At 47.0% G+C, this 461,373-nt stretch carries 364 protein-coding genes, 13 tRNA genes, 3 rRNA genes, 7 pseudogenes, 4 riboswitches and 1 other annotated feature (2 of these 392 only partly in view); of the genes and pseudogenes, 90 read left to right on the top strand and 297 right to left on the bottom strand.

Annotation, left to right across the window (positions count from 1 at the left end; translation table 11 throughout):
* Together NSQ58_RS20515 and NSQ58_RS20510 are read left to right on the top strand one after the other, a co-directional pair.
* Positions 1-5 carry the 3' end of a manganese catalase family protein gene (locus NSQ58_RS20515; RefSeq protein WP_341058554.1) on the top strand. Its footprint begins 265 nt before the window's first position, so only the last 5 of its 270 coding nucleotides appear in the window; the start codon falls outside the window, past its left edge; its stop codon occupies positions 3-5.
* 236 nt (positions 6-241) lie between these two features.
* Positions 242-1,561, top strand: coding sequence for an Nramp family divalent metal transporter (locus NSQ58_RS20510; protein ID WP_023987609.1), 1,320 nt, complete (start codon positions 242-244; stop codon positions 1,559-1,561).
* Positions 1,562-1,639: 78 nt separating this feature from the next.
* Here the strand turns inward: NSQ58_RS20510 and NSQ58_RS20505 are convergent, their stop codons facing one another.
* From NSQ58_RS20505 to NSQ58_RS20485, 6 genes are all read right to left on the bottom strand, one after another.
* Positions 1,640-2,530, bottom strand: a complete 891-nt coding sequence (locus tag NSQ58_RS20505; protein ID WP_068939866.1) for a GNAT family N-acetyltransferase — start codon at positions 2,528-2,530, stop codon at positions 1,640-1,642.
* A gap of 166 nt (positions 2,531-2,696) precedes the next feature.
* Entirely contained in the window at positions 2,697-3,425 is a 729-nt protein-coding gene (kdpC, locus tag NSQ58_RS20500; protein ID WP_341058116.1) for a potassium-transporting ATPase subunit KdpC, read from the bottom strand.
* A gap of 19 nt (positions 3,426-3,444) precedes the next feature.
* On the bottom strand, positions 3,445-5,475 hold the full coding sequence (kdpB, locus tag NSQ58_RS20495) for a potassium-transporting ATPase subunit KdpB (RefSeq protein ID WP_069080983.1): 2,031 nt from the start codon (positions 5,473-5,475) through the stop codon (positions 3,445-3,447).
* A 37-nt stretch (positions 5,476-5,512) separates the two neighbouring features.
* A complete protein-coding gene (gene kdpA, locus NSQ58_RS20490) occupies positions 5,513-7,189 on the bottom strand; it encodes a potassium-transporting ATPase subunit KdpA (RefSeq protein WP_068939857.1) in 1,677 nt (558 codons plus the stop codon).
* A 151-nt stretch (positions 7,190-7,340) separates the two neighbouring features.
* A complete protein-coding gene (locus tag NSQ58_RS26815; protein ID WP_071559652.1) occupies positions 7,341-7,418 on the bottom strand; it encodes a potassium-transporting ATPase subunit F in 78 nt (25 codons plus the stop codon).
* Between the two features lie 183 nt (positions 7,419-7,601).
* The gene (locus tag NSQ58_RS20485) at positions 7,602-7,997 is read right to left on the bottom strand and encodes a hypothetical protein (protein WP_023987603.1); all 396 of its coding nucleotides are present in this window, start codon (positions 7,995-7,997) and stop codon (positions 7,602-7,604) included.
* A gap of 115 nt (positions 7,998-8,112) precedes the next feature.
* A riboswitch (cyclic di-AMP (ydaO/yuaA leader) is annotated at positions 8,113-8,285 on the bottom strand.
* 466 nt (positions 8,286-8,751) lie between these two features.
* Between NSQ58_RS20485 and NSQ58_RS20480 the strand changes: the two genes are divergently transcribed.
* Complete coding sequence (locus NSQ58_RS20480; RefSeq protein ID WP_023987602.1) at positions 8,752-9,237, top strand: glutathione peroxidase; 486 nt, start codon at positions 8,752-8,754, stop codon at positions 9,235-9,237.
* A gap of 146 nt (positions 9,238-9,383) precedes the next feature.
* Here the strand turns inward: NSQ58_RS20480 and NSQ58_RS20475 are convergent.
* A tRNA-Leu gene (locus tag NSQ58_RS20475) sits at positions 9,384-9,466 on the bottom strand.
* A gap of 268 nt (positions 9,467-9,734) precedes the next feature.
* Between NSQ58_RS20475 and NSQ58_RS20470 the strand changes: the two genes are divergently transcribed.
* Together NSQ58_RS20470 and NSQ58_RS20465 are read left to right on the top strand one after the other, a co-directional pair.
* Positions 9,735-10,472 carry an urease accessory protein UreF gene (locus tag NSQ58_RS20470; protein WP_028543043.1) on the top strand — a complete coding sequence of 246 codons (738 nt, stop codon included), beginning with the start codon at positions 9,735-9,737 and terminating at the stop codon, positions 10,470-10,472.
* 296 nt (positions 10,473-10,768) lie between these two features.
* Positions 10,769-11,017, top strand: a complete 249-nt coding sequence (locus NSQ58_RS20465; RefSeq protein WP_341058115.1) for an XRE family transcriptional regulator — start codon at positions 10,769-10,771, stop codon at positions 11,015-11,017.
* Between the two features lie 96 nt (positions 11,018-11,113).
* Here the strand turns inward: NSQ58_RS20465 and NSQ58_RS20460 are convergent, their stop codons facing one another.
* The 6 genes from NSQ58_RS20460 to NSQ58_RS20435 all read right to left on the bottom strand — a co-directional run bounded on the left by NSQ58_RS20460 (position 11,114) and on the right by NSQ58_RS20435 (position 13,102).
* Positions 11,114-11,497, bottom strand: coding sequence for a helix-turn-helix domain-containing protein (locus NSQ58_RS20460; RefSeq protein WP_013309253.1), 384 nt, complete (start codon positions 11,495-11,497; stop codon positions 11,114-11,116).
* A 94-nt stretch (positions 11,498-11,591) separates the two neighbouring features.
* A complete protein-coding gene (locus NSQ58_RS20455) occupies positions 11,592-11,966 on the bottom strand; it encodes a helix-turn-helix domain-containing protein (RefSeq protein WP_069079636.1) in 375 nt (124 codons plus the stop codon).
* A gap of 185 nt (positions 11,967-12,151) precedes the next feature.
* A complete protein-coding gene (locus NSQ58_RS20450) occupies positions 12,152-12,607 on the bottom strand; it encodes a MarR family winged helix-turn-helix transcriptional regulator (RefSeq protein WP_023987598.1) in 456 nt (151 codons plus the stop codon).
* Between the two features lie 163 nt (positions 12,608-12,770).
* Positions 12,771-12,853 (bottom strand) — tRNA-Leu (locus NSQ58_RS20445).
* 15 nt (positions 12,854-12,868) lie between these two features.
* A tRNA-Lys gene (locus NSQ58_RS20440) sits at positions 12,869-12,944 on the bottom strand.
* An 86-nt stretch (positions 12,945-13,030) separates the two neighbouring features.
* Positions 13,031-13,102 (bottom strand) — tRNA-Glu (locus NSQ58_RS20435).
* A gap of 244 nt (positions 13,103-13,346) precedes the next feature.
* Here NSQ58_RS20435 and NSQ58_RS20430 point away from each other — a divergent pair.
* Positions 13,347-14,108, top strand: coding sequence for a DeoR/GlpR family DNA-binding transcription regulator (locus tag NSQ58_RS20430; RefSeq protein ID WP_013309250.1), 762 nt, complete (start codon positions 13,347-13,349; stop codon positions 14,106-14,108).
* A gap of 69 nt (positions 14,109-14,177) precedes the next feature.
* Positions 14,178-15,053 (top strand): Cof-type HAD-IIB family hydrolase, encoded by an 876-nt coding sequence (locus tag NSQ58_RS20425; protein ID WP_028543047.1) that lies wholly within the window; start codon positions 14,178-14,180, stop codon positions 15,051-15,053.
* Between the two features lie 178 nt (positions 15,054-15,231).
* Here NSQ58_RS20425 and NSQ58_RS20420 read toward each other — a convergent pair.
* The 3 genes from NSQ58_RS20420 to NSQ58_RS20410 form a co-directional block, all read right to left on the bottom strand.
* A tRNA-Ser gene (locus NSQ58_RS20420) sits at positions 15,232-15,320 on the bottom strand.
* A 1-nt stretch (position 15,321) separates the two neighbouring features.
* Positions 15,322-15,397, bottom strand: a tRNA-Asn gene (locus NSQ58_RS20415).
* 44 nt (positions 15,398-15,441) lie between these two features.
* Positions 15,442-15,966 carry a SprT family protein gene (locus NSQ58_RS20410; protein WP_279831782.1) on the bottom strand — a complete coding sequence of 175 codons (525 nt, stop codon included), beginning with the start codon at positions 15,964-15,966 and terminating at the stop codon, positions 15,442-15,444.
* Positions 15,967-16,110: 144 nt separating this feature from the next.
* Here NSQ58_RS20410 and cmpA point away from each other — a divergent pair, with 144 nt between their 5' ends.
* Complete coding sequence (gene cmpA / locus NSQ58_RS20405; RefSeq protein ID WP_007429337.1) at positions 16,111-16,245, top strand: cortex morphogenetic protein CmpA; 135 nt, start codon at positions 16,111-16,113, stop codon at positions 16,243-16,245.
* Between the two features lie 103 nt (positions 16,246-16,348).
* On the opposite strand, the gene NSQ58_RS20400 is transcribed toward cmpA, so the two are convergent.
* From NSQ58_RS20400 to NSQ58_RS20375, 6 genes are all read right to left on the bottom strand, one after another.
* Positions 16,349-18,571: a Tex family protein gene (locus tag NSQ58_RS20400; RefSeq protein WP_193217073.1), complete on the bottom strand. Its 2,223-nt coding sequence runs from the start codon at positions 18,569-18,571 to the stop codon at positions 16,349-16,351.
* A 179-nt stretch (positions 18,572-18,750) separates the two neighbouring features.
* Positions 18,751-19,101, bottom strand: a complete 351-nt coding sequence (locus tag NSQ58_RS20395) for a type II toxin-antitoxin system PemK/MazF family toxin (RefSeq protein WP_007429335.1) — start codon at positions 19,099-19,101, stop codon at positions 18,751-18,753.
* A gap of 6 nt (positions 19,102-19,107) precedes the next feature.
* Complete coding sequence (locus NSQ58_RS20390; RefSeq protein WP_007429334.1) at positions 19,108-19,389, bottom strand: CopG family ribbon-helix-helix protein; 282 nt, start codon at positions 19,387-19,389, stop codon at positions 19,108-19,110.
* Between the two features lie 293 nt (positions 19,390-19,682).
* On the bottom strand, positions 19,683-20,879 hold the full coding sequence (gene alr / locus NSQ58_RS20385) for an alanine racemase (protein WP_340958514.1): 1,197 nt from the start codon (positions 20,877-20,879) through the stop codon (positions 19,683-19,685).
* A gap of 258 nt (positions 20,880-21,137) precedes the next feature.
* Positions 21,138-22,415, bottom strand: coding sequence for an outer membrane lipoprotein-sorting protein (locus tag NSQ58_RS20380; RefSeq protein ID WP_023987594.1), 1,278 nt, complete (start codon positions 22,413-22,415; stop codon positions 21,138-21,140).
* Positions 22,416-22,525: 110 nt separating this feature from the next.
* Positions 22,526-23,158, bottom strand: a complete 633-nt coding sequence (locus NSQ58_RS20375) for a LysE family translocator (protein WP_076158192.1) — start codon at positions 23,156-23,158, stop codon at positions 22,526-22,528.
* A 234-nt stretch (positions 23,159-23,392) separates the two neighbouring features.
* Between NSQ58_RS20375 and NSQ58_RS20370 the strand changes: the two genes are divergently transcribed.
* Complete coding sequence (locus NSQ58_RS20370; RefSeq protein ID WP_341058114.1) at positions 23,393-24,385, top strand: ABC transporter substrate-binding protein; 993 nt, start codon at positions 23,393-23,395, stop codon at positions 24,383-24,385.
* Between the two features lie 109 nt (positions 24,386-24,494).
* Positions 24,495-26,225: an ABC transporter substrate-binding protein gene (locus NSQ58_RS20365; protein WP_341058113.1), complete on the top strand. Its 1,731-nt coding sequence runs from the start codon at positions 24,495-24,497 to the stop codon at positions 26,223-26,225.
* A 24-nt stretch (positions 26,226-26,249) separates the two neighbouring features.
* Here the strand turns inward: NSQ58_RS20365 and NSQ58_RS20360 are convergent, their stop codons facing one another.
* From NSQ58_RS20360 to NSQ58_RS20350, 3 genes are all read right to left on the bottom strand, one after another.
* Complete coding sequence (locus NSQ58_RS20360; RefSeq protein ID WP_341058112.1) at positions 26,250-27,881, bottom strand: formate--tetrahydrofolate ligase; 1,632 nt, start codon at positions 27,879-27,881, stop codon at positions 26,250-26,252.
* 212 nt (positions 27,882-28,093) lie between these two features.
* Positions 28,094-28,402, bottom strand: a complete 309-nt coding sequence (locus NSQ58_RS20355; protein WP_013309242.1) for a hypothetical protein — start codon at positions 28,400-28,402, stop codon at positions 28,094-28,096.
* A 100-nt stretch (positions 28,403-28,502) separates the two neighbouring features.
* On the bottom strand, positions 28,503-29,006 hold the full coding sequence (locus NSQ58_RS20350) for a DUF6933 domain-containing protein (protein ID WP_341058111.1): 504 nt from the start codon (positions 29,004-29,006) through the stop codon (positions 28,503-28,505).
* 268 nt (positions 29,007-29,274) lie between these two features.
* On the opposite strand from NSQ58_RS20350, the gene NSQ58_RS20345 reads away from it, so the two are divergent.
* The 6 genes and pseudogenes from NSQ58_RS20345 to NSQ58_RS26810 all read left to right on the top strand — a co-directional run bounded on the left by NSQ58_RS20345 (position 29,275) and on the right by NSQ58_RS26810 (position 36,313).
* Entirely contained in the window at positions 29,275-29,982 is a 708-nt protein-coding gene (locus NSQ58_RS20345; RefSeq protein WP_023987588.1) for a response regulator transcription factor, read from the top strand.
* A gap of 1 nt (position 29,983) precedes the next feature.
* Positions 29,984-30,928 carry a sensor histidine kinase gene (locus NSQ58_RS20340; RefSeq protein WP_341058109.1) on the top strand — a complete coding sequence of 315 codons (945 nt, stop codon included), beginning with the start codon at positions 29,984-29,986 and terminating at the stop codon, positions 30,926-30,928.
* A 108-nt stretch (positions 30,929-31,036) separates the two neighbouring features.
* Positions 31,037-31,960, top strand: coding sequence for an ABC transporter ATP-binding protein (locus tag NSQ58_RS20335; protein ID WP_075153913.1), 924 nt, complete (start codon positions 31,037-31,039; stop codon positions 31,958-31,960).
* Positions 31,953-32,648 carry an ABC transporter permease gene (locus tag NSQ58_RS20330; protein ID WP_069080825.1) on the top strand — a complete coding sequence of 232 codons (696 nt, stop codon included), beginning with the start codon at positions 31,953-31,955 and terminating at the stop codon, positions 32,646-32,648. Before NSQ58_RS20335 ends, NSQ58_RS20330 begins: the two co-directional genes overlap by 8 nt.
* Positions 32,649-32,769: 121 nt before the next feature.
* Positions 32,770-32,914, top strand: a riboswitch (FMN riboswitch).
* 172 nt (positions 32,915-33,086) lie between these two features.
* A complete protein-coding gene (locus tag NSQ58_RS20325) occupies positions 33,087-34,034 on the top strand; it encodes a DMT family transporter (protein ID WP_023987584.1) in 948 nt (315 codons plus the stop codon).
* Between the two features lie 240 nt (positions 34,035-34,274).
* Positions 34,275-36,313 (top strand): annotated as a pseudogene (locus tag NSQ58_RS26810) (methyl-accepting chemotaxis protein).
* Positions 36,314-36,456: 143 nt separating this feature from the next.
* Here the strand turns inward: NSQ58_RS26810 and NSQ58_RS20310 are convergent.
* Both NSQ58_RS20310 and NSQ58_RS20305 read right to left on the bottom strand, forming a co-directional pair.
* Entirely contained in the window at positions 36,457-37,938 is a 1,482-nt protein-coding gene (locus NSQ58_RS20310) for a carboxylesterase/lipase family protein (RefSeq protein WP_071559021.1), read from the bottom strand.
* A 153-nt stretch (positions 37,939-38,091) separates the two neighbouring features.
* A complete protein-coding gene (locus tag NSQ58_RS20305; RefSeq protein ID WP_023987581.1) occupies positions 38,092-38,655 on the bottom strand; it encodes a GbsR/MarR family transcriptional regulator in 564 nt (187 codons plus the stop codon).
* A 514-nt stretch (positions 38,656-39,169) separates the two neighbouring features.
* On the opposite strand from NSQ58_RS20305, the gene NSQ58_RS20300 reads away from it, so the two are divergent.
* Together NSQ58_RS20300 and NSQ58_RS20295 are read left to right on the top strand one after the other, a co-directional pair.
* A complete protein-coding gene (locus NSQ58_RS20300; protein WP_028543061.1) occupies positions 39,170-40,393 on the top strand; it encodes a quaternary amine ABC transporter ATP-binding protein in 1,224 nt (407 codons plus the stop codon).
* Positions 40,368-42,965 (top strand): glycine betaine ABC transporter substrate-binding protein, encoded by a 2,598-nt coding sequence (locus NSQ58_RS20295; protein WP_341058106.1) that lies wholly within the window; start codon positions 40,368-40,370, stop codon positions 42,963-42,965. Before NSQ58_RS20300 ends, NSQ58_RS20295 begins: the two co-directional genes overlap by 26 nt.
* A 96-nt stretch (positions 42,966-43,061) precedes the next feature.
* On the opposite strand, the gene NSQ58_RS20290 is transcribed toward NSQ58_RS20295, so the two are convergent.
* The 6 genes from NSQ58_RS20290 to NSQ58_RS20265 all read right to left on the bottom strand — a co-directional run bounded on the left by NSQ58_RS20290 (position 43,062) and on the right by NSQ58_RS20265 (position 49,788).
* Positions 43,062-44,285, bottom strand: coding sequence for an ABC transporter permease (locus NSQ58_RS20290; protein WP_023987578.1), 1,224 nt, complete (start codon positions 44,283-44,285; stop codon positions 43,062-43,064).
* Position 44,286: 1 nt separating this feature from the next.
* Complete coding sequence (locus tag NSQ58_RS20285; RefSeq protein WP_279831817.1) at positions 44,287-45,651, bottom strand: HlyD family secretion protein; 1,365 nt, start codon at positions 45,649-45,651, stop codon at positions 44,287-44,289.
* A gap of 23 nt (positions 45,652-45,674) precedes the next feature.
* Complete coding sequence (locus NSQ58_RS20280) at positions 45,675-46,259, bottom strand: TetR/AcrR family transcriptional regulator (RefSeq protein WP_023987576.1); 585 nt, start codon at positions 46,257-46,259, stop codon at positions 45,675-45,677.
* Between the two features lie 255 nt (positions 46,260-46,514).
* A complete protein-coding gene (locus tag NSQ58_RS20275) occupies positions 46,515-47,879 on the bottom strand; it encodes an ABC transporter substrate-binding protein (protein ID WP_341058105.1) in 1,365 nt (454 codons plus the stop codon).
* A gap of 125 nt (positions 47,880-48,004) precedes the next feature.
* Positions 48,005-48,826: a carbohydrate ABC transporter permease gene (locus NSQ58_RS20270; RefSeq protein ID WP_025721535.1), complete on the bottom strand. Its 822-nt coding sequence runs from the start codon at positions 48,824-48,826 to the stop codon at positions 48,005-48,007.
* Complete coding sequence (locus NSQ58_RS20265; protein ID WP_023987573.1) at positions 48,823-49,788, bottom strand: carbohydrate ABC transporter permease; 966 nt, start codon at positions 49,786-49,788, stop codon at positions 48,823-48,825. Before NSQ58_RS20265 ends, NSQ58_RS20270 begins: the two co-directional genes overlap by 4 nt.
* 192 nt (positions 49,789-49,980) lie before the next feature.
* Between NSQ58_RS20265 and NSQ58_RS20260 the strand changes: the two genes are divergently transcribed.
* Entirely contained in the window at positions 49,981-50,301 is a 321-nt protein-coding gene (locus NSQ58_RS20260; protein WP_023987572.1) for a hypothetical protein, read from the top strand.
* Between the two features lie 115 nt (positions 50,302-50,416).
* On the opposite strand, the gene NSQ58_RS20255 is transcribed toward NSQ58_RS20260, so the two are convergent.
* A complete protein-coding gene (locus tag NSQ58_RS20255) occupies positions 50,417-50,791 on the bottom strand; it encodes a PH domain-containing protein (RefSeq protein ID WP_023987571.1) in 375 nt (124 codons plus the stop codon).
* Positions 50,792-51,162: 371 nt separating this feature from the next.
* Here NSQ58_RS20255 and NSQ58_RS20250 point away from each other — a divergent pair, with 371 nt between their 5' ends.
* Positions 51,163-51,951 (top strand): polysaccharide deacetylase family protein, encoded by a 789-nt coding sequence (locus NSQ58_RS20250; protein WP_023987570.1) that lies wholly within the window; start codon positions 51,163-51,165, stop codon positions 51,949-51,951.
* A 238-nt stretch (positions 51,952-52,189) separates the two neighbouring features.
* Here NSQ58_RS20250 and NSQ58_RS20245 read toward each other — a convergent pair whose 3' ends face one another.
* On the bottom strand, positions 52,190-53,518 hold the full coding sequence (locus tag NSQ58_RS20245; protein WP_068939838.1) for a prolyl oligopeptidase family serine peptidase: 1,329 nt from the start codon (positions 53,516-53,518) through the stop codon (positions 52,190-52,192).
* A gap of 100 nt (positions 53,519-53,618) precedes the next feature.
* The gene (locus NSQ58_RS20240) at positions 53,619-54,500 is read right to left on the bottom strand and encodes an AraC family transcriptional regulator (protein WP_023987568.1); all 882 of its coding nucleotides are present in this window, start codon (positions 54,498-54,500) and stop codon (positions 53,619-53,621) included.
* Between the two features lie 1,083 nt (positions 54,501-55,583).
* On the opposite strand from NSQ58_RS20240, the pseudogene NSQ58_RS20235 reads away from it, so the two are divergent.
* A pseudogene (locus tag NSQ58_RS20235) lies at positions 55,584-56,335 on the top strand (IS110 family transposase); the annotation flags it as partial.
* A 164-nt stretch (positions 56,336-56,499) separates the two neighbouring features.
* Here NSQ58_RS20235 and NSQ58_RS20230 read toward each other — a convergent pair.
* From NSQ58_RS20230 to NSQ58_RS20220, 3 genes are all read right to left on the bottom strand, one after another.
* Entirely contained in the window at positions 56,500-58,173 is a 1,674-nt protein-coding gene (locus tag NSQ58_RS20230; RefSeq protein ID WP_341058104.1) for a hypothetical protein, read from the bottom strand.
* Between the two features lie 30 nt (positions 58,174-58,203).
* Positions 58,204-59,232 (bottom strand): LamG-like jellyroll fold domain-containing protein, encoded by a 1,029-nt coding sequence (locus tag NSQ58_RS20225; RefSeq protein ID WP_053324881.1) that lies wholly within the window; start codon positions 59,230-59,232, stop codon positions 58,204-58,206.
* A 1,579-nt stretch (positions 59,233-60,811) separates the two neighbouring features.
* On the bottom strand, positions 60,812-61,663 hold the full coding sequence (locus tag NSQ58_RS20220; RefSeq protein WP_053324879.1) for an aldo/keto reductase: 852 nt from the start codon (positions 61,661-61,663) through the stop codon (positions 60,812-60,814).
* 174 nt (positions 61,664-61,837) lie between these two features.
* Here NSQ58_RS20220 and NSQ58_RS20215 point away from each other — a divergent pair, with 174 nt between their 5' ends.
* Entirely contained in the window at positions 61,838-62,332 is a 495-nt protein-coding gene (locus NSQ58_RS20215) for a MerR family transcriptional regulator (protein WP_053324878.1), read from the top strand.
* An 804-nt stretch (positions 62,333-63,136) separates the two neighbouring features.
* The gene (locus NSQ58_RS20210) at positions 63,137-64,207 is read left to right on the top strand and encodes an SDR family oxidoreductase (RefSeq protein WP_025685980.1); all 1,071 of its coding nucleotides are present in this window, start codon (positions 63,137-63,139) and stop codon (positions 64,205-64,207) included.
* A 44-nt stretch (positions 64,208-64,251) separates the two neighbouring features.
* Here the strand turns inward: NSQ58_RS20210 and NSQ58_RS20205 are convergent, their stop codons facing one another.
* Together NSQ58_RS20205 and NSQ58_RS20200 are read right to left on the bottom strand one after the other, a co-directional pair.
* Positions 64,252-64,632, bottom strand: coding sequence for a winged helix-turn-helix transcriptional regulator (locus NSQ58_RS20205; protein ID WP_025685981.1), 381 nt, complete (start codon positions 64,630-64,632; stop codon positions 64,252-64,254).
* Between the two features lie 347 nt (positions 64,633-64,979).
* Positions 64,980-65,087 (bottom strand): annotated as a pseudogene (locus NSQ58_RS20200) (WGxxGxxG family protein); the annotation flags it as partial.
* 17 nt (positions 65,088-65,104) lie between these two features.
* Between NSQ58_RS20200 and NSQ58_RS20195 the strand changes: the two are divergent.
* Positions 65,105-65,899, top strand: a complete 795-nt coding sequence (locus NSQ58_RS20195) for a site-specific integrase (protein WP_053324876.1) — start codon at positions 65,105-65,107, stop codon at positions 65,897-65,899.
* Between the two features lie 258 nt (positions 65,900-66,157).
* On the opposite strand, the gene groL is transcribed toward NSQ58_RS20195, so the two are convergent.
* The 7 genes from groL to NSQ58_RS20160 all read right to left on the bottom strand — a co-directional run bounded on the left by groL (position 66,158) and on the right by NSQ58_RS20160 (position 71,512).
* Positions 66,158-67,786, bottom strand: a complete 1,629-nt coding sequence (groL, locus tag NSQ58_RS20190) for a chaperonin GroEL (protein ID WP_013309215.1) — start codon at positions 67,784-67,786, stop codon at positions 66,158-66,160.
* Between the two features lie 73 nt (positions 67,787-67,859).
* Positions 67,860-68,141: a co-chaperone GroES gene (groES, locus tag NSQ58_RS20185; protein ID WP_007429271.1), complete on the bottom strand. Its 282-nt coding sequence runs from the start codon at positions 68,139-68,141 to the stop codon at positions 67,860-67,862.
* 360 nt (positions 68,142-68,501) lie between these two features.
* A complete protein-coding gene (gene tatC / locus NSQ58_RS20180) occupies positions 68,502-69,269 on the bottom strand; it encodes a twin-arginine translocase subunit TatC (RefSeq protein WP_209941297.1) in 768 nt (255 codons plus the stop codon).
* A gap of 111 nt (positions 69,270-69,380) precedes the next feature.
* Positions 69,381-69,632, bottom strand: coding sequence for a twin-arginine translocase TatA/TatE family subunit (locus NSQ58_RS20175; protein ID WP_013309213.1), 252 nt, complete (start codon positions 69,630-69,632; stop codon positions 69,381-69,383).
* 103 nt (positions 69,633-69,735) lie between these two features.
* Positions 69,736-70,218, bottom strand: coding sequence for a MogA/MoaB family molybdenum cofactor biosynthesis protein (locus tag NSQ58_RS20170; RefSeq protein ID WP_013309212.1), 483 nt, complete (start codon positions 70,216-70,218; stop codon positions 69,736-69,738).
* A 113-nt stretch (positions 70,219-70,331) separates the two neighbouring features.
* A complete protein-coding gene (gene moaC, locus NSQ58_RS20165) occupies positions 70,332-70,820 on the bottom strand; it encodes a cyclic pyranopterin monophosphate synthase MoaC (protein ID WP_254347723.1) in 489 nt (162 codons plus the stop codon).
* Positions 70,821-70,858: 38 nt separating this feature from the next.
* Positions 70,859-71,512: a 5-formyltetrahydrofolate cyclo-ligase gene (locus NSQ58_RS20160; protein WP_341058553.1), complete on the bottom strand. Its 654-nt coding sequence runs from the start codon at positions 71,510-71,512 to the stop codon at positions 70,859-70,861.
* Between the two features lie 270 nt (positions 71,513-71,782).
* On the opposite strand from NSQ58_RS20160, the gene NSQ58_RS20155 reads away from it, so the two are divergent.
* The gene (locus NSQ58_RS20155; protein ID WP_039270134.1) at positions 71,783-73,747 is read left to right on the top strand and encodes an ABC-F family ATP-binding cassette domain-containing protein; all 1,965 of its coding nucleotides are present in this window, start codon (positions 71,783-71,785) and stop codon (positions 73,745-73,747) included.
* A 547-nt stretch (positions 73,748-74,294) separates the two neighbouring features.
* Here NSQ58_RS20155 and tsaD read toward each other — a convergent pair.
* From tsaD to tsaE, 4 genes are read right to left on the bottom strand one after another with little or no spacing between them, the layout of a single operon-like run.
* The gene (tsaD, locus tag NSQ58_RS20150) at positions 74,295-75,359 is read right to left on the bottom strand and encodes a tRNA (adenosine(37)-N6)-threonylcarbamoyltransferase complex transferase subunit TsaD (RefSeq protein ID WP_075153902.1); all 1,065 of its coding nucleotides are present in this window, start codon (positions 75,357-75,359) and stop codon (positions 74,295-74,297) included.
* A complete protein-coding gene (gene rimI / locus NSQ58_RS20145; RefSeq protein ID WP_023987470.1) occupies positions 75,356-75,871 on the bottom strand; it encodes a ribosomal protein S18-alanine N-acetyltransferase in 516 nt (171 codons plus the stop codon). The genes tsaD and rimI overlap by 4 nt, the downstream gene beginning before the upstream one ends.
* A gap of 17 nt (positions 75,872-75,888) precedes the next feature.
* Positions 75,889-76,725: a tRNA (adenosine(37)-N6)-threonylcarbamoyltransferase complex dimerization subunit type 1 TsaB gene (gene tsaB, locus NSQ58_RS20140; protein WP_160789053.1), complete on the bottom strand. Its 837-nt coding sequence runs from the start codon at positions 76,723-76,725 to the stop codon at positions 75,889-75,891.
* Positions 76,726-76,728: 3 nt separating this feature from the next.
* Entirely contained in the window at positions 76,729-77,208 is a 480-nt protein-coding gene (tsaE, locus tag NSQ58_RS20135; RefSeq protein WP_023987468.1) for a tRNA (adenosine(37)-N6)-threonylcarbamoyltransferase complex ATPase subunit type 1 TsaE, read from the bottom strand.
* Between the two features lie 134 nt (positions 77,209-77,342).
* On the opposite strand from tsaE, the gene NSQ58_RS20130 reads away from it, so the two are divergent.
* The 5 genes from NSQ58_RS20130 (at position 77,343) to NSQ58_RS20110 (ending at position 81,826) form a co-directional block, all read left to right on the top strand.
* Positions 77,343-77,873 carry a cysteine hydrolase family protein gene (locus NSQ58_RS20130; protein ID WP_341058102.1) on the top strand — a complete coding sequence of 177 codons (531 nt, stop codon included), beginning with the start codon at positions 77,343-77,345 and terminating at the stop codon, positions 77,871-77,873.
* Between the two features lie 613 nt (positions 77,874-78,486).
* Entirely contained in the window at positions 78,487-79,671 is a 1,185-nt protein-coding gene (locus tag NSQ58_RS20125; RefSeq protein ID WP_068938649.1) for an acetyl-CoA C-acetyltransferase, read from the top strand.
* A 55-nt stretch (positions 79,672-79,726) separates the two neighbouring features.
* On the top strand, positions 79,727-80,467 hold the full coding sequence (locus NSQ58_RS20120; RefSeq protein WP_068938650.1) for an acetoacetate decarboxylase: 741 nt from the start codon (positions 79,727-79,729) through the stop codon (positions 80,465-80,467).
* Positions 80,468-80,507: 40 nt separating this feature from the next.
* Positions 80,508-81,173: a CoA transferase subunit A gene (locus NSQ58_RS20115; protein ID WP_023987464.1), complete on the top strand. Its 666-nt coding sequence runs from the start codon at positions 80,508-80,510 to the stop codon at positions 81,171-81,173.
* On the top strand, positions 81,170-81,826 hold the full coding sequence (locus NSQ58_RS20110; RefSeq protein ID WP_023987463.1) for a 3-oxoacid CoA-transferase subunit B: 657 nt from the start codon (positions 81,170-81,172) through the stop codon (positions 81,824-81,826). The genes NSQ58_RS20115 and NSQ58_RS20110 overlap by 4 nt, the downstream gene beginning before the upstream one ends.
* A 240-nt stretch (positions 81,827-82,066) precedes the next feature.
* Here NSQ58_RS20110 and NSQ58_RS20105 read toward each other — a convergent pair whose 3' ends face one another.
* Together NSQ58_RS20105 and NSQ58_RS20100 are read right to left on the bottom strand one after the other, a co-directional pair.
* Complete coding sequence (locus NSQ58_RS20105; protein ID WP_023987462.1) at positions 82,067-82,246, bottom strand: H-type small acid-soluble spore protein; 180 nt, start codon at positions 82,244-82,246, stop codon at positions 82,067-82,069.
* Between the two features lie 56 nt (positions 82,247-82,302).
* On the bottom strand, positions 82,303-82,542 hold the full coding sequence (locus NSQ58_RS20100) for a hypothetical protein (RefSeq protein ID WP_023987461.1): 240 nt from the start codon (positions 82,540-82,542) through the stop codon (positions 82,303-82,305).
* Between the two features lie 827 nt (positions 82,543-83,369).
* Here NSQ58_RS20100 and ku point away from each other — a divergent pair.
* Positions 83,370-84,284, top strand: coding sequence for a non-homologous end joining protein Ku (gene ku, locus NSQ58_RS20095; protein ID WP_013309197.1), 915 nt, complete (start codon positions 83,370-83,372; stop codon positions 84,282-84,284).
* Between the two features lie 22 nt (positions 84,285-84,306).
* On the opposite strand, the gene NSQ58_RS20090 is transcribed toward ku, so the two are convergent.
* From NSQ58_RS20090 to NSQ58_RS20055, 8 genes are all read right to left on the bottom strand, one after another.
* Positions 84,307-86,112, bottom strand: coding sequence for an ABC transporter ATP-binding protein (locus NSQ58_RS20090; protein ID WP_069081005.1), 1,806 nt, complete (start codon positions 86,110-86,112; stop codon positions 84,307-84,309).
* A 142-nt stretch (positions 86,113-86,254) separates the two neighbouring features.
* The gene (locus NSQ58_RS20085; protein WP_341058101.1) at positions 86,255-87,736 is read right to left on the bottom strand and encodes a nucleotidyltransferase domain-containing protein; all 1,482 of its coding nucleotides are present in this window, start codon (positions 87,734-87,736) and stop codon (positions 86,255-86,257) included.
* A gap of 47 nt (positions 87,737-87,783) precedes the next feature.
* Entirely contained in the window at positions 87,784-88,251 is a 468-nt protein-coding gene (locus tag NSQ58_RS20080; protein WP_341058099.1) for a lasso peptide biosynthesis B2 protein, read from the bottom strand.
* Position 88,252: 1 nt separating this feature from the next.
* The gene (locus tag NSQ58_RS20075) at positions 88,253-88,555 is read right to left on the bottom strand and encodes a lasso peptide biosynthesis PqqD family chaperone (protein ID WP_053324868.1); all 303 of its coding nucleotides are present in this window, start codon (positions 88,553-88,555) and stop codon (positions 88,253-88,255) included.
* Positions 88,542-89,585 carry a dephospho-CoA kinase gene (locus NSQ58_RS20070; RefSeq protein WP_071559033.1) on the bottom strand — a complete coding sequence of 348 codons (1,044 nt, stop codon included), beginning with the start codon at positions 89,583-89,585 and terminating at the stop codon, positions 88,542-88,544. The genes NSQ58_RS20075 and NSQ58_RS20070 overlap by 14 nt, the downstream gene beginning before the upstream one ends.
* Positions 89,586-89,775: 190 nt before the next feature.
* Entirely contained in the window at positions 89,776-89,904 is a 129-nt protein-coding gene (locus NSQ58_RS20065; protein WP_023987454.1) for a paeninodin family lasso peptide, read from the bottom strand.
* A 52-nt stretch (positions 89,905-89,956) separates the two neighbouring features.
* Entirely contained in the window at positions 89,957-91,882 is a 1,926-nt protein-coding gene (locus NSQ58_RS20060) for an asparagine synthase-related protein (RefSeq protein WP_075153896.1), read from the bottom strand.
* Positions 91,879-93,147: a sulfotransferase family protein gene (locus NSQ58_RS20055; RefSeq protein WP_104411498.1), complete on the bottom strand. Its 1,269-nt coding sequence runs from the start codon at positions 93,145-93,147 to the stop codon at positions 91,879-91,881. Before NSQ58_RS20055 ends, NSQ58_RS20060 begins: the two co-directional genes overlap by 4 nt.
* Before the next feature lie 213 nt (positions 93,148-93,360).
* Here NSQ58_RS20055 and ligD point away from each other — a divergent pair, with 213 nt between their 5' ends.
* Positions 93,361-94,263 carry a non-homologous end-joining DNA ligase gene (gene ligD / locus NSQ58_RS20050; protein ID WP_013309189.1) on the top strand — a complete coding sequence of 301 codons (903 nt, stop codon included), beginning with the start codon at positions 93,361-93,363 and terminating at the stop codon, positions 94,261-94,263.
* A 69-nt stretch (positions 94,264-94,332) separates the two neighbouring features.
* Here the strand turns inward: ligD and NSQ58_RS20045 are convergent, their stop codons facing one another.
* Entirely contained in the window at positions 94,333-95,277 is a 945-nt protein-coding gene (locus NSQ58_RS20045) for a YitT family protein (RefSeq protein ID WP_023987451.1), read from the bottom strand.
* Between the two features lie 195 nt (positions 95,278-95,472).
* Positions 95,473-96,903: a cardiolipin synthase gene (gene cls / locus NSQ58_RS20040; protein ID WP_028543093.1), complete on the bottom strand. Its 1,431-nt coding sequence runs from the start codon at positions 96,901-96,903 to the stop codon at positions 95,473-95,475.
* A gap of 146 nt (positions 96,904-97,049) precedes the next feature.
* Between cls and NSQ58_RS20035 the strand changes: the two genes are divergently transcribed.
* Entirely contained in the window at positions 97,050-98,081 is a 1,032-nt protein-coding gene (locus tag NSQ58_RS20035; protein WP_023987449.1) for a M23 family metallopeptidase, read from the top strand.
* Between the two features lie 45 nt (positions 98,082-98,126).
* Positions 98,127-98,588: a bactofilin family protein gene (locus NSQ58_RS20030; RefSeq protein WP_053324862.1), complete on the top strand. Its 462-nt coding sequence runs from the start codon at positions 98,127-98,129 to the stop codon at positions 98,586-98,588.
* Between the two features lie 39 nt (positions 98,589-98,627).
* On the opposite strand, the gene NSQ58_RS20025 is transcribed toward NSQ58_RS20030, so the two are convergent.
* The 17 genes from NSQ58_RS20025 to NSQ58_RS19945 all read right to left on the bottom strand — a co-directional run bounded on the left by NSQ58_RS20025 (position 98,628) and on the right by NSQ58_RS19945 (position 115,636).
* A complete protein-coding gene (locus NSQ58_RS20025) occupies positions 98,628-99,713 on the bottom strand; it encodes an AI-2E family transporter (RefSeq protein WP_023987447.1) in 1,086 nt (361 codons plus the stop codon).
* A 242-nt stretch (positions 99,714-99,955) separates the two neighbouring features.
* Complete coding sequence (locus NSQ58_RS20020) at positions 99,956-100,738, bottom strand: ABC transporter permease (protein ID WP_071559036.1); 783 nt, start codon at positions 100,736-100,738, stop codon at positions 99,956-99,958.
* Complete coding sequence (locus NSQ58_RS20015; protein WP_023987445.1) at positions 100,731-101,651, bottom strand: ABC transporter ATP-binding protein; 921 nt, start codon at positions 101,649-101,651, stop codon at positions 100,731-100,733. The genes NSQ58_RS20020 and NSQ58_RS20015 overlap by 8 nt, the downstream gene beginning before the upstream one ends.
* Positions 101,652-101,760: 109 nt before the next feature.
* Positions 101,761-102,252 (bottom strand): hypothetical protein, encoded by a 492-nt coding sequence (locus tag NSQ58_RS20010; RefSeq protein ID WP_023987444.1) that lies wholly within the window; start codon positions 102,250-102,252, stop codon positions 101,761-101,763.
* Positions 102,253-102,383: 131 nt separating this feature from the next.
* A complete protein-coding gene (locus tag NSQ58_RS20005; protein WP_023987443.1) occupies positions 102,384-103,361 on the bottom strand; it encodes an LCP family glycopolymer transferase in 978 nt (325 codons plus the stop codon).
* 14 nt (positions 103,362-103,375) lie between these two features.
* Positions 103,376-104,716: a UDP-glucose dehydrogenase family protein gene (locus NSQ58_RS20000; RefSeq protein ID WP_264454058.1), complete on the bottom strand. Its 1,341-nt coding sequence runs from the start codon at positions 104,714-104,716 to the stop codon at positions 103,376-103,378.
* A 50-nt stretch (positions 104,717-104,766) separates the two neighbouring features.
* Positions 104,767-105,576, bottom strand: coding sequence for a WecB/TagA/CpsF family glycosyltransferase (locus NSQ58_RS19995; RefSeq protein WP_053324858.1), 810 nt, complete (start codon positions 105,574-105,576; stop codon positions 104,767-104,769).
* Positions 105,554-106,795 carry a glycosyltransferase family 4 protein gene (locus NSQ58_RS19990; RefSeq protein WP_341058098.1) on the bottom strand — a complete coding sequence of 414 codons (1,242 nt, stop codon included), beginning with the start codon at positions 106,793-106,795 and terminating at the stop codon, positions 105,554-105,556. The genes NSQ58_RS19995 and NSQ58_RS19990 overlap by 23 nt, the downstream gene beginning before the upstream one ends.
* On the bottom strand, positions 106,792-108,024 hold the full coding sequence (locus NSQ58_RS19985; RefSeq protein WP_341058552.1) for a glycosyltransferase family 4 protein: 1,233 nt from the start codon (positions 108,022-108,024) through the stop codon (positions 106,792-106,794). The genes NSQ58_RS19990 and NSQ58_RS19985 overlap by 4 nt, the downstream gene beginning before the upstream one ends.
* Before the next feature lie 156 nt (positions 108,025-108,180).
* On the bottom strand, positions 108,181-108,351 hold the full coding sequence (locus tag NSQ58_RS19980; protein WP_155766932.1) for a hypothetical protein: 171 nt from the start codon (positions 108,349-108,351) through the stop codon (positions 108,181-108,183).
* Between the two features lie 428 nt (positions 108,352-108,779).
* Positions 108,780-110,042 carry a hypothetical protein gene (locus NSQ58_RS19975; protein WP_023987438.1) on the bottom strand — a complete coding sequence of 421 codons (1,263 nt, stop codon included), beginning with the start codon at positions 110,040-110,042 and terminating at the stop codon, positions 108,780-108,782.
* On the bottom strand, positions 110,029-111,372 hold the full coding sequence (locus NSQ58_RS19970) for a flippase (RefSeq protein WP_028543103.1): 1,344 nt from the start codon (positions 111,370-111,372) through the stop codon (positions 110,029-110,031). Before NSQ58_RS19970 ends, NSQ58_RS19975 begins: the two co-directional genes overlap by 14 nt.
* Positions 111,373-111,449: 77 nt before the next feature.
* Complete coding sequence (gene gmd, locus NSQ58_RS19965) at positions 111,450-112,439, bottom strand: GDP-mannose 4,6-dehydratase (protein WP_023987436.1); 990 nt, start codon at positions 112,437-112,439, stop codon at positions 111,450-111,452.
* 21 nt (positions 112,440-112,460) lie between these two features.
* Positions 112,461-113,399 (bottom strand): GDP-L-fucose synthase, encoded by a 939-nt coding sequence (fcl, locus tag NSQ58_RS19960; RefSeq protein ID WP_023987435.1) that lies wholly within the window; start codon positions 113,397-113,399, stop codon positions 112,461-112,463.
* Between the two features lie 36 nt (positions 113,400-113,435).
* The gene (locus tag NSQ58_RS19955) at positions 113,436-114,134 is read right to left on the bottom strand and encodes a sugar transferase (protein ID WP_023987434.1); all 699 of its coding nucleotides are present in this window, start codon (positions 114,132-114,134) and stop codon (positions 113,436-113,438) included.
* 85 nt (positions 114,135-114,219) lie between these two features.
* A complete protein-coding gene (locus tag NSQ58_RS19950) occupies positions 114,220-114,906 on the bottom strand; it encodes a CpsD/CapB family tyrosine-protein kinase (RefSeq protein ID WP_023987433.1) in 687 nt (228 codons plus the stop codon).
* Positions 114,887-115,636: a YveK family protein gene (locus NSQ58_RS19945; protein WP_023987432.1), complete on the bottom strand. Its 750-nt coding sequence runs from the start codon at positions 115,634-115,636 to the stop codon at positions 114,887-114,889. Before NSQ58_RS19945 ends, NSQ58_RS19950 begins: the two co-directional genes overlap by 20 nt.
* 327 nt (positions 115,637-115,963) lie before the next feature.
* Here NSQ58_RS19945 and NSQ58_RS19940 point away from each other — a divergent pair, with 327 nt between their 5' ends.
* Complete coding sequence (locus NSQ58_RS19940) at positions 115,964-116,332, top strand: helix-turn-helix domain-containing protein (RefSeq protein WP_023987431.1); 369 nt, start codon at positions 115,964-115,966, stop codon at positions 116,330-116,332.
* 53 nt (positions 116,333-116,385) lie between these two features.
* On the opposite strand, the gene NSQ58_RS19935 is transcribed toward NSQ58_RS19940, so the two are convergent.
* From NSQ58_RS19935 to thpR, 25 genes are all read right to left on the bottom strand, one after another.
* Positions 116,386-116,568 carry a hypothetical protein gene (locus NSQ58_RS19935; protein WP_025720481.1) on the bottom strand — a complete coding sequence of 61 codons (183 nt, stop codon included), beginning with the start codon at positions 116,566-116,568 and terminating at the stop codon, positions 116,386-116,388.
* 311 nt (positions 116,569-116,879) lie between these two features.
* Entirely contained in the window at positions 116,880-119,174 is a 2,295-nt protein-coding gene (locus NSQ58_RS19930) for a hypothetical protein (protein WP_076295005.1), read from the bottom strand.
* Positions 119,175-119,222: 48 nt separating this feature from the next.
* Positions 119,223-120,803, bottom strand: coding sequence for a glycosyl hydrolase (locus NSQ58_RS19925; protein ID WP_341058096.1), 1,581 nt, complete (start codon positions 120,801-120,803; stop codon positions 119,223-119,225).
* Between the two features lie 13 nt (positions 120,804-120,816).
* Positions 120,817-120,898, bottom strand: a riboswitch (cyclic di-GMP riboswitch).
* 154 nt (positions 120,899-121,052) lie between these two features.
* A complete protein-coding gene (locus tag NSQ58_RS19920; RefSeq protein ID WP_013309163.1) occupies positions 121,053-122,429 on the bottom strand; it encodes a sugar phosphate nucleotidyltransferase in 1,377 nt (458 codons plus the stop codon).
* A gap of 255 nt (positions 122,430-122,684) precedes the next feature.
* Positions 122,685-122,831 carry a hypothetical protein gene (locus NSQ58_RS19915; RefSeq protein WP_155613653.1) on the bottom strand — a complete coding sequence of 49 codons (147 nt, stop codon included), beginning with the start codon at positions 122,829-122,831 and terminating at the stop codon, positions 122,685-122,687.
* A gap of 257 nt (positions 122,832-123,088) precedes the next feature.
* The gene (locus tag NSQ58_RS19910) at positions 123,089-124,417 is read right to left on the bottom strand and encodes a UDP-glucose dehydrogenase family protein (RefSeq protein WP_028543107.1); all 1,329 of its coding nucleotides are present in this window, start codon (positions 124,415-124,417) and stop codon (positions 123,089-123,091) included.
* Between the two features lie 5 nt (positions 124,418-124,422).
* Positions 124,423-125,523: a glycosyltransferase gene (locus NSQ58_RS19905; RefSeq protein ID WP_023987424.1), complete on the bottom strand. Its 1,101-nt coding sequence runs from the start codon at positions 125,521-125,523 to the stop codon at positions 124,423-124,425.
* A 28-nt stretch (positions 125,524-125,551) separates the two neighbouring features.
* The gene (locus tag NSQ58_RS19900) at positions 125,552-126,700 is read right to left on the bottom strand and encodes a glycosyltransferase family 4 protein (protein ID WP_028543108.1); all 1,149 of its coding nucleotides are present in this window, start codon (positions 126,698-126,700) and stop codon (positions 125,552-125,554) included.
* Positions 126,697-127,884: a glycosyltransferase family 4 protein gene (locus tag NSQ58_RS19895; protein WP_023987422.1), complete on the bottom strand. Its 1,188-nt coding sequence runs from the start codon at positions 127,882-127,884 to the stop codon at positions 126,697-126,699. Before NSQ58_RS19895 ends, NSQ58_RS19900 begins: the two co-directional genes overlap by 4 nt.
* Entirely contained in the window at positions 127,871-128,710 is an 840-nt protein-coding gene (locus NSQ58_RS19890; RefSeq protein WP_023987421.1) for a glycosyltransferase family 2 protein, read from the bottom strand. Before NSQ58_RS19890 ends, NSQ58_RS19895 begins: the two co-directional genes overlap by 14 nt.
* 22 nt (positions 128,711-128,732) lie before the next feature.
* Entirely contained in the window at positions 128,733-130,112 is a 1,380-nt protein-coding gene (locus NSQ58_RS19885; RefSeq protein WP_013309157.1) for a lipopolysaccharide biosynthesis protein, read from the bottom strand.
* Between the two features lie 5 nt (positions 130,113-130,117).
* A complete protein-coding gene (locus tag NSQ58_RS19880; protein ID WP_023987420.1) occupies positions 130,118-131,560 on the bottom strand; it encodes an O-antigen ligase family protein in 1,443 nt (480 codons plus the stop codon).
* Between the two features lie 5 nt (positions 131,561-131,565).
* Entirely contained in the window at positions 131,566-132,336 is a 771-nt protein-coding gene (locus NSQ58_RS19875; RefSeq protein ID WP_013309155.1) for a WecB/TagA/CpsF family glycosyltransferase, read from the bottom strand.
* A gap of 4 nt (positions 132,337-132,340) precedes the next feature.
* Entirely contained in the window at positions 132,341-133,678 is a 1,338-nt protein-coding gene (locus tag NSQ58_RS19870; RefSeq protein ID WP_023987419.1) for an O-antigen ligase family protein, read from the bottom strand.
* A 10-nt stretch (positions 133,679-133,688) separates the two neighbouring features.
* Positions 133,689-134,624 carry a glycosyltransferase gene (locus NSQ58_RS19865; protein WP_023987418.1) on the bottom strand — a complete coding sequence of 312 codons (936 nt, stop codon included), beginning with the start codon at positions 134,622-134,624 and terminating at the stop codon, positions 133,689-133,691.
* A complete protein-coding gene (locus tag NSQ58_RS19860; RefSeq protein WP_023987417.1) occupies positions 134,624-135,322 on the bottom strand; it encodes a sugar transferase in 699 nt (232 codons plus the stop codon). The genes NSQ58_RS19865 and NSQ58_RS19860 overlap by 1 nt, the downstream gene beginning before the upstream one ends.
* A 16-nt stretch (positions 135,323-135,338) precedes the next feature.
* A complete protein-coding gene (gene galU, locus NSQ58_RS19855) occupies positions 135,339-136,232 on the bottom strand; it encodes a UTP--glucose-1-phosphate uridylyltransferase GalU (RefSeq protein WP_013309151.1) in 894 nt (297 codons plus the stop codon).
* Positions 136,233-136,271: 39 nt separating this feature from the next.
* Positions 136,272-136,910, bottom strand: a complete 639-nt coding sequence (locus NSQ58_RS19850; protein WP_013309150.1) for a CpsD/CapB family tyrosine-protein kinase — start codon at positions 136,908-136,910, stop codon at positions 136,272-136,274.
* Positions 136,894-137,637, bottom strand: coding sequence for a YveK family protein (locus NSQ58_RS19845; protein WP_023987416.1), 744 nt, complete (start codon positions 137,635-137,637; stop codon positions 136,894-136,896). Before NSQ58_RS19845 ends, NSQ58_RS19850 begins: the two co-directional genes overlap by 17 nt.
* A 281-nt stretch (positions 137,638-137,918) precedes the next feature.
* Positions 137,919-138,557, bottom strand: coding sequence for a response regulator (locus tag NSQ58_RS19840; protein ID WP_013309148.1), 639 nt, complete (start codon positions 138,555-138,557; stop codon positions 137,919-137,921).
* Positions 138,558-138,673: 116 nt separating this feature from the next.
* Positions 138,674-140,311 (bottom strand): sensor histidine kinase, encoded by a 1,638-nt coding sequence (locus tag NSQ58_RS19835; RefSeq protein WP_028543112.1) that lies wholly within the window; start codon positions 140,309-140,311, stop codon positions 138,674-138,676.
* A gap of 321 nt (positions 140,312-140,632) precedes the next feature.
* On the bottom strand, positions 140,633-145,231 hold the full coding sequence (gene gltB / locus NSQ58_RS19830; RefSeq protein ID WP_068938671.1) for a glutamate synthase large subunit: 4,599 nt from the start codon (positions 145,229-145,231) through the stop codon (positions 140,633-140,635).
* Positions 145,232-145,694: 463 nt separating this feature from the next.
* Positions 145,695-146,378, bottom strand: coding sequence for a metal-dependent hydrolase (locus NSQ58_RS19825; protein ID WP_340858926.1), 684 nt, complete (start codon positions 146,376-146,378; stop codon positions 145,695-145,697).
* Between the two features lie 217 nt (positions 146,379-146,595).
* Positions 146,596-147,408 carry a cell wall hydrolase gene (locus NSQ58_RS19820; protein WP_023987413.1) on the bottom strand — a complete coding sequence of 271 codons (813 nt, stop codon included), beginning with the start codon at positions 147,406-147,408 and terminating at the stop codon, positions 146,596-146,598.
* A gap of 111 nt (positions 147,409-147,519) precedes the next feature.
* Positions 147,520-148,086, bottom strand: a complete 567-nt coding sequence (gene thpR, locus NSQ58_RS19815; RefSeq protein WP_069081243.1) for an RNA 2',3'-cyclic phosphodiesterase — start codon at positions 148,084-148,086, stop codon at positions 147,520-147,522.
* Between the two features lie 227 nt (positions 148,087-148,313).
* Here thpR and NSQ58_RS19810 point away from each other — a divergent pair, with 227 nt between their 5' ends.
* Positions 148,314-149,270 carry a D-2-hydroxyacid dehydrogenase gene (locus tag NSQ58_RS19810; protein ID WP_341058093.1) on the top strand — a complete coding sequence of 319 codons (957 nt, stop codon included), beginning with the start codon at positions 148,314-148,316 and terminating at the stop codon, positions 149,268-149,270.
* Positions 149,271-149,274: 4 nt separating this feature from the next.
* Here the strand turns inward: NSQ58_RS19810 and NSQ58_RS19805 are convergent, their stop codons facing one another.
* The 21 genes from NSQ58_RS19805 to NSQ58_RS19705 form a co-directional block, all read right to left on the bottom strand.
* Positions 149,275-150,261, bottom strand: a complete 987-nt coding sequence (locus NSQ58_RS19805) for a TRM11 family SAM-dependent methyltransferase (protein ID WP_023987410.1) — start codon at positions 150,259-150,261, stop codon at positions 149,275-149,277.
* Positions 150,262-150,274: 13 nt separating this feature from the next.
* Positions 150,275-151,219 carry an MsnO8 family LLM class oxidoreductase gene (locus tag NSQ58_RS19800; RefSeq protein ID WP_341058551.1) on the bottom strand — a complete coding sequence of 315 codons (945 nt, stop codon included), beginning with the start codon at positions 151,217-151,219 and terminating at the stop codon, positions 150,275-150,277.
* Between the two features lie 69 nt (positions 151,220-151,288).
* Positions 151,289-152,704 (bottom strand): deoxyguanosinetriphosphate triphosphohydrolase family protein, encoded by a 1,416-nt coding sequence (locus NSQ58_RS19795; protein WP_028543119.1) that lies wholly within the window; start codon positions 152,702-152,704, stop codon positions 151,289-151,291.
* A 242-nt stretch (positions 152,705-152,946) separates the two neighbouring features.
* On the bottom strand, positions 152,947-153,858 hold the full coding sequence (nikC, locus tag NSQ58_RS19790) for a nickel transporter permease (protein WP_023987407.1): 912 nt from the start codon (positions 153,856-153,858) through the stop codon (positions 152,947-152,949).
* Between the two features lie 35 nt (positions 153,859-153,893).
* Positions 153,894-154,898 carry an ABC transporter permease gene (locus NSQ58_RS19785; protein ID WP_341058092.1) on the bottom strand — a complete coding sequence of 335 codons (1,005 nt, stop codon included), beginning with the start codon at positions 154,896-154,898 and terminating at the stop codon, positions 153,894-153,896.
* Positions 154,899-154,927: 29 nt separating this feature from the next.
* A complete protein-coding gene (locus tag NSQ58_RS19780) occupies positions 154,928-156,583 on the bottom strand; it encodes an ABC transporter substrate-binding protein (protein ID WP_023987405.1) in 1,656 nt (551 codons plus the stop codon).
* 452 nt (positions 156,584-157,035) lie between these two features.
* On the bottom strand, positions 157,036-160,905 hold the full coding sequence (locus tag NSQ58_RS19775; protein ID WP_341058091.1) for a non-ribosomal peptide synthetase: 3,870 nt from the start codon (positions 160,903-160,905) through the stop codon (positions 157,036-157,038).
* A gap of 4 nt (positions 160,906-160,909) precedes the next feature.
* Positions 160,910-172,219, bottom strand: a complete 11,310-nt coding sequence (locus tag NSQ58_RS19770; RefSeq protein WP_341058090.1) for an amino acid adenylation domain-containing protein — start codon at positions 172,217-172,219, stop codon at positions 160,910-160,912.
* Between the two features lie 36 nt (positions 172,220-172,255).
* Complete coding sequence (gene fabD / locus NSQ58_RS19765; RefSeq protein WP_341058089.1) at positions 172,256-173,503, bottom strand: ACP S-malonyltransferase; 1,248 nt, start codon at positions 173,501-173,503, stop codon at positions 172,256-172,258.
* Positions 173,504-173,516: 13 nt separating this feature from the next.
* A complete protein-coding gene (locus NSQ58_RS19760) occupies positions 173,517-180,647 on the bottom strand; it encodes an amino acid adenylation domain-containing protein (protein WP_341058087.1) in 7,131 nt (2,376 codons plus the stop codon).
* A 36-nt stretch (positions 180,648-180,683) separates the two neighbouring features.
* Positions 180,684-182,318, bottom strand: coding sequence for a carbamoyltransferase N-terminal domain-containing protein (locus NSQ58_RS19755; RefSeq protein ID WP_341058086.1), 1,635 nt, complete (start codon positions 182,316-182,318; stop codon positions 180,684-180,686).
* Between the two features lie 41 nt (positions 182,319-182,359).
* Positions 182,360-186,394 carry an SDR family NAD(P)-dependent oxidoreductase gene (locus NSQ58_RS19750; RefSeq protein ID WP_341058085.1) on the bottom strand — a complete coding sequence of 1,345 codons (4,035 nt, stop codon included), beginning with the start codon at positions 186,392-186,394 and terminating at the stop codon, positions 182,360-182,362.
* Between the two features lie 3 nt (positions 186,395-186,397).
* Entirely contained in the window at positions 186,398-188,422 is a 2,025-nt protein-coding gene (locus NSQ58_RS19745; protein ID WP_076295018.1) for a non-ribosomal peptide synthetase, read from the bottom strand.
* A 5-nt stretch (positions 188,423-188,427) separates the two neighbouring features.
* Positions 188,428-189,639: a pyridoxal phosphate-dependent aminotransferase gene (locus NSQ58_RS19740; RefSeq protein ID WP_028543127.1), complete on the bottom strand. Its 1,212-nt coding sequence runs from the start codon at positions 189,637-189,639 to the stop codon at positions 188,428-188,430.
* Between the two features lie 31 nt (positions 189,640-189,670).
* On the bottom strand, positions 189,671-194,590 hold the full coding sequence (locus NSQ58_RS19735) for a condensation domain-containing protein (RefSeq protein WP_341058083.1): 4,920 nt from the start codon (positions 194,588-194,590) through the stop codon (positions 189,671-189,673).
* Positions 194,587-202,200: an amino acid adenylation domain-containing protein gene (locus tag NSQ58_RS19730; RefSeq protein WP_341058082.1), complete on the bottom strand. Its 7,614-nt coding sequence runs from the start codon at positions 202,198-202,200 to the stop codon at positions 194,587-194,589. Before NSQ58_RS19730 ends, NSQ58_RS19735 begins: the two co-directional genes overlap by 4 nt.
* 83 nt (positions 202,201-202,283) lie before the next feature.
* Positions 202,284-203,432 (bottom strand): archaeosine biosynthesis radical SAM protein RaSEA, encoded by a 1,149-nt coding sequence (locus NSQ58_RS19725; protein ID WP_028543130.1) that lies wholly within the window; start codon positions 203,430-203,432, stop codon positions 202,284-202,286.
* A 2-nt stretch (positions 203,433-203,434) separates the two neighbouring features.
* Entirely contained in the window at positions 203,435-204,841 is a 1,407-nt protein-coding gene (locus tag NSQ58_RS19720) for a condensation domain-containing protein (protein ID WP_075153876.1), read from the bottom strand.
* Between the two features lie 14 nt (positions 204,842-204,855).
* Positions 204,856-205,887, bottom strand: coding sequence for a class I SAM-dependent methyltransferase (locus tag NSQ58_RS19715; RefSeq protein ID WP_028543132.1), 1,032 nt, complete (start codon positions 205,885-205,887; stop codon positions 204,856-204,858).
* Positions 205,884-208,799: an excinuclease ABC subunit UvrA gene (gene uvrA / locus NSQ58_RS19710; protein ID WP_341058080.1), complete on the bottom strand. Its 2,916-nt coding sequence runs from the start codon at positions 208,797-208,799 to the stop codon at positions 205,884-205,886. The genes NSQ58_RS19715 and uvrA overlap by 4 nt, the downstream gene beginning before the upstream one ends.
* Positions 208,800-208,837: 38 nt before the next feature.
* On the bottom strand, positions 208,838-211,933 hold the full coding sequence (locus NSQ58_RS19705) for a cyclic peptide export ABC transporter (RefSeq protein WP_341058078.1): 3,096 nt from the start codon (positions 211,931-211,933) through the stop codon (positions 208,838-208,840).
* 577 nt (positions 211,934-212,510) lie between these two features.
* Here NSQ58_RS19705 and NSQ58_RS19700 point away from each other — a divergent pair.
* Positions 212,511-217,004 carry an amino acid adenylation domain-containing protein gene (locus NSQ58_RS19700; RefSeq protein ID WP_341058077.1) on the top strand — a complete coding sequence of 1,498 codons (4,494 nt, stop codon included), beginning with the start codon at positions 212,511-212,513 and terminating at the stop codon, positions 217,002-217,004.
* Positions 217,005-217,121: 117 nt separating this feature from the next.
* Here NSQ58_RS19700 and NSQ58_RS19695 read toward each other — a convergent pair whose 3' ends face one another.
* From NSQ58_RS19695 to NSQ58_RS19580, 24 genes are all read right to left on the bottom strand, one after another.
* The gene (locus tag NSQ58_RS19695) at positions 217,122-218,087 is read right to left on the bottom strand and encodes a glycoside hydrolase family 25 protein (RefSeq protein ID WP_341058075.1); all 966 of its coding nucleotides are present in this window, start codon (positions 218,085-218,087) and stop codon (positions 217,122-217,124) included.
* Between the two features lie 158 nt (positions 218,088-218,245).
* A complete protein-coding gene (locus NSQ58_RS19690; RefSeq protein WP_040101929.1) occupies positions 218,246-218,692 on the bottom strand; it encodes a phage holin family protein in 447 nt (148 codons plus the stop codon).
* A gap of 130 nt (positions 218,693-218,822) precedes the next feature.
* On the bottom strand, positions 218,823-219,842 hold the full coding sequence (locus tag NSQ58_RS19685) for a phage tail protein (RefSeq protein WP_341058074.1): 1,020 nt from the start codon (positions 219,840-219,842) through the stop codon (positions 218,823-218,825).
* Positions 219,843-219,857: 15 nt separating this feature from the next.
* Positions 219,858-220,247, bottom strand: coding sequence for a phage tail-collar fiber domain-containing protein (locus tag NSQ58_RS19680; protein ID WP_028543138.1), 390 nt, complete (start codon positions 220,245-220,247; stop codon positions 219,858-219,860).
* A 42-nt stretch (positions 220,248-220,289) separates the two neighbouring features.
* Complete coding sequence (locus tag NSQ58_RS19675) at positions 220,290-221,057, bottom strand: putative phage tail protein (RefSeq protein ID WP_028543139.1); 768 nt, start codon at positions 221,055-221,057, stop codon at positions 220,290-220,292.
* Positions 221,058-221,109: 52 nt separating this feature from the next.
* Entirely contained in the window at positions 221,110-221,241 is a 132-nt protein-coding gene (locus NSQ58_RS19670; protein ID WP_256253340.1) for a hypothetical protein, read from the bottom strand.
* 41 nt (positions 221,242-221,282) lie between these two features.
* Entirely contained in the window at positions 221,283-221,549 is a 267-nt protein-coding gene (locus tag NSQ58_RS19665; protein WP_028543140.1) for a hypothetical protein, read from the bottom strand.
* Between the two features lie 60 nt (positions 221,550-221,609).
* Positions 221,610-222,221, bottom strand: a complete 612-nt coding sequence (locus NSQ58_RS19660) for a hypothetical protein (RefSeq protein ID WP_341058073.1) — start codon at positions 222,219-222,221, stop codon at positions 221,610-221,612.
* Between the two features lie 12 nt (positions 222,222-222,233).
* Entirely contained in the window at positions 222,234-224,816 is a 2,583-nt protein-coding gene (locus NSQ58_RS19655) for a hypothetical protein (protein WP_341058071.1), read from the bottom strand.
* A gap of 1 nt (position 224,817) precedes the next feature.
* Complete coding sequence (locus tag NSQ58_RS19650; RefSeq protein ID WP_341058070.1) at positions 224,818-225,492, bottom strand: YmfQ family protein; 675 nt, start codon at positions 225,490-225,492, stop codon at positions 224,818-224,820.
* Positions 225,485-226,636, bottom strand: a complete 1,152-nt coding sequence (locus NSQ58_RS19645) for a baseplate J/gp47 family protein (protein WP_341058069.1) — start codon at positions 226,634-226,636, stop codon at positions 225,485-225,487. The genes NSQ58_RS19650 and NSQ58_RS19645 overlap by 8 nt, the downstream gene beginning before the upstream one ends.
* The gene (locus tag NSQ58_RS19640) at positions 226,636-227,106 is read right to left on the bottom strand and encodes a DUF2634 domain-containing protein (protein WP_338533333.1); all 471 of its coding nucleotides are present in this window, start codon (positions 227,104-227,106) and stop codon (positions 226,636-226,638) included. Before NSQ58_RS19640 ends, NSQ58_RS19645 begins: the two co-directional genes overlap by 1 nt.
* Complete coding sequence (locus tag NSQ58_RS19635; RefSeq protein WP_023987380.1) at positions 227,093-227,500, bottom strand: hypothetical protein; 408 nt, start codon at positions 227,498-227,500, stop codon at positions 227,093-227,095. The genes NSQ58_RS19640 and NSQ58_RS19635 overlap by 14 nt, the downstream gene beginning before the upstream one ends.
* Positions 227,493-228,470 carry an XkdQ/YqbQ family protein gene (locus tag NSQ58_RS19630; RefSeq protein ID WP_053324821.1) on the bottom strand — a complete coding sequence of 326 codons (978 nt, stop codon included), beginning with the start codon at positions 228,468-228,470 and terminating at the stop codon, positions 227,493-227,495. The genes NSQ58_RS19635 and NSQ58_RS19630 overlap by 8 nt, the downstream gene beginning before the upstream one ends.
* Positions 228,467-229,111 carry a LysM peptidoglycan-binding domain-containing protein gene (locus NSQ58_RS19625; RefSeq protein ID WP_061830304.1) on the bottom strand — a complete coding sequence of 215 codons (645 nt, stop codon included), beginning with the start codon at positions 229,109-229,111 and terminating at the stop codon, positions 228,467-228,469. The genes NSQ58_RS19630 and NSQ58_RS19625 overlap by 4 nt, the downstream gene beginning before the upstream one ends.
* 36 nt (positions 229,112-229,147) lie before the next feature.
* Positions 229,148-230,920, bottom strand: coding sequence for a hypothetical protein (locus tag NSQ58_RS19620; protein ID WP_341058067.1), 1,773 nt, complete (start codon positions 230,918-230,920; stop codon positions 229,148-229,150).
* A gap of 21 nt (positions 230,921-230,941) precedes the next feature.
* Positions 230,942-231,073, bottom strand: a complete 132-nt coding sequence (locus NSQ58_RS19615; RefSeq protein ID WP_019686368.1) for a hypothetical protein — start codon at positions 231,071-231,073, stop codon at positions 230,942-230,944.
* A gap of 23 nt (positions 231,074-231,096) precedes the next feature.
* Positions 231,097-231,531, bottom strand: coding sequence for a phage tail assembly chaperone (locus tag NSQ58_RS19610; protein ID WP_007429164.1), 435 nt, complete (start codon positions 231,529-231,531; stop codon positions 231,097-231,099).
* Positions 231,532-231,607: 76 nt separating this feature from the next.
* Entirely contained in the window at positions 231,608-232,015 is a 408-nt protein-coding gene (locus tag NSQ58_RS19605; RefSeq protein ID WP_013309122.1) for a phage tail tube protein, read from the bottom strand.
* 122 nt (positions 232,016-232,137) lie between these two features.
* Positions 232,138-233,604, bottom strand: a complete 1,467-nt coding sequence (locus tag NSQ58_RS19600; protein ID WP_023987375.1) for a phage tail sheath family protein — start codon at positions 233,602-233,604, stop codon at positions 232,138-232,140.
* A gap of 2 nt (positions 233,605-233,606) precedes the next feature.
* Entirely contained in the window at positions 233,607-233,825 is a 219-nt protein-coding gene (locus NSQ58_RS19595) for a hypothetical protein (protein WP_076264414.1), read from the bottom strand.
* A 10-nt stretch (positions 233,826-233,835) separates the two neighbouring features.
* Positions 233,836-234,696, bottom strand: coding sequence for a hypothetical protein (locus NSQ58_RS19590; RefSeq protein WP_341058066.1), 861 nt, complete (start codon positions 234,694-234,696; stop codon positions 233,836-233,838).
* Positions 234,693-234,827, bottom strand: coding sequence for a hypothetical protein (locus tag NSQ58_RS19585; RefSeq protein ID WP_023987373.1), 135 nt, complete (start codon positions 234,825-234,827; stop codon positions 234,693-234,695). Before NSQ58_RS19585 ends, NSQ58_RS19590 begins: the two co-directional genes overlap by 4 nt.
* A gap of 339 nt (positions 234,828-235,166) precedes the next feature.
* Positions 235,167-235,643: an ArpU family phage packaging/lysis transcriptional regulator gene (locus NSQ58_RS19580; protein ID WP_013309118.1), complete on the bottom strand. Its 477-nt coding sequence runs from the start codon at positions 235,641-235,643 to the stop codon at positions 235,167-235,169.
* 332 nt (positions 235,644-235,975) lie between these two features.
* Between NSQ58_RS19580 and NSQ58_RS19575 the strand changes: the two genes are divergently transcribed.
* The 4 genes from NSQ58_RS19575 (at position 235,976) to NSQ58_RS19560 (ending at position 239,897) form a co-directional block, all read left to right on the top strand.
* On the top strand, positions 235,976-236,449 hold the full coding sequence (locus tag NSQ58_RS19575) for a helix-turn-helix domain-containing protein (protein ID WP_028543151.1): 474 nt from the start codon (positions 235,976-235,978) through the stop codon (positions 236,447-236,449).
* Between the two features lie 11 nt (positions 236,450-236,460).
* Positions 236,461-236,886 (top strand): ImmA/IrrE family metallo-endopeptidase, encoded by a 426-nt coding sequence (locus tag NSQ58_RS19570; protein WP_076264415.1) that lies wholly within the window; start codon positions 236,461-236,463, stop codon positions 236,884-236,886.
* 194 nt (positions 236,887-237,080) lie between these two features.
* Positions 237,081-238,982 (top strand): 5'-nucleotidase C-terminal domain-containing protein, encoded by a 1,902-nt coding sequence (locus tag NSQ58_RS19565; RefSeq protein WP_341058065.1) that lies wholly within the window; start codon positions 237,081-237,083, stop codon positions 238,980-238,982.
* A 243-nt stretch (positions 238,983-239,225) separates the two neighbouring features.
* On the top strand, positions 239,226-239,897 hold the full coding sequence (locus tag NSQ58_RS19560) for a 3'-5' exonuclease (RefSeq protein WP_023987369.1): 672 nt from the start codon (positions 239,226-239,228) through the stop codon (positions 239,895-239,897).
* A gap of 40 nt (positions 239,898-239,937) precedes the next feature.
* Here the strand turns inward: NSQ58_RS19560 and NSQ58_RS19555 are convergent, their stop codons facing one another.
* The 3 genes from NSQ58_RS19555 to NSQ58_RS19545 all read right to left on the bottom strand — a co-directional run bounded on the left by NSQ58_RS19555 (position 239,938) and on the right by NSQ58_RS19545 (position 242,139).
* Positions 239,938-240,921: a helix-turn-helix transcriptional regulator gene (locus tag NSQ58_RS19555; RefSeq protein ID WP_023987368.1), complete on the bottom strand. Its 984-nt coding sequence runs from the start codon at positions 240,919-240,921 to the stop codon at positions 239,938-239,940.
* Between the two features lie 71 nt (positions 240,922-240,992).
* Positions 240,993-241,760 (bottom strand): hypothetical protein, encoded by a 768-nt coding sequence (locus tag NSQ58_RS19550; protein ID WP_028543153.1) that lies wholly within the window; start codon positions 241,758-241,760, stop codon positions 240,993-240,995.
* 223 nt (positions 241,761-241,983) lie between these two features.
* Positions 241,984-242,139: a hypothetical protein gene (locus NSQ58_RS19545; protein ID WP_023987366.1), complete on the bottom strand. Its 156-nt coding sequence runs from the start codon at positions 242,137-242,139 to the stop codon at positions 241,984-241,986.
* Positions 242,140-242,452: 313 nt separating this feature from the next.
* On the opposite strand from NSQ58_RS19545, the gene NSQ58_RS19540 reads away from it, so the two are divergent.
* The 6 genes from NSQ58_RS19540 to queF all read left to right on the top strand — a co-directional run bounded on the left by NSQ58_RS19540 (position 242,453) and on the right by queF (position 246,839).
* A complete protein-coding gene (locus NSQ58_RS19540) occupies positions 242,453-242,893 on the top strand; it encodes a hypothetical protein (RefSeq protein ID WP_023987365.1) in 441 nt (146 codons plus the stop codon).
* 33 nt (positions 242,894-242,926) lie between these two features.
* Positions 242,927-243,631, top strand: coding sequence for an AIM24 family protein (locus NSQ58_RS19535; protein ID WP_341058063.1), 705 nt, complete (start codon positions 242,927-242,929; stop codon positions 243,629-243,631).
* 79 nt (positions 243,632-243,710) lie between these two features.
* A riboswitch (PreQ1 riboswitch) is annotated at positions 243,711-243,754 on the top strand.
* A gap of 135 nt (positions 243,755-243,889) precedes the next feature.
* A complete protein-coding gene (gene queC, locus NSQ58_RS19530) occupies positions 243,890-244,573 on the top strand; it encodes a 7-cyano-7-deazaguanine synthase QueC (protein WP_068938506.1) in 684 nt (227 codons plus the stop codon).
* Positions 244,566-245,057 (top strand): 6-carboxytetrahydropterin synthase QueD, encoded by a 492-nt coding sequence (gene queD, locus NSQ58_RS19525; RefSeq protein WP_023987364.1) that lies wholly within the window; start codon positions 244,566-244,568, stop codon positions 245,055-245,057. Before queC ends, queD begins: the two co-directional genes overlap by 8 nt.
* On the top strand, positions 245,050-245,913 hold the full coding sequence (gene queE / locus NSQ58_RS19520; protein ID WP_341058061.1) for a 7-carboxy-7-deazaguanine synthase QueE: 864 nt from the start codon (positions 245,050-245,052) through the stop codon (positions 245,911-245,913). The genes queD and queE overlap by 8 nt, the downstream gene beginning before the upstream one ends.
* Before the next feature lie 428 nt (positions 245,914-246,341).
* A complete protein-coding gene (gene queF / locus NSQ58_RS19515) occupies positions 246,342-246,839 on the top strand; it encodes a preQ(1) synthase (protein WP_013309106.1) in 498 nt (165 codons plus the stop codon).
* A 112-nt stretch (positions 246,840-246,951) separates the two neighbouring features.
* On the opposite strand, the gene NSQ58_RS19510 is transcribed toward queF, so the two are convergent.
* The 6 genes from NSQ58_RS19510 to NSQ58_RS19485 form a co-directional block, all read right to left on the bottom strand.
* Positions 246,952-247,785: a helix-turn-helix domain-containing protein gene (locus NSQ58_RS19510; protein ID WP_023987362.1), complete on the bottom strand. Its 834-nt coding sequence runs from the start codon at positions 247,783-247,785 to the stop codon at positions 246,952-246,954.
* A gap of 215 nt (positions 247,786-248,000) precedes the next feature.
* On the bottom strand, positions 248,001-249,380 hold the full coding sequence (locus NSQ58_RS19505; protein WP_028543155.1) for a glycoside hydrolase family 32 protein: 1,380 nt from the start codon (positions 249,378-249,380) through the stop codon (positions 248,001-248,003).
* Positions 249,373-251,628 carry a beta-glucosidase BglX gene (bglX, locus tag NSQ58_RS19500; protein WP_341058060.1) on the bottom strand — a complete coding sequence of 752 codons (2,256 nt, stop codon included), beginning with the start codon at positions 251,626-251,628 and terminating at the stop codon, positions 249,373-249,375. The genes NSQ58_RS19505 and bglX overlap by 8 nt, the downstream gene beginning before the upstream one ends.
* Before the next feature lie 18 nt (positions 251,629-251,646).
* Positions 251,647-253,053, bottom strand: coding sequence for a sucrose-specific PTS transporter subunit IIBC (locus NSQ58_RS19495; RefSeq protein ID WP_023987359.1), 1,407 nt, complete (start codon positions 253,051-253,053; stop codon positions 251,647-251,649).
* A 269-nt stretch (positions 253,054-253,322) separates the two neighbouring features.
* Entirely contained in the window at positions 253,323-255,092 is a 1,770-nt protein-coding gene (locus NSQ58_RS19490) for an acid phosphatase (protein WP_341058058.1), read from the bottom strand.
* Positions 255,093-255,301: 209 nt separating this feature from the next.
* The gene (locus tag NSQ58_RS19485; protein WP_341058057.1) at positions 255,302-257,293 is read right to left on the bottom strand and encodes a copper amine oxidase N-terminal domain-containing protein; all 1,992 of its coding nucleotides are present in this window, start codon (positions 257,291-257,293) and stop codon (positions 255,302-255,304) included.
* 355 nt (positions 257,294-257,648) lie between these two features.
* Between NSQ58_RS19485 and NSQ58_RS19480 the strand changes: the two genes are divergently transcribed.
* Positions 257,649-258,917, top strand: coding sequence for an MFS transporter (locus tag NSQ58_RS19480; RefSeq protein WP_023987356.1), 1,269 nt, complete (start codon positions 257,649-257,651; stop codon positions 258,915-258,917).
* 103 nt (positions 258,918-259,020) lie between these two features.
* Here NSQ58_RS19480 and NSQ58_RS19475 read toward each other — a convergent pair whose 3' ends face one another.
* On the bottom strand, positions 259,021-259,935 hold the full coding sequence (locus tag NSQ58_RS19475; RefSeq protein WP_023987355.1) for an EcsC family protein: 915 nt from the start codon (positions 259,933-259,935) through the stop codon (positions 259,021-259,023).
* Between the two features lie 133 nt (positions 259,936-260,068).
* Between NSQ58_RS19475 and NSQ58_RS19470 the strand changes: the two genes are divergently transcribed.
* A complete protein-coding gene (locus NSQ58_RS19470; protein ID WP_341058550.1) occupies positions 260,069-260,545 on the top strand; it encodes a GNAT family N-acetyltransferase in 477 nt (158 codons plus the stop codon).
* Between the two features lie 66 nt (positions 260,546-260,611).
* On the opposite strand, the gene NSQ58_RS19465 is transcribed toward NSQ58_RS19470, so the two are convergent.
* On the bottom strand, positions 260,612-261,037 hold the full coding sequence (locus NSQ58_RS19465; protein WP_023987353.1) for an Lrp/AsnC family transcriptional regulator: 426 nt from the start codon (positions 261,035-261,037) through the stop codon (positions 260,612-260,614).
* 158 nt (positions 261,038-261,195) lie between these two features.
* Between NSQ58_RS19465 and NSQ58_RS19460 the strand changes: the two genes are divergently transcribed.
* Positions 261,196-261,948 (top strand): MBL fold metallo-hydrolase, encoded by a 753-nt coding sequence (locus tag NSQ58_RS19460; protein WP_341058056.1) that lies wholly within the window; start codon positions 261,196-261,198, stop codon positions 261,946-261,948.
* A gap of 119 nt (positions 261,949-262,067) precedes the next feature.
* Here the strand turns inward: NSQ58_RS19460 and mmsB are convergent, their stop codons facing one another.
* The 7 genes from mmsB to NSQ58_RS19425 all read right to left on the bottom strand — a co-directional run bounded on the left by mmsB (position 262,068) and on the right by NSQ58_RS19425 (position 270,020).
* Positions 262,068-263,231, bottom strand: coding sequence for a multiple monosaccharide ABC transporter permease (mmsB, locus tag NSQ58_RS19455; RefSeq protein WP_068938496.1), 1,164 nt, complete (start codon positions 263,229-263,231; stop codon positions 262,068-262,070).
* Positions 263,215-264,765: a multiple monosaccharide ABC transporter ATP-binding protein gene (gene mmsA, locus NSQ58_RS19450; RefSeq protein WP_053324804.1), complete on the bottom strand. Its 1,551-nt coding sequence runs from the start codon at positions 264,763-264,765 to the stop codon at positions 263,215-263,217. Before mmsA ends, mmsB begins: the two co-directional genes overlap by 17 nt.
* A gap of 32 nt (positions 264,766-264,797) precedes the next feature.
* Entirely contained in the window at positions 264,798-265,883 is a 1,086-nt protein-coding gene (gene chvE / locus NSQ58_RS19445) for a multiple monosaccharide ABC transporter substrate-binding protein (protein WP_053324803.1), read from the bottom strand.
* A 318-nt stretch (positions 265,884-266,201) separates the two neighbouring features.
* Positions 266,202-267,182 carry a retron St85 family RNA-directed DNA polymerase gene (locus NSQ58_RS19440; protein ID WP_341058055.1) on the bottom strand — a complete coding sequence of 327 codons (981 nt, stop codon included), beginning with the start codon at positions 267,180-267,182 and terminating at the stop codon, positions 266,202-266,204.
* 198 nt (positions 267,183-267,380) lie between these two features.
* Entirely contained in the window at positions 267,381-268,289 is a 909-nt protein-coding gene (locus tag NSQ58_RS19435) for a retron St85 family effector protein (RefSeq protein WP_341058053.1), read from the bottom strand.
* A gap of 82 nt (positions 268,290-268,371) precedes the next feature.
* The gene (locus NSQ58_RS19430; RefSeq protein WP_341058052.1) at positions 268,372-269,199 is read right to left on the bottom strand and encodes a macro domain-containing protein; all 828 of its coding nucleotides are present in this window, start codon (positions 269,197-269,199) and stop codon (positions 268,372-268,374) included.
* A gap of 317 nt (positions 269,200-269,516) precedes the next feature.
* The gene (locus tag NSQ58_RS19425) at positions 269,517-270,020 is read right to left on the bottom strand and encodes a hypothetical protein (RefSeq protein ID WP_341058051.1); all 504 of its coding nucleotides are present in this window, start codon (positions 270,018-270,020) and stop codon (positions 269,517-269,519) included.
* Between the two features lie 453 nt (positions 270,021-270,473).
* Here NSQ58_RS19425 and NSQ58_RS19420 point away from each other — a divergent pair, with 453 nt between their 5' ends.
* Positions 270,474-270,821: a helix-turn-helix domain-containing protein gene (locus NSQ58_RS19420; RefSeq protein ID WP_023987345.1), complete on the top strand. Its 348-nt coding sequence runs from the start codon at positions 270,474-270,476 to the stop codon at positions 270,819-270,821.
* A gap of 41 nt (positions 270,822-270,862) precedes the next feature.
* Here NSQ58_RS19420 and hcp read toward each other — a convergent pair whose 3' ends face one another.
* From hcp to NSQ58_RS19400, 4 genes are all read right to left on the bottom strand, one after another.
* Positions 270,863-272,155, bottom strand: a complete 1,293-nt coding sequence (gene hcp / locus NSQ58_RS19415) for a hydroxylamine reductase (protein WP_076264432.1) — start codon at positions 272,153-272,155, stop codon at positions 270,863-270,865.
* A 145-nt stretch (positions 272,156-272,300) separates the two neighbouring features.
* The gene (locus NSQ58_RS19410; protein ID WP_071559085.1) at positions 272,301-273,602 is read right to left on the bottom strand and encodes a response regulator; all 1,302 of its coding nucleotides are present in this window, start codon (positions 273,600-273,602) and stop codon (positions 272,301-272,303) included.
* The gene (locus NSQ58_RS19405; protein ID WP_445671678.1) at positions 273,562-275,574 is read right to left on the bottom strand and encodes a cache domain-containing sensor histidine kinase; all 2,013 of its coding nucleotides are present in this window, start codon (positions 275,572-275,574) and stop codon (positions 273,562-273,564) included. Before NSQ58_RS19405 ends, NSQ58_RS19410 begins: the two co-directional genes overlap by 41 nt.
* Positions 275,555-276,562: a substrate-binding domain-containing protein gene (locus NSQ58_RS19400; protein WP_023987342.1), complete on the bottom strand. Its 1,008-nt coding sequence runs from the start codon at positions 276,560-276,562 to the stop codon at positions 275,555-275,557. The genes NSQ58_RS19405 and NSQ58_RS19400 overlap by 20 nt, the downstream gene beginning before the upstream one ends.
* A gap of 218 nt (positions 276,563-276,780) precedes the next feature.
* On the opposite strand from NSQ58_RS19400, the gene NSQ58_RS19395 reads away from it, so the two are divergent.
* A complete protein-coding gene (locus NSQ58_RS19395; RefSeq protein ID WP_341058049.1) occupies positions 276,781-278,007 on the top strand; it encodes an acyltransferase in 1,227 nt (408 codons plus the stop codon).
* Positions 278,008-278,211: 204 nt separating this feature from the next.
* Here the strand turns inward: NSQ58_RS19395 and NSQ58_RS19390 are convergent, their stop codons facing one another.
* The 3 genes from NSQ58_RS19390 to NSQ58_RS19380 all read right to left on the bottom strand — a co-directional run bounded on the left by NSQ58_RS19390 (position 278,212) and on the right by NSQ58_RS19380 (position 281,222).
* Entirely contained in the window at positions 278,212-278,676 is a 465-nt protein-coding gene (locus tag NSQ58_RS19390; RefSeq protein ID WP_341058048.1) for a copper amine oxidase N-terminal domain-containing protein, read from the bottom strand.
* Between the two features lie 664 nt (positions 278,677-279,340).
* Positions 279,341-279,610, bottom strand: coding sequence for an aspartyl-phosphate phosphatase Spo0E family protein (locus NSQ58_RS19385; protein WP_341058047.1), 270 nt, complete (start codon positions 279,608-279,610; stop codon positions 279,341-279,343).
* A 226-nt stretch (positions 279,611-279,836) separates the two neighbouring features.
* Entirely contained in the window at positions 279,837-281,222 is a 1,386-nt protein-coding gene (locus tag NSQ58_RS19380; protein WP_341058046.1) for a helix-turn-helix domain-containing protein, read from the bottom strand.
* A gap of 180 nt (positions 281,223-281,402) precedes the next feature.
* Here NSQ58_RS19380 and NSQ58_RS19375 point away from each other — a divergent pair, with 180 nt between their 5' ends.
* The 3 genes from NSQ58_RS19375 (at position 281,403) to NSQ58_RS19365 (ending at position 283,583) form a co-directional block, all read left to right on the top strand.
* Positions 281,403-281,867 carry an AbrB/MazE/SpoVT family DNA-binding domain-containing protein gene (locus tag NSQ58_RS19375; RefSeq protein ID WP_341058045.1) on the top strand — a complete coding sequence of 155 codons (465 nt, stop codon included), beginning with the start codon at positions 281,403-281,405 and terminating at the stop codon, positions 281,865-281,867.
* A gap of 214 nt (positions 281,868-282,081) precedes the next feature.
* Positions 282,082-282,537, top strand: coding sequence for a MarR family winged helix-turn-helix transcriptional regulator (locus NSQ58_RS19370; protein WP_341058044.1), 456 nt, complete (start codon positions 282,082-282,084; stop codon positions 282,535-282,537).
* Between the two features lie 167 nt (positions 282,538-282,704).
* The gene (locus NSQ58_RS19365; RefSeq protein ID WP_341058549.1) at positions 282,705-283,583 is read left to right on the top strand and encodes a (Fe-S)-binding protein; all 879 of its coding nucleotides are present in this window, start codon (positions 282,705-282,707) and stop codon (positions 283,581-283,583) included.
* Between the two features lie 56 nt (positions 283,584-283,639).
* Here the strand turns inward: NSQ58_RS19365 and NSQ58_RS19360 are convergent, their stop codons facing one another.
* Positions 283,640-284,152, bottom strand: coding sequence for a hypothetical protein (locus NSQ58_RS19360; RefSeq protein ID WP_025723192.1), 513 nt, complete (start codon positions 284,150-284,152; stop codon positions 283,640-283,642).
* 391 nt (positions 284,153-284,543) lie between these two features.
* On the opposite strand from NSQ58_RS19360, the pseudogene NSQ58_RS19355 reads away from it, so the two are divergent.
* The 4 genes and pseudogenes from NSQ58_RS19355 to NSQ58_RS19340 form a co-directional block, all read left to right on the top strand.
* A pseudogene (locus tag NSQ58_RS19355) lies at positions 284,544-284,786 on the top strand (hypothetical protein); the annotation flags it as partial.
* An 82-nt stretch (positions 284,787-284,868) separates the two neighbouring features.
* The gene (locus NSQ58_RS19350) at positions 284,869-285,942 is read left to right on the top strand and encodes a polysaccharide deacetylase family protein (RefSeq protein ID WP_053324787.1); all 1,074 of its coding nucleotides are present in this window, start codon (positions 284,869-284,871) and stop codon (positions 285,940-285,942) included.
* Between the two features lie 177 nt (positions 285,943-286,119).
* Positions 286,120-287,055 (top strand): hypothetical protein, encoded by a 936-nt coding sequence (locus NSQ58_RS19345; RefSeq protein ID WP_341058043.1) that lies wholly within the window; start codon positions 286,120-286,122, stop codon positions 287,053-287,055.
* 75 nt (positions 287,056-287,130) lie between these two features.
* Positions 287,131-287,367, top strand: a complete 237-nt coding sequence (locus NSQ58_RS19340; protein ID WP_013309068.1) for an NHLP leader peptide family RiPP precursor — start codon at positions 287,131-287,133, stop codon at positions 287,365-287,367.
* 99 nt (positions 287,368-287,466) lie between these two features.
* Here the strand turns inward: NSQ58_RS19340 and NSQ58_RS19335 are convergent, their stop codons facing one another.
* Both NSQ58_RS19335 and NSQ58_RS19330 read right to left on the bottom strand, forming a co-directional pair.
* Complete coding sequence (locus NSQ58_RS19335) at positions 287,467-289,356, bottom strand: sensor histidine kinase (RefSeq protein ID WP_023987329.1); 1,890 nt, start codon at positions 289,354-289,356, stop codon at positions 287,467-287,469.
* 132 nt (positions 289,357-289,488) lie between these two features.
* The gene (locus NSQ58_RS19330; RefSeq protein ID WP_023987328.1) at positions 289,489-289,776 is read right to left on the bottom strand and encodes a hypothetical protein; all 288 of its coding nucleotides are present in this window, start codon (positions 289,774-289,776) and stop codon (positions 289,489-289,491) included.
* A 183-nt stretch (positions 289,777-289,959) separates the two neighbouring features.
* On the opposite strand from NSQ58_RS19330, the gene NSQ58_RS19325 reads away from it, so the two are divergent.
* Positions 289,960-290,220 (top strand): hypothetical protein, encoded by a 261-nt coding sequence (locus NSQ58_RS19325; protein WP_023987327.1) that lies wholly within the window; start codon positions 289,960-289,962, stop codon positions 290,218-290,220.
* Positions 290,221-290,580: 360 nt separating this feature from the next.
* On the opposite strand, the gene NSQ58_RS19320 is transcribed toward NSQ58_RS19325, so the two are convergent.
* From NSQ58_RS19320 to NSQ58_RS19310, 3 genes are read right to left on the bottom strand one after another with little or no spacing between them, the layout of a single operon-like run.
* Positions 290,581-291,252 (bottom strand): hypothetical protein, encoded by a 672-nt coding sequence (locus NSQ58_RS19320; protein WP_028543187.1) that lies wholly within the window; start codon positions 291,250-291,252, stop codon positions 290,581-290,583.
* 24 nt (positions 291,253-291,276) lie between these two features.
* Positions 291,277-291,948, bottom strand: a complete 672-nt coding sequence (locus NSQ58_RS19315; RefSeq protein ID WP_023987324.1) for a GNAT family N-acetyltransferase — start codon at positions 291,946-291,948, stop codon at positions 291,277-291,279.
* Between the two features lie 16 nt (positions 291,949-291,964).
* Entirely contained in the window at positions 291,965-292,825 is an 861-nt protein-coding gene (locus tag NSQ58_RS19310; protein WP_028543188.1) for a carbon-nitrogen hydrolase family protein, read from the bottom strand.
* 161 nt (positions 292,826-292,986) lie between these two features.
* Positions 292,987-293,258 (top strand) — a binding site (T-box leader).
* 90 nt (positions 293,259-293,348) lie between these two features.
* Between NSQ58_RS19310 and NSQ58_RS19305 the strand changes: the two genes are divergently transcribed.
* A complete protein-coding gene (locus tag NSQ58_RS19305) occupies positions 293,349-294,431 on the top strand; it encodes a bifunctional 3-deoxy-7-phosphoheptulonate synthase/chorismate mutase (RefSeq protein WP_013309063.1) in 1,083 nt (360 codons plus the stop codon).
* Between the two features lie 236 nt (positions 294,432-294,667).
* Positions 294,668-296,290 (top strand): DUF1593 domain-containing protein, encoded by a 1,623-nt coding sequence (locus tag NSQ58_RS19300; RefSeq protein WP_023987322.1) that lies wholly within the window; start codon positions 294,668-294,670, stop codon positions 296,288-296,290.
* Positions 296,291-296,376: 86 nt separating this feature from the next.
* Here NSQ58_RS19300 and NSQ58_RS19295 read toward each other — a convergent pair whose 3' ends face one another.
* The gene (locus tag NSQ58_RS19295) at positions 296,377-297,237 is read right to left on the bottom strand and encodes a TrmB family transcriptional regulator (RefSeq protein ID WP_023987321.1); all 861 of its coding nucleotides are present in this window, start codon (positions 297,235-297,237) and stop codon (positions 296,377-296,379) included.
* 155 nt (positions 297,238-297,392) lie between these two features.
* On the opposite strand from NSQ58_RS19295, the gene NSQ58_RS19290 reads away from it, so the two are divergent.
* Positions 297,393-298,295 (top strand): DMT family transporter, encoded by a 903-nt coding sequence (locus tag NSQ58_RS19290; protein WP_023987320.1) that lies wholly within the window; start codon positions 297,393-297,395, stop codon positions 298,293-298,295.
* Positions 298,296-298,411: 116 nt separating this feature from the next.
* Here NSQ58_RS19290 and NSQ58_RS19285 read toward each other — a convergent pair whose 3' ends face one another.
* Together NSQ58_RS19285 and NSQ58_RS19280 are read right to left on the bottom strand one after the other, a co-directional pair.
* Positions 298,412-298,591: an aspartyl-phosphate phosphatase Spo0E family protein gene (locus NSQ58_RS19285; RefSeq protein WP_025723205.1), complete on the bottom strand. Its 180-nt coding sequence runs from the start codon at positions 298,589-298,591 to the stop codon at positions 298,412-298,414.
* A gap of 150 nt (positions 298,592-298,741) precedes the next feature.
* Positions 298,742-299,974, bottom strand: a complete 1,233-nt coding sequence (locus NSQ58_RS19280) for an MFS transporter (RefSeq protein WP_023987318.1) — start codon at positions 299,972-299,974, stop codon at positions 298,742-298,744.
* Positions 299,975-300,105: 131 nt separating this feature from the next.
* Here NSQ58_RS19280 and NSQ58_RS19275 point away from each other — a divergent pair, with 131 nt between their 5' ends.
* Positions 300,106-300,363, top strand: coding sequence for a YqkE family protein (locus NSQ58_RS19275; protein WP_023987317.1), 258 nt, complete (start codon positions 300,106-300,108; stop codon positions 300,361-300,363).
* Positions 300,364-300,693: 330 nt separating this feature from the next.
* The gene (locus tag NSQ58_RS19270) at positions 300,694-301,371 is read left to right on the top strand and encodes a peptidylprolyl isomerase (RefSeq protein ID WP_023987315.1); all 678 of its coding nucleotides are present in this window, start codon (positions 300,694-300,696) and stop codon (positions 301,369-301,371) included.
* 224 nt (positions 301,372-301,595) lie between these two features.
* On the opposite strand, the gene NSQ58_RS19265 is transcribed toward NSQ58_RS19270, so the two are convergent.
* On the bottom strand, positions 301,596-302,267 hold the full coding sequence (locus NSQ58_RS19265) for an MgtC/SapB family protein (RefSeq protein WP_023987314.1): 672 nt from the start codon (positions 302,265-302,267) through the stop codon (positions 301,596-301,598).
* A gap of 122 nt (positions 302,268-302,389) precedes the next feature.
* Positions 302,390-303,763, bottom strand: a complete 1,374-nt coding sequence (locus tag NSQ58_RS19260; protein ID WP_341058548.1) for an N-acyl-D-glucosamine 2-epimerase — start codon at positions 303,761-303,763, stop codon at positions 302,390-302,392.
* A gap of 258 nt (positions 303,764-304,021) precedes the next feature.
* Between NSQ58_RS19260 and NSQ58_RS19255 the strand changes: the two genes are divergently transcribed.
* Entirely contained in the window at positions 304,022-304,813 is a 792-nt protein-coding gene (locus NSQ58_RS19255; RefSeq protein WP_023987312.1) for an SDR family oxidoreductase, read from the top strand.
* Positions 304,814-304,925: 112 nt separating this feature from the next.
* On the opposite strand, the gene NSQ58_RS19250 is transcribed toward NSQ58_RS19255, so the two are convergent.
* On the bottom strand, positions 304,926-305,708 hold the full coding sequence (locus tag NSQ58_RS19250; protein WP_075153842.1) for a YwaF family protein: 783 nt from the start codon (positions 305,706-305,708) through the stop codon (positions 304,926-304,928).
* A 140-nt stretch (positions 305,709-305,848) separates the two neighbouring features.
* Here NSQ58_RS19250 and NSQ58_RS19245 point away from each other — a divergent pair, with 140 nt between their 5' ends.
* Positions 305,849-306,061, top strand: a complete 213-nt coding sequence (locus NSQ58_RS19245; RefSeq protein ID WP_013309048.1) for a hypothetical protein — start codon at positions 305,849-305,851, stop codon at positions 306,059-306,061.
* Positions 306,062-306,154: 93 nt separating this feature from the next.
* On the opposite strand, the gene NSQ58_RS19240 is transcribed toward NSQ58_RS19245, so the two are convergent.
* The 7 genes from NSQ58_RS19240 to NSQ58_RS19210 all read right to left on the bottom strand — a co-directional run bounded on the left by NSQ58_RS19240 (position 306,155) and on the right by NSQ58_RS19210 (position 315,823).
* Positions 306,155-307,426 (bottom strand): methyl-accepting chemotaxis protein, encoded by a 1,272-nt coding sequence (locus NSQ58_RS19240; RefSeq protein ID WP_076264445.1) that lies wholly within the window; start codon positions 307,424-307,426, stop codon positions 306,155-306,157.
* Between the two features lie 263 nt (positions 307,427-307,689).
* On the bottom strand, positions 307,690-309,030 hold the full coding sequence (locus NSQ58_RS19235) for a hemolysin family protein (protein WP_316243386.1): 1,341 nt from the start codon (positions 309,028-309,030) through the stop codon (positions 307,690-307,692).
* A 141-nt stretch (positions 309,031-309,171) separates the two neighbouring features.
* Complete coding sequence (locus NSQ58_RS19230; RefSeq protein ID WP_179085432.1) at positions 309,172-309,831, bottom strand: SGNH/GDSL hydrolase family protein; 660 nt, start codon at positions 309,829-309,831, stop codon at positions 309,172-309,174.
* 168 nt (positions 309,832-309,999) lie between these two features.
* Positions 310,000-310,917 (bottom strand): PD-(D/E)XK nuclease family protein, encoded by a 918-nt coding sequence (locus tag NSQ58_RS19225; RefSeq protein WP_341058041.1) that lies wholly within the window; start codon positions 310,915-310,917, stop codon positions 310,000-310,002.
* A gap of 131 nt (positions 310,918-311,048) precedes the next feature.
* Positions 311,049-312,344 carry a galactokinase gene (locus NSQ58_RS19220; protein WP_028543197.1) on the bottom strand — a complete coding sequence of 432 codons (1,296 nt, stop codon included), beginning with the start codon at positions 312,342-312,344 and terminating at the stop codon, positions 311,049-311,051.
* A gap of 189 nt (positions 312,345-312,533) precedes the next feature.
* Entirely contained in the window at positions 312,534-314,057 is a 1,524-nt protein-coding gene (locus NSQ58_RS19215) for a copper amine oxidase N-terminal domain-containing protein (protein WP_340958566.1), read from the bottom strand.
* 101 nt (positions 314,058-314,158) lie between these two features.
* Positions 314,159-315,823, bottom strand: a complete 1,665-nt coding sequence (locus NSQ58_RS19210; RefSeq protein ID WP_028543198.1) for a PucR family transcriptional regulator — start codon at positions 315,821-315,823, stop codon at positions 314,159-314,161.
* A 244-nt stretch (positions 315,824-316,067) separates the two neighbouring features.
* On the opposite strand from NSQ58_RS19210, the gene ald reads away from it, so the two are divergent.
* Positions 316,068-317,198: an alanine dehydrogenase gene (gene ald / locus NSQ58_RS19205; protein ID WP_279832040.1), complete on the top strand. Its 1,131-nt coding sequence runs from the start codon at positions 316,068-316,070 to the stop codon at positions 317,196-317,198.
* A 91-nt stretch (positions 317,199-317,289) separates the two neighbouring features.
* Here ald and NSQ58_RS19200 read toward each other — a convergent pair whose 3' ends face one another.
* The 4 genes from NSQ58_RS19200 to NSQ58_RS19185 form a co-directional block, all read right to left on the bottom strand.
* Positions 317,290-317,826, bottom strand: coding sequence for a mismatch-specific DNA-glycosylase (locus NSQ58_RS19200; RefSeq protein WP_250272880.1), 537 nt, complete (start codon positions 317,824-317,826; stop codon positions 317,290-317,292).
* Positions 317,827-317,840: 14 nt separating this feature from the next.
* Positions 317,841-318,704: an aldo/keto reductase gene (locus NSQ58_RS19195; RefSeq protein WP_341058039.1), complete on the bottom strand. Its 864-nt coding sequence runs from the start codon at positions 318,702-318,704 to the stop codon at positions 317,841-317,843.
* A gap of 12 nt (positions 318,705-318,716) precedes the next feature.
* A complete protein-coding gene (locus NSQ58_RS19190; RefSeq protein ID WP_341058038.1) occupies positions 318,717-319,958 on the bottom strand; it encodes a hypothetical protein in 1,242 nt (413 codons plus the stop codon).
* Between the two features lie 145 nt (positions 319,959-320,103).
* Complete coding sequence (locus NSQ58_RS19185; RefSeq protein WP_068938477.1) at positions 320,104-321,558, bottom strand: PstS family phosphate ABC transporter substrate-binding protein; 1,455 nt, start codon at positions 321,556-321,558, stop codon at positions 320,104-320,106.
* 99 nt (positions 321,559-321,657) lie between these two features.
* Between NSQ58_RS19185 and NSQ58_RS19180 the strand changes: the two genes are divergently transcribed.
* Positions 321,658-321,930 carry a hypothetical protein gene (locus tag NSQ58_RS19180; protein WP_023987298.1) on the top strand — a complete coding sequence of 91 codons (273 nt, stop codon included), beginning with the start codon at positions 321,658-321,660 and terminating at the stop codon, positions 321,928-321,930.
* Between the two features lie 58 nt (positions 321,931-321,988).
* Here the strand turns inward: NSQ58_RS19180 and NSQ58_RS19175 are convergent, their stop codons facing one another.
* From NSQ58_RS19175 to NSQ58_RS19140, 8 genes are all read right to left on the bottom strand, one after another.
* Positions 321,989-322,753, bottom strand: a complete 765-nt coding sequence (locus tag NSQ58_RS19175; protein WP_023987297.1) for a class I SAM-dependent methyltransferase — start codon at positions 322,751-322,753, stop codon at positions 321,989-321,991.
* Positions 322,754-322,960: 207 nt separating this feature from the next.
* On the bottom strand, positions 322,961-325,057 hold the full coding sequence (locus tag NSQ58_RS19170) for a multidrug ABC transporter permease (protein WP_068938476.1): 2,097 nt from the start codon (positions 325,055-325,057) through the stop codon (positions 322,961-322,963).
* Positions 325,032-325,934 (bottom strand): ABC transporter ATP-binding protein, encoded by a 903-nt coding sequence (locus tag NSQ58_RS19165; protein WP_068938475.1) that lies wholly within the window; start codon positions 325,932-325,934, stop codon positions 325,032-325,034. Before NSQ58_RS19165 ends, NSQ58_RS19170 begins: the two co-directional genes overlap by 26 nt.
* Entirely contained in the window at positions 325,927-326,316 is a 390-nt protein-coding gene (locus NSQ58_RS19160) for a GntR family transcriptional regulator (RefSeq protein ID WP_023987294.1), read from the bottom strand. Before NSQ58_RS19160 ends, NSQ58_RS19165 begins: the two co-directional genes overlap by 8 nt.
* A gap of 161 nt (positions 326,317-326,477) precedes the next feature.
* A complete protein-coding gene (locus NSQ58_RS19155) occupies positions 326,478-329,153 on the bottom strand; it encodes a PAS domain S-box protein (RefSeq protein ID WP_023987293.1) in 2,676 nt (891 codons plus the stop codon).
* Between the two features lie 164 nt (positions 329,154-329,317).
* The gene (locus NSQ58_RS19150) at positions 329,318-330,253 is read right to left on the bottom strand and encodes a nucleoside hydrolase (protein WP_341058035.1); all 936 of its coding nucleotides are present in this window, start codon (positions 330,251-330,253) and stop codon (positions 329,318-329,320) included.
* A gap of 174 nt (positions 330,254-330,427) precedes the next feature.
* The gene (locus NSQ58_RS19145) at positions 330,428-332,581 is read right to left on the bottom strand and encodes a glycoside hydrolase family 6 protein (RefSeq protein ID WP_081327418.1); all 2,154 of its coding nucleotides are present in this window, start codon (positions 332,579-332,581) and stop codon (positions 330,428-330,430) included.
* Between the two features lie 545 nt (positions 332,582-333,126).
* A complete protein-coding gene (locus NSQ58_RS19140) occupies positions 333,127-334,626 on the bottom strand; it encodes an alpha-glucosidase/alpha-galactosidase (protein WP_028543208.1) in 1,500 nt (499 codons plus the stop codon).
* A gap of 263 nt (positions 334,627-334,889) precedes the next feature.
* Between NSQ58_RS19140 and NSQ58_RS19135 the strand changes: the two genes are divergently transcribed.
* The 5 genes from NSQ58_RS19135 to NSQ58_RS19115 all read left to right on the top strand — a co-directional run bounded on the left by NSQ58_RS19135 (position 334,890) and on the right by NSQ58_RS19115 (position 341,450).
* Entirely contained in the window at positions 334,890-335,735 is an 846-nt protein-coding gene (locus NSQ58_RS19135) for a Cof-type HAD-IIB family hydrolase (RefSeq protein WP_023987289.1), read from the top strand.
* A gap of 334 nt (positions 335,736-336,069) precedes the next feature.
* The gene (locus NSQ58_RS19130; protein WP_341058033.1) at positions 336,070-337,068 is read left to right on the top strand and encodes a sugar-binding protein; all 999 of its coding nucleotides are present in this window, start codon (positions 336,070-336,072) and stop codon (positions 337,066-337,068) included.
* Positions 337,065-338,510: a sensor histidine kinase gene (locus tag NSQ58_RS19125; protein WP_341058032.1), complete on the top strand. Its 1,446-nt coding sequence runs from the start codon at positions 337,065-337,067 to the stop codon at positions 338,508-338,510. Before NSQ58_RS19130 ends, NSQ58_RS19125 begins: the two co-directional genes overlap by 4 nt.
* Positions 338,485-339,822, top strand: a complete 1,338-nt coding sequence (locus tag NSQ58_RS19120; RefSeq protein WP_341058030.1) for a response regulator transcription factor — start codon at positions 338,485-338,487, stop codon at positions 339,820-339,822. Before NSQ58_RS19125 ends, NSQ58_RS19120 begins: the two co-directional genes overlap by 26 nt.
* Positions 339,823-340,049: 227 nt before the next feature.
* On the top strand, positions 340,050-341,450 hold the full coding sequence (locus NSQ58_RS19115) for a sugar porter family MFS transporter (protein ID WP_341058029.1): 1,401 nt from the start codon (positions 340,050-340,052) through the stop codon (positions 341,448-341,450).
* Positions 341,451-341,557: 107 nt separating this feature from the next.
* Here NSQ58_RS19115 and NSQ58_RS19110 read toward each other — a convergent pair whose 3' ends face one another.
* The 17 genes from NSQ58_RS19110 to NSQ58_RS19030 form a co-directional block, all read right to left on the bottom strand.
* Positions 341,558-342,469: an AraC family transcriptional regulator gene (locus NSQ58_RS19110; protein ID WP_075153833.1), complete on the bottom strand. Its 912-nt coding sequence runs from the start codon at positions 342,467-342,469 to the stop codon at positions 341,558-341,560.
* A 149-nt stretch (positions 342,470-342,618) separates the two neighbouring features.
* Positions 342,619-343,278, bottom strand: coding sequence for a TetR/AcrR family transcriptional regulator (locus tag NSQ58_RS19105; RefSeq protein ID WP_341058028.1), 660 nt, complete (start codon positions 343,276-343,278; stop codon positions 342,619-342,621).
* Positions 343,271-344,470, bottom strand: a complete 1,200-nt coding sequence (locus tag NSQ58_RS19100; RefSeq protein WP_028543215.1) for an MFS transporter — start codon at positions 344,468-344,470, stop codon at positions 343,271-343,273. The genes NSQ58_RS19105 and NSQ58_RS19100 overlap by 8 nt, the downstream gene beginning before the upstream one ends.
* A gap of 143 nt (positions 344,471-344,613) precedes the next feature.
* Positions 344,614-345,270 (bottom strand): DJ-1/PfpI family protein, encoded by a 657-nt coding sequence (locus NSQ58_RS19095; RefSeq protein WP_023987280.1) that lies wholly within the window; start codon positions 345,268-345,270, stop codon positions 344,614-344,616.
* 212 nt (positions 345,271-345,482) lie between these two features.
* Positions 345,483-347,321 carry an ABC transporter ATP-binding protein gene (locus NSQ58_RS19090; protein WP_341058026.1) on the bottom strand — a complete coding sequence of 613 codons (1,839 nt, stop codon included), beginning with the start codon at positions 347,319-347,321 and terminating at the stop codon, positions 345,483-345,485.
* A complete protein-coding gene (locus NSQ58_RS19085; RefSeq protein WP_279832217.1) occupies positions 347,302-349,038 on the bottom strand; it encodes an ABC transporter ATP-binding protein in 1,737 nt (578 codons plus the stop codon). Before NSQ58_RS19085 ends, NSQ58_RS19090 begins: the two co-directional genes overlap by 20 nt.
* A gap of 244 nt (positions 349,039-349,282) precedes the next feature.
* Positions 349,283-350,419 carry a homocitrate synthase/isopropylmalate synthase family protein gene (locus NSQ58_RS19080; protein ID WP_076264452.1) on the bottom strand — a complete coding sequence of 379 codons (1,137 nt, stop codon included), beginning with the start codon at positions 350,417-350,419 and terminating at the stop codon, positions 349,283-349,285.
* Entirely contained in the window at positions 350,397-351,161 is a 765-nt protein-coding gene (locus NSQ58_RS19075; RefSeq protein WP_023987276.1) for a HesA/MoeB/ThiF family protein, read from the bottom strand. Before NSQ58_RS19075 ends, NSQ58_RS19080 begins: the two co-directional genes overlap by 23 nt.
* 92 nt (positions 351,162-351,253) lie before the next feature.
* Positions 351,254-351,643, bottom strand: coding sequence for a NifB/NifX family molybdenum-iron cluster-binding protein (locus NSQ58_RS19070; protein WP_028543220.1), 390 nt, complete (start codon positions 351,641-351,643; stop codon positions 351,254-351,256).
* Positions 351,640-352,947 carry a nitrogenase iron-molybdenum cofactor biosynthesis protein NifN gene (gene nifN, locus NSQ58_RS19065; protein ID WP_053324762.1) on the bottom strand — a complete coding sequence of 436 codons (1,308 nt, stop codon included), beginning with the start codon at positions 352,945-352,947 and terminating at the stop codon, positions 351,640-351,642. The genes NSQ58_RS19070 and nifN overlap by 4 nt, the downstream gene beginning before the upstream one ends.
* Positions 352,937-354,298 (bottom strand): nitrogenase iron-molybdenum cofactor biosynthesis protein NifE, encoded by a 1,362-nt coding sequence (nifE, locus tag NSQ58_RS19060; RefSeq protein WP_028543222.1) that lies wholly within the window; start codon positions 354,296-354,298, stop codon positions 352,937-352,939. The genes nifN and nifE overlap by 11 nt, the downstream gene beginning before the upstream one ends.
* 71 nt (positions 354,299-354,369) lie before the next feature.
* A complete protein-coding gene (gene nifK, locus NSQ58_RS19055; RefSeq protein ID WP_341058025.1) occupies positions 354,370-355,899 on the bottom strand; it encodes a nitrogenase molybdenum-iron protein subunit beta in 1,530 nt (509 codons plus the stop codon).
* Positions 355,896-357,344 carry a nitrogenase molybdenum-iron protein alpha chain gene (gene nifD / locus NSQ58_RS19050; protein WP_341058024.1) on the bottom strand — a complete coding sequence of 483 codons (1,449 nt, stop codon included), beginning with the start codon at positions 357,342-357,344 and terminating at the stop codon, positions 355,896-355,898. The genes nifK and nifD overlap by 4 nt, the downstream gene beginning before the upstream one ends.
* Before the next feature lie 88 nt (positions 357,345-357,432).
* Positions 357,433-358,299: a nitrogenase iron protein gene (nifH, locus tag NSQ58_RS19045; protein WP_053324760.1), complete on the bottom strand. Its 867-nt coding sequence runs from the start codon at positions 358,297-358,299 to the stop codon at positions 357,433-357,435.
* Positions 358,300-358,305: 6 nt separating this feature from the next.
* Positions 358,306-359,805 (bottom strand): nitrogenase cofactor biosynthesis protein NifB, encoded by a 1,500-nt coding sequence (gene nifB, locus NSQ58_RS19040; protein WP_053324759.1) that lies wholly within the window; start codon positions 359,803-359,805, stop codon positions 358,306-358,308.
* A gap of 271 nt (positions 359,806-360,076) precedes the next feature.
* Positions 360,077-363,334 (bottom strand): GH32 C-terminal domain-containing protein, encoded by a 3,258-nt coding sequence (locus tag NSQ58_RS19035; RefSeq protein ID WP_341058022.1) that lies wholly within the window; start codon positions 363,332-363,334, stop codon positions 360,077-360,079.
* 87 nt (positions 363,335-363,421) lie between these two features.
* The gene (locus tag NSQ58_RS19030; RefSeq protein ID WP_028543225.1) at positions 363,422-363,673 is read right to left on the bottom strand and encodes a GH32 C-terminal domain-containing protein; all 252 of its coding nucleotides are present in this window, start codon (positions 363,671-363,673) and stop codon (positions 363,422-363,424) included.
* Between the two features lie 438 nt (positions 363,674-364,111).
* Between NSQ58_RS19030 and NSQ58_RS19025 the strand changes: the two genes are divergently transcribed.
* The gene (locus NSQ58_RS19025; protein WP_071559113.1) at positions 364,112-365,152 is read left to right on the top strand and encodes a substrate-binding domain-containing protein; all 1,041 of its coding nucleotides are present in this window, start codon (positions 364,112-364,114) and stop codon (positions 365,150-365,152) included.
* A gap of 327 nt (positions 365,153-365,479) precedes the next feature.
* Here NSQ58_RS19025 and NSQ58_RS19020 read toward each other — a convergent pair whose 3' ends face one another.
* Positions 365,480-365,638 (bottom strand): hypothetical protein, encoded by a 159-nt coding sequence (locus NSQ58_RS19020; protein WP_158659158.1) that lies wholly within the window; start codon positions 365,636-365,638, stop codon positions 365,480-365,482.
* Between the two features lie 640 nt (positions 365,639-366,278).
* On the opposite strand from NSQ58_RS19020, the gene NSQ58_RS19015 reads away from it, so the two are divergent.
* Both NSQ58_RS19015 and NSQ58_RS19010 read left to right on the top strand, forming a co-directional pair.
* A complete protein-coding gene (locus tag NSQ58_RS19015; RefSeq protein WP_071559114.1) occupies positions 366,279-366,779 on the top strand; it encodes a hypothetical protein in 501 nt (166 codons plus the stop codon).
* A 257-nt stretch (positions 366,780-367,036) separates the two neighbouring features.
* Positions 367,037-367,909 (top strand): hypothetical protein, encoded by an 873-nt coding sequence (locus NSQ58_RS19010; protein ID WP_071559115.1) that lies wholly within the window; start codon positions 367,037-367,039, stop codon positions 367,907-367,909.
* A 394-nt stretch (positions 367,910-368,303) separates the two neighbouring features.
* Here NSQ58_RS19010 and NSQ58_RS19005 read toward each other — a convergent pair whose 3' ends face one another.
* The 25 genes from NSQ58_RS19005 to NSQ58_RS18885 form a co-directional block, all read right to left on the bottom strand.
* Entirely contained in the window at positions 368,304-370,796 is a 2,493-nt protein-coding gene (locus NSQ58_RS19005; protein WP_341058021.1) for a rhamnogalacturonan lyase, read from the bottom strand.
* Between the two features lie 236 nt (positions 370,797-371,032).
* The gene (locus NSQ58_RS19000; RefSeq protein WP_023987264.1) at positions 371,033-372,451 is read right to left on the bottom strand and encodes a YfcC family protein; all 1,419 of its coding nucleotides are present in this window, start codon (positions 372,449-372,451) and stop codon (positions 371,033-371,035) included.
* Positions 372,448-373,668, bottom strand: a complete 1,221-nt coding sequence (locus NSQ58_RS18995) for a M20 family metallopeptidase (RefSeq protein ID WP_068938461.1) — start codon at positions 373,666-373,668, stop codon at positions 372,448-372,450. The genes NSQ58_RS19000 and NSQ58_RS18995 overlap by 4 nt, the downstream gene beginning before the upstream one ends.
* A 195-nt stretch (positions 373,669-373,863) precedes the next feature.
* Complete coding sequence (locus tag NSQ58_RS18990; protein WP_341058018.1) at positions 373,864-374,751, bottom strand: LysR family transcriptional regulator; 888 nt, start codon at positions 374,749-374,751, stop codon at positions 373,864-373,866.
* Between the two features lie 194 nt (positions 374,752-374,945).
* A complete protein-coding gene (locus NSQ58_RS18985) occupies positions 374,946-378,239 on the bottom strand; it encodes a DUF5704 domain-containing protein (RefSeq protein ID WP_341058017.1) in 3,294 nt (1,097 codons plus the stop codon).
* Positions 378,240-378,242: 3 nt separating this feature from the next.
* Positions 378,243-379,187: a copper amine oxidase N-terminal domain-containing protein gene (locus NSQ58_RS18980; RefSeq protein ID WP_341058015.1), complete on the bottom strand. Its 945-nt coding sequence runs from the start codon at positions 379,185-379,187 to the stop codon at positions 378,243-378,245.
* A gap of 436 nt (positions 379,188-379,623) precedes the next feature.
* Positions 379,624-381,924: a glycoside hydrolase family 127 protein gene (locus NSQ58_RS18975; protein WP_341058547.1), complete on the bottom strand. Its 2,301-nt coding sequence runs from the start codon at positions 381,922-381,924 to the stop codon at positions 379,624-379,626.
* An 86-nt stretch (positions 381,925-382,010) separates the two neighbouring features.
* Positions 382,011-383,234 (bottom strand): NAD(P)/FAD-dependent oxidoreductase, encoded by a 1,224-nt coding sequence (locus NSQ58_RS18970; protein WP_081327416.1) that lies wholly within the window; start codon positions 383,232-383,234, stop codon positions 382,011-382,013.
* The gene (locus NSQ58_RS18965) at positions 383,231-383,566 is read right to left on the bottom strand and encodes a (2Fe-2S)-binding protein (protein WP_023987257.1); all 336 of its coding nucleotides are present in this window, start codon (positions 383,564-383,566) and stop codon (positions 383,231-383,233) included. The genes NSQ58_RS18970 and NSQ58_RS18965 overlap by 4 nt, the downstream gene beginning before the upstream one ends.
* Positions 383,563-383,877 (bottom strand): (2Fe-2S)-binding protein, encoded by a 315-nt coding sequence (locus NSQ58_RS18960; RefSeq protein ID WP_068938458.1) that lies wholly within the window; start codon positions 383,875-383,877, stop codon positions 383,563-383,565. The genes NSQ58_RS18965 and NSQ58_RS18960 overlap by 4 nt, the downstream gene beginning before the upstream one ends.
* A complete protein-coding gene (locus tag NSQ58_RS18955) occupies positions 383,870-385,306 on the bottom strand; it encodes an aldehyde dehydrogenase family protein (RefSeq protein WP_341058013.1) in 1,437 nt (478 codons plus the stop codon). The genes NSQ58_RS18960 and NSQ58_RS18955 overlap by 8 nt, the downstream gene beginning before the upstream one ends.
* A gap of 15 nt (positions 385,307-385,321) precedes the next feature.
* Positions 385,322-386,209: a dihydrodipicolinate synthase family protein gene (locus NSQ58_RS18950; protein ID WP_028543234.1), complete on the bottom strand. Its 888-nt coding sequence runs from the start codon at positions 386,207-386,209 to the stop codon at positions 385,322-385,324.
* Between the two features lie 63 nt (positions 386,210-386,272).
* Positions 386,273-387,274, bottom strand: coding sequence for a proline racemase family protein (locus NSQ58_RS18945; RefSeq protein ID WP_341058012.1), 1,002 nt, complete (start codon positions 387,272-387,274; stop codon positions 386,273-386,275).
* Positions 387,271-388,479 carry an NAD(P)/FAD-dependent oxidoreductase gene (locus NSQ58_RS18940; RefSeq protein ID WP_341058010.1) on the bottom strand — a complete coding sequence of 403 codons (1,209 nt, stop codon included), beginning with the start codon at positions 388,477-388,479 and terminating at the stop codon, positions 387,271-387,273. The genes NSQ58_RS18945 and NSQ58_RS18940 overlap by 4 nt, the downstream gene beginning before the upstream one ends.
* Before the next feature lie 47 nt (positions 388,480-388,526).
* A complete protein-coding gene (locus NSQ58_RS18935; RefSeq protein WP_341058009.1) occupies positions 388,527-390,050 on the bottom strand; it encodes an Ig domain-containing protein in 1,524 nt (507 codons plus the stop codon).
* A gap of 69 nt (positions 390,051-390,119) precedes the next feature.
* On the bottom strand, positions 390,120-391,229 hold the full coding sequence (locus NSQ58_RS18930; protein WP_418027180.1) for a M24 family metallopeptidase: 1,110 nt from the start codon (positions 391,227-391,229) through the stop codon (positions 390,120-390,122).
* Positions 391,230-391,395: 166 nt separating this feature from the next.
* Positions 391,396-392,322, bottom strand: a complete 927-nt coding sequence (locus NSQ58_RS18925) for a carbohydrate ABC transporter permease (protein ID WP_341058007.1) — start codon at positions 392,320-392,322, stop codon at positions 391,396-391,398.
* On the bottom strand, positions 392,319-393,224 hold the full coding sequence (locus NSQ58_RS18920; RefSeq protein ID WP_341058006.1) for a carbohydrate ABC transporter permease: 906 nt from the start codon (positions 393,222-393,224) through the stop codon (positions 392,319-392,321). Before NSQ58_RS18920 ends, NSQ58_RS18925 begins: the two co-directional genes overlap by 4 nt.
* Before the next feature lie 33 nt (positions 393,225-393,257).
* Positions 393,258-394,613, bottom strand: a complete 1,356-nt coding sequence (locus tag NSQ58_RS18915; RefSeq protein WP_235322371.1) for an ABC transporter substrate-binding protein — start codon at positions 394,611-394,613, stop codon at positions 393,258-393,260.
* Positions 394,614-394,736: 123 nt separating this feature from the next.
* Entirely contained in the window at positions 394,737-396,329 is a 1,593-nt protein-coding gene (locus tag NSQ58_RS18910; RefSeq protein WP_338533295.1) for a response regulator, read from the bottom strand.
* A gap of 16 nt (positions 396,330-396,345) precedes the next feature.
* Complete coding sequence (locus tag NSQ58_RS18905) at positions 396,346-398,172, bottom strand: cache domain-containing sensor histidine kinase (RefSeq protein ID WP_068938451.1); 1,827 nt, start codon at positions 398,170-398,172, stop codon at positions 396,346-396,348.
* 13 nt (positions 398,173-398,185) lie between these two features.
* Positions 398,186-399,484 carry an alpha-glucosidase/alpha-galactosidase gene (locus tag NSQ58_RS18900; protein WP_069079686.1) on the bottom strand — a complete coding sequence of 433 codons (1,299 nt, stop codon included), beginning with the start codon at positions 399,482-399,484 and terminating at the stop codon, positions 398,186-398,188.
* Positions 399,485-399,619: 135 nt separating this feature from the next.
* On the bottom strand, positions 399,620-403,645 hold the full coding sequence (locus tag NSQ58_RS18895) for a DUF5695 domain-containing protein (protein WP_341058005.1): 4,026 nt from the start codon (positions 403,643-403,645) through the stop codon (positions 399,620-399,622).
* Between the two features lie 665 nt (positions 403,646-404,310).
* Positions 404,311-405,042: an SDR family oxidoreductase gene (locus tag NSQ58_RS18890; RefSeq protein ID WP_341058545.1), complete on the bottom strand. Its 732-nt coding sequence runs from the start codon at positions 405,040-405,042 to the stop codon at positions 404,311-404,313.
* 55 nt (positions 405,043-405,097) lie between these two features.
* Entirely contained in the window at positions 405,098-406,231 is a 1,134-nt protein-coding gene (locus NSQ58_RS18885; protein WP_341058004.1) for an NADH-dependent flavin oxidoreductase, read from the bottom strand.
* Between the two features lie 176 nt (positions 406,232-406,407).
* On the opposite strand from NSQ58_RS18885, the gene NSQ58_RS18880 reads away from it, so the two are divergent.
* Positions 406,408-406,890 (top strand): MerR family transcriptional regulator, encoded by a 483-nt coding sequence (locus NSQ58_RS18880; RefSeq protein WP_023987240.1) that lies wholly within the window; start codon positions 406,408-406,410, stop codon positions 406,888-406,890.
* Between the two features lie 346 nt (positions 406,891-407,236).
* Positions 407,237-408,088 (top strand): aldo/keto reductase, encoded by an 852-nt coding sequence (locus tag NSQ58_RS18875; protein WP_023987239.1) that lies wholly within the window; start codon positions 407,237-407,239, stop codon positions 408,086-408,088.
* Positions 408,089-408,451: 363 nt separating this feature from the next.
* Here the strand turns inward: NSQ58_RS18875 and NSQ58_RS18870 are convergent, their stop codons facing one another.
* Both NSQ58_RS18870 and NSQ58_RS18865 read right to left on the bottom strand, forming a co-directional pair.
* Positions 408,452-409,732 carry a collagen-like protein gene (locus NSQ58_RS18870; protein ID WP_445671677.1) on the bottom strand — a complete coding sequence of 427 codons (1,281 nt, stop codon included), beginning with the start codon at positions 409,730-409,732 and terminating at the stop codon, positions 408,452-408,454.
* Positions 409,733-410,065: 333 nt separating this feature from the next.
* Complete coding sequence (locus tag NSQ58_RS18865; protein WP_341058540.1) at positions 410,066-410,452, bottom strand: TetR-like C-terminal domain-containing protein; 387 nt, start codon at positions 410,450-410,452, stop codon at positions 410,066-410,068.
* Here NSQ58_RS18865 and NSQ58_RS18860 point away from each other — a divergent pair.
* The gene (locus NSQ58_RS18860; RefSeq protein ID WP_226887791.1) at positions 410,433-410,822 is read left to right on the top strand and encodes a hypothetical protein; all 390 of its coding nucleotides are present in this window, start codon (positions 410,433-410,435) and stop codon (positions 410,820-410,822) included. The genes NSQ58_RS18865 and NSQ58_RS18860 overlap by 20 nt on opposite strands.
* 497 nt (positions 410,823-411,319) lie before the next feature.
* Here NSQ58_RS18860 and NSQ58_RS18855 read toward each other — a convergent pair.
* From NSQ58_RS18855 to NSQ58_RS18790, 14 genes and pseudogenes are all read right to left on the bottom strand, one after another.
* Positions 411,320-411,782: pseudogene (locus NSQ58_RS18855) on the bottom strand (phage tail protein).
* An 898-nt stretch (positions 411,783-412,680) separates the two neighbouring features.
* Positions 412,681-412,750, bottom strand: a tRNA-Gly gene (locus NSQ58_RS18850).
* Between the two features lie 10 nt (positions 412,751-412,760).
* Positions 412,761-412,834, bottom strand: a tRNA-Pro gene (locus NSQ58_RS18845).
* 7 nt (positions 412,835-412,841) lie between these two features.
* Positions 412,842-412,921: transfer RNA gene (locus tag NSQ58_RS18840), tRNA-Leu, on the bottom strand.
* Between the two features lie 12 nt (positions 412,922-412,933).
* A tRNA-Arg gene (locus NSQ58_RS18835) sits at positions 412,934-413,010 on the bottom strand.
* A gap of 7 nt (positions 413,011-413,017) precedes the next feature.
* Positions 413,018-413,092: transfer RNA gene (locus tag NSQ58_RS18830), tRNA-Gly, on the bottom strand.
* A gap of 10 nt (positions 413,093-413,102) precedes the next feature.
* Positions 413,103-413,183: transfer RNA gene (locus tag NSQ58_RS18825), tRNA-Leu, on the bottom strand.
* A gap of 11 nt (positions 413,184-413,194) precedes the next feature.
* A tRNA-Lys gene (locus NSQ58_RS18820) sits at positions 413,195-413,268 on the bottom strand.
* A gap of 70 nt (positions 413,269-413,338) precedes the next feature.
* Positions 413,339-413,455, bottom strand: a 5S ribosomal RNA gene (gene rrf / locus NSQ58_RS18815).
* 152 nt (positions 413,456-413,607) lie between these two features.
* A 23S ribosomal RNA gene (locus NSQ58_RS18810) occupies positions 413,608-416,532 on the bottom strand.
* A 395-nt stretch (positions 416,533-416,927) separates the two neighbouring features.
* Positions 416,928-418,483: ribosomal RNA gene (locus NSQ58_RS18805) — 16S ribosomal RNA — on the bottom strand.
* Together the 16S, 23S and 5S rRNA genes with 7 tRNA genes alongside form the textbook arrangement of a ribosomal RNA operon.
* Before the next feature lie 635 nt (positions 418,484-419,118).
* Complete coding sequence (panB, locus tag NSQ58_RS18800) at positions 419,119-419,955, bottom strand: 3-methyl-2-oxobutanoate hydroxymethyltransferase (RefSeq protein ID WP_076295756.1); 837 nt, start codon at positions 419,953-419,955, stop codon at positions 419,119-419,121.
* A gap of 30 nt (positions 419,956-419,985) precedes the next feature.
* Positions 419,986-421,204: pseudogene (locus NSQ58_RS18795) on the bottom strand (MFS transporter).
* A gap of 74 nt (positions 421,205-421,278) precedes the next feature.
* The gene (locus NSQ58_RS18790; RefSeq protein WP_023987233.1) at positions 421,279-422,064 is read right to left on the bottom strand and encodes a PhzF family phenazine biosynthesis protein; all 786 of its coding nucleotides are present in this window, start codon (positions 422,062-422,064) and stop codon (positions 421,279-421,281) included.
* Positions 422,065-422,189: 125 nt separating this feature from the next.
* Here NSQ58_RS18790 and pdxR point away from each other — a divergent pair, with 125 nt between their 5' ends.
* Entirely contained in the window at positions 422,190-423,671 is a 1,482-nt protein-coding gene (gene pdxR / locus NSQ58_RS18785) for a MocR-like pyridoxine biosynthesis transcription factor PdxR (RefSeq protein ID WP_339201514.1), read from the top strand.
* A 93-nt stretch (positions 423,672-423,764) separates the two neighbouring features.
* Here pdxR and NSQ58_RS18780 read toward each other — a convergent pair whose 3' ends face one another.
* Both NSQ58_RS18780 and NSQ58_RS18775 read right to left on the bottom strand, forming a co-directional pair.
* Positions 423,765-424,343, bottom strand: coding sequence for a sugar O-acetyltransferase (locus tag NSQ58_RS18780; protein ID WP_023987231.1), 579 nt, complete (start codon positions 424,341-424,343; stop codon positions 423,765-423,767).
* A 1,558-nt stretch (positions 424,344-425,901) separates the two neighbouring features.
* The gene (locus tag NSQ58_RS18775) at positions 425,902-426,588 is read right to left on the bottom strand and encodes a TetR/AcrR family transcriptional regulator (RefSeq protein WP_028542085.1); all 687 of its coding nucleotides are present in this window, start codon (positions 426,586-426,588) and stop codon (positions 425,902-425,904) included.
* A gap of 138 nt (positions 426,589-426,726) precedes the next feature.
* Between NSQ58_RS18775 and NSQ58_RS18770 the strand changes: the two genes are divergently transcribed.
* A complete protein-coding gene (locus NSQ58_RS18770) occupies positions 426,727-428,079 on the top strand; it encodes an MATE family efflux transporter (protein WP_341058002.1) in 1,353 nt (450 codons plus the stop codon).
* 344 nt (positions 428,080-428,423) lie between these two features.
* Here the strand turns inward: NSQ58_RS18770 and NSQ58_RS18765 are convergent, their stop codons facing one another.
* The 6 genes from NSQ58_RS18765 to NSQ58_RS18740 form a co-directional block, all read right to left on the bottom strand.
* Positions 428,424-428,942 (bottom strand): TetR/AcrR family transcriptional regulator, encoded by a 519-nt coding sequence (locus tag NSQ58_RS18765; RefSeq protein WP_196773809.1) that lies wholly within the window; start codon positions 428,940-428,942, stop codon positions 428,424-428,426.
* Entirely contained in the window at positions 428,939-429,400 is a 462-nt protein-coding gene (locus NSQ58_RS18760; RefSeq protein ID WP_231118758.1) for an L-serine ammonia-lyase, iron-sulfur-dependent, subunit beta, read from the bottom strand. Before NSQ58_RS18760 ends, NSQ58_RS18765 begins: the two co-directional genes overlap by 4 nt.
* Positions 429,401-429,687: 287 nt before the next feature.
* Complete coding sequence (locus tag NSQ58_RS18755) at positions 429,688-430,083, bottom strand: serine dehydratase beta chain (protein WP_023987224.1); 396 nt, start codon at positions 430,081-430,083, stop codon at positions 429,688-429,690.
* A 91-nt stretch (positions 430,084-430,174) separates the two neighbouring features.
* Positions 430,175-431,011, bottom strand: coding sequence for an enoyl-CoA hydratase/isomerase family protein (locus tag NSQ58_RS18750; protein WP_341058000.1), 837 nt, complete (start codon positions 431,009-431,011; stop codon positions 430,175-430,177).
* Positions 431,001-431,840 carry an enoyl-CoA hydratase/isomerase family protein gene (locus NSQ58_RS18745; RefSeq protein WP_341057999.1) on the bottom strand — a complete coding sequence of 280 codons (840 nt, stop codon included), beginning with the start codon at positions 431,838-431,840 and terminating at the stop codon, positions 431,001-431,003. The genes NSQ58_RS18750 and NSQ58_RS18745 overlap by 11 nt, the downstream gene beginning before the upstream one ends.
* An 11-nt stretch (positions 431,841-431,851) precedes the next feature.
* Positions 431,852-433,096, bottom strand: coding sequence for a M20 metallopeptidase family protein (locus NSQ58_RS18740; protein WP_341057998.1), 1,245 nt, complete (start codon positions 433,094-433,096; stop codon positions 431,852-431,854).
* Positions 433,097-433,320: 224 nt separating this feature from the next.
* Between NSQ58_RS18740 and NSQ58_RS18735 the strand changes: the two genes are divergently transcribed.
* On the top strand, positions 433,321-434,634 hold the full coding sequence (locus NSQ58_RS18735; protein WP_076295759.1) for a transcriptional regulator: 1,314 nt from the start codon (positions 433,321-433,323) through the stop codon (positions 434,632-434,634).
* A 217-nt stretch (positions 434,635-434,851) separates the two neighbouring features.
* On the opposite strand, the gene NSQ58_RS18730 is transcribed toward NSQ58_RS18735, so the two are convergent.
* Positions 434,852-435,490 (bottom strand): glycoside hydrolase family 11 protein, encoded by a 639-nt coding sequence (locus NSQ58_RS18730; RefSeq protein ID WP_341057997.1) that lies wholly within the window; start codon positions 435,488-435,490, stop codon positions 434,852-434,854.
* 471 nt (positions 435,491-435,961) lie between these two features.
* On the opposite strand from NSQ58_RS18730, the pseudogene NSQ58_RS18725 reads away from it, so the two are divergent.
* Positions 435,962-436,063 (top strand): annotated as a pseudogene (locus tag NSQ58_RS18725) (GNAT family N-acetyltransferase); the annotation flags it as partial.
* A gap of 64 nt (positions 436,064-436,127) precedes the next feature.
* Here the strand turns inward: NSQ58_RS18725 and NSQ58_RS18720 are convergent.
* Both NSQ58_RS18720 and NSQ58_RS18715 read right to left on the bottom strand, forming a co-directional pair.
* Positions 436,128-436,340, bottom strand: a complete 213-nt coding sequence (locus NSQ58_RS18720) for a helix-turn-helix domain-containing protein (RefSeq protein WP_023987218.1) — start codon at positions 436,338-436,340, stop codon at positions 436,128-436,130.
* Between the two features lie 230 nt (positions 436,341-436,570).
* Positions 436,571-436,816 (bottom strand): helix-turn-helix domain-containing protein, encoded by a 246-nt coding sequence (locus NSQ58_RS18715; RefSeq protein ID WP_023987217.1) that lies wholly within the window; start codon positions 436,814-436,816, stop codon positions 436,571-436,573.
* Between the two features lie 297 nt (positions 436,817-437,113).
* Here NSQ58_RS18715 and NSQ58_RS18710 point away from each other — a divergent pair, with 297 nt between their 5' ends.
* A complete protein-coding gene (locus NSQ58_RS18710; RefSeq protein ID WP_023987216.1) occupies positions 437,114-437,401 on the top strand; it encodes a DUF6809 family protein in 288 nt (95 codons plus the stop codon).
* A gap of 138 nt (positions 437,402-437,539) precedes the next feature.
* Here the strand turns inward: NSQ58_RS18710 and NSQ58_RS18705 are convergent, their stop codons facing one another.
* The 5 genes from NSQ58_RS18705 to NSQ58_RS18685 all read right to left on the bottom strand — a co-directional run bounded on the left by NSQ58_RS18705 (position 437,540) and on the right by NSQ58_RS18685 (position 441,385).
* Positions 437,540-438,148 carry a TetR/AcrR family transcriptional regulator gene (locus NSQ58_RS18705; RefSeq protein WP_023987215.1) on the bottom strand — a complete coding sequence of 203 codons (609 nt, stop codon included), beginning with the start codon at positions 438,146-438,148 and terminating at the stop codon, positions 437,540-437,542.
* Positions 438,149-438,154: 6 nt separating this feature from the next.
* Entirely contained in the window at positions 438,155-438,760 is a 606-nt protein-coding gene (locus NSQ58_RS18700; protein WP_053324732.1) for a VC0807 family protein, read from the bottom strand.
* Positions 438,761-439,149: 389 nt separating this feature from the next.
* The gene (locus NSQ58_RS18695; RefSeq protein WP_025683111.1) at positions 439,150-439,902 is read right to left on the bottom strand and encodes an amino acid ABC transporter ATP-binding protein; all 753 of its coding nucleotides are present in this window, start codon (positions 439,900-439,902) and stop codon (positions 439,150-439,152) included.
* A 15-nt stretch (positions 439,903-439,917) separates the two neighbouring features.
* Positions 439,918-440,577, bottom strand: coding sequence for an amino acid ABC transporter permease (locus NSQ58_RS18690; RefSeq protein WP_023987212.1), 660 nt, complete (start codon positions 440,575-440,577; stop codon positions 439,918-439,920).
* Positions 440,578-440,617: 40 nt separating this feature from the next.
* Complete coding sequence (locus tag NSQ58_RS18685; RefSeq protein ID WP_028542078.1) at positions 440,618-441,385, bottom strand: amino acid ABC transporter substrate-binding protein; 768 nt, start codon at positions 441,383-441,385, stop codon at positions 440,618-440,620.
* A 318-nt stretch (positions 441,386-441,703) separates the two neighbouring features.
* Between NSQ58_RS18685 and NSQ58_RS18680 the strand changes: the two genes are divergently transcribed.
* The 4 genes from NSQ58_RS18680 (at position 441,704) to NSQ58_RS18665 (ending at position 445,801) form a co-directional block, all read left to right on the top strand.
* Positions 441,704-442,630, top strand: a complete 927-nt coding sequence (locus tag NSQ58_RS18680; RefSeq protein WP_023987210.1) for an ABC transporter permease — start codon at positions 441,704-441,706, stop codon at positions 442,628-442,630.
* Position 442,631: 1 nt separating this feature from the next.
* Positions 442,632-443,582 carry an ABC transporter permease gene (locus NSQ58_RS18675; protein ID WP_023987209.1) on the top strand — a complete coding sequence of 317 codons (951 nt, stop codon included), beginning with the start codon at positions 442,632-442,634 and terminating at the stop codon, positions 443,580-443,582.
* Between the two features lie 195 nt (positions 443,583-443,777).
* On the top strand, positions 443,778-445,421 hold the full coding sequence (locus NSQ58_RS18670; RefSeq protein ID WP_069081249.1) for a peptide ABC transporter substrate-binding protein: 1,644 nt from the start codon (positions 443,778-443,780) through the stop codon (positions 445,419-445,421).
* Entirely contained in the window at positions 445,421-445,801 is a 381-nt protein-coding gene (locus NSQ58_RS18665) for a DUF3899 domain-containing protein (RefSeq protein WP_341057996.1), read from the top strand. The genes NSQ58_RS18670 and NSQ58_RS18665 overlap by 1 nt, the downstream gene beginning before the upstream one ends.
* A 272-nt stretch (positions 445,802-446,073) precedes the next feature.
* Here the strand turns inward: NSQ58_RS18665 and NSQ58_RS18660 are convergent, their stop codons facing one another.
* The 15 genes from NSQ58_RS18660 to NSQ58_RS18590 form a co-directional block, all read right to left on the bottom strand.
* On the bottom strand, positions 446,074-446,619 hold the full coding sequence (locus NSQ58_RS18660; RefSeq protein ID WP_023987205.1) for a hypothetical protein: 546 nt from the start codon (positions 446,617-446,619) through the stop codon (positions 446,074-446,076).
* A gap of 339 nt (positions 446,620-446,958) precedes the next feature.
* Entirely contained in the window at positions 446,959-448,059 is a 1,101-nt protein-coding gene (locus NSQ58_RS18655; protein ID WP_023987203.1) for a toxic anion resistance protein, read from the bottom strand.
* A gap of 98 nt (positions 448,060-448,157) precedes the next feature.
* On the bottom strand, positions 448,158-448,838 hold the full coding sequence (locus tag NSQ58_RS18650) for a hypothetical protein (RefSeq protein WP_028542074.1): 681 nt from the start codon (positions 448,836-448,838) through the stop codon (positions 448,158-448,160).
* A gap of 58 nt (positions 448,839-448,896) precedes the next feature.
* A complete protein-coding gene (locus NSQ58_RS18645; RefSeq protein WP_053324726.1) occupies positions 448,897-449,928 on the bottom strand; it encodes an ATP-grasp domain-containing protein in 1,032 nt (343 codons plus the stop codon).
* 17 nt (positions 449,929-449,945) lie between these two features.
* Positions 449,946-450,782, bottom strand: a complete 837-nt coding sequence (locus tag NSQ58_RS18640; RefSeq protein WP_053324725.1) for an HAD family hydrolase — start codon at positions 450,780-450,782, stop codon at positions 449,946-449,948.
* On the bottom strand, positions 450,779-451,930 hold the full coding sequence (locus NSQ58_RS18635; protein WP_023987199.1) for a cysteine protease StiP family protein: 1,152 nt from the start codon (positions 451,928-451,930) through the stop codon (positions 450,779-450,781). The genes NSQ58_RS18640 and NSQ58_RS18635 overlap by 4 nt, the downstream gene beginning before the upstream one ends.
* A complete protein-coding gene (locus tag NSQ58_RS18630; RefSeq protein WP_341058538.1) occupies positions 451,927-453,273 on the bottom strand; it encodes a phosphoribosyltransferase family protein in 1,347 nt (448 codons plus the stop codon). Before NSQ58_RS18630 ends, NSQ58_RS18635 begins: the two co-directional genes overlap by 4 nt.
* 52 nt (positions 453,274-453,325) lie before the next feature.
* Positions 453,326-454,513, bottom strand: coding sequence for an HpcH/HpaI aldolase/citrate lyase family protein (locus NSQ58_RS18625; RefSeq protein ID WP_071559143.1), 1,188 nt, complete (start codon positions 454,511-454,513; stop codon positions 453,326-453,328).
* Between the two features lie 167 nt (positions 454,514-454,680).
* Positions 454,681-455,415, bottom strand: coding sequence for a TerC family protein (locus NSQ58_RS18620; RefSeq protein WP_023987196.1), 735 nt, complete (start codon positions 455,413-455,415; stop codon positions 454,681-454,683).
* Between the two features lie 26 nt (positions 455,416-455,441).
* The gene (locus tag NSQ58_RS18615) at positions 455,442-456,710 is read right to left on the bottom strand and encodes a TerD family protein (protein ID WP_341057995.1); all 1,269 of its coding nucleotides are present in this window, start codon (positions 456,708-456,710) and stop codon (positions 455,442-455,444) included.
* A 102-nt stretch (positions 456,711-456,812) separates the two neighbouring features.
* Positions 456,813-457,394, bottom strand: a complete 582-nt coding sequence (locus tag NSQ58_RS18610) for a TerD family protein (RefSeq protein WP_023987194.1) — start codon at positions 457,392-457,394, stop codon at positions 456,813-456,815.
* A gap of 31 nt (positions 457,395-457,425) precedes the next feature.
* Positions 457,426-458,001 carry a TerD family protein gene (locus tag NSQ58_RS18605; protein ID WP_023987193.1) on the bottom strand — a complete coding sequence of 192 codons (576 nt, stop codon included), beginning with the start codon at positions 457,999-458,001 and terminating at the stop codon, positions 457,426-457,428.
* 47 nt (positions 458,002-458,048) lie between these two features.
* Positions 458,049-458,642: a TerD family protein gene (locus NSQ58_RS18600; protein WP_013308969.1), complete on the bottom strand. Its 594-nt coding sequence runs from the start codon at positions 458,640-458,642 to the stop codon at positions 458,049-458,051.
* Between the two features lie 28 nt (positions 458,643-458,670).
* A complete protein-coding gene (locus NSQ58_RS18595; RefSeq protein ID WP_023987192.1) occupies positions 458,671-459,117 on the bottom strand; it encodes a tellurite resistance TerB family protein in 447 nt (148 codons plus the stop codon).
* A 516-nt stretch (positions 459,118-459,633) separates the two neighbouring features.
* Positions 459,634-460,665 (bottom strand): WXG100 family type VII secretion target, encoded by a 1,032-nt coding sequence (locus NSQ58_RS18590; RefSeq protein WP_075153803.1) that lies wholly within the window; start codon positions 460,663-460,665, stop codon positions 459,634-459,636.
* Between the two features lie 198 nt (positions 460,666-460,863).
* Here NSQ58_RS18590 and NSQ58_RS18585 point away from each other — a divergent pair, with 198 nt between their 5' ends.
* Positions 460,864-461,373 carry the 5' portion of a Cof-type HAD-IIB family hydrolase gene (locus NSQ58_RS18585; RefSeq protein WP_023987190.1) on the top strand. Its footprint extends 273 nt past the window's final position, so 510 of the gene's 783 nt are visible here — the first part of the coding sequence; it begins with the start codon at positions 460,864-460,866; its stop codon lies beyond the right edge, outside the window.

Genomic DNA, 461,373 nt, shown 5'->3' with positions numbered 1-461,373 from the left:
TTTAAAAGATGTAATTTAAAAAAAATCCAAAACGACCAAGCTGCTCCCATCAGAGTGATATAGCTTGGTTTTTCTATTGTTCAGCTTTATACGATGGCTATATTGCTTCAAAAATACGATTAACTTGCTTGACCACACAAAAGTTGCACTAGACAAAAACTATTGTGGGTGTACAATAGGGATAACACAATCGTTATGTCACTAATAATATATTTCAACATCAATAAAGAAGGTGAAGCGTATGAAAAATACAAAGGGCAACTTCGCGGAAATCGCTTCACTGTCGGAAGTGAATCGTTCCTTGAGCGTCCCGAAAGACGGGACCTGGTTTCGGAAGTTTCTTGCCTTTGCTGGACCCGGCTATATGGTCGCAGTCGGCTATATGGACCCCGGCAACTGGGCCACAGACATCGCCGGCGGATCGAAATTCGGCTACACGCTGCTTAGTGTCATTCTAATCTCCAACCTGATGGCCATCCTGTTACAAGCCTTATCTGGCAAGCTTGGCATCGCCACAGGTAAAGATTTAGCTCAAATGTGCCGTGATGCCTATAGTCGTCCTGTCGCGATCGGCTTATGGCTATTGTGCGAAATTGCCATTGCAGCCATGGATTTGGCCGAGGTCATCGGTTCAGCCATTGCGCTGAAGTTGCTGTTCGGTCTACCGTTACTATACGGAGTTATCATTACAGCATTTGATGTTATGCTCATTTTACTGCTGCAAAACAAAGGTTTTCGGGCATTGGAAACACTTGTCATTGTGCTGATGGCGACGATTGCCGGCTGTTTTGGCATTAATCTCCTTTTGGCACAACCGGAATGGGGCGGCGTATTGGGCGGCTTTGTACCTGACTCGCAAATTTTGACGAATCCAAGCATGCTGTATATTGCCATCGGTATTATGGGCGCTACGGTAATGCCGCATAACCTGTATCTGCATTCTTCTATTGTACAAACTCGCAAATTTGAGCAGACTTCAGCAGGTAAACGGGAAGCTATTACATTTGCAACTTGGGATTCCAGTATAGCGCTGATGTTCGCTTTATTTATTAATGCCGCCATCTTGATCGTGGCAGCTGCTGTATTCCATACGGCAGGAAGAACAGATGTAGCCGAAATTAGTGATGCCTATTATCTGCTTTCGCCACTACTGGGAACCACACTGGCGAGTATACTATTTGGGGTGGCGTTACTCGCCTCAGGTCAAAATTCAACCGTTACAGGCACTTTAGCTGGACAAATCGTGATGGAGGGCTTTCTCAATCTTCGTCTTTCACCTTGGTTGCGTCGTCTGGTGACCCGCCTCATCGCGATCATTCCAGCGGTCATCGTCACTGCCATCGCAGGGGAAAAAGGTGCGGAGGAACTGCTTGTGCTGAGCCAGGTCATCCTGTCCATCCAGCTTCCCTTTGCTATCATTCCATTACTTCTCTTTACCAGCGACAAAAAAATTATGGGTGAATTCGCAAATAAAATGTGGCAAAAAGTATTAACCTGGATCGTGACCGCTGTCATTATCATCTTGAATGTAGTGCTCATCATCCAAACGATTTCAGGTTAATCGGTAGCCAAATATGAATATATTAAAAAGGTATCTCACTTGCCCCAATGGCAGCGAGATACCTTTTTTTTGTTCATCCTATTTTATTTGTCCTGTATAAATTAAATTTTGTATAGCACTCACATAATAATGAGACTCGGCAGAAATCTCAAACCCTATTGACCGATAGAGGTTCAAGGCACGCTCATTTTGCGTAACTACTCCTAGTCGAATCTTAGTGTACTGCTTGGCAAGCAAGATTTTCACCAAACAAGCAAGAATTTCACGGCCATACCCTTTGCCTTGGTATAATGGATGTACACAGAAATCATGAATAACAGCTGTATCCGTATGAACATGATTGACTCGAATCATTCCGACCGGTGTCAGTCTATCTACAGCGAGGTAAGTTACACGTTCTGGTTCTCTCGTATGCTTAAAATAGTTCTTTGTCCAAGACTCGGAATCACCAAAAGCTTGCGATGAACATTCAACCATAAAATCAAAATCCTGATCTTCTTCTAGCCGCAAAACTAAGCCGGATTGATGTAACCTATCAGATTGGAACCGATTTAAATTCATGGAGAATTCAGACGTACTAAAGTTGGCCCCCAAGTGCTTCACACAATCTATTCCAGGTATTGAATTGGACGGGATTCTGATGCGACATGCTTTGATGCCTTGTAATTGTATCTCAGCTGCAGCATTGTACATTAAGGAGCGGAATACACCCTGGCGCCGATAATTAGGATGAACCATAGCGTTAATATTAGCTTCGATTTCATCTGATGTATACCAACTGAGATAGCCAATCAACTGGTTGCCCAATTGGCAAAGGATCGCTTTATCTCCACCGTTTTCTTTAAGGCTTTCTATGCCCACTCTTAAACTTGATCCGTCGAAATTCTTGCATAGTTGTTCCAACATTCGTATTCGAGCAATCTGATGATCTGAAAAATCATTCATTTTAAAAAATTTATAATCTTGCATATTATTGGTTACCCTCATCAAGAAGAAACCACGCAGTTTATGGACGAGTAGGCGCTGTCCTTCTATAGTCTGTCCGCTTATTCATCGTTACCATTTGGACCGCCTCCTTGATCATATATGAGTACTATTTTAACTTAATTATCAGACAAATCAATTTATTATATTCTCAACGCTTGGCAGGCTCTACCTTCATTTGCGCCTCAAGCGCGAGATTCAGCTTGAGCACGTTCACACGTGGCTCGCCGAACACCCCTGCACTGCGGCCTTCTGTCTGCTCCTGCACCAGTGCTCTCAGTCGATCCTGCGGGATACCCGTCAAGCCACTAATGCGCGGAATTTGCACCCGTGCCGCCTGTGGCGAGATGTGCGGGTCCAGACCGGAGCCGGAGTTCGTAATCAGGTCCACCGGAACCTGACTGACGGGTACATCCGGGTTATGCTTCTGCCAATCCGCAATAGAGTCCTTGACTCGCTGTATCAAGGCTGGATTCGACGGCGCGTAGTTACTTGAGCCTGAACCAGCCCCATTGTAATCAACGCTCGATACCCGACCTTGAAAAAACGCCGAATCGGCAAAGGACTGCCCAATCAGTTCGGAGCCGACCACCCGCCCCTCCGCGTCACGAAGTATACTGCCGTTTGCTTGCTGTGGAAACAGAACCTGCGCTACTCCTGTACTGACTAGCGGATATGCCAAACCGCACAAGAGAATCATCAGCACTGAAGTTCGTAAAGCCACTCCAATAACTGTACTTCCTCGCATCTCTTGTCTCTCCGGTTGTCCTTCCGACACTGTCCCGGTCCCTGTACGTTTGTTATGACCTTGCCCGCCAGATTCGGCTTTTTCGTGCGCAGCAAATCTGCGTCCAGACATCATCCGATAAAAACCACTCATGTCGTTCACCCTTTCTGCGCTAAATCCACAAATGCACCAGCAAATCAATGGCCTTAATGCCGACAAACGGTACGACCATACCGCCCAGACCGTAAATCAGCAAATTCCGTCCCAGCAGGCGATCCGAGCTCATCGGCTTATACTTCACGCCCTTCATGGCCAGCGGAATCAGAAGCGGAATAATAACCGCGTTAAAGATCAGCGCCGACAAAATAGCGGACAGCGGGGAGCCAAGCCCCATGACGTTCAAAGCGCCCATTTGTGGAATGGCCAGCATGAACATCGCCGGGATGATGGCAAAATATTTGGCAACATCGTTCGCAATGCTGAACGTTGTCAATGCTCCACGCGTCATAAGCAGCTGCTTGCCGATCGCGACCACCTCAATAATTTTGGACGGGTCGGAATCCAAGTCCACCATATTAGCCGCTTCTTTGGCCGCGACTGTGCCGCTATTCATGGCAAGACCGACATCCGCTTGCGCCAGCGCAGGTGCATCATTGGTGCCGTCTCCGGTCATAGCAACCAGCTTACCCTGTTCCTGCTCACGTCGGATAACCGCTATTTTGTCCTCCGGCTTGCTCTCAGCTACAAAGTCGTCCACACCCGCTTCTCGTGCAATTGTAGCTGCTGTCAGTGGATTATCTCCGGTACACATGATCGTACGGATACCCATTTCCCGGAGCTGATCAAACCGTTCCTTCATGCCTGGCTTCACTGTATCCTTCAGATAAATAATGCCGTATATCTGATCATCCAGCGCGACTGCCAGCGGTGTACCTCCTTCAGAGGCTACCTGATTCGCTTTTTCCTCCAGATCAGCTGGAACACTGCCGTTTTGCGAGACGATCCATTGCCGAACAGAATCCACCGCGCCTTTGCGTACCTTTCGTCCATCGGCCAGATCCAGACCACTCATCCGGGTCTCCGCCTTGAATTCGATAAAGGTTCCACCCGCTGCCAAGGATGCATCCAGCGTATGCTCCTGTTTGCGCATCAATTCGAGAACCGAGCGACCCTCTGGCGTCTCATCCTTCATAGAGCTAATCGCTGCCCACTTCACTAACTTTGCCTTCTCCACGCCCTCTACAGGCACGAATTCACTCGCCATTCGGTTCCCAAAGGTGATTGTACCTGTTTTATCCAAAATCATCGTGTTGATATCCCCAGAAGCTTCTACCGCCTTGCCTGACATGGCCAGCACGTTAAACTGGGTGACCCGGTCCATACCGGCAATCCCGATGGCTGACAGCAGTCCTCCAATCGTGGTTGGAATCAGACAGACTAGCAACGAAATCAGCACAGGAACAGGCAAATCAATGTTAAAATGACGGGCAATCGGCGCTAGCGTAACCACTACAATTAGAAAAATAATCGTTAAGCTAATCAGCAAAGTGTTCAGTGCAATCTCATTCGGCGTTTTTTGCCGCTGTGCGCCTTCCACGAGCGAAATCATTTTATCAATAAATGTCTCGCCCGGCTCTGTCGTAATCCGCACCTTAATCCGGTCACTGACCACTCGCGTCCCGCCGGTTACCGAGCAAAAATCACCACCCGATTCCTTGATGACCGGAGCCGATTCGCCAGTAATTGCAGATTCATCCACCGAAGCCAGACCTTCAATGACCTCACCATCGCTTGGGATCATTTCGCCCTGGGAGACAATAACCACGTCCCCCTTACGCAATTCGGTTGAGCTAACCACCTGAATGTCATTTCCGATGAGCTTGTTAGCTTGCGTATCCTGCTTGGATTTTTTTAAAGAGGCAGCTTGTGCCTTACCCCGCCCCTCCGCGAGCGCTTCGGCAAAATTAGCAAAAAGCAACGTAAACAACAGAATAACAAACACGGCCAGGTTAAAGCCCATTTCCTTGCCAGTTCCAAAATAACCGGGAAGCAGTAACATTAGCAGCACGACCAATGTACCGATCTCCACGACGAACATGACAGGATTCTTCATCATAATCATCGGATTTAATTTTATAAAGCTATCCTTGATCGCATGCTTCAAGATGCTTCTGTCCAGCATGTGTTTGCGTTGTTCCTTCATGATCAAACACCCCGTTCATCCATTCTCATTTTCTTCTTCACATGGTCAAAAATTCAGCAACAGGTCCCAATACGATGACGGGTAAAAAGGTCAACGCACCAATCAGCAGCACGACCCCGATCAGAATGGCTCCAAATAACTTGTTGTCCGTACGCAGTGTCCCCGTCGTCACCGGAGTCGGTGCTTTGGCATTCAATGAAGCCGCCACAGCCAACAATGCAATCATAGATACATATCGTCCGAAGAACATAACCAGCCCTGTTGTCATGTTCCAGAATACGTTGTTATCCGAAAGACCTTCAAATCCCGAACCGTTATTTGCAGCAGATGACGCATATTCATAGAGCACCTGAGTCAACCCGTGATAGCCAGGGTTAGTGACCGCGTCGTATCCCCAATGACTCATAAACGCAAGCGCAGTTGGGGCGAGAATGAGAAACGGATGTACCAAAATGGCAATCGCGATCAGCTTCATTTCCTTGCCTTCAATTTTCCTTCCCATAAATTCCGGAGTTCTCCCGACCATCAGTCCGCATATAAACACACCCAGAATCGCATACATCAGCATATTCATCAGCCCGACACCCTTGCCGCCAAAAATGACGTTTAGCATCATTTCTCCCAAAGCAGCCATGCCACCCAGTGGGGTTAGTGTATCATGCATATTATTGACCGAACCTGTCGTTGCCGCTGTTGTGACCGCAGTGAATAAAGCCGATTGTCCAATGCCGAAACGAACCTCTTTCCCTTCCATGCTTCCTTGAGAAGCATCCACACCCAGTGTCTGGATTAACGGGTTACCTGTCTTTTCAGACACGTACGTAATAGATAGAAAAATAAGAAACAATACCATCATGGAGCTAAAAATAATCCAGCCCTGCTTACGATTACGGGCAAACAGTCCAAAGGTATACGGCAACGAAGCCGGCATTACCCACATTGCCAAAATTTCCAGCACGTTCGTCCAAGGACTTGGATTTTCAAAAGGATGCGCAGAGTTAGCTCCCGCATAACCGCCTCCATTCGTCCCCAAATGCTTGATGGACTCCAGAGAAGCAATGGGCCCCATAGAAATCTGCTGCTGTGTTCCGCTCAGCGTCGTAAGATCCGCCGTAGGCTGTAGCGTCTGTGGTACCTTCAATCCAACCAGCACCAGCGTAAGCACAAAGGCCAGCGGCAGGAAAATCCTTATAATGGCTTTAATAAAATCTTGAAAGAAATTGCCCATCCCTTCACCGCGCCGCGTCAATCCTCTCATAAAAGCCGCAGCAACCGCAAAACCGGAAGCAGCCGAAGTGAACATCATCATCGTGACGAACGCCATCTGTGTCAGATACGTAAGCCCGCTTTCTCCGCTATAATGTTGGAGATTCGTATTCGTCATAAAGCTGATTACCGTATTAAAAGCTAGTGATGCTTCCATATTACTGTTTCCAGCCGGATTACCAGGAAGCATTCCCTGTAAACGCAACAGCAAGTAGCTGATCGCCACAAGCACGACATTCGTTGCAATGAAACTCATAACATACGTAGTCCAACGCATGCTCTCCAGCTTCTTCAATCCTACTATCTTATAAATCAGCTTTTCTGTTCCGCCAAAAATCCGATCCGTCCGATTGGGTTCATTCGAGAATACATGATACATATAGGTGCCCACTGGCTTTACCAAGAGCAGCAATATGACGATCACAATTCCAATTTGAAGCAGCTCCATCCTTTATTCCTCCTTCAAAATGCTCCTGCGTTTGGAACAACAGACCTGCTTCCAGAGCACCAATTGTGTGCACACGTTTGCGAAAACCCGCTACCTATGATGCTTAATATTCAGATCTGTTGTTCCCGCCCGCTCTATCCCCTATAGCTGACTAGAACTTTTCAGGGTTCAGGAGTGCGTAGATTAAATACATAAACACAATAGCCGTAAGCCCAAGTATAACGATCATCCTCTTCGTCCTCCTTTAGAGGTCTGCGCATCACACCAGCGTACAAACAGCAGTATCACTCCATAACTCACAGCCATGACGAGCAGCATGTATATATCCATCATGTTTATACCCTCCGTATCGGTCCTCAGATCGCCATTCTTATTTGATCATAAAATCATAAAACAACTATGTTATAAGTGCTTATCCGTTCAGCAGAAAACCCACCTCTCCGTTCAATGTGTAGATCACATGATCCGCTCCCAATCCCCGATAAATTCCTTGTGGATTACAGCCGTGCGTAATAACATAGATCGATTCCGATGTTAGCGGCCGACATATTTGCAGGAAACGGCACGTCAGATTCAAGCTGTTCTCGAACAAATACACACTACCAATTTCTTTTTTTGGAAAATTCCATTTTCCCGCTTGCATGGTATTGATGCGGACAATGTGCTCCACACCCATTTTTTTGAGCTGTCGTTCCTCCTGGGCGCTATTCGTGAGAACTGCAAACGCCAATTTTTTGAAAATAAGCAATTTCACAAAACTTCTGCCCGCTTCATTCGGTGCAGTGACAATAATTAACCGACCTTCCATCAGTAGCTCCTCTCCCGGTATAAAAAGACAACAAAAAGAAGCCGAAGGAAAAAGGCTTTCCTCCGGCTTCTTACATATCCATGATAAAATAAACCATGGCTGCACACGGCGGTTTGTTGCCTCTCCCTGTACGCTTACGAGGTTAGCTGTCGGATTCGGACGTGAGAGTCGCCCTATTTCTGGCACTTGACCGGAAAATTCACCCCATGAGACACACGGCTTCCGAAGCCGTACAATCTCGATTGGTTCCCCCGCTTTTGCAACTGCAAAATTCAGCGCTATAGACATTTCGTTGTTGCTTCATTCAAGTTAATTTGAAATTACGTCTTGAATCATACACCCGCGCATGGAAGACTGTAAAGCTCAACTGCGGGGTTATAAATCGGCCTTTAGAGCCTAGGATATTAATAATAGCGCTTACAATGCAACTATGCTTCTCACAGCTCCTTCAATCTCTGTTTTTCATCCCTTTTCAAAAATGACAAGCATGTCAATATTGGCGTAGGGTAGAGCGTTTTTGGCCTTTTTTTGTAAAAAGAGAAGAAAATACGCTATATGTACCAGCTAAACACCGATTGAACCCGCTTTTATAAGAAGAAACACCTTAATTCGCTCCATTTGCGGTGCGATTTACTGTTTTGAACAAAATACGATTTTACAGCGGCTAAAGGCTTGATACAGCTTTTCCAGACTTGCAACCTTGCTTTTAATTGCTTACAATTTAATTGCTGAATATTGAATAAGGAGAGATACTATGACCGTTTATGAATATGATGCGCACACCCTGCAAGGGAAACAAATTCCGTTATCCACATATGAAGGGAACGTTCTGCTTATCGTGAACACTGCCAGCAAATGTGGGTTAACCCCCCAATACAAAGCGCTACAAGAGCTATATGACCAGTACCATGAACAGGGGCTCGAAATTTTGGGATTTCCCAGCAACCAATTTGCCAAACAAGAGCCAGGTTCCAGCGAGGAGATTTCCGAGTTTTGCCAGATCAATTATGGTGTTACCTTTCCGATGTTCGCCAAGACAGATGTCAATGGCGATCAAGCGCACCCCTTATTTCGTTACCTGACCCAAACTGCTCCGGGGGTATTAGGGTCCAAAGCGATCAAATGGAATTTTACTAAATTCTTAATTACACGAGAAGGTAACGTATTTAAGCGCTATGCACCGCAAACCACTCCAGATAAGCTGGCGGGAGATATAGAGAAGCTTTTGCAGCAAAACTGACATCCTTCTTTATCACAGTTAATAAATGACCTATTGTCTACCGTTGCTTCTGTGGCTAAAGGATATAACGAAAAATGCTTAACAAAAAAAGCATCCCTTCACGTAAACCGTGTCAGGATGCTTTTTTAACTGAGTCTTGCATATAATGCGGTCGAGAGGACTCGAACCTCCACGGGCGTACGCCCACTACCCCCTCAAGATAGCGTGTCTGCCATTCCACCACGACCGCAAATCATAATGTAATGAGGCAACAGATTTATTATACTCTCTCATCAACTATTTGTAAACAAAAATATAATAATTATTTTATATGTTATTTTAACTAACATGTATGAGCGATAAGAATATTTGATTTGACACAAAAGCTATTTAAATGTAAATATATATTACATATATTTCGAATATTTTTCGTTATCCCCAAGTAAAAAGTAAAATAACATAACATGACATAAGGATTCACTTCGAGGAGGCGAACCACCTTGCATAAAGGCAACCGCTTGCTGAACTATGCATTATTGTTGGACCCTTCCCTACCTGTTGGTGGCTTTACCCGTTTTAACGGACTGGAGAAACTATCGCGTAACGGACATTTGAACAGTCTACAAGACCTGGAACATTACATGCTGGATGATTTGTATCCTCAATTTACAACCGTTGACGGCATGGCTATCAAAAGTCTGTATGTCGCCATCCAGCAGAATGACAGTTGGCGGATCGCCCTCATTGATAAGATGCTGCATACCCAACGTCCCTCCTGGCAGCATGTGAAGGAGTTTCGTCTATCCGGTCAGCGTCTGCTCAAGCTCGCTAAGGCTCTTTATCCTTGGCTTGAATTTGACCAGTTGGAATCTATACTCATTCAATACAATGCGATTGGCACACTCGCTACCGTTCACACCTGGATTAACTTCCTCCTCGGAAACGATGTAGAACAGACCGTTCACGGCTATCTTAGCGCAGCGGTGTCCTTCTGTGTGGAAGATGCCTTCAAACTACTCAATCCTCCTTATGAGGAAAAGAACCCTCTTATGGAGCGTATGACAAGCGAGCTCCTCTCTGCCTGGAAGAAGCTTAACCAACCTGAGCCAACTGCATCTCAGCGTCGCTTTCTTCACAGACATTGGTCCAGCTCCTACATCACTCTACCTCTTTATATGAGCCATAATAACCAATTGGATGAACCTAGACTGTTTTCCTCCTCAGGTCTATTCAAACGCCTTCCAGCATCCCCCTGATGCGTCGTTTCGCCAATGTGGTCACAACACCAAAAACACTCTGTCCCTTTCCTCAGGTGGCAGAGTGTTTTTTATCCACATATAATCGCAATTCACACCATTAGCAGACTCTAGACGGATTATCAGAACCACCTAGCACTTAATTAAGTAATTAATTCAACAAAATGACGCATTTACGATTGTAAAAACACGTATAAAAGTGTATCATAGTGTTAGATGGTTAATTCTAACATGTTTACTGATGATTATTATAACACACCAATTATTCCGCAAGAATCCGTAAGGGGCGATTTCTCTTGAATAACAAAATGCCTGTCACCTCCTTCGGGTGGGCCATCAAACAACGGCTTGTCGAACTTCGACTGGATCAGAAAACATTTTGTGAGACACACAATATTCCGCCTTCAGGCTTGTCCAATCTGATTCACGGCACCCGCAAAGCACAAAGGTACAGAAAACAAGTTGCTGCAATTCTGAACATCGACGATAACGACTATAAGGAGGCACCGCACTCTAAACCTAACAAGCATTCCAGTTACATATAGGTCATTCCATATCACCAAGAAACCAAATAGACCCGTAAAGCGAACCCCACTCGTTCGTTTACGGGTCTTCAACCCAGACGATCTTTAGCCAAAAAATTATTCCGGCTTTGTTTTATCCTTCTCACTTTTTTGCTTACGGTATTTTGCAAATTCAACATATTCTAAAATAAAATTCTGTTCTTCCGTCTCAAGATCTTCTGCCTGGCAATTCAGTGGCCCCATCACTCCAAAAAAATAAGCAGCCTTCTGCTCCTGAAGTACGCCTTCTCCTGGCTTAATCCCTTTCATTAACCAATCGAGCGATACATTAAAAAAGTCCGAAATCTGAATCAAATGGGTGGTACCCGGCGTTGTTTTACCCCTTCTCCAATCACCGAGATTCCCTGAACTGATTTTAAGTTTTTCACAAAATGCCTTCTTGGTCATTCCGCGATCCTTAATCAAAGCTTCAATCCGCTGATAAATAGTTTGATCTCCCAAAATGTTTCCCCTCCGACACAGTAACTTTTTCTGAAATAATTTTCATTTTTCAAGCCTTACTCATTAGTAATCCTCATCAAATCCTAAGCAACCATTACCTCATAGTAGAATTGCGCTGGTTTTTCTCTTTACGAAAGCGGGTAAATTCAATATACTCAAGTATAAAATTTCTTTCCGCCTCACTAAGCGGTTCCCCCTGGCAATTCAGTTGCCCTGAAGCGCCAAAAAAATAAGGGTCTTGCGACTCCTTTAGCACCTCACCCTGTACATCTCGACCCAGCATGATCCAATCCAGACTGGCATCAAAAAACGAAGCAATTTCAATGAGTTTATTCGTGCCCGGCGTCGTTTTTCCTCTTTTCCAATCCCCGAAGTTCCCTGTACTAATGCCTAACTGCTGGCAGAACGCCTTTTTCGTCATTCCCCGTTCCTTGATGAGTTCCTCAATGCGATGGTAAATAGATTGCATAGAAGTTCCTTCCTCCCTAGCAGGCTCTCAAATAACGATATCATGTTCTCTGTTCCCATTTCAAAGATCACGTATGCTAAAATTACCGAATTATGTATGTTGGTTTCCATTATACCACAACACGCAACAAAAACCGCCTGTTTTCCGAAGAAAGGGCGGTCTTTAAGCCAGTTCACTTACGCCAATCACGTAGCAGAGTTGTCGATTTTAAGTAAGATATGCTTCAATTCATTCAAAGTTTCACTCAGATGCAATAAATCTTCTTCTGGCAAATACACCAGTCTTTCTTGAATTTTATTGGAGAAGGTATGAAATACCTGTTCACAAAAAGCATCGCCTTCCTGTGTAATCGCCACATTCACGACTCTGCGATCCGAATCACACGATTGGCGGTCAGCCAACCCATGCTCCACCAACTTATCCAGAAGAGGAGTCATGTTTGGACGTGAGACATTAAGTTGTTTGGACAAATCGGATACTGTAGACGAACGCACTTCACGCAGAAGCATGAGCACTTGAAAGTTATTAGGCGACAAGTGTAATGGGAAATCGAGCGGACCGTAGGTGAAAAATTTCTTCTTCACAATCGGAAACAAGCCCAAAATATTTTCTGATATATTTCCTAACAGTTGAGTGTCCATATTTTTCACCGTCACTTCATAAGTTTATACTTATCATTCTATAACATTATGGCATTATATTATACTATGGAATCATTATTTCATCATAATCATTACTTTATTACATCACTACACAAATAAAAAAAGCCTCTACCGCGAGAGACTTTTCCGTTTATTCCATTGATGCGGTCGAGAGGACTCGAACCTCCACGAGCGTACGCTCACTACCCCCTCAAGATAGCGTGTCTGCCATTCCACCACGACCGCATAACAAAATATAAATGGTGAGCCATGAAGGACTCGAACCTTCGACACCCTGATTAAAAGTCAGGTGCTCTACCAACTGAGCTAATGGCTCATGCTGTTCATCCAAGCTGTCCGCCATTAGACCAGACCTCAGGAATTTCCCTTAAGCATGCAACATGTAGTCTATAAAGACAACAATGACCCGTAGGGGATTCGAACCCCTGTTACCTCCGTGAAAGGGAGGTGTCTTAACCCCTTGACCAACGGGCCTTATTATTATACGCCAACTTGGCGACAAGAAAGAGTATATCAAATAGAATAACGAATGGCAATACTTATTTCTAAAATTTTTAAAAAAGCAGTTTTTATAAGCACAAAATTCGCATTTACTTACAATACCTTATCTAAAATCACTAAAATCCTGAAAACAGCGATAAATGATTGCAATATCACTTGTATTTACTTATAATCACTTACGAGATACCGAAATAATTATATATCAGAGGAGCTTTTTATGTATCAGGAAGAACGAATGTTAAAAATCGTTGATTACTTACAGCTTCATAAGCGTATTTCGGTGGATGATATTTGTGAATTTTTTAATGTTTCACGAGATACGGCCCGTCGAGACCTCGTAAAACTTGAAGAGCATCAAAAAATTATTCGCACCCGCGGCGGCGCTCTTCTCCCTACACTTCATCACGATCCAATTGGAAATTATAATGAAAGACTACTTACTGTATCCGAGGAGAAACAAGTGATCGGACAGCTGGCTGCCAGCATGGTACGAGATAAGGATCGTATTATATTGGATTCCTCTACCACCGTACAGGCGTGTGCAGAAAGACTGAATGTGCAGGAATGTTCGGTCATCACCAATTCAATCAATCAGGCTGACGTGCTATCTGGAAAAGACGGTGTCTCCATTCATCTGCTGGGAGGCCGCCTGCAAAAAGAACACCGATATGTATATGGCTCCTCCGTGATCGCCACTTTGTCTCACTATTTTGTAGACAAAGCCTTTATCGGGATTGGTGGTATATCTGCCCACGGACTAAGCCTGATTCATGAAGAAGACGGCATGCTGAAGCATCAGATGATGAAACAGGCAGATCAGGTGATCATCCTTGCGGACCATTCGAAATTCGGAATCAATTTTCCATATCGTTTTGCCGATCTGTCTGAAGTTAATATCGTGATCACCGACAGATTGCCAGAACCAGCGATGCTGGAAATTTTGCAACATTATGATGTGGAAGTTGTTGTACCCTCATAAAATATGAAACTGCTTAGCTAGAGCTCAAGATTTATCACAGAGATATCGAAAGACAGGAGCTGAAGAGAAATGAAACTGTTTGCGATTGATATGGATGGAACACTGCTGAACGAGGAAGGAAAAATAAGCAAAGTGAACGCGGAGGCTATACGCCAAGCACAGCAGCAAGGCGTTCAGGTGACAATTGCCACTGGTAGAGCTGCTTATGACGCCTGGACGAAGCTAGAGGAAGCAGAGCTTGTAACTCCCGTCATTGGAGCAAACGGCGCAACCGTACACGATGTGCATCGTCGTCAGTTAACCTCTACTCCTATGGGCCGCAGTGAAACGTTTGAAGTGCTGAGCTGGCTGCATGACAACGACTTTTACTATGAGGTCATGACAGACCGCGCTATTTATTCTCCACAAAACGGACATCAGCTGCTTGCTGTTGAAATGGACCGCTTGCTGAGCTCCAACCCGGATATTTCGCTGGATACTTTATTACATGCAGCTGAAAAACAATATGAACAGACCGGACATACTCGCATCGCTTCATATGAGGACATTCCACTGGATGTAGAGATTTATAACGTGCTCTGTTTCTCCTTTGATCAAGCCAAATTGGATTGGGGCCGTGAACGTTACCGAGGTTTTCAGGGCCTGAACATGGTCATCTCTTCAGACCGTAACTTTGAAGTCGAGCATAGGGATGCGTCTAAAGGTAATGCATTGCGTTATCTGGCGAATCATCTGAGCATTCCCATGCAGGAAGCCGTAGCGATTGGGGACAGCTACAACGATATCTCCATGCTGACGATGGCAGGAACAGGCATTGCCATGGGCAATGCAAAAGACGACATCAAGGCCGTCTGCTCCGAAGTGACTCTGACTAATGCGGAAGATGGCGTCGCTCATGCTCTGTTGAACATACTCAAGACAGTCGAGGCTGACAGCGTGAAATAGAAGTTATTGGCTGCGTACAAGACAGGCTAACGTCGCTTCATGCTGTACGAAGCACGTCCGCCTCTCCATTTAAACGATTTCAGTCCACCGTTATTCTCAAAGCAGATATAGACGAAAAGGACGCTCGCAAGCATCATTACAATGCATACGAGCGTCCTTTTTCTGCTTAAAATACCAACGGAGAGAGAGGGATTCGAACCCTCGCACCGCTTTCGCAGCCTAACCCCTTAGCAGAGGGTCCCCTTATAGCCACTTGGGTACCTCTCCATGGCTCCCCGAACAGGACTCGAACCTGTGACAACTCGATTAACAGTCGAGTGCTCTACCAACTGAGCTATCAGGGAACATTACTGTAAATTATCATACAGTATGGTTAATTTACCATGATTCAGGGGGTGCCGTCAAGTGCCAACAGGCGAAGCTTACCTCCACACTTCCCACAGCGATACCGCTGAGGATTCATCTTACGCTTGCGCATATACTCCTGTTTACAGGAAACGCATACTAGCTTGTAACGATAAGGCCGAGGCTTACGTTCCGTTCTTCCTGGCAGAGTCTGACAATGCCTGCTCCCTCCTACACGGGCAAGCCATGCTTTGAAGTCAGCATCTCGATGCTGATAGCCCATCCCTCGCAAATGTAAATGATAATGGCACAGCTCATGCTTAATAATTTTCTCCACCTCAGAACGTCCGTAAGCTGCGAGTTGATGTGGATTAATTTCAATATGATGACTTTTCATAAAATACCTACCGCCTGTGGAAGACAGGCGCGCATTAAAGGTGGCTTGATGTCGAAACGGCACACCGAAGCTCTCCAGCGAAATGCGCTCTACCCATTCTTGAAGCTCTTCATTACTCATAGAACGGCTCATTGAATGGTTCATTGAATTGCTCAGGGACTTGGACTCCATCCTAACAGTCTCTCCTCCTTTGCTCCTTACTGACAAGCATATTATAAAATAATGACCGAAGTCTAACCCCCAATTCATAAGCACACTTTAGGTACCCACCCCATATGCTAAACATACAGAAGTAACGCAGAGGAGGAGATCGGCTTGCCTCAATGGCTCAGCAACCAGCTCATGCGGGCCTTTTACAAAAAGGACCGGCGCCAAATTAAACTGTTGAACGATTGTTGGTTTTTTTATCATAAAGCACCTGGCGTGGAGTTCGATGCCAACAACGGTTAGAAGCTAAGGCATCCAAAAATGAAAGCCGGAATCTCCGATCAGTTCGGAGATTCCGGCTTTTGTTATACCTTCACAAGAAGGTTGTACAGCTTTATTTAAAGTATTATGCCTGCGATTGCGCCTCTGCAGGAGGTTTCATCGTCAGACCAACCCTGCCTTTTTTCAAATCAACATTTAACACCCACACCGTCACGTTATCACCGACAGATACGACATCCATCGGATGCTTTACGAAGCCACTGCGCAGCTGTGAAATATGAACCAACCCGTCACTTTTAATACCGATATCGACAAATGCGCCGAAATCAATGACATTGCGGACGGTTCCCTGAAGCTCCATACCCGGTGAGAGATCCTCGATCTTCAGCACATCCTTGCGGAATACAGGCAACGGCAGCTCGTCACGCGGGTCACGGCCCGGACGCTGGAGACTGTCCAGAATATCCTTCAGTGTTGGCACGCCGACTTCAAGCTTTGCAGCCAATTCGTCAATGTTGGACACGCTCAGTGCTTCCATTGCAGTCTTAGTACCCAGATCGTGGGCGCTGATGTTCAGTTCCGCCAACAGGCGGTCTACGACAGCATACGATTCAGGGTGAATCGGTGTACGGTCCAGTGGATTTTCTCCACCCGGTATACGGATAAAGCCTACAGATTGCTCGTAGGTTTTTGCACCAAGGCGCGGCACCTTCTGCAACTGACGACGGCTGCTGAATTTACCGTTTTCCTCACGGTACTTAACGATGTTTTTGGCAATCGTCGCATTGATCCCCGCTACATAGGATAACAGCGCAGAGGAAGCCGTGTTCACATCCACACCGACATGGTTAACGGCTGATTCGACAACATCCTTTAAGCTTTCATCCAGATGTTTCTGCGACACATCATGCTGGTATTGGCCTACACCAATAGCCTTCGGCTCAATCTTGACCAGCTCAGCCAGCGGGTCCTGCACACGACGTGCGATGGAAGCCGCACTGCGCTCAGCCACGTCCAAATCGGGAAATTCCTCCTGTGCCAGCTTGGAGGCAGAGTATACGCTCGCGCCCGCCTCATTGACGATCAGATACGCTAGACTGCTGTCACCAATGTCCGCAATGACTTCCGCTACAAATTGCTCTGTCTCGCGCGAAGCGGTTCCGTTACCAATGACAATCAATTCGATACCATATTGGGCAATTAGCTGCTTGAACTTTTCAGCAGCCTCGCGCTTCTTGTTATTCGGCGGTGTCGGATACGTCACAGCCACTTCGAGCAGCTTGCCGGTGTCATCGACAACCGCCAGCTTACAGCCTGTCCGATAGGCCGGATCGACACCGAGCACACGTCGGCCCTTGATCGGAGCCTGTAGCAACAGGCTGCGCAAGTTGCCTGCAAAGATGGAGATGGCCTGCTGCTCGCCCTTCTCCGTCATTTCAGCGCGTACTTCACGCTCGATAGATGGCGCGATAAGTCTTTTATACGCATCCTCAATGACACTGCGCAGCAGATCTTGCACGACAGACGATCCTTTAATCACTTGGCCAGCCACGTAATTGTAAATGGAATCTGGCGCCACCTCAAGACCAACCTTAAGAATGCCTTCCCGCTCCCCGCGATTAATTGCCAGAATACGGTGAGGTGGCATTTTCTTAGCGAGCTCACGATAGCTGTAGTAGTTCTCATACACGGATTCTTGCTCCGCGTCCTTCGCTTCGGAGGTCAACATACCATGGTCCAGCGTGTATCGGCGTACCCATTGGCGAATAGCCGCATCATCCGCTATATTTTCAGCTAAAATGTCCAAGGCTCCTTGGATGGCCGCCTCAGCGCTGTCCACTCCCAGTTCCGCATTTACATAGGACTCGGCTTCTTTCAGAGCATCGCCCTGCTTCGGCTGGCTCCAGATCCAGATGGACAGCGGCTCCAGTCCCCGTTCCTTCGCTACACTGGCGCGGGTTTTGCGTTTTTGCCGATACGGACGATACAGATCCTCCACTTCCTGAAGTTTAACCGCAGAGGTGATAGCAGTCTGCAGGTCTTCCGTCAGCTTGCCCTGCTCATCAATAATGCGGATGACCTCTACCTTACGATCCTCCAGATTACGCAAATACACCACACGATCTTCAATTTCACGCAGCTGATTTTCATCCAGCTCTCCTGTCATTTCCTTACGATAACGCGCGATAAAAGGAATTGTATTCCCTTCATCCAACAAACTGATCGTTGTCCGGATTTGCTTGAGTGCCAGCGACAGCTCTCTCGCCACTTGTTTGACAATCCGCTCTTGGCGTTCTGCTTCGTTCGGCTCCTGCCGGATTTCCGTCTTCGTTTCCTCGTTAGACAAACCTATCCCTTCTTCCTCACAGCTCTTGTCTTACACCATGTCTTTCATTATCACAAAAAAAGATTCAAAGCGCCAGCAGGTGACGTTAAAGCAAGCCCTACCTGCATTTTTCATTGGACACGCAAAAGGGCAGCGCCCAAGCGCTGCCCTTTTCCCGTTTCACTCGTCGTTCCATCACGCTAAAAATCAATCAAACCGAGACTGATTTGTAGCGAATCGCTCACTTTGCGCATGGTTTCTTCATCTAAATGGGTGATTTTGTCGGTAAGCCTTTGCTTGTCGATCGTCCGAATTTGCTCCAGAAGAACAACAGAATCACGATCAAAGCCATGCGTCGCCGCGTCGATTTCCACGTGTGTAGGCAGCTTTGCCTTCTGAATCTGAGCGGTGATAGCTGCTACGATCACAGTAGGACTAAACCGGTTGCCGATATCATTTTGAATGATCAGCACAGGTCTGACGCCACCTTGCTCGGAACCGACTACGGGTGAAAGGTCTGCAAAAAAAACGTCGCCGCGCTTTACGATCAATATGGATTACACCCCGCTAACTGTACGGCCCAAGGTGCTGTTTGCATCTTCCTCCGCGTGAAAGGCTTCGGATGCCATGGTTAAGTTGATTTTAGCCATTTCCATGTATCCACGCTGCATAGCTTCACGAATGTAACGTTTTTTACGTTCGCCTACATACAGCTTCATGGCCTGCCTGATAAATTCACTGCGGTTGGAATTTTCCATAGCTACGATCCCGTCCACTTCCTGCAAGAGATGATCTGGCAAACTGATCATTATTCTTTTGGTGTTCTGCAAATTGGCCAACTTCTCTTCCACCCCCAAAACCTTGTCGCCATTGTACCATTATAACGTTATTCCCGGTAATTTATTCAAACGGAATACAAGAGAATGTATATGATATTCGTATATCATCTATGCTGCATTCCATTATAAACTACGCAGTTCGTTTTCGTACAGGCGTTTGATCCCCGAAATACAAGTGTCAGCGGAGCCTGATGCGTCTTTTGACAGTTATAGCGCTCTTTTCTTTCCTTTGTACATATTTCGGGACGTTCTGCGAAAACTCCTGCTTTTATTCGGTAATTTGCGTTATGAAATTAATTCCAGCGGGTTGGAAGAAGCGAGTTCACTCGAACAACAGGAACATGACCTCGTGTGTATACACGCGGTACCCTATCTGCGATCATGCAGATCACCTCATAGTGGATCGTACCAAGCTTGGATGCCAACTCATCCGCCGCGATAGTTTCGCCGGACTGCTGGCCGATGAGAACAACCTCTTCGCCGGTTTGGATTTCTTCCGCATCTTCTGCGAAAGATTGTAAGGATACCATACACTGGTCCATGCAAATCGTACCGAGTACCGGGACGCGGCGACCGCGTATCAACACTTCGATCTTCCCACTCAGCATGCGGGAGTATCCATCCGCATAGCCGATTGGCAGTGTACCGATCCGTTCTTCACTGGAGGTTACATACCGGGTGCCATAGCTAACTCCCCAGCCGGGAGGAAGCGTCTTGGTATAAACCACCGCCGTCTTCAATGACAATACAGGCAGCAGCTCAATAGCTTGCCGGTTAACCTCATCAGACGGGTACAGACCGTATATACTGATACCAATCCGCACCAAATTGGGGGAAAGAGAAGGGGTATCAATGGTGGCGGCGCTGTTGCCCGTATGTATAATGGGAATGGTGATACCTTGTTCCCTTAGCGCTTCCGCCACGCCCCGAAACCGATCATATTGTAGCAGTGTATAGCTTTTGTCTTCTTCATCCGCGCGGGCAAAATGGGTGTACATGCCTTCCAGCAGCACTTGCTCTAATTCGTGAGCCTGCCGGACAAAAGCCATAGCCTCTTCTCCAGGCAGCAAACCCAGTCTTCCCATGCCGCTGTCTATTTTGATGTGCACCTTCAACTTGCGTTCGTTTCCTTGGCGGTCCAGTCTGCGGATACCCTCCAGCACTTCCTCACTGAACACTGTCAATGAGATATCATGATCCCAAGCCGTTTGTACAGCTTCCGGTGAGGTGTAACCAAGTACTAGAATTGGTAGCTGAACCCCTGCATGACGAAGCTCCAACGCTTCATCCAGAAAAGCGACGCTCAAATAATCCGCACCAAGGCGTTCCAATTCCTTTGAAATTTCCACGGCACCGTGTCCGTAGGCATTAGCCTTGACACAGACCAGTATCAGCTTATCCGCTGGCAATGCCTTGCGAAAAGCTTCATAGTTGGCGCCAAGGTGATCCAGGTTGATTTCGGCCCGGGTCGATCTGTATTGTGCTTGCAAATCCAGTCACCTTCTTCAATTGTTAGCCTGTAACATAACCTTTTACCATTCGGAGTGTGGCAAAGTTCTTGCTTCCAAAGGTTAATGGTAATGTTCAAAAACGTGGCTGTCAATGGCAGGAGACGTTTGCCTGCATCCTCTACAATGAACACGACATACAAGCGGTGCACATCCCAGACCGCGAATGAACAAAAGACGGATACGGGCGGCAGCAGAGCATTTTTACACTCTAGACCGTCTGCATCCGTCTATAAAGTTTTATTTACCCGATTGATCCTGTATAGAAGCGGCAATTTGTATCATTTCGCTCACAGGCAGGTCAGCACTGGTGATTCTGAACTCGATTCCGTCATTCATCCAGGTCATCGTCTGCTGTTCGCCTCCGGTCAGAACGGCAAAGCTTCCTCCAATATCAACCAGTTCGCCTGCGGCCAGTGCGACCGCCCGATCTTTGGGACGTGCCTCTACAATGGTATAGTTATACGTTCCACTATACCGCAGCATCACCGCATGTGTACCATTATCCTCGAGCTCCGGCGTATCCTTGATCTGTACTCCGGCTGGCGTGTAGGACGGTTCGATCAAGCCGAACTCACCCATCACAGCTTCTGCCGCATTTGTTCCCGCTGACGTTCCGTTTGTGGCATCCGATGTGCCCGGGGTTTGTTGCTGCGCCTCTGCGTTGGCTGCTGCGTCCGGTTTGGATGTATCGTTTGTGGCAGTACCGTCCACCTTCGCTTCCCCTGACGGCTGCTGGACTGCATCCCCTGCTGTTCCCTGCTCTTGTCCGGGTTCGCCAGACGTCACGCCAGTCGTCCCATCCACCGCACCGGAAGGATCAAGCTGACCGCTGGAATCTACTGCTCCAGAAGATGGCGCCCCTTCGCTACCCGTACTCGTCTTACCTGAAGCCATGTTCCGCTCCATATCAAAGGAGTCCTTGTCAAACTTCGTATCAAAAGCAAATTGATCGAATTTCAGATCAACAACTACCTTGGCATTCGCATCAGACACCTGTACCTGAGTGGGTGCATAGTCATTTTTGGACAGCCATATCTTTTGTCTCACCAGCGCATGGCTGTTGTAATTTGCTGCCACATCAAACACATAGGATTTATCGTCGGTAGCCAACTGACGGGAGGCATCGCCGATAATGCTGCGAACTAACGTTTCATATAAATATACTTGACCCTGATTGTTTGGCCAGTCGCTTTTGAAACGGAAGCTTTTGTTCAGGCTGGGTGTCAGTACAAATACACCCTCATCATTACGAAGCACAATTTGCGTAACATCCTTTTTTTCGTTCGTCATGGCAATTCGGTAATAGGACGGCTTGCGGTAGGAAATATCAACCTTGTATTCCTGCGGCGTGTCGCCGGTATGCAGCGTCATCAAAGCTGTACCGTGGTAGCTGTTCAGGTCGCTCACCACGTCACTCAAATCTTTAACCACATCGTCCGCGCTCTTCTTGCCGCACCCGGCCAGTAGCAGCGTTACACACATGACCATGGCAAGCATCCATGAAATCCGGCGCATGTCATCAACCCCTTCAGCACATGTTTTAAATGAATTAGTACATGTCTATGAAGGACTTGTTCGATTTATGCAGACTGGCATGACAAGCTTGAACGTATCCTTGTGTAATGCTATAAAATCTTTTGGAGAGTGATCATAAATTCATACAGGAAATAAAAAGAAAAACCGATCAAGACCACACCAGCACTGATCGTGACCCACTTGATGGCGGTTCGATTCATCGCTTTTCGTGTTGTCGCAACAAGGGCCATCAAGCCTAAATCATGGATAAGAATACCAAACAAAATACCTAAGCCAACAACCAAGAATTGACTTGTATTTGACTGATCAAATGAGCTTGCCAGCACAGTCCCAAAAACACTCACCCAGAACACTAAATTCCCCGGTGAAACAGCTACAAGCAGTCCATTTTTATAGGAAGAAAATAATGATTTCGTCTTTTTTTCTCCTTCCAGTGCAATATCATGATCCGCATTTTTAATGCTGTCGTACCCCACGTAGCACAAAAATACAGCTCCAATGAGCCACATGATCACCTGTACAACAGATAATGACAAAACAGAGGCCAGACCAAAATATAAACCAATGATTAATAACAAATCGACGGTCATCCCCCCAAGGCCCACAATCCATCCATGCATGAATCCATTCTTTAGCCCTTGCTTCGTCATTTCAACCGTAATTGTACCTACAGGTAGTGCTATAGAGAAACCTAGTAAAACATATGTAATAAACAATGCCATTTCAAAACCCCTTTCAAATGTATAAAAGTGATATTCTATACCATAAAAAATGACAAATCAATAAAATTTGAAACCTGAAATGAGCTAAGAACTCATGAGACTTATTTTGTACAAAATCGGATTCATTGACCAAGTTTGTCCATTGAGTATTGAGGGTCCAGCGCTTATCATTGCTTTTGTGATAATAATTCTCATTTATAAAATTCTGAATCATTCTATTATACGGAGGTTGCTATGACCAACAAGAACTCGACAATCAACAAAAATTCTACTCGACAATACACTGCTCTGATCTGCCTTTTCTTTCTTATGGGGGCATTGCTACTGGGATGCGGCGCATCTGACAATCAGACTGCAAGCAGCAACACAACAGCATCTACAAAAACATCGGAAGCTGCCACAACTCGTGACTACACAGACTATAAGGGACATACAGTGAACATTCCCACGACTCCTGGGCGCATTGCTTACTTCGGAGAAAACTATGGGGATCTATTGGTTTTAGACGTACAAGCTATAGGTACATCGACTTCTATGATTGAAGGCAAGGTTTATGAGAAGCAGGTTCAGAACGTGGCCGATCTGGGGTTCCCGATTAATTTTGAAAAAACCTTGGAACTTCAGCCTGACCTGATCATTACCGCCGATACAGATGAAAAACAATACGCAGCGTTAACAAAAATTGCACCTACAATTATGTTCGATACCTTTGCCCCGTTAAACGAACGTTTGCTGCATCTCGGAGACATTGTGAATAAGAAAAAGGCTGCTGAAGATTGGCTTGCCCAATATAAAATAAAGGAAGCGGAGATGTGGACCAAGCTTCACGCAGAGGGTGTTAAGGCGGGGGAAACTGCTTCAGTGTTTACCTACTATCCTGGCGACCGTTTATTCGCAATGGGACGGACAGGACTGTCACAAATACTGTATGAAAAGAATGGTTTCAAGCCTACTCCTCTTATTCAGAAAGCACTGGATGAGGACAAAGGATTTGTACAAATATCTCAGGAAGTGATCGGACAATACGCTGGAGATCGGATTTTCATACTAAGAACACCAAGTTCAGAAGCCCAACAATCCACTGAACAGTTAATGAAAAGCAAGCTGTGGCTCCAGCTTCCTGCTGTCAAACAGGGACGTGTGTACACTCAGGATATTGGCAAAACTGAAAGTGATGCTTCCACTCGAGAATGGCTGCTGGAGGAATTGCCCAAGCTCATCAAATAAAAATTGGAGAAGCTTATCGACACTTGTTGATAGGCTTCTTTTTTGTTGAACCTAAAGGAGGTATACTTATACATACATGATAACCATTCTCAATAAAAGGAGCAATACCGTGAACCAGTCTCCGTCGTCCGTATATCCTCCCCCATTCAGCTCACTGCTTTTTCATTTTAAAGAAATTGCGTTGGTTGGTGAGCCTACCGATGAATTATTATCACGTCCTAATTCATATCACTGTCTTCTTATATTCATCGGTGGGACAGGTATGGTGGACATTGGCCCAGAGCAGTATCTATCCCATACAGGTCATGGGTATTGGCTAGCTCCAGGTGAATCCTATCAAATCGCTCCCCTGAATGGAACTGTACCCGAATACTACAAAATCACGTTTGAGGTCATCGCTTTGCCATCAGAACCACAAGTGGACATGGCCTTGGCTGAACACGCAGCACGTATGCCATCCCTATATCATGAACCTGTCCTGCCGGGACCGCGCGAATACATTGCCTCCTCTTCTTCCTCCATACTTATTCAGTTGACTGAAGAGTTATTTCATAGTACCCAACAAATGGTACAGCCGCATAACCAAACATCTGTATTACGGCAGCAAATCATGTTTCAAGAGTTGCTCTTGTTGTGGCAGGAAGACCACACCCATATTGATCAAAATAATACCTCTAATCCGGCATTGCCAGCATCGGTGGAAGGTACCCTTTCATATATGGAAAACCACTATGAAAAGCCCATTACCGTCAAGCAGCTCGCTGAACAAGCGAACGTTTCCATATGGCAATACTCCCAATTGTTTCGTAAAATTACAGGCAAAAAGCCGCTGCATTACCTCACTGAGCTGCGCTTGAACCATGCCAAGCGGCTGCTGCTGGAATGCAAACGGCCTTTACGTGAAATTGCTCGTCAGGTTGGTTTCTCTGACGAATATTATTTTAATCGACGGTTTAGGCAAATGACCGGGATTCCCCCTGGCAAATACGCACTTTCTGTCTCCGGTTCTGTGCGCGTCAAGGATTGGACGGGTCACCATATTCACATTCCGCGCCGAGCAAGCCGCATCATCTATCATGGAGAAACGATGGGCGATCTATTGGCATTAGGGACCAAAGCCATCGGCGGAAGTCTGCAACTCAGTGAATACAGCGTCTATAAACATCGTCTTGTGAATGTCGCCGATGTGGGCCTTCCACTGGATATTCGCTTGACCAGCGCTCTTGATCCCGATCTAATTATCATCGCCAATTCGGATGAACAGGAATATGAGCGCATTGCCAGTATCGCACCCACCGTCACCTTCAACTCCTTCGCCACGCTGGAGGAACGGATGCGTACACTTGGCGTCTGGCTCGGTAAGGAGCGGGAGGCCGAACGCTGGTTGTCTACCTTTACAGCCCGCAATCTGGCAATGTGGCAGCAGCTCGGTACGCAAATCACAGCCGGAGAAACGGCCTCCGTCTTCATCTTCGATCATGGTGATCGGCTCTTTGTCATGGGTATGTCCGGATTCTCGTCGGCCCTCTACCACCCACAGGGCTTTCAGCCCGTTGAGCTGATCCAAAAGGTGCTCGACGCGGAACAAGGCTTCGCAGAAATAGATCCGAACGAATTGCCTGATTACGCCGGGGACCGCATTTTTATGCTTGTCCCAACAGCTCCAGAATCCAAACGTACGCTGGAACGTATGATCAGCAGCCCTCTCTGGCGCAGCCTTCCTGCTGTACGTCAAGGTCGGGTATATTTCGTAGAAGCTGACCGCTGGAACTGGAGCGATGCCATGACCCGGCAAAAACTGCTTACTGCATTGCCCAAACTGCTTGGCACTCCATCCTGAGAAGCTGCCATTTTTCTAAAGATACTACATTAGACCTTGAATGCTCCCATCTGCCTCCAGCGACATATGCTCAGCTGCTGGGGATTTGGGCAATCCTGGCATCGTCATAGTATTGCCTGTTTCCACGACCACAAAGCCTGCCCCTGCGGACAAAGAAACGCGGGACACGTGAATGGTAAAGCCCTCCGGTGCACCTAGCAGAGAAGGTTGATCTGAGAAAGAATACGGCGTTTTGGCCATGCATACAGGCAGTTGTCCAAAACCAAGCTGCTCCATACCGGCCAACGCCCGTTTGGCCGCAGGAGTGTAAGCTACCTCTGCCGCACCGTAAAGTTCCTTCGCAATGACACTAATTTTCGCTTGCAAATCAAGTGTATGCTCATACAATGGTGCAAAATGGGCTTTGTCCTCCTGGAGCAGGTTGAGCAGGCTTTGGGCTAGCTTTTCTCCCCCTTGGCTTCCCTGTGCCCACACCTGTGACAGCTCTGCGGGTACACCCAGCTTGCGGCATTCCGAGAATATTAGTTCCAGCTCGGCCTCGCTATCTGTTACAAAATGGTTGACCGCTACCAGTACTGGCACGCCAAACTTTTGCAAATTCCGTACATGCCGGTTCATGTTGGCTAATCCAAGTTGCAATTGCTCCAGATTTTCTGCGTCCAGCTCATTTTTAGCTACACCGCCGTTATATTTCAGCGCTTTGGCGGTTACGACCAACAAAGCCGCATCTGGCTGCAAACCGGATTGACGGCACTTGATGTCAAAAAACTTTTCTGCCCCCAGCTCAGCCCCGAATCCAGCCTCCGTAACGACCACCTCTCCCAGCTTCAGGGCCAGCTTCGTACCGATCAAACTACTGCATCCATGCGCAATATTCGCAAAAGGTCCGCCATGCACAATAACTGGAGTTCCCTCCAACGTTTGCACCAGATTGGGTTTCAATGCTTCCCGAAGCAGCACAGCCATACCTTCCACCGCATGTAGTTCCTCAGCTGTTACCGTTTCGCCATCTACGTTATAACCAATCACCATCCTACCCAATCGCACTTTAAGATCGTCCATATCTTCACTTAAACATAATACCGCCATCACTTCTGAAGCCGAGGTAATCAGAAAGCCACTTTCTCTCACCGCTCCATTACCTGACCCCAATCCGGTCACAATATTTCGTAAACTCCGGTCGTTCATATCGACAGCGCGTTTCCACACGATCCGCTCCGGTTTCAACCGCAAAGCATTTCCATGAAACAAATGGTTATCGATCATCGCTGCCAGCAAATTATGCGCAGCTGAAATCGCGTGAATATCACCTGTAAAATGCAGGTTAATGTCTTCTGCCGGAACAATCTGGGCTTGTCCTCCCCCGGTTGCTCCTCCTTTCATGCCGAAGCAAGGGCCAAGGGACGGCTCACGCAACGCAGCAACGGTTTTATGCCCCAGCGCATTCAGCGCCTGTGACAGCCCGATGGTTGTCAGCGTTTTTCCTTCTCCCGCCGGTGTGGGATTCATCGCCGTAACCAGCACCAGCTTTCCATTCGGGCGATCCTTTAAATGCTCCCACAGGGACGGATTCAGCTTCGCTTTATATTTTCCATACGTCTCCAAATGTTCTTCTTCAATTCCTGCTTCTTTGGCTATATCAATAATCCTCTTCATCTTTCGTTATGTACCCCCCGTTTTATAAGTCTGACCGATGGTGCCAAACCCTGTATCGTTTTATTTTACCAAAGTGTGCCGCTTATTGCGCTATGATTCATTTCATCGCAAGCGTTGCTATCATGTGAGTTATAAAAAAAGAGCATTCCCCGCCCGCATGGACTTTGGTGGATGCTCTTTTGATACGTCTCGTTTAACAAGCAGCTCTCAAATTAACCTGCAAAGTTAGCAGCGTAATTTTCAGCAATAAATCCCTTAGAAATCAGGATAGCTTGGGATTTCTTAGTAGCAGGACCATAGCCTTGGGACAGCAGATCATTAATATGTAAGCGGTTATAGATGAAGCAAAATACAAAGTTGGACGCCCCACTCGTAAGGATCGACACCAGAAAAATAATAACTGCCCACTTCCAATCCCCTCTAAACAACGCAGGGAAAAAACCGAAAAAGAGCGTAGTCCATGAAAAACCTACTTTGCGTTCCTTGATCATTCCAGTTTTATTTCTTAATTTAATTTTCATTTACCCCTTACCTCTCTTTATATAGTCTTTTAGAACTATATTAGATTATATAGGACAGAGGGAATAAATGGAACTTAATTTCGGTAAAATCATAAATTTCTCAAATACTCTCTAGTTTATAATGCTTTTCTAGCATTTCTTTAAAAACATCAACAGGGTACTTGTATTCAACAGTTTTGAAAACAATCCGGTTATTCCACTGGTTTTTTTCCAGCTCGCACCCATGCTCCATATCCAGTTCCTTCATGATAAAAATAATCTCATCCAAGGTTCCCATTACACTATGACTATTCGTCGTCGTAGCCAGCATCTGCTCGCCATCCTGTGTGTATGCCTTTACAATCTGCTCATCAAAGCCTTCACTGATCATTAATTCCTTCAAAGCTTGCACAAAAAGAACTGGCAGGTTGTTGTACTGCGATTTTTTGATCCCAAAAAGCGTGATGCTTAAGCGGGATATATCATGCATAAACACTATATTTTTTCTTCGATTAAGTAAAAACAAGCTGGCATGCCAACTATTCAAAGGCGGATAAATATCAACTTGAAGTGGTTCAGTCTCCCATTCCTTCAGCAGTTTTTGTGTTCCTCGTATAACAAACATCGTTGCTCTCCTTTATTGACGGTCCTGTACCGCAGCGTGATTCGACATACCTAGTCTCTTACATGAGGCATGTCCCGGATATTATAACACCGTATTCCAAACATCCGATTATAAACTCTTTCAGTATAATATAGGGGAATGATATATTACCAGACACATTAATTTTCCCTTTGGATATTTTTTATGGAAATCCCCTCCACTGCTCTATATAATTCAGGTACAGTTCGTCACGCGAGCTTAATCTAAAAATTAGGGGTGTTCCACACCTATGTCACAACATATTTTACTTATTGAAGACGATCTATCCATTGCCGAAATGCTACTCAAAGCACTCACTAAGGAAGGATACAGTCTAACCACTGCCTATGACGGGGAAGAGGGTCTTCTTGCCTTTGAACGTCATACCTATGATCTGGTACTGGTGGATTTGATGATGCCGAAGGTGGACGGTATGGAGGTGATCCGCCGAATCCGTACCCACAGCGCCGTACCTATTCTGATTATGTCAGCCAAGGACAGCGATGTGGATAAAGCGCTTGGACTGGGCTTTGGGGCAGACGATTATGTTGCCAAACCTTTTTCAATGCTGGAAATGACGGCTCGTATTCAGTCCGCGATCCGCAGATCTACTACATATGCCCGTCAGCAACAGCAGGAGGAACAGCCGCAAGCACAAGTTTTGACCTACGGCAGTCTGCGCATTGATTTTGATCATTTTACAGTCATACGCAATGAAAATGAAATTCAGCTAACAGCCAAAGAGTCCGATATTTTGAAGCTATTTGTAGCCAATCCGAACCGGGTATTTACAAAAGCACAATTATACGGATTTATTTGGAAAGACGATTATATGGGCGACGAGAACGTGATTAACGTCCATATTCGCCGCCTGCGTGAAAAAATCGAAGAAGATCCCTCTCATCCTGTCCACATTAAAACGCTATGGGGCATTGGCTACAAATGGGAGAATGGCTGATATGAACATCGAAAACATTTCTGAATGGATTGTCGGTCTCATCATGTCAGTCGTTATAGTATGGTTTTGGCGGGAGCGTATGGCCTATAAGCGCAAAATAAAGGATATCCGAACCCTACTAGAGCGGATTGTGACGGTGAACCATGCGGAAAAGCTGCTATATGTCACAGGTGACGTTGAACTGCAACGACTCATGACGGAAATTAACCGACTACTGGACTTGAATCTCAGGGTGTCTGCAGATTACAACCGTAGCCAAATCGCCATGCGCAAAATGATTTCGAACATTTCCCACGATCTCAAGACCCCGCTTACGGTTGTGCTTGGATATGCCGAGATGCTAGATGGCGATCCGACTATTTTGCCAGAAGAACGTATAAAGCTGCTATCCAAAATTCATCAAAAGACAAGCGAAGCGATTGAGCTGATCGGCAGCTTTTTTAGCTTGGCGAAGCTGGAGGCTAATGATACGGATATTCCGTTGACTCGACTGGAAGTGGGAGAACTGTGCAGACGCAGCATTTTGGAGTTTTATGACCTGCTGACCGCACAGGGATTTACTGTGCATATTGAGATCCCGGAGCACCCCATTCATGCCTTGGGGAACGAAGGAGCGATTGCGCGGGTGCTGAACAATCTGATCTCGAATGCCATTCGCTACGGGGCAGATGGACGGACGCTAGGTCTGGCTCTATCGGAACAGCAGGATACGGTGCGTATAGAGGTATGGGATCGTGGCAAAGGCATACAGGAATCTGAGCAAGATAAAGTTTTTGAACGCATGTACACACTGGAGGACTCCCGCAATAAGGCGGTACAAGGCAGCGGACTGGGCCTTACGATTACCAAACGTCTGGTTGAAACGATGAACGGAGAAATTCAATTGACTAGTAGACCTTATGAGCGGACGGTCTTCTCTTTTACATTGAAGAAAATCAACTATTAGTCGAACTAAACATGCTCAACTTAATAAATTTGTAAGAATCACGAAAGAAAAATGAACATTTCGCCCTTTATCCTTGAATTATCAGCAGTATACGAAGGGAGAACACCCATGACTTACGTAATACGTACACATCAGTTGACCAAGGCCCTGAAGGGCAACGAACTTGTAGCGGGAGTCAGTATGAATGTGCGCAAGGGAGAAACCTATGGCTTTCTCGGTCCTAACGGGGCAGGCAAGACGACGATAATGAAAATGATTACGAATCTGCTCAAGCCGACATCGGGTGAAATTGAATTATTCGGTGAAAAATTAACGCCGAAGTCGTATCATCTGCTCGGACGGATGGGTTCAATTATTGAATACCCGATTTTTTATGACAGGCTGACGGCACAGCAAAATCTCGAACTTCATTGTGAATATATGGGCTACTATAATAAGCAGGCTGTTCAGGATGCCCTGGAATTAGTGAATTTGCGAAATGCAGATGACAAGCCGGTAAAGGATTTTTCGCTAGGAATGAAACAACGTCTCGGGATTGCCCGCGCTATTGCGACTAAGCCAGAGCTACTCATTTTGGATGAACCCATTAATGGTCTGGACCCAGTGGGAATCAAGGAAATCCGCCAACTATTCCACATGCTATGCAAGGAATATGGGATGACCCTGCTCGTGTCCAGTCATATTTTAGCGGAAATAGAGCAGATTGCGGATACGGTGGGCGTGATTAATCACGGACGACTGATTGAGGAAGTATCGATGGAGCAGATGCGGGAAACCAATACGGAATACATCGAATTTACGACCAACGATTGTAAGAAGGCGGCCTACGTCCTCTCCCATCATTTGAGCCTGAATAATATAAAGGTGATAAATGAACAGAGTATACGTATTTACGATACAAATGTACCGCAGAAACAAATTACGAAGACGCTCATCTTAAATGATATAGAGGTGGATTCCATTCATCAGAAAAGCAGCACGCTGGAAGACTACTTTTTTCGCCTGTTAAACGGAGGTGATCTCCATGCTTAAATTGATGCAGTTGGAGCTGAAAAAATTCCATCTGACGGGTTATATCCGTTCAGCACTGATCGCCAATGCATGCATTCTTGGGCTGCTCTGTGTTATTGCGCTGGAAAGTCAAAGTGAAGGAATACCTGAATTCACACAGTACACTCAACTATTGGATCTAATAGACAATTTTGTAAGAGCTACATTTATTGTGTTTGCTTCCGTTCTCCTATGCCGCTTTATCGTCGGGGAATTTAAGTCCAAATCGATTACGATCTTGTTCATGTATCCGATTCATCGTCAAAAGCTGATGATCGCCAAACTCTTGGTCGTGTTACTGTTCACGTTCTTGTCCATTATTATTTCGGAAATAATCATTACGGCTGCTATTCATCTGCTCAACCAGTTTGTTTTGATTGTACCGGATAACCTTACTCTTTCCATACTGGGGCAACAATCAGCACGGACGTTAATCAATGCCGTTGCTGCCAGCTTTATGGGACTGGTTCCGCTGTATATGGGGATGCGAAGATACTCTGTACCCACCACCATTGTGACCTCAATCCTGATTGTAGCATTGCTTTTCTCCAATAATAACGGCGCTACCCTTAGCTCCATTGCCCCCGTGCAAATCGGCTTCTCTATACTGGGAATGCTTGTGGCTTATGCGGCGATTCGACGTATTGAGTATAAGGATATTACCTCGTAATATGTAATTTCGTAGAGCGCTTTCAAAAAACAGATGAAAATCATTGTTCGATATACACACATTTTTCACTGGACTTCATTCTAAAACAGGTATATCCTATAGGAGAAATTAAAAACGGAATAAGGATCTTCGGGGTAGGGTGAGATTCCCAACCGGCGGTATGGCTCATGGAGCTAAGCCCGCGACTCTGTATCTGGCAACAGGATACGGACTGATTTGGTGAGATGCCAAAGCCGACGGTAAAGTCCGGATGGAAGAAGATCGAAATATCAACATGCCGCGAAGTGGATGAATACTGCGTTATTGGTTTTGCAGTAACTTCATTTAACTTGCATAAAGCGGCAAGTTTATTTGATCAACCCCCGTCTTGCATGGCCTTTCGCCATGGACGGGGGTTTTTGTGCCACCGGTCCTGTATTCGCAAGGAGCTAATTGAGTATGAGTCAATCTTCTACTGTACTAACATCCAAAGGTTTTGATCGTAGCTCCCACATGAAAAGCGGTTTTTGGCTGGTCGCAATTGGAGCGGCCTTGTGGGGCGCAGACCCGCTGTTTCGTATTATTTTGTTAAAGTCATTTACTTCAACACAAATTGTACTAATGGAGCATGTGCTGCTTTTCCTCGCTCTGACACCGATGCTGTGGAAGCATCGTGAGGAACTCAAAGCGGTACGGCTTCGTCAAGTTTTCGCTATTTTGTTCGTCTCGTGGGGTGGCTCGGCTCTGGCCAGCGTAATTTTCACCATGGCACTCAGCAATGGTGATTTGAATGCTGTACTCTTACTCCAGAAGCTTCAACCCTTGGTCGCTATTATTCTAGCTCGTATTATTTTGAAGGAAATGTTGCCGCGTCATTTTGGATTATTAATTGTCGTCGCTCTGTTCGGGACGTATCTTCTGACCTTCGGTTGGTCGCTTCCCTTCGGACATGTTCGTGATTTTGTCCAGGTCGGTAGTCTACTTGCACTCGGTGCAGCAGTTCTGTGGGGCGGTTCGACAGTCATGGGAAGTTACTTACTTCGTTCAATGAAATATGAAACGGTAACCTCCCTCCGCTTCATGGTCGCGCTCCCTCTGCTGATTGTCCTCACCTCTGTAGAGCATGCTCCATGGAATATGCCTGCCGGTACATGGGCGGGCGCAGCTGTAATTATCAATCTGCTATTGCAGGCATTGCTTCCGGGTCTTCTTAGCTTATTGTTGTATTACAAAGGCTTAAGTACGACCAAAGCGTCTTATGCTACGATGGCAGAATTAAGCTTTCCCATGGTTGGTGTCGTGATTAACTGGATCGCATTTCAGCAAATTGTCACTGTAGCGCAATTGACTGGTTTTATGCTCATCTGGATTACGCTCTTTATGATTTCACGTCAGCAAAAAAATTAACAGTTCAATGTCCCTTTCATGACTCACCCAAGCCAAATCGTGAAGATGCTTTTGCATCTCTGATTTGGCTTTTTATGTATTCGTATTCATATAAATCATAGTTCTTTAGACCTATTTTCCGAAAAAAGTGTCTAAAACATGCAATTATTCCTCGTTTCTCAAAGATTACATCTATAAAATTCGTCGGTTTCTGTCGAATAAAACAATGTAGTGATCATCAGACACAGAGGAGCAATAACTATGACTAAAACAAAACAAACAGTTCCGTGGTGGAACAGGTTTCTCAAGCAGTTTTATTTAATGAGGACAAGATTAATAATATCTTTTTTGGCTGTGTTATTGATTCCGAGCGTACTTATCGGGTACTTCTCCTATCAGGGGGCTACGACACAACTCAGTCAGCAAATGGGCGGTTCCGTATACACGAATCTGTATCTGATCCGAAGCAATGTCAATCAGTATGTAGCGCCCATTATGAAAGACCTGGACGTGCTTACCACTGAAATCAAATCTGATTCCATTGGTACCAACCAAGAGGCCCTTCAGAAAAAGTTGGATGTCATCGTCAAGGCTCATCCCGAGCTAGATGCCGCGCTTCTCGGCAATGCGAAAGGGCAATACATACGTTCGCCGAAAAAACAGGAGGACGATTATGACCCCCGGGAGAGAAAATGGTACAAAAATGCAATGCTGGAAAAGGGCAAGGTATTCGTCGGTGTTCCAGTTGCCAGCGTCACGACAGGGAATTTAGTCGTTAATATATCGGGAACGCTGGAGGACGGTGAAGGAGCTGTTTCATTGGCTTTGAATCTGGACAAAATGGGTGAAAGTCTGCAGTCTGTTAAGATTGGTGAACGCGGAGGACTCATTATTGTTGATTCTGAACATAAAGTTGTATCTGGGACTGGAACAGCCTTTAACAAGGCAGGCAAAAAACCGGCTGACGCCATAGAGGGACTTCCCGAAGTGGCGACAACTGTCGAAAATGATACTCCTTCCATGTCGCAAATTCAATTTATGAATCGAGATATGCTGGCCTTTACACTTAAGGACCCTCTCACCGGTTGGAGCATTGTCGCATTGTCGCACTGTCGGATCTGGAGGATTACAGTGATGCAGCCCAACCGATTCTGAAGCAAAGCCTGATTGTGATTGTCATTTCCATACTTGCCGCTGCAATCATCATTGTGCTTATGGTCCGCTCGTTCTTAATTCCGCTGCGCAAGCTGCAAGCAGGGACACGCATCGTCCGTGACGGAAATCTGACCGAACGTGTTAATCTATCCAGCAAGGATGAGTTCGGCGAACTGGCACAGAATTTTGACCAGATGACGCATTCCTTGCATACGATGGTTTCCGAGGTCAATCAAACGTCCTCCCGACTTGCTTCCTCTTCTCTGATGATCAAGGAAAGCACAGAGCAAACGACGGAGTCCGTACAACACGTAGCGGAAACGGTTATGGAATCCGCGGAAAATGCAGCCACCAGCGCCGAGGCGTCCGAGCAAACCGCTAATGCCGTTGAAGAAATGGCGAAGGGTGTCAGCACCATTGCCGAATCGGCAAGCTCCATCGTGGATTCAGCAGGACAAACCGAGCATGATGTGGCTCAAGGCAGTCAAATGATCAGCCATGTGCGGACACAAATGGACCGTATTCTGGAAGCTGTAAGCCAAACAGCTAGCCTGATGGATGAGCTATCCCAGCTCTCGGACGATGCGAAGCAGATGAATACAGCTATTGCCGCTATTGCCAAGCAAACCAATTTGTTGTCTCTGAACGCGTCTATTGAAGCTTCCAGAGCAGGCGAAGCCGGACGTGGATTTGCCGTAGTCGCTATAGAGGTACGCAAGCTGTCTGAGCAATCCAAGGAAAACGCGGATTCCATCAGTCAGATCATTACTCAGATGCTCGATTTGATTCAACGCTCCACCGCTACCATGAACGGTAATGTTCGTAACCAGGTAGGTGAAGGATTACGTATTAGCCAAGATGCAGAAGGTGCATTTACGAATATTGAACGCTCTACATCTCATATCGTGGAACAAATTCAAAGTGTATCCGCTGCAGCTGAACAAATCTCAGCCAGTACAGAGGAAGTTTCCGCTACTGTCACCCATTTGGCAAGTCTGTCTCGCAATTCAGCGGACAGTTCGCAGACAACATCTGCTGCCGCTCAGGAGCAAATGGCGGCCATGGAGGAAATCGCATCTTCGTCTCAGGAGTTGTCCAACATGGCGCAGGATTTGCAACAGCTGGTTAAGCGATTTAAGATTTAACTTACACATTGCAGCGTTGCAATTTCATGCAAGTAAGAATGAACAGCAATACATCTTATGACTAACAAAAGCCTTCGTCCGTATACAAATTACGGGCGAAGGCTTTTTACATTAGAGTTCTTAGGATGCTCTCTCTTGTCTACTTATATGGTCATCTGACCGATTAACTGACGGCGTCTATCTCCTTCGGGGTCGTGCTCTACCTTAATATCCTGATGGAAAATAGCTGTAGTCCGCTCTTCCCTGTCGTACATTGGCCAAGCCCCCTCCGACAGCACAGGCTTCCCATCACGTGCAAAAGCAACCCATGCCTGCTGCATAGCTTGAGCCAGCTTCTGCATCGACGGTTGAATCTCTAATCCAAGCTTACCTAGCAGCTCCAGATTATCGAAAACAAACGCAATTTCGGCACCGTGAACCGCTTGTCCAAAGGTAGGATGCCCCGGCAATGTCCAATCAAAACGATACATCCATACAGGCGTATGCGCCGACTGCGCAACAGCAAGAGCCAACGCAGGACGCCAAAAAAATAGATCAGTCAACATTTGCGCCTGTCCCTCAATCGTAACCGGAAATGGTTCTATCAGGTCGCCGATGTCTGACATGCCCGTCATCATCTCCAATGCCTGACTCGCTGTTGACTTGTTCATTAGATGGGATTCTTTTCGGATGAAATAGGCCCCCTCATGCAAGTTCGTTCCAATCAAAACGGATACCTGCTTTGCTGAACCTTGCGCGATTGCAGACAGCGGTACATCTGGCAAGGTCACACCGTCCACGACAGGTTGATAGATCATCGCCATCCCTGGTCCGATGACTTCATGCGTCTTCGCCATAGCTAGCATCAGCGCATCTGTCGGCAGCGTAAACAACCGTTCTGGATGCTGAGTGTCCACACCCAGCTGCTGCAGATACACAGCCGTCACTTGTTCAGCCTGTGAAGTTGACAATACCTGCGACGCACCACTCTGCAAAATCGCACGCTGGAACAGTCCCTCAGCTGCTGGCATCGCCAATAAAGCGGCAATACTCATCGCCCCTGCCGATTCACCGAACACCGTTACTTCATCCGGGTTACCGCCAAAGGCAGAGATGTGATCCCTAACCCATTCCAGCGCAGCGATCTGATCCAGCAGTCCCGCATTAGAGGTCAGGCCATCTCCCTTTGGAGTCAGATGCAAAAATCCTAACGGCCCCAATCGATAATTGATCGTAACAACCACAACATCGCCACTCTTCGCCATGCGTTCCCCGTCATATAAAGGTATAATCCCGGACCCCGTGACAAAGGCACCGCCATGAATCCACACCATCACCGGGCGTCCCTTCTCAGGTGCCTTCGAAGCAGGTGTCCAAACGTTCAGGTATAAGCAATCCTCTGACTGCTTAGGCGGTTCCACCAGATTTCCAGTCATGCTTTCAGCGGATGGCATAGGTTGCGGACAGATTGGCCCAAAACTCGTCGCAGCCCGTACACCCTCCCAAGACTCCAAAGGCTGGGGCGCGTGAAAACGTAGTTTTCCAACAGGAGGCTGTGCATATGGGATACCTTTCCATACATGATATCCATTCCCCGTTTCCCCACGTAATTGACCTAAACGAGTATGTACTGTAATACTCTCCATCATGAAGCCTCCTTTATTTCGTATCTTCAACACAACGGTATAATATCAATCTTTACATATCTCTATTATACCCTTTGCACACGGCCAAACCAAAAAATACCGGAAGCACTTTTGCGCTCCGGCATTTTTATAAACAAGATAGAGAAATAGCGATTAATCCCGAACTTCTTCTTTGGGAATCAGCTTGTAAATTTCTTCGCTTTCCATAGAGTCAATTAGTCGGTCTAGCCACTTATAATAAGCGACGGCCTGCTTCATTTTCAATCGGTCTTGCTGAAGAATCGCCTTAAATTCCTCGTACTCTTCACCCTGATTCATCAATCTGTCCAGCTCATCAATGGCTTTGCGCAACACCAGTAAATTTGTTTCTACCGCTTTTCTCCATTTAATAGCGAAGAAATCAGTGAAGGTTTGATGCCAGTCATATTCGACTTCATACAAGTCTTTGCGTGAGCCCTTGCTCCATACCTTATTTACCATTTTCAGATCTAATAATGTTCGAACTCCTGTACTCATGCTCGTTTTGCTCATTTCCATTTCACGGCCCATCTCGTCCAGCGTCATCGGTTTATCCGCAAAAAAAAGCAAACCGTATAAATGCCCCGCAGACAAAGTGATCCCATACAGGTCCATGTTTTTACCTATAGCTTCTATAACACGTTTGCGAATTTTTTGCAGCGAAGCCTGCTGCTCATCGCCTAACTGGTACAAGCTCATGCTTGCAACCTCCTAATTTTAGAGCATTTTGCACAACCTAGTATGAACGATTTACCCGTAAAAGATTAGCTTTGACGCAATGTATGAAATCTTTCAATATAAATGAAATGTTTCAAAAACAAAGCTTCTGTCTATATTACAACAGCATGGATCGTTCAAAATCATAATTCGCAAAATTGCTAATGATAGTAAACTTTTAAAATTATGGATATACATAAATCTTTTTCTTATGGTTATATTTCATTGTCTATTTTAAAAAAAGCACTATCGGTTGTAAAGTTCCGAATGTTTGAGCATTCTATAGAACGAAGGAGTATATCAAAGGAAACTTTGTACAGTTTTTTCTGTACGTACTTTATGAACAGTTTTTTTGTTTGAAATGTAAGCAATGCTTCTGTTACAATTAATTTTGTCATTAACCGTTCAGGATGTTCAGAATTATGATTTTTATACTCAATCCTTAATGCAACATGGGGTTAATACCAAGCAAAGTATAGAAAGAAGAGGTGTATGTATGACGATTTTGGAAGTCAAAAATGTCAGCAAACTCTTTGGTCCTCACGCAGAGCAAGGTGTTCCGCTCCTGGAGCAAGGCTGGGGCAAGGAAAAGTTGGCCAAAGAAAAACAGATTACTGTTGGTGTCAATAAGGCCAACATGGAAATTAAGCAAGGTGAAATTTTCGTGATTATGGGTCTATCGGGCAGTGGCAAGTCCACCTTGGTGCGAATGCTAAATCGCTTGATTGAGCCTACCTCCGGTGAAATTCTGGTCCACGGCAAAGATCTCCGTAAGATGAACAAAGAACAACTTCGCGAAGTTCGTCGTAAAACCATCAGCATGGTTTTTCAAAAATTCGCCCTGTTCCCACATCGGACTGTATTAGAGAATGTAGAATATGGTCTTGAAATTCAAAAGGTAGAAAAAGCACAGCGTCAGGAAAAAGCGCAACAAGCGCTGGAACTAGTTGGTCTTAAAAACTGGGGCGATAAAATGCCCGATGAATTGAGTGGCGGTATGCAGCAGCGTGTCGGTCTGGCACGGGCGCTGGCTAATGACCCTGAAGTGCTCCTGATGGATGAAGCGTTCAGTGCATTGGACCCTCTTATTCGCCGTGACATGCAGGATGAGCTGTTGGAGCTTCAAGATAAAATGAAGAAAACAATTGTGTTTATCACCCATGATCTGGATGAAGCGTTGCGGATTGGTGACCGGATTGCATTGATGCGAGACGGTGCGGTCGTACAAATCGGTACACCGGAAGAAATTATGATCCAACCGGCTAACTCTTATGTAGCCCGCTTCGTCGAGGATGTGGATCTGTCCAAGGTATTGACGGCTGCTCATGTCATGCTTCGTCCAGAAACCATTACCATGGATCGTGGTCCGCGTGTGGCTCTGGAATTGATGCGGGAGCGTGGGATTTCCAATTTGTTCGTCATTGACCGCACCAAAAAGCTACTGGGTGTTATTAACGCCGAGGATGCTGTGCATGCACTGCGCAACAATTTGAAGATTGAAGATATTTTGATCACTGACGGACCGCAGGTTCCTGCCGAGACTGTCATTAATGATTTGTTTGAAATTACAAGCTCGTCCAAAGTGCCGCTGGCTGTAGTCGATGATAAGCAGAAGCTACTGGGCGTTATCGTCCGTGGAGCATTGCTCGGCGCACTTGGTGGAGATGTTACCACTATGAAGGAGGTGAATGCCCATGATACCGAAACTGCCAATCGCTGAGTGGATTCAATCCATTGTCGACTGGATGGGTATTCATCTGGCTGGATTGTTTAATGTTATTTCTTCCATTATAGAAGCTGTAGTAGGCTTTTTCTCAGGCCTGTTCATGCTTCCGCACCCTCTGGTGTTCATCGTGATTATCGGGATTATCGCCTTTATGATCGGGCGGGTTCAGCTTACGCTGTTTACTGTCATCGGCTTCCTGCTAATTGATAATCTCGGCTATTGGAGTGAAACAATGAATACGCTGGGACTGGTCATCACGTCTGCGCTCGTATCCATTGTTATCGGGATTCCCATCGGGATCTGGTGTGCATACAGTAAATCCGCATCACGCATTATCACGCCTTTACTTGATTTTATGCAGACGATGCCTGCGTTCGTGTACTTGCTCCCAGCGGTTACCTTTTTCAGCCTAGGTGTTGTACCAGGTGTTATCGCTTCTGTTATCTTTGCTATCCCCCCAACCATTCGTATGACCAACTTGGGTATTATGCAAGTATCGGGTGAGCTGATCGAAGCCTCAGACGCTTTCGGTTCAACATCTGCGCAAAAGCTGTTCAAAGTTCAGCTTCCACTGGCTTTGCCTACCTTAATGGCTGGTATTAACCAGACGATTATGCTGTCACTGTCCATGGTTGTTATTGCTTCCATGATCGGTGCAGAAGGCATCGGTGCTGTTGTGTACCGTGCTGTGACACAGCTGCAAATCGGTAAAGGTTTTGAAGCCGGCCTAGCTGTTGTCGTTCTGGCTATTGTGCTTGACCGTTTTACGCAAAACCTGTTTAAACCTACGCAAAAAGGCAAAAGCCGCGTATCCAGCAAGCAAAAAGTATGGATTACTTCTGCAGTTACAGCTGTCATTTTGATCGCTGGTGCATCTCAATATTTTGTTGGTACGGATCATTCCGCATCTGGCAAAGGTAACGCTGCTGCCAACCCGGTTGGCGAAGAAGTCGGTTACAAAATTATCGGTATTGATGCCGGGGCAGGCATTATGAAATCGACTGCCAAAGCAATTCAAGACTACAATTTGTCTGATTGGAAGCTCGTTGAAGGTTCCGGTGCAGCCATGACGGCCACACTGGACAAAGCCATTAAAGCGAAAAAACCGATCATTATTACAGGTTGGACTCCACACTGGATGTTCAACAAGTATGATCTCAAATATTTGGAAGACCCTAAGAAGTCTTATGGTGAAGCCGAGGGTATTCATACGATTGCCCGTAAAGGATTGCAACAGGATGCTCCTATCGCTTATGAGTTTCTGAAACGTTTCAAATGGACACCAGAAGATATGGGTGAAATGATGGTCGCCATTCAAGCCGGAACCAGTCCTGAGCAAGCTGCCAAGGATTGGGCGGAGAAACATGCCGACAAGGTTCAGGAATGGACTCAAGGACTGCAACCTGTCAAAGGTGACACCTTCAAGCTAAGTTATGTGGCTTGGGATTCTGAAATTGCCAGCACGAATTTGCTGAAATATATTTTGGAAAACAAACTAGGTTATAAAGTAACCGCACTGCAAGTGGAAGCAGGTCCTATGTGGACGGGTGTCGCTAGTGGTGATGTAGATGCTTCACCTGCGGCATGGCTGCCGTTAACCCATGCGGATTACTGGGCTAAATACAAGGATAAGCTCGACGATCTTGGGGCTAATATGAGTGGTGTTAAAACCGGATTGGTCGTTCCAGCTTACATGGATGTTAAATCGATTACTGATTTGCAGGATAACGGAGCCGAAGCGGCTCCGGCTTCCGCCACAACTGGGGACTTTGGCAAAGAGGTCGGCTACCGCATTGTCGGTACCGACCCTGGAGCCGGACTAATGAAGCTGACCGCTAAAGCTATGAATGACTATGGCTTATCCGACTGGAAGCTGCTTGAAAGCTCTGGGGCTGCTATGACCGCTACACTGGATAAAGCTATCAAAGCCAAGCAGCCTATCGTCGTAACAGGTTGGACTCCTCACTGGATGTTTAATAAATATGATTTAAAATACTTGAAAGATCCTAAAAAAGCGTACGGTGATAAGGAAGAAATTCATACCATCGCCCGCAAAGGCTTGAAGCAGGATGCTCCTGTGGCTTATGAATTTCTAAGCCGATTTAAGTGGACTGCTGAAGATATGGGTGAAGTGATGATCGCGATTCAGGACGGTACTGCCCCACAGCAGGCTGCCAAGAACTGGGCTGATAAACATCCTGACAAGGTTCAGGAATGGATCAAGGGCCTACAGTCCGTCAACGGTGATCCTTTGAAGCTGAGCTACGCTGCTTGGGATTCTGAAATTGCCAGTACGAACGTATTGAAATATGTATTGGAACAAAAATTGGGCTATAAAGTAACAGCCCTGCAAGTGGAAATCGGCCCAATGTGGACTGGCGTGGCCGGCGGAAGTGTAGATGCTACTGCTGCCGCTTGGCTTCCATTGACGCATGCTGATTATTGGGCTCAATACAAGGATAAGGTGGATGACATCGGAACCAGCATGACTGGCGTTATGTCCGGGCTTGTCGTTCCATCCTATGTGCCGATTGATTCTATCGAGGATCTTAAGCCGCCGCAATAATATTTTTTCCACTTTTAAACCATACGAATAAGCGAAAGGCAGATCAGGATTTAATCCTGATCTGCCTTTTTATGATATCCATATTTAAAGTTGCTCTCAGCCTTTTAGCGTGAATCCTTCTTGAGCGGGCACATCGGCATGCTGCCCTGTCGTCTGGTGCTGTCTAAAGAATAACGGATAGATCGCGAAGGACACCAGCAGACTCACACAACCAATGACGCCCAAGGCAATCATATCTTTGAAGATGTATGTGATATCCAGTCCTTTGAGCGTGATATTCCGTACAGCATCCAGGTAATACGTCAGTGGCAATATTTCAGCAAGCCCCCGCAAGAAGCCGGGCATTGCCTCTAATGGCCACGTATAGCCTGATAGCATAAAGGAAGGAACAGCAATCAACATCAGGGTTTGGGTCGCATCCACTCTAGTCTTGGAAAAGAGACTGAATAGGAATCCTAACCCGCACAGTGCAAAGTTAAAGGCCAGCGACACTAAAATCAACGGTAATACCTGTCCCCTAAACGGAATATCGAAGCATAAAGCGCTGATACTGAATACAGTCAGCACATTGAAAGCTCCCGCTGCATAATACGGTGCCAGTTTGGCAATAGCCATACGCCAAGGGGTATTTCTCCATGCACCAAATCTCCCCCAAGTCCCTGCTTCCTTATCACGCGTGCAAGACAACGCAATACCAAGCAGCAAACACTGCTGGAGAGCCGCAGAAATAACCCCTAGTGGCATGAAAAGCTTATAATCATATACCGGGTTAAACAACACTCTGGACCGGAACGGGATGGTAGTCAGCGTCGCGGCAGCCTGATCGGAGTTCATTCCCTTTTGCTTCATGGAATTGACCGATACTCCGGCACTCACGCTGCTAATAACCTGATTCGCAATCCGACTGGCGCTGTTGGAATACATCATATTACTGCCGTCAATCAGCGTGAGCACGGGTGGATTTTCCCCATGCTTAAGCCGAGTCGTAAAGTTGTCGGGAATGACGATTCCGACCTTAGCTTCCCCGGTCTCTACCTGACGGACAACATCTTCCTGATTGGTCGCTTGCCGTGTAACGGCAAATGAATCGGTCGAATCAAACGCCTGAATGATCTGGCGACTGAGCTGCGAATTATCTCCGTCGTACACTGTGACAGGCATCTCGGTAATCCGCTGATGTGAATACAGGAAGCCGAATAGTATCGTATACACAATCGGCGTAATCAGCAGAATAGCCATAAAGCGGCGGTCCCGGAAGATGCTCAGCCATTCCTCGCGAAACACATCGCGGATACGAAGTCTTTCCTGTGAATCCTGCATATTACTGCGCCCCTTTGCCTGTAAACAGAACCGTGGAGCCTGTTGGAACCGAAGCAGCAAGGTCTGGCAATGCTACTTTAACACCGAAGGAACGGACATCCTTGTCACCGGAGCTTTGGCTCGGTTTTTGAATGGCAAAGTCCGCAGCCGATTCTAACAGAATGACTTTACCCTTCAGCTCCTTACCGCCAGACAGCAATTTAATTTGGACTGTATCCCCTGCTTGAAGACCGTTCAGAGACGTTTCAGGTACATAGAATTTAGCCCAACGTTGTGTCGAAGTTTCAATGGTATAGACCGGGAATCCTGCGCTAGCCATTTCACCTAAGCTAAGCGACTTGGATTTTATGATTCCATCTTCTGACGCATATAGCGTAGTGTAGCTCAAATAGGTCTGAGCCTCTTGAAGCGCGGCTTCCGCTTGGGCTACCTGAGCATTGGCACCTGCAACCGCAGATTGAGCCTGCTCAACTGTGGATTGCGCCGCCTTCACAGCGGATTGCGCTTGCTCTACCGAAGCCTGAGCAGCTTTGACATCTTCCTGTTGCACAGCAACTTTGCCCGCTCCTGCCTGTGCTTCCTTCACCGCAGCCAAGGCTTGACGGTATTGAGCTTCAGCCGCCGTAATTTCCTCCTTGCGGCTTCCCTCCCGTGCCATATCCAATTTTTGCGACTCTGCATTATATTTGGCCACTGCCTGTTGATGTTCCAATGTCGCTTGATCCAAAGATGCCTGGGTTGCTGCTCCGGCTTCTTGAAGCTTTTTGGCACGCTCCAAATTTTTAACGGTCAGGTCCAGCGTTTCCTTGGATATCTTCACAGATACTTGCAATTGCTCAAGCTCCTGCGGTCTTGCCCCGCTCTTGAGGGCATCCAGTTTTGCCTTGGCGGCGTTCGCAGCCGCTTTGGCCTGTTCAATCTGGCTGGAGGAAGCCTCTGCGGTCACACTGACCGATGTCGTACCTTGGCTTTTCTTGGCCTGAGCAGCACTCACAGTGGCCTGTGCCTGGCCTACTCCTGCTTGAGCCTGCAACACTCCAGCTTTTGCTTTGGATACATTACTCTTGGCTGCCAGCAATGCCGCCTGTGCCTGCTTCACCTTATCTTCCAACTCGCGACTTTCCAGATGGGCTAACACCTGCCCCTTTTTAACCTGATCGCCTTCTTTGACGAGCATCTGGTCAATCCGTCCTGCCATTTTAAAGCTGGCATTGAGGGTATCCGACTCCACATAAGCCGTAGGAATGGAAGAAGACTGATCCGCAGACAAGCTGCTTCCACCCCGTGGAAAAGCAGTCAAGGCATATATTCCAACCGCGATTAAAATAATAAGTACGACGTAAATCGTATATTTTTTAGCTTTCATGTTCTCATCACTCCATCTGTCTATTAATGTTGCATGCCCAATGCATTACACACAAATACTTCAATACTTTCTCGAACCTCTTGCAGATTCATCGTTTCGCCCCAAACCATAGACCGCATTGGAGCAAAAATATAAATCCCAAATAAGCAATTGGCTGTTGTTTTGGCATCCAGCTTACTTGAAATTTTCCCATATAACTTACCGGAATCGATCTCTGCCTCCATAAAATCAAAATAATCAGCCAGCACCTGCCTAATATTAAAATGCTGCTCTTGTGAAACCCAGCCCTTACTGACCAATAGACGGCAAAAGTCCGGCTCTCTCACAATAAACTCAATATGTACTTGGATCAGCTTACGAACCCTAAGCTCCACCTGATCTTTAGGAGTATGAGCCATTGCTTCATGGATATCCCGGACAAAACGCTCCATCCCCATCTTCAAAATGTAAATGTACAAATCTTGCTTGTTTTTAAAATTGTAATACAGGGTGCCCTTGGCTATGCCGCATACCTTGGCAATCTCCTCCATATTTGTTTCATTAAAGCCTCGTTCGGAAAAAGCTTTGAGTGCGCCGTTAAAAATAATTTCCTTTGTCTGCTGTTTCATGCTTCCTCCTTTTTTGAACTGACCGTCCAGTACAAAAATTATGTATTTATTATAAGCCCATTTTTAGTTATCCAGCAATAGGAAAAATGAAAATAATTCATTTTAGACATTTCGTCTAAACACTCATTCTAAAAATGAAAATGCAAAAACGGATCGAATAAGTGAGGGGGTCACTCATTCGATCCGTTATGTCATAAAATCGGATGATAAGGGGGCCATTCTACAGATTATCAACCGATTTTAAGGGAAGGCCGACTATTTTTTTACGGTTTGATTGTATTGAGCAATTTTGCCTGTAATTTCTTGTGCAGCTTGATCCAATGCCTGTTTTGGCTGTTGCTGGCCACTCAGAACGGCCTCAATTGCACCTTCTACGATTTGACGCGCTTCTGGGAATACGCCCATCACCGCGCCCTGTGTAGCGGTGGATTGTGCCGATGCGTGCAATTGGTCAACCGCCGTCTGGAATTGCGGATATTTTACCATATTATCTTTGAGTACCTTCTCGTCATAGGCTGCTTTCGTGATCGGGAAGTACCCGGTATTTACACTCCATTGTGCCTGTACAGCTGGGGAAGCGACGAATTTAATGAACTCCCATGCTGCCTTCTGCTGGGCTTCGGGCTTGTTGTTCATGATGTACAAGCTTGCGCCGCCTACAACCACGCCGCCTTCTTTAGCTTCATTGGATCTTGGCAGGAATCCTGTGCCTACTTCAAATTTATCGCCAACCTGCTCCACAATATTACGCAGCGAAGCGGTGGAATCCAGCGTCATCGCAATCTGTCCTGCGGAAAAAGCTTTTGCCGTGTCGTCCGAGTTACGTCCCAGATTGGATACAACCTTTTCATCGATCATTTTCTTCCACCACGTCAGCGTTTTTACACCGGCATCCGAATTCAGCATGGATTCCGTTGCCGCTTGATCACGACCATTGCCATTATTCACATAATCCGCGTTCTGATTGGCAAACAGTTGCTCCATGAACCAGCCGTAGATGGCAATGGAAGCACCGGATTTACCATCCTTGCTCAAGGCTTTTGCAGCCTTTTCGAACTCAGCATACGTTTTCGGAGGATTAGCTGGATCAAGTCCTGCGGCTTTGAATGCGTCCTTGTTGTAATATAAAATCGGGTTTGACGTATTGAACGGCATGGCGTTCAATTTACCATCTATCGTGTAGTATCGTGTAATATTCGGCTCTAGCTGCGACAGATCGAACTTATCTGCATCAATAAATTGTTGTACAGGTGTGATCATTTTGGAGTCGATCATAAATTTACTACCGATTTCGTATACCTGAATGATGTCCGGTCCGCTGTTGGAACCAAGCGACGCTTTCAGCTTGTTCAAGCTGTCATCATATTTGCCTTGATATACTGGCTCTACCTGAATGTCCTTATGACTGGCGTTAAAGTCAGCAGCGATCTGCTTGATTGCTTTTTCACCGTTACCGGACATCGAATGCCACCAAGTCAGCTTCACTGGAGAAGCCGCTGCTCCCCCATCACTACCATTACTCGGCTTCTCTGCAGCAGTATTATTGCTACAACCTGCTGCAACCACCATGGCAGTCAGAATAAGCAGGGTCAATGCACTTTTCAGACGAAAAAATCTCATAATCTCTCTTCTCTCCCTTTGATTAAATGATTCTTGAATTGGCATTCTCTTGCGATATTTTTGTGTGTTGAAGCTCTGTATATGGGCTGCTTGCGCAGGTGTTGCTTTTCATTTGACATATGTGCTCAGCCTTTAAGCGCACCCGCTGCCATTCCACGAACCAACTGTTTTAATCCAAAGATTAGCAGTAGCAGAGACGGTAAAATGACAAGGGCCGTACCCGCAAATACCAGATTCCATGAAGTCGATTCCTGAAATTCGAGCATGGATATTCCGATCTGTACCGTGCGCATATTCTCGCTATTGGTGATCAGTAAAGGCCAGAGGTACGAATTGTACATATTCAGGAACGAATACACAGCCAGTGTTCCGAGCGCAGGGCGCGATAACGGAAGCACATGGAACAGAAAGTAACGGATATGCCCGCACCCATCCATACGAGCCGCCTCAAACAGTTCCTTGGGAAGCTGGAGAAAAAATTGCCTTAACAGGAATGTTCCGAATGCCGTCGCCAGAAAAGGAACCGTCAATCCTTGATATGTATCAAGCCAGTTCCAGCTTCGTACCGTCAGGTAGTTCGGAATAATGGTCACTTCCCAAGGGATCATCATCGTCGCTACAAACATGCTGAAAATGAAGTTTTTTCCCTTGAATTCCATTTTGGCAAAAGCGTAGGCCGCCAAGCTAGCTGTAATCAGCTGCCCAATCATGGTCAGACCCGAAATGAGAAATGTATTTCCAATAAAGGCTGCAATCGGAACAATTTCAAACACTTCAGTGAAATTCGCCATATGAAAAGAATGTGGAAGAAAGCTTGGTGGATAAGCGCTTGCTTCCTCCGGCGACATGACTGCCATAAAAAACGTATATATAACCGGATACAAAATGAGAGCAGCTGCAATCGTAAGCAGCACATACAGCAATGTTGAATTCAGGTGTCTTTTCATTGGTAATGCACCTTTCTTTCCACCCATTTGAACTGAATCATCGTGAGCAGCAGAATGACAGCAAACAAGACAATCGCCTGCGCGCTCCCCGTTCCGAACCGGAAATTAACGAAAGCTTCCTGATAGATGGAATACACGAATACATTCGTACTGTTCACCGGGCCGCCTTTGGTCAAAATGTTAATTTGAGCAAAAGACTGGAAGGCTCCAATGATGGAAACTACAGTCACAAAAAAGATCGTCGGTGATAACAGTGGCATGGAGATACGCCAGAACGTGACGAGCGGGCCAGCTCCGTCCATTTTGGCACTTTCATACATATCATCTGGAATCCCTTGAAGTCCGCTTGATAAGATAATGTAATTGAAGCCTAGATTCATCCAGATGGTCATCATGGCTACTGAGAACAGCGCCCAATCCGGGCTGGTCAGCCATGGAACCGGATTGATATGTAGTAGGGAAAGCACATAGTTGAACATCCCCAGTGTCGGATGAAAAAGAAATTTCCAAATGACCGCAGATGAACCGACCGACAACACCATCGGCAGCGAAAAGGCAAACTGGAAGATACGCATTCCCCGTAATTTACTGTGTGTAAGTGCAGCCAGTACCAGCGCCAATAAAATACCTACTGGTACTGTTAGCAGTGCAAACAGGAGTGTCACCTTAATCCCTTGCAGAAACAGTCCCGAGCTGAAAAGTGTAGTGAAATTATCTAACCCCACATAAGCTGCAACGTTTCCTGCGGGATCTGTAGAATGCAAGCTGAGATAAACGGACTTGATCATCGGATAAAACATAAATACAGCAAACAAAATAAGCGATGGAGCCAAAAAGGTATACGCCAGCGCGTTTTCGCGCAGTCTTTGAATTTTTAGCGAACCCGTGCGTATGCGGGCTTTAGACGAAGTCTGTTGCTGACTCCTCGTCCCCAGTCCCATAGATTTGTTAAGCTCACCCAAAACGGATCGCCCCTTTCTTTTCAAACCAACCTCAGTAAGTGTATCGTTTCGATGTAAAGGGAACGTCAAGTGGGCTGGAGTAAAATGTTAATGTTTTTTCTTTTTGTAAAAGCAACTCTCTATAGGTATGAGCACAAAGACATAGACTCCTGCATACGATGCATCATTACATGGTATGGAGGTTAGAGGCGAATGCCGTACAACACCGTCAGTCCGCAAACTTTATATCAAGCTAGACCGGAGTTACAGGCCGAACTCAAAAATATCCGCGATCATTTGCATTATCAATTAAGCCCCTACATGAATCACACGGTCAGGGTCCAAACGATGGATCATCAAGTATATGAAGGAACGATTGTGCACATCGATGCGGATCATTTGTATCTGAGAGTCCCTCAGCAATATCACTCACCCTTCTCAGGCACCACAACCCCTGATCGCTCCTATGCCTACAACAATGTCATTCTGCCGCTGGTATTATATAATTTATTGGTTATAACCCTATTGAGTTAGCGCTCGATCCATATCTCTCTCTAATTAAAAGACAAAAAAAACATCCAAATTCTGTAAGGAGCCTTCTTGGCACATTACGAAGTTGGAGGTTTTAGTTATTTGTTTTCCATAATCATTAGTTCTCACAAGAGATACCTGCTTCTTGCTCTAGTACAGCTACAAAGCCCTCTATACAATCTCCACTCGGCAGGTGGGTGAACACCTCGTTCACACCCTGATTGATCAGCGTGATGTTCCCCCTAGAATCCGACAAATCCTTATCTAGCTTAGCCAGTGAAATATGGTGATAATTGATGAACTTGACCCAAGGAGTACCCATAGTGCAGGAATAAAAGATGATTCGTTCGGACGTCACTGCCAGCATTCCATGAAGCGATATCTTCTGGGAGCTCTGTTTCAAATCATACGTACACCCCATATATGATCGGATGTGTTCGCCCGCTTCTAACGTCAGACTAATAGCTCGCAACTCTTTTTCATTTGTTTTCATCCCGTCTCATCTCCTGTTCGAAGTTCAGGAACGAGTCGCAGCTCCTTGACCTCAGATCAGCTTTTGCGGCTTGTCCCGTCGACCTCTTCATTTTTCGTTAGATTAAGACTCTCACGAACTGGACAATGACCTACCTCAACTGCACATTGAAACCAAAGATGGATATGTACAACTTATCATGGGTACAGGATGTTATCAACAAGCAAGCTATCACTCTTTTTGAGCATAACTCCGTAATCTGCGCCTTGCTGAAGAAGCAATTAGATCTAATTTTAAGTGATTGGAATGGATGAATTTCAGAAACGAGGAATGGTATATGCTTCTTCTTGGCAAGCTAATGTGAGAATACGTTAGAACGGAGAAGAAGCCTTATGAAATATAACCGTTTGCTGTGCGCTGGAATCGCTGTTTCTTTACTGTGTATCAGCTCTTGCCCCACTCCATCTACCAATGCACAAGCCACATCATACGCCTCCCCTGCTCCTACAAAGGGAAGGGCCTATTACGAAGAACGGGGCGACATTGTATGGGAAGTTCCTACCCATCGTAAGCTTATCGCTCTCACATTCGATGACGGACCTGACGAAAGCAACACGCCTGCCATTTTGGATTTGCTTAAAGAATATGATGCTAAAGCGACCTTTTTTGTCGTCGGCAGTCGTGTCGAAAAGCTGCCTCACCTTGTCAAACGGGAACGAGAAGAAGGGCATGAAGTTGGCAACCATACCTTTCTTCACTCATCCTTTCAGTACATTTCCCGCAACAAAGCTCTGTCCGAATTGGATCAAGCTCAGGCGAGCATCGTTCAGGCAACTGGTACGGGAACCCATCTTTTTAGGCCACCCGGCGGCTCCTATACCGATTCGCTGGTTAAGCTCTCCAAGGAGAAAGGGCTGAAAATTATTTTATGGTCCTGGCATCAGGACACCTTAGATTGGCGAAAACCTGGTGTGCATCGCATCGCTAATAAAGTCCTTCGCAACGCCCGTAACGGCGACATTGTCCTCATGCACGATTATGTACATCAAAGTACACAAACCGTTGAAGCCTTGAAAATTATTCTACCCGAGCTCAAGAAGAGAGGATACACCTTCGTTACGGTATCCGAATTACTCTCTAATCGGGAAAAACCGGATGGGCTGATTGAAGTGAATAAGTGAAAGAGAACAATTAAACTCCGTCAATTATTTGTTGACGGAGTTTTATACATGAGGATTTTGCGAAAACCCAATAAGGAACTGATAATGCCGAGCGATAACGTGTTGTTAACGAATGACTCAGAGAATGTACGGTAAAGCTGGCTTCCCAAAAGCATAATCTATTTTTCAATAGTTTTTCATTGAACTTTAAAGAAGCCTATTACATCATATTGCTATTTTCATTTGCTAGCTATACCTTTCAGTCCAATGTTTTGGAGGCCAGCCATTGCATCATGGTTGTTTTCTTTCCGTCAATCACCTTCGATACTTCGTTGTTATACACGTAAATCCAGGACCAGTGGCCGTTGTATTCATACGGTGTTTGGTCGCTCTTCTTGTACAAACCAGAGGTATCCACTACGTTATCAAATAACGACATATGAACATCCTTTGCTCCGGCATTCACTAAACGGTTGTAGGTCGGAATCGCATAATCGTTGGGCGGTACTACGGTGTCGGTTTTGGCAGCCACAAACCAGATCGGCAGGTTCTTCATTTCGTTTATTTGTTCATCGGTAATAAGGCTGTCCTTTAAGGCTTCACAGGCCACCACAGCTGCTGCAAAATAATCTTTATAATCACGGATCATCAGCATAGTCATGTAACCACCGTTGGAGTCTCCGCCAATATAGATTCGATCTGTATCAATGTCTTTGTTTTGGGCCACGTACTCCTTAATTAAGGACATCAATGCTTGCTCGTACTTGGAGGTTCCGTCCCCAAAGCCTGTAAAGCCATCCATCCAGTAGGTTGGGGTCTGAGGTGCCAACACATAAGCCCCGCCAAAATAGGATTGGATATCCTTAGAAGCAAAATTCGCTGCTTTATTTCCGGAAATCGGAATCGTCGGATCGGTACCTCCCTCACCCATACCGTGCAGCCAGATCACTAGAGGGTTTTTCACTTTGTCTTGTGCCGGTGCGTAGTCCACATACGTTAAAGTAACACCGTCAAAAGTAGCTTTGCCAGTTGTAAATTGATCAACCAGCTTCCGTATCTCTCCTGCGGAAGTATCGATCTTCAAGCCGGAAATCGTTCCTGATTTGGTTTTAATAACTTTTTGCTGCGTGATCGTGTATTTGTTATCATTCCATGCATTAAACCCAGAGCCTGCCGCATCATAATGAATAGCGGAGCTTAGTGTTAAGGCCGGGCCGATTTCCATTTCCAATACAACGTAGCTTCCGGTTTTATTTACAGGGTTGCCACTTTTGTCCGATACATAGGCCTTGGTGACTTTCCGGTTGCCATTCTCAATAAAGGGATTTACCAGCCTATTGTCGCTTCTTCCCACATGCACCTTAAATGTATCCTTTGTTATCGCATCTTTAGGTACTGGCTTACCCAGGTTAACAATGATCTTCGTAATGGCTGCTCCCCAATCCTTAACCTCCGCAACCGTCCGGTACGAGGTGGGCTGTATCTTTACATCCTTGGCCCATGTACCGGAATTGAAAGCAAGGGTCGTACCGATAGCTAAAGTGAATAACATAGTTGTTTTAGCAGCCTTTTGAAACTGTTTAAACATGATGTCTTACCTCCCGGGTCCATTAATAAAACGCTTACATTATTTATTTTAATGATTTTTTTATTTGTATCCTGTCTTTTATTAGCCTAATTCAGGTCAATTACTGACTCCTTGCTCCAGAATACCCCTTGTTCTCTTTTCGATATTGATGCGGTGTTGCCTGATAAACCTTTTTAAATACCCTGGCAAAAGACTTCTCGTTCGGAAATCCGTGCTCCAGCGCAATTTGTATAATGGAATGATCCGTATTCATAAGAACACGATAAGATCTCTCCAGACGGATGGCATTGATATATTGAAATAAGGTCATCCCTACATGCTTCACAAAAAACCGGGACAAATATTCGGGAGACAACCCAAAAACCTGAGCTATCGAATCCAAGGATAAGCTTTGATCGTAATTCTTTTTGATATAATCGGTTATCAACGTCAGCCGCTCCAAATATTTATCGGAGTTAAAGCCACGGATAGATTCATGATCCATTTTAAAATGCATTAATAACAGATACACCAGTTTATAAGATAATGACGTTAAATGGATATGCGCTAAAGGGTCATTATGCCGGTTGAGATAAGCCACAAATAAGGTGTTTAACAAATCACGCAGCTCCGCAAAATGTAGTAATCTCTGCTCGTTAGTTTCAAAAATGGATACGCAGTCAAATGAAATCGGGTCACTGCCGTTGACATTTGCTCTAATAAATTCAGAAGGAATCAGAACCGTTATAGCCTCTCTCCCTTTTCCCTTAGCTACAGAAAAGGAATGAATGGCATTCGAATTAATGAGCAAAATATCTCCTTCTTTGGAGCTATAACTCGCGCCATCGATGTAGATATGGTCGATTCTTCCTGAAAGCACATAGGATATTTCGATGCTGTCGTGCCAATGCCCAGGTATGTACGCTGGTTCATTTGAGGAATGAACTATAATTTTTAACGGAAAATGATTGTCTGCCTGGACCAGCTCATATTTGTATTCCAAGTTTGTCGCTCCTCTCAGATGTGAACATATAAATAGAAGAAAATGGCTTCAGCAGAGTGCCGAAACCACTTGTATTTAACCTTCCTCTCTCTATAAACAAAAAAACCTAAGATAACAAAATACATAAGATCCTTAGATCTTAACATTTTGTTCCTTAGGTTTTGCCTGCGTAACAGTAACAATCCTAGAGCTATTCATTTAATTAAGCTAAGTATATAGCGGGTTGAAATACATGTCAACGCTTTCATTTTGGGCGTTCAACCGCCTAATTATCTTGCGACTTTCAGGAACTCCCTGGGGTCCCTGCCGTCCTTGAGACCCTTGAGGTCCTCTAATCCCTTTAACAATGACCTTCGGCAAAACTTTGACTTTTTTAACCGTACATCTTCTAAATTTTCTCCGATGCATTCTCTTTTGCCAACAATAATGTCGAAACATAATTAATGGTCACCTCCAAAGTCTAATCAAAGTAGCTTATTGTGCAATTAACCAAAAAGATTGGGCTGTTGACTTCATCTAGGAAAAGATAGGCATAGGCCTGACCCTATCATGTTTGGATTATTACAGCTCATCCTATTGAAGCTTATTATCCATCCAATAAATTGATTCAAGTCCTGCATCATATTGTTCGGCTGCTGTTCCCATTATCGTATCCCTCGGCTTTAGTTCTAGCGTAATGCGAAACAGCGGATGTTCGCGAAATGCCATGCGTGGCGCGCTGCTGTCTCAGCCGGTGGTTACCCTGGATTAAAGGAGCTGTCGTGTGAATCCCTCGGAAGAGCAAACCGCGATTTCAATAACAAACTCACCTCCACAATCTATAATATCTATCAAATCATCGCCCAACGGCTGGATACATATATCCATAACTGGCTTAATGCAGCTGCAAGAAGTGTATAATCCAACGCCTTTTTTCTCACAAAATTAAACCCAGAATTATTTTCATCGTGAGTGTAGGTGTTAGTGAGCCTGTATTACTTGATGAATGGGCGGAATGATGTAATAAAGGGCCTCAAACAAATGACTTCATTTATATAAATTCCAACGAAGCTCATTTCTAGGAAATCAGGTGGGCATCGTCCCATAGTATTAGAATCAACTGGACATTATCACACACCAATTGTGCAATTTTTCTTGACAGAGGGTACTTATTAATTATAGTGAATCCTTTCATATCGTATCGGGCTAAGAGTTCTAGTTTACGTAAGGTAAAGACAAATATTATTGACGCTAATCACCTCTGCGGGCTGTATTATAAAGAGGACCTAGAGCCTTATAAACAACGGCAATCCAACGCTTAAACCTTCGTAACCTTACGGACAGCTTGAAAATATTACAGGCATGTTTGTACAAACCAAACGGCAATTTCACGGAGTTTTTGGTGCCTTATATTCGGATGTTTCTTTTTCTTTACCGACTTACAATCAATTCCAAGTTCAGAAGAAGTTTTGAAAGCAGGCGAAAAAACATCGCTAACAAGATAAATGAGTTCTGTGAAAGTCGTTCATAACAATGGGCAGATAGTCAGGCAAAAAAACTAATGGCTACCGCAGTCAAAACCCTTTTCAGAAAACCTTATATCATAACCTTTCTTTAAGTTTGAACATGTATATTAATATGCTTCTTGAATACAAAAAACACCTATCCACGCTTGAAGACGAGATAGATGCTTTAGTAAAGCATATTGAAGAGTGTATGATTATCCGATCAATCCCCGACATCGGTGAAAAAATCGCTGCCACGATTATTTCTGAGATTGGGGAATAGATCGGTTTAATCACCCTAAGAAACTAGTAGCATTTGCCGGAATTGATCCCAGCATACCATTAGCTGGTTTTATGGAACAACTAAAAGATGGCCTCAGCCTTAAAATGCTTAATTCTTCTTTTAATAACACATTCGTTCAATTTATTAATCTTTAATTGGTTATCACTGGTAAAACAATATGATCTTTAAACTCACCTAAGTAAATTGCACTAAAATTCCTTAGTAATATAACTCACAATCGAATATTATCGCTCTTACGGTCAGGATCTGAAATGAACTTGATAAGACGATAGGTATTCCAGTAACCTCTTGAACGCCCGTATTTATCTACACGACGGGTACCACTATCCCATTCACTAGTTGCACGGTGGACAGTTCTAACTCCCCACCGTCCCGAAAAGTTCCACCATGTAGGCATTTCCACAATTGGATTTTCCAATGAAGTCGGTTCAGGTAGTGGATAGCTACTTTCAGGTAATTCAGGATCGAATCCAAATCGATCAATTACTCGAATCATGGCTTTTAGACCTTTGCCCACAGGTGCAACTCCTGGACTTGTTAACGTTGGGAACCCTGGAGGCAATGCCTGTCCTCCGCCTCTCCTAGCAACGTCGGTACTGCTCGGAAGAGGTGCCTCTGTAATCGTTGGATCGTCCTTGAGCAACCAAGATAGCACAAACAAAACTAGGCCAATTAAAAATACCACCCCAGAAACAACTAAACATACAACGACTGCTGGAGGAATTGGCGATGCTATAAAAGCAAGACAGATCCCGGCACCTGTGCCAGCTGCCCCCATAATAGCACCACCAATGGAATTTAGAGTAGGGTCAGGAGGCGAATCCCCAGGAATCACTACTGCTCCTGCAATGTTAAACAAGTTCTTGTGTAGTCCAGCACCGACAAATGCCACAGTATTCGTACCAAACCTGATTACTCCCAGGTTAGGATTGTTGACATTAAAAAGAGGACGTACCTCTGCCGCCAATGGTGAGTCAAGATCTTCACCGGTAGTATAACCTTTACTAAATACTACAAAGCGGGGCTCAAAATAGTCAATACACTCCTTTACATCGTTCCCATAGAAAAAATCCATACGTTGCCGTCCATCTCGGCTCTTACGCATGCCTAGATCATCAAAGATATTTTTAATGAAAATAGTAATCGCTTCCCACTGTCCCTCCCGTTTATGAATCTCGTCATCTTCACTAGATAGGGCCGGTTCCATTGCAGGATAAAGCATATAATAAGTTATAGCAATATAACGATCAAGGTCTAGCATAATGTTATTCTTATCAGGTTCATCTGATTCAATGCTTGGGGGAAAATCAAGTTGTTTATTATCTTTTACACTATCCCTCCGTTCTTTATCAAGCCGCGGATATGTTCCAGCCCATTCAACCTCGGCGTAAATGGTCGGGACGCTTAGACGCGGTAAGGTAAATTCGGGCGAGGGTCTAGGTTCATCTAATGGTATTATTGGATTAATATTGCTACTTACTGACCTAAATAGCAAATCAAGGTATTGAAGAGAACCTTTTGTGTAGCCTTGATTGTCAGGAGACAGAGCATCATCCCAACCTGCAACATTAATAAACAAATCCTGATTAAATCCAACAGTAAATTCTTGTCCGATGCCGTTAGGCTCGATATTACTGAGGGCCAAGTGATCACCTGTGGGGTAATGGCTACCTGCTTGAACATCTATATCGCCAAAGCTAGTGGTATTGCGGTCTACCACCATTACCGCACTACCTCGCTTATTAGTTTTTCCATCCCATGGATCAGTGGCTAGATGATCCAACCATTCTTCGGCGGCAATTGGGTAAAATCGCTCACTCGGATCGAAAAGGAGGATTGGCTGAAAAGCCAAAGCGAGTTCCACTGAGTTTAAATTCTTAAACATGTTTATCACCCTCCTGTTTTATTCTCAGGTTTACCTAGACAAACGATGAATCTCGTCAACGAGCGCATTCGGATCTATGGTTGTCTTATTAAGGCAAAACGCGCTTAGTACACCTTGAAGTTCATCGAAAGGTAAAGGCATGCTTTTGATAAGATTGTCTCTTTCCCTCTTAATTTCCTCAATCTGATGTGTACTAAGGTTTTGCATTGCGAGTAAAGCAAGCCTAGCCTGAGCCGAAGTGTAAGTTGCCTGGTCGCCTCGCAAAAAGGCTGTAAAAGCTTCAAAAGAGTATTGACGTTGCTGTTTTGTAACTTCAGCATCGGTACCCCTTACTTGGCTCATGATGTCGAGACCAAACTGTAGTATCTCACGCCCTTTAGCTTCTACCGATTCAGGTGTCTCTTTATCCTTTCGTAACTTTTGCACAATAATATCAATGGCTTTACTGTCTTTGCAAGAGGAATTTAGGAGCCCATTAATGTCTTTATATGGATCATATTTAAACAATTTAATTTCACTGATAAGCCCTTTAAAGGTCCAGTCGTTTACTAATTTATCGGCCTCGTGTCCTATGGCAATGCCTCTAGATCCAATAGAACTTACTTGTCCCTCACCATTATATGTTTCGGCAACTTTTACTCCATCAAGATAAAGTTCTGAAGTATTTATTCCATCATATAGGAGTTCTGCTGTATGCCAGTTGTCAGTAGTAATAAGGCCTGGCTCGGATCGAACTACCCAATGGTTGCGATCAGTGAAGATGTTCCCGCTCAATGACCCATCACTTTCAATCCACATTCCAAAACAATGATCACCCTGGATAAGGTTATATGTCCGATTGAAAGCTCCTTCTGGAGACAAATTAAATGAAACGAGGACGCGGATAGACCAAAGATCCTTAAGACTAGGGTTAGGGTCAATTTGAACTATGCTCTCTGGTTTGTCAAAGAAAAAAGCTTCTGGCTGTTGTTTAACATATAATGGCAAACCATGGTTGCGATTATCAGACAAGTCAAAGGATGAGCGGGAATAGCAATGATGGATAATTAACTTATTCAAAATCCTTCCTCCCCTTTTTATCAATAATATATATTCTGAACAAACGATACTTAAATATTCGTAGCTTTTGATACCAATTTGCAGAAGAATGTCTAATTTAGTTTTTGTGCATCAGCATCAAAAAAGCCGATTTCACAATGGAGAATCGACTTCATAAGTATTCTACATAAAGATAGGTAAGGGTTTAAAGTTATCGCTCCCTTTTCCCCCTGTTCACACCGTACGTGTGACTTCCACCTCTTACCTTGTTCCAACTAATCCAATTTACTCTATCTATGTATTAAGTAGACGAGTGCTGTTTTTCCAAAGTTAGATTATTTCATTTCGACATTTTAATCGTAGAGTATTCACTTTTTCTTTCTACTTATTAGTAAGCTTTAAATAATATAAAAATTTTCTATTCTGTCTTTGTCTTTTTGATGAATTGACTGATGAACTGCTTTATGAACAATAAGCAAGTTCGAATAACTATCATCTTTCCAAAGATAATAAGGGTTCATGTGATGTCAGTGCCATTCATGTGTCCCTAATTGCTCAAGATGTAGGAAAGCATACTTTTGTCGATAGCCTTTAAGCTATTATGGTACAAGTGTATCCCTCGTATTACAAAGACTTTATACGATCCAAGTAACAATATAAACAAGTATGAATTACTTTTACTGAAAACATCAGGATCTATCCGAACCATTCGTATTGACGCAAAACTTGTGAAAATGTTAAAACGCCATGAGATCAAACAAAAAGAAATAAAATTAGAGAAAGGAAACCTATATGTAGATAACCAGTTTATCTTTGCACGAAATGATAGACATCTGCAATCAAGAAAAGTAGTGGAAACTAGACTAAAACGTCTATTTAAAAAGGCAGGTATTGATAAAAACGTTAACCCTCATTCAGAAATACACATACCTCTCTCTTAATTGAAGCGGGTGTGGGAGTAAAGGAGATTCAACAGCGTTCAGGCATAACAGACATAAACACAACAATGAATATTTCCCCTCATATGACAGCCAATATAGAGAAAAGGTCTCTCATCAGTTCAGTGAACTGATGAGAGACCTTTTCTGATAAGACGGTTTTTGTGAAAAAAGTGAGCATTTTTACTTACTATGAGCAAAAGTATGAAATTTATCTTTATTCCACTTAAAAACCCCAATATATCAAGGCTTGATGATGTTTATTACATCATGCCGCCCATCTTTGATTAAGCCTCGCCGCTAGACATTTCAGAACTTAACTCTTAATTTATAACACTTTTTTTCCCTATTCAGAAAATTTCATTTGCCTATATTCATCCATATTCGCCGAGATTGTGATTTTTTTGTGATTCAAATAACGAAATATTCACCACATATCGTTCTCATTAATAATTTCCTTCTATTGTATATTGAGACATACGAAGTAGCAATGATATTTCTGAGAATTTAATATTCTCTAAAATACCTCTCACCTTCTCTTGGCAGCATTGGTATGCTCTATCCCGCTCCCAGTCCTCCAGAATGACGATGTCCCGCAGTGTAGACCTTTCCATCCCCATAAGAGGATAAACGCGTGATAAGTTTACGGTTCGATTCAAGGTTTACAGATCGACTCTCCAGTTGCCCATCATCTTGGCGACTTCCGGGTCGCGGTACGATAAGAAAAGACTTTCCCGCGTATCGAGGGTCGAAATTTGTTCGATATCGTCCGCGCTCAACTCAAAATCAAAAATGTCAAAGTTTTCAACGATCCGCTCTTTTCTCACCGATTTTGGAATTACAACGACTTCACGCTGAACAAGCCAGCGCAATACGACCTGAGCGACGGACTTTTTGTGTTTTTCTGCGATCGAGACCAGCACTTCGTTTCTGAACATGTTGTTAAGTCCCTCAGCGAACGGGGCCCACGACTGGTGTTGAACTCTCTGCTCTTTCATAAAAGCTGCGCTCTCTGTCTGCTGGTAGAACGGGTGCGTTTCGATCTGGTTGACGGCGGGCACGATTTCGTTATGAACGATGAGGTCCATAAGGCGGTCGGGTAGGAAGTTGCTGACACCGATCGCCTTAATCTTGCCTTCGCGGTACAGGTCTTCCATCGCACGCCAAGCACCGTAGTAATCGCCGAACGGCTGGTGAATAAGGTACAGATCGAGATAGTCGAGTTGCAGTTTCTTCAAGGATTTGGCAAACGCGAACTTAGCACTCTCGTAGCCGGCATCCTGAACCCATAGCTTGGTCGTGATGAACAGCTGCTCACGCGGTACGCCGCTGCGCTTGATCGCACGACCGACCGCTTCCTCATTCAGATAACCGGCGGCGGTGTCGATCAGGCGGTAACCAGCCATCAGCGCTTCATATACGGCGTTCTCGCATTCTTCAGCATCTGGAACTTGGTAGACACCAAAACCGATGATCGGCATTTTCACACCATTGTTTAATGTTACGGTTTGCATTGTATTTCCTCCCATTATTCAAATGTAAAACGCAAACGGCCGCGGAACTGGGAAATCGGGCACCTCAGTGGGCTTCCGCTTACGGTCGACTTGCATTACAATAAGCCTATCGCCTTCGTGTTACACGAAGTCAAGCCGTCTTCAAAAATTTTATTTTTCCAAGGAGGATTCCACATGTATACAGTCAAAGAAGCCGCCCAGATAACGGGGCTCACCGAGCACGCTGTACGCTTTTACACGGATAAAGGCCTAGTACCAAGCGTACAGCGCAATCAAAACAACATTCGGATGTTCGACGAAGAATCGATCAACTGGTTGCATGGCGTCAAATGTCTTAAGCAATCCGGGATGCCGATTGGAGTCATTAAAATGTACGTCGATTTCTGTCTCGAAGGGGATTCGACCATTCCGCAACGCTACACACTCATGATAGAGCATAAGAAAGCGGCGCTCGTTAAGCTCGAAGAAGCCAAACAGCACGTTGCCCATTTGGAACAAAAAACGGCCCTGTATCAGGCCATTCTGGAGCACCGCTCTCCAGACACGACCAATCCTGGAAACTGGGATAAAATTCAGCATATGCATAGTGACGTTTTTTACTCGCCCTCTGTTCGGAGGGCTAGAGATCTACGTGAGACACAACTGCTCGAAGAAAATACTCTTTTTTAAACTCCTGGTTGGCTTAGGATGAACAAGATTCACATCAGTCTAGATTGAACTAACACAGAGACGTTAGTTCAATGAAACAGCGACAGTCTAGGGCTTTATTTTCCCGTCCTAGCCTACCGTTGTTTCTTTTATTGTAATTATCAAAACTTTATTTTCATCGAACATTAAAAAGTGGATTAAAAGCACCTTGAATGTCCGTCTGTAAACAATTTTTCAACTAAAAAGCTCTGCTGACCTTAAGGTTAGCAGAGCTTTTACTATTTTATTTAGAGTATTCACTTACTTCAAATGTTAGGATACGATCATAATCCAAAACCGTTAGAAGGAAATAATGGTCTCTAAAGTACCCTTCTCCTTCTCCTGCAAGCATGATGATCTTTTGATTGATCCCACCCTCCAGAATTACGGTATGCCTCAGGATGGTCTTGTCTTCCCATGAGATATAGTTGTCCTCTTCCAGCGCAGCAACCCGGCTTTTATGCCCACTCTGCGCCTAGCTTACTTAAAACTGTGGGAATAGAACGGCAGACTATGGCTTGAAAATAAAGTCTTAGACTACCACTGTTTTTATTTAAGCTAACGTGTCCCGTTAACTTAAACTACCTTTGAAATCTAGCGCCGAGTATACCCATCTACCATAATGATTAAGAAAGCAAAGAGAGAGTTGACTGACTTCTTTTCGTCTGAATATACCTCGATTACTTTAAAGTGCTTATGTCACTTTATAGTGCGTACTTCCTATGTATGGTTAGTTGATGCAAAATAATGTTGTACAAAGAATAGTACAGAAGGAGCTGAAACACTATGAATAATGAATCTACAACAACACGCAAAGTCGCCTTGGTCGTAGGTGCGAATGGTGTTATCGGTCGCAACCTCATTGATCACCTCATCTCTCTTCCTGATTGGGACGTGATCGGCGTATCGCGTCGCGGTGGAGAATCTAGCAACCATGTTCGATATGTGGCTGCGGATCTACTCAATATAGACGATCTTCACGAGAAGTTAAGCGATTTAACTGGGGTAACACACATTTTTTATGCTGCTTACCAAGACCGTCAAACTTGGGCTGAACTTGTTCCACCGAACCTCGCCATGTTAGTGAACATCGTAGAAGTGATCGAACCAATCGCGTCGGGCTTGAAACATGTCAGTCTGATGCAGGGATACAAGGTATACGGCGCACATCTCGGCCCGTTCAAAACTCCTGCTCGTGAGACGGACGCTAACCACATGCCTCCTGAGTTCAATATTGATCAGCAAGATTTCTTAGAACAACGGCAAAAAGGTAAGGCTTGGACTTGGTCTGCACTCCGTCCTTCTGTAGTCTGCGGCTTCTCGCTTGGAAATCCGATGAACCTCGCAATGGTCATAGCGATTTACGCTTCAATTTCTAAGGAACTGGGAATACCTTTGCGGTTTCCAGGTAAGTCGGGAGCTTATAACAGCCTCTTGGAGATGACAGACGCTGGGCTTCTCGCAAAGGCAACAGTATGGGCGGCGACCGACGAACGCTGTGCGAATCAGGCATTCAACATTACGAACGGCGATCTGTTCCGTTGGAATGAGTTATGGCCGAAGATCGCTCAATACTTTGGTATGGAAACAGCGCCTCCGTTGCAGATGTCTCTGGACGTTGTCATGGAGGACAAGGAGCAGCTTTGGAACAAAATGGTTGAGAAGCATGGGCTTGCTCGGAATTCCTATAAAGACGTATCCTCTTGGCTATTCGGCGATTTCGTGTTTGCATGGGATTACGATTTTTTTGCCGACGGAACTAAGGCTCGTCGTTTAGGCTTTCACGAATTCGTCGATACCGAAGCAATGTTTATGAACATCTTCAACGACTTCCGCAAGCGTAAAGTCATCCCGTAAACTACCGTTTAAATAAGAAAGCCGACCTTGTACTGGGTCGGTTTCTAACTGTTATTTACGTCTGTAAGCATTGGATTAGCCAGAACAGTAGCCTTTCCCTCGTACTTTCTCTCTATATGCGAATCCCCCCAACGGCACATCAGATGTAGGAGTTCCTTTAAACTCCAGCCGTAGTCTGTCAACTCATACTCAACTCTAGGTGGTACCTGATTATAGGAAATACGTAAGATGACGCCCTCTTCTTCAAGCTCCCGAAGGTGCTGCGTTAACATCTTTTGAGTAATTGCGGGAATCAAGCTCTTAAATTCATTATTACGTTTCTTACCGAATGTCAAATGAAAGAGAATAACAGGTTTCCATTTCCCACCAATTACCTCTAAAGTTGCCTCAACTGCAGTGTTGTAAATTTTTTCAGTCTTTTTCACACAACTTGCCCCTTTTCGAATATTTCGACACAAGTCATTGGTAACTCCTGATGAATTGGAGCCATTAAATGTCCCTATTAAACATTATAACTACAACCAAAATATTACGCTATCCTGCCCGCTAGCTTAATGACGTATTCGTTATTCTAAGACTTCATTTCCTTAGAACAGATGCCACGTACTGGGGATGGTTTCAGAATACACGTAAAGCGCCTTACAAAAAGGTGTACAATAAACGACTTTCGACGTATTCAGACTTAGCAGCAAATAGTTTAATTAAAAACAATCCCCGCCGACCAGTTAAGGTTAGCGGGGATTGTTAAGGTGTTTTTGAGTTGTATTTACGATTATCTTTTTTTGTGGTTTTCATGGTCGCGACGTCTTAAGCCTGCCAATCCAATTAATCCCAACAGACCAAGCCATCCCCAATTATCATTATCGTCATCATCATCATCATCTTGTTAAACATGGCGTGGATGCCAAGAAAGTAAAAAAGCTCCCTTTCGAGGAAGTTGCATGGGATTGGCTGAAAACCTACTCTAAAGGGGAGGTCAAAGAAAGCACCGTCAGAGTCAGAAGCAAAGAAATTAAAATTTTGGTGAGATACATTCCCAAAATAAATATTGACAAGGTAACGCATAAGCAATATCAAAACATACTCAATGATCTCGATGATAAAAAATATGCCCGAACCACAATTGAAGGGGTACATGTCACTGCGAATATGATTATGAAATATGCAATAAAAAATAAAATGCGATTGGACAATCCTTGCACGGGTGCAGTCATACCAGCCAAAATGCTGACTGTAGAAGAAATTGAAAATACGACCATTGAAGACGAATTTTTAGAAAAGCCTGAAATAATGGAATTCCTTCAGGCAGTATACCTGCATGGCCTACCAATGGATTTAGAGCGTTTTTATCTTCTCGCCTTTTCAGGCATGCGTTCAGGGGAACTATGTGCCTTAAAATGGACGGATATTAATTTTGAAACGAATGAAATTCGAGTGACCAAGACTCTCTATAATGAGCAAAACAATATGAAGCTATATAAACTCACCCCTCCTAAAACTAAAGGGTCTATCCGCACTTTCGACTTGGACGAAACCATTATGGACTTGCTTGCCGATTATAGAAATACGCAGCAAAAAATAGTTCAGGAAAACAGAAAAATGTACCGTGATTATCATGACAAGGATTTCGTATTCTGTCGTGACAATGGATATCCATTCATCCAAAAAAGAAGCCACTCCCCATATCTTTAGACACACCCACATAAGCATGCTCTCAGAGGCTGGAGTAGACCCAGAAACAACTCTAAAGATCTACACACACGTCACAGAAAAGATGAAAAAGGATGCTAATGAGAAAATAAGAATTCACTTTGCAGATATATTGAACTTCAATTTTACGAAAGATCATCTCCCTTTGTAAGAAATGTGATTTTTTCGTGATTTAACGAAGAAAGGCTCCCTTTCGGGAGCCTTTTAAATAGCGGTATTACAGGGTTTTGATACCCTTTATTACATCATTCCGCCCATACCACCCATGCCGCCCATGTCAGGCATTGCAGCCTTTTCTGGTTCTGGCTTGTCAGCGATAACCGCTTCGGTAGTCAGGAACATTGCTGCTACGGAAGCAGCGTTTTGCAATGCATAGCGAGTTACTTTTGCAGGGTCAACGATACCAGCATCGATCATGTTTACCCAGTCGCCAGTAGCTGCGTTAAAGCCTACGCCAACTTCTTCGCGTTTCAGACGCTCAACGATTACAGAGCCTTCTTCACCTGCATTAGCAGCGATGGTGCGGATTGGAGCTTCCAGAGCGCGCAACACGATGTTCACGCCTGTTTGCTCGTCGCCTTGCAGTTCAACAGCTGCAACTGCTTTGTATACGTTCAGGAGCGCTACACCACCACCGGATACGATACCTTCTTCAACCGCAGCACGGGTTGCGTTCAGGGCATCTTCGATGCGCAGTTTGCGTTCTTTCAATTCTGTTTCAGTTGCCGCACCGACTTTGATGACTGCTACGCCGCCGGACAATTTAGCCAGACGCTCTTGCAGTTTCTCTTTGTCGAACTCGGAAGTGGTTTCTTCCAGTTGCGTACGGATTTGGCTAACACGAGCGTCGATGTCGGCTTTGTTTCCAGCACCGTCAACCACAATCGTATTTTCTTTAGTGATACGCACTTGACGTGCTGTACCCAGTTGGTCTACGGAAGCTGTTTTCAGGTCCAGACCCAGTTCTTCTGTAATCACTTGACCGCCTGTCAGGGCAGCGATATCTTGCAGCATTGCTTTACGACGGTCACCAAATCCTGGAGCTTTAACAGCTACAGCGTTGAATGTACCACGCAGTTTGTTAACAACGAGCATAGCCAGTGCTTCGCCTTCGATGTCTTCAGCGATCAGAACGAGTGGCTTGCCTTGTTGTACGATTTTTTCAAGCAATGGCAGGATTTCTTGAGTGTTTGTGATTTTTTTGTCTGTGATCAGGATATACGGATTGTCCAGTACAGCTTCCATTTTGTCCGTATCTGTAATCATGTACGGGGAAATGTAGCCACGGTCAAATTGCATACCTTCAACCACTTCCAGCTCTGTTGCAAAACCGCGGGATTCTTCAACAGTGATTACACCGTCTTTGCCCACTTTTTCCATAGCTTCAGCGATCAGTTCGCCTACTTCGTCATCAGCAGCGGAAATACCAGCTACTTGAGCAATGGATTGTTTGCTTTCGATTGGTTTGGAGATGGCTTGCAGTTCAGCAACAGCTGCTTTAACCGCTTTGTCGATCCCTTTACGGATACCGATTGGGCTTGCGCCCGCAGTTACGTTTTTCAGGCCTTCTGTGATGAGGGCTTGAGCCAAAACAGTAGCAGTAGTCGTACCATCACCAGCTACATCGTTCGTTTTGGTTGCTACTTCTTTAACCAGTTGAGCGCCCATGTTTTCAAACGCATCTTCCAGCTCGATTTCTTTTGCAATCGTTACACCGTCATTGGTGATGAGCGGGCTACCGAATTTTTTCTCCAGTACAACGTTACGGCCTTTCGGTCCGAGTGTTACTTTAACAGCATTAGCCAATGCGTCAACCCCGCGCAGCATAGAGCGACGAGCGTCTTCACTAAATTTAATATCTTTAGCCATTTGTGATAAACCTCCCTATGGATTATGAATGATTTGTTTCAATTCCTATATTCAGGTCTTGTCCGGGTTCCGGTTAACCGATGATCGCGTGGATATCGCTTTCTTTCATAATCAAATATTCTTTACCTTCATATTTGATTTCCGTTCCAGCGTATTTAGAGAAAATGACACGGTCGCCTTCTTTTACTTCCAGAGGAATACGGGCACCGTCTTTCAATGCGCCTGCGCCAACCGCGATAATTTTGCCTTCTTGCGGCTTTTCCTTGGCAGAGTCAGGAAGTACGATCCCGAAGGAAGTCGTTGTCTCTTGCTCAATTGCTTCCACCAATACGCGTTCACCCAAAGGTTTGATCATGAAAAAATAGCCTCCTTATTAAGTGTTTTATCCTGTAATTTGGTTGTTATGTTGTATGTATTAGCACTCGACAGTCGTCAGTGCTAACAACCAACTTTATGATACTCAACTTGAGATTGAATTTCAAGTCCCTAATGTATTTTTTATGGGAATTTTTATGGACAGCCCTTCCCGATTATATCCATCTATCTGAAAAATAACCGTTAACTCAAGGCTAATGGTTATTTTTAAGACAGCTAAGCTGCTGCTGTTCATACTCTGTAAATAGTTATGATATACAAATGCTATTCATCATCTGCAAGTTGCCATGTAGCGCGGACCCGAATAAATTGTTTACTGAGCCATTCAGGTCCTGCCTTATTATTCCGAAGCTACACGCAACTGCGCCTCACGTTCCTCCTGCGCACGCAGCTGCCTGCGGTACACAACCGAAGATAAATACACGCTCACTTCATATAGCACCAGCAACGGAATCGCCACCAAAAAATCGGAAATAAAGTCCGGCGGAGTAATGACAACCGCGACGAATACAAGCAGAAAATAAGAAATCTTCCGCCATTTGCGAAGCCTCATTGGTGTTAAAACATGAATCCCCGTCAGAAACATGATAAGCAGTGGGAGCTCAAACAACAGCGCTACAGGCAGTACAATATTAAACATAAAGGTGAAATATTGTGCGATCCCGTACGTTTCCTGTAATCCCATACTTTTAGTGACAGACGATGTAAACTGAATCGCCATTGGGAAAATAATGAAATAAGCAAAAGCTACCCCAATGATGAACAAAAGCAGCACATAAGGCACATACCGCAAAGTCGCACTCCGTTCTTGCGGTCTTAAGCCCGGGCTGACAAACTTCCACAGTTGGTAGCAGGCAAACGGTAGCGCCACCGCAATCCCGATGATCATGGCGATCTTCATGTAGATACCAATCCCGTCCCAAAAGGAAAACGCGTTTAACTGAAAAGCTTGCGCCGAACCGGAGCGAATAAGCCAGTCATAGACAGAACCCGCCGCGAACAGACCACCAGCCAGTGCCAATACAAATACAATTAGCACATAAATAATTCTGCGGCGAAGCTCTCCCAGATGTTCCATTAACGGCATTTCATGCTCTGATGGGGTCAAGTCCATTCCTCCTTTCTGAACGGAACGCAGCAGCGCCTCCTAAAAAATAAAGCCCTTCACTGAAGAAGAGGCTCTTGTTTATTGTACAAGCATCAAGAATTATAACTAAATCTATGACAAGCGTTTATCCTCAGGCTGAGGTTGAACTTCTGAAGACGTCGTTTGTGATGCTTTGACCACACTATCTTTGCTGTCTTTACGCTCAGTCCGTTCATCTTCTGATAAAATATCGCGTGCCCCGTTTTTAAACTCACGGAATGTACGCCCTACAGCTCGACCCAGCTCAGGCAGCTTGTTCGGACCAAATAACAGCAGCGCCAGAATAATCAACAAAATATAACCCGGTGCTCCAATATTGGGCATGTGTAGTAATCCTCCTTATGTTGACGGACAAAATAAGAATCTTTGCCCGTATACGGCCTTATAAATTCTTATAGGTATCATACCACACACGATGTGCTGCCTTCTACCGGAACTGGCCTGTCACCATAAGCAACGCTTCTGGAAGTTGGTCCATTATCGCCGCCAAATTTTCATGCACACCTTTGGGCGTTCCTGGCAAATTGACGATCAGTGTACGTCCGCGTATTCCCACGATTCCACGGAATAGCATAGCCGCTGGATTTTTCTGCATCACGATCATTCTCATGGCTTCCGCCATGCCTGGCACTTCCCGTTCCACTACCCGCCTAGTCGCCTCGGGTGTCACATCACGGATCGCCAGCTCAGTTCCGCCCGTAGTTAGTACCAGGTCTGCATGAAAATAATCGGTCATTTCGATTAAAGCTGCAATAATTTCATCCGGTTCATCGGGAACGATCCGGTATTCCACAATCTCTCCGCCCAGTTCTTCTTCGATGAGTTCCCGGATGACCTGTGCGCTTGTATCCTCACGCTCTCCCCTTGCCCCTTTATCACTGGCTGTTAGGATCGCCGTTTTCCACACCATAAGATCACCCTTCTCCTATCATGAAAGAATACTTTCTCTTCTGAAAATCAGAAACAGCCACGCTGCATCCTCCATCACATCACAGTACCCTCTCGGCGACAATGTTGTCTATGTCAAGGTTCCCGGTGGTCCTCCCTTTGAAAATCCCCATGCTTGCCACCTGTTTTGGATTGCAGCATGGTAGGGCCGATGATCATATCTTTTTGCAGCGCCTTGCACATATCATACACGGTTAACGCTGCGGCTGAAGCCGCTGTCAAAGCTTCCATTTCTACACCTGTCTTACCTTCGGTCTTCACTTCAACTTCAATATGAAGCACATCATGTTCATTATCGGAAAAAGTAATGTTCACGCCTGTCAGGGCCAGTGGATGACACATCGGTATCCAGTCTGACGTTTTTTTCGCACCTTGAATCCCTGCGACCTGGGCCACAGCAAGAACATCACCCTTGCCGATTCTTCCTTCTTTTACAGCCGTCAATGTAGCCGGATTCATCGTAATCTGAGTCACGGCAACTGCTGTACGAATCGTAGACGTTTTACCCGAAATATCTACCATCCGAGCCCGTCCCTGTTCGTTAAAATGAGTAAAGGAATCCACGACTCCCTCACAGCTCCTTTCACATACCCAACTTTACTTCATTCATCATTTGTCAATTTTGCATAATCACAATCTAAGCGTCCATCCAGAGTAAACAGCACGTCCACTCGCAAATCCCTTGGCTCCATGGGCACCTGTGTCAGCAATTGTCCCGGCAGCAGCAGCGAGACATAAAGCGGACCTACGTGGCTGTTGTTACGCTTCTCTGCCTCTACCTGTACGGTAAAGCGGTCATAATAGCCTCCGCCGTAACCAATCCTGCCCCCACGACGATCAAAGGCCAAGCCAGGCACAACAACCCAGTCAATTCCCGCCCACATTTCAGGCGACCATTCCTTGCATGTCAAAGCAGGCTCAGGGATGTTCCAGATACCGGGTACAATATCTCCGTACTGATCCATCTCCCTCAGCTCCATAGTCCGGGTTACCGGATCCACTCTTGGGGCCAGGACACGATCTCCCTGTGACCAGCAATGCTCAATGAGGGGAGCCGTCGAAATCTCGCTGCCAAAAGAGAGATAACTAAATAATGTTAGCTTATCTCCGTTTCTGTCTATTCTAAGTTGCTCCCATGCCTCGATTGCATGCCGACAGGCCACAGCCGATGCCTTCTGCCTTGTCAGCGGGTCCATGGAGTCACGCGCTTCCCGTTGCTGCAAACGCAGCGCGTTCTTCACATCACAGACATCCATCACATCCGCCCTCCCGCACAATCGTCGATAATCTTTAAAACGTTGCTATTGTCCCATTTGTCAGTAAGTGTTGTACGTTGCAAGTTTTTTTCATTCTTTTTCACTTCTCGTTTAAGTTTATCATTGTTTATACAAATTGACTACACGCGGCTCAAGGGTTTACAGGGTGAAAGCAGTGCAATAGTGGGTAATTTCATGTAAACTGGAAGGAAGGTACCTGCGAAGAAAGCAGGTAGAACTGTGCAAAATGTAATGGAGGAACGATACGCTATGCTATTGCAAGTAACCGGAATTACTAAATCCTATGGAATTGAGCCCGTTCTGGACGGGATTAACCTTCAAATATTGGAACGTGAACGTATTGGACTCGTAGGTGTGAACGGTGCAGGCAAATCGACCCTGCTCAAAATCATTGCTGGTGAAATATCCTATGACAGTGGACAAATTTTCAAGGCGAAGGAGACCAGCATCGGTTATCTGGCGCAAAACAGCGGCTTGAATTCTGATCGTTCTATCTGGGGGGAAATGATGCTGGTGTTCACTCCCCTGATTGAAGCGGAACGGGAACTGCGGCAAATGGAACAGGACATCGCTGACCTGGCCAATGCTCAAAACGAAAAACGCTACGCAGATCTGCTGGAACGCTATGCACGTCGTTCAGACTGGTTCAAGGATCACGGTGGTTATGAAATGGAGACCCGTATTCGCAGCGTGCTGCACGGCATGGGCTTTGGTTCATTTGCACCTGAGACGCCTGTAGCTACTCTGAGCGGAGGACAGAAAACCCGGCTTGCGCTAGCACGCATCCTACTGCTCGCCCCAGATGTCCTTATGCTCGATGAGCCTACCAACTATCTGGATATTCAAACACTGACCTGGTTGGAGGACTATTTGCGCGGCTACTCCGGTTCTCTGCTGGTTGTATCACATGACCGTTATTTTCTGGACCGACTGGTAACGACGATTATTGAAATCGAACGCCATCGTTCTACTCGATATACAGGCAACTACAGCCGCTACATGGAGCTGAAGGCTGCCGAGTACGAAACGAATCTGAAGCATTACGAAAAGCAGCAAGGAGAAATTGCCCGTTTAGAAGCATTCGTACAACGTAATATCGTGCGGGCTTCCACGACCAAACGCGCTCAAAGTCGGCGCAAGCAGCTAGATAAAATGGAGCGTATGGATCGGCCCATGGGAGACTTGAAAAAGGCTCATTTTTCCTTTGAAACAGCCCATATGTCAGGTAAGGAAGTACTGGAGGTACGTGACCTCTCTGTGGGATATGAAGGTAAAAAGCCTTTATTCCAGCACGCATCGTTCGACTTAAAACGTGGAGATACCGTGGCACTGATTGGTCCGAACGGGATCGGAAAATCGACGTTGCTCAAATGTCTGACCGGATCACTTAAACCTGCTGCTGGCTCCATCCACTGGGGCACGAAAATCAAAATCGGCCTGTATGACCAGGAGCAGACGAACCTGAACCCCGCCAATACCGTACTGGAGGAGTTGTGGAGCGAGTACCCTCATATGGAAGAAGCACGTATTCGTACAGTGCTGGGTAATTTCCTGTTTAGCGGTGACGATGTACTTAAAAAGGTAGCTGCATTAAGCGGAGGGGAAAAAGCCCGTGTATCTCTGGCCAAGCTCATGCTGCGCGAAGCCAACGTGTTAATTCTAGATGAGCCTACCAACCATCTGGATCTGTTTAGCAAGGAAGTGCTGGAAGCGGCTTTGATGGACTATGACGGTACGCTGTTGTTCATTTCCCATGACCGTTATTTCCTGAACAAAATGGCGGAACGTGTCATCGAGCTTCATCCTGGGGGGATAGAACATTTCCTGGGGAATTATGATGACTATGTAGCCAAAAAGCAGGAGTTAGAGGAAATTGCGCAGGAAGCTCTGGAGGCAAATCAGGCCACACGCGGCAAAACATCGGCTACCTCTGCATCCGTGACAGACGAGACCACATCCAAATCACGCGCCGCCACCTATGCGGCAGACAAGCAAGCCAAAAGCGAGGAACGTAGCCGTCAACGCAAGCTGGAGGCATTGGAAAATCAGATCAAAACGCTGGAAGAACAAATTTTAGGGCTGGAGGAACAAATGACCCTGCCTGAGATTTATCAGGATTACACAGCACTTCAGAATATTCAGGCACAACTCGACACCCATAAACAGGAATTGACTGAAACCTATACCTCTTGGGAAGAGCTGTTAGAAGAATAAAAACTACTGCATAAAATCTTTGCCTTAAAAATTTCACATTTTCCTCTTCTATATTTTTGTACACAAGATTATCCACAGCTTATGTGTATGAATGAGATTGAAAAATGGCCTTTTGGGCCATTTTTTTATTGATAAAAAGCCATTTTCAAATGAAAACCAAATTTATCCACCCTTTTATCCACATTATCCACAGATTTCACAAAAACAAATAGTGTTACATATCCCCCAACTTGCTATCTCCAAAAAGTCTTAGCCTGCTTGCTTCGGACTCGGTTATCCACATTCGAAGCGGTATATGTGGATAACTTTGTTCACAACTTGACAAATCACATCATTATTCGGGCAATATCAAAATTCCAGATTTTTTTGATGGATCATGAAAAATCGTGAACAATTGTGACGAATAATGCGAGTGAATGAGAGGCTGCCATTCATTTGCTCAAACTCCTGTATTTTATCCTCTTGAATTTATATTTTTATGATAGTTATGGAGCGGAACAAAAAAGACACGACTCAACTGTGCCGTGTCTTGCTCATTCTTCTTCAATTAAGTTTGGACAGACCATTCTTCCAGAGACAGCCCTGGATCAGCCTTCATATCCAATGAGGTAAATTCCCCGCGCTTCCATTTGGCGTAGGCCGCAGCACCGATCATCGCTGCATTATCTGTGCAATATTTCATCGATGGTACAAGCAGCTCAATTCCTTCGCGCTCACAGCGCTCACGCAATGCTGTACGCAGTCCGCGATTAGCAGCCACACCGCCACAAAGCAGGAGCTGCTTCGCACCGTATTCACGCATGGCACGAATCGCCTTTTCCACCAGCACCTCGACGACCGACTCTTGAAAGCCTCTTGCGATCGCTCCGACATGAACAGTTTCTCCGCGCATTTTCGTCTGGTTAATTACATTCAGCACTGCAGATTTCAAACCGCTAAAGCTAAAATCATAAGAATCCGGCTCCAACCATGCACGCGGCAAAGTAACCACTTCCTCCGATTCATGAGCCACACGATCCACATGCGGACCGCCGGGATACGGAAATCCAATGGCTCTCGCTACTTTGTCGTAGGCTTCTCCAACCGCATCATCCCTTGTACGACCAATGAGTTGAAAATGACCTTCGGACTCCATCAGCACCAGCTCTGTATGTCCTCCTGACACAACGAGAGCAATGCACGGATATACGATATCATGCTCCAGCTGATTGGCATAAATATGTCCCGCGATATGATGCGTCCCGATTAACGGCTTGCCGAACGCCAAAGCAGCGCTCTTAGCGGCAACAATACCAACCAGCAATGCACCAACCAGTCCTGGTCCTTGTGTCACGGCAACCGCTGAAATCTCGCGTGGGGTAATTCCCGATGTTTGCATGGCCTCGTCCAGCATGTAGGTGATGCTCTCCACATGCTTGCGTGAAGCCACCTCTGGCACAACACCACCAAAGGCTTTGTGTGTTTCAATCTGACTGGAAATCAGATTCGAGAGCACCTCTGTGCCATTTTTCACGACAGAAACAGCCGTTTCATCACAACTCGTTTCCACTGCCAGTATATAGCAAGGCTCGCCGGAGGCGGAGCCTGTACCTGCTTTTTCCTCTTGCATCATTGCTTCTGCACGCTTCCTTCCTGTTCACCGGATGCCCCATGCGCGGGAAGATCCGCCCACATGATCACAGCATCCTCGTTATTATCCGAATAATAGCCTTTGCGCACACCTGCGGGCTTAAAGCCTTTTTTCTCATACAAGCCTTGAGCGATCTGGTTCGTTACCCGCACCTCCAGCGTCATACGTTCCATCCCTAAATAAGAGGCGGTCTGCATCAGCTCATCCAACAGCTTGTCTCCAAGCTTACGTCCGCGATAAGCCTCACGAATCGCAATATTCGTAATATGGGCCTCATCCATAATCGTCCACATGCCTGCGTAACCAATGGCTTGTCCGTCTAGTTCCATAATCATATATTTAGCGAAATGATTCATCGTCAGCTCATTGCGGAATGCTTCCTCTGTCCACGGTAGCGTGAACGCTTCATGCTCAATCTCCAGCACATCGGGAATATCATTCAGTTGCATCAAGCGAAACTCAAGTTTCTCTTCCCGCTGTATGTTCTTTGCCATGTTGTTCACCGCTCTCTTCAGCGCTGGCGAAGCAGATTGGCTTCCGCCTCCGCCAGCTGGGTATAATTAGGAACCAGCGTATGTAGCTCGTCGTGTTCTTGACGAAGCAGCTTATCCGCCCCAAGGCGGCCAACCCATCTTCCTTCCAGCTCATAAGGTACGATACGAAGCTCGCTCCAAGCACGCAGGCGCTCGGCTGTTTCGGCGTGAACCGCCGTTTCACCGACTAGCCAAATGACTGGAGGACGCTCTTCAGAGGGCAAAGCCTCCAGCCGTTGCAGCAGGTCATCGGTCCAAGCAGTCATCAACCGGATTGCATCTGGCTCCAGCCGTTGCGGACTCTCGACGTCGTCAACTGTACTCACGTCGAACAGCCCCGTGTAAACCTGACCACGGCGCGCATCCAGCACGGGCACAATCCAGTCTGCTGCCTGCGCTCCGGACGAACCGTTATTCACAGACTCATTTTTATCTTCTTGTCCCTTCATCTCGATGCCGCGATTCCAACCACCCCACGCCAAAGCATGCAAAGTGGATATGGACGTCACCGGGATACCCCAGGCCCAAGCGAGTGTTTTGGCTGCGGTCACCGCAATCCGGATACCGGTATAAGACCCCGGTCCAACACCAACTGCAATACCGTCTACATCATCTCGTGTCAGCCCTTCTTCATTCAGCAGTCGTTCCAGCTCGGTAATCACATGCACGGAATGATTACGTTCGCCATAGACGTTGCTTTCTCCCAGCAATTCTCTTCCGTTCATCAGAGCGGCCGCCATCACGGTCGTCGCTGTATCTAACGTCAAAAACCGCTCACGCGGCTTTACATTCACATCTGTATGCTCTCTTTGCATGGTTCAAACTCCATTCTCCCGCAAACTGCGGCACCATTGTTCATAAGGCTCGCCGTACCCGGTCAGGTGAATCAAGCGCTCCCCGACATCCGTTGTTTCTATATACATGTGAAGCCGCTGCTCCGGCAATATATCCGGTATAATACTACCCCATTCCACCAGACATACTCCTGTCCCGTAAAAATATTCGTCCAGCCCGAGATCCTCCGCCTCGTCCTGGGAAATCCGGTACACATCCATATGATACAAAGGCAATCGGCCCTCGTACTCCTTAATAAGGGTAAAGGTTGGACTATTTACGATGCCCGGCACACCTAAATGGCCGGCAAAAGCCTTGGAAAAAGCAGTTTTGCCCGCTCCCAGATCTCCATCCAGCACAATTACCGTTCCGGGAACCGCTTTGGCTGCCAAAAAACCTGCCAATGACCCGGTCTGTGCCTCTGAGACAGAACGGAACGTAAACTGCTCCTGCGAAATTGTCATATATTTTAATCACCTTTCGTCCGAATCGGACCGTTCCAACTTGTTCTTTATTATATAGTTCACCTTATGTCGCCGCAAGGCATGAAGACATGCTATTGTAAGTTAGATGATACACACAGGGAGGGATTGAAACGATGGGGCAAACCGTTTTACTCATGATTGATGTTCAGCAGGCTATGTTCATGTATGATGAGAAGCTGTATCGTGAACAGGAAGTTGTAGCACATTTGCAGCAGCTTTTGGACAAAGCCAGAGCTACAGGTACACCGGTGATTTTTGTACAGCATACCGATGAAGCGGATGAGGATTTTCGGGAAAACAGTGTAGGCTGGGCCATCGCCGACGTGGTGCGTCCTCTTCCTCATGAACGAATTGTCCGTAAATCATCTTGGGACAGCTTCTACCAAACTGAATTGGGCCATGTGCTAAAGGAACTGGGGGCCGATCAACTCGTAATCGCGGGGATGCAGACCGAGTTTTGCCTCGACACGACCTGCCGAAGCGCCTATAGTCTGGGATACCAGAACAACGTGCTCGTATTGGATGCGCATAGTACATTTGATAGCAAGGTGCTGAGCAGTGAGCAAATTGTAGCGCATCACAATGCGGTGCTAGGCAATCGTTTTGTGCGTTTACTCGCGACGGAAGATGTACATTTTTCGTGAGCTGTTGAAGTTTTATGTTCTAAGCCGATTGCTTTCAAGCAAGTCGGCTTCTTTTTTAGTTCATGCGAAAAAAACGCCCTTTCGAGTGACACCTTTAACAAGAAGCAAGCTGGCACAATATAACGAAGATTATGAATATTGAAAGGCAAATCCGTCTTCAGAACATTCTGGAGGCTTTTTTTTATTTCCCAGCGATGAGTTAGATGATATTTGCGAGGAAAACTTTTTCACGTATGGATTGTAACTTTCATTTTTAACAGAAAATTCAATTTATGATCATGATTTTCAGAAAAATTAAGAAATTAACAGAAAACGTTAGAATGGCCTAATTATTGTGGCCTATATGGCTCTATAAACATCTGTACATAGATATGTGTATATTTTTGAACATTGAGCAAAATCTGCATTAGAACTATGATGAAACTGGTTTTAATTTCCAACGAGAGAAGGCGATCGAACCCTCACACTCACTGTCTTAGGCACCATGATATGCCCGCAAGCAAATGTATCTTGCAGTCGCTACATCTCGTAGGTTAAGAACGGAAATTACGAATTGAAGTGCAATCATGGATGTATTGTGTCTTGAACACAACGAAAGGAATGTGAGTTTTTAATGAAAAAAGTAGCTTTAGTAAGCCCGTTGAGAACAGCGGTCGGCTCTTTTAACAAAACCCTTGCGCCTCTAAGCGCTCCTGAACTGGGAGCAACTGTGATGACAGCATGCCTTCAGCAAAGTAAATTAGAGCCTTCTTTGATTGATCAAATTTATTTGGGAAATGTTCTTCAGGCGGGCAATGGCCAAAATCCTGCCAGACAGGCGGCACTAAAAGCCGGTATCCCTATTGATGTACCCGAAACAACGATAAACACGGTTTGCGGTTCAGGACTCCATGCCGTTGCTTTAGCCTACAATTCAATATTGGCGGAACAAGGCAACATCGTCTTGGCCGGAGGCATGGAGAGCATGTCGAATGCCCCTTACCTGCTAAGGAATGCAAGAAACGGCTACAAACTGGGCAACGGTGAGTTGGTAGACTCCCTGGTGGCCGACGGTCTTACGTGCCCGATCAACCATTACCATATGGGAATTACCGCAGAAAATGTTGCAGAGAAATATGGAATTTCAAGACTTGAGCAGGATGAATTTTCCTATCAAAGCCAGATAAAGGCCGTAGAAGCTAAAAACAAGAAGCTTTTTGAAGAGCAGATTGTTCCAGTCATGATCAAAAACAAAAAAGAAACTATTTCTTTCACGGAGGACGAACACATAAGAGGAAATACAACGAAAGAAAAACTTGCTCAATTAAAACCTGCGTTTAAGGAGAACGGAACAGTTACCGCCGGAAATGCTTCAGGAATCAATGATGGCGCGGCGGCTATGCTTGTAGTGTCGGAAGACAAATGTAAGGAACATGCGTTAAAGCCGTTGGCATATATCAAGGGTTATTCACTTGTTGGCGTTGACCCTGCATATATGGGAATGGGACCGGTGAAGGCCATTTCGTCACTTCTGAAGCAACAGGGAATGTCTATTGATGACATCGATCTTTTTGAAATTAATGAAGCGTTCGCCGCACAAGCACTAGCGGTATTGAAAGAGCTTGGAATCAATCCTGAGAAGGTGAATGTCAATGGCGGCGCGATCGCGATCGGGCATCCTGTCGGTGCAAGCGGTGCTAGGGTATTGGTTACGCTGGTTCATGAAATGGTGCGAAGATCTTCACGTTACGGCATCGCCTCGTTATGCATCGGAACGGGAATGGGAATAGCGATGCTAGTTGAAAATGCACTCATTTAAAGCGCGAGTTCAGGATGACTTTTAGAACTACCTCTTAAAAGGAAGGGAGATCGCTATGAATCAAAAAGAAGTACTTTCACTCCAATCCATGCCTGCGGCCAGCGGCAGTTATGGGCGCCCGCCATGTCGCTTCATCAATCGGGAATTTTTCATCATTACCTATGAATCCGATCCCGCTGCGATTAGACAGGCGGTCCCGGAGCCTCTTCAGCCGGATGGAAGCAATACCGTTTCCTATGAATGGATCAAGATGCCCGATTCATCCGGGTTAGGAAGCTATGAGGAAAGCGGTATTGTCATTCCGTGTACTTTTCATGGAGAACCCTGTAATTTTGTTGCCCAAATGTATTTGGATAACGCGCCTGCTATTCTGGGAGGACGTGAAATCTGGGGATTTCCGAAAAAATGGGCGAAGCCTCGCTTGATCGTTGAGGAGACGGAAACGCTGACGGGTACATTGCATTACAACAACGTCCTGGTGGCCACGGGAACCATGCCTTTCAAATATAACATTCTTGATGAAAAGGAAACGGCTAAAGCCATCGCAAAAACGCAAGTTAATTTGAAATTAATTCCTGATGTTGACGGTACCCCTAAAATTGCTCAGTTGGTAGCGTATAATCTCGAAAACATTACGGTAAAAGGCGCCTGGTCAGGGCCTGCGAGGTTAAGCCTGATTCCCCATGTCAACGCTCCTGTGGCAGATTTGCCGGTAAAAGCTTATATTGGCGGAAAACATTTTATTGCCGATTTAACGCTTCCATATGGAAGAGTCCTCTATGATTATCTCCAATAAAGTTGCTTTCCTAAAAATATATATATAAGGAGAAGGAACCATGAATAACAAAGTAATCTCCGCTGAAGAAGCAGTTAAGCAGATCAAAGACGGAGACACCGTGATGGTCGGAGGTTTTCTGGCAGGAGGCTTTCCGGAGGAACTTGTACGTGCGCTTGTCGACACCAATCCCGCCAGCAATCTTACGATTATATCCAATGATACAGGCACACCGGAATTATCTATTTATAAGCTTGTAAAAAGCGGCAGAGTAAAGCGGATTTTTGCATCCTATATTGGCTCTAATCCGGAAACGGGAAGGCTCCTGATGACGAAAGAAGCGGAGGTTCAACTCTTCCCGCAAGGTACGCTCGCTGAAAAAATACGTGCAGGAGGAGCAGGCTTGGGCGGTGTTTTAACGCCTGTAGGTGTAGGCACCATTGTAGAGGAAGGAAAAAAGAAAATCCAAATTGACGGGAGAGAATATTTGCTCGAACTGCCGCTCAAAGCAGATGTGGCGCTAATCAGAGCTCATAAGGCTGATGAAGCGGGAAATCTTGTCATCAACGGCTCTTCACGTAACTTCAATTTGGTAATGGCTACAGCGGCAGAGTATGTAGTTGCTCAGACAGACGAATACGTAAAGACGGGAGAAATTGACCCCAATCATGTCAACGTTCCCGGAATATTTGTCGACGCAATTGTAAAGGTGGGTGAAAACGCATGAATAACAGAGAATTCATTGCTCGAAGAATAGCCCAGGAATTTAAAAATGGCGAAGTTGTCAACCTTGGTGTTGGAATGCCTACAATGGTGGTAGACTATATCCCCGAAAACATTCATATTATGCTGCAGGCTGAGAACGGAATCCTCGGTGTAGGCCCAAAAGCGACTCAGGGGAAAGAAAGACTCGATTGTATCGATTCAGGCGGAAACTATGTTACAACTATGGAAGGAGCTTGCTTTTTCGACAGTTCGCTTTCATTTTCTATCATCCGTGGAGGGCATGTGGATATCACCGTGTTGGGCGCCCTGGAGGTCGATGAGAAAGGCAACCTTGCAAGCTGGATGATCCCAGGGAAAAAGGTTCCGGGCATGGGGGGAGCCATGGATTTGGTGGTCGGAGCCAAGAGAGTGATTGTAGCCATGGAGCATGTGAACAAAAATGGAGCGCCGAAAATACTGGAACAATGTAAACTGCCCCTCACCGCTGTAAATGTTGTAAAGACCATCGTAACCGAAAAGGCTGTCATCGATGTTATTCCAGGTAGTGGACTGATGCTGAAGGAAATTGCGCCGGGTTTATCGGTGGAAGACGTTCAATTGGCAACTGAGGCTAAACTGATGATTTCACCACATTTAAAGGCCATTGCAGTATAAAGTCATGTAAAGGAACCAACTCCACCTTCAAATTAACTTGTCTGGCGTTTAACTTGTTCCCTCGACTGCATTTATTATTACAAATAAGGTTCGCTAATTGCTCATTGAGCAATTGCGAGCCTTTTAGGGTTGGAACGGGACCATTCAAGCAGCATTCTACGATGAAAGCCTACAGCTGTCCAAGATCTTTCTAAAGCTATACCCCATACTATGGGGAAAATCTGGTTTGGTGCCCCTCTTCTATTGTTCTTCCAGACGATCCACACGGACGGTTTGGGTATTGCCGGGTCTGCTACCTATCTGTACCGTTGCCATACCGTTTGCTTGGTCTACATGCTCAATCCAGATCGGTTTACCATCCAATTGTACGGCAATATTTTCGGATGAATCATAAATAGCTTTTGCTCGTTCCACGTTCATGTTATTCTTCCCCTCCTGTTTGTTGTTGTGTGCATTCATTCAGAAATATAGTTCACCTAGTCTTCATCTATAATCCGTTCAACGTCTAATGAAGGGATGCTATGAGAAGGCGAAGTTGAAACTACAGCCTCCAAATCCACATGAGCCACAGCTACGGGAAAAGGCGGACGGATTCCATGTGAAAGAGCAAACTCGGGCGGCAATGCATCCTGTTCGCCTCCAGCTGGGCCCCGAAAGGCGATTTGGCTTTGACCCACACGATGCCTGATTTGCTGAGGATAGGATTTTCCGGACATAAATTGTGTACCCCCTTTTGAATCGGATATGCCTTACTATGCACCAAACTTGCTGTAACCATGCGCACGCGGAAGCAATTCGCAGTCTTCATTCACAACTCATACAAATCCTTTGTACGAAACATAAAAATGATTTGCTCACAGCCAAGGCGTTGGAATCGAAGGATGCAGATGCGGATAGCTCGTCACTATGGGATGCTCGGTAATCTTTTAGTGCGTTTGCTTGCGACGACGGATGTACATTTTTCGTGAATTTAAACATAAAACAGCCCCAGCTTCTCACGAAGACCGGGGCTATCTATGATTCCATCCCATAAATGAGGTGCGTATTATTTTTATGCTTTAGCTGCCCAAATTTCAATTTCAATTTTTATTTCAGGCAATCCTAGAGCAGTAAGGTAGCCGAAATCGACCTCGTCATTTTTAAATTTTTCTACCGTTTCTTCTAACCATTTTTAGGCAGACTCCACCAATAAAAATGATTTTAGAAAAAAACAGCAGTAGAGTATCCATATCCAAAAGATATAAAGTTTAATGATCTTTTCTTCATGACATGAACACTCCTTTCTTTAAAATGTCAAAATCGTTGTTTATCCCTTATCTTAATATAACTAATGTAACTTAACAACTTCATATCATTGTGTTATGCGATGTAGTCATACCTCAGAATGCAGATTAGTTGGCTCGCTCTTTTCTTTACACCTCATACATTCCTTTCTCCGAAGCATACTAAGTGAAAAATCTAAGTGAAAAATGGATATGCTCACAGCCGAGCGTTGGAATCGAAGGATACAAAATGCGGATTAAAGAAAAGGAGGAGCGGCGTAATGCATACAGTCTGGAAAGGTGCGATCAGCTTTGGGCTGGTTCATGTGCCCGTTAAAATGTTTTCTGCGACTGAGGATAAGGACATTTCCATGCGTTATATTCACAAGGAGTGTGGAAGCCCACTTAGCTATGTACGAAAGTGTCCCGTTTGTGACAAGGAGGTCGAATGGGAGGAAATTGGAAAAGGATACGAATATGAAAAAGGAAAATTTGTCATGTTCGACAAGGAGGAACTGGAGCAAGTTAGCGGACAAGCGGATAAAAATATTGTTATTTTAGATTTTGTGGATTTGCAGGAAATTGATCCGATTTACTTTCAGAAAACGTATTATCTGTCCCCGGATCAAGCTGGCTCCAATGCGTATAAGCTGCTCATGAATGCGATGAAGGATACCGGGAAAATCGGGATTGCCCAAATCTCCATCCGCTCTAAAAGCAGCCTGGCGGCTATTCGGGTGTTGGATGAATGTTTGGCGGTGGAGACGATGTTTTACCCCGATGAAATTCGCCCCATTGCTCAAGTGCCTAACTTACCGGGGCAGGAGGAGGTTAAAGAGAAGGAGCTGACCATGGCAAAAATGCTAATCGAGCAGCTATCTACACCTTTTGATGCAGCAAAGTATACGGATCAGTACCGCGAGCGTCTTCTGGATCTCATTCAACATAAAGTGGCTGGTGAAGAGGTGCGAATCGCCCCAACACAGCCTCAGACCAATGTAGTAGATTTAATGGCCGCCCTTCAGGCCAGCATCGAGGCAGTGCAACCTGTCGTTACCGATCCCGGCCCTGCTGCGAAAAAACGCCCTGCGCGTAAACCAGCGGCCCCAACAGCACAGCAGGCTGTTGCAGGCGAGAACATCTCTCCGACTCCAGTCAAAAAGAAAAGAAGCACTGCCAAACGTAAAGAAACTTAAGCTGAGTTACAGAAAAGTCTGGTTAAGGGGTGGCGGTGACACTGCTTTGATACGATAGTAGCTGACTGAACGCCCCCCGCTCCTCTTGTTCCAGTTGGTGGTAGTTCCCCTGCTGTATGACCTCGCCTTGATCCAGTACGACAATTTGATCCGCATGTCTGATGGTTGACAGGCGGTGAGCAATGACGATCAACGTCATTTGACCTTTCATCCGTTCCAGTGCTGCCTGAATTGCGGCTTCATGCTCACCATCCAGCGCACTTGTCGCTTCATCTAGTATAAGTACCGAAGGATGATGCAAGACAGCCCGTGCTAATACTAGCCGTTGACGTTCTCCTCCAGACAGACGAATCCCGCGATCTCCAATTACTGTGTCCAGCCCTTCGGGCAATCTGGATACAAAGTTGTCTGCGGCGGCAAAATGTAACGCCTCCCATAGCTGCTGCTCACTAGCATCCTTATCTGCCAGCATCAAATTTTCGCGGACAGTCGCGTGAAATAAAAATGGGTCTTGTGACACGTAGCCAAACGACTGCCGCCACTGGAGCAACAATTCGTCGTCCAGAACAAGCCCGTCTATTGTAATCTGCCCCCCAGTTGGACGTAAAAAACCCATCAGGACATCGACCATTGTACTTTTACCTGCTCCCGATTTCCCTACAATGGCTGTCATTCCCCGAGCGGGTATGAACAAGTTAATATGACGCAGCGCAGACTCTGCTGCACCATCGTAGCGATAATCCAGATGGCTGCATTCGATCCCATGACGAAGGGACAGGGGTTGCCGTACAGATGCAGATACAATCAATGACGGATCTGTGAAAGCTTCGCACTCCTGTTGCACCTTGGTGACACTCTCAAAAGCGGAGATCATAGACATGATGTATTCCAGACTCGCTTGAATAAGAGCAAATCGGGGCCATAAGCGTGAAAATATAAGAATCAGCACAATCAGTTTTTCAGGAGTAACATGCAGCCACTGCAGCGATGTAAATATGACACAAGCGACAAAAACAGCTGCCGCTGTACGATGAAAAAACTGTGTGGTCGCATTTTGCCGGACAAATTGGGTCGTATTATCCTCCATGCGTTGTGTCAGGGAGCGAAACCAATGGATATTCGCCGCTTCCAACAGATTGCTTTTAATATCTTTCATGCCGTTCATGTGATCCGTAATCCCAGCAAAATAAACCTGCGACAGCTCAGTGGTACGATCACCTAATTGTTTGGCATTTCGAATGGAGCGGCGGAACACGACAAACAGCCCCAATCCACTCAGAAATACCAGCCCGGTTAAAGAGGGGGATAACCAAAAAGCCAACGCAATCTGGATCATCGTAAACATGACAGCAGTAGTCAGTTGAAGAAGCAAATTCGTTCCCTGACTGACACGCGCCAGCTCGGTCGTCATCACATGGCTAAAATCAGATTTACGCTGACGCAAATAAAATGCCCACTGCGCCTTCATAAAGGAAGTGTACACGTCTATTCGCAAAGAGCGCATAAAACGCTGCTGAATCCGCGAATTCAGGATGGATTGGTAACGCTGAAGCAAAGCCTGCCCTGTAAGCAGCACTATAAAAACCATCAACATCCCCGGCAACAGCCAGCTTTTAGGAATGAACGGCAAAAAATGTTCCAATCCACCAGACAGAAATGGCATCCCTGAATGACCAACAAATACGCCGATAGCCGCCAGCATAGGAACAAGCATATAAATGCCAAAACCCTCCAGCAGGCTGACAATGATCATACATCCAATATTGAGAAATAACGCACCGCCGTTCACGCTATACAGCTTTGTCATATATAATCGCAGGTGAACCATAATGCACACTCCTTATCCAGGATTTTGAAAAATTCGATTCCAGTCGCTCCAAAGTGCAATATATAGACGAACTAGACCATTTCGATCTATATATTGTTCATTGAAAGTCGCTTATTGGATTTTTGCAAAATCCTCTATCGAGTCAGTGCTTTGAAAATCGCCGCTTCAGCCAAAGAAATGGACGTAAAGGGATATACAAAAAATGCAGCTGGCGAGGCAGTGGAAAAACGGCCGAATCCCCCGTAGAAGGAAACAAACGGCTGATGAGGTACCATAGTCTGTGTCTTGGCTCTTTTAAGGAAAGCAAGTAAGTGCGGCTGACCGGCTGATGGGCAGCCGCCGTGTTTCTGGTCATGACTTGGCTGGAGGCGACAGCTGGAGTAATGGGGGCACAACGGGTAGCAGTGCTCATCGGGCTATGGTCGTCGTTACTGGCATCTTCCGTGATGCTAGTAACGCCACTGGTGGCAAGCATGGCTGCTTCGCCACAGGTACCGCATACTGAAGGAGCGGCCTCCGCTTGCTCCGCCAAAGCTCTGCTGTGCAGCGGCTCAGATGGAGCAAGCCTACCTGTACCCGACCCGTGGGCAATCGGGTACGGTGCGGGAACGCTGGCCTGCATGAAGGCCAGCGCGCTCAGCGCGAGCCTGTGCGCCTGCCGGGTAGCCGATGCCGGACACATCGGCTCCGGTATCGGCGTACCCAACAGCGCAGCGGCGAGTGCCCAAGCCTGCCCGCCAGCAGGCAGGCCCCCGTAGCGGCGCATCATCGGCAGTAGCGCCTCCCAATCGACAGCACATACCGCAAGCCTGTCGATGTCAACCAGCCAGCGCAGCCTGAACCAGCCGTGACGCGCACCATGCGCACTCAAGTACAGAAATTGATGCTCGCTGCCAAGCGTATACATACAGGACGTCATCACAGTCCTGTTGTCGGCAGGTCCCAACGGTACCTGCCGACTGGTTCCTGCAGCTTTGCCCATTTTCCGGCAGTTCCACAGCTCGTCAAAAGAGGGTTCCCCACCCCCATCCGGGTGAAGCCGCCAATGCAACTCAATCTCTACCCGTTTTTGGGGATGGAGGTAGGATGCATGATGGTCCTTCCATTTCCAACTACCAAGGACACGCACTTCTCCGCTCTTGGACGCATATCCGGCTTCCTTCATCCAATGCTCAGCCTCATCCATATCGTCAGGGGCAATGAGTAAATCGATATCCTTGGAGGTACGCAGAGAAACATCCCCGTACAACTGCTGCGCCAGAGCAGGACCCTTCAACATAAGCACACGAATTCCATGAGCTATGAGCAGCCTGGTCAGACGCTCGGCTTCTGCTTGAAGATGGAGCATGCGAAGCGTGTTTCGATGATACTGCGCCTGAAGGTTTCGCAACAATTCTGCGGGAATGAACGGATGATTCAATGTTTTCAGTTGGAGATACACCGTAGGTACCACTCGATGGTGCTCGGTCAGACGTAAAAATCGGACCCAATCCATCTCACGCAGTTGGGTAGCAGCAGTCTTATCCTGCCAATGAGAAACGTCTTTCCCCAATAGAGAGAGTAACAACGTTATTTCTTGATCCTCATTCCAATTCGCAAGTTCCAAAACAGACTTGGTGGGCATGCATTCTTCTCCTTCTTGTCTCATCGCATTAAAGCAAAGAACTGCCTTTATCTTTCATTTTTTGTATCTGTAGCCATCACAGCACGTCTCCCGAATATCCCCACCACCGTAAATGCTTCCATCTCCCGTTTCCCCGTAACATAAATCGGTCCGCTACGTACCCATGCATGTGCGGCCAAGCGTCCAGCGGCATTTTTGGCTGTGCCCAGATACAGCGTGCAGTCCAGTTTTCTGCGCCCCAGCAACGTCATCGCCGCAGCGGCTTGTACAAGACAACTACTGCGCCAAGGAGTATAACGGCTTGCCAGCTCCACAGCGTGCGAAATCTGCTGAATGGACTTCTCCTGCCTGACATCACACTGCCATGGAGTTTCTTCCATACATATGCCCCAAACCCTTGAGTAATCCCCAAAAGAACGACGCTGGCGCAGCCTCGCCCATCCCAGCTCCAGCCAGGCTTCCGGCAACAATTTCCTGACCTCTGGAGACAGGAGAAGAAGCCGTTGTATCCGCATGTTATACCGACTCCCGTAGAAGCTTTAACAGTCCTTCCCGCTCCAACTCAGCCACAAAGGTATGTACCTGCTGTCTGCACTGTTCCTCGTCCACCTCATATTCATTCGTCAGGACAGTTACGATATCGCCAAGTGAAGGACCGGATTCTGCCAGTTCCCAGATTCGTCCTCCTGTGAAGCCTAAGTTATAATATTTACCAGTGTTAATGCTCATCATCACTTTTTCTCCGTCCATATCACTGACATAGACCTCTTCACCGTAAATGACGCGATAATGGTCCTTAGCTGAATTAGTGGCTGCCATAACTCTTTTCCTCCTTACGAATGATATCAAGTACCCGTTGTACAACCTCGGATGCAGTAAAGACGGAACTATCCCTCAGCAGCCGCCAGCCCTCTACTTTACGAGCCATCCTAGCCGCTGTATCAAACGACCATTCACTCAAACCCATTCGCGGAATAATCACCCTACGATATGTATGTTGTAGTAATGTATGCAAGCACTCCAGAACGTTCAAGGGCTGTTCCGTAACCGCCACTAGCTCCCCTTCGCGCATCAACGCACGGATTGGAGAATCTGCCACAAGCTCGAATACGCCCCCTAAGGGCAGCGGATCGTTAAAAAATTCATCTACGGCGGGTACAGCATATTTATTCAGCTCACCTGCAAGCATACGCAGATCACTGTATTGTGGCATTACAGAATTGCCATCAGTTAGGGACCGTATGTTATTTCTTTTGCGTGCATGCTTGTTCTCCCGTAAAGCCTCCAGTTGGAGCAAGCTATCCAACCCCAGCTTTTGCTGCGGATAAGCTGGATACACGATGGCTGAGGAAGCCGTAGCTTTTACAGCAATCACGTCATCACTAACCATCTGATAACCTGCCTGCCTAAAAGCAGCAGCCAGTGTCGATTTGCCCGTACCCGATTCACCCACAAATGCATAGGCCCTCTCCCCGATGACGACCGCACTTCCGTGAATAGGTAATATTCGTCTTTGCATCAGCAGAACACCCATGCATGTACCCAGCACAAACAGCCGCACGGTGTCAGGATCGGCCCCGGAGAATATGCTTACCTCGATCTCCTTGCCTTCCCTGACGGCATAAATGGCCGTGCCTGGTATTTGGAACATAAATCGCTCATCTAGCATCACAAAATTGGCCTGCTCCAGCTGACCACTCCATGCAGTTAAATCAGCCTGTCGAATGACTACATCCTCTACTGCTTCCGGTGCTGCCAGGATCAGCTCAGGCAGATTCAGCTCACTGGCAATTCTGAGTCCAAAGGCTATATATTTCGTCCAACTGACATTTGCACTCCTGTCATGCACGATAGGACTCACTCCTCTGTCCTTAAAAATCCCGTCTTTATTTCTTGGGCAGTACCTCTAACCCGAAGAAATAAAGACGGCTTTGTATTGAATACGAGTCCAATGGATTATGCTATTCTCGTTCATTCAGTCGTTATCGGACCAGTTTTTTTGCTTCCAGCCCAACATCGGCTGCATGTATAACCATGTGTTAGCTTGGATTATGAAGATCGGCATCGTGGTCAGACACCCAGTCAATCTGTTTCCAGCCTTTACCCGCCATAGTCTGGTTAATATCCAGCACCTCTATCGTCGGTTCCTGCCATTCTTTTTTACTCATCTCATCACCTCCCCTCCAACGAATGGCGAACTGTCTGACCGGATAGGTTCGATCAGTTCAATCTACAGAGAAAACGGTACACGATCAGGCTATGCATTAGTAGTCGTATATTCGGATCAGACGCCTGCTCAGGGCGGGGGTGGTGAAGTTTCGCCATAGCCGTCTTAATAAACTCAATATTGAGATATTCGGCGGCTCGTAAATCATGACACATCAGTTGAAGCTCTCCCATAAACGTATCCCAGCAAGGAAGCATTCGATGTAACCAATCTGCAGGCTGTACACCGCGTACCCGCTGGTTCAACCGAACATCATCAGGTAGATGATCACGCATGGCCGTACGAATGAGGGCACGGTCCCGACCGTTTTGCACATACTGTTCAAAAGGCACCGATAAGCAAAAGCGAATCACTCGGCTGTCTCCGGTCGGATCACGTTCCCACAGGCCATACCGTAGTGAAAGTTTGGTCGCGACCACACCATTTTTGTTAGCAATCGCCAAATTCGAAAATTTCTCTTTTCTCGTCTGATCGGCGTTTTTCATCCAGCCTGTTCCGCTCAATACAGGAATATCTTCTACATGCATCCGTTTGGCAAACTCCGGGTGGATCAGTGAAGGAACGGGACTTCGATTGCTACGCCGCAGCCATGAACGAGATTCAAGCGAAGTCGCTTTTTTCAACATCACAGGGAGTAGATGAGACATACGCCTGCCCGTAAGCTTGCTGTACCGCCACAACCCCTGAAAGGATTGCAACCAGTGCAAACGACGAAACTGCCGGGCATAATAGTCTAGTGCAGGGCCCCACGATACGGTAAAATTGCCTCGTGCCCCGGTCAACAGTACACCGACATTGTGCTCCTGTGCTTTTTCATAAAAACCTCTGATCCAGAAGGAGTTTTCAAAATATTTGTAGGGTGCTTCCATGAGTTCCAGCCAAATATCAATTTCAGAAAACGGACTTTTCCCCTCAAAATCCATATAATTTTCGTGAATGTTGCCTACATAGCGAGCCGTAGACTGAATATAGCTTCGTTCGTTCGCCAGCAATGTAGGCGGTGTCCAGTCTGTAAAATCTTGAACAGGCACATAGCTGTAGGCATGCAGCGGCTTTTGTTGCAGGTGCAGCGATGGCGCGGCAAAGCTGGCAACCGCCCCGGAATCCAGCCCTCCGCTCAAGGCAGCCCCTACAGCACGATGCGTCCGTAGTCGGGCAGTGACCGCCTGTGTGAACACCTCGCGGAAAGCTTCTATGTACTCGCCCCCTGTTTTGAGCCGCAGTGGCTCTACCTCATCCAGACATGCATATTTATGAAGGGTTCGCTTCCCCTCCTCCATAGTGAACCAATGTGCAGGAGGAAGCTGGTTGATATGCTTGTATGCAGTCGTTCCGATATCGACGGATTCCTGCATGGCACGGATGGACAAAAATTCGGCTAGCCACGGTTCATGCAGTTCTTTTCGCAGAGAGGACAGGGCCAAAAGTGGAGCGACTACCGTGCTAAACGCGAATCCTCGGTCATGTTGGTAGATGTACAGCGTACGATTTCCTGTCATATCTCGAGCACCATATAATCGATGTTCCTTGGCATCCCAAATGACAAAGGTAAAATCACCTATCAGATAACTGGCTGCTTCCACTCCCCATTTGTCATATGTCAGCAAAATCAGCTCGCTGTCCGTGATATCTTGCCGCCGTTCCTGCTCAACTCCCAGCCGTTCAAACAGCTCGGAACGATTGTCAATAATCGCATCCGCCGTGATTGCCAAATCTCTTAGCTCATCATAGAAGGGAAGACGCTCATGAACAGATTCTGGGGTCACATGCTGGGCATGACAACCCAAAAAAATAGAGCCTTCGCACCAAGCGCATACGCGGTCAGCGGGATATTTTCGCAGGGCTTGCATCATTTTCCCGCCTTCTTCGGTGCTTACGGACTCATGCCCAAAGCTATAGATTCCGGCAATCGCACTCACGTTCTTCCCCCTTTTTCTTTTCCTATGCTTGATAACGCTACAGACGCCAAGCGCCCGAGCTTACGGGCAAAGAGGCTGCGAGATCGGAGACTTTGATTTGGGCGTTGATAGCTTTGGAGCTGAGCGATAAGACGGTTCCGCTCCTCATAGCTATGTGCCAACCTGTTTTCCAGTGATTGGATCCGCCGATCGTTCACGATCTGGTCCACCTGCATCCTTGCCGGATCTTGAGGTGCAACATGACAGGTTGCATTTATCACGAGTTCTCTGTTATCTGCATCTTGTTCTTCCAGCATCCGATAAGCTGCTTTCCATTCAAAGCCGCTTTGTTGGAGAAATTGTTGTGTACGTTGACTCAGCAGCTCTATATCCGGCTCATCTTCAAAGCGGACTCCAGTCATCTGCTCAGCCTGCTCCAACGCTTCCGCGTAACCAAGCTGCCTAAACATGCGGGACCCAATGCTTCTGCAATACAGCTCAATTTCCGTTTTACTCAACAAATGTTGCCAGCTATGTACCGAATCCTGATGCGCCTGCTCATGCTCTCCTACGAATGGATCACCCGCTCCCATACTATAAAAAAGACTGGATTTGGGCGTATCCGCAAAGTCTCCGTACTTTTCCATCCCTGGCTCATACTTGATCCCCAGAAAACTGCACAGCTTCTCGATCTCCATCGTTGGATTGGATACGAGTTGTTCGTACCTAAGCGGGTATGCAAGTGGATGAGGTGTAGCAAAATAATGAGCATAACGGAACAAACCAACCGTAATATCCGTCATTTTCATATTAAAATGCGGACTCCCCAGTTCCTCCAGCAGTTGAAAACGTCCATTCCGTAGCTGATTGACCTTTTTGAATGAGGCCACAATGGCCAAAGGATTACGGATAAGCCACAGCCTGCGGGCAGCAGGGAATAAACGGTCTATAAATTCCAGCACCGTATAGTAACGCGGGGATTTGTCGATAAGCATATCTGCTGTAGTTCCTTGAAGCAGACCATTATATATTTCAAGTGCATACGAACGGGAGGCCTGCTCCAATACGTCGGAGGGAACCATGCCTTTAAAAAATTGCCGGAGTATCCCTGTTCCTCCATATGGCCGTGCCTGTGACTGAGGAAGATCATATAAACTGAGCAGAAACCACATTTCCTGTGTGGCAAACAGGCGGGAATGGTTTTGCAAAATGGCGGTAAGCAGCGAGCTTCCACTTCGAGGGACACTCAACAGAAATACCAGCCCTCCGCCTTGCTTTTCAATCAAGCAAACTCCTCCTCTACCTCTGCTCAAGTCCCTTTAATAGATACATATCGTATTTTTATTATAAATTTATGATACATATTGTATCTTGTCAATCCCTTTGATGGATAAATTCAGCACTTCACGTTCATGTTAAACCATATGTAGATCTATAAGTGCAACAATCAGCCTGTAAATAAAGATTTTGCTGCATGTTAGCCAAAGGAGGATAGCATTATGGGACAAGCTGTTAAAGGTACTATTACCATTGAAGGTCAGGAAATTCCTATCACCAACCCGGATAAACCACTGTGGCCTGAAGCAGGCGTGACTAAGGCGCTATATCTTCGCAAGCTCGCGGTATTGGCTCCCTTCCTGCTCAAATATTGCCATCATCGTCTGCTGACCGTCATCCGCTGGCCACATGGGATTCACGGTGATTTTTTTTATCAGAAAAATGCCCCACGTCCTCGGCCGGACTATATTGAAACCGCTCTGCATGATGGTATTGAATATATCGTGCTCGGCAAATTGCCACAACTTCTCTGGCTTGGTAATCAAGCTGCGTTGGAATTCCACCCCTCTCTGCATGAAGCGGGAAGCAAGCTGCCCTGTGAATGGATGATTGACCTTGATCCATCCAGAGAGGTGGAGCCACGTATTATGGAGGCAGCCTCTATTGTCGGTGAAGTACTGGCTTCGCTTGGTTTGGATTCCGTCCCCAAAACTTCCGGGGCCACAGGTGTACAAATTATCGTTCCGATCCGTACAGGCATAACCTTCGACGAACTTCGCAGCATCGGGCTATTAGTTGGACAGTTTGTGACAGAAAAGCACCCGCATCTGTTCACACTCGAACGGTTAAAGAAGGATCGGGGAACAGCCATCTATTTTGATTATTTGCAGCATTATCAAGGGAAAACTCTGGCCGCTCCTTATACCCCGCGGGCACGCCCCGGCGCTACGGTCTCCACTCCGCTAACATGGGAAGAGGTACGGCAAGATGTATCACCACTTGACTACCATTTGCTGAATATTGAGGAACGACTAAACCAGGTAGGCGACTTGATCGACAAGGTTCCTCCCCAGCCCGTAGAAGACGTCCTCAAGCATATGCGCACCAAGGCACACCGAACCTGATCCATGCTTGGAAGAACAAAAAAGGGGACGAACCCCGCAGCCATTAGGCTGAGAAATTGTCCCCTTGCGCTAGTGTATTCCTTTTTTCTTAAAGCGTCCGCCCTTCACATCGTGAATGTTACCGATCGCAACGAAAGCGTGCGGGTCCCAATCTTCAACGATGCTCTTCAGCTTCGCTTCCTCCAGTCGGGTAATGACGACGAAAATCACTTTCTTGCTTTCGCCCGTAAAGCCGCCTTCACCTTCCAGATAAGTTACGCCCCGTCCAAGACGATCCGTCAGGGCATCCCCAATATCACGGTATTTTTCACTAATAATCCAGACCGATTTGGACTGATCCAGACCTTCAATCGTAATATCAATCATTTTCATGGCGATATAATAAGCAATCATGGAATACAGGGCATTCGGCCAACCGAACACAAAACCTGCACTTCCCAGAATGAAGATATTAACAAACAGTACGATCTCACCGACCGAAAAAGGAGTTTTTTCACTGACGAGAATAGCTACGATCTCTGTTCCATCCAGCGAGCCGCCGGACCGAATCACAAGACCCACCCCAACGCCGAGAATGACGCCCCCAAAGATAGCACCCAATAGTGGTTCGCCAGGAGTCAATGCACTTACATTGTGAAGTAACGCGGTACCGATGGACATCACGATAATGCCGAATAATGTGGATAAAGCGAAGGTTTTACCGATTTGTTTGTATCCGATAAGTAAAAATGGAAGGTTCAACAGGGTCAGGAAAATACCGAGTGGATAGCCAGTAATCTTGGAGGCCATAATGGAAATACCTGTGACGCCTCCGTCGATAACGCCGTTAGGAACCAGAAATATTTCGAGGCCCACTGCCATAAGCGTCGCACCAAAAATAATCATGGCCGCACGCTGAAACAGGCGTTTTGCTTTGTTCTTCGGATTAGCTGGAATTTTGCTGATCTTGGTCAACTCTCCGGTTACATCTGTGATTTCAGACAGATTTTGAACTTCCTTGCTCACTACACTCATATATAAATCCCCCCGTTACAGTATGGTATATTGGACCGAAAAAGGGGCTGCTATTCGCAGTCCCCTCTCCTTTACCGCGCTTGTGTTATATGAATAGTATACCATAAAACTGTGATTTTGCGCAAAAAAGTTAGCAAAGAGCACATAAATCACAATAAAGCGGGATTATATCGATAAAAACGGCGAAAACCGCCTTTAAAGGAGTGGAGAGAGCATACGAGTTAGAATTTCAGCTATTTTCTGAGATCGAGGCCGTCTGCGGAACACGTTTAAATCTATGCGTGAGGAGTTGGAAATGTCCTCTACAAAATCTTCCGAAAGCCGTTCCAGCGCTGAATTAGCAAAAACTATAGCGGTCAACTCAAAATTATAGAAAAAGCTGCGCATGTCCATATTGGCGGTCCCGACCGAGCCGAGTAAATCATCGACAATCACCACTTTGGCGTGAATAAATCCTTTTCGATATTGGTAGAACTCCACCCCTGCCTCCAGCAGTTCTTGCACATAGGATAAAGACGCCAGATGAACCAGCTTCGAATCGGATTGGTAGGGAATAATAATTTTCACATCTACACCACTGACTGCTGCCAGCTTGAGCGCCTCATAAATCCCCAGATCGGGAATAAAATACGGCGTCGTAATCCAAATCCGCTTTTTGGCAACTGTGAGCGCTCCAAAACACATTTCCTGAATCGTATCCCAAACCTGATCGGGACCGCTGCTCAAAATCTGTACTTCCTCATCCCCGGTGCAGGTATGTGGAGGAAATAAATTCACATCCATCAGCCTTTCCCCTGAGGCCAGCTTCCAGTCGCTAAGAAATGCATTTTGCAGAAAATAGACGCTATCTCCTTCAATCTGCAAATGCGTATCCCTCCAAAATCCCACTTTGGGGTATTTTCCGAGATAATCGTCGCCTACATTAATCCCCCCCACAAATCCGATCATGCCGTCCACTACCACGATTTTCCTGTGATTGCGATAGTTAATCCGGCGGTCCAACGTGGCGAAAAACGGAGGTAGAAAATAATGAAATTCCACTCCTGCCTCACTACAGGTACGAATAAAGGAATAGGGCAAATGGTAGCTTCCTACACCGTCCACAACGAATCGTACCTTTACTCCCTCACGTGCCTTGCGGATCATGACCTCTTGAAACTTTCTTCCGATTTCGTCGGCCCGAAATATGTAAAACTCCACATGGATATGATGTTGTGCATGTTCCATCGCTGTCAGCATAGCCTCGAAGGTTTCTTCACCGTTCGTCAGCACACGTGTGCGATTACATCCAGTCAACGGGTTTTCCGACATACGAATTAACTGGTTAAACAGTCGCTCCTGATGCTTGAAATGAGGATTATGCATTTGCTCCACGTGTTCAATCACCTTGGATTGCGCCCACAGACGCTCGCGAAACTCACGAAACAGCTGCGATCCCCCTTTTCGAACCATTTTGCGCTTCTGATAATCCTGTGCAACAAAGTAGTACACGACAAAGCCAATGAGCGGGAAGCAAAACAAAATAAAAAGCCAGGCTACCGCTTTGGACGGCTTGCGAAATTCAAAGAGCAGGATCGTCCCGGTCTGAAAAATAAAAACAATTAAAACCAACAGCAACCACAGCATGTCTAAGCCTCCTTATATATCTCAGGATTTTGCAAAATCCTCATCTACGTTTTATACTAAGCTCCAATTTTTTTGACATGTTTGCCTCTTAAGCTGAATAGATAGTAACCAAGCACTATAGGAGCGATGTCCGGAAAGGAGCGATTATGAAAAAAGGAAGCCTAAATCGCCGGATGACCCTGCTTGTTATTCGGGATGCACAGCAACCGCCCAAGCAGCTACAATGCTCTACAGCCGCTGTCATTCTCGTCCCAACTCTTGTGATCGCGTCTATCTCTACACTCGTGATCGGGCTGCAAATCCGTTCTTCCCATATTATCTCCCAAATGGAAACGAATCTTGCTGTCCAGAGTTTGCAGATGGAGGTCACGGTAGCGGACAAGGATGCAGCCATTGGGCGACTACGGCAGGAAGTCATGGAGCTGACGAATCAAGCCACCAATATTCGTGAACGCCTTCAGCGTGTAACGGAGCTGGAACAGCAAATGCAGCAATTCATTCGTAAACACGGAAACTCATCTGCCACAAGTAACCATAAAAAGACCATGACGCCGCTCTCCTGGGATGCTTCCGGCCATATCGGGGGCGAGCTGATCGCAGTGCATGAAAATACTGCCCTCCTAACTCGCCAGGCAATGGATGATTTTCAGGAGATCGAATCTCTGTTGGACACGGTGGAACGTACGGTTCCCCGCTCTATTCAGCAAGCAAATGCCGTACAGCAGAATCTGGAGCGCAAACAAGCCGCACAGCTACTCCAGACTCGTAGACTTGCTCTTGCCGAGCAAGGGAATCCCTCCGTTTGGCCTGTAGGTTCACGGCGAATGACCTCCAGCTTCGGCTATCGCAGCGACCCTTTTACAGGCAGATCTGCCTTCCATTCAGGCGTGGACATTGCCGGACAAACCGGTGATCCTGTCTATGCAGCAGGAGCTGGCACCGTCTTGGAGGCTGCTTCTAGCGGAGCCCGCGGCAAGTGCATCATCATCCAGCATCCTGACGGACTCCAGAGCTGGTATATGCACCTGAGCGGCATGCAGGTGGCTCCGGGGGATCGTGTCCACAAAGGACAGACCATCGGTCTGCTGGGAAGTACCGGGAGAAGCACAGGACCTCATCTTCATTTTCAGATCGTCAAGCATAACCAACCTGTCGATCCATTACTGTATGTACAATGAGGATTTTTGAAAATATTTACAATAAAAGATTGGGGGAAAACCATCATGTTCAAGGAATCCAAAAAAAAGCTCTCCGCCCCAGCTATGGATACACTGCTCGCTAATGGCACCAGCTTTGAAGGTACAGTTGAGGCAGAGGCCAATATTCGGATTGACGGTCATTTTCAGGGCGATATCCGCAGCACTCGTACTGTCGTCATTGGAGAATCTGCTGTTGTACGTTCGGATATCATCGCACAAGACGTCATTCTTGCCGGTAAGGTGTTTGGCAGCATTACTACAGAAGGACGACTGACCATTACGCCGACAGGTGAACTGTACGGAAATACCGCGACCACTGCATTGGTCATTTCTGAAGGCGGTATACTGGACGGCACAATTCAAATGAACCGAACAAAGGATGTAGAGTTGTCAACTTCTACGGATGAGTCAAACGACGAAACCCAATCTAGTTTCAGCAAAAACAAGGAGGATAGCCAAGCCGCTCTGCAATCCGAAGCAGGATAAAGTCAGTATATACTCCTTTAAATCCAGTGCATTCTCCATTCATTCCATAATATCCTCCACTCTGCGTTCCAAAAATAATTGGTACACCTTGCGTATGACGATTTTTCCGCACATATACAATGGAATCACCAAAATGATACCCAGAATCCCGAGCAGGTCGCCACCAACTAACAGTAAAATAACGACAGTCAACGGATGAATATCCAGCTGCTTGCCAAAAACTATAGGTGACAGCCAATTATCCTGAATTTGCTGTGCAGCGATCACCACGACCAGGGACCAGAGTGCCATCGAAGGTGATTCGAGTAATCCAATAATAACCACAGGTATAGAAGCAGCCACTGCCCCCACATAGGGAATAAAATTAAGAAAAATCGAAATAACGGCAAGCAGCAAGGCATAAGGCAAGCCAATAATTAAAAATCCAAGAAACATCATCACACCCAACGCGACATTAATCAGCACCCGACTCACGATAAAGCTGCTGAGTGCACTATCGATATCTTCCATAACCTCCAATGCGTCCTTGTGATATTTTTTTGGAAAGAAGTTTAGCATTTTAGGGCCAAACTTGCTCCCTTCCTTCAGCATGTAATAGAGCAATATTGGAAAGGTAGCCAATACAATAAAAAAGTAGGACACGAACGATACCAGCTTTACCGAATAATCAGACAGTGTCGAAAAAGCTTCGTTCAACGTATCTGACAGTTGTGACAGCGGGTCTTCACCCGGAGGCAGCACTTGTCTCAAGGATTGATTATGCCGCCATTGGCTCAATTGATCAACCAGACTTTTAATGAGCTTCGGCGCATTTTCAAATAAATTGGTAACTTGATCACGCAGCGTAGGCCACACACCCCATGAGAAAACAAACAATAACACTCCAATGACCAAATAAATCAGCAAGATGGAGATAGATCGTTTGATTTTTCTCCGTTCCATTACATCTACAATCGGCCTCAATAAATAATAGAGGAAAAAAGATAGCATCAACGGTACAACCAGCAAGCTGACCAAAGATACGAGAGGACTGAATATAAAGCTTACTTTGGTGCCCAAGTAAATGATGAGTAATAGCATGACAATACCCGTAGTCAGACGAAAAAAACGATTATTTTGCAGCATATCATGCGGCCCCCCTCTATTCTGTTTCTCTCTACCTCTTTAAACGCAAAATGACCCTATTGATTGATTCTTGCTGAAAATAGATTACAATATACCCCTGCACGCAGAATGTGTAGTAAAAATGACATAGATACAGGATAAAATAGTCTTAAATGAGGATTTTGCAAATTCCTGAAATAACAAAAGGACGTCCAAATGCTAGGCATTTGAACGTCCTTTGTGTTACTCTATGGCACTTCGATTTAGGTCGAAACATCCCGTTTTACGAAAACCACCCAGGCAATGGCGATAAAAATCACATAATAGGCGGCCAGCACGGTGAGCGAAAAGGTTAGACTGGAACTTACCGTACCCGGCGGCATATCTAAATATTTTTTCAGATCCATATGCGTAAATAGAACGTATTTGGTCCATTCAAAACGATCTGTGCTGAACAAGCCAATCGTGTTATAAACTGTTTTGGTGAACATCATGAACAGTGACAGCCCAATCGCCAAGGCACTGGAACGGAAAACAGCGGACAGCATAAAAGCAAAGGCCATCGTCACGAATAAGGCGATATAGCTATACAAAAAGTTCAGCGTTACATAAGATATCGGATCACTGAACAGTGGAACAGAACCCGCTGGTGCATCCTTGGACAACATCAGCCATGAGGACAGCGTAACCATCAAGATCAAAATGATCGTTCCGAGCAAACTGAACAAAATCACGGATAAATACTTGGACAACAATATTTTGCTGCGAGTCCAAGGTCGGATGAGCAGCAGCTTAATCGTTCCCCAAGTAAATTCACCAGCCACCGAATCAGCGGCTACAATGACCGTAAACGTCGTATTGAGGAAAAATGTAAACAACGTCGTCAACGCAATCCCATCCCACACACTGACCTGATCGGAAACCAGGGAAATCAGCATCGGAATCACAGCAGTGATGACCGCCAGCAATCCCAGCATAATCCATGTGCGCACACGCAGGTAAATTTTCAGATTTTCGTTATGTACCAGCTTGAAGAAATCACCCAATGACCCCGCCTCCCGTCACTTCCAAAAATTGATCTTCCAGCGTACGGGCAACCGGGCGAATCGCATATACTTTAATGCCATTTGCAGCCAGCAGGCTGTTCATCTCTGCAATCTGTTCCCGCTCCAGGTGAAGCAGCAGTTGATTACCTTCGACGCGCCCTGCTCCAGCAAGCGCATAAGCTTGTTCGGCATCATTTACCTCAAAAGCAATTTCCGCCTTCTGCACTTCCTCCCCTGTATTCTTCAGTTGCTTGATATCAACCAGCCGTCCGCTCTGAATAATAGCTACACGGTCGCACATCAGCTCCATCTCGGACAACAAATGGCTTGATACGAATACAGTAATTCCTTCCGTACGGGTCAATTGACGCAAATAATCCCGCAGTTCACGAATACCCTGCGGGTCCAAGCCATTGGTCGGCTCGTCCAGCACAAGCAGCTTCGGTCGATGCAAAATCGCCTGAGCTACCCCAAGTCGCTGCCGCATCCCGAGCGAGTAGGTTTTTACTTTATCGTGAATCCGATTTCCGAGTCCCACCAGACGAATCGCTTCTTCCACGCGCTCTTGGGTCACCCCAGGAGACATTCGCGCAAAATGCTGCAAATTTTGATAGCCTGTCAAAAACTTGTACATCTCCGGGTTCTCAACAATCGCGCCGACATGGGCAACGGCCTTTTCAAAATCGGTATTAATGCTGTCTCCACAAATATGAATATCGCCCTTGCTGATCGAAATCAGGCCAACCATCATACGGATGGTGGTCGTTTTTCCCGCACCATTGGGTCCAAGGAAACCAAATACCTGCCCCGCCGGAACCTCCAGCGTCAGATCATCCACGATCGCTTTTGAGGAAATGATTTTACTCACACCCTCCATACGTATGACGGGAACCTGTCCTGTCGCTTGCTGCATGCTTTGAAACTCCTTCCATCCGGAGTGAAGCTGTGATCCATTTTACTGTACATTTCCGGTTTTGGAAGTATTGTACCATATTTAACCTTTTAGAAACACCACGCAACCTCTATTCCTTGTCCTTGTATATCCAAAGCACCCGCCACTTCTCATCTTCCTGCGTCACATAACAAGGCTGTACGATATCAAAATTACCGAATCGGGTCTTGTAATGCTGAGTGACTGTAATACGGTAAACTTTCCCTAACTCTTCTCCATTCTGATCGGTACGAATGTCATATTCAGCCTGCGGCTCCCCCAGTTCAAACGTGAACGTATCCGTCCCCATATCCTGCATAAAAACGTGCGCACGCTGCTGTACATACGTGGACTTCTCGAATTTCTTTTTCATTTGCGAATGAAAAAGCTCCCATGAGCCTCCGAAATTTCCCGATTGCTCCATAGTGTAGAACTCGTTCAGTGCTTCTACCGCTTGATCGCCCTCGCCTGTAGACATCACCCCATGCAGACCCAGCCACAGCAACCATAACAATCCACATATGATTGCAAAATATAATAGCTTACGGACGAACGCCGAAGCCGCTCTCCTTCTAAACAGCACACATTGCCCCTCCCTCTGTTGGACTATACCGAATTCTCTACAGATGTATGTGGGACAAGCCTTTTTTAGAAGACTTTATAAGAAAATAACGGGTGACCTCCCAATAGGGCACCCGTCTACATAAGGCTTACCTAAGGCGATATGGCCTCGGTAAGCATGTGCTTCTCCAGCACTCCATGGATACGCTGGCGTTCCTGCTCATCCACAATGTAATAATACACACCGTTGATTTTACGCCCATGTCCCTTCAGCTCAACGGTATCCGTCTGCTTGAGGGACGGACCGATCCGGGTCAGGAAGGTGGTCATATCGTCAAAGGTAATGTCTGTGCGAATCTGCTCCCCCGCTGCCTCCAGTATCGGTTTTACCCTCAACAGCCCTTCCTTGCTGATGGACTGGGCAAGAATTTGCTTGAGTAGCTCCCGCTGGCGAGCATTTCTTCCGAGATCCCCACGTGGATCATCAAAACGCATACGGGCGTAGGCCAACGCCTCAGCCCCGTTCAAGTTCAAATTACCCTGCGCAAAATGATGGCCCTCATATTGAAAATCAAGTGGGTTATGAACCTCGACTCCCCCCACAAGGTCCACCATTTTCGCAAACCCTTCCATGTTCATCTGTACATAGTAATCTATCGGATGGTTCAAAAAATGCTCTACCGTACGGATCGACATATCCACGCCCCCAAAAGCAAAAGCGTGATTGATTTTGTCCTCACGCCCCCTGCCGATCAACTCTGTTCGCGTATCACGTGGGATGTTGAACATCAACATAGAGCCTTCGGCAGGGTTAACAGACAAGACGATCATCGTATCCGATCGTCCTGGATCGTGAGGCCGCCGATCTACGCCCAGTACCAGCACGGTGAACGGCTTGAACTGGGAGATGGCTGCCGGATTGGGTGTACTTGATCCAGAGTCTGTATCTACGGATCGCCCTGCTCCGCCCGTTGCAAGGGTAGAAACCGCCCCAGGCTGCACGATGCTGCGCGGATGATACATCGCATTCGCCGCTGTTTTAAAGGAATGATACACATAAGCGGTGTAGGCAGTAGCCCCTACGACCAATAACGCCGCAGCCCCCAATGTCATCTTCAGCCATCGTTTCATATGCAGCCTCCCCTTTACGGATTTACTACAGACTGATAACGATCTACATCCAGATTGTTCATCTGTGGCCTACCGACAGAATAGTATGCAAAGGGGGATTGTCTGATTTGCTCCTCGCTGTACACATTGCGTCCGTCGATCATAATAGGATATTTCATAAGCTCATTCAGCTCACCCAACCCGATATCACCAAACTCTTCCCATTCCGTCAATAGACACAGTGCGTCACATCCCTCTGCCGCTTCTCGTGCGCTATCTGCCCACGTTACTTCCGAGCTGTCCAGCAGTCGGCGGAAGTTAGCGGTAGCGATCGGGTCATATGCACGAATTTGCGCCCCTGCCTCCAGCAGCGACTGCATAATATCCAGCGCCGGGGCATCTCTTACATCATCTGTATTCGGTTTAAAGGCCAGCCCCCATATGCCAATCGTGGATCCTTCCAGATCACCCAGCGCCTCTTTTAGCTTACGAATCACGTTAAAACGTTGCCCCTGATTCACTTCCACCACAGATTTCAGCAGCTTGAATTCATAGTCCACGTTACCAGCAATTTGGATCAGAGCTTGTGTATCCTTGGGAAAACAGGAACCCCCATAGCCGATACCAGCAGACAAAAAGGAGGAACCGATCCGCTGATCCAGCCCCATACCGTGTGCCACGCGTGTAACGTCTGCGCCCACCTTTTCACAAATATTTGCAATCTCATTAATAAACGAAATTTTGGTCGCCAAAAAAGCATTCGACGCGTACTTGATCATCTCCGCCGAACGGATATCCGTGGTTACGATATTTGTCGTCAACGGTTCGTGCAGTGTAGTCAGCACAGTGGACACATGCGGATCGGAAGCTCCGATGATGATTCGATCTGGCTGTAGGGTGTCTATGACTGCTGAACCTTCACGTAAAAATTCGGGAACCGAAGCCACACCAAACGGATAATTTGTGCGGCTCGCAATCCAATTTTGAATACGTTCGTTCGTTCCGACAGGCACCGTGCTTTTGGTGACAATTATTTTGTAGCCATTCATGGCGTCTGCCACCTCGCAGGCGGCTTCTTCAATATAGGACAGGTTCGCTTCTCCGCCTGGCAGCGAAGGCGTACCGACCGCCAAAATAACAATTTCGGCTGCCTCCACCGAAGCAGCCGTATCTGTTGTAAAGCTTAGTCGGCCTTGTTCTACATTATCTTTAATTAGAGCCTTTAATCCCGGTTCATAAATCGGCACCCCACCTGCACGCAGCTGATGAATTTTGTCCTCATTCTGATCTACACAGACGACGGTATTCCCGAGTGCGGCAAAACAGACCCCCGACACCAGCCCGACATACCCTGCACCAATTACACATAACTTCAAAGCAACTCCCCCTTTTACATCTGTCTCATTGCATCCTGCTTTTACCGACTTCACTTCTCTATATCTCTTCCTGCAAGCCGATTATGATAAAGCGTAAGCCGTTTGTTTTGCCGATAAGACTTTAGAAAACGGTATACATACGTCGGATTGTTATAGGCATACCTCTTCCATAATCGCTTCGGTTCACAGATCAGACGGTACAGCCACTCCAGCCCCAGCTTTTGTATCGCTAGTGGCGGTCTACGAACCTTTCCAGTGATATAGTCAAAGGCCGCCCCTACTCCAATCATCACGCCACGGATGCGGTCTTTGTTTCGATACATCCATATTTCCTGCTTCGGGCAGCCTAAGCTGACAAATATGATATGCGCGCCGGACGCATTGATTTCATCAATGATCCGCTCCTCCTCATCTGGGTGAAGCTCACGAAATGGTGGTGAAAAGCTGCCCGCGATGCGGATTCCGGGGTAATCCTGTCCTACTCTTTCTTTTAAGCTATCCAGCGTATCTGGCGTACTGCCGTAAAAATATATACTTACCTTCGTCTGTGGCGCACGTTCGCACAACTTGAGCATCAGACTGGGACCATCTACCCGATCCTGACGCTCAAATCCGTACAGCTTAAGCGCCCATACCAACGGCATACCGTCCGGAGTACACAAATCGGCTTGAGTGAGCGCTTCGTGGAACTCGGAATGATTCCCGGCTGTGACAATGGAATGCGTGTTGCAAATACAAACATAGCCGTCCTTTCGTTCGACTGCCCATTGTTCCAGCATGTGTACCGTCTCCTGAAACGTAAGTGCTGCAATATCTGCATCCGCAATCCTTCCGACTCTATATTGGGGCAGCTGTTTCATAATCACGCTCCTCCATCGCCTCGCTATATATCGCCATCAGCTGCTTTACATTCACTTCTTCCGTATAGCGTGCAGCATAATTTTCCGACACCTTCTGTCTCATAGCTGCATAGTTTTCATAGGCTACTGCACAGCGAATCACAGTCTTTATATTTTCCAAATCATCATGTTGAAAATGGAAACCCGTCACCCCGTCCTCCACGACTTCCTCCAGTGCGCCGAGCCGGCTGCATAATACCGGGGTTCCAACAGAAAAAGACTCTACAATGGTCATGGGAAATCCTTCATACCAAATGGAAGGTACCATGACATACATAGCCCGGCTCATGCAGTCCAGTACCGTGTCTCCATCCTGCTTACCGAGAAACCGAACATCTTCCCGCGGATAAGCAGCGGCCAATTCAGCCTTTTCCGGACCATCCCCAATGATGACCAGTCTAAATCCCCCCCGATCTTCCAACTGTGACCAGGCTTGCAGCAGATTGCGAACCCCTTTTTCAGCAGAAATCCGCCCCACGAACAACAAATAACGATCATTCGGGTCATACTGGGTTTTCACTGTTTTATGATGGATAAAATTCGGCTTTACCGCGATACGATCCAGCGGAATACCGCTTTCGGCAAATTTGTCCCGTGCAAACTCCGTTAGCGCAATATAGCGACTTACCTTGTGCTGCCATGTGCCGATCAGATCGTTGAACTTAATCATCGCCGCCACCGGAATCGTCTGAAGCTGTGAACCTCGATAGCATCCATGACGGATGGAGTGCAGCAGCGTGCCGTGCAGGCATTTTTCACAAACCTTATTCCCTCGCATAAAGGTTGCCGCCGGACAAATCAGCCTGTAATTATGCAGTGTCTGGACAACCGGAATCCCCAGCCGTTCACAAGCATGATAGACCGAAGGAGATATAACTGGGAAAAAATTATGCACATGCACCACATCCGGCTTCACCTGTAAAAGCAGCTTCTTAATTCTTTTGAATTCCGGCAGGGACCATGCCGCCTCTACTGCCAGCTTTGCCATGTTCGCTAGCCCTCTGCTTTGAATGCTGTCGTTGTGCACATAGTAATGCTCTGTCTCTATTCCTCTGGAACGCAGCATAGCCGATTCTTGCTCGACAACCTTGTCTTCTCCCCCGCTTTGCTGATAAAAGTTATGGATGATCAGCACCTTGCTTACAGAAGGGTTCATCTGTCTGCTGACCTGTTGGCTCACGTGGCTGCCCCTCTTTCCTGCGTTGATTGCATAACGTGGTTAGAATTCCCGGGCTTGATCCCTTGATGGCTTACTATTTCATCCGCAATGCGATCCCACGACATACGCTCGACCGTAAGGAAGGCCTTCTCCGCCATACTTCGTCTCAGCTCAGCATTATCCAGCAAAGCGACTATCCGACCAGACCATTCCTCTTCTGAAAAGCTTCTCAGCATGACTCCGCTCACTCCGTCCTCAATCAAGGTAATCGAGCCCCCGTTTACCGAAGAGATAATCGGGACGCGAAACAGCATGCTTTCCAGCAGCACCATACCAAAAATATCGTATTGGGTCGGAAACAGCATCACATCCGCCGCTCCATAAACCTGCCACAGATGACGTTGCTCCACTCTTGAAAAATGTATAATACTGTCCGTTATTCCCAGTTCATGAGCATATGTCCAATAGCGGTCTGTGTCCGTCTTCCGTCCATTCCCCACCATTAACAAAAGGCAGCTAGGATGCTTTTGGAGTACCCTTTTGAACGTACTCAGCATAAAACGTATATTTCTCCGTTCCTCCAGTACACCAACATACAGTAGCACCGGACGATCTCCGATTCGACGCAGCTCATTCGCGACCTCACGGTTTTCCTCACGTTCTCCGCTTATGTCTTCACTGTTGTTACTGGTGTCACTGTCGAATGCTCTCTCTACTTTACTGCGATCCAGTCCGACTCCAATCGTAACCACGTTGTCAAAACCTTTATTCTCCAAATAGCACTTGGCAAGATCGGATTTGACATAGGTACGGCGTAGAGATTTTGCTACCTTCGGCAGCAGCATAATATCGTACAGTTTGCGGATCAGCGCGTGCGTGTTATCCCGGTATGGGCCGTGATACAACGCCAGCTTATCAGGGCATTTGCGGGAAAGCAGATAGGTCATGATCTGGTTGTATTCTGTAGTAATGACCAGACCATAAGCATCCAGAAAAGAATCTTTGAGAACATCTCTGTAGATGCTGTTGCTTAAGAACTTAAACCCGTGGAGCCAGATAATACGCAGGGTGCATCCTTCGTGACGGTAGACCTGTTCCAGATGGGTTTCCTTACGATCGTTGTAGTAAACAATATCGCAATCGTAGCCTTTTCGAACGAGTGCTTTGCCCAAACCGACTTCCTGTAAATTGTATGAGTCCCCGTTCACCTTGCTAGCAAAATTGCGGAGATACAATATTTTTTGAATCATCATCAGGGCTCCTGCCATTTCATATTGGGTGAGTTATGGAGCACGGAGGGTTCAGAGAACGCTGCGCGTTCCATTTGATCTTCCGATCGCTGTTGCAGTGGGATTCCTGGATATATAAAACACTCCGAGGTAAGAATCCCACTGCAAAGGCGAACGCTAGCGCTTCTTCAGATTCAAATGGACCGCTCCGCTGCTGACCGCCGGGTCCATAAAGTCACCCCATTTTAAAAAAGGGAATGCTGGGCATGAAGTGCCTTCGCTGCGCGGATACGCGAGCACGGATGCATGCAGAGCGTTGACTTCGTCAAACGCTTGTGAACTTGGCACGGTTATGGCACGCTCACAAACAAGCATGGCTATACTACCGCTAGGCTGACCACGAGACCTTAACGATGGCTAGATTGTTGCCTGCCAAAAGATTGCTATCCACCAAACACTGTCACTTTGACAGAGAACGGTACAGAGCATTAATTATGCCGAGATGCGTACCAGGCGAGAAGTTCGCGGCGATAGGGCGAAGCTATCGCCAGGCGGCTTTTACCTTCCCCACCCAATAGGCTGGGGGAAATTCTTTTTGGCGGCGGTGGGTAGCGGAGGGTAAGGATTTGAATCTGGAGAAGCGTCAGCGTTCGCCTTTGACGAGGGATTCCGCCTTCTTACAGGGCCTATTCAATCCAGGGAATCTCTCGTCAACAGCGATCGGAAGATCAAACCCGTCCCGAAGCGGCCTTCCATCCACAATAGTTGCTCCAGGATCAAACCCGCCCCGAAGCGGCCTCTCCCCTCCAAACCGAATGCTCACGCTGCCTTTCCTCCATCATCTGCATATTAAAATGGTCTGCCCCTTTGAGCTGGGCAGCTGCCATATCCGCCACTAAAGTCACACTCGATTCCATCGGCACAAAGCGGTATTTGTAGGCCGTAAGCCGATGATCGGTTTCGTGAAATAAAATATCCTGAGCGTAATTCCCCCATCGGTCCTTGGGCATCAAATCAATGGTCATGCCAGCATGCGCAGAGGGCAGCAGCATATTAGAGCCGTGGATGCCGATCACTAATCGGCTGGCTGCGTATACCTCGCAGACCCGCAGCTCACTTTCCCGGTCAAAGCGTGTGACACGCTCATCAGAAATCCATGCCGGGAAGCTCCCGGTACGCCCAAGTCCAGCGACTGTAAAACGATGATCTGGGAAGCTTTCTCTCAGCCTGCGGAACAGTCGTATGATTTTACTGCGCTGATGATAAATTAGCGGTTTTAGCCCACGCTTGAGCTGCGGAAATTTCTGTACCGCTCTTGCGATATGATAGCTGCCGCTCCACAAGCGATCTTCCCTCCATACGAAGGTAATGCGTGGCTCCGACTCACGCCTCTCGTCATAGCGGGAGACACCTGTAAACTGCTCAATATCAAACTGATTGGGATGTGAATATGCCGGGCTGACATACACCTCATCAAAACGCATCAGTTCCTCAATCATCCGATGATGTAGCACAGGATAAAAGTTTCGTGCCCTGCTGAACGGCACATCAACCGTCCAAATTTCAGACACATATGCTGGCACCATCCATTCCAGCGACTTTTGCACAATGACGATGATGCCCAGGTCCGGCGATTGCTCGTATTCGCGTTGCACATTGAGCAGCTTGAGCAAAGCATGGCCATACAAATAATCCATTGTGTTGATGATAATCACACGTGTAGAAGCTTTCATTTTATGCACAGTCATGCCGACTGCTAAGTCATAGGAAGGATTCATCAACGATTGCCGCAAAGGCTCTCCGAGCCATTTTCTCGACTTCGCATCACCTGTCAGAATATAGTCAGGCATTTCTACACGATAAGGTGAATACGTGGCATGACCGACCCTCATGTCCTCGAGATATTCGCGTCCGCACCCCTCACACGCAGTGCTGACACATACATGGATTCCCTGCCACAGCACCTCTCCACCACGTACCTTACTTCCACAATGCGGGCACTGTTCCTCATGCCGAACAAACGGTTTAATGGGTATCATGATTGTTCTCTCCAACTTTCGGTACTGTAATATGAACACGCCAGAAGGTCAGGATGGACTTCATCATCCAACCCAAATTAGATTTAACTTCCTTAAATAGCAAATCTAATAGAAATACAGATATCGTAAAGGACAAGATCGTCGCCACTAACGACCCTCGGACACCAAGCAACGGGATTAGCGCGTAATTGAAAGCGATATTCGTAACCGCACCCACCACCGAGGTCAGCAGCGTGTATCTGAACAAATTTTCATTGGTAATAAACAAGCTTTTAGCAACACTGAAGTTAGTGAAAAACAGACGAATCGCAAACAGAGACAACAGCGAACCTGCTTCGGTAAATTCTTTCCCATACAGCACAACCACTACCCATTGGGATAGAAAAAATAAAGGTACCGAGGTCACAAGAAAGCATATAAACATCAGGCGATACACCGTAGACAATGTCTGTCTGTATTCGTCGCTTCCTTTCTGCTTGGAGCGGGTTACTACTGGAGCATAGGCCGTTGTCAGAACAACCGGAATGAAGCCCAGCACTTCGATGAGTCGGAGTGCAACGGAGTATTGCCCAACCGCAGCGTTCCCCAGCAGTTCACCGATAATGACTTGATCGATCCGTGCCTGTACATATACAGCGGAAGATGACAGTATAAGCGGCCAGCTGTGATTCATGATTCGCCGAGCTGTGGCTAAGCGGAACGTCCATCGCTTCACACGTCGTCCTTCCTTACGGAAGAAATACAGCAGCAGCAGGCTCCCCAATAGAAACTCTCCATGAGCACACAACGCCACCACCCATATCGGAACACCGGACAACAACAGAATGATTTTGATGGTGGAGCCGAGAACAAAGGCGGTATTCTTGGCAACGACCGTGTATTTGGACAGCATCTGCGCACGAAACCAGTAGTCGATGATATCAAACAATTGAAATACCGAGGCCGTAGCCAAGATCAGATTGATCAACCGCACCGAACTGTCTTCCGGTCTGAGCAGTGAAATGAAAGAATAGGACAGTACAATGGCCATCAAAGTACCTACCAATTTCAGCAGAACCGCCGTACCCAATAGCTCATGCTCATCCTTAGGGTCTTTGACAAGATCGCGTACTAATATAGAATCAAAGCCAAGGGTCGTGAAAATCAGAAACATCCCGAAAAAGGATTCCGCATAATTCCACTTTCCCAGTTCCTCTGGTCCCAACACTCTCGCCATGATGATGCTGACTGCCAGGCCGAACACCATGCGAATCATTTTGTCACCGAACAGCCATGATGTATTCACCAGCAAACTTCTGCGCGGTTTGGCGCGTTTTTCGACTAATGTCATAGGTTTTACTCCATCTTGAAAAATGACCTTGCGTACAGCGAAGAGACCCCCGCCCAGGCGGATGGCCTCTCCATCTCTTACACGACGACAGAAGCTTCAACTGCAGCCTGCCTTTTTACCCGCTCCAAGTCTGTATCCACCATCATATGAATGAGCTGCTCGAAGCCTACTTCCAATCGCCAGCCCAGCTTTTCTTTCGCCTTGGCACAATCGCCGAGCAATAGATCTACCTCTGCCGGACGGACAAATTGAGGATCGATCACGACGTAATCCTCATAATTTAGGCCTACATGGGAAAAGGCAATTTGCAGCAGTTCACGCACAGAATGCATTTCTCCCGTGGAAATGACGTAATCATCCGGTTGATCCTGCTGAAGCATCAGCCACATCGCCTTTACATAATCCCCTGCAAAACCCCAGTCTCGCAGTGAATCCAAATTTCCCATGCGCAGCTCCTGCTGCAACCCCAACTTGATGCGAGCTACCGCATCCGACACCTTACGCGTTACAAATTCCAGTCCTCGGCGTGGGGATTCGTGATTGAACAAAATGCCAGAGCAAGCAAACATATTAAAGCTTTCGCGATAGTTCACTGTAATCCAATGGCCGTATACTTTGGCGACACCGTAGGGACTACGTGGGTAAAACGGAGTCGTTTCTGTCTGCGGTGTCTCCAGCACCTTACCGAACATCTCGCTGCTTGACGCCTGATAAAAGCGCGCTTCCGGTTTGGCAATTCGAACCGCCTCCAGCATATTGGTGACAGACAGCGCTGTAATCTGACCTGTAGCCAACGGCTGCGGCCATGAGGCCGCTACGAAGGATTGAGCAGCCAAGTTGTAGACCTCATCCGGGTCGGACTGACGGACGGCTTCGATCAATGAAGCCAGATCGGTCATATCACCGGAAAGCCAGTGGATGTCATTCTGGATATGCGCTACATTTTCAAAGTTCGGTGTGCTGGTTCGTCTGCGCACCCCGTACACCTCATAATCCTTGGACAGCAGCAACTCAGCCAGATAGGACCCGTCTTGTCCGGTAATCCCTGTGATCAGCGCTTTTTTCATTCCCATTCCCCCACCGTTTTTTTATTGTTCAACCAGATCCAGACCTTGAAATGCCTGATACACAGACTTTAATCCCTCTTCTAGTGAAATACGCGCCGACCAACCCAGCTCGGAAATTCGGGATACATCTACCAACTTACGCGGCGTTCCATCAGGAGCGGAGGTGTTAAAGGTAATTTCTCCCTCATAGTCGACTACATTCTTCACTCGTTCAGCCAGCTCACGAATAGAGATATCCTCACCTACGCCGATATTTACAATTTCATTTCCCTCATAATTGTTCATCAGGAACAGACAGGCTTCAGCCAAATCATCAGAATGAAGAAATTCTCGCCGCGGCGTACCTGAGCCCCATACTTCGACAGTCGGAGATTGATTCAGCTTGGCTTCATGAAACTTGCGGATGAGCGCAGGCAGCACATGAGAGGTCTGGAGATCAAAGTTGTCGCCCGGACCGTATAAATTCGTCGGCATCACAGAAATAAACCGGGTTCCATACTGACGGTTGTAAGACTGACACATTTTAATCCCGGCAATTTTAGCAATTGCATAGGCCTCATTAGTAGGCTCCAGTTCACCTGTAAGCAGATATTCTTCCCGCAACGGCTGCGGAGCAAATTTAGGATAGATACAAGTAGAGCCGAGGAATAACAGCTTGCCTACATTCGCCCGGTATGCCGCATCAATCACATTCGTTTGTATAAGCAGATTGTCACGGATAAAATCAGCCGGATATTCGTTATTCGCCAAAATCCCACCAACCTTGGCCGCTGCCAGAAATACATAATCCACAGGCTCTGTTTCAAAAAAATGATCTACTGCCTCTTTATTGCGTAGATCCAGCTCACGGCTTGTGCGAGTAATAATATGACGGTAACCCGCATCCTGAAGCGCTCGGACAATAGCGGAACCCACCAGTCCGTTATGCCCTGCTACATATATGTTGGAATGAAGATCCATACTTACCCCCTACCTTCTTCGTGAAAATGAAAGACTTTAATACGCATCCTTGGAGCCTAGCAGCACACGAAATGTTTTCAGCATAATGATCATATCTGTGCGGAAACTGCGTCTGGATATGTACTCCAAATCCAGTTCTACCATCTGGTTAAAGCTTAGATGATTACGACCGCTGATCTGCCATAGACCAGTGCAGCCCGGTGTAACCGTCAGACGCAGCTTATCTCTCACTGTGTAATCATGGACTTCTCTTGGCAATGGGGGTCTGGGTCCTACCAGACTCATCTGCCCACGTAGTACATTGAACAGTTGTGGCAGCTCGTCGATGCTCGTTCTGCGAAGAAAGCGACCCACACGGGTAATTCGGGGATCGTCCCGCATTTTAAACATCGCACCCTCAATTTCATTTTCCACCAGCAGTGCAGACAATCTGGCTTCGGCATCAGACACCATAGAACGAAATTTGATCATGCGAAACGGCCGCTCGTTTTTTCCAATACGTACTTGATAAAATATTGCACTGCCTTTTGGGTCCTCCAGCTTAATCAGCAAAATGACAAGCAGAAATACTGGGCATAGCACGATGATTCCAATGAAAGACAATATAATATCCATGCTTCGCTTCACGAACGGGTATACGTTCCATCCTTGCCGCCGTTCAAGCCCATGAGCAACCGAATAAACATCCACTGACGCGCCCAGCACTTCGGCCTCGTTCGAGCGGGAAGAAGACACGTCTCATCACCTCGCTCCTTATTGATAAGTATTATTTATACATTGTTAAAAGAATTTTATATACTATCATTTTCCTCCTTTTTATTCATGTCAGATTGCGTTCCTCCATCCCCCGCTCGGCGCGGGTATTCGAACGCTTCACATTATTAAGTACTACACCCAGAATGCGCGCCTTTACTCTTTCCAAATTCGCTTTTGCTTTCTTGACGATATCCTTTTTGACTTTCCCTGCCTGCACCACCAGAATGACTCCGTCACACATAGCGCTTATAATTAAGCCATCCGGAAAGGACAGCAACGGCGGCGTATCCATTAAGATCACGTCATAATGTTCTTTTAGGTCAACCAGCAGAGCATTCATTCTGCGGGAACTGAGCATCTCGGACGGATTGGGCGGGTTCGGTCCGGCTGTAATTGCATGCAGATGGTCAATCCCGGTTTCCTGAACCACATCCTGCCATGCCTGTTGATTGGCAAGCACCCGTGTCAGCCCCGTGTGATTACGCAAACCAAACATATGGTGCAAAGAGGAACGACGCAGATCCATATCCATAATCAGCACCTTTTTCCCCTCTTGCGCATAGGTTACAGCCAAATTGCTAATCGTGACCGTTCTACCTTCACCCGCCTGAGCGGACGCCACCATCATAACCTCAATCGGCTCGTCTATAGAAGAAAACTGGATGTTAGTACGAAGCATGCGGTACTCCTCCGAAACGGAAGACTGAGCATGTAGGGATGTAACGAGCTGATTATTGATTAATCGCGGCATATTGCCCTTCACCTACCTGTTTAGGAGTTGTAGTGGAGCTGTCGGAGCGTTTATCTTCTTTTTTCATTTTCGTAATCAGGGATAGGGTGGGCAGACCGAGTTCTTTTTCAATATCCTCTTCATTCTTAAATGTATCATCCAGTACCTCCAGCAAAAACGCCAAGCCTATTCCCAACAATAAAGAGGTGGCAAAAGCAATAAATATCTGTATAGCGGGATTACTGTTCACGGGAACTGCTGGATCATTCAGACTGGCTTCGCTTAGGATGGTGACATTGTCCATTTTCATGATAGAGGGGATTTGCCGTTTGAATACTTTGGCTACCGCATTGACGGTTTTCACAGCCTTCGTATACGATAAATCGCGGATTGTTACATCCATGACCTGTGAATCACCTGCGGTGTTCACTCTTAATTTTGACGCCAAAGCTGACGGAGTGACCTTAAGGTCGGGGAAGCTGGCGACCACCTGATCCATAATCGCCGAGGAGATCATAATTTGCTTATAGGAGTTCGTTAAGGCTATATTCGTTTGAACTACACTGTAATCAACGACACCTGCACGATCCGGTCGTGGCGTCTGGTTGATAATGAGCTTTGCGGTAGCTTCGTAAATCTGCGGGGTAAAATATACATTTTTTATGCCCACTACAGTACATACCAGCAATACGATGCTACCAATCAACCACATTCTTTTACGGATCAAACGGATGTACTCTTTCAACTGCACAAGACCAGTCCTCCCTGATTGACTTGTTTTCGATGCAATAACGCTTGTACTGATCCTCTGCATAACGGGGAAAAGAACGATGCATGACCCTCTAATCTATAGTAAAATGTTGTATAATAGCGCATAGAAGGTCCAGCCAGCGAATAAGCACAAAATGCTCAATCATCGGTGGCCTCTTAGGGTATATAAACGAAGACATAAGTGAAAACTATGAAATAAAGATACGTTATGTAACTTACATAACTAATTTATGATACAAAACGTATCTTGTCAAGCGTAAAATTGCTTTTTTACCTTTCTTAACCTTGCCTTCAGGAGGAAAAACAGATGAATTATGGCACCCGCATCGCTGAATTACGAGAACATAAGGGATTAAAACAAGAGGAACTAGCGCAATCCCTCGGAATTACGCGGGCAGCTCTTTCTCACTATGAAAAAAATAGGCGCAAGCCAGATTTTGAGATCCTGACCAAGCTCGCTGATATTTTTGGGGTAACGATTGACTACTTGGTGGGACGTACGAGCCATCCGGCGGCAATATTGGATTCAGATGTGAGGGAATTTGTGGACCAGCTTGAACTGTCCGACGAGGATATTCTGCGACGTTTCAACCTGACCATTGACGGACGCACCTTGTCTGAGGAAGAAGCCAAACGTTTTATTGCATTTGTCCGAATGGAACGAATGATGGAATAAAGAACGCGGCCGACTGCCTTACGTCTCGCTCAAGTAAGACCAGCCGTTGGAATTTACACGCGCTTGTCCTTCCGGTATGTGGTTCCATCAGCGTCGCTTTCTAGCCATTCTGGTATCGTGATACCACATTGGAGCAAGATGTCCCGGATGTCCAAGTGGATGGCAGCTTTGTCTGCTTTCTGTACGTTGTTTCGAAAAAGAGGGTTGTTCACCCCTAATTCTGTCTCCTTGTTCATTCAGCACTAACCTCGCTTTATTATTCTTGGTCACCGGAAAGAGATTTCCCACAAACCATGTATGTATAGTCATGAACAAAACTATTATATATGAATACATACCTGCAATGTTGTCGTCTTATGACGAGAATATAAAAGGATTTTCTTATTTTTTTCTTCATTATACGTAAAGTATTGGCAAATCAGAACGATTTTCCAACAAAAAAGAACCTGTCAGGTCCTATTTTCTCCTGATAGGTTCTTTTTTGTTTTAATTCGAAATGATGTTAGGTATTCGTTATCTAAGGTCCTATATACATTCCGATCTAATATTAAGCGACCTCGGCTGCCTGGGAAACCTGAGTGCCTCCGGTCGCCCGAACTTTGTAGACATAGTGACCTCCGGCTTTTACCGTCCGATCTGTATACGTGCTTCCCGCTACTTGCGAGGCAATCACCTGATAAGCCCCGTCGGTCCCGTCAGCACGCAGCACATCATAGGAAGATACGCCTTCTGCCTGAAGCCAATTAATCTTTACTGCCCCATCCTGAACAGAGGCTGCCTTCACCCCTGTTGGAGCTGAAGCTGCGGTTTGATCTGTACTTTTTAATTCCAAAATATATTGTACCGCTTCACCAGGACCCAGCTTTTCTTCAAAATCAAGGGCAGGAGAAGCCTTGAGTCCTGATATGGAACGTTGTGCCTGACTGTAAGTAGAACCCGCTCCAAAACGTTCACCCGTGTACAAACCGGCTTTCGGCATCGTTACCCGTACACGAACTGTCTGCGTGGTAGCTTCGAAATTCACTAGATTCACCAGCAATTTGTCTGAAGTAGCGCCGCTACCTGCCAGCGGTTTAAGCTTGGACGTATCCACCGCACGAACATACACCATCTTATCCTTGGTATCCTCTGGATTCAGCACTGTATAAGTCAGAGGTTTTCCATGGGTGGCATAGGCTAAGCTCAAGCGTCTCATGATCTTAACGCGGGTGTCCTGTCCTTGCCCGAACGGATAAATTTCTGTGTTGGCCGGGTTATGACTTTGCAGATCGAAGCCTGTTTTAAACAGCGTATAATCTTTATAAAAAGCAGCGTGCTGGATAAACATATCGGCAAACCCAATTTGCGAACGCATAATCCGGTCGAATGCAGCTGCTTGTGGCTGACTAGCCCCGTAATCTGGATTGTCTCGATGCGTATCATTGGTACCGAACTCTGTGTTCAGCATCTTTTTCGCCAGTCCATTGCTCGAACCGCCGAAGGTTTTCAAATTTTGGACGAAGCTGCCCCCGCCCTCTTCATTATACGATTCACCATAGGCGTGTCCATTGGTCAGGTCGGTGACTTCCTCCAGCTGTTTACGTTGCGCCGGGTCCCGTTCCCATCCATCTGGGTCACCGCATTTTTGCGTACCACTGGTTTGATTTTTGCATGCCTTAGTAGAGTACGTTGGCCAGTAGGCCCAGCCCGGTGCTACGGTTTTGAGATGCGGTGCCAATTGCTTGCCTTCTGTATTCAACCACTTGGCCACAGCCAGATTTACCGCCTTGGAGCGATTAAATAATCCAGGTTCATTATCTACTTCATAATATTGAAGATAAGAACCGTATTTTTTTACATAATCGCGCAACTTTTGCTTGGCCGTCTCTGGTAGAGAACCATCTTTTTGCAGCTTAATATCACCTGTATATAAATACAAAGCAGACGATTGCATATTATACTGCTTTAACGTTTGATAGTAATCATCCACGTCTGTACAGGCCTTGCCCACATTACTGGCACAGGTGACCCTCATGACGTTGCCACTATAAGCAATGCCCAGCCACTTGAGAACGTATGGTAAATGCTTAACTGCACCCTGATCATAATAAAATTCTTTATTGTTCACATTTGTTCCGGTCAGTATATATTTACCGTGTACCGGTTCGGTCGCAGGTGAAGCTAACGTCTCCAAGCTCAAGTCATCCCAAGTCCACCACACATTTTTATCTTCTGCAGAGGAGCAGTATAGGCAGCGCGCTGTCTTTAGCTTGAGTACGTTAACACCGCTTTGCAATTGCTCTTTGGGTATATACAGCTCGTAGTTGTTTTTGAAATTATAAGTACTCCCAGTACCGGAAACCCCGGCAATCTGAATAATACCGGACAGCTGATGATTTGAAAATACAGCCATTTGCGGGACTGCTTTGCCCGCATCCAAAATCCGAACACGGAATATCATACCATTGGGAGGAATCTGATTCAACTTATACTGGAGTGTCAGTTCAGGGTTCGTGGACGCATTCAAACCGGGAGGAATATCTCCACTGCTGAGCAATACCGGAACTGTTGTACTCTCTGCTTCCGACAATGCTGACAATGATCCTTTAGCAGACGATTCGGTAGAGGCAGCTGCTGTAGAAATATCGATATTATCCCTACCGACCACACCTTTGAATTCCGCTGAAGAGTCATCCCTCTGACCCAGCTTCCATACTGGACTGGCAGCCGCTACTTTATCCGTCTGCAATTCTGCGCTTTTTGAAGGCGTGTATATAAACCAAGCGATCATCGCTATAGCTACGACCGCTAGTAGTCCAGATAAAACTACTGTATACCTATGGGATAACCATTTTTTTATCATATGATCCACCCTCTCTCCTCAAATTTTTTGACCGGGAAAGAGTATCAATCAAGGAAGAAACAAAGCGTTTCCGGGAATCACCGCTTTCGCTTCATGCTGACTTTCCCACATTAGACGTGCCATCGCATCGCCTTTTTCATCATAGTATTCCACTTTTAAATCTACCAGTTGGCCTGCTTCCAAAGTAATACTACCTTTACGCTCTGTCCAGCTTTGTTTGAACCAGCTGTCAATAACCAACTTGCCGTCTACCCATACACGGATACCGTCATCGGATATCGTTGTGAACGTATAGGTCTCGCTATATTGCGGTTTGATTTTACCCGTCCAGCGAACCGAGAACTGATCGGCATTCACCTTTGGATCAGCTGCATTGGCACGCCAGTTGTAGTCCAGCTTGCTATCTGTACGGATCAAAGCAGGACTTCCGCTCAAATTCATATTGTTAAAATATTCGCCCTGCAGCCCGTTCACATATACCACATCAGGAACGGAAGGAGGAGCCGGAGTCGGAGCCGGGATAGGCTCACTTTGCCCCTCGTCCGGTAAGGTCGGTACGTCTGTCCCAGGTTGTTCGATTGCTGCCAGCCCATTTTTCACATCATCCCGCGTCAAACTCTTCGAATCATTCATATAATCCTGAATTTGATTTGTTGTGTTATTCTCAGTCAGCATCTTGCCCCAAGTCATGGAATATACCCATTTAGGTTGAGCCTGCAATACCTCAGAACTAGGCATCTCACCGTGCTCCCCAATGGCAATCGGCTTATTCCGTGCCAGCCCGAGCAGACCTTCGTAATGACTTTGCTTAAAATCATTGTTGTAAATGTCTACTGCCAAAATGTCCACTTTGTCATCCCCCGGGTATTTTGGGGTATACGGGACAGTATACGAATTGGGCGCATTCGGACTCCATACCCACAGCAGATTGTTCAATTGATGTGTGTTTGTAAAACGGTCATACATGATATTCCATAGCTGATTGAAATTAGTTTTGTTTCCCCACCAGAACCAGTCACCATTCATTTCGTGGTAAGGTCTCCACAAAACCGGAACCCCTGCATCACGAAGCTGCTTTAACGATACAGCGACCTTATCCAGATCGGCAATGAGGAGGTTATACTGCGCAGTACCTGGAGTCACGTATTTGTTGAACTCTGCCTGACTTACTTTCGCCTGTACATTGGCCCAAGTCAGTGGCCTACCTGGTAGCGCTTCATGAAAAGTCATCGTCACAATACCACCGGATCTGTCCCAACGGATAGCACTATCGACGACATTTTTACGTTGTGCTGCTTCCGTAGCGTCAGATTGACCAGAGATAGCTCCCATCTCATAGCCGTGTACACCAACATATGCCTGACTGATTTTTTGGACCTTGTTACTTAATTCATCTGGACTTTCCAAATAATCATGCTGACCGGTGACTATTTTTTTCCCTGAGATGTTGAGTAAATAATTGTATAGTTCACGGGCCTGAGTAGAAGCGTCCGAATTAACAGGTTGTAATGAAGCGGCATTCGCCACCGACAGAGAATCTCCAAAACCGACGGGCAACAATGAAAAAAGCATAACAACGGGGAGTACATGACGTATCAGTCGATACAGAGGAATAAAATTGAATCTCACTTTCGCTCTTCCTTTCGGTAGCCAGGCTGCCATCCTTGTTGGAAGGCCCTTTAGCTTTGCGTACCTGCCTTTCGACAGGGCTGCGTTTATCGTTGGAAGGAGTTTGGATTCCTTCTTACCCTAAGTATCGACTTTTTTTTACCAAAATTTAATAGGTCATGTTCATGAATTTACAGGTTTTCGCCCAATTTCGACAGTTTAGGCTATGAATTTTCATGAATTCGTCTTTTTTCGTTTTTACGAAAATAATTAGGAGATAAATTGGTGACGGGAAATTTCATTCCAATCCATACAAAAGCGGACAATATCCTCTTCAACCAACTCAGAGCCAGTCTGCACCTCAATAAAATCCACATCGGTCACAGCCAAAATGCTATGCTTCGTCCCTTCAGGGATACGTACTACGTCACCAGCCTTCACTTTGTGCAGCTTCTCATTCAAAATAATTTCCGCTTCACCGCTAATAATGGTCCAGATTTCACTTCGTTTGAAGTGAAGCTGGTAGCTGATATTTTTGCCTTTCCGTACGCGGATTCGTTTGGTCAATACCTCGTTACCCTCGTCATACTTGACATAATCCACAACCCGATACTGCCCCCAACGACGTTCTTCATACATTGGACGCTGATCATGAGCCTTGAGCACTTCCTTAATGCGAGGACTTTCTGCCTTATTGGTCACAAGAATGCCATCCGGGCTAGCGGCTACAATCAGATCATTCGTTCCAATGATCGCCACAGGAATGTCTAACTCGTTAATAAGACTCGTATTGACGCAATCCTCTGTTACTACACCTCTGCCCACTTGTTGATTAGACATTTCTTCTGTGAGCGTATTCCAGGTACCCAAATCCTTCCAAAAACCATCATACGGAAGAACTACGATGTCCTTTTCCTTCTCGACTACTTCATAGTCAAAGCTGATTTTTTCCAGAGATGCGTATTGCTTTTGCATTTCTTCATAATTAAGCGGCAACCCCTTGGATGCCAAGATATCCAGCAAATAACTTAATTTGAATGCAAAAACCCCGCAGTTCCATAGAGCATTGCGTTCAATCAGACGCTCCGCCTGCTCCCGGTCGGGTTTCTCTTGAAAATGGCTCACTTCACGGTAGCCTGTGCTACCTTGAGTGGCATCGTTTTTCGGAATAATGTAACCATATTTCTCTGAAGGATAGGAAGGGACAACCCCGATTAAAGCAAGCTTGCCTTCACTCTCCTGAAGCGTATGTTCCAGCTGGGCTACGGAAGCGAAGAAAGCATCCTCAACATAAGGATCTACAGGCAATATGGCTATAATTTCATCAGGTGAAACACCTGCAATGGAATATAGATAAGTCGCTGTCAGCGCAATCGCAGGAAAGGTGTCTCTGCGTTCCGGCTCAACAATAATGCGCGTATTCGGCCCGACCTGACTCTGTATCATTTCGACCTGTGCTCTCCCTGTCGCAATAAACGAGGATTCTGATAATCCGTTGTCTCCCAATTGTCTCCATACCCGCTGTACCATGGATTCCGAAATCCCCTCCGGGCTCTCCAGTACCTTCAAAAATTGTTTGGAACGGGAATCGTTGGACAAAGGCCATAATCTTTTACCGGAACCACCAGACAAAAGTACGAGCTTCATAACTCTCCACTTCCTCTCTATAATGTATGGGTGATCGGATGGGGCAGGGTTGAGTAGTCCGCTACAGGCTGGATTTGATCTTACGATCGCTGTTGGACCGGGATTCATTCGATTGTATAAAATCGTATAAAGGTTTGAATCCCGGTCCAAAGGCGAACACTATCGCTTCTCCAGATTCAAATCCAACCCTTCGCTACTCAAAAAATGCATCATATCGATCATACCTTGTGGTGCAAAAGGCACGACCGGACATTATTAAGTCCGGTCAGCCTGTAAAAATCTCACGCCTTCGGCAACAGCAATGGCGTCTTTGCGTCGCAGGAGCAGCATAGCGTATCCGCATGGTAGTGCTTGCTCCACAGGGGCGGCGCAGCGCCGCTTGATCGGAAGGAGCGGCATCAACCGCGCCGCTCCTTCCGATACGCCCTTCCTACTCCCACCCCATAAGGTGGGGGTTTAAAAACTGTGACTCTATGCTGGAAAAGCAGCGGAGCGGTCCATTTGAATCTGGAGAAGCGCTAGCGTTCGCCTTTGCAGTGGGATTCTTACCTTGGAATGTTTTATATAATCCAAAGAATCCCACTGCAACAGCGATCGGAAGATCGAATGGAACGCGCAGCGCCTCCAACCCGCCACAGTCACTTTTTAATCTGTCACGTTTAAACTTCCACCTTATCCCGATTCCACCCACTCATCCGCGGACGACCCACGGAGTAGTATTCCAGCCCGGAGCCTTGGATCTGTTCCTCACCGAATACGTTACGACCGTCAATGAGAACCGGTTTGTGCAGAATGGAGGCCAGTTGTACGAGATCAACTTTTTTGAACTCTTCCCAATCGGTCAACAGGCACACAGCGTCGCTACCTTCAGCAGCTTGCTGTGGGGACAAGCACCATACAATATTCGGGTGATCCACGCGCTCCTTGAATTTATCCATCGCAATAGGATCATACAGCTTGACAATAGCGCCTGCCTGAATGAGCGTTTCTACGATTTCCAGTGCTGGAGCTTCGCGGATGTCATCTGTATTTGGCTTGAAAGCGAGGCCCCAAATGCCAATGGACACACCGTTCAGTTGACCCAGCGATTCGCGCAGCTTGGATACAATCATAAAGCGCTGGTCGGTATTCACCTCGACCACCGATTTCAACAACTTAAATTCATAGTCTACATTACCTGCAATTTGGATAAGCGCATTTGTGTCTTTTGGAAAGCAAGAGCCACCATACCCGATCCCTGCTTGTAGGAAAGAGGAACCAATCCGTTTGTCCATACCCATACCGTCAGCCACACAGGTTACATCGGCGCCAACCTTTTCGCAAATATTAGCGATTTCGTTAATGAACGAAATTTTAGTTGCCAGAAACGCATTGGACGCGTATTTGATCATTTCAGCACTACGGATATCCGTCACATAGATTTTATCCGTGAAGACCTGATGCAGAGTGACCATGGTTTCACGCAATCCTGTATTGTCCAAACCAATAATGATGCGATCCGGATGAAGCGTATCATTGATGGCTGAGCCTTCTCTCAGGAACTCCGGCGCGGAGACGATATCGAAAGACAAACTCGTGTGACGAGCCAACACGTCCTTAATCTTTTCGTTCGTTCCGACAGGTACAGTACTCTTGGTCATAATAATCTTATACCCGTTCATGGCTTTCCCAACATCAGCGGCCGCCTGTTCAATGTACGACAAATTCGCCTCGCCGTTAGCCAGAGAAGGCGTACCTACCGCCAAAATTACGATATCCGAGCGGCGTACCGCATCGGCCAAATCCGAGGTGAACTCCAACCGGCCCGCTTCCAGATTCAACGCGATCAATTCCTCAATACCCGGTTCATAAATCGGAGATTCTGCCCGGTTCAACATGTCGATTTTGTGCTGCTCCAGATCGACACAAATCACCTCATTACCTTTTTGCGCAAAACATACACCCGAGACGAGTCCAACGTATCCAGTACCGATTACAGCCAGCTTCATTCCGTTCATCCTCCTTTTAGAAAGTTCACATAGGCTTGTTCTACATACTTTTTTAATTGATCCTTGAAGTTTTCTTCATCAAATTTGCGGGCATGGGTAATGATATCGTCCACATTCCATGCATGTTGCTCAACCTTTTCGACGGCCTCCAGCACATCCTCTACTTGATGCTTGCGGAAAAATACGCCGTTCACATGAGGAACAATCGTATCCAGCGCTCCCCCACCCTGAAAAGCGATGACAGGCCGTCCGGCCGCATTCGCCTCCAAAGGCGTAATACCGAAGTCCTCTTCACCCGGAAAAACGAGCGCTCGGCATTCTGCCATCAGCTTGTTAACCTCTTCATCCTCAAGCCTGCCGAGGAACTCAATGTTCGGGGCAGCCATACCTTCGAGTCGTTTACGGTCTGGTCCTTCACCCACAATGCGCAGCTTGAGACCGTTACGTTTGAATGCTTCGATCGCGAGATCGATGCGCTTGTAGGACACCAATCGGGATACGATCAGGTAATAGTCACCGATGTTTGTAGCGCGTTTAAAACGGGATGTATTAATAGGTGGAAAAATCACATCCGAATCCCTTTGGTAATAGTGCAAAATTCTTCGTTTAACAACCGAAGAGTTGGCAACAAACTGGTCTACGTTGCGAGAAGTTTTGGCATCCCATGTTTTCAACCGGTTCATGTACAGCTTGAGCATGTTTTTGAGCAGGTTGGATTTGGACTGCCGGGCCATATATGTATCGTAATCCCAGGCAAACCGCATCGGTGTGTGACAATAACAAATGTGAAACGTATGTTTGGGTACCTGGATGCTTTTCATAAATGCACTGCTGGAGCTTAAAACAATGTCGAAATCCCTAAAATCAAAATCACGTATAGCGATGGGATACAGCGGCAGCACTCCTTTGAAGTTGTCCTTCACCCCTGGGACTTTTTGTAGCCAAGTGGCTCTAATATCCGCATCCTTCAAGTTACGCGACAGGCGGTCGTCGCTGAACACCGTTGTGAAGATAGGAGCCTCCGGATACATATCGTGGAATACCTCTACTACCCTTTCCGCTCCGCCCATTTGGATTAAGTAATCGTGTGCTATCGCTATTTTCATCTGAATCATCCTTTAACGCGAATGTCGGTCAGACTCCTGCCAACAAACCCTTATAGTAATGAACTATATCCTTAACTGTGTTCTCGATGACAAAATGCTTTTTGACCCGTTCCATCCCTCTCTCACCCATCTGCTGACGTTCTTGTGGATGCTCCAACATCCAGCGGATGGCTTCTTCCAGCTTAGCCGGATCACCCGGTTCAATAAGCAGCCCGGTTTCATGGGGTACCACCGTTTCCTTGGGTCCACCCTCATTGGAAGCAATCACTGGGAGACCCGCAGCCATGCCTTCAATAATGACCTGACCGAATGGTTCTGGTGTAATAGAGGTATGAATCAGCAAATCACAACGCTGCATCAGGCCTTGAATGTCATCGACGTGTCCCAGCAGATTGACGTTAGCCAACCCGTATTCGCGCATCGTGGACTCTAATCGTTGCTTGTATTCCTCTTCTCCGAACAACGCATCTCCAGCCAGCCAGAATTTCACGCGCTGATCCGGTAAAAAGGAGCGTGCCGCTTCCAGTAAAATATGCTGTCCCTTCCATTCCGCCAATCTGCCGACCAATACGACGTTAAACGAGTCATCACCACGTGAATCCGCAGCCGTGTCACGTGCTGTAATTGCTTTGGCAAAAGCAGAGTAAACGACGAGCGTCTTTTTGTCCGGGGGTAACTCCAACGCACTCAGCGTGGATTTGGAATTTGCAATCACTCCGTTGGGCAAAAAGCGGGACATCAGCCGAATCCCTTTGGCCACAATCGGCTTCAGATACGGCGGACCGATGTGGTCACGGATATGCCAGATCAAGGGCAGCTTCGCCGATTTGGCGGCTACTGTACCATACAGTGCAGACTTGAGCGAGTTCGTGTGAACGCACACGACCTTTTCCTCACGCAGCAAGGGCGCAAGTTTTCTACCGTAAGCCAGCAAACGAAAAGCTGCTGCAGGCGCACCTAGATTCACGGCATTCCGTCCCCGATTGCGAATCGAATCGTCCAATGGAACGATGCGCACATCAATATCACGCTGCCGAAGCCGATCTGCTAAATCGCCCTCCTCTGCCAAAATAACGAGCGGGTCGATATGTTCCCCGATATTCGTCAGTATGTTATACAAAGCGACTTCGCCGCCGCTCCATCTTGCCGTATGGTCAATATAAGCTACTCTCATCATTTCGCCGCCGCCTTTCTATCAAGGACCTGTCGGAACACCTCTTCCACCTGCTCCGCTACATGTCCCCATGTATATCTGCTCAGGACATGGTCCCGGCATTCCCTTGCATTCGGTAGAAGTTCACGATGATCCAGCACACGCAGCAACCCTTCAGCAATGGCTTCACTATCCGTTCCCTTGAACAAAAGCTCGGGACGGAATCCTCTTAAAATCTCCTTATTGCCACCCACAGGAGTCGCCAGCACCGGCAGTCCCGAGGCCATCGCCTCCACTGTGATCAGACCGAAACCTTCCAGTGCCTGTGTAGGTACAACGAACAAATTCGATGCTTGGTGGTACAGTGGAAGCTCCTCATCTGACACATAACCGAGCAGCCTTACATGGTTATGAAGATTGTATTCCGCCACCTTGGAAGCCAATTCCTCCATCAAGGGGCCCTTCCCTCCAATCAGCAACACATGATCAGGATGACGCTCGGTTACTCGTCGCCATGCTTCCAGTAGCTGTAGCAGTCCCATTCGATTAACAAGACGACGAACGGTGAGCACAATCGTCGCATTTTGCGGCAAATTCAGGCGCTTCCGCACCGCTTCTTGATCCTCTGCCGGGTGGAACCTTTCTACATTCGCCGCACCAGGAATAACATGAATTTTGCTGAGTGGAACCTTATAGTGCTCATGCAAAATATCCCGAAAGGTTTCGCTTAGCACTATAAATTTATCCGCCAATCCGTAGGCCTTCATTTCAATGGATTTAGCCAACGTCGTTTTTAGCAAATGCTTGATGCCCTGTCCTTCAATCTTCATTTCCTCCGTCCACGGTCCGTGAAAGGTGGTAACTACCGGAATTCCTCTTTTTTTCGCCTCCAGCGCCGGTCCGACACCATAGGGAGCAAAATGGGAATACAGTACATCCGTCGGTTGCTTGTCAAACAGCTCTGCTGCATATTTTTGCATTAGCTCTCGACGCTTCCACATGGATTGCTGCTTGCTGCCAATCGAATGAATCCGAATACGGTCGGGCGCCTGCGGCTGCTCGTCACTACAGATTAGAGCATCCAGCGTATTGCGCTCTAACGTAAGCTGCTCACAGATGGATTTGAAATATGTGTTGAGGCCTCCTGGCTGCAAGGACGGCCAGCTAAGCCCCGTTGCCGCAATACGAAATCCGTTATTGTACGACATAGCTGGTTTCTCCTTTCTGCTCGGTATGTCCGTCATCCACGATTTCTATCTTTTTTCGCCGCTTGGTTAGCTCATAATGCTTGAAGCAGACGAGAAACTCATACATCACCCAGAATACTGCTACGGCAAAACCCGCCAATCCCTTGCGGTATAAGCCTTGGACAAAATACTTCTGCACAAAGCGGGCAGGAGGCCGCCACAACAGTCTGGTAATCCGAAAGGATCTTCCTTTGTTAAATGCCGTCTCTGCTTCCAGATCTGTATATTTGTTAAAACGGGTCATATGATCACTGATGCTGCGGAAGCCGTAGTGCCATAACACGCCCTCCAGATTGACAATCTGGGAAGAGGCTACATCCGGCATTTCATGAACAAGACTATTCGTAATGCCATAAATACGCCGATTGTACAAACGAACCAGGTATTCGCCTTTGTTCATCCATTTGCCGAGAAAATCTCCAATCCGGAATACGGAATATGCTTTGGCCGGATCGTGGAGCGTTTCCTTTACTTTCAACAAGTCTCCAAGCAACTCTGCATCCACTACTTCGTCCGTATCAATCAGGAATATCCAATCAAATTCCGCTTTTTCAACACCAAACATGCGCTGTTTGGCATAACCGGGCCACGGGTTGGAAAACACCCGACAGCCCAAGGATTCAGCTACCTGAATCGTATTGTCCTTGCTCCCTCCGTCAATGACGACGATATCGTCCGCAAAGGGCTTGCAGGATTTAATGGCGGCTGTGATTCGAGTGCCATCATCCTGAGCGATAATAACTACGGATATCCGGTTGTCCGCGGGAACGCTAGACATGTGGTTCATTAGCGGGTGCCTCCTTCTTTATCTAACCGTTAACTGGCTTTTTCCGGATGTAGTGTGACATCGTTGATCGGAGCCATTGAAAATCTTGTTTGGAAATAAGCAGTCTTGGAATCTTCATTTTTAGAACGAATTTAACATTACATAAAATGAAAATGAACCGTAGAATCCCCGAAGACAGCATTGCTATCCCTGCACCCGTCAATCCATATTTCGGTACGAGTATGGACAGCAATGGAATGACGAGCGCCAATCCGACACCCTGTAGAATGGTAACCAGTTTGGGCTTACCCAACGCCATAAATTGTTGTGCCAGCACCATGGTTCCCCCACTGATAGCAACCTCAAGCACCAGGAACCGGAATACCGTAAGCGCTTGTTTAAACTCTTGACCATATAACAATGTAAATACGAACGGAGCAATCAGCATCAGCATCACCGCAGCCAGAAAGGTTGCCGTTGATGTCACTCGAAATGCCCGAAATGTTATGGCCACCGCCTCTTCCTTATTCAGACCGGAGGCTTTGGGAAACAGCACGACAATGATCGAGGTAGAAAATACATTCACCATCCTGGCCAAGCTGACCGCTACTGCATATAAACCGAGATCAGCGGGTCTGAGCAGACCCGCAATCAAAATCTGATCAATATAAGTGGAAACCTGCCCCATGAGATCATTTCCGTATGAACCCATACCGTAGGTAAAGAGATTTTTAAATTGCGTCCAGCTGTTCTTTACCTTTGGTTTGTACAGCCGAATCATTCGTATCGTGACACCAATATAAATCGGCAAGCCCGGCAGTAAATAGGCCAATGCCGAGGTGTACGGATTCATATTTCCGGTTAAGATCAGAATCGCCAGACCCAGCAGTGTACTTAGCGGTACCAGATACCGGAATAAATTGTACTGCTTATATTCCGAGCGAACTTGAAGCAATGCATTATTGATCTGTGAAATCGCTATGAGCGGACACATCATCATGGAGCACTGCGCGAAAAGTATGACCGATGAAGAAAAAGAGCGCAGCCAATAAGGAATTAGAAAAACTCCGACGAGTGTCGCCAAGCCCCCGAACATGGTAGCCAGCAGCAAGGCCAGACCATACAGCTTGCCCGTTTCCTCCGGTTTCCTTTTCGCATTGTAAATTAATGCAGATGGGACACCGAAGCTCATGCAGAAGGCGAGAAATTGGGACCAGTTCACCATCGCTGTCTGTTCCCCGCGTCCAGTAGGACCCAGGAATCGTGCCGTTAGCACACCAGTCAGCATATTCACGACGAGAATCAGCATACTGAATATCATCGTTTTTACTGCTGCAGAGCTGTTATCCTTGCTTTTGGCAAACCGAATCACCGTGGACCATAGTGTCCGGACAGGTGCGGATAATGCTTGTAAGTTTTGCACAGCCTTTACCTTCTTTCCGCGATGACATCTTTTGCCCATAGTCCTATCCCGATCATCATCCAGATCAGATAGCCGCGCATACCGGGGAAACCATTATCTGATATGAGACTGGCTACAGCTCCGGCCCACGTAGCCAACGCCAGTCTGATATAAGGCTGACTGGCATCTCGTGCGGCAATACGGGCGAGAAGGCGCTTGATGATAACGAAGAGACCACCGAAGAAAAAGAATGCCCCGAAAATACCGAAGGTGAGGAAAATGGCGATATATCCATTATCCATAATCCCAAGTTCGCCGAGATCGCCGCCGTTATCAAGCTTGGTTCCGATTCCTACACTCCCAATCCCCTGCCCGACCGGATTGCCAGCAATCGCCGGAAGCATCGTATGCAGTAAATCCAAACGTTCATTGTACGAATGATCCTGCTGAATATCCGTCAGCGTCTGCATGCGAGCCACCAAACCTTCTGCCCCTGGAAGTTTTGGAACAATGATGTAGAGAAGAAGGCCAACTATAGCTAGTTGAAACAAGGTTTTCCACTTTCCCTTGGAAGATGAACTGAGAATGTAAGCCAGTAACATGACGAATGCAATTAGCCAGGCTGAACGTACCAGCGTGATTAAGAGACAAACGACCGTCAGCAGGATTCCGATCCATCCCAAAGTGCCACGCCAACGTTTTTCCATTAGCATGGGTACAAGTGCCATCGCCAGGAAAATAGCGCAGGGACCAGGCGAGTTCATGGAAGAAAATACTCTGATTTGAAGTGGTTCTGGAACACCAATGGAATTCATTTCTACATGATTCATCCAAAATGCATCCCACGGAGGCACCGTCAAGTACTGGATAATGCCGTAAATTGCCACAAGAACAGCAATGTTGGCATATGAATACAGCAGTCGGTCCAGCTCCTTCGCCTTCATGGGCTTAATCGCAAGATAAGGCAACAGGATCAAAGGAACCACATAATTGGCTAAATCATAAGCAAAAACAATACCATTTTTGAATAACCCGACCACACTTCCGTAGGCCAATTCTATGCCGAAAAATACAGCAATTCGGGTCAAGGGTTTTTCGGCCTGATGAATGCCCCGCAACACAGGAATAATCAACATACTGCTTACCAGCAGCGGTGCCACGCTCAACAAGGAAACCGAGTGATACGTTCCCTCCATCCAATCCGCAATGCGGCGGATTTCCGGGCCTACTGCCCACACTGCCAGTGTGTAAGGAATCAGTAGCCGCGATTGCAAGATCGCCAGCAGGAAGGCCGGAAAAACGAGCGCCAGCAATATGGCTCCCTGCTGGCTCATGGTGGGATTCATCTTGGCGCTGACAAATCCGATGGCGAGTGGCAGCATACAAGCCAGCAATCCCATGCCGATCATGCTGATTCCACGCCGATTTCCTAGCCAAACGGAAATCTGCTGATCTGCCAACCGACTCATGTTTCTCACCCCTGACCTCCCTTCATCCGCTTCCGCTTGAACATCTCCTTAAACAGCAGAACGAGAAATTGGGAATCCTCAATCAAATATCTTTTCCACAATCGTTTAGGCTCCTGAGACAACCTCCAGAACCATTCAAATCCCGTCTTCTGCATCAGCTCCGGTGCTCTTTTCACATTTCCCGACAGGAAATCAAAGGTCGCTCCCACCCCAATCGAAATCGGAGCGCGGTAAGTCTCGTAATATCTGTAAATCCATTTTTCCTGTTTAGGGGCGCCCACACCTACAAAAACGATGTCCGGGCGAGCCTCTTGAAGCAATTGGACAATGTGCCTATTCTCCTCCTCGTTTTTCTCAAAGCCATAAGAAGGAGAGTAACAGCCCACCACATTCATGTTCGGATAAGATTCCTGGAGATTGAGCATAGCCTTCTCAGGAATACCGTCAGCTGCACCCAGAAAAAATAAACGATAGCCTCGATCCTCAAAAGCCTCTCCCAACCGAGTGAACAAATCTGACCCGGAGACCTTTTGTTTGAGGGGTTTTTTCAGTAACTTGGACGCCCATATGATAGGCATCCCATCGGCCACTACAGCTCCGGCATCCGAATACACCTTGCGGAATTCATCATCCTTGCGAAGCTTGATCACATGATCGACATTACAGGTCAAAATGTAGGAATGACGCTGATGTTCAATAGAGGTATCTATAAATTCGAGTAGATCATTAAAATCGTAATTATCAAAGTTGACATCGAACATGTTCACTCTGCTCATCGTATCACTTCTCTTTGCGAAAATCGGTTTGAGTAGATGTCTGGTATAACGCGTTCAAATACCAGCAAAATGGAATAATCATCTGAACCGTCGACAACGTATTATCTGAAAACGAGTAGATCAGAAAGCCTGCAATTAAGCTTACAAAATAAGGTTTGATAGACTTGGCAAGCGACCGGTAAATGAGAGCGAACACGATCAGCAATGAAAGCATTAATAGCCCGCAACCGATATATCCCGTGTCAAAATAAAAGCGTATATACTCGTTATGCGGTACAACAAAGCCATTGAATAATGTCCCATCGTTCGCGACCGTTACCGCGCCAAGACCTCTCCCTGACCAAGGGTAATCATGTACTCTGTTCAAAAAATATTCCCATGCCTCCGAGCGTCCCGACAGGTCAATGCCTGTATCGGTCTCCCGTTCGAAGGAGCGTTTTTTTAAATTGTTCCATTGCAGGGCCACCGCCCCCAGAGCAACCAAAAACGATCCGGCCAGCGGTAGCAAATAATTGACTTTCCCCTTGAGGTACTGACGGGCAATATCAAACAGATACACAGCAAACATTAATAACAATGCCAGAATCGGTCCACGTGTACCGGTGGCGATCAGAATCAGAAAGTTCAGTGCCAACACAGTGTAATAAAATGCGGCTTGCTTGGGTTTACGCTTGACCTCAATTAGAGAGACAGCAATTCCGAGAAAGGAGAGCATTGCCAGATGCGGCGGTATATTCGCTCCTTGTACTCTGACTGCGCCCGTAAATTCTACATCCGTAAACGAATGCAGCCCTAGAACCTGCAAACCCAGTCCAATGACCACACTAATAATGGGCAACAAACTGATCAGTCGGATATGCTTTTCTGCCACATCCTTTTTCCACTGGATCAGTAAAAAAAAGAAAGGGAGTGATAAACCGACGAACGCCTTGACGGCAATCGAGGTCGTTAACAAAGGCAGCCATGCTGAAAATCCAAATGTAATCCCCAGCATGATCACCAATGCCCAGACCGGATAGCTGAACTTGAGACGTATGCCATACACGAGCATACACGGCACCAGCAGAGCCAAAATGCCCAATTTGTACAATGACAAAATCTCAATACCGAACACGCCACCCTGATACAGAGAATCGACTGAGACTGCTGTACTTAGCAAAACAGCGTAGCTGATGCGCTCCGGATGATGTATGGAAACAGCCAGCAAGAGCAGTAAACATACCGCCGCAATACTGACCACCGGCTGATAGGTAGCCGCAATTCCTACAGCAAGAGCGCCCAGTAGAAAAATAAAAACATGCTGTATGGTGTTTATTCTAGTAGTCCAAGGATAGTTACTCATGTTCCATCTTTCACCCCGCAGCTGACTCGCTTTTCCGGTTGCGCAGTGTATCCAGCGTCCCACGGATACTTTCAAGCCTGCACCGGTTCAACAGCTTCCTGCCCTCACTACGTGCCAGCAGGGAATCCACAGTGATGTATAACACTTTGGCTGCCGTCTTCGCCATCAGCATCGCGTTGCCGCGCAGACCTACGGCCTGAGCAGCGTTAGACATGCCCTGACAATAGTAGCGGTTCATGATCCATTCTTTCGTTAACCGTGAAGACGGCACAAAATGTTCCACAGACATGTGTGGATGATACATAATCGTTCCACCATTTTTACGGATTTGCTCGAATACCCACGATTCTTCACCTGATAGAAGGATATCTCCCTTTCTGCCTAGATGAAGCGGGAACATAACGGCAGCAAAAGCCGTTTTGCGCATCGCCATATTCGCTCCAAATGGATTCAGTCCCGACGGATATTCACGAACGGCTTTGCCCAGATCAATAATCGTGTAAGGCAGTTCAAGCGGGCCTGTCAGCCAACCCGGTCGTTCCGTCTCAAACATAGGGTCAATTTTCCCACCCATAGCCGTCAGCTCAGGATTGTTCCCGAATGCTGACATAATCGTTTGCAACCATGTAACACACGGAATTGCATCATCATCGAGAAAAGCAATGACTTCCGCTCTTGATAACGTAATACCTGCATTACGAGCAGCAGACAATCCTTGTTCGCGCTCATAATGATATCGGAGATGGATATTCTGACCATGGGCGACGGTGAACCTTTTGATCGTCGCTGCTGTATGATCGGTGGATCGGTTATCGACCACAATGATCTCAGCCAGTGCAAGGTCTTCCAGCTCCAGCAGGGACATTAACGTTTTCTCCAGCAGGTCCGCCCGGTTATAGGTGCAAATAACGACGGACACTGCAGGACATCGCTTGAATGCATCCATCAGTAAGCATCCTTGGAGAACAGCATTTTAACGCCTGTTTTCATGATGATTTTCAAATCGAGCCACGTATTGCGAACATGAATATACTTCAAATCCATTTGCACCATTTCTTCGAAGCCTACACTGTTACGTGCGCTCACCTGCCAGTAACCCGTACATCCCGGTGTTACAATCAGGCGTTGCTTATCATAATCAGAATATTGCTCGACCTCGCTGGGCAACGGCGGACGCGGACCGACTAAAGTCATGTCGCCGACCAACACGTTCCACAGCTGCGGAATCTCATCAATACTCGTCTTGCGCAGAAAACTGCCAATTTTCGTGATCCGAGGATCGTTTTTAATTTTAAACATGGCGCCGCTCACTTCATTCAGCTCCATCAAGTCCTTTTTCAGTTCCTCTGCATTGGACACCATTGAACGGAATTTATACATATCGAATAACTTCTCATTCTTGCCCACCCGAGTTTGCTTGAAAAACACGCTTCCCTTTGGGTCTTCGAGCTTAATCAAAACGCCTACCACTACAAAAAGCGGAAGCAAGACGATCAAGCCCACGAACGACAGCAGCATATCAAGGAGGCGTTTTGTGACCAGGTAGGACATTTTATCCTGAATTTGTGTATTTCCGTATGGCATGTAAAACGCTTTACCTGACATGACAGCCTCGCCGTCCTCCGGTAAATTTTCCATGCTCATGCTGACGTACCCCCTCTCAACCTGCCGTGGTTGCTTTCTCGGTCTTTTTCAACCATTCATTCATGGCCTCCATAACCGGATACTTCAAATCATCGCTGGCAAGTGCAAATTCAAGTGTGGTTAAAATATATCCAAGACGCTCACCCACGTCATAACGTGTGCCTTCAAAATCATAGGCGTACACACGCTCACTCTGATTCAGCTTTTGGATCGCATCCGTCAGCTGAATTTCGCCGCCAGCTCCTTTTTCCTGAAGATCAAGATATTTGAAAATTTTCGGCGAGAACACGTAGCGACCCATAATAGCCAAATCGGATGGCGCTGTGCCTGGAGCCGGTTTTTCTATAAAATTATTCACTCGGTACAAGCGTCCGTCCTGCTGATCCGGTTCAATGATGCCGTACCGGTTCGTAAATTCCTGCGGTACCCGTTGCACACCGATAACCGAATTTTGAGTTTCCTCATACTGATCCATCAGCTGGCGCAGGCAAGGTTTCTGACCTGTTACGATATCATCGCCCAGCAGCACACCAAACGGCTCGTCCCCGATAAAGCGTCTTGCGCACCATACCGCATGTCCAAGACCTTTGGGTTCTTTTTGGCGAATGTAGTGAATTTCCACTCCCGAAGAACGCTGTACTTCCTCCAGAAGCTTCAGCTTACCGTCCTCGAGCAGTTTGGATTCCAGCTCAAATGCGTTGTCAAAGTGATCCTCAATGGCACGTTTGCCTTTACCCGTAACGATAATAATGTCCTCAATACCAGAAGCAATCGCTTCTTCCACGATATATTGAATCGTAGGCTTATTGATAATTGGAAGCATTTCCTTAGGCATCGCTTTTGTGGCAGGGAGGAAGCGCGTACCTAACCCTGCTGCTGGAATAATGGCCTTTTTCACTCTTTTCGTCATCGCACTCATTCTCCTTGCTTCATCGAATTTTGGTGTTGCTTACTTCACCTGATTCATCACAATTCCAACCAGCGTCGCACTGGCCTGCTCCATGAGTTGCTTTGTTTTGCGTAGATCTTCCCGTTTGGTACGACCATGTCTAGCAACGAGAATCACACCATCCGTCAAGCCTGCAATCAAGCGAGCATCCGTATAATTCAACGCCGGAGCCGAATCAAGCAAGATGATGTCATATTCACGTTTGAGCTCTTCCAGCAGCTCAGCCATACGTTCGCTACCGAGCAGATCTGCTGCGTTGTACAGGGTGTCTCCACCGGGAACAACCGATAGCTCCAGCCCACCATGCCTAACGATAGACTTGGAAGAAGCCCCACCGCGCAAATAAGCCGATAGACCTCCGGTATTCTCCATTCCGAATATCTCGTGCAGCGCTGGTTTATGCAGATTGCAATCCACCAGAGCCACCTTCTTGCCTTCTTGTGCAAAGGAAACTCCGATGTTGGCGAGCAGTGTAGTTTTACCCGCTCCGCTTTCCGGCGAGGTCAACAATAGAACCGTTCCACGGTCCTTTTGCCCAATCACCTGCTGCCGGATGTATGTACGGAGGGATCGAAATGATTCCGAGATATACGATGATGGATTACTTTCTGTAATCAACATGTCATTCAATCGCAGCATATTTACGCTCCCCTACCCGTTCTTTGGAATTTCCGGCTGCTCCATCGACGTCCTTCTTGCGAATGACTGGAATCGATGCAATTACCGGAATACCGATGTCCGCGTCCGCTTCTTTCTCCGAGCGCAGCGTGCCGTTAATGCTTTCCAGGAACACAATCGTGCCCAATGCAATCATCAGCGATACGAGAAAACTAATCGCAATATTCATGAGCGGGTTCCCATTAATCGGGTCAGGATTGGCCTGAGGGTCCGCTTCATTTAAAATTTTCACATTATTCAATTCCATCAATCCCGGAACTGTCTGTACGAATTTCTGGGTTACCGCGTTTACAACCGCTGCGGCCTGTGGATAGCTCCCTGCCTCAAACGTCAAACCGATAACCTGACTTTTATCCGAGGATTTAATCTGCAGCTTCTCTGCCAACTTCTGCTGCGTCAAACCGAACTCGGGATGAGCCGCTACAACAGCGTCCATAATTTTAGGTGAAGTGAGAATTTGCTTGTAGCTTTCCACCAAATTAAGACTTGTGTTGACGTCGTTCAGATTGTTACTCCCCTGCTTGGCGGAAATATGATTAACCAGCAGTTGGCTTGAAGCGGAATAGACTGGCTTCACAACATTGTCGCTCACAAAGTATGTTGTTACACATGAGAGAATGACAAAAATTGCGATCAGCCACAATCTTCTTTTGATCAGGACTAGATAATCCAAAATGGTTTTCTCCACAAAAATCCTCCCTCCTATACAATTTCTCTTCATATTTAAGTATGACTTTATTGTAACAATTGGCTCTGTGAACGACATGGAACCGAATGGCACTTTCTCCCTCACTATGGGGGGAGGGAAATGTATACTTTCGGATACGGCATGGTATACTTTTGTACCATGCTTTGTCGATTATGGAAAAAGAAATCGAAAAAAGCCTCAAAATCACAAAGCTTGGTGATTTTGAGGCTTTTCTTTCCACTCGCATATAAAAGTGCAGCGCAGCTTATAGAGTCAGCGCATCATACCATGTTTGTTGGCTCGTACTTCGCCAGACCAATGGCATTGGCATACAATGCTGCCTGCGTACGATCCGCCAGCCGCAGCTTGGCCAAGATCTGACTGACATGCTTTTTGACTGTGAACTCACTGATAAATAACCGCGATGCAATTTCACGATTGCAGGCTCCTTGTCCCAGCTCGACCAGCACTTCCTTTTCCTTTGGCGTCAGGTCGTCCGACAGATTGCCCGCATCTTCACGCAGCTTGTTTTCGAGAATAGCCGGATCATAATATTTGCGTCCTTTGTTGACAAGATGAATCGCGTAAATTAATTCCTCAGGCAATGCTTCCTTAAGCACATAACCATCCACGGAAGCTTCCTCTGCTTTCAGAAAATCTTCACGTGTTGCGGAAGAGGTCAGCAAAATAAATTTGCTTCTGAAACCACGTCCGCGCGCTATCTTGATAATATCCAGCCCCGATTCATCAGCTAGTTTCAAATCCAGCAGCACCAGATCCGGATCTGTTTCCTCGATCACCACAAGTGCTTCCTGTTGATTCTGGGCCTCTCCCGCAAACTGAACATTGGGCTGCATGGATATAACCGCAGCGAGTCCTTTCCGTACTAAAGGATGATCATCGACAATGACAATTTTCATGATTCGGCCTCCTGTCTACAGTTCAGGATTTGCATAATCCCTATGTATCCGATTGTTACCGCAGATTTTGTATTGCAGAATGTTCACGCATTTTATTCGAGGATTTTGCAAAATCCTCATTCATAAGCATTTACCGGAATGGACAATCGGATCTGTGTTCCCTCTCCGATTCGACTTGAAATATCAAATTCGCCTCCCATCGATTGAGCTAAATATTCCATATTCATCATGCCCAGGCCCCCGCCTGCACTGACCGCCTCACCTCCTGCTACCATTCTCGCCGTCTCAAACCCTACTCCGTCGTCATGAATAGACAGTCTAATCACTTGGGGCGTCAATTTTAACTTCACATCAATTCGCTTGGCCAATCCATGACGGATTGCGTTCCCCGCCGCTTCGGAAATGATGCGGAACAAAGCTTTTTGGTACAAATACGGAAGTGAATAATGATCACCATGAATGTCAAAATCAATTTGTACATGGTTCAGCTTGGAGAGTGTATGGAGATGACTTTTCACCGTCCCTAACCAAGTTGAGCCTCCGCTTTTTTTCGAGCTTAGACTATGAATCGCCCCTTTCAGCTCTCTAACCGCTTGGTTAGCAGATTGCTGAATTAGATCAATTTGCTCCTCCACCTGCTCCTTTGGCTGATGACACCAGGTTTGCCGGAGAGAATGCGTTGCGTACACAATACCAAAAAGACTTTGAGAAACATTGTCATGCATTTCATTTGCAATTCGGTTCTGCTCATTCGTCACAATCAGCTGATTTTCAATACGCTCCAGCTCATAGCGCTCCAAGAACACAGCGCTCAGCTCAGCCAAGAATATCAGTTGTTGCACGAGCCAGCGTCTTCCTGTCAGACTTTGATCCGGGCCCAGCTTGAGGCCAATCGTCGCTACAAAACGGGTCGTCATCGGTACTGTGATCATGAGGAAATCGCCCCATTCTGGCAGATGTCTGAAAAATGGTTCACGCTCTTCCCTGAATTCCTCCCGATAATTCCCCAGCTCCTCAAATAGCTGCTCCTCCTCCTCTACCGTCCAGCCTGTCTGGCTACTTTCCGGTGCATCCTCCTCCTGACTATCCAGCCAGAAAAATGCACGGCTCTGCTTTGTTAGCTTGACAGTATAGTCTGAGATGACCTGGCCGAGATTTAAAGCCTCATTGTGGCTGGTCGTCTCCATGATGTGGTAAATCGACTTGATATGATCCATCGTCTCATTGGCTTGTTCTTTAGCCACCTTCAGTTCGTCCTTCATGACGCCGATAACCTGCATTGCCATCGTAGTTACGATCAGTACCAGAAACAAATTGATATTCTGCAATATAAGATCCCACAAAAAATATTGACCTGGTGTAAAAAAGATATAACAAAATGTAAGCACCAAGCCGATATAAGAAAGGAGGAGTGTCCAACTGTATCTCATAGACAGATGAGCACAAGCCACCAGCATGGGGGTAATCACATACCATTTGAACGGGCTATCCATCCCTCCGGTTGGGAATAACAACAAAATGATCCCTGCTGTTTCTAGTGCAATGCTGCATTTCAATACCATATCATGAAGTCTGTATTTACGGTAAATCCAAGTAAATGCTGTAACGGATAAAAATAGAAAACCAATCAGTAATAGCTTCTGCCACACGATTAACCTAGATGATTCGAACAGAAAAACAAGTGACGTTAGAGATAGTGATACATAACGGTATAAAAAAATCATTTTGTCTTCTGCTGACTTCCTCAACTTCATCCTGTCACCCTATTCTGTGTTTTGAAGGGACGATGGGCATATTAGGTTTGTTTGTGTACTCTAAAAAAATCATAACCAATCCAAAAATAAATAACAAGACATAAACTCTTACGTAAACGGTTACATTCCAAAAAATTTGGTACTTTTTATAACATATTTACCGTTTCAGGAAAACATTTTGGGGGTAATGTCAGAATTTATGACGTTTGTCAAGGAAATGAATCACATTTTTAGCAACCTAAAAAAGACTTGCTGGTACCACCGTGATTATAACAGCGGTATTCAGCGAGTCCTTTTTTAGTAAATTTGGTAGTCTACATTTTAGCCCCCGGCACGCGCCAATTCACGCATATTGGCTTCAAATGCTGCCAACAGAGCTTCATCTCCGCTCAAACCAGTTGCCTCTTCTTTTTGGATCTGTTCAACCATACGCTTGTAATCCTTTGGAATCACCCGTACAAACTGCTGAATCGCAGTCTGCCAATCATCCAAAATACGTTGTCCCGCTTCACTACCCGTGTAAGTGACATGGCGTTGAATCAAGCCGCGCAAATCCGCTGCTTCTGCAGGTTCTTCCACACCTTCCAGCAACACCATTTCCAGATTACAACGGCTCAGGAACGTCCCCTCAGGGTCATAGACATATGCAATACCTCCGGACATTCCGGCTCCAAAATTCCGTCCGGTTCCACCCAATACCGCTACACGTCCGCCCGTCATATATTCGCAACCATGATCCCCAACGCCCTCAACTACAATACGTGCGCCGGAGTTCCGAACGGCAAAGCGCTCGCCTGCGATTCCGCTAATGTAAGCTTCACCGCTGGTCGCTCCATACAAGGCTGTATTTCCGATAATAATGTTCTCTTCTGCCTTAAAGGTTGCTTTGTGAGACTTTTTCACTATAACCTTACCGCCAGATAGCCCTTTACCGACATAGTCATTGCTATCGCCTTCCACGCTCAGCGTGATGCCTTTCGGAATAAATGCCCCGAAGCTCTGACCTGCCGATCCAATAAAGTTAAAGCGAATCGTATCCTCTGGCAGACCCGCCGCTCCATACTTACGGGTGACCTCGCTGCCCAGAATCGTTCCTACCGCCCGATTTACGTTTGTAATAGGTAAGGTACCCTCAACAGGCGTTCCGTTCTCCAGCGCTTCCGCAGCCATCGGTACGAGCTGCTGCATGTCGAGTGTTTCTTCCAGACCGTGATTTTGGCGTTGTACGCGGTAACGTACACTACCTTCTTCCAACTCAGGAACATGCAACAGCAAGCTCAGGTCTACGCCCTTCTTCTTCCAATGCGAATCGGCGTTCACGGTATCCAGACAATCCGTACGGCCAATCATTTCCTGAATTGTACGGAAGCCCAATTCCGCCATAATTTCACGGACATCTTCTGCGATGAAACGCATAAAATTCACCACATGGGCAGGATCGCCCATATAATTTTTGCGCAGCTCCGGATTCTGCGTAGCCACACCAACCGGACATGTATCCATTTGGCATACCCGCATCATAATACAGCCCAACGCCACGAGCGGCGCTGTAGAGAAGCCGTATTCTTCCGCGCCCAACAGGGCAGCTACTACCAAATCGCGGCCAGACAGCATCTTGCCGTCTGTCTCCAATACCACGCGGTCGCGCAGGTTGTTCAACATCAGCGTCTGATGCGTCTCCGCCAGACCCAGCTCCCAAGGCATACCTGCATGGCGAATGGAGCCTTGCGGGGAAGCGCCTGTACCACCGTCGTAACCGCTGACCAGAATAATGTCAGCACGGCCTTTTGCTACCCCTGTAGCAATCGTGCCTACGCCTACTTCTGACACCAGTTTCACGTTAATGTCAGCACGCGGATTGGCGTTTTTGAGATCATAGATGAGCTCTGCCAAATCCTCGATAGAATAAATATCGTGATGCGGCGGTGGTGAAATCAAACCTACTCCTGGCGTAGAACCACGTACCTCAGCAACCCAAGGGTATACCTTACGTCCTGGCAGTTGTCCACCTTCACCCGGCTTCGCGCCTTGCGCCATTTTGATCTGAATTTCGTCGGCATTCACCAAGTAATTCGATGTTACACCAAATCGGCCCGACGCTACCTGCTTAATCGAACTGCGACGAGAATCGCCATTGGCATCCGGAATGAAACGTGCAGGGTTCTCCCCACCTTCACCCGTATTGCTCTTGCCACCGATCCGATTCATCGCAATCGCCATATCTTCATGCGCTTCCTGACTGATCGAGCCAAAGGACATGGCTCCTGTCTTGAAGCGACGCATAATGGATGCAGCGGATTCCACTTCTTCCAGCGGCACAGGCTCACCCGTAGGCTTCAACTGAAGCATCGAGCGGATCGTTAAATGCTGTTCCGTTTCGCCCTGCACCAGCTTGGCGTATTTCTTGTATAACTTGTAGTCTCCAGAGCGAACCGACTGCTGGAGCAAATGCACCGTTTGCGGGTTAAACAAATGCTCTTCCCCGTCGTTACGCCATTGATAGTCGCCGCCCGAATCCAGCACTTTGTCGTTGCCGTCCTTGTCAGTGAAAGCACGGTTATGATGAACGAGCGCTTCCGTAGTCACTTCCTCCAGACCGATACCGCCAATGCGGGAAGGTGTCCAGGTGAAATAACGGTCAACAAAATCCTGTTTCAGACCTACAGCCTCAAAAATTTGTGCTCCACGGTACGACTGAATCGTGGAAATACCCATTTTGGACAATATTTTAACGACACCCTTTGTTGCCGCTTTAATATAATTTTTAACTGCCTTTTCGTGCGAGATGCCGCGCAGCAAGCCCTGCTGAATCATAACATCCAGCGTTTCAAAAGCCAGATAAGGATTAACCGCGCTCACACCGTATCCAAGCAGCACCGCATAATGGTGAATATCCCTTGGCTCCCCGGACTCCAGCAAAATGCTCACACGTGTACGTGTACCCTGCTTAATCAGATGGTGATGCAGGCTGGAAACAGCTAGCAACGCCGGAATGGCCGCATTTTCCGCATCCACTCCACGGTCGGACAAAATCAGGATGTTATGACCTTTGTCAATGACACGGTCAGCCGCCTCAAACAATCCTTCCAGCGCCTTGCGTAAGCCCTCAGCACCTTCCTTCGCTTCAAAGAAGATCGGAATTGTCATTGATTTGAAGCCCGGACGGTGTACATGGCGAATTTTGGCAAACTCCTCATTCGACAACACCGGCGAATCCAAACGAATCTGACGACAGCTTTCCGGTTCTGGATGCAGTAAATTGCGCTCTGGCCCAATCGTAGTTGCGGTTGACGTTACAATCTCTTCACGAATGGCGTCAATCGGCGGGTTCGTGACTTGGGCAAACATTTGTTTAAAGTAATTGTACAAACGTTGCGGACGATCAGACAGCACCGCCAATGGTGCGTCGTACCCCATTGAGCCAATCGGTTCTGCACCTGTAAGTGCCATCGGCTCCAGAATTTTGCGCAGTTCTTCAAACGTATATCCAAAAGCGAGCTGAAGCTGATTTACATTTTCATGTTTAGGCTCCGGCTGTTCTAGTGCTTCTGGCAGCTCATCCAGATCAACCAAGTGCTCATCCAGCCATTGCTGATAAGGTTCCTCGGAAGCGATACGTTCCTTTAACTCTTCGTCAGAAACGATACGGCCTTCTTGGGTATCAACCAACAGCATACGACCCGGACGGAGACGATCCTTATAGAGCACATTTTCAGGAGCAATATCCAATACACCCGCCTCTGAAGACAGTGCGATCAGATCGTCCTTGGTCACATAGTAACGTGCAGGACGCAGACCGTTGCGGTCGAGAATGGCTCCGATTTGGATACCGTCTGTAAACGCCATCGCAGCAGGTCCGTCCCACGGTTCCATCATGGTGCTGTGATATTCATAAAATGCTCGCTTCTTCGGGTCCATGGTTTCATGCTTGTTCCAAGGCTCCGGCACCATCATCATGGCTACATGAGGAAGGGAACGTCCGCTCAGATACAGAAACTCCAGCGTATTATCAAACATGGCTGTATCGGAGCCATCTGGGTTAATGACTGGTTTTACCTTCTTGATATCTCCACCAAACGCTTCGCTTTCAAACTGTGCCTGGCGAGCATGCATCCAGTTCACGTTGCCGCGCATAGTATTGATTTCACCGTTGTGAATCATAAAACGATAAGGATGCGCACGGTCCCAGCTCGGGAACGTATTCGTGCTAAAACGGGAATGGACCAGCGCGATCGCCGATGTCACCCGCTCATCCTGCAAATCCAGATAAAATTTGCCTACCTGCTCGGTTGTCAGCATTCCTTTGTATACAACCTTGCGACATGACAAACTTGGAATATAGAACGACTCACCGTTCTCATCCTCTTGGTTATAACGAATAGCAAGCTCTGCACGTTTGCGAATGACATACAGTTTCCGTTCGAAGTCCAGCTCTTCCTTCAGATCGCTACTGCGACCGATGAATACCTGACGCACGCCCGGTTTAGCTGCTTTTGCCGATTTCCCCAGCATTTCGTCATAAGTTGGAACATCGCGAAAACCCAAACAATTTTGACCTTCGTCCACGATGATATCTCTTAGCTTCTGCTCATGCACCTCACGAACTTTGGGATCATTGGATACAAAAAGCATACCAACGCCATAATGTCCGGCCTTTGGCAATTTGAAACCCAATCGCTCCGCTTCCTCTTGAAAAAACAGATGAGGGACCTGAATCATAATCCCTGCTCCGTCACCGGAGTTTGGTTCACTTCCCTGACCGCCCCGATGCTCCATATTCACGAGCATGGTCAAAGCCTGACTTACAATATCGTGCGATGGTTTTCCCTTGATGTGGGCAACAAAGCCCATGCCGCAGGCGTCTTTTTCGAATTGGGGATCATATAGTCCCTGTTTGGGTGGTAAACCTGTCTGTCTCATGGAACGCAACCTTTCTGTTATAAAGTCATGCTGGCCTGAAATACAGGCGGCCGAATAGAAGACAGTGGCAACAAGAGGTAACTCAAAGAACAACTACGAGGAATGGGGGACAAAACATGTGACGTATTCAAGGCGGTACGGTCCGCTGAATGCGTATGTTTTTCAATAATTATGCAATGGCTTGACTTGAAAAATACGTCGATTCCACTGATGAATCTAATTAGTTCTATCATTTTATCATTGACCTATCATGTTAGCAATTCAAAGTTTTTATGATTGTGATAATAAATCTTTTACATTACAGCTTCAACGTATCAATGCAAAAATATCTCATTTTTATGTATAAATATTCACTTTTAAAAAACAGCCTTTCCTATTCCTCTAAGGAACAGAAAAGGCTGACAAAGGAGATTTGATGAGTTTATAGACCATCAAGTGTATTCCCGCAAATCAGATATCCGTATTAAAATTCGAGACTTTCGCCGGGCTTCAATGCTTTCCCTTCAATGCCTTCTTTGTGTAGACGATCACAGAAGCCGTCTCCGTCCTGCTCAATACCCGGGAACGTATTGTAATGCACCGGTATTACGCGGCTTGCACGCAGCCATTTTGCTGCCAGCAGTGCATCCTCCGGTCCCATCGTATAACCATCTCCGATCGGCAATACCGCAGCATCGATGGAGTTAGTTTCCCCAATGAGACGCATGTCGCCAAACAGGCCAGTATCTCCTGCATGGAAAAAGGTTTGGCCTCCCATGGTCAATAAAATCCCCGCCGGCTCTCCCATGTAAACGGTTTGTCCGTCCACCGTCAAAGATGAGCTGTGGAACGCAAGCGTGAATTTCACATGGAAACCGTCAAAGTGGTGCCCCCCACCCAGATTCATACCGTGAGCTTTGGCCCCCAAGGATGAACAATATTCAGCCAGTTCCGCGACCGCGATTACTGGACAATCATTGCGCTTGGCAATTTCAACAGCATCTCCAAAATGATCGGCATGACCGTGTGTCAACAGTACGGCATCCACCTGAATATCCTCGGCTTGTACGGTTGCTTTAGGATTTCCCGTCAAAAAAGGATCAATAATAATCCGTTTCCCCTCTGCCTCTACCAGTACAACTGAATGTCCATAATATGTGATTTTCATATCATCTACGCCTCCTTTGTCACTTTCATTATTTTGGTTACTTTCCTTTACCTATTATAACTCTTTTGCATACTGGCTTCACCTGTACCACAAAATCCGTTCACAAAGCTGAACCCTATTGTTTAGAAAGGGCTGTTATTTGTAGAAGGCTGCCAACTAAACCGTTTCAATCTATACATTACTGATTTGAAACGCTCATGGGTTTTATGCCAAATGCTCATTTATAAAAGGTATGATGACCGATAGTTTTCACCTTGGTACGCGAATGATGAACCGTAAGGTCCTGGGCTAACGTAAGCGACAGGAAAAAACAGGTGTTATCAGGCACGGCTTTATGGCCGTTCAAAGCAGCAGTAACCGCACGGATGCTGTCCTGGTTGGGCTGAACACGACGAAGACGCCCGTTCGCGACCGGACTAAATTGCGCTTTTTGATAAATCACTGCCTGAATCGTATCGGGAAATGGGGCTGACCGCAGCCGGTTTAAGACAACGTTGGCAACTGCCACTTTGCCTTCGTACGGTTCGCCTTCTGCTTCTGCCATCACTATTTTTTGCAGCAGGAGCAGTTCTTTAGCGGAGACAGGATAGCTCCAGGTAGACAACGCCTTGTCATCCTGAGTGAGCATTTTTGTCTTCGTAAAGTAGATGGTTGTAGGAGGGGTTAGGATTGCGGACTTGCTATGCTGGACCTCAAGCTTTTTCTTGCCTGTAGCAACGTTATTCCGAGCTTGTTCCGCCTGCTTCATCTGGGAAGCGGGTAACGGTGTCGGCATGATTTCTTTCCAGCTTGGCTGCCCATGAGCAGCGACAAAGATGGGGCTTGTCCTGTTTGACCCGTTATGGGTCCCCATCCTGTCGCCATATGAAGGAGCCGAAGAGTTCCCTGACCAGCTCAGAGATTGCATAGGTGTATTTTTATGATTTTTCTGTGTTTGCTGAACCTCAGCGTAGAGGCCTATCCCCAATATACAAACAAGCAGCACACTCAAAAGAGGTGCAAACCAACGATGTTCTTTAACGATTTCCATAATGTTCCTCCCGTTAACTTTAAGCACATTCCTCAGATATGTAACCCAAAATGCGCCTTTTGAATAACGCTGAAACACTATATCACTAAATTCGCTGATAGATCAAGGCTTTCACCTCATTAATGGGAATTTTTGAATTATTTGGTACATTGGTTTTTGACCCATTCGGGTTGCATATAAAACAAATTCTCCCACTTCCCAAAGCTCGCTGCATCGGTCATTTGGCTGCCAAATAGACGGTGGAATAGACTGTTCTCCTGTGTACGAGCGTGCTAGGGTGATATGAGGTCGATAAGGTCGTTCCTCGGGTTTAAAACCCAGCGGTTCCGTAGCCTGGAGTATGGACTGGTACAGTTGATCCAGTGACTCACGCTGCCCGGTCACTCCCCTCCACAGTACACGCGGAAATTCTTCACGGCCAAAAAAACCTGCTTCTCCAATGCCGAGTGTGAACGGGCCGTGCTCAGCTGCAGCTTGAACTAAAGCCTGCTCAAGTTTCGGTATAACCGAGGTCTCCACATCACCCAAAAACTGAAGTGTCACGTGGTAATCTCTGAAATCACTCCATTTGCGAAAAGTCAGGTCTTTTAAATCCTGCTCCACCCAATCATGTAATTTCTTCTTATGCTCATTTGGGAGAGCAATAGCTGTAAAAAGTCTTTGCGATTCATTTTTCATCAATCTATACCTCCTTTCCTGATAGATATTTGTGGATATCTCAAAAAGTAGCTGTTTGGATTGTCCCTAATCAGGGTAAAGCCATTTGTTGTTATATATAGTGACACCGCGAGCTCGTTTTTACCCTAATTATGCAATTTTTTCGGCAATCTGTTATTCTTGAAAGGATGGTTCGCCAGAATATATTGGAAACTCCAAGGAATCAAAAATCGAGGAGGCTATGAACTATGGGAAACATTTTAAGCTTACATCAACTTACGGAAGAGCAAAAAAAACAAGTTCGTGCAACAGCTCCGGGCTACGAATTGATTATTGGCAAAGCTCAGGAATTGGAGCCTAAACAAATCCGGGAGGCCGAGGTTATTCTAGGCTGGTCCAAGCATATCGCCGAAGAGACGTTACACCCAGACAGCAAACTGAAGTGGATACAAACCTGGTCGGCTGGAATTGACAAGCTACCGCTTACCGAATTGGAAAAGCGTAACATTTTACTCACGAATACAAGTGGTGTGCATGCAATTCCAATTACAGAGCAGATCTTTGGCATGCTGCTATCGCATACACGTTATTTACAGCAAGCAGCTCTCTTGCAACGTCAGAAAACATGGCAGCCACCGAAAGGCCAACTGACGGAATTACGTGGCAAAACGCTGTTGATTACAGGCGTTGGCGAAATTGGCCGTGAAACAGCGCGGATTGCAGAAGCCTTTGGCATGCGGGTGATCGGAGTCCGTCGTTCTGGCAAGGAAGCTCCCCATGTAGAGCACATGTATACTAACGAACAACTACACGAAGCATTGGGAGCAGCGGATATCGTGGTAAATATATTGCCATTCACCAAGGAAACCCATCACTTCTTTGATGAAAAAGCATTTGCAGCTATGCGTAAGGGAGCCTTCTTCATTAATGTAGGCCGCGGTGGCACCGTTCATACGGATGCGCTTGTACGCTCTTTGGAGCAAAAGCATATTGCCTTTGCCGGACTGGATGTATTCGAGGAAGAACCGCTACCTGCTTCACATCCGCTATGGAGTCTGGACCATGTCTTGATCACACCGCATATTGCAGGCGATACGGACCGATATGCCGAACGGGCGGTAGATATTTTTCTTACTAATTTGAATGCCTATGCCGCTGATCAGGAACTGCCGCTGAATTTGGTTAACTACAAAACTCAGTATTAACACACTACTTACAGATCCAGATTTCCCGACTCATACCTGTCTTATGTATGCGGCATTGCTCCGTAAGGGTCCAACCTGAGTCGGATAACAATGTTTCCATCGGCTCCGTGCTCACGACCACTGCCCGCGCGGCCAAGCGTCTCAGACTGCGCAGCATCTTCTTTTGTTCATCAGCCGGGAGCACGGAGCACAGGTTATAGGGCATATCCAATATGGCCGCATCGTATGTGCCTTCGAGCATATTCATATCCCCCAGCTTCACTAGATCTTCTTCATATCCAAAATGACGCAAATTCACTCGTGCCCCACGCACCGCCAACGGGTTGATATCACAACCGCGAATATCCTTTCCCATACTCAATGCCTCAATCATTACATTGCCCATACCACAACACGGGTCTAGCAGTTTCAATGAGCCTGGCTCTCCCTTTGCTGCTGTTAGATCAGTTGCTGCCAAATTCACAAGTGCCCTAGCTACCAGAACGGGTAGTCCAGTAGAATAATTTTGCGGCTTCTGACGACGCTCCTGCCACGATCTGTCGCTATACTGACACGTGCCCAGTAGCCACCGTTCTCCTATCCGAATAACACCAAGGGTGATATCCGGTGTTTTCATTTGCGCCTGCCCATGAATGCGTGCACCCATTCGGCGTTCGATCCCGCGCCGCTCGTCATAGTCAGCCTCATGGTCACCTTCTTTAAGGCACAACACCTTGAAAGTCTTTCCTTCCTCAAGTTGTAACATAGAAGCTGCTTCGCATAGCTCTTCCAGCGTTCCCGCATCTGTCATTACATCCAGCCTAAGATGAATAAACGGGCTCGTCCCCGGCTCCAGACGCCGATGGGACAATAGGATGGAGTCCTGCACGGGCGGCTGACCGAACAAGCATTTTAATTCCAAAAAACACAACTCACGCTCTGTTTCATGACACGCATAGGTATATATGTAGCTTGGTTTCATTTCTTCGATATTCGTTTTCTGTTTATTCATGTCATATCTCTTTTCATTTGGAATCAAGGTTAGAATTTACAGCCTCCGCTATTAGACGGTAGGAGTGAAGCCGCTGATCATAATCGGGAATCGGTGTGACCAACAGAAACTCATCATTATCATATTTAATCTGCAAGCCGCGTAACCGTTCGGCAATATCCGACGGCGTTCCCACCAGCCAGCTGGCTCGCATTGCCGGGTCGCCCAATGAAATCTGACCAGCCCATTGCTGCGCCAGTTCATTCGTCAAGGCACATACTACTCCTACAGCAACCATGGTACGTGGCTTGTCCATCCGGTTGGATGGCTGAAAGCTGAAGCGGTAAATGCTTAGCATTTCTTCCGTTTGCTGTTCACTCATAAACTGACCGAATACATAGCCTGTTGAATACTGGGCGGCATATTCGGCACTCTTTCGGTTTGTACCCAGCATCCACACTGCTGGCGGCTGTTCAGGCATCGGCCGGGCAAACACAGGCACCTGTTCATATTCGTAAGTACCTTCCAGCAAAGCCAATAGAGCTTCCATCGTCTGTGGCAGCTCCGTCACATGTTGAAGAAAATTACCGCTCAGTGCCATTGAAGCATGAGGTCCACCACCAGGTGCTCTCCCCAGGCCCAATTCGACTCTGCCAGGATATAGAGCAGCCAGCAAATGAAACCATTCCGCGACCTTGACTGGACTATAATGCGGGAGCAAAATAGCACCCGCACCCAGTTTGATTGTCTTCGTCACCGCCCCGATATGAGACAGCAGAACTTCCGGGCTGGAGGAAGCCAGCCCCTCCATATCATGGTGCTCCGAGGTCCAGTAGCGTGTATATCCCCATGCTTCTGCCTGTCTCGCTAGTTCACCAGCTCGTTGAACCGCCTGCTCCGGACGGTTACCGGGCAGCAACGGCACCATATCGAGCACACCGAGATTCAACCTTTTCGTAGATAAAGACTGAGATTGCATAGACACATTCCTCCCTCCTGCTATCCATTACAAACCAGTTCCTTCTACTATATAGGGGTAATTTAAAGGTCAATCCAGATCATAAATCGAACCCACCTTCAGGCCGTATAACTCATTATAGATTTTTTCAGCAAAAGCATCGGTCATGCCTGCAATATAGTCTATGACCATATGCTCCCATGTCCAGATCGGTTTCGCCTTGGCTTGGTCGCGCTCATAGCGCTGGAGCCAGTCGCTTGGAATAATAGATTTGGACGTTTCCGGGTCTAGAAAAGCTAACCACAGCCGTCTGAGCATCCACTCACTCCGTTTTTGCAGTCGCTGTACGCGCAGATCGCGGATCATCGTAACCCAAGCAAAGCTTTTCAACACACTCACAGTGCGCAGCATATCCAAATCTTCGCTTCCATCCCGTACGAAGGTCACCTTTTTCCAATTTCCATCCTCAATTACACCCAAGCTGCTGACAAACAGGCTGACCCAGTATGCCTTCACTTCACGGCGGGTACGGGAATAATCGTGTTCACACATCGGCATCTTGCCGTTCCACACCTTCAAAAATTCGCTCAGCACAGCCGCTACCTTCTGCTCAATCTGAGCCAGTTGCCAGCCTTGCCAGAAGCTATCCTCCAACGTGGTGATTTTCTCCGTAATCAGACGAATTAAATACGGATCATATAAGAAGTGCTCATGTACCTCGATTTTCCCAGCCTTAATCCCGTCCTCCAGATCATGCGCAGAATAAGCGATATCGTCGCACAGGTCCATAAGCTGGGCTTCCAACGTTTTTTTACCATCAGGGATACCCCAATCCTCGCGGATGGAACGTATGTATTCCCACTCATGCAGGTACAACCCTTTTTTGTTCAGAATCCCCGGGTACGGGTATTTGTTGATCCCCAGTAACACAGCGTCCGACAAATTCAAACCATCCACGTTCTCACGCTTCTCCAAAAACATAATCAGCCGGAAATTGTGCGCGTTCCCTTCAAAATGCTCATAAATTCGTCGCTCACGCGCATAGGCCTCCTGTCCACGCTTAGACTCCGGTGTGAAGCCTCCGGCAGAGGATATCTTTTCTACCTTTGTTTCAATCAGTTGATCCAAAATCCCGTCCAGCACCTCTTCTCCCTTGTGTCCGAACGGGGGATGCCCAAAGTCATGTGCAATGGAAGCACATTCTACCACCTCAGGGTCAATGATCAGTCCTGCGTTATCTGCCTGTTCCAGCTCTACTTCGGGATGGCGGCGCAGCAAGCTTCGGGATGCTTCACGTGCAATTTGCGCTACCTCCAAAGAATGCGTCAGTCGTGTGCGGTAATAATCGCCCGTGCCTGCGCCAAATACCTGTGATTTACCCTGCAACCGACGGAAAGTCGGTGAATGGATTAAACGGGAGTAGTCCCGCTCATATGCGGCCCGTGAAGCGTCGCTTCGTGTCTGTTCCGCAAATTGCCGATGCTCTCTCTTGTCCTGCCATGTCATAAAGCCCACTCCCTACGTACTCAATTGGAGTGATTATACATTTTTTTTGCGCCTCAGGAAAGCTCACATGACTTTCAGCTGTAAAAGTTACTTTTAGCGTCACTGCGCAGTCGGATTGTGCTTTCGAAGCGAGTATCCTACGGAAAGCTCTTAATGTTACATAAAAAAGGTGTTCCCCAGCCATTTGATTCAGGCCAGAGAACACCCCTTTACTCAACTTTATATACCTCACCACTTTTGCTCTAACGCTTCGCCCTCGGGTCAAGCACATCCCGTAGGCCGTCCCCCATTAGGTTAAAGCCCAATACGGTCAGCATGATAGATACCCCCGGAAAAATAACTGTCCACGGCGCGTTCTGGATATATTGCCGCGAATCGGACAACATTTTACCCCACTCTGGCTCAGGAGGTTGTGCACCCAAGCCCAGAAATCCAAGCGCTGCCGCTTCAATAATGGCCGTTCCGATCCCCAACGTTCCCTGTACGATGATCGGTGTCAGGCTGTTAGGCAAAATATAACGGAGGATGATTCGTGTATTATTGGCTCCAAGCGCTCTGGCAGAAGTGATATACTCCTCCGTTTTGACACTCAGCACCTTAGATCGAACCAACCGTCCATATGTTGGCACATTGACAATGGCAATGGCATACAACGCATTTTCCAATGAAGGTCCTAGAATGGCCACAATGGCAATGGCCAGCAAAATCCCCGGAAATGCCAGTAAAATGTCGAATAGCCGCGAGATGACCATATCTGCCCATTTTCCGTAAAATCCTGCGATTAAACCTAAGGCTGTTCCTACAATCATTGAACCAATAACAGACAAGAAACCGACCCACAACGAGATTCTGGCTCCATACAGCGTGCGAGTCAGTAAATCTCGACCGAGATCATCCGTACCGAACCAATGCTCCGCAGAAGGAGGCTGCAAACGGCTCACCAAATTTTGCTCTTTATAGTCAAAAGGAGCAATCCACGGCGCGATCAAAGCAATGATGACAAAGAAGATAATAATGCTCAGGCCGACGAACGCCATTTTATTGTGACGAAAAGCCCTCCATGCGTCTCTCCAAGGGCCAGTCACGACAGGCAAATGAGCCAATGTGCTGCGTGTCGTCGGTATGTTGTTGGGTTCCATTGAAAATTGTGACATCGGACAAGCTCCCCCTTGAACAATTGGCGACTTGATTACTGATAACGGATACGCCGGTCGAGCACCGCGTACAGCAAATCGACAATCAGATTAATGATGACGAACAGGAACGCAATGATCAGAATTCCGCTTTGAATAACCGGATAGTCACGCGAGCTGATCGCTTCAAAAATGTACCGTCCGATGCCAGGCCAGGCAAAAATGGTTTCTGTCAGTACCGCGCCTCCCAGTAGTGAGCCAGTCTGAAGACCGATGACAGTAAGTACGGGGATCGCAGCATTTTTAAGCGCATGTTTGTATACGACTTGAAAAGATGCCAGCCCCTTCGCCCGAGCTGTACGGATATAGTCCGCATCCATAACCTCCAGCATGCTGGAACGGGTAATGCGCGCAATGACCGCCATTGGAATCGTTCCCAGTGCGATACTGGGCAGGATCAAATGCTTGATGACGGTCCACACCTGATCCATACGTCTACCTATGATCGCATCAATCACGGCTAAATGTGTCACAGCTTCCACCGGATCACGAGAATTCATGCGTCCGATGGAAGGAAGCCAATGCAGTTTATTTGCAAAGATCCATTGCTCCATCAAGCCCAGCCAAAAAATCGGCATCGATACTCCGACCAGGGCAATGACCATACTGACATAGTCAAACCAGGAATTTCGCTTCCAGGCACTCACGATGCCGGCGTTCATTCCGACTACTACAGCAAAAAACATGCTTGCTACTGTCAACTCCAGCGTAGCCGCCAGATAAGGAAGCATTTCCCGGGCAATCGGCTGCCTGGTGCGAATGGAATCGCCCAAGTCCCCTTGTGCCAGCTCACCTAAATAGGTCCCATATTGCTGTAACCACGGCTTATCCAGCCCCAATTGCTCACGTAGCGCCTGCTTGGACTGTTCCGTAGCCTTATCTCCCAGTATGGTTTCCGCCGGATCTCCCGGAATGGCATGAATAATGGAAAAAACGATGAGCGTCATGCCCAGTAATACAGGAATCAATATAGCCAGTCTTTTTACAATATATGAGTTCATATCCTATTCACCGCCTGCTTGCGTTTGGGCTATTCAAAATAAATATTTCCGTACGCTTCAATACCTGCCGGAGAAGGTACAAAACCCTTGAGGTTCGCTTTACCTGCCATCAGCGGTGTGCTATGAACCAATGGAATCCACGGCGCATCCTGTTTAATAATCACTTGTGCTTGTTTATACAGTTCCCCACGCTTGTTCTGGTCGACCTCAACCTGAGCCTTCACCAATATTTTATGAAGTTCCTCATTCACATAAAAACTGCGGTTATTGCCTGGAATCGTATCCTTGTCCAGCAATGTATAAAGAAAATTATCCGGGTCACCATTGTCCCCGTTCCATCCCAGCATATACAGATCATCCTTTTCCCCCGCCTTAACATCATCCAGATACGTAGCCCATTCCGGGGATTGGATGTTTACTTTGACGCCTATTTTTTCAAAATCGGCTTGAATGGCCTCTGCCACCTTTTTGCCGTCAGGCATATAAGGACGAGATACGGGCATTGCATAGAAGGTTAACGGCTCGGGAAGCCCGTTAGGAAAGCCCGCTTCCGCTAGCAAAGATTTAGCCTTATCCAGATCATAGGCGTAGTCCTGAATACTATCGTTGTACCCCCATAACGTAGGTGGCATCGGATTGACCGCAGGCTTAGCCTGCCCTGCAAACAATGCATCAATAATGGCCTGCTTGTTCACTGCGTGATTCAGTGCCTGCCGCACCTTGGGATTATTGAAGGTTTTTTTCTTTAAATTAAAGCCAATGTACGCCACATTAAAGGAGGGACGTTCAATTTTCACCAACTCGCTATTACCGTCTAACTGCTTTGCATCATCCGGGTTCAAATCCTCCATCAGGTCAATTTCCCCGTTTTGCAGAGCATTAAATCTCGCGGTATTGTCGGGTATGGAACGAACAATGATCTTAGCCAGCTTCGGCTGCCCCTCTTTCCAATAGTTTGGATTCTTCTCCAGCGTGATGGTATCGTTCCGTTTCCATTCCTTAAATACAAAAGGACCCGTGCCGACCGGATTACTCTTGAAATCAGCCTTTTTCTCCTGAATAGCCTTGGGACTTGAAATACTAAAGGATGGCATAGCGATATTTTGTAAAAACGGCGCCTGCGGCTTGTTTAGTGTAAACTGGACGCTGTTCGCATCTACCGCTTTAACCTCCTTAATCACCCTACTTCCTTCAGGACCGAACATAGAATCATAATAGTCAAACGAGTCACCTTCAAATTTGTATGGACTTTTCGGATCAGCCCAGCGGTCAAAGTTAAACACAACCGCTTCTGCGTTAAAGTCACTTCCGTCATGAAATTTTACACCCTGACGCAGCTTGAACGTATAGACCAGTCCATCCGGTGATACTTCCCAGCTCTCTGCAAGCCCCGGTTGGATCTCCGTTGTGTTTTGCTTATATTCCAGCAGTGTGTCGAACACTTGCATTCCGATTTTTAGCGACTCGCTTTCAGTCACAATGGCAGGATCTAGCGCCACGGAATCTCCGCCGCGTCCATAAATGAGTGTGTCCTGCACGCCCTCTCCTGCTCCGCTTGGTGTTTTCCCTGCCTCTGGCTTTGCTCCTTCACCTGATCCCCCACAACCGGAAAGCGCCAAAACAGCTCCTAGCGCAAGCACCAGCAGAACGGTCCAGATTTTGTGTTTTGCATACTTTTTGCTCATGCAGCAAACCCCTTTCACACCTTATATATTGTTAATTCATTGATACCGGATGAATGCCAATTCCTTTGGATTGACATGACAAGCTTGTCCTCAAGCTGTGGTCCCAAGTTCCGAGTTCATCAAATAGGTGTAGTAGGACAGAAGTTTTCATAATCTAGTGGTGTAAGAGATGCTGTAGGGTAATGAATAGATGTGATGTAATAAATAGAAAGAGGAGTATGTGAGGTCGTGGTGAAAGTGTGATATATACTCACAAACAGTGAATATTATGCTCAAACAAAGTTGATTATTGGATACTTTACTATAAAATCTGGAAGCATACAAGGGGGTTTTTCATACATTACGATATGTTTTTATACATCATGTCAATTAATATTACAAACCAACTTACACGATCATATCAAATAAATACTCCTGCTTGGGGTCTTCAACCTCCAAGCAGGAGCATAATCTTACCTCAAAAATGTATTCAGCACCAAACCTACAGACACGGCTTGGGCTCCTTTTACGATAGAGAAATGATCGCCAGGCACTTTATGCGTGAACATTTCCCCCTTACAATACAATTCCCATCCTTTATATCCTAATTCCCAGGTATGTTCTGAAATAAACAAACATACAGGGGCCTTTACAGCTCGATCGGGCTGGTAGACATGCTGCATTTTCACCCAATGATTCACACTTTTAAAGCGTTCTAGTAATTCACTTCGTCCCAACTCATTAAATTCTGGTAGCAAGGGGAGTACACTGGCTGGAAATGCTCGCTTCCACTGCGAAAAATCCAACGTTTCTTCCATCCTCTCCAGTTCCTGAATATGGTGGTCCCAGTGATCTTCCTTGCCATACTTCAAAGGTGGCAGTGTGTCCAGAATGGCCAAAAGTTCGACACGTTCTTCTTGTTCTTCCAATTGTCGCGTCATTTCGAAAGCAAGCGTTCCCCCCATACTCCACCCCGCAACATAATACGGGCCTGTTTTCTGAATACTTTTCAATTGATTCACATATCGGTGTGCCGCTTCCTTCATCCCGGCTGTTTTATTTTCAGCAAGAATCGAAGCATCCATTTTTATGCCCCAATAATTCCAAGTAGCTGTAAGTCCGTTGACCAATTCCATGTAGCAACTGACATCCAAGCTTCCATCATGGATGAAAAAAAGGTGCTTATCCTGCGCTGTGCCGGGCTTTAAGAGAACAAGCGTGTCTGCTCTGGCTGGAAACACACTTCTTTCCTTTCCCTGCAATGCACTTGCCAGTAGGCGGATAGTAGGAAAAGTAAATAATTTGGTGAGCGGCAGGTCTATCCCTAACTCACGCAAAACTAGTGAAACCAGCTTGGTAGCCTTGAGCGAGCTTCCTCCCAGGGTGAAAAAATTGTCCGTTACACCAATGCGTTCCGTCGGCAGGTTCGTGGGCAGAACCATCGACCAGATGCGAACCAGCTCCTGTTCCAGTTCATTGCAAGGAGGGACATATTCATTCTCCCGCAGTGCTTCAAGATCAGGCTCTGGCAACGCGTTCCGATCAACTTTGCCATTCACATTCAGTGGCAAACGCGGAAGTCGGATCAGACAGGCAGGAATCATATAATCCGGCAAATATGTAGCCAGCTCCAGCCGGACTTCTGCCTGTGACATTTCAACGTCGGAAACAAAGTAAGCACAGAGGTATTTGATCCCGTCGCTGTGCTGACGAACAAGCACGACTGCTTCCTGAATCCCCTCTATATGTGCAAGCCGAGCCTCTATCTCGCCGGTTTCAATACGGAAGCCCCGAATTTTGACCTGGTGATCCATGCGACCCAAAAATTCAAGCGTTCCGTCAGCCAGCCATCGGGCACAATCTCCAGAACGGTACATACGCTCTTCTGGGAGCCAGGGATGAGAAACAAATTTGGCTGCCGTTAATTCCTCCCGAGCCAAATAGCCACGCGCCAATCCTTCACCTCCAATGCACAGCTCACCCGGCACTCCAATGGGCTGAAGTTGATTGGACGCACTCAGGATATAAAGCTGTGTGTTGGCGACAGGCTTGCCAATCGGCACGTTATGGTCATAGTCCTCCTGAATCGTATGGAACGACGTAAAAATTGTATTTTCCGAAGGACCGTAGGCATTGACAATCGTTAAATCCGGCTGGGCGGCGCGAAGGAGCTTCATATGCTGCGGAGACAAGGCGTCTCCCCCGGTCATGATCAATCGAAGTCCAGTAAAGATGGAAGGTTTCTCATCAATCAGCTGATTTAGCAAAGGAGCCGTGAACCATGCCATCGTGATTCCATACTGTGCCATCCTCTTGCCGAGTATGTCGGCAGATAAAAGCTCTTCTTTTTCAATGAGATACAAGGTTGCCCCGCTCAGCAGTGTTCCCCACAGTTCAAAAACCGACACATCAAAGGCCAGGGAACACGTCTGCAATATTCGATCCTCTTGCGTAATAGCCAACGGCCCTGGCTCTAACACTAGGCGAGCAAAGGATTGATGCTCAATCATTACACCCTTTGGTTGTCCTGTAGACCCTGAAGTATAAATAATGTACATCACATTGTGCGCCTGATTGCTGTCCTCCAGATTACGGGGTTCTCCCGTATAGAGACTATGGTCTGTGAGCAGTAACATGTCCACCCCAGGAAAGCATCTGGTGCTGGCAGTCGGTAGAAGGCATATTTTCGCCTGACTATCCTGTAATAGATATTGAATCCGTTCATCTGGGTAGAGCGGATCAATCGGTAAATAAGCGGCCCCGGCCTTCAAAATAGCTAAAATACCAACAATCATCTCCAACGCAGGCGTAGCTAAAATACCGACGACATCTTCTGCCTGAACTCCCTTTTGCCGTAAAACCCGCGCCAATTGATTGGCACGTTCATTTAATTCATCATACGTTAGTTGCTTTTCTTTCCACCTCACGGCTGGATGGTCAGGCGTCCGTATCACTTGCTGTTCGAACTGTCGATGGATGGTTACCCCATGCGAATTTTTTTCGTATGCATTTTTGCTGTGGGTCTGATTAAAAGTATGAAGTAAAACGGTGCGCTCTTCTTCTGTAACCATATCAATGTCTTCAATCCGAATATCGGGTTGTTCGCCAATGATTTCGACAATTCTGGCAAAATGCCGTAGCATACGGCGGGCGCTTTCCTCCGTAAACAACGCTTTGCGATATTCCAGTTCCAGTCCGATACCCTCCTGCATTTCGTATGCATACAAGGTGATATCAAATTTAGCGATTTTATGTTCAAAAGTATAAGGAGAAAACGTGACCTCTGTTGCCTGCACGACAGGCTGCGGTACATTTTCCAATACAAAGCAAGCATCAAATAAGGGATTACGACCACTGATTCGTTCAGGATTGACCTGCTCCACCAGCATATCAAAGGGGTAATCCTGATGCTCAAACGCAGCAAAAGTTCGGTCTGCCACTTCTTCCAGAAAATCAGAGAACCGCTTGGTTCTCTGCGGTTTTTGGCGCAAGGCGAGCGTGTTCACGAACATGCCCACAATCCCTTCAAACTCGGAATGAGTCCTTCCGGCGACAGGTGTTCCGATGACCAGATCCTCCTGTCCGGCATATTTGGACAGAAGGATGCTGTACACAGCGAGTAGAACCATATACAACGTAACATTGTGCTGCAAGCATAATGCACGCAAGGAGTGAGCCGTGTTAGCTTCAATCGAGTACGATACGATCCCGCCGCTGTAATCGGACCTTAAGCCTTTTCCATCTGTAGGCAGCGACAGCAGAGGAACATCCTCTGTAAATTGGTTCAGCCAAAATTCACCCTGTTTCTGAATATGAATATCGCTTAATTGATCGTTTTGCCAGATCGTATAATCGACATACTGAAACTCTAATGGAGCAAGCTCCTGTCCCTGATATAGAGCCATCAGCTCTTCAAATATAATGTTGATGGTTACCGCATCCGCGATGATATGGTGGATATCAAACAGGAACAGAATCTCCCCATCAACCAAAGGTACAAGCTCAGCCCGCCATAGAGGGGCCTCGTTCAGATTGAACGGACGGATAAACTCGTTAACAAGCTTATCCGTACTCTGATCCGAAAGTTCTCTATAGGGAATCGATACATCGATGGATTCATGGACGAGTTGTAAAACCTCGCCGTCCTTTTGAATAAAGGACGTTCGCAAGCCCTCATGACGTTCTGTCAGCCTACACCATGCTCTGTACAGCCGCTCTGGCTCCAGCGCTCCTTTGATGATTCGAATGCTGGGCATGTTATAGATAATGTTAGGTCCGAGAAGATCATGAATCAGATATAGCCGTTTTTGCGCCGAAGATGTTTCATATCCTTCATAATGCATGATGCTAAATCTCCCTCCGTCGGCGTTCTTTTTTCTCTACTTTTACTGATGACAGTGCATGCTGCTGAACTGGTATGACTTCTCTCATAAGCTTTCCATCGCCCCGAAGTATGTTGCTAATCTCGGTTTCCTCTGTTCTGAAAAACTCAATGGCAAACGGAACAGATTCATGAATAAGCTGAACAATCTCGCCGTCGATCACATCAAATGTGGTCCTAAAAGCTTCGTGACGCTGAATAAGCGCTTGGAAGGCTCCCTCAAGTCTGGCCATGTCCAATTCTCCTTCCAGCATCATGGCGCCCGGTAGATTATAGCTTAGATCCTCTGGATTCAGCTCGTGCATCATAAAAAGACGCATTTGAGCAGATGAGGCCGGATAATGGGCGCTTGGAGTCGCAGCAGGGATCAAGGAACGGACTGTCGCTTCATCCTCGTGATGACACTCAACTCTTCTGGAGCTTATGTGATCTGAAAGTTGTCGAATGGTCGGAGCTGCAAAAAGTTCCTTTAAAGTAATCTCGATGGCCAACATTTGACGCACACGCAAAATGAACTGGTAAGCGAGCAACGAATCTCCGCCAAACTCAAAGAAATGATCATCTATACCTACTGCGCCTGTTTTGAAAATGTCCGCCCACAACAGGAGCAGTTGCTGTTCCATTTCGTTGCGGGGCGGTGTATGTTCTTTGCCGGAAGGCAACTCTACCCCCAAGGTATTTAACGCCTTACGGTCCAGCTTTCCGCTTGAACCTAGAGGCATCGTCTCCACCTTTACAAAACGTAAAGGAATCATATATTCCGGTAATCGTTCCAGCAAAAATGCCCGCAGTTCTCGAACTGTACAGTCGGTTTGCACAACCAGATAAGCACACAAATACTTGTTGCCCTGCTCATCTGTCAAATCAAGTACAGCCGCCTGCTGAATGTCGTTATTTTGCAAGAGGGCTGTTTCAATTTCACCTGTCTCAATCCGGTAGCCTCCGATTTTCACCATTTGATCCGATCGTCCCAAGTAAACAATCTCGCCGCTAGGCAGCATCCGGGCAAGATCGCCTGTCCGATAGATTCGCTCACCTGGTACAAAAGGATTGGGGATAAAACGCTCTGCCGTAAGTCCATCCAGATGTACATACCCGCGTGCCAGATGGCACCCTCCCAGACAAAGCTCTCCTACCTGCCCCAAACCAACCAACGCCAGCTCCTGATTTAAAATATACGCCCGGGTGTTGCCCACAGGCCGTCCGATCGGAATCGGACCTTCGGAAGATACAGACGTACACGTATAGGCTGTTGCAAACACACTGGCTTCCGTAGGCCCATACAGATTAAGTAATCTCGCTTCCGGGAACTTCAGATTAAAACTTCGCACCTGCTCCTGGCCAATCTGTTCGCCACCCGACATGACCCAACGCAAAGTGGCTGCTTGGATTGTATCCTCGACTGAAAGCTCTGACAAAAACATTTGCAGCACGGTAGGAATGAAGAAAGCCACTGTAACCTGATGCCTGTGAATGGTATCCAGCATTTGACGGGTATCCGTTTCTGCACCTGCCTCCAATAACACCAATCTTCCTCCGCCCATGAACCAGCTGAAAAGCTCGACGATGGAACCATCAAAGGTATAGGATGCTTTTTGCAGCACCGTGTCCTGCTCCCTTAAACCAAGCTGTTGTGCCAGCCATACCACTCGCGCACTAAAGGCGTGATGCTCCACCATCACCCCTTTGGGCTGCCCGGTTGAGCCGGAGGTGAAGATGACATAAGCCAGATGATCAGGCTGGATGACAAGCTCTGGATTACCTCGTTCTTGCTGATCCTGACACAGTAAGTCAACGTCGATGATCTGCTGGATTTCTTCATCCATCCAGCTGGCATGGCACTGCTGATGGGTCAGAATCCATTCAGCCCCAGCGTCTGCCAGGATGTAGCGAATCCGTTCCTTTGGATCGGCTGGATGAATGGGGAGGTATGCCGCCCCTGCTTTTAACACGCCCAATAAAGCAACAATCATTTCCGGTGAGCGCTCCATAACAATAGCTACTACTTGCTCTGGCCGGGTACCGGAGTCCAGTAGGCTATGTGCAACCAGATTCGCCCGTCGATTCAATTCCCCGTAGCTGATCTCCTGTTGACCGGAAATGAGAGCGATATGCTCAGGGTTTCGGCTTGCTTGACCCTCGAAATATTGATGTAACAGCTTTACGGACCCCGGACCCATGTCTGTCTGATTGAAATCATGGACAAGTGTCTTCCATTCCGCCTCGCTCACCGATTCCGAAGCCGCTATGGCAAGCTCACTCACCCAGTCCTCTTCCTTGTGGACGCTTGCTGACTCAAGTATTTCCTCTCTGTCCCGCTGATTCGGGTCAACTGCCACCTTTTCTATCCGAAGCTCTCCAATCTTTTGCTGTGGATTGACAAGGACAGTGTGTAAGATTTGAAGGAATTCCCGGCTCAAGCGTTCCACCGTCTCCCCGGTAAAGAGATCTACATCGTATTGAAGGATACATTCGATATGCTCGTCGGTCATGGCTGCAGTAAATGTTAAATCGAATTGTGCTCCTGTATACTCCGCTTCATCACATGGAGTCAGTTTCAGACCGGGTAATTCTACGATGGTACGGGAAGACTCGTTCAATAATGCAAACATGGTATCGAACAGCGGATTGCGACTTGTTTTGCCAGCCAAATTCAACTTCTCAACCAGTTGCTCAAACGGATAGTCCTGATGCTCAAAAGCCTGAAGAGAACGTTCCTTTACCTGCATTAAAAATTCGTGTACAGTCATGTCCTTCTCCGGTGTGTTGCGAAGGGCCAACGTATTGACGAACATGCCGACAAGAGGACTCAGGCTCGCATGAGTTCTGCCGGATACCGGAATGCCAACGATAATATCTTCCTGTCCACTGGCTTTGGCCAGCAATAGGTTATAGGCCGCCAATAGAACCATAAATACCGTGACATTTTGTTGCAGGGCAAAGCGTTTTAACTTCCACGTCCATTCCTGATCCAGCTCAAAATGAATGGCTTGCCCTTCACCTCTTCTCACATCGGGGCGTGAAAAATCCGTAGGCAATTCCAGCTCTGTAATTTCCCCTTGAAAAAGCTCCAGCCAAAACTGCTCCTGCTGACGGAATTCCACACTGTTCAAAAACTCACGCTGCCACACGGCATAGTCTTTATACTGGATCGTCAATTCCGGTAAGTTCATGCCCCCGTATAAACGAGCAAATTCCTCGACGATTATCTCTTGGGAAAGACCGTCCGTAATAATATGATGCATATCAATGAACAGCAAATGACGGTTGGCAGGCTGATGAATAACCTGAACGCGGAACAATGGCTTTTGCCGGAGATTAAAGGGCTTGATTAATCCATCCTGTTCCACTAATATTCCACGTTCACGGCCCGATTGAATTTCTTCTATCCATGTCGCTAACCCCTGAACCGTACCTGCCCGGAAGAAATCGCGCAGTGTCAGATTTACATTCCATTCCTTGTTAATAAGGTAGACCAGCTTGGTTGCCAGCAAGGATTGCCCGCCCAGCAGGAAGAAGTCATCCTGTGTGCCAATCTGCTCCCGGTGCAGGATTTCCGACCAAAGCTCAACCAGGCGTTCTTCCATGGGTGAAGCTGGATGTACATAGGCCGTACCGACCTTGATACTTTCATTAACCTGCGGTAAAGCATGACGGTCGATTTTTCCGTGATGTGTTAACGGGATCTCATCGACTCGAACAAAGTAAGACGGAATCATATATTCAGGCAAGGTTACCGACAGATGGGTCTTCAGTTCTACCACCGACAATTCCTGATCTGTAACGATATAGGCGCATAGCTCATGCATACCAGGCTGGACTTCCTGAACCAACACCACTCCATCCTGTATACGCGGGTGCTGGAGCAACGATTTTTCAACCTCGCCCGGCTCAATGCGGTAACCCCGCACTTTAACCTGCTGATCGACTCTTCCTAAAAATTGAATTTGCCCATCTTCAAGATATCTGCCCAGATCACCCGTTTTGTACATCCGCTCGCCCGGTATCCACGGATTTGCTACAAACTGCTGCTGCGTCAGTTCGGGGCGGTTCATATAGCCGCGTGCAACTCCCCAGCCTGAAATACATATTTCACCGGGTACCCCGATAGGCATAACATCCGTACCCCTGCGATTCATGATGTATACCTCAGCATTGGCTACAGGCCGTCCGACAGGCAATGGATGGACAGCTGGAATATCCGGCACACAATAATAGGTAGCACAGACGGTCGCTTCTGTTGGTCCGTACGTATTGTAGACCTTTGCCGAGCGCAACAACTGGGTGACATATTCACTTTTCAGCACATCCCCCCCGCTAATATAAGTGCGAATATGCGGGAAAGGGGACAGTTGATTTAGCTCATTTAAAATAAACGGCGAGGCACTGACCACGGTCACTTGCTGCTGGCGAATGAATTGGTTCAGCCATTGGATGTCCTTCAGTTCATCCCGTGAAACCATAGCCAGCGTTCCCCCTGCTGCCAATGTAGGGTATATTTCCTCCACGGATGCATCAAAGGTAATGGCTGCCTGCTGGAGCACTACGTCCTCAGCCGTTAGATGGAACTCATGCTGGAAAGCCGTGATGTAATTCGTTACATTTCTATGCTCAACCATGACTCCTTTGGGCTTACCGGATGATCCTGACGTGTACAAAATATAAGCCAAATGGTGAGATGCCAGAGACTCCTTACCTGCAAGTGCAAAAGCTAGATTATCAGCATCTACGCTGTACAAGGCCGGATCACTTACATCCATGACAGACCCTGTAAAACGAAGCGTGTCGATGCTGACGGTGTCCGTAGAAGTTAGGAGCAGAGACACGCCGCTGTCCTCCAGCATGTAGGCCACCCGCTCCGTCGGATGTTCCGGGTCCATAGGGACATAGGCTGCTCCTGCTTTGAGTACGGCAAGCATGCTGGTCAGCATATCCAGCGAACGGGGAACCAGGATACCGACAGCTTGGTCCGGTACCAAATGATAAGTTAGCAAGTGCCGGGCAAGCTGATTAGCTCTGATATTCAATTGGCTGTAAGTCAGCGAATGCTCTCCGTAGACGGCAGCAATCCGCTCAGGATGCTGTTCAGCCTGCTCTTCAAACCACTGGTGAACCAGCTTTTCCTGTGGGTAATTCACCCGGGTTTCATTCCACTCGTACAGGGTTCGCTGCTGTTCTTCCGCCTGATTCATGGAAATGAGGCCAATCGGCCGCGAAGCATCAGCACAAACTTCTTGTAAAAGATTCTTGTAATAGCTCGCAAGCCGACGTATGGTCTCTCCCTTGAACAGTTGGGTCGCATACTCAAAGTGAAAACGCAGCTTGCCTTCATTTTCAACCCATATGACTGTCAGATCGACTTGGACAGCCTCCATCTTAGCTTCCAACGGAGTAAAGCGAAGCCCGTTGATGCTCATCGGCTCCCCCCGAAAGTTCTGGGAAATAAACTGAACATCAAAAAGTGGGTTCCGGCTCCGGTCTCTCGGTACGTCAAGCTGATTCAGCAGCATTTCAAAGGGATAATCCTCATGCTTATAGGCTTCAAGCGCGTGCTTCTTAACCTCCTGCAAATATGCTGCGAAAGGCTTATCTTCAGCTGGCGCAGTTCGTAGGGCCAGCGTATTGATGAACAGCCCAATCATGTGCTGGACCTCTTCCGACTGGCGACCTGCGCTTGGAATGCCAATAATGATCTCTTCCTGATTCGCATATTTGGCCAATAAAGTGCTATAGACAGCGTACAGAAGCATAAAGAGCGTAACCCCATGCTGTACCGCTGTTTTTTTAGCCAAAGCTGTTAATTCCTCACTCAGATCAAATGTATAGACATCCCCGGCATTGCTCATTTGCGCTGCCCGCGGCTCATCTGTAGGCAAATCAAGTACAGGCAGCGTCCCCTTAAATACGTCCAGCCAGTATGCCTCCTGCTTTTTCATTTCGGCACTGTCCAGACGCTGATTTTGCCACAATGTAAAATCGGTATATTGCATAGGCAGTTGCGGTAGATCCTGTCCAGAATAGCCCTGTATCATTTCACTTAATAAAATACCAATCGAGGCTCCATCGGCTGCAATATGGTCAACATCGCACAGAAAGAGGTGGGAATCGTCCTTCAGCCGGATCAGCTTCGCCTTTAACAGCGGCGCACGATTCAGGTCAAAGGGACGGATAAATTCATCCACATACGCTTCCAGCTCGCGCCCGTCCCCTTCGCTATATTCCAGTGAAAAATCTACCTCCGGGTACACTCTCTGTACCAGTTCGTTATCCCGCAACTCAAAAGCGGTGCGCAGCGAGCTATGACGACGAATTACCGCATATATGGCTTTCTCCAACCGATGATGATCCAGATTACCAATGATGGTCATCGCACTGCATAGATTGTTCAAGGTGCTATGTCCTGCCATTTGACGCATCATATAAAATCGACGCTGCGTCGAGGAAGCTGGGTACACCTCACGTTGTTCCACCGGATGAATGATCAGATTTTTGTCAGCTGATTGGGATGCAGGCAGCTCCGTTTCCGTCAGAAGAGGCTGCTTCGCTTCTCCATCCGTATACAGGGCTAATTCGCTGACCGTCATATAGTTGAAGATATCGCTCATATCCACTTTTTTGGACAAGCTTTGATTCATCTGTCCCACCATTTTACTAGCAATCAGGGAGTCTCCTCCCAGCTCATAAAAACTGTCATAGATGTTCAGCTCATCAAGCCCCAGCACTTCCGCCCATATGCTTGCGATCACCTTTTCAGATGAGCTATATTGTTCTGTTGCCCGACCACGCAACTGCACAGGACGGCGCACGGCAGCAGATGACGTGACCGCATGGTCATGCAGAAGCCGACGATGACGGTCCAGAATAGCCCGCATTTCATGAGAAAATCCGAAAGGAATGGCAGCGGAATCCAGCGCGGCCACCTGAGCGTAATTCAAGCCACCCACAATGACACGCGGAACGGGATGAAGCAATAATTGTTCAAGAGCGGCCAGTCCCTCTTGTGTGGACAGAGCCTGAAATAAGCTCTCTTGGAAATCAACCTCATGCTCAAAAGCCATCCCAACTTCCTGCCAAGGAGCCCAGTTGATGGCAAGCGTACGTCGGCCAGAGTGATTCCGCCACTCGGCAAAGGCATCCAGATAGGCGTTGGCTGCCGTGTAGTCGCTTTGGCCTGGTCCACCCATCAGTGAAGTCACAGATGAAAAAAGAATAAAAAAGTCCAGTGTATCCGCAGCGGTGATTCGGTCAAGCACATGTGTGCCTGTTACCTTCGGAGCCAGTACCTCGGTAAAGCGGTCCTGGCTCTTGAGAGCCATAAAACCGTCTCCAGCCACACCCGCAGCATGGATGATACCGTGAATAGCCCCATACTTGTGGCGAAGTTCATTCAAGGCTTGCTTCATAGCGGTCTCGTCAGCTACATCGACAGCATAATATTCTACCTGCGCTCCCTGCTGCTCCAATTCCAGTAAGGCGGTAACCATATTCAGCATCCTTGTATTCATATCTGGCTTTAAGTTCTGTCTTACGTTACGGCTTCCGTTCGAATCAGCGTTTGCAATGGCCTCCCATTGCTCCTTGGGTGGCAAAGGCTTGCGACCTATCAATCCCAGTGTGACCTGACCTTTAGAAGCAAGCCATTTACCGATTGCCAATCCCAGCCCGCCAGTACCCCCAGTTATGACATAGGTTCCCTGCGGTCTGATCGTAATCGGGTCAACTTCGCTTTCCGTCAGATCCACAGGTTCAATCTGCTCTACATAACGTTCGCCGTTACGCCAAGCGACCAGAAATATATCAACATCGTGCCGTAGGGAATGAATGAGTTCTGAAGGCTGGGTGCTTGTATCTATATCGAGGCAACGGCAGCTCAGATCAGGGTATTCCTGACCGATGACACGGGCCAGCCCAAACAAGCCCGCATGTTCTGGTTTTAATTCATTTTCCAATTCATTCACTTTATAAGCCTGCTCAGCGATCACCGTCAGTTCCTTAACAGCTGACTTGGTCTCTGCGATTGCCTTAGCCAGATGAAATAGCTGAACCATAGACTGCCCGTTCCAGAGGTATATCAGTTTCTTAGCATTCTGACATCGCATCTCTGTCAACAAGCGTCTATGATCTTCCTCGGAACCCGTAGAGAAGTAAGCATGGTCTGACATTTTAGTAAAGGTGACTCCTCGCTTCACTTCAACCACATCATACCCTTCGTGCGCTAACAATCCACGTAGCGTTACACCGATCGGACGGTTATCAGTGAATAATAAAATCGTTTCCAGCGGTGTGGATAACACTGAATCATTTGCGGTCCGGGTTACTGTATCTTCTTCATACTCGGAGGGTGCTTGTTCTTGCTTTTTCCATACAATCTGATGATATTTATGATGTTCTGTATAGCGGGTTCGTTTAAGATCCGCCTCGTGTACACGTTTGACTGCATAATCTTCAATTTCTACCAGTACCTGACCTTCGGCACCCAGAATGAGCACATCTACCGTTAAAATTTCTCCACTTTCCCTGACCTTGCTTTTTTTGCGCAGATAGCTGTAGCAAAGCCGTGGAAGGGAGTCGTAAATGCGCAACTTGTGATATGAAAATGGCAGAAACAGGCCATTTCCTAAACTCTGGCTTGCTACCCCGACGGCCACATCCAACAAAGCGGGATGCAGCACGTATTGACTTACATCCATTTGATAGGCTGCGGGCAGCTCCAGCTTAGCCAACACTTGATCTGTTCCAATTGCAATCGTCCGTAGCGTCTCCCACCGCGGCCCGAATGAAAATGCAGCAGCAGCTTCGGCATGATTCTCACCGACTACTACTTCCTGATCGTTGCACTCAGTCCGAATATCGCCCAGACTCATAACAGGATGGGCTGCCTTTACAAATACCGCGCGCCCCTGTGCATGCCTTACCCAATTCTGCTCCCACGGCTGAACTGAGGGTCCCGTCCGGCTTAATACCTTAAACGAAAACGTCTCACCCTCCCGTTGCAAAACGGTGTGTACTTCTCTTTCTTCCTCTGCATCCACGATGAGCGGAGAAATAAACTGGATATCATATAGCTCCAGCACCTTGCCTGGACGCTTGTATTTTTCCAACCCTGCCCTAACCATTTCCAGATAAGTGGTTCCTGGTACAATACAGTTTTCCATAATCTTATGCTCGCTTAGTACCCAATGACGCCCAACAGAGAAACGGGTCAGGTAAATATCCTGATCCTCGGTTTCTGCCAAACAATAGTCCAAAAGCGGATGTGTTGTTTCCATCTCTGTGAATTTTCGAACATGGGAAGCCTGAGAAACGACTGCCTTCTCCTCTACCTCCACCCAGCATCGCTTAGGCTCAAAAGGATAGGTGGGAAGGCTTCGTCTGTGGCACGCTTTGCCTTCATACAAGCTCTCCCATTCCACATCTGCTCCCTCAACATACATACGGCACAGAGAATCCAGCGTATCGAACTCGAATGAAGACTGGGTCAGTTTCTCTTTGGCTGATGCTGTCAGTCTTCTGGATTCCTCCAGCGTAAGCTCCCCTGCTTCTTTTTCCTTCTGTGCAGATACAACCTTATGACATCCAAAATACACACCCAGTATGAACTCTTCTTGTTTCGCTTGTCCGCTGAAGCCTGAGGTCTGAATTTGAGTCAGCTTTGCTCCTAGATCATCCCAATCCCGGCACAAAATCGCTAGACGAAAGCCGTACTGCCCTCGTCCGGTATTGGCGGTATAACAAAGATCGCGTAACGGATAGGTTTTGGGTTCCATGACATATTGCTGATATTGCTTCACATAGGCTGCAAGCACTGTTTCATTTTTAGCAGATAACGTAAAAAGCTGAACCGTTTCCGGTGTTTCCTGCTCCAACTGGCCACCATCCTGCATTTCAGCCCACACCGGGGCCTCTTCCAGAACGACATGGCAGTTCGTACCGCTGAGCCCGAAGGAACTGACTCCGCAGCGTCGCGGAAAATCCTCCTTGGGCCAAGGCTGCAGCTTGTCATTCACATATACAGGCGAATCAATAAAGCTAATATCCGGGTTTGGGCAGGTAAAATGTAGGCTCGCCGGAATTTCTGCATGCTCCAAAGCGAGCACTGCCTTTAAAAAGCCCGTGATTCCCGCACTGTTATCCAGGTGACCTACATTGGTTTTGACCGAGCCTATGGCACAAAATTGATTCCGGTCGGTATACTGCCGAAAGGCTCTCCGTATACCATCAATCTCCACTGGATCACCCAGCTTGGTGCCTGTCCCATGAGCTTCAATATATGTAATGGTATCCGGGTCAATCCCAGCATCCTTCCAGGCCCGTACAATGACATCCTCTCCTGCCAGCGAATTGGGAGCCGTAATCCCGGCTGAAGTCCCGTCATTGTTCACAGCACTGCCTTTAATGACAGCATAAATATGGTCCTGGTCCTGAATGGCCCGCTTCAAGGGTTTGAGCAGAACAGCGGCTACACCTTCTCCTCCACCTGTGCCATCTGAAACGCTATCGAACGTTCTCGTCCGGTCATCCGAGGAGCCTACACCCAGCCCCCCGCCCTTTCCTTCTTTGACGGGTACGAGTGTGACCTTCACCCCGCCGGCAATCGCCGTATCACAATCGCCGTGCCGCAAATCCCGACAGGCCAGGTGAATGGCCACCAAAGATGAGGAGCATGCGGTATCCACCAACAGACTAGGCCCTTTTAAATCGAGCAGATAGGCGATCCGACTGGCAATCATGGAATGGATATTACCCGGAATCGCTGAGGAGGCGGAGGAAGGAGCCATCTCTGCTATAAACCGCTTATATTCCTCACCAAAATCACTGCTGTAGCCGACATAAACTCCTGTCCGACTGCCGGAAAGCCTTTTACCGCCGTACCCCGCATCTTCAGCCGCCGCCCAGGCAGACTCCAAAAACAGCCGCTGGTTTGGGTCCATTAATCGCGCTTCACCCGGAGAAATTTGAAAAAAGGGATAGTCAAACTTATCAATTTCCTCCAGAAATCCGCCTTCATTTAACGCCGTTTGCTCATTCAGCAGCCCGGCTTGGAAGAGGCTCTCCAGCTCCTTTTTTCGTCGGGCAGGAAAAGGACGTATGGCGTCCTGCCCCGCCCGCAGCAGCTCCCAAAACTGAGCTGCATTTTGACTTCCGGCAATTTTACAGCTAATTCCGATGACTGCAATATCCGAATCTCGTAGCTCATTAACCGCGATCGGACCCGCCTCCAAAAAATCCTGTTCATTGAATTGAAGAGCCGCCAGATTGAATCCTGTTTTTGTCATCCTCGTACTCCCTTCCGTTCCTCATGTTCGCTGCGATTAGCTGACCTGAAACGCGGGAAACAATTCGCGTGTATGCGTATTGCTGAAAATCTGCTCAAACCGTTCAGCCCGCAGCTCCGTGGGTGTTAATTTGGTTACGAAAATGGATTTCAGCTTGTCCAGCGCTTGCTGCATTTGCTCCACCGTGGGTTCTGTTCCGGTCGCGATCAATTGCTCACGCAGATTTTGCAATGCTTTATATGGAACGACCACACCCTGCTCATACTCCTCGTTGTTCCAGTTCCGGTTCTGGGTTGAAACCGCAATCGCGATGCAGGAGGTCACTAGCCCCAAACCGTCTGGCTTGCTCTCCATATCAGCATTCCGCAGCGAGTCCAGACCGGAGGGATGCTCAAAAGCAAAGGAATGAGCCGTTGAGGTGATACCTGTCATTAGATTTTTTAATACGGTTTTAGGACCGATTTCGATAAAATGATTCACACCCTGATTCAGCATGTATTGAACGCTTTTGTGCCATTGCACAGGGCGTGCCATCTGAGACGTCAGGTTAGACACGATATAACGGTGATCCGCATAAGGTGTCGCTGTAACATTAGAGAGCACAGGCCATTGAAAACGGCCATAATCATATTTTTCCAGCTCGTCCCGAAATTTGCCCGCAGCGCTCCGCATTAAATTCGTATGAAACGGAAAGCCCACCTTGAGGCGAATCGTTTTGATTCCTCTGCGGTTCAGCTCCTCCTCCGCCTTCTCCAGTGCGGGAGTATGACCGGAAATGACCAACTGCTCGGAGGAATTATAATTGGCAATGCCGACCGATGCGCCGGCTGTCGACGCTTGCTGACACACCTCATCCACCTCGCGCTCATGACTCCCGACTACCGCCAGCATCGCCCCTGTACCGGGAGCAACGGCTTCCTGCATCAGAATGCCCCGCTGACGTACTATGTTCACCGCATCTGCAAAAGCAAGCGCCCCTGTACTGACCAATGCCGAGAATTCTCCCAGACTGTGACCTGCTACCAGAGATGGAGCAAGCTTCAATTCCTGCATCAGTACACGCAAGGCTGCAATACTCACGGTCAAAATGGCTGGCTGCGCATTGGAGGTCAGCGTCAGCTCATCCATGGAACCTGTAAAGCAAAGCGTTTTTAGATCAAGCCCCAGCGCATCCTCAGCCTCTTCAAAGGTTTCTCTTGCTACTGAATATTCATCGTATAAGCTTTGACCCATGCCTACATATTGAGAGCCTTGCCCTGGAAATAAAAATCCTAATTTTTTCATCGTTCCATCCTCCTTATAGTAGGTCAGCAATCTTGTGCAGGACGTGGACGTAGGCCTTCATCATCTGTTCCGCCCAAGTCTTCTTCAGTTTTCCAGCTTGATATTCGCATAGGAACCGTACCTGCTCCGCGCGCACATCCATATGAAGCACCCAGTCATATTGTCGGGTCATCTCATGTCCCGCCGGGGTATGATTCAGAAGCACACAAGGGAAAAAAGCAGATGAACCGCCGTCTCCTGTCCCATTGGGCGACATCACGGAGATCGGATAAAGATCGGTCTCTTTCGCCTTTTGTCGGTGACGGGCAACCTCTATGCACAGGGCGCTAAAATCATCATTTTCCGTCAATCGTACACGCAGCGGGTATAAGCTCTCCCCTGTTAATTGTGATGCGGAAAAAGAGGACTGTCCGTGGTGTATGAGCTGCTTATGTGGTATCGCGAGTCCTTCACCGATGGGCAATACCAGCTCGGACTGACCGGTCATTTGCGACAACACATACGCACAAACGGCTAGCAACAGGTCTGTCAGGGCAAAGTCCTGACTCCCGACAGCCTTCTGTAACACGCTCAGCAGGTCCGCAGGTAAAGTGAAGGTGAACGTAGCCTGACCGTCTGCCCCTCCATCTGTCCGCATCGCCTTACTCCACGGAATAAAAGGTAGCGGGTCAGCCAAATAAAGACGCCAGTATTGCTCCTGACGCTCATATCGCTCCTGTTCCGTATCCGTCCATACTTGATTTCCTTGCTGCTGCTCCAGAAAACCGGAAAGTCTCGCAATCGTCGGATAGGCAAAGCAATCTGCAACGCTGATTTGGCCTGGATACATTTGCTGGAGACGAGCATTCATTTGAATGAGCAAAACCGAATTCCCCCCCAGCTCAAAGAAATTGTCGTGGATGCCAAGCCCGCTTCTGTGCAGCACCTCTTCCCAAATGCGGCTGACCTGCATTTCCACCTCGGTAGCAGGTACCTTATATTCCACTTCAAGCAGAGGACGGCTATGATCCGGCTTGGGCAGCATGCGACGGCTTATTTTTCCGTTCGGCGTTAATGGCATCTCCGACATGCTAATAAAATGCGACGGAATCATATATTCTGGCAGTCGGACAAGCAGATGATTACGCAGCTCGCTCACGGATAAGGTCTGCTGCCCTACCCAATAGGCACAAAGGGTGCGGTGCTCCTGATCGTCTGATCGGTCCTGCACCACCACAGCTTCCCGAATGGCAGGATGAGCCAGCAGCGCCTGCTCAATTTCCCCCAGCTCCACCCGATAGCCACGGACCTTGATCTGATCGTCCATCCGGCCTAATACTTCAATCTCTCCGTTAGGCAGCCACCGTGCCAAATCTCCGGTCTTAAACATTCGCTCGCCGGAGCGAAACGGATTGGCCTTGAACTTCTCCGCTGTCAGGTCGGGACGCTTGTCATAACCGGTTGCAAGTCCCTTGCCTCCAATCCATAGATCACCCGCTACAAGATCCGGTACAGGCTGAAGCTGCCCGTCCAGAATATATACTTGCGTGTTCGCTATCGGCGTACCCACTGTCACTTGCTCGCGCCGGGTAAGCTCCTGCACGGTTGACCAGACCGTAGTTTCAGTTGGGCCGTACATGTTAAAAATGCGCGCAGCGGTCACTTCCTGCGTCTGACGAAGCAATGACTCTGGTAAAGCCTCGCCTCCCACCATCACGACCTGCAACGTGTGCATACTCTCTTTTGCCTCAGGGTGCATAAGCAAAAGCTGAAGCCGCGAGGGCGTCATTTGCAGCAAATGTGGACCTGTTCGGCGAATAGCCTGCAACAGCAGCTCAGCATTTGCCTGCTCTTCTCCCGTAGACAACACCACCCGCAGCCCCTTTGCCAAAGGCAGCAGCGTTTCCAATACAAAAATATCAAATGCGGCAGTCGTAACCGAAAAGAAGGTCTGTCCTGCAAAAAACGGTATACGCTCGGTAATCCCGTAGATCAGGTTGACGATGGCTTCCTGGCGAATCATCACGCCTTTCGGATTCCCCGTCGAGCCTGAGGTGAAAATCATATACGCCAAATCACGGGGTCCCGGCTGTATGATTTCCAGTTTTCTTCCATCCTGTTGGTGTATATTCTCGTCATTTAATGAAATGACTTCACCTTTAAAATCCAGTCCATCCAGCAATATGTCCTGACTCACAAGCCATTGCGCTTCACTCTCTTCCAGCATGTAGGAGATACGCGCCGCAGGATAAGCGGGGTCGATCGGCAGGTAGGCAGCGCCTGCTTTTAAAATGCCGAGCATCGCCGTCAGCAAATCTACCGACCGTTCCAGCAGCAAGGCGACCACCGTATTCACGTCTGCACCCTTGCTGCGCAATGTTCTCGCCACCCGGTTGGACAGGACATCCAGCTCGCCATAGGTCACACGCTGGCTCCCACACTCTACCGCTATGGCGTCCGGCATCCGTGCAGCCTGTTCTTCGAACAGCTGATGCATCAGCTTGTCAGCCGATAGCGCAAGCTCAGTCGCATTGCGGGCGACAAGGATGCGTGATTGCTCCGCAGGAGTCAGCAGGCCGGCTGCATACAGAGGGCGGTCCGGCTGTAATGCGAGCTGAGCCGTCAGCTCGATGAAATGCTGCGCCATCTGGCGGACCGTCTGCTCGCGGAACAGCTCCGCGCTATACTCAAAGGTGCAATGCAGCCCATTATGCCGATGATCTTCACCGTTAGCCGTCGGCATTTCAACCACGGTCAGCATCAGATCAAAGGAAGCAAAAGAGCTTTCCAACGGATAAGGCTTCACCTGTAAGCCCGGCACTTCCCTGCTGCCATCCATGAAATTTTGCAGCCGAAGCATCGTGTCAAACAGCGGATTACGACTCAAATCCCGCTGGAGATGCAAGCGATTGACGAGCATATCAAAGGGATAATCCTGATGCTCAAAGGCATTTAATGTGTTGTCCTTGACCTCGCCTAGAAACTGCCGGAAGGTCTTCTCCTGTACGGGAGTATTCCGCAACGCAAGTGTATTTACGAACATACCGAGCATCCGCTCCAGCTGAACATGCGATCTTCCGGCTACTGGCGTACCCACCACGATGTCCTCCTGCCCACTGTAGCGGGACAAAAATACATTATATGCCGCAAGCAAAACCATGAATAACGTGGCACCACTCTCCGTGGCCAGCTTCCGCAAGCCTGTTGCACAGTCTGACGATAGACTAAATTCCAGCGAGCCCCCGGCAAAGCTCCGTTGCCTTGGTCTTGGGTAGTCTCCCGGCAGCTTCAGAAGCGGAATATCCTTTCCGGTGTGCTGTTCGTCGAACAGCTTCAGCCAGAACGCTTCCTGTTCCTTCAGAGGTTCCCCGCTGAGCTGTATATGCTGCCAGGCGACAAAATCTTTATACTGAATATGCGGTTTTTCCAGAGCGCTTCCTTCCATTAAGGAGATGAACTCATCCATAAGCACGGTCGCAGAAATTCCATCAAAAATAATATGATGCACATCCAGCAGCAGAACATGGCTCTGCTCCGCTAATCGAACCAGCATGACCCGTAAAAGCGGTGGCTGCTGCAAATCAAAGGGACGCAAAAATGATTGCTGAATCTGCGGCATATCGGCCGCCGTCCCTTCGGCGTATTCCATTTTCCAGGCTACGTCCGAATGAATCCGCTGTACCACCTCACCCTCCAGCAGGGTAAAGCCCGTTCGGAATAACTCATGCCGGAGCAGTAAGGCTTGAAACAGACGCTCAAGCTGCGTTCGCTGGATGTTGCCTGTTAAATGCCATGCATTGAACACATGATTGCTCAAGCTTTCCCCTTCCCATTGATGCAAAACAAATAATCGTCTTTGCGCGGCGGAAACCGGATAATACTCCTGCTCAGGCAACGGTTCGATAGAAGCTGCATGAACAGAGGTCTTTTGACGAAGCAAATGGGCCAGCTCACGAATGGTTTGATGGTCGAAAAGCTCTTTGAACGTCACTTTCACCTGCAGGCGCTCCTGAATCCGGTAAATCATTTTTGCCATCTTCAGTGAATGTCCACCCAACGCAAAGAAGGGGTCCTGTACGCCTACCTGCGCTATATCCAAAATTTCTGCCCAAATGGTGGACAGCTCTTGCTCCATATCGTTACCTGGAGGAACATATTCCGTTCCTACCACACTTCTTCCGTCAGGCTTTGGCATGTGCTTGCGATCGATTTTACCGTGTGGGGTCAAGGGCATGGCATCGAGCGGCACCAGCAGACCGGGAACCATATAGTCGGGAAGCCGTTCTTTTAAATGCTGGCGCACCCCTTCTGATGTCATTTCAGACGACTGCAAGGTGTAATAGCCGATCAGTCCGGTTAATCCCGATTCCTCCCTATGTGCAACCACCGCTGCCTCACGAATAGATGGAAGACTGACCAGCGCCTGCTCAACCTCCTTCATTTCAACGCGAAATCCGCGCACCTGAACCTGGTCGTCCTTCCGCCCAAGATACTGAAATTGCCCGTCCGGGGTCTGACAGCCCAAGTCTCCCGTTCGATAAAGCCTTTCTCCGCTCAACGGATGCGTAGTAAAGGCCTTGGCCGTCAATTCCGGCTTGGCCCAATATCCGCTCGCCAGTCCTGTCCCGCCGATACAAATCTCGCCTTGCACATGGAATCCGGCAAGCTGTCCTTCCTGATCCAGCACATACACATGAGTATTGGCAATCGGCAGCCCCAAAGGAATACGTAATGTTCCCGCATCCGGCTTGTGCTGAATGATATGCTGGGTTGCATAGATGGCTGATTCGGTCATGCCGTATAGATTGGCGATTTTCGCTGTGTGAAAAAGAGTGTACCACTCCTGCACGATGTTCACCGGAAGCGCTTCGCCTCCGTTAAAAATCCATTTTAGATGAGGCAACGGATGAGATTCTCCCGCATTTCGTACGGCACTTAAAAAAACATTCATAAGCGCAGGAACGAATTGGGTAACCGTCACTTTTTCCCGCTTCATAAATGGGTAGAGCTGTGCAGGGTCCTGTACAATATCCGTAGGAACAATTGTTAATCGGGCTCCCTCCATCAACGGCCAGAACCATTCCCACACCGAGTCCGTGAAGCTGGTAGACGTTTTCTGCGCAATGACATCCTCTGCTCCCAGAGCAAAGGCATCCTGCAACCAAAATAACGTATTCAGCACAGCTATATGGGTCATCATTACCCCTTTGGGCTGACCTGTGGAGCCAGACGTGTACATAATATACGCCAGGTCATTTTCATTAGGGGTATTTTGCAGACTCAGATTATCCGTAGATATCCCTTGGGCTTTAACTGGAATAAAATAAGACTCGTCCCCTCGCATCTCGCGCAGTCTAACGATCCATTCCGCCTCTCCCCATACCGTTTCATCCAGACAAATAACCGTTTCAATGCAGTCTGGCAAATGATCTAGCGTACGCTGGAAATAACGTGAATCCGTAACAAGCACGCGGCAGGAGCTGTCGTCAAGCATATACTGGATTCGGGCCTGCGGGTAATCGGGATCAATCGGGACATAGGCACCGCCGGCCTTCATAATCCCTAAAATGGCGGTAAGCAACGGCACATTCCTATCCCCCATAAGGGCAACCAGCGAATTCGGACGAACTCCGTAATGACTGAAAAGCTGTCCCAATTGGTTGGAGCGAAGGTGCAGCTCCTTATAGGTCACAGCCTTGTCGCCGTCCACAACCCCCACTGCATCGGGAGTACGGACGGTCTGCTCCTGAATACGGGACGTAATCGTGACTCCAGCCGGATAAGACTTTTGCGTATCGTTAACACGATGAATAACCGCCCGTTCCTCTGCCCCCCTGTAGTCCATTTTCCACACAGGCTGCTCCGGGTTCTGAATGGCGCTCGCTATAATATTGCGAAAATACACCCCAATTCTGGATATCGTTGAGGCGGTAAATAAATCTGTTCCATAGCTAAGCGATATGACCAATTCGTCATTTACGGACTCCACAATTACGGTCAGGTCAAATTCGTTCGCGTCAGCCCCATTTCCCAGCTTGATTCTTTCCATCGGGATTCCCCCGAAGCTCTCCTCTTTTTTGGAGCCGGCTGCAAAATTAATCAGAACGTCAAACAGCGGGGCACGATTTAGAGAACGCGGACGGTTCAATACCTGCAACAGCTTGTCAAAAGGATAGTCCTGATGGGCGTATGCCCCTGCGCACTCCTCTTTAACTTGCTGTAACAATTGGGAAAACGTAATGTCCCGGGTAAGTCGATTTCGCAGCACGAGAGTATTAACGAAAAAGCCGATCAGGTTACGAACCTGCTTTTGATTCCGTCCCGCCACAGGAGTCCCGAGCATAATATCCTCTTGCTGAGTAATCAGCGCCAATAACACATTCAGGCTGGCAACAATCGACATGAACATGGTGGTTCCGTGCGTGCGATTCAACCGCTCCAAGCCCGCACATAATTCCGCATCCAAAATGACCTTTTCCACCGCTGCCGGGGCATTTCGCAGGGTCGGACGCGGAAAATCCAAAGGCAATTGAAGGCTTGGCAATTCACCATCCAGCCGGTTTTTCCAGTATTGCTCCTGCGAGCTTAGCTTTCCAGCAAGCACCTGCTGATTTTGCCAATGTGCATAATCAATATACTGAATCGGCAATTGCGGCAAATGGGGGCTTGCCCCTTGCTCCAACGCCTCATAAATATGAAATAGCTCTTGAAAAAACAGATCCATGGACCAACCATCTTCAATGATGTGGTGCATACAAATATGAAAAACATAGTCGTTTGCCGCCAGCATGTAAATCTGTGCACGCCATAATGGACTCTGCTCCAGATCAAAAGGCTGATTCATCACAGTCTGTATTTCTTTTTGTACCTCTGCCCACGCTGTTTCTCCCCCTGTGGCCGATACGTCCACAACAGGCACATTTAAGGGCAATTGCTCCAGCACCACTTGCTTCGGTACACCTTCAACCACCGTAAACACTGTACGAAGCATAAAATGTCTTTCAACGATGGTATGGAGGGCCTGCTGTAAATACGAGGTATTTACAGCTTGTCTGATTCGAACGGCTACCGACTGATTTAAGGCGCTGCTCTGAGCGTCCAGCTGGGACTGAACCCAGAACCGTTTCTGCCCATGAGACAGATCATAGGTCTGCTTCTCTCCCATGTGTAAACCTCCATCTGTACATTATTCGAGGAAATGCTATTGCTTTTCGTATAACGTTTCATTGCACCAGACATACCGGGTTCCGTTCCATTCGGTGGCAGAACGTACATCCGGGAAAAAGCCGCTGCCCAGCAAATTGGCGCTGGTATTGCACAGCACCGGAATACCGCTCAATTGCTCGTACGCATGCAGCAAATCATAAATCAGCGAATTATCCTCGCGGCTCACCGTTTGCAGGCGTGCCGTTCCATCAAGGTGACGGATCGCAGGAATGCGCTCCACCCATTCATCACGTAGCATATGATCAAAAAGCATATACGGATCACGGGTTCCCGGTGAAAAAATAGCAGGTGCACGCTCCTCCATACAGATCGGTGAGACTGGACGATAGTCTTCCCGCTGCTTAATGGCATTCAAGCGGTCCTTCATATCCGGCTGAACGGCAGCTGCCAGTATACTCCGGTTGCCCAATGCACGTGGTCCCAGCTCCGCCCGATCATGCAGCACCACGACGGGCTCATCTGTCGTATGTAGCAGCTCCGCGAGCTGCGGTACCGTGCAAGCACGTGATTTCCAGCCTTCTGCTGGCTCATTTTGAATGACCATGGGTCCGCTGTACACAGACCAATTCAAATGAGGATGACCTGTCTGATGAATCATTTCACAACAGGCAGCACCAATAGCCGAACCTGTATCGTTGGTGAACGGAGAAACAAACACATCGTCAAATAATCCGCTTTCCCGAATCGCACTGTTCCATTTGATATTCAGAGAACAGCCTCCTATAAAGCAAAAGTTTCGTGTTTTCCGTCCATGCTTGGTCACACTCGCCTCCAGCGAGGTTACGAGAAGCTGCTCCAAATACTGATGGAAAGACGCCATGGCGTCTGCATGCGGAATATGATGCTCATCTACATATCGCTTGATTTCCTGAGAAAACGTCCAGTTAAACTCCATCGAGGGTGAAAAATGCCGTGCATACGTCAGCTCAAACTGTTCGAGCAGCTCTCGACGTACTTGTCCCTTGGCAATGTAGGCCATAACCTTGCCCGCTACCGAAAGATCATCCACGCGCGGTCCTTGCCCTCCGCGCAGAAATGGCTCAAAGTGCAGCGAAAACAGTGAATAAATGTTGCCAATGTACATGAAGAGAGGACCCAGATTTTCTAATTTACCGTTCGCTGGATCAAAGTAATAAAAACGCGGATACATGCCGCCATCGTACACAAGCGCGTAAGACGGCTCCTTGGTCACCGCATAAGGACTTGCGCAATAGGTGCTGGCGATATGTGTGGTTGAATGCATATAACTGGTATAGTTGTAGGTTCTTCCACCAATGGCAAGGCCACTGCCCGAATAGGCTTGGAGCGCGTCGGCTGAAAGCGATACTTCGCGGTAAGGTGCAACCGTGAGGGACAGCTCCTGCCCATGGGAACGCGTGTCCACCTTACTTTCCTTCAATCCGGCCCAGCCGTCGATGACAAACCGATCCACATCTGCCGAGGTATAGCCATGCAGGTTAAGCACTTCCTCGACAAAATCCAAATCAGGAATTTCGCTGTAGCGTTTGTTGTTATTGAATTTTTCAACCTCGTAGCTGAAAATAAGCTTGTTATCCTCAATCAAGGCCACACTACCATCATGCGTTAATTTCAGTCCGCAGAATAACATGTTCCTTCACTCCTCACCTGTTAGCCCAACACAAAGCCGCTTTATTGTTCAGCCTCAGCAAAATGACGTGGTAATACCGGAATGATATCGGATTCCTCGGAATCGACACGATTGGATTCATCTATCCAGCTTCCCAGCCCGGCCACCGTTGGCTCCTGAAAAAAGACCTGAATCGGTACATCTATGGCCAGCTGGTCTTTAATTTTAGCAATGACACTCATCAGCATCAGCGAATCTCCATTTTCAAAAAAGTCCTGGTGTATGCTAATTTCCTCATGCCCCAGTACCTCGCCCCAAATCTGACCTAGCTGCCGTTCTGTTTTCGAATACGCATCTCCATCACGGCCGATCAAGGTCACTTGAATGTGAGAGTTCATGTGCACTCCAGTGTCCGTAGCCTCCGACTTGGGCTGTAGCGTACGAAACAGCTCTTCCTCGAAGGAGACAAATTTAGCACCCAGCTTCACATTTCGCTGGATCATATCGTTCAGTGCCTCATTAGAGGTAATGAACTGCTTCAGCTCTTGATAGGACTCCAGCAGATGACTGTAGGCTTCAGACTCTTGATCGTTGTGTCCCTGCGCTTGCTCTGTAATTTCCTTTGTTAAGTCTGGGGAAAAGCGAACCTTGAGCAGCGTCAACACTTGAGCCAGCTCCTGGCTGCGAATGTTGGCAATGACCGTTTGGGTCAGTTTATATTGCAAAAGCCGATCAAACAGCTTGCCATAGTCCTCCGACGAAATCGGCTGAGATAACATCCGTTGATCCATCAGCTCGTCCGATGTAGCCCCCATCTCCAGATGCGACCAGTTGATCGCCATCATCTCCATGCCACGACGGCTCTGATAGTGGGCATACTGATCCAGAAATGCATTTGCAGCAGCGTAGCTACCCAAGCCTACACCTCCCAGCTGCGAAGCCACTGACGAGAAAAGAATCCAGAAGTCCAGCGTTTGATCCTTAGTCACCTCGTTTAACACCCATGTTCCTATTACCTTGGCTCCCATGGTTCGCTGGAACCCCGCTGCATCCATCTGCTCCAGACGAATTTCCTCCAAATGCATCGCGGCATTCATGACCCCATGAATCGGGCCATAACGTGCATGCACATCATCCACGACCTTCTTCATTGCATCCAGATCCGTGATATCTGCCGCATAGTAGCTCACCTCGGAGCCGAGCTTTTCAATCTCCAACAGTCCACGGATTTTCTTCGTAATTTCAGAGGTATCCAGCCCCGCAGCTCGTTCCTGCCAGCTTTCCCGGTCCGGAAGCACAGTACGGTTCACCAGCACGAGCTTAACCTTCGCCTGCCGGGCAAGATAGCGGCAGGTTTCCAGTCCAACTGAACCGGCTCCCCCGGCAATCAGATAGACGCCACCCTCACGGATTGTAATCTTCCGATGTGGATGAGCTGTAAGCTGCATCCGTTCCAGCTGCTGCGTATACCGCTGACCGCTTCGCCATGCTGAACTTTGATCTGCTTCGTCCCGATCCAATTCCAGCATGATTTCCTGAGCAATGTCGGAATTGTCACGTCCGATCGTTTCTACATCCATACAGCTACAACGATGCTGACTATATTCCTGCGAGATGACCTTCATCAATCCCCACAGAGGCGCTTTTTCCGGGAACACATATGTATCCTCCGCTACGACCAGCTGTGCGTAGTTCGAGACGACTTTGATTTCCAACAGGCGATGAATCGAGCTTGCCTGAACAGCCTTCATCAAATAAAAAAGACTTAAAGCCCCTTGCTCCTGACTTTCATTCAAATCATCGAGTTGTCGCATGCGACTGCGAATTTCGGTGCAGGTCCACAAGTGGACGATACCGGAAAGCTCTGCTCCCCCTCGCGTCTCAACCTCGGTCACGGCTGCAAGCAGCCTGTTATAATCCTCCGCATAGCCGGGACGAATCTGATAATGGCTCGGATCTATGGCAGCATAATCAGATGCAGCCTCTACGATAATAGGTGTGAGTCCTTGATCCTTCATAAACTCGCTTAGTGAAGCAGCTACGCCTTCTTCATCCGCCAGAATAAGCCATGACTTGCTGGTAACCGACCGTTCTTGGGAGGCAGAAGCCGTCAACGGACTGGCTACCCAATTCAGTTCATAGAACCACTGGTCAACCTGCTTCTCCGGTACCGATCTCAAGGCTGGGGAATCTGTTTTATGCTCCATCGCATGCTCCGGGATATAATCCACCCAATGTCGCTTGCCTGCAAATGGATATACAGGTAAAGGAACACGATGTCTTTGATCCAAATCATGCAGAGCTGTCCAATTGATCTCGCTACCTTGCATATATTCATCCACAACCCGATCTAGGCTGGTGTCAGGCTGTACCTTGAAGCTTTTCTCCTCACGGGTCGTTAGGCGGGTATAATATATCCCCTCTCCCGCTAAAGCTGGACGTGCAGCTTCATCTGCATTTGCAAATCGCTCCAGCCCTTCCCTTAACTCTTCAAGACTTGTAGCTACAATCGCAAGCCGATAAGCATAGTGCCCCCGTCCCTGATTGCTTGTAAAACAAATATCTGGCAGCGCATGAGCCGTGCGATCCAAAAACGTACGATAACGGTCAACCAAAGCATCAAAGGAAGCTTTACTCTTGGCAGACAACGTAAATACATACGGTACGTTTTCTCCACTGGCGGACTGGCTCTGCTCGTCCTGCTCATATTCCTCCAATATGACATGACAGTTAGTTCCTGCTAGACCAAAAGCACTTACTCCTGCCCGCCGTGGCACTCCTGCCTCCGTCTCCCATGGAACCAACTCTGTATTCACATACACAGGCGATTCAATGAAATTAATGTGCGGATTCGGCTCGTTAAAATGGAGGGTTGCCGGAATCTCCTTCTTTTGCAATAACAGCACTGTTTTGATTAGACCTGCAATACCGGCTGCGGTGTCCAGATGACCTATGTTCGTTTTCACCGCGCCCAAGGCACAAAAATGCCGCTTGTCCGTGTAGCTGCGGAAGGCGTTGGTAATGCCTTCAATCTCAATTGGGTCACCTAGACGAGTTCCTGTACCGTGAGCCTCAATGTAGGTTACCGTTTCCGGAGAGATACCCGCATTACGCCAAGCTTCCTTCATTAGCTCCGTCTGAGCCAAGGCACTTGGCGCGGTAATGCCGTTGGACTTTCCGTCCGAATTCATGGAGCTGCCTTTAATGACAGCGTAGATATGGTCCCGATCCTTTTTAGCCTTTTCCAGCGTCTTCAGTACGATGACCCCGAATCCCTCGCCCCATACCGTCCCATTCGCTGCGGCATCGAAGGTGCGCGCAACAGAGTCGGGAGAAGCAATGCCGATATCGACCAGCCCTTCATCTACAGGAAACAGGGTCAGGTTCAGCCCGCCGGCTACAGCCATGTCACAATCGCCAGTAATCAGTCCTTTGACCGCATGATGCACAGCAGCCAAAGATGCCGAGCAGGCGGTATCAATCAGATGGCTGCCGCTGGCGAGATTCAGCAAGTAGGCCACCCGACTGGCTACGACTGAAATGGTATTGCCGGGTAAGGCATACGGCTCCATGTTCTGAATCAGTTGCAAGTAATCGGCATCCGTATCCCCTACGTATACCCCGGTTCGTGAGCCGTACAATTCCTTTTCGGCATAGCCGGCATCCTCCAGTGCTTCCCAGGTAACTTCAAGGAAAATGCGCTGCAAAGGGTCCATACACCGGGCTTCTGCGGGAGTAATGTTAAAATATTCCGCATCAAAACGATCAATATGGTCCAAATAAGCTCCTCTGCGATACTTGATCTCCGGCGCATATCGTTTACCTTTAAAATAGTCCCGAATAGGCCGGTCCACATCAGCCTTGCGGCTTTCCGGGAAGTCCCTCACGGCATCCATGCCGTTCACGAGATTATCCCAAAACTCATCCGTTCCATTTGCTCCCGGAAAACGACAGGCCATCCCAACAACGGCAATATCATCAACCTTCACCGTTTTGGCCTCATTTTCGAATAGCTCTTTTAGCATCGGCAGAGCTTCTATCTTGGAGAGATGTTTTGCAGCAACCTGAGCTAGCAAATACTTCTGAACCCGTTTCATATGTTATCCCTCCTTCAGATGGTCCAGCGCCCGTATAGACTCGCTTACATCCAGTGAGCCATCTTCAATTTGATCGAGCAGACTCATAAGATCCTGATCCAGCTGCTCGTCATCCTTGGACTGATTTTCAAAGTGATTCATATACGCTGCAATCGTAGGATAGGAAAACAGCTCGGCTACTGTTGCCTCACTGCCCAGTGCGTGCTTCATCTTTCGATGAAGCCGAACAATCGAGATGGAATTGCCGCCGATTTCAAAAAAGCTGTCATGGATGCCGACGTCCTCCGGGCTTATATTTAAAATTCCGGCCCAGATTTTCGTCAGCATATGCTCTCTTTCATTGCGAGGCGCCACATATGCGGTTGAACGGTGAACTCGGCCCTCCGGCTGTGGCAGATTTTTGCGATCAATCTTCCCGTTCGGAGTTAACGGCATCTCCAGCAGTTCCATGAAAAATCCCGGAATCATATACTCAGGTAATATTTCACGCAAGTGTGTTGTCAGATCATCCACTTCGAGCCCTTTTTCCAGCGAAGTAAAATAACATAAGAGATTGGTTACACCAAACTCATCCGTTTGGGCAATCACAGCGGTTTCCTTGATCCCTGGAAAAACGGATACGGCCCGCTCCACTTCTTTGAGTTCTACGCGATACCCCCGCACCTGTACCTGATCATCCTTGCGGCCGCTATACTCTAGAATGCCATCCGGCCGTAACAGGCCCAAATCACCTGTACGATATAGCCTTTCTCCTGTTTTGGGATGCTGAGTAAAAGCCTTGGCAGTTGCCTCTGCCTTATTCCAGTACCCCTCCGTCAGACCAATCCCGCCGATGCATATTTCGCCTTTGACCTCAAAGGGGCACAACTGCCCCTCCTTGTCCAAAATATAAACATGCGTGTTCGCAAGGGGCCTTCCCAACGGAATGCTCAATTCTCCCTCTGCCGGAGATGCGTCAATCAGGTAACAGGTTGCATAAATAGCCGACTCGGTCATACCGTAAATGTTGGCAATCTTGGCTTGCTGGAATGTGCTATACCAGTCCCGCACCCCATTGACGAGTAAGGCTTCGCCTCCATTGAATACCCATTTAAGTTCCGGTAGCGGATGATCCGTCTCTTCGGTCGGAACCGCATCCAGAAAGAGACTCATCTGGGCCGGAACGAACTGGGTTATGGTAATCTTGTCATCCCGTAGCTGTTCATATAGCCGTTGAGGATCTTTGACCGCATCCGAGCTGAATATAGACAGCTTGGCTCCGTATATCAGAGGCCAGAAGAATTCCCATACCGAATCGGTAAAACTGGCAGAAGTCTTCTGTGCAATCACATCTTCTGCGGTCAAACAAAAGGTATCCTGCAACCAAAAGAGCGTATTCAGCACAGCTTTATGCGTCATCATGACTCCTTTGGGATCTCCCGTAGAGCCTGAGGTGTAAATCAAATACGCAAGATCATTTTCACCGGCAGGACACGCCCATGAGCCCTGCTCCTGGCGCTCCCAATCCGACCGCTGATACACCGTCAGACGATCTGCTCGCATCTTCGTTTCGTCAAGACAAACAACCGTCGTCATGCTCTCCGGCAAATCTCCCAGCATCGTTTGCAGCTTGGCAGACTCGGTGATCAGCACACCGCAAGAACTGTCGCGCAGCATATATTGAATCCGCTTTTTCGGGTAGTCCGGGTCAATAGGCACGTAAGCTGCACCTGCTTTTAATACGCCGAAAACAGCCACTAAAAGCTCAATTCCCCGTTCCGCTACCACTGCTACCCGCTGGTTAGGCCGCACACCTGCTGCGTGCAGCAGGCGTGCCATTCGGTTCGCTTGTTCCTCCAATTGGGCATACGTAATGGAGGAGCCGTATTCATAAATAGCGGTTTGCTGTGGTGTGATTGCGACCTGACGGGCAAACAAATCAGGAATCGTAACATGATCGTCATAAAGTTTTGCAGTCTGATTCATCTCCGCAATGACGCGTTCCTCTTCTGCCGATAGAATTTCAAATGCATCAAAATCCAGATCCATAGGGTCTACTCCCGAACCGGAATTGCAGCAGATACAGCCGATTGACCTACCAAGCTGTTTGTGAAAAAGTCCACTAAGCGATCTATGCCTTCGTTGTATCGCGTTGTAGAGTAGGACAGGCGCAGCATTTTCGGCAATCCAAAATCAGAACCTGGCACAGTCGCCACTTGTTTGGCTCTCATAATTTGTTCAGCCAGCTCCAAACTCGTTTCGATGCCGTGCTCGTCCATGTACTTTTCACAATCGAGTGTGAAGTAAAAGCTACCTTGTGCAGGGATAGCACGTACGAGCGGAACCTCATTGAATCGCTCCACCGTATAATCCCGTCTTGCTTTATACAGGCTGACCAGCTGCTCAATCTCTTCGGGATGTGCCAATGCTTCCAGTGCGCCAAATTGCACGACAGGGTCGGCTGTCAGCAATGTATGATGCTGTATGACCGTGAGCGGTGTGACTAGCTCGTCAGGAACGATACAGTAGCCCACGCGCCGACTGTACATCCGGTACCCTTTGGAGAAAGCATTCGTTGTAATAAAGGCTGATTTGGTATCCTTCAGCTCCAGTACCGAAGTGCTTCGTTCATCAAAGCAAACATTGGCATAAATCTCATCATTAATGACCACTGCCTGACCGTTGATAATTTCATCAATGGCATACAGCTCGTCTTTCGTTAAGATGTTGCCTAGCGGATTACCAGGCGAATTAATGACTACAATTCTGGTTTTATCCGTGAAATTTTCCTTAAAGGAATCCAGATCCAGTGCCAACGTCTCCAAATTGATATCATAGTAGCGAACATTCGCCCCTACCAATTGGGCGCAAAAATGATACAGAGAATAGTACGGACGCGGTAAAAGAACCTCATCCCCCTCTTTTGCCAGCAAATAAAACAGATTTCGGAATAAGGCGCTGGTGCCTACATTAATCAGGATATTGTTAGGGTTAATGTCCAGATCATATGTTTTCTTGTATTCCTCCGCGAGCGCTTCCTTTAATTCCGGCAAGCCCGGCGGAAATACAAGCGAGCTTTTTTCAAAGGTGTCCAACGCATCCTTCATCGACTGAATGATATCCTCATGCAAAGGTAGCTCGGATTTTCCCAAGGTCATTCGAATGACCTCTTTGGAGCCGTTTTTCTCAAATTCATAAGCCATTTGATCCAGAACGAACATTAAAAACCGATTGTCATAAAATTCAATAGATGATCTTAATTCCATTTGTAATTGCCTCCTTTGAATGAACCGCACGTTAATGGGATACCTTAGACAGGTTGGACACACTACTAGCAATGGTCTTGATTATTTTGTGATACCTTTCCAGCATAGAGTGGACATAGGAAGATTCCAGCAAAGCGGTATTCCACCTCAGGGAACAGGTCAGTCCGGTTGTTGATTTCACGACTGACAGTTGCAGTGCTGCTGGCTCTGAGGGGTATACACGCAATCCCACTTCCCCTCCCTCGGGTAAAGATCTCGTTCCATCCTCTGTGCAAAAGACGACGTTATAACGTGATGAACCCTCCCTCCCGCTCTTCAACTCATTAGGGTCCAGCAGCAAATGAAACGGATATAAAACAGCTTGAAGCGCAGCTTGATGTTTGTCCTTCACTTTTTCTAGCAAAGGATTAAACGACGAAAGCCCCTCCATCAAAACTCTGACTGGCACAGGATGCTGGATACATAAAGGTACTCCGCTGCCCTGAACTGGATGTCCTTCGGGATGCATGACATAGATCAAAAGCTCCTCCGCATGCGTTAATTGCCGCAGCAGCAGGAAATAACAGGCGAATAGAACGTCCGTAACAGAACCTTCATGACTGGAGGCAAAAGCTTTTAGAGCTTCAGTCTCCTCTGTGGCGAGAGGCACTTCAATAGAAGTCCACTCGGGTGTTACAAAAGCTTCTTCCCCGCGTTTGAACGGCAATCCGATCGGAGGAAGCGGCTTTTGCAGTGCCTCAGTCCAATACGCCTTTTGAGGCTCCAAATATCCTTCCTGCAGCAACCGTTGTTGCCAATAAGTAAAATCAATCTGCGAGATGGACTGAAATATGTGGGCTGTATCCACTGCCGAATCCGTAACAGCAGCGGAATAGCGAATAAACAGTTGTTCCAGCCAACCTTTCAGATCGAGGCACTCCGTTAGTAATGGATGAACGGCGACGATCAATTGGCATCGTTCGTTGCTGTCACAACCCAAGCGTATCCGGTACAGCGGACCTTGTCGTAACTCGAACGGGTTCCGATACTCCACAGCCACACGGTGTTCCGCCCAAGAAGCTGCATCCCCCTCTATTACATCTGTAAATTTGTAATCCAACGGAAGACACGCCTGCACCTGCTGAGTCGGCCCGGCTGTCTCTTCCCTAAAGGTTGTTCTGAGCGTGCTGTGTTCGGCTTGCAGTTCTTCCAGCACTCTGGCAAATAACGTTTGATCCACCTTGCCTTTCCACGTTGCATGAACGATCACATTATTAGTTGATCCTCGATGTCGCCATATCTGCTTTTGATAAAAAGACAAAGGGTGCTGCTCAGCCTCCGGTGCCGGGCAGATCGCAGGAAGCGCAAAAGTAGAGTCCTTTCCCTGCCGTTTCTGTTTCATCTTCTCCGCTTCCTCAGGTGAAAAAATCCGGTACTCCGCTAAAGCTTGCTCAGGCTGGTCCACAATCTGGTCGATCAGGCTGAGCAAATGTCCTGCCAGCGCAGTGATCGTCTGTTCGTGAAACAAACGGGAGTAATACTCAAAGGTACATTTCAGTTCCCCTTGCATTCCCTGAAAAATGTCGAGCTTTAAATCCATGGTTGAACTGTGCTTGGCCCAGTCCACCATGTTCAGCGTTAAATCTCCCATCGTAAATTGGGTTTTCTGCATCCCCTGATTATGTAAAATAAGCATGGTGTCAAAAATAGGGTTGCGTGAAAGATCGCGCTTCTGATCCAGATGCTCCACCATTTTTTCAAATGGATAATCCTGATGATCATACGCGGCTATGGTGCGATGAGCCACCTCCTTTAAGAAGTCCGTAAAGCGCCGCTCACCCGCTGGAGTATTACGAATAGGCAAGTAGTTGGTAAAAAGTCCTATCGTATGCTCTACACCCGCATAACGTCTGCCAGCAATGAGGGAGCCTACAATGACATCCTCCTGCCCTGTGTATTGATAAAGCAGCACATTGTATACAGCAAGAAGCGTCATATACAGCGTAGCGCCATGCTCCTGTCCCATCGCTCGCAAGCGTTCAGCGACCACTTTGTCAATCGTGAACGAGTACACCCCCCCTTCAAAAGTCATCACAGGCGGCCGGGGATAGTCACTGGGCATTTTCAGAACAGGCAATCCTGACTCCAGTCCTTCCGTTAACGTCCTCAGCCAAAATTGCTCCTGTTGCAGCATCTGCTCACTTTGCAGAAAAGCATTTTGCCATACCGCATAGTCCTTATATTGGATACGCAGCGGCGGCAGGTTCTGCCCGGCATAAAGACTGGTAAATTCCCGAATGAGGATCTCCATGGAAACGCCATCCGAAACAATATGATGCATATCAAACATCAGCAAATGCTTGTCCTCTTCATCACATTCCTCCGTTAATCGCAGCAAGCGTATCCGAAGTAAAGGAGCCTCTCCCAGGGAAAACGGCTGGACAAATTCCTCCATCAGCTTTTGTACATCTGCTCCCTTTGGAGCCACACCCAGCGATATAGCAAGCTCAGCCTGCGGAAGAACACTTTGCACAATTTCATCCTCCGCAACATCAAACACCGTCCGAAAGGATTCATGGCGACGAATGATCGCAGCAAAAGCAGCTTTAAAGCGTTCCACATCCAAGCGTCCCGTGATCGTAGCCGCTCCGGGCATGTTGTAACTCAAATTGCCTTCTGCCAGCTGCTTCAAAATAAACTGACGGCGCTGCGCATTGGATACGGGATAAAATGCTTGTGGAGACACAGGTTCAATGGACTGGTAATCCGATTTTTTTTCACCTGAAATAAGCTGGGCAAGCTCACGAATGCAGGGATGCCCAAACAAATCAACCAATGTAATTCGTGTATGGAATACCTGGCTTATGGCAGTAATCAGATCTGTTGCCAACAGAGAGTCCCCGCCAAGTTCGAAGAAATCCGCATCCACAGACAGCTCGTCAATGCCTAAAATTCGGCCCCAGATACGTGCCAGCCTGTCTTCTGTTTCCGTCGGAACATACCCGTCACCAAAGGAAACGCGTGCTTCGCTATAAGCTGACACCTGTTCATCGCGTTTGCTGCTTCTACGTTGGATCGGCGGCTCCACCCAATATCGTTGCTTCTCCCAAGCGTATGCAGGCAAGGGTACTTTGACACACCCACCTGCCGGATAATCCTCCGCCCAGCGCCTGTTCTCCCCGGCAACATATCGCCGGGCAATCATCGGGGCATCATCTGTATCCAGCGCCATTTCTACCAGGGACTCGCTGCACATGGAACAGAAAATCCCCTGCTGCTCCAGCCCTGTTCCATCCTGACGAACAAAAGCATCATAGGCCTGTTTGAGCTTTGTCCAAAGGCTGCGTCGATCCGTGACCGGAATCGCCAGCCGATAAGCATGATGCTCTCTGCCCGTATTCAGGACGTAACAGATATTTTCCAAAGGCGGAATATCGTCATTCTCCAAAAAATCAATATATCGGGCAGTCAATCTTCGCAGTGAATCCTCACTGTATGCCGAAAGGGTAAATACACGCTCCCCACCGCAGGGTAGATCGGAGGACGAAGAAAGGGAGGGCCTGCTTCCCTGATAATCCTCCAGTACCACGTGACAATTTGTACCGCTTAATCCCCATGAACTGATACCTGCCCTCAGCGGAATTCCATCCTCACTTCGCCATTCGGTTAGCTTCGTATGGATATAGACCGGAGAACTATGCAAGTTCATCAACGGATTAGGATAAGCAAAATGCAGGGTGGGTGGAAGCTGCTTATGCTGTAAAGCCATGATCATTTTGATTAATCCTGCCATGCCTGAAGCGGAATCAAGATGACCGATATTGCTTTTGACCGAGCCGATACCGCAAAATTGTCTGTTTTGCGTATACCTGCGAAAGGCATTCGTAATCCCCTTAATTTCAATCGGATCTCCAATTTTGGTCCCCGTTCCATGGGCCTCGATGTAAGAGATCGTGGAAGGGTCAATGCCCGCACGCTTCCACGCCTCTACAATCACTTCTTCCTGAGCTCGGGCATTCGGGGAGGCCAATCCGTTGGAGGCACCATCCTGATTGATGGCACTTGCTTTAATCACGGAGTAAATATAATCGTGATCCCTCTCGGCTTGCTCCAGTGGCTTGATCAGAACAACACCACAACCTTCGCCCCATCCCGTACCGTCGGCATCCGCGTCGAAGCTGCGTGATTGTCCTTGCGGAGAAGTAATCCCCAGCCCGCCCGGCTCCATCCTGGTGGGTAACGCACCAATGGCTACCCCACCCACCAAAGCCATGCTGCAATCTCCAGCGCGTAATCCCTCACATGCAAGATGCAAGGCAACCAGGGAAGACGAGCAGGCGGTGGCTACACTCATTGCAGGACCGGACAGATTCAGCGCATAAGCGAGACGGCTTGCGATAACTGGCGGGAAATTCCCGACAAAGGCGGTGGACGACTCGCTTTCGATCAGCTCCTTGTATCGCGCTTCACTATAGCCGACATATACCCCCACTCGTGAGCCACGAATGCGTTCACCACCATACCCTGCATCCTCAATGGCCTCATAACCGGTTTCCATGAACATACGCTGCTGCGGGTCCATGTATTTGGCTTCACCCGGAAGAATATTAAAAAATGCCGCGTCAAACGTATCAACTTCCTCCAAATAGCCTGCCGGCATATATGGCCCTTGATTCTCCTCATCCAAAAAGGGACGAATCTGCTCCAAACGTGAGCTTGGAAACGTTCGTATCCCATTCAAACCGTTGACCAGATTACTCCAATATTGTTCCTTGTTATCTGCTTGCGGGAACCGTCCGGCTACGCCGATAATGGCTATATCCCTGTTGCGGTTTATTCCATCGTGGGCTGCGGACGATGAAGCAGTTTTGAGCCGAACCTGATATTGCTTGATCAGAGAATACGCATGCTCTTCGGATAATTCCTGTTTGGCTACAAGCTGCAAAATGGCTTCAACAAACGTATCCCTCATATGCTTTCATATCCTTTCATAGCTTCATCCACTGAAATAGCGTCCTCCTTTACACGCTTGATCAGGCTTCGTAAATCCTCGTCCGCGCCGGAAACTTCGACCTGTAAGTGCGGTGCTACGTCCGTCACTTCTCTTGTGCTGGCGGCATGCCTGTTTTCCATAAATTGCGCCAGCTGTGCAACTGTACCGTACGAGAACAAATCCCCAGCCTCCACTTCGGGATCAATCCGTTCATTCAGAAGACTCAGCACTTTCAAAATAAGCAAGGAATCCCCGCCGATTTCAAAAAAATGTTGACCTACATCAATTTCCTCGTATCCCAGCACCTCTGCCCATATTTGAGCGATCTGCTGTTCCAGCTCTGTGTAAGGCTCTGTTGTTTTCCCTTTCAGACTGACCTTCACATCTGTCACCAAACGGTTAGGCTCGACAGATGGCAGAGCTCCTGCTTCCTTGGTGGATTTAGCTACAGCTCGGCGTCGACTCGTCAACATATCCGGCGCAAGCTGAATTTTCATCATCGGCGCCCATTCACGCAACTTCTGTGTATCAAACTTGCCGATGGCCACCTGATCCAGCGGATAAGACAAGCTCATGCGGAAAGCAGCCAGCGCATCTGATACAGGCATATAGTCCATGCACCCTGGTCCAGTGAGTCCCTCCCACGCATACCAGTTGATCGCAAGCGTCGTTTGCCCCTGCATGTTACGCTGTGCGCTGAAGGCATCCATAAACGCATTGGCAGCCGCATAATCTCCACCGCCAGCTCCGCCCCATAGCGAGGCTACCGAGGAGTATAGAACAAAGAAATCTGTCTCTTGTTCCGCCATAAGCTTATCCAATACCAGCGTTCCGTGAATTTTGGGGCGAAGCACCTTGCGAAAATCACCCAAATTCTGAATCTTCAGCGGACGACTGGTGTCGCCGCTAGCTGCCGCACAATGAACAACTCCCTTAACGGGGCCATAACGAGCTTGTACATCGTCAAAAATGTGTTGCATCTGCCTATAATCAGCCACATCTCCCGCGTAATAATGCACCTTTGAGCCGTGTTTTTCCATGTCTGCAAAGGCCGAAAGCTTACGGTAAATTACGGTATCAGCCTTCCTTTGCACCGGATCATTTATGATGTGTGACCATTGCGATTTTTCCGGCAGCTCCGTTCGGTTCAGGATGACTAGATGGATCGGAGCTTGCTCGGATAAATACCGGCTAACCTCCAGTCCTAATCCCCCTGCGCCTCCAGTCACGATATATACGGCACCCGGACGAACGGTGATGGAACGCCGGGGTGGAATACCCGGATGATTCCGATTATCTGGAGTGCTTACCGTATCCGATTCGAGACGAGACATACCTTGGATGTAACGCTCCTGACGGATGACAACGAATGAATCCGTTTTGTTTTCTTGCAGCTCGGTCATGATCAGATCCGCCACTTGCTCGTTGGTGTGGTGGAGCGTTTCGACATCCAGTCCGAAGCATTGCAATTGTGGATGCTCCTGAGAAATAACTTTGACCAAACCGTGAATCGCCGCTTTTTCAGGTGATACTTGTTGCTCGTCCGATATCCGCTGGGTAAAGTTCGAAACCACCCGCAAGTCCAGCGTTTCATGCAGACCCTGATGAAGTAATGCTTTAGTCAGAAAATAAAGACTATAGACACCTGACTCCAAACCTGCATCCACTGTTTCAATGTTCACTTGGGTTGACGGGGTGGCTGTGCAGGTCCAGAGATGAACGATACCGTTCAAGCGCTGATTACGTTGTCCCAGTTCATTCATGAGTTGAATATAATCTGCTTCTACACCCGGCTGGATGGTGTACTGATGATCGTTCCGTTTTTCAAACCTTTGCCCAGCCTCTACAGTCACCACATGATGACCGGAGCGCGTCAAGCGTTGCACCAGTTCCTCACCAATCCCCAGCTTGTCTTGGAAGATTAACCAGTTTCCTTGAGCTAGCACGCCTTCTCTTGTCTTCTTCAGTTCTTTTTTAATCCACAGAACACGGTACATTAAATCTTCAACCCTGCTCACTTGTTCTTGCTCGCTCATTCGACCGATAATCAGCGCGGTTTCAGCCTCGGCACGGTTTGGCAAATGCATAGGAAAGGTTCGTACCTCCGTGAATCGCTCCTCCTTCAACAACTGCCCCCATGTTTCCGTCGGAACCAGCGGAGAATCCTTCCGTATGTCCTGATCCTCGAACAGCCACCATCCCTCCGTCATGCCCCAGACGAGATTTTCCGCAGGCTCGTTCTGCACTTTTTCGATCATAAACAGGGCTCCACCGGGAGCAAGCACCTTTTTCAACTGGGACAAGGACGTTCGCAAATGGCTCGTGGCATGAACTACATTCAGGCCAATAATGATATCAAACTGTTCTGGCGCAAAGCCTTGTGCCAAAGGATCTTCTTCAATATTAAAAGTCTGATATCGAACAAACGGGTAGGCTGCAAACTGCTTTTGCGCTTCCAAAATGATGCCCCGGCCCAAATCGGTGTAGCAATACTCGACTTGACGATTTGCTATGGCTGGGAAAAGAACCTTGCCCACCGTTCCCGAGCCAGCCCCGACTTCCAGAATGCGGAGCCGTTTTCCCGCTTGCGCTAAAATATGCTGCTTTAATGCGTCCAGCGCCATCGTCTCACACAGATCGCCCAGCGTACGTCCCTGATTGGCAAAGCCCGCCAGGAATTGCGATGTACCATCGGGAAACAGCACACTCAGGGGTGACCTTTTCCCGGTCAGCACAGCCGGATAGGCGTCCAGACAATACTTCAACACCTTGAATGTTCCCGTAAATGCCGGATATTGTTCCACGTATTGGTTACATAAGGCCGACAGATCGGGAGCTAACCCTTCAAGGGTTAGCGTGATATTATCACCGTCAATGCAGATGTAGCCCTGTTCTTCTACGAAACGCAGCATGAACCGAAATAGACGCTGATATGTGGAAGTAATCCCTATCGTATGCAACATTTCTGACTCTTTATATACTTTTCCGGGTTCCGTGAGCGTCCCCCATTGTCTGAATAATCCGATAATAAGCTGGGCCGCAAATTCATCAACCGCCTTTTTATAGCCCTGTACTACCGCATAGCCGCTCTCTTCCAATAACCGTTCACCAAATTGGAAAACCGCCTCGGTAGCCTGCCAGAAGTCAGGAGCTTCCTCCTGCGTGTCAGGGGTCAATTCCGCACTGTTTCGTACATGCGGTGGTTGCTGAACTTTGGGTTCAACCCAGTAGCGCTTCTCTTCAAACGGGTAGCCTGGAAGAGGGACTCGCACCCGGTTTTGTCCGTGATAATAGTCCTCCCACTCCAGCTCCCTTCCTTGCATATACGCCTTTGCCATATGCTCCAGCGATTCCGCAGGCTGTACCCTATACGGCTCAGGGCTGTTCCCTGTTTTTGCTGTCGTATTTACGTATATTCGTTCGCGATCCGGTAATGCCGAAGCTGCATCATGATCGCTCTGCTCCACGAACAGCATGAGCTTACGCCGTAATTCTTCCTGCGAGTTGACGACGGTAGCCAAACGGCAGGTGTCGTTTCCACGGCTGATATTGGTACAGTAACAAATGTCTGCCAAAGCTTCGTTGGTATTTCCCAGATAAGCTGCAAACCTGTCGGCATAAGCGTAGAGCGCTTGTTCAGTCCGAGCTGACAAGGTGAATACATATTCCTCGCCCAGAGAAGGAACTTCTCTTTGGATCGCATATTCCTCCAGCACAACATGGCAGTTCGTTCCGCTCAAGCCAAAGGAGCTTACCCCCGCACGACGAATTCCGCAGTCTGGCGTCCATTCCTGAAGTGACCGAGCAAAATAAACCGGAGAATTTGCAAAATCAATATGTGGGTTAGGCACTTTAAAATGAAGGGATGCCGGAATCTCACGCTTGGTGATGGCCAGCACTGCTTTTATAAACCCGGCAATCCCTGCCGCTGAATCCAGATGCCCGATATTGCTTTTGACGGAGCCTACCGCACAGAACTGCTTACGATCTGTATACCGTCCAAAAGCCCGTGTAATGCCCTCCATTTCAATAGGATCACCTAGCTTGGTGCCTGTTCCGTGCGTTTCGATATAAGAAACCGTCTGCGGATCAATCTCCGCACGCTTCCAGGCCTCTTCAATCACTTCAGCCTGCGCTGCCGCATTGGGAGCTGTGATCCCGTTGGAGCGACCATCCGAGTTAGCTGCGCTTCCTTTGATTACTGCGTAAATATAATCACCATCAGCCACCGCCTGCTCCAGTGACTTCAGTACAACAGCGCCAACCCCTTCGCCACCGCCTGTACCATCTGCCGATGCGTCGTACGCCTTCGTCTTTCCATCAGGTGAGGCGATTCCCATATTGAAGAGATTTTCATCCACCATCGACAGATACAGATTGACACCACCAGCTACAGCCATTTCACAACCGCCGGACGTTATCTCCTGTACCGCATGATGCACGGCGATGAGTGAAGAGGAACAGGCTGTATCAACAACCTCCGCCGGGCCTGTCCAATTGAAGGCATAAGCAATCCGTCCGGCAATCACAGCCTGCAAATTCCCCGGAATTGCGGAAGGCTCTACCTGTGGCATAAGGTCCACATATTGCGGTGTGCCTGTCCCTACGAACACTCCTGTCTTCGAGCCATACACCTCTTTTTCCGAGTATCCCGCATTCACCATCGCTTCCCATACAACCTGCAACAGTAGACGCTGCTGCGGGTCCATCATCCGTGCTTCATTAGGGGATATTTGAAAAAACGATGCATCAAAGCCATCAATTCGATCCAGATATGCCCCTTGCGGCAACGATCTTGACTGCCCGACTACATCATCTGAACTCTGAGCAATATCCTGTAACCGATGGGCCGGAATGTTGCGGACGGCATCCACCTCGCGACACAGATTGTCCCAGAAGTCATCGCAATTGTCCGCCATAGGGAAACGGCAAGCCATGCCAATCACAGCAACATCACCGTTTCGCCCCTTGCTTCCAAGCTCAGGTCTGTGGGTATGTAGTCGTTTTGTTTCCGTTTTGCGAAGGGCTTCGGTAGGTTGCTCTACACCGCCGAACTGAATGATTTTAGCCTGCATGGCGATCGTATGATGTGTAAAGAGCTGCGGAATCGTCAGCTGAACTTTCAGCAGATGGTGGATTCTGCTTTGCAGTCGCACGATAGACAACGAATTTCCACCTGCTTCAAAAAAACTTTCCTCCACACTAACGACAGGTACGACCAGCAGCTTCTTCCAGATCTCCGCCAGCTGTTCTTCCAGCTCATTACGTGGTGCCACATATGCACGGGTTTCGGTAATTACAATCTGGTGCAGAGGCAACGCTTTTTTATCCACCTTGCCGTTCACTGTGACGGGCATGGACTCCAAGCAGACGATATGAGTCGGGACCATATAGCCCGGTACATGCTGCTTCAAGTACGACTGGACATCGCTCGTTCCGACCGGAGATTCTTGCCTGGCTCCCGATTTTTTCAAGGTATAAAAGGCAGCAAGATCCTCGGTTCGTTCCTCTGATCCATGCGGAATGACCACGGCTTCTTTGATGGACGGATGACTTCTGAGAACAGACTCAATCTCCCCCAGCTCCACACGCATCCCCCGGATCTTAACCTGATCATCGGACCTGCCGACAAACTCCAGATTGCCGTCAGACAGCCATCTCACCAGATCGCCTGTTTTATACATCCGTTCTGTTTCGGTCCCAAACGGATTCGGCACAAAGCGTTCTGCCGTCAAGCGTGGATTGTATAAGTATCCGCGCGCCAGTCCAGCGCCAGCGATGAACAGCTCTCCAGTAGCTCCGAAGGGCAGCAAGCGTTGCTGTGGATCCAGAACGTATACCTGATAATTCAGCAGAGGCTTACCTATGGGTAATGTTGCTCGCTGCTCTACAGGCAGGCATTCATACAGAGTTGTATTAATAGCCGCTTCCGTCGGGCCGTAAATGTTGAGCAGCTTGTCTATGTTCAGCTTATCGCGTAATTGCTGTACCAGCTCGCCGCTGCAAACCTCACCTGCCACCATGATAAAAGCAAAGTGATGTTCGATATCTGTCACCTGTTCCAACAGCACTTCCATCAGTGAAGGTACGGTATTCAACACGTTAATCCGTTCCTTCCGTACCAGTCCCCAAAAGGCGCTTGGATCGGTTTTGGCTTCTTTTGGAATCAGATACAGTGTCCCGCCTGTAGCTAACGGTAAAAAAATCTGCTGCACAGAGGGATCGAATGTGAACGGAGCCATCAAAACATGTCTCAACTGTTCATGGAAGTCATAGATGCGTTTCAGTCCAGCCAATTGATTGACAATATGACGATGCTCTATCACCACCCCTTTGGGCGCTCCCGTCGAGCCTGATGTGTATATGACATACGCTGTATGATCAGGTCTACCCTCAAACGGTAGATTGGACGGCTCACCCGCATATAATGCAGGATTGGATAGATCGAGCACTGTTCCTTGAAAAGCATGGGTATCCACATGCTGTGGAGGTGAGATCAACAACTCCATCCGACTATCCGTTAAAAGCTGCTGTACCCGCTCTACTGGAAACGTCGGATCTATCGGACAATACGCCGCTCCAGCCTTTAATACCGCTAAGATGGCAATGATGACCTCCGTCGTCGACTCAGCCATGATGCCCACGATATCATCCGATCCCACTCCGTGACGTTGTAAAGTACGGGCCAACTGATTTGCCTTCGCATTTAGCTCTCTATAGCTAATGCGATACCCTGCCTCGACCACAGCAGCTTGTTCAGGCGTTGTCATCACCTGTTCTTCGAACAATTGATGCAGCAAGGTCACACCCGGCAGCTCTACAGCCGTCTGGTTTAATCCATGTACCAGAAGCTCTCGTTGCTGTGGAGCCAGCATATTTGCCGCATCATCCTCCAGAGAGACCGCCGATTTCTCAGGCCATTGAGCCAGAACATACAGCAAATTTGCAGCAAAGGATTGGACTAGGGACAACGAATACACCTCAGGCCGATAAACCAGTTGCAGCATTCGACCTTCTTCGTTTGGTACAAGCTTGATCATCAGATCGAACCGATCCAGGTCCTCAGTCACCGTTTGTAATCCCTCATCCACACATGCCAGTTGCCACAGTTCTTGCAGTTCTCTCCCGTGAAGAGATGTCCATTTGTTATAGAGAAGGGGCACAGAAACATCCTGATGATTCATCGTTCGAGAAAACTCGGCCTTCATGTCTTCGTTAAGCTCACGCCAGGTTCGGCTTTCCTGAACCCGCGGCTTGAGAAAAAGCACATTTCCCCGCTTGGGTTCGGACTGTATAAGCGTCGTCGTGCCGATACAAATATCCTCTGACTGCGAATAGCGATAGACCAGCCCTGACAGCGCCGTCAGGAACAAAATAAAACGTCCCAATTCCGAGCCCTTCGACATTTGATCCAATTGACGAATCGTTTCCCTGGGAATAACCATTTCGAGCGTTTCCTTGCGAGCCTCCAGCTGATGGTTAGACTTGCTTCTGCTTGCAGGCAGTAACTCCCTCGGCAGGTCTTGAGACCATTTTTCCATCCAATATTCTTCAATGATCCGGCCTTTCAAATGTGTACTTTTGTCCATACACACTCCCCTCTCTGTCAACCGTTCCAGGCCTTCATGAGCTGACGAATCTACCATATCTTCCAGTTGATAATCTCAATGAATCACTTAATTAATTCACTATTCAAAATGCTCAGTCTTTCCTCAAAAGGAGGATGCACGTGATTCAGTTCCTTCTTCCATTCAGCCTTGCAGCTGCAATCCAGATGGTCCAGAACGCTCGGATCAAGAGTGTGATTATACTCCTTCAACGCCTCCATTACTCGATCACTGCAATGCGGACAATTGTAAGGCACCCCGACAGGAGAAGGATAGAATTGGAACAAACCGACGATGATCTTACCCAAATGCGCCGTCCGTTTTACCACCTCAACGATGCTCCAGAGCCATGCCGGTTTATAGGCGCCCTGGTCACTTAAATATTGCACAAGTGTATAATCCTGTACGGTACAGCTTTCCAGTGAAACGGTCGTCGTACCGAGCTCAAAAGCATGCTCAATCGTTTGTACGGCATGTTCGATAGCCTCTTGTTCCGTAATAAAGGGCGGCTTCAGCAACACATAGCTACGTAAATTCAGCTCCTGGGTCACCAAGCGGGCGGCCTTATCAAATTGCTTTAAGGAAAAGCCTTTGTTTATGCATACATACCGCAAAAAGTCGTCAATCATTTCGAGCCCCATGGCGACTTCCACATGCTTATCCGGTAAAAGGCGCTTAATTTCCGCCATATTTTCTTTCGTTACAAATTCGGGTCTGGTTTCGATGACCAGCATTTTGATCTCAGGCTTTTCTCCAACCATGCGTATGATTTCCCACAGCGCTTCAGCCGGAACTTCATTGTCGTTGAGAATGGAGCCGTTATTATACAGATTGAGTAAAGGATATTTGCTAAAATCAATCCGCTTAAATTCCTCACTAAATTGCTCCAAATAATAATGGGCAGAGAGAGGGCCGTCTTTACGTGTTTGCTTGGCCAAATGACCGCACATGGTGCAGCCATTTCCGTTTTTCAAGGCCCACTCACATCCGTTAGACATTAAATACATGACTGCGCGTTGATAGTTTTTTCCCTGAAAGTTTTCCTCACGAATATCCGTTTCTGTCGCTACTTTGTCCAAATGATACTGTTCATCTGGAATTTTAGCGTGAATCTCCTTCATTAGATTGGCGATGAGTCGGTAATAGTGGGCGGTTTCTTTCGTGGTCATCCATTGATAGGAATCCATTTGTTCCCAAGCTTTCGGCTTCTTCATCTTCATACACTCCTTTTCAAAGTATCCGGGCTATAGTCAAATTCAATCGCCCAAACCTCTTCCAGTCTCTTTTCCATCTCCGTCAAGGAGTGAATATTCTGAATGGCATAATCTCTTTCTGTAACGATCAGCCTGAGCAAAGCAACATAACGTTCACATAACAGTTCAATCGCGGACGGCTCATATTTTGAGGGCTGATACATGATTTGGATGGCAGTTTGCTCCATTTGATGAATGCTCACCAGAAGTGAATAATCCGTTACGCTATGGCCAGAAAAGGATTCCAAGGTCAATTCACTCTGTCGATTGATCTCCAGCGGATAATTTTCAATCACAAGCAACGTATCAAAAAGACGCTCTGTGCTTCTGAAATTGCCGTAAGACTGTATATCCACAAGCGGTGTTGTTTCGTAGGGCTGTCTCGCTACGCTGGCTTGCTGAATATCGAGCAAGGCTTGTTGCAGCGTATCTCCATTGCCTGACTGTAACCGTACAGGAACCGTGTTCATCAAAAGCCCCACTACCCGTTCAATTCCAGGCAGGCTGCTAGAGCGACCAGATACCGTCGTGCCGAAAAGCACATCCTGACGTCTGCTGACCTTTTGCAGCAGAATACCCCAGGCCGCTGTAAAAAGGGTACCTACTGTCACGGATTCTTCCTTCGCAACAGCTTCAAGCCCCCTCACCAGCTCCGATTGCAAAACATACGATTCGCAAGCCGTATCGCTTATTTCTGAGCTAGAAATTGTATCGGGTAAACACAGGGGCTGAACCTCATATCCAGTCAGGTAAGCTTGCCAAAATGCCTTGCTTCCGCTTCTATCCTGCGTACCAAGCCATTTCACGTACTCTCCAAAACGCGGCTTGGCTAATCGTTCTGGCTCCCGGCCTGCACGCAGCGCATCATATGCCCGGATAAACTCACCCAGCACAATGCCATTACTCCAGCCATCCATCACAATATGGTGGTTGCTGACCATCATGATATGACGATCATGCGCCAGCCTAAACACCGTAATCCGCAGTAGGGGGCCCTCGGACAGGTCAAATCCTACAGCACGGTCTGCCTCGCGCAGCTCCTGTAGTACCGTCTCTTGCTCCACCTCTTCCATTTCTATGAGGTCATGGAAAGTGAAAGATAGGACGCGTCCTTTCAGGACAATCTGAACCGGGTTCTGGATCTTTTCCCAGCGGAATACGCTTCTCAGCACTTCATGCTGTTGAATCGTCCATTTCCACGCCTCACAGCAGACAGATAGATCAAGCTGACCCTGCAGCGTATAGCTGTATTGCTCAAAATAAGCTCCTGTATTCTTGTCCCGTAAATAGTGGTAGAGCATTCCTTCCTGCATGGGAGTCAAACCAATGACATCCTCCACACGTGTTTTGTTCAATGGACGGTGGCTCATGGTTTCTCTCCCCCTTACAATTGAATGATGGTGCCAATCCCATACGCGAACAGTCCCTCTTGCGGGTGACGAATAAACGGCTCTCGACAGCCCGTTGGATCTACAAATTCCTCAAAGGAGGGATAACTTTGTTTCACTTCATCCCAGAAAACGCCAACATCATAACCTCTTCCCCACGTTTCAGGCCGCATGCTGATATCATGAAAAGCAATCATGCCGCCCGGTGCCACCAGCTCTTGATACATACGAAAATCCGAACTCACACCACCGTAGGAATGATCTCCATCAATAAATAGAAGGTCAATCTGCCGGTCTCCTAGAACCTTTTTCAAGTCCTGTTTGGTGGAGCAGTGAAATGAACGGTCTCGAATAAAAGAAAACTGCTGTCCCGTGCTGCCAAAGCTGGAGTAGAGCTGTACCTCACTGTCATCCTGACCCCCTCCATACGGTCCACCCGGATAATCAATACTGACGAGCAACGCGTCTGGATCGGCCAGTTGACTCAGGCAATAAAACACACCGCCGCTGGCTGTCCCGATCTCAACGACTGTTTTAGGCTTTTGGCCTTTCACGACCTCCAGAAAACGACGCAGCTCATAGGGATTCTGAATGGCTGGAAAAACAGGTACATGCTCGGCGACACGCTCCAAAATAGCTCTTAACCGGATAGATTGCGGACTGGTCACGTCTTCTTGAAGATTTTCCGGGGAAAGCAGTTCGAATAACTCGGGCACGATGACCTTAGCCAAGAGTCCTTCCACATCAGGTTCATCTTCTCCGTCCAGTAGCCATGCTTCTGGCAGCCGAGGAAGCTTGTCCTCAGGATTTTCGCCTTTTTCAATGGCTGCTTTGAGAAGATTTGCCTGTTCCCGTGTTAGCTTCACATACCCAGGCTTCCATGCATGAATGAGTATAAAATCCCCCTTTACCTTGATGTGATCCAAGCCAAACTTGTGCACCCATGGCAGATCGTTGTATCGCTTTTGCAGATAATAATTTAGGGGGCCTGTCGGGAGAATGCGTAAATGCTCCAATCTGTTGCTCATGCTCTCACCTCGTTCTCGTCGTAATCCATTCCTAAGTTACGTAAAAAAGATCCGGTATGGGAGTGCTCACAGGTCGCAACCTGCTCAGGCGTTCCAGCTGCCACTAGCTGTCCACCTCGGGTGCCCCCTTCAGGGCCAAGGTCTATCACATAATCTGCTGTTTTGATCAGATGCAGGTTATGTTCAATGATGAGTACGGTGTTGCCCTCATCCACGAGCTGTTGAAGGATAGTTAGCAGTCGCTGAATGTCGTCGGGATGCAAGCCTGTGGTCGGTTCATCCAAAATGTACAACAGGCTGCGCCCTTTTTTTAACTGACTTAGCTCCTCTACCAGCTTAATACGCTGGGCTTCCCCGCCAGATAATGTCGTGGCAGACTGACCCAGCTTCATATAACCAAGACCCAATTCGTTCATGAGCTTCAACTTGCCGTAAATATCCGGTTGGTCAGCGAAGAAAACAGCAGCTTCTTCAATGCTCATCTCCAATACATCCGCGATATTCTTCTCGTGATATGTAATTGCCAGTATATCCTCGCTGTAGCGTCTGCCCCGGCACGTTTCGCAAACCATTTCAACGTCAGACATAAACTGCATTTCAGTGACGATCACCCCGAGTCCTGAACAAACTTCACAGCGTCCACCCGGTGAATTGAAGCTAAAATGTGCACTCTTTCGTTGGAGTTGCTTAGCTATTTCTGTCCTGGCAAACAGCTTTCGAATGGCGTCAAACACCCCCACATAAGTAGCCGGAGTGGATCGCGATGTCCGTCCAATTGGCTTCTGATCGATACAGATCACCTGATCAATCGACGCTTCTCCTTTCAGCTCTACATCGTGCTTCAGATATGCAGATTTACCATCCAGGCGAGAACGTAATTTCTCATATATAACGTTATGAACTAGCGTGGTTTTCCCTGATCCAGAGACCCCTGTAACACAAACCAAACAACCCAGTGGAATACGAATATTCAGGTTTTGCAGATTATTCTCCCTGGCTCCCAGCACCTCAAGATATTTCCCGTCACAGGCCTTTCTTCGTTGGGTGGGAACAGGAATACCTTGCTTGCCGCTCAAATATTGTCCTGTCAAAGACTTCGAATTGCTCATGACTTCTTCCACCGTACCCTGTGCTACAATTTCACCGCCGAGCAATCCTGCGCCAGGCCCAATATCAACAAGATAATCCGCTTGGGCCATAATCTCCTCATCATGTTCGACGACCAAGATGGTATTTCCCAAATCCCGTAGTCTGTGAAGCATAGCTATCATTTTCCCGGTATCCTTCGGGTGTAATCCAACACTGGGTTCATCCAAAATGTAGATCATGCCCATCAGCCCAGAGCTTAATTGGGTCGTCAAGCGTACGCGCTGTGATTCACCACCCGAGAGCAGGGTCACCGGACGGTTCAGATTTAAATAGTCCAGTCCCATATCCAGCAGCAGCGTCAAACGAGTCTTGATTTCCTGTAAAATGGGCTGGGCCACAGCCGCAAGACTCTCGAAAACTTGAGGTGCCATTCGCAGTAGTTCATCACAGCCTGCATACAGCTCAACCAACGGCATGTTCGAAAAATCGCGGATCGTTTTGTCCCCCACACGATATAGCAGTCGTTCTGCCTTCAAACGTGCTCCTCCGCAGCTCGGACATACTTGTTCCCGCATCACTTCCTTGTCTTCCGCTTTCATGGCGCTCATTTCATCCTTGGCATTAGCGTTAAAGCGCTCATAAATAAGATTCACAATACCTGCAAATCTTTCGTGCATCAGCTTGCCACCTGTAGCAGGATTCTTAATTGCAATCTTTTCCCCTTGAGTACCGTATAGCACAGCGTATAACGCCTCATCTGGCAGATCCTTTACCGCCGTGCTCAGTTCAAAATGATATCGGGTCGCTAGTCCCTCCAAAATTTTTCGATTTTTATGAAATTTCTCTTGCTCACATTGCCAGCCAAGTAGCTGAATCGCTCCTTCAGCTAGACTTTTGGATCGATCAGGAATCACACGTTCCAGATCTACTTCATAATGAGTGCCCAGTCCTGTACAAGTCGGACAAGCACCCAAAGGACTATTCGACGAGAAAGCCCCTGCCGAAATTTCACTCGCCACCATACCACAACAGGAGCAGCCAAAATTCAGATTACATACGAATCGTTTATCAACCACAGGTCGAATTTGAATCCAGCCATCTCCTAAATCCAGTGCTTTATCCACCATAGCTTGAATATCTTTGCGTTGCTCCACGGAAGCTGAAATCGTAATTCTGCCAACCAGTACCTCCAGCTGACTGTCTCCTTTTCCTAGACGTACGGCCTGTGGAGACCTACCGGAAAACAAAGCTTCTGCTTGCTCTATATCCAGCATTTTTTGATTCCAGCTTAATTGGGTGTAGCCTTTTTTTTGTATTTCCTTCAGCAACGCGACAGGCCCTTCATGTGGCATGGAAAGGATCGGCGCATAGATTTCTATTGAAGCATCAGGTGAGCATTGGAGTACCTGCTCCGTGATTTTTTTCCTTGTCTGCACAGGCAGTGCTTCCTGACAGTAGGGACAAACCGCCCGACTTGTTCGTGAAAACAACAACCGGACAAAAGAGGAGATTTCGGTCAATGTACCCACGGTTGACCTCGGGTTGCGCGAGACCGTCTTTTGCTCCATCGCAATTGCCGGAGACAACCCTTCGATCAAGTCCACATCCGCCTCTTCCGTTTTTCGCAAACCCATTCGTTCATATGCGGACAGCGACTCCATTAAGCGTCGTCGCCCTTCCGCATATAGTGTATTGAAGACAAGCGATGATTTACCCGAGCCGCTAACTCCCGTGAAAACAACCAGTTGATCTCGCGGAATCCGCAAGGAGATATTTTTCAGGTTGTGCTGTCTTGCACCTTTGACAACAATGTAGTTTTGCATGCTAAGCCCACACTTTTTCATAAATTTTAATGGATTGGTTATGAGCCACTGACTTCAGCACTCAACACCTCCAGCTCCTTCATCTGCCCCATTTCCATCTTCAGCAGTCGGTCTGCGGTATGGAAATAATGGTCATCATGCGTAATGGCGAAAATAATTTTACCCGCCGCCTTCATTTCAGGCAGAAGTGTATGGTAAAAGAACTTGCGGAATTCCGGATCTTGATCGGCAGCCCATTCGTCAAACAAATATACGGGTCGATCCTCCAGATAACAGATCAAAAGCGCAAGCCGCTTTCGTTGTCCACCTGATAGCTTGAGCGTACTGAAATATCCATCCTTGACCCTTACTTTTTCCTCCAGTCCCAGTTTTTTCAGATAACGCTCAATGTCGGACTGCTTTTCCTTATAATCAATGTCGTACAAGCGCTCAAACAGATGAAAATCAGAGAAGACGGTGGAAAAATACTCGCCCGACGTGCGGGCATCAATGACTTCTCCATTGATCGTGATGTATCCCGTTTGTGGAGGATAGAGGGCAGTCATTAATTTAGCAAGCGTCGTTTTACCACTGCCGTTGCCGCCTGTGATGAAAATGGTCTGTCCTTTAGCCGCTTCCAGTGTAATAGGTCCGACCAGAAAGCTGGACTCTCCAGTCACGTTGCTGTACTCGAAGCTAAGATTATGAAAACCAATTCGTTCCACAGCCACTTCTTCATCCACCAAACTCGCAGTATCATACACTTCTCCGCTGTCATCAGTCGGCATTTCCGCAATAAAGGCTTTAATTCTTCGCCAGGAGGTCCGAATCTGGAACAGCTCCGGCACAGCCTGCAACAATCCGTTGATGGGTCCGATCAAGTAGAGGAACACGACAACAAATTGAATTAATGTGTAATCCTTAATGTTCGGGAAAATCGTCGGGAACACAAAGGTAACTACACCTAAAATTAAAATCAGCAGCGTCTCGCCCAGCACCAGTGCATTGGTAAATTTAATGCGGGACACGGAGCGTTTTTGACGATACTGTTCACAGCTATCCTGAATATCGCTGCTAAACTCCGTCTTTTTGCGTCCATGCATACTAAGCTCTTTAAAGCCCTTGAGCATGTGGTCGATGAACCCCAAATACACGTTTTGGGTATCCCTCGCCTCTTCCCAATAGCGGTTAGCCGTACCGCTGACGATGCTATAAAATGCGGCAATCACCGCAATGACAGCCAGGGAGAGTATCGTGCCCCAAAATGAAATCGTACCGAGATAAACAAAGCAGCAGATGACTGTCAGTAGACTGGTCGCGAACCCCACCGCCACATTGGCCGAGAAGCCCACCATCTCTGTATCATTATTTAAAGTGGCTAAAATTTTGCCATTGTCCATGCGTTCTAATTTGTCATAAGAGCTGTGTAGCACACGTTGAATCAGTTCCATTCGTTTTCGATAAATCATGTTGTAGGTAATCTTCACTAATTTGGTTTCAATCAGCTTGCGACCGAAAATATAAACCGCCAGCGCTAATCCGAAATAATACAGCAGATATTTGAGCGGTATTTCGCTGCCAATTGAGAAATTGACGATAAAAATGACAAAAGCATTCGCCGCCCCGCTTAGCAAGCTCATCATTACCAGTAAAGGAAGCGAGCGTTTATTTTCGTCTGTGTTCGGAAAAATCGTACCCAACACCAGGTAGCCAAAGCTCAAAAGCAATCCCAGCCCCAAGGCTCCAATCGCAAACGGAAAGCTAAACGGAGACCAGACAATCGCGGTTGTCCATGAAACGCCCTGCATGGCAGTAGGAACCAAATAAACTCCATACAAAAACGGTGTACTGCAAAGTAAAAATAGCAGCCATGTGAGCAGCTTTTTTGGATTCAAAGGCTTCAAAACACGTTGTTTGCGGATGATATCTCGTACCATCGTCATCAACAGGACCACTACCGCCAGCACATAACATGCCAGCATGATCGTAATAACGGACCACGCATTGTCTGTTTTCTGATCTGGCTCATACGGAGACACAGGCTGACGATCTCGTAAAATGTCCATAAGACCATGCCCCGTGATATACGTTAACGTGGTACCGTTGTTTGCCATAATCCCTACAGCCAGCTGATCCTGAGGGCGAAAAACCATATAAGCAGAAAAATTCGGATTTAATCCAGCCTTGGACACCTCTCCGTTTCCGCTTTGGTAGTCAGCCCAGCCCATAGCATAAGACGACATATCAAACTTGCTGGGGGTAACGGTGCGGTCAGGCGCATGAGTTTCCATAATTAATGGAGTCATGGGAGATTTCAGGCTGCCCAACTGATATTTGAGCCAAGTGGCGAGGTCATTTCCGTCCATCATGATATAACCAGCGGGACGGTTTCCTCTAAAGACAGGGGATTGATATTCACGTGCTTGAAAAAAGCCGTTCTTGTAGCCTGTTGCCATCGTGGGTGCGGCTTCTGTGGGATAAAGAGTAGTTTTATTCAGACCTAAAGGCTGAAAAATATGGGTCTTCATATAATCTTCGTAAGGTTGCCCTGTGACCTTTTGAATGACAGCCCCCACGATTGCGTAGTTAATGGTGGCATATTCAAAGCGTTCGCCAGGACGATTATGTAATTCCAGGCCATTCACATTTCGTACAACCTGTTCCAGTGAATCGGGACGGTTGGAGATCGGGATGTCGGTAATTGTGTACCATGGAATGCCACTGGAGTGATGTAACAGCTGCCGCAGTGTAATCTCGACATTTTGGTGCTTATACTTGGCTTGAAACCATGGAAAAAACTTTGAAACGGGATCATCCAGCTTCAACAACCCCTGCTGCTGTAGTTGCAGCACGGCAAGTGCTGTAAATCCTTTGGAGCAAGAGGCAATTTCAAAGCTTGTCTCGGGTGTTACAGGAACCTGCTTGTCCACATTGGCGTACCCAAAACTTTTGAGATAGGCCGTTTCCTTTCCACGAACCACAATAACTGTCATTCCAGGGATATGACCTTCCTGCATCTTCTCATGAATAAATGCTTCCAAACGCTGAGTGGTGTTTTCATCCAATCCTGCTGCGGCCTCCGCACGACTGGGCGGAATACATGTAGCCACTAAAGCGAAAATCAGGATAACCGCTGCCATTTTTCTCATGATCATCTTTTTACATTCCATAATCGCTCCAGCTTTCTTTGTAATATGTAATCAAAGCTTGCTTGACCAATATATGTAAGACTATTTATCTAGTAATTACATAAAAAAACTAGGATAAATAGTATTCAACATCATGAATAAATATACACAATTTGTATATTTAATTTATGGATAATTAAATAGTTTAAGAGTAAATATATGTTAAATAGGAATGGATTTATTTAAAGGAAAATTAAGGAAGAATGCCAGGATATTGATTGCGAAATCGGAGAGTCAATTACCAGAAATACTTAATAAATTAATATTTATCAATATTATCGAAATTGTATTAACACCTTAACATTTCATCCATATCGGATGTAGTGAGCTAATTCACACTTTTTTAAAAATTCCATTGTAAACCTACGGAAACCTTTTAAAGGGAACTCGCCTTTTTAAATTGGAATAAAATTGTCGAAAATCCGTTTTATTTTTTGTTTAAAAATACATTTTTTCTGCTTGATTGTTTTTATTGGGTGGGCTAGGATCATTTTTATGTAGACTCTATGTTTTTCAATATCTGCATGTATAAGGAGGCTAATGGATGTTCTATGCACTAACACATTCTCAAAAAAGAGTTTGGTATAACGAGAAAATATATGGTACGACAGCCATGCACAATCTGACCGGACTTGTACGCATTCAAAAGGAACTAGAGTTTGACGCGCTGGAGAAAGCGATTCAACTCTTCATTTCCAAAACGGAAGGCCTCCGCATCCAGATCGAAGAGCAAAATGAAGAACCCGTACAGTACGTGAAGCCCTATGAAAAGGAGCAGATCGCATGTATTGATTTTAGTCATGAGCCTGATCCGTTACTTCATTTTGAACAATGGCTGAAGGCTGTGAGTGGACAGGTTATGCCTCTGTTGAATGCCAAACTGTATTCTTTTGTTATTTTTAAACTTGGGCCTGGTGATGTTGGTTATTTGGGTCAATTTCATCATATTATTGCAGACGGTTGGGCCTTACATATCGTGTCTGAACGAATTTCGCAGTATTATACACTACTGGTTAACCACAGCCCCCTGCCTGCTGATGAAGAATATTCCTACATACCTATCATTGATCAAGAACAAGCCTATTTAACATCTGAGCGTTTTATTAAAAATAAAATATTCTGGCATGAAAAATTTCAAACCTTACCCGACATGATACCTATCAACAAAAGCAAAGATATTTTGGCCGTTCGAACGTCCTTTGCCATCGACAGTGAAACTTCACGTATCATTCAGACCTTTATCCAAAGCTCCAAACTTTCTGTAAACGTATTATTCGTATCCGCCCTTCTGCTTTACATCTACCGGACGACTCAAGAAACCGATGTGGTGATCGGGACTCCAGTCCTAAACAGATCGGGCAAAAAACAAAAAAATACGTTTGGTATGTTCACCAGCACCATGCCGTTTCGCATCCAACTGGATGCAGCTTTAGATGCCTGCTCTTTGATGAAGCATGTGGGGGCAGAGCTGATGAATTTTTATTTTCACCAAAAATATCCATATGATCTTCTAGCTAGTGACCTAGAGCTTGCTCAAAAAGGATATAACAGTCTGTTTGATATGTGCGTTAATTATTACAATATGAAATTTAGTCCCCAATTTGATGGGTGTCCCTATGAAGTTCAGGAGGTTTTCAGTGGTTATCAACCTTATGCGCTGCAACTGGTTATTCGTGACTGGGAGGGGAGCGGAAGAATTACGCTGGACTTTGACTATAAAGTGAATTCTTACAGTGAGACGCAGATCGCAAAAATGTTTGAGTATATCATTCATATCGTTCGCGAGATGATCGAGCAGCCACAGACCCCGATTGCGGAAATTGAAATGCTATCTCCGCAGGAACAAAATGAGCTGATCTATGGGCTGAATCAAACACGTTCTTCCTATCCCTCGTCCCTAACCATTACTCAGTTATTTGAGCAGCAAGTCGTTGAAAAAGCTACTAATATTGCCTGTTACTTTGAAGAGCACACATTAACCTATCGTGAGTTAAATGAACAAGCTAACCAACTGGCGAGGTTTTTAAAAAGCCGTGGTATTGGGCAAGAGAGTATCGTGGGGATCATGGCTGGGCATTCATTTGAGCTTATCATTTCGATCTTAGCTGTGTTGAAATCAGGTGGGGCCTATCTGCCTATAGATCCTCACTATCCAGCTGACCGTGTTAGCTATATGCTGGAGGATTCCGGGGCTGCTTTGCTTCTTACCGATGCACCTTTGAATGATGATATTTCATTTTCCAGAGGAGTTTATCGTATAGACGATGCATCCCTGTACCATGGAGATTGCTCGAATTTGAAGCCACAAAGCGGACCGAACCAGCTCGCTTATGTAATTTACACCTCCGGTTCCACAGGCAAACCTAAAGGAGTGGCAGTTCCGCACAAGGGACTTGTGAATTACATATGGTGGGCGAATAAAACCTACTTGTCCGCAGCTCACGAGGTCTTTGCTTGTTATTCGTCAATAGCCTTTGATCTGACTGTCACTTCCATATTCACCCCATTAATCAGCGGACATGCCATTAACCTCTACAGAGATGATGATCCCGGCGAATTTGTATTGTTCCGCATTATGAAAGACCAACGTACAACCATTGTAAAGCTAACTCCCGCACACTTGTCCCTTCTACAAGAGTCGGACATTCGTACATCGAGCGTCCGCAAATGCATTGTAGGAGGAGAAGATCTCAAAGTCAGTCTTGCTCACAACATTCATGACAAGTTTGGCGGAAGTATTGCCCTGTTCAATGAGTACGGACCTACGGAAACCGTCGTAGGCTGCATGATCCATATGTATGATGCAGACCGGGATAGCAGAAGATCCGTTCCCATCGGTGTGCCTTCCGATAACGTGGCTGTATATTTGCTGGATACGCACTTAAAGCCTGTTCCTGTGCAGGTAAAAGGAGAAATCTACATTTCCGGTCATGGAGTGGCAAGAGGATATCTGAACAGACTGGAACTCACAAAAGAAAGGTTTCTCGATAATCCTTTTGTTCCTGGAGAACGAATGTATAAAACCGGTGACATGGGGATACGGCTGGAAAATGGCCTGATCGAATACCTTGGTCGAAATGATCACCAGGTTAAAATCAGAGGCTTTCGTATCGAGCTGGGTGAAATTGAAGGAGCTTTATCCTCCTATCCTGACATCCAGCATGCTGTCGTAAACGTTGTGGAAACAGGCGATGTGAATAGATATCCCCTTTTGTGTGCCTATTATGTATCTGATCGTGCTATCTCTCCCAAGCTTCTCAAAGATTATTTACATGCTTGTCTTCCCCATTATATGGTACCAAGCCACATACTCCAGCTGGAAATCATTCCGCTTACATCCAATGGCAAGGTGGACAAGCAAAAGCTTCCTGTACCAGACGTGTCCTCTGGATTAACTGACATATATGAGGAAGCCCATAATACGGTGGAAAGCATTCTCGTGCAGGTTTGGGAAGAGCTGTTCCATACGTCTACCATAGGTATCCACGATAATTTCTTTGCACTGGGCGGAGACTCTATTAAAGCGATCCAGATGACTTCCAAATTAAATAACTATGATTTGGAAGTGGGTGTACAGGATGTCTTAGCGCATCCCAGTATAGCAGAGCTTGCTCATTACACACGCCAAAAGAGCCGACTGTACGATTCTTCAGCTCCCGTCAGCGGAGAAATTCAGCCTACACCGATCTCCTTGTGGTTTATGGAGCAGTCATTTCATAATCCTCATCACTATAATCAATCGGTCTTGCTTCTGTTGAAAAATGAAATGGATCGTTCTGCTCTAGAAAAGGCATTTCACAAAGTAATTGAACATCACGATGCTTTAAGGATGAGCATACACCCGGATGGCAAGTTATTTTACAACCCGGAACTCACTGCAATCCCGTTCAAGCTGGATTGTTATGACATGACGCCTATTTCAGCAGAGGCTTGGCAGCATGAATTCAATAAGCTAGTGCATAGCTTGCAATCCGGTTTCGATCTGTCCCACCGTCTTCCTATTCGAGCAGCTATATTCGATCACGGACAAGGAACCTCGGAATTGTTCATCACTGCGCATCATCTAGTTGTAGATGGAGTTTCCTGGAGAATTATATTGGAGGATGTATTGGAGGCTTATCATGCCTTAGAAGAAGGCAAGGAGGTACATTTTTCAAGAAAAACAGCCTCTGTTCAAACCTTTGCCAAGGAGCTTCATCATTATTCCACTACTGCGGATCTACGGGAGGAGCTTGATTTTTGGAATGAAATGGAGGGCGGCAACGACCATTTTCCAGCATTCATCACAAGCCAGCCATCCACTACCGTAAACTATGCTTCATGTGCAGTCGTCGAAGGAGAACTTTCCCCTGCCCATACGCACAAACTGCTCACCAAGGCGAATCAGGTCTATCATACTGAGCCTGTGGATTTACTGCTAGCTGCCTTGTCTTTAAGTGTAAAGGAATGGATTGGATTAGAAGATTTCACTTATGAGGTTGAGCATCACGGAAGGAGCCTGGATCACGTAGACGTATCCAGAACGGTTGGCTGGTTTACGGCGTTACATCCCTTACGTATTCAAGTGCCAGGTACAGAAATAGGCAGTGTCATTGCATATGTCAAGGAACTGCGCCGACGCATTCCCCAACAGGGTATCGGTTATGGCATTTTAAAATACATGCTAGGAGCTATTGAAAAAAGTAAGGAGATTCGTCCCCTACGCTTCAATTATCTGGGACAGTTCGATCACGAAAGTCAGAGTTCAGACTATGTATATAAGCATACTCCAGGCCTTCAAGATGTGGACTACGCCAATCATCTAACGGCTGGCATCGAAATCAACAGCCTGATTGTTAACGACCAGTTGGTGGTCCATATGATGTACAGCACAACAATGTTTGAAAAAGAAAGTATAACCGAATTTATGCATATGTATGTCCAAACTCTACACCGTGTAATTGATTTTACACTTAGTCAGCAGAATGTTCACTTCACTCCTTCGGACTTTGAATCTGCTCGGATTAGCCAAGAGGATATTGAATTGCTTTTCGAATAAGGGTGCAATAAGGGCAGGCGGTTGCCTTCAACCGCCTGTCTATTTAGACTTCGGGCGTAACTGCTTTACTCATTTCATATAAAAGTGGGGTTGGCAGTACATGAGTTCTTTCGAAGATCATTTGGTTGTTTTAAACACACCCAGACGGTTCAGTACGACCAGTAAGCGATAAAAATCATAACTGCTTGGCAGTTTCGCATCCACAATCGGGCTTGCCGGATTAAATGCAACAGCGGCAGCCATCGCTTCCTTCGCCCAGGTCGGCACAGGCATAGCCTGACGCGCCTCCAGTTCAGCTACCCGCTGATCCACTTTTTTAATATAAGCGCTCTGTTCATTCAACGTCTGCTTGAGCACATCTTTGCTGTTTTCAAGGGCAGCGACCTGCTGTTGCAGGGCTTTAAATGCCGCTTTTTCCTCTGCTGTCATTGGCTCATCCCCCTCTTCTCCTGCAAATACTTGGCGTAGCTCGGCCTCTGTTCCGGCGTATACATTCAGGTCAACCGGCCCTTGAATTCCATCAACCCGTCCACTATCGCTGTATTGCCAAAAGTCCCAGCGCTTCCATGCCGTGGTGTCGCCGGGCACTCGTGTACTATAACGCGCAATCCACAGCTTATAACTACCCAATGGGGCTTTGAAATGGGCAGCAAAAGCATTCCCTGTATATACCATCGGCTTGCGGCCGCTTACTCGTTCAAATTCCGTTATAAATGCCAACGCAACCTCATGAATCGCGGCCGAGCTAAGCCCTTCCGGATTATTTTCGTAATCCATCACCGCTGGCAAGTCCAGCGCTTTCGCACCCCCCACCTGATCCAGCACCTCGGCGAAATGCCTGGCTTCCGCTTTTGCTGCGTTTACACTAGTTGCATCTACAAAATGGTAAGCTCCCAGGAGAATCCCGGCTGCCTTGATCCCTTTTGCATTCGTGATAAATGTCGGATCGACGTAACGCTGTCCTTGACTCGCTTTAATAAAGGCAAACGATTTACCATCGGCTCGTACACGCTTCCAATCAATCGTTCCCTGATATCGGGATACGTCAATGCCTTCGGCAGCGTTAGGGCTGCGATTCTGCATAAGGCGTTCCCTCCTTATCATTCATAATGTTGTAGCTCACTTTGTCTCTGTTATCCATATGCTTGGACCATCCATACGGTCTGGGCTTTTCCACTTTTACACCGAAAAAAGGGCGAAAAGGTAGTCTGCCTATTTTGGTAGTGGCCACTAGTGGCACTTTATGAAGCTTTATTTTCTTTGTCGGAAGGGTCGGTTGGCTTTATTTTTTCTCCACTCGACTTGGACTCAAAAATAGCTACCGCATTCCGCAAAATATCCGGCATCGGCACTCCCATTCTGCCCACATTTTCAATAATGGACAACAGCTCGTTCGCTAAATAAAAGAAAACGACGGCATCCCGGAAGTAATGTGCATCCCCGAGAATACCGTCGATTAGATGAGCTACCGTAATGAGCAAAAACACGGTAACCTTGCGAAAAATACCGTAATACCCCTGGCGGCTTTTTAGCTCCCCATTAATCCAGGCCGCTGCCCATCCGGTGAAAAAGTCGATCACGACCATCCACCACAGCAACGTCAACATTGTGGTCCACCCCCCGAAAAAATAACCGATCAAGGTCCCCGTGGAAAACCCCAGCCAAATCTGATCGATCTTTTCATGCATGTTTGTTCCCCCGTATCTGTTGGTCAGGAAAAATTTCCTGACGTAATATAAGCCCCCGATCACGGTGGGGGCAGAAAAAAAGCGTATCCAATTTGGATACGCTGGTTAATCTTTTACTCATAACAACCACCTACCACCCGATAGCTGTAAGATAACTTTGATAGTACCAAGTGATGCTGCCCGTAATATCACAGCGCAATTTGACCCCACCTTTTAAGTTAAAGTCTCCTGGGATGTTGATTGATATCGTCGGGCCACCAGTCCCCTGCTGTGCCGATCCCGTATAAAAAATAACACTAGCTGTTCCTACTGCCTTGTCGATTTTGAATCCGGTACAGTAGTAGGTAGAACCACTTTTCCAAGGCTCACGGTGTACTGGAAAGTCAAACCGTCTACCGGAACCATCCAGCATGTAGAATAAAACAGTAGCGTCCTGACTCATGGACATATAAAAAGCCGAACTGACCCCGGGGCCATATGATAGGAGTGAACCGGAAGCCAGACTGTTAAACCCAGCAGGCATCGTGAATAGGTCGCCGTTAGCCGTTCCCCGCTGAATCGTTTGAACCTTATATTTCATTTGTGCAGATTGTGCTATTTTCGAGATGAGACTATTAAAGTCCTCTGACATTGTAGCCGATCCTCCATTGGCAATGATTTCGGCTACCAAGCGTTGCTTGTAGTCATTGCCAGATTGAAAAGCCTGTTCAGCCCGGCTGTAAGCTTCATTCGCTCTATCATTAGCCGCCTTTACCGCACTAGGAGTAGCTGCCTGATCTGTAGCTGTGCTCCCTGTAGAAGTATTAAGCTGCACAATCCCTCTCGTCTGTGTTGACGCAGAAGGCAAATCTGATGCTGGGTGACTATGCTGCTTGGGAGCAGCGTACTGATCTGTATACTTCTTGGCATTCCCCTCTGCTGCGCTCCATGCCGCTTGTTTGGCTGCCGTCACATGGATCTCTGTATTGCTGGCATGATTGTCTAACGCTTCCTTAGAAGCAACACCGTTTCCTGCTGGATCTTTTTTAATATTTTCAACCAGTGCGGCCAATTCCTGATCGTTAGCATAAAGGGTATCAATGGGTACATTCAGAACATCCGCATGTCCCTGGTCAGTAGTAACAAATCTGCGTGGTTGTTGTATACTCATACTTCTTCATCCTCCTTAATAGATGTCATCAATTTCGAAAACAAACTCCATATCACTATCCTTGACCTTGTTACTCATCGTACGAACAGCCGTCAGCTTACCTGCTGAATCTACTAAAGCCAGCTCATTAATCGTTTCTCCCGCCAATTCATTTTCTGCCAGTGAGCAGGTATATCGAATTGTTGCAGGAGCAATAAATTCAAAGCTCGTAATATCCTTTTGAACCAGTTCCTTTTTCAACACCTGTTCTGTTCCATCCAAAGGCAGTGGTTTCCCTGCTTGATCCACACCTCCGCTACCAAATGCCATTTTTACTACTTTACTTAGCGTTCCTCCCTCAGCGCGGGCACGAGCCATTTGTTCCCTTGCATATGCAGTCGTGACTGTCAAAACTTGTTCTGCCATACTTACCATCCTTTCTATCTTAAAAATAAAAGTTATATTTGTTTAGATTGAAATGACTTTCTCGGTTGAGCTTAACATCTGACTACCGTCCAGCTTCATACTTCCATCTAACTTCCAATAATGGTCTCGAATTTTCATTCTGCCTTCCTGATGATGATCCACTCGATGCTTGATGACCATTTTTGAACGGTTCAAATAGCGCATAGGTTCCTCTGTCCACCCGGACAAAGAAGCTATTCCGTTCAGTAACTCGACACCATCTAAATACCATGGCCTTCCACCCAAAAAGCGAACTCTCGAACGTAATCGAATACGAGAAACTATTTCATTTTCATGAAGAAATGTAAGCCTAGTTTTGTTATTCATATAAAAAGCAAGATGAGCAGGCTTAATATCCTCAATGATCTTTTTGAAATCAATCATATTTTCAGGGATGCGATTTTTAAAGCTTATACTGAACTTATATTCCGTCGGATGAAAGTCTACTTCCCCTTCCACATCAAAAGAGTTCATGATTTTCCGTATTAAATCCCCTGAAAATTTGCCGCTTCCACGAAGTTTTGACTCCACAACAGATCGCCGCTGTTCCAGCGGTTTTTCCAAATGGGTTTGGATACCCAACTCCATTTCCCAGCGTTCGAGCCCCCAAGTGGCAGTACGAACAAAAAACTGAGCTAACGTATCATCCAACGCGAGATATAGAGCATCTAGTTCGCTACCCTTTGCATCCATATCGACGTGCATAACACGAGATGCTTCGTAATAGGCAGGAAGATAGGAAAATAGCTCCGGTCCCCGCGAACTGAACATTCGATTACTAAAATCATCGGTTACATCTTGGATAACAGATTCTTTTTTTTCGTCAATATCCATCCACACTCACCATCCCCAGCTCTACCCCCTGACCGAATTGAATCGTTATAAAAGGATTGCTTTGTCTGTTCATTTTCAACTTGGAGAAACCCATTATAATCAGATCCATTCTTTCATACATGCTCGCTCCTCCTTTGAGTACAGGCATTTTTGCCCTCTGCTCTATACCGTTTTTTTACGAAAAATAGAGCTATACCATTTAACCGGTTCTCGCTGTGCACTGGAAACCTCCATAGATGACGATTCCTCTACGTTGTCCAATACCAGATCAGAACGATGGGATAAAATCATTTCCTTCACTTGTTTACGTTGTTTTTCATCTAAAGCGTAGCTTCCAATGATAGCTGCTATATTACCTTCTCCCCGATCATAGCGGGTAACACAAGCATAAGCACAAATACGCAATTGAGTCTCTGTTAAAGCAGTCATAGTTATGACTTCACCTCTTTTAAATAAGATTTTTGCAGTTAAACAGGAGTCGGTACTTGGTTATTTTCCTGTGTTATCAAGCATGAACTGGCTCAGCGTTACTTCGAGATCTGCAATACGCTGCTTCAATTGATCTGTCTCACTTGGCTGTTGCTCTGCTTTTTGTGTCAGTTCCTTAATCGCCTCAGCACTTAATCCTTCACTCCAGAACGTCGTTGGATCTCTTCGTTCTGGAGTCGCAAAAGCCGGAGCAGAATATACAGGTTCATCTCCACGTTTGTTTTCCGGCTTGATTTGCCATTCATCATGTAGCTTCTGAAATGAAGCTTGCGATTCCTTACTAATTTTCTCGTACTTCTTTTGGGCCTCTATCAGAATTTCGTTATATTCTGCTTCATAGGTCAACCAGCCTTGAATATCAAAAAGAGGCTGATATAAGCCCGGTGGAACTGGAATACCAACGGTATAGCCAGCAGGGCTGGTTTCTGTATTCGCTTCATCAATGGCACTCGATTTATCGGTAGTACGCACATAGATGTCTTGCTGCTGGTCTGTGTCAGATAGCATGAGTGAAGATGGAGCATAAAAAGGGACGACACCCGAAAAGGCATCGTCCACTAGCTTGTCCTCCAGATAGAGGCCATCTGTATTTACTTTAGGTACTGCTTTCATGCTGTGACCTCCTTATTGTTCGGCTAGGAATGGCGGGAAAAGGAGGCTCAACGAGTTGCTATTAGAAGCCCCTCCGCCACCAAAAGAAACTCTTCCGTCCGGAAAAATATCAAACTGTACTAAAACGGGCCCATTGGCCCCGTAACCGTAAGATACTGGACCCTGTATGCTATTAGGTCTGTAACCTCGTGGCAAAGTAAACAATGTTAACCCTCCAGTTGTCAAACCATCTACGAGCAATCCTTTGATATGGACGAACCCGTTACCGTCCTTCATTATTCCTACGGAGCGACCTTCAACCCATCCATTAAGCAACGTTGGTTTAATCCAGGCAGGGTTGTCTTTGTCTGCTTTCTTGTTCTCCACCACGGACACGCGTGTGTTAGCTTGTTGCACACTCTCCAACAAGTCAGCCAAAAGCGTTTTCTCATTGGCTGCGTATGAGCCTGTGAATACAGCTTTAGGGGATGCCATGAAGGCAAGGTACGACACGGTGTAGGCGGCGGTAGCGTCATAGTTGTGACTCATCATCTGAGCCAAGGCGCCCGCGTTTGTTACTGTATTAGGGTACAATGTCCAGTTGTCACGCTGCGAGTTTCGGTAAATGCCTATAAACCTGTCAACCCTGTAAGACAAAAGTGACGTCTGAAACTCCCCAGGACTACCGTTATTGATATTCCACCTTATCTGCCCTGTCACTTCATATTCTCGGTAAGGCTTGGCCTTTTCGCGCAACACAATTCCCGTACCTACTCCAACCTGATTGTCTCCCTCAACGAACGTTAGTTGCCCTTCGGATATGATAGGCTCTGCTGTAGGCGTTGCGAGTTTGTATACGAGTTGGTATGCCGACCAATTTCCATATCTTACGTACGACAAGGATGTTATCGCTGTTGTCGGCAAAGTAGTTACGTACAGCGTTGCAGCGGCCCCGTTCGAATCGTAGATAGAATCAAGCGGACACCACGCCTTCCCTACTGCCTCATTGTTAAACGGCTTACTAACGTCTCCTTGACCAGCCAAATACATCTTCCAGCCCATAAAATACGCCTTTATTTCGTCTGTTGTAGGTGTGTAGTTGTCTCCCCATCCACTGTCTGTACTAGAAATGGACAGACCCACAACACCAGATTCTGGGCTAAGGTGGGATTGATCCGGCCCGCTTAACGGAAAAACATGCTGAACCAACTTACCGTCAAACTTGGTTATCCTCTCACTGTCAACCATTCCATTAGTGGCAGGTATCCGAACAACTTTGTAGCCTGCGGCTGAATCGAAGTAACCCCAGGGTAGCGAGCCGTCAAGCGTCATACTGTGCCAACGTTTGCTTTTATAATATTGCCCATCACGTTCAAATACTGTATCAGCATTAGCCCCTGTAACTGGATCGGCGTACAGGTCTGTTTGCAGTGCCAGCATGGAGTCTTCATGCTGCTTGAATGGTTTGGCAATACTGCCGATGTTGAACATAAAATCGGAAATCGTTACTTCGGCAGTGGATGTGCCTAACAAGCGGATCACTACACCTTTAGTACCTGCCGGAACTGTGAATGTATAAGATATAATTCCGCTACCTGTTACATTACCGATAACTGCAGTCTCGTTTTGCATATTTACATGTATTCTACCCGTTGCTCCACTAGACTGAGCGGAAACCGTGTAAGCCTGACCCGGAACTAATGGGTAGATGGAAGATATCATTATATTCGAAGAAGAAACAACAACACTTCGAGCATCTTTAATAAGAGGTGTTCCGACCGCAGCGTCCCAAGAATAAAAAGAGTGCGGAGCCAAATTCTCCCCATACCGAATTGCATATGGATTACGCACAGGCATTACACTATCCACATAAGGATATTTGTTGTCAATTTGATCGTCAGTCATCGTTGCTAATGCTGTATATTCTGCTGCAGAAATCTCATAGATACGCGCAGCCTCAAAATAAGAATACTGTCCTACAGTACCCTGTGTTACCAAATCTATGTTAGTAATAATATCGCTGGTAGGAGCCAGCCTAAACCAAGCTGTAGCAAATTTAGTCTTATCCGTAACTATAACTTTCGATTCTACCAGAGCATTCGGAGCCGAGATTCCTGCATCTGTAGCGTTACCTACTTTCGCTCTTACAATTGCAACATAATATTTCCCAGCTAAAAATTTAAAATTACTATAAAACCCAACTCCAACGGTATATCCAGGCTTGATCGTTACTTTTAACGAATTAGGCAATGTCCCTTTATTCAAAGTATCTAGCTTTATATCGGCTTGATACGGTGTTACCCCCATTAATCTACTCAAATTCCCCCATCTTCCCAACAAATTCACCAACGTGCGCCCGTTCAGCCCCGTCAGCGAAAATGGAGCAGCCTTTTCCGCATGAACAATCTGTACTCCGGGTTCCAAAGTTACCGCCTTACGCTCTGTCGTATCCAGACGTTTCTTGATCTCATTTACACCATCATTCACGTCACCTGCGAAATCGTCTACAGCGCGCCAATTTTGATCCAAATACTTCTCCAGGTCAAAATACGTGGTTTTGGGCGATGTGCGGTCAATTTGATTTAAGCCAAGATTTGGTGTCTTTTCGCTTGCCATGCTATGCGCCACCTCCTAAATATCTATCCTGGGTTGTATGTTCATTTTCATAGAGGGTCATAGACTCGACCTCGGCAATGGTCAAGTAGCGTAATTTGTACTCTACTGCCATGTGAGCGGGCTTGATCTCCTCAATGGCTGCTTTAAGATCCTCCACGTTGGGCGGAATCCCAATGGTATCCATAAATTTGACCGTAAATCCCCATTCGGCGGGATGAAAAGTGACATCTACCGTGCCTCCGTCATACGCTTCAGCTACATTTTTGACAAGCCGGCCGGAAAAAGTTCCTGCCCCTCGCAACTTCGATTCCACCACCGCACGCCGTTGGTCCAATGGCTTCGCCAGGTCGGTTTCGATCCCCAGCTCCATTTCCCAGCGTTCTAGTCCCCATGTGGCGGTACGTACGAAAAACTGTCCCACCGTTGCGTCCATTGCCAGATACAAGGCGTCCAATTCACTTCCTTTAGCATCCATATCGGAACGCATCACACGTGAGGTTTCATAATAGGCAGGCAAATAGGAAAGCAGCTCGCGTCCCCGCTCGCTGCTCATTTGGCCCACTGTATCTCCCGCTATAGTTACCCGATTAACAAAATTGTCAATACGGTTTGCACGTTTTTCCTGCTCTGGATTGTTCAATAAATCTTCAAAACTGTTCGTTCCATTGTTACTCACTAACGCTCACCGTCCCCAGCACTGCCACCTGACCTGATCCAATCTCAATATTCTGATTGCTCTGTCCATTGATTTTCAGTTCAGAGAAATCAATAATAATCGGAATGTCCAGCAGCACAGCAGAAATCCGGGTATATCGTACCAACGGGTCTTCCTTGTAAAAAGCAAGCTGCTTCAAATACGTCCGCACACCGCTTTCAATCAGCTTTTTGATTTCATCCAGTGTGGACGGCTTCTCTTTGGTACGCTGTACCTTGACTGAGATGTTAATCTCCACTTCTGCCGCTGGCATGATCGTCACCACAGGGCCCGCTGGTGCCAGCCCTTCTCCTTGTCCATCCTGAGTCGGATCAATATACTTCTGCACCGCAGCCACGATATCCGGGCTGGCCGCGCGTTTATCCGTATCCAGCACATATAACCCTACTGTTCCCGGCCCTTTCCAGAGCGGAACAACTTCTACGCCACCAACTCCAGCAATCTCATTCGCCCACTGGGTATACTGCGCCTTGTTGCCACTGGTACCCTGGTTCCGCACCTTGGCATAAAAACGCTCCAGCAACAACTGGTCGCTCTCAACGTCTGTACCGCTTTTGGTTTCCTCCGTATTGATCACAGAGGCGACCCCGCTAACCGGGGTTGCCATCACTTGGATGACACCCGCAGGCACATTACCGCTGCGCCCGGGATTCACCGCCCGAATAGCCGCTTCCCCGGCACCTTGTTCATCCAGCGTGACCGATGCCGTGATCGCATACTCAATGGAGGCTTCCCCGGATACATCATCTGCCGGGGTCGCCACCAACGTTCCCGCCGGGACGGTCGTTCCCGCTGTGCCCGTGAACGTGACCATACCTGAGGCAGCAATTGCTTCTCGCCGTGTCACTCCATGCTCTGCTGTCCGCAAATCCAGCTCCGGCGAGCGAAAATCCGGGTTGTCGCTGGCTGCGGTGCTGGCAAAGCCACGTCGCAGTAGCTCCTGCGCCCAGATCGCCGCTTCGGATAGCATAAACGCTACCGGCGCCTGTGCATCCCAAATAAAAGAGCCCTCGGACTTATCCATGTCCGAAGGCACTTTTTCCAGCATCCGATTTAAAATTCCCTCTTCCGTCTGGTCTACCAAATATTCCGGCAAGTCTGCCATTAGATCACCACACTTTCCACAATTTCTGTTTCATCTCGCACGTTCGTAATCTGGCAGCTAAAATGGCACGCCTCACCTTCCCAGCGAAAAGTGAACTGATCCACACTAGCCGTACGTGCATCTGCTAGTAATGCCTCCGTGACCATGCGTTTAATTTCGCTTTCTTGCACACCGTGCCCATAGCTGCTGCCAATTAGCTCATCCAGCTCACTCCCATAGTCAGGTGAATAGATCACATGCCGGTAGCGAGGAGTGCGAATCGCTTTTTCACACCACTGTACCCAGGCTTCTTTCTCGCCTGTAGTCACGATTTTACGGCTAGGGCTCATAACAAACTCACCAGCTTCAAAATCAAACCGCCAGCTTCGACCAAATACTGCACGGTTATCCTCCAGTACATCCGGGTCGGTCATATCCGTGTCTGTCCAGATCATATCATCTGTTTCGGGAAACAAATTAGCCACGTCCATTCACCACCTTGCACACGACCACCACATCATTGCCGCTATTCACCCGAACCGCCAGTACACGATCTCCGGGCTTGAGTCCTTCGTTCAAACTGAGATTCACATCCTCCAGCTCGTCTTCCCCGATATAAAAGGAAGTTTTCAGCTCTTTGCCTTCCCAATTTTCCGATTCCACTGCGGTTGAGGTGCCTTTATACATATGGCGTGGTACAGATAGCAGTCCCGGCAACTCCGCGACCAGATAATCCTGAAGCTCATGTTTAAAATCGTCCAGCTTGAGTCCCGTGGAGGTAATCGTGCCTAATACCGCGCCCACTCCACTCAGTGCTTGCTTGGTATGCTTATGAAATGAAGATTGCAGCGCGGTCGCCAAATGCCCGTAGGGGTCCTTATTCAAGGTAAAACCTCCTTTTTACATCGTCATACGTTCCGAGCTCCAGCGACATACTGCCGGGGTTACCTAATTCCCTGCTCACCGAAATGACCAATAACTTTATGGAGCCTAACATTACCGCGTCTCCTGCTCGAATCGTGTTCATATCCGGTGCATTTACCGATATCGTTTGTTGTATGCCTCTCAGCTTACTTTTGGCCAACTCACGTGCTGCTGCACCAGACTTGACCTCGTCATCCTGCACAATCACCTGAAGTGTCCCATATTTGGCAATGTCCTTCTCCTCAAGCGCCATCACCTTGGACGGTACCTCATTGCCTGATTCACTGGCAGCCGTAGCCAGTACCTTCACTCTTGTGGCCGCACCTTCCAGCGTACGGGACTGTGTCGTATCAGTCACTCTCTCCAAAACATACACATCTTTGTTCGTTCCCAGCTCGTACAGCTCCAACCCGGAAGAAATCATCCGTGGATGATACAGCTTCCCTCCCGCCTTTGCCGTTTCGCGCAGATCTCCCAGCATCATAGAATAGATGGATTGTGTGCGGTATACGGCGCGTCCCAGCGTTTTTTTCGTATCTGGCAATGAAGCGATTTTCAGCTTCCAGTCCCTAGCATACTTCTGAAAACGCTGAGTAGCCGTCTGCTTAGCAGGGAGTAAATATTCATCCTCGGACTTGTCTAAATACACTGTACGGTCATATAACGTCAACGTCATACGTTTGAGCCCGTTGTTAGAGGTTTCTACTTCCCAGATCACTGCTGGAGACAGCAAGGGGACATAATCCTTTTTGCCATAAGGAATTCCGCTAACCCGAATGGACATCCCAGGGGAAATGGCGGGCATATCCGGAGTAACGACCAGATTGACCGTGCCCTGATAGGCGATTTGCTCCAGCGAATCCCTCAAATTAATGTTCTCCACGAGAGGAGATAAATCATATTTATCCTGTAAAATGACTTTGTAGCTCATGATAACACCAGCTTTTGACCCGGTTTAATTGCATTCGGATTTTGTCCAATGACCTTTTTATTAAGCTGATAAATACGACTCCATTGCGAACTGTCCCCCAACTCCAGCTTGGCAATTTTGGACAAGGAATCACCCGACTTAACCGTATATGTTTTTTTCTTTTCTTTCATATCTGTGCGAGGTTTTTTGTTGACCGCAGCCGCCTTACTTCCCGTGACGCCAGCTTTTTTGGCAACTTTCATATCACTCCAGGTCCGTAGTGACAGATCAAAATTCACATCCCCATACTCGCCGCCGCGAAAGATCGAATTATGAGATGCCACAATTACTGGCACATTCACGGCTGTCTCCGTAATAATAAAACGTAGCGGGTTCTTGGATAGTAAAAAGCCATTCAACGTGTTCATGGCCTCCTGAGGATCAGGGATATCTTTGTAAGTGCAATACGCTGGATTGTATTCTTTCGGAAAAAAAGAAGAGAAGGAGATTTCCTTCACCTTCTCCCCTTGTGGGAAGTCAAACTCCCCATAGGATAAAATCGTCGTTGTATCAAATCCCTTTTGCCGTGAGATCGTCACTTCCTCAGGATTTACTGGAAACTGAAACTTTTTTCCTTTACCATCCGTCAAACTAAATTCCATCTCTTTCCTCCTTCCCCGTTGCTACCATCTACTCCATTACATAGCTCCAGCGCCTGCTGGCTTGGTGTTCTGCGTTGCACGCAGAATTTCAGCTTTGAGACGGTAGCCAATTTGCGTAATAAGCCCATCCACATCCAGCTTGTTCTCATGTACAGTGACCTGTACAGCCCCCGCAGGAAGATTGAATTGGTTGGTGGTTTCCGTTTTAAAATCCTTCAAAAAGCCAGACAGGGTTCCCATCTGTTCAGGACTGATCTGTACTACTTGAGGTGTCGGATTACCATTACCTTTGCCTTTAGCTTTGGCTCCATTGTTCGCATGAGCTGCAGTATTCAGTAGTGGGTTTGGATTGACTCCCTGGTTAGCTATAGCCATCGGTCCATAAGGATTAGGAACACCTTTTACGCCTGGCTGCGGAGGTACGTTTGCAACTGCACTAGCACTATAATTTATAGCCATAGGCGTTAAGGGCTCAAATGACTTACCTAAATTCGAATGAGGTGGGATTGCTGGTTTAGAGGTTGCTGGTTTAGGAGCTTCAGGTGGCTTAGCTGGCTCTTTCTTAGGTTCATCTTTTTTACCAAAAGAAAAGAAATCAGAAAAGCCTTTACCAAAATCTCCAGCCTTATCAGAAAGCCAGCCTGTAACCTGGGAAGCTTTTTCTCCAAGGAATTTACCAGCGGACTTCGCTTTGTCCATCATGGCTGGACCATAATCTGAGACTAATCCACCAATTTTCCCACCGACAAAGTCTCCCGCCATACCCCCAAGTGTAGAACCAACCACAGTACCAATACCCGGAAGCAAAAATGAACCGATAGCTCCGCCTAATGCAGAACCAGCAGTCCCACCAACTGTGGAACCGATAGCTTCTGCACGTTCTTTACCAGAGGTAGCCTTCGCGATGTTCACAATATCCATTCCATAGCTTAAAGGTCCCAATAGTTTTTTCGCTCCACCTTTTAAAAAGTTCTTAAATAAGCCTGATCCAGCTTCCTCAGCTGCACCAGCAGTGCTTGGGTTTATAATGCTAGAAGCGGCGCTAGAAACTGCATCTATAGCAGTACTGCCACCACTTTTAATATTCCCAATTATTCCACCGCCGCCTTTAAAAAAATCCATTCCGCCTTCCAGCATATCTCCAGTACCGCCGAAACTTTCAAGAACTTCACCAGCAGCCTTACCTAGACTACCTTTATTATTCCATATTTTTTTTGCTCCATTTACTAATTTTTGCCTTTTTGTAGTCCCCCCGACTGGTCCAGCTTCAGTCCACACTTTTTTTAAATCTTTGGCTTTAGTTTTTAATTCAGAAAATCCCTTCATGCCTTCGCCAAACTTTTTGACACCCCCGAGGGTGTCTTTAAGATTTTCTAAAAAACCCTTGGGCTCTTCTTCTTTCGTCTCACCACCGAGTTTCATAGAGCCTAACTTAGTACTTAAATCCGCAATAGCGGCCGTATTGGCCTCTACAGCAGTAGTATTTGCTTTCAAAACCGTACTCAGGTTGTTATCAGACTTAACCGGACCTACTTTAGCAGTGCCGCTATTCACCTTCACATTTACATTCCCCGAGGCGTTAATAATCTGGGATTTGACCCGGTTAATCTTATTCAACAGATTATCCAAGCCTTTAGAAGCCATATCGTTCAGCACAATTTCCGGGGCCATGCGGGTGCGGCCGATTTTCAACACACGTCCTTGAATCCGCTCAAAATAACGTTCCATTGCACGTAATTCTCTGTTCGCCTTAATGACGTTTTTAGGATCGATCACAAGGTTCATGCGGTAATTTAATGCTTCTGCCATCTATCATGTTCACCTCCTTGTTTATGCTTTTGAAGCTGCTATGCTATCCATTTCCTGTTCGGCAAACGCCAGCAGCAGCATGCGCTCACCGCGAGGAAGCCGCCAAAAGTCTCCGGGACGAAGGTGGTGCCGGACCCACAAGTGGTACAGCATCGTCGTCATTCCCCCGGAGCTGATTAGTTTTTTAGGTCGGCAATCTCAACGCCAAAACCGGACAGTTCCAGCACCTTATCCCCTACTGCATCCAGTTCACCCGCCAGCAGCATACGGCGGACAGATTGTTCGCCACCGGACAGCTTCAAGCGGCTTGTAATCCGGGGATCGCCCCAACCGTTAAGGGACAAGCCTTTCACTTCCAGCTTGCCGGTAGCTTCCGAAATCAACAAGGCGTTGAACGTTTCAGTATCTACCTTCTCATCCACTGCACCTTTCACAGTCCGTCGAATCGTGCAGCGTTCACGAATGCTGTCCACCTTACTGGAGGTCAGGCCGTGCAGCACAATTTTCATGTCGAGGCGCTTGATGCGGACCGTTTCCTCAGGTAGTTTTTCAGCAGCTTCAAACAGGCTGTCCAAAATTTGTTCTTCTGTCATATTCTCATTCAAGCTCATAAGTCATTCTCCCTTATTGTTCATTTGTATTTGGGGAACGGAACGCTTGACAGCATCCCATCCCCCGTCTTCCAATTTAGTTTGCTACAATCGGATCAAGCAGCTCATAACCTTCAAAGGTGAAGGTCGTTTCTTCCTGTACTTCTTCTCCTGCTGTCCAGTTGGCCAGTTGGATTTTGTCAGCAGTGCAACGAATGAGACGAATACTTTCATGTCCGAAGGCTTCTGGATCATCCAATTTAGTAATAATCTCAAAACGGTTAAAACCGCGACGAATCATATCGGATGTGACCTTGTAGCCACTCATCGTTCCCGTTCCCTTTTTGATACCGCGCTTGTGCACCTTCCACTCGTTGCCCACGAGATTCAGCTCGCGTTTTTCCATTTCCACGCTGGCTTCCAGCTTATTGATATTCGTCTGCCACACCCCATCCACATGCGCCTGACCATACGTACCTAAAATGACTCTTGAAGCATCCAACATTTCTTTTTCCTCCTCAAAATGATTCATAATATAGTTCGGGATTTCACAAAATCCTCGTTGTTAACAAGCTACACCATTTCTGCTGATTGCCTGCGAATTGCTTATACACGTAAAATGCTTATTTATTGCACGTAAAATGTGCCGAACAGTTGTTCCATCACGTCGGTGAGCTTCACGTTCCATTGCAGGAACACTTGATCCGGCTCCGGTTTGATGACTGGCGCATCGCCGTAGTAAGCCGGGTCGAGAATGACATCGTAGCCATCTGCTTCGATGACGTTGCTCAGCGACAGCTGTGCCAGGTATTCTTTGATCGCACCGATAAGCGCCAGACGACCTTCCACCGTGTTGTTGATTTTGCCAATGTAAGTCTCTTCGGCTGCACGCTGCAAGTCAGCATTAATAGCATCCATGACACGGATGGAACGAATTTTCTTCCATGCATTGTTTTGTCCAGCAGCCGGGTTCACCAAGCTGTTGATGCCACGCAGCGCTTTGACCTGACGACCGTCAAAGAACAACAGGAAGACACCATTACGGACTGCCTGCTCCTGCTCGGAACGTGTCCAGCGACGGGTCACATCCTCAAAAGGCGTAACCGCATACGTCGCCGATTGATTCAGACGTTGGCCTGCAATCAGCCCGGCTACATAAGCAGCCGTTTGGGCGGAACTGTAGTCCGTACCTGCCAGACGTACGCCTGTACCGACGTTCACGATACCTTCATGGTTCAGCGCCAGGGAACGTGCAGAGGCCAAGCTGACGGCTGTTTTGGACACATCATCTGCCGCAGAACCGCCGAATACAGCGATTACGCCTTTACCTTCGTTGCGGACACGCTTGATCCAGGCAGCAAAGCTTTGCAGCAATGCCAGATCAGCTGCATAATCCAGAGCCAAGACATTAAATTCCTGTCCTTCAAGTGCCTCCTGCATCGCGATGTAATCGGCATTAACCAGCTTGCTATTGCCGCTGTTGCCGCCAGTGAGGTGTACGCCGCTGACATCCACCGGAATGCCGCCGTCGCCAACAACCTCGGCCTTCACCCATACGTTTTCGCTGTTCTCGTTCATGGCCTTGGCAATAGAGGCTGCTGTACCGTCACTGCCTTTGTACGTGCCGAGTAGCTTGGTTCCTTCATAGAGGCGCACCTCACGAGCTTGCTCATCACCCAAAGTTGGCTGTACAGTTACAGCGAAACCATTACCGCGGCTACCTGTGTACAAAGCCTTCAGGCGCAGCACATCCGCCGGGGTCGCACCGCCGCTTTTCAGCGTCACAGATGCTTCAGCAGCTGTATCATCTGCCAAACGGTAGGCTAGAAGCTTTTTCGGACCGCCCAGCAAAGCCAGATACAGCGTCGAATACGCGGTCGCACCGTCCAGACTGTCACCGGAAAAGATTTGGCTGATTGCCGTTTCACTGCCGATCTCTACAAACTCACGTACAGGGCCCCAATTCGCCTTAACGGGTACAACGACCGTACCACGTGACCCACCTTGAATTGCTGAAGCTGCTGCTGCCTGAAAATTCATATACAAACCCGGCAATACCGGTTTATTCGTGTTTTCCCATGTTCCGCCTGCCATAATTAGTCCACCTTCGCTTTCATAAATTGTTCGATTTTAGTGTGTGCTTCTGCTACCGTAAACAGCTTGTCCTGTGTGCCAAAAAAGGCGCCTGCCAGCACTTCTTCTTTCACGGAAAACAATTGTTCTGCGTGCTCCTTTAGCTCCTCCAGCGTATAGCGGGGGGCACTTGCTTCCTGCCCGGCATGTACTGGGGCCTTCTCATGGTTTTCCAAGGTCACTCAGACCACCTCATTTCAAAATAGGATGAATTTCCACTCTGCGAATCAACGCCGCTTCCTCAGCTGGGCGCATACGCCGCTGTACTAGCATCAGCCGAAGCTGACCATCTAAAATGGCATCCGCCTGCAAATCAGCTGAAGCTTCAGCTGTAGACATATAACGGCCCTTGTCCTGATCCAGAGGAAGCTGGATTTGAGCGGCAAAGCCCTCGATCAGTGCGGAAGCTGCGCGGTTTTCTTCAGTGGTGTCCGGGGCGTTAATATGCCCGATGAACCGTTTACGCAGCTCATACATGGAGGCTCCCGCCATCCTAGTTTCGCAGCCGCTCATTCGCCATAGTACCGCGTGCCGTCCTGGCTGTGCGGGCCAAGCGTCGGCGTATACCGACCACGTTTCGCCCAGTTGCTTCTGCGTCCAGCGGACCAGCGCGGCCAGCCACTCTTCCGGCTGTGTAGCACCGTTTGCTGGAACGGCCGAACCACCTTCCGTCTCAGGCACATACACGCCAAAACGCAGCGTTCTATAGGCCTTGCCCGTAACAGTGTCCAGCTTTTCTGCATCCCGCACGCCCAAATAGTGCGCGGTAAAAGCCGATGTGTCCTCACCTGCACCTGTCACTGGTTCCCGGTGCAGCCCGGCAATCAGGGCATTCGCCCATACATCAGCCAGCGCCAGCCCGGCTTGTCCTGCGTACAGCTTGATGCGAACAACCTGCCGATAGCCGGCCCAGGAAGACTTCCAGATTTCCTCGCCCAGCGCCATAACAGCATACGGCTCCTCTGCCGTCTGCGACGGTGGCTGAACATCGTATACACGCCCTTGCAGCGCTGGAATAATTTCAATGAGCTTTTGCTTAAAGGCTTGTCTCATCCTGCGGCATGCCACCTTTGCGTACCCTGCGTTCGCATGTTGTGGCTATTCAGCCAGGCTTTTTTCCACTTCCGTGTTCTCATCCGGCGCAGCCTCGTACTCATGCATTGCAGCATCCCTTGCTTAGGCAACACGACTCCTCCTTTCTATTCAACGAATTCCCGGGAACCGACAGAGACGATCACCGCATGAAAAAACCGGCCCTAATGGCCGGCTAACGTTTGACTGTGTGTGTCTTCGGTATGTCCTCTTGTCTTGATTCCCGATGATATAATCTTACACCCTAATAACGAATGCGTTGCCGGGGAAATGGACGATAAAAGCAGAGACTAGGGATGATGTTGGGAGGTTTTTAGAGAACATGTGTTCCTGTTATAAAAAAAGGCCTTGATCCCTGTTATTACAGGAAATCAAGGCCTTTTAGGAAACCATTTTAAAATAGAAATGAGAACAAGTGGATAATTATTACATTAACCCAGTTTTCGATCCGCGCCCTTCTGCAAGCCTGCCAAATTTAAAACGCCTTGGTCCGCCAGTGCAAGCGCCATTTTGTAAAAAGCACGCGTACGAAGCTTCGTGTACGTATCCTTGCTGACCGGAGGGTCCAGTACGTAATTGTAAACCTTGTAATCAAACACATCGTCATCCTTTAAATAACGTTCACGGATGAGCAGCTGTTCGCGTTCATTCAAGCGACTCACTACGGCATCCACCATTTCGCAGTAGGCCAAGCGGGCGGCAGGAGCATCTACATTATATACGGCTGTCCGGGCCGTTGGATCGCTTGTCACATTCGTTGGGCCGTTCGGGCGATCCGTATAGCCAGCCGTAATAAAGCTCTCCCGATCCATAAAAGTAATCGTTTTATAAATTCGGTATTTCTCAAACACACCCTCCAATGCATTCTGCGTTTTGCGACGGTCCAATTCGGGTAAGTTATTTCTCATGTAAAGCAACACTCCTTATCTTATGCCTTTTGACAATGATGTATTTTTAAATGAGGATTTTGCACTTCGAAGCGATTGGAATCGAATTTTGCAAAATCCTGAAATAGAAAAACGTTCGTGTTTACATTGTGTTCCCCTTTTGTTCGTATCTTGAGTATAACATAACATTATTTAGGATAGGTATCCATCGTCAAAAAAAGCAGTATAGCTCTAAAAACAGGATATTCGCTTTATTTTCCTATGCCTTTTGGCATATTACGTGCTTTTACTATTTACCTAATGGTATAATAAAACTAGTATCTATGATTCTCTTGCAGAAAGGAGCCCCCATTGTGGAACAGCCAGCATTCGGAACTTACTTAAAACAGCAGCGTGAGCACAAGCAATGGAGCATCAACCAGTTGGCAGATGCTGCAGGTATAAGCAATTCACAAATTTCCCGCATTGAAAATGGACTGCGCGGAATCCCCAAACCCTCCACTCTCCGCAAAATAGCGGACGCGCTTAGCGTATCCTATACCGAAATGATGAAGGCCGCCGGATATTGGGGAGATGATGATTCAATGGAGCAAAATCCACATGAACTTTATCGTTCTACTGTGCCGGAATGGGCAACCTCCAAAGACCGCCGGGATTTTAAAAAAATGCTGGAGGAAGACGACGAATTAATGTTCGATGGCATTCCGCTGGATGAAAAAGACCGTCAACGGATCAAGGACGTGCTGACAGGTCTGTTCTGGGAAGCCAAGCAGATGAACAAACATAAAAAGCCCAAAGAGCCCCAAGCGGGCAAAGATCAGGGATAGTAGGTGAGCGCATGAACGAACTCATTCACAAACTTGTCCGAAAATACCGTACCAACTGCCCCTTCGATATTGCGAAAGCTTTGGGTATCCATATCCGATACTGCGATCTAGGCCCCACAACCAAAGGGCTGTATTACCACAAGCTGCGTAGAAGATTTATCGTTATCCACAATGGCCTCACACCCGAATGGGAACGGTTCGTCTGTGCGCATGAATTGGGACATGACCGACTGCATAAAGGCATTAGCCGCTTTTTTATGGAGGAGCACTCCTACTTTTCCCCAGGAAAATTTGAACAGCAGGCCAATCGGTTTGCCGTGCTTTTGCTGAGTGAGGGAAAACCGCCACTAGCTGACGAAACGTTGGATCACTATTTACCCCGGATCGGGCTGCCCAAAGAGACTGCCCTTTTTTTTGACCATAAATCAGAACATTAGTTCCTATTCTATAAGTTGCTGTTTATTACTTCCTCTACAATATAGGTAACTAGACGGTGGATTTAACAACCGATATCTCAAAAAATTTTAGTGCTTTGATATAAAATAGAAGTTATTTTTACAATCATCTGATAAAATGTGGTCGTAAGCGGTTTCTCTAATTCATTCATTTTATGGGAGGTTGAAGGAACAACATGAACTCATGGAAAAAACTCTCGTCGATCCTGACGACTGCCGCGCTTCTACTTGGTTGTCTCGGTACAGCAGCAGCAGACCCAGCAACCAATGTGGGAACAGCGGGAACGGCAACGGCTCCAGTCAGCGGTAAACACATCACCATCCTACATACGAACGATACCCATGCCCACGTGGTCGCGAACGACAAGGAAATGGGATTCGCCAAGCTGGCGGGTATCATTGATCAGTATCGGGCTTCCAATCCCAATACGCTGCTGCTAGATGACGGGGATACCGTTCATGGAACGACCTTCGCTACTTTGGTTAACGGCGAGAGCATTGTGAAAGTGATTAACAAGCTGCGTTATGATGCTATGGTTCCGGGTAACCACGAGTTTAATTATGGTTGGAAGCATCTTGTTGAGCTAAGTAAGGAGATTCAGTTCCCTGTGCTCAGCGCCAATATTAAACAAACAGACGGAACACGTTTGTTCAAACCCTATGTTATTAAAGAAGTGGACGGCGTTAAAATCGGTATTATCGGTTTGACTACGCCAGAAACAGCATATAAGACTAATCCCAAAAATGTTGAGGGTATTCAATTCACCGACCCTGCGGCTGAGGCCAAAGCGGCTGTTGATGAAATCCGCAGCAAAGTAGATGTCGTTGTTGTTCTTGGTCACCTGGGGCAGGATGCGTCTAGTAAGGACACCAGCCTCAAGGTTGTTAAGGAAGTGCCTGGCATTGATATTTTCATCGATGGACACAGCCATACCGTACTGGAAAAAGGCTTGGTTAGTGACAATGGTACATTGATCGCTAGCGCAGGTGAATACACCAAGTATCTGGGTGTTGTGGACTTATGGGTCGACGGCGGTAAGGTTACGCAAAAGCAAGCCAAGCTGATTGATTCGACTCAAGCAGTCGACGTTCAGCCCAACGCTGAAATTGCTGCATTGATCGCCTCCATTCAAAAGGACCAGGAACCTATTCTTAAAGAGGTTGTAACGCAAACAAGTGTGGATCTGGAAGGAGCACGCGAAAAGGTACGTGCAAGTGAAACCAATCTTGGCGACCTGCTCACCGATGCTATGCGTGATGTTTCGGGAGCAGACGTGGCTTTAACGAACGGTGGCGGCATCCGGGCTTCCATCAAGACGGGGACAGTAACCAAGGGAGACATCATCACTGTGCTGCCCTTCGGCAACCAGATCGTTACCCTGAAAGTGAAGGGCTCTGACATTCAGGCCGCACTGGAAAATGGTACAGCCTCCTATCCAGAGCCAAGCGGAGGTTTCCCACAGGTATCAGGTATCTCGTTCAAAATAGACACATCAGCAGCCAAAGGGAGCCGTGTTCATTCTATCCTGATCGGCGGAAAGACACTTGATCCTGAGGCAACATACACACTGGCCACCAATGATTTTACTGCCGTAGGTGGTGACCAATATACGATGTTCGCTAAATATCCACAGGCAGGGATGTTCGGCTCGCTTGACGAAGCGTTAATTCGCTACATGCAAAAGGTGGGCTCCGCTAGCCTGCAAGTACAAGCGGACGGTCGCATTCAAGAAGCCAAGGCTGACGGTAAAACTTCTGTCCCTGCCACACAAGCTGCGCCATCTGCTTCAACGGCAACACCCGCACCTGTGCAGGAAAAGCCGCAATCCGTACCTACACCGGCTGCGAAACCAGCACCCGCAAAACCGGCACCGGCAAAGTCTCAAACAGCCAAGCCACAGCAGACATCCGCTTCTGCACAAGTTACAAATAGCCATGTATATGTTGTGAAATCCGGGGATACGCTGTATGACATTTCCCGCAAACATGGTACCACCTGGCAACAGCTTCAGCAGTTGAATAAGTTGAAGAATCCTCACCGCATTTATCCGGGACAAAAGTTAGACCTCCCGGCCTAATTCAATAGCTAGCAAAAACAGCGTCCGGAATCCTAGTGGTTTCGGATGCTGCTGTATGTCAGGCGTTTTTAGATATGCGATAGTCCAAGCTCATTTGGACATCGCATATTTTTTTTAAAAGCAAACCTTTTAACCGCTGACAAGTTGTGAACCGAGAGGTATGATGGAGAAGAGTCATTCGGGCAGAGAACATTCGTCCCGATACCCATCGGGATCAGTTATATGTGTGGAAGGAGTCCAGAAATGCAATACATTATTTACGATCTTGAATTTACCGTTAGCCGTAACGCCAGATATTCCTCCGAAATCATTGATATCGGTGCCGTCAAAGTTGTTCAGGGAGACGATGGCCTATACGTTGCGGATACGTTTCACAGTTTTGTAAGACCCTCGAATCGGCCTGTACTCTCTACAGATACCGTTCAGTTCACGGGTATTACTCAACGAGACATTGATGCCGCCCCACTATTCCCTGAAGCTGTGAAGCAATTCATAGCCTGGCTCGGTACGGATTCCCCTTATTATTTATGCGCATGGGGCCCGGATGACCGTCAGAAGCTGGTATCCCATTGTCGTACCCATCATGTAGATCTCGGATGGATTCATAATACAAATGATATACAGAAGCAGATTTCCCGTCTGTTTAGTTCCAATGGAAAGTACCGTCAGTTGAGCCTGTCTCAGGCGCTGGAATTGTGCAACATTGACTTTGACGGTCAACAACACCGGGCACTGGATGATGCCGTGAACACCGCACAGGTTTTCATGTACCATTTTGATCGTATTACATTAGTTCATAATGCTGCTGACGATGAGGAAAGCCGCGGCTCGAAGCTCGTCTACTCCTCACCAGAAGAAGAACAGGAGCAGTACAGTCCTTTTGGCAATCTCGCCAACCTGTTTAAAGACCGTTAAACGGATAGCTCCCCGGCCCGTTCCGGGGGATCTCCCCCTGTTATTCTTGATTTCCTGCCTTTTTATCGAAATAGAATGCCCCCCAGGTCCGCAGCATTTCTTGCATTCGTTTGCGGTACCGTAAAGGCTCCAGGATCTCGGCCTCAGCTCCATAGGAAGTGAGCCAATCCAAAAATTCACGGTCATGATTGACCGTCACCTCAAACAACAAACTTCCATCCGGCAAATCCTTAAGAAAAGGCTTGATGAACAGCTCCTCTTCTTTGACCCGATATACAGACTCGGCAGAAAAACGTACCACAAACCGGATATTCTGATTTCCTTTGGTCACCGACCAGGTCCCTTTAAAAAACATTTCCATTTCAGTTGTATTTTTTTGAAACGTATACGGCAAAATTCTCATGTTCCGAAAGCGGCTGATCCGAAAGGTTCTCATAGCGGAGTGCTTGTGACAAAAACCAAGCATATAGAATCGCCGATCCTGCGGAACCAAACAATAAGGATCTACCTGAACTAGGGATACATTTTCATTTTGAGGCGAGCTGTATTCCGCTTCAATCGTCTGCTGCGTAAGACTCGCCAAAACAATCAGCCTGAGCAGATAGGGCTGGTTTTCCCGATCAAGTGTCGAGCCGAGCCGGATGATATTTTTCATTTCCTGCGCGAAGCTCGTCTGGTCCATCTTTTTTTTCTGACTAGAGGCCATCACTTTCTCATAAGCACTTTCAAAAGCTGGCGGTAAAAGAGGCTTTACCGTTTCCATAATCTCTCCCAGCTTGGTAAAAGCCTCTACCTCTTCTTCTGTCCAATTCAGAGGATACAAAGCAAAATTACTAATAAAAATGTACCCTTTGCCATGCCCCATATTCGTAATCGGAATATGCATAGCGCTTAACGCCTCCATATCCCGGTATATAGTACGTTCTGATGTTTCACAACGTTCGGCAAGCTCTCTTGCCAATATCCCCGGATTTGCCTGAACAATAGTAATAATCCGCATTAAACGTATCAACCGATCAGTCAAGGAAGTCTCTCCTTTACAAAAAGATAGTAAATTAGACTCACTATATTACACAAATAAACTAGCATAATTGCCTATCTTAAAATATCATTTTCAGTAAAATGAACATCTCCTACCGATATTGCTTTATTAAAAATGACCTTAGAACTATACGCTGTGAATGAGACAAAAGTACCACTCCATTTATTGCGTATGGCCAGAATTAACTCGGCTTCCTGCAGGTAGTCCATGTCATCGCTTCTTGCTGCACGTATAAGTAATTCATCTGCTTGTCTGGTAAGGATGAACGCCCCTCGCTCATATTCCCCTTTCTCGTACATACGCAATGCTTTTTTTACAATAGGGGACGTCTCATTCAGCTTTATGTATTTTTCCACCTTCGGGTTGGATGGAATGCTCAGCAGACCAAGATGATGCGTGAAATGGATATAGAGCTGGTCTGTCCGGATCAGCGTTCGCTTTTCCTGCGATGGCTTGCGCCAGCTCCACTCCATCATTCCAATCGTATGTCTTCCGGACGAGTGAGCCGGTATAGAAAACGTTAAAATAGCCTGTCTATATTTTCCCCGTCGTACATCACCACAGTGAACAAACATGCTATCTCCGTTTTCTGAGCGTTTAAAACCGAGCCTCACCCCTTCAGCTTTTAATAGACTTACCCCGTTTTCTGGAATGAACTGGAGTTGAAGGTCACATCCCGCTGCTTTCGGTATTAGATTTCCTTTTCTTTTACGTATAGCTCCATAGCCCCATTCTATCAGTAGATTTACTTGTTTGGACCCATTCGCAGATATAGACTCTTTGTCCCATGTGCACGTTACATTGAGCATTGACTTCACCACTGGTAAATTCCCCCTAAAAGAACATGTAACTCTAAATTAACAGTGTTATCTGACACTATATTGTCAGGGAACGTATGTTTGATTGTGAAAATTATACATGGGAATCTTTATGAAGGGGGACCTAGTTTGGTAAATAACATTTTAAACCATTTTAATTACATAAATGCGCAAAAATAGCCCGGCATATGCCGGGCTATATTATAGTCTACTTCTATATTTATACTTATGAGATTGTAGTTTCTGTTAAAGAAACTTTCGTTTTTGTGCAAATATCAGATATAGGAGCAAAAGTAGTGCTATCTACAACGAGATCCTTTGATAACGGCTTTCCATTTACAGTGATTTTTAAAGTTTTATAGTTTTGTTCTCTCTCATTCATCTTGCAAAATCTCCTTCTATATCAATTTTTAATATATTTCAGTTCATATATTCAACTTAAGCCCTGATCAGGTGCGGATCGTTCTTTACTCGTATGCTGGAAAAAATGCCGGAATGTTGCCGCTTCCTTGATATACCCGTTTTAAGGTACACTTAAACTAATATATCGACTTTTTTTGAGAACATTTTCTCCGTATTTGTCGTCCATTTATTCTAAAATCTGCATCCGAATCGTTATATTATACGTAACCATGTCATATGGGTAATGATCCGTATCACCTAACATCTTGGTTTATCAAAAGGGGGAACATCTCTTGGCACGACCAACTTGTCGTTTTGCTTTGTACCGCCGCATTGTCTGCGCTGCTATAGCACTTTTGTTTATTTTTGGGATAACTCGTGTACCCGAAGTACATGCTGCTTATTGGGATGATGTGTACCAAGGCTTCGAGCAATTTTCGCGGTTGCCCGGTGATGTGTATCAGCTCAAGGAAAGCTACCGACAAACACAGGAAGATCTGGAAAAGGCTCGTAACAGCTTAGAGGCCTATCAAGAGCAAAATGCCCAATTGCTGGAGCAAAACCGCAAGCTGACTGACACTGTCACAGAATTAAAAAATCTTCAAACCCAGCGCGATCAGGCTTCACACCGAAATAAAATGCTCATCATCACAGCTATAATTCTCCTGGCCGGTTATTTTATCGGTATCCGACTGTTGCGTTACGGGATGCGTCGACGTTCGGGAAGGTACTAACTGTCTGAAAGGATGAAAGGATGAAAGGTCTGAATGGACATACAAGCAGGACAACACCATGATGAAAGCGTCGGTTCGGTCGTAACGCTCGATCTGGCGGAAGGAGAAAAGCTGCATGTTCTGCATCCGCAGCAAATCATCGCATACCGCGGACCCAGCTCAGGCCGTAGTGATAAACTGATGAATATTAAGGGCATGTATCGCAAACACAAACTGATTCAGGCCGATTTCACAGGAGCTTGTCGCCTAATTGCCGCACTTCCACCTGGCTTTAGTCTAAAAATGATTAAGCTTGAAGGAAGCGATGATCTGTTATACGATTTTCGCAACCTGTTCTGGTACAGCTCCGGTATTCAAATGCGTACCAAGCTGCTAAGCATGAAAAACATGTTGTTTAGCCGCGATGTTATAAAAATGAAATTCGATGGTGTTGGTCAAATCGGTCTTTTGACGCAGGGATTGGTATGTCAAGAACAGCTTCATCCGACAGAGCCGATATATGTGGATGCAAGCAGCGTCATTGCCTATCCCGAAAACGCCAAACTGGAGTTGACCGTGTACGGCAACCATCTGGCCAGCCAGCATATGAACTATCATTTTAAAATGACCGGACAGGGTACCGTACTATTTCATGCTGGGGAACATCATCGGCAGCTTCAACAGGATATGAACGACGATGGCGTGATCAAGCGATTTTTACGGGAAGTCATTCCATTTGGTGGAGTGTTTATCAAATAGCCCTGCCATGCTATAATGACAATGCTATAGCCGTCTGTCCTCATGGCAGACACTAATGGAGAAAATCCATGCGTCATGCATGGGAGAGGTTCGCGAACTCCCTCTATAAAAAACTAACGATGCTTTGTCCTCCGCAAGAAAAATGAATTCGCGGGGCAAGGCCTGTTTTTTGTTGAAGTCGGTTCAAGAACTCTCCTTCTTCCAAGTGACAAGACTCCATGTCTTGCACCATTCCAAGAAGATCGAGAGGTTTTTTTTATGTTTACAAACGAAAAAGCAGTCGTCGTATTCAGCGGCGGCCAAGACAGCACAACCTGTTTATTCTGGGCAAAAAAACATTTTGCTGAAGTAGAAACCGTGACGTTCGATTACGGTCAACGCCACAAGCAGGAAATCGAAGTAGCCGCTGGAATTGCCCGCGAGCTGGGTGTTCCGCAAACGGTACTGGATATGAGCCTGCTTAATCAACTAGCCCCTAATGCCCTCACACGCACCGACATTGACATTACTCAACAGGAAGGCGAACTGCCTAGCACCTTTGTAGACGGTCGTAACCTACTGTTCCTGAGCTTCGCGGGAGTTCTCGCCAAGCAAAAAGGAGCGCGCCACTTGATTACAGGCGTTTGTGAGACGGATTTCAGCGGCTATCCCGATTGCCGGGATTCCTTTATCAAATCGCTGAACGTCACACTGAACCTTTCGATGGACTATCCCTTTGTGATTCATACCCCGCTCATGTGGTTGAACAAGGCCGAAACCTGGCACATGGCCGATGAGCTGAAAGCTTTTGAATTTGTAAGAACACGTACACTAACGTGCTATAACGGCGTCATTGGCGACGGCTGTGGCGAATGCCCTGCTTGCAAACTTCGCCGTGCTGGACTCGAGCAGTATCTCGCGGTGCGCGGTGCTTCATCCCAAGGAGTTGAAGGTCATGCGTGAGCCAGGTACCTTTCGCATTGTCGATAAGCTCCAGCAGTTCGGGACAGACATTGAGCACTCTCAGCTGCGTTATCACCGCAAACGTGTACTAGTCAGCAAACAATTTACATTCGATGCAGCACATCATTTGCACTGCTACGAAGGCAAATGCAAAAATCTGCACGGACATACCTATATCGTCGTGTTTGGCATAAGCGGTATACCGGGCGAAACGGGTCTAACGCTGGATTTTGGTGACATCAAAACGATCTGGAAAGAGCGGCTTGAGCCTTTTCTGGACCATCGTTACTTGAATGAGACGCTTCCTCCAATGAATACAACGGCGGAAAATATGGTCGTCTGGATCTTTGAACAAATGGAGTCAGCCTTGACCTCGGATGCATACTGCAACCGTGTCGCAGGTGGACGTACCGAGTTTGTACGGTTGTTCGAGACACCTACCAGCTACGCCGAGTTCCGACGGGAGTGGATGCTCGATGAGTAATACCGTGACGACTCACCAACCCATGACAGCCTCCCACGGCACCAAACTAGCCCCTATTCCCGTACTAGAGGTGTTTGGTCCTACCGTTCAGGGCGAAGGTATGGTCATTGGTCGTAAAACGATGTTTGTTCGCACCGCAGGCTGCGATTACCATTGCTCGTGGTGCGACTCCGCCTTTACCTGGGACGGCAGCGCCAAGGACCAGATCCGTCGTCTGAGTGCCACTGACATTTGGCAGGAGCTGAAGGCCATCGGTGGCGAACGGTTTTCGCATGTGACCCTTTCTGGAGGCAATCCTGCCCTGCTACCGCAGCTTGGGGAGCTAATTACCCTGCTGCGCAGTCAAGGCATTGCCACCGCTGTCGAAACACAAGGCTCCCGTTGGCAGGAATGGCTGTACGATATCGATGAGGTAACCCTATCCCCGAAGCCGCCCAGCTCTGGTATGACGACCAACTGGGACGTGCTGGATGATATCGTCGCCCGTCTGTCGAACCGGAAGATGGCGGGTGAGTCCCGAGCTACATCCAACGTCCCAACCGCAACAGGCTTGAAGGAACCCGCTAACGAATCTGCGCGGCTCTATACCGGAGCTTGTAGCTTGAAGGTCGTCATCTTTGATGACACCGATCTTGCCTATGCCCGCATCGTTCACGAGCGCTATCCACACGTACCGCTGTTCCTCCAGACGGGTAATCCAGATGTGAACACGGAGAACACCGGACAGATTGCGGAGTCCCTACTCCATCGTTATGAATGGCTTATCGACCGTGTCATGGACGATTCCCGACTAAACGACGTAAGAGTACTCCCGCAGCTCCACACCCTCGTATGGGGCAATAAACGCGGCGTATAACACTTATATGTAATATATTCCGTATGAGCTGTATGTGATACACAAGATACACCAAATTAGTCGAAGTACACCCTCGACACCCAAGTTACAAAACAAGAGAAACCCTCGTCCGTAAGGACGGGGTTCTCAACAAGCTCGCTCCTTTTATAAAGGAGCGAGCACTATTCACTTCTGCCCCAACCTACAGGTAAACGGGTAGGGACTTTATGGTGTTGACAGCGGTCGGTAGCGAAGTGGAGGATTTGAAGCTGTAGAAGCGTTAGCGTTAGCCTTTGAAATGGGATTCTAACCTATATCTTTCACCTTATCAGAAAGAATCCCATTTCAACAGCGATCGGAAGATCAAATCATTCGCGGAGCGACCTCCCCACCACCATAACTCCCTATCTCGTTTACCAAACCAAACCAAACTTAAGGAGCCCCATCCAATGACCGGAAGAACACCCGAAGAAATGACCGACGTTACCCTGCTTGGCAATCAAGGCACACAATACACGTTTGCCTATGATCCCGCCATTCTCGAAAGCTTTGATAATAAACATCCGTATCGGGATTATTTTGTAAAGTTCAATTGCCCGGAGTTCACCAGCCTGTGCCCGATTACAGGACAGCCTGATTTTGCAACCATCTATATCAGCTACATTCCCGATATTAAAATGGTAGAAAGCAAGTCCCTTAAGCTGTACCTGTTCAGCTTCCGTAACCACGGCGATTTCCATGAAGACTGCGTCAATATCATCATGAATGACTTAATTAAGCTGATGGACCCTCGCTACATTGAAGTATGGGGCAAATTCACGCCACGCGGCGGCATCTCTATCGACCCGTACACCAACTACGGCAAGCCAGGAACGAAGTACGAACAGATAGCGGAGCACCGCATGATGAACCATGATATGTACCCGGAAAAGATCGATAACCGTTAAGCTAATAACTCTTCTGACATAGCGTAAATATCAAGGGGTTGTCCTAAAGTCATCAAATGACAAGGGACAGCCCCTTGGTTGTACTGAAAGGATGCTGTGCATGCTCGTGGCGTTACACATCCAGATCAAATCTTGATTTTTTATATTCATACGGTGTTTTACCCATAACTTCTCTAAAAGCTTTTCTGAAAGATTTCTCGTTTGGAAACCCCACCTCGTAAGAAATTTCTGTAAGTGACTTATTGGTTGAATCCAGTAAATCGATCGCCTTCTCCAAACAAAGAATTTGCTTGTATTCGGTAAACGTCTGGCCTGTATATTCATGAAACATTCGCGACAAATAAGCCTCCGAATAACCGCAGATACGGGCCGTTTTGGCCAGGCTAATATTTTCAGTATAATGCTCTTTAATAAAGTCCATGATTGTCTTTATCTTTCGTTGCTTTTCACTAAATACTTCCGGTGGAATGTCTGTTGCTTGACTAAAATGATTGACAAGCAAATATTTCAGTTCAATAATTCGGCTTTGCTCTAAAATGTAGTCGTATTTGCTTTTGGAAATATGTAGATCATATATATCCATAAACAATCCTCTTAATTTAGAGATTATAGTATCTTCAACTTGTTTCTCTTGCGTGTTTAATTGGATGATTACTTGTTCATTGGCAAAGAAAGTGTCTGGAAATTGCAGCACAATGACTTGGTTCTCCGTAATGCTCTGCGTGGAATGCGGGACATTGCTGTTAATGAATAGCGCATCCTTTTCCATCAAAATAGTTATTTTTCCTTCATGCCACACCTTTAGACTTCCACTTGTACAGTAGATCAACTCCATATTGCTGTGAAAATGCATAGGAATGACTCTTTCTGTATCTCTGGATTGGAACATAAAAAGGTTAATCATTTTTTTTCTGTCTATTTCGATATGTTCATATATTTTTTTCATCACTACACCTCATCAGCCAGCCATGAGTGATCCATCTGTATTCTATATTAAGCAATAAACTCTTATACTAATACTCATACTATACCGATAGTAAAATGCCCGGACAAGCAGAATCTATTCAACGGACCAAAATAAAAAAGAAGGCAGTTCTTCCCGTAAACGGGATAATGAACAGCCTTCCTTAGCCTACTTGCAACTCGGCAAGCAAAAAAATGTTAACCTACACATTCCTGCAACTGATACATTCTAACTTCACCTACATTGTCTCCTGCCTCAAGCAATACATTGCGTTGGTCTGCATCTTCTATGAAATAACGCAGGGAAAACACTTCTTCACCCTCGTTAACAAATATTTCCAAGCTTGAGCTTTCAATGAATATTTGCATTTCTGCAAGCTTATTATTTAATGTTGCTTTTCTGTACTCCCTCTCGCCAGTCAACCAGTTTGTTCTCCAAACTGTCAGACTATTTTGTTCCCAATCATAGTCAAATTGCACAGCATCCCTAATGATCATTTTAAAGTTTTCTGTGAGTAAGGAAAAATGAACAATGAGCTCCGTTTGTGTAGAAGGCAGTAACCACTCACTGTTATTTTGAATTTCCCCTTTGTAATGCATGTCATCCAGTCTTAACAATTGTAATTCCGGCAATGGTTTCTGGTACAACACACCGTTCATCAATACCACTTCTCTAGGAAGTGTCAATGCATGAATCCAGCCCTCCTGAATGGTCGGAACAGCTCTCTCCGCTTCCTCATTCATGGCGCTCATCCATCCGAACATAATGGTTCTGTCATTAACCTTAAATGATTGTGGCGCGTAAAAATCAAATCCTCGATCAAGCTCTTTAAAATCGGAAAGGTTGCCGTTAAATTTGCCTGTATCCGATAATTTGCCAACAATATAACCCGATTGATTAGGATTTTTATAATATTCGCCTTTCTCCAGTAAACCCTGAGGAGAGAAAATAAAAACATCATTTTCGGCAAAATGAAGTACATCCGGACATTCCCACATATATCCAAATTGATGATCGTGATCAACAAATGATCCTTGGCATTCCCATTCGGACAAATTTTTAGATTTGTAGATAAGCGTATCTCCAGTCAAATCTTCTCTCTGAGCACCAACAATCAACCACCAGTTCCCGTGTTGGTCTCTCCATACTTTCGGATCTCGAACATGCCGGGTATAACCTTTGGGGTGCTCAAACAAGGGACCTATTTTTTGGAAATACTCGCCATCCTCCGAAATCGCGGCGCATTGATAGCTTTCTTTTACTCCATCATCTCGGATTACATTTCCTGTATAAAACAGATACAGCTTTTCATTATGAACAATGCCTCCGCCCGAATAAATGCCATCCTTGTCATACCATTCTGAAGGCTCCAGCGCGACACTTTTCCTTTGCCAGTGCACCAGATCGCTGGAAACAACATGGCCCCAGCATTTATTTTTATGCTCCGTTCCTTTTGGATTCCACTGATAGAACACATGATATTGATGATTGAAATAGGCAAGTCCATTAGGGTCATTGAGCAAACCGTAAGGAGGAGTAATATGATATTTCAGGTTATACGCGTCGCTTTTATTCATGCTCATCCTCCGGTAAAAAAACAAAACTAAAACTCAGCAAAATTTCCTGCGAGCTTGACCCGATATAAATATCAAATTCGCCGGGTTCACTTTTGTATTGCATTTCACGATCATAAAATTTAAGCATCTCTTCATGAATTGAAAATTCGACATTTTGGGTCTCGCCACTTTGCAAAAAAACTTTTTTAAAGTCTTTTAATTCTTTCACTGGTCTTGCAACACTTGCAAATTTATCGCGAATATATAATTGGATCGTTTCCTTTCCATCATAAATTCCAGTGTTGGTGACAGAAATACAGATATCAACTGACTCATTTTTTTTCATTTCTTTTTGGCTAACTGTTAATAGGCTGTATTCAAATGAGGTATAGGATTTACCATAGCCAAACGGATACAAGGGTTCATTCACTTCATCAATATATCGGGATGCAAACCGATAAGAACCATTTTCCTTTAAATTTGGTCTTCCTGTATTCAACTCATTGTAGGATATCGGAATTTGTCCAACGCTTCGTGGAAAGGTCATGGCTAATTTCCCCGATGGATTGACTTCCCCATACAGTATATTGGCCAGTGCTTCTCCGCCCATCGTTCCTGGATACCAGGCTTGGACAATAGCGTCAACTTTTCCGGCTACTTCGGTAAGAATCAAAGGTCTTCCGCTATAAACGATCAGAACCATCTTTTTGCCCAGTAAACTTAATTCATGGAGCAGTTTCATTTGCGGCTTAGGAAGCGTCGGGTTCGTTCGCGATCCCCCTTCTCCGCTCTGATAAATACTTTCTCCCAAGGCGAGTACAATGACATCCGCTTCGTTAGCATTCCGGATCGCTTCGCGCAGTAGGGCCTCCTCATCCACTGTTTCAGCAGCCAGCTTGTCCGCATATTTTCCAAGGGCTTCTCTCGCATTAGTGGGGAGCATATGCGCCCCTTTGCAAACCGAGAGATTGTCGGGATCAACATGCTTTAATAATCCCATTTTCAAATTGACGGTATCCGCCTCATCCCCCTTAATGGCCCACATGCCCAGGGTGGAGTTTTCATCTGCGTAAGGACCGATTAAAGCTACTTTGGTATGTTTAGACAATGGCAGTAGTTGATTTTCATTTTTCAGCAAGACTACGGATTCTTCAGCCAAGGACAGCGCGGCTTTTTTATGTTCATCTGACAGAATACTGTTTCTCGACCGCTGAACGGTTTCCTGTAATCCGCGGAACGGGTCCTCAAAAAGCCCCAAATCATTTTTTAGCTTTAAAACACGGTATACAGCTTCATTCAAAAGCTCCAGCATATGCTCGTTATCCGATACTACTTTCTCCAATTGATTGGCATATATCGCTGTCTTCATATCCACATCAACACCAGCCAATAACGCAATCCTTGCGGCTGAAGCCTCGTCTTCAGCATAACCGTGCATGATCAGTTCTTCTATAGCGGCGTAATCCGAGATCAACACACCATTAAAATTCATTTCTCGTCTTAGCACGTCGCGGTTAAGCCACTCGTTTCCTGTCGCAGGGACGCCGTTCAAGGTATTAAAGGCCGTCATAACAAGCTTTGCCCCCGCCTCGATTGCAGCTTGATACCCTGGCAAATAATATTCTCGCAGCGTATGCTCCGACATATCCACGGCGTTATACTCACGTCCAGCGACAGGTGCCCCATAAGCGGCAAAATGCTTGACGCAAGCGGCAATTTTATTGGCTGGTATGATCCCTTCCAAGTTTCTTCCCTGTATCCCCTGAACCATGCTTTCAGCGTATTTCTTCGCTAGCAAAGTATCCTCTCCAGGCGATTCCATCACCCGCCCCCAACGGGGATCTCTAACGATATCTACCATGGGGGAAAAGGTCACGTGAACACCTTCGTCGTAACATTCCTGGGCAGCAATCGAACCCGCATGTTCTATTCCCTCATAATTCCAACTACATGCTTGTGCAATAGGAATCGGGAAGATAGTTCGATACCCATAGATAATATCTGCCATGAACAGCAGCGGAATTTTATGAATCGATTTTTCCAAATAATCCGTTTGCAACTGGATAATTTTTTCTGGGTTAGTGATGTTCAATATCGATCCTGTGTTATATATATTGTAGCCGGCGTTTAACCCTAATTTTTTTAAAGGCCCTGTCACAACAGTGTCTATATCCCCTTCAAAAAAATCACCGGTCAGTTGGATGAGCTGGCCTATTTTCTCTTCTATTGAAAGGCTGTCCAATTTCTTAAGTAGTGTGTTGTTGTCCATGATTCTCCCCACATCATTTTATTTGTTATCTGTTTTTTCTTTAAACCCAAAGATCCACGTTAGCGAAAATGCTACAGCAAAGCCGATTACACAAACTAAAATGTAAAGAAATATCTGATTGTTCAGGTACAATAACATTCCAGGTAGGGCTGTAATCGACATCCCCGTTGCTTGAATATTAAATATACGTGCGAAGAAACCACCAACCGCTCCTCCAATCAAGCCCATCATGAACGGTTTGCCATATCGAATGTTCACCCCAAAGATAGCGGGTTCTGTAATGCCCAACAACGCTGACAAGGTAGAAGGATAAGCAATGGATTTGGTTTTTACATTTTTGGATTTTAGACCAACAGCTAGCGCAGCACCCGCTTGTGCGCAAATCGACGCCGAACTGATCGGGTTCACCATATTCCAACCATTGCCCACTAACATCTGTATTTCAATCAGGTTTAAGGCATGGTGTAGTCCGGTAACTACAATAATCTGATTGATGCCACCGTAAATAAATCCGCCGATGCCGTATGGTAATTTCAAAATGGCGGTAACAGCCATTAATATTAAAGCTTCCACCTCGTGAAAAATGGGACCAATTACGAACAATCCCAGTACCAGTGTTATTAATAATGTTAGAAACGGTGTTAGAATTAAGTCCAATGCATCGGGGACTGACTTCCTGATCTTCTTCTCCAGCATCGCCCCCACGACACCTATTATGAAAGCAGGCAAAACCGAGCCCTGATAGCCTGCAATTTTAATGAATCCGAAAAACACTAGTGGTTCCTGAACTTTTTGGGCGACATCCCAGGATGTAGGCAACGAAGGACTCACTAACATTAATCCAATCAAAATCCCCAATAGCGGCGATCCACCAAACACCCGGAAGGCCGACCAACATACCAACACGGGTAAAAATGCAAAAGCCGTATCGGTCAATATTTGTGTAAACAATATGAAATTCGCAGAAATATGATCAGGCGTAAGTCCAAATAACTGGAGCAGTGCAGGCTGAGTTACTAAGCCTCTAACTCCCATGAATAATCCTGTAGCTACCAATGCGGGCATAATCGGAACAAATACATCCCCGAAAACTCGGATCATTCTTTTGAACCGATTATCATCTTGGGTGGAGGCCATTTCTTTCAAATCAGCTTTTGATGTAGCAGATATGCTTTGACCAACCATGGCATCGTATACTTTATTTACAGTACCGGTTCCAAAAATAATTTGATATTGCCCAGAGGTAAAGAAAACGCCTTTGGCCTTATCAATATTCTCAATAAATTCATCATCAATAATTTCTCTATCTTTTACAATCAGCCTCAGCCGTGTGGCACAATGTGCCATGGAAATAATATTGTCTTCTCCGCCAAGCCCTTTAATGACATCTTGGGCTATTTTAACGTATTCCTTTTCAAGACTCATCAGTCTCTTCCTTTCCTCTGTTCCTCTTAGTTAGTCTGAATCATTTGAAAATTTGATCAAATATGCTTCTTAAGAATATCATGACTGCGCTTTCAAACAGCGGGATTATTTTACTACATTAAGGTCAAATTTTGACCTTTTTATACTTTTGATTAATTATGATGAAACAATAAAGTGCACCCTAGAATACATACTGGAATAACCTTCTGGTTTATCCCCATGTATTTTAAAGGTGCACTTCAATTGTTGTATAGAGAGTTAATTACGTTTTACTTAGTGACTTTCAACTGAGCACTGTCAGCTGTATAGATAACCTTCACTTTATAATTGCTTGGTAAACCTACTGTTTCAATCGAAGAAAATGCTCCATTCCGTTTACCATAAGTTAAGATCGTAGCACCATTGGCCGGTACATATTTGTTAGAAAAATTCAGACGTAATTTTCCGTTGAGTATGGCTGTTCCCTTCATTTTGAGCACATCATTTTTACTGTGCAGGTTAAGCTCAAGTGTTCCCTTGGCAGATTGTCTGTAATTTCCGCCAATAATCAGCTTTCCAGAAGCATTTTTAAGAAGAGTTCCCCCGTTATTCGTAATTCCACCACTTCCGAAAGCCGTTTCCGAAGTTCCTTCCAGAGTACCTTGTTCGATCTGTGTACCGCCGGAATACGTATTGTTGCCCATTAGCTTCAACGTACCTGTTCCCTTTTTAGTCAGCTTTCCAACGCCGGAGATATTGTTGCGCCAGCGATCCAGTGCATTGAAACCGCCTTTGGAAGCGTCCATATTTACCGCAACATTATTGGTGAAAGCACCGTAGCCATCCGCGGCGGAAAACAGGTTCAATCGTCCCCATCCCTCAGCATCATCAAGTACAGGATAGCCGGAAGGAATCCCTGTAGTAGCCAAAACCCAACGACGTTGTGTGCTATCCAGGTAAGGCAAGCGTGTCTCCAACAGTACCTCAGCTCCCTTAGGCACTGTCATTGGCGTCGTAGTTGGATTAACCTGACTGAATCCGTATGTTAATCGTTGATTATAATTTTTTTTGTTTGTGGCATAATTGCTGAATCGATCTGGAGCTGTGCCTTTTTGAGACAGCAGTTGTTTACGAGCATCCTGATAAGCCGCTTTCTTCAAACTGCTATTGGCTGGATCAGACAGGATAGCAGCAGCCATCGCCGTTGCCATGACACGTCCTCCCATAACATCAAGCGGGGAGTGCATACCGGCAACAACACGGTTATTGCCCAGCTCCGAAGCTCGTGTCAGCAGTTCCTGATAACGCTCCGGCACGGCATAGGCCATAGCAATAGAACTGAGATACGCAGCATTGGTATGACCGCTAGGAAAGCCGCCATCGCTAGTAGCATCAGCTTTGAGAGCAGGAATAAGGCTCGGAACAACCACTGAGTTATCGCTCCAGCGAAACGGACGAGGATAGCTAAAGTAAGACTTAGCCGGGTTCGTCGTAGAGTATTCCCCGCGCAAGGTATTTACCAGATTTACGATGTTACCGAGATTGGAGCTTGTACTCCCTGCATTCGTTCCCTCATCTTCGTATTTCTTAGTCAGGGCATCTGCCGGAATGTCGTTGATCGTTGTCGTGGCACCTGCATTCTTTCGATATACATCAGTGAGCGAACCCAGACCGTCGATCACACTGTAGCTCTGGTTTCTGCGATCATCCAAATAAGCCGCATCGGCCTCACTGGAAGTGCGCCGGGCAGCTATATCAATCACTTTTTGAATATTAGCGTCCAGCACGCTGCTGTTTATCTTGGTACCTGTATCCCAAGTAGCGCCGGGAGTCCAAAGCTTATTAAATTCGGAGAGCAACCCGAGGGTCGGATTAGAGCTTTCCGTCTTATTGGCAGAACTATTATTTTTATAATGATCTACGAAATATCCCCACGATGGTTCTGTTGGAGTTACCGTTGTTGGTAGGGTTGCCGCACTCGCATAACTTCCACCCAGGGAACCTAGAAGTAATGGTAAAGATAGTAATGCAACTGATAATGGTTTCCTTAGCGATTTCATTCTCAAATCAGATCCTCTCTTCTCTTGTGCTCTTCGTACTTTCTCTACGGAGCTATTATCTAAATAACAAGATGTATGATATAAAGAATCATATCTTAAGTTTGTTAAATAAAGAGCTTAGTTTTGTTAAATGAAAAAAAGGCATCCCAAGAGCCGTATATACGACTCTGGAGATACCTTGTTCAAACCGTTATAGAAAACCAGCTACCCTACAGCCATACTTCTATGACTTTGCCATTCACGAAAGCTACCGCCTTGAAATAAAGACTACGGTTGCCGTATACCCAGGCTTCGACTTGAGTTCCGTTTGAAGCAGCCCCCTTTTCTCTGACTGTTGGGTTTCCCCATGCGAACTGCACCTGCGTCGTATTCATGCCTAAGCTTACCTCATTATTTTTAATCTTGTTCCAGATGGCTTGCGACCATTGGTATTTCTTGTACGGATCGTAAGTCAGAAATTGATCGGAATCAGACAGCATTTGTGGAATGCGTGAAGCTCCGATGATGGAATACGTGTCATAAGTTTCGCCATTGGCCCCCTGGAAAATAACTTCGTAAGATTTAACACCGTTCGGATCCGTGCTGACTTCGATATCTTTAACTGTTACCTTGCCAAATCGCTCTCCAGCGCTATAGAAGTTATTGACCCAATAGGTTTTGCCAATTAATTTGGACAGACTGCCCAGATCAATGGCTCTGATAATTTTTGCCGTTTCCGGCGTCTCAATGACCAGCTTGGTAGCGCCCACAGATAATTCTCCTTGCTGGCGGTCACGATTCCATTTGAATCCGCCCAACTTCAGATCGGTCAGTAATGTTCCCGGGAATACAACCTGTCCGTTAACCGTTTGAACCTTGCCCTTCAGTGCAACAGGTTTACCATTCACCATCGCGGTGGAACTCCCTTTTTGGAGTACGATATTGTTTTTACCCAGCTTGATCGTAAAGGTCTGGTTCGCCACGGTAACAGATCCACCCAGCGTCTTGAACACAGACTGCACAGGTAAATACACATTGCCGTTCAGTATAGCCGCCCCGGTCAAGGTTTGATCGGACGATACCTTTAGTGTAAAAGAAGATGGTATTCCTTCGGTCTGCAGAGCTACGGATGTGCTTCCAATGCCCCTTACTTTGAGTGTACCCGAACCATTCTGCTGTAGCTCGGCAACCTGCGGTTTCTCTACTTCAATCTCACTAGCTTCGGGATGACGTGTTAGTCGATAACCGTTCGAATACGTCTCTTGTACATTTAATTGAATCGTATCGCCGATGGCAGCCTCTTTGGAGGTCGTCAACAAGGACATACCCGTTAATGTAGGCAAGCTCAGCGCAGTCGTGATCCCATCCTTATAGCCGACCCAAGAGCCATCCTTTAATTGTGCAAAAAGCTCGTCAGGCGAATCAACCAACCGTGCAACATTAGATAACCCGCTAAGCTGCACAGCTGGATATTTCTTCATTCGGTCATAGCTCCATACAGTCCCATCATGATGTACAGTAATCAAGACATGTGTACCTTTTTTCCATAAAATTGAAGAAATATCATTTCCCACTTCGCGCGGGGGTTCATTGGTCAGCATATCCAGCATCGTGACATGGCCATCTTCCTTAAGTACTGCAGCATACGCCGTACTCATTTTGATATCAAGCGCACCATCTACATGACCTATCTTGCGGGGCTTAGATTCTGCGTACCCTGTGGAATACCATACATCACCGGATCGAGTAAGAACCGTAAAGTAGGTACTTACCTTATCACCGTCTATAGCATCCGATATTCCCTCAACCTGTTCTCTTCCCCAAGAGATCGTCCCATCGGTTTTAATAGCCAGACCCTCACCTGTAATTTCTTTAACTCCTGAGGATTGAGCCGTCACTTTTGGGTCGGAGTTATCATCCCAGATGGCTACCTTCCCGTCCACAGTCCAGCCATAATAACCTTGGCTCTCGTTTTTGCTGCCTGTAATGCCTTTCAAATTCAATTTCTCAATAACCGGGCCATCTATACTCTTTCTCCATAAAGAACCGTCATCCAGTATGTAGTTATTCCGGTCGATCACGTCTATAATTTTAGCGTTTTTCCAAGTGTTGTTCGTCGTTACATTTGCCGCTACTGCTGTTTCTCCAGTGTTTAACGTAGTTCCCACCACCGCTCCACATACCATGGATACTGCCAGCAAAATCATCCCTGCTTTTCTCATCGTGGTTCCCCTTTTCTATCTATATATCCATATCAGTATTTTGCATAATTCCATTCCCAACGCTCAAAAATACATTATATAGACGAACTAGATCACTTCGATCTCTATATTGCTGATTTGAAAAGCGCTCTTGGGACTTATGCAAAATACTCACATATATATCGGTTTTGAGGATGATAAACGTTTGAATTTCGATGTACCATTTTAGAAACCAACTAAATCGAGTAATAAAGAGTATCCAGCAGAATGGGCAAGCAGCAATGAGTAAAGTGGGGCTTTATCCCACTTTCAGCCATTTGCTGCAAACGGATCGCTTCCTATATCTTAAAATATACATACATATTCGGAGGTTGCCATGACTAGTAAATCTGCTACAAAAAATGAAACGGGCCAATCGCTTCCCCTCCCGGGGCCGCAAGCGAAAAGCACCGTTTTTGCGATTCTGATTGCGATCAGTTTCGTCCATCTGTTCAATGACTCGATTCAATCGGTCATTCCAGCGATCTTTCCGATCTTAAAGGAATCTATGAGCCTGAGCTACACGCAGATCGGCTGGATTTCATTCGCGATCAATTTTACAGCTTCAATCATGCAGCCCGTGATTGGCTTGTTTTCGGACAAACGACCTACGCCAGCTATTCTTCCCATCGGTATGGGCTTTACGCTGACCGGCATGCTGCTGCTCGCCTATGCTGCCGATTATAAAGCGGTGCTGATCGCAGTCATCTTTGTGGGTCTGGGCTCGGCTGCCTTTCACCCTGAAGGCTCGCGCGTATCCCATATGGCGGCAGGATCACGCCGGGGATTGGCACAATCCATTTTTCAAGTTGGCGGCAATGCGGGCCAATCGCTGGCGCCGATGCTCACGAGCTGGATTTTTATCCCGTTAGGACAATTCGGTGCGATCTGGTTCACAGGTATTGCAGCAGCGGGAATTGTGGTGCAATCGTTCATCGCCCGCTGGTACGGTAACGTCCTACGTACAGAAGGCGTTGCACGCAAAAAAGCGGTGGCACGCCGCATGAAGCCCGAAGTGCGTAACCGCGTTATGTTTGCCATGATTGTCCTCATTCTACTGGTATTCGTCCGTTCGTGGTACTCGACCTCGGTCGGAAGCTACTATTCGTTTTACCTGATGGAAGTATTTAAAATGCCATTGGCTGATGCACAGCTTTACATTTTCCTGTTCCTCGGGGCTGGAGCGCTAGGCACCTTCTTTGGCGGTCCGCTGGCGGACCGTTTTGGTAAACGAAATATGATTTTTCTGTCCATGGTATTAGCTGCACCGCTGGCGCTGTTGCTGCCTTATGCCAACCAATTCTGGACGGCAATCCTGCTGGCGATTATCGGATTTATTATGCTGTCTAGCTTTTCGGTCACAGTCGTATATGCACAGATGCTCGTGCCTGGCAAAATCGGGACCGTGTCTGGTCTCATTACGGGCCTCGCTTTTGGCCTTGGCGGTGTGGGCGCACTCGTGCTCGGCAACTGGATCGACAAAGTAGGCATCACCCACATCATGTTCTTGTGTGGCTTTTTGCCACTGCTCGGCATCTTAACCTTCCTGCTTCCTACAGATAAAACCCTGAACCGCTGGGCGGAAGAAAATGGAGCCGAAGTGTAACAGGCAAACGTGTGGCGGCCATCTTGGCCGCTGCACAACTTTATAGCCAACTCACGTGTTTCCTCACGAAAAAAATATCCCCTTTTACGCCTAAGTGTTGCAATCAGTTCTCTACTTCTGCCAAACGCATCAAAATACGACGCTTCCGATACAACATTTTCCCTGCTTCAGCTACGTCACTAATAGCGCTTCGATTCGCAATGGAGCCAAACAAAATACCCGCAATCGGGACCATTTGAAGCAGCTTTTTCCATCCAAACTGATCACGATAGGTGTTAATGACCTCTCTCCATCCCTGCATCTGGGAAAAAACCTGTGCCTGACGTGAAGGATCATCGAACAAAGCCAACTCCTCTAATACAGCCTTTTTACCCACAATATCAGATGAAGCAAATTGCATACATTTAATAATAAAAATGCGTTCCTGCTTATCATGGGGATTAAAGCCATAACACAAGGCTATTTCCTGAAGCACTTTGAGTGACAAGCCGAGCAAAAGAGGAATATCCGCCGCAATCGTAAACACACCCCCAATCCCCGTTGTTGCTCCCTGAGCGGTGGCAAAGGTAATGCGACCCGCCGTCATCTCGTCAGCAGTCCGATCCATGATTGTTAGCGGGAGCTCAGCCGCCTGCTTCAACTCCCACATAGGTTCGGCACTATGTTCCGAATCAGCGTTTTCCCCGGCACGAGGCAGGTCCTGCGTATCCGACACGGAATCTGTGCCATTTTGCTGAATTACATGTTCATGGGCCGTCTTTTTCAGCCTGTTCAGAACCGTTTCTTCCTTCACCAAATATTTGCCGCCGTTCTGAATGAAACTGCCCATCTCATTAAGCAGTTGCTCTAGCTTGTCTTTAATGATTTTGGGCGTCAGCCGATCCAGCAGCATAAAAGGCCATCTGCCGATTTTTTCCCAGAAAAAAATGTCCTTCTGTTCCTTTTCCCATTTTTCAATATTCTTCAGCTCATGACGCAATACGTCCTGGCTTTCCCGATATTCTGCAAGCTGCTTCATAACCGTAGACGTCTCCTTTTGACTATGCTAGTTTATGTATGGGTAATACGTAAGCAAGGCGAGTTCAGGTTTCTTTTTTTAGCAAACTAGATGATATAGTAAGTTAAAAATCCGTACAGATCGGAGTGTAATGATGAATAATGTAGAGCTTGTCCCTTACCATTGTGGGCATGATGCCATTTTACATACCTTCTACTTACCTGAGGAGCAGAAGCAGTTTACTGGAATGCCGGATGAAATGTTGACACTGGCCAAGGAAGATCCGCACCGCCATCCTGTCGTGATTACGGCTACTAGAACACCCGTTGGATTTTTCATTTTATACGATGGGGATGAATTAGCGGACTATACGAATATTTCTGAGGCACTGCTGCTGCACGCGTTCTCTATTCATTACGCAGATCAGGGACAAGGATTCGCTAAAAAAGGGCTGCTTCTACTACCACAGTTCATCGCCAGACACTTCCCACATATTCGCGAGATTGTACTGGGCGTCAATGCCCGTAATCTGCCTGCCCAAAATCTGTATCGCAAATGCGGCTTTATCGATGAAGGCAACACTAAAATGGGACAACACGGCTTGCAGCATATTTTTAAAATGAGCCTATAACGTTGACCTCGATAGCCCTCGCCCACATAAAAAAGCTTTCGGCACAAACGCCGAAAGCTTTTATCGTTAAATCTCACCAATGGAAAAACTCAATTTGTAATTACCAAACTTCGTAAGCTCATCCAGCATGGTATTTAACTCTGCCTGTGATGACATGCGCAAGCGCATCCAATAACAGCCTTCCCCACTCACCCGATGGATTTCGACAATATAGGGATGCTCCCGTGCAAAAGCCTGGAAAGCACTGTGAGTTGTTCCTGAATTCAAAAAAACCGTAATAAAGGCATGAATCGTCTGTCCAATTTTTTCAGGGTTCCAGCGCAGCGTATAGCCCTCGATAATGCCCGCATCCTGCATTTTTCGAACACGTGCCCCTACGGCTTGGCCCGTCAAATGAACAAGCTGACCGATCTCCTTGTTCGATAAAGAGCTGTCTTCAATTAAATGATGAAGAATGCGCAGATCGGTGTCATCAGGTACGAATAGTTCCATAGTTATTTTTCCTTTCATGATGAAACGAGAATGCTGGTTTTCCTTTCAGCAAGCTGTAGCCTGTAGCTCATTGCGTCAGATATGATTGTAACAGAAACAAAGAACCACCGAAAATACACTTGGTCCAAAAACATTCACTACCAAAGGAGCTTCCATATATGAAAATCACACTAATCCGTAACGCAACCTTATGGCTGGAATACGCTGGAGTAAAATTTCTGATTGATCCGATGTTAAGCGATGCTGGCGCAAATCCGCCAGTTCCCAATACGGAAAATGCCCGCCTTAATCCGCTGGTTCCCTTGCCGCCGCAATGGCAGGCACTCGGACAGCCTGACGTTGTGATCGTCACACATTTACATCCGGATCATTGGGACCCGGCAGCAGTACACTGGTTGGACAAACAAATTCCCGTCTTCTGTCAGCCCGGAAATGAAGAACAAATCACTGCTGATGGTTTTACACGGGTTACTCCGATTTGGGTGGCTGGTTCTGTGGGAGAAATTGAGATTATCCGTACAGCCGGGCATCACGGCACCGGAGAAATCGGGGAACAGATGGGACCCGTGTCCGGCTTTGTGTTTCAGGCTCCAGGTGAACCTGTCGTCTATTTGGCCGGGGATACGATCTGGTGCAGTGAAGTCGCGGAAACACTGGATAAATACCGTCCTGAGTGGACAATTGTGAACGCTGGAGGAGCACGGTTTACGGTAGGTGATCCTATTATTATGACTGCCCAAGATGTAACAGCTGTTGCACAGCATGCCTCTTATACACAAATCGTGGCTGTCCACATGGAGGCAATCAACCATTGTCTACTAACTCGCTCTGAGCTTACAGAACACATCAACCGTGAAGGTTTGGAGGGACGCGTCCATATTCCGGCAGATGGAGCAACGGTTTCGGGATAATATGTGTTCTGGCATCTGATGACGGTTCCTACATTCCAGGCCAAACAAACAAGACACCTCCAGCATCCACATTTCAAGTGGGACTGGAGGTGTCTTGTTTTACGATATCGAATCTGAGCTTAAGCTGATCTTTTGTTTTTGTTGTAAATATCGAAGGCAACTGCCAGCAGCAGCACCAAGCCCTTGATACCTTGCTGCCAGTCAATACCCAGACCAATCAGAGACATGCCGTTATTCAGTACGCCCATGACCAAACCACCGATAATGGCTCCAAAAACGGTTCCGATCCCGCCGGATGCCGAAGCACCGCCGATAAAGCAAGCTGCGATGGCATCCAGCTCAAAGTTCGTACCTGCTCTCGGCGTAGCCGCGTTCAGACGTGCAGCAAAGATCAGACCGGAAATGGCGGCCAGCACGCCCATGTTGACGAATACCCAGAACGTTACTTTTTTCGTTTTGACACCGGACAGACCCGCTGCCTTTTCATTTCCACCCAACGCATACACATGACGGCCCATAATCGTGCGGTTCATGACGAAGGAGTATACAACGATCAGTATGAACAGCAGTACAAGAATGTTAGGTATCCCCGCATAGCTCGCGAGCATGAAGGTGAACAGATTGATAACCGCAGCCACCACAATCAACTTGAGTACAAATAATGTCTGTGACGGAACCTCGAATCCATATTTAAGCTGCGAACGACGTTCGCGAATTTCGTTCACGATAAACCATACCGTGAGTGCAATGCCGACAATGATGGATACCAGGTTATACCCGGTAGATGAAAAATCCGGCAGGAAGCCTGAACTGATTTTCTGGAATCCTCCCGGAAATGGAGAGATAGATTGGCCTTCCAGCACGATCATTGTCAATCCGCGAAAGAGCAGCATTCCCGCCAATGTAACGATAAATGCCGGAATCCGTACATAAGCGACCCAGAACCCTTGCCATGCGCCGATTAATGCCCCGACCAGCAAGGATGCAATCACAGCGATCCATGCTGGAAGCTGCCAATCCACCATCATTATGGCGGCAACCGCACCGACAAAAGCGGCTATGGAGCCGACGGACAAATCAATATGTCCAGTGATGATGACCAGTACCATCCCGATAGCCAGTACGAGAATATAGCTGTTTTGCAGAATCAGATTGGTAATATTAATCGGCTTCAACAGCAGGCCGCCCGTCAGCACCTCGAACAAAATCATAATGACGACCAGCGCAATCATCATGCCATATTGGCGGATGTTATTTTTAAATAGTTTAGTTATGGTTTCCATGCTTCACGCCTCCTGACTTGGTCATATATTTCATCAACGTTTCCTGCGACGCGTCCTCACGGCTAACCTCTCCAGTGATCCGCCCAGCATTCATGACATAAATCCGGTCACACAAGCCTAGTACCTCTGGTAGCTCGGACGAAATGACCAGCACTCCCTTACCTTCAGCGGCAAGTCGATGAATAATCGTATAAATTTCATATTTGGCGCCCACATCAATGCCGCGTGTCGGCTCATCCAGAATCAGAATATCCGGCCCGGCAAAAATCCATTTGCTCAGCACCACCTTCTGCTGATTGCCGCCACTCAGATTACCTGTTTTCTGTAAAATGCTCGGCGCTTTGATGTTCATGCTTTTTTTCATTTCCTCTGCAACGACGACTTCCTCCTGCTCATTGACGACAGCGCCCTTCGTCAGCTTGTTCAGGCCAGTCAGCGAAATATTACGCTTGATGTCATCCATCAGAATGAGGCCATACTCCTTGCGATCCTCTGTCACATAGGCAAAACCGTTGTTGATCGCGTCCGTAACCGTGTTGTTCTGGATCGGCTTGCCGTCTTTAATCAGCTGACCGGAAATGTTGCGTCCATACGACTTGCCAAAAATGCTCATCGCCAGCTCGGTCCGTCCCGCTCCCATCAGCCCGGCAATACCGACAATTTCACCACGCCGAATGTTCAAATTCACCTGATCCAGCACCTTGCGGTCTGCATGGTGCTCGTGATACACCGTCCAATCCTTCACTTCCAAAACGACTTTGCCAATCTCGGCATGACGCTCTGGATAGCGGCTGGTCAGATCACGTCCAACCATCCCGCTAATGATCCGATCCTCCGTAACCTCATCCTTTTTCATATCCAGTGTCTCAATCGTCTTCCCGTCCCGCAAAATCGTAATTGAATCCGACACTTTTGCGACTTCATTCAGCTTGTGGGAGATGAGGATGCAGGAAATGCCCTGCTTTTTAAATTCCAGCATCAAATTAAGCAGATTTTCACTATCATCTTCATTCAACGCCGCTGTCGGTTCATCGAGAATAAGCAGCTTCACCTTTTTTGATAGCGCTTTCGCAATTTCGACCAGTTGTTGCTTCCCGACCCCGATGTTCGTAACTAATGTATTGGGATTTTCACTCAAACCGACCTTGGACAGTAGCTCGCGTGTCCCTACAAAAGTCTCTTTCCAATCAATCACGCCTCCACTGGCGCGTTCGTTGCCCAGATAAATATTTTCTGCAATCGAGAGATACGGGATCAGCGCCAGCTCCTGATGGATAATGACAATGCCCAATTCCTCGCTCTGCTTGATATCCTTGAACTCACACGTTTTGCCCTGGAAAACAATATCCCCTTCATAGGTTCCATGCGGATATACACCGCTTAGTACCTTCATCAGCGTCGATTTGCCTGCACCGTTCTCACCGCACAGGGAATGGATTTCGCCTTCCTTGACCTTGAGATTTACATTTTCCAATGCCTTCACGCCGGGAAAGGTTTTGGTAATTCCCTTCATTTCCAAAATGATTCCAGTCATGGGATACACTCCTTTCGCTTGGATTCCTGCTCTTATTTCAGTCCGATTTGCTCTTTGGTGTAATAGTGACTGCCGACAATATCCTTTTCCACATTCGTCCGATCCACCGAGATCGGATCAAGCAAGTAGGCAGGGATGATCTTTTTACCGTTGTTATAGGATTCGGTGTCATTCACTTCCGCTTGTTTGCCCTGTAAAATGCTGTTGGCCATCACGACCGTTTGCTCAGCCAGCTTGCGAGTATCCTTAAATACAGTTTGCGTCTGCTCCCCAGCCACAATGGACTTGATGGAAGCCAGCTCCGCATCCTGCCCTGTAATGATCGGCAGCGGCTTGTTCGCTGATCCATATCCGACCCCTTTTAGGGATGAAATGATACCGATACTGATTCCGTCATAAGGGGATAGTACCGCGTCCAGATTAGCCCCCGAATAGTACGCACTCAGCAGGTTATCCATTCTCGACTGGGCCAATGCTCCGTCCCACCGTAGTGTAGCGATCTGCGCCATCGTCATCTGCTTGCTGCGCACGACCAGTTTGCCGGAATCCACGTACGGTTTAAGTACAGACATCGCGCCATTAAAGAAGAAATAAGCGTTATTGTCATCCGGTGAACCACCGAATAGCTCGATATTGAATGGGCCTTTGCCTTCCTTAAGTCCCAACTTTTTCTCAATATACGCCGCCTGTAGCACGCCCACCTTAAAGTTATCGAAGGTCGCATAATACGTCAGATACGGTGTGTTGCGAATCAAACGGTCGTAAGAAATGACCTGAATGCCTCGGTCGTGTGCCTTCTGAATCACATCCGTCAGCGTGTTTCCGTCGACCGAAGCGATCACCATAACATTGACACCCTTAGTGATCATATTTTCGATTTGGGAGATTTGGTTTTCCACCACGTCCTCGGCGTACTGTAAATCCGTTTTATAGCCTTGCTCCTGAAACAACCGAACCATATTCTCCCCGTCCCCTACCCAACGCTCGGACGATTTGGTCGGCATGGAAATGCCCACATAGCCTTTTTCCTTGCTGCCCGTTCCACTCTCCGCCAAATTACAGGCCGAAAGCATCAGGGCCAAAACCAGAAGCCATACGACAACAGCTCCTTTTTTCATATGAAGTTCCCCTTTCCTCATGTGATGCGGGTCAATTTGAAGGTAAGGATTTTGCAAAATCCTCAGGTCAGTGCTGATTAGAGTCGAAATGAGATAGCGCTTACATAAGTGAGGCAACGAGTACCTCTCCTTTTTTTATGTGCAAACACATGGTATCATTCCAGGCCGGGAAAGGTCTTTGCTGGTTTTGAACTTTTTTTATAAAATTTTAACCTTTGTGATGGGGGGCAGGAGGGAAGAATAAAAAAACTTTGCCAGAGAAAAACTGTTGGCAAAGTCTGAGTAACATTGTAATTTGTTAAGATATTAGCCTAGGTCTTATACTGGCAGTTCACCAGTAATAAATTCGTCTAAGTAGAAGCTTTCATCATCTTTATATTTACTTTTAATTTTGCTCCAATATTTCATAAGTTGATTATAAGTTATCTTATCAACGCCATATATAAATACTAACCATCCATTAAGATGAGCCTGAAGTTGTTCTTTTTCCTGAATATTCAAAGAACCATGTTCTAAGTTGTGCAGCTTTGCTCTTAATATATTTTTAATATCCTTATCAACTCTTACTTCGTTCTGGTCATTAATTATTAACCCAGTAATATTTCTTCGTGTTCCTGGTCTTAATAAACGACTTTTTTTATAATTTATTTTATATCCTTCATCAAGGATAATTTCTTCAATACTTTTCCGAACTGCCATTAGTTTATCCGCATTTCTTGACGAAAGTGTAATGTCGTCAGCATAACGAGTAAAGGTAATATTCCTTTTGCTTGTAAGACCAGCTATTCTTCTATCTAATCTAATATTTATTAAATTTGACAAAGCAGGTGACGTCACTCCGCCTTGAGGTAACATGTCATTATATGTGCAATAATTTTTAAAAAGTTTGGCAACTTCTTTATTATAGCCGAGGGCTCTAAATAAATTATAGACATACTTCCCGCTAATAGATGGAAAAAAATCCTCTATATCCATACAGTAAAAAAATGTATTGTCTAAATGCCTTTTAGCATTATCTAGAATACTAACCCCTTTCACAAAACCAGTAGCATAAGGACTATTAGGCAAATAATCCAATATATATCTTAAAATCCAAGCTTGTACAGCCTTCAAATCAGAAGATGGACAGAATAAAATCCTATCGCCTCCCGACTTTTTACCAATTATTACTTGTTTATAAAATAAGTTTGTTTTAAATGATAAATGATAGAGTCTTTGCACAGACAAATTCATTTGCATTGATAAATCGCTGATACTATTTATTTGTGGAAGTCCTAGTATATAAGCAGTAGAACTCAAATTCTCATTCCCTTTCAGAATAAAAAAATAGGGCATAGTATACATGCCCCGATTATTTGGAAAGTGGCAGCAGACTTACCTAAAAAGAACGATGATCAAAATTAAATTTTGTGCAGCTGCGCAAAATTTAATTTTGATTATTACGCTGATCGGAAGTTTAAGCTTGAGGCAGTGAACCACTACCCAAAAAAAGTTGCTCTAAGTCGCCACCGAATTCTTCCAGTATTTTCTTAATTCGAATTTTATCATATCTAGTCTAAATTTGTCGAGTGAATATATAATAAAATTCACACCGAAATCTTTTATTAATTTTTCATGTCCTATTTTTGTGATTTTATAAACATTGCCTACCAATCTTATTTCCCTTCTTCTTAAAAGCATGTTTAGAGACGAATCTACTATTGTGATATTTTTTTCTCTTTCAGCTTTATCATCTGATGAAACCGCCTTAATAATCTCAATAATATTTTTTCTACTACAGTTATCAATCACATAAAGTAATGACAAGAGAAACCTTTCTGTAAATATTGGATTTGATACTGAAGTTTTAATAGTTTCAGAATTATATTTCTTTATTTCTCTAATACTGTTCTTTAAAAAAATTTTCTCTTCATAAGTAAATGTATTCATGTTCTTCCATATAACTCTTGATTTTTTTCTGCTTTTCAATAATTTAATTGGCCCGACTTTAATAAAGCTATTATGTCTCTCATATTTCTTATCAAGGTATACGATTAGCTTATCTCTTAAAATTATATGGTTGCAAAAAGCACCCAATTCAGTGAATGAGCCTGGACTTTCTATACACATTACTATCGCATCAACGCTTTCAGCAAGTAAGTTTTCCAGAGTTAACAAATCATTCTGTGACAATATTTCCTCAAATATATGCTCCGGAAAGTATATATTAATTTTTTCATCAGATAATGAATCTTGAATTCTCCTCCTCAGGCTATCTTTATTTTTAACAGACGCCCCGATTAAGAATATATTTACGTCTTGTTTAAATAATCTTTCTAAATTTAAATAAAGAGAATCATATACTTTCTTTCCAATTTCAACACGTTTGTAATTTAGCAAATCTGTTTTATTATAAATACTATTCACCCCAAATCTCATATTTTTTATTTAGGTAAGGAGCAAACTTCCTAGATGAAAGAATTCATACTTCAAAATAATTTTCAAGCGCTTATAAGGCCCTCTTCAATTTATAAAAGTTGATTTTATCTTTTTTTGATTCATGAATCAAAATGGAAACCACTGAAGGATAGGTAAATTTTATTCTACTAACTTTGAACGACCAAATTAATAATTCTAATAATTCTTGGTCTGTGATAGTATCATACCCTTTCATTCTTGTTATTCCAGAACCAAACAAGGGTATAGAGATTGATCTTCCGCAGTATACAATATCTACCTCGTTCCAGAAGTTTAGAAGAAAGTTTACATACTCCTCCATACTTAGATATGCTCTGTTTTCATTGTCGAACTTCGAAAACGCAGTTAATAAGTACGTATCAACTTCAAGAATAGTGCCTAGTTTATATCTGCTTTTCTTTCCATCTCTCCTAGAAACATTGCTCTCAACGATCATATCTATTAAATGATTATTGGTCTCAATTAAGTTATCCAATGAATCACAATCTCTCACTACATTATTAATATATTTACCATTAAGTGTATTGTCAGATACTATTTTATTATCTACTTGAGTATCAAAGTACTCGTTAAAGGCAATAACTTTAAGATCTATTTCATTGAAAATATCACCAACTCTAATATTCACAATAGAATTATTAATAAGCAGTTGTGTTCTAGTCAATAAATTGGCTCTTAACCATAGAAAAATATACAGCACCAATAAAAATATAAAGAAAACAATCCCTGCAAATAATTTATAACTATCTGATATTTTCACAAAAATAAAAATAAATGAGAATATTACGCTGACTATCGAAAGTATTGAACCATAACCTTTAAGCAATTCTTTATCAAAAAAATTGACCTTTATTTTCACTGTTATTCCTCCAAAAATTATACCTTAAACAATTATTTATACCATATAGAACAAGTTAAACGATTCTTATAGAGATATAATAAGCATCAACTTATACTTATATTACTTAGAATTCAGAATGCTATTGCCACCATCCTAATCAGGGACGTAATAATATCGGAATATGGTTGCTCCCTAACTTGTTTGTTATATGTAACTCTATGAAGTAACGACCTTATGTTATTGAGCTGGCATGTTTCAAGCAGTTGACTCTCTCTCCGTTATTATATCATCTCCTAAGGAAAAAAGTGGATATATTTAGTGAGTGATACAACTACTTATTTGACCTGATTCTTTGTAAGAATAGATTGATACTGCTCATTTGGATCAGCTACAATTCTTCGAGATAAATGCTTTAAAACATGGTCCGTTTTATAAAGCAACTTGTCTACTTCCCCCAGCTTCATCGGCTCTTTAGATACATCATCTTCTCCCGAAACCAGATAATGTACCGTACCGATAAACAGCACCATATCTAAATTGGGCTCAGCCTCTGTGTGAATTAAAGGGAACAGGTCAGTCACGGATAAACGAATATACAATGGAATGATTTGGTTTCGATGAACATAAATGGCCTTAGCCATAGAAAACATCGCTTGATCACAAAGAATGAGGCAGTTTTGAAACTGATTATGGTCGCGCATCATCTGTGCAAGCTTGATCTGGTATTCGGCAAGCTTTTGAAAATCCATCATGCAATTGAATATGTAGGTGTCACTGTACTTAGACAGTTTGAAATCGGAATCACTATGTAGTTGGGGACTTAAGGAGTAATGTTTCAAGGGGAATCAACTCCTGAATTAAAATTTCATAAACGAGGATTTTGCTAAATCCCATAAGCGACTTCCAATGAACAAGATATAGATCGAAATGGTTTAGTTCGTCTATATCCTTGCACTTCGGAGCGACTGGTATCGAATTTTGCAAAATCCTGAAACAAATGTGAGCAACATAGCACAATTATGTAACCATCAAGATGTATAATTTTCTAGCTACGGGACAAGCTTCATAATAAATATTACTATATAGTAGTTTTTAATTCAATTTACTTACTAACACTTATTAATTAGATGTAACTCTTTCTCTACACTTCTAACTAGAGGATTTTGCAAAATCCAATAAGCGACTTCCAATTAATAATATATAGATTGAGATGATCTCGTTCGTCTATATATTACATTTTGGAGCGATTGGAATCGAATTTTGTGAAATTCTTACTATAGAGAGGTGTAATCATGTCAGAACTTTTAGAATTAGTCGGTACACGTATTCGAGATATCCGAAAGTCTAAAGGGCTTTCCCAAGAAGCTTTAGCCGAAAAAGCAGGATTCAATTCGAGTTATATTGGTTTCATTGAGCGAGCGGAGAGAAATATATCTTTGAAAAATCTGGAGAAAATAGCGAAGGCATTGAACGTGGGCGTCTATCAGTTGCTTACATATGTGAAGGACAATGATGAGCTTACCGAAGAAGATTCGAGTATAAAAACCATTTTGACTCTCCTAAGAACTCGTGAATCCAAAGATACTGAGCTGGCATTAAAGATTCTTACGGACATCTTTATAAGAATCGATGAACGATGAAACAAAAAAGGAACTGCGCTTTGCAGTTCCCCACCAACCCCTTACGACAACGCCAACATCGCTTTCATATCTTCCTCTGCGGTAGTAATTAGTTTCAAGCCAAACATCTCCACCAGTACATCCAGTACGCCAGAAGAAATGAACTCAGGCGGCTTCGGCCCAATGCGAATATCTTGGATGCCAAGGCTGAACAAGCCTAGCAGGATGGCGACCGCTTTTTGCTCAAACCAGGACAGAACAATGCTGACAGGCAGTTCGTTCACCGTACAGCCGAAAGCATCCGCTAATGCCAGAGCGATTTTAACAGTAGAACCCGAATTGTTGCATTGTCCCAAATCAATATAACGCGGAATGCCGGTATCTCCAACGGTGCCATAATCCACGTCATTAAAACGGAATTTACCACAGGACGTGGTCAGAATGACTGTATCATTCGGCAAGGATGTAGCCAGCTCGCGATAATAGTTGCCGCCTTTGCCCGGTGCGTCGCAGCCTGCAATGACGAAGAAACGACGGATATGCCCGTCTTTAACTGCCTGAATAATCTCAGGAGCCAGCCCGATAACCGTCTCATGATGATATCCCGTTGTAAGCACCTGCTCAGACTCTACATCTGCGGCTGGCAGTGCTAAAGCACGCTCGATCAATGGAGAGAAATCGTCGTCCATGATCTTGGCTACTCCCTCCAGCCCGGCTACTTCATAAGAGAAGAAGCGGTCTGCATACGTGCCTTTAATCGGCATAACACAGTTCGTCGTAGCCAGAATGGCGCCCGGGAACTCTTCGAACAGTCTGCGTTGATCGTACCAGGCTTTACCGATATTCCCTTTGAGATGTGCATATTTCTTCAATGCCGGATAACCGTGGGCAGGCAGCATTTCTGAGTGGGTATAGATGTTGATGCCTTTACCCTCTGTCTGCCGCAGCAATTCCTCCAGCGCATACAAATTATGTCCGGTCACGACGATGCATTGGCCTTCGATTTTATTTTGGCTGACCGTAATCGGCTGCGGAATGCCAAAACGATCCGTATGCGCACGATCCAGCACATCCATGATCCGTACAGCCGCATTTCCGACCTTCATCGCCATTTCCAAATGCTCTTGTACATTAAAGTTAGAATTGGTTAAGGTCATATATAACGCTTCATGCGTGATCCGATCTACCTCAGGATCGCTATATCCCAACTGGCGAGCATGTGTCGCATAGGCAGCAATCCCTTTTAATGCAAAAATCATCGTATCCTGCAAGCTTGCTATCGTCTCATCCTTCCCGCACACCCCAACTACTTTACACCCGCCACTCGGCGTCTGTTCACACTGATAACAAAACATATCGTTTTCCTCCAAATATTGATAGATATTTGTTCGTTATCCCCAGCGTAACAAACCCCTGAATACATAGGTGTGATTACACACACATTTTTTCTTACAGTTTATTATGAAACAGTGTGGGACTCATCCCTCATTTCAATCCTTCCTACTCTACCGTGCTTTCTTGAATTCCACCGCCTTTACGGTACTGCACAGGGGACACGCCCATAGTCTTTTTAAAAGCGGTGCTAAAATAGTGCTGACTGTCGTAACCCGTACGTTCTGCTATATCATAGATAGACAACGTCGTGGAATCCAGCAGCTGCACCGCTTTACGGATACGAGCACGCGTGACGAGGGTCACGAAGCTGTCGTTGAGCTCTTTTTTGAGCACACGGCTGAGATATACGGCGGATACTTGTAGACGCGAAGCAAGGGCTTCCAACGTCAGCTCCCGATCGGCGTAACCTTCCTGAATGAGCTGCCGAGCCCGACGTACGATGGGAGACAGCTGCGATTCGCCATACACTCGATCCCGACTCACCCGGTACGCGTCAATTGCGCCTTCCAGTCCACCCGCGTTGGACTCCACATGCGTATGAACCGCTATATTCAGGTAGCGTCCAATCGCCTGCTCCATGGAAGCGCCTATCGTCTCGGGTGCCTCCTGCCACAGGCATATGCCGATCAGTCCGTTCGCATCGCGGAACAACACATGCGGGCAGTCCTCCAGCAGTTCGCCAATAATATTTTCAGCAGCAAAAAGAAATAACTGGCGGTCATTCTCGCGCATAATCGTCTGCCGGGCCTCTGCCGCAGGCCACCGTACGACACCGATCTGAGCAGGCGGCCGCGATGGAAGCCGTAAAAACGCCAACTGCTCCATGACGTCTTTTCCCGTGTGTTGCCCTTCCAGCCATTCCAGGCAAAACCGCTGGCGTAGCAGCGGAATATTCCGTTCAATCTGTCCGGCGGCTTGTTCTACATAGGCAGCACGCTTGTACTCTTCGTCCATTCGCTGACGAAGCCGCAACAACGCAGCATGAAGCTGATCCGCATCTACCGGCTTCAAAATATAATCCTCTACGCCAAGTCGGACAGCCTCCTGCGCATAAGCAAACTCATCATGCCCAGAAATGATCAGACAGCGGCACTCCGGACGTTCTTCCCGCAGCCGCCGAATCAGTTCAATGCCGTCCATGAACGGCATATTCATATCGACCAGCACGATGTCGATATGAAGCTGACCCACCAGCTCCAGCGCTTCTTCTCCGTCCTCCGCCTCTGCTGCCACCTCCATGCCCAGAGCCGCCCAGTCTATGCAATCTCGTATCCCCTCTCGGATGATCGGCTCATCATCTGCGATCAATACTTGATAACGTTTTGCCGTCCCTATGGTCACTTCCGTTATGGCCTGGTCAATCAGACTATCCGTTGTCGAGTTGTCTGTGGCCTGTGATTTCGTCATCCTGACCCTCTCCTTTTTCATAAGGCTTCTTCAGTTGCGCCATATCCAGCAGCAATGGTTGAGTGATCGTAACGCAGGTACCTGTCCCTTCTTTGCTCTCCAGTACAATTCCATATTCCTCGCCAAAAGACAACCGGATACGCGCTTGTACATTCAGCATGCCATAGCTTCTGCCATGGGTACTAACTCCCTTTTGCTTCTGCTTTCCTTCCATCGCCTCCAGGGGTATTTCCAGCCATTCACGCAGTTCACGCAGCCGGTCCGCCGTCATCCCTGCGCCATCGTCACGTACCGTCAGCAGCAGCTTGTCGCCCTCGGCTTTAGCTTCTATCCAAATCGTGCCTGGGCCTCGTCTGGCCTTGATGCCGTGATAAATCGCATTTTCCACTACAGGCTGAAGCATTAACTTCAACACGAACAGATCCTTTAGCTCGTCGGGTACATTCAATTCCCAGCGAAGTCGGTCACGATAGCGGGTTTGCTGGATTTGCATATAGCTCGATATGTGCTCAATCTCGGAGCGCAGCGGAATAAAGTCATCCCCCTTGCTCAGCCCTAGACGGAACAATCTCGATAGCGCCCCCACCATGTCGGACACGTCGTCTGCTCCATTTTTTCGAGCCATCCAGTGAATGGTATCTAGCGTATTGTATAAAAAATGCGGCTTAATATGCTCCTGAAGGCTGCGCAGCTCGGCATCCCGCTTTTGCCGTTCCCTCAGTTCGCTAAGTGACATGAGACGGCGAATTTGCTCCAGCATCCGGTTAAAACTCCGCCCCAGCATCCCAACTTCATCCCCACGGTCACTCCATTGGCGAACTGTAAGATCTCCTGTCTCTGCTGCCCGCATATAGGACATCAGCCGGAAAATCGGCTGCGCAATGGAACTCGACAATCGCAAGGATGCCGTTAAGCCAAACAGACATACAATAAAAACAAAACAGACGACATAGAACTTAATTTGCCGCACTTCCAGTGTAGATTCGCGTGCCGGGAATACCCCCACTGTTCTCCAGCCCGTGAATTCGGAAGCCCTGAACATGAACAGCAATTCTCTGCCCCCAGCTTCACGGGTAAACATCCCGCTGTCACCTGCCCCGAACCATTGCGACGGAATGCGCTCAATCAAAGGCATATCCGGCCTGTACACGCTGCGCCCCTCAGCATCTGTCACCATTAAATACCCGCTTTTGCCCAAGGTTACATCTCTGGCGGCCTGCGACACAGCCCGTAGCTTGAGGTCAATCATAATCGCGCCTAGCACGCGTCCGGTTTCCGAATCCGTAACCGAACGAACGACGGAGACAATTTCGCTGTCCTTGTACCGGACATGAGTGGTCACATTACGGTGGCTCGGCTGTCCTAGCACAGTGAATATGCCTGCATGCTGCGCCGCCTGTTGGTACCAATCTTCTTCCGTCAGGCTACGCGTGCTTCGAGCATACATTTCGTTGCTGATATAGTCGCCTTTTTCGTTCACGATCAGAATCCCTGCAATTTCAGGATATAGCGTAGTATAGCCCTGCAAAAATTGCTTCATTTTATACAGCGTATCCTGTTCCTGTACAGAACTTAATGCCTGCTTGGAAGTGAGAGTCTGGTTTTCCGGTGTTATTACACTCGCATGACCCGCGTGGCCGTCAGCCAGCGTCTTCCCTTTCCAGAACTCCCCGATATCGGGGTTAAAAGCAATCAGATACGTCATGTTTTGCAAATTTTCCATTTTGGTGTCCAATGCTTCGTTCACCTTGCCAATCAATTGCATCGTATGGTCTTCCACCTGCCGCTCAATAATCCGTTCCACCGTCCAATTGACCAGCAGACCTAATCCCAGCGAAGGCACAATGCCAAACAACAGGAACAGCAGCATGAGCTGAAAGCGTAAAGGCATATTGCGCAAGCGTAAGCGAGGCATCGTTTGGTGCACCCTTAAGTGGATACGCTTCCAAAATTTATTTCGCATAATAATCATCTACATTCGCCCGGGTGACCACGGAAATCCCAGTATCTACCCGCACGGGCAGCGGAGTGTTGTCGCCAGAGGAAGAAGGTGCAGGAATCGTTAAATGATGATGCAGATGGAACAGATATTGAAGCGACCAATAGCCCATATTCCATGTTCCCTGGGCAATCGTTGCCGAGATCGTCCCACCACGAATCATATCCAGTGTCGCTTTATTTGTATCAAAAGAAATGATTTTCAGCGGATGGCTGTTTTTTTGACTCAGTACCGCTTCACCCACACCTGTTCCTCCCGTTGCATCGGTCACAAAAATGCCCGCCAGTTTCGGATAAGCTTTCATCAGCCTTTGCGACTCATCCCGGGAGACCATCGCGTCTGCACGGCCATCTGCGACTTCCACCACCTTCATCGCAGGATACTGCCGTTGAATGGTATCGCGAAAGCCACGCGAGCGTTCTTCATGATTTTGCTGTCCAGGTAGTGTCAGAACAGCGACTTGGCCTTCTCGTCCCAACAGCTCTGCCATTTTATCTGCAGCAGTCACGCCCGCCTTATAATTATCCGTGCCCAAAAAGGAATACGCACGACTCCCCGGCGCTCCGGCATCAAACAGTACTACAGGAATGCCCGCATCCAGCGCCTTATTAATCACCGGAATCAGGGAGTGAGGATCAATCGCTGATATGGCAATCCCTGCGGGCTTACGAGCAATCGCCTGCTCAATAACGGTCGTCTGCTCCTGCGCATCATAACGGGTAGCTCCCCGATACTCCACAGTCACCCCCAGCGCATCCCCGGCATCCTCGAAGCCCTTGAGCCCGCTTTTCCAATACTCCAAACCAGACTGGAAGGTAATCATCATATAGGTTTCTCCGATGCTGCCTCGTAGCCCCTTATCCTCCCAAGTACCATTCAACGGGCCCGTTTGTTCATACCTGAACACATAGAGAGCAAAGGCCGCAATCAACAGCATGTATACCAGCAGCGTTTTTTTCATCCTTCCTCTCCTCTTCCTGTGTGTATCCTTAAGTTATAAATTCACTTTAATTTATTCTGGTTTTACTTAGATTGTAAACGCAATCATATCAAATTGGAACTACTTCACTCTTCTTACTTTCAGGTGGCGTTAATCCTGCACTAATGTTTCTACGTTACAATACCTACAATTGTGCTAGGAAAAACATGTGCGTATCTTGCGGAAAAGGAGTGATATGGATGAGTAAGCCGCGTATCGCGGAGTGGACAGAACTACGGGGCCTTGCCTACCTCGCTGTCGTGCTTCAGCATTGCATTGGCGAATATATTTATCGCAGCGACATCCAACAGCCAGATTCTGTTATGCTCGCGATGCTGTATCATTTGACACGTTTTGGCACACCGACGTTCGTTTTCCTGTCTGCGGCGCTGCTTTTTTATAACGGCAACAAACCGATTGGCTACCCTCGCTATATTGGCAGGCGGTTTCGAGATATTTATGTTCCTTTCCTTTGCTGGACTGTTATTTATTGGGTATGTACTCAAAACTGGTCAACGGCGCAGTGGGGAAATATTTACTTTTACAAAGGTATGTTCGAGGAAATGATCATCCCCGTCAGCGGATATCATCTATGGTTTGTAGTGATGATCTTTCAGTTTTATATTTTTTTTCCTTTATTTCCAAAAGAAGCCGGGCAGGTTCAAGCGTTTCTACGTCGTTACAGCACGAAAAGACGCAAACAGCTTGTTTTGGCTATTATGCTGATTTCCGCTGCGGTTTATGCTTTGCTGTTACAATGGTCCTACTATGACATGTCTGCATGGAGCACTGGGTTGCCGTCCTTTTGGCAGACTCTGCTGGATTATCGCACCTACAACTTTGTCATGTACTTTTTCTATTTTATGCTGGGCGCAGTATGTGCTTACATGACAGACACCTGGCGTGGACTGGCCAAACAGACGTTGCCGTGGAATGTATTTGTCTTTATTGGTTTGTTCATGCTCATGGGTCACACGATGCTGATCCAGTCGGGTGATACGATCAATCTTAATATTTCCACCTATTTGAAGCCAAGCACCTTTGTTCTCATTGTGTCGCAGTTGCTTTTATTGTACGGACTGCTGCTCCATTTGCAAAAAGATACGCGATCCGAGCCGTTTCGCCGTATGCTGAACTGGATCGGACGTTATTCTTTTGGAGGATATCTGGCCCATGCACTCGTACTGGCCTTCATATCCTACTACACCCGCCCGCTTGCACTGGGCGATCATCATTTTACAGCTACGCTCATTACGTTTATCGTCGTAGCAAGTGTTTCTCTAGGCATAAGCTGGCTGTTTGCCCATCTGCCCGGCGGCAACTGGATTGTTGGCTCCAAAGGCAGACAGCGATTGAACTGGCATTCGTTTCGCTTCCAGTTCTTTTCCTCCAAACGTGCTTCCAAAAGCACGCAGGAGCTTGGCTAATGGAAAAGGGTTGTTACAGCACTAGAAAAGGACACTCCCGATTCATTCCGGGAATGTCCTCTCTAAGCTAAATTAAAAACAATTATCATATTACCTAAAGCTTTTATACAACAAAGATTCCAGACTAATGCGTTTACCATTTGATATTATTGAGGTCTCAACTAGAAACATCCTACTATCAACTCCAATATGAAGACGGAATAATTAATTAGCCTTGGTGATATTTACGTACAGAGTCTCATCTTTCTTACTACTGTCTACAGTAGCACCCATAACTTCGGAAACAAATCTGAGTGGCACCATGACACGGTTAGGAGATACCGGCATTACAGGAGCGCTAGGCAGTATTTTCTGCTGTTCGTTTACATAAGCAACTTTGCTTCCAATTATCAAGCGTACTGTCTTACCATCTTCCGAACGGATTGTAACCTCTTGCTTTTCTCTGTTCCAGTTTACAGTTTCACCTAGATTTTCTGATACAAATCTAATGGGAACATAAGTAGTATTCGTCGCTCTTTCAATATAAGGATTAGCATCTGATGTAATCTCAACATTGTTGACTTTAATCACAAGATTATACAAGTATTTAGGAAGAGCTGCATTGGCCTGATCTACTGTCAAAAAGAAGATTAAGGAAAAAAGTAATGTGTTAACTGCCTTTTTTAACATAACGCATCAATCCTTTTCTAATCGAATTACATTCATTGTTTGTAAAAAGTATACTTCTCTACATGATTTGAATCCTTGACATAATCAATTCGTCCACCATGATTCCAAACATCATCACTCAAATTGGTAACATTTTCGGGGTACTTGGTTCCAGCACTATTATTAATTAGGAATCTCATATAGGGGAACCAGCATTATTATGGAAATAGCAGTAACTCTTTTAACGGATCTACCAGTCGCACCCAAACCATTAAATTTGACTACATAGATATTAGAATAGTTAATTTGCTCTCTAATAGTTAATATAGGTTCATCCGATTTGCCAGCATAATAAAATACTTTATAACCTTTGTCATCTCCCTCATTCACTTGGATTTCTTGCTCAAAGCATCTTTAATGTACTGGTTAAATTCATCCGACGAAGGTTCTTGTCCTTGAGCATTTGCGGCCAAGCTCGGAATGGAAATGGCCATGAGTAGAATAGAAAGAGCAATTAAAAGCCTCTTAATATGTGTATATTATCCTCAAACTGCAGGGCTCGCTTATTGAGCGCTGCTTTTTTTATTGCCTTAGTATGCCGTCCCCCAAAAAAACGATTAACATTTTATGACATGAATATGTATTTTATTTTAAAATAAGTCATTATATAGAATAATAATAAACGTTACGTGAGAGAAGTCACAGTTTTGCATAAAAAGAAAGGGGAGGATGGACTAAACATAACTTCGTCGTTATTAATGATCTGATCGAAAACATGGTGAGGCTGCTTTCTGGTCTGATACATACAATTGTACTGATTAATCAGTTCATCCAAAAGCATAGACTGTTCAAGTACACAAGCATGTCCGAAGCCATGCTCTGCGTAAAGATCATGCAAGTGTTGTCTGGCATTTTCCATTTGTTGTATTAACATTAACGTGTCATTTCTGTTCATTCTGCATACCTCCTAATGAATCTTATTTTAAGGAGGGATGTACAAATACTTCATGATCTTTTTTGAACCAAAAAATTACAAAATAATACAAAAAGAGACCAGCAATAAGCTGGCCTATGGTAATGAATTAGTGCTTGGTCAAGATCCACCAACGTGCCCTTTGGTTTGGATCGTGCCAAAGCTTGGAATTCCGGCTTGGATTGGTACTGCGAGTACCAATAAGAAGCTAGTTATTGCGAAAAGAAAAACCATCTTTTTGATCAATTTTCTCCCATAGACTTTGCAAATGATCTCGGGTTTCAGGAACGGTATACGCTTTAAATCGTTCAAATAACATTGCACAATTATGCGAAAGTATTCCTTTATTAATGGATTCGGCCTTTTCCCATGCATTTAGGAGACATTTGAAACCATATGGATATCTACCTTTATTTAGATTGTATTTAGCCATCTTGTACCAGAACCGAATGTATTCTCCCGGTAAAACTTGTTGTGTGTACATGTCAGAAGATGACGGTTCCTGATAAGCTGCAATTTGGGGTTCAAAGCGCTGTAAGATATGGTCCACATCTACATTGTATCGATTAGCTACTTCAAGGACGTTTAGTAGCTCGGCAAAAATCTCATTTTCGGCAGCCATATGTTCTACGTAATCCGGCAAAACACTTATATCCCCGGACATAAGCCTGTTGACGTAAGTATTAATTTTTGCCCATTGTAGATATTGCTTCTTCCAATAAAGTGAATCAGGGTCCTTCTCCTTTACCCAACTTAGATCAGCATAACCGCGAATGTGTTCTAATGCCTGTTCATGATCTCCTTTTGCATCGCAAACACTTGCACATAATAGTTCAGAATACGTTATATAAGTAAAAAGCGGCCTACTTAGCTTTTTTCGCGACTCTGTTCCTTTACGCTTGGAGTTATAAACCAAATTATATTGGATCTGTCCTAATTGACCCATTTGACGTGCAAAATCATATACCTTGTCCCACATGCTCAATGATCTGTACACGTTTGCTAAATCTTTTAATGCATCTAATTGCTCTATCTCGTCTAAGCGATCCACAAAAGGGGCAAATTCAATGGCAGCTTGAAGATTTACAGCTCTATCTTGTCCAATATTGATTTGGAACAAACGATACTGGCAGATCGCCAATCGCTCTGAGTGCTGCTGCTTCTCACTTTCAGCCACCTTTTTGTAAAGGTATGCCGCTGCTTCATTGTAACCGTCTTTGTATACATTTTCGGCAACTTCAAAGAGCGATGGCGGATAATTAGGGTTATCCAATAATAGAATTACCACTCGCTGCAAGCAATCCAATCGCCCCAGCTCAATGCATCGATATAGGAAAGGGCTGATTTTTTTCCAGTTTAGCGGAGATTCTTCAATGCATTCTTCAATATAACGCTCGTAAAAATAATCCGGTGGTAAATTCATTCCCGCAGTAATACTATCCAGTTGGTGAACAGAAATAGATCGGTTACCCGTCACAATGCTACTAACTGTACCTACATTCAAATCAATCGTGTGACCAAACTTGGTCATCGTTAAGCCTTTTCGTTTCAAATAGGTTTGAATTTCTGCCTGTATCGTAGGTGTGATTTCCATGGATAAACCACCCTTTCAGCATTTTCATAGAATTTCAATTTCAATAAACAATATAGTTTGGAAACTAATAGTATAATTATTGATTTTCCTTCACGATAATACCATCTTTTGGAACAAACATAAATGCTTTTACTTTATTGATTTTTATATTTTTATTAGGAGATCATTGGATGTTGGACAATGGAAGGAGAAGATCATTTGAAAAATACAGGTATGACACGTCCATTGGATACGTTAGGCCGGATTGTTATCCCTAAGGAGTTGCGAACCTCTATGGGTATTCAAGCTGGTGAGTCTTTAGAATTTTATTTAGATGTTGAAACAGGATTATTGAGTATGCGGAAGTATATTGGAGTCTGCTGTCACTTATGTTATTCGGTTCAGGATTTAAGCTATTTCAGGGGTTCATTTTTATGTAAAAAATGCATAAACGATCTGAAGGGAAACATAGGTGTGAGTCAAATACCTGTTCCTGTTGTTAAGGAACCATACAAAGAAAAGCGAGCACATCGGTCGCCTTCACAACATTTGGTTGAGAAGCTAAGAAGACTTATGTATGAGCATCCAGTAGCCAAGCAAGGTGAATATGCTGAATGGCTTGGCGTGTCACAAGGCCGTATTTCCCAGCTTAAAAAGCTATTATAGGTGCTGCTCAGCTCATATTCTAGCGAAGCTAAATAACCAGTCGCCGGTTGATTTCGTGTGACTGGTTATTTAAACTTTTCATTAGTAGGAAGGACTACAGGGGATAAATCATGATAGACCGACAGAGCTGACTGCTGTGACAAACATCTCTGACAAAACCTGTTATTTTTGAGATAGTGTAGATACACGAAACAGTACAAAGAATGGGGAACTTATGACAACGACAAGGAAGAATAAGAAATCTTCGCAGGAGCAATCAGCCTCAGTTTGTACCTGCATTAATCTGCGCCGTTCCTCGATGGCTGTTACGGGACTGTATGACCGGTATCTGGCCCCGAGCGGACTCAATATTAGCCAATTCTCGCTTCTCAAGCACTTAACTGCGCTGGGACCGGCAAGTGTAAGCGAATTGGCGCTGGAGATGCGGCTCGACCGGACAACGATTGTGCGCAATTTGAAGGCGCTGGAGCATAGCGGATATGTGGAGGATACATCTGCTGAGGGCAGTCGCAACCGCTGCCTTACTCTGACGGAGAGTGGAAGAACGGTATACAACGACGCAGCCGGGCTTTGGGAGGAGGCGCAACGTTTTTTGCAGGAGTCATTGGGAAACGGGAATCTGCAGATACTGACCTCACTCTTATCCAAAATTGAACATTTGGGTTTGTGATTAGCCGCCCACTCATACATGAAGTGTTGCTCAATTCGTGTATATACACGAAAAAAAGAAATGTTTCGCGGTATCAAGGCTGGTCAGTAATATATGTTAGCCCGCAACAAGACTTCTGAAAGGAAGCTTTGCTGTGAACAATAACCACGGAGAGGGATGTGGATAGGATGGTTGAATCCGTACCGGATATGAGAGAAATCATCGCAGCCGAGATGAAAACCTATGTGAGCGAAGGCAAAGGCAATGTTTGTGAAGAACTACAGAGTCCTTATTACGAGGAGCCGATTATTCAATTTGCCGCGGGCAATGATCCTTTGTTTGAGGAGTACAAAAGAGTGGTCGGGCCCGACCACGCCACGCCGCAGGAAGCATTTGAACGTTCCTTTGGAATGGGGAGTTTTGATGGAGGCACCGTTATCAGCGTTGTGCTGCCGATCAGCGAGACGATTCGCAAGGCTAATCGTGCGCAAAAAGATAGAGCCTCAAGGGAATGGACGCTGCTGCGGACCTTTGGCGATGAATATTTTGTACAGTCTGCGAGGCGGCATTTGGCGAGATACTTAACAGGCCTTGGTTACCGTGCAGTTGCACCGCTGGATACGGATTGGTACAGCATTTATGGTGCCACAGGGGGGCCGATCTCCAACTGGTCGGAGCGCCACATTGCATATGCTGCGGGTCTTGGCACCTTCAGTATCAACGACGGCTTCATCACCGAAAAAGGAATTGCCATCCGCCTGCTGTCCGTGGTGACCGATCTCAAGGTGCCGCCTGATGCCAGAGCATCTTCAGTCACAGGCCATACCGGAAACTGCCTGCTGTGTAGCAAGGGCATCTGCGGTGTGTGCATTACCCGCTGCCCTGTGCAAGCCATCAGCAAGGAAGGCGGACATGACAAGATTGCCTGCATGAAATTTGTGTACGGCCAAGCATCACGGGACTTTGCGGTTCTAAACGGGGGCGAGGCCAAATCAGGTGCCGGCTGCGGACTGTGCCAGACCAAGGTGCCCTGCGAGAGCAGGAATCCGATGCGGACCGCCCGGTGAATATGGAAACCTTGAGGACCGCCATTCTCAAGGTTTTTTAGTGCAAAAAGATACATTTAGTTTTCGTTAGTCGAGGTTGAGGGCGTCCCTGCCTCATGTTTTAATTGAGCTTCATTCGAAGCCCCGGACTTACGATCGAATGTAATCGGGCCTTTACGGTTCACAAGCCGTTTCAAATCCACGGTCATTTCATTCTTCAATTTATCAATGAGCTGGTCTTCTTGGATGCCTTTGCTTTTAGCAACCTCGGCCAATGACTTCCCTTGTCCCAGTTCTTTCTCTAATTGGACAGGAGTGATGCCCAGCAGCTTGGCTACTTTCTCGTTGAGATGGTGATTCAAGCCGCCAGGCCGTTTGCCGTGTCTATGTCTGTGAACATGCCCATGCCCGTGGTCGTCCTGTGGTTCAGCATTCCATTGGCGGGCTGCCCCTTGGATAGAGTCGTTGGGAGTGAGAGTTTGCAACGAATTACTCGGTTCCGTCCCGGAAGCTCCAGCTGCACCCGCAGTGCCATACATCATCACTCCTCCATACAGAATAGCAGCGGTCAATTTCCATTGTTTTTTCATGTTGCAGACCCTTCTTTCATCCTTTTTAAAATAATATTTTCTTTTCCCGCTATTTTTATTCATATTTTCGCCTGTTAAGTAACCATAAGACGGGAAAAAGAAATTATGAACATTGCTATCACAATTACACCCAACCTTCGATCTACACGCGCTCCTTGGGAACCCTATCCTGTAGAGTGAGCAAGAATGAATAACTATACTTTCTACAATATAACTTGAAATTTTTCAAGTTATATATTAAGGAAAATATGATAAAATCAAATTGTAAACGTTTACAATTTGATTTTTGGAAAGACATGTTGCATCAAGCTACTACAGAATGCACTGCATCATAGTGAGGCTCAGGAGGAAAGTCCAATGAAACAAAAAAATAAGGTTATTTTTATGGACATCCAAACGCACGAGCAAAACCATATCGATCAGCGAGCACTTCAAAAAGTGGGAAGACATGGACAAGATGTATGAAGTTTTACTTACTGTAGAGGGATACCAAAGCAGTCGGAGTGCCAATGTAACTAGTAATACAATTACGATTGGCGGCAATAATGGCACCAGAAACCAAGAGATCGAGCTCGTTGTAACAGCCGATGACGGGACATGGGATGATTATATTGACTATTTGGAGATCGACTAAAATTTCAAATCTAGTAAAGAGTTGAATCGGTTCGGAGTATCGGAACATCCATACTATATTAAAATAGCTAGGAGGTAGATCCATGTTTATAGCTAAAGCAGGAAAATGGACGGCGATTATGTCAATCACCTTGTCTTTATTCACAGGCTCGCTGGTGATCTCGAGCAACCAGGCGCTTGCGGCTGATTGCTCGAGCGGTTATGTAGCGTTAACCTTCGACGATGGTCCCAATCCCTCTAACACCAAAGCGCTGCTTAGTGCTTTGAAGCAAAACGGTTTACGCGCGACGCTCTTTAATCTTGGACAAAACGTGCAGAATAATCCTTCGCTTGTACGTGACCAGCAAGCAGCAGGCATGTGGATCGGTAACCATTCATGGTCACATCCGCATATGACACAACTGAGCACATCGCAGATGTCATCGGAAATTACACGCACGCAGCAAACGATACAGTCCATTACTGGCACGGTACCAAAGTTATTCCGTCCTCCGTATGGCGAGACCAACGCAACCCTCAAATCCATTGAGACCCAAAACGGTCTTACCGAAGTATTGTGGAACGTTGACTCCCAAGACTGGAACGGCGCCTCCACCGCACAGATCGTAGCTGCTGCGGGCAAACTTAAAAACGGCGATGTGATCCTGATGCATGATCAGTACCAGACTACACTCCAAGCTATTCCACAAATTGCACAGAACCTCAAAAACCGTAACCTTTGCTCTGGTATGATCTCACCAAGCAATGGCCGGGCAGTAGCGCCTGATGGCGGAAACGGCGAAACGCCGCCAAACAAAGGCACAAAAGTGGAAGCAGAGAATATGACCAAAGGCGGTCAGTACACTTCAAATATCAGCTCGCCGTTCAACGGAGTGGCTTTATACTCCAACAATGATTCAGTGAAATTCACACAGAATTTTACCAGTGGCACCCATAGTTTTTCACTCCGTGGTGCTTCAAATAATTCCAACATGGCCAAAGTTGACTTGAAAATTGGTGGACAAACGAAGGGTACCTTCTATTTCGGCGGGAGCAGTCCTGCGGTCTATACTTTAAACAATGTCAGCCATGGAACCGGAAATCAAGAGATTGAGCTTGTTGTAACAGCCGATGATGGGACATGGGATGCTTATATTGACTATTTAGAGATCATCTAATTTTAAAAAAACAAAATCCCGGCGGGATCTTCCCGTCCGGGATTTTTGTCGATATCCTTTTTACAACATTCTCAATGTAAAAATAACAAAATCTTGAAAATTGCAATCTGTTGTATAATAGCGGTTAACAACTAGAAATCGCTATAAAAATATTCATAAGAGATGCAGGTGATAGCGATGGAATGGTATTTTGCATACAAAGACGAATTGGAAAAAGTATTTCGTCAAGCGGAGGAACGGACGTCCACGTTTCCAGCTCCCTTTCAGCAAGAGGGTTTGGACTATCTGGAGCGTTTTAATCCGTTGAGGGAAGACAGCACGCGTAATTACATATGCTATTTGCTTCCATTTTGGCTGCAAGAACTCACCGGACTCCCCCCCGAAACATGCCGCAAGCTGTCACTTGGCAACGTGTTCGTCATGGCTCACTATTTAATTCAAGATGATGTGATGGACACAGCAGCAGACAACCGTAAAACGCAACTCGCGTTAAGCCAGCTATTCTATACCGAGTGTCTAAGCGTATATCGGGACCTTTTTCCGGCAACCTCTCCTTTTTGGTCATATGCCCGAACGTATATTGATGAATGGGCCGTTAGTGTGATATCCGAAGGAACAGAGGACTATTTTCAAGGGGAAAGAAATAAGGTCGCGCTGAAAGCAAGTCCATTAAAAATGGCCGGAACGGGTGCTTTACTGCTTGCAGGCCGTACCGATCTGATCCAGATCATTACAGATATGACGGACTTGGCGCTACTCGTGCTTCAAATGTCGGATGATTGGGCGGATTGGTCAGAAGATTTGGTCGAACATAGCTATAACTGTCTTTTGTCCCATATCAGTGCCGAGCAGAAGACGGCTTACTGTGAAGGATTGGGACCCAAACAGATTCAGGAAGCGATTTATGTACGCGGTGCGCTCGCCAGCTATGTGAACATTGCCGATCAAGCAGTCCAACAGTTAGAGACCCTGGAGCCTTCTATCCACGGCCTACGTAGCTTTGCACATTCTATCGCAGCGGAGCTGGGCGAAGTGGCGGCGGAAATTGAAGGCGGACGCTCGCATTTGAGAAGAGGCGGACTTGATTACTGGCTCTCCAAAAATATGAAATAATGCTAGATTTTTCTGAGTCTTTCGTGGTATACTGACTAGGTAAATATAACCAATTGAATGAGAGGGTGATTTTTGATGGCTACTGAAGTTCTTCAAACACAAGTCATTCAAAAAGCTTGGGAGGATGCCAGTTTCAGAGAGAAACTGATGACAGATCCCAAATCTGCAATTCGTGATGTGTTAGGAGTCGTGATCCCCGATCATATCCAAATCAAAACGTTAGAGGAAACGCCTGATCAGTTTTTTCTGGTAATTCCTCCAGACCCCTCCGGTGTACTCGCTGCATCCCAGAAACCTCGCTCGATGTGGTAAATTGGTTGTTAATGCTTATTTAATCTATATTCCTTAATCTCATGTGGGTGGGCTCAGCAAGCTTCCCTCCGTTTTCTCCGAATGCAAAAAAGCCGGATATTATCCGGCTACGGGGAAGCGGATGGTCGCTTCCGTTCCCACCCCTTTTGCACTTGTAAAAGTTATTTTTCCATTCATCGTTTCAATAATCCGAAAAGTCACCATCATCCCCAAACCCGTGCCTTTTGTCTTATTCGAGAAATAAGGCTCACCTAGTCTGGATAAAGTCTGAGCATCCATCCCTTCACCATTATCCCGAATATGAATGACAGCTTCTCCGTTGTCCACATAAGCCCATATATGAATATGACCCTGGTCTCGCAGCGCTTCAATGCTGTTTTTGATAATATTGATGAACGCCTGCTTGAACTTGGAGGAATTCCCGCGTACTTTGATTTCCTGGGGAATATCCAGTGAAATTTTTCCACCTTGCAAATTAGCCATTGGACTGATGATTCCTTCAATATGTTTGAATTCGTCCAATATGGTCAACGTTTTGGTTTGGTCAAACTCTGGCTTGGCAAAAGTCAAAAAATCAGTAATAATCGCGGAAGCTCGATCCAGCTCCTCCAGAGCGATATGTAGATAGTCTTTGTTTTTACCATCCTCCTGCTTGCTCATCAACTGAAGAAATCCACGTGTAACCTGAAGGGGATTACGTACCTCATGAGCTACAGATGCAGCCAGATCGCTAATAATCTCCATTTTCTCCGAACGTTGAAGCTCATTATTGAACATCTCCAGTTCTCTGGAATACCGAACCACCTGCTTGTGCTTTTCTGCCAGTCTTCTGCCCAAAATCGCGATCAACGCCAGTACAAAACCGAACACGCCCCATTTCCACAAAAACATATTGTAGTGTCCGTCTAGAATGAAGAACCAGCTCAGTTCCCCGATAGAGATGACTGCAAAAAATGCAAAGCCTGTCGATAAAATGATCGCTTCGTGATCACCCTTAAGTGCCATGCGAACCGAAGCAAATACCAGCAGTATCATTAAGGCGACGAGTAATATACCCAGGATGACTACACTAAAAAAATAATATATATCGTTCAACCGCTCCTGTGCTCCTAAATTAACAATCATCATGGTAAAGCAGAACAAAGAGTAGGCGGTTAACACCTTTCTGAATTTGCGAATCAGTATAATCGAATTGATATTTTGCTCAAAAAAGTAGGCTAATGAAGGTAGCAGAATAAATAGTGCCACATCAAAAAGTTGTAAGTACAGCTTGCCATAGCCGCGATAGAATGTATACAAGAATGGTGAATACGTTACGATCATCAGACCAATTGACAATACAATCGCACTTAGGGACAGCCACATGGCCATACTCGGACGGAACAGAAAAAACGAGCAGATCAGTAATACCAGGGCGATAAAGATAAACGTACTGCCCAGTACAATATCTAAAACATCCATTCTGACCAAGGTTCCCAATAAATCACGATAATCACCGGTCATCACATTGCCGATAATGCCCAGTCTATTCTTACTGCTTTCCGTCCATATGTATAATGTTTTACCGCTGTCTTCCGGCTTCAGCGGAATCAGAATACGATTATTCTCATAATTGTACCCACGGTAGGATTCGTAAAAATTGGTCCCATCTTTATACAGCGTAATATGCCTGCCATAAATATTTTCAAATAGTACCGCTGGCGTTTCATCATTTAACGAAGGTAACTTAATACGAATCCAGGCGGAGCCTATATTACCGGGCTGCCTAAGCAGTTGTGTATCATCTTCAATATGCATCCAGATCTTGCTGCGATCCTTTACCTCATCTAAAGAGCCATCCTCGTCTACCGCTCCCCATCTCATATCCCAGGAGGGTATTTTATAATCCCTTTCCGGGGTCATTTTGGCCGCATAGGCGGAGTGGCCCAGCGACAACAGCAACACAATGACCGCTAGCAGGGTGGCGACAGCTTTGGGCACATGCCTCATGTTAAGCACCTCAAAGTTACATAGTAGGATTTACAAGTTTGTATACGTTTTAACATTTTTTACGTCCTGAAATTATATTATTCTATACGATGATGTGCATACCTTCTTCATAAGAAGGGTATCATGTTCTTTTTACTCATTTTTTGTAAAATCTTCATATTGATTAATGATCATTTCCTGTTCGCGCCGCTCCTTCTGCTCTCTAAGCCCCAACCACGGTTCACAATCTTCATCTTCATAGATCGTCCAAATATCGGAAAATAAATAATCGCGTATTTCTACTATTTTTCCGGCTTGTCCGCCATCTGTCCAGTATAAGCCTTCCGGGCGCCGAATGAGGGTGCGGGAAAATCCCGGGGTAGATGCCTTTTGACCTACTCGGATACGACTAATCATCGGACCAAACATGTACCATTCCAATTCATATCCCTCCCTATCTTCTTTATCATATCACAGCAGTTACCAAAAAAACGCTAATTGAGAATGGGCATATCCCTATTCGCATGATTTTAACTTCCTACAGACACACTAACTCAAGGTTTAGCCGTTCTGCTGTTTGGGTAAGGTCGGAATAAGCAACAAAAAATAAAGGAGCTGAGCAACATGGCCAATCGTGATGATCGAGCTAATGAGCTACATGACAATGATTTTGAGCCTTCTCTGCAAAATGCAGAAACCAACTGGGAGAATCTGACGGAAGGGCCGGATACTCCTCTGGAGGACGTCCCAGATGCCGATGAACTGACACCGAACAGTCCTGTCGATCCTTCTGCTCCTGCTGAATTCCTGCATGGTACCGATTTGCTGAACGGTACGGATGGAGACGAAGAAGAGCAACTGGACAGCGACGATATGCTGGATTAACCACTTCATTTTATCGGGTGAAAGAAAACGGTTACCCATTCTGCTGTGCGGGTAATGAAGTGTATAACAGAAAGGAGTTGACTGATCTCCTATGTATAAAGATCCGATGTCTCAGGCCGATATGGAGTATAAGCGCTACAAAACCTTGAATCCTGTGGAAGCAGACGAACGTAGGACCGCGGACAAGACAACTACAGATGATATTTCGGCCGAAGATAACCCACGAGGAGTCGCATCTGCGAAGCCCGAACCCAGGGATCAAGGAAAATGAAAGGGTCAATTAGAGAATGCAAAAAGGGTGCAACCTAAGCCACGCAGATGATACATGGCTTGAGTGCACCCTTTTTGTACTTCATATGTTTACAATGGCAGCAATGCTACTGTCGATTTAGCTTCCAATCCATCTACCATTTCGTTCCAGACAGCAGGCTTGTTCGGCAATACTGTATAGTACCGACGTATAAAAGCTGCCACCAATTTGGCGCTCACTTCTTCCACGCTATCATCCTCAGGCATAAAGCCTAAATTCAGCCCTTCTACTGCTACACCATCGTTATTCCAGGACGGATGTACGTAGTCCAGATCCAAACGCTTATAGCCCAGATGAGATAGCACCTCACGTCGCACGTACGGGTCCATTGGCTTGACACCACCAAAGGGATGCTCGTTGCCACGGTAAGGGTCATAGATTTCAGCAAACATCCCCTGTAACTGCTGTCCGCTGGCCTGAGCAAGCGCGTGCAAGTCATTCTGGCGTCGTGTCCAAAGAAAACGGCCAATGCCCAGTCCCGGTTGTCCGATGATCGTAAAATCTGTCATAGCTACATTAAAGTCCTCATAATAACGATACTCTGTTGCACCAACTACCTTATCATCCTGTACCGCAACAAAGACACGAATACCCGGGTCTTCCAGCGGTTCCTTCCACAGACTGTACTCCAGCACTTCCTCTGGTGGAAATACTTCCTGCATTAGCTGATGCATGCTCGCAAACAAGGGGTCTTCAATATGAGTAATGCGATGATATTCCATAGGATAGGACACGCTCCTCTACAATTAGTGATGGGTATGAAACGGATTTCGCCATTCCATGAGGGCAGCATAATTACGCGATTGTTCATCATCCAAATAATTCGGCAGGATACAAACAGGCACCCGTCCGCAACGAAGCAGAAAAGTTAATACCGGGTCCTTCAGCTCACCAGACACTACGGCATCCACATACGCTTCTGCGCTCAATTGGTCGGCATGATGCTGATAACTAGGCATACGCCCCGCGCCCAGCAAACGATCCAGTCTCCGTTCAATCACAAGATGATATAAGGAAAAAATCAGCCATTTGCCCAGACCCAATCTGCGGTAAGCAGGACGTACCGCCAAATCAATCACATACAGCGCCTTGCCGTCCTCACAATGCGTACGAATATAACCGTCATCTGCTACTTCCTCCCATGTATGCTGGGGATGTTCGGGGTTATAATGCATCAGTAGGCTGGTTACCGAACCCGCCAGTTCCCCCTCAATTTCCACACACAGCGCTCCATCTGCAAAATGCTCTGTCTGGCTAGCAATCTGCTCCCGGCTCCATAACAGCTCCTGCGGATAAGGTGGGGGGAAGCTCTCCTGCTGAATACGCAGCAATCCCTCATAATCGGCTGTAGAATAATTACGAATCACCGCCCGTAGCGGCCGATCGCCGTCAAAGATGAACCATTCTTTGCGATACATGGCTTATTTCCTTTCATTAGCTCCAGTCTGTGTATAAATCTGTTCTACGGTCACGCCAGGTTGTAACCGAGCCCCGCTCGCGCACATCGTACAACAGCTGCAAATCGAGATCTGCTGTCACAATCATATCGTTGTTCAGTTCACCCTCCACCATAATGCCGCGTGGCGGAAAAGGAATGTCATTGGGTGTAATGACTGCGGCTTGTCCATAATTGGCACGCATAAAATCAACCGTAGGCAAAGCGCCGACAGTTCCCGTTAAAACGACATACACCTGATTTTCAACCGCTCTGGCGTGGCTTGTATATCGTACCCGGTAAAATCCGTGACGATCGTCCGTACAGGAAGGACAGAAAATAATATCTGCTCCCTTGGCCTTCGCCATGCGAACGATTTCGGGAAATTCAATATCATAGCAGGTCAGCATCGCTATGGTGCCCTTGGACGTCTCAAACACATTCAGCCCCTCACCGGGAGCCATATTCCATTCATGCACCTCTGTCGGTGTAATGTGAATTTTGTCCTGAGTGGCCACACGCCCGTCCGGGTAAAACAAATGTGCCGTATTATATAAACGTTCGTTTCTCCTAACTACATGAGTGCCACCGATAATATGCATCCCGGTTCGACGTGCGAACGAAGTGAATAATTCAAGGTACCGGTCCGTAAAATCCGGCAGGTAGTTGATCGTCAGAGCTTTGCCTTCACTATCACCAATCGACATAAGCTGGGTCGTAAAAAACTCGGGAAACAGAACAAATTCCGCGCCAAATTCCTCCGCTGTTTTGATATAATGCTCCGATTGCAGGGCAAATTGCTCGAATGAGTCAATCGTATGCAGATGATATTGAACCGCCGATACTCTGATTTTGCTCATAATTCCTCCTCGGACATCACGTCTTTTAGATTGCAAGGGGGGCCCGTTGCTGTTCACATTATAACCGATTCAAAACGGTGCGAAAACTGAACCTGATAATCAGGGCTTGCCTTCTGCACCTACTTTGTTTAAAATAAGGTCAAATCTTTTGAATACCATGAACAAAGACAGTGACGGAGACAAGTAAACGTCTAACGGATTCCCACAGAAAGGTACGAATTGCTGAGAGCGTACCGCAATCCCGCGTTGAAATTCACTCCCGAGTCGAGCCTTGAACCGACAGAAGGATTCATTCCTTTGTCCGCAGTAGAGGTTTCCGGAAGCCCCCGTTACGGGCATCAAGCTCAGAAGTTACTGCCGTCGACTGAACGACGTTGACGATTCGTATGTATACTTCTGTAATTAGGGTGGTACCACGGCATTCGTCCCTTGCGACGAGTGCCTTTTTGTGTTATTTTCTGCAAGAAAAGTCTATGGGCTGACAGAAAAAACAAATTTAAATTCGGGAAGGATGTAGTACTGTATGTCTACAAATGAAAATTCTTTGGAGCTGCTGCGTGAACAGCTCGATGCTACAAATTTGCAATTGCTGGAGTTGCTGTCCCAACGCGCTGAACTGGCGGGACAACTTGGAAAATTGAAGGAAGCTCAAGGGGTACCTGACTTTGATCCGGTACGTGAGCAACAAATGTTGGACAAACTGATCGCGGCTAACCGTGGGCCTTTTGACGATGCTACGATTCGCCAGCTGTTCAAAAATATTTTCAAGGCTTCTTTGAACTATCAAAAAGAAGAACACAAAAAACATCTGATCGTTAGCCGCAAAAATCAACCGGATAGCACAGTTATCAAGGTTAAAGATACGCTGGTGGGCGGCAAAGCCTCCATCATGGTTGCAGGTCCCTGCTCGGTCGAAAGCTACCAGCAAACTCGCGAAGTAGGTGCGGCTCTCAAGGAAGCCGGTGTGCCGATTCTGCGTGGTGGTGCGTTCAAACCACGTACGTCCCCGTATGATTTCCAAGGGCTGGGCGTAGAAGGATTGCAAATTCTCAAACGTGTAGGCGACGAGTTCGGGCTGGCTACAATCAGTGAAATCGTCGATCCAAGACATTTGGAGGAAGCCATCCAATACATCGATATTATCCAAATTGGCGCGCGCAACATGCACAACTTTGAATTGCTCAAAGCTGCGGGTGAAACCAGAACTCCGGTTCTGCTCAAACGCGGACTGGCTGCCACAATGGAAGAGTTCCTTCATGCTGCTGAATACATTGTTTCCCGTGGTAACACGCAAGTCATGCTGATTGAACGCGGTATCCGTACGTACGAAAAATGGACGCGTAACACGCTGGATATTTCCGCTGTTCCGATTTTGAAAAAGGAAAGCCATCTGCCTGTATTGGTGGACGTGACTCACTCCACAGGACGTAAGGACATCCTGGCTCCTTGCGCCAAAGCTGCCTTGGCTGCTGGAGCCGACGGTATCATGGTGGAAGTCCATCCAAACCCAGCAGTCGCTTTGTCCGATGCTCAGCAACAGCTGAACATTCCTGAGTTCCACAACTTCCTGTCTGAAGTCAAAGAATCCGGTTTATTCAAAGCGTAAAACTAATTTTATGCCGGGATTCATAAACCGCTTTCATTTTCTCGGACAATGATGTAAAATTGAATCAGGATTGTGACTGATCATGCAGGCAAAACCTAAATGTATGTATGCTCGACTTTTGTTGAGACATATATATGTTTAGGTTTTTTTTATGCCTAATTCTTGAATAAAAAGAATACCTACATGGTTATAATCCTAAAAAAACATCATAGGAACGTTCAGAGAGGGGAACAGAAATGAGAGAAAGAAAAGGGTTAAGCATTTTTTTATTAGCCATGATTTGTATTTTGATCATCAGTGGCTGTAGTAGTAAGGCTCCCGCCGTTGTGAAGGATGAAAGCGCTGCTCCAACAGAAAAACAAACGGAAAATAAAGTAGAAAATAAAGCAACCAAGGCCAGAACGGTAATCACTACCGATGGAGAAGTAGATGATATGAACTCTGTCATTCGCTTTCTTCTTTACTCCAATGAAATGGATTTGTCGGGGATTGTACTGACTAGCTCCGTATATCATTATGCAGGTGATGAAAAGGCTGGCATCAAGCCATTTAGATGGACCGGAACACAATGGGTAACGGACATGATTGATGCCTACGGAGAGATTTATCCCAACTTAATCAAACATGCCGAGGGATATCCAAAGCCTGAATATATCAAGAGCGTTACCAAAATAGGTAACATTTCAAATAAAGGTGAAATGGACAAAGAAACGGAAGGCTCCAATTTCCTTAAAACACTTTTCCTGGACGATGACAAAAGAGATTTGTACGTACAAACTTGGGGTGGAACCAATACCACGGCCAGAGCTTTAAAGTCCATTGAAGACGAATATAAAAATACAGATCAATGGGAAACGATTCAAAAAAAAGTAAGTGATAAACTCGTACTGTACATCATTCTGGACCAGGACGATAGCTACAATAATTACATCGCTAAAAATTGGCCTGATATCAGAATTATCAATGATCAATCTAACTTCTGGCATTTCGCTTATGCTTGGAAAATGCACACAGAAGAAGTAAACAGCAAGTTGCACGGGGAATGGAACTTCAAAAATATTAAAGATGGTCATGGCAAGTTGCTCAATATGTATGCCTTGATGGGCGATGGCAATATCATCAAAGGCGAGTTGGATGAAGAACAAAGAGGCAGTGAAGCCTACTTAAAGAAAAATCCACAATACGACAAGTATGACTTTATTTCTGAAGGTGATTCTCCATCCTTCTTCTATTTAATTGATAACGGATTGCGGAGTATGGAAAACCCAACCTATGGTGGCTGGGGAGGTCGTTTCGGTGTCGTTAACGATAAATTATTTAGAAATACCGTGTTAGATTATGATGTGCATACGAAAAAATTCGAAGCAGAGTATTCTCTGATGCGTTGGTTTGATGATATTCAAAATGACTTTGCTGCTCGTGCAGATTGGGCTATTGCATCCGACTACAAAGATGCCAACCACAATCCAACGTTGACCATTAAAGAAGGATTAGACCTAACCGCTAGTCCAGGGGAGAAAATAACCCTGCATGCAGAAGGTTCAGATCCCGACGGTAATCAATTGACCTATAAATGGTGGAGATATTTTGAAGCAGACACGTATGAAGATTCTAAAGTAAAACCAGCACAAGTTAAACCTGAATTGCTGGGGGAAATGCAGCTTGGGCTTCATCGAGAAGTAGCTAAAGGCGAGAAAGTAAACACGATTGACTTGCAAGGTAGTGATACGAATGCAGTTAGTTTCACAGTTCCTGCAGATGCTAAGTCAGGGAATACGCTTCATATCATTGCAGAAGTACAGGACAATGGAAAACATCCTTTAAAGCATTATCAACGTGTGATTGTAACCGTAAAATAATTGAACACAACACCCAATAAAATTAGGCTCATGGAATAACACTCCATGGGCCTGTTTATTTTTGCACATCGGACCTCAGACAATCTCTATACACGTTTAATGCTTTTTTCAGTCAAAGGAACATAATATCCTTTGCCATTCGGACCCATAGCAAATTTATTGCGAAGATGAATTAGATTAGGGCCGAATTTCGCCTCTAATTGTTCACGGAACTCATATAGGATCTCCATGATATAAATATCATGAATAATCACTTCTGTAATCGGCATCACCAGACCCGGATGCAACGTCCATGCAGCGCGGCTGTCATCACCAAGTGAAAGTATGCCAGCTACGACCTCCCGGTCGTCTACGCTAAGTACAATCCACCGACCACCAATTTCAGACGTAATCTCCTCACTCATATCATGGCGGTAAACAGTAGCGAAATCAAAATTAAGCTCCCCATACGCTACAATGATCACTTCAATTCCTTGCTGAGCGACTTGCTCTAAGGCATCTCGGAACACCTCGGCATCCTCTTTCCAAATTTCCAATAAAATTCGGTGTTTTGCTCCCTTTACCCCTTCATTTATGCGATTGATAATGGCTTCATACCCCGAAATATTCCAAATATTCTCTCTATTTTGAAATGATGCTGTGTACTGCTCCAAACTCTCTTGCGCCACATTGAAAATCTGCTCTGCTTTGCGTTTTCTCTGGGCAATCAATTCATGTGGCGGGAGCGGCACATACAGAGGCGTATTTTCTTGACTGACCATGATATCCCCACGGTTGACCATTCCAGACAAAACCTCGTAAATTTTGGATCTCGGTACCCCGGAATTCAATGAAACGGCGTATCCCGAAAGTGGAGAGCTTTCCAATAAGGTCACATAAGCCTTGGCTTCATATTCACTAAAATTCAAATCCCGTAGAATTTCTAATATATTTGGTTTTGGTTTCATGACGTCTTCTCCTCAATTCGTGTTCATCCTTACTATATCACTTCCCCTTGACAAAAACTGATATACACACTATCTTTTTAGTAACGTTTTTATAGTAGTCACTTTAGTAGCTACTATCATCATTTCACAGGGGATTACCTCAGGGAGGATTTAACTTGAACAAAGTCATAGCTCATCACAGCGAAAGCAGCCGGATTTACTACGGTTCTACGATTCTGGCCCTATTGATCTGGAGTACATCGTTTATTGCCACCAAAGCAGCCTACACGACGTTCCCCCCTCTTACCTTGGGTCTATCCAGATTTATTATAGCTTCCGTTGTGCTAGGTATCGTTTTGCTGATTAAAAAAGAACATATCAAAGTAAAGCCAAAAGATTTGGTTACGATTTCGTTTAGTGGTGTTTTGGGAATCACTCTCTATTTTTCAATGGAGAATATAGGGGTTAGCTTGACTACCGCTTCCAACGCAGCATTAATTGTTGCATCATATCCCGCAATTACATCGCTGCTTGAACTTATTTTGTATAAAGTGAAAATATCCAAATATAAAATTTGCGGTATAGCATTGGCCATGATCGGGGTATATTTCTTGACTTCAGTTGGCGAAAGCTCGGATAGTAAGAATCAACTAATCGGAAATTTAATATTGATTGGAACGGGTTTTGCGTGGGCGTTTTACACTTTCATGACGCGCAAGGTAGTGGACAAATATCCGCCTGTGACGTTATCTTTTTATCAAACTGTTGCAGGAAGTATCTTTTTTATACCGTTGGCTCTATTAGAAAAGGATAGTTGGCAGGCTCCGACAACAGGATCGTTTATGTTGTTAGTATATCTGGGCGTATTCTGCTCCGTTATCGCATTTTTGCTTTACAATTACGGATTAATCAAGCTGTCACCGAGCAGTTCCGTTTCTCTGATGAATTTGGTTCCGATATTTGGAGTCTTATTTTCTGTGTTACTTTTGCAAGAAACGATTACATGGCGCCAAATCATTGGTGGTTTGGTCGTCATTATAGGTGTCCTACTGAGTGCTCATCAAACGAACCGTACCTAAAATGATAGATTGCACACTAGTTATAAAAGTTAAGATAAGCATCGTTGTATAGGTATTAGCGCTACAGTACAAGGGCGAGTGACCTCACCAAAAGTTTCTCGCCCAGTCGGTTGCATTTATGCAGTCGGCTTTTTTTCTTTTATATAAAAAAGGTGGTTATATTGATTGATGAGGTTATCCATAATTACAGACTGTCTGAGCACACTGGCATGATTAAAGCCATGTTTTGCTTGCAAAATATACAGCTTTTGACGAGCTTTCTCAAGCTGTTGACGCAAAATGTCGTCTCTTATCATAATATATCCCTCCTTGTCATATTATCAGTGTAGAGGGTTATGAATAAGTATACTAAAAGTAAAGGTTTGGGATAATTATCTAATAGCACAAAAAAAGACCTGCTCTATGAGCTCTAAGGTTGTCCTCTTAGACAATCCTGTGTGATTCGCTTATCCGGCAGAATGAATATCCTGATCCGTTACGTTCTTCCTGGCTGAAACCGGGAACACGTTTTTTCCCTTCGCCCATAGCAACAACGCTGCAAGCAGCAGTATGCCACCGTTTAACACAAAGATCCAGCGGATTGGCATCCAGCTGCCAAGCATACCGCCAATCAACGGCCCCGCCATGGTCGCGAGTTGAGTGGCTGATTGGCTCAAGCTAAAGGCTCGTCCGCGAAACTCCGGCTTGGTGACCTCCACAGTCATTGCGTTGATAGCCGGCATGACGGACGCATAAAACAATCCATATCCAAACCGAAGCGCACCAAAACCAACAAAGTTGGTTACAAAAAATTGTAAGATGTTCCCGATTCCCGAACCGATCAGTCCAATCAGCAGCACGTGTGCAAATCCGGTCCGGCCTCCAATCCGTCCCCATCGGGGAGCCATGAGCACCGCCGCAATACCAACGGCTGAGAATACAATCCCGGAACTTAAAGACGCCCGGCTACGGTCAACTCCCATTTCAAGCACATATACCGTAATTAACGGTTCCAATATCATGACGGAAAAGGTACTTAATCCCGCCAGAATAAGCAAAAAGCACAAAGGCCGATTAGCAATAGCCTCCTTGATATCATCACGAACATGCGAGCGGGTACTGGTTCCCTTGAAGCTGTCCTCTCTAGCGCCAAAAGTCGCGATTAACGCAGATACCAGCACAAGAGCTGCAGAGAAAAAAAAGGCATTTCGATTGCCATAATAATGGCTCACTACACCGCCAATCAGCGGACCTATAATGCTGCCTGTCGCCCCAGCGGTCGCCATAATACCGAGTGCATAGCCGGTTTTCTCCTCAGGCGAGCCCGTTCCGACCAGCGCAATCGCAGCAGGAATAAACCCGGATAGAAGGCCTTGAAACAACCGTACTCCTACGAACACATACGGATCTGTCACAAAAGCACATATCAGGTACAACACCGCCAGGCTAAAGCCTGAACGAATCAACATCGGCTTACGTCCATACTTATCTGCAAGCGAACCCCAAAATGGGGCAATCAGCGCGCTGGCTAAAAAAGTGACTCCAAAGGCAATCCCCGACCACAGTTCCAGATGATCATTTACGCCCATTTCCGTATTCAGAAAAATAGGTAAAAACGGAATAGACACGGAATAGGCCATGCTGCAAAACAATACTCCAATCCACAAAATGACCAGGTTTCGCTTCCAATATAGATGCATGATGCCACACGTCCCTTCTGCTCATTCCATTATTACCCTCTAAATTAGAAAAGTCTACCGCCCCGCTCATCCTTCAATCGTGGAACAACCGTGCAGAAGCTGATATAATCGAATGGAATGGAGATGATGACATGGCTAAGAAGAGAAATTCGTCTTCCCCTGCTCCTGCGGCTCAGGACAAACCTGCTACATTAAAAGATCTGTTGAGTCAGGATGTGCTGAATAAGCTTAAGGCTCAAGCCAATGAAGCCCAAGCAGAACAGGACAAGCGTAAAGAAGACGAACGGCAGCGTGCCGTCGAAGCAAAAAAAGCTGAACAGAAGAAGCTGGATAACAACTTCGAGCATCTACTGAATAACAGCAATTTGGACTGGCACAAATATAAATAAGCCAAAACCACAACGGTTTTGGCCTATCTTTACGCTTTATGTTATAGCCAGTCACGAATATGTTGTACTGAGTACAGCACCCCTACCCAAACCGGCAGACTGAACGCCATACCCCATATGAGACCTTTCGCCAGCTTTTTGTCTACCTCCATCATGATCCTGCCCCTTTCCTTGGGAATAGCAGCAGTATGGGTCAAGAATACGGCTTTCAAACCCGTATTTCCTTATCCCCAGCAAAAAAGGTATGATAGAAAATGGAAAAGTGTTCTGCGCTGCCCCCAAACTATAATTTAGGATGTTACACCATCCAACCTTTCAGGAGGAATATCAATGAACCGAAAAACGATACGCCCATGGTACACGCTGTGCCTGCTGGCCATCATGCTCGTGCTGGTTGCTGGATGCGGCACAAAAGCGGCCGATGTGGAAGCTGCCAGCCGGACAAGCACTACAACTCCTGCTGCGACTAAAGACAAAAGCAAGGCTGTTTCCCATCCGATTGTCACGATTGTCATGAATGATGGCAAGAAAATTAAGCTTGAGCTGTATCCGGAAGTAGCACCGAACACGGTTAACAACTTCATTTCTTTGGTGCAAAAGGGAGCCTATAACGGTACCATTTTCCACCGTGTCATCCCAGGCTTTATGATTCAGGGTGGTGATCCGCAAGGTAACGGTACAGGTGGCCCCGGCTACAGTATCAAAGGCGAATTCAAGAGCAATGGTGTTAACAATACACTCAAACATACACGTGGCGTATTATCCATGGCCCGCTCAGCGGATCTGGATTCGGCCGGATCGCAATTTTTCATCATGGTTGCCGATGCGGACTACCTCGACGGTCAATATGCCGCTTTCGGTAAAGTAACGTCCGGGTTGGATGTGGTCGATGCTATCGTCAATTCCAAACGAGATAGCAATGACAAACCGATCAAACCGGCTACGATGAAAAAAGTCACTGTGGATACGCTGGGTAAAAAATATCCAGCTCCAGTCAAAGTAAAGTAAGACATCAAATCAGTCTTTCAAAACGGGATAACAGCAACGACCTTGTGCATACGCATGAGGTCGTTTTTGCTTATCCCCTGATGCTTTCTAAGCTGCTGTCTCTGTGATGTAGTAAGAGTATATACACAAAAGGAAGCGTTTTCAATCATTATTTTTAAAGTTTTTTCCGTTATAAAAGCCGCCAGCGTTCGACAAAAAAGCTACTAAATAAGCAGTAAATTCGTCTAATTGGACTTAGTCTCGACTGAACGAATACCTTCCATCTCTTGCAGCAGTGACAGCAGTTCCTCCACTCCCTCTGACCGGGACAGCTTTACAAGCATATGAATAACCAACTGCTCACCGTTATTGATGCGCTCGGCGTGAAAGCTGTGAATCGTCAGCTTCTTGTGCTCCAGCAGTTCTTTGATCCGATTCAGTACGCCCGGCTCATTGTCGACCTGAACAACTACTTGTCGCGTAGACGGGGTAGCCATCTGATAAAAACGACTATGGAGCAAGGACTGAGCCGCTAAAATAAACAGCGTTACACCTGCACCAAGCCCATACATCCCTGCACCTACGGCAATACCGATTCCGGCGGTAGTCCAGATGCCTGCGGCAGTGGTCAGTCCTTTAATTCTATTTTTTTGTGTAAAAATCATCCCTGCGCCGATAAAGCCGACTCCACTTATAACCTGTGCTGCTATTCTGGAAGGGTCCAGCGACAGGTTCGACCAGACGGTTTGATCCTGAAAACCATATTTGGATACCACCATCATGAGCGCTGCGCCAATACCGACAATGAAATGGGTGCGAATGCCCGCTTCTTTCATGCGACTTTTGCGCTCATAGCCAATTAAGGCGCCGCATAGTCCGGCAAACATGACCCGAATCAGGTAATCCCAATCCCACATACTTTTTTCACTCCACTATCGTTTATGTTTTGAAAAGATGCTGCTCCTCAAAAATATACAATTCGAAAATGCTACGGCAAATGAGCCGTTTATACAGCTGTTATTTTGTTATTACCCAAATTTTAAGGAACCCTCACTTCATCCTCTGGCAGATTGCGATGTAGCTTCCTCCCCTTGAGCAGCCATAGCTCCGGTGTATCCTGCACACCATAAAGGCGCAAGCTGAACGCCTCTGCTGGTAAATTGCGTATACGCAGCAATAGACGGTTTCCGTCTGCTACGGCACCCACAAGCTCGAGCAACGTTAGTGAATCGTTCCTTAGGTGGCGGCTCAGGTCGCGTGTTGTACCTGCTCTGTCCTCCCGGCTCCAAATACGCAGCTCATCTACAGACGGTGTGGCAATCCGCTTGCTGAAAGAAATAACCACCTCATCTTCGGCTGAACGTTCCGCCTTAAGCGGTTTGGGCGGCTCATCGTACATGTAACCACCCAAATGGTATTCATAAGCGGTCCAGGCGTTGTAGCCGCCCTCGAGGGCGGTAGCCCCAAACTGCTGCGTCCACTCACGGTCCCGAACCATACGCGCGAGGGAGCCAATATCCGCCTGCACCCCGAGGGGCAGGCCCGGATAAGCGGCCCGTATCGACTGCGCGATGCGAGCATAGCCCCGGGTATACTGTGGCGGTAGACGGCGGCGCATCCAGTCCGGCCAATGGGTCTGGAGTACGTGCATATCCGGGGCGACGCACCCGATCATAGCTACCGCGTCCAGACCCTGCCATTCCCGCAGCTGGCCTGGGACATCGCCGCGTCCGCTCACAGCAAGCGACCATGTCGCCACGCAGATGTCCGGCCGGACATCACGCACACCGCCCGCGCCGTTCACCAGCTCGCTGATCAGGCCGTTCACGGCGTCCACACGCAGATCAACCCACTGCGCGTACAGCTTCGGAACCTTCCGGTAATAATTCCGCGCATGCTTGTCGCGGAAATCCGGAATGTCCTCGCCGCTGCGCTCGCGAAAGGCACGCTGTGCATGCGGCCCAACATCCCCGTACACTCCACTGCGCAGCCCGTTCCATTCGGGGAAATAAGGCTCCGCCACCTCGAACCCGTCGAACGGAATGTCGGTGACGAGCCGGGCAGCGGCTTTCTTTTTCCATTCCACATACTCCTGAGCAAAATGCGAAAGCCGCTGAAATCCGTCGTTCGGTTCGCGCAGCAGCTCCATGCGCCATTCTCTCCACTCCGGCGGCAGCTGGGACACGCCAAAAGAACCGTTGCCTAGCACCATCGCCCACACCGCTATGCCTCTGCGTTGAAAAGCAGCAACAAGCGCTCCATCCACTTCATTTTCACGCACGACAAAATAATGAACGGTCTGGTAGCCCGCAAGGGCGATCTCATCTGCTATACTGTCCCGCGAACGGTTGGCGTAATAGGGAAACAACGGATCGATTTGAATACTGGGGCCGTTCAGTGCCCACGGTTTCATTTTTCCGGTCAGTGCTATAGCGTCTGTCGATTCGGGTCGGTCATTTGCGTTATAGCTCAATTCGATCCACCTCCGTCACTCGGTCTTCTCCATACTTGTTCCTGCTATATGTTTTTGCTATAAGTTCCTGCTGGTTCGCCTATGTTACCATATTTCGCAAATGGGATGAAATCCAGTGTGACTGTTTCACCATCAACGTACAGAGGTATGGAATAACGAGTCAGGTTTAGTTTATGAACGGAATGGGAGGAATAGTCAATGGCAGAGCAGAGATTGCAAGGGAAGATAGCAGTGGTCAGTGGTGGAGGTTCAGGGATCGGCAAGGCAACCGCGATCCGTTTTGCAGAACAAGGCGCCAAGGTGGTCATGCTGGATCGGACACCCAAGCATGCAGAGGAGACCAAAGCAATCATTGAGCAGGCTGGCGGCGAGGCACTTGTACTGGAATGTGATATTTCCAAGCCGGACATGATTCAGCAGGGGTTCGCTAAAGTCGTGGAAACGTACGGAAAGCTTGACATAGTATTCGCCAACGCAGGCATTAACGGCACCATGGCCCCTATTGAGACACTGGAGCTGGAGGAATGGGACCGCACGATGAACATTAATCTTCGCGGCACCTTTGCTACCGTTAAATATGCCGTCCCTTACCTGAAAGAACGCGGTGGCAGCATTATCATTACCAGCTCCATCAACGGTAATCGAACCTTTTCGGGTATTGGATTCTCAGCCTACGCCTCCACCAAGGCAGCTCAGGTTGCTTTTATGAAAATGGCAGCGCTGGAGCTGGCACGTTACAAAATTCGGGTCAACGCGATATGCCCGGGAGCTATCGACACGGAAATTGACGATAACACGTACCCTTCGGAAGACTTGAAGAAGGTACAAATTCCAGTCGAATTTCCGAAGGGCGGAGAGCATCCGCTAGAGGATGCCCCTGGTGAGCCAGAGCAGGTTGCCAATCTGGTCCTGTTTCTCGCCTCAGACGAGTCATCTCATGTATCGGGTACGGAAATTTATGTAGACGGAGCAGAATCACTACTGCGTTAAGTATTAGAATGGGGAACGTTATACCCATACTACTGTTTTGGCATTCTTAGCAGCCTTATCCCTAGTCATATACTTGTGGAATAGGCTGCTTTTGTATGGCTTTACAACGACTTTATGTCGACCTGTCAGCACTATGCACAGCTCCTTTACGCGAGCGGACATACAGCCTCCCTCCCGGAAGCACCTCGAACAACAGCATCAGAAGCGAAAAGAACAGCAGTGCAATGGCTTCTTCTGCCAGAATGTACAGAGGATATGGCCCCAAAACATCCAATATCGACGGTGTCGACGGCTTTCCAGCTAGAAACATGTAGTTAGCACCGAGAGCATCGTCTACGATCCACACCATCAGCGCCAAGCCATTCAGAAAAAGCATAACTCCCCCCACACTCTTCCATGTCGGTTTGAGTCCTTCTATCCAGGTCATATACAAGGCTGCCAAAATAATAGCACTATGAGCTACGAAAAAATGGATAAAACGATAATGCGGAAATGCATATGCCAAATTAGGCGTAAGTACGGCTTGGAGCGCCCCTCCAATTCCGGCAAAAAGGATGATCGGATATAACCAGCGGCTTCGAAAAATAAGCATCAGGATAGACAGCAGCAGTGTCACACTGCACAGTTCTAATGGCAATGAGGTCTGGACATCCCAAATATGCTGCATCACATACCAAATATTCAGAGTCACCTCTGACAGAATGAGGACTGTAATTAACAACCAGCGAATTCCCTCGCTTACAGGCTTGTTCGATCGAATCCATCCCCGAGTCAGCCACAGCATCAAAGCGCATACAATGAGTCCCAATATAGCCAACCCATGTGACGGAGTAAAAGCCTCGAACCCTTCTGGCGCATTGGCATCAAACCAAGGCCCTGACCACGACCTATCCATAGCTAGCCCCCTTTGATCTCTTTCTCTCTTCGTTGCATTCTATTTTATACCCAATAGCCGATTATGTTCTAGCCGTGTTTCTTGCTTGTTCAATACCTTACCTTTATGATAAAAGATATTATATTTAAAGGAGAACCCTCATGGCCATTAATCGCCGATTAATTACAGATCAGGATTTCAATGAGGCACTGGAACGTCATCTTCGTGTCCGAGTATTTCAGGATGACCAATTGATTGGCTCTGGCGGAATCATAATCCGTTTCGACGATCAAACCATCGTCGTGCAATCCAGCGTCAGTGATCTGGCTTACCACCCCAGAAAACAATGTGAGTTTTTTGAAATTAAAAAATAGCCACTACACACCGGGGAACCATTTTGCTTCGTTTTCCGGTGTGTAGCGGCTATATTTTGTTTGTATATATCATGCCTCACATGACGGCTTCTGTTATAGTTGCATTCCCCGTGTTTTCATCATGAGTTTATTCGTAAGCACTTTCAAATCCTCGGAAGAAGACGAAATTTCCTGCATAATTGCTGTCTCCTCATGAGCAGCTGTATAAATTTTGTGAGCTCCTTCAGAGAAGGCCCCTGACATTTGCTGAATACGATGGATCTGCTCAAAGGTTTGATCTACCCGGTTCGTCTGCTCCGTCACGGCTTCTTCCATTAAACGGATGCTCTCGACAAATTCACGTACAATAGCGTTCAAACGGTTCAGCGTCTGATCCACAGAGCTTGTCCGTTCCGCCTCAGCACTGACCAATGACGTCTGCTGATGCATCAACTGCACTGTCTCTACGATTTGTGACTGGACACGGCTAACGATGGCATTTATTTGCTGCACAGACTCCGTACTTTGGGCAGCAAGTGCGCGAATTTGGTGAGCCACTACAGCAAACCCGTTCCCTTCTTCTCCCGCACGCGCCGCTTCTATGGAAGCATTTAACGCCAGCAAATGGGTCTGTTCCGCAATATCCTTCACGGTGCTTGTAATCGCTTCAATTTGGGAAGCTTCTTTTTCCAGTCGGGCAATTACCTGCTGCGAACGACCATGTGATGCTGTCAGCTCTCCCATTCCATCCATCAGGGATGAAAATACGGTCTGCGTCGAATCTACTGAATGCTCCATATGGCCTGACAGTTCCAGCATATGCCCCGATTTGCTACGCATCATTTTAAAATCGCCCAGCATTCGGTCTGCTGTTTTAATAGATTGGGCAGATGCTTGCTTTTGCTGCTCCACGCCATTCAAAATATCTTCTACCACCGAAGACATGGACTCAATTTGTGTGGTAGCCTGCACAATAGCCAAGCTCAGATTTTCCGCACTTTGCGAAGTTGTTTTGGTGCTGTACGAGATCTCATTGAACATATCTTTAATGTTCAGCATCATATGCCGAAATGCATCATACAGAACTTTAATTTCATCCTCCGAACGACGTTCAGGAATCACAACAGACAGGTTCCCCGCCGAAGCTTCCTCTGCCGCCTTTGCCAACCTAACAATTGGCCGTGTGAGTAATTTTGAGATCAACCAGCCCAAAATGCCACTCCACAGAACACCCAATAACAGAATGATCGAAGTGTACACCCATTCTTGTGTACCTTGAGCAAGCCAGTCCTTGAGTACAAAAATAAAAAAAGCGCTTGTTCCATAGGTTATTGCAGAAATTGAGACAAATGCAGTAACCATTTTCGTACCTAGTGACATCTTCATGTACTGTAGCCCACCCCAAAAAACTCAAATTTGATTCCATTTTACCATAAAATTGCTACATTTCTAGTAGTATTTTTCATAGACAGATATATTCATGAGCATAAAGATACAGAGTCTTAAGTCCCCTACGCTAATTACCAAAAACAATATGTTACCAGGCAGCAGCTTGCATCTTAAAATGGACGAATCGCGCTGCTACAAGCTTTACAGGCCATTCGTCACATTTTAAGCGAGCTGTTACTCGACAAAGTCATTTTCCATTATTAAGAATCATTGTCATTTTTCCGTTCAACGACTGCTTTCTTAATCGCTTCAATTGTGTCTATTTGGTGACTGCTTTTTTCCAGTACGGTAAACTCCCATAAACCGATGGTCAGCTTCTCTCCTTGCTGGATATCAAAACGCTCTGAAAGCATCCATCCCCCAATTGTATATACGTCCCCGGCCTCAATATCCGTCTCCAAGCGTCGATTGACCTCATGAATGAGCGCCTGTGATTTGAGTATGTAACGATGATCATCTGTTTTTGTAATGAGTGGAGTTAACGCTGCGGGGGTTTCGGTGTCGGTATAGGAAGGAATGTCTCCAACAATCTCCTCCATAATGTCCTCCAGTGTGACAAGTCCAGATGTTCCACCATATTCGTCCACCAGCACCGCTACTGGAATGCGTCGTTTTTGCATCTGAATCAGCAGATCCCGAGCCTGAACCGTCTCGATAACCTGAAGCACCGGGTGAATATAAGAAGCCATCGTCGTATTCCCTGTGCTGTGCCCACGTGCCAAATCATGCAGGGCTTCCTTGACGCGAATCATCCCGATAATACGATCCCGGTCGCCATGTTCAGCTACAGGTAGAAAATTATAAACTTTGTCCTCGATCAGCTCCATAAACTCGGCCACTGTTGCCTGGTGGGAGATGGAACGGATGTGGATGCGCGGTACCATAATTTCCTGCGCCGCACGGTCGTCAAAATCAAATACATTGTTCAGATATCGATATTCTGTCGGTGTAATTTCACCACTACGAAAGCCTTCAGATAACGCCAAACGAAGCTCGGCTTCACTGAGTGCCGCATCTTCTTCAGATACCCTTTTGAGCCCGAAGAGACCCGTAATGACACGCGATGAACGACTGAGCACCCAATTCAGGGGATAGGTCATTTTATAGAATATCGTGATCGGACGGGCAAAAAACAATGCCATTGGTTCAGCAATCTGTATGGCCAATGTTTTCGGTACCAACTCCCCAATGACCACCTCGAAATAGGTCAAGATTAGAAAAGCCAGCAAAAAGGAGAGCACTCCCGTCAGGCCTGCTGGAATATGAGCCAACACAAACAGGGGATGTAGCAGATGTTCAACAGTAGATTCCCCTAGCCAGCCTAGCGCCATTGAGGTTAATGTGGTTCCGAGCTGACAAGCAGATAAATACTCGTCCAGCCGAGACAGAATGTTTTTAACGGCTTTCGCATTTTTGTTGCCTTCAGAGGCCAATTGATTGATGCGAGATACTCGCACACGAATAATGGAATACTCCGAGGCCACAAAAAAAGCAGTTAATGCGATAAGCAATATAACCAGAATGATATTTATCGTTTCCATAGCCCTCTCTTGCTCCGTTCATGACGAAGCAAGAAGCCCCCCCTTTGACATTCATTTTTGGATGGAACCATAACATAAGTAATGATGTCCATAATCGTGTATTACCCAAAAATGACAAGGAGTAGACTATGTATGCCCCTGTTAGCGAATCGCCAGCGGACTCTTTTGCACAATATCTATCCATTGATCAGCTATCAATTGATGCCCAACCGCTGTCGGATGAACCCCGTCATGCAGCCAATAGGAGGCGTCCGCCTGGATAGCGGCTTCGTTCAACATGCTCTGGAGCGGCACAAATACGGCCCCAAATTCGTCCGCAAGCTGACGTACAATACGCTGGTATCCCGTTATTTTTTCTTGCCAAATGTCCCATCGCGCCTCGGTAGCTCCCGTTTTCAAAATAAACGGCTCGCACAGCACGAGTCCCAGATCAGGCATCACTTCACGCGTTTCTTCCAGAAGGTGGCGATAGGCTCGTTCAAATCGGTCCGTCACCCCGGACGGCTCCTGCTCCACGATCCGCCAGGCGTCGTTCACTCCGATTAGAATACTGAGCAGGTCCGGCTTCAGGCTAAACGTGTCCTCGTTCCAACGTGCATACAAATCCGAAACTCGATCCCCCGAAATTCCCCGGTTCACAAACTCTGGCTGCGTGGTAGTCAAACGGCTCCCCAACGCACCTGCGATCAGATACACATAGCTCTGACCCAGCCAATGGTTCGCATCCTCATTTCGTCCCCTTCCTCCGTCTGTTATAGAATCTCCCTGAAAAAGAATACGTGCGTGTTCTATACTCGTCATCTTCCTAACTTCCTCCTTCGCATTTTCCAATAATACCCTTATCATACCTCGCAGCTTCTAAATTATAAAGCGGTTTCAAAACATAGAAGAATTATAGATTTGCCATATGGCCGGATTCACTAGCTTTAATTAGGGTAGGAATCCGGGGGCAAAGGCGATCAAGTCATTTCACACCGCTCGGTACTTACATACCTCACGAAAATTACAGCCTCCGCACGCTCTGCGTGAAGGCATCGGAGTGAAGAAAGACTCGGGCTTGGGGCGGTTATAGTAATCGTCATCGAGACAGGACTTCATTTCATCGATGTATCGTCCGACATTACCAACCACTTTGTCGATATCCTCTTGCGCGGGACGATATACCTCATGCTCTCCTGTCATCAGATACTCCACACGTACCTCGATCTTCTCCAAAGGAAGCTGATAGTGCTCCTGCACATAGGAAGCATACAAAAAAAGTTGGTCGGAAAAATCGCCTTCCTTGCCTGTTTTCCAATCCACGATGACCAAGTCTCCATTGTCTCTACGGTAGAGCAAATCCATTTTGACATACACTTTCGTCTCGTGAAGGAGCATCGTATCCCACTTCTCCACTTCTACAATTCGGGCCTTTCCCTGTTGCAGTTCATGCCAAACCGCAGTACGGTATAAATTGTGTATTACCGCGTGCTGTCGCTCCTTAATAAGGGCGATTCGTTCCGAAAGCACCTCGTCGTCGTAATAAACCTCCGCCAGCATGACGCGATTTTTCGGATCTTGTAGCCATAGCTCACGGTGTAGCGATTCCTTGTAGCTGTCATTCAACATGTTCTTCATAGCTGTCTCGAGGTATGCTGTACGCGGGATAGCCCCTTTTTCCATCCATCCACGTATGACTGATTCACACATTTGATGCGTGATATTCCCGAATAAAATATATAAGTTGCTCAGTTGCTTGAGCCGATACAACGTAACTTGCTCTTCAGTGCCCTGTGCCGAATTCCAGCCATTATGCGAGCCGTAATAATGATAATAGTATTTGCGTAAGCATTCATCGAACGTTTGAGCCCTCGATTGCGAATAGGACCAGGACGGGTATATAGCCATGACAGGCCCTCCTTCATTAAAACTATCATCTCTTTATTATAACGCAAACCTAAGCTGTATCGGCGATAAAAAGGACAAAGACTTTAACCCATGGGTTAAAGTCTTCTACTGACTGACTAGTTTGTAAACTCTCAATGAGTCCGTTCAACATTTATCAAATCACTAACATTAACGGCACCGTCCTCACGGACGTTGACAACAAGTACCGGAGTTCCCAGCATTCCGCTGATCCACTCCTTATAATCATCCACATGATCATTCGGAAGAATCGTCAAGATGACACCAGCGAAGCCACCCCCATGTACCCTGCATGCGCTGTTATCTATTGATTTTAAATACATTTCCGTTAAAGCCAGTGCAACCGATACGTCTTGTTCCCGCGCAACCCCACTTCTATATACGTTTTGGAGCCATTTCCATGAGGAATTACCAGATTCGGTAATGAGCCTCAGGAAATCAGTAAAGCGCCCCTCCTCCAGTGATTTCACCTGTTCATCCACACGCCTATTTTCTTCAAAAAAATGCAACGCCCGCAGTACTGCACGGTCTCCTGCTTTTTCCCTGACCATTTTAAGGTTGGCATATAGATCCTCTGGCAATAAGTCACGGCAAACCGAAGCGTCTAAAGATTGAGCCACTGCAAACATTTCGTTGGGCACCGCCGCGTAATCGTCCGTTAAATCAGCATGATTTCCGCCTGTATTTACAATAACGAGGGAATATCCGTTTTGTTCAAAATTCCAATGAACAGGATTTATGATCGGTTCCTTGGGATTTTCAAAGTCAATGGAAATCAAGCCGCCATACGCGCAAGCCATCTGATCAAGCAGCCCCGACGGCTTGTTCCAATAGCTATTTTCCGCATACTGACCAATTTTGGATTTAGCAACTGCATCTAACGCTCCCTCGTTATAAAAATGATTTAATATCGTGCATATCAACATTTCAAAAGAAGCGGAAGAGCTTAAACCTGAAGCAGAGAATACATTACTTGATATATAAGCTTGGAATCCCCCGATACGGTATCCGAATTCAAGTAGACCAGCGGCAATACCACGAACCAGCAGCATCGTACTGTCATCCTCCGGTTTTGGCGACAAGTCGGTTAAATCGATGACGTACTTCGTCTTATAGCCTTCAGAAAAGAATGTAATTACAGACTCCTCCACTTTAGAAGCTGCAGCGATGGTATCGAGTGTTATACTGCCTGCCAGCACCTTCCCGTGATTGTGGTCTGTATGATTTCCACCAATTTCGCAACGTCCCGGAGCACTAAACAGTTCAATATCCCCTACACCAAAATGCTCCCGATACGCCTGTATAAGTGATTCATATCGAGTCGTTTGCTCAGAGATTTGCTGTTGACCGTACATTCGGGCAAGCACCATTTGTCCCTCTCTGGAATTCAATAGTTCCATATCTTTCATCGTATATCCCCCTAATTGTATGTGTTTTCCTATGCTGGAATGATACTATAATTATCTCAATTTTCCCTGTATAAAAGTATGGCACTTTTAAAATTTGTAAGCGCTTATTTTAATCGCTTTACTGAGCATTTTACCAATTTAACTAAAAAAGAACCAGCCCTAATTGGGCCGGTTCCTTGAATATCTTTTTTAGTCGCGTTTCAGTACATATTCCCCATCATTGTTACGAGTTACTGTGGCGCCAAGCGCCTCGGCAACTGATTTGAAAGGAACATACAATGTGCCATATTCATCCGTATATGGAGCTTGTGGCAGCGTCAATGTGCTTCCTTCCAATACAGCCTGTTTGGAGCCACTTTTCAGCTTAATCGTCTTACCTGTAATATCATCAATTACAGTAGTTTGTTTAGCAGCTGCATCCCATTTTAACTCGGAGTTCAGTTCGCTCGTCAGTTCACGCAATGGAATAAAGGCAGTGCCACCACGATTCTCCAAGACGTAGTAATCGTCTTTAGGATCGAAAATGGTTTCTACTTTTGTAATTTCCAAATCATTTTTTAAAATGTTGTAGATCGGAGAATTCGCTTCAAAATTGCGCAGCGTCGCTCCCGGAGTTAATTCAGCTTGTTTATTCAAGTCAATAACACCGTTAGAAATATCCACTTTATCAGCCGTCACACTACCATTGACGTTCCAGGATTGAGTTTCGGTCAGAATTGTGAAGGACTTCACCGGAAGACCGTCCACATCTGGCAGAGCAACTGTCAAGTCTGTCGCTGCTTTGCGAACATTTCCTTTTTCATCAAAATACATGTCGCTTTTCAGAACCGTGTTAGCACTCAGAACCGTTTTGATTTCAGGGGACTGTGCATACATGGTGCTAACGCCTACATCATACTGATCAACGGCCAGATCCAAATACTTTTTAACTTCGGTATAAGCCTCATTGACCATTTTTTCTTTGTTAGCACTCAGTTCCGTTGTTACTTTATCACTACCTTCAATATTCATGCCGGAAGCAATCGTTTTAGTCATATCAATGGCTTGCCCGATCAGCTCTTTCAAGCCTGCTTCGTCCTTCGCCAGATTCGCCAGGAACGGTTTTACTAATGTTACCAGCTCATCACCACGAAGTTCAGCATGCAGATGGGTCAGTTTCACTTTGTCTTTTTCACCGTATACTTCCTCGGTTACAGACGTTGCAGAAATGGTAGAAGGGTTAGGCGCATGCTTGAGCATAAGTGCAGCGGCTGTTTTCGTCAGTTCTCTCACGTCTTTGGAATATACATATGGATCAAATCCAGCAGGCAGACCGCTCAAACTCTCTTGCGAGTTCAAAGATATGTAATAAGGTTTTTTGGCACCTTCCAGTTGAATAGCCAAACCTTGGCGGTCTAAAGCAAGTTCAAACGGCAAATTATACTTATCGATGTGCAATGTACCTTTGGCAGAAGCAAGTTCCTCCGATTGTACCTTGGCTTCATCCACAGTGACAGAAATCGAATTAATCAAATCTACGATTTCTTTATCTCCTTGCGAGATTCCTTCTTTTGGAGTCAATTTAAGAGAGATTTTCTCCGTTGTCTGCTGGGATTTCACATCAAGTGTTCCCAATAAGTTTTTACTTACATCAAATCCACCTACTGCCTGGCAACCTGTCAAAGCTACCATTAACAGAATAAGAGGGACGGCGATCCATTTTTTTATATTCATATTAATCCCCTTTCAAGATATTTCCGTTATCTCTTCTATTATCTCAGTGTTAACACGCATTGTAAATGAGTAGAATGGAAAATAGAACTAGTTATTTAGGATCAATTTTCAGCCTGAAGCATTCGGTAAGCCAGTAGCGCCATCTCTAGGCAACGACGTTTGTCAGGGTCTGCCAGATTTCCCTCTATGATTTCATTAATTTTATCCAGCCGATTATAAAGGGTCTGTCTGTGAATGTACAAAATTCCGGCGGTATCACGCTTGGAGCCATGGGATTGAAAATAGGCATCCAGTGTATCCAGAAGCTGCATATGGTGCTCACGATCATGCGCAATCAGCCCGCCCAAATGGTCCTCTACGAACTCTTGTAGAAAAGGAATGCGGGGCACCGCCTTCAACAACTGATAGATTCCGATGCTGTCGTAAAATAACCGATCCTTCATGACTGGGACGCTTCGTGCCACTTCAATGACCTCATATGCCTCTTCAAAACTGCGATCCGTCCCCGTCATGCGATGCCTTACTTTACCAAAGCCTGCATGAATGCGCACCTTATCAAGCTGTCCTGCGGCATAATTCTGAATATATTGAACAGTATGGGCAAGCACTTTTTTCATTTGCGCTGCGGAACGCAGTGTTAATTCCTCCTTGGCACAAAGGATGTAGCATTGACTCCCCTTCATCATCAGCAGATTGTGCAACGTTTCTTTTTTCAACAATGAACGAAGCAGCACCAGCACATCCTGATTGATGGATTCCTTGCGTACCTGACTGGCATCCTTGTCCTGATGTTCTACCTCAATGACCCCTGCCCAAAATAAATACTGCCCCTTCGATAACAATCGCAGGCCCATTCGGGTCTGGGCCTGTTCTTCACTGGGAAGCTGTCCGCTCAATACATCCTGAATCAATTCATTTTGATTACGCAGCAATCGGTCTTCAAGAAACTGTGTTCTCAGCACCAATGTAGCGGCTGCCTTGGCAGTGTAATCGAGTAACAGCGACATTTCTTCCGTTGGCATTTCACTATGCAGCACCAAACCTACTGCGGAAAACACCTGACCGAAGCATACAACGGGCTGGAACAAGACGGCGGTGGATTCATTCAGGTGAAACAGCAGATGCCCCTCCCGATCGGCGGTCATACTAGATTCCACTTCATTGGCATAAAAATCTGCAATACGGTCCGCTAGATCCGGCTGGACGGAAGGTACGAATCGATTGGTTTCAATGGAAGACATGTAGATGACCTGCCGGGCTGCATAGTCATGAAGCACACGCAAGAGGGCGTTCATATCAGTGCTGCGCAGGGTCTCCTGCTGAAGCTGACGTGAAAATCGCTCCAGATCTTTTAGGAGTTCATGATGTCGGTTAATAAGTAGGGAATGAATATCTTGTGTAATTTCAACAAAACGCACTGGCTGCTCAAATACGATGACCGGGAAGTGATGTCGTTCCGCCAACTCCAGAATTTCAGAGGGGATTTCATGAATGCTCGTGCCCAGCTCCACGCACAATCCCGCAGCTTCCGAGCGGATCAGTTGCTCCATATACTCGGCACGCTCTTCCCCCTTCCGTGTGAGCCACAGGCCGGTCGTCAAAATCAAGTCATGACGGCTCACAAACGGAGAAACATTTGTGATTTCTAGTACATGTACCCAACCCACACGGCGATTTACGCCCTGTTCCCCCGCCGCCAGTTTTGCCCGCCGGAAAACGGGACGTTCCAGCACATCCGCAATGGTAAATGTTTTTTTACCGTTCATCGGCATTCTCCTTATGTATATGTCTTTATGTCATTTTATATGACATATATTCATCAAAAAGTCGAGCCTTTAAGTCAGATAATCCGACAAAATGTATGATGTCAAGGAGCTCCCCCCCTTGTAAACTGTACCTAATCTAACATGAATTGCATTTATCGGCTTGAGTCCATGTAACTAATCGGCAAACTGCACAAAAATGATAGTGTAATTTTCTTAACAATTATTTTTAGGAGAGGTGAATGAAATGAAAATTGGGATTCCGAAAGAGATTAAAAACAACGAAAATCGTGTCGCTCTAACGCCAGCAGGTGCAGCTCAATTGATTCAACACGGACATCACGTATTTGTGGAAAGCCATGCAGGTGTTGAAAGCGGCTTTACGGATGGAGATTATGCCACTGCGGGTGCGACTCTTGTGCAGCAAGCTGCGGACGTGTGGTCCCAGGCGGATCTGATTATCAAGGTAAAAGAGCCGCTCCTCTCTGAATACGGGTATTTTCGACCAGGATTGATTTTATTCACCTATCTGCATTTGGCTGCCGAGCCAGCACTGGCCCGCGCTTTAACAGACAACGGCGTAGCCGCCATTTCCTATGAGACGCTAGATGTTGAAGGCAGCCTCCCGCTGCTTACCCCGATGAGTGAGGTTGCCGGACGAATGGCTGTACAAATTGGAGCACAACTGCTGGAAAAACCAAAGGGTGGCAAAGGCATCCTGCTGGCAGGTGTGCCGGGGGTCAAACGCGGTAAAGTGACCATTATTGGCGGAGGGGTGGTCGGCACCAATGCTGCCAAGGTCGCCATCGGTCTCGGGGCAGATGTGACACTGATCGACCTGAGCCTGCAAAGACTGCGCCAACTGGACGATATTTTTGGCAATCAGCTCCATACGCTGGTGTCCACCCCGTCCAACATTGCTGAAGCCGTGGCGCAAAGTGATTTGCTGATCGGTGCTGTCCTGATCACTGGTGCCAAAGCCCCGCGGCTCGTAACGGAAGCGATGGTACAGACGATGCAGCCCGGCTCTGTGATTGTGGATGTCGCCATCGACCAAGGCGGCATAGTCGAGACGATTGACCACATCACGACACACGACCAGCCTACCTATGTGAAGCATGGCGTCATTCACTATGCGGTAGCAAACATGCCGGGCGCGGTACCGCAAACCTCGACGCTCGCTCTGACGAACGCGACGCTCCCCTTTGCTCTCCAGCTCGCAGATTTGGGTGTGCAGGAGGCGCTTCGCAGAAGCAAGCCACTGCTTAGCGGCACCAATGTCCTGAACGGACATATTACCTACGAAGCGGTCGCACGTGATCTGGGATATCCTTATGTTCCCGTGGAACAGGCATGGCAGGCGAAAGCCTTACAATAGAAACAGCTCAAAGAACCACACACTCTTCCCAGCAGGGACTGGAGCGTGTGGTTCTTTTTGTGCTAGCTGTATTCACCATACTTACTGCATTTCAGACGATCTCTGACGAAAGGAACGTTTGAAGATGGCGATAAATATCTGTGATTTCTTCCAGCGACATGCGCACCAGTCCGCTAGACGAAGGTGCCACAAATTCATGCATCTCGGGAATTAGCGGTTCAGGCTGAAATCCCCAATCTACTTTGGATTTTTTACTGTATTCGGTGTATACGCCTTTGCCGACAAAGCAAGCAACCTTCGGACGGTATTCCTTTAGCTTCTCGTATAGCTTCAGACGTCCTTCGGCGTATTCCTCGCGTGCAATGTCCTCTACTCCCCTCGTGGGACGGGAAACAATGTTCGTAAATCCGAAGCCCAGCTTCAGCAGCTCCCGATCTTCTGATGGATCGTACAAGCGAGGTGTCAAGCCTGCTCCCTCCAGTATGCGCCAAAAGCGGTTGCGCGGATTCGCATAATGATGTCCTACCTCGCCTGATTTCAAGCTGGGATTAAAGCCGATGAATACAACGGATAATCCATAATCCAGATGATCATCTACCTCATGCAGTTCTGTCTCTCGCTCTGTCATGGGCTCCTCCTTCCTCAAACAATATCCAGTGGCTGCTTCCGCGTTGGCGGAGAAAAAGCTTCGTCTATTTGTTGAAGTTGTTCAGGAGTGAGCCGAATACTTGCTGCCGCTGCATTTTCTCGTACATGCGATTCTTGCACCGCCTTCGGAATTGCCCAGACATCACCGTCCCGTATGACCCACGCAAGCGCAACTTGGGATGGAGTTACCCCGTGGCTGGCAGCAATGTCTACCATAACAGGATGCTCCAACAGACCCCGTCGCAGGCGGCCACCTTGGGCAATCGGGCAATAGGCCATCACAGGCACCCCATGCGTACGGCTCCAAGGTAGCAGATCATATTCGATGCCACGCGAAGCTGCGTGATACAGCACTTGGTTAACAGCGCAGGCTTCGCTTCTACTCAGGCTCCATAGCTCCTCCATGTCGGACTTGTCCAGATTGGACACTCCCCAGCTACGAATTTTGCCCTGCTCACGCAGTTTTTCCATACCTTGTATCGTCTCTTCCAGCGGAATATTCCCACGCCAATGCAACAAATACATGTCCACGTACTCCGTTCCCATTCGGGTTAGGCTCGCTTCGCACGCTTGAGCCAGTCCTTGGCGGTCCGCATGATGAGGGTAAGCCTTGCTAACAAGATAGACATCGTCCCGGCGACCCCGGATGGCCTCTCCGACGATCTCTTCTGCGCCGCCCTCAGCATACATTTCAGCCGTGTCCACCAGCGTCATACCCAGCTCCAAGCCAAGTTGAAGCGCGCGCACCTCTTCCTGCCGGAGTGACGCTTTTTCCCCCATATGCCACGTGCCCTGCCCGATTAGTGGTACTTCACGACCGTCAGTCCATCTAATCACACTTTTCTTATGTTGGCTCATATTCATCCCTCCTTAGGATCCTGATGCCACAGGCTTGTCAAATACATGGCTCTGCGTCCAATGCTGTCCACCATCCGAGGTGGTATACATAACTGGGGCCTGCTCTGAATCTGAGAAAATAGCCCAGCCTTCCTTGGCATTTGCCATCCCGATTTGCTGACCGCCATAACCGTCAAAGCCTTGCTTGCCATTGTTCCACGTCTTGCCGCCGTCAGTCGTCCAGCCGATGGTATTGGGCTTGTCGCACGGTGCGCAGTAGCCACCCATCCATGCGGTACTGCTATTAACCGGATAGAGCATACCTGGTGCCGTCCCTTCATTTTTGGCAACCTGGTTGTCTTGCTGGCTAATACCTGGTGCCGGACCGCCGCCAGCAGTGGCATTCGCCAGCACAGCACGCCAGCTTTGTCCGCTATCGGCAGTATGCCAAAGCGAATACGACGTCTGATTCATCCCCGTATCTCCAACCAGCTCGATCCATGCGTTGCCACGTTCTACCGAACGAATAATGGCTCCATTTAGAGGCGCCTCCGTTGTCCGTGACATGACAGTAGTCCACTTTTGGCCCCCGTTAACCGTGTGTAAAATCTGAAACGAACGGTCTGTGTCCTGCGTAACTGCCCAGCCGTTTTGCTGATCATGGTAATATGGCTGTCCTACCAAGTGGCCAGGCACGGGGAGCGAGGACCAGCTTTGCCCGCCATCCTTCGTATATTGGTTGCCACTGAACCCTTCCTTGGATGATACAAAGTGTAAAAAGCCCGCTTGCCCTTGCTCAGGTACAGTCCCGACAACCTCCCAGCGTTTGCCGCCATCGCGAGTGGCCAGCAGCGATCCGCTGTCTGCCATAACAGCCCAAGCCTGCTGTCCGTTCAAGGCAAAAATCTGCTGAACCGTACCTTGGCCCTGATATTGCACATTCCACGTCGATCCGACTGAATCGGATGCAATCGCGTCCGTACGGGCAATCCAGCCATTTCCGCCGATCCAGCCGGATTGGCCGTCGATCAAACGCAGCGCGGTAATATTGTCCATGCGGACCTTCGCTATCGTAGTGTCTGTGGTTGCTTGTCCTCCTGTTTTCGGTGTATCTACAGTGGTTCCTGAACCATTCGCTTGTGCCGAGGTGACACCCTTTTGCTCATTTTGAGCTGTTTGTCCTGTTTCCGAACTTGTTTGTGAGCCTGTTTCACACCCCGCTGTCACTATGGCTACGGCGAGTAAAAGCACCCAGACCGATGTTTTTTTCTTCATTTTCGTTCATCCCCTTATGTTGGTGATATACATGCTGTGCGGGTATTGTATTCACAGCAAAGCATATTCTATGTATTACCCTGCTGTCTTCGTTTCACTCTTAAGGTGAATATACGGTGACTGTATGCGAATCATCGTTACAGGATTACGAGTTTACAGGAACAAAGCCACCCTTTTCGATGGCCCGGGCTCCTGCTTCGCTTTGCAGCCATTCGAGTAATCGTTGCATCGAAGGGCTTGGTTTCTCGCCTTCCCGTGTGACCACGAACAGTTGAGCTGTGAATGGATATTGTTTCGAGCGAATGTGCTCTTTGTTCGGCTTCACTCCATCAATAGACAAAAATTTGACCTCTTGACGATTATGCATCACATTTGCAAAATAATAAAATGAATATCCGAGCGCGTTGTAATCCTTGTTAAAATCTGCGACCGCATTAATCATACCACCCATAATGCCAATTTGTAGTTCACGTGGCGGGTCAGCCATTTCATGGCCTCCCATCACTTTCTTTTGCATATATGTCTGACTGCCTGAATTTTCTTCTCGCTGGTAAGCAATAATCGGCTGATCCTTGCCCCCTACTTCATTCCAATTATGGATAGCCCCTTCATATATACGACGAACCTGCTCCGAAGAAAGTCCCTTAACCGGATTGTCTTGATGCACGAGAAAAATAAACGCATCCCACCCAATGGGCGTGAGCCTCATTTGTATTCCCCGACTTTTCGCCAGACGCAGTTCCTCATCGGAAGGACCGGCCACCAGAATCAGATCCGCCTTCTTTTCGATTAAATTGACATATGCCTGATGAGTCGTGTTGAATCTCAGCTCGTGCGCCGCTCGCGCCTTGCTCATTCCAGTCAGTTCATGCAGCATATCCTGCGCAAACGGAATGGCCGCCGTAGCCCCGTCAACTACCGGAAAATCCTTCTCTGCAATGTACGGGCGTTGAGGAAGCATCAGTGTAATCGTCAGCACAATGACGAGCGCAGCAGATATCGCGGCAACAATCCATTGCCATCTATGATCCACCTTACCATTCTTGTCGGTTAGCGCTGGATAACGATTCACCCCAACTCCTACTACCATGCCAGCTATCGGCAGCAGTGCTGCCAGTAGAAACCAGATTTCACCATGCTGTGTATATGGCCCCAGTACCTCCAACACAGGCTCTGCCCAGGCGTGATAGAGTGAAAAAAGTTCCCACGCCCCTCCCCACACTTCAGCAGGTTGACCACCAGACCCTTGTATTCCTATAATCCACAACCACAGCCCACATATTAATGATAATAGCCCGGTCAGCATCAGCGGAAGCTTGCCCATGCTGGACATACGTGCACTCAAGGCACCATAAGCTGCAAAGATGAGACCGATAATCCATGCATATAGAAGCAGTATTACAATCACAGTTGTATCCGTCACACCTTCATGCCTCAGCAAAAGCTGCACTTGGGGTGCCACAACCATACTCCAAACTACATTAAACATGACTGAAAACAATCCAAACATAAACGTACCGCCCAGCCATGGCCAAAACCATGCTATCCGCACAGACTCGTCCTTTTCCGGCTTGGTTATAACTCCCTTTGGATCAGACATGTACATCCCCCTATATCTAATGAATGAAATGAGACTGTAAGCCATTGCTTCTTCATTGTACAATTATGGTAAAGATTAGTATACGAGAGGAGGATAAAAATGTCCTTATCCGATCATCCGAATCATACATCTGATGTAACCTTGCTCCGAAAAGCACATGATGATCTATGGCATTCCTTACAGCACATTCCCAGCGATGAAGCACTCAAGCTACTTCACAGCTTTGCAAGCCAGGTAGCGTTCTATCACGAGAAAAAGGACAAGGAGGCGGACTGTAAAAACTACTTCCGAACTCCCTTGCCCTATATAGCGATAGCCGTTGGTATTTCACTGCCAACCGCCATGTGGCTTCTGATATTGTTCTTACCTTAATGCTTATGGCAAAAAAGGCCTCCCCCACGGGAAAGACCTTTTTGGTATCGAATCTTCTTTATATTGCTCTGGCATGGATCAAAAAACGGTGCTGCTTCACGTCCCAGTACCCATCACGTTGGATATCCAAATACAGACCATACAGCTGTTCTATATATTTCTCTGGCTGAAAGTCTGCAATCTGCCATTCAATGGCTTTTAAATAGTAGACAAGTGCTCCAATATCGTAAAACCGCTGTACTGGAAACTGCTCCTGCTGCTCTACAATTTCGAAACCATTGCTTTTCAAACCTGCAAGTGCTTGAGAGAGGGTCCAGTCCGCATACTCGTAATCAGGCGCTCCCAAACGGTCGTTGATGCCCGCACAATCCAGGCCCCCTACCTGTTGAGTCAAAAACGTCCCACCTGGTCGTAAAATACGTCGTACCTCCGTTGGCGAAAATGACTCATGCTTATTCAGCACAAGATCGAACCCGGCATCGCCAAACGGAAGGGAATTGTCATCCTGTATAGCCATAACGCGCACGCCCAGCGGCTCCAACCTTTCCTTGGCGATAGGAACATTCGGTGCATATGCTTCTGTCGCACATACGATCTCTGGAAAAGGGCGTAGCCGAGATAATAGCTCTCCCCCGCCTGTTCCCATATCCAGCATCGCCTTGGATGAATGAATAAACTTCATAGCCTTGCTGACATAAGACCAGTCCAAAGGCTCGCTCGCCACACGTCCCGTAACCGAGATGAATGAAAAATCCCATCCAGAAAATGACTGCTTATGATGCTCCAAGAACTGTAGAAATTCACGATCTTCTGTATATTTCATATTGTATTGCTCCTCCATCATTGAACTGTACGTTATTGATCTCTTCTCTCTGTTTGTTCTATGTTGTATCTCTCTATGCCTCTATTTACGTCAGTTCTAATGTGGAGGGGCTCTTGCCCGTCGATGAGGTTGTTATATGTCGTGTCGGAACCTTCCCATGTTCATCTACCTCCGTCCATATACCATCCAAACCAGACGCTGTCCCACTTAAGGAGCTGTCAGTAATGCCTTCGCAAGCTCTGGTGTGATGTCTTTTGAGGTTAATAAGTAATAAATTGTACGAAAGCCGGAACCGCTGATGGACTTGATTTTAACTTGGAACAGATAAGTGCCTTTCTCCACTTGTGGATCATAGCTGTAGTTATTTCGGTTATCCAGCACAGTATTCCAAAGTTTTGCATCTTTAATTGTGGTGACTTTATACTTCTGCTGCAATATCCTGAATAAATTCGCTGCTTCAATATACTCACCAGGCTGATACGGCTCCTTCTCTTGAGAAACCATTGGAATAGCTCGAACCGATATAATGTCTTTCGACGTGACAATCACCTTGTCGGCGTATCCTTTGCGTTCCAGCCAAGCATTCAGCTTGTGGAAGGATATGCGCCAATTAAAGGAGACGCTGCGAGCCCAATCTGGTTCTTCTACTAAAACAGATGAAGGTTTGTTCACAATATCAATATTCCCCAACGCGTAAGAACCTGCCTGCATTTCACTATAGCTCATGCCCAAAACTTCTTCTTTAAGTATAGCTTCAAATTCACGAATATCTTCCGGATCGGTCAGAACAACTCGCCGTTCATTATCATCTGCCGATTGAATGCTGATCGTCTCCGCTTTACCATTCAGCTTATCAAGTGAGTAGCTTACTGTTTTGTACGGCTCAGACATCATCACTTTTGCCAGCGCTGCCCGGAAAGGTTGCTCAGGAAATGTATAGCTACGAGTCATAATGGTACCATCATCCAAACGATAAGCAATGGATATCATTTGTTGAGGTTCTTTATTGGACCCGGACGTCTTTCCAGCTGAATGTACTCTTACGAGCTCACGCTGTAAATTCAGCACAGCAGCGATAAAAGCTTTATCTTGCGAAAAATAGAGATTTTTCTGTGTCGCTCCCCCGTCCAGATACAAATATTGCCCAGCATAGACTTGCTCGACTGAATGCGCGGTTGGAATCCGTTCCTCGTAGCCTATCCAACTAGACGTGGGGATGTACATTGCCAGACCCAAAACTGCCCCGTATGTAACCAGCTCCAGCAAAGCACGAATACGTACAATTTGCCATGTCTTGCGGATTACCATCTCCACAGCAATATAACCCAAAATAGCTCCAAGCACATACCCGAAGATCGACCAGTCCCTCCCCTGGCCTCCTGTGCTATAAAAATATTCTCCTATCAGCAGCATGGCACATAACATGACTCCTGCCTTAAAAAGGGGTTGGAAGAAAGTAAAGGCCATGGCCTGCGTTGCCTTCTCTACGAGCCGTTTGCGATATAACACATAGCTTAAAATCACAAACAGCAAGGAAACACCCATATAAATAAGCAGTTCCACATATGAAAATGCGCTACTCGACAAATCCATAATGCGGACGAACGGCGATAAACTATACCAAATATTATTGCTGCTGCGCAACTCCACGCCATTACTATTTTGAACAATGGTTCCAATAATCTGAGAGTAACCATATAGATTGTGCCCCAGAAAACGACTAATCATGGAATACAAAAAAAAGGGCAACAACAGCAAAGCATACACTACAACGGATTGTAACAGCGATTGTCCTACACAGATACCTACAAACACGGTAAAAGCAAACAGGAAAATCGTAAGAACCGATACGACCAAAGCCCATGATCCAATATCATTGATATGAAAAATAAAAGGCAGTTCAACCGACGTGTTTAGCAGGGCAGTTACTCCCGCGGTCAGCCATATAGGTACGAGTAAAAGGATAAGACCGCTAATTAAATGTGCCGTTAACAGATGCTCTCTGCGTAAGGGCAGACTGTGATATAAATCCGAGGAGCCCTGACGCTGAATAAAACGAAGCAGCACCACACCCGCCAGCACAGGTACGGCCAATAAAATGATATTTTGCATTCCATCGCCTGAGTTTGTACTATCGAACAGGCTTCTCAAAACCGTGGGCACTCGCTCGTTTCCAGTACTCATAAATAGTGGCAGTGGCACCGTAAACAATAATCCTACCAAGTACAATAGACCGATCCAGCCATGCTGTCTCAGGCTTTGGCGAATTACGCCGCCGCTACAGAAGAATCGGTTGGATGTCATAACCTGCGTCCTCCATTTCATAAATGAAAATTTCTTCAAGCGTCAACGGTAGCAAATCGAACACATGCGGCTCATACGCTTCAATCGTCTCTGCAATCCGCTCTCGCTCACCCCGGATAATAAGCAGTAGAACACTGCCCCTCCGCTCCTTATGTACAACCGAAAGTTGTCCACATACGGCTTCCTCATGCGTGCTGTCACGAAAGGCAACCTGTACCTTATGCGTATCAGACTTGAGGTCGTCGACCTCTTTTTCCAGCAGCATCCGACCCTGGTGCATAATGCCGACGTGATCACACATGTCTTCTATTTCACGCAAGTTATGAGATGAGATCACGACGGTCATCTCGCGTGCAGCGGTTTCCTGGAACAGTAAATTTTTGATCATTCTACGCATCACCGGGTCCAGCCCATCAATCGGCTCATCCAAAATGAGCAGCTCAGGCATACAGCTCAAGGCAAGCAAAAAAGCAGCCTGACGCTTCATCCCCTTGGAAAAACGGTGAAGCTTTCGTTTAGGATCTAGCTTAAAAATCTCCGTAAGCTGTATGTAGCGTTCCTCGCTCCAGCTCGGATAAATGGAGCGGTAAAACCGGGCCATCTGACGAATTGTCGCTTGCGGAAAAAAATAGGGGGTGTCTGGCATAAACAGAATGTGCTGCTTGACTTCAGGCTGCTCATATACGGACTGTCCGCCAATCAGTACCTTTCCTGCATCCGGTCGGTAAATCCCGGCGATGATTTTGAGCAGTGTCGTTTTCCCTGCCCCGTTCGAGCCCAGCAACCCAAAAATAGAGCCCTTCTTCACCGTAAGGGCGAGCTGATCGACAGCCTTTTCTTCTGTAAATGTCTTTGTGACTTCCCTTAATTCAATCAAGGGACATCCCCCTTTCCTTTGTTTGTATAGCTTCCACGTATATGTCGTCCACTTCCTGCTGCGTAAAACCGAAATGGACGGCTTCAATCATCTGTTTTAACAATGCCGCCCGAATCTCATCCCGCTTTATTTGCTGCGGCTGATGCTCGGCAGGTGTGACAAAGCTGCCTTTGCCTTGAACGGAATAAATGTATCCTTCTCGTTCCAACTCTCGATACGCCTTCTGAATCGTATTCGGATTCACCGTAAGCTGAGCGGACAATGTCCGTACGGAAGGCAATTGCTCATCCGGCTGAAGTGATCCGTACACGATCATTTCCTTTACCCTGTCCATAAGCTGTTCGTAGATCGGCTTGCGGCTGCGGATATCCAGCTCGAACATGGACTTCCTCCTTTCAAGACTTATTCTGATTCACTTGTATATACTGAACTGTTCTAACTGTACTATCATTAATAGTACAGTTAGAACAGTTTGTCAATCTTTTCTTTGGTTATTCCTTACAAAAATAGCCGTGATGCATCACGCATCACGGCTATCTCTTTTTAGCCTTCCTTTGACTCATAAGGTTCATCACGGCTTATATTCGCAAGCGTTGAACCTTCCGGCAGCTTAAGATCCAGCTGGAACCGGAACGTCGCTCCTCTGGCCTCATCGCTATCTACACCAATAGCCCCCCCCATCAGCTTGACCAAGTTTTTACAGATGGACAATCCTAGTCCCGTCCCTCCATATTTTCGGTTCAGTGCCGGATGAAGCTGGGAAAAAGGCTGAAACAATAGATGCTGGCGGTCTGCTGGGATACCGATTCCAGTATCCGTTACACTGAACTCAATCAGGCATCTATTTTTACGACGGCTGTAAGCCTTTCTCTCCACAAAGATATTTACACGCCCTCGCTCCGTAAATTTGATCGCATTGCTCACCAAATTCACCAGCACCTGCCGGATACGCACATGATCACCGACCAGCATCCCCGGCATTTCCTGATCCACATGCCATTCCAGCTCAATGCCTTTTTCCATAGCCTGCGTCATGAATAGGTCAGCCACACTGCCGACCACGTCATCTAGCACAAAGGATTCGTGCAGCAAAGACATTTTACCAGCTTCGATTTTGCTCAAATCCAGTATCTCGTTCAATATCTGCATTAAAGCACCACTGCTACTGGTAATAATGTCTATATAGCTACGCTGCTCCTCATCCAATTCAGTATCTGCGAGTAACCCCGCCATACCTATAATGCCGTTCATCGGTGTACGGAGCTCATGACTCATCACAGAGAGAAACTCTGACTTGGCCCGATCGGCGCGTTCGGCAGACTCCTTGGCCCGAATGATCTCCTTTTCATTCGTCCTGTCTACAAAAACCATCACAGCCCCTTTTCGCTCGCCATTATCCATCAAAGGGCTGATTCGATAGGAGGCCAGAAAGCTGGACCCGCCTTTTTTCCAAAATACAGCTTCCTCTGCCTGATAAGAGGCTCCGCTTCGAATCGCTTGAAGAATAGAGGACTGTTCGTCCGGAAAATGACTGCCAATTTCGTCAGCATGGAGGATCATGTCTATGCAAGCGCCATTCAGCGGATTGGCAGATCCTACGCCAAACATCTCAACAGCTGCCGGGTTCATAAAGCGGACATGTCCTTCGGTACTTAAACCTACAATTCCTTCGGATACGGCATTCAAAATAAGCGAATGCTCATTACTGAGCTTTTCAATTTGAGCAATGTAGCTTTTAAGAGGGGTAACATTTTCTATAATCCCGTAGCAGCCTACAATTTCCTCTTGCACGAAAATCGGGATATTCGTCATCTTGATGAATAGACGCTCCCCCTCCTTATGTATAAATTCCGATTCATAGGTTTGCGTCTCACCCTGCTTGGCCAGCTCCATGTGACGCTTGATTTTGTCCTGTTCCTCAGAGGAAGCCATGATGAGTATGTCAGCCCCAAGCAGCTTATCCTTCGTATAACCCGTAAGCTCCTCCAAGCTCGGATTCACGCTCAAGATATGACCTTCCATATTCACAGCGCATATCCCGAGTGGATTATGCTGAAACAGTGACCTATAACGGTTTTCACTTTCGCGCAGACGCTGCTCCATTTCCCGGTGCTCTGTAACATCCTGGATCATTCCAACCACTTGAACGGGCTTGCCTGCATGCTCGTCCATTTCAGCTTCCCAGATTGAACGCAGTACCTTTTGTTCCCCATTCGGCAATACAATCCGGTAAAAGGTTTCTTCGTGAACTCCCTTTAATATAACGTTGGTGATAATCTGTTTCATGCGCTCTGTATCTTCTGGATGAACAGCCGCCATGAACGCGTCAATACTTGTTTCAACCGACTTGACACGATAACCAAAAATGCTGCGAAATTCCTTGGAGAAATGCATAACATTGTTGACCAGATCCCAGTCCCATGAGCCGAACATCGCCAACCTTTGAGCTTTTGCCAAATTCTCCTCGCTCTTCTGGCGCTCTGTGATGTTGCGTCCGATGGACAGTACTCGCTTGATTCTGCCCTGTTCATCCCGAATAATGCGGTACGATACTTCCAGCCACAAATAGTGCCCGTCCTTATGACGAACACGCCGCTTCATGATGCCTGTTTCCTTGAAGAGTCCATGTACACGCATATAATCGGCATCTTCAACATGGTAGAATTGGAGCCGCTTTTTGCCGAGCATTTCCTGCTTTGTATAGCCTAGGAGTTTTTCCACCGAAGGAGAAATATATTGGAGTATGCCGTCCGCCGTGCTATATGAGATAACATCCGGCGTATTTTCCGTAATCAGCATGTACAAATCCTCATTATCCGAGAGCACCTGCTCCATATCTTTTTTCTCCGTGATATCCATTGCATACGCAATCAAATAAGATTGTTCGGTAGCCTCATCATCAAATATGGTTAATTCCAGCGATAGCCAGACGGATGTTCCCCTTTTATGTTTCAAACGTAGCTCTGTCTTATAGACTTGATCCGTAGCCTTTAGCCAACCTGCGTAAGCCTCCCTCAACCCTCGCTGATCCTGAGCCTCTTTATACAAGAGATGGTAATATCGGATATCCAGTAATTCCTCCTGCTCATATCCGACCATTTTGCAAAAGGCGGGATTGACGTACAGGCACTTCCCCTCCCTCGACAAAATCACGATTCCTGTCGGGGCATGATTATACATATGTTCCAGCAAAGGCAGTCGTCGAGCAGCAGAAAACACAATGAATCTCCTCCTTTGTGGTCCGGCAGTTTTTCTAACTACACCTATTCTAACATGATATGGGATTTTATAGCAGTTAGTCCACCTCTAGATAAAGGCCCTTAAAACATGTATGCACAAAAGATTGCCGATGCAGGTTCATCGGCAATCTTCGAATTATTTTTTTATACCACCCGGCTAAGAAAATGACGCAAAAATCGCTCCGCATCGACTTTAAGTGCCACATCAACCGTAGTCAGTGCTTGAGCTTCGTTCTCATTTTGCACCTCACGGGTGCGACCAACCTCGGCGGAATCCCCCACCTCAACGGCAATGTGCATTGGACGCGTCTCCACAAAACTGGAATCTATCGCTAATCCTACAGCCAGTGGATCATGCAAAGCACAGCCTGCAATACCAGGTCTGAAATTGCGATAGGCTTCCATATAAAAGTCTGTCATATCTGCCATAAACGCACCCAGCTCGGTCCCTTGCTCACGCCATTTGTCCACATCCTGCTGGGGAAGCAGTGTTTGCATCGTGACGTCCAGCCCAACGAGCGTAAGCGGAAAGCCCGCTCCCAGCACAAAGGCTGCGGCTTCTGGATCGGCGTAAATATTCGCTTCAGCCGTCGGAGTTACATTCCCTTTCACTGTAACCGCGCCGCCCATGATGATCAGGCGGTCAAGCAATTGGGGCAATTCGGGGCAGCGATCCAATGCAATCGCAAGATTGGTTAGCGGTCCCACAGCTACCAGGGTAAGTTTGCCTTCATAGCGACGAGCCTGTCCGATTATAAAATCAGCGGCATCCCCAGACGCAGCCTGACGGGAGGGAGCTCCTTTCAACTGATTGCCAATACCGTCTTCACCGTGAATATGCCGGGAATAAGGTTTGAACAACTCCCGAGCATATGGCTTGTGAGCGCCAGACACGACCGGAGCCTCTACCCCCAGTTTTTCCAGCAGAATCAGTGAGTTACGTGTTGCCTCCTCCACCGAGATATTACCAAAGGTGGTTGTAATACCGAGTAGCTCCAATTCCGGCGAATGGACCGCATACGCAATAGCAAGCGCGTCGTCAATGCCAGTATCTACATCTAAGATTAACTTTTTGCTCATGATGACCCTCCACAGTAGAACAGCATTCTTTTTTTCATTATACACAATTTCAATGCTTATTCCCTTGGTCATCAAATTCTTTATTCGAAGACGTAAAAAAAGACTACGACAGCTATGCCGTAGCCTTCTTTTAATACTTTTCAATCACTCAAGGGCACTTGTTCTGGCTAAATCCTAAGGCTCGATTCCCCACACCAGCTTATCATTGTGGAACAACGTTACTTTGTTCCATTCTGCATAAGAGGTTTTCGTTGGATCGAAGGAGTAATCATTGGATTCGTTCAGGTTAGACCAGTCGCTATTGTTCATGCGGATCTGAATATCACCTGTTTGCGCTCCAGCAGCAAGCGAGCCGGCAGCAGCACTGAAACCAATTTCAATATAGTTGTCTGTAATGGTACGCAGCACGTTATCATTGCCTACTTGCGCATAGTCTACTGCAGATTGCAGCTCTTGGCTGCCATCCTTCGTGAAGTAATAGCGGATTTTCAGCTCACTCAGCTTCACGGGTGTTGTACCTTTATTTTTCAGGTTAAGGAAAGGCTTGACTGCGTTATTAGCTGGGTCGGTGTCACCAGCCCGGTACATTACAACCAGATCACCCGCTGGTTCTGTAGGGTCGGTTGGATCAGTCGGTGTACCTTTAGGTTCAGCGCTTACCGTTGCGGAATCCTTACTTGTTCCTTTCGCATTCGTAGCACTTACAACATAGAAGTAAGTTGTTCCGTTCGTCAGCCCCTTATCCGTGTACTCTCTTTCCGTTACAAGAGGCGCAACGGCTGTAAAAGGACCTGCTTCGCTAGTGGCACGTTTTACCGTGTAGCTATCGGCACCAGTAGACGCATTCCAAGTCAGCGTTACTTGAGCATTGCCCACAACAGCCTTTAAGCCTGACGGTACAGCTGGAGCTGTAGGCGCTGGGTCCACACCACCAGTGGAAGGCACGATTGCAGGGTACGCATTTTGTACCAGCATCACAAACTGATCATGGAACCATGCTCCTGAAATAGGTGCATTCGGTAAAGCATCTGTTAATGTGCCATCCTTGGTTGTATAGGTAGGATCACACATACGGTCAAAGCCTTTACCCTCATCGTTCGGAATGAGTGAGCTGGAACCATCGGAATCACCCGGAGGTTTCGCCCATACATAAGCATCAATATGGCCAGCTGGAGCCGTTTGTGGCGGTGTTCCCATACCTGCTCCGCTGTTATTACACCAGTTACCACGGTGCGAGCGTTTGTCAACACGGCCTGAGTTTACATAGGAGTTAATATCATTGCCGACTGCGGAAGTCGGACGGTTAGGTCCGCCCCATCCGTTACGGCCTGTATCAATTAACATACCGAGTGAGCTCGGCCAGCCTGCGCTGACAAAATCTCTATGCAATGACTCTGCGAAATCCGATTCATCGAAATTAGGATTCCATTCATAGTACTTGGACGATTTGATCGGTTGTCCGCCGACATTCAGATTTGGATCAGGCAAATTAGGTTCTGTCAGCGGTGAAGTATTGGCTGTATTCGTGATAAAGCCATCTACACTGGACAGACCTTTGCTAGTGTCTTTGAAGATAGTTGTAAACAGGGATACCGTTGCTGCACGGTTGTTATCCCAACCTAACCAGCCAGAGTGACCGATATCTACGTATTTGTACACATTCGGAATCTCGTTCAGCTTATTCATTGTGTACTTAACGCCAGCTTCATAAATCCCTGTAGACTTGGCTTGCGCACATTTAGGATCATCCAGATTGGTTACCAGGTTTGGCAAACTATCTGGTTCAATGATCGCTACGATACGAATATCCTTATATTTGGGATTTGCAAAAATAGAAGCAATTTTGTCAACATAATCCTTTTTATATGTTTCCAGCCCTGCCTGAGTCAGCGGTAATTCACCATTGGAAGCCAAGGCATGACAATCCCGTCCGGGCAGATCATACACAATAAATTCCGCCGTAATCGGTGTGCTGCCTTTCTTTTGCGCCAATACTTGGTCCAAATGCGCTTCCAGGCCAAGCTTGCCTCCACCGCCGTTAATAGCAGCGATACGATCAAGCCATACGGCTGTCGGGAATGTTTTGACCGTTTGCATTTTTGCTTTCAGATTGGCATCCGTAATCTTGGCAATCGATGTATCAACACTAGCCGCATAATCAGGACTAACATATTTTGTCGCCCCTTGGTAAGGATTGTCCACATGGGATTCTGCATGTATTTTATCCGTAAATCCTGCACCTGGTAGAAAGCTGCTTGCGACGAGTGATAGCGCAAAAGCATACTTCATGCTTTTACGAAGCACTTGCTTTGTTTTCAATTGCTTCACCTATCTTTCCGTGGATTTTGTTGAATCTTCCTATGTCGGCACCTGATTGTTACATGATTAAATGTGAGTTACGCCTACTCTCTCCAAAAAAAAAGCGGCGTTCATAGTTGCGAAAGGTAAGCGCTTTCTATTTGTCCATGCGCTCACATTTTCCCCTTTTTGTCACCTCCTATGTTAGATTATAGTGAGCTGGAAATCTGCTGTAAATTGAATAAATTAAGGACTACATTATTAATTAGGCATATGAATTGCCACTCTAACGGTTCGTTGTGGCACCTCTTTTTCTGAAACCGGTTCCTTCATTTGTTGAACATCCCTGCTATGACAAGCTCTCAGGAGATTTAGGATCGACAGCAAAAGAGCGAATTCAAAAAAAGCAAGACTGCATTCTTTAATTTCCGTCAGCTCAAATCGACAATGATAAACTCCAGAACGCCAACTATGCCAAATCGTTATATCTATCGACAGCAAAAGGGTGTTTTCAGGCCACATGACCGTGAAAACACCCTTTTATTGTTGTGAAGTCAATCTATGCTCTTGTTGTTCTACACTTTTTCGCGATCCTTGCCCTTATCGGATTGCCCTGCATTTTTATTGGCGGCATCCCGATCCAGCTGCATTTCTTCAACCGTCTTCACCTTAAGTCGCGCTGCTCCCTCATAAGGTCGGGTTGGAATCAGATCGCCTGCAGCCAGACGTTGACGCGCCTCGACAATTGCTGCTCCGTATTGCGGCAACCATGCTTCCTGGGCCACCAGCATTTCATCGACCATCTGCCAAATTTCTTTCGGATTACACACCGCGCCCACTAGCGGATCCATCATAAACGCTTGCCGCAGCAGCTTATCATCTCCGTGCACAGCCGCTTCAACAGCCAAACGCTGGACGGAAATACTTACATTGCAGACGGCAGCAAGACCGAGCGGAAGGTCTCCTACATGTGGCATGGAGATACCATTCCGATCCACATATCCAGGCGCTTCAATAATCGCATCGTCCGGCAAATTGGAAATCACACCGTTATTTACGACATTAAAATGCCCCCGGTATACACGTCCGGTTTCTAGACCTTCGATAATGTATGAACCATGCTCTTCACCGCGATTTTCCGCCTTGTACTCCAATGGGTCTTCTTTCATCCAGTTGGGGAAATCTGTTTCAAACCAATTACGTCCTTCTGTACATACACGCAGATAGCCGCCTGTTTCTCCGTTGATCCAGCTGCCTAGATCAATCCAGTCCAGAATTTCATTCGGACGCTTCCGGTACCAAGGTACATATTCACTTAGATGGCCATTCGACTCTGTGCTGTAATAGCCAAAACGACGAAGCATGTCGATGCGTACCTTTTCGGTGCGGCTATATTCGGGATGTTTTTCAAAAGCCTCCAGCAGTCCAGCTGTCAGATCCTTGCCTTCATGTGACGCCTGAATGTACCACGTCTGGTGATTGATTCCGGCGCACACAATGTCCACATCCTGCTTCTCCAGACCATACACCTCGGCAATTTGGTGATGCCCATGCTGGACGCCGTGGCATAGGCCGATTGTACGCACACCGCTGTATTTATTGCAGGCCCACGTAATCATCGCCATCGGGTTCGAGTAGTTCAGCAACAATACATCCGGTGCACTTAGCTCGCGGATATCCTTGCAGATGGCCAGCATTTCAGCAATACCACGCTGACCGTACATAATCCCTCCTGCACACAGTGTATCGCCCACGCATTGATCCACGCCATATTTCAGCGGAATATCCACATCGGTTGCAAAGCCCTCTAGCCCTCCTACCCGGATGGTACAAATGACGTATTTGGCATCCTTTAGAGCTATCTTTCGGTCCGTAGAGGACTGTATCTGTATGGACAAACCATTCTCACGAATATCCCGCTGGCACAGCTCAGTAACCATATCCAGATTGTGCTGACTGATATCCGTAAAAGCCACTTCAATATCGTTAAATTCCGGCACCGATAACAAATCTCGTAAAATTCCACGGGTAAAACCGATGCTTCCTGCTCCAATAAAAGCTACTTTAAATGACACGGCATTCAACCTCCGGTAATTAGAATTGGTATATACCGTCATTGTAGCAATAGCTCTGCGGAAAGCGTTATCAAAATCATGACCAGTTTCGTATTTAGGTGTCAAAAATCCTAACTTTCGCTTTAGCAGAGGGTTGCCCATTTCCATTTTGCTCCATCCGTTTCTCTCTTTCTATCTAGTGTTTTTTCAGTTCAATATGTACTTTAAGTGCGGTAAATGTAGTAACATAAAAGAAAACATTGGAGAGCAAGGAGCAGCCTAAGATGAACAAAAAGATTATCTTTTTAGATATAGATGGAACGCTAGTGGATGATGATGGTATGATTCCCGAATCTGCAAAAACAGCATGTATCGAAGCGAGAAAGAACGGACATCTGATTTATTTATGCACTGGCCGATCCAAAGCGGAGATTTATGATTTTATCATGGAGGTCGGTTTTGACGGGATCATCGGAGCTGGCGGGGGCTTTGTAGAAATCGAAGGCGAGATGTTATATCACCACAAAGTATCGGATGAAGATGTTAAACATATGGTCGATTACTTTGATGAACATGATTTGGACTTTTATTTGGAATCGAATGGGGGACTGTTTGCGAGTAAAAACTTTTTGCCCCATGTGGAACGGCTTATCTATGGTGATGTGGACAATGATCCCGTAGCCAGAGAAAAAAAAGAACAACGCCCGCATCCTTTTATCACTGGTCTAACTATAGGAGAGGACAACCTGTACCGTAGTGACGTGAACAAAGCATGCTTTTTGGAAAACAAAAATGTTCCTTTCGAACAGATCAAAAAGGAATTTGCAGGGAAATTTGAGGTTATTCAATGTACTGTATCTGCTTTCGGGCAAGACAGCGGCGAGCTAATGGTTCCCGGTATTCACAAAGCCGTAGCTATTGAAAAGCTTATTGAGCATTTGGGAAGATCCCAAGAAGACACCATTGCTATCGGAGATGGGATGAACGATGCTGAAATGATTGAATATTGTGCGCTAGGAATTGCTATGGGAAATGCCAAACCGGGCCTCAAAGCCATTGCAGATGACATTACGGATGCTGTCGATGAAGATGGACTGTTTCACAGCTTTAAAAAGCATGGTCTGATTTAGTGAGGTTATTTTTTTATACTTAAGCCCCTGCAGTAGTTTCTGGACTTAAAAATGTCCTAATTCTACTGGTAGGGGCCTATCTCCAATGCTATCTTTCCACGGAATTCACTTAGTACTTGCTCGGCTTCCATCTCCTCACTACTTGTAAGATGGGCAAACCATTCTTCAAATATCTGTTGTTGCTTACCCTTCAAGATTTCTACTTTGGTCATGTACCTTGATTAAAATATGGAATTCCTCCTCAATAACCGCGCTTATGCTGACGATAGCTGCGTGCGGTTGTTTTGTTGCTGTATAATGAGTGAGTCTGTAAATATTTACAAAGGAGCAAGACATGTCAAACCGTAAATGGACATTTATCCTTATCCCAGTCTTCCTGCTATTTGCCTGGCTGCTCTTCCAGTTCACTCTGTCTTCTTTTCAAATTCACCAATTTGCAGAGTTATTGAAGACGGTTTCTCCAAAAGACGGGGTTTCCGATACAAAAGTCGTACTGATATCCCAGGAGTTGGATAATTATTACTGGCGGTCAATCGAACAAGGAGCCCGAAAAGAAGCGGAACAGTACGGTATGCGGCTCGATTATATCGGGCCGGACCGCATTAATCCGTCCGAGCAGGTCAAACTGCTGGATAAAGCGATCGCCAGTAAGGCGGATGCAATTCTGGTTCAAGGAATAAATGATCCAGAGTATCGCCGATTAATCGACAAAGCAGCCGGACTTGGCATCCCCGTCATCACGATCGATACGGATGAACCAGACTCCCGGAGACTAGCTTACGTGGGAACGGATAACGAAGGAGCAGGAAAACGGATGGGCGCGCTGTTAGCGAAAGCCTCTGGAGAGCGTGGCGACATTGGAGTTATGATCAGTAGCGAGCGCGTCGAGAATCAGCGACTCAGGCTTGCTGGATTTCGTTCCGTGATCGGTCGCTATCCCAAGCTCCGCATTGTGGAGATTCGCTCCTCAAATATTTCACGGCTTCAGGCAGCACAGCAAGCTCAGAACATGCTCACCCGGTATCCGCAGATCCGCTTCATGGTCGGATTCAGTGCGCTGGACGGCCTTGGCATTCTGGAAGCCTCGGAGCGACGCGGAGCGCGGAATTTGCAGATTTTCGCTTTTGACGATATGGCCGAGACGTTGAAAGCCATCAGAGATTGCAAAATCGAACTGACCATTGTTCAACAGCCAGAGGAAATGGGGGCTAAGTCCATAAAATTACTGAATGATTATCTAAAGGGGAATCCCCCCCAGGAATTAACATACACCAGGATATATGAGATGCATGCGGACACTCCCGACAACATGACCGGAGATGACAGACGATGACGATCAGAACGAAGCTGCTTCTGTTCATCCCTCTTCTAGTTGTGTTCGCCAATATCATCGCTTATTTTGTATTCCAAAGCGGAAAGGTCGTACAACAGAGCTACGATGAAATGCTTGGCCGCATTCTTCTCATCGAGCAAACCTCCGAATCGGCGGAGAGCAACTTAAATCTCCTATATGCCTATCTGCTTAATCCAAGAGGCGATAAGGCTGTGCAGGGCCCGACAGAATACCAATTGATGCAGTTGAAAGGCAGAATTCAGGAAGTCTCCTCCTCGACCGACCCTTCTTTCGCCGAGGAGGACTACGTGAATCTGTTGGCTACATTTCTTAAAGAGAAACAAGCCGCAGTTCTGGATGCAAAGGCACAAGATCCTCAATCGGCTTTTGAACATTATATTGAGGCGGAGAAAACCGTCAGCTATATTCATGAGGAGGGTCAGCAACTGATCGATGATGAACTGGTTTATTACCGGCCAATCATTGAGAACATCCGGAACAAGAATGAGCGAATGAACGGATGGGGAGTGGCGTTGTTCGGCATGAACGCGCTGATGGGGGTTTTGCTTGCAATCTGGGTCTCGCGCAGCATTACTGGCCCTGTCGGCAGACTTGTCGGACTGGCGAAGCGAATCGCCACAGGTGATCTGAATATCAAGCCCCAACCGCGACGGGATGACGAGCTAGGCGTACTGTCGGACGCCATTTCGCAAATGTCCACCGATTTGAGTATCCTTATCGAGAAGGATAAACAGAGTCTGGAAATGCGGCGGCTTGTGAAGGAACTGGAGCTTCTGGCTCTGCAAAATCAAATTAACCCGCACTTTTTATTCAATACCTTAAATGTGCTCTCCAAGCTGGCGATCCTGGAAGGGGCGGAGAAAACCAGCGACCTGATCGTTTCGCTGTCCAATCTGCTACGGTACAGCCTGCAGAAGCTGGACAAACCCGTAACTCTCCAGGAGGAACTGGATCATATCCGCGAATACGTAACCATCCAGCAGGCGCGCTTCAGGGACAGAATTCGCTTTGATCTTCACTTTGACGCTTCCGTACTTCAGCAGCAAATTCCGGCCCTGACGATCCAGCCATTTATTGAAAACGCTTTTCTTCATGGTGTGGCAGATATGGAAGACGGAGCCATTATCATGTTAACGCTATCGAGAGCAAACGAAGATGTACAAATTGAAATTTCGGACAACGGAAAGGGCATGACGGAGGAAACCCGACTGTCGGTACTCCATCTTAAAGGCGAAGTCGAAAGCGGCAGTTCAACAGGACTTGGAATGCAAAATGTGTTTAGGCGGCTGCAGTTGTTCTACGGAAAGGAAGGAATGGTTGAAATCAATAGCAATATCGGACGAGGTACTACCATAACAATACGAATTCCAGTCAAGAAGGAGAGTGAGCAGACTGATGTATCGGTTGTTGATCGCGGATGACGAGGCTTTGGAGAGAGAAGGACTGGAATTGACAGTGGAACGGGCGATGCCGGGGATATTCCGGTTTATTCATGCCGGCAACGGCCGCATGGCGATTGAATGTGCGGAAGAGCACCGTCCCCATATTGCCATTCTGGATATCAATATGCCTGGAATTGACGGGCTTGCGGCGCTTCGTGAATTAAAGGAACGGCTTCCCGATACCCGATTCGTGCTCGTTACTGCCTATGATTATTTTGCCTATGCCCGGGAGGCGCTCTCTTTGGGTGTGAAAGAATATATTCTGAAGCCGGCGAAGCGAGAACTGATCATCGGTACACTGAAACGACTGATTGAAGAAATTGAGTGCGAGAAGCGGGCACGTACGGAAGAATTGGAGCTTAGGCACAAAATCTCACAGCTGATGCCGCTCGCAGAAAATGAGCTGGCTTTAATGCTTATGGTCGACCAGACCGTGGATTCAAGCGCTTCCCAGCTATCAGAATGGCTGGACTTTCCTCTTGATCAGGGAAGCGCCATCATTGCCGCCTTTGACGGATATACGGACGAGCAGGATAAAAAGAAAATTTACGATCATTTCCGAAGCTATGTAAAAACGCATGGCCCGAATTCCATTGTAAGCTCCTTGATCGACCATCATGTAGCCACTTTTTTACGCAAGCCGCCTGTCACCGGCGAAAACGACTGGCGGCAGTTGGTTAATCACCTTGTTCAGCAGCTCTCCCAGCTTGCCCAGCAGCAACTTGGTATAAAGACGGCCATTGGAATCGGATCGCTTCATAGCGGCGAGGAAGGACTTCGCAAGTCCTATTTCGAAGCCGTTTTTGCCTCCACCCTACGCAAGCGGGATGGAGGTTACTGCCACTTTGACGAACTGAAGTCATCAGAGGCTGGAAACGCTTCTTTGCTTGCCATCAAAGCGGAGAATGGAATGCTTCAGCAGACGTACGTCATGTCAGCACTGCAACGGATACGCGAACAGCGAGAGGTTCAAACACTGACTATGCTGGGTAGGGCGAAAATGTATATCGAGGAACGGTTCAACGATGATCTTTCGCTGGAAGAAGTGGCTGATTTTGTCCATTTGAATCCTCACTACTTCAGCAAAATTTTCAAACAGGAATACGGAGAAACATTTATCGACTTCGTAACCCGGCTGCGGATTGATAAAGCCATCTCTCTGATTAAGGCCGGCAACCTTACTCTTAAGGAAATCAGCTTTGAAGTGGGTTATAAGGACCCGAACTATTTTAGCCGCGTCTTTAAGAAGATAACGGGCGTTCCTCCCACTGAGTTCAAAGGCCAAAAATAGTAGAGATTCATCCATGCCGACTATCGGCATGGATTTTTTTAAGCTCGAATGACAAGGTAATGCTAGGTTCAGCCCCTCTATCTCCGATTCGGGAATCGAAGCCAAAATCGTGCATGAAAAGGTCCGTTTATTGAAGACGATAACCGGCCTTTCTTTTATAAGCGCATGTTATACTTCTCCTCGAAGAACGGAATGAGGTTCCAGAGATCTGGAGGGGAGATGATCATATGGCAGTAATCATCAATAATGAAAGCGCTCAACAGAAAGCGCTTCAATCAGAAAAACCCAATATGCTTTTTGTGACGTTGGTATCCATCGTAGCTGCGCTCGGAGGTATCCTGTTCGGTTTTGATATCGCGGTTGTTTCGGGAGCAGTCGAATTCCTGCAGCAGCGTTTTTCGCTGAGCGAATTTCAGGTTGGTTGGGCGGTGTCAAGTCTGATTGTCGGGAGTGTCACCGGAGCGGCTCTCTCCGGCTACATGAGTGAAAAGATCGGCAGAAAAAAGGTATTGCTGGCCGCCGGATTTTTATTCATCGTCGGCTCGATCTGCTCAGCGCTTCAAGACACGTTCACCGGGTATGTTATCTTTCGCATGATCGGTGGCATTGGCATAGGGATCACTTCCACCGTTTGTCCGGTGTACAACGCGGAGATCGCTCCCGCTAAATACCGAGGCCGTTTGGTTGCTTTAAATCAGTTGGCGATCGTAACTGGGATTTTCCTGGTTTATTTTCAGAATTCGTGGATCGTCAGCCTGGGGGATGAAGCCTGGGGTGTCTCAACAGCCTGGCGCTGGATGTTCGGAGTGGGAGCCGTTCCGGGACTGATCTTTATGCTCTTGATGCTCTTCATACCCGAAAGCCCGAGATGGCTTATTAAACAGAATCGGCCTTATGAAGCGCTGCCGATTTTGCTGAAAATTCATGGTGAAGAAGCCGCTAAGCAGGAAGTGCTTGATATCAAGGAATCATTCAAAAATGAGAACAACTCATTGAAACAATTGTTCGCTCCTGGTATTCGGGTCGCTCTCTTTATCGGTGTTATGCTCGCCATTATGCAGCATATTACCGGCATCAATGCCATTTTGTATTACGCGCCGGTTATTTTTAAGGGAATGGGACTCGGTACGGACGCTTCTTTGACCCAGACCATTTGGATCGGGTTGATCAATGTGTTGTTCACCATCGTATCCGTATGGCTGATCGACAAAGCGGGACGAAAAGTCCTGCTGATAATTGGCACCTCGTTGATGACCCTCTGTTTGGTCATTATTGGAGCCGCATTCAAAATGGGTTTGACCACCGGACCGCTTGTGCTCATCATGATATTGATCTACGTGGCCTCCTATGCTATATCACTTGGGCCGATCGTATGGGTTATGATCTCGGAGATCTTTCCGAACCGCATTCGCGGCAAAGCGGTCGCCATCGCTTCGATGGCATTGTGGGCCGGCGATTATCTGGTATCGCAGGCATTCCCTCCTCTGCTGAGTTCAGCCGGCCCGTCCAATACCTTCTGGTTATTCGGAGCCATCTCGTTGTTCGTCGTAGTCTTTATATGGCGCAAGGTTCCCGAAACCAAGGGGAGATCACTTGAACAGATGGAAAATATGTGGCTTGGGAAATGACCCCACTTTAGCTCTCAAGAAGCCCGGACACATGTTATAATGCTTCAAAACACACGTCCTCTGAGTCATACCGACCTAAATCGGCAATGGTTCAGAGGCTTCTTATTTCAGTTCCCATCCTCCTCCGCATAGTTCCTCACATTGCGCTCTACAGCAGAGCGGTATTCAACAGGCGTCTTGCCTGTGTGCTTTTTGAACAACATATGAAAATACTGCCTGCTGGCCACGCCTACATAATCGGCAATTTCTTGAATGGGAATGTCCGTTTGCTGAAGAAGCATACGGGCCTTGTCCATTCGCAGCATCGTTAAATACGCGGTAAGCGTTTGCCCAGTATGTTTTTTGAAAATACGGTGCAAATAACCTGGGTGCAGATTCACAGCTGCCGCCATGTCCTTAACCACAATATCTCGGTCATAGTTCAGATGGAGAAATTCAATGCATCGTTTGATGTACATATCCGTTTGCTGCGTGTTGCTGCGCTCTGCCTCTTCCCGTAGACGTGCAATTCGTACTAGCAATTGCATAAAAAGCATCTCTGCCATTGCACCCGGCTGTTCTTTTCGTTGGTCCAGCTCCAGCACGAGACTTTTCAGCGCATAATATACCTCTTCCGGGTCCGATAGTACCAGATACGGGAACGGACGTGACATGAGAGTCGTGACCTCCTGCTCCTCTGCTGCCATTTGTCGGATAGACGGCCCTACCCTCACTCCCTCCGTAAAACCAAACTCTACATTTAGCATCCGGCACGGTTGTTCTCCTTCCACCACTAGTCGATGCGGTACACCTGCGTCCAGCATAATAAACTCGCCTTTACGCAGCGTGATGCTTTCTTCCACATTCTCTCCCGTTTGTACATCTACCCTGCAAAAGCCGGAAATCATGTACATAATTTCGGTAGAATGATGATCGTGGTAAGACATGGTGTAGTCATGCCATTGCTTGTAATAGTAAGCAAAAAAACGGGGAATATAATCCCCGTCACGCAGCCGTGGCTCAAACAGACTTCCGTTCATCCCCGCACCTCCACAAAAATAGATAAGGCTAACACGACAACGTATCTGCAACCACTCTATTTTCACAGTTTAACAGACTGAGTCCTGTACTTCTATTTCACTCCATCGGACGATCTGAAATCCTTTGGAATACGGCAGGCGACTCCTGCCTAAAAGGTTGGGGATTTATCACTTTCTGGACTAAAATACTGAATCAACATTCCCGCAAATCGGTTAGCAATTTCTATATCATCAAGTTCGTTATTCCAATCGTCCTTGGACGTCAGACTCATTTTCTGGAGTATACCCATCATAGACGTGAAGATAAAATGAGCGGTCTTCAAGGGTTCTGTGTCGGACTTTAATGATCCATCTTGGAATCCAACTTCCAGAGCATCCATCAGGAAATGTCGTTCCTTTTCCCGGCTAACAAAATTTTTGTACTGTTCTTTGAGTTCTTGATTTGAATCATAAGCTTCGTAATGCAGATCGAATAGAAGAATAAACTTGATGTACTCCGGATGTTGCCAAGCGTAATCAATCCATGCATCAAGCATCGAAGTAAGCATCTCCTTACCGCTCATTTCGGCTGAAGGTGCCCTTCTAACTAATTCGGTCATGCTCTCAAGGATTTCCATCTGAACCTCAAAGATCAGTTCGTTCATGGACTGAAAGTGCTTATAGAATGTGACCCGACTTACACCAGCCACGTTGCATACATCCTTAATATTAACTTTGAGAAAGCTTTGCTTCATAAAAAGTTCCTTGGCAGCCGCAATGAGTTCTTCCCGATTTTTGTTTTTCAAATTCTGGTGCCAGTTCTCAGTCATTAACAACCATCCGTTTCTCATTTTTCGATTTTTGTAAGGTTAAGAAAAGGGCAGATGCAAGGATAAGTGCACCAAAAATATAAGGAATATGAATGTGTTTGTCAAACATCAAACCCGCTAAAATGGGTCCCAATATATTGCCTAGGCTGGTATACGTCGTATTCAATCCGGCGGCATATCCTTGACGATCACCAGCTGAGTTCGCGATCATTGTACTTACGGTTGGCCTTAGGAAGGCATTAAAAGCAAAAAACAGCGCCGATACCGCCAGCAGATAACCTAAATTGATCTTAATTATCATTAACAGTAAAGCGATGGCTGTCATGATCAAAGAAAGACGTATAAGCTTCATCTCACCAAGTCTCTTGATGAGATAATCAAGTAGCCATATCTGTACTACGATGCCTATAATTGCACCAACCGTAATGATCATTGAGATTTTAGTGGCATCAAAACCATATTTTCGTTCCACAAAAAGAGCATACACCGTTTCATAATTCATCAAACCTAATGTCATGATCAGAATGAGGAGAAGATAACGAAAATAGGATGTCCGAAATGAATTTAGGATTTGGTTGCGAATTGGCTCCCGGCGGACCCATTGGCTAGCGGGTTTTCGTTTTTCCTTGGGTAGTGTCTCTGGCATATACAAGCTAAGCAGCGTAGCTACAAGTCCAAGTCCACCAGCAAAAAAATAGGGCACCCTTATGCCAAACTCAGCGATCATACCGCCTAACCCCGGACCAAGCACCATACCCAAATTCATGGAGGCACCCAAGTATCCCATTCCTTTAGCTCGGGTTTCAGAAGTGGTAATATCAGCGACGTAGGCCATATTAGAAGGAACCATTAATCCAATACCTATCCCCCCGATAAATCGGGCTATATATAGAAGAGGCAATGTCGTAGAAACAGCAAACATTAGATCCGAGATGACGGTTAAAAACAGACCGGTGATGATCATGGATTTCCGCCCCCATCTATCCGAAAGCTGCCCACCTAGGGGCGAAAAAATAAACTGTGCTGCTCCAAAAGCGGCAATAAGATACCCCGCAGCAGCTCCTGCCGCATTAAATTGTTTCAGATATTCAGGCAGAATGGGAATCACCATACCTTGACCCAATAAAGCAATAAACAAATTCAGCATCAGAATGAAAAGTGGAAATGTAGCAGACTTAGGTAAGCTGCTCATGTTTGTAACCCCCTTCAACCATTTACACTATGTAACCCTTTACTATGTGTAAACTATATTAGTTGAAATAGGGACCCTTGTAAATAAAATTACAAACCTATTATTCCAAGCTAATACCAGAAAGAGATCTTTTTATTCTTGCTTTACACATTAGGCTCCTGTTTTGCAAACTCTTGTAACATACCTCTTATTTGTTCTACCAATATAGCAGGTGCTTTCTTTGGTGAACCCGTGTCAAACGGAGGCTGAGGATCGTATTCCAAAATCAGCTGAACTCCTTTACTCATATCTTCTCCCAATTCCCATGCCAATAGCTGGAGTGCCATATCAATACCAGAGGAGACACCGGCTGCTGTAACGATTTTGCCCTGACGAACCACTCTCTCATCTGTTGGAATGGCTCCAAGAGATTGGAGCAGGTCTAAGGAACCCCAATGACTGGTGGCTACGGTTCCATTTAACAAGCCTGCGGCGCTCAAAATCAAAGAGCCGTTACAAACCGACGTGGTCCATTTCGTAGTTTCATGTATTTGGCGAATCCAATTTAACGTTTCTTCGTCATTCATTGGAGTTTTATAATTTGGCGGACTGCAACCTGGAACAACAAGAATATCAGCTGAACTAACTTCAGAAAAACTGTAATCGGCATGCAAATAACCCATATTTGAGTCCAGCTTGATTAACCCTTTTTTCTTAGCGACAAACTTCACTTCACATTTCAGTGTAGCAGCAAATACATCGTATGGACCCATTGCATCTAATGCCGTAATTCCATCGAAAAGCATGATTGCGATTTTCATGATGATCTCTCCTTTGAAGTGGGATTTTATTCTTGCACATCCATACTAACATACATATACGGGGTATGGGTATATTTAATGGTGTGAAAGCAGTATCTTCATTTCAAACGCCTCTTTAAGAGTACGTACCTGTAAAAAGGCATACTTAAAAAGGGCCACCCCCGAGGTAGTCCTTTTAAGTATGCCTGTAAATCTGTTAATCGCGAGCCGGCTTAGGAGCTTTGCTTACTCAATTGACCATAATATAAATCACTGTAAAAGCCTTTGTGAGCCAGCAGTTCATCATGAGAACCCTTCTCCTCCAAACGGCCATCCTTTAAGACCAGAATCCGATCAGCCAGACGAATGGTATTCAGCCGATGCGCGATGACGAAACTTGTTCGCCCCTGCATGAGCCGCTCCAGTCCTTCTTGTATCTTCATCTCGGTAATGGTGTCGATGCTGCTTGTTGCCTCGTCGAGTACAAGGATGGAAGGGTTGGCCAAAATAGCACGGGCAATAGCCAGCAGTTGTTTTTGCCCTTGACTGATGCCGCTGCCGTTCGCTTCCAACACCTTGGCGTATCCGTCCTTCATCCGCATGATAAAGGAATGGGCGTTGGCCAGTTTCGATGCTTGTTCAACCTCCTCATCGGTGGCGTCCAGTCTGCCGAAGCGGATATTTTCACGAATCGTCCCCTGAAACAGGAAGGAATCCTGTAGCACAAATGCCATGCGGGAGCGCAAGCTTTCACGTTGTATGGTAGTGATATCGCGTCCGTCCAGCGTAATCATTCCCTGGTCGGGGCTATAGAATCTGGAAAGGAGCTGGATCAGTGTCGTTTTTCCTGCCCCGGTCGGGCCGACTAGTGCGATCATTTCACCCGGTTTGGCTTCAAAAGAAATACCTTCCAGCGTAGCGCTTCCCTCATCATAACCGAAGGAAACATCCGTAAACCGCACCGCCCCCTCCACATGCTCTACCTCCACTGCGCCGCGTTCATCCTTGGACTCTTCATCTTCATCCAATATTTCAAATACACGCTCAGCTCCGGCAATGGCGGACAGCAGAGTGTTCCACTGGTTAGCCAAATCGTTCAGCGGTCTGGTGAACTGGCGGGCATATTCTACGAATACAATAATTGTACCTATAGTGATGGAGCCGCGAATGGCCAAAATCCCACCGATCCCCGCTACAATAGCAAAGCTGAGATTATTCAGTCCGTTCATCAGCTTCGGTATAAAGCCTGAAATCGTTTGTGCCCAGAAGCCCGATAGCCGAATACGGTCATTACGCTCGCCAAAACCACGGATGACTCTCTTTTCCTGCGAAAATGCTTTAATAATCTGCTGCCCAGACAGTGTTTCTTCGATGTATCCGTTCAGTTCGCCCAAATTCTTCTGGCGTTCCTTATATAAAGACCCGGTGCGACGTGTAATCCAGCGCATCCCGGCAGCCATTAACGGCACCACGATAAAGGTCAGCAGGGTCATCAGCGGGCTTAACCACAGCATCACCGTGAGTGTACCGATTAGCGTCAATATACTCGAAAAAATCTGAATGGCGGAACTGTTAAGCGTAGAACTGACATTTTCAATATCATTGGTCAGACGGCTCATAATCTCTCCCTGCTGACGTTTGCCGTAGAAAGGAATCGGTAGTCGATGCAAATGTGAAAACAGATCGAAACGCATGCGGTACACCGTCTCTTGGGCAATCTCAATCATCCAGATATTTTGCAACCAGGAGGTCAGCGAGTTGAGCAGATATACAGCTCCTAATCCGATGAGAAAATAAATCCACGTGCGTCCACCCGGACCTTCGAGAAAATCATCCACCGCTACGCCGACCAGATATGGACCCAGCAGAGCCAGCCCGGAGCTGAGCAGTACCATGAACAGCACCAGCATCAGTTTGGCCTTACGGCGGGCCAGATAAGCCCATATCCGTCCTAACGTGCCAGACCAGTTCTTCGCTTTGGCCTTGCGGCGTCCTTCCGCTCCCACCGGATTTCGCAGCACACCGGACGGCGGTGTAGGCTGACGGAACGGTTCAATGAGTTCCTTGAACATGCGACTCCTCCTTTCCGTATTGTGATTCATAGATACGCCGATACAGATCCGAGCTATCCATGAGATGCTCATGACTTCCACTTGCCATCAGGCGACCCTCATCCAGCAGTAAAATCTGATCTGCTGAGGCCGTCGAGCTGATTTTTTGCGTAATGAGAAATGTCGTGCAGGACAGGCCATCGAGTGCATTCAGTAGTGCTGCTTCTGTCCCTACATCCAATGCACTTGTGCTGTCGTCCAAAATCAGCACCGTCGGCTGGCGCACCAGTGCGCGGGCAATCGAAAGCCGCTGTTTCTGTCCGCCAGACAGATTGACACCACGCTGCCCGAGCATCGTGTCATAGCCTTGCGGCAAGCGTTCAATCATATTATGGATTTGCGCTATCCGTGCAGCTTCCTTAATTTGCTCCAGGCTGGCATTCTCCAGCCCCCAAGCAATATTATCCCGAATCGAGCCGGTGAATAGCAGTACCTCCTGAGGCACATAGCCAATAGCCTCTCGCAATATGGACGCATCCAGTTCACGAGCGTCCTTTCCGTCAAAGCGCACATAACCTTCATCTTCTTCATACAGACGTGTAATCAACTGCACAAGTGAGGATTTGCCCGAGCCAGTGGCCCCCATAATAGCTATCCGCTCGCCCGATTGCGCCTTAAAAGATATATCCTTTAGGACAGCCAGATCACTGCCCGGATAATGAAAGCTTACCCGGTCCATTTCCACCTGTCCCTCAATCTGTGTATGATGTGTTGAAACAGGCTCCAGCTCTTGCCCATCTTCATTAGATGTTTCCAATATCTCTCGAATCCGCCCCGTAGATGCAGTTGCCCGGGAAAATACAACAACGATACCTGATAAGGCAGACAGGGCTCCAATTGTCCGCAGTGAATAATTGACGACTGCGACCACCTGTCCTACACTGGCATCCCCAGTGGAAATTTGGCCGCGTCCGAACCAAAGTACTGCAATAATCCCTGCATTCATCGTAAACAAAATGAACGGCATCGTCGTTTCTGTCCAGCGTAGAGCGGACACCGTCCCTTTCATCAACTCGCCTCCGTAATGGGCAAAACGTTCGATTTCATGCCGCATCCGCACAAAAACCCGGATGAGACGGATACCTGTCAGATTCTCCTGAATTACTCCGTTAACGTCATCCAAGCGTCGCTGGACACCTTTAAACAAAGTGACCGTCCTCCGCATCATCACCAACACAAACACGAACAGCACTGGGGCCATAACCGCCAATAGCAGTCCAAGCCTGAAATGTACAACCAGTGCCATCACAATACTGCCGATGACTACAAGCGGAACCCGTGTCATAAAACGCAGGCTCATAAACACCGTATCCTGTACTTGCGTGACATCCCCGGTCAGGCGCGTAATCAGCGACGAAGTGGCAAAACGTTTAAACACAGGATACGAAAAGGATTGCACTTTACGGTACAGCTTTTCCCGCAAATCATAGCCGAAGCCCTGACTTGCATGTGAAGCAAAAAAAGAGCTGGATATCCCCGCCATAAAAGCGATAACGGCACTCCCCACCAATACACTGCCCCATAACCAGACGACGGACAAATCCTGCTGTCGGATGCCCTCATCAATGATTTTAGAGATCAAATATGGCTGTGATAGCTCTACCGTCAATTCCAGCAACATCATCACGAGCGCTGCGATGGCTGGAACCCGATATTTTTTTAGAAAAGAAAACATCATTCCCACAAGCATTCCTCCAATTGCCCATAGCCGTCCTTCCAGATCAGCGTGTAATGGTTATAAGATTCGAACCTGTCTGCTGTAAAACCATATATACGCACTTTATACAGCACTATATTTTATTATACCCTTCTGAACGGCTTCGTTTAACCAGCAAATTGGAGACTCCGGTTGTGAAATTAAAAGATATGCAAGAAAGCGTTCCAGTCACGGTCACACTTACCGGACGGGAACGCTTTTTCGATTATTTCGGCAGCTCTGCCGGATAATACTGCAGCCAGCGCCTTAAATCCGCGCTATGAATGACACGCTTGGGATCTTCACCGACTAGGCGAAGTCGCTCCAGCAGGAACTTGATTTCACCGGAGCCCGCCTCGATTCCTTCCTGCTCCAGCATATATTGAACTGCACTTCTGCCCGAATGCTTGCCGAGTACAAACGAATGGTCAGCACCCAGCTCAGTCGGATCAAGGGCCTGATAGGCGGCGCGCTCCTTTAGCAGACCGTTGATATGTATGCCGGATTCATGGGCGAATACCATGTCTCCCACAATTGGCTTACCTTCGGGAATGATTCGGTTGGAGGCTTTGGAGACCAGTGCAGCCAGCGGGTTCAGCAGTTCGGGGCGGACACTGCAGGTTCCTTGATATAGATCCCTCCACGACATCACCACTTCCTCCAACGCCGTATTACCTGCCCTTTCCCCAAGGCCCGACACTGTGGTACTGGCCCAGACAGCTCCCGCCTGCAAAGCTGCCAAAGTATTGGCAAGCGCTAGGCCATAATCATTATGACAGTGAATCTCAAGCTCCACATCCTGCGGCACGCGCGATACAAATCTGTCTATACGGGCAGCTATGGCAGCGGGATGGTGAACGGACAGCGTGTCGGCATATCTGAAGCGCCGGATACCATCCCTATAGAGCTGATTCGCCAACTGCTCAAGGAACAGGTCATCTGCCCTTGAAGCATCCTCAAAGCCTACGGAAACAGTCAATCCTTTACACAGACCGTAATCGACTGACTTGCGGATCAGCTCCGTCACCTGCTCAGGATTCATACCCAGCTTGGCCTTCATCTGCACCGTCGACACGGGAACCGAAATATGGGCCCAGCCGACACCTGTCGATTCAGCTGCATCAATATCCGTGAACACCGCGCGATTCCAGGTCATTAGCTTCATCTGAAGTCCGAGAGCAGCAATCCTGGCAATAGACCTGCACTCCGCCTCTCCCATTGCCGGAATTCCGATCTCAGCCTGCTCCACCCCCGCCGAGTCCAGCATGATGGCAATTTCAGTTTTCTCCTCGGCCGAAAAGGCAACGCCCGGAGCCTGTTCTCCGTCACGAAGTGTCGTATCACAAATATGCAATCGACTCATCTGTATTCCCTCCCGTTCCGCAGCACGGACAACGCGGATTGCGTTTGACCGCTATGGTGCAGCTGCTCATATCCAGCACATTCATACGGTACATGCGGTCAGTGAACAGATTGCCCGCATCTGTAATCCATTTGACCGCTTCCAGTGCAGCCATACAGCCAATCAAGCCAGAGGTGGCTCCCAGGACCGGGAATCCCAGAGGCTCCCAAGGCTGTCCGCCTTCTGGGTAGAGACATTCCAGGCACGCCGTCCTACCGGGATCAATGGTCATCAATGATACTTCATAGGCGTACATGGCCGCCTCTATCATCGGTCTGCCATGTCGAACACATAGTCTGTTCAGCGCATATCTTTCCGGAAAGTCATATCGTGCATCAATCACGATATCTGCCGCTTCTACCCATGGTCGAGAGGATTCTTCCGTGATTCTGTCGGCGTGGCCCTCAAGCTGGGTCTCCGGATTGATACGGTGCAAATGCTGCAATGCCGTTTCCATCCGTTCCTCCCCGATTCGTCCGCTGTCCATCAGCACCTGCCGGTTCATATCGGGCAGATGGATTACACCCTCATGGGCCAATATCAGCTTTCCCACTCCAGCAGCGGCCAGGTACATGGCCGCTGTCCCTCCCAATCCTCCGATGCCTGCAACCATAACAGTAGCCTGCTTTAGCCTGTTCTGACCTTCCACTCCCAGCAGCTTCAACTGGCGTCCGTATCTACTGTCTTCCAGCAGCTGTACCATTCGTCCACCCCTCCATGTGCGGCTCCCGCCTTTAAGATATTCGGTCCGCAGGATCTTGACATCATATACGGTTGCTCTTCCTTACAGAAGGCTCATGATTCGGCTTTGCCGCTGCCCTCCTCAGCGTGCAGGATTTTGGCAAGCCACATGGGCGGATTACGAGCCAGCATATTCTGGAGACGCTGGACCTGCTCCTCAATGGTGCTACCGAAGGCCACCTTCACAGGCATAATGGTCCGTTTGGTAACCTGTGCGGCGGCCGAAGCGCCAATCTGTACCAGGAAGATCAAGGCACAATCCTCGATCAGGCCAATGCGGCTGGCGATCTTGCCCGCCTCGTTCTCATCGCTCCCCAGGGCTATCCGCCGATGCTCCAGGAACTGGACGCCTGAGTGCCGGATTTCGAATACAGTGAACATGGGACTCTGCCCAAAATGAGCATTCACATGCACACCGTCTTCCGTCGCAAATGCAACCTTCATCCTCCCCTCCCCCTCTCGGTAAGCAATACATTACCCACCTTGTTCACCCACTCCATGGTTCCACGGTATCCGACGCTTACCGATGTGTGGGCGCCCAGCTCGTCATACACCGGCAAGCCTGCCGGTACGAATGAGGCCCCGGCCCGTGCCGCTCCCTTTCTTCCATGTGAATTGCTGATCCACAAATCAACGCCCTGCGCGCTCTCCTCTGCATCATCCAGATCACCGATCCAGACTTCCCGTTCTGTCTTTTGCAGTGCGGGCGTGCTGCAGGGTGTAATTAGCCGTTTCAGTTCCACTCCCATCTCCTCCAGCCAGGCTGCGGTCGACAGCATATGATCCGGTTCTAGCGCCACTACAGCGGAAGCGCCGGAATAATAGAAATGGGCATCCAGCATGCTGTCCAACAGATTTTCACGCTGCCAGCGGAAGCGAACAGGGGCTGGCTCGCGGCTGATTTTCTGCAGAAAATGTATGAACGCATCGCTCGCGGCCAAGCCAGACAGACCCGTGAACAAGTGGTAGGGAATGCCTGCGGCATGAGTCAGCCTGCGCGCCGGACGCTCCATGCTCGCGCCAATGGCAATGGTGCAGGAAGACTCCAGCATCTGGCAGGCTGAATCCAGCGGAGTCCCCCCTCTCGTCAAAGGGGAAAAACCTGTCAGCAGGTGACCGGACAAGGAAGTGGAGATATCGGGAAGTGTGATAACCTCCAGGCCGAAGGAAGCGATAATATCCTTGATTTCCATGACATCTCCGGCAGTCAGATAAGAAGCCGGCAGCAGATTGACCTGCGTCCGGCGCTGTTTTTTGGGGGACTTGCCTCCGGCTAACCCGAGTACGGCATCCATTAGCGACTCTACTGTACTGCTGTAGCCCGTCTCCAGAGAGCCGTGAAAATCAGGCAGCGATACAGAAAACAGCAGACTTTCCTTCAAGGCCCGTTCTCGCTTGAACGCTTTTACCCTGGACTGAAAATCAACACCTGCCACCTCAGTGAGGGCCGTGCTGATAACGCCGATGACATCTGGATGATGCTTAGACCAGATATGATCCAGCGCCTCCTCCAGATTCCGGTCTGCATCAAATATAACGTCCATCTCTTGCAGCGCAGAGGTCTGAACGGCAATCGGCTCTCGAAAATGGCGAGTCAGCAGCGCCTTGGAGAAGGCCGAGCAGCCCTGAGCGCCGTGCAGCAAAGGCATTGAGCGATACATCCCTTGCAGAGCCAACACGCCGCCCAGAGGCTGTCCTACCTTGAGCGGGTTGACACTGACAGGCTTCGTGGCGGATTTAATCGGCAAATTCCGTCTCCTCCTCCCATGGAGCCAATTTGGCGGTCAGCTCCCATACCGGATGCTGCAGCGTATGCACAAGCTGTTTCGCTAGAGACAACAGCCCGTCATAGCCCGCATAGGCTTTGTGCCGTTCTTGATTGATGTCCACAAAAGGAATCTGTTCCTTAAGCGCCATATACATGTTCCGGCCCCCGGCAATGACCATGTCTGCCTTGCGGCTCCGTACGGTCTTGAGAATCTGCCGGGCGCCGCCTTCCGGGATGTATTCCGCATCATCTCCGATACGGTCAGCAATCCGGGATACATCCTCGGCAGTACTCTTGTTCGTGCCTACACCAACTACCTTAATGCCCAGCTCTTGCAAAGCCGTAATGACAGACCAGCTCTTTACCCCTCCGGTATAGAGCACTGCCCGCTTTCCTTTCAGTTGCTTGCGGTAGGGTTCCAGCTCCAGCGATAGCCTCATTTCCTCCCGTGCGGCCAGCTTATCCACCCGTCGCTCTACATCACGATCTCCAGTCAGGTAAGCCATCTGCCGCAAGGAATAACTCGTCTCCTTTGCTCCATAAAATGAACCTTCAAAATAAGGAATGCCGTATTTACGCTCCATTTGGACTGCCAGGCCCAGCAAAGCCCGGCTGCATACGACCATATTGGCCTTGGCACGATGCGCCCATCCCACCTCACGGAACCGACCGTCCCCGGTAATTCGGGACAGGATACTCATTCCCGCCTGCTGCATCAGCCGCTCGATATGCCACATCTCGCCCGCAATATTGTATTCCCCAATGAGATTGATATCATGGGAGGTTGTCTGTTCCGGCTCGGTGCTGCCGATAATATGCTGGAACAGCACGTCTCCGGCCAGCCGGGTCCCGAGATTCTTGCTGCCCACAAATCCCGGACTGTTCACCGGAATGATCGGCGTCCCCATCCGCTCCGATTCAGCCTTGCAGACCCCCTCGATATCTTCACCGGTGAGGGCTGTGACACATGTTGTATAGACAAACACAGCGGGAGGAGCAAAGCGGCTGACAATGTAGCGAATCGATTCATGCAGCTTCTGTTCACTACCAAAAATGATGTCCTGTTCTCCAAGATCAGTAGTGAAGCCATACGCCGACAGCTCTGGGCCGCTGGACAGGCTGCCTCTGCTCTCCCAGCTATTGCCGAGACAGGCAATCGGCCCGTGCACCAGATGAGCCGCATCTGCAATGGGGATCAGTGTAATCTGGGCCCCGTCAAAGGAGCAGCCACCCGAAGCCTCCCCCGGCACAGGCCGGGGACAGGGCGTGCTTTTGGGAATTTTGTTGCCGCAGGATACCTCCAGCCTTCCGTTAGACACAGCCGGCTCCATCCGCACACCCCCCTTATTTCAGATAGAATCCATTGAAATAGCTGCCAACTTCCATCTACGCGGTACAGCAATTAGCGCACCAGATCAAAGCTATGATCCGGAGCCTGCTCTTCCATGACATCCAGTACGGTATTCACGAATTGGGTAAGCAGATTCAGCGCACCCTGGTAGCCGATAATCGGATAACGATGCAGATGATGCCTGTCGAAGATCGGAAAGCCCACACGGAGCAAAGGAATTTTCGCCTCTTTGGCCGCGAACTTCAGGTGGGAGCTGCCAATAGCCAGGTCCACCGGGTCCTGGAACAGCAGCGAACGCATATGCCACAAATCCTGACCGGAATGAACTGTGGCTTCTGCACCGTAAGGGCTGGACTTCAGCAGAAGCTCTGCTTCCTTGTCAAATTTCCGGTCCCCATTGGAGCAAACAATATGCACCGGCTCCATGCCCAACTCCAGACAAAAGCCAATCAGGCCGATGAGCATATCCGGGTCTCCCGCCATAGCCACTCGTTTGCCGTGCAGATAAGCATGCGAATCCATCATGGCATCCACAATTCGGGCGCGCTCCTGCTTCAATGCCTCGGGAATTTCCTTTCCGGACAGACGGCTGATCTCTTCAAGCAAGCAATCAGTAGCGCGGATGCCCAGCGGCGTGGAGATGGAAGACACCTGCTGCCCCCAGGTTCGCTTCATATAGCCTAATGTTTTACGAAGAGAGTACTGCTGGATCGCCAACGTGCCGGCAGCATCTGCGGCCTCGGGCACATCCTTAAGCGGCGTTCCCCCGTAATAGTAGCTGTACTCTCCAGTGGCCCCTGAATCAAAATTACTGCTGTGGTCACCCAGAATGGTATACGTAGCGCCGAACATCCCCAGTATGCGCCGCATTTCCGCAAAATTGCCCGTATACCCGTCAAACCCGAGCAGTACATTCAGCTTCAATTCATGACCAGGCTGCGGCGTCCGGCCTGACTTGTTATACAGCGTCTCCAGTACAGAGCGCAGCATGGCGTCATAGCCTGTAATATGTGAACCGGAGAAGCTGGGGGTATTGGCAAAAGGAACCGGCATATCCTCGGGAAGGGCTCCCTCCTGACGGGCATTAGCCAAGAAGGCAGACAGATCATCTCCGATCACCTCTGCCATACAGGTCGTGCATACCGCAATCATCTCCGGCTGATACAAGGCAATACAGTTCTCTATACCGTCAATGAGGTTGCGCATGCCGCCGAATACGGCGGCATCCTCGGTCATCGAGGTGGAGACGGCAGGAACAGGCTCTTTGAAGTGGCGGGCAAGATGGCTACGGAAATAAGCCGTACAGCCCTGTGAGCCATGAATGAACGGGAGCGTTTTTTCAAAGCCCAGCGCAGCCATAACTGCTCCCAGCGGCTGACAAGCCTTGGCCGGGTTCACGACTACAGCTGTACGAGCGAAATTCTTATCCTTGTATTCCTTGGTCTTGGTGTACTCTAGGGTGGCGGTAACCTCCTCTGGCGAGCAAGGGGCCTCGAAGGCCCGTTTCTCCTCACGCTGGCGCACATATTTATCCTGCCGAAACAGCTGATTGTGATCGACAATGTTCAGACGCTCGTTCATACCGGCACCTCCGCAGTCTGCCGGGACGGCAGCAGGCTCCATACTGGACTGTTCATGGTCATATCCATATCACGTGCAAAAATCTTGAAGCCGTCAAAACCATGATAAGGCCCGCTGTAATCCCAGGAGTGCATTTGACGGAAGGGAATGCCCATTTTGTGATACACATATTTCTCCTTGACTCCGGCACCCATTAAGTCAATATTCAGCCGCTGGGCCAATTCCTCCAGCTCATAGGCAGTTGGATCATCGTACAGAATGGTGCCTTCCTTTACATCGGGAAATGTCTTTTCGTAATCATCCTTGTGGGCAAATTCATAGCCTGTAGCCACAATTTCCATCCCCAGGTCCTCATAGGCACCGATGGTATGCCTTGCCCGCAGTCCGCCAATCAGAAGCATCACCTTTTTGCCTTCCAGACGTGGGCGGTATTTACGGATGACCGCCTCCATCTGCGGCATATATTGGGCAATGACCTGCTCACATTTTTCCTGAATCGTCTCGTCAAAGCGGGCAGCAATCGCTCTTAGGCTCTCCATCGTCTTGGTCGGGCCGAAGAAGTTATATTCCATCCAGGGAATTCCGTATTCCTGCTCCATCGTTGTGCACATATAATTCATGGAACGATGACAATGGATTAGATTGAGCTTGGATTTATGCGCAATCCCCAGCTCATTGATCGTACCGTCACCCGACCACTGCGCTATAACCCGCAGTCCCATTTCCTCCAGCAAAATGCGCGAAGCCCAGGCATCACCGCCGATATTGTAGTCCCCGATAATGGAGACATCATAAGGCCCGGACTCCTTTAGCTCGCGGCGCCCCATCAGAAAATCGCGGATAGCATCATTGGCAATGTGATGGCCCAGAGACTGACTCACCCCGCGAAAGCCCTCACAGCGTACAGGAATGACCGGAATGCCCAGCTCCTCTGTCATCTTCTTAGCCACGGCCCCGATATCATCACCAATCAGTCCGACCGGACATTCAGATTGCACGGAGATGCCCTTAGCCAGCGGGAACATCTCCTTAATTTCCCTGCAGATCACCTCCAGCTTCTTATCTCCGCCGAACACGATATCCTTTTCCTGAAAATTGCTTGTAATCTGCATGGCGGTAAAATTATCGATTCCCAATACCCCATTCGCATAATTGCGTCGGGTACCCCAACTGTATTGCCCGCAGCCGATGGGACCATGGCTAATGTGCACCATGTCTTTAATCGGGCCCCATACCACACCCTTGGAGCCTGCATAAGCACAGCCCCTTGCTGTCATGACGCCGGGCCGTGATTTCATGTTGGACTTAATGGAACAGGTTCCGCAGTTCACAAGCTCCTCATCCGCGATCTCAAAATGCTTGGTCCGGTCCTTCTTGGCCTTCTTGGGATATACCTCCAGTATCTCCTCTACGATCTGCTTTCCCTTATCCACAATACTGCTCATTTGGCCTATTCCTCCCTCCTGCGAGCTACGCGTTCAGCTCCCCCCATCATCACACGTTGGTTCCGTCATTAAGCCTTCTAGCTGGAGCCTACTGCCCGGACGCCTCAGCTTTGTTAATTGCGGTTTCTTCATCCTCAATAATGCCGAATTCCATCAACAGATCCTCCAGATCTTCCATGGAAATGGGAGTGGGAACCGTTAGCATATCGTTATTCAAAATCTTACCTGCCAGCTCTTCATACTCCGCAGCCTGCTTATGTTCCGGGTTATATTGGGTAACGGTCATACGGCGCAGCTCAGCGTGCTGTACAACATTGTCACGCGGCAAAAAGTGGATCATCTGCGTGTTCAGTCTTCTCGCAAGCTCTGTAATCAATTCCGCTTCCAGGTCCGTATTCCGGCTGTTGCAGATTAAGCCGCCCAAACGTACCCCGCCGCTGTTGGCATACTTCAATATCCCGCGCGCAATATTGTTGGCAGCGTACATAGCCATCATCTCGCCTGAGCATACGATGTAGATTTCCTGCGCCTTCTTCTCCCGGATCGGCATGGCGAAGCCCCCGCACACAACGTCCCCCAGTACATCGTAGGATACGAAATCCAGCCCTTCGTAGGCGCCCTCTTCCTCCAGAAAATTAATGGCTGTGATGATGCCGCGTCCTGCACAGCCGACACCGGGCTCTGGCCCGCCGCATTCCACGTTCAGAATGTCACCGAAGCCCCTCTGGACAACATCCTCCAGCTCCAAATCCTCTACCGTGCCCCTTTCAGCAGCCAGATGTAGCACTGTCTGTTGGGCCTTCGTATTCAGAATAAGACGGGTGGAGTCTGCCTTGGGATCACAGCCTACGATCATAATTTTTTGTTTGAATTTGGTCGCGAGCTGAGCCAGTGTATTCTGCGAGGTTGTCGATTTGCCGATACCGCCCTTACCGTAAAACGCAATTTGTCTCATATTTTCTCAGCCTCCAAAATGTTTAATGGGTAAATCCGAACGATTGCCCTTAACTCCCTTATTGCGCTTACTTCCTTTATTGCTCTGCACAGGATACATATAACGCAGAAATTTCACATATTCCAGAACCGATTCCTCAATATCCCCGCCGCATACAATAGGCAGCACGCCAGCTTCCTGCAATGCCTCTTTGGGGACTTCGCCTATGCCGGACGACAGCAGCAATGCACAGTCATGCACCATGGAAAGGATCTCCTTCATCGTCTCGACCTTGTCCCCATTGCAATCGGCTTTCCCGTGGCAGTAGGATTGCACCTTACGAATGCCTATGAAATTTACGATGGTCCCGTCGCTTTCATAGATCATAAATTCCTTGGCACGGCCGAAATGCTGATTCACCTTCCCTCCGCCACGACTGGCCACTGCGATTAGGACTGGCTTTGAGGTGAAGCTCGCTTCAGGCTTATCTCCCGATAACGGGCAGCTACAGCCAGCCCCGGTTGACGGTTGTTTGTGGTGTGATTGTCCCTCCTTGCGTTCCATTCTTACTCTCACCTTCTCATCCAGTTCTTTCTGAAATTGTGCCCTTGCCCCTTCATCCATGGGAGGAGCAGCCGCTATGTTCTCCCATGTAAAATCCTGATTGCGATCCTCGCCCAGCAGTCCAATCGCATCCGCCCTGCATTGACGGCAATGGCGCATAATGACAGCCCCCGCTTCAGCACATTGCTCCTGCAGCTGCCGGACCAGACGGGGACGGGGAGCCCGCATCCCTTCCTGCTCATACCGGCTACCAGGTGCGATGATGAGCGGCATAATGTTGTGCAGCACTGCGCCGTGCTCCTTGACCACCCTGGCTACCTCCGGCAGATGGGCATCATTGACTTCGGGAATCAGCACCGAGTTCACCTTGCACAATACGCCTCTCGAAGCCAGCATCTTCAAGCCTGCCAGCTGGCGGTCAATCAACAGCCGCGCGGCCTCCTCTCCTGCATAGCGTTTTCCTTCATCGTAGACCCATCCATAAATGCGGCTCCCCACCACTGGATCTACAGCATTGATCGTGATCGTGACATGCGAAATACCCAGCTCTACAATCCTGTCGATATGCCTGATCAAGGTAAGGCCATTCGTGCTGAGACAGAATATGACATCCTTAACTGTCTCACGGACCCGGCGGAAGGTATCGAAGGTTGCCTCCGCATTGGCCAGCGGATCTCCAGGTCCCGCAATGCCGACAACGGACAGCTGCATCAGCTGTGCCGCTACGCCATAGGTCTTGCTCGCCGCCTGCTCCGGCGTGAGCAGTTCACTAACAACGCCGGGACGGCTTTCATTGACGCAATCGAATTTGCGGTTGCAATAATGGCATTGAATATTGCATGCCGGGGCTACTGGAAGATGAATGCGCGCAAAATAGCGATGTGCCTCTTCGTTATAACAGGGATGTCGTCTGAGGGTTTCCAATGCTAAGGGGGTTTCCGAGAGATCAGCTAAAGAGTCCATTCATTCCCTCCTCTCCACGTTATATTCCCTTACACAAATCTCTGTTATTGTCTGGAATATAATTACATCTTAGAGACAGGGACAAATCCAGTCAATTCGCTTCTCCATGAAATCTCTGACATTTATCCTCATTTCACATATGTGTCAAATTTTACGTTAGGTAATATGTCATACCATTTACATGTGTGCGGTTACATTATATATTCTCAATAACATCAAGACGTAAAAAAAGAGAGTCCGTTAAGACGGCTCTCCTTTTGAAATAAGAAATTCAAATTGGCTCGATCCTTACATGTTGGTAAAACGCCTGCCCTCCAAATACATTCACACCCACATGCCCCTCGGCGAACGTACTATCTTCCAGGTCGATGACCTGCTCACCGTCTACGTCAATGCGAATGCGCAGGCCCTCTGCCACGATTTTAATATGATGAAACATTTCCGGCAGAACGAATCTTGGAACCTTGGCAAGCACCTGCTGCTCCTCAAATTGACCCTCTTTTTTAAAAAATAGGCGAATCGATTTCAGATTGGGGTCCAAATTCAGATAATAGCCACTCGATCCGTCAGCATTGGCGCGGAAAATCATGGATCCAGCACTTCCATTTCCATGCAGCTTCATATCAGCCTCATACGTAAAATCTTCCGCCTGCTCAGCAGCCATATAATTCGCATCGCTGATATAGCTTCCTCGTATCCCATCCGTTGTCACGATCCACCGCGATGCGGAAACATCCGGCTTCCAACCTGTAAGGTTGGTATGAAACACCCCACCGTGCACCTTAACCAAGGTACTACCGCGGACCTTATCCTCCGAATCGGAAGCCGTAACAACAGCTTCTCCCGGGGCAACTGCCTCCATTAACGCACTCCCGTCCTCGGACGCATTGATCTTTACAATCTCAGGATTGTTAGAAACCCAAATCAGCAAGATTTCTTTTTCTCCAGACTCATCCTCCACACTCGCGTACAGACGCTTCGTCTGCTCCCTCGCAAGCTCCACATAAGTGTGATCCATGATCACACTGGCAGACGAAGCATCTGGTAGCCTCCAGCTGTTCCGCAAGGCATAAACATGGAGGGAAACAACCTTCACCTCACCACCCTGGGTGTAAAAGCCCATCCCTCTTCGCGCCGAATCGGGCAAAATAATCTCCGAAAATACGACCTCTCCATCATTCCCAAACACCTCAACCGAGGATTCGTCCACAAATATACGCATTTGGATTCGATTTCCGATAGGTGCAAGTGATGCTTTATGAAGCGTTGAAAATAGAGTAGAGAAATCTGTAAGCCCTGAATCAGCACGGTTTACAAACATTTGTTGTATGTCTGTTGTATAGCCGACCGCCGTTCTTTGCTCACCGCCATCCCGCACGTAAAACCCGAATGCTGAAGCAGCCCCAACAGAAGGCAGTTCGAACACCGCTTCAATCTCATAGGCACCTGCATCCAAACCTTCCAGTATATTCGGATAAGATTCCGTGACACTTTGATTTTCTATCGCAAATAAACGGGAACGCAGCGAAGTCAGCTCGGATATCGGATGCTGTATCAAACGGATGCCTTCACGAGTTGTTTTTAGCGATAACTCTCTCGGGATGCTAAACTGTCCCTTCCAGGGAGAAGTCGGAAAGCTGAACGGATAGTCCCAATTCGTCATCCATGCCAGCATGATACGCCGCCCGTCGGGTACATCGGAGAAGGACATTGAGGCGTAGAATTCCTTGCCCCAATCGGTTTTCAACACCTTCCCCGGTGAATGATCGTTTTGAAATTTGCCATCAGACGTCAGTTCACCGATAAAATATTCCGCATCCGAGCCTTGAGTGTTTGTGCTGGCTCCAGTGCTAATCATCAGCACCCATTTAGAAGTATTACCATCGTCTACCGGAAGCTGAAATAGATCCGGGCATTCCCATACTCCACCACGTATATAATCACCATAACCAAAGTTATCCGTCCAGCGCCAATCTATTAGGCTGGTGGAGGTAAAAAAACGGATATGATCGCCTCCCGACACTACCATAATCCAGCGCTGATAGACTTCATCCCACACTACTTTAGGATCACGGAAATCCCAATGGCCAGGATCGTTTTCACTTTGGCCCGGGTTCTCTATTACAATTGGACGGTCTTTCGGGTATTGCCATGTACGTCCCCGGTCTGTGCTGTAAGCAAGGCCGATTCTCTGGTTGCCCTTGAGCTGATCGGGATTGAAGGAAGTGTAATAGGCAATCAGCCCTGCTCCTCCGTAGTCACCGAACAAGCTGGAAGTATTGGTTAGATCGGCTACAGCCGAGCCTGACCAGATATGACCAAGATCATTCCACTTCAATGCAAACGGAAGCCTTTTCCAATCCAGCAAATTCTGGCTGACCGCATGCGCCCATTGTCCACCATCCTGATGGAACAGGTGATACTCCCCCTCGAAATAAACCAATCCGTTCGGATCGCTCGCCGAGCCTCTGGCAGGAGAATAATGATACTGCGGGCGATATTTTTCTGTATAGTAATTCGAGACAGAGGTAAGGTAGATATCCTGAAAATAAGCAGTTCCCCCGGTCACTTTCAAGCCTGCAAAGACGTTGGTATTGCTGCTATCCATGATATCAATTGCCGCAGGAGTATATCCATCTATAAATACCTGAATCCGCTCTCCATGAGCGATGATTTCCAAGTGGTGTTTGCTGCTGAACCCACCCTGATATGTCTGCGCCGACTTTGTAATCAACGTTCCGTCCGCCTTCTTCAGTTGTACGCGAACCTGATTGCCTTCGCCTTGCACAGAAGCAACATATCCATTTTTCCCATCCTGACTCCCTCTGAAAAATAGTCCTGCTTCCATTCCCGGTTCAGAAGGATTCAGCGTCACACCGCCTTCCAGCACCAGGTCTGTAGCTGCGGAGCCATATATTTTCAATGCATCTTCTGCACTTGTTCCCTCAGCCCTTTGCCCTTTCAGGTCAGGTTGCCATTTTCCACGGATCAGGAGCGGTCCGCTTAGATTCGTATCCATATCACTGACTTGAATGTTCTGAAATAACGCCGATCCATTCCAGACATTCAGCCCCAAATATCCTGATGTATAAGTCGTATCGACCACATCTATAATCGGCTTATATCCCTCATCCCAGAACACTTTAAGATGGGAGCCCTCTACGCTCACCTTAAGATGATAAATAGCTCCTTTTTTTAAATTGACCTGACGTTCCTCTTTCAGTCTTCCAATATCCCCGGCAGCATCCCGCAACCGCAACAATCCGGCAGCCGGCACGATTTGGAGCATATAGGAAGACCACCCGTCCTCACTGGAACGGAATACTAGCGTAGCATCCGCCTGTGTGTCTGTGACCATCACATCCGCCTCAAAAGTAAAATCCTGAGACGTTGTTCCGGACATAGCCATCACATTTTCCTGCGGCTCCGACCTCAGCAAAAGTCCCTGGATGTTATCTTCTTTGTGCCCCTGTCCCTTAATCTGCCAATTGGTCAGGTTCGTTCGCGTGTTAGTAAACTCCACCTTCATCCCCCTACCTTCTAGTACGGATCAACACCGCGCATCCACTACAAAATAATTGGAAAATCCGCTGTTTAGATCTTCATGGAGAACGTCTCATTTCAACGGCGAACGATCCACATAGATATGAATGTCCAATCGGTTTTCTACTGTTTCCAGTGAGGCTGCGTGTCTTCCCGCAAAGTCTTCATGGAAATCCGAACAGCCTGACCGTGTCCGGTCTACATATACTTCCTGCGTATCAGAAGCATAACCGACGAGCATCTCCTGTTTTTCTGATACTCGCAATTCCCCCAATCTGTAATAAATCGCCTGTACAACAAATTTGAAAAGGCTTACATTTTTCATCTTCAATTTACCAAATCGAAATGTCATTCGTCAATGTTTTTTGTAAAAAAATAATTGACATTTGACTAAATATAGCATTAATAAATTATGCTTCTGTAAGAAGAAATGATAACCGATATAGTATATAATCCAACTTTAAAAGTTAACCATAAACAATGACCGCTTTACTTATACAGCATGGATCTGTCCTCTCTGTTTCCCATGCGCACTTTTTTTGTCCAGCTTATATAAGATTGGATTTAAATTTATTTGTCGATCCGATGGAGATAAATATAAGTTACCAAACAAGATTTACAAATGTAAATATTATTTGTTCGTTTGTAATGCAAACATTGCTATTTCATGCGAACTATTATACATTTAAGGTCTAAACGGAGAGCTGTAAGAGGCAACTGTACCTCTCAGGCAATCCATTATTAGTGAAGGTGGAACCTGTCTATGAAGAAAGAAAAAGTCACCATTCAAGACATTGCTGACGCTTTGGGAATCTCTCGAAATACCGCGTCCAAAGCGATTAACGGTAATGATAGCATCCCGGTTGATACTCGGAACAAGGTCATTAAAAAAGCGATAGAACTTAAATATAAGCAATTTGCCTATGTGGAAACGGAGAGCATCATCCCGAAAAATCAAGGTAACATTGCCCTGGTCACATGTAATCTGCCGAACAGCTCACATTTTGGCTCCTTACTCATCAGTGGTTTGGAGAAAAGAATAAGCGCAGAAGGGTATAATCTGTCGATTCATATTGTGCGGGAAAATGAAATCCATGCAGGAACGCTTCCTAATAATTTTGAAGCCTCCAAGGTGGATGGAATTATTTGTATTGAAATGTTTGATCCACAATATAGTGAGCTTATTACGGATTTGGGACTGCCCACGATCTTTATTGATTGTTCTGTGGACATTTCTTATCCTGATTTGAAAGCGGATTTATTGCTGATGGAAAATGAACATAGCGTTTATTCTGTCACCAAAAGCCTGATTCATCGTGGATTTACGCGGATCGGGTTTGCTGGGGATTATAAGCATTGCAAAAGCTTCAACGAGCGGTGGGTTGGATATAACAGAGCTTTAATCGAAGCAGGTCTACATGTGGATTTATCTTGCTGTATCGTCGATCAGGACCGGAATTTTTTCTCCGAGTCGGATTGGATGGATAAACAATTGGAAGGCATGAACGTGCTACCGTCTGCGTTCGTGTGCGCCAATGATTTTATTGCCGTCAGTGTCATGAAAGCGCTCAAAAATAAAAACTTGAAAATTCCTGACGATATTGCCGTGTTTGGGTTTGATAACGCTCCTGAATCCCGGATTGTGGAACCTCATTTATCCACCGTGCATATCTACAACAACGAAATGGGCATTACGGCGGCTGAGATGCTATTGGCGCGGGTCAAAAATCCTTCTAGACCTTATCAGATCACGCATATCAGAACAGAGCCGATATTTAGAGAGTCAACTCCGACATTGCAATAGATGGTGAGAGTAAAAGAGATGTTCTGACGACGCTCCGCGAACGGAACGTTGCTCCAATCGCTGTTGTATCCGGAACAGCTTACCGGCCGTCTGGCACTCGCTGCATGTTGCAGTTTCGCCTGGAAACCTGGTGCGCGGTCGCTCTTTTCAGGCAGCTGGTTGGTCAAGTAGTCGGTTACGCTGAGGATAGAAGAGACAGTCGTTTACATGACTGTCTCTTTTTTTATATAAATATACAAGCGATTTTACAGTGAGAAGTTCACTGAAGTCGAACATCCTTAATCAGATAAAGTGAGTTTTGCGAACGTTACCGTCTGAACTTTCCAATTAGTAGGATCTTCGAATGGGGTCAAAACGTTTAATTCTGCCGAAAATATTGCAAAATTGCTTATTGGAATAATAAACGACTTCTACGGTTCGTTCCTGCTTTCTCCGTCCATGCTCAGGCCCCGTATACATCACGCCTTGAACAGATCCCGTTAACATTCTACAAGCCATCCGTGCTGCGGTACTCTGCCACCTGTCTCTAGTGCCGCACCCGCTGCAGCAACCAAAGACCACTTGTAGCTCCTATTTTAGCTCCCGCTGCAACTATCGTAACGCAATCATCAAAATCTGGATTAGGATGAGTGTCATGATACTGTAGAGCTAAGGCTGATAAGGTCACACTTTATCAAAGTACCAGTGATGTGATGAATTAGCTTTCTGCAGATAATAGGTAATCGCTACGACACAACGCACAATCAAAATATTGAAGTACAGCATAATTTAGTTCTTCTAATTGATCAGAGCTTAATACAGGTTGGAGAACATCGTTTTGGGTGATAAAACTCATTAATGCGCTTGCGATGCTCTGGTAATATGAAAGCATTGTTCCATTTTTTTATTCATCCAAATAAACTGTCTGGGAAATTGTTCGGATTTTCGGAGTAAAACGAGCCAAATAAGTCCTGGAGATCCAGACAGATTTTTGAGTAAGTACGAACAATTAAATTCAGGATTAATATGGAAATAAATAATATATTTAATGCTATATTACTAATTTACTTGTCGAAACACTACATTAAGTGGAATCTTTTGGTATAATGAGGTGGCAGTTATATACAAATATAGGAAGGAATAATCAATGAAGAAAAAGCATTTAATTGCGCCAGCCTTATCTTTAGGTTTGCTGGGAGGAGCTATTGCCGTGCCCAGTGCGATCTTTGGGGATTCAGATGCTGTAACTGATACTGCAAATACATCCACTACTGCGACCCAAGATGCTGGTACAACAACTACTAGCGACCATGTTATAACTCCTCAAAGCGTGGGAAATTCCTTTAACTTTACTGTAGGGGGAAGTGCAACTGCACCAGGCAGCTTCGAGGTTCCTAAGGGTTTCGGGTATGTTAAATTGCGCATTAGAAACTATGCAAATGCCCCAGTTGATTTTACTGTAGAACACAATGATTCTGGTAAAGCGTATGTTGACGGCCAGACAATCAGCAAAAACAGTGAAACTGTTTGGAGAAGTGCTGATGCTATGCGTTCCGGACGATATACAATTCAGTTCCGTGGTGGTTCAAACAAAGTTAATGTGGAAGTATGGGGCGTAGCCGGTTCATTGCCTTCGGACGCAAAATAATAGCTGATCAAAACAAAGAGAACTTCAGACCTTCGTCGTCGGTCTGGGGCTTCTTTGTTTTATTTTTTTAGGTCATATCGTAGTTTGAATAAATCTTTTATCATATCAGATGATACAAAAAATTAGCATTTATGTAAGAAAAAATTGACCACTGGACAGAAAATGACTATATTTGTATTAGATTGTTATAATTTCTGGAACTCACATCTTGGTGTAACATACTCCATATTACGAAAAAAACTATGGGAGGAAGTTGGATGGAAGAAGTTTTGGAAGGGAAAGACGCTACTTATTTATTAACGGATCATCATAGATTGGATAAATGTATTGAATTACTTCATTTGCGGTTCTCTCAACATGCCTGGGAAGATATATTGGCCATAGCCGATCATTTGCACAGCCTTGCTGAGAAAATGTATAACGAAGCGCAAGAAGCAAGCTTGCAAAAATTACCTTATCTCTTTAAGGCAGAACGGCCTTTGGTATTCTATTACGGGTTTAGCTATCTGGCCAAGGGAACGGCTCTTCAAAAACTCGGTTTGTACGATCAGGCCAGAGAGTATATTTTGAAGTATTCGGAATTGGGCTGGTTTTCGGGGTTGGACAAAATCGGCTGGGAAGAAGTCGATCGATTCAAATTTTTTGCTAAAGCAAATCTGTATACGAATGATCTGCTGTCTGGAAAATTGAGCGTGCTACCTGAGTATATTCAATTTTTAGAAGATAATCCGGAAGAGTTATTACCCGGACTCGTCACGATCATGGAGACAGCTTCGCTTCATTCGGTTAATATAGATGATCTACTTGAAAAATTCTCAGAAAAAATCGAGGATTTTGGAAATCTCGAAGATGCTACAAATAGAACTCACTATTTTAGATTCTTGTATCATCAGGCTATTTACTATGCTAAACATCAAAGGTATCAAGATTCTGTACAGCTTATTTTACTGTTTTTAACATCTTATAATATGATTAATGATGCGGACTTTAAAAAGTTTGTTGTACTATTTGAGGTTTATCGGCAGTATGCTTCAAATAAGCAAACAGAGCAGTATCAAAATCTTTGTAAGGAGCTGTTGAAGCATGAAGAAGGCGTTAGTATCTGTGATGGTGATATTCGCTCTCGTTAGTATTGTCCCCCTAAGTGGCTTTACCAGCAGCAACACAGGATCTTTCACAACTTTTTCACCAGATAATCACGGTTGGAACTAAATGTGATTTTCTGTAATGAGAACCATCAGTGTTGGGGAAGTCCTCCTGACATCGATGGTTCTTTTATATTTGGGGTGGTATGCGACCGCTGACGCTTTTCTCAATCGTTCCGTCCTCTCGGCTACTTTCAGCGTTTCCCTCACTATTACGGCTTTTCTAACCATCAATACAGACCTTGGATAGAGCTACCTCTACTGTGAAAGCTCTAAGAAAGCAAAGAGGCAAACCCCTAAATCATCCAGAGGCTTGCCTTTTTCTAAATCCATTAACTAATTTATACGCCGAAATAGATCTTAGTCTTCAGCTATTGGTTTATAAATCCTCTGCTGGAACTACTGGAACTACTGGCTCTCCCTCTATTTCCTTCGCATCTATTTCCGCCCCATCGATTTTCGTTTCATCGACTTCTTTTTCATCTACCTCCGCTGTCTTTGCCTCATCCACCTCATCACTGCTCTCTTCCTCCATCAAGGCTTTTGGCGTGTAGAGCTTGGGAATCGGTACATTCGCCCAATCCATATCGGACGCAAAGTAAAAGCTCGTATAGGAAGGTTGGTTATACCCGGTATTTTGACGCGCCACATCCGTGCGATATTGCGGATCATGCATCAACGTGTACAATTTATGCGTCGTAGGCTCTGTGCTCAGATAGATACGGATTGCTGAGCTATCCGCTGTGCGGACGAGCATTTCCTCCCGCCAATCTCCGAAAATGTCGGCTACCAGCGATGGAGTTCCTTTCGTATAGTTGTTCGTTTTGGTTCCAGTGGCGGTCATCAATGTACCTCGTTTCCAATCCTCAATGGTTGGGGTTACATCAATTGCACCGTTTACGATTTGTGTGGTCATATCAGCTGCCCATTTGATACTCATATTGGTACCTGGCATCTTCGTATCCAGCTGTTTACCCGCTGCGGTCCACAGGCCTATGGCCCACGTCTCCAGACCTCGCTGATCCGGATCTATGTCACCGACCATTCCCCGACCTGTATCCTTGCCGGAATATGCGCCGTAAATGATTTCACCCGTTTTGGCATCCCGCAAAGAATAGCCATATGGAGCGTAGGTGCCACCTTCATGTACCATAAAGATTTCTTTGCCGGGGCGATCCGGGTCAATATCGGTCACATGCAGCGCATCGCCATGTCCCAATCTGGCGGTTTGACCTGGAGTTGCGCTTTCAGGAGGCATGACATCAAATGAGCTGTACAACAGGCTGCCATCATGGTCAATCGTGGCGGAACCGTATACGATTTCGTCCTTGCCGTCACCGTCCACATCCACCACGCTCAAAGAATGCGCTCCCTGTGTGGTCAAGGTGCCAAATTTCGGGTCCGTTCCATCACGCCCGTGCGGACTATCGTTAAATGGATTGGTCATCGGTGTCCAGCCACTGTCCACCATCCAATGTTTTTGGAGATGGCGACCATCCCATGTGTAGGTGGCCAAAGTGGAACGCGTATAATAGCCGCGTGCGAATACGGCGTACGGCTTGCGTCCGTCCAAGTAAGCCACACCTGCCAGGAAGCGGTCTACACGATTGGCGGGTTCAATTCGGGCCATGGCGTAGTCTCCCCACATGAGGCCATCGTCATGACGCTCCGGCTCATAGCGGATGGTATCCAGCTCAGCTCCCGTTTTCCCTTTGAAAATCGTCAAATACTCCGGTCCATCGACGATGAAGCCCTCGAACTCTCTAAGCTTGTTTTTGTCGCTCCGTGAAGGTGCGTATACGTCCATAAAGTAGTCTGTCAGGCTTTCCGCATCCTTTCGGGATAACGGATAATTGTACTTCGGAGCGATACCAAAGCATTCCTCCAGCGTAGCAGGCCATTGTCCCTTGACCACTTCTTCATGCTTCGTCCAGTTCATAAACATGTTCACCACATGCTCATAATAATCCGAGCGACTCAAACGGTAATCGTCCTCATGTGTAATCCCTGCTTTGCGATCCTCACGTGGCAGAGTAATATATTTTTCTTTTTTCGGCTTGCCCTTCTTATCAAAAGAAATCGTTTTGGTCCCTGGAGCCGTTTTGAACATCAGCTCGGCTTTACCATCGCCGTCAAAATCGTACACCATCATCTGTGTATAATGCGCACCTGATCGAATATTCACGCCCAGGTCAATCCGATACAACAGCTTGCCTTCGGCCGTATACGCATCGACATACGTATTTCCGGTATACCCCTTCTGAGATACATCTTTGGAGTTCGACGGGTCCCATTTTACAAAAAATTCATATTGCCCATCTCCATCCACATCTCCCACACTCATATCATTGGCCGAATAAGTATAGGATTCACCTGCTGGTGTTACGCCATCGGCAGGCTTTTGGAGAGGAAGTTCATAGTAACCCTGCTGCCATGGCTTCACTTTGGCGCTACGATCCTTTTCCCGCCCATTAACGACTGAAGCTACTCTGTATACCGATTTCCCATTCCCTTCCTTATCCACATAGTTGGTACTGTCGGTCACTGTCGCGATCTTCTTACCGTCACGATATACGTTAAAGTCCGCTCCTGTCAGCCCCGTTGAACCGTAACCGTTCACTTCTTGAGCCAATAACCGCCAGCTTAAAAATACCCCCTCCTGCGTTACCGCAGCTACCAGTCCGCGATCCAGCTTTTCCAGCTGAATGCTGCCGCTACGGTTCTGTACAACTGCGATTGCTGATTCCGCCTGCAGCGTCGGTTCGGACAAGTCTTCCGCAGCCACTCCTCCAGTCGTCCCCGTCATCGCCAGCATCGCTGCCAACGCGGCGGTCAAGCTTCCCTTTCGCCATGCGCCTTTCCCTTGAGCCATCCAGGTCGTCCTCCTCGAATGTATTGTGATGACAAGCAAATACCTGAAATGATTGCGCTTACATAAATTAAATTCCCTATTATTATAGTTTTGCCGTTCCCCCAAACGCGTTTAAATATCCGAGGATTTCTCTACACAAAACCGTGTTGTTTACTCATTCCAAATAAAACAGCCCTCACCAAGCCTGTTAACGGCATACTGAGGACTCAATATATATCTAATTTTCCTTTTATATTTTAGTGATACCCAATAATTTGAGCTACAACCACGAATACTGCACCCAGTACGAACCAGGCGGCCAGTAACGGCCAAAAGAAGCGAACCCATTTCTGATATGGAATACCCGACACCGCCAAACTCCCCATTAAGGCAGAGGAAGTAGGCAAAATCATATTCGAAAATCCATCTCCCAACTGGAATGCAAGGACTGTGGTCTGCCGTGTAATACCCAACAGATCGGACAGCGGCACCATAATGGGCATCGTCGTCGCTGCCATCCCCGAACCGGAGGTAATAAATACATTCATGACATTTTGGAACACATACATACCCAGCACTTGCACGGATTCCGGCAGATGTCCCACCATGATCGCAAGGCTGTTAACGATTGAATCAATCACATTGCCGTGATCCAGCACGACGACGATGGAACGTGCAAAACCAATGATCAGGGCACCATAGGTGATATCTTTGGCCCCTTTGGCAAACTCTGTCGCAATGCGACTTGGCCCGTAGCCTGCACAAAAGCCGGAAATGACTCCCATCGAAAGAAACAGGGCAGCCAGTTCCTCCATCCACCAATCTTTTTTGGACACTCCCCAGATTAACATCGCGAAGCTTACTATAACGGTCAAAATGATCAGGATATGCTTAAGCTGTATGGAAGGCAGATTGGATAGATCCACCGGCTTGTCTTCAGCGCTCTTTTCCAATTCGTAAACGAGGCTGCTTTCCGGGCTTTTCTTCACTTTACTGGCATAACGCATAATATATAAGCTCGTAATAACGATCAGGATGACCAACAGGATGGCACGAAGCCACAGCCCTGAAAAAATAGGAATTTGCGCAATCGCCTGTGCCAATCCGACATTAAACGGGTTCAGCAGCCCGGCGGTAAACCCGCAGGAGGCTCCCAGCGAAATCATGGCTGTACCCGTCAACGCATCAAATTTCAACGCCCGGGCGATGGCAATACCAATCGGCACGAATACCATCACCTCAGTGGACATTCCCATGGTAAAACCACCTACGGAAAACAAGGTGATAAACACGGGAATGACCCATAACCCCTTGTTGGAAAAAGACCTCGCAACTCTTCCGGTCACCGCCTCAATTGTGCCCGAGGAAGTAATAATCTGAAAGACACCGCCAATGATTAGAATGAAAAAGACAACATCAGCCGAATCGACTAGACCGGATACGATGGATTTTGGGATGTCCCACAGCGTAACCGGATTCGGATCGACATGAGCGTACGAACCGGGAACGAGCAGCGTTTTGCCGGTCGTTTCATTTTTAACCCGTTCAAACTCTCCAGCGGGAACGACATAAGTCAATATTCCAGCCACTAAGGTCAGAAAAATAAGAATGACAAAGGTGTGCGGCATTTTCAGCCATTTCTTCGGACCGCTCGGTACGGTCGTGTTGCTACTCATTCGGATGCTCCCCCGTTTCTCAACGCTTGCCATTGTTCAAATTCAGTCCGTACCTCTCTCAAAGCCACCGGATCGGTTACCAGATCATAAGCGGTCAGCGCCAGCGCTTTGGCGGCATAATTCATTTCAATCATGCCTTCCTCTGCTCCTGCAAGCCGGGCGAATTCCGGCGTGTGCGTGGACGCGTCACCCAATCGGATATAAGGATGAATCGCTGCAGTAATCTGGCTGACATTGCCGATATCCGACGAGCCGATCCCTCCCTGCGCAGGCGGCTCGTGAACCTCCAAACCCAGCTGCTCCAACTTGCTCTGGAACAAAGCCGCCAGCTTCTTGTTGGTATTGCGCTCCGCATAAATAAGCCCCTCGACAATATCCACCGTCGCGCCCATACCTTCTGCCGCCGCACGAACAGCACGATACACCTTGTCCCTCACCTCAGCCAGACCGACGACGGTTTGCGCCCGTAAAATAAACACAGCCTCGCACAGCTCCGGCACGACATTGGGAGCATCCCCGCCTTTGGTAATAATGCCGTGGATACGTACGTCGCTGGTAACGAACTGGCGAACCGAATTAATCGCCACAAAGGCATTGATCATAGCATCCAGCGCGCTAATGCCTTTCTCCGGGGAGGATGCAGCATGAGCCTGCTTGCCATGAAACGTGAAGGTGGCGTCCACGCAGGCCAGTCCCCCGCGTAAAACCATCGTTTTATTCTGTGGATGCACCATCATCACGGCGTCCACGCCGTCGAACACACCATGCTCGCACATCATGATTTTGCCGCCGCCCTCCTCCTCGGCGGGTGTGCCCAATACCACAATACGTCCGGGTAGGTCCGGTATCGCTTCTTTTAGGGCTATGGCTGCTCCGACCGATGCGGTACAGATCAGATTGTGACCGCAGGCATGTCCGATCACCGGAAGTGCGTCATACTCTGCCAGCAAAGCAATTGTCGGTCCGCCGGGCTTCCCTTCCCATTCGGCGCGGAAGGAGGTTTCCAGTCCTGCAATCCCCTTTTCCACAGCAAAACCAGCTTGCTCCAGTGTACTCGTGAGCCATCCCTGAGCCTGATATTCATGAAAGCTCAATTCAGGATGGGTATGTATTGTTCGGGCAAGCCCCCGCAACTCATGATCCTTTGCATCTACAGCCTTCAAAATCTCTTCATGGGATGACGTTCTGCCATTATGTCCGTTCGTTGTTAAATCCATCAATGGAATACCGCCTTTCATTCGCAATAACGAATAATTATACAACCAATATTCAACATTGTATAAGCGAAGACCAGTGAAGTAAATTTAATATTTTTTGGCTTTATCCTTAAAATTATTTTATATATGACATGTTTGTCCTTGATATACGCTATTTTTCACCATTAATTACGTATATTCAATGTATTTACAGCCTCAAGACTGGAGCATCCATTCTACAAATCTTTCCACTGCCATAGGACGGCTGGATTTATTTTTATACAACATCCATGTTCTACGCAGGACAGAATCTCCATTTTTACGAATCAAATTAAATGCATACAGTTCATCCTTGGGAGAGATAAATATTTCGGGTACGATTGAATATCCCAGTCCGTGCCGAACCATTTCCTTGCAGGTTTCGTAGCTATCCACCTCCATAGAAACTCGTGGTGCACGGCCTATTCTCTCACTCCACCATGCCTGTACCGATTCGTTGAACGAGGAATACATATGACCGGAAAGTTGCGGCTTCCCCGGGTCCTTATAACGAATCATTGGAAGCTCCGGCAATTGCTCAAGCTCTACAGCTTCTTTGGAGATCACGCAGATATGCTCCTCATGAAGAAGATGCTTTCCCTCAGACCAAGGGTAATCATTGCGGATAACACCCAGATGAATTTCATCCCCGCGCAGCATCTCATAGATTTCCGCACTGAGTCCGCAGGTGACTGAAAATTGCACGTCAGGATAAATATCTTTAAAGCTTTTAAGAATCGGCGGTAGCCGATAATGTCCGTAATAGCTTGAAATCCCCAAGCGCAGCGTACCTTTTACTTCCCCTCTCAGGTGAATGACAGCTTCTTTTAATTCGGTCAGTTCCCTCAAATTCCGTTTGGCATACTCCACCAGTCGCTCCCCTTCCATGGTCAGCTTCGTTCCTCTGTTCCCGCGTACAATGAGAGGTACAGCGAACTCCTTTTCCAATTGGTTCAGACGGTAGGTCAAGGCAGGCTGTGTAATATATAGACGTTCGGCGGCACGTTTCATGCTCTGTTCTTCTGCAATGTAGCACAACATTAAACAATCCTTTTCATCCACCATGATCACTCCTTCAATTCAATCATTCCTTTGTTTAGCCGTTCCTTTGTTCTCCGTAAAAAAAGCCCAGATATATCGGTCTATTATAACGTATGAAAAACTTAGGCATAAAAAAAACGGACAGTGGATTGTTCCATTGTCCGTTTTCGTATTTTTCGCGCTAGTTATGGATTAGGATTCGTCTTGATTACTGCAAGCTAGTGAGGGACAAATGAACTGAAATCGTCCCGACTGGACTGATCCGCATGATAAAATACTACATCCCCATCCTGTAAATGAAAGGTATGCCCGTACGGGTCTTTTATCTCTCGGCGGTAACCCTCCAGTTGCCACTGGTTCAATAGCGGACCATTTATATACTGTAAATGCGGATGCTCGGTGTCCCCCTGACGCAGTGACTCCACATTAAAGCGGACGACGATAAAGCCCGTTTTCTTGAATATATCTGTATGCTCGTTTAGCTCCTGACGGCGACTGACCTCGCGCAAATCCGTGCCTTTGGTGACTGCGTACACATCAGCAGGCAGGCTATATTCACCATACCAGCGCTGAATCGACGCATTAGCGCGATCCACGTTGACCCCATCTGGCAGGTCTGTCTTCGGACCAATCAAGGTACGCACAGCCGCAGGCAGTACCAGCCAGTCGTAACGTCCAATCCAGGTCTTGCTGCGTGCAATACGGTGGGCATACAGGGAGACATAACGTTCCAGTGTCAACTGGCTTTGCTGTGCTTCACTCAGCTCATGCTTGTATTGGTAGGCTGACGTGTCCTGCATTTCCTCCATCGGCACATTGCGTAGCCGTTCATTCAAAATAACATATCGCTTTTCCCGGTCCTCCGCCGATCCCAAACGGATAAATTTTCGACTGCCGGAATGTGTATACAGATCCACCTCTTCCCGCTGTCGCCCATCTTTGCTCACCCAATAGAACGATGGCGTGATGCGAATACCGTCCTTGGCGCTAAACATATTGCCTTTGGTTTTGAGGTCAAACTTGAAATGATAGCCTGTCTTGACCGCCACATTTGCATAACCTTCATATGGGTGACTGCCGGGACGAACAGGCAAGGTGAATGGCTCCGGGTTCCCTCTAGGCAACCCGTCAATATTGCCAAGCCCCGTCCAATAGGACAGGCCACTATGCGTCGAGCTTCCTTTTCGCTGCCGAAACACCCGCTCCCAATGGTAATCGGCAATATCCGTGATATGAAAATCGTACATCCGTCCGATGACCTCAATATTCACCACATCATTGGCAACATGATGGGCGATATCCGTGTTGGCATGGCGTTGTTCGGTGAACCCGTCCGGTGCATTTTCGGCAATGGTACGGAACTCAACTGTATAGTTGCCTTCATCCACCCATACGGGCAAATAAAAGTCTGTGTCGAGCTGCTGCACCGGAATGTCGATCCAGGTACCCCGCGGATAAAATTGTGTCTTCCCTTTGTCGTAGACATCGAACGGAAATCGCACCTGCTTGGTTCGTACATATTTGGCATACTCCCGATCACCATAGCCAGGAATATTTAAATGTGGGCCTGCTGTCGAGATCGTCACCCGGAAAGGGCGCTCCAAAATAAGCGCGGATCGTCCTTTCGTAGGTTGGGTTTTCTGGTTATGAGCAGCATCGTCCGACACTTTAGACAGATTCACTACGGGAGTGTGAACAGTCACCGTATTAATTCCCTGTATCGGAAACGTTTTATCCGCACCTCCATTGATATTTCCTTTGAGAATAGCGTAAGTGATGTCACCGCTGCTGGGCGTATTGGACTTATTTATCTTATACTTATCAATCACATGACCCGGACTGTACAGCACATCCGGCCCAATCGCTCCGGAAGAGGGTATAACGCCTGGCCTAGGGCCATTCACCTTAACGCGCTCCGGATTCATAATGATCTTGTTTTCAAAGGTTAGAGTGTCGTTTTCCACTTCGATTTCCTTAACAGCCCCCTCTGCCTTGGATTTCAGTGCACTACGGTCATCAGGTACACTCGGCTTGCTGCTGCCACCGTTTTTGCTACGGCTACCGCCATCCACTGTCCCGGGTGCAGGGGACGGATAAAAATTGCCCTGAGTCGCTGCAATATAGGAAGGGGGTGTATAGGATTGCGGACGCAAAGTGATTGTTTCATTAGGTAACGCATAATTTCGGAGCATAGCCTCCTTAATGCCGTACACCTCCAAATTATCTATCGTCCAATATGAGTATGGACGGACGATTTGGTAAGTATAGGTTCGCTTCACGGTCTCACTCCGCCGAGATTTTTTCTTAGGCCGCCAGGTCAACCGATATTCCCGTTTTACGTTCACTGTATATGTACACTGGCCTGTCATGTTCACAAACTTATGTTGAAAAAGGTATCTCTTCGCTTGCACATGACCGTATAGGCTTTCAGATGTAGGAATACCTTTGGATACGTCAAATCGTTCCCAACCACGCTGGTCCGCTTTGATAACGGCAGATACTGTCGGGTCCAGTTCGGCAGTTTCCAAGCGCAGACCTGGAACGGGGCGGGAGCAGACAACACCTTTTGTTGGTTGTTCATTATCTTGGCAATCTGAGGGTGCTCCCTCTTGGCTTTCTCCAGGCTTAGGACAGCCCTGAGCTTCTTTGTAATACAAATAAGCGGTAAACTGCTCAAAAGAACCGTCATAGGTAAATCCGGGTACAATTCCCGGTAAAATATCTCCGCTTGGCGGTTTACCGGTCGTGCTTTTCTTATAACCCACATACTCATATTTCGGGTTGGTTGGCGGGGTAAAATCATACGGTTGATCAGCTTTTAATTCATCTTCTATTGGTGTAAATACGTTGTTAAGCGATTTACCATCAGTGGTAAAATGCTTGACGATTAGACTGCTCTCCAGTTCGATCTTGAACAGGATGGGCTGGTAGATACGCCAGGCTTCAACTTCTTTGGCACAGTTCGGGCAGCTCTCTTCCTTAATATCTTTGGCTATGACTTCCGCATTAAGCATCATGTTTACTGTAATCGGAATAATGGTGGAGTCCGTTCCAACCCCCTGTATTTGGTAGGAACGAATATCGTCCTTCACTGTGCCTTTACTTATGTAACGTACGTATTCTTCATAGCTATCAGAACGAGATTTCTCAAAATATTTGATATAGTCAGGGTTTAGTTTGTTGTTCTCATCATTAGGTTTATAAAGTGATGCTTCAACACTTTTTATTTTTCTACCCGGGAAACTAAATTTGTAAGTAAAAGTAGCCTCACCATGCATCCCTTTTCCAGGCTGTTTACCACCGTTTGTGACCCACGTCCCTGCGATATTCTTCCACATATCGAAATACATCATACCGACAAAGTAACGATTATTCTTGTCTGCATAGTAGGACAGCGGAGTAATTTCTGTATCGGCTGCCGCCTTATCGATAGGGAAAGAAAAAGGCGGGAGCTGCAACAAAAGCAGTACCCCCACCAGCAATACGGCCAGAATGCGTTCAGTTTTCCCCATTTCTTAATTACCTTTCCACGGGTTAACCATTATTGGGATGTAGTCTCTCGATGCAAGATCAAAACCAATGTACTCAATGTCTTGCAGCTTAAAAGTTTTATAATCCTTGTTGCCATAAAGGTTAGCGTCAGCATACGAATATATTTTGTAATAGAGCATCTTTGTACCGTCTCCATTGTCTTGCGTCAATTCATCTAGTGCAGGGCGAAGGCGCACATCCTTGTTTTTAGTCAAGTAAAAAAGGCTGCCTGCCGTAGATTTTGTTTTGGCCCGCACTTTCAGGTATGGAACTCCCTTTGGACTCGTATAAGGCTCGACTGAATAAATATCGCGCAACAACTTAATAGGCAAGTCGGACAGTTTAAAGATCACCACTTTGTCATACGGCTGACCAACAACATTGTTTAGAAGACCAGGCATTGTGCCGAACGCCTTTTTATACGGCTCGATACTTACCGCCTGATGCCCTGTATCCTCCAGCGCAGCAATTTCCTTCTTCCCAATCCAGACCCAGCGGCTGATCTTATCCCACTCCACCGTTTGCCCCAGACCCTCACTTACCAACCGCAGCGGCACAAAAGTACGGTTTTGCTTCAAAATAATCTTTGTCTCATACGTTTTGGTCTGTCCATCCACGGTAGCGGTATTTTGACCCACTGTCATGTTAACGGCATGTGCATCATTTTTAATCGATACAGCCAATTGACCGCTTGTTTTCTCCCAGCCCACCTTAGCCCCTAGCGCTTCGGATACAAAACGAATCGGAACCATCACATAATCGTTACTATCCTGAAAAGGTTTGGCATCTGGAAACTGTATTTTTTTCGCGTTTAACAAAACTTCAATCGGTTTGGTGCTGCTTGCTGCCTCCGTCGTTGGAATCGTACTTGTCGCCCCCCATAGCAACGTGACTGCGGTCAAACTCAACATCCATTTTTTCATACTCATCTCTCTATCCCCTTTGTCAGCTTAAACTTTAAACTATGTATATCATCTCTAATCTCATAAACTTATCGCATCCCCACTTTCGGAAAATACTGGATACAACTTATATATTATAGAGTTTCCCTATTACAAAATCTATAAGAAAAGCTTCTAATATAAAGTATTCCAAAAAATAGACTCTATTGAGCAATCCCTCCCCCTAAATCATAGAACTGACTCTTTAAAAAAGTTATATTTCCGCAAAATATCAACAAAAAAGGGCTGCCTCTCCCCTATGAAGGAAGAAACAGCCCGTGTGCTTCACGCGCAATAAAACTATGAATATATCAGATCATACCACCATATGGATTATTCCAGCATCATCCAATATTTCTTACATCATAAATCATACCGGACTAAAAATCAAACGTTACTTTTCTCTCACGAAACATTTCAAAGATCATTCATGTATACCTGAACTTCCAGCTTGATAGAGTTGCTCATACACGTCCTTGTTGACCATCCTCAGCCCAAACAATCTGCGAATACGCTGTCCCGGCTTGGCCTTGAAGGTCACTGTCGCTTGATCCTTCCCCTCCAGATATGCAGCCGGAATAGCGGCATTAACGTTGTAAAACTTATCGGCCTCATCAAAACCTTCACTAAAATGCTCAAGCAGATGACCGTTAATCAAAATATCAAAACCACAGTTAGGCATTTCCAGCGTAGCTGTGTAGGTAATGACCAACAGCATCGGAGCAGACGGATCTGTATTCAGATCAAAAGAAAACCAGCCATCAATTCCCGCATTCCGGTAAGGTCGGTTATTCACATATCCGGTGCGAGTCGAAGCATCTCCCTGGAAGTTATGATCTCGCTCCGGCTGCATTTCTCCGGGTTGGGCAAAATCAATCGTGCACTGCTCCAGAATCGCCAGCTTTTCGCGTGCCGCTGTATATTCCTGTTCCGCCTCCTGCCACGCTTCCTTGGTAAAAATGTCCCAGTATACGGAATACGTACGGTCATGCATTTTATACAGAGGAGACAATTCCACATCCCGGGGATGCCCTGCATTCAAGGTACGAAACGTATTGGTCTTGTCTTCCACGGGCTGTATCCAGGCATCCAGCTTTTCCGTTTGGGGGATGAATACCGGTGTGTACAGGAAATCCTTGGCTTTATGATCTTCTAAGGGTCCAAGGTCGCCTGCCAGCACCAACGGTCCATACATGATAGCCGCCCGATCCGGGTTATCTGGCATCTGCTCCAGTCTCAGCGACATCGGAATCGTCACCTCTACAACGTCACCGTCAATCCACGTTCTGGCGATAGAGACAAAGCTGCCCGGTTCCGATACAACCGATTGCTCCTTGCCATTTACACGAATGGTAATTCCTTGTTCAGCCCAATATGGATAGCGGATGAGTAGCATAAATGAGGCAGGTTGATCGCATTGAATCTCCAGCGTCGTATGATCTGTATCTGGATAGGAAGTATTTTGTTTTAGCGTAACGCCTGTGTCCTTCCATTCCAGCGTGGAGGCAATGAACTGATTGACATATAGCTTATCGTGATCGTGAAAATAAATGCCGCTGCCGTAGCTCGCATGGTTTTCCATTCCTGTGCCGACACAGCACGTAAAATCGTCAAATTTGCTTTCAAAATGCTTGTGCCCGCCCATCGCCAGCGACAGAAAATACGTTACGCCCCCGTGAACCGGGTCCTGCGAAGCCAAAATATGATTGAATAGACCTCGCTCATAAAAGTCCGCTTCCTTGGCGGAAGCATTCCATTGAAACAGATGATTGGTCAGCTTAAGCATGTTATAGGTATTGCACGTCTCCGTCGTATGAGGCCCGATGCGATCATTCAAGCCATCTGGCGCGCCAAAATATTCTCCAAAGCTATTCCCGCCAATGACATACGAATGATGATCCACCACCCGCTCCCAAAAAAACTCCACCGTTGCCCGGCGTTTCGTATCATTGGTCAGCTCATATTCCTTGGCAAGCCCGATCAGCTTCGGAATCTGTGTATTGGCGTGAATGCCCTGCAAACAGTCTTCCTGCGAGCTAAGCGGGTCCAGCACCAGCTTGTGCCAGAAGCATTCAGCCAGCCACAAGTAGCGCTCTTCCCCGGTATCCGCATACAAATCGGCCAATACCTCATTCATGCCTCCATATTCGCAAAACATCATCTGCTGGAGCTGCTCATCGCTCATCGGCTTCATAATTCCTTCGAGCCAGTCCGCCAGCTTGCGCTCTACATCTAATGCCTTATCACAGCCTGTCAAATGGTGCGCATCCCGCAGGCCAGCGAATAACTTGTGCAGTGTATACAAGGGTGCCCAGGCACCGTTCAGGTCAAAGCCCTTCGAGCGAATATTTCCAGCAGACACCTCTTCAAAAAGTTCCTTCCCCCCTGGAATACCGGATACATATCCGTCACCATGCGCCGCCTGACAAACGGCTAGTTCATCCGTAATGTAATGTGCAATTTCTTTAAAACGCTCATCGCCCGTTGAAGCATACATCATGGAGCAAGCGGACAAGTAATGTCCCAGTGTATGACCGGAAATAGTCATCGCTTCCCAGCCTTCATACTGAGGTGCTTTGGGCGTAAGTCCGGCATATTCCCGAAAACGCGCCAGCAGGCGGTCTGGTTGAAGCTCCAACAGATAAGATCGGTTCAGCTCCATCGCCTGTTTGAAGGGACCTTCAGCCAATACCACCTCATTCAGTGCGAACGGCCTTGCTTTCATATGGGCTTTTGCTTTAAGAGTCACTTTCCGTTCCTCCTTTAAGGCGAATTTGGGATAAAAACATGCATATCAAACACAATGAGCCGTTACGCGCCGCTGCCAGAGGTTTGCCCCCACTGCTGGTACAGCTGCGTTCTCGCCTCTGTAATGCCGGGATGAAACTGAATCAGCGCATGCTTGCGTGCAAAATGGACCTCACAGATCGCCTCCTGCACCCGCTGTTCCCCGCCTGCTCCGCCGAGTCCAGCGGCATGGAGCATGGAAGCGGCGGCTAATCGACCTTGGGCCATCGCGACCAGCCCGCTTTCGATGCCGGTAATATTGCCGGCAACGTACAGCCCTTTGAGCGAGGTTTCCATTCGCTCACCATGCAGTGGAACATGCCCGCCTAGCTCAGGGCTGTACACGAACTTGCATCCGGCTACCGCCGCCAGCTCGGCGAGCGGGTACAAGCCGCCGCTCAACGCCACGAAGTCGGCGGGTTCGACGCGCTCGCTGCCGGGAATAGGCGAGCCGTCCGGTTTAACGTGGATCAGGGTCACAGATTCGACCCGGTCCTGCCCGTTGACGGACAGCACTGCTGTCCGCAACCGGATCGGGATATCCCACAGACGGAAGCCTCTGTGGGGATAGCAGCACGCGATGAGTTTCTCCATCCGCATCGCAGCTGCGAGCCTGCCGCCTGCACGCATCCAGGCGGCAGGGGCCAGCCCCGACAGCTGAAGCAGCAGCTTCGCGGAGGCTGTCGGATCTGCCGCCGCACCAGCCAGCGGATTAGCGCACGGCAGTGTAATCGCCGCCACCTTCACCCCGGCGACAGACAGCTCGCGGGCAATCGCCATAGACAATACGTTCATGCCCACTATGATGCCTCGCTCTCCTGGCTTAACGTAATGAACGTTGGTCATCACCTGCGCGGCCCCGATGGACATCACGCCGGGCAGCGTCCAGCCATCCAGCGGAACGGGAATTTCAGCAGCTCCAGTCGCCAGCAATACGTAATCCGCAGTGAACAATCCACAGGAAGTGGAAATTTCCCACGTCGTTGTATATTCCATACCATGTACGGAAACGCCGCAGCGAATGTCCACCCCAAGTTCCCTGCAACGGGTAATCAGCTCATCCGAAACGTGTTTTCCAACCCACCAGCCTTGACTGCCTTCCTCATGATATTGCCCGGGCATACGTCCACCCGGCTCTGTAAACTCATCCAGTACCGTGACTGGCAATCCTTGCTCAGCAGCCGATACCGCTGCGGACAATCCAGCGGGACCTGCCCCAATGACGATGAGATGCGCCATTTCATTCATGTCACAATTCTCCCTGTGATTTCATTCGAAAGCTGCCGGCCAGTTTCCACCACCATACCTTCCTCCAGCTTGGTCAGGCAGGAACGGACGGTACCGAACGGATGGACCGTCAGGCGGCACTCGTTACAATGCCCAATGGCGCAGTATACACCTCTGGCCGTACCGGATTCCTCATGCCTTCTCAGCAGACGGACACCGCTGGCCAGCAGTGCTGCTGCCAATGGCTCTCCGGCCAATCCCTGCATAGGACGACCGTCAAAAATAAAAGATACCTGCCGCCGTTCCGGCTTTGGTCCCAAAATAGGGTGATTTACAATACGCATGCGGCTCATAAGGAACCTCCCTCTGCCAGCTGCCCGAACGTTACGGGACGTACGGGAGGCCTCTGTGACAACAGCTCCGCCTCCCGGCGGGCAGCAGGAACCTGATTGTAAAACCATGACTCCACCAATTGTCGGCATACCCTGCCCTGACATGCCCCCATCGTCACCCGCGTAGCCATTTTAAGCTGGCGCACGGTGTCCACGCCCATGCGGCAGGCCTGCTCCATCTGTGCGATACTCACTTCTTCACAGCGACATACGAGCAAATGACCTGATGCGCTCTCAACCGTCTCACTTCGTCCCGTCGCCCGCTTACTCATAGCTGATCGCGCAGGTTTTAATCGCTGAATAAAAATCCAGCGCCGCCTGGCCCTGTTCCCGGGTATGTGAACTGGATTGCTTCAGACCGCCGAACGGAGCCTGGTATTCGACACCAGCCGTCTCCTGATTAACCCGGACCATACCGGCGTTCGCCTCATCCAGAAACCGGTGAGCCAACCGCAAATCGCGGGTGAATAGAGAGGCACTTAATCCATAAATAGAATCATTGCACAGTCGAATCGCATCCTCGAAGTCGTCCGCCTGCATTACCCCCATCACAGGTCCAAAAATCTCCTCCTGAATCAATGGATGGGACGAATCAAGTCCAGTCGCCACCATCGGACGCACATAATATCCGTTATCCGTCCCGGCGGCGGCTCCACCTTCGGCTAAAATATCGGCTTCCCGGCGGGCGAGTGATACATAGGACATGACCTTCTCATACTGACCTGCCGATGCCACAGGTCCAAGATACGCATTGGGGTCAAGCGCCGGAGCGATCTGTATTTTTTCCACCGCTTGGCGTAAGGCTTCCGTGAACGTCTCATAGACAGACTGTTCCACAATCACCCGGCTGGTGGCCGTGCATTTTTGCCCGGCTGAACGGAAAGCTCCGCTAACAATCATCGCCACCGCCTGTGCTACATCCGCGTCCTTCAGCACAATGGCGGCATTTTTACCGCCCATCTCGGTCTGGTACTTCATGTTACGGCGCGCGCATCGCTCGGCAATGCCCAAACCTGTAGCAGTAGAACCCGTGAAGCTGACCGCATCCAGTACCGGATGCTCCAGTAAGGCATCGCCAATACGGTTACCTTGCCCAATGACTAAGTTCAGTACGCCGGGCGGAAGCTGCACCGCCTCGAATAGCTCGGCGACCCGCACTGCAGTTAATGAAGCATGTTCGGCAGGCTTCCAGATGACCGTGTTTCCGCACAAGAGTGCAGGGGCGATTTTCCATAGCGGAATAGCTACCGGAAAATTCCACGGCGTAATGACTGCCGTTACACCCAGCGGAATGCGCTTCGTGTATTGGAGCACCCCCGGCTCATTCGAAGGAATGACTGTACCGATGGATCGTACGCCCTCTGCCGCGTAGTATCGGAGCAGATGGACACCTCGCATGACCTCTCCGCGCATCTCGGTAATCGGCTTGCCCATCTCACGGCTAGCCAGCTCAGCCAATTCAGGTAATGCTGCCTCTAGTAACCCGGCTGCTTTGAACAGATAAACTCCCCGTGCTGCGGGACTTAACGCGGCCCAACCCGCCTGAGCCAGCCGTGCCGCATCCCCGGCCTGTGTAATATCGCCCGTTTCTGAAAAATGGACGACTCCGACCTCCTCCTTCAAGGCCGAAGGATTGTGAACCACCATTTCCTCGCCTGAAGGGTTCTGCCACTCACCGCCGATCCAATTTCGGCTCTCCATCGTCTTCACCTCCATTCAGGATGAAACTTCGCTTGGACGAACCGCCACCTCAAATGCTTCCCGAATGCGGTCATAATCCGCCTGCGGCAGCGCAAGTCTGGGCGGACGTGTCGGACCGACCGGAAATCCAGCCAGCTCCATCATATATTTGATGGACTGTACCAATTGCGGGCTGGCATCATAGTGGAACAGCGGCAGCAGCCTGCGATACAACGCGGACGCTTCCGCCATATTTCCCGCCTGCGCAAGTCGGAACAGCTCTACCCCTTCCTTGGGCAGCGCATTAGGTACCCCCGAAATCCAGCCTGTCGCGCCGAATAATGCCCCCTCCATCGCCAGATTATCTACTCCGACCATGACCTCCAGCTCTGTCTGATCCAAAATAGCGTGAATACGCCGTACATCACCGGAAAATTCCTTGACTGCTACGATATTTTCAATTCGCGACAAGTCCGCAAGAATATCTGGAGTCAAGTCAACCTTGTAATCATGGGGGTTGTTATACGCAATGATCGGCAAGCCCACCTCCGACAATGCTTCATAATGGGCCGTTACTTCGTGAGGCAGTGGATTGTAATTAATGGGCGGCAGTGCCATGACACCCGCTGCCCCGGCATCCTTCGCATGCTGAATCCAATGCACCGCCTGTTTGGTGGACGGAGCCGCCGAGCCGACAACAACCGGGACACGCCCTGCCGCAGCGTCAATTACGGTGTGCACAACCTGCGACCGTTCCTCCGGGGACAAAGCCGCATATTCTCCCAGCGATCCCGTAGGAACCAGTCCGCTAATGCCGCTTGCAATCAGATGCTCGCACAGCTCGGTCAGACGCTTATGGTCTACCTCCAGCTCTGCCGTGAACGGTGTAACTAAGGCCACATATACACCTTCAAAACGTGCCATATGCTTACCAACCCTTTCCCATCTTTATTTTCATATTCAGCATTCGGGATTGATATAAAATGCTCACACCAGCAAAAAACCTTCTTTAAGCGGGTCCTCGGGGTCCAACACAAATTGATGATGTCCCGTCACCCAAGCCGAGCCTGTAATTTGTGGAATGACTGCCGGATAAGGACCTATCTGCGTCTCGCCCACGATTTCAGCCCGAAACATGGAACCTGTGATACTTTCATGTACAAACGGCTCATTTAAGCCCAGTTTTCCCTTGGCGTGCAGCACCGCTACCTTGGCCGAGGTTCCTGTGCCACAAGGGGAACGATCGATACCTCCCGGTGGGATGACGACGACATTGCGGCAATCGGCCTGTGGAGCCACAGGCTCCCCGTAGAATTCAATATGCGTCAATCCTTGAATAACCGGATTTTCAGGATGTACTACCTCAACAACAGCATTCACTGCCTCCCGAATCTGCACTGCTGTTTGTACAATTTTTGCCCCATTGCTCTGCTCCAGTGCAAGACCGATGGAAGCCGCCTCTACAATGCCGTAAAAGTTGCCTCCATACGCAATATCCAGCGTGACTTGACCGATATCCTCTACCTGGACCTCAACCTCACGGCGGTACACAAAAGAAGGGATGTTCGTGAACGTTACTTGTCGCACCTTGCCCGCATCCACCTTCAGCCGCACATGAACCGGGCCTGCCGGAGTGTCCAGCAATATTGATTTTTTATCCGCAGCAATCAGCCCGCCTTCCATCAGCGCTGTACATACTCCAATCGTATCGTGACCGCACATCGGTAAATAGCCGCCAGTCTCTATAAAAACCACACCGATATCTGCATCTGGATGACAAGGTTCTGTTAAAATGCAGCCCGACATCACCTCATGCCCTCGCGGCTCGAACATCAGCAAACGGCGAAAATCATCATGATGTGCTGCCATATAAGTCATTTTTTTCAGCATCGTATGACCTACCAGCTTAGGCGCGCCGTGAATGACCGTCCGCGTCGGATTGCCTCCCGTATGGGTATCAATGGTAGTAATTCTGCCCGGTACACTCATCCGGTTACCTCCCCGTGAACCTCGTGGCTGGTAAAAGCCTCCCCAAATCGGTCATATCGCAGCGGCTCCACCGGAATACAAGTGGATTCACCCCGTACCATTTCGGTCACCAGCTTACCCGTAACCGCCGCAAGACTAATGCCATCCCCCTCATGACCAGAAGCGATATACAGCCCCGGTACTTCGTCCACTGCCGATACAATTGGCAAATGATCAGGTGTCCATGGACGCAAGCCGGTATACGCCCGCATCAGCGTTATATTGGCTAAAGCAGGGAAAAAGCGAATGGCTCTGCGGGCGATTAAGCGAATCACTTGCTGATCGACACCTGTGTCCATACCGACAAACTGACGGCTGCTGCCGATCAGAATATTTAGGGATGCGGTTGGCTCGAACACCAGCGCTACACCGTATTTTTCATAAAGCTCATCCACACTCCGCTGACCGCCAAACTTGCTCATCAGATAGCCAAACTCCATTACCTTGCGGTTCCCAATGGAAGGCGTTCGGGCAGACACCAGTATATGCCCTTTGCGCGGCATGATCGGAAGGTCCAAACCGAGTGAATGACCGATGCTGCGTGTCCACACACCTGTCGCCAATACCACTGCACCTGCATGGATAACGCCATTGGGCGTCTCTACCCCGCGGACGTTCCCCCTTTCGTCCTGAAGGATGGACTGTATCGGCATGCGCGGTAATAACTTGGCCCCCATCCGACGCGCGGCCCTGGCCAGTGCATACGTCATCAACACCGGATTTACAGTGGAATCTGTCGCACACTCCAGCCCGCCCGGCAAATCTTTGGCTAAATGCGGCCATTCCTCTCGCAAATCCTGCTGATCCAGCATGCGAAATGGAAGTCCTTCCTGCTCTTGACGGGTTACCCATTGCTCAGCCGCTTGCATCTCCTGATCGTTTTCACAGACCAGAATACTGCCAGGCGCACGATACTCAAACTCATCCTCCAGTTCCCTAGCCAGCTCTGCCACCAGCTCCTGCGATACCAACGACATTCGACTGTCAAACCCGGGCTCTTTATCGATTGCCAATATATTTCCATCACAACGGGACGAAGTGCCTCCAGCAATCTCCCCTCGCTCAGCCAGCACGACCTTCATACCAGACTTAGCCGCATAATAAGCAATGGCTGTACCGATGATTCCACCGCCTACAATGACCAGATCCGCGGCATCATGTTTCATTCGCTTCCCCTCCCTTCGACCGTTTTAATCTGTTTGAGAGGTATTTTTTACAGCTTAAGCGTAAAGCTTTGTGTCACAGGCTTGCTCAGCTCATCATAATCCCGTAACTGTACGGTGAACGTATACGTCTTGTTGCCTGCTCCGCTGCCTGCTGTTCCGCTAATCGTTCCTGTAAAACGGTCCAGTGTGAAGCCTGCGGGCAGTTGACCACCTGTCACCGTCCAATCGTAAAACGGAACGCCTCCCTTGGCCTCCAGCTTGGCCGTGTACGTTTTACCTTTGACGGGTGCAGGCAATTCCTTCGTCATGATTTCTGGCGCGAGGAAAGGAGTCAGGTCCTTACGCAGCGGCCAGCCTGCTTTTTCTGCTACCAGCAGCGAAAGCTTCGTGTTCATCCAACGCCGGGTCGGAAACAGATGGCGCCAGCCTCCATTTTGACCGCTCAATCGGTCGACTTCTGCAAGCTCTCCGGAGAGATGATAGCTGTCGTCCAGCGCGGCTGGTCTGTGCTGATAAGCCATAATATCCGGGTCATTGCCCGCCGCTTCCTTCAGCGCTTTGACACCCGGGAATGTGTCGCTGAATACAATCGCATGACCGAATTCATGCATGATCAGCCCATGCACATCCGTCACTTTGGACAGATCGGATTGATACCATTCTTCATCGTCCACGGATGTAAATGGAATCGCATCATCATAGAAATCCAGAATCAGACTATAGGAACGGTTCAGGTTCCCCGGGACGGTCACACCGTTACGTGTATGATAATTGCCGTTCGTGGCTGGAAAGCCCGTAGAATAAGGCCCGTTCAGCCCTCTCATAAACACCCACATGCCTTTGTAGGGTTTGTCATTTGTCACCTGTATTTCATTTTGCCAATCGTCTCCTGGCAGATGGTTTACCTCCGCGTTGGCAGGAACCTCATCGAAAGGAGCCAGATCAAAGAAATAGAACCAGTCCTTTACCGCCAGTTCTGCGGCTTTTTTGGTAGCCGCATCATTGAAATAAGGCTTGATCGTATCGAAGCGGTAATCAAAATGGAGAGGGACTGTGGGCTCTTCATTATCGTCCTGATCCAACACGCGAATTGGAATGGACTGAGTGGTCGTGTGACCATCATTTCCGGCAACGGACATAGACAGCGTATAGTTCTCTATTTCACCGTTTCCTCCAATCCGGTCAGGATGGATGGCTAGCCGAAAATCTTTTTCCTCCTGTGCATTGGCAAAAGTCAGCGTTTTGCTTGCACCTTGCGCCGACAACGTACTAGGCAAATCCATCATCAGCCGGGACGTGCCCTGCGCATTTAACGTAACCGTTAACGGAAAAGCGGCATCCGCTGGCGGCTTCACTTTTAGCTTCACATACGGGTTCGCCAGATATCCTTGCCAATCAACCAGATCTATACCATAATCGTTCACCGCCCGACTAAAGATGTCGATGACTTTTACATCCGACTCCGCCTCGGCATAAGCCTGTTGACCCGGAATAGCTGGTGTCAAAGCCACAATGAGAGAAGCCGCCAGCGCAGTCAGCCATATTTTGGTGTGCCTTTTATGCGTGTTCATTTGATCCCCTCCATCTCATTTTTGAATGACTTGCAAACTATGGACAGTTACCTATAACGCCACTTAGTTTTATAATAAAAGCAGTTCCTTAGGCGAAGAGGTCAGTACCTTGACACCGTCATCTGTGATCAGCACATCGTCCTCAATCCGAACCCCGCCGAAGCCTGGGATATAAATGCCCGGTTCCACGGTAATGACATGACCCGGTACAAGCACCGACTTACTTTCGCGGGACAGCCGTACCTGCTCATGAATTTCGAGACCAAAGCCGTGGCCCAGCCCATGACCAAACTGCTCCCCATAGCCGTAAGAGGCAATCACATCCCGCCCCAGACTGTCTCCCTCCCGACCGCTTAAGCCGGGACGAAGTCCTGCAATCGTCTTCATATTTGCTTCCAGCACAATGGCATACAATTTCTCATGTCGTTCTGAAGGCTGGCCTACGAATACGGTACGCGTGATATCGGATAGATAACCACGCACATTTGCGCCAAAATCCATTGTGACGAACTCGTTCTGACCAATTTCCTTGTCACTGGCCAGTCCGTGCGGCAGCGCCGAACGCTCACCTGAAGCGACAATGAACGCAAAACCGCCTGATTCCGCGCCTCCGAGCCGAAGCTGATATTCCAGTTCCGCCGCAATCCGCCGCTCTGTAACTCCAGGCTGAATATAATTCAGCACCTCCGTGAAGGCGGCATCGGTAATACGAGCAGCTTCGCTAATGGTGTGAATCTCTTCTTCGTCTTTCACATCGCGCAGCCGTTCAATGACATCCTCCGTTTGCACGTACTCCAACGAGCCCAGCACGGCTTGAAGCTGTCCCGACTGTTGAAGTGAGACATGCCTGCTCTCCAAACCCAGTCTGTGGACACCCAATTTACTTGTGAGATCGGCCACGGTTTGGAAGATTTGCGCCTCATGCCGAATCACTGAATATTCCACTGCCTGATCTGTTGCCTGCATCATATAGCGGAAATCCGTCACTAAAAAAGCCTCTTCCTGCGTAACAAGTGCAATTCCAGCGGAGCCTGTAAATCCGGTCATATATCTTCGATTAGGCCCATGTGTAATAAGCAGTGCATCTATCCCTAGAGCCGGGAATTCCGAGCGTAACCGGGCCAGTCTGCCTGGAACACCCTGTAACGGTTTTGTCTTTTGACTCTCTTCCTCTTTCACTCGTACGCCTCCTTATTCCACATCTCTTTTCAGGGCATATGCCTTAGAACATACTCTCCACTTGCTTTTGAACACATGTATGCTCTTCTCGCTGCCGCTTTCCCGTAAGTCCTGCACCCAATTCTCCGTCTCTTTTTCAAGCATACCAGCGCGTCTCAGCTTCCTTTTAGCCTTTTATCCCTGTCAATGTGATGCCTTCGATAAAATAGCGCTGTCCGATAAAAAATATCAGGACGATGGGAGCCAAAATTGTGCTGGAAGCCGCCATCAGGTAAGGCCAGTTGGTATTGTTCAATCCCCGAAAAGTCGCTAGCCCCAGCGCTAGCGTAAAATGCTTTTCGTCACTTAAGTAAATAATCGGGCCCAAAAAATCATTCCACACATCAATAAATGTAAATATTCCGATCACGATCAATGCAGGCGAAGATAAAGGAATAATGACGCGCCATAGTACAGTCAGAGGCGTACCTCCGTCCATATAAGCCGCTTCGTCCAAATCGCGTGGAATCGTCAGCATGAATTGTCGCATCAAAAAGATGTTAAACGCCCCTCCACCGAACCATGCAGGAACAATCAGCGGCAGAAATGTATTCAGACCGCCCAGCTCACGCCACATCACGAAAGTGGGAATTAGCGTCACCGCGTAAGGCAGCATCATCGACCCGATCAGCAGAGAAAAGATCAGATTACGTCCAGGCCAGCGTAGGCGGGCAAAAGTAAACGCCGATACAATCGAGGTCAACATCACTCCTGCCAGCACACATACCTCAATGATGAACGTATTCATAAAATACCTGCCGAACGGTACTGAAGTCAGCGCTTCCGGGTAATTGCTCCATTGAAAAGGAGAGGGTATCCACTCTGGCGGGAACACGAAAATTTGGGATGTCCCCATCAGCGAGCTGCGAATGAGCCATGCAAATGGCAACAGCATTAAAACACTACCTATCATTAAAACGACATACAGTACAACACGGCTGATTGGGAATGGTTTGGAACGGGTGGCAGTAGCAGGACTTCGGGAGCGTTCAGGCTGTGGAAGCGGATGTTGTGGTGTTTCTGAAGGATTGACAGAAGAAGTGACCTGATTCATGAACGTTCCCCTCCTTCATAGTGGACCCACTTTTTGGATGTGGAGAAAATCAGAACCGTTAGGACCAAGATGACGAAAAATAAGATCCAGGCCAGCGCTGAGGCGTAGCCGATTTTAGTCTCCGTAAAGGCCGTACGCCACAAGTAGAACACATAGAACAGGGTTGAATTGTTAGGCCCTCCGTTGGTCATAACATACGCCTGATTGAATGCCTGAAAGGTGCTGATTAAAGACATGACCAGATTGAAGAAAATGGTTGGTGTCATCGAAGGAATGGTAATGTGAAAAAATTTGTGCCACCTATTGCCGCCGTCTACCTCAGCTGCTTCATACAGATGGGTGGGAACCGACTGAAGTCCCGCCAAAAAGATAATGACCGTGTTCCCGATCCCCCAGGTGCTCATCATGATTAGCGAGGGTATTGCAGTGTTCTCGTCATAAATCCATTTGCTCCCCGGCAGTCCAACACCCTCCAGCAGCGAATTTAACAGACCAAAATCCGGGTTGAACATCCATAGCCACAGCATCGTGTTGGCAATACTCGGTACAATGGTAGGTAAATAATAAATCGTACGGAACACCGACAAACCCTTCACCTTTTGATTTAATAACAACGCAATGATAAAAGCTGCCGCCAAGCCTAGAGGTACGCTACCCAGTGCATAATATGTGGTCACGAACATGGATTGGGAAAAGGTAGCATCCTCGGTCAAAATGGTTCGGTAATTGTCCAATCCGATAAAGGTCATCTGTCCGCCAATCGTCCAATCGGTTAAGCTGAATACGAACGAGGCCACAATCGGTCCAATTGTAAATATCATTAATCCGAGGATGGCAGGAAGCGCGAATAGCAGACCCCAGTTTCGCTCCATGCGCATCATTCCTGATTTTGGTCGCTTCATGGGCTGTTCTCCTTTCGCAGCTGTCCCGCCGCATTATTCATCCGGGTATACTCCTTGAAGCAATGGCTGAATGATAGGTTCCAGTTCATCCAGCGCCTGCTGCGGCGTCTTCTTGTTCGTCCAAATCAGATCCAGCCCTGGGGTCAGCTTGGAACCGATATCAGGCCAGTTGCGAAGGGTCGAAGTTGACGGCTTGATCGCATAATCTCTGGCATACTCAATGCCAGCCTTTTGAAATTCCGGTGGATGTGCGGCATTATTTGTCCATGACTGGATGGCCTGCTCATCGGTATAATATTTTTCCTCGATAGGCATCCAAAGACCAGACTTGAACAGATCCACCTTTTCGGGATTGTTATGGTACAAATAAAATTCGAGCGCTTCCTTCGGGTGCTTAGTGCTCTGGAAAATGACCGTGGCTCCCGCAACGATCATCGTTTTGGGCTCTTTTAGCTTCGGCAGAACGCCGATACTCCATTGCAGCTGCTTGTTGTTCGAAAAATCGAGCAGGGACCATGTCCCGTCCACAACCATTGCGACCTTTCTTGTCTGAAGCCGAATCGTATTGGACGGCATGTCCTGCTGCTGGATCAAATCAGGAGAAACATGCTCCTTGAAAACCAGATCCTGCAACTTCTGAAAAACCTCCACCGACTCAGGACTGTTCAGGGTGTACTTCTTGCCTGTTTTGTCAGTCAAACCTCCACCGTTGCTCGCTAAAAGCGGCCCCCAGGAGCTGCGGTCATTGCCAAAGGCAAAGCCGTATTGCACAATATTTTTCGGATCAAATCCACTGTCTCCCGGATGCTTGCCGCTCTGATCCTTGGTCAGCTTTTTGGCAATTTCCAGAAATTCATCCCATGTCCACGCTTTTTGAGGATCAGCCGGAGGGACGGGTACCCCTGCTTCTGTAAACAACTCCTTGTTGTAAAATAACTGCATCACTTCCAATGCGGTGTAATTGCCAATAGACTTGCCGGGTTCGCTGTAGAGATAAGAGGATTTGAGCTTGTTTTTTAATTCGGGATATTCGTCATAATAAGAGGATAAATCCAGGAGTCTACCTTCACTTGCCCATTTCATCGTGAGGGAATCGCCCAGGTAGGCGATATCAGGAAGCTGATTGGCAGCCATTAACGTGTTAATTTTCGTCGTGTAGTCACCAGGGACATGCTCGCCCTTCACCCGAATGTTCGGGTGGGAAGCATTAAAGCTTTGAATCATTTTTTCCATCGCCTGCTTCTCGTCATTGCTTCCCCAGTACATGAACTTGAGTTCGACCGCATTGGGATTAGCCGGTTCGCCAGCGTTACCACTGCAAGCCGTCAGTCCTGTCAACATCGCCGTCATCACGAGAGCCATCCATGTCCGTAACCTTCGTTTCAGCAAATCAACCGGCCCCTTCCTGAACTGGTTTCTCCTTACAAGCCTATTATGCGCCGAGAGCCCAGAGCCGACCACCCAACGACTCCAGACTCTCTTTGTTTTGGTATGATTTTTTTAACAGCGCGTTTACAAAAATGTTTTACGAAACTCCGTCGGGGTCAGTCCGGTATGCTTTTTAAAGGCAATGCTAAAATAGTTGGTATCTGTGAATCCCACAACCTCCGCTACCTCCGCCACCTTACGATTCGCGTCCAGCAGCAGTTCTCGGGCTCGCTCAAAGCGAACACGCGTCTGGTAGTCTGCGAAGCTTTCACCTGTAACTTGCTTGAAACGGGCACTCAAATATTTGGGGCTCATATTCATGTACTCTGCAAGACGGTTCAGCCCACCATCCTCCTGAAGATGCTCCCGAATCCATTCCTTGGCCCGTTGGAATTTGCGTGGAATCCCCTTCTCACGTGATTCTCGGACATGACGACCCACCCGGACAAAATAGCGCGATACATAATCAATCATCTCGGGTCCATGCCGTAATCGGGACAGCTCCAACAACGGGTCCTGCTCCTGCATGGACGTTTGTCCTACAGATGCATCACTCTGAACGATCCGCATGACGAACAGCACGAGCTGAGTGACAATCATTTTCACCTGCTTGACGGGCAACCCTGCCAACTGTCCTGACCATTCCTGTAAAATCGCATGTACGGCAGCATCATTGCCTGCTCGAATTTCCGTAATCATTAGCAGTTCCTTCTCCAGTAATTGACTGCTGTTCGGCTCGGCCGCCTGAATGCTCTCATAGGGGATGATCTGGCTATAGCCCACCCACCCCCGATGCTCCGCCGCTTGCACAGCTTCCTCATACGCTTCGGGAAGTTGCTCCATCCGTTGTACGGGACGGCTAATCCCGATGGACACGCCCTGGCTCAATCGTTCCTGCACGGCCTGCCGAATCTGCTGTGCCGTCCGTTCCGCCGCCCTGCAAGATGCCGTCGCCAGCAGCACAACACGCCGATCGCGGGAAACCGCCGCACCATGCGCCTTCGCCCCGGCTGCTGCCGCAGCCTCCCCCGTCAGTCCGGCGAATACATGGCTGCTTTTATGCATGGAACCGTGTGGCTTGCTAGTGGCGGTTGCCTCCTGCTGCGACGACTCCTCCAGCTCGCAGCACAGTACGGTATAAGGTGGTCCACTCGTCTCGCCGAAAAATCCCAGCCCGTCCATCTCCTGAATGACCTCGGCTGCAGGACGCCGCTGCTGGAGCAAATCCAGCAGTAGATGCTCCCTGTACAATGGCTCCAATGAACGATGGCGGTGAATGGCTTCCTCCTCGCTTCTTCGCCATTGCGCAATGCGATCCTCAGCCCGGCTCAATGCCGCTTCGAAATCCTCGCTGGTCACCGGCTTGAGCAAATAATCGACCGCTTGAAGCGAGACTGCCTGACGAATATATGTCATAGATTCGTACCCTGTCAGGAATAATAACGGGGTCTGCTGATCCTTTTCCCGAATGGTTTTTGCTACGTCCAGTCCACTCATATCCGGTAAATTAATATCCAGTAAAATCATGTCCGGTCGCTGCTCCGTATACAAACGTAATGCCGTCGCGCCGTCCTCCGCCACATCACTGACTTCCACTGACAGACCACTTTCCGCCACCATCAGCTTCAGTCCTTCCCGAATATGATATTCGTCGTCCACAATCAGCAGCCGGTACATGCCATCCTCCCCTTTCTTATTCGGTTCGAATGGGTGCCAGTAAAGTAACCGAGGTGTATTGACCCGGCTCGCTTGTCACGGACAGTCCATATTGCGGACCATAATGCCGAAGACGTTCATGCACATTGCGCAGCCCAAAGCCAATAGCACTCCCCCGTTCCGCATCCAGCGACTTCCGGATATCGTTCAGACGCTCGGCTCCAATACCGCCCCCATCATCACTGACCGTCAAACGCAACATATCCCCTTCCCTTGTACCGGATAACATGATATAGCCACGGTCGGTGCGCCCTTTTAAGCCGTGGTAAATGGCATTTTCAACGAGCGGCTGGAGGATTAGTTTGGGTACATAAAATCCGCAAATATCCTCCTCGACCTCGCAAATCCACTCGAACGAATTCCTAAACCTGAACTGCTGCACCTTCACATAGGCGCTTACATGCTCGACTTCCTGTCCCAAACTGATTTGCTCTCGGCCATAACTTAGCGAAATGCGAAAGCATTTTCCGAAGGCACCGATTACCTCTGCCATATCCCGTTGCCCATTCGCCAAGGCCATTCCCTTCAGGGATTCTAGCGTGTTGTACAAAAAATGCGGATTAATCTGCGCCTGAAGCGCGCGGAACTCAGCCTGCTTACGCGACAGCAACGCTTCGTAGACCTGACCGTACAGTTCATGATTTTTTTGCATCATATGAAGAAAACGCTCCCCGATCTGCCCTACCTCATCCTTAGGATTAAAAACAACGGAAGTAGGAGCTTCGAAAGCTTGGGCTGAGCCTGTAGCGCTCACACTCCCATCGACCGCCATTAATCGGCTCAATTGAAGCAGGGGGCGACGAATCGTGTCACTCAGCCGATAAGACAGCATCCAGCCCAACATCAGTGCAATCAAAAAAGTCCAGATGGTCCAGGCACCAATTTTCCGCGCATCCTCGAACAGCACAGACTGATCGACTTTTTGCAGCAGCGTCCATTGTCCTTCATTTAACGGGCCGTAAGAGATCATCGTCTGGCGGCCGTTCCATGTTCTCCAGTCCTTCGTAAGCACAGGCCTATCCACAGCCGATTTGGCAATCTGCCGCAATAGCGCTTGATCCGCAACACCCTGCTCCGGCAATCGGTATACAGGCTCGCCCTCCTGATCCAGCACCCACATCTGGGTATTGCCATCTGTTTCATGAAAAGCAAGCCCCCGAAATAGACTGGCCTTGTCGATTTCCAGCAGCAAAAATCCGAGTGGTGCATAATCTCCAGTCGTTTTTCGGAGCAGTTTCCCCACATAGATGCGATCCTCCGCCATCCCGCGTCCGGATTCAAACGGCGAATGAGCCATCCACATCATGGGCCGCTCGGCGAGTAGGCGGCGATAGTACACACGTGCTTCCTCTAATGTAGGAAGGCCGCCAAAACGGACCGAAACATTCCCCTGATAGAGAGAATGCTTGAGCCCGCCATTGGCGGCATATATGAGAGAGGACGTGATATACGGCTTGGTCTGGGTTTGCGTACGGACAACCATACTGAGTGTTTCATCGTTCCGTAAATATTCATAATCATCTTCCGGCTTGGTCTCCAGTGTGGACTGCACATCAGGATTGCTGAGAATGGCATTGGTTAGATCATTCAAATCGGAGAGCGTCGCATTGACGTAATTTTCACTCATTTGCCGGGACTGCATAGCCAGCGCTTCCGATTTCTCACCAAGGGAATGGGCCGCGATCCGGTAAAAGGTAAAGGTCAGTACCACCATCGGAATGACGGTGAGTACCAGCGTCAGTACAATGAATTTCCCACGGATTGTAGGAATCCCGGCGAACTTTTGACGACCACGGCCTCCCATTCATCTGCCTCCCTTACACATAGGCTGGGAGCCATGTCCCGTGGGCTGCAATTAGGTCATCACACAGAGAAACGATATCATCCATGGACAACTCTGCGGACGTGTGCGGGTCCAACATAGCAGCATGATAAATGTGCTCCTTTTTCCCGGTGATTGCAGCTTCAATCGTTAACAGCTGGGTATTAATATTCGTCCGGTTCAGCGCAGCGCATTGGGGTGGCAAATCCCCGACAAAGGTTGGCGTAACCCCGTTACGATTCACCAGACAAGGTACCTCCACACAGGCTTCCTTCGGCAGATTGGTAATTAAGCCTGTGTTCATCACATTGCCGCCAATGGCAAAAGGCTGATTCGTTTCGATCGCCTCAAATATATAAGAGGCATACTCGTTTGACCGTTCATGACGCAGATCCTGATTACCCAAAAGCTCTTCACGCATCGTTTCCCATCGTGCAATCTGGCTCACACAGCGGCGCGGGTATTCATCCAAAGGAATATTGAAGCGCTCAATCAGCTCAGGGTATGCCCGTTTGATAAAATACGGATGATACTCCGCATTATGCTCGGACGATTCCGTAATGTAATAGCCGAATTTTAGCATCATTTCAAAGCGCACCATATCATGATGCTTTTCCTGTTGCTTAGCGGCGGCTCGTTTTTTAATCTCAGGATACAAATCCACACCGTCCTTGCTCACTTCGAGCAGCCACGCCATATGATTAATGCCTGCGATTTTTGCCTTTACACCTTCCTGCTCCAGCCCGAGGCTTTTAAACAGTTCCGGTATACACGCCTGCACGCTATGACACAGCCCTACCGTACGGACACCGCCATAAACGTTCATCACATTCGTCAGCACAGCCATCGGATTTGTGTAGTTGAGAAACCATGCATCCGGGCACACCTCGCGCACATCTGCCGCAAAATCGAGCATCACCGGAATCGTACGTAAATTGCGGAAAATACCGCCAATACCAACCGTATCGGCAATCGTTTGGCGCAGGCCGTATTTTTTAGGAATTTCAAAATCCGTAATTGTACACGGATCATAGCCGCCTACCTGGATGGCATTTACCACATAGGTCGCCCCACGTAGTGCTTCCTTGCGATCAGTGTAGGAGCGAATCACACAGGTACTCCCTGTTGTTTTTTTCAAATTAGATAAAATATTTTCCGAATCTTTCAGCCTTACGGGGTCAATATCGAACAACGCCAACTCAAAGCCCTGCAAAGCAGGCGTCAACATACAATCGCCAAGCACATTTTTAGCAAATACCGTACTGCCTGCACCCAGAAATGTAATCTTGCTCATACTTTTTCCCCCATTCACATTTTTGTTCGCAGCTTTGCACTCCAAATGCAAGGATACCCACCGCCACTCTCCCCTTTACAGGAGGAAAGTGACGATGGGAAAGGTTACTCATAACTATGCGTTGTTGCCTCCCATTCAGGATACCCCCGCTGATTTAACGGAGCTAACAGGCCGAAGCGGTAAGGCAGATGTTACCGAGGGTGTCGTAGTTGGCGGGGTTACTGAATTCTCCGGACTAACCGGTGTTACCGATGAATCCGCAGCCCCAGCCTCAATCACAGTTACCTTCGCAATTGCCTTTAACTCTGTCCCTTCTACTTTACCCTTCAACTCAAACGAACCTGGAGCAGCATATTGTGCAGGGTCTATATCCTCCCATTCCACAGCCACCCATTTGGTGGAGCCTTCTCCATACGTAGCTTCCACGACGCTTGGCAGTTCGGGTTTTTCACCCGCACGAGTCGTCACGTTTACTTCTTTTAAAGCCGTGATTTTCTCAGTTGCCGCCAGATTCTGTGCTGTACCAGAGGCCAGTCCTGCCACCTCGGTTGCATTCAAAGCACGGCTGTAGATACGGAATTCATCCACCAGACCATTGAAGTACGGATCAGGGTACTGAGATTTGCCGATGAAATTATTTTTGGTCTGACCCAGACTGGTAGGATTCAAGGTCAGGTTGGTATTGCGTCCCACTTCTTTTCCATCCACGTATAAAATACCTGTGGAACCCGAAAGCGTGACCGCAACATGCTTCCATACGCCTGTTGGCAGTACAGGGCCTTCAATCGTCTGCTCCTGTCCCTGCCCGTTGCCTTGGTTGGTAATGGCAAACAGCATGGTATTTCCTGCTTTAGGCGTCAGGAACATATATTCATTCGTCCCGGAGCCAAAGTCAAAAATCCGCACATAATCGCTCAGGCTGTTCGCTTTGACCCAGCCGGATACGGTCAATTGCTGTGTCCGACTGACAATACCCGCCGGAAGCTGCACATAGCTGTCCTTGCCGTTCAGGCTGACAGCATTGCCTGTTTTACCCGCAGCCCATGCAGCCGTTCCCTTCACGGCAGCATCATTGCCACTGTCCGATGAATCCGCAACTATAGAACCGCTTGTTTCATCAAACTTGTAAACTGCAAGCTGTTCAAGTAACGGAGCCGCCGCTTCAGCTACCACCGTTACTTTAGCCTCCGCTGACAACTGAGAATCGCTGGCTGTCAGCTTGAACACATACGTTCCTGGCTCGGAAACATCCACCTTTGTGCGCAGCGATGTTTTGTTACTAAATGTGACCTTTGCGTCCTGTGGTCCTTCGACCAGACTCCACTCGTTTGTTACCTTACCTTGTGGAAGTCCATCATCCGTAGCCGTGCCTTTCAGAATGATCTGATCCGGCAGCTTTACCTTCGAATCTTTGCCAGCATCCACGATAGGTGCTTTGTTCGGATCAGGTGTGGTCGGTGTCAGCTCTACCGTATAGGAGGATGCTGTACCAATCTCCAACTTAAGTTTGTTGGTGGTCGCATACGCATTAAACTTTCCTTGCGATTGACCGCCCACTTTAACCAGATACGTTCCTTTCTTCAAACCGTCAAATGTAACGTACGTGGAATGGGCTTGGCCCGGCGTTTGATTTTTCAGTTGGAACCATACATAATCCTTGGATGTTGCCAACTTGGCTTCTGTATATTGGTCCTTTTCCAGCTCGATATACAGCTTTTCCGTGATCAGATTGACCCGCTTGAACAGGCCGTCCAGTGGCTTGATCGTATACACGTTGCCGCTTTTGCTCACCTCTGCACCGTAGCCCGTCAATCCAAAAATAGGATCAATCGCGATATCAGCACTTAATGTTTTGAGCGCACCGAACAATCCGAGATCAGCCTCACCGCTCATGCCGCGCCAGCCGTTAAAGAGCGGAACATTTTTACCGCCGCCAGTGCCGTTCGTGCCGTTATTGCCTTTTTCCGCTTGATACGTCCATGCGACCGCCCCGATGTTTTCAGGGTCGGAGCTGATTTGCCCGGAGTTAATCGCTCCAACATTGGCAATTTTAGCTGCATAGGACAACCGCTGTTGTTCCTCACGGTGATTGTCCTCATGATGGCGAATCCAGTCATCCATCGCATATCCGGCAAGCGAAGTCGTGTACTGGAAGTTAAACCAGTTCTCCCCGGTAATCGTCACCGGATCGGTGTAGTAGTACCATACGGGCATATGACCGCGTGCCGCACGGGTTTTGGCATTAATTTTACTCATCATTTCCAGGGCTTTACTTTGCTCGCCCTCTGTATCTATATTCTGCTTGGCTAACGTATATACAGCCTCTTCCCCTGTATTGTCATAGCTGTATTCAGAACCGTAAGGATACTTTGTATTTTTAAAATTGTTATATTTACGATCCATTTTTTCCTTGAGATCATTCGCTTCATCATCATAGCCTTCATCATGAAGTGCCTGAATAATATCCGGTGTGGTCAGTTCGCCCATCAAACCTGTTTCCCAGTTGTACGCGACTGGCCCTTCATACAATGCTTTGAAAATGTTATACGCCCGCAGCAAATAGGTTTCCTTTGGATGCTTGTAAGTGACAAGATCCGGGTATTCCTTGGCAATCTTGTACATGCTGAAATACGTGTTGTATACGTGCGGATACGCATACCCTCGATAGGTCGGTGTATCATTAGGCTCTGGCATCAAGAAATCATGAATTAAATAATCCTCATGATGTCCGTTCATCAGATTTGTCCAGATCGCCGTCTCCAAATAATCGTCTACTGCCCGCACCTCTTTGGCGACTGGAGACAGTGTGTTTTTCTCAGCCAGGAACTGTCCGTGGGTCAGACCCCAATCGTCTCCCCAACCCCAATAGCCGTTAAAAATGTTGCGTTTGGATTTGGTATGCATCATCCAATCGTCAAATACCTTGTCGCGCAGATCACCCGGTACATTCCATTGGGTTTTGTCGACCATAAATGTAGCATGCCGTTGCAACGCCTGATCAATCGGCTCGATGGCATAGAACTGTAACACCGTTTTGTTGCCGTTGCCGTATTCTACCGTTATGAAGTTCGGGCCCAGCTTAGTAAATTTCAGTTCATAAATGTAATGTCCTCCGGCCTTGCTATCTGTCTGCGGAATAACGGTTCCGTCTGGATAGGTTACTTTGCTGATCGCCTGCTTGGAGCGCAGGTCCACCTTCGCTTTTTGATTCGTAGGCACGATCATGCCGGGTACGACTGTTGTATCCACCAAGTTTTCTTGGTACAACGTATCTTTTACATCATGCTCGTCCTTCACCGCCAGAAACTTGAAACCATAGTTTTTGCTTTGACCAGGATTCAGGATCAGGCTTGTATTGGGCAAATACCCCCGATTCGTGGACTTGATGACATTGGAATGAATATAAAATACATTGAGTCCTTCCAGCCATTTGCCTTCGTTGGCTGGATTCCAGGCCCATTTGCTGCCCGGATGCTCCTCATCCCGCCAGTGATCCTGATATTCAAAACCCGCACCTGTTGTGGAATCAGGAATCAGCAGCAGGGAAGAACCAATGCCGCTGGGACGCCCAGCTGTAATATAGGAGCTGTTATTGCCGACAAAGGAATGCGTCACCACTCTAGTTTCGTAGATCGCATCACCGTTGGTCCACTGCTCATTAAAAGGCAGAGGCAAACCGAAATCGCCAATCTCCAGTTTTTTTTCACTTGTATTCTGCACCTGTATATTCCACAACACTGAACCATTCGACTCTGCCGAATACGTTTCAATGACTTTAAAATTGCGTATGCCTTCTGCGTTAGTAGAGTTCTCGTACGTGACAGTGACACGGTTACCACTGGTTGTGATCTTACGTGCGTCTGCCGACTTGTTCGTCCATGCCTTCGTCCAGCTGCCTCCATCCAAGCGGTACGTGAACATCAGCTCCCCTAGCCACTGATGATCTGCGGTGTTCTGCTCAGGTGTAACCGTTGCGTTCATCACGTACTCTGTCGGGAAAGCATCTCCCTTGATACGTATGGATGAAATTTCACCGTGCTCACCTGTCTGAATCGTCAGCTTGTCATTGGATAGTTCATGGGCCTCTGCCGTATGCGTCCCAAACAACACAGACGCTGTGGTTAAAAACAAAAATGCCGCCAATATTCCCTTAAATTTCATCAACACGGCCTCCTTTTGGATCTCGGGGTCCTGATTTGCTTGCCAATCACCTGAAGTCTCTTCATTTCGCCGCAACCTCCTTGGAAATGTAAGCGTTACAACTCTATTGTACAAATCCTTGTCCATTGGTAAAATCAACATTTTCAACCGATTTATATAGGATTTCAACCTAATAGAGGGATACTGTTAGATCGGCAATCAACCAAGCTACGACAGATTTATCTAAATTATGATTACAGATGATGGAGAGAAAGAAATTTAGATAGAGAGCAAGGAGGCATTTTTAGATACATCGGGGTGTGATCAGATTATACAAACGGACACTATAAAATCGAGAATTTATTTTGAGCTGCTGTAGTGGGGAATCGATACGTTGGGTTTTCCAGATGCGAGGGTATTTATTAAGATAGATTCGCTCCTAAGGTAGAATTTGGAGTCTGCGTATGTAAAGAATTTTGGGGATAGGGTATGGGGAAAAATCTGCTGAAAGCATCTATCGACTGGGCTGATTCCAATGGTATGCTTTGTATTGGGCAACCCCCATTTTATAGAGCTAACAAATCATATCTATCCCATAGCAAGAGGCATGTAAACCGTACAAATATAAATACTGCCCCAAAATCTATTTTTAGGGCAGTATCAACAAATCACATGATTTTTCTATTTTATAGTTCTTGAATTGTTGGACGAATAATCATCTCATTAATTGCTACATCGGCTGGCTGCTCAATTGCAAATGCTATGGCACGAGCAATGTTAGAAGGCTCGATAGCAATTTTCATATCCTCATTAATTGCTGTTTTTAACTCTGAGTTTGAAATTGCTGCTGTTAATTCTGTATCAATCGATCCTGGCGAGACAATAGTCGTTCGAATATTGTTGATACACTCTTCTCTACGAAGGCCTTCTGTAATGGCACGCACAGCAAACTTTGTACCACTATAAACTGAACTAGCAGGGAATACTAAGTGCCCTGCTATAGAGGAAACGTTAATGATATGCCCTTCTCTTCTTTCTCTCATGGTTGGAAGAACGGCAGCAATACCATAAAGTACACCCTTTATGTTAACATCCACCATCAAATCCCATTCTTTGATTTTCTTTTCATGAACAGGGGATAACGGCATGACTCCTGCATTATTGACCATTACGTCTATTTTTCCAAACTCTTTAAGCGCATAATCCGCTAACTCTTCCATCTGCTCATGTGAGGAAACATCCGTCACTTTATAAACAGCTTGCCCGCCATTATTTTGAATTGCTTCTTGCAGCTTTTGCAAACGAGCTTCACGACGAGCGGCCAGTACCAGCTTCGCACCTTTAGAGGCAAGTTCTTTTGCAGTCGCTTCTCCAATTCCACTTGAGGCACCTGTAATAATGACAACCTTATCTTGAATATTTTACATATAATTCACATCCTTTCTTGATGAAAACGTGATAACAATAAAAATGTTATTCTTCGATATGAAACCATGGACCTGAAGCTTGGATGACACCCCAAAGTTTTTCCGGAAGCTCAAGCTTACCAACTTTTGAAGCCTTTATCGCTGTTTGGATTTCAGACTCTTGTCCACTTTGAACCTTTTCTACCCAGTCTGGATTCATGATTAACGTATGACCAATAGCCGCTAAGGACAGCCCCTTATCTAAAGCCGTTACAACGTCATCCGGAGTGTCCATAGCACCAGCTGCCATTACAGACAATCTGCCATTTACATGTTCTATAATTAATTCAAGATATGTTTTTTCATCCTGACTATCGAACGGCTTTAACGAGAGCGCATTTACGAGTGAAGCATGCACATAATCGACACCTTCTTCAATCAGGTGATCAATTAATGTATAGGTATCTTTCATTCGCAGACCACCTTCAATTGGTTCATCAGGAGAAAGCCTGTAACCCAATATAAACGGTTTTGTTGCAAATTTTCGAATCACATTTTTCATTTCTTGAATAACCGCCAACGGAAAGCGCAAGCGATTTTCTAAAGAACCTCCCCATTGATCCTCACGTCTGTTGAAGAATGGAGAAAAGAAGTTTTGCAGCAAAAATCCATGTGCACCATGAATTTCAACGCCATCAAATCCTGCTTCAATGGCTCGTCTTGTTGTTTCTCCAAATGCACGAATTACTTCCATGATCTCATCATGTGAAAGTGCTCTCGGTAAAACGGAAGGAGCAAATGCCGTAGCTTCAGTCTGTACAGCACTGGAACTTACCACATCTCCATTTGGAGTTAAGGTCGGAAGTGCTTTGTTGCCTGCGTGGAAAACTTGAAGTACCGCAGGAGCTCCTCCACTTTTCGCCGCATCGGCTAATTTTCGTAAACTTGGAATAAATGTATCGTCATAGCCTGCAAATTCATGCGTAAAACCTATACCGTTTGGTTGGACATGCGTACAGCCTGTTATAACCAAACCTACACCGTTCACTCTTTTTTTATAATAATTTACTTCTTCATCTGAAATCGTGTAATCGTCATTACTGGCCCAAGTTGTCATAGGCGCCATAATGACTCGATTTCTAAGGTCGATTCCATTTTTGAGTGTAAAGGATTCAAATAGTTTGTTATATTTTGCGTTCATTTTCTAACCTCTTTCTAGTTATTCATTTATAAACTGTAGTAATTGTTGTCTTAAGTTAAAGCATTTATTCGCATTCCCAGAGGAGATTACCAGTTGATGAGCGCTCACAACATTGGTAAAATGACATCATAAAGTATTCGAGTAACTCGAAGTCAATAGCAGGGAGGTTCGAAATTTTGAATCAGACATTACATGAACCAAAATATACGGTAAAAGATGTATCTGAAATAACTGGCCTTACAAAACATACGATCCGTTACTATGATGACCAACAATTAATACCTTTCGTTTCGAGAGACGGCAGAAACAATCGCTTATTCTCTGAACATGATCTGGATTGGTTGCGAATGGTGCATTGCTTTCGTATTTCAGGATTGCCGATTTCAGAAGTCAAACATTACATTGCTATGTGTTTGCAAGGTGATGAGACGATTCCTGAAAGGGCTGAGCTTGTTGTAAAACAAGAAAAAGAACTAGAAGCGAAGATCCATGAGTACAACCTTCAATTAATGCACATAAAAGAGAAGAAGGCTTACTACGAAAGTGTTTTGGCTGGTCAATTAGACGATACCTGGAATCCAGTTAACAATAACCCAGAATGTGGAGAAAAGTACGATATACCGGAACATATCAAATCAGCGTCAAAAGTTCATGCTTGATCTTAGAAGATAGTCTACGGCTTCGAGTACACTCGAAGTCAATTTTTTTGTGTATTTAATTTTGACGGATATTGCACCAATCTGCCTGTTACTTCAATGAAAGAGGGAGCATTCGCCGCGGCAGTGTGCTCCCTGTTCTAAATTTAACTATCGTTTTCCGTTAGTTGAACCCCGAATTAAATTAAGTTGTAGGTGGTAGTGAGAGGATTAGGCAAACATTTGGCACGAACGGGATAACGATCGCTTTGTCATCTGGTGCATAATAAGGATGTGAAGTGGGTGTCTGTTATGAATATGGATTGTAGTTGATTTACACATAATAATTAAAAATACTGGAGGATTTTATATGCAAAAAGTAACTTTGAACAATGGTGTTGAGATGCCTATACTCGGTTTTGGTGTTTATCAGATCCAAGATGCAAATGAATGTGAACAAAGTGTTTATGACGCTATTATGGCAGGCTATCGGTTGATAGATACCGCTGCCTCTTATTTAAATGAAGAAGCAGTTGGCAGAGCGATTAATCGAAGTGGCGTGACAAGAGAGGAGTTATTTATCACTACGAAACTTTGGGTTCAGGATACTGGTTATGAGCGTACAAAAAAGGCATTTGAAAAATCACTGGAAAGATTGCAGTTGGATTATTTGGATTTGTATTTAATTCACCAGCCATATGGAGATGTATTTGGTTCTTGGCGCGCTATGGAGGAATTGTATCGTGAAGGAAAGGTCCGTGCAATCGGCGTTAGTAACTTCCATGAGGATCGCCTGATCGATTTGATTATTCATAATGAAGTAGTTCCTGCCGTAAACCAGGTTGAAACGCACCCATTCAATCAGCAAATTGAAAATGCAAAATTCATGAAAGAGAATAACGTTCAGATCGAATCCTGGGCGCCTTTTGCTGAAGGGAAAAATAACTTGTTCCAGCATGAGATATTGGCAGCCATAGCTGAAAAGTATAATAAATCCGTTGCTCAGGTGGTTTTACGCTGGTTGACACAAAGAGAAGTTGTTGTGATTCCAAAGTCTGTTCGTAAAGAAAGAATTATCGAAAACTTCGATATCTTTGACTTTGAGTTAAGCCAAGAGGATATGGAGTCGATTACTACGTTAGATACGAAACAGAGCCTGTTCTTTTCACATCGCGATCCTGACATGGTGAAATGGATCGGTAGCCGTAAACTCGATATCTAACCCTCTTTCAAAAGATCACCCGTAGGTTTTGATTACGCCAAAAGAACCAACAATTTAACAATAACCGTTAGAAGTATGGAGTAGATGCCCTAAGGAAATCTACTCCTCTTTTTTCGTTTACGGTATCAATGTATTTATTGAACTATCGTGTACGCTTAGTTTAATACATTTATCAAAGAAGGGACGTCCCCCATCACAGATGTCTGGAGAAACGCCCCTGTCGGCGGTGATCGCTACAAAGCAATACATTTATGTCGTAGGAGCACAATGTCCCCTTACCAAATTATTGCACCGCAGAAATATTGAGGGCGGCCTCTATTTGATATTGGCATTATTATCGAAAAATACTGCATTTCTTTCCCTCTATGCAACCTGCGTAATAACAAGGTGCGCGGAAACTGGTCTTGTTCCTCCAGCTAATGGAGTGATCGTGAGTGCCGCGGCATTGCCAGCAGGATTTCGCACTGTGAGTACTGAATTAATGACCGTTGTTTGTACAAGAGCCATTCCTACTATTTGAGAAGTACCTGTTGCACGCCCGACCACCGTATAAGCCAGGTCAGCGCCGTTGAGTGTTAAAATGAGTTGACCCGGTTCGTTTACACCTACCTGAAACAAAACCTGATAAGTGCCAATTGTAGCCAAGTTAAAAGAACTCGCATTTATACGGGTAATTGCAGTCCCACTGATTGGACCATCTTGCGGAAAACTCACGTCCGTGTCGGGAGCAACAGTTGCTGCATTATCAGGAGGCATCAAGGCAAAGAAATCTGCAAAGCCTAATACTCCACCTGCTGGTCCTGCTGCTCCTGTTGCTCCTGCTGCTCCTGTTGCTCCTGCTGGACCTGTTAGCCCTGCTGCTCCTGCTGGTCCCGCTGGCCCTGCTGGTCCTGCTGGTCCTGCTGCTCCTGCTGGTCCCGCTGGCCCTGCTGGTCCTGCTGGTCCTGCCAATCCAGCTGCGCCAATTGCTCCTGCAATCCCTGCAAGTCCCTGTGGGCCAAGTGCTCCTGCAAGTCCTTCGGGGCCAAGTGCACCTATCGCTCCTGCAATCCCTGCCAGTCCTTGGGGACCAAGTGCTCCTGCAAGTCCTTGAGGGCCAAGCGCCCCAAGTGCTCCTGCAATCCCTGCAAGTCCTTGAGGACCAAGTGCTCCTGCAAGTCCTTCGGGGCCAAGTGCGCCTATCGCTCCTGCAATCCCTGCCAATCCTTGGGGGCCAAGTGCTCCTGCAAGTCCTTCGGGGCCAAGTGCGCCAATTGCTCCTGCAATCCCTGCAAGTCCTTGGGGGCCAAGTGCTCCTGCAAGTCCTTCGGGACCAAGTGCGCCTATCGCTCCTGCAAGCCCTGCCAATCCTTGGGGGCCAAGTGCTCCTGCAAGTCCTTGAGGTCCAGCTTCTGCAATTGCTCCCGCAAGTCCTTGAAGTAATTGCTGACCTTTAGGTGGGGGACACGGTACCCGCACTATTTTTTTAATAACTAGAAGACGTCGTTTCTTTTTTTTCCCTTTTGGATGGCAAACAATTGCGGTTTTCTTTTTGCACGATTTTTTTTTATCCAGACAACTCAACCGTTTCTTTTTTCTTTTCTTTTGGATGGCAAACAATTGTAGTTTTCTTTTTGCACGTTTTTTTTTATCCAGACAACTCAACAACGACACCTCCCTATAAATATGGTTCAGTGTACGTGAGTTGTTTATTTTAGGCATGGACGAATAGCCGGTTATTCGCTAGACTAAAAACCATTTTTAGAATATTGGGTGTTTAGTAGGGTGATGTTATACCACAAACCACAACACTATTTCAGTATGATTACATAATTTAAATCATCCTTCATTGCGTCAACCAAAGTCACATTTGGGTCTTTTTTTGTACCTCACAGTGGCAGTGTGCTCCCTGTTCTAAATTCAAATATCGTTTCCCGTTAGTTGAATCATTTCTGTGATTGATCCACCTTGTAGATTCTTCTGGTAAGCGCCTGGTCATCATCTGTCCATGATATTTGGAGCTGTTTGCGGGTTTTTGAGTGCAGGCAGTAGAATGCCATCGATTAGCACTGTGAAGAAAGGCTTGTCGAACGGTTTGCGCTGGATGAGTCCGCGAAAGGAAGCCATTGAAGTAATGACCTGACAAGCCATCTCAATGTCCGCGTGAGCGGGAATTTCACCGCGGACGACGGCTCGGTTCATAAGCTCGCGGTTCACAACAACCCATGGCTCGAAAATCCCGGCTGTTCCTGCTTCGGCAAATTCCGGATGCTGCAAAAAGGAGCCTAGGCCCGCTAGGACTCGAAATTTTCGTTCAATCGTAGAGCTTTGTCCTTCGGTACACGGTGAGGGTGACACAGGATTTTTGCCGAGACTGATCAACATCGCCAAAACGAAGGGCTTCTCAGCCTATGTGGAAGAGGGGACCAACCGTTGGCCGGCTGTGCACCGCCTTGACGCTGCACATCTATACCGCCTTGCGTTAGAAAAGGCACCCGCCGGTTCACGACTAAATGGGGTCGCAGATGAAGGAGTGCCATTTCGCGACATCGCAAGTGTTATCGGTAAACACCTGAACGTGCCTGTAGTCAGCATTTCACGTGAAGAAGCAGACACCCACTTCGGCTTCCTCAGTACACTTGCAGCGCTCGATATCCCGAGATCAAGCGTTGCAACTCAGGAACTTCTGGGATGGCGGCCTGTGCAGCCTGCACTAATCCACGACCTCGAACAGTCTCACTACTTCAACAACTGATTGGAGGCGAGACCGAGAATCGATCATGGGCCGCTTAATAAAGCACTTGAGAAAAGCGAAGCAAGACATAGACTAGCAACAACATGTATGAAATAGAAGTTTGGATATTAAAACACGAGATCAACACGAATGTATACCACACTGAGTGTTGTTATCTTCATTCGCATCGAACTATTCTGGCTAATCGTATTGTTAGGTCACTTCCCCCAAGAAAATTTTTCGTCTTTACTTATGGTATGGTTCACCACGTTGGCTGAAGGGCAAGTTCTCGAAAAATAGCCTCCTTATCAGAGACTACCCGCGATCTTCCTATATGATAATCATATGATAAGCGGTATCTTTCCCTATTATTTCTAGCATTTTCTCAATCAAAATTGCTTTTCATCATTCCTTCAAAGAAAGGGCCATCCTTTTGCGGGATAGCCCTTTCTTTGATTTCACATTTTTTTGCAAAGAGAATAAGGGGATGGATTCCTCCGTTTGCGCTTTTGCTTACTTTAATATTGTCCTTTAATTACAAAAGAAGCCCCGGATTGTTCCAGCTAGTTTAGACTCCTGCCTAGCAAACTTAAACTTCTCTTCTAACTCTTTTGGTACCTCCATCCCCTCAGAAAGCTTAAAACCAACGGCCCGCTTTTTAGAGTCATCCACCGTATACATGACATTGATTGCAAGACCATCCTCATAAAAAACGTAGGTGAATTGGATATTTTCCACTTGAAAACGCGACGTTTCTAAAGGTTTAGCCGCAAACGCATTATCACGTTCTTCTATCAAAATTCGGTTCACATAATCAAGGCTCTCCTGGCTTTCGCTAGCGGGTACAACCGTAAATTCATACTTGTATTTATTCATAAAATAACGGGCTTCATTAGCACGTAAACCCGCAAGCGCTTCTGCTACAGGTGAAGACTCTAAACCAACCGTAGACACATCTTTAAAATCAACCAGATACGACAATTTCTATTCCTCCTCTTCTCTCTTTACGCCCTAACAGCAGGAGTCCACATTTCACCAAAATCGATTCAAGAGAAGATTTGAATGGCGAATTTGTTAGTTAGTTTGTTAAATAGTGTTCACATAGACTGGTATTCACCAACACCGCTTTAAATATTCGACCAGCGAGACAATACGATGCTGCCTATAGTTCCTTGAGGTCGGGAAATTAAGGACTCAGAGTATGTCCTACCAAAAAAATCTCGGCCTGTGCCCTGTACTTCCATTAAGGAGGTTCAGATTCACAAGCCAAGACATTTTCATTCATGATGGTGGCCGTTAGGCCATGTTTGTTTGGGAAAGCCCCTCTGCATGGAAGGGGAATACCCGCATACGTAAACCAAATGAGTACGAAGCCTATGTGCTCGGCACCACCCGAGCGACTTCTTCGTTACCCGGATCGGATATCTTCAACTGTTGAAGTAGTGACCCTGTTCGAGGTCCGGGATCAGAGCGGGGTGTACTGGCTGCTTCTCAGACGAAGATGACTCGGTCAGCGCTTCGCTCAAAGCCCATTGACCGATAGTTAAGCAGATTGAAGGTCTGGATCTGGAGCGGTTGCTTCTCTCGCCGATAACAAAGTTAGGTTGCGGGGTGCAGGAGGTGGGGCAATTTCTGATGAGATTTTCTGTCTGCATGCTGATATTTCCTTCAAGAACTGAACTGCGAACTGAAACTTAAGTATATGGAGGAGATCAGAAAATAAGAATTCTGGAAGTTGCCTATGTATGTTAATAACGCAAAGGAACGGAGGAGATTGCCTTGGAGTTTCTACTGGTTGTCATGTGGATAGGAATAGTTTAAAAGTAAAAAAGAAGAGATGGCATAAAAATAAGCCATCTCTTCTTTTTCATCTATATAAAGCGGGTTATGGGAATCGAACCCACGCTACCAGCTTGGAAGGCTGGAGTTCTACATTGAACTACACCCGCCATTAATTTATCGGGACGACACGATTTGAATACACGACCCCCTGGTCCCAAACCAGGTGCTCTACCAAGCTGAGCTACATCCCGAAATAGATGCCGGTGAGAGGACTCGAACCTCCACGGTTTCCCTCACGATTTTGAGTCGCGCGCGTCTGCCAATTCCGCCACACCGGCTTATGAAGTTAATGGCGTCCCCTGAGAGATTCGAACTCCCGACCTTTTGATTCGTAGTCAAACGCTCTATCCAGCTGAGCTAAGGGGACTAATAAGTGGAGCGGACGACGGGAATCGAACCCGCGACCCTCGCCTTGGCAAGGCGATGCTCTACCGCTGAGCCACGTCCGCAAAAACAAGATGCGCGTGGAGGGACTTGAACCCCCACGTCAATGACGCTAGATCCTAAGTCTAGTGCGTCTGCCAATTCCGCCACACGCGCATGAATACAATGGGAGCCATGAAGGACTCGAACCTTCGACACCCTGATTAAAAGTCAGGTGCTCTACCGACTGAGCTATAGCCCCATCTAAAAATTTAATTTTGTATGTATAATCAATAGCCTGATAGGCGAAAAAAAATCCCCATTATGGGGTTGCTTGGCGGCGTCCTACTCTCCCAGGACCCTGCGGTCCAAGTACCATCGGCGCTGGAGGGCTTAACGGTCGTGTTCGGGATGGGTACGTGTGGAACCCCTCCGCTATCGCCACCAAACATGAATTTACATCGTAAATTCTACTGTACGGTTATTCGGTTCATCACTTATCGTGTGAATGAATAGCCATGCGCTTGTCGTATGTCACTTGTACATACCTTCAAGGTTACACCCTGAAAACTGGATCCGAAACTCATTTGCGTTTTATTCTTAGGATAAGCCCTCGACCGATTAGTATTGGTCAGCTCCATGCATTACTGCACTTCCACCCCCAACCTATCTACCTCGTCGTCTTCAAGGGGTCTTACATACTGGGAAATCTCATCTTGAGGGGGGCTTCACGCTTAGATGCTTTCAGCGCTTATCCCTTCCGTACATAGCTACCCAGCGGTGCTCCTGGCGGAACAACTGGTACACCAGCGGTACGTCCATCCCGGTCCTCTCGTACTAAGGACAGCTCCTCTCAAATTTCCTACGCCCACGACAGATAGGGACCGAACTGTCTCACGACGTTCTGAACCCAGCTCGCGTACCGCTTTAATGGGCGAACAGCCCAACCCTTGGGACCTACTTCAGCCCCAGGATGCGATGAGCCGACATCGAGGTGCCAAACCTCCCCGTCGATGTGGACTCTTGGGGGAGATAAGCCTGTTATCCCCAGGGTAGCTTTTATCCGTTGAGCGATGGCCCTTCCATGCGGTACCACCGGATCACTAAGCCCGACTTTCGTCCCTGCTCGACTTGTAGGTCTCGCAGTCAAGCTCCCTTCTGCCTTTGCACTCTTCGAATGATTTCCAACCATTCTGAGGGAACCTTGGGGCGCCTCCGTTACTCTTTAGGAGGCGACCGCCCCAGTCAAACTGCCCACCTGACACTGTCCTCGCACCGGATCACGGTACCAAGTTAGAACCTAGATACGATCAGGGTGGTATCCCAAGGATGCCTCCCTTCAAGCTGGCGCTCAAAGTTCTACGGCTCCCACCTATCCTGTACAGATCGTACCCAAATTCAATATCAAGCTGCAGTAAAGCTCCATGGGGTCTTTCCGTCTTGTCGCGGGTAACCTGCATCTTCACAGGTATTAAAATTTCACCGGATCTCTCGTTGAGACAGCGCCCAAGTCGTTACGCCATTCGTGCGGGTCAGAATTTACCTGACAAGGAATTTCGCTACCTTAGGACCGTTATAGTTACGGCCGCCGTTTACTGGGGCTTCGGTTCATAGCTTCGCCCGAAGGCTTACCACTCCCCTTAACCTTCCAGCACCGGGCAGGCGTCAGCCCGTATACTTCGCCTTGCGGCTTCGCACAGACCTGTGTTTTTGCTAAACAGTCGCTTGGGCCTTTTCACTGCGGCCCCCTCGGGCTATTCACCCTACCGAGGCACCCCTTCTCCCGAAGTTACGGGGTCATTTTGCCGAGTTCCTTAACGAGAGTTCTTCCGCGCGCCTTAGAATTCTCTTCTCGCCTACCTGTGTCGGTTTGCGGTACGGGCACCTTCTCCTGGCTAGAGGCTTTTCTTGGCAGTCTGAGATCATGACCTTCGCTACTATAATTTTCGCTCCCCATCACAGCCCAGCCTTAACGATGTGCGGATTTGCCTACACACCAGCCTCACTGCTTAGACGGACATCCATCAGTCCGCGTCACTACCCTACTGCGTCACCCCATCGCTCATAACGGATTACGGTGGTACAGGAATTTCGACCTGTTGTCCTTCGACTACGCCTATCGGCCTCGCCTTAGGTCCCGACTTACCCTGAGCGGACGAACCTTCCTCAGGAACCCTTAGGCTTTCGGCGGATCTGATTCTCACAGATCTTTTCGTTACTCATACCGGCATTCTCACTTGAATGCAGTCCAGCGCTCCTTACGGTACACCTTCAACCCGCATTCAACGCTCCCCTACCCCTGATGCAAGCATCAAGCCATAGCTTCGGTGGTGTGTTTAGCCCCGTTACATTTTCGGCGCAGAGTCACTCGACCAGTGAGCTATTACGCACTCTTTCAATGGTGGCTGCTTCTAAGCCAACATCCTGGTTGTCTGTGCAACTCCACATCCTTTCCCACTTAACACACACTTGGGGACCTTAGCTGATGGTCTGGGCTGTTTCCCTTTCGACAATGGATCTTAGCACTCACTGTCTGACTCCCGGAACTAAATCTATGGCATTCGGAGTTTGACTGAGCTTGGTAACCCTTGCGGGCCCCGCACCCAATCAGTGCTCTACCTCCACGATTCTATTTCCGAGGCTAGCCCTAAAGCTATTTCGGGGAGAACCAGCTATCTCCGGGTTCGATTGGAATTTCTCCGCTACCCCCACCTCATCCCCGCATTTTTCAACATGCGTGGGTTCGGGCCTCCAGTGCGTGTTACCGCACCTTCACCCTGGACAGGGGTAGATCACCCGGTTTCGGGTCTACGTCCACGTACTCATTCGCCCTATTCAGACTCGCTTTCGCTGCGGCTTCAGCTCTTCACCTTAACCTTGCACGGGAACGTAACTCGCCGGTTCATTCTACAAAAGGCACGCCATCACCCATAGATCGGGCTCTGACTTCTTGTAAGCACACGGTTTCAGGATCTATTTCACTCCCCTTCCGGGGTGCTTTTCACCTTTCCCTCACGGTACTGCTTCACTATCGGTCGCCAGGGAGTATTTAGCCTTGGCAGATGGTCCTGCCGGATTCATACGGGGTTTCACGTGCCCCGCACTACTCGGGATCCGTCTCGGAGAGAACAAGTTTTGAACTACAGGGCTTTTACCTTCTCTGGCGGGCCTTTCCAGACCTCTTCATCTAACCGGTTCCTTTGTAACTCCATGTGAGACGTCCCACAACCCCAAGGAGCAAGCTCCTTGGTTTGGGCTAATCCGCGTTCGCTCGCCGCTACTGACGGAATCACTATTGTTTTCTCTTCCTCAGGGTACTTAGATGTTTCAGTTCCCCTGGTCTGCCTCTATTCTGCCTATGTATTCAGCAGAAAGTGACTGTCGATGAAGACAGCCGGGTTTCCCCATTCGGACATCCCCGGATCAAAGCTTGCTTACAGCTCCCCGAGGCCTTATCGTTGTTCGCCACGTCCTTCGTCGGCTCCTGGCGCCTAGGCATCCTCCGTGTGCTCTTTGTAGCTTAACCTAGTATTTACATCGTAAATACGATTCGCTTTGAATTTCGGTTCAACACTTACGTGTGAATGAAATTCAAAGCAGCTACCTTTATTTCACTTGTTTACACAAGATCAGCTTAAAGGAATATTCTAAAACGCAATTTCGTTTCGGTATCCAGTTTTCAAGGTGCAATACAGTTTCATCGAAACTGTAGCCTGTGTGAATATCGGTCTAACTCAAACGAGTAGATGATATTCATGCAGTATGTTGAGAGTTTGAGCTCTCAAAACTGAGCAACGAGTGAGTAAGTTAAGGATATTCATTTCATTCACACAAACGTGATGAACCGAATTGAATATCCGGTCGCAGGTACATGTACCTGCTGATTTGAATGTTTCCATTACAGGAAACGATTCTCCATAGAAAGGAGGTGATCCAGCCGCACCTTCCGATACGGCTACCTTGTTACGACTTCACCCCAATCATCTACCCCACCTTCGGCGGCTGGCTCCCTTGCGGGTTACCCCACCGACTTCGGGTGTTGTAAACTCTCGTGGTGTGACGGGCGGTGTGTACAAGACCCGGGAACGTATTCACCGCGGCATGCTGATCCGCGATTACTAGCAATTCCGACTTCATGTAGGCGAGTTGCAGCCTACAATCCGAACTGAGACCGGCTTTTCTAGGATTGGCTCCACCTCGCGATTTCGCTTCCCGTTGTACCGGCCATTGTAGTACGTGTGTAGCCCAGGTCATAAGGGGCATGATGATTTGACGTCATCCCCACCTTCCTCCGGTTTGTCACCGGCAGTCTGCTTAGAGTGCCCAGCTTGACCTGCTGGCAACTAAGCATAAGGGTTGCGCTCGTTGCGGGACTTAACCCAACATCTCACGACACGAGCTGACGACAACCATGCACCACCTGTCTCCTCTGTCCCGAAGGAAAGGCCTATCTCTAGACCGGTCAGAGGGATGTCAAGACCTGGTAAGGTTCTTCGCGTTGCTTCGAATTAAACCACATACTCCACTGCTTGTGCGGGTCCCCGTCAATTCCTTTGAGTTTCAGTCTTGCGACCGTACTCCCCAGGCGGAATGCTTAATGTGTTAACTTCGGCACCAAGGGTATCGAAACCCCTAACACCTAGCATTCATCGTTTACGGCGTGGACTACCAGGGTATCTAATCCTGTTTGCTCCCCACGCTTTCGCGCCTCAGCGTCAGTTACAGCCCAGAGAGTCGCCTTCGCCACTGGTGTTCCTCCACATATCTACGCATTTCACCGCTACACGTGGAATTCCACTCTCCTCTTCTGCACTCAAGCTCCCCAGTTTCCAGTGCGACCCGAAGTTGAGCCTCGGGATTAAACACCAGACTTAAAGAGCCGCCTGCGCGCGCTTTACGCCCAATAATTCCGGACAACGCTTGCCCCCTACGTATTACCGCGGCTGCTGGCACGTAGTTAGCCGGGGCTTTCTTCTCAGGTACCGTCACTCTTGTAGCAGTTACTCTACAAGACGTTCTTCCCTGGCAACAGAGCTTTACGATCCGAAAACCTTCATCACTCACGCGGCGTTGCTCCGTCAGGCTTTCGCCCATTGCGGAAGATTCCCTACTGCTGCCTCCCGTAGGAGTCTGGGCCGTGTCTCAGTCCCAGTGTGGCCGATCACCCTCTCAGGTCGGCTACGCATCGTCGCCTTGGTAGGCCTTTACCCCACCAACTAGCTAATGCGCCGCAGGCCCATCCACAAGTGACAGATTGCTCCGTCTTTCCTCCTTCTCCCATGCAGGAAAAGGATGTATCGGGTATTAGCTACCGTTTCCGGTAGTTATCCCTGTCTTGTGGGCAGGTTGCCTACGTGTTACTCACCCGTCCGCCGCTAGGTTGTTTAGAAGCAAGCTTCTAAACAACCCCGCTCGACTTGCATGTATTAGGCACGCCGCCAGCGTTCGTCCTGAGCCAGGATCAAACTCTCCATTAAAGACCAACCGAAGTTGGTTTATAGAAAAGAGCGATAAGCTCATTTTGAAACTGACGAGATAAAAATATCTCTTGTTTGATTTTGCGAACAAAATCGTTTTACTCACTCGTTGTTCAGTTTTCAAAGATCAAGCATTTCCGGACATATCAACACCCGGAATATTAATATATCATACTTTGGCGATTCATACTACTGGTAAATAATACCTCACAGGTGATCCTTTGAATTTTTGAAGTCCATCTAAATATTACATCACAGCCTATCTTACGGCCGGATAAATAATATATCATTTAGATTTGCTGATTACTACATGAAAATTACACCAATTAATAACCAAGTTATCAAAATCAGTTCTATTACTTTACTGCTCATACTTTCGAATTTTCTATTCTTCATTTCTACTATATGATGCCTCCCCCTTTCAGTTCCAAAAGGGGGAATTAATATTGAAACGTTCCAATAATAATTTACAAACATTTTGGAACGTGAAATAAACTAATTTAGAACCGTTCCTAAAAGTATACTTTTTAGAACAGGTGAAACTAACAACAGCAGTGCCTGTTTGGCACTGCTGTTCCTTAACTTCTCATTTTTCAATTTCAAAACCGGTTACCCTTCACAAATCACTGCTTGTTTTATTCCTTGCCTCCATAAACTCTTTTTAATTCCTCTTCCTTCATGTTGAACGAATGGATTTCTTCAGGAAATTGTTTGGTTCGCACATCTGCTGCATAGGCCTGAATGGATTCTGATATAGAAGCATCTAGTTTTTGATAAGACTTCACAAACTTGGCCACACGTTCAACACCGTAGCCTAAAATATCATGGTAAACGAGAACTTGAGCATCCACATTCAAGCCAGCTCCGATCCCGATTACAGGTATAGTCAAGGACTTGGCAACCTTTTCAGCCAGCTGCTTCGGCACGCATTCCAACAATAAAGCAAAGGCACCGGCAGCTTCGCACTTTCTCGCATCTTCCAGAAGACGTTGAGCAGATCGGGCATCTTTCCCCTGCACTTTATAGCCACCTAAGACACCGACAGACTGCGGCGTCAGGCCCAAATGGGCACAGACAGGAATTCCGGCTCTCGTCAATGCAGCAATATGTTCGATAACCTCACCGGCTCCTTCCAGTTTTACAGCATGGGCACCGGCTTCTTGGACCAATTGGCCGGCATGGATTAAGGTGTCCTTCACCGTAAGGTGATAACTTAGAAAGGGCATGTCCGCCATAATAAATGTGTTCTTTGCCCCTCGTTTAACTGCTTTAGTATGATGAATCATATCTTCAAGCGTAACCGGGACGGTGGAATCGTAACCCAGTACCACCATCCCGAGAGAATCGCCAACCAAAATGATATCTACGCTACCCTGTTCTGCGTGCTTAGCAGAAGGATAATCATAGGCAGTCAGCACAACGATTTTTTCTTCGCGCTGCTTCATTTTTATAAAATCCACGGTTTGCTTCATGAATATTCTCCTGAAAATGAAGTATTGAAGTTAGGAAGCAAGTTCTTTCTTGGGTAATAGATAAGTCATTATAACGGCCAAAACCAGAAGAAAAATAGCCGCGTAAAATGCGCTGGAATAGCTGTTATGATGAGAATATAGTAACCCTGGAATATATGACCCTAAAGCTGAACCTACCTGATGCCCCAAAAATAACCATCCAATAATGAATCCTACCCGATGTTTGTTGAAATGCTTGGTAACCAGCAGTTGAGTAGGCGCTACTGTTGCAAAATCGACTAATCCAAATACTGCCGCAAATATAAGAAGCAATACCGGTTCGTGACTGACCAGTAAAAGAATTAAAGACAGACTGCGAACACTATAAAGGAAAATCAGCATTCGACGACTGCTCCAGCGATCGGCCAAATATCCTAACAGTATGATGCCGGCAATGTTAAAAGCGGCTAAGATACTGACCGCACTCCCGGTGACTTGAGTTGAGAACCCATGGTCATGTGCGAAAGGAATCAAGTGGGTATCCATTAATCCCGTAGTTGTAAAACCGCAGATGACGAATGGCATAATAATGAACCAAAACTTATAATCGGCAAAAACACTCCATGGGGAAGAATTTTTGTTTTCAGCTACGGTATCGCCTTGTTCATTGACGTCGCCATACGGCGAAAGATTTTTATCAGCAGGTTGATTTCGTAATAAAAAAACAACCACCGGCACGACTAAAAGCAATAAAAACAATCCCAGTACGACAACCGTCCCTCGCCAGCCCATAACTTGAATGAGCAAAAGAGAGCCCGGAACCATGATCATTTGCCCGACTCCGAAACCCGCTTCCACGATCCCCAAAGCAAAACCGCGCTTAGCTGTAAACCATTTCGTCACGATTGCTGCAGCTGCTACATTGGAAGCTCCCCCCTACGCCTAAGGAAACAAAGAAACCATACAATAAAAATAACTGCCATGATTGCTGAGTCATAGCAGTCAATATGACGCTTACTCCGACTAAAGCCGTGCTCCCTATCACAATCATTCTCGCGCCATATCGATCGATTAGTCGTCCCACAACAGGTTGAGAAAGGCCATACACGATAAAACTGACGGTCGAAATCAAAGAAGTCATACTTCGGTCCAGGGAAAATTCGTTCTCCCAAGGAATAATAAATGCGCCAAAAGCCAATCGCACGCCTTGGACAGCAAACAGCGCAAAGAACGTGGCAAATAGTACAATCCATCCATAATGCAATTTCATTTCAGGATACTCCTTTACTCAATACATACGAATAAAAAAGGTCTGAACTGCTATTTTAGTCCGTTCAGGCTTTTTTATAGGTGATCGAGATGCAGTTCAGATGTAGCATAGAGAACTGCTGTACCGCCCATCACGACTCTGTCGCCTTCCAGACGACAATACAAAGTGCCTCCTCTAGGGGACGCCTGCCGAGCCACCAATTCGTTCTTCCCTAATCGTCCTGCCCAGAATGGAATCAAATTACAATGAGCCGAACCGCATACCGGATCTTCGTTGACATTAAGTTTTGGGAAAAAGCTTCGCGAGACAAAGTCGAACTGACTGCCTTGAGATGTCACATTGACCCCTAGCCCATCTGGCAGCTGTTTAAGCTTCGAAAAATCCGGGGTTAACTGACGAACTTGATCCTCGTTTTCTAATAGAAACATCAGATCACGACCTAAATAGGTTTCTATAGGAGTGACTCCGAGCGCATCGACCATATCCTGAGTCAAAGCAAAAGATTCCGGAAGCCGATTCGGGAAATCCAATTCAAACAGATTTTGTTTTTTCAAAACAGTCAGGATCCCGCTTAACGTATGAAAAACAAACCTGTTGCTGTTTGGCTCATAAAACTGAGCGAGAATAAAAGCAGTAGCCAAAGTCCCATGTCCACATAGCTCAATCTCTGCTGCCGGTGTGAACCATCTTAACCGATAATCTTCACCTTCTTTAACAGCGAATGCTGTTTCAGAAAGATTATTTTCGGTTGCGATGCTTTGCATCGTTGCTTCCGGAAGCCATTCTTCCAAAATACATACGCCCGCAGGGTTCCCTTCGAATACCTTTTCCGCAAAAGCATCTACTACATAGTATCTCATCCTTCTCCTCCTTTTTTCGCTAATAACACTTAAAGTGTTATGTTATGATGAAACAATGTAGACATTATAAAGGACTTATATGTATAACAATCAACTAGATGATATAACACTTGAGGTGGTTTCGTATGCACATCTATATTCAGCGAAACAATGGGATTTCAATTACTCGGCAAATTGTGCTGGCCGTGATTGATCAAATTTTATCCGGTTTCCTGCAGGAAGGTGAAAAATTGCCTTCTGTTCGAGTACTCTCCAAGCAGCTTAATGTCAGTTTATTAACAGTAGTCAAAGCATATCGCGAATTAGAGCAGCAAAATTTTCTTTATTCCGTACAAGGCAGCGGGACATTTGTCCGTAAAAAAAACAATGATATTGAGACTGCCTGCATCGAAGAACCATTAACTCAGGACTGGCAATTGTCGGTTCCGGATTATTTACCGCGCTCCCAACTCGCTCAATTTCATCATGTGCCGCAAAAAATTCACTTGGCTTCTTCCATGGTCGATCCCGAATTGCTTCCTAACCAACATTTGAAAACGGCGTTTGAACACTTGATTCAAGAAGATGGAACCTTTTTATCGCGATACGGTCATACTCAGGGCGATCAACAACTTAGGCTCGCTATGCAGCAATATTTAAGCGGTCTAGGCGTTTACACGCAAATTGAAAATTTGTTGGTCACGAACGGTTCGCAGCAAGGAATTGACTTAATTGCTCGAACATTCGTAGGTCCTGGGGACGTTGTGATTCTTGAAGCTCCGACATATCCCGGAGCTATCGATATTTTCCGAAATCGAGGCGTTACGATTCTAACCGTTCCTCTCGACCAAGAAGGAATGCGTTTGGATATTTTGCAGCAATTATTTGATAAACATCATCCTAAACTTATTTATACGATTCCGAATTTTCATAATCCGACCGGTGTCTTAATGAGCCATAAGCGAAGAAGGAAACTTCTGGAAATGGCGCAAAATACACAAACACTTATTATCGAAGACGATCCTTGGGGCGAAATCTATTATGATCAGCACCCCCCTGCTCCAATTAAAAGCATGGATGAATATGGACATGTTATTTATTTAAAAGGATTGAGTAAAATATTGGCACCCGGCTGTAGGATCGGCGTTTTATCGGCTTCAGGTTCTATTTTCAAGCGAGTGTTAGCTGCAAAAGCTAACGCGGATTTAGGTACTCCATTGGTGACTCAAAAAATACTGCTTCCTTTTCTCGAGCCTTCGATTGTAGAAAGTCATATGCAAAACTTAAGAACGACACTGAAAATAAGACGCGATTTAGCGCTTGAAATTCTGTCAGAGCGCTGCCCGAAAGAAGTGTCTTGGATGGTGCCACAAGGAGGACTTAATCTGTGGCTTAGCTTTCCGGAATGGGTACAATCGCATCTTGTTCTAGCAGAAGCCAATAAAAAGGGAATTTCCTTTTTGCCGGGATCCTCCTGCTTCTCTGTTGAACATGAGAATCATCATATCCGATTAAGTTTTTCGTTCGTCAGTCAGGAATTGCTTCGTGAAGGCATAACGACGTTATGCGAAATTTTAGCGGGCATCATTTTAAGTAGAAAAAACTCGCATTCCTCTCCTTATTTTTAAATATCCTTGGGCCGCCTCGAAAAGAAAACACAAAGAAGACTGCCTGAAGCTTACTTCAGCAGTCTTCTTTTATGATCCCACCTATCGGTTTTGTCATGCATCCATAAATCCGGTTTTATCGGCTTCGGTAATAGCTCGAATCACTCGGCAGGGATTACCGGCAGCTATAACATTAGCCGGGATGTTTTTAGTTACGACACTCCCGGAACCAATGATCGAATTGCTACCGATTGAGACTCCAGGATTAATATGAACACCGGCGCCGATCCATACATCGTCTCCTATGGTTACTGGTTTCGCATAACAACCACCATTTCTGCGTTCAACGGCATCTGTTGCATGATTCGCGCAATAGATTCCAACTCGAGGCCCGAACAAAACATCATTACCAATCATAACTTCCGCGCAATCCAAAATCACGCAATCATAATTTGCGAAAAAGTGATTGCCAATCGTAATGTTGAACCCAAATTCACAGCGAAAATCATTCGCAAAATGGACGTCTTCTCCGCATTTCTCTAGCAGCTTGTCTAAGATTTCTTTTCTTTCCTGCTTATCATCGCTGTTATTGTACAGCTTGGTTAATTTAGACGCTTTGTGTCTTGCAGCACTACACGCCTCCGAATAATCGTTGTACATTTCTCCGCTTCTCAATTGCTCTTTTAAAGTCACTCAAGCACTCCCTTTCGTCTGACTTTATACCTAACATTCTTTTTATTATCTAATATTATATGACTTATAATAACTTATATAAAAATAAGGATCAAGTTGCCAAATCTACCACACAACTCGATTCGAGTTAACAATTTAATATATAATTGGTAAAAAAAGTTAAAGTCGATGCAGCATGGAACAACTTCATCGGTCTCTAACATTACCGGTTTAAGCGTGGCGACTTGCGGAAACGTCATCAAATCTCTTGTACAAACCGGAGAAATCATTGAAGTAGAAATGGTTGAATCTCACGGTGGCCGGCCAGACGTTATAAGTACAATGCCAACCATTCGTATGTTATCTGCTTATATGTGAAAACAGAAGGAGGCCTCCATTCTCTTACGTACAGGATCGTCAACCTTCTGGGCGAGAGTAACGCAAAATTATGATGAAGATCAAACATGCGCGATCGTGACCTTTCCTAAAGATAATTTCCCTGGTTCGGGTTTCATTGTCGACGGATATCTTTTAAAAGGAAACACGGAATAGTGCAACCCCAGTTGGTACTTTTATATAGCCTAATGGCGGCAGAGAATGTGAATTTTCATAATATATCCGCGTTGACGACCCGATTGTGTTAGTAAGCCAATAAAGCTTCGGCAATTATGTGCCTTCCAGCATGACGGATCGTTATGATGCGTTTGTTCATCTCGACCGGACCATCTCCCTTCAGCCACTGCCTATCCTTCATCCGGTTGCAACGGATGCTTTATTTTCAGAGTAACAGCTCGCAAGAACCGTCTGTGGGATACAAGGTAGCTGGGTATAGTTTACCGTCAGGCTCCGGATTATAATTATATGACTGGCTCCAATATAAAACAGCGGCAGGCTCGGACTTTATTTTTATCAGTCTGAGCCTGCCGCTGTTTTATTGAACTAACGTGTCCCTTTAATTCAATAAACACTTCCTGATTTTTGGTGAAAAGCGTTAATCTTCTTTTGATAGGCGGTACGTCAATTCAACTGCTCCGAATGTAAGGTCTTGGTATAGACATGCTTAAGAGACATCGTGTTGATGTTATCTGTAAACAAACGCTTTTCACTCATCCGCCGCTTCCAAGCACCAAGATGTTTCTTCCGGGTTGCTCTTAAGGTTCAAAACTTCTTATCACCTCATTATAATACTTTGATTCAAGAGATACCCGATCTATTCACGGATGGTTCTCACCTGTGACAAAACTGTCGGATGCTAGTTGCTAGTTCTTCCGCATGAGTAAGGACAAGCATATGATCAGTTCCTTTGATTTCAGCAAACCTAATCGCAGGTACACGCTTGAAGTGCTCGGCGATATTATACATATCCGGCCATTCTATGGTTCCTTGTATAAATAACGTACTCGTTTGGTTTTATACTTAGTAATTGAGTTGAAGATACATATTTCCTGTCTTGATGATTAATACAAGTAAATCACGTTTACAAAGGAAAAAAGACAGGCAGAAGATTATAAATTCACTAACAATTTAGGGTAAACATAACCTAATTGAAACCGCCATCCAATAACCGGATGGGCGGTTTTTACATACTACTTTCCTGCTCCTTTATCACCTGCTCCACCCCCAACAGAATCAGCTTCAATCCGAACTCAAACGCTCCGTCGGTCCCCATCAGCTCGAACAGCCCGTTCGTGAACATCCTCCGGAATAGTCCCACTTCTGTCTCGCTCATGGAATTCAGAAGGTGAATCATCTCCTCACCCGGAAGTGCTCCCTGGTCCTTGAGGATAGCGGAGACATTACGCTCATGCTGATAATCGTCTAGAACGAAATAGAAGACATAGTTCACAAGCGTAGTAACTACTTGCATTTTCTGCTCTTGCTCAAGCGGCGTCGATTCCACGCAGAGCAGCATACGGTTGGTGAACCGGATGATGTCCGGTTCGTGGGGCAGCGTCATCATCATGAGCTGCGTGGAGCAAGGATATCGGCTGAGCACGCTCCGTACCGTTACTGCAAGCCCCGTTAGCTGCTCCTTCCATTCCCCCTCGGAGTGGAACTCTTCCAGAATCATTTTTGATACCTGGTTGGCCAGACGCTGGTAGAGATGCTGTTTGCTCTTGAAGTACCAGTACAAAGAGGGAGCCTGAATCCCTAACCTGTCGGCCAATCGTCTCATGCTTAATTTCTCGATGCCCTCCTCTCCAAGAAGCTCCCACGAGGTTTCCAAAATCTTATCCTCCGAAATCTGAGGTTGCTGCTTTTTCATTGTCATCCGCCCTTTTATCTAACAGTGTAAGTTTATGCTTTACAGGTTCATTGGTTCATGATACCATCTAACATTGTAAGGTACAAACTAACAGTGTTAGACTGAAAGGCAAAATAAATAAAGAAAGTAGTGATCCGCATGGATGCAGAAAACCTCCATTACTTTGAAAAAGCACCGGTCGCAAAAGCCGTAGCTCACTTCGCTATACCAATGATGCTAGGCACGTCAATGAGTGTCATTTATTCCATCTTGAATGCCTATTTTCTTGGTACACTTCACAATACTGCTATGTTAACCGCACTTGCACTAACCCTGCCGTTATTCGCAATCATTATGGCGCTAGGCAATTTGATTGGCATGGGTAGCGGTACATTCATCTCCCGTTTGCTAGGTGAGAAAAAATATGATGAGGTAAAGCATGTGTCTTCATTCGCCTTTTACAGCAGTTTAATTCTCGGTCTTATCGTGATGGCCGTAGGTCTCCCGTTGATCAATCCAATCGTTCATGGCCTGGGAGCAACGTCTGGCTCCTTCGGATTCACGAAGGACTATGTCACGATTATGCTTATTGGCTCACCATTCGTCGTATTATTCTTCACACTGGAGAATATCGTGCGTTCGGAGGGTGCAGCAATCACGTCGATGATCGGTATGATTCTCAGTGTTGTTATAAATATTATTCTCGACGCGTTAGTCATCTTCGTGCTCCATTGGGATGTGATCGGCGTTGCGTCTGCTACGGTCATTTCTAACTTGGTTGCGAGTGCATTCTACGCCTTCCATATGGGATATAAGAGCCAATTCTTAACCGTCTCCGTAAAATGGTTCAAGGCTACCAAGGACATTCTGAGCAATGTATTCAAAATCGGAGTTCCCGTCTTTATTATGAGTATCTTTTTGGGTGCAATGTCGCTCATCTTTAACCATTTTCTTGTCGAATACGGGGATCAGGCCGTAGCGGCTTACGGAATTTCATCACGTTTATTGCAATTTCCTGAGTTTATTCTGATGGGCTTATGCGAGGGAGTCGTGCCGTTGATTGCCTTCTCTTTCACAGCGAATAAATTACGCATGAAGCATACCATTGGATTTACGATCAAAGTGATTGTGGCGTTAGCAGCCGTATTCGGCATCATCGTCTATTTGATTTCCGACCACTTAATTGGTTTATTTACAAATGACTTGCAATTAATTGGAATGGGCAGCTACATTTTACATGTGACGTTCCTATCCTTGTTCATTACAGGAATGACCACATTGTTTACCGGGATCTTCCAAGCTTCAGCGCAAGGAACTGCCGCGTTTATTATGTCAGTTATTCAAGGAGTTACTCTGATTCCTGTGTTGTTTATCGCCAATCAAATGAACGGCTTCCACGGGGTGGTCTGGTCGCTTGTCATTGCGGATGCGGTCGCATTCCTTGTTGGTGCCATCATGTTGTATGTTTTGCGGACCAAATTGCAGCCAGAATTGGATAAGTTAGTACAGTAGAAAACATATAACACCCAAGAAGGCAGGATAAGGACACTCCCCGATCCTGCCTTTTTTAGGTACGTGGACGGGGAATAAGGGCAATTGTCATTTAAAAAAGGAAAATGCCCCCTACCTGCACGATCTTGCTTATTCAGCGCCCCCATCGCCACACTCATCGGAAAGTTCTTACCTCTGAAGATCATCGTTCCCAGCGCAAACTTCGAAACGAGCAAACCCGTGCCTCCTAATCCCTTATATTTCACTTTTCAAACCCTGTTCTAAATTCAAATATTGTTTCCCGTTAGTTGAATCATTTCTGTGATTGATCCACCTTGTAGATTCTTCTGGTAAGCGCCTCGTCATCATCTGTCCATGATATTTGGAGCTGTTTGCGGGTTTTTGAGTGCAGGCAGTAGAATGCCATCGATTAGCGCTGTGAAGAAAGGCTTGTCGAACGGTTTGCGCTGGATGAGTCCGCGAAAGGAAGCCATTGAAGTAATGACCTGGCAAGCCATCTCAATGTCCGCGTGAGCGGGAATTTCACCGCGGACGACGGCTCGGTTCATAAGCTCGCGGTTCACAACAACCCATGGCTCGAAAATCCCGGCTGTTCCTGCTTCGGCAAATTCCGGATGCTGCAAAAAGGAGCCTAGACCCGCTAAGACTCGAAATTTTCGTTCTTCTTCCGCGATCGATTGCGGCTTCAAAAGCACGAGGAGATCTTCGCGCAAGGTTCCTGTATCAGGCAAGCTTTCGAGCTCAAGATGATTTCGATTCATCCAGGCCAAGGCGTTTCGGACTAACTCCGCCTTGGAAGACCAGCGGCGGTAAACCGTCGCCTTCCCAGCCTTTGCTCGAGCCGCGACCATGTCCATTGTCATACCATCGAAACTCGTATCGGCGAGGATGTCGATTGTCGCCTCAAGGATTTTATCATCCCGCGTGTGATCTCGCTTGCGGCCCAATGTTTGCACAGGCTTTTCAGCCACACGGCGTTCCGCTCGATGCAAGGGATCTGAACAAGTCCGTTAATAGGATCACAGGTCAACCTCAAATGGTGCTCCAACGCAACCTCCGCTGCATACTCAATCTGGTCGATACCCATATCAGACAGATCTGCCAGTGCAGCCGATGCCATAGAGCAAGCAGTGCCAACCTCCCCCTGGCAGCCGCATTTAGCACCGCTGATGGAGGCGTTCTGCTTGACCAGATTGCCAATGAGCCCGCCTACTGCCAGAGCCCGGGGGATCTGTTCGTCCGAGACATGCTTCTTTTGCTGCATATAAAGGAGCGCGGCCGGCATGACACCACTGGCCCCACAGGTCGGGGCCGTTACGATTGCACCGGCGGCGGCATTTTGTTCGCTGACCGCGAAAGCATATGCGCTGACAATCCTGTTTTCCCGCGTCTCCGGGCTCTCATCAATATGCCGCTGATTATAAAGAAATTGCGCCTTGCGTTCTCATGGAGACCGCCTTCCAGAATACCTGTGACTGAAAGCCCCTCGTTGACCGAATGCTTCATCGCTTCCCAAATCCCATAGAAAAAATCCCATATCTGTTTGCCTTCACACTGCTCGACGTAATCGCTTAGGCGGATATTGTTATCTTTACAAATTTTACTAATTTATACAAAACTATTCTCCCTATAGACATCGGGCGCCAGCATCTCCTCCCGTCCCTCAATAACGATGTCCCCGCCGCCGATACTTACAGCACGCATGGATGTTGTTTGCCGCCCGTCTTTGTAAGCAAAAAAATCAATGGTATTGGGATGGGGCAGAATAAAATCTGCGTGTGGAACAAATTCAATCTCCGTTGGAAATGGTGACAGTGCTTTAATAATGGCCTTGTCCGTCATATGGCCTTTGCCTGTTTTTGCAAGGGAACCATAAATCAATGCCTTGAATCGTTCGGCATCCTCATTTTCTGATTTGAAGATTCTGGCGGCTTTCTCCGGCCCCATTGTATGGGGGCTGAATGGTCCACTGCCAACCTTATAGAGTTCTGTCAAAGATTTCATAGCACCCTTACATCCTTTCTCAGTTTTCAGTTTTCTTTGGCATAAGATCTTCCTGCTGCTTGACCAATATAAACGTTCGGCATCGTTTAAACTATCGCTCGTTCCTCTGAAAACGTTCCTTGATTTTCATCAGCCTCTCAAGAACACCCTCTTCATCAATGGCCATGTCATACAATTGGTGAGTAAGCTGGAGACCTTGATCGTTGGCAAGGGCTTTTTTCCATGTGTGCGACACAATCGAATGAGTAAGATGTCTTACAAAGCGAGGTGCCTGCATGATCATCTCTGCCAGTTCCCACGCACGTGGAAGAAGCTTTTCACGAGGCAGTACCTCACTAACCAGACCGAGGTCTAATGCCGCTTGTGCATTAATATTCATACCCGTGTATGCGCAAAATGCCGCTTTCTTGATTCCCAGTATATTTTGAAGTGCTAAGACGATTCCATCTCCAGGCGGTACACCGCCTAGGTAATGAGCATCGAAAAACTCTGTGCCTTCAGCACAAATGGTAATATCACAAAGCGTTCCCATTTGCCAGTGTGAGCCTGTGCCATTGATCGCCCCAATGGTGGGAATGCCGATGCAATAGATCATATTTTCAATCATTCTGAGCGATTCATGATAGAAATCCAGTTTCCGGCTATTCGGCCAATCCATGAATTTTGTTGTCCAGACTTCAGGATTGCCTATTTGCCACAAATCTCCTGTCCCTGTAAGAATCATCACCTCATTCTCAGGGTCACGGCCAACATCTGACCATACATTGCCATATGCAGTTTGAGCCATCCAGTCAAATTGAAGCGGTCCCCCGTGAGTGTGCATACGTACTTCGAGTATGCCGTCACGGCGGGTCATGAAGAACAAGTCCTTGTACTTCTCCGAGTATTCTTCGAATCGTGTAGGTCCCGCCATATCTCTATTGAACATCTTTGCCCATTAGACGTCCTTGCATTTTTTTCAGCCGCTCCAGAGCTCCTTCTTCATCAATGGCCATGTCATACATTTGGTGGGCAAGCTGGAACCCTTGATCACTGACCAGGGCTTGTTTCCATGGACGGGATATAATGGAATGGGACAGATGTCTCGTTGAACGCGGTGCCTGCATAATCATCTCCGCAAGCTCCCATGCGCGGGGAAGAAGCTTTTCGCGGGGCAGGACTTCACTAACGATGCCCAGGTCCAATGCGGTTTGACCATTGATATTCTTGCCGGTGTATGCGTAGTATGCTGCTTTCTTGAAACCGATCATGTTCTGCAGCGTGAGTAACATTCCATCTCCGGGAGGTGTGCCTCCCAGATAATGCGGATCAAAAAAGTCCGCGTCTTCTGTACAAATGGTAATATCACAGAGAGTTGCAAGTTCACAGTGCGTTCCCGGGCCATTGATCGCTCCGATTGTAGGGATGTCAATGCAGAATATCAAGTTCTCAAGCAGTCTCAGCGATTCATGATACTGTTCGAGCTTCTTTTGCTTCGGCCAGTCCATAAATTTTGTATTCCAGACATCAGGGTCCCCTATAACCCATTTATCCCCTGTTCCAGAAATAATCATTACTTCGTTCTCAGGGTCGCGGCCAATATCTGACCATGCATGGGACCATGCCGTATGGGCTTCCCAAGAATGCTTGTACGGTCCTCCGTCGGTATGCAGCCGTACTTCGATGATTCCGTTACGACGTGTCATTAAAAGAAAGTCTTTGTACTTCACCGAATACTCATCAAATTTTGTTGGTCCAATCATACGTCTCTCTGTCATTTCAATTCCTCCTAGTTTTGTTTAGATATTATTCTATTACTTTCAAGCCAATCTCTGGCGAAAGCAGCGTAAGCCGCAGCCCCTTTATAAAGCACCTCATCCGAGAACATCGTCTTTGGATGGTGCACAGGGTAACCATAACCTTCCTCGGTATTGCCTGCGTTAAGAAACACTGAGGTACTTGGCACCGCTTGTGATACAAATGCGAAGTCTTCCGATCCCATTAATTTACCGCCGGGTATCAATTGGGTTATACCGATAAAGGAACTGGCGCCAAAGGTGTTTGCAATAGTAGTTCTCATTTGACGGTTAAGCCCGTTGTCCGTTTGCACCTCAGGACATCCCCTGGTATAGATCACCTCCACCTTTGCCTGAAAAGTTTCTCCAATACCTGCAGAAATTTCGTGGATACGGGTTTCCATTTTATCCCGCAATGTGGCGTTAAATGAACGTACGCTTCCTTTCATTCTGGCCGTATAGGGAATCACGTTGTTTGTATTTCCGCCTTCCATCACTCCAATTGTAAGAACTGCATTATCAATTGGCGAAATTTCACGGCTTATGATTCCCTGCAGCGCCAGATGAAGATGAGCAGCTACATTTAATGGGTCTACTGCGGCGCTAGGCATCGCTCCATGTGCGCCCCTTCCGCGGATGATGACTTCGAACCAATCAGAAGAAGCTGAAATCGCTTCTCCGGCCTCAGGCAATACAAATTGCCCGACAGGAATCGGCATTCCAGTCAACACGTGTAGCATCATGGCTGCATCCACTTTAGGATTTTCGAGAATCCCATTCTCAATCATCATCTTTGCCCCGTGCAGAGTCTCTTCACCCGGCTGAAACATAAGCTTAACCGTCCCGTGAAGCTGCTCTTCGTTGGCCTTCAGGATCTCCGCAGCTCCCAAGAGCATGGAAGTATGCAAGTCGTGGCCGCATGCATGCATGTTTCCGTTCAACGACGCAAAAGAAAGATCCGTTTCCTCTTGAATGGGCAGCCCATCCATATCCGCCCGGATAAGAATCACCTTCCCGGTATGTTGTCCGCCGATCGTAACCGTTAGACCTGACTCTCCTACGGGAGTGGGCTTAAGCCCCATCGACTCTAACACCTCTTTTACGTAGGCCGTTGTCCTGGGCAAACTTAAATCAAGTTCCGGAACCGCATGAAGATGATGCCTGTACATGACCAATTTTTCCTGCAGCTGATGGGCCATACCCAAAAAGTCTCCAGCTTCTTCAATCACAATGAACATCTCCCAAAACACATATTGAATGAACGTAAGAACAGAGTGAACATCCCCCCCTTTATATTTTAAGACTTTTTAAGAACACTTTTATCGTACTTTTAAAGGTATTCGATGTCAAGAGAAAATAAGACATTTTAAGAACACTATTTTGGATACTGCCGGAACATTGATATATCACATTTATTGTGATATAACTCTTTTGATTGAACTGTTTATGAAAGGAATCTACCATGAAAATCAAGCTGGGTATTATCACGCCTGAGACCCATATGGACTATTTCCGTACCATTGAAGAAGAAATGCGGCCCTTATGTCAGTTCAGGTTTCTTACAATCAGCAACTTCCGGGAAACAACAGACATCTATCTCAAAAACTTAGGTTCGGTGGATGGATTTGTGATCAGTGGCAGGATGCTTTACGAGTCAATCGATAAGGAATGCCTGGATGAAAAAGTACCTGTTCACATTTTGCAGGATGATGAAAACCTACTTTATAGGGAACTTTTCCGGCTGCTGGTTACAGAACCTGGGCTTGATATATCCAGGATCTATGTGGATTATGCGTATATAATCGAGTCCTTCAGTGAATTCCAGCAATACCTTACTCATGAGGGAAAGCCCATTGACAGCGGAGATCTGCTCGAACGGGTGGAAACAATGCTCGACAACCATATCACTCTGTGGGAAGACAAGAAAATAGACCTGTCCATCACGGCGTTCGGCCACTTTGTTCCAGAACTCAAAAAGCACGGAGTCAGATATATCTTAATCCGGCCCACTTTGGAAAACGTTAAAGAGACCATAAGCGAGATCATCAACGAAATTACCATCCTCAAGCTTAAGAGCCAGAGGGCAGTTGTTGCATGCTTATCGGCCAAAACGGCGGAGTCGCCATCTGAAGAGCAGCTTCATGAGCTGAAAGTCCTTGTCGGCAGGTTTCTGCGCAGCGTGAATCTGGCAGACACGGCCCAAATTTCAGAAGGCTTTGTCAGACTATACACCACCTACGGAAATTTCATGAAAATCACCTCTAACGCGCATAACTGCACCCTGCTGGAGTATCTGGAAGGATACATAAGCGACAAGGTGAAAATCGGGTGGGGCTCGGGGCATGAATATTTTCAAGCTAACGTCAACGCCACCAAAGCTCACAGACAGGCGGAAGCCTTTACGGGCAGCTGCAGCTTTTTTATAAACGAGGATCAGAAGGTTATCGGCCCAATGCGGAGTATGAATGTCATACAGTTCTCTGAACAGGGGGACCCGGAAATCATCGCGTTAGCCAAAACTATCGGAATAAACAACATTAACTTGCAAAAAATCATGTCCTACGCAGAAATCATGAGAACAAATAAATTATCCTCTGAGGATGTTGCTCAATGCCTGTCCATGACCGTCAGAGGTGCAAACCGTATCCTTAACAAAATTGAAGAAAGTAAATACGTACAAACGGTATTTGAAAAACGAGACAACAGTAAAGGGCGACCAAAAAAATACTACGAACTGTTGTTTCTCGACAAAGAAGGGCGCAAATTAAGCAGATGACACGCATTGTTACGTTTGCCATTTCGACTTTAAATTAATGGCAAAAAAGGCACATTTTCAAAACTGAAAACGTGCCTTTTTTGCGCTTAATTTACCAAGTCAAATCACTTATGATCGATTCATTTAAACCCTATCTATCAGACAGCTCTCAAAACCCGCTTATCCCGTGAGACAGTCCCAACCGCGCCTGTTCGTTGAACAGCTTGTGGTTGAGTGATTACCACACCGTTACGTCAGAACTCCCACTACTTTGATACCCCTCTGTTGCTAACACCTGGTAAGACCAGCTATTCCCCAGATTCATTCCTTTGCTCGCCCATGCTTTCACGTGGTTGCTGAAAGTGATCGTGGAGTTACCCCCGGTCGGTCTCTTCGACTGTCGAACACTCCAGTACTGAATAAACGTCGTTTTTTCGCCTTCAATGGAAGGGGCGTCGTATCGCATTGTTGTGTAGATGTCATATGTGCCCCCATCACTGGTCACCGTACCTTTATACGTTCCGGTAGGTCGATAAGTCCCCCAGCTATCAACGACATAATATTCGATGAGTGAGTTTTTCGTCCACCCGTAGAGAGCCAAGTATCCATTACCGGACGGCGTCCAGACACCGGCATTGTAGTTAATCGTTCTGTTTGGTGATCCAGTAGTCCAGCCTTTCCCGACAACAAAATTCCCGGTATCCTTCCATGTTACGCTGTAATTACCGCCTGATCCATTAACAGCATTGACCGTCCCACCGCCATCGGTCCAATTTTGCCAATAGTCTGTCGCTGCACTTGAGGTTGTTGCAAACAACCCAAAACTCATGGAAGCTGCAAGAACTACCGTCATCATTTTCTTACTAAAATTAAACATAATCTACCTCCTAAAATTTTTGTGTTTGTCCCATACACCTGCTTGTTAGTTGATTCTGTTTGTAACACATCTCTTATCTGTGCATATCCCGTTTTTTTACTTTTACCTCCCTTATGTGTAAATTATAGAATGATAGCGCTTGCATATAAACCTAGCAAATTAAAGCTTTAACTCTATTATGTTTAGCTCTCTTTGAATTTTATAGAAGCCGTTGAAGGGTAATCGAGTTTCGTAACGTTGGAAGAAGGTCTTCGCTGCTTTTAATTATTCGAGCAATATGCGAATCTATTTTTATGTCGGATTTTTTAGATATTCATCTAATCGGAAACAATATAAGTTCTTGTCCCAAGCTGAAGACAAGAACTTATATCGTTAAAACCAAAAAGCTGCCAATGGCAACTGGGGTCAGTCCCGTCGGTTTCCCATATGGAGTTTTTCCAATGTCAATTTTAAGGAGTGCAATTCAGTATAAAAAAACTGGGGTTTGAGAGCGAAGGCATATTAAAAAAGGACAAAATTCTGTCCGATGGTAATTACCTCAACACAGTTATGATGGGACGACTTAATGAATAATTCCAGCAAAAAACCTCCTGTGAATCATCACGGGAGCTTTTTTTGCTGTGCATGTTATGCCTTTTTACCTGTAACGTTTAGGATTATCTGTCTGATCAAGAATAAAGTCGATACTCACCTTGTGGAAATCTGCCAATTTGATTAAGACCACACTTGGGACGTCCAGATTCCCATTTTCATATCGGGAATAGGTTGTTTGTGAGATACCTAAAAAGTCGGCCATGCTCTGTTGTGTTAAGTCTTTGTCCTCACGTAAATTGCGAATTCTCTTATACACTGCTCATCACCCAAGCAAAGTTTACTCCATGCGAAAACTGCATATTGATTTTTATGCGTTTTTCGCATAAAATTTATTTATCTTCAACTTTACCTTGAAATCTTGAGTTGTCCCTTCATATGCAAAAGCTCTTAATGGGGACAGACGGATTCTCCTAAATTCGTTTTATTAAAGTGTATATTTCCCAACGAAGCATATAACAGAATATTGAAATATAGCTCCTGCGGTCATCATAGAGCTTTATTTTGCATGCTATTCTTTTTACCGGTACAACGTTCAGGATCATCTGTCTGACCAAGAATAAAGTCGATACTTACCTTGTGGAAATCTGCCAATTTGATTAAGACGACACTGGGAACGTCCAAGGTCCCATTTTCATATCGAGAGTAGGTCGTTTGTGAGATATGTAATAATTCAGCCATGGTCTGTTGTGTTAAGTCTTTGTCCTCACGTAAATCGCGAATTCTCTTATACATTGCTCATCACCCAAGCAAAGTTTACTCCATGCGAAAACTGCATATTGATTTTTATGCGTTTTTCGCATAAATTTATTTAAAGAGTATAACAAGTGGAATAAGAACGGAGTGGGCGGAATGGTGCTGTACAAGCGATAGCGTTCGCCTTTGTGGCCGGATTTCAACCTTCTTAGCTTGATTAAGAAATCCGGGCACAACAGCGATGGGAAGCACCATCCGACCGCGTAGTGGCGCCGTATGTACATCTTTAGCTCAACTTATATAAATAATCAGTATTCATAAGGAGGCATGATGAAAATGATTTTGGAGGATATGTATTATGGGAATTGGCGTCCCAGTGAACAGATAAATTCAACCGACCCTGAATCTCAAAAAGTGAATCAAAAAATTAGTGATCTCATGGAGATGTTGAAAAGCAAATTACCAGCAGTCGAGTTTGAGTCAATTGAAGTCATGTTTGATTTATTAAGCGAGTCAACTTCCCTGCACTCCGCAGCAGCATTCATTCACGGGTACCGGGCGGGGGCATTAACGATGATTGAAGTATTTAGCGAGGACAAAGAAATTGTTGATCGTAATAGATAGATGATGGAGGAGTTATGGTGGTGAACCCGCTACGCATGCAAATTACCCGTTCCGATCGCTGTTATCCCTAGATTTTTCCTCAATAAATATAAATTTAAAGGTAATATCCGGGGATAACAAAACGAATGGAGGGGCTCACTAGCCTCTGCCTGCGCCCCCCAGCGCATTCATCAAGAACTCGTAAATTTCCAGTTCGTTGATTTTATCGCCATCGGTCACTATGTTATGCTGAACTTGCAGTCCGTTCTTGAACACGGTGAACATCCGAGCTGTCCTGTCCGCATCGATTGAAATAGGGATAGCTCCATTCTGCTGTCCGACTTCGATCCACGTTTTGGCAGTGAGGATAGATGCTTCATGATAACGTTTCAGAATTCCTGCCACGGCGGGCTTATCCTGTTGGCTGAGTAGATAGATAAAAATCAGGCTGGTAGCGCTGTCCCCACTGCCGATGTTACGAAGCCGTTCAGTTAAGGTGTTAAGCGGGGACTTGATTCCTTCTGGTCCTGCGGGAGTCCGGGCGACAGATTCAAAAAAACGCTGATTGGTTTTCTCCATTCCCGCCTCCAGAATCATACCGAACAATTCATCTTTGCTTTTGACATAATGGTAAATGGCTCCTTTAGTCAGTCCGCTGCGATCCGCAATATCCTGTAGTGTCGTCGCCCGACAGCCTTTCTCCATAATCATCTCTTCGGCAATCTCAAGCAGCTTTTTTAGACTGTCGTTCATCGCTTTGTCTTGCATAATCTTTTACCTCCCGGTTGTCTGTCTTTTTATTCGTTTAATGAAACCAATATTCCACCAGATCGTCAAACCAATAATCACGTAAGTGAAGAACGAGGATACGGCCAGAAAGGTCGGTATGGACAACGAGTATACCAGCACTACTTTGATGAAGGCTTCCAGCAGCAGGCTGAGTCCCCACACCGCCGTTATCAGGCGGAAATTAAAGCGATAGCGGGGAAGTTTCTCCCATTTATCGTTCATCTGAGGATTATGGCCTGTGAATCTTTCCGCAAAATAATAAATTAATGGTCGACCAAAGAGCAGCGAACCTAGAAACACCACCCCCATAATACCGGTCACATAAGACTCCCGTAGCAAAATAAAGCGTTCATCACCGCCCAAGAGAACGGCCACGACGCCAAGAATCAGACCAAGAAAAATAAAGCCAGAGAACACATCTGCTTTACGGGTCCGTATAAGGCTGTAGATCGAGTCGCATAGTGGTACAAGAGCAGCGATAGACAGAGCCACCACACTGCTCGTATACGGAATTAGCAGGCGATAAGTCAAATAAGGCAATACAAGATTGATGATTAACGTAAAGATGATTTCGTTGCGAGATTTATTCATGATCGACTCATCCTCTCATCATTTAAAACCTACCTTCGGTAGGTATGTAAAGATTAAAAAATAATAATACCTAACGTCATGACTTTTTACATAAGAATCATTAAGGTTTTTTACTCCTTGTTAAACCAGCTTTTTGAGAGCTTACATTCTATATTTCCTCATGTTGCTACACGTTTCGCATACCCTACAACTACAAAAAAAAGGAGATGGCGCTTGCCATCTCCCTTGCTTTTATTCTTCTCCCACACTTCCTGCTTAAAAACTTGTTGCGGCAAAGGTGGTCGGTGAGCGGAGCGGGCAGAATTGTTCTGAAGAAGCATGTGCGTTCGAAAGAACAATCTGCACGCGCAGCGCCTCCCCGACACACACTCTAACAAGCAACTATTTTTTTAAGCCTCCACCCGATTCAAAAATACCTTCGTCCGCTCCAGCTGCGGATTTCCAAAAATCTGCTCTGGTGTACCGGATTCCGCGATTTCTCCATTATCCATAAAAATGACACGATCCGCCACATCTCTCGCAAAATTCATCTCGTGGGTCACGATGACCATCGTCATATGTTCCTCAGCCAGCTTTTTGATAACTCGCAGCACCTCACCCGTCAGCTCGGGATCAAGGGCCGAGGTCGGCTCGTCGAACAGTAAAATATCAGGGTTCATCATCATTGCCCGGGCAATCGCCACACGCTGCTTCTGTCCCCCCGACAGTCGGGATGGATACGCATCTGCTTTATCTGCCAATCCGACTTTAGCCAGCAACTCAGCGCTTTGGCGACGCAGTTCAGCCTTGCTCACCTTTTTCACCAGCTTCGGAGCCAGCTCCAGATTATCCTGCACCGTCAAGTGAGGGAACAGATTAAAATGCTGGAACACCATGCCCATCCCGGTGGTAATGCCCTTAATATCACCTGCTGGAGCGTACTGACCGTTTTCCACCAGTGCTTTATCATGAATGCGGATCGTCCCGCCCGTCACATCTTCCAGGTGCACCAAACTACGGAGCATGGTACTTTTTCCTGAACCTGAAGGACCGATGACGGCTACAACCTCGCCCGCTTTAACGTTAAAGCTCACTCTTTTCAGAACGTCGAGCTTGCCGAACGATTTTTTCAAATCGGTAACTTCTATTGCATTAGTATTCATATCTCGACATTCCTTTTACTCGAATTTAAAACGTTTTTCCAGCGCCCTGAAGAATAGCGTCAGCACCAAAGCTAACAACAAATAAATAACCGCCGCTACAACGTAAGGTACAATCGAGAAATCACGGTTTACAGCCGTATTGGCAAAATGCAGCAGTTCCGGTACCGCTACTGCATACAGTAGTGCCGTATCTTTTACCAGTGTTGTCGCCTCATTGGTTACCGCAGGCAAAGCAATCCGTACCATTTGCGGCACAATGACTCTAATCAGCGTCTGCGACTTGCTCAAGCCCAGCACTTGCGAAGCCTCGTATTGCCCTTTATCAATCGACAACATCCCGCCTCTGAAAATTTCTGCAAAATAAGCTGCATAATTCAGTACAAATGCCAGTACCGCAGCCGTTGTCCGGTCCAATACCAGATACTCCCCAATGACAGGCAACATCGGCAGACCAAAACAAAAGAACAATAATTGCAGCAATAGCGGCGTGCCGCGTATAACATAAATGTACGTATGCATCAGCCAAGCGATTGGCTTAATCCGGCTTTTGGCCAGCAACGTAACGATAAAACCCAATGGAATAGACAAGATGAGCGTGATGAAAAATAAAATAACCGTCATCTGTGCCCCTTCAAGCATAGGCTTCATAATTCGTAAAATATATTCCATACTCATAACCTTCGACTCCTAAACCCTTAGTTCAATACACTACGTATTAATTTAATACTTTATCTTCACCAAACCACTTTTTCGAAATTTCAGCAGCTTTTCCGTTCTTGTGTAGCTCATCCAAAGCGGATTGCAGCTGCGTCAACAGCTCTTCATTCCCTTTTTTCACACCGATGCCGTATTCCTCAGGGGCCAGTGATTCATCAAGCAGCTTATACGTCCCTTGTTCCTTCGACATATAGTACTTGGCAACGACTTCATCAATGACAACCGCATCCAGACGTCCGGTTTTCAAGTCTGTCAAAGCAAGCACATTATCCGGGAACTCGGAAACTTGCTTCAATTTACTTTTGATCGGATTCGCATCTAATGCATCGGCTGCTGAAGACAGCGTCTGGAGTCCGACCGTTTTGCCCGTCAGATCAGCCAGCTTGGATAGACTGGAAGTAGCCGGAATGACAATCACCTGACTGTTTTTCAGATATGGCTTCGTGAACAGCACTTTTTCCTTACGCTCATCCGTAATGGTGTATCCATTCCAAATGAGATCAATACGTCCGCTGTTCAGCTCGGATTCTTTGGCAGACCAGTCAATCGGCTGAAATTCCACCTGTTTACCCATTTGTTCCCCGGCCGCTTTTGCATAATCAATATCAAAGCCGGTCAGCTCGTTATTTTCATCTCTAAAGCCCATCGGGGCGAATTTATCATCAATTCCAATAATCAATTTACTGTCATCCTTACCGCCGGAACATCCGGCCAACACGATCATCATCAATCCAATTAACATCGTAAACATGGCTGCTTTTCTCATCTTATTCCCCTCCAACAATGGTGACCCCCGTATCCAAGAACAGGTGGCAAACGCTTTAGTTCGTTAACACGTTATCAGAGTATCATCATAACACACCGCAGGATACTCGTCGAGAGGAATGAGCGGAATCTTAGCCTCATATAAATGGAAAACCTGTGACGAAAATTTGACCTGTGTTCTATAATGTAAAACCTTACCTTGACATGTCACCTAAACCGTCTTATTATTTCCTAGTATTCTTATATACTTTTATTTATTTTAAAATTTCAGCAGCAATAGTATGTAAATCAGCTTGATAGACAGGAGAAATAAAGCCCCATGTACATTTTAAAGCGTCTTTTTACGATGTTCATAACGTTGTGGATTATCGTCACTTTAACGTTTATCATCATGCACATCATTCCGGGTGATCCATTCTCGAACGATTCCAAAACGATTCCGGAAGCGGTATTGCAAAACATGCGTGCCAGGTACAATCTGGACAAGCCGCTCGCTGTGCAGTATGTGCTGTATCTAAAAAATCTGCTAGTGCTGGATATGGGCCCGTCTATTCAATCGAAAACGACGGACGTCAATATGCTCATCGCCCGAGGTTTTCCACCTTCTGCATTGCTGGGTATTCAATCCATCGTGGTCGCGATTATTGCAGGTATTTCGCTCGGAACACTGGCTGCTCTGCACCATAATCGACCACTGGATTATATCTCGATGTTTATCGCCATTGTTGGTATTTCCGTACCCAGCTTCATATTGGCACCGCTGTTAATCAAGTACGTTGCCGTCCAATGGCACCTTCTTCCGGTCGCCTCATGGGGAACCTGGCAGCATACGGTGCTCCCGTCGCTGGCTCTCGCTGTTTCACCGCTTGCCGTTATCGCCCGCTTTATGCGGACGAGTATGCTGGAAGTTATGCATGAGGAGTACATACGCACTGCCAAAGCAAAAGGGTTGTCCTCTTGGGCAGTAGTCATTCGTCACGGATTACGCAACGCGTTGATTCCGGTGCTGTCCTTTATCGGACCGTTATTCGCTTCCGTTATTACAGGTACCTTTGTCGTTGAAAAAATATTCGCCATTCCCGGCATCGGTAAATACTTCGTAGACAGTATCTTTAACCGGGATTATCCAGTGATTATGGGGACGACCATTTTCTATAGTGCCATTCTGGTCGTTACTTTATTTTTAATTGATATATCCTATCGCCTTGTCGATCCGCGAATCAAATTAGACAGCAAAGGAGATTAACATGAAAGCAGCACCTACTGTCGAAAAGGACAGCCTGTTTAGTCTTGTAGACCGTAGCCAGATCCCCACCCCCACGTTGACCAGACCCAAAGAATCACCCTGGCGGGATCGGCTACGCAGACTTTTTAACAACAAGCTTGCTCTGTTGGGGCTTTCCCTACTTATCATTATTATTGTGCTGGCGATTATTGGACCTTCCATGGTTCCTTATGCACCCAGTGATCAATCCCTTTTGAAGACGAATCTTTCTCCTTCGGGAGAGCACTGGTTTGGCACGGATGATCTGGGGAGGGACGTATGGGCACGGACATGGGCCGGGGCTAGAATTTCACTCATGATCGGCTTTGCCGCTGCCGCCATTGATTTGGTGCTTGGCATTCTCGTCGGCTGTGTTGCTGGCTATTGTGCTGGGCACGGTAAAACGGGCGACCGGATCGACAGCATTCTCATGCGTATTATTGAAATTTTGTATAGTATTCCTTATCTGCTGGTCATCATTCTGCTGCTCGTCATTATGAAGCCAGGCCTACTCACGATGATTATTGCATTATCTATTACTGGCTGGGTCGGTATGGCCCGTGTAGTGCGTGGGCAAATCTTACAGCTGAAGCAGCAGGAATATGTGTTAGCAGCCCGTAGCTTGGGGACATCTCATTCGCGTATTATCTTCAGACATTTGCTACCGAACGCAGCGGCAATCATTATTGTAAATTTGACGTTCACTATTCCGTCGGCTATTTTTGCCGAATCGTTCCTGAGCTTTCTCGGTCTGGGGATTCAGTCTCCTTCGGCCAGCTGGGGGACGATGGCTAACGATTCACTTGGCGTTATTTTAAGCGGTCAATGGTGGCGCCTATTTTTCCCCGGACTGATGATATCGCTCACCATGCTGGCGTTCAATACACTTGGAGACGGGCTTCAGGATGCACTTGACCCGCGCTCACAACATTAACAATAGAGATATCCAAATTGGACAAGGAGGGGTGTCACCATGATCCGCAGCTTCTCGCCTAACCGCAGGAAAAACGGCAGTTCCTTTATCGAAGTGCGCACACGCGGCATACCTGCGGGAAAGGAGGATGAATAAATCCCGGTACGTATACCTTATTTTTGGCATAACTAATCACAGTAATGGAGGAAAACCACGATGAAAAAAATGCATTGGATGACGATCATCTTACTTTTGGCCGTAACGGCTTTGGCTGGATGCTCTGGTACTTCGGACAAAACAGCAAGCAACGACCCGTCCGCTACGCCTCAAGCAGATATCCCGCAAGAAATTACTGCCAATCTGGCAGGTGGGGAGCCTTATACGCTAGACCCTGCTTTCGCATCAGATACAACGTCCTACTTTGTGATTGATAACTTGTATGAAGGGCTGTATACATACGATAAGGCCGGTAAAATCGTAGAAGGCGCTGCCAGCAAAGTAGATGTATCTCCTGACGGCAAAACCTACACCTTTACTATCCGTGATGGTGCAAAATGGTCGAATGGTGACCCACTGACAGCTAAGGATTTTGAATACTCCTGGAAACGGGTACTGAATCCGAAAACAGCTGCCTACGATCCTTCTGCCCTCTACTACATCAAAGGTGCCGAAGCGTACAACACAGGCAAAGGTAAAATTGAAGACGTGGGAGTTACAGCCAAAGATGATAAAACTCTTGTAGTTGAGCTGAAATCGCCGCTGAGCTTCTTCCCAACGATCGCAGTGGGTCATGCCTATCTGCCAGTAAACCAATCGGTTGTTGAGAAAAATGACAAATGGGCAGCAGAAGCGGGCACAATTGTCGGCAACGGTGCGTATGTAGCCAAGGAATGGAAACATAACGAGCAAATTACGCTGGCTAAAAACGATCAATTCTGGAACAAAGATGCCATTACGATGGCAACGATTAATTTTAAAATGGTTCAAGACTCCACAACTTATTATCAAATGTATAAAACGGGCGATCTGGATCTGATTTTGAGCCTTCCCGTGGATACACTGGATCAGGAAAAGAGCAACAAGGAATTCCTGTCGCATCCATCTTTCAGTGTGTACACCTATTCTTTTAACGTAAAACAAAAGCCGTTTGACAATAAAAAAATCAGACAGGCCATCGCCTACGCGATTGACCGCGAAGCACTGGCTACCAGCGTAACCAAAGGTGGCGAAACTCCGGCTTACGGCTATGTTCCATACGGAACAACAACGCCATCCGGCAAAGACTTCCGTGATGAAGCACCGAAAAAATACTATGAGTTTGACGCTGCAAAAGCGAAACAATCGCTGGCCGAAGGTCTGAAAGAAGAAGGTTTGACCAAGCTGCCACCGATCACCTTCAAATACAACACTTCGGACAAGCATAAAAAAGTAGCTGAAGCGATTCAGGAAATGCTGAAAACAAACCTGGGTGTTGAAGTGACACTGGAGAATCAGGAATGGAAAACGTACATTGATACCTTTAAACAAAAGAACTTCCAGATCGCCCGTATGGGCTGGGAAGGAAACTTCCTGGATCCACTCGGCGTATTGGGGCATTATACTTCCAAAAATTCGAACAACTTTACCAACTGGAGCAACCCGGAGTATGACAAACTGATCGAATCCTCAACCTTTGAGCTTGATCCGGCAAAACGCTTTGAACAGCTCCATCAGGCAGAAGACGTATTGATGGAAGATCTGCCGATTATTCCGATCCAGTTCTCTGCGGACACGGCATTAATCAGTCCTAAGATTCAAGGTATCGTATTTGATGCTCGTTCGAACCCAGACCTGCGCTTTGCGAAACGGGTCGAAAAATAATGATTTTACGTTTCGGGCTCTCTGCCCTGATTGTCGGTACTTTAGGAATTCTGTACGCCACACCCCATCTCTTGTATGGTCGTGAAAACATGGCTACTGCAAATCTGCTATTCCTGTTGGGGTTGCTGGGCTTGGTGATCGGTGCAATCTTCCACGTTCTGCAAAGCGGTTTTCTAACCCTCTTCCTGCGGGGATTTGCCGACATCAGACAGTTGTTCATTCGTCAATCCAAGGCATTACGAGAGGAAAATGAGCGTTTGCGTTCCGATGAATCTCTGTCAGCCTGGAAAACATCCATGTTCCGCCATCTCAAGGTATACACTTCGGGGTGCGGGGCGGGGCTTATCCTTTGCTCGATGATATTAATGGGGATAAGCTAGTTAGGCGTATGAAAGCTTTCTCGCGGTTGGTGGGCGCTGCGCGTGCAGATTGTTCTTCCGATCGCGAACGCTACGCTTCTTCAGAACAATTCTGCCCGCTCCGCTGGCAACCGCCGTAGAGCTTCCATACGTTTTAGAGGTGTGAATGGTAAGAGAAAGGTAGGCCAAGTTTAAATCACTTAGCCTACCTTATTTTGTAGCTCAGGTACACATAAAAGAGAGAGTTCCGCGGAGCTAGTTCGTGGGACTCTCTCTTTTATGTTTCAATAAATCTACCATCTGCGTCGTTCGTCGCCTCTCAGGGGAAAGTCGCTCAATTCTCCGAGTTGGTCATGTGCAGCCTTATAAATGCGAAGAATAGCTTGTACCTTGTTAAAATCATTGTCTTCCGGGCCGAATCCTTCCATATACATTTTTTGAATGATGTTTTGGAAGAAATCCATACGCTCGCGGACGGAATCCTGCTCGATTTGCAGTACCTCTTCAAAGCTGTGTGTCTCAGCAAAATCAGACAGCTCATCAAACTCCTGTTCCTGATATCGCTCTCCCCGAGTTTCGGGATTGAGATCAATAGAGGTGCGCAGGGTTGACAATAAAATATTTTCGCGCGCCAGCATGACATGAAAATCTTTGTTCTTAAACAGATCCGTAACGATCAGACGGCACATTTCCTTGTTTTGCAGCAGAATCCCGTCAAAAGGATGCAGCGTCCACACACCGTAGTTAAAAAATAAATTAAAATTAAAGTTGCTGCTTCCATACTGATATACAATGTTGATTTTCGATTCGTCGATAATTTCAAATGAAAATTCCAGCATGCATTCTCCTTTGGGATTCCAATATTTAACTCTATCCTATCAGAAAATGCATGATTTTCAATAATAAATTTTATTTCACAGAATCATTTAACTCCGCAATTGAATCTGCTTTTTCGCTACTGGCAGCCACAAGTAAATAGACAATCACACACCCTAAAATAAAGGACATCATACGCTCGCTCTCTCCTTTTTGTCATTCGCTTTTTAAGAGTTTATGCACGAGAATGCTATGTATGTTCATCATGTCCTTTATTAGCTGCTGCCAAACCAAAAAAAGACGCCTTTCGGAGTCATCCCGGCGTCTTTTTAATAGATTAAGTCTATTATTCTAAATTGTCATCAGTTCAAAAACGAGCTTAAACCCTCAGAAGAATTGCTATCCTTCAGTGTTTTGGATGGTTCTTTCCCTTCGATCCCCAAGCGTTGGCTAAGGTTGGCATTGATTGCTGTCATTTTACTTGTGTAATCATGGCAGCTTTCAATAATTTGGCGATTCGATTTTTCAGACAGATCCAAAGCAGATACCAAATCACCAATCGCCTGATTCACAGCCTCCAGTGACATAGAAGGCTTGCTAAGCAGATCTGTCGTTCTCTCGGTCGTCGTTTTGAGAAGCTTTGCATTTTCCTTGAATTGATCTTCAATCGTACGGTTGGTCGCATCGACGGCTGAAATGATTTTATCCTGATCCGCCAGCGCCATCGCGATCATAGCCGATACAGTGATCAGATTCGATGTTTTATCAATCGCATTATTTACAGAATCAATCAGTTTATCATTGTTATCATTAATAATATCTGTTGCTGCAATCGCCTGATTGTATAACAAAATCATTTCTGTCATCGACTGTGTACGAGTAACCACCTTGCGCAATCCCCGCTCCAGATGAGGCTTACGGTTTTCATTTTCCGGCTTAGCAATCTCGGTCTCAAACAGTTCTTTCAAGCGATTACCAAAGGCAATCTTCGTCTGTAAATTGTAGATTTCTTCAATGGAAGCCTTCTTCAACTGCCTCATGCTGACGATGTTTTCTTCCAGATTATCCTTACCATCTCTCAAGGCAGTAATGATTTTCTCGATGTTCGTCTTCACCGACTGATACTTGTAAATGTAGTTTTTTAACGGGCTTTTACGCAGGAGCTTGCCAAAAAAGCTCACATTTTTGCTCTGCTGGAGCGTTTCGCATTCATCACGCAGCTTTAAGATCATATTGGATACCTCAGCCCGATCACCGGACATGAGGTCGTTTACCGGACGATCCAGCATTTTAAGGGTCTGCCCCGCACGTTCCTGCGTTTTAACCCCCAACTTACCGATATCATCCATTAAGGTATCCAGGCTCATGACATCGCTTTGTGATACCTTCTGAATCAGCTGTGAAGCCTCCTCAGTCACCTTTTGTTCATCTTCTTTTTTCAATTCAGCCCATGGGGTCGCCATACGCTACCTCCTATTCTGAAAACAACTGTTACCCAAGTCTAATCGTTGTTATTCAGAGCAGCTATACTGCTACTTTTTTTATTTTCCCAAAAAATCGCCTACAATTCGGAACTGCTATATCGCTGGTGAATAAGCTCCGCTTTGCTCTGTAATTCCAACAGATCCTTATGCTCCACCGTAGATACAATTACCGATATTTTGCTGTCCACATCCCGTAATCCGTTTAATAACGTCCTCCGGTTAGTCCGCTTCGCATCGCCGCTGAGCCGAAGAAACGGATTAATCAGTCCGTTCAAATCCTTCAAAATCAATCTCCGAACCGTATGATTCACTTCGCTGTTGTTCAGTTCATGCAAAAGTGGAATGACCCGCTGCAAACGTGCAAATAGAGCCAGCGCCTTCTCGACAATCTCGTTATCAAGCGCATCCTTCTGTCCCTCGGAGATCACCATATCCTCCAGTACCTCCAAATACTCCATCACCTGAGCAAATTCACTGCTCACCTGAACTGATTGACGTACTTGTCCTGTCATAGACTCCGGTCGAACGGCAGCTTCCTTTTCATGCTGATGTGTCTCAGCGACCTGCTCCTGCACCACCGGAATCACGGAACCGGTCAGATTGGGGCGAGGATGGCGAATAGCCATGATGGCGCTGTATCCTCCCAAACCAATGATCGGAATCGCCAAACACACAAACAGTGGCAACCAAAAACTTAGTAAAAGCGCAATCAGGTAGCTAACCACAGCAATCGTGGCACCCCACATTTTTGACGTCATAGCTTGTACCTCCTGACGTAAACCCTTACCATATTGTAGAAAACAATATTTGTGTGTGTCAATGTACGGATTTACGTATGGTGATTGGCTGCTCGATATGACTGGCTAAAATGTCGTATTGCGGATGAAGTGAACCGATCTCATGACCCAAAGCCGATTTCACCGCTAGATAAGGAAAATTGATACCAGACAAACATGATACATGAAGTCCTCCGGACATCCGCGGATTGATCTCTAGCAGCTTGGCATGCTCGCCGTTATATTTTACCTGAATGTTATAATTGTACGGAATGTGATACGCCTCAGCGACCTTCTGTGCCACCTCCAACAGCTCGGGATGCTGCTCCAGCAGCCGTAATCGTCCTCCTGCCTTCCTACGCGGAACCGCCGCTAGCAGCTTTCCGTTCCGGTCAGCCAGGCAGTCAATACTGTATTCGTATCCCTCCAGCAGCTCCATCACCATCAGATTGGGAAATGATTCTGTGGATGACAATACGCGGTGTGCTTCCTCGAACGAAATATGATTCAGCGCATGGCCGAACAGTTCCTCCAGCGGATTACGTTCATTGTCGATGATACGAAAGCCCATTCCGCCTTCTGCATTACATGGCTTGAAGCATACCTTATGCCCACGTGCTATTAACGACTCATATGCCTGTTTAAACTGCTCGGCATTGCTGGCAATGGCATAATCGGGAATCGTGACAATTTCCTTTTGACGAATGGATTCATAAAACAAATCCTTTTCCATCAGTTGCTCCAGCAGTTCGGTATCTTGGCATACCATCACTTTTGTCCCAATATCATCGAACAAATAAAGATGCTTGCTAATATCGAGCATATTCCACCGTGGGATAAAGACATCAATTCCGTGCCGCTTGCAAAAATCAGCGCAAAATTGTGCGTACTCCACACCACTGGTGCGAGGCTCTACTTCAGCCACATCACTGGCCTGTAGCGCCATGTGCTGCGGATCTGAGTGCGTCGCATAGATCTCGAACGGAATACCGTCCTCATTGTTACGAATAGCATTCATATAATGATACGCCACTGAAAACCAGCGGTTAAAATACACCTTAACCTTCTTCACAGAGCCACGTCCCCTATCTATTCTGAAAATGAAGTTTGAGCTGCGAATACACTCCGGTGTATTGCATGAACATACGCCATGATTTCGTCCGCTGCATACACCCCCGACACTTCTGTAAAACGGTAATTGACCTCCAGCTTATCTCGCAGCTGTTCCCGATACAATTCACCATGACGGGGAGCAATCGCATAATCGGCATAGTCCAGCAGACAACGGTCCAGCAAAGAGTCACCGGACGCAACCACAGCCCCTCCATTCGTGAGATTACGGATATGCTCCACGGCTGCCTGTTTATTCACAGCCGCAGGCACCAGATATATCTTACGACCTTGAATGGATACCTCCCAGCCCATTTCACGCATGATTCGTGCCTTCTCCAGCACCTGTTCCAGCGGCATACGATCCCGTTCAATCATGAAAGCATAAAATAACTCGTCGCAAAAGCGTTCGTTTACGACCCAGTCTTCATGCAGCACCTGTCCGAACACCTGACGTGCTTCTTCCGCATGAGCACCATCACGGCGTACTTGTTCATGAATACGCCGATTCCACTCTCGATCCACCTCGCCTCCGACGATGATGTTTCCACCATTACTCGTCACGGCATATGCGGGAACCAACTCCGTCTGAAACACAGTGATTCGTCTATACTGTTCTATCGTCCGAGTCGTCACGGGCATAAACATCACATCTTCAGGCAGTGTCCTTAGCAATTGCAGGGCTTGTTCAGAAATAAAAGCCGACGTTGCCCCGTCTATCTGTTCCGCAGGCAACAGACCAGGGGACTCCAGCGGTACGCCAAGCGAACGTTTGGAGTAAATCAGTGTCTGATCTAAGTCACTTGCGTAGATCATTCTTGTCCCCCCTTGAGCGGCTTGATAATTCCGCAGCAGGAATAAGTCAATCCTTCAAATACCTCTACAGGCACTCCACGATCCTTTGCCAGCAGCATAATATGCTGAAGATTCGGATTATCTTCGCGGTCAATCAGAATTTTCCACGGCACTCTGCGCAGCAGTACACGAGTCGTCTCCCCCACTCCGGGCTTGACCAGATTGATATCCCGAATACCAAATGCCTGCTGAATCGCCTCAATATCCCGTAAGCCCTGCCATGTCACCGCAGGCGGATTCAATGTCATTTGTTCAGCATATGCAACGGCCGTTTCAGCCACGTCTTGAAAGTACCCGGATACCGTATCCACAAACGTATTGGACTGATCCACTGACCGCCAGGATTCATAAAATTTGGCCCCATGGAAATCGTCAGGGCCTATGAGATCGTCGCGTAATACCGTCCGACTCATCAAACCTGATACAGTCGAATTCAGACAAGCACTTGGAATCAAATAATCTTCTCGTGTACCAAAGGTTTCTGAACATCTGCCCGGATCGGCCAGCACCGCCAGATCATCATTTAGACGCAACCCGTAATCCGCGTTCATCTCACGACAGGCCTCAATCAATACCTGGCGAATCGCCCCTTTCCCCGTCCAGCCATCGACAAACTGAAGTTCAATCTCCAGTCCATGCTGTTGTAAAATGTATAAAATCGCATTCCGGTCAATGCCTTTGCCACGAATAATAGAAATGCTGTAATGCGGCAAGGATACGCCATACTTCCAGTCAATATAACGCTTGATCAGGATACCAATGGGCGTCCCTGCTCTGGCAAGAGAAACAATCGCCGTGTTCAGGCCTCTTTTTCTCACAATCATCTCAGCCACAGAAGCTGCCGCTAATGCAACCTTTTTGGCAGATTGGGCAAGCGTTTCGTGAAACAGTGCAATATACTCTGCTGTGGGCTCGTATTCCACTGGCAGCATTTCTGAATAATGGACTCCCGACTGAATCGCCTCTTCACGATCCTCCGTCCCTTTTTCCAACGTAACCCGGCTCAAATCCTTCAATAAAAAAGTGACATCCGAGGCAGGATAACTGCCCAGCGGTTCGGGCGGATGAATGTTCTTCTGCTGTATTTGCTCCATGAGTGCTTGCTTCATATCCGCGCTCCTTTACTCTCCTGACTAGTTAAACCGTTAAAATAAACGACATGCACTTTATCGCAGCCCAGACGGGTCAAAGCCTCCAGCATGGGGTTCATCCGCTCTGGGTCCGACTCCCTTTCCATCAAAATGAATATTTCGTCATACTGACCGGGGTCTACATTATAAATAAAATTGCGTATCGTACTGTCTTCAGGTGATGGATATGTCACACCACAGGCGACTCCATACCCTTCTTCGCGATGGGGATACACCGGGCTGCGTGTCGTCGATTGAAAATACACATTCAGACCTAACTCTGCTGCAATCCGCATTGGAATGTACATGAATTCGCCTGTGCCCATAACCAGCGTGCGTTGCCCAGAACGAAGTTGGTTCAGTCGTTCAGCTGTACGCGTGATTTCTGCATCCAACGCTGAATTGTCAGCGGATTGTAGACCAAAACGGCCTGTATATTTTAGATAAGGAGCTGTATTGGCGTACCCGTCCGTTGACATGGAGCTGTGTACTACCCGCTCAAAACCGGAAGTATCCTTTTCAAAACGGTGGTCAATTATTCCAGAAGCGTCTTTATTAACCTCTGCCATGCTAGTGGCTGCATGTTCTGGGTGCCCAACCTGTGCAGCATATTCTGCGTGATCCAGTATGGGTACTCCCTGTACCTCAATCTTTCCTTTGAGCAAGCTTAAAGGCGTAATCGTAATGCCTAGCTCTGCCTCCAGATCAGTGAAAGCCTGCTCATCGCTGTCTGTCCGCCAATCCAATAATGAAGCAATCACATACTGCTTACGCGGAAAATGCTCCTGAATATCCCGTATGATATTAAGCGTTGTTTTTCCCGTCGTAATTTCATCATCTACCAGCACAATCGGGCCATCTCCCGCAAAAGCATCTTCATCCAGTGCATAGCAACGATGGTCAACAGCGTGCGAATGCTCTTCTTCAAACCGAATAATAGGCCGAAGGCCCGGAATATCCTCGCGCGTCGTATGAATATACGAGGCTCCGTCGTCAAACAACCGATACATGCTGTGTCCCAGTGCTGTAGCCGTCTCGGCAAAACCAACAAACTTGATCGGCTCCGTAAAAGCAAAAGCTAAACGTTCATCCATCAGCTTTCGGTAGGCCTCTTTCGCATAGTCCGGGTCAAGAAGTCCTCTCACGGCCTCTCCAATCAGTTCATCCATTTGTTGTCCTGCCTGTGGGACAAGCTCCTTATATAGTAGAATCGCCAGCGCCGCACCACTGAGCAGAGAAGTGTATGGGTTTACCGGAATATGCTTACCCAGCACCTTGCTGACAAACAAAAACGAACGCTTTTTATTGACCCGTGCCGCCATCGCAAACAGCTTGTCCACAGGAAGGCGGAATGGATTATGCGTCTCCGTAATTTTAACGCTGAACTGCTCCAGGATTGGCAGCAGATGTGTTTTCGTGGTTGGGTAAGAGACTGACAAAATGTTGTTGTTCATGTAACACCCCGTATACTTTTGATCTATTGATAATTCGATGAGCCCAATTCAAATGCGGCTTAATTTCATTCATTTTGTTGGCATAGGTACTTTTGAATACACCCAGACTGCCGTCGTTACGCTCAACAATTTCAAGTGCATCCATATACTCTTCATGTGTCACCGCATACATGGCCTGTACCGGTTTAATATGGGAGGGATGAATAATTGTTTTGCCGATAATCCCATTCTCTTTGTCCATCATGACTTCTCGAATCAGTCCGTCTACGGCATCTGAGATGAAGTCCATCCGCAAGTGTCTTCCCGGCTTTCCAAGTGCATCTTCGAAAGGAGACACTCTTAATTGAGGTTTAAAGACACGTTCTCGGTGAGAGAAATATTCCCATACAGGACCGGAAATGACATAATTTGAGCCCACGCGTCCAAACAAGTTAATAATATCTGCGATGCAATCCCGAATGACGGCAATTTCATAAATCGTAATATCCGGGCTGCGTCTCAAGCCATATAGACTGGAGAAATCGGTTGCCCCAATTCGTACATTCAGCACATATTCCTGGTACTCGTCTAAAATTTCTTTAATCGACAGCAGCTCTTTCCAGCGAGTTTCCCGATATATGATTTTGGAGCTTTCAAGAATCGGTAATCCGTACAGCACAGGCATGTCGCTTGCGTTTCCTGCCCCTGTATGCATATTTCGATTAAATTCAGCAATGAGTGAAAAATACGCCCGTCCATTATCAGAAGAGAACTTAGGTAAGACAAAGCCCGTGAGTAGCGACAAAGATTCACCCAAACCGTTCAGTAGTCGTTCCAACTGCTCTACAGAGCGCACACGCACAAATAACAAAGGTAATTGCTGTTCACTCATCATCCCCGTCCGTACATAGGATAGTAGTTGAAGCAGCTGCTGTGCCAGTGATTGTTCTGCCTGTCCGACCTGGTGATCCCCTATAGCATCCTCCAAATCTAAAATGACCGTAGTTAGTCCTTCATGTTTTCCATTTTTGATCTCTTCCGCTACCTCCGAGCGGGTAGCAGGCATGTACAAAGCAGCTCCTATTGCATAAGCCAATATACTTTTGGGAGAACGGTTATGAAACTCCAACGGTGGAGTATAAAAGATCGCTTCTACTTCCTCAGAGGTTAAATCATTAAAATATTTCAGGGCCCTTCCCCTCCTCTTGCTCTTTCTTGCCTGACTGAAGCCCTGTGCTTCGGGTATAAAAGAAATCCCCCCTTAGTTTCAGGAGGGATTTCGCTATACTTTGTACATTAAGCCTCTTTGTCGGCCTTTTTCTTTCTTTTCGCCGAGCTGATAACCATTGTGCCTACAAAGACAGCAATCAAAATGCCGAAGAATAAAACCTGCGACATATGAAAGCCAAAAGCAGCAGCCAGCATTTTACCCCCGATAATGGCGATCATAATAAAGGCTGTCTGTTCCAGTTCCGGAAATTTATCAATGAGCTTGAGGAACACTTGAGCAACACCACGCATCATCAGAACGCCGAGAATACCACCCAGGAACAGAACCCATACTTTCTCGCTCACACCGAAAGCGGCAATGACGCTGTCAATACTGAAGGCAATATCCATCAGTTCGACCATTAATACGGTTTTCCAAAAAGAAGTAGGTTTGTTTTTCACTTCTCCATCACCTTCGGACTTGAATAAGCCCTTATAAGCGATATAGAGCAGATAAGCCGCACCCAGTACCTTAATCAGTGTGAACTTAATCAGGAATGTACCCAAGCCGATAGCCAGGAACCTGAATATATACGCACCCAAAATCCCGTAAAATAAGGCTCTCTTCTGTTGTTCCTTGGGTAAGTGTTTAACCATAACTGCGAGAACCAAGGCGTTATCCGCCGATAAAAGTCCTTCCAGCAAAATGAGAGTTCCTATAATCCCCCAACTCACTGGATCAGTAAGCGTAGCTACAACATCACTCCATGAAAAGAAATGGCCATAGTTTTCGCTGATATTTTTAAACAAATCATTCAACATGAAAAGAGTGCCTCCGATAATTCAATTTATTTGCTACCCTGCGACCAGCGCATGCCCCAGTTATAGGCCCGATCCAACTCACGATGACCGCCATAGAACTGCACGAGTCTTTCAATGCTGAACGTTTCATCGTTTACATTTTGAATCATGGCAATCGCACACATCCCTTTGCGATTGTCATGTTCATTCATGTGAACGATAATGTCCGGCCCATCCTTCTGGTACAGCGTGACTACCCCGTCCGCTTGTGACCAGTTCGTGACTCCTTCATAGATGAAGGTAAACACCAAAATTCGCTTAATTTCGGAAATTTTAGCACCATTAATGCGAAGATTTTCCCCTGTTTTCACAGAGCCTGTACGGTCGTCGCCATCCAGAGCAATGTACGGGAAGCGATTTAGAGAACCGAAAACTTCCCCGAGCGCCTGCACAACGCCTTTATCTCCGTTCTTCATCTCATACAAGCAGCCCAGATCCAGATCGACACCCTTGGAGCCGCGATTGAAAAAGCCCTTGCTTTGCTGCACCTGATTCCAGTTCAGATTGATCAGGATTTCACCCAATCCGCCTGAGCCTTTTTTCAGGTTGATGGTGTCGCCCTTCTTCTTCAGCTCAATTTTCCGCAGATTCAGATTCACCGGTGTTGCAGATGGCTCTGGCTTCGGAGCAGGTGGTACTGGTGGCGGCGTTGGTGCTGGCCGAGGCGCTGGAGACGGAGGTGTAGGCACTGGCGTGGGAGGAGCCGGACTGTTTTCCACTTCAATCCCAAAATTAACGCACAACGCATCCAATCCACCGGAAAAACCTGCGCCAATCGCGTTGAATTTCCATTCCCCGTTATGACGATACAGTTCCCCAATGACAATCGCCGTTTCCACTGTAAATCCACTGTCCAAATTAAACCGCAAAACCTCTCCGCTAACCGGATGAGCAAAACGAATGAACCCACCTTGAACCTGTCCAAAATTTTGCCGTTTCTGATCCGCATCATAAATCGTCAGCGTAAACGCAATCTTCTCGATGTTTGCAGGAATTCGCGTCAGATCAAGGGCAAATTGCTTTTTGTCACCGGACTGTTGTCCGTCTGAATAGGTGATAAAGGGCGTGGTCGGATTGTTATAAAAAATTAAGTCCTCATCGCCCGATACTTTTCCTCCAGGACCCAGCAAAAATGCCGAAGTATCCAGCTCCAGAGACGCTGGCGACTCCCAGCCAATCCCTACGTTGACATGGGTCAGGCCCGGATTTGCTTTCGTCAAATCCGCCTTCTGTCCCTTTACTACGATAACAGCCATGATTGTGTCACCTTTCTGTCCGTTTGTCATGTGTCAGCGTACGCTAATTTAGTAGCTTAAAAAGAAAGGGTAGCGCCCTATGGACACCACCCCAAGTGGATATTATTGAGCGTCCAAGCCATAGTTTTTAGCAAGCGCACCCAATCCACCAGCAAAGCCACTACCGATAGCCTGGAATTTCCAGTCCGCATTCTGACGGTAAAATTCACAGAATACGACGGCCGTTTCGGTGGAGAAATCTTCTCCCAAATCGTAGCGCAGCACTTCACGATCCGTTGCCGCATCTACCACACGTACAAAAGCATTGGACACTTGACCAAAGTTTTGCGCGCGTGCCTCGTAATCATAAATGGTAACCGTAATCCCGATACGGTGGATGTTCGCAGGAATCTTCGAGAAATCAACGATGATTTGCTCGTCATCCCCATCGCCCTCACCTGTGCGGTTATCGCCTGTATGAGTAACCGATCCTGCTCCGCCTGTCGGGTTGTTGTAAAATACAAAATCATCCGCAGCTTTGGCTTTACCGTCTTCATAAAGTAGGAAAGCCGAAGCATCCAGGTCAAAGTCCGCGCCACCACTGTATTTATTCGTATCCCATCCAAGACCTACAACGACACGAGTCAAGCCGGGATTCGTTTTGGTCAGATCAATACGCTGTCCTTTGGAAAGGCTAATGGTCATTCCGCATACCTGCTTTCTTTGTATAGATTTTTTACGCCAAACCGTAATCGCGCGTCAATCCTGCAAGACCATCTTGGTAGCCGCTACCAATGGCATTGAACTTCCACTCACCGCTATGACGATACAGTTCGCCTACAACAACGCCTGTTTCGATCGAGAAATCTTCTCCCAGATCAAAGCGGACCAATTCTTCATTGTTTGCTTCGTTTACAATACGAGCATAAGCACGGGACACTTGTCCAAAGTTTTGGCTGCGTTCTTGTGCTTCATAGATTGTAATCGTAAAAGCGATCTTTTCAACGTTAGCTGGCACGCTACCCAGATCAATTTTAATTTGCTCGTCATCTCCGTCGCCATCACCTGTGCGGTTATCCCCTGTATGAATGACAGAGCCGTTCTCATTTTGTGGGTTATTAAAAAAGACAAAGTTCTTATCGGATTCTACTTTACCTTCCGCATTAGCCAAAAACACGGATACGTCCAAGTCAAAATCTTTACCGCCATCGTATTTGTTTGTGTCCCAACCGAGACCAACTGTGATTTTAGACAAACCTGGATTTGTTTTCGTCAAATCGATTTTTTGACCTTTGGATAAGTTAATTGCCATGAGTAAGAACCCCTTTTCACATTAAGTTTTGTATGAGCAACCTAAAATTACATATAACGCTGAGCCAGCACATCAATATGTACGGCATGGGTTCCTTCACCGATTGCAGCAAACTTCCATTCGTTGTTATGACGATAGAGTTCTCCACAGACCAGTGCGGTCAGCCCTTCATAATTATCAGATAAATTAAACGTCACCAGTTCCTTGGAATTAGCACCATCCAGAATACGGATATACGCTTTCTCGATCATGCCGAAGTCCTGTTTCCGGTTTACGCAATCATATATATTCACAACAACAAGCACTTTGTCGACATTGGCAGGAATACGTGCCAGGTCAATCGCAATTTGTTCATCATCACCGTCGCCTTGTCCGGTCAAATTATCACCGGAATGCACGACAGAGCCACATGGACTTTTTTTATTGTGGAAACACACTACGTTATCTGACTGAGTCAGTTTTCCGTTGGCGTCCAGCAAAATGGCAGAAGCGTCACAATCAATATTGGGTTGCTTCTTGAAGCCAAAAAATCCTTTGGACTGTACAGGGTCCCATCCCAATCCTGCTATAACCTTGGTTAGTCCTGTGTTTCCCTTGGTCAAATCAATTTTCTGGCCCTTGACCAGATTAATTACAGCCACTGATTAACACACCTCCCTTCCGTAAAATTTACAGACTAAATTCAGACGGATTCAAACCAAGCGCGCCGCAAATCTCAGCCACAATTCGCTGCTCATTGGTATCAAAGTCACCATCAGCTGCGCCAATAGCGCTACATACGCCAACGACGAGTCGGCCTACTTCAGGCTTGCCATTCAATTTACCAATCGCCTTCAGTGCTTCCTGTTTACCGATTTGAGGTGAAAATTCAAAGTTCGCTACATAGTGATTGAAACGGTTGATGACCTCACCCATATCAAACACTTTCAATTCTTCACTGATATTTATGTATCCGGCCATTTTTGTTTTCTCTTCCGGACTAATCGTACCGTCAGCAAATGCTACTAACGCACAGCCTGCAACAACAGCTTCCATAAAATCTTTATTCTTAAACTTCTTAACTTGGTCTCCAAGTCCTTTTTTAGTTGTATTCAACCAATTTTTAAATGTACTCATGTTTCCCTCCACAATTACGTATTTGGGTAAAGGTATCCTAGTTAATTTCTTCCTTTACTATAACCTGAATTACGATCTTTTTCTACAATAATATACAAAAATACGGTAAATCCGATCTATTTATTATTGGTATCCTCTCTATCTTTAGCCCTATTCCTACATAAAACCCTCTCTTCCATCATCCATCATTTGGTACCCCAATTGCAAGTCTGTGAAATGGTAGAGTTGATAGAAAGGCACAGCCTTCCAATTTCAACAGAAGCACTGTGCCTTTGACCATAATCCACGGTTTATCCATCTATAAATTTAGTTCTACTTAATTTTCACTTCTCTTTGGATATGTATTCTATCTATTTAATATATCGGTTTTCCGAAAAAATTGGTAACCAAAAAATCTACAGACTTCTCCAGCTAGCGAGTTTACAGTTTCCACCTGCCGCTCACCTGTTCCAGAAAAAAAGACTGTAGATTTTATAGATACTCCTATTCACGCTATTATCGTTCACAGCTCAAGACCTAGTTATAATCCTCCCAATAGCGATACTCCATTTCATTCTCACCTTTGGTGACGATGATCATATTTTCAATATGTCCGGTTTCTTTATTCGTTCGGTAGATCATGGTACGAGTTTCGCCCTCATCGGGTACAGAGAAGAGTACTTTGTCACTGAGCATGCCGCCACCAATGCCGACGACGTGTTCCCCCCACCCGGAGGCTGCGCCAGAACCGATGCCCGAACCTGCCCCACTAACTCCAGCCCCGCGCGACAAAATAAGACCTATTCCATATCCGGTGACGGTCTGGGCCGTTTTACCTAGAGCGTGCTCTCCGGCTGATTGGGTATGCTTTTGGACCCAGTAATCGTATTTATCCGTATTTTGCTCATAACTCACAACATTCCCTTTTTTATCGATAGATATATCCGTTTTGCTTCCGTCTTTACCTGTCAGTTCGGTGACGGCGACAAGGGAATCGGATGTGATCTTGGAGGTCTCTCCTGTATTGTAATCTGTACGGGGAACTGAGTCCTCATATTGCAGCCGCAGGACATTCATCTGGTCATGAATTTTCTGCATAACCTGCTTGTCGCCGATGGCCTCGGCGTTTTTCAGCAGTTCCTCATATTGATGATATTTATCCGCGTCTGCCTGATCCCATTCATCTATGTTTTTGGGCTGCTTGGCAATTTCTCCGCCAGCATCTCCAGCCTCTCCACTGCCTGCCAGCGCTGCGCTAGCGTTCATTGCCGCTGCTAGGGCTGTCCAGAAGCCACGTGTGCTTTCACCATCCGCATTTCTAAACTTCGAAGCGATGCTTTTCAGCTCAATTTCAATGGATTGAACCTTATTTAATACAGAAGAAAGTGTATATTTAGCCGTACGATAGTCATTATAAAAACGATTCCTCTCCATACCATCCCACTGGCTGTGAAGGCGGTTCATTGTGCTATCCAGGCCGTTTAACTGGTTATACAGTGTGCCGTGGGCATTGGCAAATTGGGAGGCCACGCTGTCCAGCTGCTCCGGTGTGACTTGGATTTTTGTCATGGTGATCACATCCCATCTATGAAAATAGGAGATAGAAATTATATTTTACAGTAATCCTTATTTCATATTGTAAGCTATAGAGGTCGGACATTCATGAGGATTTATACGTATTTGTGTATTCAGAAGCAGTTCCTTTGATATAATGAATCCATATGAGTTTATTTCGACAATACATTATTGAAAGTCAGGTGTAGGGACATGTCAGACAAAAAAATTATCTTTTTCGATATCGACGGTACATTACTGGACGATGACAAGAAAATGCCGTTAACGGCAGAAAAGGCCGTCTTTGCTTTGAAAGAGCTGGGACATGAGGTGGCCATCGCAACAGGCCGTGCGCCTTTTATGTTCAAAGATATCCGCGAGCAGTTGGAAATTGACTCCTACGTCAGCTTTAATGGGCAATATGTCGTGCTTCGCGGGGAAGTGGTCGCTACCAATCCGTTGAACAGAGAAGCCTTGCAAGCGATGACCGATCTGGCCCTCACACATAATCATGCTCTCGTATATATGGATCATATGGACATGAAGGCCAATATTCCTAACGATGAGCTTGTGGAGAGATCAGTCCAAACGCTTAAGGCCAAGATTTCAGTTGGATACGACCCGCTCTATTTCCAGGGAAGAGATATTTATCAGACGCTGTTGATGTGTACAGCAGAAGAAGAGCCTTTCTATGAAGCGGTATTCAAGGCGTTTGACTTTGTG

Origin of the sequence: Paenibacillus sp. FSL M7-0134 (genome assembly GCF_038007865.1) — a bacterium.
Taxonomy (GTDB): domain Bacteria; phylum Bacillota; class Bacilli; order Paenibacillales; family Paenibacillaceae; genus Paenibacillus; species Paenibacillus polymyxa_B.
The sequence above is the reverse complement of the archived record's forward strand: the minus strand, read 5'-3'. Positions and strand labels throughout refer to the sequence as shown.

Bases quoted from the DNA above. Each gene is read 5' to 3' on its own strand.
- NSQ58_RS19460 (WP_341058056.1), top strand. From the start codon at position 261,196: ATGAAAATCACACTAATCCGTAACGCAACCTTATGGCTGGAATACGCT.
- tsaB (WP_160789053.1), bottom strand. From the start codon at position 76,725: ATGCAAAGAGAGCATACAGATGTGAATGTAAAGCCGCGTGAGCGGTTT.
- NSQ58_RS19470 (WP_341058550.1), top strand. From the start codon at position 260,069: ATGAATAATGTAGAGCTTGTCCCTTACCATTGTGGGCATGATGCCATT.
- NSQ58_RS20110 (WP_023987463.1), top strand. From the start codon at position 81,170: ATGAATAACAGAGAATTCATTGCTCGAAGAATAGCCCAGGAATTTAAA.
- queD (WP_023987364.1), top strand. From the start codon at position 244,566: ATGCGTGAGCCAGGTACCTTTCGCATTGTCGATAAGCTCCAGCAGTTC.
- NSQ58_RS19810 (WP_341058093.1), top strand. From the start codon at position 148,314: ATGGGAAACATTTTAAGCTTACATCAACTTACGGAAGAGCAAAAAAAA.
- tsaE (WP_023987468.1), bottom strand. From the start codon at position 77,208: ATGACAATTTCGCAGGAGCAGTTTACGTTCCGTTCTGTCTCAGAGGCA.
- NSQ58_RS18630 (WP_341058538.1), bottom strand. From the start codon at position 453,273: ATGGCGGCACGGGTCAATAAAAAGCGTTCGTTTTTGTTTGTCAGCAAG.
- NSQ58_RS20120 (WP_068938650.1), top strand. From the start codon at position 79,727: ATGAATCAAAAAGAAGTACTTTCACTCCAATCCATGCCTGCGGCCAGC.
- NSQ58_RS18590 (WP_075153803.1), bottom strand. From the start codon at position 460,665: ATGACAAAAATCCAAGTCACACCGGAGCAGCTGGACAGCGTGGCCTCC.
- NSQ58_RS20360 (WP_341058112.1), bottom strand. From the start codon at position 27,881: ATGAAGAGGATTATTGATATAGCCAAAGAAGCAGGAATTGAAGAAGAA.
- NSQ58_RS18990 (WP_341058018.1), bottom strand. From the start codon at position 374,751: ATGGTGGATGAAAAGGATTGTTTAATGTTGTGCTACATTGCAGAAGAA.
- NSQ58_RS18730 (WP_341057997.1), bottom strand. From the start codon at position 435,490: ATGTTTAATTTTAGTAAGAAAATGATGACGGTAGTTCTTGCAGCTTCC.
- NSQ58_RS19305 (WP_013309063.1), top strand. From the start codon at position 293,349: ATGTCTACAAATGAAAATTCTTTGGAGCTGCTGCGTGAACAGCTCGAT.
- NSQ58_RS19220 (WP_028543197.1), bottom strand. From the start codon at position 312,344: ATGAAAGATATGGAACTATTGAATTCCAGAGAGGGACAAATGGTGCTT.
- NSQ58_RS19105 (WP_341058028.1), bottom strand. From the start codon at position 343,278: ATGACTGAGAACTGGCACCAGAATTTGAAAAACAAAAATCGGGAAGAA.
- NSQ58_RS19015 (WP_071559114.1), top strand. From the start codon at position 366,279: ATGAAGAAAAAGCATTTAATTGCGCCAGCCTTATCTTTAGGTTTGCTG.
- NSQ58_RS18635 (WP_023987199.1), bottom strand. From the start codon at position 451,930: ATGAAGCAAGCACTCATGGAGCAAATACAGCAGAAGAACATTCATCCG.
- bglX (WP_341058060.1), bottom strand. From the start codon at position 251,628: ATGGACAACAACACACTACTTAAGAAATTGGACAGCCTTTCAATAGAA.
- NSQ58_RS19315 (WP_023987324.1), bottom strand. From the start codon at position 291,948: ATGTATCGCAAAGAATGGTTCATCTTTGACGGCGATCGGCCGCTACGG.
- NSQ58_RS19950 (WP_023987433.1), bottom strand. From the start codon at position 114,906: ATGCCGCGATTAATCAATAATCAGCTCGTTACATCCCTACATGCTCAG.
- queE (WP_341058061.1), top strand. From the start codon at position 245,050: ATGAGTAATACCGTGACGACTCACCAACCCATGACAGCCTCCCACGGC.
- nifB (WP_053324759.1), bottom strand. From the start codon at position 359,805: ATGGACTCTTTAGCTGATCTCTCGGAAACCCCCTTAGCATTGGAAACC.
- NSQ58_RS19380 (WP_341058046.1), bottom strand. From the start codon at position 281,222: ATGGAAATCACACCTACGATACAGGCAGAAATTCAAACCTATTTGAAA.
- NSQ58_RS18610 (WP_023987194.1), bottom strand. From the start codon at position 457,394: ATGACCATTAGCCTTTCCAAAGGACAGCGTATTGATCTGACCAAAACG.
- NSQ58_RS19160 (WP_023987294.1), bottom strand. From the start codon at position 326,316: ATGTTCGAGCTGGATATCCGCAGCCGCAAGCCGATCTACGAACAGCTT.
- NSQ58_RS19180 (WP_023987298.1), top strand. From the start codon at position 321,658: ATGTCCTTATCCGATCATCCGAATCATACATCTGATGTAACCTTGCTC.
- NSQ58_RS19730 (WP_341058082.1), bottom strand. From the start codon at position 202,200: ATGGACAAAAGTACACATTTGAAAGGCCGGATCATTGAAGAATATTGG.
- NSQ58_RS18770 (WP_341058002.1), top strand. From the start codon at position 426,727: ATGGATGCAGAAAACCTCCATTACTTTGAAAAAGCACCGGTCGCAAAA.
- NSQ58_RS19870 (WP_023987419.1), bottom strand. From the start codon at position 133,678: ATGAGTAACTATCCTTGGACTACTAGAATAAACACCATACAGCATGTT.
- NSQ58_RS20255 (WP_023987571.1), bottom strand. From the start codon at position 50,791: ATGAAAACAAATGAAAAAGAGTTGCGAGCTATTAGTCTGACGTTAGAA.
- NSQ58_RS19610 (WP_007429164.1), bottom strand. From the start codon at position 231,531: ATGAGCTTGAATGAGAATATGACAGAAGAACAAATTTTGGACAGCCTG.
- NSQ58_RS19420 (WP_023987345.1), top strand. From the start codon at position 270,474: ATGTCAGAACTTTTAGAATTAGTCGGTACACGTATTCGAGATATCCGA.
- NSQ58_RS20105 (WP_023987462.1), bottom strand. From the start codon at position 82,246: ATGAACGTGGAACGAGCAAAAGCTATTTATGATTCATCCGAAAATATT.
- NSQ58_RS19010 (WP_071559115.1), top strand. From the start codon at position 367,037: ATGGAAGAAGTTTTGGAAGGGAAAGACGCTACTTATTTATTAACGGAT.
- NSQ58_RS19715 (WP_028543132.1), bottom strand. From the start codon at position 205,887: ATGAGCAACAGATTGGAGCATTTACGCATTCTCCCGACAGGCCCCCTA.
- NSQ58_RS19070 (WP_028543220.1), bottom strand. From the start codon at position 351,643: ATGAAGGTTGCATTTGCGACGGAAGACGGTGTGCATGTGAATGCTCAT.
- NSQ58_RS18755 (WP_023987224.1), bottom strand. From the start codon at position 430,083: ATGAAATCTTTGACAGAACTCTATAAGGTTGGCAGTGGACCATTCAGC.
- NSQ58_RS19755 (WP_341058086.1), bottom strand. From the start codon at position 182,318: ATGTTATTCTGCGGACTGAAATTAACGCATGATGGTAGTGTGGCCTTG.
- NSQ58_RS19720 (WP_075153876.1), bottom strand. From the start codon at position 204,841: ATGAGCCACCGTCCATTGAACAAAACACGTGTGGAGGATGTCATTGGT.
- NSQ58_RS19230 (WP_179085432.1), bottom strand. From the start codon at position 309,831: ATGACGAGTATAGAACACGCACGTATTCTTTTTCAGGGAGATTCTATA.
- NSQ58_RS19385 (WP_341058047.1), bottom strand. From the start codon at position 279,610: ATGAACAGAAATGACACGTTAATGTTAATACAACAAATGGAAAATGCC.
- NSQ58_RS19770 (WP_341058090.1), bottom strand. From the start codon at position 172,219: ATGACAAAAACAGGATTCAATCTGGCGGCTCTTCAATTCAATGAACAG.
- NSQ58_RS19890 (WP_023987421.1), bottom strand. From the start codon at position 128,710: ATGAACCACATGTCTAGCGTTCCCGCGGACAACCGGATATCCGTAGTT.
- NSQ58_RS18940 (WP_341058010.1), bottom strand. From the start codon at position 388,479: ATGAAACATGATGCCGCGGATCTGGTCATTGTAGGCGGTGGAATCATC.
- NSQ58_RS20425 (WP_028543047.1), top strand. From the start codon at position 14,178: ATGAAACTGTTTGCGATTGATATGGATGGAACACTGCTGAACGAGGAA.
- NSQ58_RS18675 (WP_023987209.1), top strand. From the start codon at position 442,632: ATGAAAGCAGCACCTACTGTCGAAAAGGACAGCCTGTTTAGTCTTGTA.
- NSQ58_RS19745 (WP_076295018.1), bottom strand. From the start codon at position 188,422: ATGGATCTGGATTTTGATGCATTTGAAATTCTATCGGCAGAAGAGGAA.
- NSQ58_RS19260 (WP_341058548.1), bottom strand. From the start codon at position 303,763: ATGAAACCGTGGGCACTGAACGGCCCCAGTATTCAAATCGATCCGTTG.
- NSQ58_RS19865 (WP_023987418.1), bottom strand. From the start codon at position 134,624: ATGGATGCATTCAAGCGATGTCCTGCAGTGTCCGTCGTTATTTGCACC.
- NSQ58_RS19125 (WP_341058032.1), top strand. From the start codon at position 337,065: ATGACGATCAGAACGAAGCTGCTTCTGTTCATCCCTCTTCTAGTTGTG.
- NSQ58_RS20005 (WP_023987443.1), bottom strand. From the start codon at position 103,361: ATGAAACGATGGCTGAAGATGACATTGGGGGCTGCGGCGTTATTGGTC.
- panB (WP_076295756.1), bottom strand. From the start codon at position 419,955: ATGAAGCAAACCGTGGATTTTATAAAAATGAAGCAGCGCGAAGAAAAA.
- NSQ58_RS18670 (WP_069081249.1), top strand. From the start codon at position 443,778: ATGAAAAAAATGCATTGGATGACGATCATCTTACTTTTGGCCGTAACG.
- fabD (WP_341058089.1), bottom strand. From the start codon at position 173,503: ATGAAAAAATTAGGATTTTTATTTCCAGGGCAAGGCTCTCAATATGTA.
- NSQ58_RS19570 (WP_076264415.1), top strand. From the start codon at position 236,461: ATGAACGAACTCATTCACAAACTTGTCCGAAAATACCGTACCAACTGC.
- NSQ58_RS19210 (WP_028543198.1), bottom strand. From the start codon at position 315,823: ATGAACGGTAAAAAAACATTTACCATTGCGGATGTGCTGGAACGTCCC.
- gltB (WP_068938671.1), bottom strand. From the start codon at position 145,231: ATGAGACAGACAGGTTTACCACCCAAACAGGGACTATATGATCCCCAA.
- tsaD (WP_075153902.1), bottom strand. From the start codon at position 75,359: ATGATGCAAGAGGAAAAAGCAGGTACAGGCTCCGCCTCCGGCGAGCCT.
- NSQ58_RS18685 (WP_028542078.1), bottom strand. From the start codon at position 441,385: ATGAGAAAAGCAGCCATGTTTACGATGTTAATTGGATTGATGATGATC.
- NSQ58_RS20325 (WP_023987584.1), top strand. From the start codon at position 33,087: ATGAGTCAATCTTCTACTGTACTAACATCCAAAGGTTTTGATCGTAGC.
- NSQ58_RS19640 (WP_338533333.1), bottom strand. From the start codon at position 227,106: ATGGACGTGGCTAATTTGTTTCCCGAAACAGATGATATGATCTGGACA.
- NSQ58_RS19095 (WP_023987280.1), bottom strand. From the start codon at position 345,270: ATGAAAATCGCAATCATGCTTTTCGATGGAATTACGGCATTAGATGCA.
- NSQ58_RS20130 (WP_341058102.1), top strand. From the start codon at position 77,343: ATGGGGCAAACCGTTTTACTCATGATTGATGTTCAGCAGGCTATGTTC.
- NSQ58_RS19250 (WP_075153842.1), bottom strand. From the start codon at position 305,708: ATGGATAGGTCGTGGTCAGGGCCTTGGTTTGATGCCAATGCGCCAGAA.
- NSQ58_RS19935 (WP_025720481.1), bottom strand. From the start codon at position 116,568: ATGAACAAGGAGACAGAATTAGGGGTGAACAACCCTCTTTTTCGAAAC.
- NSQ58_RS18710 (WP_023987216.1), top strand. From the start codon at position 437,114: ATGATTTTGGAGGATATGTATTATGGGAATTGGCGTCCCAGTGAACAG.
- NSQ58_RS19110 (WP_075153833.1), bottom strand. From the start codon at position 342,469: ATGAACGGAAGTCTGTTTGAGCCACGGCTGCGTGACGGGGATTATATT.
- NSQ58_RS20125 (WP_068938649.1), top strand. From the start codon at position 78,487: ATGAAAAAAGTAGCTTTAGTAAGCCCGTTGAGAACAGCGGTCGGCTCT.
- NSQ58_RS19255 (WP_023987312.1), top strand. From the start codon at position 304,022: ATGGCAGAGCAGAGATTGCAAGGGAAGATAGCAGTGGTCAGTGGTGGA.
- ligD (WP_013309189.1), top strand. From the start codon at position 93,361: ATGGGACAAGCTGTTAAAGGTACTATTACCATTGAAGGTCAGGAAATT.
- NSQ58_RS20090 (WP_069081005.1), bottom strand. From the start codon at position 86,112: ATGGTTCACCTGCGATTATATATGACAAAGCTGTATAGCGTGAACGGC.
- NSQ58_RS20375 (WP_076158192.1), bottom strand. From the start codon at position 23,158: ATGGCATTGTTTATTACATATGTTTTACTAGGTTTCTCTATAGCACTA.
- NSQ58_RS19375 (WP_341058045.1), top strand. From the start codon at position 281,403: ATGGAAGGAGAAGATCATTTGAAAAATACAGGTATGACACGTCCATTG.
- NSQ58_RS18680 (WP_023987210.1), top strand. From the start codon at position 441,704: ATGTACATTTTAAAGCGTCTTTTTACGATGTTCATAACGTTGTGGATT.
- NSQ58_RS20230 (WP_341058104.1), bottom strand. From the start codon at position 58,173: ATGTTTAAGAATTTAAACTCAGTGGAACTCGCTTTGGCTTTTCAGCCA.
- NSQ58_RS20335 (WP_075153913.1), top strand. From the start codon at position 31,037: ATGACTTACGTAATACGTACACATCAGTTGACCAAGGCCCTGAAGGGC.
- NSQ58_RS20300 (WP_028543061.1), top strand. From the start codon at position 39,170: ATGACGATTTTGGAAGTCAAAAATGTCAGCAAACTCTTTGGTCCTCAC.
- kdpB (WP_069080983.1), bottom strand. From the start codon at position 5,475: ATGAAGGAACAACGCAAACACATGCTGGACAGAAGCATCTTGAAGCAT.
- NSQ58_RS20045 (WP_023987451.1), bottom strand. From the start codon at position 95,277: ATGAGTGTAGTGAGCAAGGAAGTTCAAAATCTGTCTGAAATCACAGAT.
- NSQ58_RS19000 (WP_023987264.1), bottom strand. From the start codon at position 372,451: ATGAGTAGCAACACGACCGTACCGAGCGGTCCGAAGAAATGGCTGAAA.
- NSQ58_RS20285 (WP_279831817.1), bottom strand. From the start codon at position 45,651: ATGAAAGCTAAAAAATATACGATTTACGTCGTACTTATTATTTTAATC.
- NSQ58_RS19495 (WP_023987359.1), bottom strand. From the start codon at position 253,053: ATGAGTCTTGAAAAGGAATACGTTAAAATAGCCCAAGATGTCATTAAA.
- NSQ58_RS19670 (WP_256253340.1), bottom strand. From the start codon at position 221,241: ATGTATGAAAGAATGGATCTGATTATAATGGGTTTCTCCAAGTTGAAA.
- NSQ58_RS19225 (WP_341058041.1), bottom strand. From the start codon at position 310,917: ATGGCTATATACCCGTCCTGGTCCTATTCGCAATCGAGGGCTCAAACG.
- thpR (WP_069081243.1), bottom strand. From the start codon at position 148,086: ATGAAAAATGAATCGCAAAGACTTTTTACAGCTATTGCTCTCCCAAAT.
- ald (WP_279832040.1), top strand. From the start codon at position 316,068: ATGAAAATTGGGATTCCGAAAGAGATTAAAAACAACGAAAATCGTGTC.
- NSQ58_RS20280 (WP_023987576.1), bottom strand. From the start codon at position 46,259: ATGAAACAGCAGACAAAGGAAATTATTTTTAACGGCGCACTCAAAGCT.
- NSQ58_RS20215 (WP_053324878.1), top strand. From the start codon at position 61,838: ATGTATACAGTCAAAGAAGCCGCCCAGATAACGGGGCTCACCGAGCAC.
- NSQ58_RS19345 (WP_341058043.1), top strand. From the start codon at position 286,120: ATGGAATGGTATTTTGCATACAAAGACGAATTGGAAAAAGTATTTCGT.
- NSQ58_RS19035 (WP_341058022.1), bottom strand. From the start codon at position 363,334: ATGAAGGTGGAGTTTACTAACACGCGAACGAACCTGACCAATTGGCAG.
- NSQ58_RS20075 (WP_053324868.1), bottom strand. From the start codon at position 88,555: ATGGCAGCCACTAATTCAGCTAAGGACCATTATCGCGTCATTTACGGT.
- NSQ58_RS19740 (WP_028543127.1), bottom strand. From the start codon at position 189,639: ATGGAATTAAGATCATCTATTGAATTTTATGACAATCGGTTTTTAATG.
- kdpC (WP_341058116.1), bottom strand. From the start codon at position 3,425: ATGAGTGGTTTTTATCGGATGATGTCTGGACGCAGATTTGCTGCGCAC.
- NSQ58_RS19735 (WP_341058083.1), bottom strand. From the start codon at position 194,590: ATGAGGGATACGTTTGTTGAAGCCATTTTGCAGCTTGTAGCCAAACAG.
- NSQ58_RS19580 (WP_013309118.1), bottom strand. From the start codon at position 235,643: ATGAGAAATAACTTACCCGAATTGGACCGTCGCAAAACGCAGAATGCA.
- NSQ58_RS19295 (WP_023987321.1), bottom strand. From the start codon at position 297,237: ATGAAACCAAAACCAAATATATTAGAAATTCTACGGGATTTGAATTTT.
- queC (WP_068938506.1), top strand. From the start codon at position 243,890: ATGTTTACAAACGAAAAAGCAGTCGTCGTATTCAGCGGCGGCCAAGAC.
- NSQ58_RS18950 (WP_028543234.1), bottom strand. From the start codon at position 386,209: ATGGCACGTTTTGAAGGTGTATATGTGGCCTTAGTTACACCGTTCACG.
- NSQ58_RS19545 (WP_023987366.1), bottom strand. From the start codon at position 242,139: ATGAATGAGAGAGAACAAAACTATAAAACTTTAAAAATCACTGTAAAT.
- uvrA (WP_341058080.1), bottom strand. From the start codon at position 208,799: ATGCAAAACTACATTGTTGTCAAAGGTGCAAGACAGCACAACCTGAAA.
- NSQ58_RS19975 (WP_023987438.1), bottom strand. From the start codon at position 110,042: ATGATACCCATTAAACCGTTTGTTCGGCATGAGGAACAGTGCCCGCAT.
- mmsA (WP_053324804.1), bottom strand. From the start codon at position 264,765: ATGACTGGAATCATTTTGGAAATGAAGGGAATTACCAAAACCTTTCCC.
- NSQ58_RS19560 (WP_023987369.1), top strand. From the start codon at position 239,226: ATGCAATACATTATTTACGATCTTGAATTTACCGTTAGCCGTAACGCC.
- queF (WP_013309106.1), top strand. From the start codon at position 246,342: ATGACCGGAAGAACACCCGAAGAAATGACCGACGTTACCCTGCTTGGC.
- NSQ58_RS19215 (WP_340958566.1), bottom strand. From the start codon at position 314,057: ATGAATATAAAAAAATGGATCGCCGTCCCTCTTATTCTGTTAATGGTA.
- NSQ58_RS18980 (WP_341058015.1), bottom strand. From the start codon at position 379,187: ATGAGTATGAAAAAATGGATGTTGAGTTTGACCGCAGTCACGTTGCTA.
- NSQ58_RS18660 (WP_023987205.1), bottom strand. From the start codon at position 446,619: ATGCTGGAATTTTCATTTGAAATTATCGACGAATCGAAAATCAACATT.
- NSQ58_RS19900 (WP_028543108.1), bottom strand. From the start codon at position 126,700: ATGATGAGAGTAGCTTATATTGACCATACGGCAAGATGGAGCGGCGGC.
- NSQ58_RS18975 (WP_341058547.1), bottom strand. From the start codon at position 381,924: ATGAAAGCAAGGCCGTTCGCACTGAATGAGGTGGTATTGGCTGAAGGT.
- NSQ58_RS19270 (WP_023987315.1), top strand. From the start codon at position 300,694: ATGAACCGAAAAACGATACGCCCATGGTACACGCTGTGCCTGCTGGCC.
- NSQ58_RS19240 (WP_076264445.1), bottom strand. From the start codon at position 307,426: ATGAAGATGTCACTAGGTACGAAAATGGTTACTGCATTTGTCTCAATT.
- NSQ58_RS18790 (WP_023987233.1), bottom strand. From the start codon at position 422,064: ATGAGATACTATGTAGTAGATGCTTTTGCGGAAAAGGTATTCGAAGGG.
- NSQ58_RS20350 (WP_341058111.1), bottom strand. From the start codon at position 29,006: ATGTTTGTTATACGAGGAACACAAAAACTGCTGAAGGAATGGGAGACT.
- NSQ58_RS20170 (WP_013309212.1), bottom strand. From the start codon at position 70,218: ATGGTGTGGAAAACGGCGATCCTAACAGCCAGTGATAAAGGGGCAAGG.
- NSQ58_RS19235 (WP_316243386.1), bottom strand. From the start codon at position 309,030: ATGGAAACGATAAATATCATTCTGGTTATATTGCTTATCGCATTAACT.
- NSQ58_RS18970 (WP_081327416.1), bottom strand. From the start codon at position 383,234: ATGAATGAAATGGCGCATCTCATCGTCATTGGGGCAGGTCCCGCTGGA.
- NSQ58_RS20505 (WP_068939866.1), bottom strand. From the start codon at position 2,530: ATGCAAGATTATAAATTTTTTAAAATGAATGATTTTTCAGATCATCAG.
- NSQ58_RS18705 (WP_023987215.1), bottom strand. From the start codon at position 438,148: ATGCAAGACAAAGCGATGAACGACAGTCTAAAAAAGCTGCTTGAGATT.
- NSQ58_RS19030 (WP_028543225.1), bottom strand. From the start codon at position 363,673: ATGAAAAATGTAAGCCTTTTCAAATTTGTTGTACAGGCGATTTATTAC.
- NSQ58_RS19840 (WP_013309148.1), bottom strand. From the start codon at position 138,557: ATGAAAATTGTCATTGTCGATGATCATCCTTTAGTACGGAAAGGACTC.
- NSQ58_RS20270 (WP_025721535.1), bottom strand. From the start codon at position 48,826: ATGAAAAGACACCTGAATTCAACATTGCTGTATGTGCTGCTTACGATT.
- NSQ58_RS19535 (WP_341058063.1), top strand. From the start codon at position 242,927: ATGGACATACAAGCAGGACAACACCATGATGAAAGCGTCGGTTCGGTC.
- NSQ58_RS20340 (WP_341058109.1), top strand. From the start codon at position 29,984: ATGAACATCGAAAACATTTCTGAATGGATTGTCGGTCTCATCATGTCA.
- NSQ58_RS19800 (WP_341058551.1), bottom strand. From the start codon at position 151,219: ATGCAATCTCAGTCTTTATCTACGAAAAGGTTGAATCTCGGTGTGCTC.
- NSQ58_RS18945 (WP_341058012.1), bottom strand. From the start codon at position 387,274: ATGAGTGTACCGGGCAGAATTACTACCATTGATACCCATACGGGAGGC.
- NSQ58_RS19090 (WP_341058026.1), bottom strand. From the start codon at position 347,321: ATGTTCAAGGAACTCATTGAACCGTTCCGTCAGCCTACACCGCCGTCC.
- NSQ58_RS18995 (WP_068938461.1), bottom strand. From the start codon at position 373,668: ATGGATTTAACAACGAACGGACATAATGGCAGAACGTCATCCCATGAA.
- NSQ58_RS18715 (WP_023987217.1), bottom strand. From the start codon at position 436,816: ATGTATAAGAGAATTCGCGATTTACGTGAGGACAAAGACTTAACACAA.
- NSQ58_RS19850 (WP_013309150.1), bottom strand. From the start codon at position 136,910: ATGCTGCGATTGAATGACATGTTGATTACAGAAAGTAATCCATCATCG.
- NSQ58_RS19590 (WP_341058066.1), bottom strand. From the start codon at position 234,696: ATGAGACAAGCCTTTAAGCAAAAGCTCATTGAAATTATTCCAGCGCTG.
- NSQ58_RS20295 (WP_341058106.1), top strand. From the start codon at position 40,368: ATGATACCGAAACTGCCAATCGCTGAGTGGATTCAATCCATTGTCGAC.
- NSQ58_RS19475 (WP_023987355.1), bottom strand. From the start codon at position 259,935: ATGAAGCAGCTTGCAGAATATCGGGAAAGCCAGGACGTATTGCGTCAT.
- NSQ58_RS19660 (WP_341058073.1), bottom strand. From the start codon at position 222,221: ATGAAAGCAGTACCTAAAGTAAATACAGATGGCCTCTATCTGGAGGAC.
- NSQ58_RS20455 (WP_069079636.1), bottom strand. From the start codon at position 11,966: ATGCAATCTATTTACCATCGCATTGAGGAACTCATCAAGGAACGGGGA.
- NSQ58_RS20250 (WP_023987570.1), top strand. From the start codon at position 51,163: ATGAAATATAACCGTTTGCTGTGCGCTGGAATCGCTGTTTCTTTACTG.
- NSQ58_RS19505 (WP_028543155.1), bottom strand. From the start codon at position 249,380: ATGAATAAAAGCGACGCGTATAACCTGAAATATCATATTACTCCTCCT.
- NSQ58_RS19135 (WP_023987289.1), top strand. From the start codon at position 334,890: ATGAACAAAAAGATTATCTTTTTAGATATAGATGGAACGCTAGTGGAT.
- NSQ58_RS18690 (WP_023987212.1), bottom strand. From the start codon at position 440,577: ATGAGTATGGAATATATTTTACGAATTATGAAGCCTATGCTTGAAGGG.
- NSQ58_RS19005 (WP_341058021.1), bottom strand. From the start codon at position 370,796: ATGGCTCAAGGGAAAGGCGCATGGCGAAAGGGAAGCTTGACCGCCGCG.
- NSQ58_RS18700 (WP_053324732.1), bottom strand. From the start codon at position 438,760: ATGAATAAATCTCGCAACGAAATCATCTTTACGTTAATCATCAATCTT.
- NSQ58_RS18615 (WP_341057995.1), bottom strand. From the start codon at position 456,710: ATGGCTGTTATCGTAGTAAAGGGACAGAAGGCGGATTTGACGAAAGCA.
- NSQ58_RS19025 (WP_071559113.1), top strand. From the start codon at position 364,112: ATGAAGAAAGAAAAAGTCACCATTCAAGACATTGCTGACGCTTTGGGA.
- NSQ58_RS19750 (WP_341058085.1), bottom strand. From the start codon at position 186,394: ATGAAACGGGTTCAGAAGTATTTGCTAGCTCAGGTTGCTGCAAAACAT.
- NSQ58_RS20430 (WP_013309250.1), top strand. From the start codon at position 13,347: ATGTATCAGGAAGAACGAATGTTAAAAATCGTTGATTACTTACAGCTT.
- NSQ58_RS18605 (WP_023987193.1), bottom strand. From the start codon at position 458,001: ATGGCAATTAACTTATCCAAAGGTCAAAAAATCGATTTGACGAAAACA.
- NSQ58_RS19985 (WP_341058552.1), bottom strand. From the start codon at position 108,024: ATGATTCAAAAAATATTGTATCTCCGCAATTTTGCTAGCAAGGTGAAC.
- NSQ58_RS20085 (WP_341058101.1), bottom strand. From the start codon at position 87,736: ATGCCCACCAAGTCTGTTTTGGAACTTGCGAATTGGAATGAGGATCAA.
- NSQ58_RS19970 (WP_028543103.1), bottom strand. From the start codon at position 111,372: ATGACATTAGTCGAAAAACGCGCCAAACCGCGCAGAAGTTTGCTGGTG.
- NSQ58_RS19190 (WP_341058038.1), bottom strand. From the start codon at position 319,958: ATGAAGAAAAAAACATCGGTCTGGGTGCTTTTACTCGCCGTAGCCATA.
- NSQ58_RS19020 (WP_158659158.1), bottom strand. From the start codon at position 365,638: ATGTTAACGGGATCTGTTCAAGGCGTGATGTATACGGGGCCTGAGCAT.
- NSQ58_RS19195 (WP_341058039.1), bottom strand. From the start codon at position 318,704: ATGAGCCAACATAAGAAAAGTGTGATTAGATGGACTGACGGTCGTGAA.
- NSQ58_RS20370 (WP_341058114.1), top strand. From the start codon at position 23,393: ATGACCAACAAGAACTCGACAATCAACAAAAATTCTACTCGACAATAC.
- NSQ58_RS19340 (WP_013309068.1), top strand. From the start codon at position 287,131: ATGGCTACTGAAGTTCTTCAAACACAAGTCATTCAAAAAGCTTGGGAG.
- NSQ58_RS18925 (WP_341058007.1), bottom strand. From the start codon at position 392,322: ATGAATCAGGTCACTTCTTCTGTCAATCCTTCAGAAACACCACAACAT.
- cls (WP_028543093.1), bottom strand. From the start codon at position 96,903: ATGCTGTGGTTGCTGTTGGTTTTAATTGTTTTTATTTTTCAGACCGGG.
- NSQ58_RS19695 (WP_341058075.1), bottom strand. From the start codon at position 218,087: ATGCAGAATCGCAGCCCTAACGCTGCCGAAGGCATTGACGTATCCCGA.
- NSQ58_RS18935 (WP_341058009.1), bottom strand. From the start codon at position 390,050: ATGAACACGCATAAAAGGCACACCAAAATATGGCTGACTGCGCTGGCG.
- NSQ58_RS19100 (WP_028543215.1), bottom strand. From the start codon at position 344,470: ATGAGCAGCTTACCTAAGTCTGCTACATTTCCACTTTTCATTCTGATG.
- NSQ58_RS19170 (WP_068938476.1), bottom strand. From the start codon at position 325,057: ATGACATCCAACCGATTCTTCTGTAGCGGCGGCGTAATTCGCCAAAGC.
- NSQ58_RS19665 (WP_028543140.1), bottom strand. From the start codon at position 221,549: ATGACTGCTTTAACAGAGACTCAATTGCGTATTTGTGCTTATGCTTGT.
- NSQ58_RS20310 (WP_071559021.1), bottom strand. From the start codon at position 37,938: ATGGAGAGTATTACAGTACATACTCGTTTAGGTCAATTACGTGGGGAA.
- NSQ58_RS18920 (WP_341058006.1), bottom strand. From the start codon at position 393,224: ATGAAGCGACCAAAATCAGGAATGATGCGCATGGAGCGAAACTGGGGT.
- NSQ58_RS20480 (WP_023987602.1), top strand. From the start codon at position 8,752: ATGACCGTTTATGAATATGATGCGCACACCCTGCAAGGGAAACAAATT.
- NSQ58_RS18640 (WP_053324725.1), bottom strand. From the start codon at position 450,782: ATGATCTACGCAAGTGACTTAGATCAGACACTGATTTACTCCAAACGT.
- NSQ58_RS19130 (WP_341058033.1), top strand. From the start codon at position 336,070: ATGTCAAACCGTAAATGGACATTTATCCTTATCCCAGTCTTCCTGCTA.
- NSQ58_RS20305 (WP_023987581.1), bottom strand. From the start codon at position 38,655: ATGAGCTTGTACCAGTTAGGCGATGAGCAGCAGGCTTCGCTGCAAAAA.
- NSQ58_RS19150 (WP_341058035.1), bottom strand. From the start codon at position 330,253: ATGAGCAAAAAGTTAATCTTAGATGTAGATACTGGCATTGACGACGCG.
- NSQ58_RS19910 (WP_028543107.1), bottom strand. From the start codon at position 124,417: ATGAAGCTGGCTGTAATCGGTACTGGATACGTTGGACTCGTCTCGGGT.
- NSQ58_RS19700 (WP_341058077.1), top strand. From the start codon at position 212,511: ATGTTCTATGCACTAACACATTCTCAAAAAAGAGTTTGGTATAACGAG.
- ku (WP_013309197.1), top strand. From the start codon at position 83,370: ATGCATACAGTCTGGAAAGGTGCGATCAGCTTTGGGCTGGTTCATGTG.
- chvE (WP_053324803.1), bottom strand. From the start codon at position 265,883: ATGAAAAAAGGAGCTGTTGTCGTATGGCTTCTGGTTTTGGCCCTGATG.
- kdpA (WP_068939857.1), bottom strand. From the start codon at position 7,189: ATGGAGCTGCTTCAAATTGGAATTGTGATCGTCATATTGCTGCTCTTG.
- NSQ58_RS18885 (WP_341058004.1), bottom strand. From the start codon at position 406,231: ATGAACGCAAAATATAACAAACTATTTGAATCCTTTACACTCAAAAAT.
- NSQ58_RS18765 (WP_196773809.1), bottom strand. From the start codon at position 428,942: ATGACAATGGACATGGTCGCGGCTCGAGCAAAGGCTGGGAAGGCGACG.
- NSQ58_RS19780 (WP_023987405.1), bottom strand. From the start codon at position 156,583: ATGAGCAAAAAGTATGCAAAACACAAAATCTGGACCGTTCTGCTGGTG.
- nifD (WP_341058024.1), bottom strand. From the start codon at position 357,344: ATGAGCAGTATTGTGGATAAGGGAAAGCAGATCGTAGAGGAGATACTG.
- NSQ58_RS19785 (WP_341058092.1), bottom strand. From the start codon at position 154,898: ATGAACTCATATATTGTAAAAAGACTGGCTATATTGATTCCTGTATTA.
- NSQ58_RS19285 (WP_025723205.1), bottom strand. From the start codon at position 298,591: ATGATAAGAGACGACATTTTGCGTCAACAGCTTGAGAAAGCTCGTCAA.
- NSQ58_RS19600 (WP_023987375.1), bottom strand. From the start codon at position 233,604: ATGGCAGGCGGAACATGGGAAAACACGAATAAACCGGTATTGCCGGGT.
- mmsB (WP_068938496.1), bottom strand. From the start codon at position 263,231: ATGGAAACCATAACTAAACTATTTAAAAATAACATCCGCCAATATGGC.
- NSQ58_RS19280 (WP_023987318.1), bottom strand. From the start codon at position 299,974: ATGCATCTATATTGGAAGCGAAACCTGGTCATTTTGTGGATTGGAGTA.
- NSQ58_RS18735 (WP_076295759.1), top strand. From the start codon at position 433,321: ATGAAAATCAAGCTGGGTATTATCACGCCTGAGACCCATATGGACTAT.
- NSQ58_RS18665 (WP_341057996.1), top strand. From the start codon at position 445,421: ATGATTTTACGTTTCGGGCTCTCTGCCCTGATTGTCGGTACTTTAGGA.
- NSQ58_RS19245 (WP_013309048.1), top strand. From the start codon at position 305,849: ATGGCCATTAATCGCCGATTAATTACAGATCAGGATTTCAATGAGGCA.
- NSQ58_RS19625 (WP_061830304.1), bottom strand. From the start codon at position 229,111: ATGGAATTTAGTTTGACGGATGGTAAAGGAAAAAAGTTTCAGTTTCCA.
- NSQ58_RS19485 (WP_341058057.1), bottom strand. From the start codon at position 257,293: ATGAGAAAAGCAGGGATGATTTTGCTGGCAGTATCCATGGTATGTGGA.
- NSQ58_RS20220 (WP_053324879.1), bottom strand. From the start codon at position 61,663: ATGCAAACCGTAACATTAAACAATGGTGTGAAAATGCCGATCATCGGT.
- NSQ58_RS19480 (WP_023987356.1), top strand. From the start codon at position 257,649: ATGACTAGTAAATCTGCTACAAAAAATGAAACGGGCCAATCGCTTCCC.
- nikC (WP_023987407.1), bottom strand. From the start codon at position 153,858: ATGTCACAATTTTCAATGGAACCCAACAACATACCGACGACACGCAGC.
- NSQ58_RS18620 (WP_023987196.1), bottom strand. From the start codon at position 455,415: ATGTTGAATGATTTGTTTAAAAATATCAGCGAAAACTATGGCCATTTC.
- NSQ58_RS19370 (WP_341058044.1), top strand. From the start codon at position 282,082: ATGACAACGACAAGGAAGAATAAGAAATCTTCGCAGGAGCAATCAGCC.
- NSQ58_RS18695 (WP_025683111.1), bottom strand. From the start codon at position 439,902: ATGAATACTAATGCAATAGAAGTTACCGATTTGAAAAAATCGTTCGGC.
- nifE (WP_028543222.1), bottom strand. From the start codon at position 354,298: ATGGAGCCGGCTGTGTCTAACGGAAGGCTGGAGGTATCCTGCGGCAAC.
- NSQ58_RS20210 (WP_025685980.1), top strand. From the start codon at position 63,137: ATGAATAATGAATCTACAACAACACGCAAAGTCGCCTTGGTCGTAGGT.
- NSQ58_RS19645 (WP_341058069.1), bottom strand. From the start codon at position 226,636: ATGGCAGACTTGCCGGAATATTTGGTAGACCAGACGGAAGAGGGAATT.
- NSQ58_RS20450 (WP_023987598.1), bottom strand. From the start codon at position 12,607: ATGGACACTCAACTGTTAGGAAATATATCAGAAAATATTTTGGGCTTG.
- NSQ58_RS19690 (WP_040101929.1), bottom strand. From the start codon at position 218,692: ATGCATGAAAAGATCGATCAGATTTGGCTGGGGTTTTCCACGGGGACC.
- NSQ58_RS20100 (WP_023987461.1), bottom strand. From the start codon at position 82,542: ATGTCCGGAAAATCCTATCCTCAGCAAATCAGGCATCGTGTGGGTCAA.
- NSQ58_RS19825 (WP_340858926.1), bottom strand. From the start codon at position 146,378: ATGAAAATCACATATTATGGACATTCAGTTGTACTGGTAGAGGCAGAG.
- NSQ58_RS19655 (WP_341058071.1), bottom strand. From the start codon at position 224,816: ATGGCAAGCGAAAAGACACCAAATCTTGGCTTAAATCAAATTGACCGC.
- NSQ58_RS19115 (WP_341058029.1), top strand. From the start codon at position 340,050: ATGGCAGTAATCATCAATAATGAAAGCGCTCAACAGAAAGCGCTTCAA.
- NSQ58_RS19605 (WP_013309122.1), bottom strand. From the start codon at position 232,015: ATGTTGGATGCTTCAAGAGTCATTTTAGGTACGTATGGTCAGGCGCAT.
- NSQ58_RS19175 (WP_023987297.1), bottom strand. From the start codon at position 322,753: ATGAAATATACAGAAGATCGTGAATTTCTACAGTTCTTGGAGCATCAT.
- NSQ58_RS20330 (WP_069080825.1), top strand. From the start codon at position 31,953: ATGCTTAAATTGATGCAGTTGGAGCTGAAAAAATTCCATCTGACGGGT.
- nifH (WP_053324760.1), bottom strand. From the start codon at position 358,299: ATGAGACAAATTGCGTTTTACGGTAAGGGCGGTATCGGCAAATCGACA.
- NSQ58_RS19185 (WP_068938477.1), bottom strand. From the start codon at position 321,558: ATGTCTGATCCAAAGGGAGTTATAACCAAGCCGGAAAAGGACGAGTCT.
- NSQ58_RS19395 (WP_341058049.1), top strand. From the start codon at position 276,781: ATGAGTAAGCCGCGTATCGCGGAGTGGACAGAACTACGGGGCCTTGCC.
- NSQ58_RS19410 (WP_071559085.1), bottom strand. From the start codon at position 273,602: ATGACGAAATCACAGGCCACAGACAACTCGACAACGGATAGTCTGATT.
- NSQ58_RS19200 (WP_250272880.1), bottom strand. From the start codon at position 317,826: ATGACAGAGCGAGAGACAGAACTGCATGAGGTAGATGATCATCTGGAT.
- pdxR (WP_339201514.1), top strand. From the start codon at position 422,190: ATGCACATCTATATTCAGCGAAACAATGGGATTTCAATTACTCGGCAA.
- NSQ58_RS19920 (WP_013309163.1), bottom strand. From the start codon at position 122,429: ATGAAGCTCGTACTTTTGTCTGGTGGTTCCGGTAAAAGATTATGGCCT.
- hcp (WP_076264432.1), bottom strand. From the start codon at position 272,155: ATGTTTTGTTATCAGTGTGAACAGACGCCGAGTGGCGGGTGTAAAGTA.
- NSQ58_RS19365 (WP_341058549.1), top strand. From the start codon at position 282,705: ATGGTTGAATCCGTACCGGATATGAGAGAAATCATCGCAGCCGAGATG.
- NSQ58_RS19335 (WP_023987329.1), bottom strand. From the start codon at position 289,356: ATGAGGCATGTGCCCAAAGCTGTCGCCACCCTGCTAGCGGTCATTGTG.
- NSQ58_RS20355 (WP_013309242.1), bottom strand. From the start codon at position 28,402: ATGAAAATTAAATTAAGAAATAAAACTGGAATGATCAAGGAACGCAAA.
- groES (WP_007429271.1), bottom strand. From the start codon at position 68,141: ATGATCAAACCTTTGGGTGAACGCGTATTGGTGGAAGCAATTGAGCAA.
- NSQ58_RS19510 (WP_023987362.1), bottom strand. From the start codon at position 247,785: ATGAAAAAAATATATGAACATATCGAAATAGACAGAAAAAAAATGATT.
- NSQ58_RS19080 (WP_076264452.1), bottom strand. From the start codon at position 350,419: ATGAGTCGATTGCATATTTGTGATACGACACTTCGTGACGGAGAACAG.
- rimI (WP_023987470.1), bottom strand. From the start codon at position 75,871: ATGGCAAAGAACATACAGCGGGAAGAGAAACTTGAGTTTCGCTTGATG.
- NSQ58_RS19490 (WP_341058058.1), bottom strand. From the start codon at position 255,092: ATGAAATCGCTAAGGAAACCATTATCAGTTGCATTACTATCTTTACCA.
- NSQ58_RS19675 (WP_028543139.1), bottom strand. From the start codon at position 221,057: ATGTTCAGTTCGCGGGGACCGGAGCTATTTTCCTATCTTCCTGCCTAT.
- NSQ58_RS19835 (WP_028543112.1), bottom strand. From the start codon at position 140,311: ATGAAGTTGAGGAAGTCAGCAGAAGACAAAATGATTTTTTTATACCGT.
- NSQ58_RS19075 (WP_023987276.1), bottom strand. From the start codon at position 351,161: ATGGTACAGCTGCTGGAAGACAGTAGATACGGACGCCAGTTGAAGCTG.
- NSQ58_RS18910 (WP_338533295.1), bottom strand. From the start codon at position 396,329: ATGTACCGGCTGCTGATTGTGGACGACGAATATCATATTCGGGAAGGA.
- NSQ58_RS20410 (WP_279831782.1), bottom strand. From the start codon at position 15,966: ATGGAGTCCAAGTCCCTGAGCAATTCAATGAACCATTCAATGAGCCGT.
- NSQ58_RS19275 (WP_023987317.1), top strand. From the start codon at position 300,106: ATGGCTAAGAAGAGAAATTCGTCTTCCCCTGCTCCTGCGGCTCAGGAC.
- NSQ58_RS20175 (WP_013309213.1), bottom strand. From the start codon at position 69,632: ATGCCCAATATTGGAGCACCGGGTTATATTTTGTTGATTATTCTGGCG.
- NSQ58_RS19895 (WP_023987422.1), bottom strand. From the start codon at position 127,884: ATGTCGTACAATAACGGATTTCGTATTGCGGCAACGGGGCTTAGCTGG.
- NSQ58_RS19310 (WP_028543188.1), bottom strand. From the start codon at position 292,825: ATGAGCAAAATCAGAGTATCGGCGGTTCAATATCATCTGCATACGATT.
- NSQ58_RS20245 (WP_068939838.1), bottom strand. From the start codon at position 53,518: ATGTTTAAACAGTTTCAAAAGGCTGCTAAAACAACTATGTTATTCACT.
- NSQ58_RS20065 (WP_023987454.1), bottom strand. From the start codon at position 89,904: ATGAGTAAAAAAGAATGGCAGGAACCGACGATAGAGGTGCTGGATATT.
- NSQ58_RS19795 (WP_028543119.1), bottom strand. From the start codon at position 152,704: ATGACATGGCAGGACAAGAGAGAGCATCGGCAATTTGCGGAACAGACA.
- NSQ58_RS19265 (WP_023987314.1), bottom strand. From the start codon at position 302,267: ATGTGGGATTGGGATTACCTGATTCGGGTCATGTTTGCCGGACTATGC.
- galU (WP_013309151.1), bottom strand. From the start codon at position 136,232: ATGACGAAAAGAGTGAAAAAGGCCATTATTCCAGCAGCAGGGTTAGGT.
- NSQ58_RS19930 (WP_076295005.1), bottom strand. From the start codon at position 119,174: ATGATAAAAAAATGGTTATCCCATAGGTATACAGTAGTTTTATCTGGA.
- NSQ58_RS19120 (WP_341058030.1), top strand. From the start codon at position 338,485: ATGTATCGGTTGTTGATCGCGGATGACGAGGCTTTGGAGAGAGAAGGA.
- NSQ58_RS20260 (WP_023987572.1), top strand. From the start codon at position 49,981: ATGCCGTACAACACCGTCAGTCCGCAAACTTTATATCAAGCTAGACCG.
- NSQ58_RS19995 (WP_053324858.1), bottom strand. From the start codon at position 105,576: ATGAAACAGCTGCCCCAATATAGAGTCGGAAGGATTGCGGATGCAGAT.
- NSQ58_RS19390 (WP_341058048.1), bottom strand. From the start codon at position 278,676: ATGTTAAAAAAGGCAGTTAACACATTACTTTTTTCCTTAATCTTCTTT.
- NSQ58_RS19620 (WP_341058067.1), bottom strand. From the start codon at position 230,920: ATGGCAGAAGCATTAAATTACCGCATGAACCTTGTGATCGATCCTAAA.
- NSQ58_RS18955 (WP_341058013.1), bottom strand. From the start codon at position 385,306: ATGGAGAGCCGAAATTGGATCGGCGGTGAGTGGCAGAACCCTTCAGGC.
- NSQ58_RS18865 (WP_341058540.1), bottom strand. From the start codon at position 410,452: ATGTTGATCAGTCTCGGCAAAAATCCTGTGTCACCCTCACCGTGTACC.
- NSQ58_RS20290 (WP_023987578.1), bottom strand. From the start codon at position 44,285: ATGCAGGATTCACAGGAAAGACTTCGTATCCGCGATGTGTTTCGCGAG.
- NSQ58_RS19905 (WP_023987424.1), bottom strand. From the start codon at position 125,523: ATGAAAATAGCGATAGCACACGATTACTTAATCCAAATGGGCGGAGCG.
- NSQ58_RS19325 (WP_023987327.1), top strand. From the start codon at position 289,960: ATGGCCAATCGTGATGATCGAGCTAATGAGCTACATGACAATGATTTT.
- NSQ58_RS19680 (WP_028543138.1), bottom strand. From the start codon at position 220,247: ATGGCAGAACAAGTTTTGACAGTCACGACTGCATATGCAAGGGAACAA.
- NSQ58_RS18895 (WP_341058005.1), bottom strand. From the start codon at position 403,645: ATGAAATTTAAGGGAATATTGGCGGCATTTTTGTTTTTAACCACAGCG.
- NSQ58_RS20485 (WP_023987603.1), bottom strand. From the start codon at position 7,997: ATGGAAGGTCGGTTAATTATTGTCACTGCACCGAATGAAGCGGGCAGA.
- NSQ58_RS19860 (WP_023987417.1), bottom strand. From the start codon at position 135,322: ATGAGCATGGAAAATTTACCGGAGGACGGCGAGGCTGTCATGTCAGGT.
- NSQ58_RS18875 (WP_023987239.1), top strand. From the start codon at position 407,237: ATGCAAAAAGTAACTTTGAACAATGGTGTTGAGATGCCTATACTCGGT.
- NSQ58_RS19405 (WP_445671678.1), bottom strand. From the start codon at position 275,574: ATGATTATTATGCGAAATAAATTTTGGAAGCGTATCCACTTAAGGGTG.
- NSQ58_RS19725 (WP_028543130.1), bottom strand. From the start codon at position 203,432: ATGAAGAAGCCGAAAGCTTGGGAACAAATGGATTCCTATCAATGGATG.
- NSQ58_RS26815 (WP_071559652.1), bottom strand. From the start codon at position 7,418: ATGATCGTTATACTTGGGCTTACGGCTATTGTGTTTATGTATTTAATC.
- NSQ58_RS19465 (WP_023987353.1), bottom strand. From the start codon at position 261,037: ATGGAACTATTCGTACCTGATGACACCGATCTGCGCATTCTTCATCAT.
- NSQ58_RS20080 (WP_341058099.1), bottom strand. From the start codon at position 88,251: ATGCGGATACAACGGCTTCTTCTCCTGTCTCCAGAGGTCAGGAAATTG.
- NSQ58_RS20380 (WP_023987594.1), bottom strand. From the start codon at position 22,415: ATGCGCCGGATTTCATGGATGCTTGCCATGGTCATGTGTGTAACGCTG.
- NSQ58_RS19940 (WP_023987431.1), top strand. From the start codon at position 115,964: ATGAATTATGGCACCCGCATCGCTGAATTACGAGAACATAAGGGATTA.
- NSQ58_RS20160 (WP_341058553.1), bottom strand. From the start codon at position 71,512: ATGGATGTCTGTGATGTGAAGAACGCGCTGCGTTTGCAGCAACGGGAA.
- NSQ58_RS18905 (WP_068938451.1), bottom strand. From the start codon at position 398,172: ATGGGAGGCCGTGGTCGTCAAAAGTTCGCCGGGATTCCTACAATCCGT.
- NSQ58_RS18985 (WP_341058017.1), bottom strand. From the start codon at position 378,239: ATGGGGAAAACTGAACGCATTCTGGCCGTATTGCTGGTGGGGGTACTG.
- NSQ58_RS20345 (WP_023987588.1), top strand. From the start codon at position 29,275: ATGTCACAACATATTTTACTTATTGAAGACGATCTATCCATTGCCGAA.
- NSQ58_RS20510 (WP_023987609.1), top strand. From the start codon at position 242: ATGAAAAATACAAAGGGCAACTTCGCGGAAATCGCTTCACTGTCGGAA.
- NSQ58_RS18960 (WP_068938458.1), bottom strand. From the start codon at position 383,877: ATGAGTAAGCGGGCGACGGGACGAAGTGAGACGGTTGAGAGCGCATCA.
- NSQ58_RS19350 (WP_053324787.1), top strand. From the start codon at position 284,869: ATGTTTATAGCTAAAGCAGGAAAATGGACGGCGATTATGTCAATCACC.
- NSQ58_RS18650 (WP_028542074.1), bottom strand. From the start codon at position 448,838: ATGACGTCAAAAATGTGGGGTGCCACGATTGCTGTGGTTAGCTACCTG.
- NSQ58_RS18775 (WP_028542085.1), bottom strand. From the start codon at position 426,588: ATGAAAAAGCAGCAACCTCAGATTTCGGAGGATAAGATTTTGGAAACC.
- NSQ58_RS18740 (WP_341057998.1), bottom strand. From the start codon at position 433,096: ATGTTCATTGTGATTGAAGAAGCTGGAGACTTTTTGGGTATGGCCCAT.
- NSQ58_RS19705 (WP_341058078.1), bottom strand. From the start codon at position 211,933: ATGATCATGAGAAAAATGGCAGCGGTTATCCTGATTTTCGCTTTAGTG.
- NSQ58_RS19615 (WP_019686368.1), bottom strand. From the start codon at position 231,073: ATGCTGTACCACTTGTGGGTCCGGCACCACCTTCGTCCCGGAGACTTT.
- fcl (WP_023987435.1), bottom strand. From the start codon at position 113,399: ATGGATCTTCATTCCAACATATATGTAGCAGGGCATAACGGACTGGTG.
- NSQ58_RS20025 (WP_023987447.1), bottom strand. From the start codon at position 99,713: ATGCTGCAAAATAATCGTTTTTTTCGTCTGACTACGGGTATTGTCATG.
- groL (WP_013309215.1), bottom strand. From the start codon at position 67,786: ATGGCTAAAGATATTAAATTTAGTGAAGACGCTCGTCGCTCTATGCTG.
- NSQ58_RS19400 (WP_023987342.1), bottom strand. From the start codon at position 276,562: ATGAAAAAAACGCTGCTGGTATACATGCTGTTGATTGCGGCCTTTGCT.
- NSQ58_RS19565 (WP_341058065.1), top strand. From the start codon at position 237,081: ATGAACTCATGGAAAAAACTCTCGTCGATCCTGACGACTGCCGCGCTT.
- NSQ58_RS20155 (WP_039270134.1), top strand. From the start codon at position 71,783: ATGCTATTGCAAGTAACCGGAATTACTAAATCCTATGGAATTGAGCCC.
- NSQ58_RS19775 (WP_341058091.1), bottom strand. From the start codon at position 160,905: ATGCATTATGAAGGATATGAAACATCTTCGGCGCAAAAACGGCTATAT.
- nifK (WP_341058025.1), bottom strand. From the start codon at position 355,899: ATGAACGAGCGTCTGAACATTGTCGATCACAATCAGCTGTTTCGGCAG.
- NSQ58_RS20015 (WP_023987445.1), bottom strand. From the start codon at position 101,651: ATGCAGCAAGCGACAGGACAGGTTCCCGTCATACGTATGGAGGGTGTG.
- NSQ58_RS19085 (WP_279832217.1), bottom strand. From the start codon at position 349,038: ATGATGTTTTCTTTTCTAAAAAAATATCGGGTTCCAGCCATCGCAGCG.
- NSQ58_RS19630 (WP_053324821.1), bottom strand. From the start codon at position 228,470: ATGAGCTACAAAGTCATTTTACAGGATAAATATGATTTATCTCCTCTC.
- NSQ58_RS18745 (WP_341057999.1), bottom strand. From the start codon at position 431,840: ATGACAGAGAGACGTATGATTGGACCAACAAAATTTGATGAGTATTCG.
- NSQ58_RS18900 (WP_069079686.1), bottom strand. From the start codon at position 399,484: ATGAGCAAGATTACATTTCTGGGTGCAGGCAGTACGGTATTTGCTAAA.
- NSQ58_RS19875 (WP_013309155.1), bottom strand. From the start codon at position 132,336: ATGAGCAGAGTGAACATGTTCGATGTCAACTTTGATAATTACGATTTT.
- NSQ58_RS18750 (WP_341058000.1), bottom strand. From the start codon at position 431,011: ATGTTCAATAGAGATATGGCGGGACCTACACGATTCGAAGAATACTCG.
- NSQ58_RS19300 (WP_023987322.1), top strand. From the start codon at position 294,668: ATGAGAGAAAGAAAAGGGTTAAGCATTTTTTTATTAGCCATGATTTGT.
- NSQ58_RS20035 (WP_023987449.1), top strand. From the start codon at position 97,050: ATGAAAAAAGGAAGCCTAAATCGCCGGATGACCCTGCTTGTTATTCGG.
- NSQ58_RS19805 (WP_023987410.1), bottom strand. From the start codon at position 150,261: ATGAATAAACAGAAAACGAATATCGAAGAAATGAAACCAAGCTACATA.
- NSQ58_RS19320 (WP_028543187.1), bottom strand. From the start codon at position 291,252: ATGGAATATCATCGCATTACTCATATTGAAGACCCCTTGTTTGCGAGC.
- NSQ58_RS19360 (WP_025723192.1), bottom strand. From the start codon at position 284,152: ATGAAAAAACAATGGAAATTGACCGCTGCTATTCTGTATGGAGGAGTG.
- NSQ58_RS20115 (WP_023987464.1), top strand. From the start codon at position 80,508: ATGAATAACAAAGTAATCTCCGCTGAAGAAGCAGTTAAGCAGATCAAA.
- NSQ58_RS19685 (WP_341058074.1), bottom strand. From the start codon at position 219,842: ATGAGTATACAACAACCACGCAGATTTGTTACTACTGACCAGGGACAT.
- NSQ58_RS19820 (WP_023987413.1), bottom strand. From the start codon at position 147,408: ATGGAAATCGTTAAAGAACATCGTTGGTTTGCACCTCTTTTGAGTGTG.
- NSQ58_RS20030 (WP_053324862.1), top strand. From the start codon at position 98,127: ATGTTCAAGGAATCCAAAAAAAAGCTCTCCGCCCCAGCTATGGATACA.
- NSQ58_RS20275 (WP_341058105.1), bottom strand. From the start codon at position 47,879: ATGAGATTTTTTCGTCTGAAAAGTGCATTGACCCTGCTTATTCTGACT.
- NSQ58_RS18965 (WP_023987257.1), bottom strand. From the start codon at position 383,566: ATGAGCCGCATGCGTATTGTAAATCACCCTATTTTGGGACCAAAGCCG.
- NSQ58_RS18655 (WP_023987203.1), bottom strand. From the start codon at position 448,059: ATGGCGACCCCATGGGCTGAATTGAAAAAAGAAGATGAACAAAAGGTG.
- NSQ58_RS19880 (WP_023987420.1), bottom strand. From the start codon at position 131,560: ATGAGTCGGTTGGCAGATCAGCAGATTTCCGTTTGGCTAGGAAATCGG.
- gmd (WP_023987436.1), bottom strand. From the start codon at position 112,439: ATGAAAAAAGCGCTGATCACAGGGATTACCGGACAAGACGGGTCCTAT.
- NSQ58_RS19760 (WP_341058087.1), bottom strand. From the start codon at position 180,647: ATGGGAGAGAAGCAGACCTATGATCTGTCTCATGGGCAGAAACGGTTC.
- NSQ58_RS18595 (WP_023987192.1), bottom strand. From the start codon at position 459,117: ATGAGTACATTTAAAAATTGGTTGAATACAACTAAAAAAGGACTTGGA.